Source organism: Pseudomonas petrae (genome assembly GCF_021728295.1).
Lineage (GTDB): Bacteria > Pseudomonadota > Gammaproteobacteria > Pseudomonadales > Pseudomonadaceae > Aquipseudomonas > Aquipseudomonas petrae.
Window position 1 is genome coordinate 230,687 of sequence record NZ_JAKJXE010000001.1, and the last position, 461,373, is coordinate 692,059.

A 461,373-nucleotide genomic window follows, 5' to 3' on the forward strand; every position below is an offset into this window, starting at 1 on the left:
CGTGCGCCTGGACGAACCTCAGCCGGACCTGCGCAATCAGATCGAGGCCGCGCTGGAAGGCAAGGCCGTGCGACTGGTGCGCATCGCCGCCGAATACGCCGGCAAGGGCGGTCGCGATGAAGACGCCAATCAAGACCTGATCGAACTGGACCAGTTGAGCCCGCAGGAACTGTTCAGCCGTGCGTGGCAGGACAGCTATGGCAGCGAAGTGGATGAGCAGACGCTGCAAGACTTCGCGACCCTGCTTCAGGACGTGCAGCTGGAGAGCGAACAGCCATGAAAATCCTCGCCATCCGCCTGAAAAACCTCGCCTCGCTGGCGGGCCCGTTCGAGCTGGACTTCACCGCCGAGCCCCTGGCCAGCGCCGGCCTGTTCGCCATCACCGGCCCCACCGGCGCGGGCAAAAGCACGCTGCTGGACGCCCTGTGCCTGGCGCTGTTCGGCGCGATTCCCCGGCTGAACAACATCGGCCAGTCCCGCGTGCCGGAGATCGACGGCGACATCAGCACCAACGACCCGCGCAACCTGCTGCGTCGCGGCACCGGCAGCGGTTACGCCGAGGTGGATTTCGTCGGCATCGACAAGCGCCGGTATCGTGCACGCTGGGAAGCCAACCGCGCCCGCGACAACGCCACGAAAAAACTGCAGGCCAGCCGCCAGACGCTGATCGATCTGGACAGCGAGCAGATTCTCAGCACGCAGAACAAGACCGAGTACAAGGCCCTGCTGGAAGCGCGCCTGGGGCTGAACTTCGAGCAGTTCACCCGCGCGGTTATGCTGGCGCAAAGCGAGTTCAGCGCCTTCCTCAAGGCCGACGACAAAGACCGCAGCGAGCTGCTGGAAAAACTCACCGACACGGCGATCTACAGCCAGCTGGGCCGCCGCGCCTACAGCAAAAGCAAGGAAGCCGAAGAAGCGCTGAAAACCCTTCAGGCCCAGGCCGGCACGTTGACGCCGATGGAGCCTGATCAGCGCGCCGAGCTTGAGCAGCGCTTCAACGACGCCCAGCAGCAGCTGAAACGGGAACAGGCGCAACTGCGCCAGCTGGAGCTCAAGCAGCAGTGGTTCAAGGAATTGAATCGCCTGCGCGACAGCCATCAGGCCGCCAACGAACAGCTCGCGAGCGCCCGGAAGACGTGGGACGCACAAAGCGCCGATCGCCAGCGGCTTGCGCTGTTGGAGCGTCTGGCGCCGCAGCGGCATCTGTTCGGTCAGCGCGCCAGGCTTCAGGCTCAGCTCGCACCACTGACCGCTGCGATTCAGGCCCATCAGCTCAAGCAAACCGGACTGGATGCGCGCATCGCCGAACTGGACAGCAGACGCATCAGCGCCGACAGCGCGTTGCAGCAGGCGCAGGAACAATTACTCAACGCGCGGCCGGCCCTGAGTGAAGCGTTCGAGCAGCAGGCCCAGCTCAACCATCTGAATCAGGAGCTGCACCAGCTCGGCGAGCAGGCACGCAGTGCGCAGCAGGCCAGTACCGAGGGGCAGTCGACGCTCGAGGAACTGGCCGAGCAGCAACGCCAGGTCGAAGCGCGTTTGCAGTCGATTGCCGAACAACTGGAGCAGAGCGCGTCGCTGAGCACATTGAGTCAGTCGTGGAGCGCCTACCGGCCGCGTCTGCAGCAAACCGTGCAGCTCAGCGCCCGCCTGATTCAGGGCCGTGCCGAGCTGCCGCAGCTGGAGAAAAACGCCACCCTCGCCGAGCAGACCCTGGGCGAGCGCCGCAGCGCGTTGCAGGCGCTGTACGACGACGCCGAGGTCAAGGCCGATGTGGTCAGCCACGACATCGAGCGGCTGGGACAACTGCTGCAGGATAACCGCCAGCAGCACAGCGCCAGCGACTCACTTGAACGTCTGTGGCAGCGCCATCAGGACGTCGCCGGCCGTTTGCTGGATGTGCAAACCCGGCTGCAGGAGGCCACCGAACGTCGTGCCCAGGGCATCGCCCAGGGCCTGAAACTCAAGGCCGAGCACGAAGCCGCCGAGCAGGCGCTGAAGGTCACCGTTGAACTGCTGCAACGCCAGCGCCTGGCCCGCAGCGCCAGTGTCGAGCAACTGCGCGAGCGACTGGTCGATCAGCAACCGTGCCCGGTGTGCGGCAGCGAAGAGCATCCGTATCATCAGTCTGAAGCGCTGCTTGAAGCACTGTCGGGCCACGACGACGGCGAAGAAGCGCGCGCACGGCAAACCGTCGGGCAACTCAGCGAAAAGCTCGCCGAGCTGCGCGCCGAAGTCGCCGAGCTGAACAACCAACTCAAGCAGTCCAAACCGCAGCAGGATCAACTGGCGGAACAGCTGCAAATCCTTGCGCCTGAACTGGAAGCTCACCCGCTGCATCCGCGCTTGCTGGAGCAACCCGAGCACCTGCGCGGCGACTGGCTGAGCGAACGCCTGCATCAACTGGCCCAGGACATCCTCAGCGCCGAGCAGCGCCAGACCCGTCTGCTGAAAGTGCAACGGGACGCCGAGTCGCTGCAGCAGCAGGTTCTCGATGCGCGCGAGGCCAGTCAGCAGGCGATGAAGCTGCTGGACGATCAGCAACGCCATATCGCCCTCGACAATCAGGGGTTCGAAGCGGCGCTGCAGGAGTTCGAGCCGTTGCTCCCCGCCGAAAGCCTGACGCAATGGCGCGAGTCGGCGACCCAGAGTTTCATGCAGCTGGACAACGACATTGCCGCCCGCGTCGAGCAGCTTGATCAGCAGAAGACCGAACAGCAGGAGCACAGCGAGCGGGCACAAAAACTCGAGCGCGAGCAGGTTGCCCAGCAAAGTCGCGAGACAGAACATCAGAAGGTGCAGGCGCAGCTCGATGCCCGTCAGCAGCAACACCAGAGGGTGCAACAGCAACTGGCGCAGACCCTCGGCGACCACGCGTCCCCCGAGCGATGGCAGCACGCCCTTGAACAGGCTGTCGAGCAGACGCGGGAGGCTCAGGCCGCCATCGCCCACGAACTGCAAACGGCGCGCAGCGAATTGATCAAGCTGAGCGCGGAGCTGGACGGTGATCAACAGCGCTTGCAGGCCCTTGAACAGGAATTGGCAGAACTCGAACGGCAGATCGCCGAGTGGCGCAGCATCCACAGCGAGCTGGACGATGCAGCGCTTGAAACCTTGCTGGGGCTGAGCGACGACAATGTTGGCGAGTTACGTCAGCAATTGCAGTCCAGCGAAAAAGCCCTGGAGCAAGCCAGGGTTCTGGTGGCAGAGCGCGCGGCGCAGTTGCAGCAGCATCAGGCCCAGCACAGTGACAGTGGCGACGCCGAGCAGTTACTCGCCGCGTTGACCGAAGCGCAGGCGCAATCAGTGATTCAGGATCAACTGTGCGCCGACCTGCGCGCTCAGGTCAGCGAAGACAACCGCCGTCGCGACGCCAGCAGCGCGCTGCGAGAGCGCATCACCCACGCGCAGTCCGAATACCAGCGCTGGGCCCGACTCAACGCGCTGATCGGCTCGGCCACCGGCGACACCTTCCGCAAGATCGCCCAGGCCTACAACCTCGATCTGCTGGTGCACCACGCCAACGCGCAGCTCAAGCAACTGGTGCGCCGCTATCGCCTGAAACGCGGCGGCAGCATGCTCGGCTTGCTGGTCATGGACACCGAAATGGGCGACGAACTGCGCTCGGTTCATTCGCTCTCGGGCGGTGAAACGTTCCTGGTGTCCCTCGCCCTGGCGCTGGGCCTGGCGTCCATGGCTTCAAGCACGCTGAAGATTGAATCGCTGTTCATCGACGAAGGCTTCGGCAGCCTCGACCCCGAATCCCTGCAACTGGCGATGGACGCCCTCGACGGGCTGCAGGCCCAAGGCCGCAAGGTCGGGGTGATCTCCCACGTGCAGGAAATGCACGAGCGAATCCCCGTGCAGATTCAGGTACGGCGTCAGGGCAATGGCCTGAGCACCGTCGAGGTCAGCAGCGGCTAATCCGCTTTTTCACGACGCACGGACACGCCTAATGGCGTTTCTGTGCAACCCTGTACCCCTTGCGCGACAGTCGCGCCAAACTCGAAAGAAGGTAAAACCACGTGGCAAACTCAAAAGTATTCTTCGACATCACTGCCAACGACGAGCCAATGGGCCGCATCGTCATGGAGCTGCACAACGACGTCGTTCCGAAAACCGCTGAAAACTTCCGCGCCCTGTGCACTGGCGAAAAAGGCGACGGCCTGAGCTACAAGGGTTCGTCGTTCCACCGCGTGATCCAGAACTTCATGTTGCAGGGCGGTGATTTCACCAACCACAACGGCACTGGCGGCAAGTCGATCTACGGCAACAAGTTCGAAGACGAAAACTTCACCCTCAAGCACACCGCGCCAGGTGACCTGTCGATGGCCAACGCTGGCCCGAACACCAACGGCAGCCAGTTCTTCATCACCACCATCGTCACCGAGTGGCTGGACGGCAAACACGTCGTGTTCGGCAAAGTCGTCGAAGGCATGGACGTGGTCAAGGCCATCGAAGCGCTGGGTTCGCAATCCGGCCGCACCAGCAAGAAAGTCGTCATCGCCGACTGCGGCGAACTGACCGAGGCCTGAGCATGACGTCGGCGCCTCACGCTGAATTGACGGTGCCGACGCTCTACTCGTTCCGCCGCTGCCCCTACGCCATGCGCGCCCGCATGGCGCTGGGGTATTGCGGCGTACCGGTGAACACGGTGGAAGTCAGCCTCAAGGCCAAACCGGCGGAGATGCTCGAACGCTCACCCAAGGGCACGGTGCCGGTTCTGGTGCTTGATGACCGGGTGCTGGAGCAGAGTCTCGACATCATGCACTGGGCCCTGGCGCAGCATGACCCGGACGATTGGTCCCTGGCCCACGACGTCGACGGGCAGCGGCAGATCGCCGAGCTGATCGCGGAAAACGACAGTACGTTCAAGCAGGATCTGGATCACTACAAATACGCCGTGCGTTATCCCGAATTCACGCCGGAAGAATACCGCCAGCGGGGTGAGAGATTTCTGCGCAGGCTGAACGAATTACTGGCGTCACGGGACTTTCTGATCAAGGATCGACTGACCCTGGCCGACATCGCCATAGCGCCGTTCATACGGCAGTTCTGCGCGGTGGATGCGGACTGGTTCTGGCAAAGCCCCTACCCCAACCTGCAGGGTTGGTTACAGCGATTTCTCGCATCAGACCTGTTCATCACCGCAATGGCCAAGCGCTGATTGCAGCGCGCTGGTACACAGCTACACCACTTCGCTACACCACTTCGAACTGAAAGATCGGCGAAATCATCTCGCTGTGCCGTGGCGGCGGATTGCCGGTGTTGAGCTTCTGCGAGCGCTGCATCTCGACCGCTTCAGCGACCTCGGTCTTGAACTCCATGCTGCGTGCCACACCGCCCACCGACCCTTCGCCATGGCCGAGTAACGAGCAGCCGTTGTTGATCAGTGCGAAGAACACAATTACCCAGAAGTTCGCGCCTTTCACGATGCCCGCCCTTCGGACTGAACAGCCGCCCGATTGATTTCAACAGACGCCGTTTGCGTCGACATCTGCGACGCGGCATTGAGTTGTGGGCTCGTGCTGATGACGGTAACCACTGCGATGAAAACAACATACAACGCGATGGCGGTATAAGCGCCGTGTTTGATTGAATTAAGGATGGCAGTGGCCATGTTTGCAGCTCCGGGACGTGTCTGTTTCAGGCGCCCAGAATGCTTGAAGTTGTGCGTGTTAAAAAACGATGGCTGGCGATTCAAAAGATCGATGGGGTTGATTATTTAAGAATTTAATCAGACTGATAGATATCGACGTTATGTCTGCACATCACTCCTACAGGGATTGTGTTTGCTGCCCTACCTGCGGCGTCTGGACGATGAGCAATCACCCACAGCTTTCCGCGTCCCCAATAATCAACCCACAAAAAAATCCCCATCGCTTATTCAGCAGACGGGGACCAAAGGGGAGGAATTCAACGCTTTCGCGAACAAGCTCGCCGACACTTGATGCATGGCCTGACACGCAGTGGTCAGTGGGTCGCATCAACCTGTAGAAGACGAAGTTGCTCGCGAAAGCGTTTTCCGGTTGTCAAAAAGTTGCAATTCAAATCAGGTTCTTACAAATCCATTCCCCGGCAACGATACGTTCGTTAACGGGGAATGGATTCACTTCGACGTGCTGTTCATTGTTGGATCTTGTGATCCAGAGCGGCATAGAAGTTGGCGCTTTGTTGCAGGTACTTCGGGGTGTAGCTCTGGGTCGAACTGACTTTTTTGTCGGCGGCTTCGACACTGGCACTGGCAGGCAGAGCAACAGTGGCGGAGATGGCGGACGCGGCGATGATGGAGAAGAGATTGAAGTTCATGATGTGTGCCTCGGTGTGGTGTGTCGTTTCAAGTCTTGACCGTCGTGGCCGTGGAATGAAAGTTACGCCCGAGGATGTTCTGGAAAAAATCTTTTCTGGCACTAGCCCTTATCACTTGAATTGATACATCGGCTGAGCCCTTGAAAATCAAGGGCTCAGCCTGCGTCAAAGTGTCACTTGGGTACTTGTCTGGGGATCACTTGGCCGTGAGGAAATGCAAGTCGGACGGCGAATCGAAGTCGACTTTCTGCACGGTGTCGCCCAGCAGGCCGGTTTTCGGGTCAACGCGGACGGTCACGATCTGGTTGCTCTTCTGGTTGGCGATCAGCACGAAGTGGCCGCTCGGGTCGAAGGCAAACTCGCGGGGCTCTTTGCCTTCCACGGTGCGGCGCTGAACTTCCTTGAGCTGGGCGTTGGCGGCATCGATGCTGAATACCAGCAGTTCGTTCACTTCGCCACGGTTGGCAACGTAGAGAAATTTGCCGTCTGGCGAAGTGTGCAGGCCACCGGCGGCACGGTTTTGCTGACCTTCCTTGTTGGCGAGGTCCACCAACTGCGTGCGCTTGAACACGCCGTCGTGATAATCAAACACCGCCACCTGGGCGCTCATTTCCATGGTCAGCCAGGCGTGCTTGCCGTCTTTGCTGAAGGTCAGGTGGCGCGGACCGCTGCCCGGTGGCAAATCAACTGCGGGCACTTTCGCCGGCTGCAGCGGCTGAGGCTGTTTGGCGTCGTAGTTGAAGACGAACATCTTGTCAGCGCCCAGGTCCATGGCGATCAGGTATTTGCCGTCAGGTGTGGGGACTGCTGCGTGGACGTGGGACGAAGCCTGACGCTCCGGATTGACCTTGCTCGCTTCGTGGGCCGCGGTCTGCACCACTGGCGCGAGTTTGCCGTCCTTCCCGACCGGGACGACCGCCAGCACGCCGCCAGGATCAGGGTGCACGGCGTAGTTGGCGACAAAGAGGAAACGCCCGTCCAGGCTCAGGCTGGAATGGGTAGGCTCTTCGCCTTTGGTTTCGATCTGATTGAGGAACGACACCGCATGGGTCTTGGGGTCAATGGCGTAGCTGCTGACTTTGCCGACGACGTCGGTCTGGCCCGGGCCGTTCTCGTTGACCGAGAACAGGTGGCGCTGGTCTTTGGAAAGGGTCAGCCAGGACGGGTTTTCACTTTTGATGACCTGACGCGGCTTGGCGTCGAGCTGTCCGGTCTGGGTGTTGAAGCCGAAGCGGTAAATGCCTTCGCTGGCGCCGGCGGTGTAGGAACCGACCAGTACGTCGTAATCAGTCATGGGTTTGGCCTGAACGGAGAGCGCGGAAAGGCTGCTGGCGAGCGCTAACCACGGCAGAAGTCTGGGAGTCATTGGGCTGTTCTCTTTTTGGAGTTGTTGGCGCGCCGTACACGCGGGCATTCACCGGCTATGACAGCGTGTTGCGGAAAGTAGTTGCCGGCTGGGTATCGTGAAATGGCGGGGTGTCGCTCAGCCGGAGTACGCAATAAATAGGTAGGAGCCAGCGCCGCAGCATTTCTAAACGACACAGAGCCCTTGTAGGAGCGCGCTTGCCCGCGAATGCGTTGTATCAGCCACTGAATATCTCGCTGCTCCACCGCAATCGCGGGCAAGCGCGCTCCTACATTTGATCTCGATCCGAAGCTCGGGTCCGCATTGAATTCGAATCTGAACCGGCTCCTACGCAGGATAGGCGTCGCCCTCTGCATTGATATCACGCGCAGAAGGGTCATCACCCGATATCAGCGATGTCGCCTACATTGATGAGCGCGGGCTTACTCCTGCTCGCCCTCTTCATCCTCGTCAGTCGCTGCAATCCCTTGAAGCACCAGGATGCGGTGGTCGGCGTTGCCGTCGTTGATGACCCAGCTTTGCAACTCGGCATTGAATTCGGCGGCGTCGATCTGCGCCAACGAGAAGCGCCAGACCTTGCGCTCGCGGCCGTCCATGCTTTCGATCTGGAGCATTTCGTCGAGGGTGAATTCAAAGGCGTGCAGGCCGTCGATTTCCAGCATGCTGTGGGCGGTCAGCGCGGCCTGGAGTTCAGTGCGCAGGGATTGAGGTGTCGTGGTCATGGCAGTCATTCGCATCAGTGAAAGCGCGAATGATAGGTGAAAAGACGCCGAAGCAGTGGCCTCGGCGCCGATAGAGGGTGAAGTCAGTCCCGAATCACTTCCCTAGTGTAATAACGCGCCGGGATGCCCCAGACGATCAGCGCGATGTGCCAGCGGCGCTCGCCGTGGCGGTCGGAGCTGGCGCCAATCAGCAGGTTGCCGATCACCGCGCCTAAATACGGAATCACCGTCAGCAGGCCAATGTTCAAGGTGTCGGCCACGCCGGCGGTTTTGATCAGCTGTGGCATCCAGAACAGCAGCCCGGTCAGCGCCATGACCAGGCACAGGTAAATGCCTGACATCACGCAGGTGGTCGGGTGTTTCCAGATGTCTTTGACGGTCTGTTTGACGACGGGCTTGGCCTCTTTCGCCATGCGCGCCAGCACCACCTGTTTCTCCTGTTCGCTGAGCCAGGTGGCGTCTTCGATACGGTCCTTGACCCGCCAGAACACCCAGCAGGAGCACGCGCTCCTGCTGGGTCTGATGCTTCAAAGCTGCTTGATGCCACCCGGCTGGAAAACGGCCTCGGCCGGGGCAATGCCGTTGATCAATGGCGCGCCAAATTCGTGCTGGCTGATTTCGAATTTGTCCCCCGGTTGCGTCTTGATGCCATCGGCGAACGACAGCGTCGCGGTGCCGAAGAAATGCACGTGCACATCCCCCGGCCGCAGGAACTGGGCATATTTGAAGTGGTGGTACTCAAGGTTTTCCAGGCTGTGGCACATGTTGGCCTCGCCGCTCAGGAACTCCTTCTCCCACAACACCTGGCCGTCGCGGTGGATGCGGCTGGTGCCCGCGAGGTTCTGCGGCAGATCGCCAACCCGCAGCTCCGGGCCGAACGAGCAGGCGCGCAGTTTGGAATGGGCGAGGTACAGGTAGTTCTTGCGCTCCATGATGTGATCGGAGAATTCGTTGCCGATGGCGAAACCCAAACGGTAAGGCTTGCCGTCGTGACCGATCACGTAGAGGCCGCTCAGCTCGGGCTCTTCGCCGGCGTCTTCGGAGAATGGGGGCTGCGGGAACGACTCGCCCGGACGAATGACGATGCTGCCGTCGCCTTTGTAGAACCACTCCGGCTGCACGCCTGGCTGACCGGCCGCCGGCTTGCCGCCTTCCAGGCCCCATTTGAAGATGCGCATGGTGTCGGTCATGCCCGCTTCGTCATTCCCCTGCTGATGCATTTTGTCCCGCGCCGACGCGCTGCCCAGATGGGTCAGACCAGTACCGCTGACCAGCAAGTGGGCGGGATCCGGATGGTCCAGCGGCGGCAGAATCATCAGATCGGCGCGCAGCTGCGAGTAATCGTGGTTATCACCCAGGCCCAGGCTGTCGACCTGCTCGGCGAGGGAGATCTTCTTGTCGATGGCCGCCAGGGCCAGATCACGGGTGCTGGTCGCGCCCTGGATTTCGCGCACCAGCGGGCCGTCCACCAGACCGACCCGACGCTGGCCATTGCCCAGCTCGAACTGTACTAAATGCATGGGATTCTCCTGTTTGAATTTTCGAAGACTCCGTAGGCGCCAACGTGTTGGCGATGAACCAGCGCGGTGTCAGTACCGGCGCTTCGCGAATGAATTCGCGCCTACAGGTTTTGTATCAGTGTCCAGATTTCCACGCCCCATGTAGGAGCGCGCTTGCCCGCGATAGCGATCTGTCTGAAACATCTTCATGTCTGACACACCGCCATCGCGGGCAAGCGCGCTCCTACAGGGGATTTGTGTCAGGCTTTGCTCCGCGCGCTGGCGGCAAATTTCGATTCGGGCAAGGCGTGCTTGCGTTCCAGAACACGGTAGACCACGCCGGTCAGGATCAAACCGCAGATCATCACGCCCGAGAGGAAGTACAAGCCGCTGGCCAGATTACCGGTCAGTTCTTTCAGCCAGCCGATGACGAAGGGGCCGATGTAACCGCCCAGATTGCCCACCGAGTTGATCAGCGCAATGCCCGCCGCCGCACTGGCGCCGGCGAAGAAACGACCGGGCAAGGTCCAAAACACTGCCGTGCAGGAAAACAGCGAGAACGCCACCAGTGAGAGCGCCGCCAGTTGCAACACAGGCACCGTCAGGTACGCGCTGAGGAACAAACCAATGGCGCCGATCACATACAGCACCGCCAAGTGGCCATAGCGGTCATTGAGCCGGTCAGAGCTGCGCGGCACGATCAACAACCCGACGATGCCAAAGATGTACGGCACGGCAGAGATGAAGCCCGTCGTCAGGTCACTGCCGCCAAACTGTTTGATCAGCGTCGGCAACCACAGGCCGAGGCCATAAATGCTCAGGGTCACAGGGAGATAGAACAGCGCCAGCAGGAGAACGCGTTTGTCCTTGAGCGCATGCAACGGATTGCCGTGGCGGGTCTGGCCGTATTCTTCCAGGTCCTTTTTCAGCTCGCCGGCGAGCCATTGTTTCTCGACCGGGTCCATCCATTTCACGTCTTTCGGGCCGTCAGGCAGCCAGCGCAATACCGGCAGGGTCAGCAGAATCGCCGGCGCGCCGATGCACAGGAACAGCCACTGCCAGCCGTGCAGACCGGCCACCCCTTCCATGCCCAGCAAACCGCCGGAAATCGGGCCGGTGATCATCATCGCGATGGGTTGGGAAAGGATGAACAGGCCGAGGATCTTGCCGCGATGGCGGACCGGAAACCATTGGGTGATGTAGTACAGAACGCCCGGGAAGAACCCTGCTTCGGCGGCGCCGAGCAAGAAGCGCATGACATAGAAGCTGGTCGGGCCCTGAATGAAGGCCATGCCCATGGTGATGACGCCCCAGGTGACCATGATTCGCGCGAACCAGCGCCGCGCGCCGAAGCGTTCGAGCATCAGGTTGCTGGGGATTTCCAACAGGAAGTAGCCGATGAAGAACAGGCCGGCGCCCATGCCATAGGCCGCGTCACCGATGCCCACGTCCGCGCCCATGTGCAGCTTGGCGAAGCCGACGGCGGAACGGTCCACATAGGCGATCAGGTACAGCAGGATCAGGAAGGGAATGAGTTTCAGGGTGATGCGACGAATAAGCCTGAGTTCCTGGCTCATGGATGCGGTCCTCATTGTTTTTGTTATGGAGCCTGCGGGGATCGCCTCTGCCTTCGTGTGCGCATTGCTGCGGATGAAGCCGGCAGGGTCGTCCCTCGGTTGAGATCGACTATATAGTATTACTATTTAAGACCACAACTCTTCCACTCGCGACATTTTCGGCCTATTTTAGTCGGCACCTGCAGCCTTTAGTCTTACAAATAAAGCCCTACAATAAGAGTGCTGATTTATGTCTGATTCCAATAAGAAACCCACGCTGCGCTCCGCCCAGTGGTTCGGTACCGCCGACAAGAACGGCTTCATGTACCGCAGCTGGATGAAGAACCAAGGCATCGCCGACCACCAGTTCCAGGGCAAGCCGATCATCGGCATCTGCAACACCTGGTCCGAACTCACCCCCTGCAACGCCCACTTCCGCACCATCGCCGAACACGTCAAACGCGGCGTGATCGAAGCCGGTGGTTTCCCGGTTGAATTCCCGGTCTTCTCCAACGGCGAATCGAACCTGCGCCCGACTGCCATGCTGACCCGCAACCTGGCGAGCATGGACGTTGAAGAAGCGATTCGCGGCAACCCCATCGACGGCGTGGTGCTGCTGACCGGTTGCGACAAGACCACCCCTGCCTTGTTGATGGGCGCTGCCAGCTGTGACATCCCGGCCATCGTCGTCACCGGCGGGCCGATGCTCAACGGTAAACACAAAGGCAAAGACATCGGCGCCGGCACCATCGTCTGGCAGATGCACGAATCCTATAAAGCCGGGCAGATCAGCCTGGATGAATTCCTTTCCGCCGAATCGGGCATGTCGCGCTCGGCCGGTACCTGCAACACCATGGGCACCGCGTCGACGATGGCGTGCATGGCCGAAGCGCTGGGCACCTCCCTGCCCCACAACGCGGCGATTCCTGCGGTCGACTCTCGCCGTTATGTACTGGCGCATATGTCAGGCATGCGGGCTGTGCAGATGGTCAACGAAGACCTGCGTCTGTCGAAGATCCTGACCCGCGAAGCGTTTGAAAACGCCATCCGCGTCAACGCCGCCATCGGCGGTTCGACCAACGCGGTGATCCACCTCAAGGCCATCGCCGGTCGTATCGGCGTGGACCTTGAGCTGGACGACTGGACCCGCATCGGTCGGGGCACGCCAACACTGGTGGACCTGCAGCCTTCCGGGCGTTTCCTGATGGAAGAGTTTTACTACGCCGGCGGCCTGCCTGCCGTGTTGCGTCGTCTGGGCGAGAACAACCTGATTCCCCATCCCGACGCCTTGACCGCGAACGGCAAGACGCTGTGGGAAAACGTGCAGAATTCGCCGATCTATGGCGACGATGAAGTGATTCGCGCCATCGACAATCCGCTGGTGGCCGATGGCGGCATCTGCGTGCTGCGCGGCAACCTTGCGCCGTTGGGCGCGGTGCTCAAGCCGTCCGCCGCCACGCCTGCGCTGATGAAGCACCGGGGTCGCGCCGTGGTGTTCGAGAACTTCGACATGTACAAGGCGCGCATCAACGATCCGGACCTGGACGTCGACGCAAGCAGCATTCTGGTGATGAAGAACTGCGGGCCGAAGGGTTATCCGGGCATGGCCGAAGTCGGCAACATGGGTCTGCCGGCCAAGCTGCTGGCTCAAGGCGTGACCGACATGGTGCGGATTTCCGACGCGCGCATGAGCGGCACGGCGTACGGCACGGTGGTTTTGCACGTCGCACCCGAGGCCGCTGCCGGGGGTCCGCTGGCGGTGGTGCAGGAAGGTGATTTCATCGAACTGGATTGCGCGACCGGCCGCTTGCACCTTGATATTCCGGAAGCGGAACTGGCCGCGCGTCTGGCCGATTGGCAAGCGCCGCCACAGTTGCTAATCGGCGGATACCGTCAGCTGTACATCGATCATGTGATGCAGGCGGATCAGGGTTGCGACTTCGACTTCCTGGTCGGCATGCGCGGCTCTGAAGTGCCACGGCATTCTCATTGATTGAGAGCCATTGATTGAGAGCCATTGATTGAAGGCGCCACGCCCCTGTAGGAGCGTGGCATGTCCCGCGATCTGCCGGGCACCGGCAGCAACCCGACGCGCCCGATCCAATTGACGCGCCGGGGCACGTGATTTTGCTGCCGCTTCGCGCCAGATCGCGGGACAAGCCACGCTCCTACAGGTGGAGGTAGAGTCCACCCTTCCGCTTTGTCGCCAATGCTATGATGCGCCGCATTCACCGCTCAGGATCGCCCCGCGCCCCATGGATTACCGTAAGCCCTCCGACCGTAAAAGCATGCACTCGCGCATTGTCCAGGACATCGGCATGCAGATTGTCTCGGGCCGCTTCAAGCCTGATGACAAACTCCCCGCCGAAGCCCTGCTGTGTGAAGAATATGCCGTCAGTCGTCCGGTGCTGCGCGAAGCCACGCGGGTGTTGGTCGCCAAAGGTCTGGTGTATTCCCGGCCGCGGGTGGGCACAGTGGTCAAGCCGCGCCGCGAATGGCACATTCTTGATCCGGACGTGCTGCACTGGCTGATGCAAAGCTCGCCGCAAAATGAGTTTTTCGCCCTGCTCACCAGCGTTCGCAGCATCATCGAACCGGCCGCCGCCGCCCTCGCTGCGCAACACGCGACCCCCGAAGACCTCATCGCCATCGGCGAAGCCTACGACCGTATGGCCGCCGCGCCCACCGTTGAAGACGTGCTGCAACCGGACCTCGATTTCCACAGCCGCATCGCCGACGCCACCCACAACGATTTGCTCGCGCACTTGTGCAATATGCTGTCGCTGGCACTGCGCGAGGCGTTGAAGCATTCCAACAAACGCCCGAACCTGCACGAACTGGCATTGCCCCGCCACCGCGCCATCCTCACTGCCATCGAAAACCGCGATGCGCTGGGCGCCCATCACGCCACGCTGGTGCAACTGGACGATGCGCGCAACGCGCTGAATGTGGTGCTGGGGCAAGGCGTGAAGTTGTAGCTCTACGAACACGTCGCGTTCATTTCGTAGGACCGGCTTCAGCCGGGAAGCCTTTGATCCGCTGTTGATCTCGGCAAAGCGCCCTCAATCTCAGCTCCACGAAACGACGCTTGCATCCCGTGGGACCGGCTTTAGCCGGGAAGCCTTTGATCCGCTGTTGATCTCGGCAAAGCGCCCTCAATCTCAGCTCCACGAAACGACGCATGCATCCCGTGGGACCGGCTTTAGCCGGGAAGCCTTTGATCCGCTGTTGATCTCGGCAAAGCGCCCTCAATCTCAGGGCAGATAAATACTGAACAACCCGCCGCCCAAGGCGCCGCCGTTGGCGATTTCGATGTGGCCGGGGATGCCTTTGCGCTGATGCTGTTTTGCGATGTTCGCCGCGAAATATAAACCCAGGCCGGTGCTGCCACTGTTCTGGTTGATGCCCAGCACGTAGTCGGTCTGCTCCTCGATCATCCGCGCGGGAAACCCCGGGCCGTCGTCGTTGATGCTGATCACCAGTTGCTCACCGACCTGCCCTGCCGTAATCAACACCTCACTGCGCGCAAACCGAATGGCGTTGATGACCACGTTGGACACCACCGAGCCCACCAGCTCGCGATCGAAGAAGCCCGGCAGACCGAAATCATCCACCGCGTAGCGAGCCGTAATGCCCCGACTGACGAGCACTTCCTGATGGAAGGCCAGTTGCGCTTCGATGAAGTCATCCAGCTCGTGATAATCCGGGCGCAACGGCAGCTGGTTCACGCCCAGCTTGTACAGCCCCAGCAGCTGCACCAGCATGCCGTTGAGATGGGCGAACTCGTAATCGATAACGCCCTGATCCGGCGTGCCACGATAGGCCTCGGGAAGCTGCTTGACCCACTGGCTGTGGGCCAGGATCAACGACCCCAGCGCGTTCTTCATGTCATGGACGGTGGAAGCAATCACCATGGAAAAGTCGAGCCCGAGATCCTGATCTTTCATTCGCCGAAAGCCCTGAGTCGCAGTTTCTGGAAACGCTCGAAGCGCGGGTCGGTCTCCGGCATCTTGCCCACCATCTTGAGACTGTTCTGGCATTCCGCCAGGCTCGCCGCGTCGAGATTCTGAACGCCCATGTGCAGCAGCGACTGCGCCATGTTCAGCGCGATACTGATGTTTTTCGGTTGCAGGGCCAGACCCTGGCGGAACAGGTCCTGCGCTTCGCCGAGCTTGCCGGCGCGGTAGCAGCGAATGCCCTGAATGTTGAAATCGATGGCCGCCTTGCCGGCGCCGAGAATCTCGGGATCGTCGGTCTGCCTGGCGATGTTCTGCATGACCAGCGGATCGTCGCCGTAGATTTCGGCACAGCTTTTCAGAATGCCCGCGCCGGCGTTTTCCTGACCGAGCAACTTGAGCTGCGAGGCCACCGCCAGTGCCGCGTCGGCGCTGAGAAACTGCTCCATGCCCTCAAGCCGTTCCATCGCCTGCTCGGTCAGCTTGGCGGCCATTTCCGGATCGGAAGATGCGACGCTGGTGGCTTTCATCAGGCGCGCGCGCACTTGCAGGCCGGCATCGTTTCCGTTTTCCTTGGCCACTTCGGTCAGGGTCTGGTTGATCTCCACGCGGGCGCGCGCATCCAGGCCGCGCTCGCCGCCACGGCTGATCAATGCCTGAGCGAAACCCAGGTTGGTTTCCGGGTCCTTGAAGCGTGAAAACTGGCCTTGGGAAACGGCCTGACGATACGCCTTCGAAGCGCCATCGAAGTCCTCATTTTCCAGCGCCAGCTTGCCCAGCAGACGCTGACGGCGCACGGCGTACGGCGATAACCGCACCGCCTCTTCCAACATCTTTTGCGCACGCTTGTTATCGCCGCTGGCCACCAATACATCGGCGAGCCCGTCGTACAGCACCGGCATGGCATTGAAGGCGCGAATCGCTTCTTCGTACACGGTCTGCGCTTCGGCATTGCGCCCGCGCTTGAACAGCAGCTTGCCCAACGCCACGTACGCCCAGGGTTGCGGGCGGTCGGCGAGGATCGACTTGAGAAAGACTTCCAGCGGCTCGTGCTGATTGAGGTCACGCAGTGCATCGGCTTTATAGCGCAGGCACAGCGGCGCAAAGCGGGGGTCCTGTTTAGTCAGCGCGACGCAGGCGGCCAGCACTTCGGTCGGGTTGCTGCGGTCGAGCGCTTGCAGGATCGGCTTGAGCAGGGTCTTGCGCTGGACGATCTTCTCCAGACGCTGAGCCAGGCTCGCACGGTTGAACGGCTTGGTCAGGTACGCATCCGGCTCCCATTCCAGCGCGCTCATCACCATCGCCTGGCTGTTTTCGGCGGTGACCATGACGAACACGCTTTCGTGGCTGATCAGTCGATCGGTCATCAGGTCTTCGAGCACCTGCTGACCATTCTTCTTGCCGTCGCCCAGATTGAAGTCGTGGAGGATGAAGTCGTAGCGCTTCTGCGCGCACATCTTCAGCGCCTCCTCGCCGGTGTCGGCAGTGTCCACCGCCTTGACGCTCAACTCGCGCAGCATCGAGCGGACCGAACTGCGGAAGTCGGAAAAATCGTCGACGATCAGAAAGGTTTTTTGGTTCCACGCCAGCATCGAGATTCCTGTCACCGGATAAATAGTCGGCCTTGAGGCACTTGCAAGGGCGGCGGTCTCGTTCCCAGGGTCCGGGCAGAGAGGGCCAATAGAGTTGCGACATGACGCCGCTTGTCCGAGTTATCGGCGGCGCCAAAACAAAACTTAGGCAAAACGCGATGGAAAAACCTCGCCCGACACTCTGCCCCGGCACGCTGCGACCCCATCACCGCCCGAGCGAAGGGGTAAAGTCCTTGGTCGCTCCGCCGATATCCAGTCATGCAACGCGTGCCCAACAGCCGCAACCCCATTCCCTCCGAGTGCACCCCATGTCCTGGCTGACCGACCTGAAATTGAAGACCAAGCTCCTTTCGGCTTTCTGCCTGTGTGCGCTGATCACCGTGGTAGTGGGTGTGCTGGGGCAGAGCGGTATCTCGCGGCTGTACGATCTGTTTGAAAACACGGTGAGCGACAATCTGGTATCGATCGCCAAAGTCGATTCGGTGAAGGCTAACGTCATCGCCACCAACCGCGACTTTTTCAAGGCCATCGGACTGAGCGCGCTCAAGGCCAACCCGGACGACATCAACGCGGCAATCCAGTCACTGAAAGAAAACCAGGCCCAGGCCGAGACGGACTTCAAGACTTACCGCGCCACGCCGCTCGATGCGGATGAAAAAGCCGCAGGCGATGACTTCGAACGCGACTGGGCCGCTTATATCAGCGCCGCCCTCAATGCGCTGTCTGTGGCGCAGAGCGGCGACCTCGAGCAAGCCAGCAAATTGGCTGCCACCAGCGTGACGCCCAGCTATCGCAAGACCATGGGCGAACTGAAACTCATGATCGAATCCAACATGCGCCAGGCCAACGAACAGGCACAGGCCGGGATTGAAACCGACACTCAGGTGACGTGGGTTCTGATCATCGGTTCGCTGATAGCGGTGGTGTGCGCCATTGCGTTGGGGCTGATCGTCACACGAATGATCACCCGGCCGATCTATCAATCGGTGGCAAGCGCCACCCGGGTGGCGGACGGTGATCTGAGTCAGGCCATCCAGGTCGGCGGCCAGGACGAAACCGGGCAATTGCTCAAGGCGCTGTCCAACATGCAGGGCAGCCTCAAGGGCACCGTTCAGCAGATCGCAACCGCGTCGGATCAACTGGCGGCCGCGGCTGAAGAACTGACCATGGTGACCGACGACAGCACACGCGGGCTGATGCGTCAGAACGATGAAATTCAGCAAGCCGCAACGGCCGTCAACGAGATGACCGCCGCAGTGGAAGAAGTGGCGCGCAACGCTGCAAGCGCTTCGCAGGTATCGGCGCAGACTTCCGAAGACGCCATCAAGGGCCAGCAACAAGTGCAGCAGGCTGTCACCGCAATGAACACCATGACCGTGGAAATCACCGAATCGACCCACCGCGTCGAAGCGCTGGCCGGACAGATCCGCGACATCACCAAAGTGCTCGACGTGATCCGCGGGATCGCCGAGCAGACCAACCTGCTGGCGCTCAACGCCGCCATCGAAGCGGCCCGCGCCGGCGAGCAGGGCCGGGGCTTTGCGGTGGTGGCGGACGAAGTACGTGCCCTCGCCCACCGCACTCAAACCTCCACCGGCGAAATCGAATCGATGATCACCAAGGTGCGCAATGGCGCCGACGAAGCCGTGCAGGCCATGGGCAAGAGTCAGGCGATCGCCGTGCATACCCAATCCTTGGCCACCGAAGCCGGCCACGCACTGGAACGCATCAGCGAAGGCGTCAGCCAGATGAACGAACGCAACCTGGTGATCGCCAGCGCGGCAGAAGAACAGGCACAAGTGGCCCGTGAGGTGGACCGCAATCTGGTGAACATCCAGGACCTGTCGACCCAAACCGCAGCGGGGGCGAATCAGACCAGCGCGTCGAGTCAGGCGCTGTCGCGGCTGGCCGTTTCCTTCCACTCCATGGTGGGCAAATTCACGCTGTAACCGGCGCGGCGTTCCGGCCCCCGGCCAGCCAATCGCCACCCTGAGACAAAATGGCGTATTGACTAGTTTGCCACCCGATTTGTCGAAAATGACATTTCGGGTACAATCCCCGCCCGCCGCAGGGGATGGACCTGATGACCAGGTCCTGCGGCAGATGATGTTTACTCAAGCTGCTGATTCCAATGATCGAATAAAAAGCACAGCACCGAGGGACATAGAACACGAGGCCGACCTTTTCACTGGCCTCTTGACCCTTCCTCCTCGTTTTCCGAGAGCGAAGCCTGTCTGACGTTCGCGCCGCACGCTGGCGCCCGGCACTGCAGGACGTTGCGCGACGAATGCTGCAGGCGGATAACTTTCTATCTATTGGATGATTCGATGTTCAAGAAAACGAGCACGGCTCTACTGGGCCTTGCGATTTCGGCCACCTTCCTGCAAGCCCACGCCGCAGAAAGCAAGAAAGTCGATGTACTGCTGATCGGCGGCGGCATCATGAGTTCGACCCTGGGCGTCTGGCTCAATGAACTCGAGCCGAGCTGGTCGATGGAAATGGTCGAGCGCCTGGACGCCGTCGCCGAAGAAAGCTCCAACGGCTGGAACAACGCCGGTACCGGTCACTCCGGCCTCGCCGAGCTGAACTACACGCCTGAAGACAAAGACGGCAAGGTCAACATCTCCAAAGCCATCGAGATCAACGAAGCCTTCCAGGTCACCCGTCAGTTCCTGTCCTGGCAGGTCCGCCAGAGCGTCCTGAAGAACCCGCCTTCGTTCATCAACACCACACCGCACATGAGTTTTGTGTGGGGCGATGACAACATCAAATTCCTGAAAAAGCGTTATGACGCGCTGCAAGCCAGCCCCCTGTTCCGCCCGATGCAGTACTCCGAAGACCCGGCGCAGATCGCCAAGTGGGTCCCGCTGATGATGGAAGGCCGTGATCCTTCGCAGAAGCTGGCGACCACCTGGACGCCAATCGGCACCGACGTCAACTGGGGTGAAGTCACCCGTCAGTACGTGTCGTACCTGCAGACCCGCCCGAACTTCGATTTGAAGCTGTCCAGCGAAGTGAACGACATCACCCGCAACGACGACGGCTCGTGGCACGTTGAATACAAGAACCTGAAAGACGGCACCACCACCGCTACTGACGCCAAGTTCCTGTTCATCGGTGCAGGCGGCGGCGCATTGAAGCTGCTGCAGAAATCCGGCGTTCCCGAGGCTCAGGAATACGCTGGCTTCCCGGTTGGCGGCTCGTTCCTGGTGACCGAGAACCCGACCGTTGCCATGCAGCACATGGCCAAGGCCTACGGCATCGCCTCCACCGGCGCGCCGCCCATGTCGGTTCCGCACCTGGACACGCGTGTGCTGGACGGTAAGAGGGTGATCCTGTTTGGCCCGTTCGCCACCTTCTCCACCAAGTTCCTGAAAGAAGGTTCGTACCTGGACTTGTTCAGCAGCATGACCACCCAAAACTTCTGGCCAATGACCAAGGTTGGCATCGAGCAGTATCCGCTGGTCGAGTACCTCGCCGGTCAGTTGATGCTGTCTGATGACGACCGCTTCAAGGCGCTGCAGGAATACTTCCCGCACGCCAGGAAAGAAGACTGGCGCCTGTGGCAAGCCGGTCAGCGCGTGCAGATCATCAAGCGTGACGCGGACAAGGGTGGCGTCCTGAAACTGGGCACCGAAGTCGTTTCCTCTCAGGACGGCACCATTGCTGCCCTGCTGGGCGCATCGCCAGGCGCGTCGACCGCTGCACCGATCATGCTCAACGTTCTGGAAAAACTGTTCAAGACCCAGGTCGCGACGCCAGAGTGGCAAGCCAAGATCCATCAGATCGTGCCGAGCTATGGCACCAAGCTGAATGACTCGCCAGCCGCTGTTCAGCAAGAGTGGAACTACACCGCCGAAGTGCTGCAACTGGGCAAACCGCCTGTGCTCGATCAGAGCGTCGGCACCAGCACTGTCGCGCCGGGCAAGCCTGCTGAAAGCAAGCCAGCCAGCGACATGGCGCTGTAACAACGCCTGACCGGTCGCGTCGATTCCGATGCGTCTGTTCACGAAAGCCACGAGACTATGCGTCTCGTGGCTTTTTTATTGCCCGTTGATCAGCCCGACGGCCGCCCGACGCGCGTGATGGCATTCATCAGCGCTGATGACGTGAAAATGAACGGCAAGCGGTTGCGTTGTGTCCACCCTCTAGAGCCAACAGGGAGAAAAGCAATGGACGCTCAGAACACTGAAGTGCTGAGGAACGTTGTCGTCATCGGAGGCTCGCAAGGTGCGAAGCAAGCCCTGCGTATCCTCCTCGCCGGACTGCCGGCAGATTTCGCCGCCGCCGTATTGATCGTGATTCACACAAACCCGTCAGGTCCGGACTACATGGCGTCGGTGCTCGGTCGCTACTCAACGTTGCCTGTCGGCTACGGTGAGGAAGGCGAGCCGGTGCTGCCGGGCCGGAGGTCGAGCGCGCAGCTGTGGGCGGAAGAAATGGGGGGCGCGCTGATCAACGCGGTCGGCAGCATCCACAGCTGACATGTCTACAGGAGGTCAATGAGCATGCCAGGAGGCGAACAGCATCCACCGCCGTCAGGCGCCTTCGATCTATTGGATCTGGGCCCGGGACGGAACACGGCCGTCTTTCGCCTCACCCTTGCGTTCATGATTCTGGTGCTGCTGACGTTCATCTCGGTCGAGGGGTGGCGCGCCTGGCGCGATTACAACCACGCCTACGCCTTCGCCCGGGACTCGGTCACCAATCTGGCGCGTGCCACGGCGCAGCACGCAGAGGACGCCATCCGGCAGGTCGACATCCTCACGTACACCCTGGGCGAGCGGGTCGAGGGCGATGGCTTGGCCAACATCGATGTCCCGCGCATCCATGCACTGATGGTGCAGCAATCGAGGCTCATGCCTCAGCTCCACGGGCTGTTCATTTATGGCGCCGACGGACGATGGATCGCCACGGACAAGGACGTGACCCCGGACACCGCAAATAACGCCGATCGGGACTACTTCAACTATCACCGCACCCACACCGATCACCGCGTGCGCATCAGCAATGTGGTCAAAAGCCGATCCAACGGCGAGCTGATCATCCCGGTCTCCCGACGGCTGAATAACGCTGACGGCTCGTTCGCGGGCGTGCTGCTGGGGACCATCAAGCTCAGCTACTTCATGGATTATTACGGCGACTTCAAGATTGATGATCGCGGCGCGCTGGTGCTGGCGATGCGTGACGGCACTATCCTGGTCAGGCGCCCGTTCATGGATTCCGTGGTGGGACAAAGCCTGGCCGACAGCGAGATCTTCAAACGCTATCTGCCGACCGCCAACGAAGGTGTCGCGCAAGTCAAAGCCGTCGTTGACGGCACGTACCGGTTGTACGCCTTTCGTGCGCTGTCGAGTTATCCGCTGGTGGTCGAAGCAGGGCTGTCGAGAGAATCCTTCGTCGGGCCGTGGCGTCGCGACCTGCTCAAGTCCGGACTCGTGCTGTTGGTCCTGATCGCCGGGTTTATCGGATTTGCCTTCATCGTGCTCACCCAGTTGCGCGGCCGCATGGCCATGGAGAGCGAGATTCGCCTCGCCCATCAGGCAGTCAGAGACATGGCTTTGACGGACAGCCTGACCAGACTGGGCAACCGGCGGCGCCTCGACATGGCGCTCAACAGCGAGATCGGCCGCGCAAAACGGCAGCGCTACCCGCTCGCGTTGATCATGCTCGACATCGATTACTTCAAGCGCTTGAACGACCGCTACGGCCATGCGGCAGGTGACGACTGTCTCCAGCAGGTCGCCCAGGCCATCAGCGGCGTGTTGAAACGGCCTGCGGACCTCGCCGTTCGCTACGGTGGCGAGGAATTCACGGTGCTGCTTCCGGACACCGACATCCACGGCGCGGGCCGGCTCGCAGAGGACATCTTGCAGGCCATCAGGGCGCTCGCGCTGGAGCACGCCGATCATCCTGAGCAGATTGTCACCGCAAGCGCGGGCGTCACGGCCAGATTCCCTGCGCTGGAAGACACCACGCCTGCCGGCATGATCAAGGCGGCGGATGCTTATCTTTACTACGCGAAAAATAATGGTCGCAATCGTTGGTACGCGGATCAGCACACTCAAGCGAGCACGCAGGCATGAACGACAGATTGGGCTGACTGGCCGGACGGCCGAGACGTGTGACAGGGAAGGCGTGGTGTTCTGGCGAATACTGGTGAATCAGATATGTCCCCTGCAGGAATCGAACCTGCATCTAGCCCTTAGGAGGGGCTCGTTCTATCCGTTGAACTAAGAGGACACCAAAACAGACGGCGTGCATCTTAACGACAAGGCGCTGGCTTGTCATGTCGTCATTATCAACGGGATCTGTAAGACGCTGCCTGCCGGTCACATCATAGCGCTATCGTGCAGAATGCAACGACGGCCATCGTCCGTATTGCAAAACGCAACCCTACAATCCGCAAAATCCTGTTTATGCTATTGATTTATATAAGATTTATTTGCTTTCAAGGTTGGCATGCAGACTGCACTATTCTTATTCGCGAACCACTCCTCTGAACACCGTCCCCCGCGAAGGTACCCGAGATGAACATGACACTGTCCCTGCTCAACGCTGCCGCGCTTGTCGCATTGGTCGCCTTCCACTTCCAGGATGATGGCAGCAAGTCAGAGGCCGTGAAATCAGAGAGCGTCGCCGTTCAGGCTCAGCCTCATCACCTGATGCAACAGACGCCACGGTTTGCAGCCATGACAAGTCAGGGCACAGAAGCCATTCTGGCCCACGAGAATGAAGAAGCCGTGCCGGTTACTCGCTCGGAACGCTGGGTGTTTTGATCGGCAGTTGCTGATCAGCCACTGCATCGGCTCCGACGCGCCCTTCGTCATAGAGCACCCCATTAGAGAGCAGCCATGTCCAAAGCAGCAATTTCGTTCCTGATCCTGGCCCTGATGGCCCTCGCCGCAGACCAACTGCTGGTTCCGTCAATGGAAACCATAAGTACCCTGGCGAAAGCAGCTGCAGGGATTTTTGTCAGCCTGTTCGTGGCAGCGCTGTTCGTGGGACGCCGCATCAAGTTCGATCCAGTCTTGCGCCAGGCCAAGCCCTGAGCCTTGTCAGCCCTTCGCCAGCGCCTTGATGTCTCCTTGCTGGCCGGGCACACGTCATCCGCCGCCTTTCCGGCAGCTGGGCTCAAGCCAGAGCGGCGATGCCGCAACAGACCCTTCGTCTCTTTGTTGAGTCCCTCCTCGTATTATTCTCACTCTCCCACTACGCTGAGGACAGATAGCCATCACGGCGCTTGCCCAGCACCGTAAGGGTGATCAGCTTTCCAGTTTGCAAACCAGAACGCATTTCGGATAATTGGTGCTGGCTAAAAGCCTTTATCTAGTTCAATATTTGTCACACATTTGACGCCAAGGATTCGACGCATTGATGCAGGATGGCGATCCTTTCTGCGGGTTGGTTGAACATTTCGTCCAAAAGACAGTCAGAGCATGACATCTGCGGCCTAATGCAAGAACCGCCTCTCTCTTTGAACTAATTCGGTTAAATATATGAGCCCTATGAAACAGGCCAATTATTCCAGTCGCACCGCTGACAAGTTCGTAGTTCGTCTACCGGAAGGCATGCGCGAGCGTATTGCGGACGTCGCCAAACAGCACCACCGCAGCATGAACTCGGAAATCATTGCACGTATTGAGCAGAGTCTGATTCAAGAAGGCGCGCTGGGTGATGAGCCAAGTCTGCGTCTGGACAGCCCGGAGCTTTCGCTTCACGAACGCGAGCTGCTGCAGCGGTTCCGTCAGTTGGCTCACCGCCAACAGAACGCGCTGGTTTCCCTGATTGCACATGACACTAGCCTGGCAAACGACGACGAATAAGTCGTTTAAACCAGAGACTTGAAAGCCAGCGCTCTGCTGGCTTTTTTGTGCCTGAAATCTAATGACTTCATTGTTTCCGACGCATTAAAAGGTTTCGCGCACATAAAAAAACCGCCCTGAAGGCGGTTTTGATTGAAGCGTGTGGTTAGAGCAAAAACACGGTCGCCAATCCGAGAAAGATAAAGAACCCGCCACTGTCGGTCATGGCCGTGATCATCACACTGGCGCCCATCGCCGGATCGCGACCGAACCGGGCCAGGGTCATCGGGATCAGCACGCCCATCAACGCTGCCAACAGCAGATTCAATGTCATGGCGACGGTCATCACCACCCCAAGGGACCAGCTGTGGTACAGCAGATAAGCGACGATCCCTATCACCCCGCCCCACACCAGACCGTTGATGAGCGCGACACCCAGCTCCTTGCGCATTAGGCGTGAGGTGTTGCCGGTGCTGACCTGATCAAGGGCCATCGCCCGAACGATCATGGTGATGGTCTGGTTGCCGGAGTTGCCCCCAATCCCTGCCACGATCGGCATCAGCGCCGCGAGCGCCACCAGCTTCTCGATGGAGCCTTCGAACAGACCGATCACCCGCGAGGCGAGAAAGGCGGTAATCAGGTTGACGGCCAGCCAGGACCAGCGGTTGCGCAGTGAACGCCAGACGGAGGCGAAGATGTCTTCTTCCTCCCGCAGACCCGCCATGTTGAGCACTTCGGTCTCGCTCTCCTCACGGATGAGGTCGACCATTTCATCGATGGTCAGACGGCCGATCAGCTTGCCGTTCTTGTCGACCACAGGGGAAGAAATCAAGTCGTAACGTTCAAATGCCTGGGCGGCTTCATACGCATCGCCATCAGGATGGAAGCTCACCGGGTCATTGGCCATGACGTCTGACACCTGCTTCTCGGGGTCGTTGACCAGCAGACGCTTGATGGGCAGCACGCCCTTGAGCACGCCATCGGAGTCAACCACGAACAGTTTGTCGGTATGACCGGGCAGCTCTTTCAGACGGCGCAGATAACGCAGAACGACTTCCAGGCTGACATCCTCACGGATGGTCACCATCTCGAAGTCCATCAGAGCCCCGACCTGATCCTCGTCGTAGGACAGGGCAGAACGCACGCGCTCGCGCTGCTGGCTGTCCAGCGCCTCCATCAGCTCATGGACAACATCGCGCGGCAGCTCTGGCGCGAGGTCGGCCAGCTCGTCGGCGTCCATTTCCTTGGCGGCAGCGAGAAGCTCGTGATCGTCCATGTCGGCGATCAGGGTTTCCCGAACGGAGTCGGACACTTCGAGAAGGATATCGCCGTCACGCTCGGCCTTCACCAGCTGCCAGACCGTCAGACGGTCTTCGAGGGGAAGTGCTTCCAGGATGTAGGCAACGTCGGCGGAGTGCAGGTCATCGAGCTTACGCTGCAGCTCGACGAGATTCTGCCGATGAACGAGGTTCTCGACACGATCCTGGTGCTGGCCTTCCTGACGGTGTGTCAGGTCTTCGACGATGCGCTGACGTTGCAGCAAGTCGATGACTTGGGCGAGACGATCCTGAAGGCTTTCCTGCGTCTTTTTTACTTCGATTTGGGTCATAGGCGAACTCCACTCCCAGCAGTGGAACCCGCCAGAAGATCAATCAGTCGATTCTTGATTGGTGAAACTTAGTGTTGAGTTGCTACTGGGTAAGTCCATGGAGGTAGTCCACAAGCCCCGGCGGGGCTGACGGGCGCAATCATACACCGCCTGCCGTGACGGGAGGCTAAAAATTCAACGTGAAACAATCGGTTGCAACACAACGTTAACCGCTGTCCGAGTCACTGATATCACCCCGTCATATCCGGTGAACAAAACCCGCTCGCCGTGAGAAATCCTCATCGCTACCCTTGCCGGACATTGGTCAGGGAGGACGTTGCGATGCCGCTGAACACTGAAAAGCTCTTCATCACCCTGCTGCTGTTTTTGCCACTCGGCGCAGGCGCCACCACGGTCAATCGCTGCCAGGATCAAAGCGGCAGCGTGACCTTCACCACACTGAGTTGCCCCAGCGGGCAAGCCACAACGCCACAGGGTATCAACCCAGCATCGGGCATGAGCGTTGCGCCCCCTCCCCCCGCTTCAAAAGTGGACACGCCGCAAGATCGAAAAAGCCGGGAAGTGGTGGTTGTGGGTCAGCGCGACGACGGTTGCGGAAATATCCTGAGTGCGGAGCAGCGCCGCAAGGCGATCATCAATCAGCAGACACCAACGGGGATGACCAAACGCGACGTGGAAAGCTTGCTGGGTCGACCGGACAAGATCATCAGCCGTAACGCTGAAGTGCGGTATGTGTATGACGAAAAGAAGGGACGCAGCAGACAGGTGTCATTCGATGAACACGGCTGCGTAAAAGGCAAACGCTAGAAAGCAAAAAGCCCGCATTTTCATGCGGGCTTTTCGTTTTATGGTGCACTCGACAGGATTCGAACCTGTGACCGCTCGGTTCGTAGCCGAGTACTCTATCCAGCTGAGCTACGAGTGCAGATGGCGCTTTTTAAACCAGTTCACCTCTGGCCGTTGCGTTTTACTTCTGGAAGTGAGTGGTGCTTCCGAAGACCTGTTGAAGCCAGGCTCTTTCTAACTTAAGACTGTTATTCGTATCACTACAAACAACGCTTAAATGGTGCACTCGACAGGATTCGAACCTGTGACCGCTCGGTTCGTAGCCGAGTACTCTATCCAGCTGAGCTACGAGTGCATTTGTTGCCGCGCATTATAGGCCGTCAAATCTCTTGGTCAAGCACTATCTCTAGTAAATTCAACAACTTACCGATCAAGCCAGATTACAACGTACTACGCAAATAATGGCGGAGAACGGGGGATTCGAACCCCCGACACCCTTTTGAGGTGTACTCCCTTAGCAGGGGAGCGCCTTCGGCCACTCGGCCAGCTCTCCGCAACACGGGGCGTATAATAACCACCCTTTTCCCCGTTTGCAAACCAAAAATTCAATAAAAATTAATGGCTTGGTTCTTCGTCCTTCTCTTTCTTTATACGCAGGTAAATCTCTTCGCGGTGAACGGCCACTTCCTTGGGCGCATTGACCCCAATGCGTACTTGATTGCCTTTGACACCGAGCACGGTCACGGTGATTTCACCATCACCAATGATCAGACTTTCGGCGCACCGGCGAGTCAGAATCAGCATACCTATCTCCTTACGGCTTACATTCAAGGGACTACAGTCTGCACAGACAAACGGCATGGGCCCGAACCGAAAGCGGCCTCAGGTCTATGCCTCAGTATCGACCAGCGCCGGAAAAAGAACAGTTTCTCGCGCACATTCACTACCAGGAGGCGCGGCCGAAACCGCGCCTCCTGCACAAGGCTTATTCGCCCTGACGCGGTGCGTCGAGTTCGAAGGCGGTGTGCAGCGCGCGCACGGCCAGCTCCAGGTACTTCTCTTCGATCACCACCGAGACCTTGATTTCAGACGTCGAGATCATCTGGATGTTGATGCTCTCCTTGGCCAGCGCTTCGAACATGCGGCTCGCAACACCGGCGTGGGAACGCATGCCGACACCGACGATGGAAACCTTGGCAATCTTGGTATCGCCAATAACTTCGCGCGCGCCGATTTCACTGGCCGTGTTCTGCAGAACCTGCAGCGCTGCCTGGTAATCATTGCGGTGTACGGTGAAGGTGAAATCGGTGGTGTTATCGTGCGAAACGTTCTGCACGATCATGTCGACTTCGATGTTCGCGCCACTGATCGGGCCGAGAATCTTGAACGCAACGCCCGGGGTGTCTGGCACGCCACGGATGGTCAGCTTGGCTTCGTCGCGGTTGAAGGCGATGCCCGAAATGATCGGCTGTTCCATGGATTCCTCTTCATCAATGGTAATGAGGGTGCCTGGCCCCTCTTTGAAGCTGTGCAGTACGCGCAGCGGGACGTTGTACTTGCCGGCGAACTCGACCGCGCGGATCTGCAGGACCTTGGAGCCTAAGCTCGCCATCTCCAGCATTTCTTCGAAGGTGATCTTGTCCAGACGCTGGGCCTGCGAGACAACGCGCGGGTCAGTCGTGTAGACGCCATCGACGTCGGTGTAGATCTGGCACTCATCGGCTTTCAACGCCGCTGCCAGCGCCACGCCAGTGGTGTCGGAACCGCCACGACCCAGGGTCGTGATGTTGCCGTCTTCGTCGACGCCCTGGAAACCGGCGACCACCACCACACGACCGGCCTTCAGGTCAGCGCGAATTTTCTGGTCGTCGATTTGCAGAATACGCGCCTTGTTATGGGCGCTGTCGGTCAGGATGCGGACCTGATTACCGGTGTACGAAACAGCCGGCACGCCACGCTTGATCAGCGCCATGGCCAGCAGAGCGATGGTGACCTGCTCGCCGGTGGAAACAATGACGTCCAGCTCGCGTGGCACCGGCTGATCGCTGATCTGCCGGGCCAGTTCGATCAGGCGATTGGTTTCGCCGCTCATGGCCGAAAGCACGACCACCAGATCATCGCCCGCGTCGCGGAATTTCTTGACCTTCTCGGCCACCTGTTCGATGCGCTCTACCGAGCCCACCGAGGTGCCGCCAAACTTTTGTACGATTAAAGCCATCTCAAAGCCGCCTCAGCCCATGAAGGGCGCCCGTTATCATTCAAACCGCGAAGCGCCGGAACCCGAATGACGGGCCCCGGGTGGGTCGACTTAAATACCTTGTTCGGCGAACGGAACAGCCAGTGCCAGCGCTGCTTCCAGTCCGGCAGCATCAACACCGCCGCCTTGCGCCATGTCAGGACGACCGCCGCCTTTACCGCCTACAGCGGCAGCCGCTTGCTTCATCAAATCACCGGCTTTGAGTTGGCCAGTCAGGTCTTTGGTGACGCCTGCCACCAGGACGACCTTGTCTTCATGCACCCCGCCGAGCAGGATCACTGCGCGGCCAAGCTTGTTCTTCAATTGGTCAACCAGGGCCAGCAGCGCCTTGCCATCCTGACCGTCGAGACGGGCAGCGAGAACCTTGACGCCTTTGACGTCCACTGCCGAGCCCGACAGATCGTCGCCCACAGCACTGGCCGCCTTGGCCTGCAACTGTTCCAGTTGTTTTTCCAGCAGACGATTGCGCTCCAGTACCGCCGACAGCTTGTCCAGGACGTTGTCGCGATTGCCTTTGACCAGGTTCGCTGCTTCCTTCAGTTGTTCTTCAGCAGCGTTCAGGTACTCCAGTGCCACGGCACCGGTCACCGCTTCGATACGGCGCACGCCTGCGGCCACACCGCTTTCGCTGATGATCTTGAACAACGCGATGTCGCCGGTACGGTTGGCGTGAATGCCGCCGCACAGCTCGACCGAGAAACCGCCGCCCATGCTCAGCACGCGGACGCTGTCGCCGTACTTCTCGCCGAACAGCGCCATGGCACCCTTCTGCCTGGCGGTCTCGATGTCGGTTTCTTCGGTCTCGACGGCAGTGTTCTTGCGCACTTCGGCGTTGACGATGTCTTCAAGCGCCTTGATCTGCTCGGGCTTGATGGCTTCGAAGTGGCTGAAGTCGAAACGCAGGCGCTGACTGTCGACCAGCGAGCCTTTCTGCTGGACGTGATCGCCCAGCACCTGACGCAACGCGGCGTGCAGCAAGTGGGTGGCGGAGTGGTTCAACGAAGTGGCCTGGCGTACTTCGGCGGCGACGTCGGTGCTGACGGTGGTCCCGACTTTCAAGCTGCCCGACACTTGAACACCGTGGTGCAGGAACGCGCCGCCGGTCTTGGTGGTGTCGCTCACGTCGAAGCGCACATCGCCGTCGGCGGTCAGGTAACCGCTGTCGCCGATCTGGCCGCCGGATTCTGCGTAGAACGGGGTCTGGTCGAGGATGACCACACCGTCCTCGCCTTCGCTTAGTTGCTCGACCGCGATGCCGTCTTTATAGAGCGCGACGACCTTCGCTTCGCCTGCGGTAGCTTTGTAGCCGGTGAACTGCGTGGCCACGTCAACCTTGACCAGGCTGTTGTAGTCCATCCCGAAGGAGCTGGCGGAACGCGCGCGTTCACGCTGGGCGTCCATCTCACGCTCGAAACCTGCCTCGTCGAGGGTCAGGTCGCGTTCGCGGGCGATGTCGCCGGTCAGGTCCATCGGGAAACCGTAGGTGTCGTACAACTTGAACACCACGTCGCCGGGGACGACGGTGCCCTTGAGTTCGGCGAGATCCTGCTCGAGGATCTTCAAGCCTTGCTCCAGAGTTTTGGCGAACTGTTCTTCTTCAGCCTTGAGCACGCGCTCGATGTGCGCCTGCTGGGTTTTCAGCTCGGGGAAGGCTTCGCCCATTTCGACGACCAGTGCGGCGACGATCTGGTAGAAGAAGCTGCCCTTGGCGCCCAGCTTGTTGCCGTGACGGCAGGCGCGACGAACGATGCGACGCAGCACGTAGCCACGGCCTTCGTTGGACGGCAGTACGCCGTCGGCAATCAGGAAGCCGCACGAACGGATGTGGTCGGCGACGACTTTCAGGGACGCCTGGTTGTCGTTGCTGCAACCGATGGCTTTTGCAGCAGCAGCCAGCAGGCTCTGGAACAAGTCGATTTCGTAGTTGGAATTGACGTGTTGCAGCACGGCGCTGACGCGCTCAAGGCCCATGCCGGTGTCGACCGACGGGGCTGGCAGCGGGTGCAGAACGCCGTCGGCCGTGCGGTTGAACTGCATGAACACGTTGTTCCAGATCTCGATGTAACGGTCGCCGTCTTCTTCCGGAGAACCCGGCGGGCCACCCCAGATGTCGGCGCCGTGGTCGTAGAAAATCTCGGTACACGGGCCGCACGGGCCGGTGTCGCCCATGGTCCAGAAGTTGTCGGAGGCGTATGGCGCGCCCTTGTTGTCACCGATGCGTACCATGCGCTCGGCCGGCACGCCGATTTCCTTGGTCCAGATGTCATAGGCTTCGTCGTCCGAAGCGTAGACCGTGACCCAGAGTTTTTCCTTGGGCAGGTTCAGCACGCCGGTGAGGAAGGTCCAGGCGTAGGTGATCGCGTCGCGCTTGAAATAGTCGCCGAAGCTGAAGTTGCCCAGCATCTCGAAGAAAGTGTGGTGACGCGCGGTGTAGCCGACGTTTTCCAGGTCGTTGTGCTTGCCACCGGCACGCACGCACTTCTGGCTGCTGACGGCGCGGGTGTAGGCCCGTTTTTCCTGACCGAGGAAGCAATCCTTGAACTGGTTCATGCCTGCGTTGGTGAACAGCAGGGTCGGGTCGTTGCCCGGGATCAGGGAGCTGGAGGCGACTCGAGTGTGGCCTTGCTCTTCGAAGAAGCGAAGGAAGGCTTCACGGATTTCTGCGCTTTTCATAGGTTCTTCCACGGAAACTGCGGCCTGGCACATGCATAGCGTCATTCGACGCAGCGACGGCAAAGGGCCGCATTATATAGGCGTTGTACGCTCGGTACAGCGTGTTATTCGATAGAAACCGGCAATCGGGCTGATCACCCGATCAGCGAACGCCGAATTCGGCAAATGCCGCAACCACCTTGTCCAGATGCGCGGCCGTCACATCGAGATGGGTGACCATGCGCAACCGCGGCGCGGCGCTTAGCACGATACCGCGCTCGGCACACAGGGCGTTGAGCGCCTGAGCGCGATCGCCGATCCGTACGTAAACCATGTTGGTCTGCACCGGCTCGACGTCAAAACCGAGGTCCGCGAGCGTTTTGCCCAAGGCCGTGGCATTGGCGTGATCGTCGGCCAGGCGCTCGACCTGATGCTCCAGCGCGTACAACCCCGCAGCAGCAAGGATGCCGGCCTGACGCATGCCGCCGCCGACCATCTTGCGCAGACGCCGGGCCTTTGCGATGAATTCGCTTGAGCCGCACAGCACCGAGCCGACCGGCGCGCCGAGCCCTTTGGACAAGCACACCGAAACTGAATCGAAGTGCCGGGTGATCTCCCGCGCGTCCACGCCCAGTTTGACGGAGGCGTTGTACAGGCGAGCGCCGTCGAGGTGCAGGTTAAGGCCTTTTTCGCGGGTGAATGCCCGGGCCGCCGCGAGGTACTCCATGGGCAGGACCTTGCCCTGCATGGTGTTTTCCAGGGCCAGCAACCGGGTGCGGGCAAAATGAAAGTCGTCGGCCTTGATGGCGGCGCAGACCTGATCCAGGTCCAGCGATCCGTCCGCCTGGTTGTCGAGGGGCTGAGGCTGGATCGAGCCGAGCACCGCCGCGCCGCCGCCTTCGTATTTGTAGGTGTGCGCCTGCTGGCCGACGATGTATTCGTCGCCGCGCTCGCAGTGGGCCATCAGTCCGAGCAGGTTGCTCATGGTGCCGGTCGGCACGAACAATGCGGCGGCAAAACCAAGTCGCTCGGCGAGCCACGATTCCAGCCGATTGACCGTCGGGTCTTCGCCATACACGTCATCGCCAAGGGGCGCGCTGGCCATGGCGTCGCGCATGCCGGCCGAGGGTTGAGTCACGGTGTCACTGCGCAGATCGATAACCGCCACGATGAAGCTCCCACTCATTAGGGTCGAACCGCAGTTCTGAGGTCCGGGGCATCGATAATCAAGGCTTGGGACAGGAATGCCAAGACGCCTTATAAGAAAAGCTGATGAAAACCATCAAAAAGGCCCCAAGCGAATCCCCGGAATCTATGTTACAAACTGCACGCCGACGGTAAATGCCGTTGGCAACGTTCTCAGGGCGGGGTGCAATTCCCCACCGGCGGTAATGGCGCGCAATGCGTCTAGCCCGCGAGCGCTTGCAGCGAGCTTACCCTCGATGCAAGGTCAGCAGACCCGGTGTGATCCCGGGGCCGACGGTCATAGTCCGGATGAAGAGAGAACGGGACTGGCACAACAGGATCGTTTCGAGACGAGTCCAGGCGCTTGGCGTCGCGGACGGTTTCGCACGTACACTGGCATCCCATTCGATCCAAAACGCCCTGTTTTTTTCATTAAACAGGAGTCAGAACACATGCAACCTACCGCCATTCACGCTCACGAGCGCATCGCCTTCATTCAAGCCTGCTGGCACAAGGAAATCGTCGATCAGGCGCGCAAGGGCTTTGTCGCCGAGATGGCGCAACACGGTTACGCCGAGACCGACATCGATTTCTTTGAAGTCGGCGGCGCGTTCGAAATCCCGCTTCACGCCAAGTTGCTGGCCAAGTCAGGTCGCTACGGAGGCGTCGTGGCTGCCGGTCTGGTGGTCGACGGCGGTATCTACCGTCACGAGTTCGTCGCGCAATCGGTGATCAGCGCGCTGATGCAGGTTCAGCTGGAAACCGAAGTGCCGGTGTTCTCGGTCGTGCTGACCCCACACCACTTCCACGCCGGTGAAGAGCATCAGAAGTTCTTCTTCGATCACTTCGTGCACAAGGGCCAGGAAGCAGCAAAGACCTGCGCGGACACGCTGTCCAAATTGCGTGCAGTGCGTCGGGTTGGTGAGGTGCAGAAAGCGGCGGGTTGATTTGCATCCGAAGATCAAGATCAACTGCTTCCCGGCTGAAGCCGGTCCTACAGACCTACCGCGTTCCCACTGTAGGACTGGCTTTAGCCGGGAAGAGGCCGGTTTGATCGCCACGCATTTCATTGAATGCTGGCGCTGCCCTTAGTGGGACCGGCTTCAGCCGGGAAGAGGCCAGCATGACCGCCATCAGGCCAGCGTCTCGTCCGTCGCCGGCACGATCAGGATCCCGGCGCGCAGCCCGTTTTTGACGTTCGGATTGGGGAAGATGATCCGGGCGCCCTCTTCTTCTATCACACAGCGTGAATCGGCCAGGTCTTCGGCCAGCACGTAGCCTTTTTCCAGTTCCGTGAAGTTCTCGATGTCCGCCGGCAAGTTCAGGCGGAAGGCGTCGCTGTGCTTGATGATCTCCCGGGCCACGCTGAACAGCTGCAACCCGTTCAGGTCCGCAGGCTCATCGGCTTCGGTGCCGGCGATCAGGTGTTCGAGGCAGGACCTCAGCTTGTCGAGATTGACCTGTTGGTTCTGGCCGAACGGGCGCGCCTTGCCCAGTTCCAGGGTGAAGGCTTCGGCCTCGAGCTTGTCGTAGGTGTAGGCACTGAACACGATCGACGACTTGTTCTGCAGCAGCACCGCTTCCATGCCGGCAGTGCGCAGCCGGGCGAGTTCGCGGCGGGAATGAGCGCGACCTTCCTTCCACGGGTACAGCGCGAACTGCTCGATCTTCGAGCCGCGAATCGCCGTGTGCAGGTCGTAGTGCAGGCGGTAGCGGTCCGGAATGTTGAAAAAGCTCGCGGCCAGACGTTCGAGTTCGCAGGCGCGCAAGGCTTCGCTGCCGCCGCTGTGCTCGTGGCGGCCGTTGAACAGCCGGTTGACGTCCTGCTCGACGTAGCGCTCTCCGCGACGCATCGCTTCGGGATTGCCGAACAGGAACAGAATACGTGCGCGAGGCTTGAGTTCGCCCCGGGCGATGGCGTGAATCAGCGCGTCGAGCAGCTCGATCGGCGCGGTTTCATTGCCGTGGATGCCAGCGGACAACAGCAGGTCGGTGCCATTGTCCCGCGCTTCGGGAGGCCGGACTTCCAGCGCCCCTTCAGCGAGCCAGCGCATGCGAACGCCGTCGACGGTCAGCTGAGTCTTTTCTGCGGGTTCGCGACCCGCGAGGGTCAGTTCAAGCAGTTTGCCGAGGGCGAGCATGGGGAGCTTCCTGCGCAGGCTTAGTCGTGGGTGCAGTCTGGGCCGTGCACGTGGCCGTCTTCATCGTCGCCGCTCATGTCAGCCGGTTCCATTTCCAGCTGCAGGCTGACCAGGTTGGTCGCCAATGGACGCAGCAGCAGGTTGGCGTATTCGGCATCGCCTTCTTCGACGTCGACGCCGATCAGCAACTGGCCACGGCCGTCCTGCTGAATCCAGACCTCTTTGCCCTGCCAGATAACAGCAAGACGGGTGCAGGACGTTTCCAGCTGAGTGCCGTCGGTGTCTTCAAGGATCAAACGCAGCGCGTCGGTCATGGCAAAACTCTCTCTGTAAAAGCAAAAACATGGTCGCCTGACGCCGCTTGGGCGCAGGCGTAACGGATGGAGTGCATCAGTTGATCTGGAAAGGATAGACCGCGCCCAGTTGCAGGTGCTGCGTCAGCTCATCCAGCGCCGTGCGGCATTCGGTCAGCAATTGCGGATCGGCCAGATCACTGTCGCTCATGCGGTCGCGATAGTGCTTGTCGACCCACTGCGTCAGTGTGTCGTACAGCGGCGCGGTCATGATAACGCCTGGATTGACCGCCGCCAGTTCGGTTTCATTCAGCGCCACGCGAAGACGCAGGCACGCCGGCCCGCCGCCGTTTTGCATGCTCTGCTTGAGGTCGAACACCTTGACCTCGCGGATCGGGCTGTCGTCCGCCAGCAGACGTTGCAGGTAATTCCACACGCGCTCGTTGCTGCGGCACTCTTCCGGCACGATCAGCAGCATCGAACCGTCGGCGCGGGACAGCAACTGGCTGTTGAACAGATACGAACGCACCGCGTCTTCCACGGCCACTTCACTGCGCGGCACGCAAATGGCCTGGAAGCGACCGCCGCGTTGACCGAGTTTGTTGTGCAGCTCGGCGAGCATGGGCTCGGTATTGAGGAACGCATCCTCGTGATAGAACAGGACTTCGCCGTTGCCGACCGAGATCACGTCGTTATGGAACACGCCCTGATCGATCACTGCCGGGTTCTGCTGGGCGAAGACCACGCCCTCGGCGCTCAGGCCATGCAGACGTGCAACGGCCTGGGAGGCTTCAAGCGTCTGCCTCGCCGGATACTTCTGCGGCGCGGGGACACGGCTGTCGAACGCGGCGCGGCCGTAAACGAAAAACTCGACGCCGGGCTCCCCGTAGCTGCGGCAGAAACGCGTGTGGTTGGCCGCGCCCTCGTCGCCGAACTGGGCGACGGCAGGCAACGCCGCGTGGTGGGCGAAATGCTGCTGATCGGCAAACATCGCGCCGAGCACACGGCTGGTGGTCGGGTGCTCGATGCTGCGGTGATACTTGCAGTTGAGGTTGGCGGCGGTGAAATGCACGCGGCCGTCGGCGGTGTCGGCGCTCGGACTGACGGTGGCGGCATTGGCTACCCACATGCTCGACGCCGAGCAGCTGGCGGCCAGCAGCGGCATCGACTCTTTGGCGGCGCGCTCGATGACCTGTGCGTCGTTGCCGCTGAAGCCAAGCTTGCGCAGACCGGCCACGTCGGGACGTTCCTGCGGGGCCAGCACGCCCTGGGTGAAACCCATCTCCATCAGCGCTTTCATTTTGGCCAGCCCCTGCAAAGCGGCCTCGCGCGGATTGGAGGATTGCTGGCAGTTGTTCTGGGACGCGACGTTGCCGTAGGACAGCCCACCGTAGTTGTGGGTCGGGCCCACTAGACCGTCAAAGTTGACTTCACAGGATTTCATCGGTGAGGCTCCGTGGATCTGTTTTTATGTGCACATTCTTCGACGTGCGCTGAACGACCTGTAGGAGCGCGCTTGCCCGCGATTGCGTCGTGTCAGTCGACGAATCAGGCGCAGACCCACCTCGTTCGCGGGCAAGCGCGCTCCTACAGGGCTCACTTCAGGGTGATGCCGGGCGTCAGGCTGGCAGGCAGTGCCAGGGTTTCCGTCTCCAGCGACGCCACCGGGTACGCGCAATAATCCGCCGCGTAGTAGGCGCTGGCACGATGGTTACCCGAGGCGCCGACCCCGCCGAACGGTGCGGTACTGGCCGCGCCGGTCAACTGCTTGTTCCAGTTGACGATGCCCGCACGGCTCTGCAGCCAGAACTGCTGGTAGCGCGCCTGGGAATCCGACAACAGCCCCGCCGCCAACCCGTACTGCGTGGCGTTGGCCTCTTCGATTGCAGCGTCGAAGTCAGCGTATCGAATGACCTGCAGCAGCGGGCCAAACAATTCCTCATCCTCACGATCAAACACGTCACTGACGTCGATGATGCCCGGCGTCAACAGCGCCGATTGCGTAGCGGGCTGGGTCATTTCAAGCAGGGCAACTGCGCCGTTGGCCAGCATCACTTCCTGGGCATCGAGCAGCGCACGCGCAGCGGCAAGGGAAATCACCGAGCCCATGAATGGCGCCGGCTGTTGATCGAACGCGCCGACCTGAATGGTCGAGGTCACCTCCACCAGCCGCGTCAGGAATGCATCGCCCCAGGCACCTTCGGGCACCAGCAGACGACGAGCGCAGGTGCAGCGCTGGCCTGCGGAAATAAAGGCCGACTGAATCACGGTGTAGACCGCAGCATCGACATCGGCGACCTGATCGACCACCAGCGGGTTGTTGCCACCCATCTCCAGGGCAAGAATCTTGTCCGGGCGGCCGGCGAACTGTTGATGCAGGGAGTTGCCGGTACGGCTGGAACCGGTGAAGAACAGCCCGTCGATGCCTGAATGGCCGGCCAGTGCGATGCCGGTGTCCCGCGCGCCCTGGAGCAGATTGAGCACGCCCGCGGGCAGGCCGGCTTCGATCCAGCATTGCACGGTCAGCTCGGCGACTTTGGGGGTCAATTCGCTGGGTTTGAACACCACGGTATTGCCCGCCAAAAGCCCCGGGACAATGTGGCCGTTCGGCAAGTGACCCGGGAAATTGTAAGGACCGAACACCGCCACCACGCCGTGGGGCTTGTGCCGCAGCACAGCGGTGGCGTCGCCCAGCGGGCCGCTCTTCTCGCCGGTCCGCTCGCGGTAGCTTTGAATGGAGATCGCGACCTTGTTGGCCATGCTGGTCACTTCTGTCGCCGATTCCCATAGCGGCTTGCCGGTTTCTTCACCAATGCAACGGGCGATTTCATCGGCGCGGTTCTTCAGCGCAGCGGCGAAGCCTTCGAGCACGGCAATGCGCTCGTCCAGGCTGCGCGTCGCCCAGGCCGGAAACGCCTGACGGGCCGATTTGACCGCCGCATCAACCTGTTCAGCCGTCGCGCTTTGGCCCGACCAGATGACCTGCTGAGTCACCGGGTTAAGTGAATCGAACGCGTCGCCTTTCCCATCCTGCCAGGCACCGGTGATATACAAGGTGTTCATCAAATACTCTCCCGAGCGGGCGACAGTGGCACGGCGCGAACCTGATCACCGGCGCTGAGGCGCAAGCGCTTGGCCGTCTGCGGGTCAACCACCAGGGTGCCGGCGGCAAAACGCGCAGGCGCGGCGGTCACGCGGCAGTCTTCACGTTTACGATTGTGGATAAGGAATGGCGTTGCGTCGTCGCCCGGCGTGCCGACCGCCAGCACCAGCGCCTGGCTGTCGCGGACTGCGCGGATCTTGCTGGTCTCACACTCGATAGCCGGGCCGGCGTCGAAAATATCGACGTAACCCTGATAGCTGAAGCCTTCGGCCTTGAGCATGGCCAGCGCCGGTTCGGTGCTGACGTGTACGCGGCCAATGACCTCGCGCGCCGCCTCCGACAGGAAGCAGCTGTACAGCGGAAACTTCGGCATCAGCTCGGCAATGAACGCGCGGTTGCCGACCCCGGTGAGGTAGTCGGCCTGGCTGAATTCCATTTTGAAGAAGTGCCGGCCCAGACTTTCCCAGAACGGCGAATGACCCTGCTCGTCGGAGATGCCGCGCATTTCAGCGATGGTCTTGGTGCCGAACAGCTCCGGGAATTCGGCGATGAACAGCATCCGCGACTTGGACAGCAAACGGCCGTTGAGGCCATTGCGGTAGTCGGCGTGGAGGAACAGCGAACACAGCTCGGAATTGCCGGTGAGATCGTTGGCCAGGAACAGCGTCGGAATCTCGCGATAAATGTTCAGCTCTTGGGAAGCGCTGACTGTCAGGCCCACCCGGTAGTTGTACCAGGGCTCGCGCAGGCCTACGGCCCCGGCGACGGCGGAAATGCCCACGACTTTTTCGTCGTCATCCTCGAGCACGAACAGGTAGTCAGCGTCGCCCCGCCCGGCCTCGCCACGGAAGGTTTTCTCGGCCCAACCCATCCGGTGCGCCAGACGCTCTTCATTGGCCGGCAGCGTGGTCAGGCCAGCGCCTGTACTGCGCGCCAGTTCGATCAGCGCCGGAAGGTCACTGCTGCGTACGGGACGAACGATCATGCTTTCTCCTCAAGCCGGTGGTTCTGCAACCCCCGGCGAACTCGCTAACCTGCATTACGGCGTCGGCGTGCTACTGCAGCGCCCATCGCCGTCAACTCATCTCGCCACACTTGACCCGGCTGTCAGACCGCGACGATGCGCACGCTGGCGCCTTCGCCGACGCCCAGCGCTTCTGCCGCGGCCAGGCTCAGGGCCACCGGCTTGCCGGGCACCCAGTCCAGTTCGAGCATCACCGCGCGGTAATCCTGCAACTGACCATTGGAAACCAGATAAGGCCGCCCGCCTTTGACCGCATCACCGGTGCTGACCGTGTCGACCTTGACCGGCACAACGCGGCTCTGGGCGATCGAGCGAATGCCGGACACCCGCGCGTGCAGGGTCGGCCCGCCGTCAAAGATGTCGATGTAATGATCGGTCTCGAAGCCTTCGCGCATCAGGATGTCGAAGGTGATCTGCGCGCGCGGATGGACCTGGCCCATGGCTTCCTGCGCTTCATCCGGCAGCAGCGGCACGTAGATCGGGTAATGGGGCATCAGTTCGGCGAGGAAGGTCCGGCTTTTCAGCCCGCACAGGCGTTCGGCTTCGGCGTAGTTGATGTCGAAGAAGTTGCGGCCGATGGCGTCCCAGAAGGGTGAGTCGCCGTTGTCGTCGCTGTAACCGACGATCTCGGTGACCACTGAATCGGCGAAGCGCTCGGGATGGCTGGCGACGAACAACAGACGGCCGCGAGAGTTAAGTTCCGACCACAGCGTGCCGACCAGTTCAGGCAGCACGTAGAAGCTGGTCAGCAAGCTGTTGCCGGTGAGGTCGTGGCACTGCGAGAGCACGTGAATCTTGTTGTGGATCTTCAGTTCGCGGGAGGCGTGGACGAAAGTTTCGTTGCGAAAGCTGTAGAACGGCTCGGAATAGCCCGCCGAGGCGACGATCCCGGAACAGCCCACCAGACGACCGGCTTCGGTGTCTTCGAGGACAAAGAAGTAGGTTTCTTCACCGTTAAAACTGACTTCCGCGGCGAACGACGCTTCGGACGCGGCAATCTTGTCACCCAGACGTCCAACGTCATCCGGCAGGGACGTGACACCAATCGGGCTGTCTGCCGCGAGTCGTTGAACCTCGCTCAGATCCGCCATTTGCGCGGGGCGCATCACCAGCATGGTGTCACTCCTTGAGAAAAAAATCGGGCCGGTTTAACGGCAAAAAATAAAAATATCCGGCAGGACTGCGATCCGTAGGAGCCGGATTGCTGGCGAATGCGTCGGGTCAATCGACATAAATGTCATTGATGCAACGGGTACGCCAGCAAGCCGGCTCCTACACATTCAGCCCAATTTTACGCCCCGGTCAGCCTGGCAACCGCACGTTCGAAGCGGTTCAGGCCTTCTTCGATGTCAGCGTCTTCAACCACCAGACTCGGCGCGAAACGCATCACGTCGGGACCTGCCTGAAGCACCATCACGCCTTCCTGCTCGGCGGCGTTGAAGAACTCCTTGGCCTTGCCTTTCCAGGCGTCGGTCAACACACAACCGATCAACAGGCCCATGCCGCGCACCTGGCTGAACACGCCGTATTGCTGACCGATCTTCTCCAGACGGGCCTTGAACAATTCATGCTTGGCCTTTACGCCGGCCAGCACTTGCGGGGTGTTGACCACGTCGATGACCGCCTCGCCCACCGCGCACGCCAGTGGGTTGCCGCCGTAGGTGGTGCCGTGAACGCCAACGGCCAGGTGTTTGGCGAGTTTTTCAGTGGTCAGCATGGCCGCCATCGGGAAGCCGCCGCCGATGCTTTTCGCGCTGGAGAGAATGTCTGGCGTCACGCCGTAATGCATGTACGCAAACAGATGACCGCTACGGCCCATGCCGCTTTGCACTTCGTCGAAGACCAGCAGCGCGTTGTGGTCGTCGCACAACTTGCGCGCGCCTTGCAGGTATTCGAGTTCGGCAGGCAGCACGCCGCCCTCGCCCTGGATCGGCTCGAGCACCACCGCACAGGTCTTGTCCGAGACGGCGGCTTTCAGCGCGTCGAGGTCATTGAAAGGAACGTGGGTGATGCCGGTGATCTTCGGGCCGAAGCCGTCGGAATATTTCGGCTGACCGCCGACGCTCACGGTGAACAGGGTGCGACCGTGGAAGCTGTTCAGGGCCGCGACGATTTCGTACTTGTTTGGGCCGTACAGATCGTGGGCCACGCGACGGGCCAGTTTGAACGCGGCTTCGTTGGCTTCGGCACCGGAGTTACAGAAGAACACGCGGTCGGCGAAGGTGGCGTCGACCAGCTTTTTCGCGAAACGCAGCGCCGGTTCGTTGGTGAAGACGTTGGAGACGTGCCACAGCTTGTTGGCTTGTTCGGTCAGCGCGCCAACCAGCGCAGGGTGCGCGTGGCCCAGCACGTTGACCGCGATGCCGCCGGAGAAATCAACCAGTTCACGACCCGACTGATCCCAGACGCGAGAACCCTGACCGCGCACGGGGATGAACGCCGCCGGGGCATAGTTGGGGACCATCACCTGGTCGAAATCGGCACGTTGCACCGGTACTTGCTCAACGGACATCGGAGTCTCCTGAAGAGGAACGCCTGCCTGGGACTGGCGAGCGATGGAAGGATTGTAAGGACTGATTCGGGCCGGGCCTTGCCGCCAAGCGACAACTTCTTATAGCGCCAAACCGGCTTTTTACGGGGTTTTCGGCAATGCGACAAATTGCGTCACAAAGGCGCAGTTTAAACACTGCAGACCTGTAGGAGCGCGCTTGCCCGCGAAAGATTGATCAGGCGATAAAAATGCAGTAGGTGAACTAACGCCTTCGCGGGCGAGCGTGCCTCTACAGATGAAGGTCGCAAAGCGGATTCACCCGCGCTCGGCCGGCACCGATGACAATTCGAACGGGCTGCTGCTGCGGCGCTGATTGCGGTCTTCGCGGGGGGTGGCGCCGAAGAAGTTGCGGTAGGCGCTGGAGAAATGCGGCCCCGACGAGAACCCGCAGGACAGGCCGATCTGAATGATCGATTTGCTGGTCTGCATCAGCATCTGCCGGGCCTTGTTCAGGCGCAGTTCGAGGTAGTACTGGCTCGGCACGCGGTTGAGGTACTGCTTGAAGATGCGCTCCAGTTGACGGCGCGACACGCACACGTGCTGGGCGATTTCGTCGGTGGTCAGCGGCTCTTCGATGTTGGCTTCCATCAACAGCACCGCCTGAGTCAGCTTCGGGTGGCTGGAGCCGAGACGGTTCTGCAACGGAATCCGCTGACGCTCGCCGCCTTCACGAATGCGCTCCACCACCAGTTCTTCCGACACCGCGCCGGCCAGCTCGGCGCCATGATCACGGGCCAGCACGGCCAGCAACAGATCCAGCACCGACATGCCGCCGCAGGCCGTCAAGCGATCGCGATCCCAGTCGAACAAATGACTGGTGGCGATGACCTTGGGAAAGCGCTCGGCGAAATCGTCCTGCCAGCGCCAGTGCACCGCGGCACGGTAACCGTCGAGCAAACCCAGCTGCGCCAGCGGATACACACCCGCCGACAACCCGCCGATCACGCATCCGGCGCGGACCAGTTGCTTGAGCGAGCCACCAAGGGCCGAAGACATGGACGTCGGCGGCTCGTCGGCCAGCAGAAACAGCTTTTGAAACCCTTCCAGACGACCGACCCACGGCTCGCCCGGCAGTTGCCAACCGGCGCCGTCAACAGGCGGTTCGGCCTGCAGAAACGACAGTTCGTAAACCACTTCGGGGTGAACGCGCTGAGCAACACGCAGGGCTTCCTCCGCCAGCGCCAGGGTCAAGGCTTTGGTGCCGGGCCAGATGAGAAATCCGATTCGATGGGCAGTCATGGCGTGCAATCCGAAACGTGTCGCTAAAAGGGGTCGCACGCCTGGCATGCGATGGAATTCTGTAACCTTCAGTCAATGGCTGCGGTCTGAATGACGCGCAGCATGAACCGTTCTGAAGCAAAACGCACCGCTCTCACGTGGCGGGCGGGTTACTTCAAACTGCCGGACAGGAACTGCTGCAAACGCTCGGATTTCGGATTGACCAGCACTTCACGGGGGTTGCCGGACTCCTCGACCAGGCCCTTGTGCAGGAAGATCAGCTGGTTCGACACTTCACGGGCGAAGCCCATTTCGTGAGTCACCACCACCATGGTCCGCCCTTCCTGGGCCAGCGCCTGCATGACTTTCAGCACGTCGCCGACCAGCTCGGGATCCAGGGCGGACGTCGGCTCGTCGAACAGCATGACTTCCGGCTCCACCGCCAGCGCCCGGGCAATCGCCACGCGCTGCTGTTCGCCGCCGGACATGTGCCCTGGGTAAGCGTCCTTGCGGTGATAGACGCCAACCTTGTTCAGATAATGTTCGGCCTTTTCCAGCGCTTCTTTCTTCGGCATGCCCAAGACGTGCACGGGCGCTTCGATGATGTTTTCCAGCGCAGTCATGTGCGACCACAGGTTGAAGTGCTGAAACACCATCGACAGGCGCGAGCGCATGCGCTGTAGCTGTTTCGGATCAGCCGCCTTCAAGCCGCCGTCCTTGTTGGAGACCAGCTTGAGCTCTTCGTTGTTGAGCAGGATGCGGCCGGATTTCGGCTGCTCCAGCAAGTTGATGCAGCGCAGAAAGGTACTTTTGCCCGAGCCGCTGGAGCCGATGATGCTGATGACATCGCCGGCCTTGGCGGTCAGCGAAACGCCTTTGAGCACTTCGTGACTGCCGTAGCACTTGTGCAGGTCCTGGACTTCCAGTTTGTTCATGATGTCGGTTCTCACAAGTAATCAGTCACTGAGCAGGCGGCCGCTGCGCAACGGTGTGCGGCCGGCCACTTTGGCCATCCAGAAACCCGGCTGGGCGTAACGCAGTTTTTCGATGGCGAACAGCACGCCGGCGGTACCGGCACAGACGGTGGTGGCGCGATCGGTCAACGGGTCGATGACTTCGAACAGCGGTTCGCCGGGCTCGACCCACGCTCCCGCCGGACGTAAAAACGTCAACACGCCGGGATGGGGCGCATAAATCATTTCGGTGCCTTCGAACGGCATGCCTTCGCAGGCGTCATGGCCGGGTTGCGGCCACTCGCCGCTGATCAGGCCCTGCTCGGCCAGAAACGCCAGAATGCCTTCGGCGTAGGCCTCGGCTTCGGCCTTGCCGGTGTTGGTCTGACCGCCCAGTTCCAAGGTGGTCGCCAGGCAGGCCAGCGGGATCTGCGCATTCGGAAACTGCTTGGACAGACGCAACCACGGCAGCGAACAGGCTTCGTCGAACGAGCTGCCGCCGGAATCTTCGGCCAGCAGCGCAACGGTCACCCCCAAATGCGCCGACAACGAACGCCATTGCGGCCAATGCTGCGGCAAGGCGTACATGTGCAGCGAAGCGTCGGTGTCGCAATGCAGGTCCAGCACGACGTCGGCGTTGCAGGCATGACTGAGCAAGACGCGCTGCATCCCGGCCAGCTCGCTGCCAGCAGGTGGCAATTGCTCGAGCACGTCGGCCATGGCCTGACGGATCAGCTTGATATTGGCGTGGGGGTCGTCACCGAGCGTGCCCGCCAGCGCCAGGGCGACCGGCTCACTCAGCTCGGTGAAATCCCGATTGAAATTCTTGCCGCTGCCGTACTCGAAACGTCCCTGGTGGTTGCCCTGCAGCAACTGGCCAAGACCGATCGGGTTGGCGACCGGCACCAGCTCGATGACGCCATTGAGCAGGCCCTGTTCTTCCAGCTGTGTCAGGCGTTTCTTCAATTCCCAGGCGGTGCGCATGCCCGGCAGCTCATCGGCGTGCAGGCTGGCCTGTATGTAGGCCTTGCGCTCGCCCTGACCGAAACGGAACACACTCAAGGTACGCTGGGTGCCGAGGTTGCCCCACGGCAGATCGTGATCGATGCGCTGCATATCAGTGCTTCCTCGGTGCGAGGTAACTGAGCCAGCGGCGCTCGGCCAGCTTGAACAGTTTCACCAGAATGAACGTCAGGCACAGGTAGAAAACGCCTGCGGTGATGTAGGCCTCGAACGGCAGGTAGAACTGGGCGTTGACGGTACGTGCCGCGCCCGTAATGTCGATCAGCGTGACGATGGAGGCCAGGCTGGTGGTCTGCAGCATCATGATCACTTCGTTGCTGTACTGCGGCAGCGCACGGCGCAAGGCTGATGGCAACAGGATCCGCCGGTACATCTTGGCTTTCGACATGCCGATGGCCCGCGCCGCTTCAATCTCGCCCGGCGGCGTGGATTTCAGGCTGCCGGCGATGATTTCAGCGGTGTAGGCGCTGGTGTTGATGGCGAAGGCCAGACACGCGCAGAAGGTTGCACTCGACAGCCACGGCCACAGAATGCTTTCACGCACCGCTTCGAATTGCGCCAGCCCGTAGTAGATGAGGAACAACTGCACCAGCATCGGCGTGCCGCGAATGACGTAGGTGTAGCTCCACGCCAGCAGGTTGACCCAGGCGATTTTCGACACGCGCATCAGGCCCAGCGGCAGTGCAGCGAGCAAGCCGAAGAACAGCGACAGCGCGAGCAGTTTGAGGGTAATCAGCAGGCCGCCGAAATACAGCGGCAGGTTTTCCCAGACGACGTTGTAATCGAAAATCATAGGTCTGCCACCCTCACGCCGGCCGAGTAACGTTTTTCGATGTAGCGCAGTACCAGCAGCGAGACGCTGGTGATCACCAGGTACATGGCCGCGACTGCGAGGAAGAAAGTGAAGGGTTCGCGGGTGGCATCGGCCGCCTGCTTGGCCTTGAACATCATGTCCTGCAGACCGACCACGGAAATCAGCGCGGTGGCCTTGGTCAGTACCAGCCAGTTATTGGTGAACCCGGGGATCGCCAGACGAATCATCTGCGGCACCAGAATGCGGAAGAACACCCGGCCACTGCTCATGCCGTAGGCCATGCCCGCTTCGGCCTGCCCTTTGGGGATTGCCATGAACGCGCCACGGAAGGTCTCCGACAGGTACGCGCCAAAAATGAAACCCAGCGTGCCGATGCCGGCCACCAGCGGATTCAGGTCAATGTAGTCGTCGTGACCGAGCAATGGCGCGATGCGGTTGAGCAGGTCCTGACCGCCGTAGAAAATCAGCAGAATCAGCACCAGATCGGGAATGCCGCGGATCACGGTGGAATACAGATCGCCCAGCCATGCCAGCCAGCGCACCGGCGACAGCCGCAATGCCACGCCGATCAGGCCGAGCACGATCGCCAGCGCCATGGAGCACAGAGCGAGCTGCAAGGTCAGCCATGCACCGTCGAGGATGACGGCTCCGTAACCTTTCAACATGTTGTTTGGCCCTCAAGCGCGGGATAGAAAAATGGCGCAATCAGACGGTGCGGTGACCGGCTGCTTGCGCCATTGACGGCTTCAAAACACGTTACTTGCCGTAGATGTCGAAGTCGAAGTACTTGTCCTGAATGGCTTTGTATTTGCCGCTGGCACGAATGGCCACGATGGCTGCGTTGAGCTTGTCCAGATCAGCCTTGTCGCCTTTGCGCACGGCAATGCCGACGCCGTCACCGAAGTAGTTCACGTCGGTGAAGGCCGGGCCTACGAACGCGTAGCCTTTGCCGGATTCAGTGTTAAGGAAGCCGTCCTGCAGCAGGGTGGCGTCGGCCACGGTGCCATCGAGACGACCTGCGCCGATGTCCAGATAGACTTCGTTCTGCGAGCTGTACGGCTTGATTTCAGCACCCAGCGGGGCCAGGACTTCCTTGGCGAAACGCTCGTGGATCGAGCCACGCTGCACGCCGATGTTCTTGCCCTTGAGTTCGGTCAGGCCGTCGCTGACGACGGTGCCCTGCTTCATGACCAGACGGGCCGGGGTGTTGTAGTACTTGTTGGTGAAGTCGACGGACTTCTTGCGGTCTTCGGTGATGGACATCGAGGACAGGATGGCGTCGATCTTGCGCACTTTCAGCGCCGGGATCAGGCCGTCGAATTCCTGCTCGACCCATACGCACTTGACCTTCATCTCTTCGCACAGGGCGTTGCCGATGTCGTAGTCGAAACCGACGATGCTGCCGTCCGGCGCCTTCGAGGCAAATGGAGGGTATGCCGCTTCGATGCCGATCTTCAGGGGCTTTTCATCGGCGAACACTGGCTGTGCCAATACGGACAGTGCCAACGCACCCAGCAGCATGAGTTTTTTCATTTCTTGGAACTCCATCGGTATAACGCGACAAATGGCAGTGAGCGAAACGCTCAATGAACAGGAGGAATCAGAAATTGCGACGCGAGGTGCCAGTGGGTGTTTGAACCCGACAAGCCTTCGGCGAGTGGTCGGCATTTTAGCGGCAGGCTGAAAGTCGATATTTCTTCAATGCGACAACTAGTTACAGAAGCACATGGAATCGTAATCAGGCCAATTGACATCCAAAAAGCTTTATGCAAGTGCCAGAGATGGCAAACCTATCAACGAAGCAAATAACGCGCCCATTATTGGCAAAGCCTTTTAATCCGGCAAGTCCAGCGTGGGAGGGGGTTAATTCAAGCCGATGAAATGCTGTGTATTCGGGTCGAAACGCCCCACGGCGGGGCGCGAGGTTACCGGTTCGACTGTGCGGTAACAAATCGATATTTCCCGATTCCTGAGTCTAAACAAACTTGAAGATCGAGAGCGTCCGCCTAGGGGCGGACTGTTTCGCCTTCGGCGAGTTACTTGGAAAAGCACCCCAAGTAACCAAGGGTGCTTGCTCCTGGTTTGGCCCTTCCTTCGTCAGGGTTCCCTCACTTCGACGACGCTCCGTGGGCCCGCGCCGAACGGACATCCATGTCCTGACGGCGCTCTCGCCGCATCCATGCGGCTCGGCCCACTGCGCGTCGTCTGCGTTCGGCCTGCACCCAAGTCGCAATTGGCGGTGTTTGAACCTTTTGCGTAGGGAGATCAAAAGCGCGCTTATGCAGACCAAAGGCTTCCCGGCTAAAGCCTGTCCCACAGGGTGTACGCGGTGGTTTGTAGGACCGGCTTTAGCCGGGAATGCGTCGGTGTGTACACCCCGAAATTGATGATGAACGAAATGGCCTCTTCCCGGCTAAAGCCGGTCCCACAGGGTGTACGCGGTGGTTTGTAGGACCGGCTTTAGCCGGGAATGCGTCGGTGTGTACACCCCGAAATTGATGATGAACGAAATGGCCTCTTCCCGGCTAAAGCCGGTCCCACAGTGTGTACGCGTGGTTTTGTAGGACCGGCTTTAGCCGGGAAGCTTTTGCTTTTGCAGTTGATCTTCTACGCGATAGCCCAGACACCGCAAAACGCGACTTGGGTGCAGGCTGAACGCAGGTTTCGCGGAGTGGGTCGAGCCGCAGGGATGCGGCGAGAGCGCCGTCAGGACATGGATGTCCGTTCGGCGCGTGCCCACGGAGCGAGACCGGAGTGAAGGAACCCTGACGGAGGAAGGGCCCAACCGAGAGCAGGCACTTTTGGTTACTTTTAGTGCTTTTTAAAAGTAACTCGCCGAAGGCGAAACGTCTGCCGTTAGGCAGACGCTCTTGACCTTGAGAGATTTCAGGCGGCAGTCATGGTCTTGTGGGTTTCCACCAGCTGCGCGACCACACTGGGGTCGGCCAGCGTCGAGATATCGCCCAGCGCGTCGTACTCCCCGGTGGCGATCTTGCGCAGAATGCGGCGCATGATCTTGCCGGAGCGGGTCTTCGGCAGACCCGGCGCCCACTGAATCACATCCGGCGAGGCGATTGGGCCAATCTCCTTGCGCACCCAATTGCGCAATTCGATGCGCAGCGCTTCGTCCGGCACCTCGCCACCATTGAGGGTGACGTAGACGTAGATGCCCTGCCCTTTCAGATCGTGAGGCACCCCCACGACGGCCGCTTCCGCAACTTTCGGGTGAGCCACCATCGCGCTCTCGATCTCGGCGGTGCCCATGCGGTGACCGGACACATTGAGCACGTCGTCGACGCGGCCGGTGATCCAGTAGTAACCATCTTCGTCGCGACGGGCGCCGTCACCGGTGAAATACATGCCGCGGAAGGTCTTGAAGTAAGTGTCGACGAAACGGTCGTGATCGCCGTAAAGACTGCGCGACTGACCCGGCCACGAATCGAGAATCACCAGATTGCCTTCCGCCGCGCCTTCGATGAGGTTACCCAGGTTATCCACAAGAGCAGGGATCACGCCGAAGAACGGACGCGTCGCCGAACCCGGCTTCAAGGCAATGGCGCCTGGCAGCGGGCTGATCAGAATGCCGCCGGTTTCGGTCTGCCACCAGGTGTCGACAATCGGGCAATTCTTGTTGCCGACAGTGTTGTAGTACCAGTTCCAGGCTTCCGGGTTGATCGGCTCGCCGACCGAACCTAACAGGCGCAGGCTCGAACCGTCGGCGCCTTCTACGGCCTTGGTGCCCTCGGCCATCATGGCGCGGATGGCGGTCGGCGCGGTGTAAAGGATGTTGACCTTGTGCTTGTCGACGATTTTCGACACGCGGGTGATGTCCGGGTAGTTCGGCACGCCTTCGAACAACAGCGTGGTGGCGCCATTGGCCAGCGGGCCGTAGACGATGTAGCTGTGGCCGGTGACCCAGCCAACGTCGGCGGTGCACCAGTACACTTCACCGGGACGATAATCGAACACGCGCTCGTGGGTCAGGGCGGCGTACAGCAGATAACCCGCTGTGGTGTGCAACACGCCCTTCGGCTTGCCGGTGGAACCGGAGGTGTAGAGGATGAACAGCGATTCTTCGGCACCCATTTCTTTCGGCGCGCAGGTGCTCGATGCGACGTCCAGCAGCGAGTGGTACCAGATGTCGCGATGACGGTTCCACTCGATCTCGCCGCCGGTACGGCGGGCCACGATGACCTTCTGTACGCTTGCAGTTTCCGGGTTGGTCAGCGCACGGTCGACGTTGGCCTTCATTGGCGTTTTCTTGCCGCCACGCAGCCCTTCGTCCGCGGTGATCACCACTTTCGATTTGCAGTCGATGATGCGACCGGCCAGTGCTTCCGGGGAGAAACCACCGAACACCACCGAGTGAATCGCACCGATGCGCGCGCAGGCCAGCATGGCAACTACGGCTTCGGGGATCATCGGCATATAGATAGTCACGACGTCGCCGCGATGGACATCCTGCCCGCGCAGCGCGTTGGCGAACTTGCAGACTTCTTCGTGCAGTTCGCGGTAGGTAATGTTGCGGCTCTCGGAAGGATCGTCGCCTTCCCAGATGATGGCGATCGAATCGCCACGCTCGGCCAGATGGCGGTCGAGGCAGTTGTAGGAAACGTTCAGGGTGCCGTCGGCGAACCACTTGATGTCGACGCGGTGGTCGTCGAAGGAGGTCTGTTTGACGGTGGTGAATGGCTTGATCCAGTCAAGGCGCTTGGCTTGTTCGCGCCAGAAGCCATCGGGATTGACCACCGACTGCTGGTACATCGCCTTGTAGGTCGCCTCGTCAGTCAGCGTGTTGGCTGCCACTTCAGGGCGGACGGGGTACAGGGAAGCCGCACTCATCTTTCTTACCTCGGTGGAAATGTTGTTGTTTTATGACCCTGTTGTATCTGCCGGTGGCTGCAAAGGCCATTCGACGATGGTCTTACCGAATCCGAGCATAGCGCCGAAAGCGCCTGAAGTGCCCGGTTTCAGGCAAATCTTCATTTCCTGACGGCGACCATGGAACGAGACGGGCGCCCGGCACAGACTCGAAACGGCGATTGTTACCGATTTGCTCAACAGACTTTATCAAAATGGTTTCTATATGAATTCCGGACAGGGGCATAGAATCCATTCCGCCAACACGGCACATGATTGATAACTAACAGCCCCCCACACTGGACTGTCAATCAACTAACCCATCCGGTATCACGCGCTTCACCCAGAGCCCCACAAGGACTCTGTGAACCCTGCCGGCCGCTTTTTTTGCGCTGCAGTGTTAATGAAGCAACTTAGAGGAACTCAGTAATGAAAGCTGCACTGGTTGTAATGGCTCTTTGTGGTTTCAGCGCCATGGCAATGGCAGAAGAATCCGGCGCGAAAGTGGCCGCTCAGCAACAGCGTGTTGAGGAATATACCTACTCCACCAAGCTGGATATCGCCAAGGTCATTTCGGTGGATGAAGTGCCAAACGTCTGCCAGGTCGTTGCGCAGCACATGACCTACGAAGACTCGCAGGGCAGACGCCACGTGCTTGAGTATCAGGTCATGGGCAACGGTTGCAGCAACGGTTGATTGGCGTCTCAATGTTCACCGCCTCGCAGGCAATTGCTGCGGGGCCTGACGCATTGCAGGTGCATTGAAAATGTTGCTTTCAATAACTATGTAATACCCAGCGCTTCTTGAAATAGCGAACGTCTGCTGACCCCTGTTTCCCGTTATCACTGGGAACAGAACGTTCGATCGTTAATCAGGAAGCACACACTATGAGTAGCCACCGCGAAACATCCGGACTGATCCACCCAAGACTGCAACGCCTTAAGGTTGAGGACATTGTTACGCTCAACAAAATTACCGGCCCCCAACCCATCGCTGTCTCTCTTGCTGACATATTCAAAGATTATCTGACGGCTGATGCCGTCGTTGAGAAGACGCTGCGCGACAGGGATTACCTGGCGCTGATCCACCGCGCGCTCGACTCCGGCAAAGTGGAGCGCTATATCAGCCGCATGCTGTACGAGGGCGATGCACACAGGTCCATTCACCTGCAAAGCCGTGTGACGTTTTTCAGAACGGTGTGTCGCCTTGCCATTGAGCACGAACGGCCTGGCACACTGGAACCCGCCCTGGCCGAGATTCGCCAGAGCGTTTGCGCCTACAAGACTTTTTCCCTGGCCGACCGATTGTGGAGGACGTTGCCGCGACTGCGCCGTGTCGGCGCCTTATGGGCAGCGGCATTCCTGCTGTATGACGAATTAAGCCATGACGCGCCGGTACCCGAGACAAAGCCTTTACCCCCGCCTCTTGAACTGCAGGGTTATCAAGATCTGCACGCACTGGTCAGTCATCTATTGATCGATCAGCCTGGGGACTCCCTTTGCGTCAAACTCCTGAACCTGCTGCCCATGGACCTGTTGAGACTCAACAGCGGCCAATTTCGCCCTGCCAGTGACCGGGAAATAGCAGCGGGAGCCGACCTTTCCCCAGGCAGAGACGACAGAATGGCGTTTTTTCCGGGGGCTACCTTGACCCACCCTGCAGACGTTGCACTTGATGCCCTGTTGAACTGCGCGCCGTTTGCCACCTTGCAGAACGATCTGTTAGAGGCGCTGGAGTGGTACAACCCTGAGGACAGGAGTCTGGCGTCGAATCCGATGGCGCGGCAACTGGCGGTCCAGGCGTTGATCGACTGCATTTATCCGATCAATCAAAGGCGCATCGGCTACCTGCTGGATTTCCACCTGTTTGCCGAAGACAACGCTGACTGTTCGCTGTACGACATCCGCATCAATCTGATTAACAGTCTGCGCAACACCCTGGGCTGCCGGAACGCCGACGCGCAGATCATCATGCAATTGCTGGCGACGCGCTTTGCGCCAGAACTGCTACTGGCCGATGCACCCGATGATTTTCGTTACCAACCCGACCTGCGCTGGGCCAATCTTCGCCATGCCTTGACACTGGACCACGCGGCGCCGGGGTCCCGGACATTCGCGCAGTGGGAAGCGCTGCCCGCACAGCTTGCGGCCCAAGCCACGACGGAGGAAGAAAAGCTGCACATCGCAACGGCCCGAATCGACGCCATGATCGTGTGGAATCTGTACGAAAACCACATCATCGAACAACCCCGTTACGCTGCCGACGAAATCGCTCGCATGACCCGGTACTTCGAGTCCGCGTGCGATCAACAAGCACTCAATGACCCTCCCGATCGCCTCAATGGTGCACGACGATTGCTGATAAACGCGGGCATCAATCCCGACGCGGCGAATACGCTTGGCCCTGACAAGACCACCGAACTTGAGGCCTATCTGGACAATGGCACTGCGTATCGGCCTTCACGTCCTCCGGCAAACCCGCTTCCCGACGCAACGCTGCAGTTCAATAAGGCGTTTGATCGCTACCTGGAAGAGGCACGACAGACCTACACCCACCTGATGCGCCTGTTCCTGGACGGACTGCCAACGCTTCATCGCCAGCGTCTGCTAAGCGCAGATATCATCTGTTACGCGGCCGTATGGCGCCAATACGTCGGTCCGATAGTGGGCGCAGTGCCCTCGGTCGGCAGCAGCCCTGAAGGTGATTGGCTGGATTGCCGTGGCGGGCACGGCGGTTTGGTGCATGTCGTTCATGAAGGTCAGCACTGGGTGTACGAATTGTTCCCTGAGCGCTACACATTCGAGTGCATAACCGCCGATGCCCGTCAGGCGTCACTGCTTGACGATACAAACCTGGCCGCCCTGACGCTGGAGCTTCTGATCAATCCGGATCATGAGTTGTACAACGGCGTCCCCCTGCCCTATGAAAAGTCCGACCTCTCGAAAGTAGTGCGGTTGTCCCGCCGTCCAGGCGCCGACAACCGGACGCATCTGGTGCAGAGTTTCGTTGACCAGATTTTTCTGCACCACAGCGAGGAACTGCGCGAAACCTGCAAGGGTGCAACCCAGCGGGAAACCTACCAACGGCATCGTGAGTCGACCTCTGACGCGATGTATGCCTGGAAACTGATCAAATCGGTGATCCCCCTCGTCGGGTGCTTTGACGTCAACACCGGTGGCGACGCCCTCTCCTGCGTCGTCGACGTTACCGGAGAGGCTGGCCCGGTCATGACGATCGCCGGACGCACACTCAAACCCCTGGTCAAGCTGGGAAATAAACAGCATACCTGGTCGCCTCGTCCGCCTTCGCCGACCAGCCCCCGCCAGCAAAACGCCAGGTGGTTTGACGGACAGGCCGCCGAGCGCACACGTTTCGAGCGCCGGGTGCATGCCGCCGGTGCCACCGTGGTCACTGGCCAATTCAACCAGCGCAGCGGCATGTTCCAGCGCATCTCCCCCACTGACGCAACGGCCGATTCAGCATTGATACTGGCGAAGGTGGATAACGTCGACCAAGTGCTGGTACGAAACATCTCTACCGCTCAAACCCCGGACTACCGCTGGTGCAATCCCCACGATCAAAAACCCTATGGCCCTCTGCTCAGCCGCCACACGGATGCCTGGATGGATGAAACACCGGTGTTTACCACCACCCAGAAGCACTTGCTGCCTGGCCAGTTTCCGGGAGCCGTGCACCTGAACGAAATGGCTGGGCATGGCTACGATCTGTCGGTGGCGGGTGGCCGAAACATCCGTGTGTCGCGCCGGGGTCGATCAATGACTGACCTGATCATCGACGATGTCAGCTACCGCTTCGATGACAACCGGCCATCCGGCATGCTGCGAAAAGTCGAACTGGAACCGCGCGGGGCAAGGCTCGGGCAACTGGATGAGGCGCCCTCCCACTGCATCACCCGTCGGGGCGTGACGCAAACGAGCTGTTCCGGCGCACTGGTCTTGCTCTCGACGAAGCGCCCGGCGATCGACCCTGCTCTTGCGCCGCTCAAGCTCGGTGAGCAGGCGAGTCACGCGTTCATGACCCATCGGTTCAGACCTGTACTGCGGGTCACGCCGGTACGCGGACAGACCACCCCCCAAAGGACTCACCTGCTGGTAGACGACGGCAAGGTCAGTACTTGGGTCGACGAAACGCTACCGGGACAAGGCGCACAGAACGCACAGACGACGGGGCGCAAAATACTTGCACCCCTGACCCCGGAAGCAGCCCTTCACTTGGGCATCACCACACCACTGCAATACCGGTCAACCGTCCAGGGCAGACTGATGAAGGACCAGACCCTGGGGCTTGCGGATGACCTCGATGCCGCCTGGCGGGCCCGGATCAATCAAGAGCTGCCCGTGGTGCAACTGGACTCGATCTGCAAGACGGTCAACGACCAGCGTGAAATGCGTGCGATCCGGCTGACACTCCAGGACGGTCGGTACCTCGCCGTCGAAGCCGACACCGGTCGGTTCTACAAAGCCAGGGAGCGGCCGGGGGATGCGCAACTCGTGTTTTCGCGCATGACGTCCGACGCGGATATCGACGCCTATCTGACCTTAAGCGAGGGATACCGCCTGGGCTCGGGCCGACGCACCCTTGGCCAGGACATGGATAACATCGCCCGTATGCTGTTTGAACTGCAAAGCCCTGGCGTCGACATGCAACGCACCTATCGTCCCTACAGTTCAATCATGGAAGGCTACGCGCGAAACATCCTCACTCAGGAGCAGGCGCTGGAAAACTTCGTCATGCTGACCAAAAGCAGCATCGACAACTTCAAGCCCCTGACTGAGGTTGACCCGCTGACGCGCCAACACGTTGCAAGCGTGCTCGACTCACTGCTGCCCGCGTCTACGTCCAGACACCGTTGGGTCCCGGTGCGCGCCGCCGACATTGGCTTGAAGACGACCGGCGAAAATATCCGCAAACACCTGAACACGACCAATCTGGCGTTTCTTCTGGCCCAGACTTCGGACCACAAACACCACGTCTACTACGCGCTGGCGGGCGGCAAACGGGGCAGGAATCTGACGCTGCGTGCCCCCGAAACACGTGAAGGCGGCGCCATGAGGTTCATCGATGCGCGCGAACGCATGAACGGCCAGGCGCCGGACCCGGCCTTCACCAGCTTGCCGGTCCTGCGCACGGCAAAAAAACTCAAGATTCGCGAGCATGACCGCTACCTCGATGCCGAACGCCTGATCGCCACGGCGTTCAAGCAAGACATGCCGGCGGGGGCGCCCGTGACCAGGATCCACTTCTTTACCCTGATGGACACCTGCAATTCCTGCGGAGGGTTCGTCCTGCCGCGCCTGAAACTGGACTACCCGAACGCAGACTTTTCCGTCAGTTACATCCTGCCCTACACCCCGCCAAGCTGAGGACTGAGCGTCTGGTGCGGGTCTGTTCGCGCAGCGTGAGCGGGCGCGCCGGGGATGGGTGAGTAAACCGGCTGTGACGAATGAATCGCGACTACGAAGGATCGGGTTTCGGACCAAGGTCGTACTGACGTAATTTGTTGGCGATTGTGGTGTGGGAAACGCCCAGGCGTTTGCCCAACAAGCGGCTGCTCGGATGCTCTGCATGGAGGCGCTCGAGCAGCGCTTTTTCGAAGCGCCCGACGATGTCGTCCAGACTCCCGTCCAGCGAAAAACCACCCAACGGCTGACGCCCGCCGTATTCGGGGAAGCGGATGTGCTGCGCCTTGATCAATCCGCCCTCGCACAACGAAACCGCCTGAAACAAGACATTCTCCAACTGCCGGACGTTGCCGGGCCAATGGTACTGGCCCAGCCGGTCAAGCGCCTCAGGGGCGATTTTCGGGAGCGGACAGCCGATCTGCCGACTGGCCTGATCGAGAAAGTGCTCAACCAGCGGCGCGAGGCCGTCGAGGCAGTCGCGCAAAGGCGGGATGTGCAACGACAGCACGTTGAGCCGGTGATAGAGGTCCTGGCGGAATTCACCCCGGGCGCAGAGTTCGGACAAGTCCACCTGCGTCGCGCAGATGATCCGCACGTCCAGGTACACCTCTTCGTCGCTGCCTACCCTTCGAAAGCAGCCTTCCTGCAAATAGCGCAGCAGTTTCGCCTGCAACCGCGTACTCATTTCCGCGACGCCGTCGAGAAACAACGTGCCGCCCGAGGTCAATTCCAGCAGCCCCAATTTGCCTTCGGCGCGCGCACCTTCGAACGCGCCGGGGCCGTAGCCGAACAGCTCGGTCTCGGCCATGGATTCGGAAAACCCCGCGCAATTGAGCGCCATCATCGGCGACTGGCCTCGGGGGCTGGCCAGGTGACAGGCCCGCGCCAGCAATTCCTTGCCGGTGCCGGTTTCGCCTTCGATCAGCAACGGGGCATCCAGTGGCGCCATGCGTCGCGCCTCACGAACCACGGCCGCCATCACCTTCGAGCTTTGGAAGATGCTGTCGAACCCCCGCAGTTCCTGCTTGCGGACGTTATAGATGTGCTCGCCGACCCGGTCGGCACGGTGCAGGGTCAGCACCGCGCCGGCCATGGCCTCGCTGTCTTCGTGCTCGGATTGAAGGGGCGCGATGTCCGCGAGAAAAATGTCGCCCTTCACCTTCACGCGCATGCCATTGATGCGCGAGCGATTGGCACGCACCAGTTGCGGCAGGTCGAAGTCCTCGGCGTAACGGGACAGGGGGATGCCCGGCACCTCATCGACCCGCACGCCCAGCAACTGCGCGGCGGCGCGATTGGCCGCAACAATGGAGCCACCCATGTCGATGGAGAGCACGGGAAACTCCAGTGCGCCGAGCAAGGCATTGAGCTCCATATGCCGACGCTCGCTGGGCATCAATCCCACGCGCTTGACGCCGAACACCCCCGCGATGGTCTCGAATTTCGGCACCAGCGCCTGGAACTGCAGATTGATCAGGTTCGGGCAACGCAGGTAAATGGCATCACCATGCTCACCGCCCACTTCGCCGCCGGAGACGTTCACGCCGTAGGCCACCAGCAGCTGGAGGATGTCACGCAGGATGCCGACGCGGTTCTGACAATGGACTTTGATACGCATGGAAGGCTCGCGGACGTGGCATCAATTTCGGATTGGCCCGAGTTTATCGTCAACAATACGTTACAGCGCAAGCTCCAGATGAGGCAGCACGGCGGATGTATTCAGGCGAAGCTGCCTGAACGTCACGATTTCTTTACAGTTTATCGGGCAATGCTGTGCAGAACGGGCGGTACCCCCTGCCGCTGGAGGCGCCAAATCAGCTATCAATAGCCCAATCAGGTTTACCCCCTATCGCATCGCTCCATATAAGAACAAACCATCAGGAGAGCCCCATGAGTACGCAGTACGTCGCCCGCGAGCCGGACGCCACCGGATTCATTGATTACTCCGACGCTGAGCACAGGATCTGGAACACCCTCATCACCCGCCAACTCAAGGTGATCGAAGGCCGTGCGTGTCAAGAGTATCTGGACGGCATCGAACAACTCGCCCTGCCCCACGACCGTATTCCGCAGCTCGGCGAAATCAACCGCGTGCTGGGCGCAACCACGGGTTGGCAAGTCGAGCGCGTGCCGGCGCTGATTCCCTTTCAAACCTTCTTCGAGTTGCTGGCCAGCAAGCGATTTCCGGTCGCCACGTTCATTCGTAGCGAAGAAGAACTCGACTACCTGCAAGAGCCCGACATCTTTCACGAGGTTTTCGGACACTGTCCGTTACTGACCAACCCCTGGTTCGCAGAATTTACCCACACATATGGCAAGTTGGGTCTGGCAGCCAGCAAAGAGCAGCGCGTGTACCTTGCCCGCCTCTACTGGATGACCATCGAGTTTGGCCTGGTCGACACGCCCCAAGGGCGCAAGATCTACGGCGGCGGCATCCTCTCCTCGCCCAAGGAAACGGTTTACAGCGTGTCATCAAGCCCTGAACATCAGCCCTTCGACCCGATAGAAGCCATGCGCACGCCCTATCGCATCGACATTCTGCAGCCGGTGTATTTTGTGCTGCCGGACCTCAAGCGTCTGTTCGACCTTGCCCACGAAGACATCATGGGCATGGCCCGCACCGCGGCCGAACTGGGCCTGCACGCGCCCAAATTTCCCTCTAAAACAAAAGCCGCCTAAAACAAAGGCTGCCTAAAAAAACGCCTGAACCCGATCAAGGAATCTGCCAATGACCGCTCTCAATCAATCCCAGTGCGAAGCCTGCCGCGCCGACGCCCCACAGGTCAGCGATGCCGAGCTGCCGGATTTGCTCAAGCAGATCCCGGACTGGAACATCGAAGTGCGTGACGGCGTCATGCAGCTGGAAAAAGTCTTTCTGTTCAAGAATTTCAAATTTGCGCTGGCGTTTACCAACGCGGTCGGCGAAATTGCCGAGGCCGAAGGTCACCACCCGGGTCTCCTGACCGAATGGGGCAAAGTGACCGTGACCTGGTGGAGCCATTCCATCAAGGGGCTGCACCGCAACGATTTCATCATGGCCTCCCGCACAGACGAGGTGGCCAAAAGCGCCGAGGGCCGTAAGTAAAATGCATTTCTCACAGATTCAGCGCGTACCGGACGATCCCATCCTGGGCCTGATTCAGGCCTACGCCAAAGACCCGAATCCGAACAAGTTCGACCTGGGCGTGGGCGTCTATAAAGATGCGCAGGGCCTGACCACCATCCCCCGCGCGGTGAAAATCGCCGAGCAGCGGCTGGTCGACTCGCAGCCCACCAAGAGTTACATCGGTGGCCATGGCGAACCGCGTTTCGGCACGCTGATCTGTGAGCTGGTCATGGGTGCCGATTCTCCACTGATTGCGAGTAAACGCGTCGGCGCCACCCAGACACCCGGCGGCACCGGGGCACTGCGGTTGAGCGCAGACTTCATCGCCAATTGCCTGCCCGGCAAGGGCATCTGGCTGAGCGATCCGACTTGGCCCATTCACGAAACCATCTACGCCGCGGCGGGCCTGAAGGTCAGTCACTACCCCTACGTGGCCAGCGACAACACGCTCAACGTGCAGGCCATGCTGGAGACGTTGAAGACCGTTCCCGAGGGCGACGTCGTGCTGCTGCATGCGTGCTGCCACAACCCGACCGGGTTCGACCTGTCCCATGATGACTGGCACGCAGTGCTGGAAATCGTCAAGCAACGCAACCTGCTGCCGCTGATAGACTTCGCGTATCAGGGTTTTGGCGACGGTCTTGAAGAGGACGCCTGGGCGGTTCGCCTGTTTGCCGGCGAGCTGCCTGAGCTGCTGATCACCAGCTCCTGCTCGAAAAACTTCGGCCTGTACCGCGAGCGCACCGGCGCGTTGCTGGTCTGCGCTGACACCACCGAGAAGCTGATGGATGTGCGCAGTCAGCTGTCCGCGACTGCCCGCAATCTGTGGTCGAACCCGCCGGATCATGGTGCCGCCGTAGTGGCCGAGATTCTGGGCGATCCTGAATTGAAAGCCCTGTGGGCTGAGGAAGTCGAAGAGATGCGTAGCCGCATTGCGCAACTGCGGGTCGGGCTGGTCGAGGCACTGACACCGCTGGGTCTGGGTGAGCGTTTCGCCCATATCGGCGTGCAGCGCGGCATGTTTTCCTACACCGGCATGAACGACGACCAAGTGGCGCGGCTGCGGAACGACCACAGCGTGTACATGGTGGCGGCGGGTCGGGCCAACGTCGCGGGGATCGACGCCATGCGGCTGGATGAACTGGCAGCGGCGTTTGCAGCGGTTTGCAAGGGCTGAGGCGATCACCGATCCGACGCTTTTACAGGGCCGCGCGCATGTTGTAGGAACCCATCCTCACTACATGACCAGCGGCCCGCATTTAAAAGTCTGATTGTCATTTGTACTGCTGTATCCTCCCTGAGCGTCTTCGGACGCGCTGTTCAATTCAGCCGCAACACACTTGTGAGGAGCGACGATATGCATGAAATCCCGAACTTCCCCTTCCCAAGCCAAACCCAGCAAAGCGCAGCAGCCCGCCAGGAACTCGGTCAGCCGATCGAGATGAAAGCCAGCGGTAAAAGCAACGACAGCAGCAAAGCCCAAAGCCCGCGCTGAAGGCTGATTTTTCAGCCCCTATGGAAGAGCGTCTTCAAGGTGTATTTCCATAAGGGCTGAATCATTCGCGACAGGCTTCACCTCTGCTTGACCCCGAACCCAGATCCACCCATCCGCTACTCCCATGAACCGCCGTGCCTCGCTATCATGTGCCCTCGCGCAGATTCAAGCGTCTACGCTTCAACCCGATTGACCCCTCGCTGCTCTTTTTCCGTCGTAACCGTGGATCTATGCCCATGCCAGACGCTTCGAGCGCTGCCCCTCAACGTCCTATGGCTGTCACGCTGCAGGTTGTTTCCATCGTCCTTTTCACCTTCATCGGCTACCTGAACATCGGTATTCCGCTGGCCGTATTGCCCGGTTATGTGCACACCGACCTTGGCTTTGGCGCGGTGGCCGCCGGGCTGGTGATAAGCGTGCAATACCTTGCGACACTGCTCAGCCGCCCCTACGCCGGGCGCCTCATCGACACCCGAGGCCCGAAGAAAGCGGTGATCATCGGCCTGTTCGGCTGCGGGTTGAGCGGCGTGTTCATGCTCCTCGCCGATTGGTTCGACGCCTGGCCGATGGTCAGCCTGATCAGCTTGTTCGTGGGCCGGCTAGTGCTCGGCAGCGCGGAAAGCCTGGTCGGCTCTGGCTCGATCGGTTGGGGCATCGGTCGCGTCGGCGCCGCCAACACGGCAAAAGTGATTTCCTGGAACGGCATTGCCAGCTATGGCGCGTTGGCCATCGGCGCGCCGGTGGGTGTGTTGCTGGTCAACGCGTTGGGCCTGTGGAGCATGGGCGTCAGCATCATGCTGCTGGCAGCGCTGGGGATTTCCCTGGCCTGGAAGAAAACCCCGGCACCGCTGGTGCATGGCGAGCGCTTGCCCTTCCTTCACGTGCTCGGGCGCGTGCTGCCCCACGGCACCGGGCTGGCGCTGGGTTCGATCGGCTTCGGCACCATCGCCACCTTCATCACGCTGTATTACGCCAGCCACACCTGGCCGAATGCGGTGTTGTGCCTTAGCCTGTTCGGCGCCTGTTTCATCGGCGCACGCCTGCTGTTCGGCAACCTGATCAATCGCATCGGCGGCTTCCGCGTGGCGATTGCCTGCCTGTCAGTGGAGACGTTGGGGTTGCTGCTGCTATGGCTGGCGCCAAACCCGAATCTGGCATTGGCCGGTGCGGCGCTGACCGGCTTCGGCTTCTCGCTGGTGTTCCCGGCGCTCGGCGTTGAAGCGGTGAATCTGGTGCCGCCGGCCAGTCGCGGTGCGGCAGTGGGGGCTTATTCGCTGTTTATCGACCTGTCGCTGGGGATTACCGGGCCAGTGGCGGGCGCCGTAGCGGCAGGTTTCGGCTTTGCGTCGATCTTCCTGTTTGCCGCGCTGGCTTCACTGAGCGGCCTCGGGTTGAGCGTTTACCTGTACAAGCATGCGAAGACGATGCGGGAAAAGCCTGCTGCGCTGTGAGGCTACATTGACTGCAGGGGATGCCCCGTCGTCCATGTGCTGCGCTGTCGCGCAGCAAACACAATCCCTGTGGGAGTGACTGGGGTGGCGCTGCCACAGTTCATCTGTCGTCAGATGCATCTGCGGGGGTGTCATGTCTGACGAGGGCCGGCTTGCTGGCGAAATGGATTGGGTCAGCAATATTTTGCGTTGTCTGGCCTGGCGCGTTCGCCAGCAAGTCGGCTCCTACAGTGGGCCGGCGTCAAACCCCGAGTCCGGGGTGGATGCAAATCCGTAGGAGCCGGCTTGCTGGCGAAAGCGGGGGGTCTGTAACGGCAGTGTTGCCTGAACCGCCGCATTCGCGGGCAAGCGCGCTCCTACAGTGGGTCGGCGTCAACTCCCGGAGTCTGCAGTGTATGCAAATCCGTAGGAGCCGGCTTGCTGGCGAAAGCGGTGGGTCTGCAACGGCTACTGCCAGTTGATCGCGCAAGCGACATTCAAAAATCGACCTTGCCCCGCCCTGCCTTGATCGACCCGCGCTTGGTCTTCGACTCCAGCCGGCGGGTCTTCGAGCCCAGGGTCGGCTTGGTCGGCCGGCGCTTTTTCTCGACCTTCCCCGCACTGATGATCAGCTCACTCAGGCGTTCCAGCGCATCGGCACGGTTCTGCTCCTGCGTCCTGTATTGCTGCGCCTTGATGACGAGCACGCCGTCGCTGGTGATGCGGCTGTCACGCAGCGCCAGCAGGCGTTCCTTGTAGAACGGCGGCAGCGACGAGGCGTTGATGTCGAAGCGCAGGTGCATGGCGCTGGACACCTTGTTGACGTTCTGACCACCGGCACCCTGCGCACGGATGGCGGTCAGCTCGACGTCGCTGTCCGGCAGATGGATGTTGTTGGAAATGATCAGCATGGCAATCTGTGTCCTGGTTTGAAGCCGCCGCGACGTCACCGGCGGCTCTCGCCTTATTTGATGATCGACGTACGCTGGGCCATCGACTCGCTGTTGGCCTGGCGCTTGTTCTTGATCACATAAAACACCCACATCGCCGCCAGCCAGACCGGGATCGCGTACACCGAAATCCGGATGCCCGGAATCATCAGCATGATCCCCAGAATCAGCACCACAAACGCCAGACAGACATAGTTGCCGTACGGGTACCACAGCGCCTTGAACAGCGGCTGCTGGCCGACCCGGGCTAGGTGCTGGCGGAATTTGAGGTGCGAATAGCTGATCATCGCCCAGTTGATCACCAACGTGGCGACCACCAGCGACATCAACAGCTCAAGGGCGTTTTGCGGCATCAGGTAGTTGAGCAGCACGGCAATCAGCGTCACCGCCGCCGACACCAGAATCGCTCGCACCGGGACGCCCCGACTGTCGACCCGCGCCAGTGACTGCGGCGCATCGCCCTGCTCGGCCATGCCAAACAGCATGCGCGCGTTGCAATAGGTACCGCTGTTGTAGACCGAGAGTGCCGCCGTCAGCACGACGAAGTTAAGTATGTGCGCCGCCGTTGTGCTGCCCAGCATCGAGAACACATGCACGAACGGGCTGCCGCTGTAGGCATCGCCGGACGCATTGAGGTCAATCAGCAGAGCGTCCCACGGCGTCAGTGACAGCAGCACCACCAGCGAGCCAATGTAGAAAATCAGAATCCGGTAGATGACCTGGTTGATCGCCTTTGGAATGATGGTCCGCGGCTGGTCCGCTTCCGCGGCGGTGAAGCCGAGCATTTCCAGGCCGCCGAACGAGAACATGATGAACGCCAGCGCCATGACCAGGCCGCTTACGCCATGGGGGAAGAAGCCGCCCCGATCCCACAGATTGCTCACCGACGCTTGCGGGCCACCCTCGCCGCTCACCAGCAGATAACTGCCCAGGGCAATCATCCCCAGAATCGCCACGACCTTGATGATCGCGAACCAGAATTCGGCCTCGCCAAAGACTTTTACGTTGGCCAGGTTGATGACGTTTATCATCACGAAGAACACGGCCGCCGAGGCCCACGCCGGGACTTCCGGCCACCAGTACTGGATGTATTTGCCGACGGCGGTCAGCTCGGACATGCCCACCAGAATGTACAGAACCCAGCAGTTCCAGCCCGACAGGAAACCGGCAAAGCCGCCCCAGTATTTGTGAGCGAAATGGCTGAACGACCCGGCCACCGGCTCTTCGACGATCATCTCGCCCAGCTGGCGCATGATCATGAAGGCGATGAAGCCGCAGACGGCGTAGCCAAGGATCATCGATGGGCCAGCGGACTTCAGCACCCCTGCCGAGCCCAGGAACAGACCCGTGCCAATCGCCCCGCCAAGGGCGATCAATTGGATATGGCGGTTCTTCAGACCACGCTTCAAGTCACCCGAATGGGACATGTTTTCACTCATTGGCAAACCACCTTGGCGCGCTTGTCCGTGACGGAATCGAACCCGACGCGCTCATGACGCGGCGGAGGGAAACGGGGTGGGTAACCCCGAGGGGCAGGCGTCCATACGCCGGTGGATCACAGAAAAAACGGGCGCGCATTGTACACCGCTCACAGGGTATTTGGCGGCGAAGAATTCCCGGTAGTGGAACCGGCTTTAGCCGGGAAATGCACGGCAAGTGGGACCGGCTTCAGCCGGGAAGCCGTTATCAACCCAACACCCGACACAATTCTGTCGCAAAAATAAATTCACCGAAATCAAACGTCCTGCGACGTTGTTTTCGCTGCAAGTTTCGAAAAGTCCGGCGAAATGCCAGCATTTGCCGACTGATTTTTACTTTGCAACAGTCTGACTATTGCACTAGTTTTTTCAGTGCTTGCTGGCCACGAAGGTCAGTGTGCTTCCATGACGAGGACCAAGGGCTCAGCCCTTTCGTCCTCGCTGCATTCGGCAAGTACGTCATTCTCAGGAGATTCACCTATGCAAACAGTTGAACTGGCTCTGGAAGAAGAACTGCAATTGGACGATTGGTTTGAAGCACCGACTCATGATGCCGCTGTGGAGATGATGCAAGCCGACGCCGTGGTGGCGTTTGGCACCGCGATGTGGCCGTTCTAAAGCAGCTGAAGGGCGAATGCGGCTAACGCGTTCGCCCTCTTGTTTTAAGCATTTGGAGCGGAGCGCACCCATGGACAACAACAGCGCCATCGAACACTTCCTGTATTACCTGCAACACCACCCCGCCGTCACTGGCATGAACACTCCCCAAGTACTACTGGCTCACACCCCGGAATACCGCAGCATCGTCGACGGCATTATCGAAAGCTCGACGGCGCGGGATTTTTTTCGGTTCAGCACACTGCCGCTGGACAGTTCCCCTATTGGCGAACTGGCAGAAGCCATCACCGATTCCGATCTTTTCGTCCTGTTTTACGACGCCTCTACGCTGCCCAATCCTCGCGCGGAAGGGCCGCCGTTCATTCGTCAGTTGCAGGAGGTGATGTCGGCGCAGTGGAAGAAATCCCTGCTGTTCAAAGATTACGGCGACTATTTCTACGACACGTTCAGCGTTCAGCCCGAGCGCATCGCGCAGCTGAATGCGGCGCTGATCGACACCATGAACCAAGGCGAGACCCTCAGCTTCAGCGACGATCACGGCTCCTACATCGAGGCTCCGCTGCGCGAGCTGAAGAAGTGGACCAACATCAACGGCGTCGGCAACTACGACCTGGCACCCGGTGAGATCGCCACCCACAGCGAATCCATCAACGGCCATGTGCGGTTTCTCGGCACGTTTCTCAGCACCATCCCTTTCGCGCGCAAGTACGGGATCATCGAGTCGCCACTGGATTTATGGATCGAGAACTCTGTCGTGACCCGCATTGCCACCGACGTACCGGGGCTGGAGCACGACTTCAATAAATACCTGGACGCCAATCCCTCGAACCGGCGCATCGAAGAACTGGGGATCGGCACCAACGAAGGCGTCAGTCAGCTGTACGCGCGTAACGCAGGTTTCGAAGAGCGCCACTGCGGGCTGCATCTGGGACTGGGCGGCGGTGCCAAGGGCAGCCATCACATGGACCTGATTTTCAACAGCGGATCACTGGCCGTGGACAAGCGCGTGGTGTTCGACGGGACTGCCTACGTCGTCTGACTCCTGGGCTAGGCGCGCATAAAAAAACGCCAGTCTCTCGACTGGCGTTTTTCATTTCAGACCGCTGTCAGTGTTTCACAACGGTATTACTCAGGCTTGCGACGACCGAAGCCCGGACGCTGACCGGTGCCGCTTGGCGGGCCGCGGCGTTTGCCGGACGGGGTCTTGTCGTCCACCAGGCCGATGCCGGGACGCGAAGGCTTCGGCTTGGCAGGACGCTTGTTCATGTCGCTCGGACGTTCCGCCACCGGCGTGCCGCGACCACTTTCGCTGCGGGCGCTGTCGCCACGTGGATTGCCGCCACGCGCAGTGTCGCCACGGCCACCGATGGCCGGACGCGGGGTGCGCGCCGGACGACCGTTTTCCGCAGGCTTGCGCGCCGGGCGCTCGCCATCAGCCAGACGCGGCTCGCGGGCCGGACGATCCGGGGACACCGCATCCTTGGCCGGACGAACCTGACGGACACGCTCGCCCTTGCCCAACGGACGGGACGACTGGCGCTGCAAACGCTCCAGCTTGTCCTTGGTCTTGGCATTCATCTGCGGCATCGCGACCGGCGTCAGGCCGACCTCGGCGCTGAGGATGTCGACTTCCTGCTGACTCATTTCGCGCCAGCGACCCATCGGCAGATCGGAATTGAGGAACACCGGACCGAAACGCACGCGCTTCAGGCGGCTGACCACCAACCCCTGGGATTCCCACAACCGGCGAACTTCACGGTTGCGGCCTTCCATGACCACGCAGTGGTACCAGTGGTTGAAGCCTTCGCCACCCGGCGCCTGCTGGATGTCGGTGAAACGTGCCGGGCCGTCTTCCAACACCACGCCAGCCTTCAGGCGCGCCAGCATGTCGTCATCGACTTCGCCACGGACGCGCACGGCGTACTCGCGGTCCATTTCGAACGAGGGGTGCATCAGGCGGTTCGCCAGTTCGCCGTCGGTGGTGAACATCAGCAAGCCGGTGGTGTTGATGTCCAGACGACCGATGTTGATCCAGCGGCCTTCTTTGGGGCGCGGCAGGCGATCAAAGACGGTCGGACGGCCTTCAGGGTCGTCACGGGTGCAGATTTCACCGTCTGGCTTGTTGTACATGACGACGCGGCGAACGGTTTCGGCGGCTTCTTCGCGTCGGATCACGCGACCGTCGACCGTAATGGCGTCATGCAGATCGACGCGCTGACCCAGAGTGGCCTGAACGCCGTTGACCTTGATGCGGCCTTCGCCGATCCAGGCTTCAACGTCGCGACGGGAACCGACGCCAATGCGCGCCAGGACCTTCTGCAGTTTTTCGCCTGCTGGGCCGATCTCTTTGTCTTGCTTGTCTTGTTCACTCATCTGGGCACCTCCCGGTGTGTCGAATCAGGGCATGCGCGAGTGGGCATGGCCTGTGGCCCGGCTCTCTGGACGAAAGCGGCTCCGGATCAGAACAACTCTGAAGCGGAACGGGCGGAAAACTGAAATCCCTGGCGCGTGTGGATCGCCAAAAGGTCGCGAATCATACGCGCCTGAGGCGCGTTGCGCATCAGAGACTAGATGAAAAAATCAGGCTTACTTCTTTTTCCGCCGACTGGCGCCCTTGAGTTTGATCAACCGCAGGGCCGACTCGGCGAGCACCGAGCGCTTTTCGTCCTTCTCCATCTTCTTCCAGGATTTAATCTCGCGCTTGCTGCGACCGCAACCGAGGCAAATCTCTTCGTCGAACTTGCAGAGGCTGATGCAGGGATTCTTGGTGCTCATGGGTTCGCCTGAGTGAGGAATTGGGCGCTGTGCATCTTCCTGCCACAGCGATCGTCACCGCGGATCTTCATCGTCCTGCGGCGGCTCTTCCAATTCAGACTCTATATCGGCCTCATCGAGCAATAAATCGTCGAAGTCTATTTTCAGGCCCTGCTCCATGGTATCCAGCTCGGCCAGCAGGCTGCGGAAACTGGTCTCATCCCGAGGCGCTTCAGGCTCTGCGTCGGCATCGAGCGACAGGCTGGCGTCGGCCAACGCCTGCAGATGCGCAGGCACAGGCGCGTCGTCGAATTCCAGCACCGGCTCGGTTTCCATCTCGCGCAAGTCGGCCAGCGGTGGCAGCTCGTCGAGGTTCTTCAGGTTGAAGTGGTCAAGAAAGGCTTTGGTGGTGGCGAACATCGCTGGCTTGCCGGGCACGTCGCGGTAGCCGACGATCCTGATCCATTCGCGCTCCATCAGGGTCTTGACGATGTTGCTGTTGACCGCAACGCCGCGCACGTCCTCGATCTCGCCCCGGGTAATGGGCTGGCGATACGCGATCAGCGCCATGGTTTCCAGCAGCGCCCGCGAATAACGCTGCGGTCGTTCTTCCCACAGGCGCCCGACCCAGGGCGCGAACTTCTCACGGATCTGCAGGCGATAGCCGGTGGCGACTTCTTTCAGTTCAAAGGCGCGGTTGTCGCAGGATTTACCCAGCAACGTCAGCGCCTTTTTGAACACCGGAGGTTCGGGCCGTTCGCCCTCTTCGAACAGCTCGTAGAGACGCTCCAGGGACTGCGGTTTTCCGGAGGCGAGCAGAAACGCTTCGAGCAACGGCGCCAGATCGCGGGGTTCATTAAGGTTCATTGATCAGTTCTTGCTCTTTATTCGGCTCGCGCCCGCACATGAATAACGGCGAAGGCTTCGTTTTGCACCAGCTCCACCAGTTGCTCCTTGACCAGTTCCAGCACGGCCATGAACGTCACCACCACGCCCAGCCGCCCTTCTTCTGCCGTGAACAGCTCGGCGAAGGGCACGAAGCCCGCCCCTTTCAAGCGCTCCAGCACATCGCTCATACGCTCGCGGGTGGACAGCGCCTCGCGGCTGACCTGGTGGCTTTCGAACATGTCGCCACGGCGCAGCACGTCGGCCATCGACATCAACAGCTCTTCGAGGGCGACGTCCGGCAACAACTTGCGCACTCGCGCTTCGGGAGCCTCAAGCCTTGGGACCACGACGTCACGGCCCACGCGAGACAGTTCATCGATGCTTTCTGCCGCCGCCTTGAACCGCTCGTACTGCTGCAAGCGGCGGATCAGTTCGGTGCGGGGATCGCCCTCTTCTTCCTCGGCCATTTCCGAGCGGGGCAGCAGCATGCGCGATTTGATCTCGGCGAGCATGGCGGCCATGACCAGGTATTCGGCGGCGAGCTCCAGGCGCACGGTTTTCATCAGCTCGACATACCCCATGTACTGACGGGTGATTTCCGCCACGGGGATGTCGAGGATGTTGATGTTCTGTTTGCGAATCAGGTAAAGCAGCAAGTCCAGCGGGCCTTCGAAAGCCTCGAGGAACACTTCCAGCGCATCCGGCGGAATGTACAGGTCGACCGGCATCTGCGTGACGGCCTGGCCGTAGACCATGGCAAACGGCAGCTCTTGCTGCGCGCCGGCCTGACTGTCGATCCGAGCGTCCAGGGTTTGCGCCTCGGTCACTCGACTTCGACCCCGAACGGCGTCGGATCACCGCAGCCCACGCGCACCACCTGCGGCTCGCCATCGGTGAGATTGACCACGGTCGACGCCGAAATGCCGCCCTCGCCTGCGTCGATGATCAGGTCCACCTGATGCTCGAGGATCCCGCGCATCTCGTAAGGGTCACTCATCGGAATGGTCTCGCCCGGCATGATCAGGCTCACGCTCATCAGTGGCTCGCCCAGTTCCTGCAGCAGCGCCTGAGCAATGGGATGACCCGGCACGCGCAAACCAATGGTGCGCCGCTTGGGGTGCAGCACCAAACGCGGTACGTCACGGGTGGCGCCGAGGATGAAGGTGTACGGCCCCGGCGTGTGCGCCTTGAGCACGCGAAACGCCGCCGTGTCGACCTTGGCGAACAACCCCAGCTGCGACAGATCACTGCACATCAGCGTGAAATTGTGTTTGTCATCGAGTTGACGCAGGCGACGGATGCGCTCGACGGCCGTCTTGTCGCCCATCTGGCAACCCAATGCGTAGGACGAATCGGTGGGATAAACCACCAGACCGCCCGCCCGGATGATCTCCACGGCCTGCTTGATCAGGCGCGCTTGCGGATTCTCCGGGTGGACCTGGAAAAATTGACTCACGGTAATTTCCTGTTCAGACGGCAGTAGGCTGGTCATGTTTGAACCGACACCAAAGGGGCGGCAGGTCTTCGGGCAATGGGCGATAAACGCCGATTTCAGACCATGCGCCTGGGGCATGAAAATCACTGCCGGCACTGACCAGCAGACCGAATTCACGGGCCAGAATCGCCAGACTGCCGACCTGATCGGCCGGCTGCAGGCCGTTGACCACTTCTATTGCGTGGCCGCCGGCCTGAATGAAGTCGGCGACCAGCTTGCGACGCTTGCTGCGGGTGAAATCGTAATGCGAAGGGTGCGCGAGGCTGACCCATGCCCCGGCGGCGCGCAGGGTCGCCACCGTTTGCTCAAGGGTCGGCCAGTGTTGCTTGACGTCGCCCAGTTTGCCCGCGCCAAGCCATTTGCGGAACGCTTCGGCGCGGTCTTTGACGAACCCCTGATTGACCAGAAAGTCGGCAAAGTGCGGTCGGGCCGGCGCATTGCCGCTGTCGCCCAGTGCCTGCTGCACCGCGCGTGCACCTTCGAGCGCACCGGGCATACCTTTCATCGCCAACTTGCGGCTTATTTCTTCGGCCCGCAACCAGCGGCCGGTGTGCAATTGCTCGATGGCCTCACGCAATTGCGGGGCGTTCACATCGAACGCGTAGCCCAGCACATGAATGGTGGCACCGCCCCAGGTGCAGGACAATTCGATGCCGTCGATCAGCTGCATACCCAGCGCAAGCGCCGCAGCACGGGCCTCGGCGAGGCCTTCGACGGTGTCGTGATCGGTCAGCGCGAGGACTTTGACGCCGTGCTCGTGGGCACGCGCGACGAGTACCGCGGGCGCAAGGGCGCCATCGGAAGCGGTGCTGTGGCAGTGCAGATCGACGTTCATAGGGGCGCTTTCGCAGTCATTGATGTTTGTTATTATGCCGTCACATCCAGCTTCTGGCTCTCACTGTGAAACAATTCATCGACTTCATCCCGCTCATCCTGTTCTTCATCGTTTACAAAATCAGCCCGCAAGCCGTCGATGTCCTTGGCCACAGCTTCATGGTAGGCGGGATTTACAGCGCCACCGCGATGCTGATCGCCAGTTCCCTCGTGGTTTACGGCGTTCTTTATGTCCGTCAGGGCAAACTGGAAAAAAGTCAGTGGCTGACGCTGATTGCCTGTCTGGTCTTCGGTAGCCTGACCCTGGCCTTCCACAGCGAAACCTTCCTGAAGTGGAAAGCCCCTGTCGTGAACTGGGTCTTCGCGCTGATCTTCGCCGGCAGCCACTTCATTGGCGACCGTCTGTTGATTCAACGCATCATGGGTCACGCGCTGACCCTGCCGCAGGCGGTCTGGACCAAGCTGAACATCGCCTGGATCGTGTTCTTCCTGTTCTGCGGCGCGGCCAATCTCTATGTGGCGTTTACCTATCAAGAATTCTGGGTCGACTTCAAGGTGTTCGGCAGCCTGGGCATGACCCTGCTGTTCCTGGTGGGCCAGGGCATCTACCTGGCCCGCCACATCCATGACGCCGACCCGTCCGCCCAGCCTTCAAACAAAAAAAGAGAGGACTGACATGCTCTACGCAATCGTGGCAACCGACGTCGCCAACTCGCTGGAAAAACGCCTGGCCGCGCGCCCTGCGCACCTGGAGCGTCTGAACGCAATGAAGGCCGAAGGCCGCATCGTCCTCGCGGGACCGATGCCTGCGGTAGACAGCATCGACCCGGGCGCTGCAGGGTTTACCGGCAGCCTGATTGTTGCCGAATTCGAGTCGCTCAAGGACGCCCAAGCCTGGGCTGACGCTGATCCCTACGTTGCAGCGGGTGTCTACGCCGGCGTAATCGTCAAACCGTTCAAGCAAGTCCTGCCCTGATCCATCTGTTGAGCGCCCGGCTCCGTGTACCGAGCCGGAACGCTTTCAACCCGCTTTCCATTGCTCACCCTTCGCACTGGCCTGCCGATAAGTTGCTAGAACCAAGGGCTTTGACGGCGGCTCAAAGAGGCACGGGCGGTCATGCCTTGGCGGGTGTTGATCGAACAACGATGGTTTGTCGCGGGTGCGGCGTTGCAATGGTCGCCCTCCAGTGCGGTATCTTTGCCAGCGGCCGGCGTAGACGTCGTCGGCAATGGCTAAATTGAGTGAGTCATGAGCGAGCTGTTACTTATTGATGATGACCAGGAGCTGTGTGAGCTCCTGAGCAGTTGGTTGAGTCAGGAAGGGTTCGCCGTGCGCGCCTGCCACGATGGCCAGAGTGCGCGCAAGGCGCTCGCCGAATCCGCACCCGCTGCGGTGGTGCTGGACGTGATGCTCCCCGACGGCAGCGGCCTGGAACTGCTCAAACAATTGCGCACCGATCACCCCGACCTTCCCGTGCTGATGCTGTCCGCTCGCGGCGAACCGCTGGACCGTATCCTCGGTCTGGAGCTGGGCGCCGACGATTATCTGGCCAAGCCCTGCGACCCCCGTGAACTGACAGCGCGTCTGCGCGCCGTGCTGCGTCGCAGCCATCCGGCGGCGGTGTCATCACAGATCGAGCTGGGCGACCTGTGCTTTAGTCCGGCGCGGGGTGTGGTCACGATTGACGAGCAGGAATTCACCCTGACAGTCTCCGAAGCCCGTCTGCTTGAGGCCTTGCTCGGCCAGCCTGGCGAACCGCTGGAAAAACAGGAACTAGCGCAACTGGCCCTGGGCCGCAAGCTGACCCTGTACGACCGCAGCCTTGATATGCACGTCAGCAACCTGCGCAAGAAAATCGGCCCCCACGCCGACGGCCGCCCGCGCATCGTGGCCCTGCGCAGCCGTGGGTATTACTACGCGGTGTGATCTTCGCGGTGGGCGATGACTACGCGTGTGAAGATCTCATTCGTAGGAGCGTGGCTTGTCCCGCGATCTGGCGCGCAGCGGCAGTGACTTCTATTATGCGGGTTGCCTGACATACCGCATGCAGTCCAGCTGCCGGTTCCCGGCAGATCGCGGGACAAGCCACGCTCCTACAGAAATCAACGGCCCGCTCTTTGTGTCAGCCGCCCCATTGATCCTCTTTACCCAAGCTTTACCGACGCCTGACCTCGCTTGACCTTGATCTCCCTAAACTGGCCTCAACCGGCACAGAGCCGAAATCGAGACAAGGAGATTCACCATGCGCAAGACTTTGATGGCTTTGATGCTCGCCGCAGCCCTGCCTACCGTTGCAATGGCCATGCCTCCAGAAGGCGGCCCGATGGGTGGTCCTGGCGGTCCAGGCTTCGATGGCCCCGGCATGCATCACCGCAAAGGTCCTCTGGACAAGCTGAACCTGACACCGGATCAACGTCAGCAAGTCGGCAAGCTGATGGGCGCTCAATGGCACGGCCGCTCCGAGATCACTCAGAAGTACCTGGCCAAGCTGTCGGCCGCCGACCAGAAGGCGATGAAGGATGAACTGACCGCTGCACACGACAAAACCCAGTCCGACATCCGCGCCCTGCTGACGCCGGAGCAACAGAAGACCTTCGATCAGATCCAGAAGGACGAAGCCCAGCGCCGTGCGGACCGCGCCGAGTTCGAAGCCTGGAAAGCGCAAAAAGCGCAAAAAACCCAGTAACTGGCCTCTGGCCCGGCATTACACTTCCCCCAACCCGACACGCTTCCCGGCGTGTCGGGTTTTCTGTTTGACGAACCAGGTCGAGGGCAGCACGTGCGTTCATTGTTTTGGAGAATCCTTGCCAGCTTCTGGCTGGCGATCGCGTTGGTGGCGGGCCTGTCGATTCTGATGGGCCATGTGCTCAATCAGGACGCCTGGATTCTCAGCCGTCATCCCGGCCTGCACAACTTGCCGCAAAAGTGGGTCGAGCTGTACGAAGGCAAAGGCGAGAAATCTGCCCAGGACTACCTGCAAGACCTCAAGCGCAAATACCACATCGACGTTCAGGTGCTGAACGACAGCGGCGAAGCGGTGATTCCCGGCACGTTCCCGCCCCGCGCGGCGGCCTTTGAAGAGCGGCAGAAAGACGACACGCGCCCGCTGCCGTGGCGGCGCCTGACCACCGAATACACCAGTGAAAAAACCGGCGAAACCTATCTACTGATCTACCGGATCCCCCATCCGGAGCTGGACGCCTGGCACCGCGAAAGTCTGCTCTGGCCGCTGAGTGCGCTGGGCATTGCGCTGGTGGTGCTGACGCTGTTCAGTCTGCTGGTGACGCTGTCGATCACCCGCCCGTTAAGCCGTTTGCGCGGCGCGGTACATGATCTCGGCCAGACCACATACCAGCAGAACAGCCTGGCGCAACTGGCCAACCGTCGCGACGAATTCGGCGTGCTGGCGAACGACTTCAACCGCATGGGTGCCCGCCTGCAAAGCCAGATCAGCAGCCAGCGCCAGCTGCTTCGCGACGTTTCCCATGAACTGCGCTCTCCCTTGGCCCGGCTGCGAATTGCCCTGGCCCTGGCAGAACGCGCCGAGTCGGTGGAGCGCGACAAGCTATGGCCGCGCCTGACCCGTGAGTGCGACCGGCTGGAGGAGTTGATCAGTGAGATTCTGGCGCTGGCACGACTGGATGCCGACATGGGCAGCGCCACGGCGGTGGATTTGTCAGGGCTGTTGCTTCATTTGCAGGCCGAGACGGAGATGGGCAGCGGCGAGCAGACGGTTTCGGTGTCGGTGGAGCCAGGCGTGCAGTTGCAGGGCTGGCCGAGCGTGCTGGAACGGGCGCTGGATAATCTGCTGCGCAACGCGCTGCGCTTCAATCCGGTGGGTCAGCCGATCGAGCTGAGCGCGAGCATCGAGGGAGAAGAATTACGCCTCAGCGTGCGGGACCATGGCCCCGGTGCCAACCCGGAGCATCTGGCGCAGTTGGGCGAGCCGTTCTATCGCGCGCCCAACCAGACCGCGCCGGGCTACGGACTCGGCCTGGCAATTGCCAAACGCGCCGCCGAGAAGCACGGCGGAACGCTGGTGCTGGGCAATCACCCACAGGGTGGGTTCGTGGCCAGCATCGTGGTGCCCCGCGAGCTAACCGCCTCGCACGGCTGACTCAGTGGGACCGGCTTCAGCGATTCTCAGTGGGACGAGCTTCAGCCGGGAAGAGGCCGGTGTGTACGCCCTCAGTTTTGCGGTGTGACGCTTAATGCCTTCCCGGCTAAAGCCGGTCCCACTAGCCCTCCCACGCACTCACAAACGCCGCAACCTCCGGCTTTGCGGGTTCACGCGGCGGGTTTTGCGGAGTGCCGAGGTAGAGGAAGGCGACGACTTCTTCCTCGGCTGCCAGGCCCAACCCTTCGGCAACGTGGCGAGAGTAAGACAAGTCCCCCGAGCGCCAGACCGCGCCGATGCCCATCGCGTAGGCAGCCAGCAGGATGCCGTGGGCGGCACAACCCGCGGTAATCGCCTGTTCCTTTTTCGGCACCTTGAAGTGGTCGGTCAACTTGGCGATGACCACGACCACCAACGGCGCGCGCAACGGTCCGTTGCGGGCCTTGTCCAGCGCCTTGGCGTCAACGTCGCCTCCTTTGTCGATCAAGGCCTGGGCCAACAGCTCACCCATTCGGTGGCGCGCTTCGCCCTCGACGGTCAGAAAGCGATAAGGCCGCAAGACGCCGTGGTCGGGCGCGCGCAGGGCGGCGCCGAACAAAATCTCGCGTTGCTCGGCGTCCGGGGCGGGTTCGATCAAGCGGGGCACGGACACGCGATTAAGCAATACGTCGAGCGCTTCCATTAAGTCGTCTCCAGGAAAAATGACGGGCCATTGTAGTGCCCTCGGTGCAGTCTTGAACTTCAATAACGATTAACCAGGGCATTTACTTACAACACTCTCGGAAACGCCTCGGTTTACACAAACGGGCCCACGAGTAGAATGGCCGCCCTCTCACTACCTGATCAGAGCGACTGCATGGCGTTGCCGACTCTCCGCATCATCGGTTTCATTATCGGCATCTTCCTGATTACCCTGGCCATCGCCATGGTCGTGCCGATGATCACCCTGATGATTTTCCACAGCACCGCCGACATGCCGTCGTTCCTGTGGTCGAGCCTGATTACATTCGTATCCGGTCTGGCGCTGGTGGGTCAAGGCCGGCCTGAACAGGTGCACCTGCGCCCGCGGGACATGTACCTGCTGACGGTCAGCAGCTGGGTCATCGTCTGCATCTTCGCGGCGCTGCCGTTTCTGCTCACGCAACACATCAGCTACACCGACTCCTTCTTCGAAAGCATGTCCGGCATCACCGCAACCGGCTCCACCGTGCTCAGCGGGCTGGACACCATGTCCCCCGGCATCCTCATCTGGCGATCGTTGCTGCACTGGCTCGGCGGCATCGGCTTCATCGGCATGGCCGTGGCGATTCTTCCGCTGTTGCGCATCGGCGGCATGCGCCTGTTCCAGACCGAGTCGTCGGACCGTTCCGAAAAAGTCATGCCGCGTTCGCACATGGTCGCCAAGTTCATCGTCCTCGTTTACCTCGGCATTACCGTGCTGGGCACGCTGGCGTTCTGGTGGGCGGGCATGAGCCTGTTCGATGCCATCAATCACGCGATGTCGGCGATATCGACGGGTGGGTTCTCTACCTCGGATCAGTCGCTGGCGAAATGGCCGCAACCCGCCGTGCATTGGGTGGCGATCGTGGTGATGATCCTCGGCGCCCTGCCGTTCACCCTGTATGTCGCAACACTGCGGGGCAATCGCGGGGCGCTGCTCAAGGATCAGCAGGTGCAGGGTTTCCTCGTCCTGCTGCTGGTGACGTGGCTGGTGATGGGCGCCTGGTACTGGGCGACGACTGATCTGCCGTGGTACGACGCGTTGCGTCATGTCGCGCTGAACGTGACGTCGGTGGTGACAACAACCGGTTTCGCGCTGGGGGACTACAGCCTGTGGGGCAACTTCTCGCTGATGCTGTTCTTTTATCTGGGGTTCATTGGCGGATGTTCAGGGTCGACGGCTGGCGGCGTGAAGGTCTTCCGCTTTCAGGTCGCGTACATCCTGCTGCGCGCCAACCTGCACCAATTGATTCACCCACGCGCGGTGATCAAGCAGAAGTACAACGGTCACCGGCTGGACGACGAGATCGTGCGTTCGATTCTGACCTTCTCGTTTTTCTTCACCTTCACGATCTGCCTGATCGCGCTCATGCTGTCGCTGCTGGGGCTGGACTGGATGACCGCGTTGACGGGCGCCGCCAGCACCGTGTCGGGCGTGGGTCCGGGGCTCGGTGAAACCATCGGGCCGGCGGGTAATTTCTCGACGCTGCCGGACGCCGCCAAGTGGATTCTGTCCCTGGGCATGCTGCTCGGTCGGCTGGAAATCATCACGGTGCTGGTGCTGTGCATCCCGGCGTTCTGGCGGCACTAGAACACGGCGGGCCGGGCAATGTCATTCGCGAAGCTCTGAGAAATTTCGCGGCGAGCGGCGGAGGCTCGGCTAAGCTCAGCCAACACCCTGCCTCAGAGCACAGCCTTGTGGAAACACTGAAGAGTTTCGACCGATTCGCAGACTTCTACCCGTATTACCTGCATGAGCATCGCGACAGCACCTGCCGCCGTTTGCATTTCATCGGCACGAGTCTGGTCATCCTGATTCTGGCATTCGCCGTGCTCAGCGCTAACTGGACATTGTTGTGGGTCTTGCCGCTGGCGGGCTACACCTTCGCCTGGGTCGGCCACTTCTTTTTCGAGAAGAACCGTCCGGCCACGTTCAAGCATCCGTTCTACAGCCTGCTCGGCGATTTCGTCATGTACAAGGACATGCTCAGTGGCAAAGTGCCGTTTTGACCGGCACTTATCGGCGTCGCTTGTGACGCCCTGCTCCCGCACCCTTTGAGCAAAAGGCTGCCGGCGCTCAGACCGTCTCGCCCACTGGCTGCGGTGCTTGCGGGCTTTTGACTTTGACGTGGGCATCGGCCAGTCGGAACAGCTCGATCGTGCCGTCCCAGTGTTCGATCAAGGCGGTGCAGGACTCCACCCAGTCGCCACAGTTGAGGTATTCCACGCCGCTCACCTGACGGATTTCGGCGTGGTGAATGTGCCCGCACACCACGCCGTCCAACCCTCGCTTCACGCACTCATGGGCGATGGCTTCCTCGAAGTCGCTGATGAAACTCACCGCAGTCTTGACCTTGTGCTTCAGGTAGGCAGACAGCGACCAATAGCCGTAGCCGTATTTGGCGCGCCAGTGGTTGAGCCAGCGATTGAGGGTCAGGGTGAATTCGTAAGCCGAATCGCCAAGAAAGGCCAGCCATCGGTGGTAGCGAGTGATCACGTCGAACTGGTCACCGTGGATCACCAGCAGACGACGACCATCGGCGGTCAGGTGCACGGCTTCGTCGACCAGCTGGATGTTGCCCAGAATGAGTTTTGAATAGCGTCGGAGGAATTCGTCGTGGTTGCCGGTGACGTAGATGACTTCGGTGCCGCGCTTGCTCATGGTCAGCAGGCGGCGGATGACGTTGGTGTGCGCTTGTGGCCAGTACATGCCGCCGCGCATCTTCCATCCGTCAATAATGTCGCCGACCAGGTACACCTTGTCGGCATGGTATTGCTTGAGAAATCCGGAGAGGTGTTCGGCCTGGCAGTCGCGGGTGCCCAGATGCACGTCGGAGATCCACAAGGTCCGGACACGTTGTTTACGACCGGGTTTCACGTTCTCGGCAATGCTCATGGACCACCTCCACTTTGGTTTCCCCAAGCGTGGACGCGGTCGGTGATATGAACATGACGGCTGTGTTTAGCTTTGATGACACGACATATCGGTTAACACTTTGCGAAACCCGTGGCCCATGCGCGTTCAGGTGTCCAGGCTAGCGTGACGATCGTTGTGCCCAAGGTCCCGGGCAGGATCGATCTGGTCGCGCACGCGCTGCTTGAGAATCTTGGCCTCGGGAAACCCGCCGTCGGTCTTGCGCTCCCAGATCTGCACGTCATCGCAGGTGATGCGGAACACGCCGCCGGTGCCCGGGATCAACGACACCTTGCCGAGGTCATCGGTGAAGGTGCTCAACAACTCCTGAGCCAGCCAGGCGGCGCGCAACAGCCATTGGCATTGCGTGCAGTAGGTGATGGTGATTTCAGGCTTGGCGGACATCGGTCAGCCCAACCCGGCCAGCAAATCACGGGCCGTTTGCTGCGGGCCGTCGTCGGAGCCGTCGATCACTTCCTGCAACAGCCGACGGGCCTCGTCGACGTTGCCTTCATCAATCAGCACCTGCGCTTCATTGATCTTGCTCAGCGGCTCTTCGTCCAGACTCAGCAAATCGAAGCCGCCCTCCTCGATCATGAAGCTGTCGAGAAAAGCGTCGTCCAGCAAATCGCTGTTGCTCTGCACGATGGCTGCCGGACCCGGCTCGAACTGCACGTCCATTTCCGGCGGCGTTTCCTCTTCGGCGAAATCGCTGAGGAACTGCTCTTCCGGCATTTCGAAGACCTCGGGCAGTTGCGTGAGGTCGGACGAGAACGACATGTCGACTTCGGGTTCGGCTTCGGGTGCAGGCGCAGGCTTGCGGGGCGCGGGCGTGCTGTCGAACGGATCGACCAGATCCCAGTCGGCGTCCATGGAGAGGTCATCGAGGTTGAGCTGGAAATCGTCGGCTGGGTCAACCGGGTTCAGCGACGCGGCCGCACTTTTGTCCAACTGGGCGGGCTCCGCCAAGCCGAGCTCTGGATGGTCGTCTGACGCTTGACTGGCCGAGGCTGTTTGACTGGCCAGCACCGCGGCTGCACCCAGCGCCGCTGCAGGGGCTGCCGCCGAGGTCATGGGAGGCGACGCGACTGGCGCGGACGGCGCTTCGGGAGCAGCGGGCTCGGGCTTCAGTTTCGGGTAACGATTGCGGATGTCCTGGAGCTTCTGCGCATCGACGCCCTGGTTCAGGAGAACCCTTTCTTCCTCGTCATACGCGTCCACGTCGCCCTGCTCACCGAGCAGCTCGAGGACGCGCAGGCGAACATCGGTGCGCTCGGGTTGTTTGTCCAGCGCATCGCGCAGAATGGCGAGCGCTTCAGCGAAGCGACCGTAGGCGATGTAAATGCTCGCGCCATCCAGCGCGTCGGTGGCGGCACCGGCCAGGCGTTGGCCGGCAGGCGCTGACGAGGCCGGACGCGCAGCGGTGACGGCCGGCACTTCGAAGACTGGCGTAACCGTCGCGGCGGACCTGACCACCGGCTCCACCGGCACGGGCTCGAGGGCCAGCTGATTTTTGATCCGGTTGCGGCGCACCGACCAGGCCAGCGCGAGGAGCAGCAATATCACCAACAGCGCTGCCAGGACCGACGTCCAGGGAAAGTCGTCCTCAGCGACAACCGGTACCGGCGTCGGCGCTTGTACGGGCGTGGCTGTCGGAGCTGGCGTTGCAGCGGGCGTCGCCGTCGCCACCGCCGAAGAGACAGGAGCAACTGGCGCAGGCTTGGCCGATTGCGCCTTGACTTCGGCGAGTTGGGTCTGCAGTTCGATGATCTGCTTGTCCTTGTCGGCCTCTTCGACGGTGGACGTCTGGACTTGCTGCTTGAGCTCATCCAGCGTCTTGTTCAACTGCTGGTTTTCCAGCGCCGTCGCCGACAACTGTTCGACGGCGTTCTGGTTCTCCGGCGTAGACGGCGGGGGGAAGTCTGCAGCCGAAGTGTTGCTACCTGCAACGGCAGGCGCATTGGCGGTCTTCGGTTCAACGGCGTTGTCCGGCAGCAACAGGCTCTGACCGACCTTCAGCTGGCTGCGCTCGCCATTGGGAAACGCTTGCGGGTTGAGCGCCACCACACCTTTTATCAACTCAGCAGAAGAGGCCTTGCTGCCCGGCGCCTGTACCTGACGGGCAATACCCGCCAGTGTGTCGCCGGACACAACCGTGTAATGCTTGCCTTGTCGAGCCTGAGGCGGCGCGACCGGCAGACGCGACTCGTCATTCTTCGCGCTGGCGGCTGGCGATTGAGTACGGCTGCGCGTCGCGGCAAGTCCTGTCGGCGATGTCGGCGGATCAAGCAGCACAGTGTATTCATGCAGCTGGTCGCCGTTCGGCCGTACCAGCCTGACGAGGAAATTCAGATACGGCTCGGTGACCGCCTTGTGCGATTCGATGTGAATCACACTGCGGTTGCCACGGATCACCGGGGTGAACCGCAGGTCGTTGAGAAAAAAGACGCGCTCCACGCCAGCCTTGGCGAAGGCCTCGGGCGGCGCGAGCCCGACGACGATTTCTTCGGGACTCAGCCCACCCGCTTCAATCAATTCGATATCGGCGTTGAAAGGTTGCCCAAGGGCAGAATGCAGGCTGATTTCGCCCAGACCGAGCGCCGCCGCCACGGAGCTGTGCAGCAACGCGGCCGAGGCGAGCCCAATGGCGAGCAAACCCGAACGAAGACCTGACTGAACGCGAAGGGGGGCACCTCCTTCGCGACGACTACCGGCCTGAAAACTCTTCAGCATGCGAACCCTTTTGAAGACGAGGCAGGCTTCCCTGCACATTCGGTACGCCCGGACACGTCATCCGGGCAGCATCAGTATGGGTGCAAATAGAACAGGATGTTTCGCCCGCATCAATGTATTTGTCGCGGGCGTTCGCGCGGTTTTCAGGATTTTTCAAGATTGGCCAGGATTTTCGAATGAACGCGCATGCACAGGTGCAGTTCTTCTTCGTCGATCCCGGCAAACAACTCGTGGCGCAAGGCGGTAGCAATGGTTTCGATTTGCTCGATCAGCGGCCGCGCGGTGTCGCAGAGGACGATCTTTTTCGCCCGACGATCTTCAAGCACCGCCTGCCGAAGCACCAGCCCCTGATTTTCCAGACTGTCCAGCAACCGGGCCAGGGTCGGCCCTTCAACGCCCACGCTCTGGGCCAGTTCACGCTGGGTCGGCGGCGTTTTGAATCGGGCCAGATGCAGTAAAACCAGCCAGCGCGCCTGGGACAATCCCAGATCAGCCAGCCGGCGATCCAGCTCCGCACGCCAGCCCCGGGACATATGGGCCAGCTGCATGCCAAAGCGGTGTTCTTCGGTTAACGGCATAGGTAACTCGATAGTTAAAGGCAATTCCTAATTAATAGGCAGCTAACCATGGAGCCCGGGATGAGGCAAGCGCCTGGACGTGGTGATTCGTCGCAGTGGCTGAGAGGTGCCGGGATGCGGCGGGTATGCCTTGGGATTAATTCAGATTGCGGCGGGTTAGACCTCGAACTCAGACTGCAACGCCGCCCGCACGCAATACAGCACGCCTTCGGGAACGCGCCCGGTGAACAGCTCGGCGATGGCGGCGACAGGGGGCAGTTCGCCTTCGCCATCGAGGAACGCGTCCTGAATCTCGGTCATCAGGTCTTCGGGCAAGTCCAGCGCCTGATCCAGTGAAAGCTGCTGTTTGCCAATCGCTTCGGCCAGCATCGTGTAGACGTTCTTCTCCGAGCATTGCAGTTGCCCGGCGATTTGCATCGGGGTCATGCCGGCGCGGGCGAGGCTGATGAGCTCATGCCGCACATCGGCGACCACACGCGGCGCCGGTGCAGCGCCGCCGAGCACTTCGAGGAACGCCTCGCCGTAACGCTCGAGCTTGCGAGCGCCGACGCCGCTGACCCGGCCCATTTCAGCCATGGTCCCTGGCTGGCTGCGGAGCATTTCCAGCAAGGTCGAATCCGGGAAGATGACGTAAGGCGGCACGCCATGTTCTTCCGCCAGCTTGCGCCGCAATGTGCGCAGCGCTTCCCACTGTTCGCGCTCTTCGCCGCGCACCAGCTGGCTCGCCGGGCTGCCGGAGGCTTTCGCTGTGGTCTGCGGTTTCAGGTCACGGCGCAGCTGCAAAGTGACCTCGCCACGCAACAGCGGCCGGCACGTGTCGCTCAGACGCAAGCCGCCGTAGCCTTCCAGGTCAATGTCGGCAAGACCGCGCGCCACCAGCTGCCGGAACAATGAACGCCACTCGCCTTCGCTGCGGCTCTTGCCGACACCGAACACCGCGAGCTTCTGATGACCGAAGCTCTGCACCTTGTCGTTTTCCTTGCCCAGCAATACGTCGACCAGATGCCCCACGCCATAGCGCTGCCCGGTCCGGTAGATCGCTGAAAGCGCCTGTCTCGCAGGCTCGGTGGCGTCCCAGGTCTGCACGCCGTCGACGCAGTTGTCGCAATGCCCACAGGGGTTGGGCATGATTTCGTCGAAGTAGGCGAGCAGCGACTGACGTCGGCAGCGGGTCTCTTCACACAGCGCCAGCATCGCGTCGAGCTTGTGCTGTTCGACGCGCTTGTGGCGCTCGTCACCTTCGGAATTCTGCAGCATCTGCTTGAGCATCAGCACATCTTGCAGACCGTACGCCATCCACGCATCGGCCGGCAGACCGTCGCGCCCTGCGCGGCCAGTCTCCTGGTAATAGGCTTCCAGCGACTTGGGCAGATCCATGTGCGCAACGAACCGTACGTTGGGCTTATCGATGCCCATGCCAAACGCAATCGTGGCGACCATGATCAGGCCTTCCTCATTAAGGAAGCGCCGTTGATTGCTGGAGCGCGTCTCGATGGGCAAACCCGCGTGGTAGGGCAGCGCCGGGTAGCCGTTGTCGCTGAGGAACGCTGCGGTCTCTTCGACCTTCTTGCGCGAAAGGCAATAGACGATGCCGGCGTCGCTGCGCCGCTCGGACAGAAACGCCAGCAACTGCTTGCGCGGCTGTTCCTTGGGCACGATGCGGTAAAAAATATTGGGGCGGTCGAAGCTCGACAGGAAGCGCTCGGCGTTCTGCAGGTGCAGACGCTCGACGATTTCCTCGCGGGTGCGCTTGTCGGCCGTGGCGGTCAGGGCGATGCGCGGCACGTCCGGAAACAGCTCGGCCAGTTGCCCCAGCTGCAGGTATTCAGGACGGAAATCGTGACCCCATTGCGACACGCAGTGGGCTTCATCGATGGCGAACAGGGCGATCTTGAGGTTCTGCAAAAACGACAGCATGCGCGGCTGAACCAGACGCTCCGGCGCCAGGTACAGCATCTTGATTTCGCCCAGACGAATGCGGTTGGCGAGGTCGCGCTGCTGCTCGGCGCTGAGCGTGGAGTTGAGCGCGGCGGCTGAAACACCGAGTTCTTCCAGCGTTGCGACCTGATCGTCCATCAACGCAATGAGCGGCGAAACCACGACCGCGAGGCCGTCGCGCAACAAGCCCGGCACCTGGAAACACAGGGATTTGCCGCCGCCGGTGGGCATCAGCACCAATGCATCACCGCCACTGGCCACGCGCTCGATAATGGCACCCTGGCGACCACGGAAGCTGTCGTAGCCGAAGATGTCTTTAAGTACGCGTTGAGCCTGGTCGAGCATAAATACCCCGGATGGTGCCGCAACAGCGGTCGAGAATCGCTGTGGAAATCGCAAAGCGCGGCAGTATACCGGAGCGCCCCGACAGATTGGACAGCGGTGACACCGGCGGTCGAAATTAACCGGAATACCGATTTCAGTGGCCTCGCCGCTGGCGCCGGGCGCCCTCAGGGCCTAGAATTCGGCATCGTTTATTCCCAAGGTAGTTTGTCAATGTCCTTCGCTGAGCAATTACACCGCCTGCAAGCCTTCCTCGATGCCGATGAGCTGCATGACGAAGCGCTGGACTACGTAGCCGCCCACGGCTATCTGACCGCGCTGTCCACTTGCGCCGAAACCGTGCCGGATCGCGAGTGGATCGACGCACTGTTTGCCGAGCCGCCGCACTACGCCGACAAGGCGCAGGAAGAGGAAATCGAAGCCACCCTAATCCAGCTCAAGGCCCACATCGCTCGCCAGCTGGCGTCAGACGAAGAGTTCGAATTGCCTTGCGATCTGGACCTGGGCGATGACCCCGATGACTCCGAGCTACGCGGCTGGTGCATCGGCTTCATGGAAGGCGTGTTCCTGCGCGAATCCGCCTGGTTCGAAAACGACGAAGAGGAAGTCAGCGAGATGCTGCTGCCGATCATGGTCGGCTCCGGTCTGTTCGATGAACAACCAGAGTTCGCCGACATCGCCGCCGACGCCAACCTGATGGACGACATGATCGTGCAGATCCCGGAAGCGCTGACCGCGCTGTATCTGCTGCTGCAAGCCCCGGACGAAAAACCGGCGATCCTCAAGCCTCGCCATCACTAAGCTCGACTATATAGCCCCGCCGTCACCGAGCGAGACACGTACGAGCCGACTCCGGCTCGTACGTCCCCTTCCCCGCTACTTGTGTTTCTTGTCACTCTTCTTGAATGCCGCCTCGATCGCTTCATTGATCGTGCGCAGTACCTTGACCCGCGCCCAGCGTTTGTCGTTGGCCTCGACCAGCGTCCACGGGGCGATTTCAGTGCTGGTGCGATCCACCATGTCGCCCACCGCCTCGCGGTAAAGCGGCCACTTGCTGCGGTTGCGCCAGTCATCCTCAGTGATCTTGTGGCGCTTGAACGGTATTTTCTCCCGCGCCTGAAAACGCTCCAGCTGGGTTTTGTCGTCGATCGCCAGCCAGAACTTCACCACCACGATGCCAAAGTCCGTCAGCTGCTCTTCGAAGTCGTTGATCTCGCTGTAAGCCCTCAACCAGTCTGCCTCGGAGCAAAAGCCTTCGACCCGCTCGACCAGCACACGTCCATACCATGAACGATCAAAGACGGTGAATTTTCCCCGCGCTGGAATCTGCCGCCAGAACCTCCACAAATAAGGCTGAGCCAGTTCGTCCTGACTGGGCGCGGCGATTGGCACGATGTGGTACTGCCTTGGATCGAGAGCTCCGGCGACACGTTTGATCGCACCGCCCTTGCCCGCTGCATCGTTGCCTTCAAACACCGCCACCAGTGCGTGACGGCGCATGCGCTTGTCGCGCATGAGCCCGGAAAGCCGCGCCTGCTCGGTGATCAGTTGCTCGTCGTAATCGCCCTTTTCAAGTGCGAGGGTCATGTCGAGGTTATCGAGCAGGCTCAGCTCGTTGCTGTTGTTGGGCAAAGGGCCGAGTCCGACAAGATGGGTCGCCCCTTCAGGCGTCTTCAGGGCGTTTTGCAAACCTTCGAGCAGCAGCCGGCCGACGGTCAGACTGCGATAGTTCGGGTCGACGCCTTCGATGACGTGCCAGGGTGCGTAGTCGCGACTGGTGCGCCGCAGCACGCGCTCACCGAAGCGCACGAACCGGTCGTAGGTCTTCGATTGCTGCCAGTCCAGCGGGCTGATCCGCCAACTGTGCAGCGGGTCATCCTTGAGGGTTTTGAGGCGCAGCTTCATCTGCCGCTTGGACAGGTGAAACCAGAATTTGAAGATCACTGCGCCTTCATCGACCAGCATCTTTTCCAGTCGCTCGGCGCCGTTGATGGCCTGGTCCAGCACCGGGTCCTTGAACCGCTTGTGCACCCGGCCCTGGATCATCTGGCTGTACCAGTTCCCGAAGAACACGCCGATCCGTCCCTTCGGCGGCAGCTGCCGCCAGTAACGCCAGACAGGCGGATGGGCCAGCTCTTCATCGGTTCGCTGATCGAAAGTGCGCACTTCTATGTAGCGCGGGTCCATCCAGTCGTTGAGCAGCTTGACGGTTTCACCCTTGCCGGCGCCCTCGATGCCATTGATCAGCACGATGATCTGGCGCTTGCCTTGCTCATGCAGTTCGTACTGAGCCTCCAGCAGCGCCTCGCGCAGGGCCGGGACTTCAGCGTCGTAGGTTTCGTCGTCGATGGTGTGGCCGATTTCAGCGGATTCGAACATGCAGGGCTCCCTTCAGGATCGGTCAAGACTAGCAGGCGGCAGACAGCGCCGATGCAGGTTATGACCGCCAATCGCTGCGATGGATCACTGCAGCGAGAAACATTCGGTTGCAGGTAACACCGAGGCGGCGGCATGGCGCAGCCACCTCAATGAGCGGGTTACCAGCCCGCGCGGTACAGATCCGTCAACTGCGTGAGCATCAACGCTTCGGCCGCCTCGCGCTCGGCGATCAACGCCAGGCCCTGTCGGTGGTACTCGTCGGGATCAACTGGCGGATGTTCTTCCAGCGCCGCCATGCGGGTGCGCACCGAGGCGGTTGCCGAAGCCAGACCTGCCTCGTGGCCGGATCGAAGTCGCGCATTCCACTGCTGATTGCTGACGGCAAATTGCAGGAAAGCCGGGCCGCGCTCCGCTTCAAGCACACGGCGTCGAGCGTCCAGCAACGCACCACGATCTACAGCCGCCAGGCGCGCCCATACCATGCGATAAGGCTGACCGGGGAGACCGAGCTCCTCCGCCAGCCCGACTCGGTAGGCCAGTCGCACCTCGGCGTGATCCAGCGGCATGCCCAGGCTTTGCCGCCGTGCGATCTCCTCATCGGCAATGGCCTGCACCTCGTTGAGGCGAAAAAGTTGACGGAGGACACCCAGCAACGCGTCCGTGCGCTGGCTTTCGGCAACGCCCAGCAGCGATCCATGGCTGTAAACAGCGACCTGAATATCACTGAAGATCAGGCGTGCGCCGTCCTGGCAGGTCTGGTTGGCGCCAAACAGACGATCGTTGGCCATGATTTCGATCTGCCCCCGCAACACGGCATCCTGCCCGGCTATTTCCAGAACGGTGAGCACCTCACTGGCAAGCTCGGCGTGGAACTGGCGGAAGTCCGGGGTTTCTCTCAGACGCTGCAACAACACCAGCAAATGAGGCGCATCGGCGGCCTGTTCGACCTGGGCCCACGCCGCCAGCAACCGCTGATTCAGCACATCCTCACCAGGGCGCAACCACGTTTGCGCCGAGGGTACGGGAGCGCCGCCGCTTGAGCCCGCGCGGTGACCATGAGACTCGGGTTCGTCGTCCGATGCCTCAGAGTCTGTGTCCATCGGCTCGCCTTCGACGTGGATCTCGCGGATGTCTTCGGGAAAGTCGTAATCGAGCTGATAGCGATGACCGTAGCCGGTGTCGTTGCGCCAGTAATCTTCGAGCGCCTGGTGGCTGAGCGGATTGTTGTAGGCGTAGATCACCGTGTGCCGGCCATCATCCATCGGGTTTTCGATCACTTCGGGCGCGATCTCGGTGATCTGGTTGTCACTGATGTCCAGCTCGCCGAGACCCAGCGAATGGGTCCATTCCGGCCATTGCGTGAGGCCCGTGTTATTAAGCCAAAGAGTCGACAGCCGCAGGCGGCTGGTGTCGGTGAACCCGCCCAACTGGCTGCCCGCCAAACTCAGGGAATTCAGCGCCGGGATATCCATCAGCGTGTCCATGGCGGACTGGCCCAGCGGCCACGGCATATGCTCCAGTGACAGGTGCTGCAGAGATTGAAACTGCGGTAACACGTCCGGAAGTTCGGTGAAGCTGCCGCGCACGTTCAAGTGCGTCATGTTCGGGAAATTGGCCAGAAACGCATTTGCAGCGGGCGTATCAAATTGCACGCTGTTGAGTTCAATCTGCGTGATCTCTGCATAGAAGCTGTGCAACGGCGGTAATTCCGGCATTGCCAGGTACTCCAGCGTCAGCCAGCGCGTACCCCGCGGCGCATCATCATGGCTGTAGCGCCAGGCCCGACCCAATGCGTTGGCCACCCGGCGCCGCGCCAGACGTTCACCGTCGTTGAGCAGCACGCTTATATCGTCGGCCTCTGCCCAGGCAATCAGGCTCATGTGCAGTTGGTCGTAGGCGACGGCACGGGCACGTGTCGCGGTCAGCAGTTGCTCCAGTGATCGCCCGCGCCGCGCCATGTCACGCACCTGGTACGTCATATCGACGCTCTCCGGATAGAGGTGCGCCATCGCCTGGAGCAATTGCTGATGAGTCGCGCTCTCGGCCACCGGCAATCCGCGGCCGCTGAGTAGATAGCCGATGCGCCCGTCAAGCAATCGCTGCGGCGGCCTGAACCCGGTCGGTAACGTCCATTGCCCCAACTGCTCGGCCGCCCACTTCGGCTGCGACCGGACCCAATTGAAAATGCGGCGCTTGAAGGCCCGTGCGCCCGTTTCCAGATCGTTGAACCCCATCGCCTGGCGACTGCTCTCGGGCAGCGCACGCAAGAGCGCAGCAAACAGGCTGGCTTTTTTCTCCGATTCCTCGGCGCCCCCTACCTGAAAGCCCCTGTCGCCCTTGATCAACACGCGGCATTGCGTGGCACTCTCGGCGCCGATGCTGTCGAGCAAGGACCCGGTGGCGCTGCCATCCCTCAGTTCGATGCGAAGATCAGCGGGCCATCCGGGGAATGTTTCAAGGCTGCGCAACGTCAAGCGCTGGAGATCGTCGTTGGCCGTGCCGGGCGTCAGAAAAAAACCTTCCAGCGCTCGGTTCATGCGGGTCTGACGCAGATGCCCACGGACCTTTCCGGCCACTTCGAGCGGGAGGCGTTGAGAGTCCAGCATGGCAAGTTTCTGTTCGCCGGCGGTTTCAGCGACCAGCTCTTGGCCTGCCGCCAACGTGAGGGAGGGAAAGTCCCGTCTGAGCAGGGTAATCAGCGGGTCGTTCGACTGCTCGCTGGCGAGATAAGCCATGTTGAAGGCCTCGGCAGAGTCTGCCGCCTGCTGACTCAGGCGAAAACGCCTGGCGGTATCGAGCAACGCTGCTGGCGCAGGTTTATTGGCGATATGCAACGCGGCCAGATGTTCTTCGTCCACCCCGCTGACTGCCATTATTCGGCTGACGGCTTTGTCGTCGATGTCCGCGAGTTCCGGATGCAAACGACGCAAGGCCACGCTCACGTCGGTCAGGCGTAGACGACCTGCAGCATTGCGGGCCGGAACGCTGCGTTTGATGAACGACGGTGGCTGCGACCCAGCGGATTCTGCGGCCATTGCGCCCGTCACCGCACCCGCGACACCCAGCGCCCCCATGAATGCCAGGTTTTGCGCGACAGTCCCCAAGTGATCCAACGCCTCATCCATCTCGCCATGGCGCCACGCTTCAATGCCTTCGAAGGTCTCGTCGAGCAATTGCGCGCCCGCAACGACCGTCATGACTTCGCCCAGACCGGGAACGAACAGCGCGGCAATATTCAGCGCATCCATGCCGTAGCCCAGCCATTCAGCGAGGCGCTGGTCGCGGGTTTTCTGGTCCTCGTCGTCGGTGGGGACCGCCAGCACGCGAGCGTCGTCCTTTAAACGGAGCAGTAGATGAAGATAGAAAACATCACCCAGCTCGCCGCCCACCTCGATGGCTTCCAGATCGAGAAATGCATTCTCATCCACTTCAGAAACGCTGATCAGCTGTCGGTGGAAGCCTTTGCCACGGGCGACGCTGTGCAGGACATGGGGCGCCAGGCGCTCGTGCAGACGCTTGAAGAAGGCCGCTTTGCTGCGCTGGGGAATGAAGCGGTCGAAATAGCGCTGATACACCTCGGCGCGCAGTTTGGTCCGCAACGCCTGTGTGAAATGTTCCAGCGAGGCATAGGACTGAATGGCACCATCGGGTTCACCCGGCAGGTACACCACACAACGGGTCTGATCCGCGGATCTGAACAACAACGCGTCGCGCAGCCGGCAGCCTAACAGTTGCAGGCTAGAAACCTGATCGGCAGGCCCGTAAGCGTCAACCTGCAGCAGCCTCTGGTACTGCGCCTCGTCGATGGAGCCCTTAAGGTGTGCGATATGGCACTCGACCCGCAAGGCCAGACGGGCGTGCTCGATAATGCGCGCCTTGATGTCATCGCTGTCCAGGCTGCCAGGAGCGTCCGGCCTCGCGACAGGGTGCAGCACATGATGCAGATGCCGCTGATACTGGCCGCCCAGGTCAAGGCGGCGGCACAGCTCGATGAAACGTCCGGGGCGTACACTCAATGGATGAACGTCTTCCGGCTCGCCCGATGTGTCTGGCGTGCCGCAAAGGATCGCCGATGTGCTTTCTCGATCGGCCTCGGACGCTTCGGCCGCTTCAAAATTTTGCAGGGCGGCGGCCAGCAGCGGCAGCATGCTGGAACGCTCCGGCCAGGCACGACCTGTCAGCCAGTCGCGCTGGAATCTGGCGTGGAAGAAGCGGTCATGGTCGACATCGAGACCCGGTCCGAATTCGGCGTCGAGGGCCTGCGCCAGCAACGGCCGCGCAAACGACGGCAGGTCCTGAATGCGCTGGAGAACCTGACTGAGAGTTTCCCGGGCGGCCTGCGCGAGGGTCATGTCCTGACGCAGGGCATCGCGCATGGCCGGCGTGGCCTGGATGAACCAGTGGGGGAGCGTGTTCTGAATGAATGTATGAGTGAGAGCCTGACTGGCGGTGTTCATTTTACGTCCTTGTTTCTGCGTGTGATCAAAGGCGCATAGATAAACAGGAACGCACCCGCAAAGTGGCATACATATGTAGTGCACGCCCCCCCCGAACGCTGGAGTAACATCGCCACCTTGCCTGCTCCGAGCCGAACATGACCACCACTGACCACACCCAGATCGCCGATGCCCAGATCGCCCACGCCCAGATTGACTGGGACGAACACGGCAATCCGCATTCGCGGGTGTTTTCCGACGTTTATTTCTCGACCGAATCGGGCCTGGATGAAACCCGCCATGTGTTCCTGATCCAGAACGAGCTGCCCGAGCGCTTTGCTGCCTTACCGGCGGGCGGTCGACTGGTGATTGGCGAAACCGGTTTTGGTACCGGGCTGAATTTCCTGTGTGCCTGGCAGCTGTTCAACACCAGCGCAGTGGCAGACGCCCGCCTGCATTTCGTGAGCGTCGAAAAATACCCGCTGAGCCGTGCTGACCTGGAGCGCGCGCTGAATTTGTGGCCCGAGCTCAAGGAGCAAGCGGATCAGTTGCTGGGGCAATATGTGGCAGTGCATCAGGGCTTCCAGCAGCTGGTGTTCGAGGGCGGCCGCGTCACGCTGACCTTGCTGATCGGCGACGCGCTGGACATGCTGCCGCAACTGGACGGGCAGATCGACGCGTGGTTCCTCGACGGTTTCGCGCCCGCGAAAAACCCGGAAATGTGGACGCCCGAGCTGTTCGCCGAGCTGGCGCGGCTGGCGGCACCGGGCTCGACCATCGGCACGTTTACCAGCACCGGCTGGGTGCGCCGGGCACTGAACGCAGCCGGTTTCAAAATGAAGCGCGTGCCGGGGATCGGGCATAAGTGGGAGGTGCTGAAAGGCCGCTTCATCGGCTGGCCTGAAGACGTGCCAACGCCTCCGCGCGCCAAGCCCTGGTTTGCACGGCCCCGTTCACTGCCTCGTCTACTGCCCCGTTCACTTGACACTCCTCGCACAGCGTTGGTGATTGGCGCCGGGCTGGCCGGGTGCGCCACGGCGGCGAGTCTGGCGGCGCGCGGTTGGCACGTCAGTCTGCTGGAGCGTCATGGGGACCTGGCGCAAGAGGCATCGGGCAATCCACAAGGCGTGCTCTACCTGAAGCTGTCGGCCCATGGCACCCCGTTGTCGCAGCTGATCCTGAGCGGATTCGGTCACACCCGACGTTTACTGGAGCGCCTGCAACGGGGCATCGACTGGGACGATTGCGGCGTGCTGCAACTGGCTTTCGACGAGAAGGAGCAGGCGCGCCAGGCGCAACTGGCTGCCGCGTTCCCCGACGATCTGCTGCATGTGCTGGACCGCGCTGACGCCGAGTCGCGGGCCGGTGTGGTGTTGAAGAGCGGCGGCTTGTTTTACCCGCAGGGTGGCTGGGTGCATCCGCCAGCGCTGTGTCGCGATCAGGCAAGCGCAAGCCACATTCAACTGCTGCCCCACAACGATGTGATCGAGCTGCGGCGCGACGGCGTGCTGTGGCAAGCCTGGGATGGCGAGCGTCTGTTGGCCTGCGCTCCCGTCGTGGTGCTGGCGGGCGCAGCCGAGATCAAACGCTTCCCCGCCAGCGCGGACCTGCCACTCAAACGTATTCGGGGGCAGATCACCCGACTGGCTGCGACCCCCGAAAGCCAGGCTTTGACGACTGTTGTGTGCGCCGAGGGTTACGTGGCGCCCGCGCGCGGCGGCGAACACACCCTGGGCGCGAGTTTCGCCTTCAACAGCGATGACCTGACGCCGAGTACGGCCGAACATCTCGGCAATCTCGAACTGCTGAGGGAGATCTCCGAGGACCTGACCGAGCGGCTGAACGCCAACGGTTTGCCGGCCGAGGACCTGCAAGGTCGCGCCGCATTTCGCTGCACCAGCCCGGATTACCTGCCCATCGTCGGGCCGCTGGCGGACCGGGCGGCATTCCTTGAGACGTACGCCGTGCTGCGCAAGGACGCGCGCCAGACGCCGGATACCGAATGCCCATGGCTCGATGGCCTGTACGTAAACAGCGGTCACGGCTCTCGGGGCCTGATCACTGCGCCGCTGTCCGGCGAACTGATCGCCGCCTGGCTGGATGACGAACCCCTGCCTCTGCCGCGAAGCGTGGCCGAAGCCTGTCACCCCAACCGGTTCGCGCTGCGAGGGCTGATTCGCGGGAAATAGAGAAGCCTGCGGTATCGGGTGTCCAGCGCCCGTCGCCGCTATCCGACGCAACTTCTTTGTCGTGCCGAAGATCCACTGTTTCGCCAGCTACATTGGCTCCGCTCAAATCGTTATCCTCCAGCCCATCCCTTCAATCAGGTGCGTGTCGATGCTGCAAGTCCAGGGTGTGTTCAAGAGCTATGCCACGGCCCAGGGCCCACTGGCCGTTTTGCGTGGCGTGGACCTGCAACTGGATCAGGGCGGCAGTCTGGCGTTGATGGGTGAGTCGGGCAGCGGCAAGAGCACTCTTCTGCATCTGGTGGCCGGACTGGACCATGTGGACAAGGGCAGCATCGAAGTCGCCGGGCAGCGTCTCGATCAGATGAACGAAGCGCAACTGGCTAACTGGCGGCGCACGGAAATCGGTCTGGTGTTCCAGCAGTTCAATCTCATCGGCAGCCTGAAGGTCGAAGATAACCTGGCATTCCAGGCGCGTCTGGCCGGGCGCTATCAGCCAGAATGGCAGGCTGAACTCACCGAGCGGCTGGGCCTGGGCGCGCTGCTCAAGCGCTACCCCGAGCAGCTTTCCGGCGGTCAGCAACAGCGCGTCGCGATCGGCCGCGCCCTTGCCTCGCGCCCAGCCCTGCTGCTCGCTGACGAACCCACCGGCAACCTCGACGAAGCCACCAGCGATGAAGTGCTGCAACTGTTGCTGGACCTCCTCGCCGACAGCACCACCAGCCTGTTGATGGTGACTCACAGCCCGAGGGTGGCAGCGCGATTGCAGCGTCAGGCCGTGTTGCATCTGGGTTGTCTGGTCAGCGAAGGTGATCGCTGAGATGCCCGTCTTCTACTGGACTTTGAAAGCGCTGCTGAGCCACTGGCGGCGCCATCCCGTGCAGTTTTTCAGTGTGCTGACCGGCCTGTGGCTGGCGACCAGCCTGCTGACCGGCGTGCAGGCGCTGAACAGCCAGGCCCGTGAAAGCTATGCCAAGGCCAGTCAGATGATCGGCGGCGAGCCGCAGAAGATTCTTGTCTCCCCCAACGGTGCCAACTTTTCCCAGGACCTGTTCGTGACGCTGCGCCGGGCCGGATGGCCGGTTTCCCCCGCACTGCGCGGGCGCGTCACTCTCAAGGAAGCGCCGGAGCAGCGTCTCACCGTGCTCGGCATCGAGCCGGTCTCGCTGCCAGTGAACACCGCGCTGGCCGGGCAATCGCTGGACACCGCGCAGATCGTCGACTTCTTCACCCCTCCCGGCACCACCTGGATTTCGCCGCAAACCCTTGCCGCCCTCGGGCTGCATGAAGGCCAGCAGCCGGTCGTCGACTCCGGCAAAGTACTGCCGCCGTTGCGTGCGAAAACCGACATGGCGCCGGGCGTGCTGCTCATGGACATCGGCTTCGCCCAGCAACTGCTCAACCAGCCGGATCAGATCTCGCGGCTGGTGCTGCCAAAGGACTTTGCCGATAACGCTCCCGCCCTGCCGACCGAGCTGAATGGCGAGCTGGTGCTGCGCAAAAGTGGCGAAGACAACGACCTGGGCAGGCTTACCGAGAGCTTCCACCTGAACCTCGACGCGCTGGGCTTTCTTTCGTTCGTGGTCGGTCTTTTCATCGTCCATGCGGCCATTGGTCTCGCGCTGGAACAGCGTCGCGGGCTGCTACGCAATCTGCGCGCCTGCGGGGTCAGCGCACGTGGGTTGATGGTGAGTCTGGTGGTCGAGCTCGGCGTGCTGGCATTGCTTGGCGGCATCGCCGGCGTCATCAGTGGTTACTGGCTGGCGAGCGCGCTGTTGCCCGATGTCGCGGCGAGTCTGCGCGGGCTGTACGGCGCTGAAGTCGCCGGACACCTGAACCTGAGCGTCTGGTGGTGGCTGAGCGGTTTGGGCGTCAGTCTGCTCGGTGCGTTTCTCGCGGGGGCCAGCAGCCTGTTACGCGCCGCGCGCTTGCCTTTGCTGGCGCTGGCCAACGCGCAGGCGTGGCACGAAACCCATGCCAGATGGCTGCGACGCCAAGGCTGGGTCGCCGGGATTTCAGCGCTGATTGCGGTATTAGCCGGGCTGTTTGGCGACAGCCTGGCGCTGGGCTTCGTATTGATGGCGAGTCTGCTGTTGAGCGCGGCCCTGGGACTGCCGGTGCTGCTTAATCTGCTGCTCGAGGCACTGTTGGGCAGGAGCCGTTCGGTGCTGGGTCAGTGGTTTCTCGCGGACTGCCGCCAGCAATTGCCGGCCCTGAGCCTGGCGTTGATGGCCTTGCTACTGGCGATGGCGGCCAACATCGGCGCGGGCAGCATGACGTCGGGGTTCCGCCAGACTTTCACCCACTGGCTGGAGCAACGCCTCAGCGCCGAGCTGTACATCAATCCGCAGAATCCGGCTCAAGCCGCGCCGTTGCAGCAGTGGTTGAGCCAGCAACCTCTGACATCGGCGGTGCTGCCCAACTGGCAGGTTTCGCTGCAACTGCATGGCTGGCCGGCCGAGCTGTTTGGCGTAATCGATCATCCGCACTACCGCCAGCACTGGCCGCTGCTGGAATCGGCGAGCGGCGATGCCTGGAAGCAACTGGCGCAGGAAGACACGCTGATGCTCAGCGAACAACTGGCCCGCCGCCTGGACGTCAGCGTTGGCGATGAAGTGAAACTGCCCGCGCCGGACGGGCCGTGGCCGCTGCGCGTCGTTGGCATTTATGCCGATTACGGCAATCCCAAGGGCCACATGCTGGTGAACGCCGACCATCTGCTCAAGCACTGGCCGCAGCTCACACCCAACCGCTTCAATCTGCGCATCGATCCCCACGCCATCCCGCAACTGTTGCGCGTGCTGCACAATAAATTCACCATCGACGACAACCGCATCGTCGATCAGATTCAGCTCAAGGCCTGGTCGCAACAGGTGTTCGAACGCACCTTCGCCGCCACAGCCGCGTTGAACAGCCTGACGTTGATGGTGGCCGGAGTCGCGCTGTTCATCAGTCTGCTGACCCAGAGCCAGAGCCGCCTCGCGCAACTGGCGCCGTTGTGGGCGCTGGGCGTGACGCGGCGGCAATTGATGCTGCTCAATCTGGCGCAGACCTGGCTGCTGGCGGTGCTGACGCTGGTGCTGGCGATTCCGCTGGGGCTGTTGCTGGCCTGGTGTCTGGACGCGGTGATCAACGTGCAAGCCTTCGGTTGGCGCCTGCCGCTGCAAGTGTTCCCGATGCAGCTGTTGCGCCTGACGCTGCTGGCGATGCTCGCCACACTGCTGGCCTCGGCATGGCCGCTCTACCGTTTGTACCGAACCCGCCCCGCTGATTTGCTGAGGACTTTCGCCAATGAAGGTTAAAGCCCTGCCCCTGGTCATCGTTCGCCTGCAGATCGTCGTCCTGCTGATGTTCGGCCTGATGCTGAGCGGCTGCGACGACAAACCCGAGGAAGAAAAAGGCTTCGCAGGCCTTGCCGACGACGCCTCGAATTACGCGCAGGTAACGCCGGACAAGCGGTTCGTGTTTCCCGACGATCACGCCCCCCACGATGATTTCCGTATCGAGTGGTGGTACGTCACCGCCAATCTCAAGGATGCCGACGGCCAGTCGCTCGGCGTGCAATGGACGCTGTTTCGCAACGCCCTGCCCCGTGCAAAAGGCCTGCAAGGCGATGGGTCTGGCTGGAGTAACCGCAATCTGTGGATGGGCCACGCGGCGGTGACGTCCCGGGACGACCACTTCGCAGCGGAACGCTATGCCCGCGGCGGCGTGCAGCAGGCCGGCGTGACACTGGCGCCATTCGCAGCCTGGATCGATGAATGGTCCTTTTCCAGCCAGTCCGCCAACGATGATCCGCTGGCGGACATGCAGTTGCAGGCCAGCGGCCCGCAGTTCAACTATCGCCTGCACCTGAAAGCCACCAAGCCTTTGGTGCTGCAAGGCAAACAGGGCTTCAGCCAGAAGTCCGAGCAGGGTCAGGCGTCGTACTACTACAGCCAGCCGTTTTTTCAGGCGGAGGGCAGCATCGAGATTGAGGGCAAAACCTATCAAGTGTCCGGGCCTGCATGGTTGGACCGGGAGTGGAGCAGCCAGCCGCTCACCGATAACCAGACGGGCTGGGACTGGTTCTCGCTGCATCTGGGGGATGGCGCCGAAGTCATGCTCTACCGCATGCGGCAAAAGGACGGCGAACCGTACCTGACCGGGACATGGATCAACGCCGACGGCAGCACTGAACAACTCGCGGCGAAGGACATAGAGCTGGCACCGGAAGACACCACTGACGTTGAAGGCCGCGACATGCCCACACGCTGGTCGGTGAAAATCCCGTCCAAGGCCGTGGACATCGCCGTCGAAGCGCTCAACCCGCAGGCGTGGATGAACTTGCAAATTCCCTATTGGGAGGGGCCGGTCACCCTGAGCGGTAGCCACGAGGGCGTGGGGTATCTGGAAATGACGGGCTATTGAGGTGGTGACATCCAGGATCGGCTCGGTAACCACTTAGCCACGTCGTCGATGCACGGCTCACCCTCTACCGATACGGGGCGCGACTGACTCGATAATCATCTCAAGTTTACTGGCGGCTGCCGATACAGGAAGAATCGGATAGCGAACCAAATACCCCAAAAACCCGTCAGGCAGGACGCCTGCTTCAATAGCGTCTGGAGCCTTGATGTCTACTCTAAGCTTGAAAGATATGCAGCTGGATCTCGAAGATTCTGCTGCTTACTTTGACTCTCTGTCGCAATTTCTAGAGGGTCACGCCATTTACCTGAAGGCTCAACGAACTGTGTGTCGGCAGGAGGACCTTAAGCTTCTCGAAAGTCACGCCGGCAACCTTGCAACGTCGGTGAGGTACATCAAAACCGCTGCTTTAAGGATCGCCAACCGCGCCCGCTAGCTCGGGTGAGATAAGCACCTCCCGCAGGTGAGTATCTTGTGCGGCAGCGCCGCAGTTAGTTGACTCATGCTATTCCCTCCCCTTGGCGCGGCCTGCAAAGTGCCGCGACTGTTCGACCTCTTCCTGAACAGCTTGTTGGCCTGCCCCCGACTCAAAGTCTTGATGCACGCGGGCGACGCGCTCAAAAATATCTCGCAAGGTTTTATTGAACGATCCACGCCTGCATGCACTCGATAAAGCTAGGCCGCTGACGGGAGCGCGCTCTGACTATGTGTTCGCGCCGGAAGGCAGCAGGCTCATGTCAGGGCTGTATATCCGCCCCGAGACAGGGCCGAAACGTTACTGGCTGAGTGCATTGCGCAAGCTTGGGATTAGACAGCGCAGGATGTACGACACGCGCCATACGTACGCAACCATGTGCCTGATGTCCGGCGTGAACCCGGCATTCATCGCCGCGCAACTCGGGCACAGCGTGCTGGTCTTGCTATCTACTTATGCCAAGTGGGTCAGCTCCCTGAGCGATTGCACAGCGCGATTGCACTGATCGAAGACTGCACCGAACTAAAGAAGCTGGACCTGAGAGAAGTGGTACGTAATCGGTACGGTCAAAATCCCAGTAACGCCAAACACGCCGAAACATAAAGGGTTTAGGACAGATGTGCGGATTAGCTGGCGAATTACGCTTTGACAATCAACCTGCGGATCTCGCCGCAGTAGAACGTATCACCCATCATCTCGCGGCTCGCGGCCCGGATGCGTGGGGGTTTCACAGCCAGGGGCCGATTGCCCTCGGCCACCGTCGTTTGAAAATCATGGACCTGTCGGACGGTTCGGCGCAGCCGATGATCGACAGCCATCTGGGCCTGTCCCTGGCCTTCAATGGCGCCATCTACAACTTCCCGGAACTGCGTGCCGAGCTCGAAAGCCTTGGCTACCAGTTCCACTCCGGCGGCGACACCGAAGTGCTGCTCAAGGGCTACCACGCCTGGGGCGCTGACATGCTGCCCAAGCTCAACGGCATGTTCGCGTTCGCCATCTGGGAGCGCGACAACAGAAGCCTGTTCATCGCCCGTGACCGCCTTGGCGTAAAGCCGTTGTATCTGTCGCGCACCGACAAGCGCCTGCGTTTTGCTTCCGCCCTGCCCGCTTTACTGAAAGGCGGCGACATCAGCCCGATGCTCGACCCGGTCGCGCTCAATCATTACCTGAATTTCCACGCCGTTGTGCCCGCACCGCGCACCTTGCTGGCGGGTGTTGAAAAACTGCCGCCGGCGTCGTGGATGCGCGTGAGTGCCGAAGGCAAGGTCGAGCAGAAAGTCTGGTGGACGCTGCCCTATGGCCCGCGTGCTGACGAAGCGAATCTGACCCTCGAAGACTGGCGCGACCGTGTGCTCGACAGCACGCGTGAAGCCGTTGCCATCCGTCAACGTGCTGCGGTGGACGTTGGCGTGCTGCTGTCCGGTGGCGTTGACTCGAGCATGCTGGTCGGGCTACTGCGTGAAGTGGGCGTGAAGGATCTGTCGACCTTCTCCATCGGCTTCCAGGATGCGGGCGGCGAACGCGGCGATGAATTCCAGTATTCGGATCTGATCGCCAAACACTACGGCACCCACCATCACCAACTGCGTATCCAGGAAAGCGAGATCATTGAGCAACTGCCCGCCGCGTTCCGTGCGATGAGCGAGCCGATGGTCAGCCATGACTGCATCGCGTTTTATCTGCTGTCCCGCGAAGTGGCCAAGCATTGCAAGGTGGTTCAGAGCGGTCAGGGTGCGGACGAGTTGTTCGCCGGCTATCACTGGTACCCGCAAGTGGATGGCGCCAGTGACCCATACGCCGCTTACCGCGATGCGTTCTTCGACCGCAGTTACGCCGAATACGCCGAGACCGTTGCGCCGAAGTGGCTGACCGCAAACGACGCAGCCGGTGATTTCGTGCGCGAGCACTTCGCGATGCCGGGCGCTGACGCGGCCGTGGACAAAGCCTTGCGACTGGACAGCACGGTCATGCTAGTGGATGACCCGGTCAAGCGCGTCGACAACATGACCATGGCCTGGGGCCTGGAGGCGCGCACGCCATTTCTCGACTACCGACTGGTCGAGCTGTCGGCGCGGGTGCCTGGCCGTTTCAAATTGCCGGATGGCGGCAAGCAAGTGCTCAAGGAAGCCGCGCGCCTGGTGATCCCGTCCGAGGTCATCGATCGCAAGAAAGGCTATTTCCCCGTGCCAGGCCTCAAGCATCTGGAAGGCAACACGCTGAACTGGGTCCGCGATCTGCTGCTCGATCCGAGTCAGGACCGTGGCCTGTTCAACCCGGTCATGCTCGACAAACTGTTAACCGATCCACAGGGTCAATTGACGCCACTGCGCGGCTCCAAGCTGTGGCAGCTTGCGGCGCTGAACCTGTGGCTCAGCGAACAAGGACTCTGACCAATGAAAGCCAACGCTTCGATTCATAACCAGCGTTTGCTGCGCGGCCAGGCGCCGTCGTACGAGCGCTTGCAGGCTCGCCTTGCCGAAGACGGCAGCACGCCTGAGACAGAACCGCTGGCTCTGCATTGCGGCTGGGGACGGCTGCTGATTGGCCATACCTACCCTGACCCCGCGTCCCTCGCGCAAGCGCTGCTCAACGAAAAACAGGGCGAGCGCGACATCGCCTTGTATGTCGCCGCACCGCAACAGGTGCTGGCGCAATCGCCGCAGCAGTTGTTTCTCGATCCGTCGGACACTTTGCGCCTATGGTTCAGCGATTACCGGCCGGCCCAGCGCGTGTTCCGTGGTTTCAGGATTCGCCGGGCGCAAAGCGAGGGCGACTGGACTTCGATCAACAATCTGTACATCGCCCGTGGCATGTTGCCCATCGACCCCCATCTGCTGACCCCGCGTCATCAGGGCGGCCCGGTTTACTGGATCGCCGAAGACGAGACCACCAACGCCGTGATCGGCAGCGTGATGGGCCTGAATCACCAAAAGGCTTTCAACGATCCCGAAAATGGCAGCAGTCTGTGGTGCCTTGCGGTTGATCCGCAATGCACACGACCTGGCGTCGGCGAAGTGCTGGTGCGTCATTTGGTCGAGCACTTTCAGAGCCGGGGTCTGGCGTACCTGGATCTGTCGGTGCTGCATGACAACGAGCAAGCAAAAAGCCTTTACGCCAAGCTGGGGTTTCGCAACCTGCCGACCTTCGCCATCAAGCGTAAAAACGGCATCAACGAAAAGCTGTTTCTCGGCCCCGGCCCGCAGGCGGACTTCAACCCGTATGCCCGCATCATCGTTGAAGAAGCCCATCGTCGCGGCATCGAAGTGCAGGTGGATGACGCGCAAGCCGGACTGTTCACGCTCATTCATGGCAGTCGCCGCGTGCGTTGCCGTGAGTCGTTGAGCGACCTGACCACCGCCGTCAGCATGACGCTGTGCCAGGACAAATGCATGACCCAGAGGGCGCTTAAGGCGGCAGGTCTGGAAGTGCCAGTCCAACACCTGGCCGGCAACGGCGACGATAACCTGGCGTTTCTCGAAGAACATCAGCGCGTCGTGGTCAAGCCGGTTGACGGCGAGCAGGGTCAGGGCGTGGCCGTGGACCTGCGCACCATCGAAGATGTCCAGGCGGCGGTCGAGCGTGCTCGCCAGTTCGACAGTCGCGTGCTGCTGGAGAGCTTCCATGAAGGGCTCGACCTGCGCATTGTCGTGATCGGTTTTGAAGTGGTGGCTGCCGCGATTCGTCGTCCTGCCGAGATCATCGGCGATGGCCGTCACACCGTCGGTCAGTTGGTCGAGACGCAGAGTCGGCGGCGGTCTGCGGCCACGGGCGGCGAGAGCAAGATTCCCGTGGACGATGAAACCCACCGCACCGTCGAAGAAGCGGGTTTCAGCTTCGACAGTGTGTTACCGGCCGATCAGCGCCTGGCCGTTCGACGCACCGCGAACCTGCACACCGGCGGCTGCCTGGAAGACGTCACCGCGATTCTTCACCCGGTGCTGAAGGACGCCGCCGTGCGAGCCGCGCGCGCCCTCGACATTCCGGTCGTCGGTCTGGACCTGATGGTCCCCGCCGCCGATCAGCCGGAGTATGTGTTTATCGAAGCGAACGAGCGCTGCGGCCTGGCCAATCACGAGCCACAACCGACTGCCGAGCGTTTCGTCGATCTGTTGTTTCCCCACAGCCAGCCTGCCCATGGCTAAGGCGCCATCCTTGTAGCAGTGAGCTTGCCTGCGGCCAGTCTGGCCGCACGATGTATTGATTGCCACCGGACCGAAACCGCGAGCGAGCCCGCTATCAGGTCACTTTGCGCCACACATTGAGGTCCCTATGACGACTGCAAACATCCTTGAACCGGATCTGAATTACCTGCAGAAAGTCCTGCTGGAAATGCTCGCGATCCCGAGCCCCACCGGCTTTACCGATACTATCGTGCGCTATGTCGCAGAGCGCCTGGAAGAACTGGGCATCCCGTTCGAACTGACCCGCCGCGGCACCATCCGCGCCACGTTGAAAGGCAAACAGAACAGCCCCGACCGCGCCGTTTCCGCGCACTTGGACACCATTGGCGCCAGTGTTCGTGAAGTCAAAGACAACGGCCGACTGGGCCTGGCACCGGTAGGTTGCTGGTCCAGTCGTTTTGCCGAAGGCAGCCGCGTCAGCGTGTTCACCGACACCGGCGTGATTCGCGGCAGCGTGCTGCCGTTGATGGCGTCCGGGCACGCGTTCAACACGGCCGTCGACACCATGCCCATCAGTTGGGACCACGTCGAAGTGCGCCTGGACGCCTACAGCGCCACCCGCGCGGATTGCGAGTCGGTGGGCATTAATATCGGCGATTTCGTGGCGTTTGACCCGTTGCCGGAGTTCACCGACAGCGGACACATCAGCGCTCGCCATCTGGACGACAAGGCCGGCGTCGCCGCCCTGCTCGCGGCGCTCAAAGCCATCGTCGACAGCGGCGTCGAGCCCCTGATAGATTGCCACCCGCTGTTCACCATTACCGAAGAAACAGGCAGCGGCGCTGCGGGTAGCCTGCCGTGGGACGTCAGCGAGTTCGTCGGTATCGACATCGCGCCCGTTGCGCCCGGTCAGCACTCCAGCGAACACGCGGTCAGCGTGGCGATGCAGGATTCCGGCGGGCCCTACGACTATCACCTGTCGCGGCACTTACTGCGCCTGGGCGAGCAAAACGATCTGTCCGTGCGCCGCGACCTGTTTCGCTATTACTACAGCGACGCGCATTCGGCGATCACGGCCGGTTATGACACGCGCACGGCACTCCTGGCCTTCGGCTGCGACGCGACCCATGGCTATGAACGCACGCACATCGACAGCCTGAGCACACTGAGTCGTCTGCTCACCGCCTACATCATGAGTCCGCCGGTGTTTGCCAGCGACGCGCATCCGTCCAACGCGTCGCTGGAGAATTTCAGCCATCAGCTGGAGCACGACGCGCAGATGGAAAGCGACACTCGGGTGCCGCCGGTGGATACGTTGGTGGGGCAGCGATAGCCTGACCGCACGGGGCGCGATAGCATCGCCGCCCGTGTACTTTTTGTGATTGCCGAGAAACCTATGCTGATCCCTTACGACCAACTCGAAGCCGACACCCTGACGCGCCTGATCGAGGACTTCGTGACCCGCGATGGCACTGACAACGGCGACGACACGCCGCTCGAAACCCGCGTGTTGCGGGTGCGCCATGCACTGAGCAAAGGTCAGGCGGTGATTTTTTTCGATATGGACAGCCAGCAATGTCAGCTGATGCTCAAGCACGAAGTCCCAAAGGAATATTTCGAGGAATAGGCCACCTGCGCCCATGACCTAACCGGGATGGCCACTGAAGTGGACTCACCTGCCCGGGAACCGGTTGGCCAGGTTCTGCAGCCGTGAGGCGATTCGGCGGAGAACTTCTGCCCGATGAATCCTGACGCTCTGCGGCGCATCGATTCCCAAGCGGACCTGATTGCCGCTGATGCCCAATACCTTCACGGTGATGTCATTGCCAATGTTGAAGGTCTCTCCGATTTCCCGCGTCAATACCAGCATACGTCCTACTCCTTGGCTGTAACCGAGGAAGCAGGTTGACGCTCAGGCCCCGGCGCTTCAATGCGCCAGAGCGAAATCAGTAACGCCCTTCAACCCTTCAAGAACATGGCTGACAGACGCTTCCTACGCGCCGGGGCATTCGCGGCCTGCACGTCGGAGAGGGGTCCGGCAGACGTCAGTTTCTTCCAGAGGTATGCCAGATCAGGCGGCGGACCAGCGCGGGCCGAGCAGAATGATGGTCGCGCCGATCACGCAGAGGCCGACGCCGATCCAGTCCGACGTCAACGGGCGGACACGTTCGATAACGCCCAGCCAGGCAATGGACGCAATGATGTAGATGCCGCCGTACGCCGCGTAGGCGCGCCCGGCGTAAGTGGCTTCAACCCGGGTCAACAGCAGGGCGAACAGTGTCAGGCTGATCAGCGCTGGAATGACCCACAGCGCGCTCTTGCCCTGGCGCAGCCACATCCAGAAGGCATAACACCCGGCGATCTCGAACAGCGCGGCAAGGAAAAACCACAGGTAATTGAGCACGATGAGCCTCGTCTAGGGCAGCCGGAAAGTGCCGGCAACCCTATCAGAAAAGTCCCGCGACTAATGTCTGGCTCAGCTCCCGGACTTCGCCTTGGCGCGCATCTTCTCTGCCATATTGGCCATCTCGTCGTACAGCAACTGGGGATTTTTCTGTTTGAGCTGCCAAGCCATTCGCCCTTGCTCATGGGGCAGGATCATGAACTCACCGCTGGCGACCTGCTGGTAGATGTAATCAGCGATCTCCATGGCGCTGATCGGGGAACTCTCCAGCAGCTTGCCGACCTGGGCTTTCATCGCCGGCGTGGGGCCGCGAAAGGAATCCAGCAAGTTGGTCTGGAAGAACGACGGACACACCACATGCACGCCGATTTCCTGCTGGCGCAGCTCGATTAACAGGCTCTCCGACAGCGCGACCACGCCCGCCTTGGCGACGTTGTAATTGCTCATCGCCGGCCCCTGCATCAGTGCCGCCATGGAGGCGATGTTGATGATCTTGCCCTTGCTCTGTTCCAGCAGCGGCAAAAACGCCTTGCAGCCTTTGACGACCCCCATCAGGTTGATCGCGATCTGCCAGTCCCAATCCTCAAGGGACAATTCGCCAAAGAACCCGCCTGAAGCGACGCCGGCGTTGTTGACGATCACATCGATGCCACCGAATTTCTGTTCGCAGGCTTGGGCGAAAGCGGTGAGCTGGCTGTAGTCCCGAACGTCACAGCGCTGAATAAAACCGTCCCCACCCGCTTCGCGCACCAGGCGCAGGGTTTCCTGAAGGCCGCTGTCACTGACATCCGACAGCGCCAGCTGCCAACCCTCGCGCGCCCAGCGCAGCGCGATCTCGCGTCCCAGCCCGGACCCTGCGCCGGTGATCATGATGCGATTGTGCATAGCAGACGCCTTGTCGGTTGCGAAGAAGTCGCTAGAGTGTAAACAGGAGGATTGTCCGACAAACCCTTCATCAGGTCGCTGAATATGACAGGCAAACCGATGCTTTGAATGGGTGGCCACTCTTTTGGATGTATTTGGCCAGTTGGGTGATTAACGGGCAGCGTGTTATATCGAACTTGGCGACCTGTTAGTTACCGCTTGGTTCCACACTAAGCAGGGTACTTTTTCGCATTTTTTAATCAGCATTTGAATGCGATCAATTTTTTGGCTGAAACCACAACCCTATGATTTAGATCATCTTTTTTTAAGGTGTTAATTTTTATTTCTGCAGCCCAGAACCTTTTGATTAGTGCGGTAGTCGGATTCATCAAGCAGCACAATGACTGGCCTTAGAGGCGACGTATTGCGTTGCATAGGCATCTTCCAAGAACACTAGAAGGAACTCGTCATGGGCATCGGCACAATTCTGATCATCATCCTTATCCTGCTGTTGGTCGGCGGACTTCCGGTATTCCCGCACTCCAGAAGCTGGGGCTACGGTCCGTCGGGCATCATCGGTACGATCTTGGTGATCCTGCTGATATTGGTGTTGCTGGGCAGGATTTAACTGCCAGGCTGCCATTAAAAAAACCGCGCATAGGCGCGGTTTTTTTTATGGAAGCGGTTCTGCTGGAGCAGAACTGTTTCGCCTTCGGCGAGTTACTTTTAAAAAGCACTAAACGTAACCAAAAGTGCCTGCTCTCGGTTGGGCCCCTCGTTCCTCGGGGTTCCTTCACTCCGGTCCCGCTCCGTGGGCCCGCGCCGAACGGACATCCATGTCCTGACGGCGCTCTCGCCGCATCCATGCGGCTCGGCCCACTGCGCGAAACCTGCGTTCAGCCTGCACCCAAGTCGCGATTGGCGGTGTTTGAACGTTTTGTGTAGGAAGATCAAAAGCAGATCAAGGGCAGATCAAAGGCTTCCCGGCTGAAGCCGGTCCTACGGGGTGTGCGGGGTTTGCGGGGTGTATCCGGTGTATCCGGTGTATCCGGTATACGCGGTGTTTGCGGTGTTTGCGGTGCTTTTGTAAGACCGGCTTTAGCCGGGAAGGGGCCGGTTTGAACACTATGAGTTCAGAGAGGTCGCGGTCACCAATCGGCGGCTACCACTGGATGTTGAGGAGATCAGCGAGAGCGACGGTTTAGAGCGATCGAACAGGACGTTCTGGGGGAGCTAGGGCGTAAAGCCCTAGCGGAGTGAGGTTATCACTTTTTCTTTTTTGCAGGCTTGTCGGCCTTTTCTGCCTTGTCTGATTTCTTGGCCTTCTCTGGCTTGCTATCGGCTTTTTTTGCCGCTTTCTTTGGCTCAGCCGCTTTCTTGGTGTCTTTCTTTTCGGAAGACTTCGAAAGAGCCGAAGCCGCAGCTGATTTCTTTTCCGGTGATGACTTTTTGTCTTTCAAATCCTTGCTGGCTTTCGAAGCTTCGCCTTTGCTTTTCTTGTCGTCTTTAGCCACGTTAACCACCTCTCGAAGAGTGCCGGTATTAGCACAAGGCCTGTGGGAATCTCCACACGCTGATCATTAGGCGAACCCGCTTAAAAGCGGTTCAATCTTTTTTAAGCACTGAACGCAAAAATGACATCTGCCTCAGATTTACCCGTGAATGGAATGCCGGTTTGCGCATGAGCTTCGATCACTATCTGCAAATACTCGCGCTCGAACTGGCCCCTTCCCGGCTAAAGCCGGTCCTACAAAAACACCGCGAGCACCCTGTGGGCCCGCCGGCGCCCACCGTAGGACCGGCTTCAGCCGGGACGCCGTTGCCGTTGCCGTTGCCGTTGCCGTTGCCGTTGCTTTTGATCTTCGTACACAAAAAGCCCAGACACCGCCAAACGCGACTTGGGTGCAGGCTGAACGCAGGTCTCGTGGAGTGGGCCGAGCCGCATGGATGCGGCGAGAGCGCCGTCAGGACATGGATGTCCGTTCGGCGCGGGCCCACGGAGCGAGACCGGAGTGAAGGAACCCTGACGAAGGAAGGGCCTAGCCAGGAGCAAGCACCCTTGGTTACTTGGGGTGCTTTTCCAAGTAACTCGCCGAAGGCGAAACTCTCTGCCGTTAGGCAGACTTAGCCGTGATGCAACTCAAACAAAAACGCCCCGATCATCGGGGCGTTTTCATTACCGCATCAGCTCAAATCAATGCGACACCGCACCACTGGCCCCCAGGCCCGTCTGCGAACGCACAAACTGCGGGAAGAACAACGCACGCTCACCTTCCGCCGCCTTCGACTTATCCGTGATCGAGAAAAACCAGATCCCGACAAACGCAATCGCAATCGAAAACAACGCCGGATACTCGTACGGGAAAATCGCCTTCTCATGATGCAGAATCTGCACCCAAATGGTCGGCCCAAGCACCATCAACACCACCGCACTGATCAAGCCCATCCAGCCGCCGATCATCGCGCCACGAGTGGTCAGGTTCTTCCAGTACATCGAAAGCAACAACACCGGGAAGTTACAGCTCGCCGCAATCGAGAACGCCAGGCCCACCATGAACGCAATGTTCTGACTTTCGAACGCGATACCCAACAGGATCGCCACGACCGCCAACGCAACCGTGGTGTACTTCGACACACGGATCTCATCTTTCTCGTTAGCCTTGCCCGCCTTGATCACACTGGCATACAAGTCGTGGGACACCGCCGAAGCACCGGCCAGCGTCAGACCCGCCACTACCGCCAGAATGGTCGCGAACGCCACCGCCGAGATAAAGCCCAGGAACAGACTGCCACCGACCGCATCGGCCAGGTGAACCGCTGCCATGTTGTTGCCGCCGAGCAACGCACCCGCCGCGTCCTTGAACGCCGGATTGGTGCTGACCAGCAGGATTGCGCCAAAACCGATGATGAAGGTCAGGATGTAGAAGTAGCCGATGAAACCGGTCGCGTAGAGCACCGACTTACGGGCTTCCTTCGCATCACTCACGGTGAAGAAGCGCATCAGAATGTGTGGCAGGCCTGCAGTGCCGAACATCAGCGCCAAGCCCAGCGAGAACGCCGAAACCGGATCCTTCACCAGACCGCCCGGGCTCATGATCGCCTCACCTTTCGGGTGAACCTTCACGGCTTCGGAGAACAGCACGTTGAAGTCGAAGTTGACGTGCTTCATCACCATCAACGCCATGAACGACGCACCGGAGAGCAGCATCACCGCCTTGATGATCTGTACCCACGTGGTCGCGAGCATGCCGCCGAACAGCACGTACAGGCACATCAGGATACCGACGAGCACCACCGCCACCGCATAGTCCAGACCGAACAGCAGCTGGATCAGCTTGCCGGCGCCGACCATCTGCGCGATCAGGTAGAACGCCACCACCACCAGCGAACCGCAGGCGGACAAGGTACGGATTTCTTTCTGCTTCAAGCGGTAGGACGCCACGTCAGCGAAGGTGTACTTGCCCAGATTGCGCAAGCGTTCGGCGATCAGGAACAGGATGATAGGCCAGCCCACGAGGAAGCCGATGGAGTAGATCAGACCGTCGTAGCCTGAGGTGTACACCAGCGCGGAAATCCCCAGAAAGGACGCCGCCGACATGTAGTCACCGGCGATGGCCAGACCGTTCTGGAAACCAGTGATCTTGCCGCCTGCCGAGTAATAGTCCGACGCTGTCTTGTTCTTTTTCGACGCCCAGTAAGTGATGTACAGGGTGAAACCGACGAAGACCACAAACATGATGATCGCCGACACATTCAACGGTTGCTTCTGTACCGCGCCGGTCAGCGCTTCGGCTGCCCAGAGTGTCGGTGCGAAAGCAGCAAGGCCGATGGCCGCAAGCAGGCGCCGGATCATTGCTGTGCCTCCTTCAGGATCGCGTTGTTCAGGTCATCGAATTCACCGTTTGCGCGGCGAACATAGATGGCGGTCAGAATAAACGCGGACACAATCAGCCCGACGCCGATCGGCATTCCCCACGTGATCGATGATGTGGCGCTGAGTTTAGCGCCGAGAATCTGAGGCCCATACGCAATCAAAAGGATGAATGCGGCATAGAGCCCAAGCATGATTGCCGAGAGAATCCAGGCGAATCGTTCCCTTTTCGAGACCAGCTCCTTGAAGCGCGGGCTGTTCTGAATCGAGAGGTAAATGCTGTCGTTCATTGTTTTTGTCCTCGCAGCACAGATGGATGTCACGGTTTGCACTTTAGTCCGCTCTGCGATGCACTCCAGACGACCTTAGTATTAGAACGACATTAGTTGATGTTCGAAGGATTGCCTCTTTTTACGCGCCGCTCACTGCGGCTTAAAGTTGCAGCAATAAAAAACCGCCTGGCGATGGCTCGCCAGGCGGTTCGGTAAGACGTTAAACCTTTGTGACCGATTACTGACCGGTCCACTCCTTGACGCGATCCGGGTGCTTAGCGACCCAGTCCTTGGCCGCCGCTTCAGGCTTGGCGCCGTCCTGGATGGCGAGCATGACTTCGCCGATTTCATCCTTGTTGGTCCACTGGAATTTCTTCAGGAAATCCGCCACGTCCGGGGCCTTCTTCGCCAGATCCAGGCTGCCGATGTTGTCGACGGTTTCAGCCGCACCGTAAACGCCCTTCGGGTCTTCCAGGAACTTGAGCTTCCACTTCGCGAACATCCAGTGCGGCACCCAGCCGGTGACGGCAATGGATTCCTGCTTGTTCTCGGCACGGGTCAGCTCGGCGATCATGCCGGCGCCGGAGCTGGCCTGCAGCTTGTAACCGTCGAGGCCGTAATCCTTGATCGCCTGATCGGTCTTGATCATCACGCCTGAACCGGCGTCGATGCCGACGATTTTCTTCTTGAAGGATTCGTCGGTCTTGAGGTCCGCGACCGAGTTGGCTTTCACGTACTCAGGCACGATCAGGCCGATCTTCGCGTCCTTGAAGTTGGGGCCGTAGTCGGTAACCTTGTCCTTGTTCTTGGTCCAGTACTCGCCGTGGGTCACGGGCAGCCAGGCAGAGAGCATCATGTCCAGTTTGCCGGTAGCGACGCCCTGCCACATGATCCCGGCCGCAACGGCCTGCAGCTTCACCGGGTAACCCAGTTTCTGCTTGATCACTTCGGCGGCCACGTTGGTGGTTGCAACACTGTCGGACCAGCCATCGACGTAACCGATGCTCAGCTCGGGTTTGGCGTCGGCGTGGGCCAGCGTGGAACTGATGGCCAGTGCCAGCGCGGCACCGACACCCAGGATTTTTCGCATCGTCATTTTCACTTCCCCGGTAGTCCAGAACCCGACAGCGGTCGGGTGTCGTTAACGTTCTTATAACGTCGCACTCGCGCCCTGGTTCGGGGCAAGCCACGCGTTTCACGCTTCCACCACGTGCCTGCGCAGCCGCAATCGCTGCGTGGACGATTGATCATCAACCCCCACACACCTTGTGCCTTTCCTGCCAGCGACACCCAGCCACCCGGTAAACGACATCACCGGGCCATCAACGACAGACAGGTCGTAAAGACGCTATGAAACCGTCCGGAAATTGCATGGTGCGTGAGGAGGTCAAGTCAGACGCCTTCCTGTAGGAGCGACCGGGGTGGCGCTCCACCTTGCCCGCGATGGCGTACCGTCAGCCGACATTTCCATCGACTGACACACCGCATTTCGCGGGCAAGCGCGCTCCTACAATGGACGACTTGCGGTGCTAATATGCCGACCTTCGCCCCACTTCGGCCCCATCATGTCCGCAACGTCCCGCTCGCCTGTCCTCCTTTATTTGTTCTCCTGTGTGATCGCCCTGCTTGGTTTGTGCGGCTACTGGTACTGGCTGGGCAAGCCGGTGATCCTGCCGGACGCCGCCACGCCGACCCACAAACTGCAATGCGCGTCCTACACGCCGTTCGACAAGGATCAATCGCCGTTCGATCAGCCGTTCACCCTGCGCCCCGCGCGGATAGACGCTGATCTGGCGTTGCTGGCGACACGCTTCGACTGCGTGCGCACCTATTCAATGACCGGGATGGAGGCGCTTCCCGACATCGCCCGCAAGTACGGCCTCAAGCTGATGCTCGGCGCCTGGGTCAACGGCAATCCGGTGGACACGGCCAAGGAAATCAAGGCGCTGGTGACGGCCGCGAACACCCACCCGGACGTTGTGACGGCGGTGATCGTCGGTAACGAAAGCCTGTTGCGCAAGGAAGTCACCGGCGCTCAACTGGCGACACTGATTCGTCAGGTGAAGGCGCAAGTCAAGCAACCGGTCACCTACGCAGACGTCTGGGAATACTGGCTGCAGTACCCGGAAGTCGCGCCCGCAGTTGATTTCCTGACGATCCATCTGCTGCCGTACTGGGAAGACGATCCCAGCGGCATCGACAAAGCCCTGGCCCACGTCGCGCAGATCCGCGAAGCGTTCGGCAAGAAATTCGCGCCCAAGGACATTCTCATCGGCGAGACCGGCTGGCCCAGCGAAGGCCGCCAGCGTGAAACGGCGCTGCCCAGCCGGGTCAACGAAGCCAGATTCATTCGCAGTTTCGTCGCGATGGCCGAGCAGCACGGTTGGCATTACAACCTGATCGAGGCGTTTGACCAGCCGTGGAAGCGACAGTCCGAAGGTGCAGTGGGCGGTTACTGGGGGCTGTTCGACGCGGATCGCCAAGACAAAGGCGTGCTGGCCGGGCCGGTATCGAACCTGCCGTTATGGCCATTCTGGCTGACGGTCAGTGGCGCGATCGCCCTGCTGGCGCTGGCGTGGGCTGGCCGTGTCAGGCATCCACGCAGCGCGCTGACGCTTCCTCTGCTGGCGGCGTTCGCCGGTTGCTGCATCGGCACCTGGGGTGAACTGGCCCGGGTGAACAGCCGCTTCGCCGGCGAGTACCTGTGGGCGGCGGCGCTGGTGGCGCTGAATCTGCTGGTCCTCGCCCACGCAGCGCTGGCGTTGTCGGCCCGCTCAGGCTGGCGCGAACGCGCGTTTGCCTGGCTGGACGCTCGTGCCGGCTGGTGGTTGTACGCCAGCGGGTTTGCGGCGGCGGTGATGATGCTCGCGATGGTATTTGATCCGCGCTACCGCAGCTTCGCAACGGCGACGCTGTGGCTACCCGCGCTGGTCTATCTGGTCCGCCCCGTCGGGGCACCGCGCCGGGAGATCGGCTTGCTGATGTTCATCGTCGGCGTCGGTATCGTGCCGCAGCTGTTTCGTGAAGGCCTGAGCAATCCCCAGGCGTGGGCGTGGGCGGCCGTGAGTCTGCTGATGGCGCTGGCGCTGTGGCGCAGTGTGGGCATCGACGTTCAGGTGAAGGCGCCAAGCAGCGCGCGGGCGACGGCCGACGCTGTGTAACCGATGCCTTGTAACCAAGTGTGCGGTGGTACGGATACATTGTGTTACCGCCGAGGGACTGAAAAGCTCGAAGGCGGGTAACACGGAAACAAATTTCTGTTACACAGCAGAGATACCAACAGATCAGATTTCACAAGCCCTTGATTTAAAAGGGATTAAAAAAGTTGGCACGCACCCTGCTATATCTCCTGCATAACAAGAACAAAATGTGAAAACCCAATAAAAATAAGATGAATCGGCTCTGACATAACAAGAACAACGGCACAGAGACGCAGCCAACAGATTTTTTTGGAGTAGAAACGCTTTACCGAGGCCACGGCCTCGCAGCCCGACCGAGAACGATAAAACTACCCCCAGGTAGCGGCCAGAACGGGTTGGATCACCTCTCGCAGAAGAGGAATCAAAGCAGGTCAGCGCTCAAAAAAATACGTTTGCTCTTGTATCCCGTATGGGGATCACCGAAGACGCTGTAGAGGGACCGGTTGCCAATAACAACAACAGACCGCCCTAAAACAATAAGAAAGAGCACGTGCAACGATTTAAAGGGGAGCTTCGGCTCCCCTTTATGCTGTCTGGCGTTTAGCGTTTGAAGCCAGGCCCGTGGTGAAGTCAGGCCCGTTGATTACGCACCAGCCGCAACCCGGCAATTACCACCGCGAACACCGCCAGACTGGCCGTGTACAGCACAAGCGCGAGTATCCCCAGCAGCAAGCCAACCACCGCGAGCGCTCGGCCGACCTGACGTGGCACAAAGAACGCGACCAGCGATGCGATCAGCGCGCCCCATCCGAACACACCGAAGTGAATCAACAGGCCCAGGTTCGAGCGCAACTGACACTGCCATTTCGACGCCTCGTCAGCGCAGATTCCCACCCATTGCACGTCTTCCATCAGGCCGTAGCGCAAGCCGTAACTGACGGCGAGCCACAGCACCAGAATGAAAAACAGCACCACCAACGGCAGACGACGGGACACGACACACTCCAGAAAATAACCAACGGCGCGCAGCATAGCCGCAGCGGCCCGGGCAAAACCATACAGGTAATAAAAAGCACGAGCAGACAGGCCAGAAGTGCCATAACCTGTATCGTCGCGGAGGGTCATGCGAGAGTCACTTGCCGTCACGGCACTTTGGCACTACACCCGTGTCATAGCCTGCGTATTTCAACAGCACATCATTCCCAAGGGATTCAGTCATGCTTCGTTTTCTGCGCCTCGCCGCCTTATCAGGCGGCCTGTTTTTGAGTGCGTCCGTAATGGCGGTCGATATCGATCCGTCCAGCTATGGCTTCCCCTTGACCAATCCGTTCGAAGCGACCATCGCCACGACCCCACCGGATTTGCGTGCCAAGGTGCCTGAAGACGCCGACATCGATCAGGACGATTACAGCCTCACCCTGCGCCCGGAGCGCGAGTTCACGCTGCCGGATAACTTCTGGGCAGTGAAAAAACTGCGTTACCGCCTCGCCAAACAAGACCACCCTGCACCGCTGATCTTCCTGATCGCCGGCACCGGCGCGCCTTATAACAGCACCCTCAATGAATACCTGAAGAAGCTTTACTACGGCGCGGGTTACAACGTCGTGCAGCTTTCGTCGCCCACCAGCTACGACTTCATGAGCGCTGCCTCACGTTTCGCCACCCCTGGCGTGACCAAGGAAGACGCCGAAGACTTGTACCGCGTCATGCAGGCCGTTCGCGCCCAGCAGTCCAAGCTGCAGGTCACCGAGTATTACCTGACCGGCTACAGCCTCGGCGCACTGGATGCGGCGTTCGTCAGCAAACTCGACGAAACCCGTCGCAGTTTCAACTTCAAGAAAGTGCTGCTGATTAATCCACCGGTGAACCTGTACACGTCGATCACCAACCTCGACAAGATGGTGCAGACCGACGTCAAAGGGATCACCAACAGCACCACCTTCTATGAACTGGTGCTGCAGAAGCTGACCCGCTACTTCCGCGAAAAAGGCTACATCGATCTGAACGATGCACTGCTGTTTGACTTCCAGCAGTCCAAGCAGCACCTGTCCAATGAACAGATGGCCATGCTGATCGGCACCTCGTTCCGCTTCTCCGCCGCCGACATCGCATTCACCTCCGACCTGATCAACCGTCGCGGCCTGATTACACCGCCAAAGACCCCGATCAGCGAAGGAACCAGCCTGACGCCGTTTCTCAAGCGTGCGCTGCAGTGCGATTTCGATTGCTACGTGACCGAGCAGGTCATCCCGATGTGGCGAGCCCGCACCGACGGCGGCAGCCTGCTGCAACTGGTTGATCAGGTCAGCCTCTACGCGTTGAAAGATTACCTGGCGAGCAGCAAGAAGATTGCTGTAATGCACAACGCCGACGACGTGATCCTCGGCCCGGGCGACCTCGGTTTCCTGCGCAAGACTTTTGGCGATCGCCTGACCGTTTACCCTTACGGCGGTCACTGCGGCAACATGAACTATCGCGTCAACAGCGACGCCATGCTGGAGTTTTTCCGTGGCTAAACGTCTATTGCTTATCGCCGCCCTCCTCTGCGCTGGCGCCGTCCACGCGGCCGACGCGCCGATCGTTTCCCAGGCAGCCCCGGTCAAGCGGATCGATAACCCGGATGGGTTCACCGAGCCGTTGAAGTCGCTGAAATTCAACCCCGGCCTGGATGCTCAGGAGTTCGAGCGTTCGTCGCTCAACGCGTTGAATGTCTACGATCCGCTGGAATCCTGGAACCGCCGGGTTTACCACTTCAACTACCGCTTCGATGAGTGGGTGTTCCTGCCGGTGGTCAACGGCTATAAATACGTGACGCCAAGTTTCGTGCGCACGGGCGTCAGCAATTTCTTCGGCAACCTTGGCGATGTGCCGAACCTGCTGAACAGCCTGCTGCAGTTCAAAGGCAAGCGTTCCATGGAAACCACCGGCCGCCTGATCGTCAACACCACGCTGGGCATTGCCGGGCTGTGGGACCCGGCGACCATGATGGGCCTGAAGAAACAGAGCGAAGACTTCGGTCAGACCCTGGGGTTCTATGGCGTACCGGCCGGCCCGTACCTGGTGCTGCCGATCCTCGGTCCGTCGAACCTGCGTGACACTGGCGGTCTGGTCTTCGACTTTACCGCTGAATCGCAGATCAACTTCCTCAACGTCGCCCAAGTCAGCGAAGACCATCCCGAGTTGTACCTGCTGCGCGCTATCGACCGTCGCTACACCACCAGCTTCCGCTACGGTCAGATGAATTCGCCGTTCGAGTACGAAAAGGTGCGTTACGTGTACACCGAAGCGCGCAAGCTGCAGGTGTCCGAGTAACGCTGCAGATCTTTTTGCAGGAGCGACCGGGGTGGCGCTCCACCTTGCCCGCGAATGACGGCGTGTCAGTCAACGATGCTGTTGCTGACTCACCGCAATCGCGGACAAGGTGGAGCGCTACCCAGTCGCTCCTGCAGAGTCTGATCTCTATATCTGAAAACCCGATCATTCCCCCGCAAAAACCTCACCCATCCATCGCCCCAACAGGCCTACCATAGGCGCCATTCCCCTTCTGCCGGAGTGAGCCCCATGCCTCAATTTCGTAAAGTGCTGTCGATCCAGGCCGGCCAACCGACGTCCGACGGCGCCGGCGTCAAGCTGACCCGTGTGTTCGGCGGGCCAGGCATTGAATCCTTCGACCCGTTCCTGATGCTCGACGAGTTCGGTTCCGAGAACCCCGACGAGTACATCGCCGGCTTTCCGCCCCACCCCCATCGCGGGTTTGAGACCGTGACCTACATGCTCGAAGGCCGCATGCGCCATGAGGACCACATGGGCAACGTCGGCCTGCTGCAAGGCGGCGGCGTGCAGTGGATGACCGCTGCGCGCGGGGTCATTCACAGCGAAATGCCCGAGCAGGAAGAAGGCGCCATGCGCGGCTTCCAGCTGTGGCTCAACCTGCCGGCCAAATCGAAGATGGGTGACGCCGGCTACGACGACATTCAGCCCGAGCGCATTCCGCGCATCACCACGCAAAACGGCGTCGAGGTCGTGGTAATTGCGGGCCAATTCGACGACGGCCAGACGTCCCAGGCAGGCGCCGTCCAGCGTCCGGACACCGAGCCGCAGTATTTCGATTTCCACATGCCCGCCGGCGGCCACATTAACCCGCGCGTCGCGGAGGGCCATCGCGTGCTGCTGTACGTATACGAAGGTGAAATCGAGATTGCAGGACAGCCACAGAAACTGGGTACGAGCCGTCTGGCGCGGTTGTCGGAAAGTGGTGAGATTCAGCTAAGCACCCAAACGGGCGCCCGCGTGCTCCTGATCGCTGGCAAACCCTTGGGCGAACCGATCGTGCAATACGGCCCGTTCGTGATGAACAGCCGTGAAGAAATTGAACAGGCCCTGCGGGATTTTCGGGATGACACGCTGACGGCGTGAACGCCTCCTGCGGTGTAGGAGCGCGCTTGCCCGCGAATGCGATTTGCCCGAGACAACGATGGCGCCTGACACAGCGCATTCGCCAGCAAGCCGGCTCCCACAGGTTTTGTGCCTGATGCTGCAATCCCGGCCAGAGCAAATCCGTTGTAGGAGCGGCAGATGATGAGGTCTCGTGACGAACACACTGGCCCCTTCCCGGCTAAAGCCGGTCCTACGAAAACACCGCGTTTGCCTCGTAGGACCGGCGTTAGCCGGGAATGCGTCCGGTATCACACCGAGTTAATGACGTGTTGCAGATCCGAATGTAGGAGCGCGCTTGCCCGCGAATGCGATCTGCCCGAGACAACGATGGCGCCTGACACAGCGCATTCGCCAGCAAGCTGACTCCCACAGGTTTTGTGCCTGATGCTGCAATTCCGGCCAGAGCAAATCCGTTGTAGGAGCGGCAGATGATGAGGTCTCGTGACGGACACACTGGCCCCTTCCCGGCTAAAGCCGGTCCTACGAAAACACCGCGTTTGCCTCGTAGGACCGGCGTTAGCCGGGAATGCGTCCGGTATCACACCGAGTTAATGACGTGTTGCAGATCCGAATGTAGGAGCGCGCTTGCCCGCGAATGGGGTATGCCTGCAATGGATGGGGTGACTGACACACCGCAATCGCGGGCAAGCGCGCTCCTACACCGGCCAGCGGCAGATGATGAGGTCCCGTGGCGTACACACTGGCCCCTTCCCGGCTGAAGCCGGTCCTACGAAAACACCGCGTTCGCCTCGTAGGACCGGCTTTAGCCGGGAATGCGTCCGGTATCACACCGCAGAGTTAATGACGTATTGCAGATCCGAATGTAGGAGCGCGCTTGCCCGCGATTGGGGTATGGCTGAAATGGATGTGGTGACTGAAAGATCGCAATCGCGGGCAAGCGCGCTCCTACAGTGACTCATGCGGACGCCCGCGGTGAATCATGCAGATCAGCGATTCACTCCAGCCGCAAAAACCGCATCAACTCTTCCTTCTGGGCTATCGCGTCGCGGCGGCCCAGCTCGATGAGCTCACTGCAATAACCCGACTCGAACAGCAGATAGCTCAGCACCCCGGCCCCGCTGGTCTTGGTTGCACCCGGGCCGCGTAGAAACGTGCGCAGCGCCGGAGGCAGCTCGCGGCGATGGCGGGCGGCGATTTCATCAATGGGCTGGCTGGGCGAAATCACCAGCACCTCAACCGGCGCCAGAGACTGAATGGGCGTCGATTCTGAAGACTGCGGCCTGGGCACGTCGGACGCGGGCAGCATGCGGCTGACCAGATTCAGCCGTTCCAGCAATTCAATGTCACTCTCCAGGCTGTCAATGAACGTGCTGTTGAGCATGTGCCCGCCGATCTGCGCGAGGCTCGGCTGCGTGCCACGGACCGCACGCGGCACGGGCGGGTTCGCGCCGGGGCCACGGGGGTTGCCGCTGACGCCCACCACCAGTACACGGTTGGCGCCCAGGTGCAGCGCCGGACTGATCGGCGCCGACTGCCGCACCGCACCGTCACCGAAATATTCCTGCCCCAGCTTCACCGGCGCGAACAGCAAGGGGATCGCCGAACTGGCCAGCAAGTGGTCGATGGTCAAACGCGTCGGCAGCCCGATCCGGCGATGCCGCAGCCAGGAGTCGATCGTGCCCTTGCCCTGATAAAACGTGACCGCCTGCCCCGACTCGTAACCGAACGCGGTGATCGCCACCGCGCGCAGATGCTTGGCTTCAATGGCTTCGTCGATGCCGTCGAGGTTGAGCCGCTCGGTCAGCAGATCCTTGAGCGGTGAACTGTTGAGCAGCGCAACAGGCACCTGTTGGCGACCGATGCCCAACAGGCTGCGGCCGAAGAATCGCGTGGCCTGCCGAACCACGCCGGGCCAGTCACTGCGCAACACTTGATGGCTGCGAAAGCCCCGCCAGAAGTCAGTCAGTTCGTGGATTGCCGTATGAAATTGCGCAGCGCCACTGGCCAGCTTCACCGCGTTGATCGCCCCGGCGGAGGTGCCGACAATGACCGGAAAAGGATTTTTGGCGCCCACCGGCAGCAGGTCGGCGATGCCGGCCAGCACGCCCACTTGATACGCCGCGCGGGCGCCGCCGCCGGACAGGATCAGCCCGGTGATGGGCTCGACGCCGGGAGATACGGCTGAGGCGTTACGCACCGCTTGTTGTTCTATGGCGCTTGTCGTCATGGGTTTTCAGCTCTTGGTTTCAGCCACGCTTCTTATACAGCTTCGGCTCACCCGGCGGCCGACTCTTGAAGCGACGGTGCGCCCACAGGTACTGCTCGGGGCATTCGGTGACGGCACGCTCGACCCACTGATTGATGCGAATGCAGTCCGCTTCGTCGCTCTCCCCCGGAAAATCGCTCAGCGGCGGATGGATCACCAGCGTGTAGCCACTGCCATCGGCCAGACGCTCCTGGGTGAACGGCACGACCAAGGCGTGGCCGAGCTTGGCGAATTTGCTGGTGGCAGGCACGGTGGCCGCCTGAATCCCGAACAGCGGCACGAAGATGCTCTGCTTGGCGCCGTAGTCCTGATCTGGCGCATACCAGATCGCCCGGCCCTTGCGCAGTTGCTTGATCATGCCGCGCACGTCTTCGCGCTCGACAGCGATGGAATCCTTGTTGTGACGCTCGCGCCCGCGACGCTGAACGTAATCGAACAGCGCGTTCTTGTGCTCGCGGTACATGCCGTCGATGGTGTGCTGCTGACCCAGCAGCGCCGCGCCGATTTCCAGGGTGGTGAAGTGCAGCGCCATGAGGATCACGCCATGGCCGTCCAGCTGCGCCTGCTTTAAATGATGAAGGCCTTCGATGTGCGCCAGACGCGCAAGACGGGGCTTGCTCCACCACCAGCTCATGGCCATTTCGAAAAAGGCGATGCCGGTGGAGGCGAAGTTTTCCTTGAGCAGGCGTTTGCGCTCGGCTTTCGAATACTGCGGGAAACACAACTCCAGGTTGCGCGCGGCAATCACCCGCCGATCGGTTGCCTGGTAGTACATGACCCAACCCAGCGCACGGCCGATCACCAGCAACACGCGAAACGGCAACTGCACGATCAGCCAGAGCAAGCCCAGCCCCAGCCACAGCAGCCAGAAGCGGGGATGAAGAAAATGAGCTCGAAAACGCGGGCGATCCATTACAGCTTCCGTCAGGACAAAGGCGGGCATTCTACATCGGTTCGCGCGGATCGTGCCGCCGTCGGTTGCGCCTCCCTTGCGGCTGGCGGGCGTTATCGTTATAAGTCTCGGCACTTTTAGCGACAAGCCGCTGTATGCCGACATGAGCCAAATCGAATTGCAAGACAAGGACCCCGTGTTCCAGCTGAAGGGCAGCATGCTGGCCATCACCGTGCTGGAACTGGCCCGCAACAACCTCGAAGCGCTGGATCGTCAACTGGCGGCAAAAGTCGCCCAGGCGCCGAACTTCTTCAGCAATACACCGCTGGTGCTGGCCCTCGACAAGTTGCCGCCGGATGAAGGCGCGATCGATCTGCCGGCAATGATGCGCATCTGCCGTCAACATGGTCTGCGCACCCTGGCCATCCGTGCGAACCGGATTGAAGACATCGCCGCCGCCATTTCCATTGATCTGCCGGTGCTGCCGCCTTCAGGCGCGCGCGAGCGACCGCTCGATCCGACGGAAGGCGAAGTCAAAAAGAAACCGGAAATCATCGAAAAACCGCCCGAGCCGCTGATCAAGCCGACCAAGATCATCACAGCGCCCGTGCGCGGCGGCCAGCAGATCTACGCGCAGGGTTCGGATCTGGTCGTCATTTCCTCGGTCAGCCCCGGCGCCGAACTGCTCGCCGACGGCAATATCCATGTGTACGGCCCGATGCGCGGCCGCGCGCTGGCGGGGATCAAAGGCGATACCAAGGCACGGATTTTCTGCCAGCAAATGGTCGCTGAACTGATCTCCATCGCCGGCCAGTACAAGGTGTCCGAAGACCTGCGCCGGGATCCGCTGTGGGGCGCCGGTGTGCAGATCAGTCTCTCCGGGGACGTGTTGAACATCACCCGTCTTTAACGGATACTGCGCCATTTTTAAGCCACTCTGATTCGTCGCGAAAACGACGCGAAGGCACCGGGACGTTCGGGATATTTTTTTGTTTTCCCGAACAGGAATTCCTTCACGGGTTCCGATCACCGCCCTCGCCCGCTTTAGTTGCGCCGTCATGAGGGGCTCTTCAGGGACTCAACGTCCTTTTCCTCTAGGGGTGATACACCTTGGCCAAGATTCTCGTGGTTACATCCGGCAAGGGTGGTGTGGGCAAGACCACCACCAGCGCCGCCATCGGTACCGGTCTCGCACTGCGCGGCCACAAAACGGTCATCGTCGACTTCGACGTCGGCCTGCGTAACCTCGACCTGATCATGGGTTGCGAGCGTCGCGTCGTTTATGACTTCGTCAACGTAGTGAACGGCGAAGCCAACCTGCAGCAAGCGCTGATCAAGGACAAGAAGATCGAAGGTCTTTACGTCCTCGCTGCCAGCCAGACCCGTGACAAGGATGCGCTGACCAAGGAAGGCGTTGAAAAAGTCCTGATGGAACTCAAGGAAACCTTCGAGTACGTCGTCTGCGATTCGCCTGCAGGTATCGAAACGGGCGCTCACCTGGCGATGTATTTCGCCGACGAAGCCATCGTTGTGACCAACCCGGAAGTGTCCTCGGTTCGTGACTCGGACCGCATGCTGGGCCTGCTGGCCAGCAAGTCCCGCCGCGCCGAGCGTGGTGAAGACCCGATCAAGGAGCACTTGCTCCTGACCCGTTACAACCCTGAGCGCGTCAGCAAGGGCGAGATGCTGGGCGTTGAAGACGTCAAGGAAATCCTGGCGGTCACCCTGCTTGGCGTGATCCCGGAATCCCAGGCGGTGCTCAAGGCTTCCAACCAGGGCGTTCCGGTCATCCTCGATGACCAGAGCGACGCCGGCCAGGCGTACAGCGATGCCGTTGACCGTCTGCTGGGCAAGGAAAAAGAGCACCGTTTCCTGGACGTACAGAAAAAAGGATTTTTCGAACGCCTGTTCGGGGGTAACTGATGAGCATTTTTGACTTCTTTCGTGCCAACAAAAAGCCCAGCACCGCGTCGGTAGCGAAAGAGCGTCTACAGATCATCGTGGCGCATGAACGCGGCCAACGCAGCACCCCGGATTACCTGCCTGCCTTGCAGAAGGAGTTGGTCGAGGTGATCCGCAAGTACGTCAATATCGGCAACGATGACGTGCATGTCGCCCTTGAAAACGACGGCAGCTGCTCGATTCTGGAACTGAATATCACCCTGCCTGATCGTTGATCGAGAAGGCAGTCGCCACGGCGGCCCGGTTGCCTGAATCCCTTTGCGGAATCAGGTAAGCGCGCCGCCGTTGGCGTTTGCTGAAGACCTGTTTTTGCGCCTGATCGCTGTTGCGATCGTGTTGCGCCTGTTTGAGCTATGAGGCTGTTCCATGCCGCTGTCCAACGTTCATATCCTCCATCAGGACGACGCTGTCCTGGTGGTGAACAAGCCCACCCTGCTGCTTTCGGTCCCTGGTCGCGCTGACGATAACAAGGACTGTCTGATTACCCGCCTGCAGGAAAACGGCTACCCCGAGGCGCGAATCGTCCATCGGCTGGACTGGGAAACGTCCGGGATCATTTTGCTGGCCCGTGACGCGGACACACACCGTGAGTTGTCTCGGCAGTTTCATGACCGCGAGACGGAGAAGGCGTACACGGCGCTGGCGTGGGGCCAGCCAGACCTGGACAGCGGCAGTATCGATTTGCCGTTGCGCTACGATCCGCCGACCAAGCCGCGTCATGTGGTGGATCATGAGTTCGGCAAACATGCGCTGACGTTCTGGAAGGTGTTGGAGCGGTATGACACCCATTGTCGGGTTGAGCTGACGCCGATCACGGGGCGGTCGCATCAATTGCGGGTGCATATGTTGTCGATCGGGCATCCGTTGCTGGGCGATGGCTTGTATGCGCATCCGGAGGCGCTGGCGGCTTATCCGCGGTTGTGCCTGCATGCGAGCATGCTGGCGTTTACCCATCCGGGGACGGGCGAGCGGGTAAGGTTCGAGTGCCCGGCGCCGTTTTGATCAGGTTGTTGCCACTCGGTTTGGCGTAGGTCGCTGGTTTCGGGTTGGGGCGGATTACGGTGGCCCTGCCTAACGGCAGATCATTTCGCCTTCGGCGAGTTACTTTTAAAAAGCACTAAAAGTAACCAAAAGTGCCTGCTCTCGGTTGGGTCCCTCCTCCGTCGGGATTCCCTTACTCCGACGATGCTCCGTGGGCCCGCGCCGAACGGACATCCATGTCCTGACGGCGCTCTCGCCGCATCCATGCGGCTCGACCCACTCCGCATCGCCTGCGCTCGGCCTGCACCAAAGTCGCGTTTCGCGGTGTCTGGGCTTTTTGCGTATGAAGATCAAAAGCAGATCAAAAGCTTCCCGGCTGAAGCCGGTCCTACTGACTGCACGAGGTGTGTCAGTTGATTGTTCCCAGCGGCAACGGCGGATCTTCGGTTTTTACGCTGTGCCTGTAGGAGCCGGCTTGCTGGCGAACACGGTGCATCTGGTATGCAGATGGCAGCTGAATAAATGCTTTCGCCAGCAAGCCGGCTCCTGCGGAGGACTGCATTCACCCAGTAAAACCAGCGCACGCAGGGGGACCGGCTCTAGCCGGGAAGAGGCCGGTCTGGGTAGCATCAGTTTTACGGTGTGTGCGAGGACGCCTTCCCGGCTAAAGCCGGTCCTACAAAAGCACGGCGTACACCCTACGATCGTGCCCACGCTCTGCGTGGGTATGCATCCGAGGACGCTCCGCGTCCATTCCCGGCTGAAGCCAGTCCCACAAAAGCGCCGCGCACACCCTATAGGACCGGCTTCAGCCGGGAAGCTTTTGATCTTGATCTTGATCTTCAAACACAAGAATCCCAGACGACATCAATCGCGACTTGGGTGCAGGCTGAATGGAGGTCTCGCGGAGTGGGCCGAGCCGCATGGATGCGGCGAGAGCGCCGTCAGGACATGGATGTCCGTTCGGCGCGGGCCCACGGAGCGAGACCGGAGTGAAGGAACCCTGACGAAGGAAGGGCCTAACCAGGAGCAAGCACCCTTGGTTACTTGGGGTGCTTTTCCAAGTAACTCGCCGAAGGCGAAACAGTCTGCCCCCAGGCAGACGCTCTTGACCTTAAGGATCTTGAGGATCTTGATCTTGATCTCGATCAAAACACCTATTGGCCTGTAAACTCCCGCCCATTGCTGTCTGGAGTAACTTATGCGCGAAGAGTTGAATCAGGGCCTTATCGATTTCCTGAAGGCCTCCCCCACCCCCTTTCATGCCACCGCCAGCCTGGTCCAACGCCTCGAAGGCGCCGGCTATCAGCGCCTCGACGAACGAGAGCCCTGGTACACCGAAGCGGGCGGCCGCTACTACGTCACCCGCAACGACTCCTCCATCGTCGCCTTCAAACTCGGTCGCCTGTCGCCCCTCACCGGCGGCATTCGCCTCGTCGGCGCCCACACCGACAGCCCGTGCCTGCGCGTCAAACCGCAACCCGAACTGCAACGTCAGGGTTTCTGGCAACTGGGCGTCGAAGTCTACGGCGGCGCCTTGCTCGCGCCATGGTTTGACCGCGACCTCTCCCTCGCCGGCCGCGTCACCTTCCGCCGCGACGGCAAAGTCGAAAGCCAGTTGATCGACTTCAAATTGCCCATCGCGATCATCCCCAACCTCGCGATCCACCTCAATCGCACCGCCAACGAAGGCTGGGCGATCAACCCGCAGACTGAACTGCCACCGATCCTGGCCCAGGTCGCCGGTGACGAACGTCCCGACTTCCGCGCCCTGCTGACTGACCAACTGGCCCGCGAGCACGGCCTGAATGCCGACGTCGTCCTCGACTACGAACTCAGCTTCTACGACACCCAAAGCGCCGCCGTCATCGGGCTTAACGGGGACTTCATTGCTGGCGCGCGGCTCGACAACCTGCTGTCCTGCTTCGCCGGGCTGCAAGCGCTGCTCAATGCCGATGGCGACGAAACCTGCCTGCTGATCTGCACTGACCACGAAGAAGTCGGCTCGACCTCCGCCTGCGGCGCTGATGGCCCGATGCTGGAACAGGTGCTGCAACGCCTGCTGCCGGAAGGCGACGACTATGTCCGCACCATCCAGAAATCCCTGCTGATCTCCGCCGACAACGCCCACGGCGTGCACCCGAACTACGCCGAGAAGCACGACGCCAACCACGGCCCGAAACTCAACGCCGGCCCGGTGATCAAGGTCAACAGCAACCAGCGCTACGCCACCAACAGCGAAACCGCCGGCTTCTTCCGTCACCTGTGCATGGCCGAAGAAGTGCCGGTGCAGAGCTTCGTCGTGCGCAGCGACATGGCCTGCGGCTCCACCATCGGCCCGATCACGGCAGGCCACCTGGGCGTTCGCACCGTCGACATCGGCCTGCCGACCTTCGCCATGCATTCGATCCGCGAACTGGCGGGCAGCCAGGACCTGGCGCATCTGGTGAAGGTGCTGTCAGCGTTTTATGCGAGCGCCGAGTTGCCCTAAGCACGAACCTCCATTGAGAGCAGGCCGATCCATTTCCTTCATCGGTCATGGAAACGGCCTGCACATCGCGCTATCCCGGACTTCATAATTCCCCCTCGCCACACCCCCCATCCCCTCGTAAACTCACCCGCCTCTGCTTGACCCGGCACGGCTCCCAAACCGCGCCACCCCAAGCGCCTGTCTATTCGAGGTTTGTTTCCAGGTGATCGCTCCCACCCGCCTTTCCGTTCTGCCCCGCCTGTTTCTGCTTTGCCTGCTGGCGCTGTTCCCGTTTGCGTTGACGCACGCTGCCGGCCTGCCGAGTCTGCTCAGTGGCGGCGACAAGACGCAGCCTCAGGCTCAGGAGCCATTGGGGCAGTCGCTGGACGAGGTGATCACGTCGCTGGAAAACGACCAGCAGCGCAGCAAATTGCTCGATGACCTGAAAAAACTGCGGGACGCCACCAAGAAAGCGCAGCCGACCGTGGAGCAAGGTGTACTGGGCCTGATCGGCAGTTCGTTCGCCGAGCTGGAAAAGCAGTTCACCGGTGCGGACAGCCCGCTCAGCCGCTGGGCGGACGAGACGGCGCTGGCGCAGGACGAGCTGATGGCCCTGATGCTGCCCGCCAACCAGTGGTGGCCGATCATCTGGGGGTTTGCGGTGGTGCTGGCGATATGGGGCCTGCTCGCGGCGGCGTTGATCTGGCTGGGCCACAAGGTGCGCTTGCGCTTCGGCCTTTCCGCCGAGCTTCCGCAGCACCCGCGCCTGTCCGACATGCTGCGCTTCGCACTACGCAAGCTGGGCCCGTGGCTGGTGGCGCTGGTCATCACGATTTACCTGAGTTACTCGCTGCCACCGTCGCTGGGCCGGGATCTGGCGATGGTGCTCGCTTACGCGCTGGTGGTCGGCACGCTGTTCTCGGCGGTCTGTGTCATCGCGTTTTCCCTGCTGGACGGTCCGCACCGGCACCAGGCGTTGTACATCCTGCGCCATCAGGCGTTTCGCCCACTGTGGTGGATCGGCAGCTTTGCCGCGTTCGGCGAGGCGTTGAGCGACCCGCGTCTGGTCGCCAGCCTCGGCGTGCACCTTGCGCATACCGCTGCAACACTGGCCAATGTCATGGCCGCGCTGTCCACCGGGCTGTTCATCATCCGCTTCCGTCGCCCGATCGCGCATCTGATCCGCAACCAGGCGCTTTCGCGTCGCCTCAAACGCCGCGCCCTGAGCGACAGCATCGAGGTGCTCGGCACGTTCTGGTACCTGCCGGCGCTGGTGCTGGTGGGCGTTTCCCTGTTCGCCACGTTCTTTTCTGCAGGCGACACCAGCACCGCATTGCGTCAGGCCCTGATCTGCACCGTGCTGCTGGTGTTGTGCATGGTCATCAACGGCCTGGTGCGGCGTCACTCGCTCAAACCAAGCCATGCTCACAAGCGCCATGCACTGTATTCGGACCGCCTGAAAAACTTCTTCTACACAGTCGCGCACTTGCTTATCTGGCTGGTGTTCATCGAGCTGGGCCTGCGGGTCTGGGGCTTGTCGTTGATTCGCTTCGCCGAGGGCGACGGCCACGACATCAGCGTCAGGCTCATCGGCCTTGCCGCCACGCTGATGTTTGCCTGGCTGATCTGGATTCTCGCGGACACAGCCATTCACCACGCGCTCACCCGCTCGCGCAAAGGCCTGGCCAATACCCGCGCGCAGACGATGATGCCGCTGATCCGCAACGTGCTGTTCGTGACCATTTTCATCATCGCGTTGATCGTCGCGCTGGCGAACATGGGCATGAACGTGACGCCGCTGCTGGCCGGTGCCGGTGTGATCGGTCTGGCCATCGGTTTCGGCGCGCAGTCACTGGTGGCGGATCTGATCACCGGGCTGTTCATCATCATCGAAGACTCGCTGGCCATCGACGATTACGTGGACGTCGGCGGGCACCTGGGCACCGTGGAAGGGCTGACCATTCGCACCGTTCGCCTGCGCGACATCGACGGCATCGTCCACACCATTCCGTTCAGCGAGATCAAGAGCATCCAGAATTACTCGCGGGAGTTCGGTTACGCGATCTTCCGCATCGCAATTCCGGCGAGCATGAACATCGACGACGCGCTGAAGATGGTCCGCGACGTCGGCCAGAAGATGCGCTCCGACCCGCTGCAACGGCGCAACATCTGGTCGCCGCTGGAGATTCAGGGGGTGGAAAGTTTTGACTCGGGCAACGCCATTCTGCGCGCGCGTTTCAAGACCGCACCGATCAAGCAATGGGAAGTGTCGCGGGCGTTCAACCTGTCGCTCAAGCGCTATCTGGACGAAGCGGGCATGGACCTGGCGACACCGCGCCTGAACGTGCAGGTCAGCACCAGTGGCGGGCGCGTGAACAAAGTACGCGAGAAGAAGGACGATGCGTCGGTGTAAGCCGGCCTAGATATCCGCCACCACCGCGCTCACGTGAATCGCGTCATGGCGCCAGTATTCCAGGTCGCAGTCGATCAGCCTCCCGCGCTGGTCGTGGTTGACCCGGGCGATGCGCAGGCCCGGGCTGCCGATGGAGACTTTCAGCGCCCCTGCCGCTTCCGCCGGTAACGCCGTGGGCACCATCTCGAAACGCACCTGGCCGTAGCGAATGTCGTAGTGGCTGGCGTAGAGCTCGGTCAGCGACTGGTTCAGGTCCATGTCGAGAATCTGCGGAAAGTAATCGGGGTTGAGGTAATGCTCGACGTAGAGCACCAGCCGTTCATCAATGCGGCGGGCGCGGCAGATCTGGATCACGCTGGACAGCGCCGGCAATTGCAGCAGCCCGCAAATAACGGCCGACGCAGGTTGCAGCCGTGCGGAAATCACTTGGGTCGCGGGCACTCGGCCCTGAGCCTGAACCATCGCGTGAAAGTGGCTGCGGCGCATCAGGTCGTAGGCCAGACGCGGCGGGGAAATGAACCAGCCACGGCGCTCCTCCCGGTAGATCAGACCTTGGGCCTCGAGTTGCACCAGCGCCTCGCGCAAGGTAATGCGCGTGGTATCGAAGACCTCGCTCAACTTGCGTTCAGCCGGCAATTTGCTGCCCGGTGGCAACAGACCGTGTTCGATCTGCTCTTGCAGCGCGTTGCAAATGGTCGTCACCGCTCGGGGCATTTCTTCGCGCATTGCGTTACCTATCTGGACTAGACCAGCGCTATTTAAGGGCAGTGTCGCTCGCTGAATGGCCCGTTTCAGTGCTCCAGAGCCTAGGCAGCGTAGATGACCGTTGCGTGACATTCCAGCCTGGGCCCGCTGCAACGCAGTTGCTCGGCAAGTCTTCCGGCCCTTTCAGATCAAGCGGTTGAGCATGGTCTACGCTCATTTCACAGCGATCCCTGGGGCCGTGGTGTCTTCCAGTAAGAGTCGGTCCAGACACGAAAGCGTCATGTAACTGGCCTAACTTGGCTCAGGTATTGCTGACCTAGACCAATCATCCGCAACGAACACTTCTATGAGTCCGTCGAGAAGTGCACAAAGGAGCTTCGAATGAAACACCTTTTGCTGGCATCACTCCTGGGTTCGGCCATCGCGCTGAGCACATCGGCCATGGCCGCCGACACCGACCTCAAAACACTTGAAGCCGCCGCCAAGGCTGAAGGCGCGGTCAACAGCGTGGGCATGCCCGATGACTGGGCAAACTGGAAAGGCACCTGGACCGACCTGACCGCCAAGTACGGTCTGGTGCACATGGACACCGACATGAGCTCGGCTCAGGAAGTGGCCAAGTTCGATGCGGAAAAAGACAACGCCAGCGCCGACATCGGCGACGTGGGTGCAGCGTTCGGCCCGATCGCCACCGCCAAGGGCGTGACCCAACCTTACAAACCGAGCACTTGGGCGCAAGTGCCGGACTGGGCCAAGGACAAGGAAGGTCACTGGGCGCTGGCCTACACCGGCACCATCGCTTTTATCGTCAACAAAAAGCTGCTGCACGGCTCGGACGTACCGACCAAATGGGCTGACCTGAAAAACGGCAAGTACAAGGTCACCATCGGTGATGTCAGCACGGCGGCCCAGGCTGCCAACGGCGTGCTCGCCGCTGCGACCTCCATGAAAGGCGATGAAACCAACCTCGCCCCGGGCCTGCAACTGTTCACCGAACTGGCCAAGCAGAAGCGCCTGGGCATCAACAACCCGTCGATCCAGTCGATGGAAAAAGGCGAAGTGGAAGTGGGCGTGGTCTGGGACTTCAACGGCCTGAGCTACAAGGCCAAGATGACCAATCCTGACGACTACGTTGTGCTGATCCCGTCCGACGGCTCGGTGATCTCGGGCTACACCACGATCATCAACAAGTACGCCAAGCACCCGAACGCCGCCAAGCTGGCCCGTGAATACATCTTCAGCGACGCCGGTCAGATCAACCTGGCCAAAGGCAACGCGCGCCCGATCCGTGCCGAGCACCTGACGCTGCCGCCAGACGTGCAAGCCAAGCTGCTGCCCAACGAGCAGTACAAGAACGTGACCCCGATCAAAGACCCGGCAGCGTGGGAAAAAACCTCGAAAGCCCTGCCACAGCAGTGGAACGAGCAAGTCATCGTCGAGATGCAGTAACCCCCCCTGCACTTCAACGTGTAGGAGCGCGCTTGCCCGCGATTGCGGACTGTCAGAATCATCTTCGTTGCAGACGTTATGCAATCGCGGGCAAGCGCGCTCCTACAGGGTTGGGGACAGTCACCCTCCGGAGATGCCATGAAACACAACGTCATCCTCATCCTGCTGGACGGCCTGAGTTACAGCGTCGCGCAACATGCGATGGGGCATTTGCTGGCCTACCGAAACGCAGGCCGCGCGGCGTTGTATCAGCTGGAATGCGAACTGCCGTCGCTGTCACGCCCGTTGTACGAGTGCATTCTGACCGGCGTTGCGCCCATCAACAGTGGCATCGTGCACAACCAGGTTTCCCGGCTTTCCAACCAGCGCAGCGTGTTCCACTACGCCACCGACGCCGGGCTGACCACCGCCGCTGCCGCGTACCACTGGGTCAGCGAGCTGTACAACCGCAGCCCGTTCGTTGCCGCACGCGACCGCCACACCGACGACGCCGAATTGCCGATTCAGCACGGGCATTTCTACTACGTCGATCACTACCCCGATTCACACCTGTTCGACGACGCCGAGCATCTTCGAACTGCCCACGGGCCACATTTCCTCTTCGTTCACCCGATGAACATCGATGACGCCGGCCACAAGCATGGCCTCGACACCCCGCAATACCGCAACAGCGCACGCTCCGCCGACATCATCCTCGCCGAGTATCTGCAGCGCTGGCTCGATGCGGGGTATCAAGTGCTGGTGACCGCTGACCACGGCATGAACAACGACCGCTCGCACAACGGCGTACTGCCGGAAGAACGCGAAGTCCCGCTGTTCGTGCTCGGTGACGCCTTCAGCCTCGACCCCCATGCGCAACCGAAACAGACCGAGATCTGCGGCACCGTCTGCGAACTGCTCGGCGTGCCCCACGACAAACCTGTGTGCAGAGAGGTGCTCAAGTGAATTCACAAAGCCGCGGCAAATGGCTGGGGCTGTTGTGCCTCGTGCCGTTTGCGGTTTTCTTCATCGCGTTTCAGATCGCGCCGCTGGCCTGGGTGGCAATCAACAGCCTGCAATCGGACGCCGGCTGGGGCATCGACAACTTCATCAAGGCGTTCAACTCGCGCTTCTACCGCCAGGCGATGCAGTACAGCCTGGAGGTCAGTTTCTGGTCGAGCCTGATCGGCATCATCATCGCGATCCTCGGCAGCTACTCCCTGCGCAAAGTGCCGTCGAGGCTGAGGGATTTCGTCAGCGCCTTCGCCAACATGACCAGCAACTTTTCCGGGGTCCCGCTGGCGTTTGCCTTCATCATCCTGCTCGGTTTCAACGGCGCGCTGACGCTGATTCTCAAGCAGGCCGGGATCATCGATGACTTCAACCTGTACTCGAAAACCGGCCTGATCATTCTCTACACCTACTTCCAGATCCCCCTGGGCGTGCTGCTGCTCTACCCGGCCTTCGATGCGCTGCGCGAAGACTGGCGCGAGTCGGCGTCGCTGCTGGGGGCCAGCGGCTGGGATTTCTGGCGACACATCGGGATTCCGGTGCTGACACCTGCGCTGCTCGGCACCTTCGTGATTCTGCTGGCCAACGCGCTGGGTGCTTACGCCACGGTTTACGCGCTGACCACTGGCAATTTCAACGTGCTGCCGATCCGCATCGCGGCGATGGTCGCCGGCGACATCACGCTGGACCCGAACATGGCCAGCGCCCTGGCGATGATTCTGGTGGGGATGATGACGCTGGTAACGGTCGTGCATCAGTGGCTGTTGAAGAGGAGCTACCATGTCTCGCGCTGAACGCCGCCCGCCGGGGCTTTACCACCGCGTCGTGGTGTACCTGCTGTTTCTGATTCTGCTCGCGCCGTTGCTCGGCACGTTTGTTTATTCGATCGCCACCAGTTGGTCGGCCACGATTTTGCCCGACGGCCTGACCTACAAATGGTACGTCGCACTGTGGAGCGATCCGCGTTTTCTCCGCGCGTTCGGCCAGTCGCTGTTGGTGTGCGTCGGCGCGCTGGCGCTGTCGGTGGTGCTGATTCTGCCGCTGCTGTTCGTCGTGCATTACCACTTCCCCAAGCTCGACGCGCTGATGAACATCCTCATCCTGCTGCCCTTCGCGGTGCCGCCGGTGGTGTCGTCGGTGGGCCTGTTGCAGCTCTACGGCTCGGGGCCGCTGGCGATGGTCGGTACGCCGTGGATTCTGATCGGCTGCTACTTCACCGTGGCACTGCCGTTCATGTACCGGGCGATCACCAACAACCTGCAGGCGATCAATCTGGTTGACCTGATGGACGCGGCCCAACTACTCGGCGCCAATACCTTTCAAGCCGCGTTTCTGGTGGTGCTGCCGAACCTGCGCAAGGGCCTGATGATCGCCCTGCTGCTGTCGTTCTCGTTCCTGTTCGGCGAGTTCGTGTTCGCCAATCTGCTGGTCGGCACCCGCTACGAGACCTTGCAGGTGTACCTCAACAACATGCGCAACAGCAGCGGCCACTTCAACAGCGCGCTGGTGATTTCCTACTTCTTTTTCGTACTGCTGCTGACGTGGGCGGCCAACCGACTGAACAAGGACAAAGACTGATATGAGCTTCGTCAGTGTCGAAAACCTGCAGAAGAATTACGGCAGCACGGCGGTCTTCAGCGACATCAATTGCGAAATCCGCAAGGGCGAATTCGTCACCCTGCTTGGCCCGTCCGGTTGCGGCAAGTCCACCCTGCTGCGCTGCATCGCCGGGCTAACCTCGGTGACCAGCGGCCGGATCTTCCTCGACGGCAAGGACCTGGTGCCGGTGTCGCCGCAGAAGCGCGGCATCGGCATGGTGTTCCAGAGCTACGCGCTGTTCCCCAACATGAACGTGGAGCAGAACGTCGCCTTCGGCCTGCGCATGCAGAAAGTCAGCACGGATGAAATGAAGCAGCGGGTGGCGGAGGCGCTCAAGCTGGTGGAGCTGAACGAGTTCGCCACGCGGTACCCGCATCAGCTCTCGGGCGGGCAATGTCAGCGCGTCGCACTGGCGCGATCGCTGGTGACCCGCCCTCGCCTGCTGCTGCTTGACGAGCCGCTGTCGGCCCTCGATGCGCGCATCCGCAAGCACCTGCGTGAGCAGATCCGCGCGATTCAGCAGGAGCTGGGCCTGACGACGATTTTCGTGACCCACGATCAGGAAGAAGCGCTGACCATGTCCGACCGGATTTTCCTGATGAATCAGGGTCGGATCGTGCAGAGCGGCGACGCCGAAACCCTGTACACCGCACCGGTCGACGCATTCGCCGCCGGCTTCATCGGCAACTACAACCTGCTGGAGGCGGACGCCGCCAGCCGCCTGATGCAGCGCCCGATCAACAGCCGCGTGGCGATTCGCCCGGAGGCCATTCAATTGAGCCTGACCGGTTCGCTGGAAGGCGAAGTGCGCAGCCACAGCCTGTTGGGCAACGTGATCCGCTATCGCGTCGAGGCCCGGGGCGTGGAACTGGTGGTCGACGTGCTCAACCGTTCGGCCAGCGACTTGCACCCGAAAGGCCAGCGCGTCACCCTGCACATCGAAGCGTCGGCGCTGTGTGAAGTCGCATGAATTTGACGCCAACCCTGTAGGAGCGCGCTTGCCCGCGAATGCGGTGGGTCTGCACCTTAGATGCCGCTTGATCCAACGCATTCGCGGGCAAGCGCGCTCCTACATGGGGACTGCGTAAGTACCAAAAAAGAGGACAGCTTTAATGGCTTTAGCGATTTTCGATCTGGACGAAACCCTGATCCACGGTGACTGTTCAAGCCTGTGGAGCGAGCAGATGGGGCGGCTGGGCTGGGTCGATCCCGAGTGGTTCATGAAGAAAGACCATGAACTGATGGACGCCTACGGCAAGGGCGAACTGGCCATGGAAGATTACATGGCGTTCAGCCTGGACCCGATGGTCGGGCGCACGCCGCAGGAAGTGGATTTTCTGGTGGGGCCCTGGGTTGAGGATTACATCGAGCCGATCATTTTCAGTGACGCCACCAAGGCCATCGCCGAGCACCGCGCGGCCGGTGATCGCATTCTGATCATCTCGGCGTCGGGCGTGCACCTGGTCAAGCCCATTGCCGAGCGCATCGGCGTTGATGAGGTGCTGGCTATCGATCTGGAGCTTGCCCATGGCGTTTACACCGGCAAGACCACCGGCGTGCTCACCTACCGCGAAGGCAAGATCACCCGCTTGATGGCGTGGCTGGATCAGGAAGGCGAGAACCTTGAGGGTGCGAGTTTCTATTCGGACTCACGCAATGATCTGCCGCTGCTGCAGAAGGTGGACTTCCCCCATGCGGTGAACCCTGACCCGGTGCTGCGCGAGGCGGCACAAGCGGCTGGCTGGCCCATTCACAGCTGGAAATAGCCCCTGCGCAGCGGCGAAACAGACGTCTGTTTAAAGACGACTTGTTGACGCGCGAGGCCATGCTCCACCTCAGGTTAAAGCCGACCAAAGGCGGCAAAACCTGTCATTTGTGACAGTAGCCAAACACCCCGATCCGGCGCTCAATGACTCCTGGAACCCATCGACAGGAGTCAACCGCCATGGCCTCATCATCGCAAGACCCGTCCCTCACTTCCATCACTCCCAACTCGCTGATCGAACTGGAAATCCCCGGTGCCGTGGGCCCTCTCCCCGAGCCACCGGCTGGACCCGGCGAGACGTTATGGGGCATCAACCACGGCGCCGCCCTGGATAACTTCCCGCAAAATGGCCTGCAGCTGTACATTCCGGCGTGGTCGGCCATGGGTCAGGCCGACAGCGTGGCCGTGTTGCTCGACGGCTCGCCGGTCACGACAGAGCTCATTGGCGATGCGGAGGTCGGCCAGCGGGTGACGGCCTTTGTCACAGCAGCGAGGCTCACTCAGGGTAATCACACGCTCCAGTACCGCGTGACGCGGCTGGGCCAGACTGCCGAGCTGTCCGCTGAAACCCACGTACTGGTCAAACTCGATCGTCCCGGCGGACAGGATCAGAACGGCGACACCCCCGGCCATTCGGCGCTCAAGTTGAACCTGCCTCAGGCCATTATCAACGACGGCGTGGATGCCGCTGCCGCCAAGAATGGCGTGCCGGTCACCATTGAGGCCTATCCTGACATGGCCGAAGGGGACGACATCAAGCTCTCCTGGGGCGGGGAATTTGTGCACCACAAGGTGACCGCTGGGGAAGTGGACCAACCGGTCGAGATCATGGTCAATGAGGCAGTGATTCTTGCCGGGGGAGACTCAGGCGCAAACGGCCTGGCCGTGACCTTTGAGGTCTATGACGTGGTGATTAACCAGTCCGAAGACTGGGCCGCCGAGACCCGTATTGTGGTTGAGACCGGCAACTCGCGGCTGGGCTCACCGATCGTCAAGGAAGCACTCAGCAACGTTCTGGACCTGGACACGCTGGCGGGCAGCCCGGTGACAGTGCAGATCGTAGCGGCCACGACTCGCGAGATGCTGGAGCAACTCAGTCAGTCGTTAACGCCGGAACAGGCTGCACGATTGCAAGCGTCGATGGGCAAAGAGACGTTCTCAAGCCTTGGCGCGCTCAAGGCCGACTTCGTCCTGGGCGACAGGATCGTGGTGAAGTTGACGGGCACTACAGCTGCAGGCGATCCGGTCAACCATGAAGCGCCGGAGATTACGATCGACAGCCTGCCGCATGTTTTCGAGGCGGAAATCCCTAACGCCGTCGTTCGGCCACTGGCTAAAACCCAGGCGGTTTTCTCCTATCGCTTGATCCATGCCGACGACACCGAGTCGAAGTCCAGAGGGGCATTCATCAGTGTGGTCGGTGAAGCCGTGCGCATGGCCGCGCCAGTTGCGCTTGATGCACAGCAAGGCGCAATTGATCCGAACCTCGCCAGTACGACCGTGCAGATCCCGTGGGATGACAGTATGGCGGCGGGGGATCAACTCATCCTGAAATGGATCGGCACCCGGCCTGACCTCACCATCTACGACCCGGAACTGAACCCGCATAACATCACCACCCGGGAGGCCACCGCCAAGGCCCCGATCAATTTCACCGTACCGGGCACGCACCTCAAAGCCATCGAGGGCGGCACACTCGGGTTGTATTTCATATTGGCCAAAGACGTAGACGGCACGATCGTCAACCGCGAATCCGCCCGCGCCACGCCGCTGCAAGTGGGCGAGGCCCGTGCCGAGCTGCCAGCCCCAGTAGTTGCAGGGGTGGTGAATGAGGCGATAGATCCCGCCTACGGCGCAACAACCCTGACCGTGCCGCCTTATCCTGACATGGCCATAGGCGATGACGTGCATTACCTGTGGCGTGGCAGCGTCAGCGGCGATGTGGAGGACTCGCTGAAGATCACCTCATTCACCCTGAACAAACCTGTGGTGTTCGAACTGTATCCAGAAGACATTTCGGCCAACGACGGCGGCACTGTTCAGGCATCGTACTGGGTGATTCGTGTGGGCGGACGCCAAAGTTATTCCGATGTGCTGGCGTTCAGCGTCGGCGCCGCAGAGCAGCCGGTTTTGGTCGCTCCCTCTGTGCCAGGCAGTGAGGACGGCATCCTTGCGCTCGAGGAAATCTCCTCCGGAGCCCAGATCGTCGTCCCGCACTGGCAGGGCATGGAATCGGGTGACGTCGTCACGATTCACTGGAATGACGATAAGGGCACACCGCCCTACACAGCCAACAAAAACATCACGGGCGCTGCGGTTGGGAAAGATGTGAGCTTTCCTGTGACGCTCGCAGAGGTACGCAAAAGCGTGGATGGCAACGTCACGGTGAGTTACACCGTGATCTTCATGCAAGGCGACATAAAACCCTCACTGCCCCTGACGTTCAGCGTGCAAGACGCCGCTGCTCTGCCGTTGCCTGCGCCGACCATCGTCGAAGCGGTCGGCTCCACGCTGGACCCCAACACCGTGATCAACGGCGCTCACGTGACGATTGGCGTCGGCGCGCAACTCAAGCAAGGTGATGAGGTCACTCTCCTATGGGAAGGCCAGCCGGGGGCGGGCAGCGTATCGCCGGTCAAGACGGCCACCGCTGCGGGCGAGATGACATTCGACATTGCCTATGCAACGGTTGCGGCCAACGACGGATACAGCGTGACCCTGAATTACACGGTGAAGCGAGCGGGTGGGGCCACTGAAGGCCCGTCACCCGACGCTGTCTATGACGTCAAGACGGACATCGGCGCAGGCCAGCTGCACGTCATGGGCGCGCGGGTCAATCGCGCCAATTACCGGCCGTCATCGACACCGCGGCGTATCAGTGCCTTCAACGCCACGACCGGCGCTGCGCTCTCGGCACAATGGCAATACGAAGGCGATGGCGCGAGCTGGACTCAGGGCACCAGCTTTCGTGACACACACCCGGAGCTGGTGTTACGAGTTCGCACCAGCGATGACATGGCAGCCCTTAACCCGGCAACGTTATCGGCAGCGGTGATAACATCACCAATCAAGGCGCCCTGGTTGCCCATCTAGACACCGGCGAAGTGGTCGGCTGGGGCTACCGAGGTAATGGAGCATCCATTCCTCCATCGATCATCACCATGAACGACATCGTCGAAGTCAGCTGCACGGTTACAGCTTACGCCGCTCGACGTCAGAACGGTTATGTCGTGGTCTGGGGCAATGCGGCCGAGGGCGGCAGTCTTGCCGTACCTGCGCCCGGCACTTCCGCAGCGGACTTTACTCACATCGCAAGCACCTACTACGCATTTGCCGGGATAAAAACAACCGGAAACCTGGTCGCGTGGGGCCAAGCTGCTTCGGGCGGGACAGTACCTGCGGAGATTTCCGCACTGACCGACATCTCGCAAATCTTCGGGTCTTCCTTCGCATTCGCCGCTCTCCGGAGCAATGGTCAGGTCGTCGCGTGGGGAGGGAGCGGGGGCAATGTGCCTGCGGCAATTGCGACCCTGACCGACATCGTCGAGATCTCCGGTGACAACACAGGCTTCGCTGCCCTGCGCGGCAATGGCAGCGTCGTAAGCTGGGGTAGTATTGTGCCTGCCAACATTGCCATGTTGAACGATATTGCCGAACTGGGATGCACTACAGCACTCTCGTTTTCACTGCTCAGGAAAAACGGGCAAGTGATGACGTGGGGTGCCCCGGATTATGGTGGCGTTGTGCCTGACGCCATCGCGGCGATGACTGATATCATTGAGGTCAGTAGCACGTACCAAGCATTCGCGGCCCGCCGCGGCAATGGCCACGTGGTCGCGTGGGGGCCTTCCAGTTTTAGCGGGACCGTTCCTCAGGCCATCGCCGCGCTTGACGATATCGTTCAAGTCGTCGGGAACTTCAGAGCTTTCGCTGCCCTGCGTCGCGACGGGACAGTGGTTGCCTGGGGCGATGCGTCCTGCGGCGGCTACACCTACCCCGTGGCTACCGAGCTGCACGATGTGCAGGCGGTCTATGCCAATAGCCAATGCTTTGTGGCGCTCACGTCCGACGGCAGGGTGGTGACATGGGGAAATGCATACGCCGGTGGCGATAGCAGCAGCGTACAAAGCCTTATCCGCGGGCAACTGTCCTATAAGGCAACATCGGCGTCGAGAGGCCGGGCGCTGAGCGCCAGACGCACCCTCGAAAAAAAGGCACCGTAGCCGAGCAATAACAAACGGGAGCAAACCCGAGGTCGAGGAGGCGCAGGACGGTTTCCTCGACCCCGGGACCGATCCGGACGTCCCACCATCACTTCCACCTACAGCTCGTGGGCCACCCGCCGTTACTCGCTGACGGTGAGCGGTATCTGGGTGGCTCACCTTCTCACTGCCAATACCGGCTTCGCAGCCCTCACACTGGCGCAATTCAAGGCGTCGTCGACGCGCTACGTCGGCGACGTTCCGGTGATCAACAGCCCTGTGAGCATCCGATAAGCGGTGACCCAAACCGATCGCTTTTTGACCAGACCTGTCATTTCTGACAGTAGCCAGAATCCCCCGATACAGCGCCCAATAACGCTGGCATTCATCGACAGCAGTCAACCCACCAGGGCCACGTCGCCGAACGATTCTTCTCCAAACGACAGGGCGCCCAAAGCCCTTGGTAACCCGGAATACCCTGCAGCATGGTGGTTGCGTCGGTTCAAGTAGCCCACTCCGCAGCCATGACCTCCGACATGCAGCCGCGCACCTGGCAGTTGACTCAGGACACAACCCGACAAGGAAGCTCACCATGAAACGCTACTCACGCACGCTCTTCCCCCCACTGAACCGCGACTACTCAACGCTCGCGTTGCGTCCTGTGTTGATCGCCGGCCTGGTCACCCCCGTCGTAGGCGGCGACGGCGGCGTGAACATCAGCATGGTCGAAGACAACCTGAGCGGTTTGCTCACTGTCATCGACCCCTGGCTGCGCATGCAGGTGGGCGACCGTGTCGACATCTATTGGGACGGCCTGTCCGTGGGCGGGCGCGACGTCACTGACGCCGACATCGACAAACGCATGGCTTTCTATCTGCCAACTGAGCCGATCCAGCCCGACTGGGCTGAAAAGGTCTCCTACAGCCTGACCCGCGCCGGCTCGAACGTGCCGGAGGAATCCGCGCCGTTGCGCCTGCGGGTCAAGCTCGACCGGCCGGGAGGCAAGGATCGCGATCCGCATCAGCCTGGCCACTCGGAACTCGCGGCGCCGCAACTGCCGCAGGACGTTATCGACAACGGCGTCGATGCCCAGTGGGCCAAGGATGGCATCCCGGTGACTATCGCTGCGTACCCCGGCCGCGCGGCCCGCGACACCCTTGAGTTGCGCTGGGGCGTGGTGTCGATCATTCGGCCGATCACTGAAGAGGAGGCAGCGGGCACTTCAGCCGTCGTCATCACGGTTGACCAGGCCGTCATACTCGCGGCAGGCGATGCCGATGAGCTGCTTGTTCACTATCAGGTGTACGACGAGGTCGGGAATTTCTCCGAGCAATGGTCGTTGCAGACCTTCGTGGCGGTAGAGGCCGGCGCGTGGAAGCTGCCGCCACCGATCATTCAGGACGCTGTCAATGGCGAGATCGACCTGGGCACTCTGGGCAGCGCGAACGTCACGGTGAATATCCCTGTCACCGCAGACCCGTTCGAGCTCGGCGACACAGTGACCATGACCTGGCTCGGCACCACGGCGGCAGGCGCCCCGCTGACGTATAGCCAATCGGTCACCATCAGGAATATCCCGGCCATCTATGACACCACGGTGCCGAATGCACTCGTGCGCGAGATGATCAACGGGACCGCTCAGGCGTCTTATGTCCTGACCAAAGCCAACGGCGACCCGCCGCAGTCCTCGAAACGGGCAGCCGTGCGGATTACCGGAGTGGCACCGCTGCAGATCCCGCGCATTCTGGAACTGATCGGCGATGTACTCGACGCGCGTGAAGAACGCGCCCATGTAGAGATCCCGGTTTACGCCGGCATGGCCAATGGCGATCTGATTAATCTGGACTGGCTGGGCACCCGAAGTGATGGGACGCCCTATGTGTATGAAACCCAGCACATCGTGACGGCGAACGACGTAGGCAACGTCGTTTATATACCCGTGATGGGCGAACACATCGCCTTGCTTGAAAACGGCACACTCGACGTCAGCTATCGGGTCTCCAATGACGCCTGGCAGGTGTTTGATGTGCGGGTATCGGAGCACTTGCTCGTCAGAGTCGGCCAGCACGTGGCCGAACTGCCCGCGCCGATCATCGTTGAAGCACCGGATGGCGTGCTTGACCCCGAGGTGAACCCCGGTGATGTCACGCTACGGGTCAATTACCCCGGTACGGTCGCCGGCGATAAGCTGACCTGGTACTGGCTCGGTCATCCGCTGGAGGGCAGCGGCAGCGACTGGATCCCCATCACCACGGCCCTTGCCGGCAAACCGGTCGATTTCACCATCCCCCGTTCATTGGTCGAGCCCAACATCAACGATGAAGTGAGGGTGCTGTACACCCTGGAGCGCGGCGTCACCGGCACGTTTCAGTACTCGGCAACACTGGATCTGGTAATCGGCAAACTCATCGGCGAACTGCCCGCCCCTGCCGTGGTGCAGGCCAGCGCCGGGGTACTTGACCCCATGGATGCGCTGGCGGGCGCGACCGTACGGGTGAGCTACGCCAGCATGGAGGCACAAGACCTCGTCACGTTGGTCTGGCTGGGCAGCACGGGCATCGGCACGCCCGCTGATCAGGAAAAACCCGGCAGCGCCAACGGGCAAGTCGAGTTCACGGTGCCCGCCACCGTGATCGGCGCCAACATCGGGCGCGAGGTCAGCGTGTACTATCGCGTCAAACGCTACACCGCAGAAAAGCAGTCCGAGATGTTGCGCCTGCCAGTGCTGCCGTTCGGTGACCCCGACAAGGACCTGCCGCACCCCGTCATCACCCAGGCCAACAGCCAGACGATGACCCTTAACCTGGCAACCTTCACCGGCAACGGCACGGCAACCGTTGCCAAATGGCCCTTCAGCCTGGCGGGCCAGCGAGTCTGGCTGAGGCTTGAGGGGGAAACCAGTAGCGGCGGCGTCTACTCGATTACGCTGCTGGACGGTGCCCCGCTGACCAGCGGCCAGGCGAGTGCCGGCCTGTCTGAAAGCGCGTTGCGCACTGAACTGGAGAAGCTCGGGCAGGACACTCGCGTTGTGGTGATCTGCAACGTCGCCTTCGACGGCACGGCCAGCGAGAACGCTGCGGTCCAGTTTCCGCGTACGGTGTACACCTTCAAGCTGCATCACGACTGGGTCAATCCGCAAATCGTCAGTATCAAGGACAGCAAGGGTGAAGTGGCTGAAGGGGGCACCACGTTCGATACCACTTTGAGCATCAGCGGCACCTCCACCATTGAAGCCGAGCTGGAAATTCTGGATGGCGCGACGCGCCTCGACAGTGTGCGCGCCAATGCCAGCGGTGGGTGGAGCACGAGTCTGTCGGCGCTCACCCCGAAAACCTACAGCTTCACGGCGAAGGCCCTCGACGGCAGCGGCCTGATCTCGCCGCCTCGTCGCCTGGAAGTGCTGGCCAATGTGAGGCCTGTCATCAATCAGGTACTGGACTCCCGAGGCCCCGTCAGCAATGGCGGGACGACCGTGGATACCAGCGTTACGGTTTCCGGGCTGGGAAGCGCCGATCAGCAAGTCGAGCTATTTGACAGGGGCGTCTCAAAAGGCACCGCCCGAACAAATGGATCGGGCGCCTGGTCGCTCACGGTTACCGGGCTGGCCGTTGCGTCGCACCCGTTCACGGCGAAGGCCTTGTATGGCACGCAGCCTGAATCCGCTGTCTGGACGGTGATTATCGCCGCAACGGTCACACCGACCATCACCCATATCAAAGATACGCAAGACGTGGAGATCCCGCCTGACGGTTTCACCGTGGATACCAGCGTGGTGTTGACCGGTACCGCCAGCGCAGGACTTGAGGTGGAAGTCTTCGATGGCACGGTGTCCCAAAACACTGCTACGGCCAATCCAAGCGGGCAATGGACGCTGACCCTTACCGGCCTGAGCGTGGCGCGACATGACATGAAAGTCAGGGCCAACTACGGGAGTAATCCGGAATCGACCGTGCGTAAATTTACGGTGACCGCTGTGGTCACCCCGACCATCACCCGGGTTGAGGACCCGCAGGGCACTCTGGTAAGCAACGGTGGTTCGACCTATGCCAACGCCGTCACCGCGTCGGGCAAGGCCTCGATCGGTCAATCCGTGGAGGTGTTCGACGGTGCCTCGTCCAGAGGTACTGCCAGCATGAGCACCAGCGGCAACTGGTCACGGTCTGTCAGCGGCCTGTCGGTCGGCGCCCATAGCCTGACCGCAAAAGCGTTGTACGCGAGCAATCCGGTGTCGTCGGCATGGACGTTCAATGTTCAGGCTGCAACAGCGCCAACGTTAAGCGTGCGCGATACCAAGGGAGAGATCGCTCAAGGAGGCACCACCACCGAAACCACGGTGACGGCGTCGGGTACGGCAGTGGCGAACGCGCAGGTTGAGGTCTTCGACGGCGGCGCTTCCAGGGGGACGACGGCGGTAGGGGGTACGGGGAGCTGGAGCCTGTCGGTGAGCGTGGCACTGGGTTCCCACAGCATCAAAGCCGTGGGTAGATATGCCGACAATCCTTCGTCGGGTACTCGCAACTTCACCGTGGTATCACCGATACCGGATTTTGTGCTGGATTCGTCGCCCGTGTCGCTGAATGGCGCGCTTTGGGGGCTGGCAGGCTATCCAGGCCATGAACCTTTGAGCTGGCCGGCAGGCACTACTCTGGTCAGGATCCCCAGCAGCGGTGTGCCACCTTACGTTTACTCATCCAGCGATGACACAAAGGTACAAGTTAATAACAATGGCCGTATCAATTCGGTATCGAACGGCGTCGCAACTATCACTGTGCAGGATGGGCAAGGTCGCAGAGGCAGCTACAACGTGACAGTTTCAAATGTAACCATGGTTTATGGCTTGGGGAACGACACCTTTAAAGGGGCACAGAAAACCGCCGCATCACGTGGGCTCGGAATACCTTCCCTTGATGTGCTGAACAGTATTTGGAGTCAGTATGGAAATACGTTTCCCATGGGCGAAAAACCCTATTGGTCGAGTACCAGCGCCCCCGGGATTTTGATGAACTACACCAAAAACCTGGTAACAGGGGAACAAGGCTCCGCATCGATAAAGTATGAAAACTTTGGCAGTTACGCCAACATCGTAGCGATCTAGAGCCTCTACTCGCCCCGTCAACAAGACGGGGCGAGCCCTTTTCATTACCAGCTATACCGCAATCCCACATTCGCCCCGAACGGCTGTTCAATATGCTCGCCATTGGAGTAATCAAAATCAGCATGCACCTGCAGGCTGTCGGAAAACGCCACGGCAACACCCGCCCCCAACTCACCCCGCGAGCCGGACAAGTCGTTGTTGAACACGTTGTTGTTGACCTGGACTTCGTTGTTCTTCGCGAACTCATGCACGCCCGCCACCCGCACATACGGTTGCAACACTTTGCCGTCACTCATCGCGAAGTTGCGTCCCGCCGTCATCCCCACCTTGCCCAGCAGCGAACGGGTGCGATCGCCTTCGGCACGCATGTCGTTGTTCAGCTCGTAATCCTTGCCCTGAATCACCACGGCGGACAACTGGCTGTACGGTTCGATGAAATAGCCGTCGTTCAGCTTGATGTGCCGACCAAACTCCACCGAGCCACCTGCGCCTGAGTTGTCGTAATCGCCCTTGGCACGGGTGCCATCGCTGATGCTGACCTTCGAGTCGTTGCGGAAGCGGTTGAACTTCAACACACCGTCGAAATAGTACCCGCTGGCCTGATCCATCCAGGTGGTGTAAATCCCGGCGTAATAGCTGTTGACCGTGCCCGAGGTACCGCGGCTCAGGTCAAGGTCGGATTTACTGTGCCCGGCCAGCACACCCACCAGCCACTGCCCGTCGCCCACGGGCAACGGGGCATCGGCACCCAGCGACACGCCCTGCTGCGTCTGCTGATAACCGACACCCGATGCCTGATCGACGTTGTATTTGTTGCCATAGGTGCGCACCCAGCCGCCCGCCTTGCCGCCGTTGAAGCGCAACTCGCCCATACGACTGCGCAGCGACGTCAGCTCGCCGTACCAGACCGTCGGCGCGGTATTGAACAGCGCCAGCACAGAGCGCGTGCCAGGACTGATCGTCGCCGTGCCCGGGTCGAGAAACCAGTCGGTCCCGCCCGCGCCGTTGCTGGCCGACGCCAACTGATAGGAATAGGTCCCCACGTCCACCGCACGATCGCCCGCCAGCGAGAAGGTCGCGTTACCGCCCCCGGTCTGCACGACGGTCAAGGGCTGCGGTGAGGTGGGATCGACGCCGGAACCTGCGATCAGCAAGGTATGGCTGCCCGTTGCAGAACCGGTAACGTTGAGCAGGTCGTGCTCGTTGGTGAGGTAATCGGCATCCATGATGAAGGTGCCGTTGCCGGACAGCATGCCAACGTTGAGCTGATAGAACGCGTTGGTCGCGCCAAACCGCACCGTGCTGTCATTCATCGCAAGGGAGTTGAGGGTATTGGTGCCGACCATGTTCCAGGTGGAAGCCCCCGCAAGGGTGGCGCTGTCGACGTTGAACAGGTTACCGGTGAACACCGAGTTGTTGGTCAGCGAAACAAGCCCAGCGCTGGAGGTGATATTGCCGGACATCGAGCTGGCATCCAGGCTTACATTACCGCTGCTCACATCGCCTTTCAGCGTTGAGCCGCCCAGCAATCTCAGCACACCTGCGCCGCCAGTCGACGTGACATTGCCGACGATAGAACTGGCATCGAGGCTGACGTTGTCGCTGCTTACATTGCCTTCCAGCAAAGAACCCGCCGCCAGGGACACGACGCCTGCGTCACCGGTCGAGGTGACATTCCCCGCGACCGAACTGGCTTCAAGGCTGACGTTGTTGCTGTTCACGTTGCCTCTCACCACAGAGCGGCGAACCAGTTTGACGGCACCTGCTCCGTCCGCCGAAGTGACATCGCCGGTAATGGAGCTTGCGTCGAGACTGACGTTGTCGCCGATGACCTGGCCTTCCACCGTCGAACCTGCGACAAGCGATACCGCTCCGGCGTTGCTGGCTGAGGTGATATCACCCTTCACTGAACTGGCGTTCAGACTGACGTTGCCGCTGTTGATATTGCCTTCCAGTGCCGAACCGTCGGCCAGCGAGACGACGCCCGCACTGCTGAGCGAGGTGATGTCGCCCTTCATCGAGCTGTTATCCAGACTGACGTTATCGCTGCTGACATTACCTTCCAGTGCAGAACTACCGACGAGCGATACGAGGCCCGCACTGCCGAGCGAGGTGATGTCGCCGATCATCTGGCTGCCATTCAGGCTGACGTTGTCGCTGCTAACGTTACCTTGCAGTGCCGAACCGCCGACGAGCGATACGACGCCCGTGCTGCTGATCGAGGTAATGTCGCCCTTCATCGAGCTGTTATCCAGACTGACGTTGTCGCTGCTGACGTTACCTTCCAGTGCCGAACCGCCGGCCAGCGATACGATGCCCGCACTGCTGAGCGAGGTGATGTCGCCGATCATTGAACTGCCATTCAGACTGACGTTGTCGCTGCTGACATTACCTTCAAGTGCCGAACCGCCCACGAGCGACACAACGCCGGCGCTGCTGGCCGAGGTCACGTTCCCGGTAACGGAACTCGCATTCAGATTGACCGTATCAATCCCGGTGACATCACCTGTGAGCGCCGAGCCATTATTCAGCGCCAGGGTGCCGCTGCTGGTGGCGTCCGCCGTCACGTTACCGATCAACCGGCCCTGATCGACGGTCAGGTTGGCGACGCTGCCGTTGGAGATAGCGAAGTTACCGGTCACTTCGCTGTTCTGCAGCAGCACGTTCGCCGTTGCCGTGTTGGTCACTTCCAGCGCATTGCCGTTGCCACCGGTCAGGGTGGTGCCGTTGAGCAGGTTAAGCTCGGCGACCATCCCGCCGCCCTGACCATTGAGCAGGATCGCAGCGCCGTTGGTGCCTTCTATATGGGAGCCTTCGATATTGATCGTTCCCTGTCGCACGTTGGAAACGTCCACGCGGTAGGCAAGACCATTCAGCCCTCCCGTCACGGTGCTGTCGCGCAAAGAAATGTCCGAACCAAAGCCTCGGACCCCATAACTGTTCCCGTTAGTGCCGGTGATCACCACCCCGGTTGCGTCCAGACTGCTGCCAAAGGAAAGCGACGCGCCGCCAGTAGAACCGGTGATGGTGCCGCCGTTAATCAGGAACGAACTGCCCGGTCCGGTGGCGACTTGCGTGCCGAATAGCCCCAGACCGTTTGTACTGACAACGGTGGCATCAGTGAGGATCGCCGAGCCGTCCGCAAGTGTCAGAGCATTGGCATTGGCACTGCCGCTGGCGATAACGCTGGCACCGGTGATGTTGGCCACAGCACCTGCGGCACCCAGGTTGACACTGCCTGCCGAACTGCCTGTATTGAGATTGACGACGCTGCCTGCACCTCCACCGTTGATCGACAGCGTTTGCGCGCCGTTGTTAACGGTGAGGGTAGAACCGGTGGCCAGGGTCCATGATTCGGGAGTATCCCCCTGATTGACTGCGGCAGTTTCCCCGGGCACCAACGTGCGGGCCTGGGCCGCAGCGCTGATGCACAGCGCGAGGGACATAAGGGTTGAAGCGGTGATGTAACGAGAGGGTGTGAAAGGTGATCCTGCCATGACCTGCTCCTTGGGAATAAACGCCATTCCCGCAGAACCATCGAACCAGCGCCGCAGGATAAGGGCGCGAAGACTACAGCTTTCAAATCCATACCCGATGTAGGACGATTCCTAAACTTTTGAGCGTAGCTTCCTACAGTGCGCGACGTCTGCCGTTCATCGCCTGATTTTGCAGTCAGCCAGATTAAACACCGAGGCCGCTTGACGCGGCCCTGGTGCGTTAATCACCCGACTTGGCAAGATTCAGAGTTGACGCTGACCTGGACCTAACAGCCGCACCCTCCGGACCTGAGCCCAACTCGGGGATTCGGTGTGCATACCCCGGCCGCATCTTGCGCTGCGGCCCGGATCAGCACCTCGCCCTGCATCGGCGGCGTTGTATCAGACACATACTTCAATGTGACCGACCCGTTCCTGCCCACCGGAACTATGTAATCGGCAAATGGCCTCACAGTGAATTCAAAGCCGTTTGCCGCCTGGTCTGCCGTGATGAGTTTGTCGAACTCCTGCAGAGTGCCCGCCGGTGACTGACCCAGCTTGTCGGTGTAGCACTGCCATTCGAACGAGAGCGTTTCTCCACCTTTCAACAATGTATTGGGCGGAATGCGGACGTTGACCAGTTGATCCGGACCGATAAACGAGGTGCAGTTGAGAATGAGGGAACCGTCCGAAGCCACACCGGCGTCAGGAAACTCTGGCTCGGAAAGCTTGATTGGCAAGGCGGCGCTGACATCCACCAGAGTCGGCACACACGACTCGACGTTGCCAGTGCCGTCGGCCCGCCCTACGGTATAGAACACTGGCACTGCAATTCCGCTGGGCAGGTCCTTGATACGGTCCCACGGCACAGTGAACGTGTATGGATCGCCGGGTGTGCCCTGGACCGGACTGAAAGTACCTACATCGTTTTCTACTGCGGCCCAGTACAGAATCATCTCCTCGTCCGGGCCAATGGGGGCGTAGAGATCGACCGTCACCTCTACAGGCAAACCGGCATCGTCTTCATTGAGCACATCGTCCTCCGGATTGGCGCCGGTGCCTCGGACCTTGACCCTCGGAAGATTGACGTTGATCGGATCCGGCCGGTCCGGGTTCTCCGGTCCGGGGACAAAGAAGTCAACATCGATGGTCGCTGTATCTGAGGGAAAAGTCTTGTTGCCACGCTCGACGACGTAGCTGACGGTCGTCGGTAATACGCCGGTTGCTGCGCCGTAGGCGGGTGCCAACGTATTTTCATACCCAACATTCAACACAATCTTGTCAAGGACGTCCGAAACGACGTGCCTCACCTTGTGCGTGGCAGTGCCCCAGGTCAGCACGACCGTATCGCCCTCGAGCGCATTTTTGTAAGGCTCGATCTCGACCAGACTGGAAGTACCAAGCAGGACATCATCAAGGTTCAGAACGTTGTCACCCTTAATAATGGGCACGGTGGGTGCGGCCAGAACATCCGGCAGCGGTTCTATAAAAAGGCCGGCGGTCGCATTATTGGAGCCCCCCCCGAGATTGCCCACCTTGTCGACCAAGCGGTAGGAGACGTAGATGAGGCCATCCCGCAATCCGGCAAAAGCTGCGGACGGTATTTTGATCTGGCGGTTCCCATCCATCTCGCCCTCATAAATAGGGTTGGTTGGACTGGTGCCGGCGTTATGGACGTAGATCTGCAGCGAGTCGCCCAACCGCTGATCCTGATAAATCGGGATCTCAATGAGCACCCCCCCATTGGTAGTCAGGTATTCCTGCGTGATGCCATCACTGACGACGATGGGGTCTGAAAACGTCGGCGCTGTCGGCGACTGATTATTATTGGGCGGGGTCTTGTCGATAATGAAGGTCGCGGTATCAGAGTCGGTAGTGGTGCCAACATCAATGGTGACTTGATAGCGCAACTCAAAAGTGCCTTCGGTTGCAAAATTGGATTTGTTCAACGTCAGCGGCATTGGAAACTGAGACGGGTCCAGCGGGCCTGGAAGCGAAATTGCATTCTGGGCAGGCTGCCAGTTACCGGAGTTCAAGGGGCGCCATTGAAAAAGAAGCGTATCAATTTCGTTGTCCAAGGCACTGTTGTCCCACTTGGCGATGAGAATGGTCATGTCCTTTTCCTGATCTTCCCGAGGCACCAGGCCTGCGAAGTTCGTATCCCCGTTCCACCAGTCAGGCGGCACCGGGGCAGCGAGCGCCAACACGCCAGCCCGGGTTTTTTTATCCCTTTTCTGCTTGTTGACACTGCGCGCGAGCGCATTTGCAAGAATGTTAAGTGTTTTGGTTGATGTGCCGCTCATGCTGTTTCTCCTTGAGTTGACTCGCGCCCAGCTAGCCCGGCGCGTCCTTTGTTTCAGCGTTACTTCCCTCTACCGCCACGCCCGAATGCTTGAAACACGCGGGCGATAAAACGCCTGACTTTGCGACAAACGCTGCATCCATCACCCGACCTGCTGTCAGACAGCATGGCCAACGTCGTCGGCCCGCAGATCTCGCCGCTGGGCAACTTGCGATTGATCTTCACCAGCCCCTCCTCCGAGGCGCCCGACTGCCCGCTGACTTTCGTCAACCGGTAAGTGGCCAGCGCCGATCCTTCGAGGATGGGTTCGATGTGGGGAATGAAAGGCTCGACCAGAATGTCCAGATAACCGTCAGTCACGTTCTGCGCGCTGACCGTCCGGGTAAACACCCCTTCGGTGCCTGAAATCGGATCGCTGCCGTTGAACGTGCGATAACCCTGCCAGTACAGGGTGATCTGGTCCTGGTACTCGAACAGGTTGCGAACGAAAGAGATGCGCACCGCGATACCGTTCCAGGGTTCATCGTCGCAATTGATGTAGCCGTAGGTATCTGCCCCCGGGAACTCCGGCTCGGGCAAATCGCCCCCGGGCAATGGCTTGAGGGCGACGGTGGCAGGCGTTTCGCGGGAGAACGAGTCGGTCTCGTTGCCGGCCCGGTCTCGTACTTTGTACGTCGCGTAAAAATTGCCATCCCGATCCGGCGCACGCACGGCGCTACCGGGCAAAACGATGCGGATATCTTCTGCGTCGATCTGCGCCTGGGTCACCGTCACACTGGCTACAACCGATGTCGTTGGTGGGTTGTTCTGCGACCAGTAAAGGTCAACGGCATCGCCCTCTTGCGCATCCAGGTAAACCGGGATCGGAAGGCGCAGCTCTACCTGGTCCTCATGACTTTCCAAGTACGCTTCGTTGATCACCCCGCCTACCAGATCATTGGGTAACAACAAGGCCAGCAACTGCTTGTCGTAGCTGGGCGGGCGGGTGTCGATGGTGACGGTGCGCCGATCGGAAGGTGCAACCGCGCCAGCGTCGTTGGTGACCGTGTACCAGAGTTGGTATTGGCCATCCGGCTGCAGGAGGTTCTTGTCAACTGTCAGGGGAAAAGGGAACTGCGTCGGATCGACGGGACCTGTAAAGCTTTCGCTTGCCACGGGCCTGTCATCGCTCTCCCCGCTCCAGAACAAGTCCAGTCGGTCGAACTCTCCCGGTAAGGCCGGCAACGCCCAAAGCGGGACCAGTACCTCAAGCCCACTGATCTGGGTTCCCGTCGCCACAAGCCCGTCCGGATCGGCCGGATCAATGATCGCAGGCACCTCGGGCCGCGCCAGATTGACTCTGGGCACATCCGCTGTGCGCCACGTTGACGAATTGGTTTTCCGATCCCTGGCCATGCTGCTCTCACCTCGTCCGATGGAACGCTGCCAGCCGGCACCCACCGGCTTGGCAACGCAACAAGGCTTTATTGAGAACCGAATCACCTAGGTTGACTACTGTCAGAAATGACAGTTCCTGCCACCGCCGGTCAGCTAACGAAGCACGGCTATAGGGAACAGATACAGGAGAAAACGCAGGTCACACCAGACTGTCGTCGATCACCAGTATCACCTTGCCCGACACCTGATTGGTCGCCAGCTCCGCGTAGGCCGCTTCGGCTTCGCTGATCGGAAAGCTGCGCGCCAGCTGCGGCTTGAGGCGGCCTTCGCTGAACAGCGGCATGACGTGCTGCCCCAGATCGCTAAGCAGGTCGGCCTTGAACTGGTCGTCGCGGCTGCGCAGGGTCGAGCCCAGAATATGGATGCGCTTGCCCAGCACCTTTGCGAAATCCAGCTCGGACTTGCTTCCGCCCATCAGCCCGATCAGCACCAGACGACCGTCCACGCCGAGCACTTTCAGATTCAGCGCGGCGTAGTTGGCGCCCACCGGATCAAGAATGACGTGGAACGGCGCGAAGTCGTTCAGCGCATCCAGGTTCTCGTTGCGCAGCACACCGCCCTGAGCGCCGAGCGCTTCGCAGTACGCCAGCCGCTCCGCCGAGCCCACGGTGACCCAGACCGGGTTGCCGAACGCCTTGCACAGCTGAATGGCAGCTGAACCAACTCCACTTGCCCCGGCATGCAGCAACACTTTTTCGCCGGGCTTGAGGCCGGCCAGCTGGAACAGATTCAGCCAGGCGGTGGCGTAGACCTCGGGAATCGCCGCCGCTTCGTGCAGCGAAATCCCCTCGGGCACCGGCAGCACATGCCGGGAGTCGACCACCACTTCTTCGGCCATCGCCCCGCCTGCAACCAGCGCGCACACGCGGTCGCCGACTTCCCAGGCGGTGCCCGGACCGACCTCGGCAATCACCCCTGAACATTCCATCCCGAGGATTTCCGTGACACCTGGCGGTGGCGGGTAATGCCCCGAGCGTTGCAGCAAATCCGCACGATTGAGTCCGGCCGCTGCGACCTTGATGCGGACTTGTCCTGCATCCAGAGTCGGCGATGGCTCTTCAACCCATTCCACACGACCTTCAACGCCTTGCAATGCTTTCACGGTGCCTCCATAGTGAGTCTTGACTGAGCCCGATGTGCCTCACGGCCATTGGGCTTTTTGCATTATGCGACCGTGTTCTGACCGAACCGGCGACCTCCAAAGACGGCCTAATATGCGTTATCAATTGTCCCCGCGTCGAATCAGCATGAAGCATTTCTTACCCAGCACCACCCTTGCATTACTCATTGGCCTGACTGTCCTGCCAATGTCGGCCAGTTCGTTCGCCGCCAACAGCTGGGATAATCTTCAACCTGATCGCGATGAAGTCATCGCCAGTCTGAATGTCGTGGAGCTGCTCAAGCGCCACCATTACAGCAAGCCGCCGCTGGACGACAAGCGTTCGGAAATCATCTATCAGAGCTACCTGAAACTCCTCGATCCTGCGCGCAGCTACTTCCTCGCCAGCGACATCGCCGAGTTCGACAAGTGGCGTTTCCAGTTCGACGACTTTCTTAAAAGCGGCGACTTGGCCCCAGGCTTCACTATCTATAAGCGTTATCTGGACCGCATCAAGTCGCGTCTGGATTTCGCCCTGGCGCAGCTGAGCAAGGGCGTCGACAAGATCGACCTGAACACTCAGGAAACCTTGCTGGTTGATCGCAAGGACGCGCCATGGGCCAAGAACGAAGCCGAACTCGACGACCTCTGGCGCAAACGCGTCAAGGATGAGGTTCTGCGTCTGAAGATCGCGGGCAAAGACCCGGCGAAGATTCAGGAAACCCTGACCAAGCGCTACAAGAACCAGCTCGCGCGTCTGGGCCAGACCCGCAGCGAGGACGTGTTCCAGGCATATCTCAACACCTTCGCGATGTCCTACGATCCGCACACCAACTATCTGTCACCTGACAGCGCGGAAAACTTCGACATCAACATGAGCCTTTCTCTTGAAGGGATCGGCGCTGTCCTGCAGAGCGACAACGACAACGTCAAGATTGTCCGCCTGGTTCCGGCCGGCCCTGCCGCGAAGACAAAGCAAGTGGCAACCGCCGACAAAATCATCGGCGTCGCCCAGGGCGAAAAAGAGATGGTCGACGTGATCGGCTGGCGTCTGGATGAAGTGGTCAAACTGATTCGCGGTCCGAAGGGTTCGGTCGTGCGTCTGGAAATCGTCCCGGCCAGCAATGCGCCGAGCGACCAGACCACCAAGATTGTTTCGATCACCCGCGAAGCCGTGAAACTCGAAGAGCAAGCGGCCAAGAAGTCTATCCTGCACCTGAATCAGGACGGCAAGGATTACAAACTGGGCGTTATCGAGATTCCTGCTTTCTACCTGGACTTCAAGGCCTACCGCGCCGGCGATCCCGAGTACAAGAGCACGACCCGCGACGTCAAGAAGCTGCTGACCGAATTGCAGTCCGAGAAAGTCGACGGCGTGGTCATCGACCTGCGTAACAACGGCGGTGGTTCGCTGCAGGAAGCCACCGAGCTGACCAGTCTGTTCATCGACAAAGGCCCGACCGTTCTGGTACGTAACGCCGACGGCAAGGTCGATGTGCTGGAAGACGAGAACAGCGGTGCGTTCTATAAAGGCCCGATGGCGCTGCTGGTCAACCGCCTCTCGGCCTCGGCTTCGGAGATTTTCGCCGGCGCCATGCAGGATTATCACCGCGCGCTGATCATCGGTGGCCAGACCTTCGGCAAGGGCACCGTGCAGACCATTCAGCCGCTGAACCATGGCGAACTGAAACTGACGCTGGCCAAGTTCTACCGGGTTTCCGGTCAGAGCACCCAGCATCAGGGCGTGCTGCCGGACATCGGTTACCCGTCGATTATCGACACCAAGGAAATAGGTGAAAGCGCACTGCCTGAAGCAATGACCTACGACACCATCAAGCCGGCGATCAAGCCTGCGGTGGATCCGTTCAAGCCGTTCCTCGCCCAGCTGCAATCGCGTCACGACGTGCGTTCGGCCAAAGACGCCGAGTTTGTCTTCATCGAAGAAAAACTCGCGCTGGCGAAGAAGCTGATGAGCGAAAAGACCGTCAGCCTCAACGAAGCCGAACGCCGCAAGCAACACGCCGACATCGAGAGCAAGCAGCTGGTGATGGAGAACGTGCGTCGCAAGGCCAAAGGCGAAGAGCCGCTGAAAGAGCTGAAGAAGGAAGACGAAGACGCGCTGCCTTCGGACGACGACAAGACCAAACCCGAGGATGACGCCTACCTGGCTGAGACCGGGCGTATCTTGCTCGACTATCTCGGCTTGAGCGGTTCGGTGGCGAAAAAGTAAAACAGCGTGAAACGTGACGAAATGATGGCAAATCGTCATCAAATAGTCATAAAGCTGTCGTGAAATAGCGGGGCTCGACGCCACAAGCGTCCAGCCCCTTTTTCTTGCCCCGAGATTGCCATGACCGTGACTGAACAGCTGGGCGCTCTGAGTTCGATCCTGACTCACGGCGACTTGCACAGCCTGTTCCAACCGATTGTGTCGCTATCGGATCGGCGCATTCTCGGCTACGAAGCCCTGACTCGCGGTCCTTCCAACAGCGCGCTGCATTCCCCTTTGAGCCTCTTCGCCGTGGCCCGTCAGGCCGGGCGCCTGAGCGAACTGGAACTCGCCTGCCGCGAGTCGGCCTGTCGTCGCTTCAGTCAACAGAAGCTGGAGGGCAAGCTGTTTCTCAACATCTCGCCCGAGTCGCTGCTGGAAGCATCCCACCCGCCGGGGCGCACCTTGCAGCTGTTGCAGCGCTACGGCATACCGCCAAGCCGCGTGGTCATCGAGCTGACCGAGCAGACGCCGACCGATGACTTCGGCCTGCTCTACAACGCGCTTTATCACTACCGGGACATGGGCTTTTCCATCGCCCTCGATGACCTGGGCGCGGGGTATTCGAGCCTGCGGCTGTGGTCCGAACTACGCCCCGATTACGTGAAGATCGACCGGCATTTCATCGATGGCATTCATCAGGACGCGGTCAAGCGCGAGTTCGTCGGCTCGATGCTGCAAATGGCCAAGGCGTCGCGGGCGCTGGTGATCGCTGAAGGCATCGAGTTGCAGGAAGAGCTGGCCGTCTTGATCGACATGGGCGTCGAGCTGGTTCAGGGCTATTTGCTGTGTCGTCCGCAGGAGTTTCCGCCCCGTGACGCCCGTGCGCTGCTGCCGAAAATCGACCCGGCTGCCGCGACCTTGACCGAAGAAACCAGCGACCTCAGCGCGCTGCTCAACGAGCTGCCGGCCGTGGTGCAGACCACGCCCACCGCCACAGTGCTGGAGTCGTTTCGCAAGCAGGCCAATCTCAACTCCCTGGCGGTGCTGGACGAGCAGCATCAGCCCATCGGGATTGTCCACCGCCATTCGCTGTCGGACGTGCTGCTGCAGCCGTTCGCCACCGAGCTGTACGCGCGCAAGCCGATCAGCCGGTTGATGAGCGATGACTTCCTGGCCGTCGAGCTGAGCCAGTCGCTGCAGCAGGTCAGCCGGCTGATCACCAGCCGCGCGCGGCAACGCATCGAAGAAGATTTCATCATCATGCAGAACGGCGCCTACCTTGGGCTGGGCCGGGTGATCGATGTACTGAAGCTGATTACCGAGGTGAAGATCCAGCAGGCGCGCTACGCCAACCCGCTGACCCTGCTGCCGGGCAACGTGCCGATCCAGCAGTGCCTGACCCGGTTGTTGCAGCAGGGCCGCGAGTCGATGATCTGCTACGTGGACATCGACAGCTTCAAGCCCTTTAACGACATCTACGGCTACGGGCGCGGCGACGAGGTTCTGCTGTGTCTGGCGCAATGCCTGAACGACCGCATCGACCCGAGTCGAGACTTTGTCGGCCACATCGGTGGTGATGACTTTCTGATGGTGCTGGGCTCGGACGACTGGCGCAAACGCTTGAACATGTTGCTGGAAGACTTCCAGAACCAGTGCCGACGCTTCTACCGCGCCGAGCATCTGGAGGCCGGCTGCTTCGTGGCGCTCAACCGCCAGGGCCAGCGCCAGGAATTCCCGCTGCTGTCACTGTCCATTGGCGTCGTGCACCTGCATCCTGAAGTCTGCACGACCCTCGATGCCAGCCAACTGGCCGAACTGGCTTCCCAGGCCAAGCACCACGCCAAAGAGGTGGTGGGTGCGAGCGTGCATGTGATCAATACGCTGGAGGCGGAAGTCATGGCGGTGTTGAATCAGGCGGTGTTGGGGTGACCGACAGGGTTCGCCAGCAAGCCGGCTCCACAGGTTTTGTGCCTGACGCGGAAATCCCGGTCCACGGAAATCCAGTGTAGGAGCGCGTTTGCCCGCGAATGCGGTCTGCCTGTGCCATCCATTTCGACTGACCCACCGCCTTCGCCAGCAAGCCGGCTCCTTGGTTTTGTGTCTGACGCTGAAATCCCGGCCAAGGAAGATCCGGTGTAGGAGTGAGCTTGCTCGCGATCGGCTGCGCAGCAGTCGTGAAACCTGACGCCCCGGTTACCGCTGACACACCGCGTGCACGGGTCTGCTGCCGCTTCGCGCCAGATCGCGAGCAAGCTCACTCCTACAGTTTGATCCCCGGCCGGCGAGGAATGGGCGGCAGATCACATATCACGCAAAGACATGCACGGATTTGGCGTCATACCCCGACCGGTGTAGGAGCGCGCTTGCCCGCGATCGGCTGCGCAGCAGTCGTGAAACCTGACGCGCCGGTTACTCCTGACACACCGCGCTCGCCGGGTCTGCTGCCGCTTCGCGCCAGATCGCGGGCAAGCGCGCTCCTACAGTCTGATCCGCGGTGGGCGAGGAATTGGCGGCATCGTTTAACGCGCGTCCGCATGAGCGTAGGAACGTTCGGGTATGCGCCCGAATTCGGATGTGGCCTGTCAGCCACCCGATCTGCTACTTACTCCGGCTTCACCGGCTGCGGATACTCGAACTCAAACACCCGGGCGACTTCCGAGGCGTGCCAAGAGGCAGCAGCGATGCCGTCGGAGGGGCCGGAGAAACGGCCGAGGCGTTCGACGCATTCGAAGAATCCGGTCCGAGGCAGGCGGCTGGCGCCCTGACTGATCACCAGCGCGCTGCGCAACGGCTGCTCGGCGCGGGCGTCGAGGGCGGCGAGGTGTTCAAGGGCGGCGGTCAGGGTTTGCATGGCGGGGGTGGGTAACTGCAACCGCTCCAGCAACGCGCGATACGTCACCAGATGACGTTGGCGACGGGCCAGGTCCAGTTCGGCGAGCAGCCCGTCCCAGTGCTGGCGACTGATGCGCACGCTCATGCTTCACCCCGCCAGCCCGCAACACCCAGTTCCCAGGCCAGACTCCGGCGAATAGCCGCGTCCGGCTTACGGGCGCCGCTTTCAATCAGGTCCAGGTAAGAGGGGCTGATGCCGACGGTGCGCGCCAATTGCGCCACTTCCAGGCCCTTGGCCTCGCGCAATGCACCCAACTGAGATAAAGAAGGAAGGTCTGCAGCGCCAGCGGACGAGGACTGTTCAAACTCGGCCTCGGTGTGGATCACCGGCCCGGACTCCGGACCACGCGCAACACCCGCCGCGCGCAACAGGGCCTGATACTGCGCCCATGGGACCACCGCATATTCCGGCTCTCCATCGCGCGAAATAACCTGAAGATCCATACCACCCCCCTGTAGGACTAAAACACGCTTTTACGTAGTCTTTTTCTAAGTATGGGCGGCATCTTAACAGCGGTTGGCTGCGACTTGCGTGTGTGGAATCACTGGAACGCTGGTGGCGTCAATGAAGAGCCGCACAAATCCGCCTTCAAATCTTTTTCTCGTGCTCCAGCAAGACAGGCGTCGCCGGCAAACGCTCAACCACCGCGAGCTTTTCCGGGTTCTGCAACGCGCGCCAGGCACGGAATGCGCTGAGTTCGGCTTCGAGGTGCTTCATCACCCACGCCAGCACCGCGATGTCGTCCAGCATCCCCAAGCCGGGAATCCAGTCAGGAATCGCATCCAGAGGGCTGAGGAAATACATCAGGCCGGCCACGATCGAGAGAATCGCCTTACCGCTGATGGCGCGATACTCCCCGCGCCAGTAGGCCAGGCACAACGCTTGAAGCAGTTTCAAATCGTCCTTGATCTTGCCCAGCCGACCGCCCTCACTGGCCGTTTTGCCTGCAACGGCAAACAGCAATGCGGGCAAGCGACCTGCCGCCATCAAACGCTTGGCCATGGGCAGATAACGAATGAGATTCCAGGGTGCTTTCATATCCACTCCACGATTACCGATAAAAATCGACCTGCTGGCTGATTGCGTAGGTCGAAGCAGCCTACTGACTCGTGCGTCAATTCCGCACCCAAAGGTTATCCACACAAATTGTGGATAACCTTGTGAACAGACCCTCTTTTCGGGGCCGGAACGCCCGTGCTACCGGGTCCGGACTTAGATCGCGCGTTTTTTACACACATAAAAACCCGCGAAAACCGTTGACTCGACAGGCCTGTGGCGCTAGCCAAGGACGAATCAACGCCCCAGTGAACGCCCCCGCAGCCTCCGACAAATCCCGGCTTAAAGCACGCTGACTGACCGACATGGGACTCTGGCCGTCCCAGCCGGTTCGATCAAATCGGCCCGGAAATGAAAATGCCCCGTCGAGACGGGGCATTTCTTTCAAGCGGTAATCAGTCTTTCGAACGATTACTTCTTGGCGGCTGGCTTGGCCGGTTCGGCTGCCGGGGCAGCCTCTTCTTCTTCATCGGCGCCGGCAGCAGCATCATTGGCGCCTGCAGCTGCAGGGTCCTTGATGCCCAGCAGTTCCAGGTCGAAGACCAGAACCGAGTTCGCCGGGATCATCGGGCTAGGGCTTTGTGCGCCGTAGGCCAATTCGCTAGGGATGTAGAGTTTGACCTTCTCGCCTACGTGCATCAGCTGCAGACCTTCGACCCAACCCGGGATCACGCCACTGACCGGCAGATCGATCGGGCTGCCGCGTTCAACAGAGCTGTCGAACACTTTGCCGTCAGTCAGCTTGCCTTCGTAGTGAACGGTCACGACATCAGTCGGCTTCGGTACTGGACCGTCGGCCTTCTTAATGATTTCGTACTGCAGGCCGGAAGCGGTAGTGGTGACTTCCTTACGCTTGCCGTTTTCTTCGAGGAACTTCTTGCCAGCGGATGCCGACTCTTCACTCATTTTGGCCATGCGCTCTTCAGCGCGTTTTTGCAGGTCGCCAAACGCTGCAACCAACTCTTCGTCTTTGAGCTTCTGCTCTTTCTTGCCAACGGCGTCTTCGATACCCAGCGCTACCGCTTTGGAATCCAGATCGTCCATGCCTTCCTGAGCCAGGCTTTTGCCCATGTTCAGGCCGATGCCGTAAGAGGCTTTCTGGGCCGGTGTTTTCAGCTCAACGGTGCTGGCTTGCTTGTCACAGCCCGCGAGTACCAGACCGACCAGGGCAATCGCCGCTGCCAACCGATGCTGTTTCATTCTGTTTCCTTGTTCATGCGCCAATAGGGCAAACGAGTAAAGCCGCGAGCTTATCAGGCTGCCGCGATCAATGGCTACCGGCATGAGAGGGAGAAAAGGCGGATAAGTTCAGGTATCCAAAGGTTTTCTTGTTTGATCGAGAAATCCGTTCAGTTGGGGTTCAGCGGCCAACCACAGGCTGAGCGAACGGCACTAATAAACGTCCCGCACATAGCGCTTCTGCTCAGTCAGAAAGCGCAACTGCTCGGCGGCTTTTTCCAGGCTGACGCCACCCTGTTCGCTGATCACACGACGCAAGGCCTGATCGACATCCCGCGCCATGCGCGTGGCATCGCCGCAGAGGTACAGGTGCGCGCCCTCCTCCAGCCAGCGCCAGAGTTCGGCGCCCTGCTCGTATATGCGCTGTTGAACATAGATCTTTTCCGCCTGATCCCGGGAAAACGCCAGGCTCAGCCGGGTCAGCAGGCCGTCCTGCTGCATGCCTTGAAGCTCGTCGCGGTAGTAAAAGTCGGTGGCCTGATGCTGCTCGCCGAAGAACAGCCAGTTACCGCCCCGATCGCCCCGTGCGCGCCGCTCCTGCAGAAACGCCCGAAATGGCGCCACGCCGGTGCCCGGGCCGATCATGATCATCGGCACATCGCCATCGAGCGGCGGGCGAAAATGCCGGGTGGGTTGCAGGAAAATCGGCACCTCGCAATCGCCCGCACGATCCGCCAGGAAGGTCGATGAAACGCCTTTGCGCAGGCCGTAGCGCACGGCGGAAACCGTGAGATGGACTTCATCGGGATGCGCCTTGGCGCTCGACGCGATGGAATAAAGCCGCGGTTGCAGCGGCTTGAGATGGTTAAGCCATTCGTCCGCAGAGCAGGCAATCGGAAACTCGCGCAGCACGTCGGCCAACTGCCGGCCCCACAGCCAGTCCTTCAACTCGCCTTTGAAGGGTTCGGTCAGCAGGGTTTTCAAATCATTGCTGCCGTTACGCTCGGCGATGAATGCCAAGGTCTCTGCGCCAGGTCGCGCGATTTCGAATTGTTCGGCCAGCGCCTGACGCAGCGGCACGTCGGTCGCCTTCAGGCCAGGCACCGGTTGCTCGGCGTTAAGGCCCGTGAGCTTGAGCCACTCGTTCACCAGCTCGGGGCAATTGCGCGGCCACACCCCCAAAGCGTCACCGGCTTCATAGGTCATGCCCGAGCCATCAAGGGTCAGCGCCAGTTGCCGCGTATCCTTGGCGGCACCGTCCGCATTCAGTCGCCGATTAAGCGACAAACGCGCGTGATGGGGCTGTGTCCGTGAAGGCTGATTCCCGGAAACCGGTGCGTTATCGGTAATTGACGGGGTAGGAAGATTCAGCGACAGCGCCTGCTGCAACCCTGTGAACCAGTTGTCTGCGTGGGCCTGATATTCGCCGTCGCAATCGAGTCTGGGGAGCAGTGAAGAAGCGCCCAGGTGGTGCAGGCGGTGGTCGAGGTTTTTGCCGTGCTGGCAGAAGCTGTCGTAACTCGAATCACCCAGCGCCAGAACGGCATAGCGCAGCGACTCAAGACGCTCTTGCCGAGCAGCCAGCGACTGCCAGAATCGTTGCCCGTTGTCGGGGGATTCGCCGTCGCCAAAGGTGCTGCTGATCAGTGCGACGTTCTGCAGCTGGTCCAGACGCTCCGAGGGAAAACTGTCCATGGCCGCCACCTGGACCGCCACGCCGGCAATCTTCAAATGGTCGCCGAACTGCCGGGCCAACGCTTCGGCATTCCCGGTTTGTGACGCCCAAAGCAGCGTCAACAGAGGCGCAGGGGCGTGTGCTGTCTGCGTCTCGATCCCGGTCTCGGCTTGGGGCAAATCAAGGAAGCAATGCCCGATCAGCTCGACCTTGCGCAAGGCGACCGCACAGCACTTGAATTCGGGCTGACGGGAAATCAGGTCGACGGCGTCGTTGGTCACCGCGTTGATCGCCAGCTTTTCGCCGTATACGTCATTCCAGTGAAAGGGCGCGAAGCAGTTGCCCGGCAGCACGCGGTCGCTGATCACCGCAGGCAACACCGCCAGGCCTCGTACGGAACGGATTTCCACGCCATAGCCTTCGCGGATGCCCAGCGCAAGGGCATCGTCGGGGTGCAGTTCGACGAACGGCCGCGCATTGAGCGCGTTCAGTGTCGGGACTTTCCCGGTCTTGGTCAGCGTGTGCCACTGGTGTTGCAGGCGGCCGGTATTGAGCACCATGGGAAATGCATCGTTGGGCAGTTCAGCCGGCGCCATGTGCGGGCGTGGGAAAAATACCGCTTTGCCGTTTGCAGTGGGGAAAAGGATCGCAGGACGTGTCGCTGCCTCAACGGGTCGTGCGTCGGTATCGCTGAGGTAGCGAATCGGGTTGCGCACGCTGTCGTCATCGGGCGCGCACGGCCACTGCACCGGTTGGTCCCGCAGGCGCGCATAGCTGGCGCCGCGAATGTCGTAACCCGTAGCGGGGTTCCATGCCTGTTTGATTTCTTCGAACACCTCCTCTGCCGAGGCGTAACTGAAGGCGTCGGCGAAACCCATTTCACAGGCCACTCTGGCGATGATCTGCCAGTCCGGCAAGGCCTGGCCCGGCGCAACGACGGCTTTCTGCGTCAGATTGAGGGTGCGCTCGGAGTTGATCATCACCCCGTCTGCTTCGGCCCATAGCGCGCCCGGCAAAAGGATGTCGGCGTAGCGATTGGTTTCGGTGTCGAGGAAGGCGTCCTGGGTGATGACAAGCTCGGCGGTTTTCAGGGCGTCGATGACCGTGGTGCGATTGGCCACGCTGGCCACCGGGTTGGTGCAGATGATCCAGCAGGCCTTGATCACGCCGTCGCGCATCTGTTCGAACAGGTCGATGGTGCCGCCGCCGGGCTGGTGCGGGATGCTGCCCTGCGGGATGCGCCAGAGGTCTTCGATGAAGCGGCGGTCGGCGTCCACTAAAGCCGAGCGCTGTCCGGGAAGTCCTGGGCCCATGTAGCCCATTTCCCTTCCGCCCATGGCATTCGGTTGGCCGGTCAGGGAAAACGGACCGCTGCCGGGCCGACAAATCGCCCCGGTTGCCAAGTGCAGGTTGCACAGCGCATTGGTGTTCCAGGTGCCGTGGGTGCTCTGGTTCAGGCCCATGGTCCAGCAACTCATCCACTCGGGCGCTGCGCCGATCATGCGCGCGGCCTGACGAATGTCGGCTTCGGCCAGGCCGGTGATCTGCGCGACGTAAGGGGGCGTGTACTCGGCGAGGAATTCGGGCATGACGTCCCAGCCCTGGGTGAACGAGGCGATGAAGTCGACGTCGGAGTCGCCGTTCTCCACCAGTAAGTGCAACAGGCCATTGAGCAGCGCGAGGTCGGTGCCCGGTTTGATTTGCAGGAACAGGCCGGCCTTTTCGGCGGTGGCGCTGCGCCGGGGATCGACGACGATCAGTTTCGCCCCGGCCTTGACCCGGTCCATCATGCGCAGGAACAGGATCGGGTGACAGTCGGCCATGTTGGCGCCGATCACGAAAAACAGATCGGCCTTGTCGAAATCGTCGTAGGACCCGGGCGGGCCGTCCGCGCCCAACGAAAGCTTGTAGCCGCTGCCCGCGCTGGCCATGCACAGCCGCGAGTTGGACTCGATATTGGCAGTGCGCACGAAGCCTTTGGCGAGTTTATTGGCCAGGTATTGCGCCTCCAGGGACATCTGGCCCGAAACATAAAACGCCACTGCGCCAGGGCCGTCGCGGTCCAGAATCCCACGCAAGCGCCGGGCGGTTTCGCTGATGGCTGCGGCCATTTCAGCACGCACCGGCTCGTGGCTGCGCTGATGGCGGATGTACGCCGACTCCATCCGCCCCGACCCGGCAATCGCCTGGCCGCAGGTGGTGCCTTTGGTGCACAGGCGTCCGAAATTGCTCGGGTGCGTCTTGTCGCCGACGACCTTGATAACCCGGTTGTCTTCGACCTGCATGACGATGCCGCAACCGACACCGCAATAAGGACACACGCTCTTTACGCTGCTGCTCGCCATATTCCGTTTCCTGAAAGCAAAAAAAGACGCCCTGTTCTCAGCCGTTGAAAAACGGAGAGCACACGGCGTCTTTGTCGTGAATATGGCAATCGGCGTTGATTGCCTGTGGGCACGATGTTGCAAACGGCAGGCCAGCGTGGGGCAATACTGCGTCTATAAAAACGCGCTCAGTTGGCAATTGCCCCTGGCAGTCCGGATTGCCGACGGCAGCGATCTTGAGTGCGCCACCGCTGGCTAGCCAAACGGCTCCGGGGCGGGGGAATGCTCAGCTTCACGATGGGGCGGTCTGAGCGAAATCGCACTGTTTTTGTGCCGATTCAGGCTGACTCAAATCCCGCTTCTGTGCGGCAGCGTGTAGGAGCGCGCTTGCCCGCGATCTGGCGCGCAGCGGCAGCAAACACGGCGAATGCGGTCCGTCTGACACAACCAGGGTGTCTGATTTGGCTGCCGGTTCCCGGCAGATCGCGGGCAAGCGCGCTCCTACGCCCTGCGGGCAGAATCAAGAGCAGAACGTGCCGTACGCGGGCGTGATTGACTCACCCATAACCGGCTGGCACAGCCATTGCTACGTCTCTTATCAAGTCCAGCTGAACACGCGGTTGGCAGCCCTGGCCGGTCAACGCGGACCGCCAGCCGTCCACGGCATCGGGCTCACCAGGTTGGCGTCGACACTGTGGTCGCGCGGCAACCCCTAAAAGAACAGGCAAAGGCGCCTGGAACCGAGAGGTTCCGGGCGCCTTTTTTTTGCTTTCGAAAAACCTGATTGGCCTTGGCCGGGACTCGATATGACCACCACAGTCGCCCCACTCAACGACGTCCAAACCTTGATCGTGATCGGCAACGGCATGGTCGGTCACCACTGCGTCGAGCAGTTGATCGCCGCCGGTGCCCTTGAGCGCTATCGCATTCATGTGTTCGGTGAGGAAGGCCAGCGCGCCTACGATCGCGTGCACTTGTCCGAATACTTTGGCGGTCGCGACGCCGAGTCATTGGCAATGAGCGCTGCTTCTTTATATGAGCAGGCCGGGCTTGCGCTGCACTTGGGCGTGCCGGTGCTGGAAATCGACCGGGCGCGGCGCGAAGTGGTCACCGCCAAGGGCTGCTTCGGTTACGACAAGCTGGTGCTGGCGACGGGTTCGTACCCTTTCGTGCCACCCATCGAAGGCGCCGAAGGCAACTCGCAGCTGGTCTATCGCACGCTGGACGACCTCGACACCATCCGCGCCGCCGCCAGCCAGGCAAAACGCGGCGTGGTGGTCGGCGGCGGGCTCTTGGGACTGGAAGCGGCCAACGCGCTGAAGTCGCTGGGCCTGGAAGCCCACGTGGTAGAATTCGCGCCACGCTTGATGCCGGTGCAGCTGGATGACCACGGCGGCGCCGCCCTGAAAGCACGCATCGAAGCACTGGGCGTGGGCGTGCATCTGTCTCGCGCGACGCAATCCATCAGCGCGGGTGAGGAATACCGCTACCGAATGAATTTCGCCGGCGATGAATTCCTCGAAACCGACCTGATCGTTTTCTCCGCCGGCATACGTCCCCAGGACGCCCTCGCTCGTCAGTGTGAACTGGCGCTGGGCCCGCGCGGCGGCATCGCCATCGACGAACATTGCCGCACCAGCGACGCTGACATTTTCGCCATCGGCGAGTGCGCCGCCTGGAACGGCAGCGTTTTCGGCCTCGTCGCGCCGGGGTATCAGATGGCGCGCAACGTCGCGGCGCAGTTGTGCGACCTGGCCGCCGAGCCATTCTTCGGCGCGGACATGTCGACCAAACTCAAATTGCTCGGCGTCGACGTCGGCTCCATCGGCGATGCCCATGGCGCGTTGACGGGCGCGCGCAGCTACCGGTTTATCGACGAGGCCACCGGCAGTTATCGCCGCCTGGTGGTGTCCGCCGATGGCAAACAGGTGCTCGGCGCCGTGCTGGTGGGCGACAACAGCTATTACGACACCTTGCTGCAATACGTGCAGAACGGCATCAAGCTGCCCGCCGATCCGTCGAGCCTGATCCTGCCCCACAGCGATGGCGCGCCAACGCTTGGCGCCGATGCCCTGCCCGCCACGGCAACCATTTGCTCGTGCCACAACGTCAGCAAGGCCTCGATCTGCTCGGCCATCGACGGCGGTTGCACCGATCTCGCCGGGCTCAAGGCCTGCACCAAGGCAGCCACCGGGTGCGGCGGTTGTGCGACGCTGCTGAAAAGCGTGTTCGAGCACGAGCTGATCGCCCGCGGCGTTGCCGTCGATAAAAGCCTGTGCGATCACTTTCCCTTCACGCGTCAGGCGCTGTACGCCTTCGCCCGCGTGGAAAACATCGAAAGCTTCGACGAGATGCTTGCCCGCCACGGCGAAGGCCATGTGGGTTGCGACATCTGCAAGCCCACCGTCGGCTCGATCCTCGCCTCATGCTGGAACCGGCCGATCATGGATCCTTCGCTGGTGCCGCTGCAGGACACCAACGACACGTTCATGGCCAACATGCAGAAGAACGGCACGTATTCGGTGGTGCCGCGCATCCCGGCGGGCGAAATCACTGCGGACGGCTTGATCGCCATCGGCGCGGTCGCGAAAAAATACGACCTGTACACCAAGATCACCGGCGGCCAGCGCATCGACCTGTTCGGCGCGCAGTTGCATGAGCTGCCGGACATCTGGGCCGAGCTGATCGCCGCCGGGTTCGAGACGGGTCATGCCTACGGCAAATCGACGCGGACGGTGAAGTCCTGCGTCGGCAGCACCTGGTGCCGTTACGGAGTGCAGGACAGTGTGCAAATGGCGCTCAACATCGAGGACCGCTACAAGGGCCTGCGCTCGCCGCACAAGCTGAAGTTCGCGGTGTCCGGCTGCACCCGTGAATGCGCTGAAGCCCAAAGCAAGGACATCGGCGTGATCGCCACGGAGAATGGCTGGAATCTGTACGTATGCGGCAACGGCGGCATGCGCCCGCGCCACGCCGAGCTGTTCGCCACCGATCTGGACGATGAGACGCTGATTCGCTACATCGACCGCGTGCTGATGTTTTACATCCGCACCGCTGACAAGTTGCAGCGGACGTCGGTCTGGCGCGAGTCCCTTGAAGGCGGGCTGGATTTTCTGAAAGCCGTGGTGATCGACGACAGCCTGGGGCTCGCTGCCGAACTGGAGGCGCAGATGCAGTTGGTGGTCGACCGTTATGAATGCGAGTGGGCGAACGCGCTGAACAGCCCGGAGAAACTCAAGCGTTTCCGCACGTTCGTCAACGACAAGGGTGCTGACCCGGACATTCATTTCGTCAAGGAGCGCAGCCAGCGTCGTCCCGCTCGCGCTGAAGAGTTGAATCTGATTGCTGCTGTGGAGGTTGCACGATGAGCCTGGCCAATGCTGCAGTGAGGGAGATGCCGAAGACTCAGGTGTGGCGCGCGGTCTGTGCGCGTGAGGATCTGGTGCTGAATTCCGGCGTGGTTGCGCTGGTGGGCACTGCGCAGGTGGCGCTGTTTTATGTGGCATCCATTGGTGGCGCGCCGCAGTTGTTTGCGGTGGACAATCGCGATCCGGTCACGGGGGTGAATGTGATTGGGCGGGGGTTGATTGGCAGTTTGGGCGGGGACCTTGTGATCGCTTCGCCTTTGTATAAGCAGCATTACCGACTGGTGGATGGCATGTGTCTGGAGGACGCGGCACTGCGGCTGCGGACCTGGCCGGTTCGGCTGGTGGGGGATGTGGTGGAGATTGATGTGGGGTAAGTCGTTCAGGCTTTCAGATTCAAGGGCGTCGGCCTAACGGCCTCTGGTTTCGCCTTCGGCGAGTTACTTGGGAAAAGCACCCCAAGTAACCAAGGGTGCTTGCTCTCGGTTGGGCCCTTCCTTCGTCAGGGTTCCTTCACTCCGGCCTCGCTCCGTGGGCCCGCGCCGAACGAACATCCATGTCCTGACGGCGCTCTCGCGGCATCCATGCCGCTCGGCCCACTGCGCGAGACCTGCCTTCAGCCTGCACCCAAGTCGCGATTGGCGGTGTCTGGACTTTTTGCGTACGAAGAGCAGGAGCAGATCAAAAGCAGATCAAAAGCTTCCCGGCTAAAGCCGGTCCCACAGTCGGGGTCACCGCCGATCCTGCTGGATGCACGCGCTGCTTTTAGTGGGACCGGCTTTAGCAGGGAAGAGGCCGGTGTGAGCACCATCAGCTTGCGGGTTATTGATCGTTTGTTGATCGTTCCCACTGAATGAACGCGATGCTTTTCGTAGGACCGGCTTTAGCCGGGAAGAGGCCGATGTGGGTACCGTCTGGTCAGATCAGCCGCAGCCACCAAATCCCAGGCACAAAAAAAGCGACCCTAAGGTCGCTCTCTTTGTCGTTACGAGGAGTTCAAGGGCCTCGTAACTCAATATGGCGCAGCGGACGGGACTCGAACCCGCGACCCCCGGCGTGACAGGCCGGTATTCTAACCGACTGAACTACCGCTGCGCGTAACACTTGAAACGAATGGTGGGTGATGACGGGATCGAACCGCCGACATTCTGCTTGTAAGGCAGACGCTCTCCCAGCTGAGCTAATCACCCTTCGCTTCGGTGTCGCGCGCATTCTACGGAGCGATCAAAAAGCTGGCAAGCACTTTTTAAAATAATTTTATAATCCTTCCAAAGGCTTACATCAGGGTTGGCCGCAGGGGCGCAGCAGCGAATAATGCCCCCCTTTGTATAGAGGAGAGATGTACCCCATGTGGTTCAAAAACCTGCTTGTCTATCGCCTGACCCAGGACCTGCCATTTGACGCCGAGGCGCTGGAAACCGCGTTGGCGACCAAGCCTGCACGTGCCTGTGCCAGCCAGGAGTTGACCACTTACGGTTTCATCGCCCCGTTCGGCAAGGGCGAAGACGCGCCACTGGTGCACGTCAGCGGTGATTTCATGCTGATCTCGGCGCGCAAGGAAGAACGCATCCTGCCCGGCAGCGTGGTCAACGATGCATTGAAAGAGAAAGTCGAAGAGATCGAGACCGAGCAGATGCGCAAGGTCTACAAGAAGGAACGCGATCAGCTCAAGGATGAAATCATCCAGGCCTTCCTGCCTCGCGCCTTTATCCGTCGCTCGGCCACTTTCGCCGCCATCGCCCCCAAGCAAGGCGTGATTCTGGTCAACGCTTCCAGCCCGAAGCGCGCCGAAGACCTGCTGTCGACCCTGCGTGAAGTGGTCGGCTCGTTGCCAGTGCGCCCGGTGACGGTGAAAACCGCGCCAACCGCGGTCATGACCGAATGGGTCAAGACCAGCCAGACCGCCGAGCACTTCTTCGTGCTGGACGAGTGCGAACTGCGCGACACCCACGAAGACGGCGGCATTGTGAAGTGCAAACGTCAGGACCTGACCAGCGACGAAATCCAGCTGCACTTGAGCACCGGCAAAGTCGTCACTCAGCTGTCGCTGGCGTGGCAGGACAAGCTGTCGTTCGTGCTGGACGACAAGCTCGGTATCAAACGCCTGAAGTTCGAAGACCTGCTGCAGGATGAAGCCGAGCAGAACGGCGGCGACGATGCGCTGGGTCAGCAGGACGCCAGCTTCACCCTGATGATGCTGACGTTCGGCGAGTTTCTGCCGCAACTGATGGAAGCACTGGGCGGCGAAGAGATTCCCCAGGGGATCTGATTCACATCCCACCGTGTAGGAGCGCGCTTGGTCTGGGCCGCATCCGGACGAATGCATTGTGTCAGTCGCCATTAATGAGTCTGATAGATCCCATTCGCGGGCAAGCGCGCTCCTACAGGTTTCGTGTCCACTTCATACCAATAAGAAAGGAGCAGGCCATGCGTGCCCTGGCTGCGTTGAGTCGTTTTGTCGGTAATACCTTCGCGTACTGGGTGCTGCTGTTCGCCGTGCTGGCGTTCCTGTTCCCGTCCTGGTTCATCGGCCTCAAGCCTTTCATCGTGCCGTTGCTGGGGCTGGTGATGTTCGGCATGGGCCTGACCCTCAAACTCGATGATTTTTCTGAAGTCGTGCGCCATCCCTGGCGTGTGGCTCTGGGCGTGGTCGCGCATTTCGTGATCATGCCCGGCGTGGCCTGGCTGCTCTGCCAGCTGTTTCACCTGCCGCCGGAAATCGCCGTGGGCGTGATTCTGGTCGGCTGCTGCCCGAGCGGCACGTCGTCCAACGTCATGACCTGGCTGGCGAAAGGCGATCTGGCGCTGTCGGTAGCCATCGCCGCCGTCACCACCCTCCTCGCCCCGCTGCTGACCCCGGCGCTGATCTGGCTGCTGGCGTCGGCGTGGCTGCCGGTGTCCTTCATGGAAATGTTCTGGTCGATCCTGCAACTGGTGATGCTGCCGATCGTGCTCGGCGTCATTGCTCAACGCCTGCTGGGCGCCAAGGTGAGTTTTGCCGTCGACGTGCTGCCGCTGGTGTCGGTGGTGAGCATCGTGATGATTGTTTGCGCGGTGGTGGCAGCGAGTCAGGCGAAGATCGCCGAATCGGGCTTGTTGATCATGGCCGTGGTGATCCTGCACAACAGCTTCGGTTTTCTGCTGGGTTACTTCACTGGCAAGCTGTTCAAACTGCCGCTGGCCCAGCGCAAGTCGCTGTCCCTGGAAGTCGGCATGCAGAACTCGGGCCTCGGCGCCGCCCTGGCCGCCGCGCACTTTTCGCCACTGGCGGCGGTGCCAAGCGCGCTGTTCAGCGTCTGGCACAACATTTCCGGTGCGCTGCTTTCGACGTACTTCAGGAAGATGGCGCCGGATGCGGTGGTGACCGAAAAAAAGCCGATTGCCGGTTAACCGGACCAGTCCCCGATTCTGCGTCGAACACCGGTGCCGGTTGTACACCGGCCCGACGGCCAACACAGAACCCGGCGGCTCCTACAGTTCATGGCCAGCCAGCACATTTTGCGCAAGTTAAAGCGTCAGCCTTCGCATCACGCGAAGGCTACGGCGCCTGCTAACGCACCGCCCCCCGCAATTGCGCCACCTGCTGGCGCACGAGCGCCGGTTGCGATTCCTCTCCGGTCAACGCCGGCCCGGCCACCAGGGTCACTCGCGACCACAGCCTGCGGAACACGCCCTTGTTCGGGTCGCGGCTGAAGAAGCTGCCCCACAAACCCTGCAGCGCCAGCGGAATCACCGGCACGTCGGTCTCCTGCAAGACCCGGGTCATGCCGCTTTTGAAGGTGTCGATCTCGCCGTCGGTGGTCAGCTTTCCTTCCGGAAAGATGCACACCAGCTCGCCTTCCTTGAGGTAATGGGCGATGCGCTCGAACGCCTTGTCGAACACCGCCTTGTCCTCCTTGATTCCGGCAATCGGGATCGCGCCCGCCGTGCGGAAGATAAAATTCAGCACCGGCAGGTTGAAGATCTTGTAGTACATGACGAAGCGGATCGGTCGGCGCACAGACCCGGCAATCAACAGCGCATCGACGAACGAGACATGGTTGCAGACCAGCAACGCCGCGCCCTCATCAGGGATCAGGTCGAGGTCGCGATGCTCCACGCGGTACATGGAATGGCTGAGCAGCCAGATCATGAAGCGCATGGTGAACTCGGGCACGATTTTGAAGATGTAGGTGTTGACCGCGATGTTCATCAGCGACACGACCAGGAACAGCTGCGGGATCGACAGCTTCACCACGCTCAACAGCACGATCGAAACGATCGCCGAGACCACCATGAACAGCGCGTTAAGGATGTTGTTGGACGCAATGACCCGCGAGCGTTCCTTCTCCGGCGTCCGCGACTGGATCAGCGCGTACAGCGGCACGATGTAAAACCCGCCGAAGACGCCGATGCCGAGGATGTCCAGCAACACCCACCACGCCTGCCCGTAACCCAGAATCGCCAGCCAGTTGTTGGCCTGTACGTTCTGCGGGAAATCGCCGGAATGCCACCATAGCAGCAGGCCGAACACGGTCAGGCCCATGGAGCCGAACGGCACCAGGCCGATTTCCACTTTGCGCCCGGACAGTCGTTCGCAGAGCATGGAACCGGCGGCGATGCCGATGGAGAACACGGTCAGAATCAGGGTGACGACCGTTTCATCGCCGTACAGAAAGTCCTTGGCATAGGCCGGGATCTGGGTCAGATAAATCGCTCCGACGAACCAGAACCACGAGTTGCCCACGATAGAACGCGACACCGCTTTGGTCTGCCCCAGGCCGAGTTTAAGGGTGGCCCAGGATTCGCTGAAGATGTTCCAGTTCAAGCGCATTTCCGGCGAAGCGGCCGCTGCTGGCGGAATGCCCCGGCTGGCCAGATAACCCAGACAGGCTACCGAGACCATCGCTGCCGCCACGATGGGCGCGTAATGGGTCGCCGACATCATCACCCCCGCGCCGATGGTGCCGGCCAGGATCGCCAGAAAGGTGCCCATTTCCACCAGGCCGTTGCCGCCGACGAGTTCGTTCTCATGCAGGTGCTGGGGCAGGATCGAGTACTTCACCGGCCCGAACAGCGCCGAGTGGGTGCCCATGGCGAACAGTGCGGCCAGCATCAGCGACAGGTGATTGAAGAGAAAGCCCGCGGCCCCCACGACCATGATCACAATCTCCAGGACCTTGATCATGCGGATCAGCTTGTCCTTGGGGTATTTCTCGCCGAACTGCCCGGCCAGCGCCGAGAACAGAAAGAACGGCAGGATGAACAGCAAGGCGCAGAGGTTGACGTAGATGGACCGGTCGCCGTCGATGCTCAGCTTGTAAAGAATGGCGAGGATCAGCGACTGCTTGAAGATATTGTCGTTGAACGCCCCGAGGGACTGGGTCACGAAAAACGGCAGAAAGCGCCGCTTACCCAACAAACTGAACTGCGACTGGCTCATCTTCCCTGGTCCTGAGTGGCGCCGATGTCGGCTTTCGGATGGGAACGCCGAACGGCGGTTCCGGGCCACATTGAAGACGACACCGACGGCAAAGTCGAGCACGCGCTCCAACGCATACCCCGTTTGAGCGTGCGCGCTATCCAGCGTTAGCCAGCGATGCACGGCGAAACGAACAGCTCGCCTTTATAGGCCCCGGTCACGGTGCGCTTCATGATCATCAGCCACAGGGCCGTCAACGCAGCGACCAGCACGCTGCCCAGGACCGAAAAGAACCCGAGATGAAGCACAGCGCCCAGCTTCAGGGTGGTCAGCGCGAACACGCCCAGCGGAAAGGTAAAACCCCACCAGCCCAGATTGAACGGGATGCCGTTGCGCAGATAACGCGCGGTAATCAGTACCGCCATCAGGCACCACCACAGGCCGACGCCCCATAAAATCACACCGCCGATCAGGCCCAGGCCCGAAGCAATGTCGCCGACGCCGGGCAGACCGTTTCCGCTGAAGATCAGCGGCGAATCGGCGCCCAGCACGATCAGGCCGAACGCGCCGGTACTGATCGGCCCAAGGGCCAGCCAGCTCGACGCGGCCATGCTTTCGTGGGGCAATTTGTGCAACGCCATGCGCAGCAAAAGGATCGTCAGCACGCTGAACGCCACCGGCACCGACATCGCCCACAGCACATAACTGGTGATGAGCACGCTGAACTGACTGTGAGAATCGGACAGGTGCGGCGCCAACAGCCCGCCGCTGACCGCAGCCACTTCACAGGCCACCAGCGGCAGAAGCCGGACGGCTGTCATCTGATCGATGCGGTGCTCCTGGCGGGTGAACATCAAAAACGGGATGGCCACGCCGCAGACCAGCGACATCGCCACGTCCAGCCACCACAACAGTTCGGCAACCGGCAGCACGGCATTGCCCCAACGCGGCAGGCCGAAGGTAAGCAACCCATTGATGAGCGTCGCCAGGCCCATGGGAATCGTGCCGAAAAACATCGACACCGTGGAATGCCCGAACACCCGCCGCGCCTCGTCGAAAAACATCACCCAGCTGGCGATATAGAGCGCACTGAAGGTCAGGAACAACACAATGTTGAGCATCCACAAGGCTTCGGCCAACTGGAACAGGCCGGGGATGGTGACTGGAAGTTGGGTCAGTACCGCTGAAAAAATGCCGGTGCCCATGGTCGCGGCGAACCAGTTGGGGGTGAATTGGCGGATGACTTCCCGGGGATGGCTCAGTTGGCTGAAGGGTCTTCGCGGGATGAAAAGGGCGTGGGTCATGGCGGGCTCCTGTCCTCGTGTGAGGTGCTTCCCATACTAGAGCGGGAACTGATATCGACTAAGCGGGTAATTTCGCTATACCTCATAGATTTCCCCGATATGAACCGACTTGCAGGAGCCGGCTTGCTGGCGGATATCTGCGCTCCTGCGACACCGCGCCGCTCAGACCTTGGTCGTAACAGACGAACCCCACTCGGCGTGCGAGACTGTCCGGCCGGCGAGGGATCGCCATTGAAACCGCTAGCCGCTTGCCTCCGGAGTTCCCATGTCGCTGTCCAGCGGGCTGATCGCTGCCGTCGCCCTCGCCTATATGGCCATCATGTTCGCCATCGCCTTCTACGGTGACCGTCGGAGCACCCCGCTGCCGCCTCGCCTGCGCGCGTGGGTCTACAGCCTGTCGCTGGCGGTTTACTGCACCAGCTGGACGTTTTTCGGCTCGGTCGGCCAGGCCGCCGAACAACTGTGGTCGTTCCTGCCGATCTACTTGGGGCCTATTCTGCTGATGCTGCTGGCGCCGTGGGTGCTGCAGAAAATGGTGCTGATCAGCAAGCAGGAAAACATCACTTCAATCGCCGACTTCATCGCCGCCCGCTACGGCAAGTCGCAGACCCTCGCCGTCGTCGTCGCGCTGATCTGCCTGATCGGCGTGCTGCCCTACATCGCGCTGCAACTCAAAGGCATCGTGCTGGGGGTGAACATTCTGATCGGTGCCGGCGCCGACGCCACCGGGACGCGCGCCCAGGACACCGCGCTGATCGTGTCGCTGGTGCTGGCGCTGTTCACCATCGTCTTCGGCACCCGTAACCTCGACGCCACCGAGCACCACCGGGGCATGGTGCTGGCAATCGCCTTCGAGTCGCTGGTCAAGCTGTTCGCCTTCATGGCCGTCGGCGCGTTCGTGACCTTCGGCCTGTACGACGGCGTGGATGACCTGTTCAACCAGGCCATGCTCGCGCCGCGCCTGGAGGAATACTGGAAAGAGACAGTCAACTGGCCGTCGATGGTGGTGCAGACCGGCGTCGCCATGATGGCAATCATCTGCCTGCCCCGGCAGTTTCACGTCACGGTGGTGGAAAACATCGAGCCCCAGGATTTGCGCCTGGCGAAATGGGTGTTCCCGGCGTACCTGTTGCTCGCAGCCGTGTTCGTGGTGCCGATTGCGTTGGCCGGGCAGATGCTGCTGCCCGCCTCTGTGCTGCCGGACTCGTTCGTGATCAGCGTGCCATTGGCCCACGCGCACCCGGCGCTGGCGATGTTGGCGTTCATCGGCGGTGCTTCGGCCGCCACGGGGATGGTGATCGTTGCCAGCGTCGCGCTGTCGACCATGGTCTCCAACGACATGTTGCTGCCGTGGCTGCTGCGGCGCAAAACTGCCGAGCGGCCGTTTGAAGTCTTCCGCCACTGGATGCTCTCGGTGCGCCGGGTCAGCATCGTGGTCATCCTGTTGCTCGCCTACGTCAGCTATCGGCTGCTGGGGTCGACTGCGAACCTGGCAACCATCGGCCAGATCGCCTTCGCCGCCATCGCTCAGTTGATGCCGGCGATGATCGGCGCGCTGTACTGGAAACCGGCCAATCGGCGCGGTGTGTTCGCCGGGCTCGCTGCCGGGGTGTTCATCTGGTTTTACATGCTGGTGCTGCCGATCATCGCGCACAGCATGGGGTGGTCGCTGAGCAGTTTTCCGCTGCTGGCGTGGCTGCACAGCAACCCGTTCAATCTGCCGATCAGCCCGCTGACCCAGGGCGTGGTCCTGTCGATGCTCGGCAACCTGGCGTTGTTTGTGTGGGTCTCGCTGTTGTCGCGAACGCGCGTGTCCGAACACTGGCAGGCGGGTCGTTTCATCGGTCAGGAGTTGCAGGCGCGGCCCAACAATCGCTCGCTGCTGGCGGTGCAGATCGAGGATTTGCTCAAGCTCTCGGCGCGCTTCGTCGGCGAAGAGCGAGCGCAACAGAGCTTCATCCGCTTCGCCTACCGCCAGGGCAAAGGTTTCAACCCCAACCAGAACGCCAACGGCGATTGGATCGCCCACACCGAACGCTTGCTGGCGGGGGTGCTGGGCACGTCGTCGACGCGGGCGGTGGTCAAGGCGGCGATCGAAGGCCGCGACATGCAGCTCGAAGATGTGGTGCGCATCGCCGACGAAGCCTCCGAGGTGCTGCAGTTCAATCGCGCGCTGCTGCAGGGCGCCATCGAAAACATCACCCAGGGCATCAGCGTGGTGGATCAATCCCTGCGGCTGGTGGCCTGGAATGCGCGCTATCTGGAGCTGTTCAGTTACCCGGAAGGCCTGATCAGCGTGGGACGGCCCATCGCCGACATCATCCGCTACAACGCCGAGCGCGGTTTACTCGGGCCCGGCGAGGCCGAGGTGCACGTCGCCCGGCGGCTGCACTGGATGCGCCAGGGCCGCGCGCATACGTCCGAGCGATTGTTTCCCAATGGCCAGGTGATCGAACTGATCGGCAACCCGATGCCGGGCGGCGGCTTCGTCATGAGCTTCACTGACATCACCGCGTTCCGCGAGGCCGAGCATGCGCTCAAAGGCGCCAACGAAAGCCTTGAGCAGCGCGTGGCTGAACGGACGCGGGAGCTGTCGCAGTTGAACACGGCGCTGAGTGAAGCCAAGGCCCATGCGGAAGCCGCCAATCAGTCGAAAACGCGTTTTCTCGCCGCTGTCAGCCATGACCTGATGCAGCCCATGAACGCCGCGCGTTTGTTCTCCGCCGCCTTGCAGCACAATGACGACAACGTGCCGGCGGAAGCGAAACAGCTGATCCAGCATCTGGACAGCTCGCTGCGTTCGGCCGAAGACCTGATCAGCGACCTGCTGGATATTTCGCGTCTGGAGAACGGCAAGTTCACGCCGACCATCACGCCGTTCGCGCTGAACAACCTGTTTGAAACCCTGGGTGCCGAATTCAAGGCCCTCGCTCAGGAACAGGGTCTGGATTTCCGCGTGCGCGGGAACAATTTGCGCGTGGCCAGCGATGCCAAGCTGCTGCGGCGGGTACTTCAGAATTTCCTGACCAATGCGTTTCGTTACGCCAAGGGGCCGATTCTGCTGGGCGTGCGGCGCAGGAATGGGCAACTGAGCCTGGAGGTCTGGGACCGTGGGCCGGGCATTCCGGAGGACAAGCGGCAGGTGATTTTCGAGGAGTTCAAGCGGCTGGACAGCCATCAGACCCGCGCCGAGAAGGGCTTGGGATTGGGGCTGGCGATCGCCGATGGTCTTTGTCGCGTGCTCGGTCATTCGCTGGAAGTGCGTTCATGGCCGGGTCAGGGCAGCGTGTTCAGCGTCACGGTACCGCTGGCGCCCGCCTTGCCGACGCCGGCCGCTGCGCCGACCGAACCTGTGCGGGCCGCGCTGAACGGCACGCAGATTCTGTGCGTCGACAACGAAGACAGCATCCTGATCGGCATGAACAGCCTGCTGAGCCGCTGGGGGTGTCAGGTCTGGACTGCGCGCAATCGCGAGGAATGCCAGGCCCTGCTCAACGACGGCATTCGCCCGCACCTGGCCTTGGTGGATTACCACCTGGACCACGGCGAAATCGGCACCGAACTGATGGCCTGGCTGCGTACGCAACTGGGTGAGCCCGTTCCCGGTGTGGTCATCAGCGCCGACGGCCGCCCGGAGCTGATCGCCCAAGTACACGCCGCCGGCCTCGAATACCTGGCCAAACCGGTGAAGCCCGCAGCGCTGCGCGCGTTGTTGAGTCGGCATGTACGGTTGGGTTGAGGCGAGGCTGAGCCCGCAGTGATGCGCCGAACTATGTATCGCCGTGCGCAGATTCCGCGCCAAACAACGATCCGAGCAGGAGCGTGGCTTGTCCCGCGATCGGCTGCGCAGCAGTCGTGAAACCCGACGCCCCGGTTACGCCTGACACACCGCGTGCACCGGTTTGCTGCCGCTTCGCGCCAGATCGCGGGCAAGCGCGCTCCTACAGTTTCCGCAGCGTTCCAAGAGCTTCGCAATAGACGACGAACCAGGCCTGACCATGCGCAGATTCCGCGCCTAGCTACGATCAGTGTAGGAGCGTGGCTTGTCCCGCGATCGGCTGCGCAGCAGTCCGTCAAACCCGACGCCTCGGTAATGCCTGACACACCCCATGCACCGGTCTGCTGCCGCTGCGCGCCAGATCGCGGGACAAGCGCGCTCCTACAGTTTCCGCAGCGTTCCAACAGCTTCGCAATAGACGACGAACCAGGCCTGACCATGCGTAGATTCCGCGCCAAACAACGATCCGAGTAGGAGCGTGGCTTGTCCCGCGATCGGCTGCGCAGCAGTCGTGAAACCCGACGCCCCGGTAATGCCTGACACACCCCATGCACCGGTCTGCTGCCGCTGCGCGCCAGATCGCGGGACAAGCCACGCTCTTACCGTTTCATCCGCAGCGTCCCAAGCATTCGCCGCAGGGGTGGACGGTTTTACTCAACCTTCCTGAACACAAACACCAACCCCACCACAATCAGCACCATCCCCAGCAAACTCAACAGCGCGAGGCGGTTGCCGTAGATCAGGTAGTCCATGATCGCGGTGACGCCGGGCACCAGGTAAAACAGGCTGGTGACGTTGACCAGATTGCCTTGGGCGATCAGGCGATAGAGCAGAAACGTCGCCAGCACCGACACCACCAGCCCCATGTACAGCACCGGCACGTAGAAGCCGACGCTGTGCTCGAAATGAAAGGGCTGAAAGGGCACGAACACCGCACACACCACCGTCCCCGCAAGGTATTGCACCGGCAACGTGCCGAGGGGGTTGTCGGTGATACGCTTCTGCATGATCGAGCCACCGGTCATGCCCAACATGCCGAGCACGCCGAACGCCATGCCGGCGAGCGATCCGCCGTCGCCGATGCCTTGCCAGACCACCAGCACCAGACCCGCCAGCCCCAGACTCAGGCCGAACATGCGCGACGCCGAGCGGCTGCGTTCGACCAGCACGGCCGTCAAAATCGGTTGCACGCCCATGATCGTGGCCATGACGCCGGGCGCGACTTTCAGGTCCAGCGCCAGCAGGTAGCAGATCTGATACGCCCCCAGCAGCACCGCCCCCGTCATCAACGCAAAGCCCATCGATGCCCGCGTGGTGGGTAGCTTGTAACCCAGGGCCGGAATCAGGATTGCCAGCGCTGCAAGCGCCAGCAGAAAACGGAACAGCAGAAACGCAAACGGCGACGCGTGGGTCAGGCCCCACTTGGAAACAATCGCGCCGCTGCTCCAGAGCAGGACGAAAAGCGTCGTCGTGGCCATCGAGGCCAAGGCTTTATTAGCGAACATGAGTCACCTGTGATTCAGACAAAATCGGACCCGGCATTCACCGGATTCACGGATGTTTTGCGGGCGTTTGCAGGCCTGGACCGACAGCGTTGAGGCAGTCGATCAGCCGAGCACAACGACACCTGGCGGTGCGACGGCGCACACGACAGGGCTGTTCACAGGTGGGGGTGGCGGGTAACGCGTGATGAAGGCGATTTGCATGCAACCGCGCGGTTCAGCGACAGCACAGGCTGTGGCACGGAACGCGAAATGTAGGCTGGATGCAGGCATCGTGCTCGTCTTCTCAAGGAGGAATGACTCAGTGCTGCATCATGTTGCAACACAGAGGTCGACTATAAACAGCCGACGAGGTCTCGCGCAACAGCGTTTTGGACGTCGGCCAATTTGAACGGACGATTCAGTCCAGCAGGTTCAGCGGATACTGCACCACGATATACAAGCGGTCGATATCGTCGCCCCCCTGAGCGTCGTTACCCCGATGCGAAACATGGGACACGTCGAACGACAGGTTTTTGGCCGGTCCCGACTGAACGACGTATTTCAGGTCGATGTCGCGCTCCCAGTGACGTCCGTCCTTGCCCTGAATCGGCTGATAACGTCCGGTGACGTCATCCAACGGCTCATACACCGCGCCCCGTGGCGCATGGGTGCCATCAATGCCGCTGCCGCGCACATAGCGGGTCATGAACGTGAGGCCGGGAATGCCAAGGGCAGCGAACGAAAGGTCGTAGCGCGCCTGCCATGACTGCTCGTGCGCGCCGTTGAAGTCGGCGTATTTGATCGAGTTGGCCAGATAGATCGAGTCGCCCCCCACAAAGTCGAACGGCGTGTCGCCGTCGATCTTCTGCCAACCAAGGGAGAATCCCTGAGGACCAACGCTGTACTTCGCCAGCAGGCTGTAAGCGGTGTTATTCAGCGCGCCTGCCTGTGCGTCGCCCTGATCCAGGGTGCGGTAGAGATTGCCGTCCAGCAAAAACGAACTGTTGTCCGACAGCACGCTCAAGTGATGCAGGTTGGTGTAGTACTGCCGCCAGGTGTCAGTGAGCTGTGAGGCGTACACCGAGCCGCCGAATGGGGAATCGCCAGTGGTCTCGACGCCCACCAGACTCAGCGACGAACCGCGGGTGCTGGCACCGTAACCATCGAAATCGCCTTTGGCTGTCGAAGCGTTTTCGTTCTTGAAGGCGGTAAAGTGCCCGGCCACCAGCTTCAGGCCATCGATGTCGCGGCTGTCGAGATAAAAGCCCGTGGCGTACTCCGGTTGCAGACGCTTGTCGCCGGTATCGAGCACGGGGGTTTCCACTTCCATTTCGCCAAACTTCAGCGTGGTCTTTGAAATCCTCAGTTTGAGCGCGCCGCCCGCATCGGAATAATCGTCGGCAGCTCGCCCGTCATCGCCCAGCGGCAACAGTCCGGTTCCGGCCCGTCCCTTTCCGCTGTCGAGTTTCAGGCCGTAGAACGCATGCGCATCGACGCCGAACCCGACAGTGCCTTGGGTGAACCCCGATTGCAGATTGGCGATGAACCCCTGCGCCCACTCCTGGCGGTAACTCTGCCCGGAGTGCCCTGTGCGGTAGTCGTTATCCAGATAAAAGTTGCGCGCCAGCACATTCAGCGAGGTATCGGCGAGAAAACCATGTTCCTCTTCGGCAGTGGCCGCCATCACGTTGCTGGAGCACGAGAGTAACGCGAGGGACAACAGGGATTTTAGGCTTGCCATGGATCTGCCTTCTTCAAAGTGTTCCTGGCAAAAAGGCGCGATGACGCAACCAGGAGCGCTCAATGGTCGGCGCAGGGTGGTTCGCGAGATTGAATGGGCGTGCTATTAGCCGTGATTGGCCGTACGCCAGAAACAAAAAAGCGCCGCTGCACAAGGTGCAGCGGCGCCTGGATAACTGCGGGTATTCAGCCGAACAGCCAGTAGCCCAGCAGCGTCAGCACGATCACTGCCAGCACCGGACGCAAGATGCGATAGGCCTTGGGGTTGGCGCGTTTGAACTGCTTGACCTTGCCGCTGAAGCTGTTGCTGAACCGCTTGCTGAACGCATACGCCTGATTGATCCCGCCGACACGTTCGTCATCGGTGTTCTGCGGTGCGGTGGCACGGCCCAGAAACGCGCTGACGCGGCGGTTGACGGCGATCATGAAACGATTGCTCAGCGGCCGCTCGATGTCGCAGAACAGAATCACGCGGGTGACGTCGGTTTCGTTCTTGACCCAGTGCACGTAGGTTTCATCGAACATCACGTCGTCACCGTCGCGCCAGGCGTACACCTGACCGTCGACAAAGATGCGGCAATCGTCGGAGTTCGGCGTCGACAAGCCCAAGTGATAACGCAAGGAGCCGGCGAACGGGTCGCGGTGCGGGTTCAAGTGGCTGCCGCCGGGCAACAGGGCGAACATCGCGCCTTTGACGTTGGGAATACGGCTGACCAGTTCCACCGTCTTGGGGCACAACGCCTCGGCGGACGGCAGCGGCTTGTCGTACCACTTCAGGTAGAACCGCTTCCAGCCTTTCTTGAAGAACGAACCGAAACCCGCGTCGTTGTCCTTGGCGGCGGCACGGATATAGCCTTCGTCGAACAGGTGCATGGCTTCGTCGCGGATAGTTTCCCAGTTGTCGCGCAGCACATCGAGTTCGGGAAACTTGCTGCGGTCCAGATACGGCTTGGACGGCACGCTGGAGAACAGGTACATCAAGGCGTTGTAGGGGGCGAACAGTGCGGAGTGATTCACGAACTGGCGCAATACCGGCAAACGCGCCTTGCCGCGCAGATGCACGTACAGCGTGCTGCCGACAAACAGCAGCAGAATCGCCGCTTTGACAGCAAAAGAAAGGGTCATGAAACTCTCCTTGGAACAGGGCCGAACCGCGCGGCCCGAAGCTTACGCTGCTGAAACCGCCGCCGGATGACCTGGGACAATCTTCCGGCGGGTTTCGAATGGCGGCCATCATAAGCTTTAGTCCGCCGGGTACAAAGCCGAAGCGGCGGCGGATACGACTATTGCGTCAGCTCGCGTTCAGTAAACAGGTCGCTAAAGAGCATGCTCGACAGGTAGCGCTCACCCGAATCCGGCAGTACCACCACAATGGTCTTGCCCTGCATTTCCGGCTTCTCGGCCAGTCGCACCGCTGCGTGCATCGCCGCGCCGCAGGAGATACCGCAAAGAATCCCCTCCTCCTGCATCAGGCGCAGGGCCATGGCCTTGGCTTCTTCATCACTGACCAGCTCGACGCGGTCGACAATCGAGAGGTCGAGGTTCTTCGGGATGAAACCCGCGCCAATGCCCTGAATCTTGTGCGGGCTGGGTTTGATCTCTTCGCCGGCCATCGCCTGGGTGATGATCGGCGAGCCCATGGGTTCTACGGCCACCGAGATAATCGGCTTGCCCATGGCGTGTTTGATGTAGCGCGAGACGCCGGTGATCGTGCCGCCGGTGCCGACGCCGGCGACCAGCACGTCAATGGCGCCGTCGGTGTCGTTCCAGATTTCCGGGCCGGTGGTCTTCTCGTGAATGGCCGGGTTGGCCGGGTTTTCGAACTGCGCCGGCATGAAATAGGTGGCGGGGTCACTGGCGAGCAGCTCCTCGGCCTTGGCGATGGAGCCTTTCATGCCCAGCGCCGGCTCGGTCAGCACCAGTTCGGCGCCCAGGGCCTTGAGCACCTTGCGTCGCTCTATACTCATCGAGGCCGGCATGGTCAGGGTCAGCTTGTAGCCACGGGCCGCGGCGACGAACGCAAGGCCGATGCCGGTATTGCCGGAGGTGGGTTCGACAATGGTCATGCCGGGCTTGAGTTTGCCGCTGCTTTCGGCGTCCCAGATCATGTTCGCGCCGATCCGGCACTTGACGGAATACCCCGGATTACGCCCTTCGATCTTGGCCAGGATGGTGACCCCGCGCGGCGCGATTCGGTTGATCTGCACCAGTGGCGTGTTGCCGATGGAATGGGCGTTATCTGCGTAAATACGGCTCATGACCGGGTCCTTGTGCAGGTTTGGAAAAGCTCAAAGCGTATGCCTTGAGCCGGTGCAACGTCCAGTCGAAGCGAACCGATCACATTGCCAGCAGTCAACAAAACTACGTCACTGGAGGGTGGAGACATGAAACGTCGTTACAGCTGGCCGTTATGGACGATTGTTGGCTTGGTCGTGTTGCTGATCGCAGTCCATATCGCGCTGCCGTATGTGGTGCGCAATTACCTCAATGAAAAACTCGCCGACATGGGCGACTACCGCGGTCAGGTCACTGATGTGGACTTGGCCCTGTGGCGCGGGGCGTACCGCATCAACGGGCTGAAAATCGTCAAGGTCGACGGCAAGGTGCCGGTGCCGCTGCTGGATGCGCCGGTCATTGACCTCGCCGTCGGCTGGCATTCGCTTTGGTACGACCATGCCGTGGTCGCCGAGGTCGCGTTTGTCAGTCCCGAACTCAACTTCGTCGACGGTGGCCCGGACAAGGGCCAATCCCAGACCGGTGCGGGTACTGACTGGCGCGCTCAGTTAAACAAGCTGCTGCCGATCACCCTGAACGAGCTGCGCATTCAGGACGGCAAGATCACCTTCAGTAATTTCAACTCCACGCCGAAAGTGAAAATCGATGCCGACAATATCAACGCAAGCATCTACAACCTGACCAACGTCGAGGACAAAGCCGGCAAGCGCGATGCCCGCTTCGAGGGCAAGGCCATGCTGTTGGGGCACGCGCCACTGGAAAGCACCGCGACGTTCGACCCGTTCAGCCTGGAGGACTTCGACTTCAAGCTGCGCGCGACCGGTATCCAGCTCAAACGCCTGAACGACTTCGCGTCGGCGTACGGCAAATTCGACTTCAACGCGGGCGACGGCGATGTAGTCATCGAAGCCCAGGCCACCAACGGACAGCTCAGTGGCTACATCAAGCCCCTGCTGCGTAACGTCGATGTATTTGACTGGCAGCAGGACGTCGAGAACCAGAACAAAGGCTTCTTCCGCTCGATCTGGGAAGCCGTGGTCGGCGGCAGCGAAACGGTGCTAAAGAACCAGGTGAAGAACCAGTTCGCCACCCGCGTGGAACTCAGCGGCAGTGTTCACAAGCAGGACATCAGTGCGTTCGAAGCGTTTTTGCAGATCCTGCGTAATGCCTTCGTGAAGGCGTTCAACACGCGCTATGACAGCGGCAAGAGCGAGGCGAAATAAGCCAGCCACTGTCACTGTGTAGGAGCGCGCTTGCCCGCGAAGGCGTTCTGCCTGTGAGGAATCGATTGCCTGACATGCCGCCTTCGCGGGCAAGGTGGAGCGCCACCCCGGTCGCTCCTACAGTTGATCGTGGCAGGACCGAAGATGCGCGTTGGATGCAGGATCTGTGGAGCGAGTTTGCTCGCGAAGCGTTGTGTCAGCGATCGATCAACGCGGACACAACGCCATTGCGAGCCAGCTCACTCGTCATCTTTCCCGGTCGCCTTATCGACGCCATAGGCCGCGCGCTTCTCGGCCAGCAACACGCCGTTGCCTGACTGATTCTGCAACGCATCCCACCCCAGACACGCCAGCGCCAACGTGCGCGGTGCGGCCTCGCTGCCGTTGGTGTAGCGGGTGATGCTGCGCGTGCTGACGCCTAGTGCTTCGGCCGCCATGGCCAGCGGCAAACCGGTGCGCGCGCGCCAGCCAATGAATATCCGTGTGTTCTCGTCGGTGGCGGCCTGCGCCTTCGCGTCCAGGTAAAGGGTGTCGGCGCCGATCTGGATGTCGGCCTCGGCCCACTCAACGGTCCAGCCGTCATCGCCGATCTGCGCCTGCTTGAAAACGTTCGGATCCCTGAGCGGTTGCAGCCCTGGAAATGCAGCGATGTCGCCGCTCAGGTCGAGGACGTATTTTACGTCGTTGATGAACGTCAGCGCCAATTGTTGATGAGCCAGCGCCTCTACGGTTTTGAGGCGTGGACGTTTCATGGATGCCATCGTTTCCATTCCTCCAGCAATTCTGTTTGGTGGGCCCTTACCCATTCGAGCGCCTCCCTGAGTACGGCGGCCGGTGCGTGGCCGAGCATGGGTTCAACCAACTGCAGGCAGATCAACACATCCAGCCCGCCACCGGTCAAGTGCACGTGGGGCGGCAGGTGATCCTTTTCCCGCAGTTGAATTCTGTATTTGTCCCTGAATCTGTATTTGGTCGACATGGAAAATAAGGTATCGCTATTTTGGCGATACCTCAACGGCAGTTACAATTTTCTGCCCGGTCAGACCGTGACGCCCCATTCAGATACTGAATAAAGCGTCTGCGTTCACAGTCGCGCGGGCTGCGCGGTATAGTCGCTGCATTCTTTGCGCCCTATCTTGCGCGGTTCAGGCCACGGGTCTGTCCGCCTTGTTCGAGGATTTTCCCGATGAAATTCGAAGGCACCCACGCCTACGTCGCCACCGACGATCTGAAGCTTGCGGTCAATGCCGCGATCACCCTGGAGCGCCCGCTGCTGGTCAAGGGCGAGCCCGGTACCGGCAAGACCATGCTCGCCGAGCAACTGGCCGAATCCTTCGGCGCGCGGCTGATCACCTGGCACATCAAGTCGACCACCAAGGCGCATCAGGGCCTCTACGAGTACGACGCGGTCAGCCGTCTGCGCGACTCCCAGCTTGGCGTCGACAAAGTCCACGACGTGCGCAATTACCTGAAGAAGGGCAAGCTCTGGGAAGCGTTTGAATCCGAAGAGCGGGTGATTCTGCTGATCGACGAGATCGACAAGGCGGACATCGAATTCCCCAACGACCTGCTGCAAGAACTCGACAAAATGGAGTTCTACGTTTACGAGATCGACGAGACGATCAAGGCAAAAAAGCGTCCGATCATCATCATTACGTCCAACAACGAAAAAGAACTGCCGGACGCCTTTCTGCGCCGCTGCTTCTTTCACTACATCGCGTTTCCCGATCGCACCACGCTGCAAAAGATCGTCGACGTGCACTACCCGGACATCAAGAAAGACCTGGTCAGTGAAGCGCTGGACGTGTTCTTCGACGTGCGCAAAGTCCCGGGCCTGAAGAAAAAACCCTCGACCTCCGAACTGGTGGACTGGCTCAAATTGCTGATGGCCGACAACATCGGCGAAGCCGTACTGCGCGAGCGCGACCCCACCAAAGCCATCCCGCCGCTGGCCGGTGCGCTGGTCAAGAACGAGCAGGATGTGCATCTGCTTGAACGCCTGGCGTTCATGAGTCGTCGCGGCAATCGCTGAGCCTTTTCTGGTCAAGCTTATTTAGATCAAGCGCGGGACGCCGACTATGTTGCTCAACCTGTTCAACGAAATGCGCGCTGCCAAAGTGCCGGTTTCGTTGCGTGAACTGCTCGACCTCATCAACGCGCTGAAGCAACGCGTGACGTTCGCTGATATGGACGAGTTCTATTACCTGTCGCGCACGATTCTGGTGAAGGACGAGCGCCATTTCGACAAGTTCGATCGGGCGTTCGGGGCGTATTTCAATGGCCTGGAAAAGCTCGACGATCACTTGCAGGCGCTGATCCCCGAGGACTGGCTGCGCAAGGAGTTCGAGCGCTCGCTGACGGCTGAAGAGCGCGCGCAGATCCAGTCGCTGGGTGGCCTGGACAAACTGATCGAAGAATTCAAAAAGCGTCTGGAAGAGCAAAAGGAGCGCCACGCCGGCGGCAATAAATGGATCGGTACCGGCGGCACCAGTCCCTTTGGCTCAGGCGGTTACAACCCAGAGGGGATTCGGGTGGGCGACGCCGGCCAGCGTCAGGGCAAGGCCGCGAAGGTCTGGGATCAGCGCGAGTACAAGAACCTTGATGATGGGGTTGAGCTGGGCACGCGCAACATCAAAGTGGCGCTGCGGCGCCTGCGCAAGTTCGCGCGCCAGGGTGCGGCGGACGAACTGGACATCGACGGCACGATCGACCACACCGCCCGCGACGCCGGCCTGTTGAACATCCAGATGCGCCCCGAACGCCGCAACACCATCAAGCTGTTGCTGCTGTTCGACATCGGCGGCTCGATGGACGCCCACGTGAAGATCTGCGAAGAACTGTTCTCGGCCTGCAAAACCGAGTTCAAGCACATGGAGTACTTCTACTTCCACAACTTCGTTTACGAGTCGGTGTGGAAGAACAACCAGCGCCGCACCTCCGAGCGCACCGCCACCCAGGAGCTGCTGCACAAATACGGCGCGGATTACAAAGTGATCTTCATCGGCGACGCCGCCATGGCGCCCTACGAAATCACCCAACCGGGCGGCAGTGTCGAGCACTGGAACGAAGAAGCGGGCTACGTCTGGATGCAGCGGTTCATGGCCAAGTTCAAGAAGATCATCTGGATCAATCCGTACCCCAAAGACGCCTGGGCCTACACCACCTCCACCCACATAGTGCGGGACCTGATCGAAGATCAGATGTACCCGCTGACGCTGCGCGGGCTGGAAGAAGGAATGCGGTATCTGGCGAAGTGATGCTGAGACCGTAGGAGCGTGGCTTGTCCCGCGATCGGCGACGCAGTCGTCGTAAAACCGGATTGTGGAGTACATCAGGCGGAACGCATTTCCGAATTGCTGCCGGTTCCCGGCAGATCGCGGGACAAGCCACGCTCCTACAGCGGACGGCGGACGAGATCCTCGAACCCCACCTGCTCCCGATGCGCCACCTCCTGTACCACCGCCTTCATCCGCACCACAGTTCCCGGCAGTTGCTGCGCCAGCCGCGCCAGTGAGAGCGGCGTCAATGCGCCGAGCCTTGGATAGCCGCCGATGGTCTGGCGGTCGTTGAGCAGGACAATCGGCTGGCCATCCGGCGGGACCTGGATAGCGCCGAGCGGGATGCCCTCGGAGATCATCGGTCTGCCCTGATAAACCAGTTCCGGCCCGAGCAGGCGCATGCCCATGCGGTCGGCACGGCTGTCGAGGGTCCACTCGCTGTTGAACGCATCGAACAGGCTCAAGCCACTGAACTGCCCGATCTGCGCGCCCAGCACCACGTCCAGCGAACGCTGATCGGAAAAGTCGGGGATGAGGTGATCGGGAAGCGCGTGAAGCTCAAATGACGCCCCTGAATAAGTCAGTTGATCGCCTGCAGCCAGCGCTTTGCCGCTTCCTTCGAGCCCGCCCAGCCCTTCGCGTGTGACGGTGGCGCAGCTGCCGAGCACATCGACCGCCGCAAATCCGCCGGGCGCAGCGACGTAGGCGCGAGCACCAGTGATGGGCCGGGTAAAACGTAGCTGCTGGCCTTTGCGAACGAAGAAGCTGCGCCACGGCGCAATCGGTCGGTCGTCGAGCATCGCGCCCAGATCCGCACCCGCCAGCGCCAGGCAGCAGTCGGATTCGGCCAGCAGCGTCAGGCCACCCAGTGTCACTTCGATAACGGCAGCGTTCAGCGGGTTATTCAGCAGCTTGTTGGCCCACGACATCGACACCCAATCCAGAGCCCCGCCCTGGGTGACGCCGAGGTGTCGCACGCCAAACCGTCCTGCGTCCTGCAACAGGCACAGCGGTGTGCTGCTTTTTACCGTCAACGCGCTCATGCCAGGCCCTCCAGCGGGGTGTCGTCGCCGCCCAGACGCATAAACTCGGCGTGATCAACGGCGGTAAAACGCACGGTGTCGCCGGGCTGCATCAGGCTGTAGCCGTCGATTTCACGATCAAAGAGTCTGGCGGGGGTGCGGCCAAGGATGTTCCAGCCCCCGGGCGACTCCAGCGGATAAGCCGCGGTTTGCCGTTCGGCGATGCCGACACTTCCCGCCGCCACGCGCTTGCGGGGTGTTTTGATGCGCGGCGCGGCGAGGATTTCTTCCACCAGCCCCATGAACGCGAACCCCGGCGCGAAGCCCAGCGCAAAGACTTGATACTCGCGTTGGCTGTGGCGGCGAATCACTTCGTCGATCGACAACCCGCTGCGCTTCGATAGCAGGTTTAACTCGGGGCCGACGCTGAGGTCGTACCAGACCGGCAACACATGCTGCCGACCGCTTTGGGCGACGTCGGGTGCGAGGTCGGTCAGCGCCTCGGTGATGATTGCCCGAGCCTGTGTCGGACTCAGCGCCAACAGATCGTAATGCACCATCAGCGTGGTGTAGGACGGCACCAGATCAATCAAATGCGAAGCGAAACCCTCGCGCAGCCGCAACGTAGCGGCGAGCATCCACGGCATGTTGGCCTCGTCGATGGCGTCGAACAGGCGGACCATCAGGCAATCGATGGCGACGACTTCGATGCGCAGGTTCACAGGGCGGACGGTCCGGCGTCAGCGCTGTTCAACGCCTGACGAATCCGCTGGACGGCGTCGATGGAGCTGGCGTTGTCGCCATGCACGCACAAAGTGTGGGCCTGGAGCCGCAGCTCGCTGCCATCGCTGGCGATCAAGGCTTCGCCTCGGGACAAGGTCATGGCCTGGGCGATGATGACTTCCGCATCGTGATGCACGGCGCCGGGAAGGTTGCGCGAGACCAGACGCCCCACGCTGTCGTAGGCACGATCGGCGAAAGCTTCGAACCACAGCGTGACGCCGAACTCATCGGCAATGGCCTGCGCCGCCGAGTTGTCGCGCATGGCCAGCAGCATCAGCGGCAGTTCCGGGTTGTAACGGGCGATGGCTTCGATGACGGCGCGCAGTTGCGTCGGGTTGGCCATCATGTCGTTGTACATCGCCCCGTGGGGTTTGACGTAGCTGACGTGGCTGCCCTGGGCTCGGCAAACGCCGTCGAGCGCGCCGATCTGGTAATGCAGCAGGTCTTGGATTTCCTGCGGCGAACAGGCCATCGAGCGACGCCCGAAACCCACCAGGTCAGGATAGGCCGGGTGCGCGCCGATGGTGACATTGTTGGCCAGGGCCAGCGCGACGGTTTTGCGCATGACGCTCGGGTCGCCGGCGTGGAAGCCGCAGGCAATGTTGGCGCAATCGATGTAGGGCATGACCTCGGCGTCCAGACCCATGGTCCAGGCGCCGTAGCTTTCGCCGATATCACAATTCAATAACAGGCGGCTCAAAGGCGTGACTCCTGTGCGAACGAAACGGGGAGAAGCTCGAGTGTACGCGCGGGGTCGTTCGGTGGGCAGCGCGGGGACACAGGGCTGTGCGTTGGGGGCATTCTTCGGCGCGAATGGCCGAAGCGTCCAACTAATAAAAGCGCGGGGGGAGGATAAGAAAAAGTGAACGGTGTCCGGGATCTTCGCTGACCGGGACTCCCCCTTCCCGGCTGAAGCCGGTCCTACGGATGCGCGGCGTGTCTGGAAAATTGCCTTCTTGGCTGAAGCCGGTCCCAGGCGCACGCGTGGTATCTGCTAAATCGCCTTCCCGACTAAAGCCGGTCCTACTGAGCGCAATATTCCGTAGGACCGGCTTCAGCCGGGAAGGCGTCAGCGAGGTCACTGCCCAATCAAGCCGGTGCCGGCATTCCGCCTCAACGCCAGTCGCGCCCCACCGGCCGCACGTGGTGCCGGCCGACAAACAACCAGTCGATGAACACCACCACACTTTCAATGACCAACGAGAACAGCAGCGCGCACAGCAGGCCCCAGCCGATCACTTCCGGCGACAGCAGCACCTGCCAGGTGTAGCCATTCCAGGTTTCGTTGCGGATGCCGGTGTCGGCGGCGGTCAGCACATGCCAGGCGCGGGAGTACCACGGCCCTTGCAGCGCGAGCCACTCGCGGTCGAGGGTCTGATTGCGAGTGAGCAGGTTGCTGATGTTGTCGGCGTCGGTACGGAACACCGGGTCGTCGCTGCTGCGGTAATGCTGGATCAGCGCTTGCACGTCGCCGTTGAAGAACCGCTGGGCGGTCTCGTTGTAGCCGCGCAGACCCTGCTGAGCTTCCAGCATGTGCGCTTCGACACGCTTGCTGTAATCGCTGATGAAACCTGGAATCTGCACGCCTATCAACAGGCCTGCTGTGAACAACACCAGTCGTATATAGCTGCGCAGCATAGATCCCTCTCTTTCAGGCCGAGCCTTCGGCAACGCATTCGCCGCGGCGCCAAAGACTCCAGTGACCCGGCTCGTAGCGGTTCCAGGTCTCGTTTTCGGTCAGCGGCTCGGTGGCAATCACCGTCACCACATCGTTGGGCGTGGTTTCCGCCTGGAAATCGACGATCACATCGACGTCTTTCAGGCGCGCCGGCCCGAACGGGGCGCGGCGGGTGATGTGCACCAGCTTGGTCGAACAGTAGCAAAACAGCCAGTCGCCATCACTGAGCAGCGCGTTGAACACGCCTTTGCTGCGATATTCGTTGCAGGCGTCGACCAGGGTCGGTAGCAGCTGCTCGATCTCGACCGGCTCAGGGAACGCTTCGCGGACCCGGTTGAGCAGATCGCAAAACGCCGCTTCGCTGTCCGTGTCGCCCACCGGCCGATAGAAGGTCGCGCCGGCATGAAAATCCGCAAGTTGGCCGTTGTGGGCGAAACACCAGTTGCGCCCCCACAGTTCGCGCACGAAAGGATGGGTATTGGACAGGCAGACCTTGCCGACGTTGGCCTGACGAATGTGGCCGATGACCACTTCGCTCTTGATGGGATAACGCTGGACCAGCTGCGCGACTTCCGACTCGCTGCTCGCGGCGGGGTCCTGAAACAGGCGCAAGCCTCGGCCTTCGTAGAAACCGATGCCCCAACCGTCGCGGTGCGGACCGGTACGACCACCGCGCTGCATCAGCCCGGTAAAGCTGAACACGATGTCCGTCGGGACGTTGGCACTCATGCCCAGAAGTTCACACATGCTCAGGTCTCGGTGCGTTGAAGCACGCGTCTGGGAAGATGCCGGTCACAATCACAGTTTGGGTTCGACGCGATAACGGCCGCTCGGCGCAGGTGCTGGCGTTGTCGCTGGCGACTGGCTGGCGAAGCGCCCTGCGGCCTGGTCTGCATAAGGCTCGTCGTGTTCCTTCTGCTCGGCGGCAGCCTGTGCAGCGGCGGCTTCAGCGTGGGCCAGACGGGCTTTTTTCTTGCGCAGGAACGGCAAGCGGATCAAGGCGTAAATGAGGTAGAGCCCCAGAGCGACGGCGCCGTAGGTGGCGAGGTCGAGCACGGCGCGCCAGACGTTGTTGCCGACTTTCAGCGCCAGATCCAGCACGCTGATCGCCAGCGCCGGGGCGTATTGATCCTTGGCCGGATCGACGATCGTCGGGCAGAACAACAGCACGGCGCCGATCACGCGCAGGGGTTCGCGCAGGTAGCGCCACATCCAGCCGGTCAGCTTGAACCACACCAACAGACAGCCCAACGCGGCGAACGCGTAAAGGCCCCAGGCAATCAGATAGTCGTTGTCGGTCATGACGTCCGTGGTAAGGCAGGTAAAGAGGCGCTTATGATAACGACTTTTCACCAGCCCGGCTTCCCCGGCTTCAGTTATCGGTCTGCCGCATGTCCAGCGCCCGATCCCTTTAAGACAAGCCCCACGTGAGAGAGCCCCGCATGCCTTCCGCACCACACACTTCCAGCGCCCCCGTCGCCCGCAAGGCTGACGGCGCCGACCCGTACGCCTGGCTGCAAAACCGCGACACTGATGAAGTGCTCGATTACCTCAAGGCCGAAAACGCCTGGCAGGAACAGCAGCTCGCCGAGCTGCAGCCATTGCGCGAAACCCTGTTTCAGGAGATCAAGGGCCGCATCCTCGAAACCGACCTGTCACTGCCCTTCCCCTGGGGCCCGTATCTTTATTACACCCGCACCACCGAGGGCGACGAATACGCCCGGCACTACCGCTGCCCGCGTCCCACCGACGACTCTCAGACCATTGACGAAAGCGCTGAAGAGCTGCTGCTTGACCCTAACGAACTGGCCGGCGCTGGCTTCTTCTCCCTCGGCGCGTTCAGCATCAGCCCCGACCATCAGCGCCTGGCCTACAGCCTCGACACCAGCGGCGAGGAGGTTTATCAGCTGTACGTCAAAGAGCTGAGCAGCGGCGCGGTCAGCAGCCTGCCGTTCGAAGACTGCGACGGCAGCATGACCTGGGCCAACGACAGCCAGACGCTGTTCTTCGGCGAACTGGACGACACTCACCGTCCGCACAAGCTGTACCGCCATACGCTGGGCGATGAATCCGCCGAGCTGGTGTTCAGCGAGCCCGACGGGCGCTTCTTCCTGCATTGCTACCGAAGCAGCTCGGAGCGGCAGTTGATCGTGGGGCTGGACAGTAAAACCACCAGTGAGGCCTGGGTACTGGACGCCGGCACGCCCGAGCAGGCGTTCGTGTGCATGGCACCGCGCAGCGAGGGCCACGAGTATTCGGTGGACCACGGGTTGATCGAGGGCGAATGGAGCTGGGTGATCCGCAGCAATCAGGACGGCATCAACTTTGCGCTGTACCAGGCGCCTGAAAAAACCGAGGGCGCACCTGAGCGGGGCGACTGGCAGAACCTGATCGCCCACAGCGAGACGGTCATGCTCGACGGCTTCAGCCTCAACGCCAAAGGCCTGACCTTGAGCCTGCGGGAAGGCGGCTTGCCGATCGTCGAAGTGCATCCGCAAGGTCTGCCGGGGTATCGCGTGCAACTGCCGGATGCGGCGTACAACCTGTATGTGCAGGACACCCTTGAATTCGAGAGCGACAAGATTCGCCTGCGCTATCAATCGCTTAATCGTCCGCCGCAGGTCTGGCAATTGTCGCTGGCCACCGGGGAACAAATCGTACTCAAGGAAACGCCGGTGCTGGGTGTGTTCGACGCCGATGCCTACGTCAGCCAGCGGTTGTGGGCGACGGCCGCCGACGGTACGCAGGTGCCGATCAGCCTGGTCGTCAAGCGCGAGCTTGCAGGTCAGACCGTCCCGCTTTATCTGTACGGCTATGGCGCGTACGGCGAGAGCCTGGACCCTTGGTTTTCCCATGCCCGGCTGAGCCTGCTGGATCGCGGCATCGCTTTCGCCATCGCCCATGTGCGCGGCGGCGGTGAGCTGGGCGAGGCGTGGTATCGCAACGGCAAGCAGGCGCACAAGCAAAACACCTTCAGCGACTTCATCGCCTGCGCCGAACACTTGATCGAAGAGAACATCACCACTGCCGAACAACTGGTGATCAGCGGTGGCAGCGCCGGCGGCCTGTTGATCGGCGCGGTGGTCAATCAGCGTCCGGAGCTGTTCAAGGGGGCCATCGCTGAAGTCCCGTTCGTCGACGTGCTGAACACCATGCTCGACCCCGATCTGCCGCTGACCGTCACTGAATATGACGAATGGGGCAACCCGCAAGAGCCGGATGTTCACGCGCGGATCAAGGCTTACGCGCCCTATGAAAATGTCACGGCGCAGCATTATCCGGCCATGCTTGTGATCGCGGGCTATAACGACAGTCGCGTGCAGTATTGGGAGGCGGCCAAGTGGGTGGCGAAACTGCGCGATCTAAAAGTCGACGACAACCTGCTGTTGCTCAAGACCGAACTGGGCGCAGGCCACGGCGGCATGAGCGGGCGTTATCAGGGATTACGTGACGTAGCACTCGAATACGGATTTATTCTGAAAGTGCTGAAAATGGCCTGACGACATCTGCGCGGACGGTGTGTCACATGGGAAGCCCCGGACGCTGTAAAGTCCGGGCTGCTCTCACGCCAGCCAGTGCTTCACGCAATCCTCCAGAACACTCAACAAGAATTCGCCATGTCTACATTACTCAACAAAGAAATCCGCGACATGCTGATGGACTGCGGTCTGTTCATCGCCCTGACGCCGGCTGAATTTGCCGCCGCTGCGGGGTACTTCAGCATCAGCAGCATTGAAAAGGGCGACGCGATCTTCAACGAAGGCGACGCGGGCACGTTCATGTGCATCATTCATTCGGGCACGGTGTCGGTGCAAAAGCTCAACAGCGATGGCATCGCTGTGGAGACAGCCATTCTGCGCAGCGGCAGAGCGTTTGGCGAAATGGCGGTGCTGGACGGCGAACGCCGCTCGGCCACGTGCGTCGCCGGTTCGTCGTGCTATCTGTTGAACCTGGGCAAGGACTCGCTGGACAAGATGCTCAACGAAGCGCCGAAAGTGGCGGCGAAGATCATCCGCGCGATCGCGGTGGCGATGTCGAAGCGGCTGCGCATGATGGACGGTCAGGTGGTGGCGCAGCAGGATTGAGAGCGTCGAGTGTGAGTCAGGGATTGGGCTTGGCCGACGGCTGCAGTCCCGGCAATGGCTCATCGTCCTTTGGCGGACCTGGCTGAGGAATCTTCGGCAGCAGCGGCGGGTTGCCCTGTCCGCCTGCATGGGGAACGCCCGGCGGTGCAACTTGCGGGTACGGCGTTGGCGTCGCGGTGCCGGGCGAACCGGCCGACGCCGCGATGGGCTCGGGCGTATTCAGAACAGGTTGCAGGCTCTCGGCAGACGCTTGCGACACGCCGAGCACAGTGATGACAATCGTCAGTAGAATGGAGCACTTCATCGTTGGCCTCCCCTGCCAATCTTTCGCTTACCGCGCAGGCTACTCCTGCGCAACGCATCGCGCTCTGACAAATTGCGCTGCATGCGGCCCGACCCTTTTAACGAGTTATCCATGAAACGTTTTGTTCTGCTCGACACCACTCCGATCCCCGATAACGGCGGCGCCTTGTGCCTGTTCGAGTACGGCGAAGATTTTGTCATCAAGATTCAGGGCGGCGACGGCGGCCAGTTGATGAACACGCGCATGCACGGCTCCGAAGACGCCCTGGCAGAAATACCGTGCAAGAAGGTCGCGTCACGCCTCAACCCGCGGGTGCTGATCGGCGGACTGGGTATGGGCTTCACCCTGGCGTCGGCACTCAAGCACCTGGGCAAGAACGGCGAAGTAGTGGTCGCCGAGCTGGTGCCCGGCGTCGTCGAGTGGAACCGCGGCGCATTGGGTGAGAAATCGGGCAATCCGTTGCAGGACCCACGCGCCAAGGTGGTGGTGCAAGACGTCGCTCAGGTGCTGAAAGCCGAGCCTCAGGGCTTTGACGCGATCATGCTGGACGTCGACAACGGCCCTGAAGGCCTGACGCAAAAGTCCAACAGCTGGCTTTACTCGGCCGGCGGTCTTGCGGCATGTGCAAGCGCGCTACGCCCAAAAGGCGTGCTGGCCGTATGGTCCGCCAGCGCCGATGCGGCCTTCAGCGACAAATTGCGCAAGGCCGGCTTCAAGGCCGAAGAGGTCAAGGTCTACGCCCATGGGAACAAGGGCACACGGCACACCATCTGGATCGCTGAAAAACTGAAGGGCTGAGCGACGGGCAAAGCGCTAGACTTGCCTCCATAGATCTTCATCGCCAACAGAACACGAAACAGGTGACGCCATGAGTTCGGCCAATACGCCAACCAACACTTCCAAACTGGACCGCATCCTCGCCGACGCCCAGCGTGATCGCGAAATGGGTTACCGCGACAAGGCCCTGCGCATGTACCCGCACGTCTGCGGCCGCTGCGCCCGGGAATTTGCAGGCAAACGTCTCAGCGAGTTGACCGTGCACCACCGCGACCACAACCACGACAACAATCCCCAGGACGGTTCCAACTGGGAACTGCTGTGCCTGTACTGCCACGACAACGAACACTCGCGTTACACCGATCAGCAATACTTTTCGGAAAGCTCGACCAGCAGCCCGAAAACCGCCAAGGCCACTCACAACCCGTTCGCCGCGCTGGCGGGGTTGATGAAGAAGGACTAGCAACGAAGCTGCAAGTTTTAAGCTGCAAGCGGCAAGCAAAAGCAACGGCGGCGCTCATCAGCTCACCGCCCGGCTTGCGGCTTGCGGCTTGCGGCTTGCGGCTTGCGGCTTGCGGCTGAAAGCTTAAAGCTTGCCGCTGCCTCTTCCCCTATACTCCCGCGCTTTCTCTGATGAGCACCCTCCCCCGTGGCCAACAAACGCTATGCCTGCATCGGCCTGTTCAATCCCAAATCCCCGGAAAACGTCGGTTCGGTGATGCGCGCAGCAGGCTGCTATGGCGTGGCGTCGGTGTTCTACACCGGCAAGCGCTACGAGCGTGCGCGTGATTTCGTCACCGACACCAAGAAGATCCACCAGGACATCCCGCTGATCGGCATTGATGACCTGAGAAAGATCATCCCGCTGGGCTGCGTGCCGGTGGCCGTGGAATTGGTCGAGGGCGCACGTGCGCTGCCGGAGTACACCCACCCTGACCGGGCAATCTATATCTTCGGGCCGGAAGACGGCTCGCTGGATAAAGAGATCCGCGATTGGTGCGAAGACGTGGTGTACATCCCCACGACGGGCTGCATGAACCTCGCGGCGACGGTCAACGTCGTGCTTTACGACCGCATGGCCAAAGGCATCAACACCCGCTCTGGCCCGCAGTTCGGACGGGAAACCGATCGCACCTGACGTCCGCGCGCTGACAAAACGCATTGAACAGTTTGCGCTTGTGACAGTCAGCTTTAAGGACCCTACCTTCCACGGAGAACGCATCATGAGCGACACCCCGATCATTGAACGCATCGAACGACCTTTGCACAATTACCCGGAGCAGAACGTACAGGGCTGGGAGCGCATTGGCTCGCTGGCAGGTGGTGTACTGATGATGGGCAAAGGCCTGCGCCGCGGCGGGATCTTCGGTCTGGTGGAATTGGCAATCGGCGGCGCCGTACTGGCCCGTGGCATCACTGGCCACTGCTCGGCCAAGGCGCTCATCGACAAGAGCCGCAGTGAAATGGACGTAGCCCGTTCGCGCATCGAAGAAGCAGGCGCCGAACTGAGCAAGCTGAAAACCAAAGCTGAAGTCGCTGTAGAAGACGCTGTCGACACTGGCATCGACGCGTTGAAAGGTCCGAAAGGCGTCTGATCGACGCTGCATCGCAAGCAAGCTCGTGACGGCTGAACCGACAGCCTCGCGAGCTTTTCGCTTTAGCCCGCACGAAAAATCAGGTAGTCCTCCCAGTCGTCCTCGGGCACGCTGCCTTCGCTGAGCATGCGGCCGGACTGAGAAATACGCTGCTTGTGCACCTGTTCCCGATCCCCACACACCAGATGGTGCCAGAGCGGCAAGTCCTTGCCCTCGCTGACCAGCCGATAGCCGCAGGTGGGCGGCAACCACTTGAATTCGTCAGCCTGTCCGGGCGTCAGCTGAATGCAGTCCGGGACCTGGGCCCGGCGATTCGGGTAATCAGTGCAGGCGCAGGTGTTCAGGTCCAGCAGCTTGCAGGCGATGCGCGTGTAATAAACGCTGCCGTCGTCCTCGTCCTCGAGTTTTTGCAGGCAGCACAAACCGCAGCCGTCACACAGCGACTCCCACTCGACTGCATCGAGCTGCTCGAGGGTTTTGCGTATCCAGAAGGGTTCTACTATGGCGGCCATGGTTCTCGCGCAAAGCTGTGGGGCAATGAAAGGTCGCCAGTCTAGAGGTACACGTCATCCGGGCCAAGCACGGGCGACTGTCGGTCAATGCGCGCGGCAGATGGAAGCGGCTTCAACCACGCAATGCGCAGGCTTGTCAGCAACGAAGCGGCGCAGTAGCTTTAGGCCCTCGCGGGCAGGTCTGCCATTGCCCGCGCTGATCAACCCCTTTTGCGACGATGCCTGCCGTCAACGGCCCAACTGAATGATCACGCCGCCTGCTGCAGGCGAGCGGGTTATCTCTCTTTCAGGATCGAATCCATGAGCGCCAATCCCCGTGTTGCCGAGTACGCCATCGACCCGCAATTCACCGAGCGCTGGTCGCCACGCGCCTTCAGCGGCGAGAGCATCCCGCAGGAAACCCTGCTGAGCTTTTTTGAAGCGGCCCGCTGGGCGCCTTCGGCCTACAACTCACAACCGTGGCGTTTTCTCTACGCTCGCCGTGACACGCCAAACTGGGAGCGCTTCCTCGGCCTGCTGAATGAATTCAATCGCGGCTGGGCGCAGCATGCCTCGGCGCTGGTGATCATTATTTCCAAAACCACCTTCACCGCCCCCGGCGCCACCGAAGAAACTCCGGCGCTGTGGCACACCTTTGACACAGGTTCGGCGTGGGGATATCTGGCGCTGCAGGCGAGCATCGGCGGCTGGCACACCCACGGCATGGCCGGTTTCGATCAGGAACTGACTCGCAAGGAACTGAAAATTCCGGAGGATTACGCGCTGCACGCGGCGGTGGCGATCGGCAAGCTGGGGGATAAATCGACGCTGGCCGAATACCTTCAGGCTCGGGAAACGCCGAGCCCGCGTCGGCCGCTGGCTGAGCTCGCGGCTGAGGGGGATTTCAGTTTGTAAGAGCTGGACGCTCGGTTTGAGTGGGACCGGCTTTAGCCGGGAAGGCGTCGGGGGCCACTCCACAAAATGGATGGCGTACACACTGGCCTCTTCCCGGCTGAAGCCGGTCCCACAAGGACAGGGTTCAATACCCCTTCGCGAAATCCACTTCTCCGCGCAACGCCTCGCCGGCCGCATAGGCCTTGAGGTTGTCCACGAACAGCCGGGTCATCGCCGGCGGCGACGTCGGCGCCGAGCTGTGACCGGTGAGCAACAGGCCCCACGCCGTCCAGAACGGGTGACGCTGGGGCAATGGCTCTTGCCGGCAGACGTCAATGACCGCCCCCGCCAGATGCCCTTCTTTCAGCGCCTCGACCAAGTCCGCATCAACCACCGCCGTGCCCCGGCCGACGTTGATGAACAACGCTGATGGCTTGAAACAGGCAAACAGTTTGGCGTTGTAGAGGTCGTGGGTCTGCGGCGTGTTGGGCAGCAGGTTGATGACGAAGTCGACCTCGGCCACCAGACGCGGCAAGTCCTCCAGCGCAGCCACTTCAGCGAACGGCGCTTCAGTCCGCGCGCTTGACGCAATGCCATACAGCTCGACGCCAAACGGCACGAGGAACCGGGCGACGTGCCGGCCAATGTCGCCCGTCCCGACGATCAGCGCTTTGCGCCCCGAGAGGCTCCGGCCCATGCGATTGTCCCACTTGCGCTCGACCTGACTGACCAACCGCGCCAGCACTTCACGCTCGTGTACCAACAGGTAGGTCAGGACGAACTCGGCCATCACCTGCCCGAAGATGCCGACGGCGCGGGTCAGTTGATAGTCGCGGTACAGCCCGTCAGCCAGTAACGGTGTGATGCCGGCCCAGGTCGATTGCAGCCATTTCGGCTTGTGGCCCTGGCGCAGCAGATTCGCCAGCAGGTCGGGCTGACCGAGCCAGATCGGCGCCTCGGCGGCCATTTTCGACAGTTCGGCGGAGTCACCGCTGCTCAGCACCTGGATCTCGGGGGCAGTCTGGCGGAGCAGTTCGGTGTAAACGGGGTAATCGTGTTCGGCGATCAGAACGCGCATGGATTCAAAACTCGAATAAACGGGGCGTGCGACCGCACAGCGTGCCGGACCGCGCTCGGTTGAGCCGGTCAGGTCTGACGCATGCAACGGTCCGGTGTACCCCTGCGGTGGATTGCAGGGTCAGAAATCGATCACATCGGATCGTTGCGGCGCAGCAGCTCTTCGGGCAAGTGCTCGATGTAATCGTCTTCGGCCGGTGGCATCTGCAGGTGGTAACCCTGCTTTTCCAGATTGGCGAGCACCGCGTGAATGTCTTCACGGGCCAGGGCGCGTTCCGGCGACAGGACCAGGTTGAAGGCGTGCTGCGGCTTGCCGAACGCGGTCAACAATTCCTCGGGCACACGCTCCAGGGCGTCGCTCTTGAGGACATACAGGTACATTTCGTTTCTGCGCGGGCTGCGGTAGATGGAGCAAATACGTTTCAAGGCTGTTCTCCGGCGTTGGCCAGGCTGTCGAGCAGCATCTGGCCCATCAATTCGCGGCGCCAGCCACGCAGCGAATCGGGCAGTTTATAGGGACCGTCTGGGTAACCGGTCTTGAGCAGGGCTTCGAGGGTCTTTTTGCGCAGCATCAATTCCGGCGCCATGTCGAGGCGCTCGGCTTGCTGCTGGCCAATGACGCGCAAGCTCTTGAGCACGTTAGAGGCCTCGATCGGCAGCGGCTCCGGCAAGGCAGGCGGCCACAGATCCGGCGACACGCTGCCGGTTTTCTTGATCAGGTCGAGCAGAAACTCGCCGTCCTGACGCACGGTCTTGGGGTGCATGTCGTCGATCTTCGCCAGCGCGGCGAGGTTGTCTGGCTGGGACTTTGCCAGCGGCCAGAGCGAATGTTCGCGCAGGATGCGGTTGCGTGGCTGATTACGCAGGCGCGCTTGTTGCTCGCGCCAGGCGCAGAGTTCACGCAGCACGGCGAGTTGTGCACGGGACAGCTTCCACGCCAGCTTGGCGTCGCGGTAAGCGTCATAAGGATCGGTTTCGCGGCGCAGATTGGCGACCAGTTCAGCACCGTCCTCCAGCACCCACGCGTACTTTTCATCGGACAGACGCGGACGCAGCAGCTTGTACACCTCGGCCAGGTGCACGGCGTCTTCGGCGGCGTAGCTGATCTGGGTTTCCGAAAGTGGACGCTGCAGCCAGTCCGAACGCGTCTCACCCTTCGGCAGATCGATGTTCAGCACTTCCTGCACCAGACGCGAATAACCCATCGAGAACCCGAGGTTCAGATAGGCCGCCGCCAGTTGCGTGTCGAATAGCGGCGCCGGCAGGCTGCCGGTCAGGCGCAGCAGCACCTCAAGGTCCTCGCTGCAGGCGTGAACGACTTTGATGACGTCAGGGTTTTCCAGCAGCGCGGCCAGAGGTTTCCAATCGCTTATCAGCAACGGGTCGATCAGGTAAGCGCGTGAACCATCGCCAATCTGCAACAGCGCGGCGATGGGATAGAAAGTGTCGACCCGCATGAATTCGGTGTCGAGCGCAACGTAGGGCAGTGTCTGCCACTGTGCGCAATGTTCGGCGAGGCTATGGTCGTCGCGAATCCAGTGAATATCGATGGCCACACGGCTCTCCCTCGAAGAATGGCGCGCAGTATATATCGCTACAAGCGGTTACCGGGCATCCGTCCTGCAAGTCTCGAACAACTTCATCTTTGAAGCGCGCAAATAGCCGCTGCGGCGACGACCGTCCATCCGATCACTGGCCGGCCTTGCGCAGCACGTACACCCGCCACATGGCGTAGCCGGGAAGAAAGTCATGGTGATCGACGATCCTGAAACCCGCCTGCGCGAACTCGGATTCAATGTCGCTGCGGCACACCACGAACCGATTGCGGGGCACAGACATGCCAACGTCCAGTCGACCCTGCTGCCGTTTGCGACGCCAGGCTTTGACGTTGCCGTCCACCCACAGCCCGACGATGGCCGTGTCGCGGGTCACCCGGTGAAACTCGTCGAGAATAGCGCCTCGTTTTTCGCTGTCGGCCAAGTGATGGAACAACCGCATGCAGAAGATGCAGTCCACCGCGTTCGCGGACAGGCCGATGGAAAACGCCGAGCTCTGGAACGTGCGGATGCGCTTGCGCACCTCGCTTGACGACTGCGCCTCGGCGAACGCGAGCATGTCGGTGGAAGGATCGGCCGCGAGGATTACCCGATTGGCGTGTTCGGCCAGCACCGGCCAGAAACGCCCGGAGCCCGACGGCAAGTCCAGCACCAGTCCGGGCTCGCCTGCATCGCGCAACGCCATCCGTGCCAGCTGCGCATCGCGCCAGAGACTCAGACGCCGGCCGAAGGTGTGTTCATGCCGATGCACGTACTCTTCAACGTGAACCTTTTTGCCCAGGGGTTCACTCATTGGCCAGTACCCCGTCCGTATAAATCCCCCGACAGCCCGCGAACATGTCCAGCGCCGGGTTATAGACGCTTGTCCGCACTTGCAGCAGGCCCAACATCGAATGGAACAAGTTGTCCTGACTGAGAGGCGCGTTGCGCTCTTTTTGCAGGCAATGAGTATCCACTGCGAATGACTGCTGATAACTCTCGGAAAACCAGGCAATCATCGGAACATGTTTCTGCTGATCGGGCGCCAGCATATAAGGCGTGCCGTGAAGAAACAGGTTGTATTCACCCAGTGACTCACCGTGGTCGGAGAGATAAACCATGGCCGTGTCCACTTTCCCCTGATTGCTGCGCAGGATATCAATCAGCGACGCCAGCACATGGTCGGTGTACAGCAATGTGTTGTCGTAGCCGTTGACGATACTTTCCCGGGTACAATTATTCAGCGCATTGCTTTCGCACACCGGGGTGAACTTCTCGAATTCTTTTGGATAACGCTTGAAGTACTCAGGACCGTGACTGCCCATCTGATGAAGTACCAGCACGGTGTCCTTGTCCAGTTGGTCGATGAAGTGCTGCAGCCCCTGCAACAGGATTTCATCGCGGCACTCGTTGTTGGCACACAGCGCCGGATCCTTGAGGTTGCTGACGTCCTGCAACGTCACCCGGTCGCAGGTGCCTTTGCAGCCCGACTGGTTGTCGCGCCAGATCACATCCAGCCCGGCGCGTTTCAGTACATCGAGCATGCCTTCTTCATTGCGCGCGGTGGTTGCGTTGTAATCCTTGCGGCCCATGTTGGAAAACATGCACGGCACCGACACCGCCGTCTCCGTGCCGCAGGAATGCACGTCAGTAAACGTGAGCAGTCCGTGCTCCTTGCTCAATTGCGGCGTGGTATCGCGATCGTAACCCAGGATGCCAAAGTTCTCGGCCCGCGCACTTTCACCCACAACCAGCACGGTCAACGACTTGCGCTTGTGCTGCTGCCAATCGCTGGCAAGTTTGGCATCCTGACCGATACTCACGAACGGCCGCTGCGCAGACTTGACCTGCTCACTCAAGTAACCCACAGACGCCGCGATGTAGTTGCTCGGCACCACCATCAGGCGCAACTCGTGATGATTGCGAAACAGCGACGACAGCCCCTGATAATTCGACAGCGCCACGCCGCCGATGGCGACCACGCACACAACGGACACCAACGCCTTGCTGAGCAACTCACGGGGCCAGCGGCGATAGGCAATCGGTGTGTTGAAAAGAATGAACGACGGGACAACGCCCAGAAAAAACAAATAACCGAGCAACTTCAATGACAGAAGATCGCGCACTTCCGTGACATTGGTTTCAGCAAAGTTTCTGAACATCCCCGCGTCAATCATCACGCCGTATTGGCTCATGAAATAAGCCACGCCGGCGCTGACGAAAAAGATAACGATCAACACCGGTGTCAATACGCGCTTGAACGCTAACAGCGTGAAGAAAATGTTAAAGACACAGAACACCATCAGCGCAAAAGCACCGCGCAACAACAGGCCCTTACCGTCAGAATCGGTAATTGCAAATACATGCTGCCAGAGGGTCAGGTTAAACCCGATCAGCAAAAAGGCACTGGCAAGCAATGTCACAAGCTCGGGACGAACTGCTTTTACGTTCAGCATAAAAGTCTGCTTGGCTGGAAATGAGAATATAAACGCGGAGGGAACCCCGCCGATGCCGCGAACTTTAGGCATCGGGCCATCAATTTTTTGTGAAAAGGATGAGAACGATTGGTGGGGGCGGGATTGTTGCTTTCTAGAAAGGGACCTGCGGCTCAAGCCGCAGGAACTCAGCGAGGATCTTCCGAAACCGATAAAGCATTTATGCCGAGCAGTTCAGCCCGGCTGCATCCTCAATAATCATCTGCGCCGCCTTCTCGGCGATCATCACGGTTGGCGAGCAGGTGTTGCCGGAAGTGATGCTCGGCATGATCGACGCGTCCACCACGCGCAGGCCGGTGATGCCGTGCACGCGCAGGCGTTCGTCGACCACGGCGTCGCGGCCCTGCCCCATTTTGCAGGTGCCGACCGGGTGAAAGATCGTCGTGCCGACGACGCTGGCCGCCTCACGCAGTTCTTCCTCGGTTTGCAGGCTCGCGCCGGGCAGGTATTCAACCGGTTCAAAGCGAGCGAGCGCGGGCGCGGTGGCGATGCGACGCGTCAGGCGAATGGCATCGGCAGCCACCTTGAGGTCGGTCTCGTGACTCAGGTAATTCGGCCTGATGATCGGCGCGGCATCGGCGAGCGCCGAACGGATCTCCACCGTGCCACGGCTCTGCGGGCGCAAATCGCACACTGACGCCGTGAATGCGGGAAACCCGTGAAGCGGCTCGCCGAAGCGCTCAAGGGACAAGGGCTGCACGTGATATTCGAGATTAGCGCTTGCCTGCTCCGGCCCCGAGCGCGCGAAGGCGCCCAGCTGACTCGGCGCCATCGCCAACGGACCGCTGCGATTGAAGGCGTAGCGCAGGCCCATGTTCATCTTGCCCCAGACACTGCCCGCCATCTGATTCAGCGTCTGGCCGTTACTGACCTTGTAGATCAGGCGCAACTGCAGGTGATCCTGCAAATTCGCGCCGACGCCGGGCAGCTCATGCCGAACGCCAAGGCCGAGCTTTTCAAGCAGTGCTCGCGGCCCGATGCCTGAGCGTTGCAGAACCATGGGCGACCCGATGGCCCCGCAGCAGAGGATGATTTCCCGCCGGGCCTGAAGCGTCTGTTCCTGCCCGTTGACGCGAGCAATCACCCCGCTGGCGCGACTGTTTTCGAACACCACGCGCGACACCTCAGCACCTGTGATCACCGTCAGGTTCGGGCGTTTCAACGCCGGCCGGAGAAATGCCTTGGACGCGTTCCAGCGCACACCGCGCCGCTGATTGACCTGGAAATAGCTGCACCCTTCGTTGTCGCCGCCATTGAAGTCGGGGATCGAAGGGATGCCGGTTTGCGCCGCCGCCTCACGGAACGCCTCCAGCAAGGTCCATGAGAGACGCTGCTGCTCGACGCGCCATTCACCTTTCGCGCTGTGAAGCTCAGAGTCGCCCGCGTAGTGGTTTTCCGAGCGTTGGAAGATCGGCAGAACGTCCTTCCAGCCCCAGCCCTTGTTGCCCTGCTCGGCCCAGCCGTCGTAGTCCCGTGACTGGCCGCGCATGTAGATCATGCCGTTGATGGACGAGCATCCGCCCAGTACTTTGCCGCGAGGGTAGTTGAGGGCGCGCCCGCCCAGGCCGGGCTCCGCTTCGGTCTTGAAACACCAGTCGGTGCGAGGATTGCCGATGCAGTAGAGGTACCCCACCGGCACATGAATCCAGGGGTAATTGTCCTGGCCGCCGGCTTCGAGCAGCAGGACCCGGTGAGCAGGATTCTGCGACAGCCGATTGGCAAGCAGGCAGCCCGCCGGGCCCGCGCCGACGATGATGTAGTCATGGAGACTGACGTCCGTTTGCATGCGTCCCTCGCTGATTTTTTTGTTTTTATGCAGGCCCCATCCTGAAGTTATTCGCCACAAAACAAAAGACCGCCGCATGTTTCCATGGGGCGGTCCGGGTTGAAGCGTTTGCCTTCAGTGACGGATCCGACTACACCGCGCTGCGACGGTAGCTGCGGTAGTTCGGCATCCAGAAGTTACGCTCGATGGCTTCGACGAGCATTTCTTCGGTGGTCTCCAGGGCCACGCCTTCAGCCTGAGCCTGCCTGGCGACGGCCAATGCGATCTTCTTGCTCACCTGTTGGATCTCCTTCAGCGGCGGCAGGACAGCGTCACCTTTGCCCGTCACCATCGGTGAGCATTCCGCCAGCGCATTGGAAGCCGCCATCAGCATTTTGTCGGTGATGCGCGTGGCTTTCGACGCCACAACACCCAGACCGATGCCCGGGAAGATGTAGGAGTTGTTGCACTGGGCGATGTGGAACGTACGATCGCCTACGGTGACCGGGGCAAAAGGACTGCCGGTCGCGACCAGCGCGTCGCCGTTGGTCCAGGTCAGAACTTCCTGCGGCGTGACTTCGACCTTGGAGGTCGGGTTGGACAACGGCATGACCAAGGGCTTGGCGCAGTGCTTGTGCATCTCGCGGATAACCTGCTCGGTGAAAAGACCACGCTGGCCGGACACGCCGATCAGCACAGTCGGCTTGCCATTGGCGACCACGTCCAGCAACTCGGGCGAACCCTCCCCGCTCGACCAGCCCGCCACATCGGCGGACTTCTGCGCGAGGTTCTTCTGGAAGTCCAGCAGGTTGTCCATGCTGTCTGTCAGCAGCCCGAAGCGGTCAACCATCATCACGCGTTTGCGCGCTTCGGCTTCGCTCAGGCCTTCGATGACCATGGCCGCGATGATGTGCTCGGCGATCCCGCAACCGGCCGATCCCGCGCCCAGAAACACCACCCGCTGCTGGCCCAGGGTTTCGTGCTTGGCCTTGCATGCCGCCAGCAAGGTGCCCACGGCAACCGAAGCCGTGCCCTGAATGTCGTCGTTGAAGCAGCACAACTCGTCGCGGTACTTCTCCAGCAACGGCATGGCGTTGGTCTGGGCGAAGTCTTCGAACTGCAACAGTACGTCCGGCCAGCGGCTCTGCACTGCTTCGATGAACAGCGCAATGAAGTCGTCGTATTCCTTGCCAGTGACGCGCTCGTGGCGCCAGCCCATGTACATCGGGTCGTCCAGCAGCTCTTTGTTGTTGGTCCCCACATCGAGCACGATCGGCAAGGTGTACGCCGGGCTGATGCCGCCGCATGCGGTGTAGAGCGACAGCTTGCCGATCGGTATGCCCATGCCGCCGATGCCCTGATCGCCCAGGCCCAGGATGCGCTCGCTGTCCGTCACCACGATGATTTTGATGCGATCTTTCGTCGCGCTGCGCAGGATATCGTCGATGCGATCGCGCTCGGGATAAGAGATGAACAGCCCGCGGTGGGTGCGGTAGATCTTCGAGAATTCCTGACACGCCTGACCCACGGTCGGGGTGTAGATGATCGGCAGCATCTCGTCGAGGTGCGAATCCAGCAGGCGGAAGAACAGGGTTTCGTTGTTGTCCTGAATCGAGCGCAGATAAATGTGTTTATCCAGATCGCTCGCGCATTGCTGGTACTGGTTGTAAACGCGGGTGACCTGCTCTTCGATGGTTTCGACATTCTGCGGCAACAGGCCGACCAAGTTGAAATCGATGCGCTCTTGCGGTGTGAACGCACTGCCCTTGTTGAGCAGCGGCATCTCCAGCAACGAAGGGCCGGCATAGGAAATATATAAAGGTCGCGAGGTCTTGGTCATTTGCAGTGATCGCCTTTTCTCTGTTTGCTCTATCAATACGACGTCGAAACGATGCCCCGGAGGTCGATGTACACGACGCTCAACGCAGGATCCGTCCGAAGAAATAGGGGGGTAAAAACAGGGTGCCTATCTTACTCGCCTGAAAACGATTGCGACATTTTGTCGCCCATCGATTGCGAAATGATGGCCTGAAGTCGTCGTACCAGTCAGGAAATGGCCCTGTATCAGGAACTGAAACGGCATGACGGGTCACAGTGAAAACGACGGTCACGCGGGTTGCCCGTTTTGAGCAATGGCATTTGGACCGTAGTCACCCTGGCTCAAGATAAGAAATGCCTTACACATTGAACTGGCGATGAGCCATTGCAGTCACATTGATATCAAACCGGAGATATTAATGTCAGGCCAGCGCACATTTCGCATCCACTACCGCTTTCTGGGCGAGCACCGAGTATTCCTCCAACCCGATTCAGCGCTGAACGAAGCCGATGCCTGGTACTACGCCTGCCTGCACGCGGGCGTCGGCGTACTGCACAATCTATCCAAGACCCGGGAAGAGCTGACGGCGCTGATCGCCCATGGCCGGCGGTATGGATTGACGGCGGTGCGTTGGGCGGAATGGGCCTGATTGCTTGTCCTCCAGGACGATCCGCCCGCTGCCTTTTTTTACTGAGGCGGTTGGCGTTATCCCGCTCGCTGAATCACATAGCTCGCCTCAAAGCCATGCACACACCCAATCACGTTGAAGCCTTTGAAATAGCCAGTCGCGCGAAGCAAATCGACCGCCGGGCCTACCTCCGGTGAGTGCTGAAAGTCCCCGTAGTCGTCGAACACGATAAACCCACCCGGTACGACGCTGGGCGAGTACAGCAGGAAATCAAGCAACACATTGCGCCCTGCGTGGCCGCCATCAATGTGCAACAGCGCCACCTTCGGCGACAGGTTGTAGAAGCGCTCGGCACACAACTCCGAATAGCCCCTCAGCACCAAGGCGTTCGAGAACAGGTTTTCCTGGTAATAGCTGAACTCTTCAAACTGATTGGGCAGCTCAAACGGGTCAATCCCGATAATGCGGCGCTCGCGGTTGCAGACTTCATTCATCAGCACCAGCGACTTGCCCTTCCAGACACCAATCTCGACCACATCACCTGGGATGCCTTCGACCAGAAGAGCCAAGTAACCCAGTAACCGCACATGATCGTGAAACGACAACTCCTTGCGCGGCATCGCTCGCTCAGCCGGCAATGTGCCCTGCGCCTGCTCGAAATGCTTGCCGATCAACGTCCAGATCTGAGCGATCGAGTCATTGAGTTCCGGGTTGCTGATGAAATCGTTGAGCTCTTGGATGGTGATCATGGCTTCTCTGACTGGCTGGAAGGATGGAGGGCTGAGGGATGGGGGATGGAGATCTCGTACTGCGAGTGGGCGTGAGATCGAGAGTATAGGGGGGGTGTGAAAAGTAAAGTGCCGGGTACGTTTGCGCGGTGCCTGAATCGCTCCGCGCTGACTTGACCTATCTTTAACCTAACCAGCCAAAGCGCTTGGTCAGGAAGTGTTTTCGTTTTCTCTCACGATGAGAATCGATTGAACCGAGTCTGTTTGCGAAAAATGCCCACTCTTCATAGCCGATTCCGCCTGATACCCCTCTTCTCGAACGAGCGCGATCACTTGCGCCGCTTTCAATGTAGTCCGCACCTCCAATCTTCCGGTCGCAGGGTCGATGTGGACATCGGCCTTGGAAGCTTCAGCATGAATAGCAGTGGTCAGACCGCGAATGCAGTGACCACAAGGCATGCCTTGAACGTTGAATGCTTGTACGGGATAAATCTTCTGATGGGTGGAGAACTCCTGGTGACACGACGCTCGAGGTTCCCTCTATGGGAAGGTCAGGAGGGATCGGTTTGATAGCGACGCCACTGAATCCCTTTGCCCTTCCCGTTAGCATCGGCATTACGCCTTTCGCTGAAAACATATCGACGTCTGGTAATACCCTCGGCCACTAACGTCCATCTGAAATAATCGAAACGTTTTAATGTGGCTGCCGTTCATGCCGCGCAATGATCGAAATAACAACCGGACGAAATGAGACCAGATACCTAAGCCCGTGCCGGGCAACAGGCTCAGACCGTGGCTATCGTTATTGGCAGACGGCACTTGTGTGGCATCACGGGCCTACGAAAGGAAGAGTGGTTGTTATCACGGATCACAGACAGGACTGGCAGATCATATTACGGCATATGTTTTGAAGCTCTCCAGAATACTCATGCCACGAACGCTTGACCTTGCCAAAGTGGCAAGGTTGATCCTTGCTGGAATGAATTTCCAGGAGTGCCCATGATGCACAATTCCAACACCTTCGATTTACCCATTTCCGGCATGACGTGCGCCAGCTGCGTAGGCCGCGTCGAGCGCGCCCTGCGCAAAGTACCCGGCGTAAGCGTAGCCACGGTTAATCTGGCAAACGAACGAGCACATATTGAGGTAATAGGTGACGTTGACCCAGCTTCGCTAGTTTCTGCCATCGACAAGGCGGGTTATAGCGCGAGCCTTGTTGAAGATCCCTCCGCCCAGCAAGCCGACCAGCTAAGGCGCCACGACACTGAACGCTGGCACCTTATTTTGGCCATTGTGCTGGCGCTGCCCTTGGTGTTGCCAATGCTGCTACAACCCTTCGGCGTGCATTGGATGCTACCTGCATGGCTGCAATTTCTTGTGGCTACGCCTGTGCAGTTTTTCCTCGGAGCCCGATTCTATGTTGCTGCATGGAAAGCAGTGCGGGCGGGTGCCGGTAACATGGATCTTCTGGTGGCGTTGGGTACGAGTGCCGGTTACGGACTAAGCGTCTATCAGTGGCTAACGGCAACACCCGGAACGATGCCGCATTTGTATTTCGAAGCATCGGCGGTGGTCATCGCTCTGGTGTTACTTGGCAAATACCTGGAGAGCAGCGCCAAGCGCCAGACCGCTAGCGCAATACGGGCTCTGGAAGCATTGCGTCCTGAGCGTGCTATTCAAGTTATCGACGGACAAGAATTCGATGTGGCTATCAGCGCGTTGCAGATCGGTGATCGGGTACTTGTGAAACCCGGCGAGCGCTTCCCTGTCGATGGCGAAGTTATTGAAGGTCAGAGCCACGCAGACGAAGCTCTGATCAGCGGAGAGAGCCTGCCGGTGCCTAAACAGCCGGGCGACAAAGTTACCGGAGGCGCAATCAATGGCGAGGGTGTTCTGCTAGTTAGTACTCAGGCGCTAGGGACAGAGACGGTACTCGCGCGCATCATTCGCCTTGTGGAGGATGCACAGTCTGCCAAAGCGCCTATTCAAAAACTTGTCGACAAGGTCAGCCAGGTGTTTGTCCCTGTAGTACTGCTAATCGCTGTTGCAACGCTCGTGGGCTGGCTTATGGCAGGCGCTTCGGTCGAAGCAGCACTGATTAACGCCGTTGCTGTGTTGGTCATTGCTTGTCCGTGCGCGTTGGGACTGGCGACACCGACGGCGATTATGGCCGGGACGGGAGTCGCTGCGCGCTACGGGATCCTGATCAAGGATGCCGAAGTGTTAGAACGCGCGCACGAGGTCACTGCTGTGGTCTTTGACAAAACAGGAACGCTTACGTCCGGCACGCCACGGATTGCTTACATGGCCGCCCTGGAGGGCGATGAGAACTCACTGCTTCAATTGGCAGGTGCGTTGCAACGGGGCAGCGAACATCCGTTGGCAAAAGCTGTGCTGGATGTCACTAGCGAGCGCGGGTTGAAGTTGGAAGACGTGCGCAACAGCCGTTCCCTGGCGGGACGTGGCATCGCAGGTACCGTAAAAGGTCGCGACCTGGCGCTTGGTAATCGTCGTATGCTTGAGGAAAGCGATCTAGCATCAGACGACCTTGCGGCTAGCGCTCACAATTGGGAAGCAGAGGGACGCACGCTGTCTTGGCTAATTGAGTTGCGCCCACAACCAAAAGTGATCGGTCTCTTCGCCTTTGGAGATACGCTCAAACCGGGTGCTGAGCAGGCCATAGAGCAGTTGAGTGCAAGACATATCAGTAGTCATCTGCTGACGGGGGACAATCGAGGGAGTGCCAGAATTGTCGCTGACGCACTGGGCATTGATGATGTGCACGCCGAGGTGTTGCCTGCTGATAAAGCAGCCACTGTTGTAACACTGAAAAAAACTGGCGTGGTTGCGATGGTGGGCGATGGCATTAATGATGCCCCTGCCCTCGCTGCGGCCGACATCGGGATCGCCATGGGTGGTGGGACCGACATTGCTATGCATGCCGCGGGTATTACCCTGATGCGCGGTGACCCGAGACTGATTCCCGCAGCGCTGGATATCAGTCGAAGGACCTACTCGAAAATTCGCCAAAACCTCTTTTGGGCCTTTGTATACAATCTCATCGGTATTCCACTCGCCGCTTTCGGGTTACTCAATCCAGTAATAGCAGGTGCGGCCATGGCACTCTCTAGCGTTAGTGTCGTGAGCAACGCGCTGCTGTTAAAGACTTGGAAACCGAAGTTCCTGGAGACTCGCGATGAACATCGGGCAAGCAGCAAAGAAGAGCGGCCTTAGCGCTAAAATGATTCGCTACTACGAGTCGATCGGGTTGCTCAAAGCGGCGACACGAACCGACAGCGGTTATCGGATCTACAGGTCCAGTGAGCTTCACACGCTTGCGTTCATTGAGCGCTCAAGGGACTTGGGGTTTTCGCTGGAAGAAGCCGGAAAGTTGCTGACCCTTTGGCAAGATCAAGGGCGTGCTAGCGCCGAAGTTAAAGCGCTCGCTCACAAACACATTCTGGAACTGGATCAGAAGATCACAGGGATGACAGGGATGACAGGTCTTCGGGATACGCCATGACGAGATGTCACGCTTCGTCATGCAACACCGGCCCTACCTGTTGAGGTTCAGCCATTGAAAATGAAGCCTGCACATGAACCAAATCGCTGACGGTAACTTTAAATCTGCAAGTTTCTGAAGAACCGCTAACGCCTAAAAAATATCGTAGATGCCTGAGGGTAACCTCACAATAGCTGGAAATGTTTTCATGATTCTGCATCCACTATCGTTAGCGCGCATGAGATCACGCACCCTCCATTGCGTAGTGTTTTGAGGTAAGCCAGATCTTGCGCATCATCCATCAATCGCTTCACTCGAAACATAGTTGTAACTTGCACATTTCAAGCCAAAAAACTGATACCGACGACGACCAGCATCACTGCGAACGACAATTTCAATTTTTTCGGAGAAAGTCTATGCGCAAGCTTCGCGCCGAATGGTGCGAATGACATGCTGGTAATTGCGATGCCGACCAATGCAGGCAGATAGATGAAACCCAAGCTGTGTTCGGGCAATAAAGGATCCTGCCAGCCGAGCATCATGAAACTGATCGTTCCGACGACCGCAGTTGGAAACCCGCAAGCTGCCGATGTTGCGACAGCCTGTTGGATCGTCAAGCCACGCCACGTCAGAAAAGGTACTGTCAGCGAACCCCCGCCTATGCCAAAAATAGCGGACGCCCAGCCAATAATTACTCCAGCCATGGCCAATCCGCTTTTCCCAGGTATGTCTCGGCTAACTTTGGGCTTGTAATCAAGGGCCATTTTGACAGCCATCACGATGGCAAATACCCCGATTATCTTTTGAAGGGTGGGACCCGCAATAAGACTTGCGGTCACTGAACCCATTACAGCCCCGACCAAAATGCCCACTGTCATCCAACCAAATATTAACCATCTCACAGCCCCTGCACGATGATGGGCCCGCACAGAAAGAATCGTTGTGAATATGATGGTGGCTAGAGAAGTACCGACCGCCAGATGGGTAAGCACCGCGCTGTCAAATCCCTGCAACGTGAAACTAAAAACGAGGACAGGGACAATGATGAGGCCGCCGCCGACGCCAAAAAGCCCTGCCAGCACGCCCGCGCACCCGCCGAGAGCCAGATAAAGCAAAAAGTCCATGAAATCCTCCGAACGCAAGCTAGTGATAGTTTTTTAAACTAAGGTCGCCGGGTTGATAACGTCACCGAGATATTTTTTCTCGGCCTCTTGGCGACCTGATGACTTGATGACTTGATGACCCTGAACTTAAGCCTCTTGAAGGCCTTTAGCAGTGCGTTGCATACCTACGACACCTGGCAAAGACTCAATGCTGCTGAGCCAAGAATTAACTCGTGCGTACCCCGTGAGTGCGACGTTGCCCTCAGGAGCGTGAGACAAATAAGTGTAGGCGGCGACATCAGCGATCATCGGCTTATCCCCGCGAGGTCAGACTGGAGAAAGTCCTCAACCCACCGCTAGCGGTTTGAGGAGGTCGAAATACCTTCTGATCATAAATCCAGCACCAACGGAGCATCGCCCTCGTTAGGGTGTGCGGGCACAGCACAGCAAATCAAAACTTCTCCTCCAGCCGGCATTTCTGCTGGAAGATTCGAGTAATGAACCTGCCCACTGACTAGTCGAGTGCGGCATGTCCCGCAGGATCCTCCCCGACAACTGAAGTCCGGGCTTAGCCCACGACTCTCCGCCAGCTCCAATAAACTTCCTCCTCCCGGCTCCCAACGCGCCTCTTTGGCGGAAGCTGAAAAAAGTACTCTGACGGGATTAGTCGCCGCAGGCACCTGCTCCACTGCTGGGGTCAAATGGTCTCGTTGACGGATTAGGGTCGAAGGGCCAAAGGTTTCTGCATGGATACGATCATCACCGATGCGCAAATCACGTAATCCATCGTACAAAGCTTGAGTAAACGCACCGGGACCACAAAGGTAAAAATCGTAATCGTCCAATGGCAGCAACGCTTTAAGTAGCTCCAGATCTACGCGACCGGCCAGCTCAAAATCTTTACCTTCCCGAGCATGCTTCTCCGGCTGACTTAGCAAACGCAGCGCGCGAACGTTGTCCTTGGCGCGAGTCGCTAATTCGTATAACTCGTCACGGAATCCCAGTTCTGCCAGGCTTCGTGCACTCTGAATGAACCACGTCGGCCTGGTTCTGCGGATGCGTTCACCTTGGTAGATTACCTCCCGGAGCATTGAGAGCATTGGTGTCACCCCAACACCCGCAGCAATCAGAACCAGCGGTCGATGTTCATCCGGCTGAATCGTGAAACGCCCCTGAGGTGCGCGAGCATCGATCACATCTCCAACTTGAATGCGGTCGTGGAGGTGAGAAGATATGACCCCATCGCGCTTTACGCTGATTCTAAAAAAACTGTCAGAGGGCGCACTCGACAAACTGTACGTTCTGACGACTGGGGTGTTGCCTTCAGCGGTGCAGACTCGCACTGGTAAATGCTGGCCAGCCTCAAAGCGAGGCAAGCCGGCACTGTCGGCTGGTTCAAGGTAGAAGGAGCGGATAGTGCTGCTCTCGTCGACTAGGCGAGTCACGCGGAACTGGCGCCATTCATTTCGCAAAGCGTCGGCCTGCAAACGACCCGCCGCTTGTTCCCAATTGCCAGTCATGAGGCTATTGGGTGAAAAACCGTCAAAGTGCCAACGCAACGAGAGAACTGCGGCACGCCTCACAACGCGGTCGACCGTCAACGTCCAGAGTCGTTCAGCCCCCTGAAATGCGGGGATCTCCGGCCCTTCAAGAATGACCGTGACATGGCCGACCACATGAAGCACATCGCCGGTTTGAAAATCAATGAATAGCAGGCCAGCCCGAGGGTTGAGTAGAAAATTGCCCAACGTGTTGAAGTGCAGATTGCCGGCGAAATCCGGAATTGTCAGGACATTACCTCTGACCTTAACGAAGCCAGGTTTTCCTCCCCGATGGGACACATCGACAGAGCGCTTGGAAGCGTCGCCGTCCCTGTCCAGGTAGCTAGCTACAAAAAAGGTATCCGATTGGGTAATGAACGCGCTCGCCGCTTCATCAAGGTCGGTGAGATGCTCTGGCTCGGAGCCAAGCGACGGGCGTCCTGGTCTAACCGGATCGACAGAACGGAGCTGAATATATTGCGGACAATTGCCAAACGCATGCTCAACGAAGACGGAAAAACCGTCGGCAGTCACTGCGCTTAAGTGGCCATTCATACGGTTGCGTCTTCGGGTTTTTAGATCTATTCCCAACAGGGCCACTCCCGCACCTGGGATAAGAGCTTCTCTTACCGGATCACCTTGCGCTGGCAACTGGTTGAGTTCTAGTACCCGGGGGGATGGAGAATGAATGAACCCAGGAGGCCCCTCGATTAAAGTAGCCCAGGGTGTACCGTGCTCATCCACGGCACCCAGCACCAGGTAAGGCAGCTGACTGTAGAACAAGCGGTGCTGATCGGGCATATGATCACGAACTACCCTGCGGCCAAACTCTTCCATTTGCTGCGCCACGCCAACGCTCTGCTGCAAATGGCGCTCACCTGCATGCCAAATTGATTCCTCTGGTTCATTTCTCTGATTCATGACCACCTCTACGTATCCGTAAATAGGTGCAATGGGCTCAAATGGAGCCGCGCGGCGATAGCATTCCTACCAAGGTAAACATAATTTAAGCTCACTAACGGCAGCTTTGTTGCGGGTCCATCCGCGATTCATGAGCCATGGAAACCACCCACGGGCGGAATCCGAAGCCGCCTACCAGGCTCTAGCAGGCGGGCGGCGAACCTTAACCAAGCGTGTATAGCTTCTTTCTGTCCTCATCGGTTTGATTGGAAGGGCGCATCTCCTCACCCTTCACATAAGCTCGAACTACGGCTGGACGTTCGCTGATTTTCCTCAGCCACGCCGCCACGTTTGGGTACTCGTCAAGCACCATTCCCTGTTTATCGTGTTGCAGCACCCAGGGAAAGATTGCCATGTCGGCGATGGAGTACTCCCCTGCTACATACGGGTGGTCAGCCAGCTGTTGCTCCAGCACCCCGTAAAGGCGCTGAGTTTCTTTGGTGAATCGCTCTATCGGAAGAGGCACCTGCTCCGGAGCATAATTCAGAAAATAAACGGTCTGCCCCAGTATTGGCCCTAAGTTCGCCGCTTGCCAAAAAAGCCACTGCGTGACGCCCGCCGCCCCCTTGTTATCAAGGGGGATAAATTGACCGTATCGCTGCGCAAGGTATAGAAGTATCGCGCCCGATTCGAATAGAGACACGTCCGCCTCACTATCGACCAGTGCAGGAATACGCTGATTCGGCGAGATTCGGGTAAACGCAAGACTGAATTGTTCTCCCTTGCTTATGTTCACCGGGTGCGCGATGTAAGGCTGGCCTGTCTCTTCTAGAAAGATAGCAACTTTCTGGCCATTGGGAGTAGGCCAGTAATAATAATCTACCGTACCGCATAACGTCGTCATCGGGAGCTCCTCATAAGCAAAGATAAGAAACTACAGTAGATACTCGTCAGCGCTCAAAACCGTCGCGTAACCAAATCTCAATGCGGCCATGAATGCGGCATGTACTAGCGCAGCGGGAACTTTTACGTTATTGAATTCAAGGTCATGAGTGGCACAGGCGTCGTGAATAACAATCGCTGAAAAGCCGAAATCTACCGAAGCGCGCGTCACAGCATCGATGCACATGTGGCTCATGTTGCCGACGACCACAACCTGATGAACACCATGCCGGTGCAGCAATTCACTCAGCTGCGTTTCACGATACGGGTTCATGAAGTGCTTAACAATTACAACTTCCTCGTCGATTGCGCGAACCTTGTCGTGTAGCTGTGCGCCGTGTGAATCCGGAACAAAGAAGGGTGCATTTGGAGCCAGAGTTTCGTGGCGGACATGAATGACGAGATCCCCTCGATCACGTGCTCCCTTAATCACCCTAGCGGCATTGTCTGCCGCAGAATCGACGGCATTGAGTTCCCATTTACCGCCCGAAAAATAGTCGTTCTGGATATCAACAACAATCAGTGCTGTGTGTGTCATATGGCTACCTAAAGATGAATGGGTGCAAGCTCTACAAGGTGGGAGAAGGCTGCGTTCTGGACCCACAGACATTAATTGCGACCGTCAGGCTGACTGCACCACTTAAACAGATCGGGCATATCGGAATGTTTTACCGCTATGCCCACCCTGCTCTGAGCATCAGTTCAGCAACAAGTCTCGGCCTCATCCAAGTCGTGGAGAATCAACAGGAAATGCAGCACTTAAATTTGCAGCACGGAACAATAAACCCACTGTTTGGATCCAACAGCCACAACCCATTGATTTAAAAGAGGTAACCTACTTGCCATTTCCTTTCCGTATCCGTCCTCAGTCGAACGTACTTTCACATTGCGCCCCTCGTCGCCGAGTCTTGGTCTACATTGGTGAAACTTGCTAACTGAACCGCACTACAGATCACGGGGCCAATGTCGGTGATGCTCAAATCGTGGAGCCCCGTGCATTTCTTTGCGGACAGGTTTAGACAAGTTAAGTACTAACGCGTCTGGCGCTTGGTCATAACAAATACTGCAATAATCATGATCCTGTCGCGCCGATAAATGTCCTCAAATTGGAGCAATCGTGATGAGCCTTACCCTCTATGGTTTTGACGGCAGCCCGTACGTGCGCACTGTGAAAATGCTTCTCAAAGAAAAGAATGCCGAGTTCGACCAGTTGCAGATTAATGTGATGAAGGGCGAGCCGCATCATCCTGACCACCTCGTACGCCACGCATTCGGAAAGGTGCCGGTCATCGAGCACGACGGATTTAGAGTGATAGAAACCAGCGCCATCATGGCCTACCTTGATGAGGTCCTTCCTGGCGTTTCGCTGACGCCCGACAACGCACGCGATCGCGCTCGTGCCAATATGGCCCAGGCGATATATGACTCATATGGGTACGGTTCGATGGCGTCAGTGTTTGGGTACTATCTGTTTCCCGACTTCATCGGCGGGCAAAATGACGAGTCAAGGCTCAAGGGCATTCAGGGCTCGAAGCTGGTGCTCACCGAAATTATGAAGCTCAAAGGAAGCGACCCCTACATTGCAGGGAAGTCCCTGTCAGTTGGTGACTTATACCTGGCGCCTGCCTGTGCATATTTGGCCATGACTCCAGACGCGGATGAGGTTTTTGCTGTAACCGGGTTCGAAACCTGGTGGGCGAGCATTCAGTCCCTTCCGAGCTTCAAGACCACTCCTCCGCAGTAGGGGAGCGATGTCCTGTAAACGGACCGTGTTTAACCCTCCGGTCACACCTGACGAGTGATCGGAGTAGACATCGCTGAGACGGGCGTTGGCATCAATCGACAAAAAAGGTGTGCCTACCAGAGTTGCGAATTTTGATGGTCCAGTGGACCTCGTACAGCGAGAAGCGCTCCCCAGTTCCAAGCATGTTTGAATTGAGGTCGTTACCTTTACGAGTGAGCTTTAGAGACGGTAAAGCAGCGGTCCCCCCTTTCAACCCGCGATTCGAGGAGCCGAAGGTGAGCAGCAGTCAAGACGTCACCATCGCAAGGCCCGCTGAGACTATTCAAGCCTACGGCGCCCCGACCGGCGCGTCTAAAGAAGGGGTCCTCAACAGGGTCTTTGAACGTACCGCGACTGGTCGCAGTTCAGGTCGGCCTAACCTGCGAATGCAAACTATCAATCGGTAAAAGCATCCCTGCGTATTCGATTTTCCATTGCGCAGTGATCTCAAGGTGAGGCCAAAGTGCCGACGCGACCGATCTCTGAGCGCGCACAACCATTACCGTCTATTTCTCCAATTTCACAAGCGGACTGCTTTTGTCCACAATATAGGTAGCCAATTCGGCACCCGTGGTGAGACCGACGTTGGTAGCGATATGCGGTGTACCCGCCGGAATATACAAAGAGTCACCTGGGTGAAGCGTAACAGGCGGCTGCCCTTCCAGCTGATATTCGAACGTGCCACTAATTACATAAGCGACTTCGACACCCGGATGGGAATGCTTTGGTGCTGCAACTCCTGCGTCGAAATCAACCCTGACTTGAATCACCTCAGGGTTTGAGACATTCAGATCTCTTTTCACCAAATCTGTCCGGTGTAAACCCGTTTGCCAGGTCTGAGATGACGCACCGGAGACTTCGGTACGCACCTTCGCGTCCAGACCGTATGACACGCCTGCAAACCCTAACAGGGCTAGCGCGATCACAATCGTCGGCTTGGTTTTGACATTTGAATAACGCATTTTTTGATCCTGCCATCGTCGTTGATTTCGAGTGTTTTGCAGCCCCCAAATTAAAAGGCTGATGTGTATCTGGCAGATTCCTTTCACATGCTTATTTGTACGCTTCTGTCACTTGACCACGCATTGATACGCTGAGATACAACACGTCGGCATAGTGCCAACGACTCGAATCCGACACCCCCTAAACGCCGGCACCTCAGGTGAACTAGGCATTTAAGGAATTTGCCAAATCAATCAACAATACCCTTTGACGAGAGGGTATTATTCCAGAAAACAACCTCACTCCTTTGAAGGGTGTAAGCAGTAGCAGAAATGCGGAAACGCGCTTATGCTGTTTATTCATATCCGAGCGCGAACTTGATGTTTTTCACTATTTGACGAAAAACCGCATTAGAATTAATCTCATTCAGAAAGTGTCCACTGGCGCCGGAGAAAGAGATGAAAGCACTAATAGAAGGCTTCATTAAGTTTCAAAAAGAGGTCTTTCCTCAACGAACAGATTTATTCAAATACCTCGCTACCACCCAGACCCCACAAACTCTATTTATCACCTGCTCCGACAGTAGGGTTATACCCGAAATGCTGACTCAGCAAGAGCCTGGAGAGTTGTTCGTCATTCGCAACGCTGGCAATATCGTGCCGTCGTACGGCCCCCAACCGGGCGGGGTGACTGCAACCGTCGAATATGCAGTCGCCGTCTTGGGAGTGACCGACATTGTTATTTGCGGCCATTCGGATTGTGGAGCAATGACAGCCGTGTCAAGCGGGAAGTCATTGAATCATCTTCCTGCTGTATCCGCATGGATGAGTTATGCGGAATCCGCGAAAGTCATAAACGCCAGTAGGGTTCATGCGTCAGACAAAGACCGCGTTTCATCCATGGTGCGAGAGAATGTCATTGCGCAACTGGCCAATTTGAAAACCCACCCGAGCGTAAGATTAGCGCTTGAGCAAAATAAACTAAATCTGCATGGATGGGTATACGACATAGAAACCGGATCGATAGATGCACTTAACGGTGCTGTCAATCAGTTCGTGTCGCTGGTGGAGTTCCCCGAAACCAAAGCATAGCCAGTAGAGGACACCATTTGCCATCTGTATTGTAAAGCTTGCGGCAGTCTGCATTGTTCTAAGACGCCTGATATCAATATACACTCGGAGCAACGATCATGGCTGAACCTAGCACCCGTCCTCCTCTCCCACCATTTGATCGTGAATCAGCGACGCTAAAAGTTCGGCTTGCCGAAGACGGTTGGAACAGTCGCGATGCTGAGAAAGTCAGCCTGGCTTATACCCCCGAAACTAAATGGCGTAATCGCGTTGATTTTGCGCAGAACCGGGCTGAAGCAGCAGCTTTCCTGACAAGAAAGTGGAACAAGGAACTTGAATATCGGCTCATTAAAGAGCTGTGGGCATTTACGGACAACAGGATTGCCGTGCGCTATGCCTACGAATGGCATGATGACTCGGGAAACTGGTACCGCTCGTACGGCAATGAGAATTGGGAGTTCGCGGAAGACGGGTTAATGGCGCACAGATTTGCCTGCATTAACGACATGCCCATCAAAGAGTCTGAGCGTAAATTTCGGTGGCCGTTGGGACGCCGCCCCGATGATCACCCTGGACTCAGCGAACTTGGTTTATAGGAAGCTGTGACCGCCCATGGCCTTTATAATGGGGGTCACGCGGCTAACTTGTGGCAAGAGGGAGACTGGTGGACCAGACCTTCGACAGCGGCTACGACGTTGCGGTTAAATCTATAGGTATGACCTGTAAGTTACATTGATTCTCGGTCTCGGACGAAGTGCAATGCTTGGGTTCTGATCGAAGCGAAGCAGGTTCATACCTCTCAGTCATCCAGCGGGAATGACCGTACCTGGGGCGTTACAAAGATATTCCCTGTAGGCGCTCCCTGACTTCCGCCCCCTGCATTGACCGCCCTATAAGGAGTTACGGGCCAGTCCGAATGCGCGACGCGGACCTTTCGTCTAAGACAGCTCTATTCAGAATCTATCAACTACCTGGCAATGCCGTGACGTCACAGGCTCACAGCGCTCCATTGGCGCAAGCGTGACTGTAGCGGATCCCAGATCAACCAATAACCGCGCAGAACGAAGTTTTGGGTGAACATTGATGAACCCGCTTAGTCATCACCTGACTCTGTATGAATACCTCGATAGCCGGCTTTGGCAATGTTGATGCCTGGTGTCGCTCAAAACTCACCGTCAGTTCCCCCTACCCCTTCGGTATTAGCTATCTGAACAGATCCATAGGCTGGGCCAATACGCAGGATTGCTTATCGGTCTTGGACGCTATCGAGAGATCGGCAGATGATTGCTTCACACCAGCAACATCAACCAGCAACACCATCCACACCAACCCGATAGGAAAAACACCATGACACAGTCTCACGCTTACAACGACACCAGCCTGGCCCTGACCGCCCAGATCCTCGACGCCAAGCAGCGCAAGAACCTGTCCTTCCAGGACCTGACTGACGGCACCGGTCTTGGCTTGGCCTACGTCACCGCTGCCCTGCTCGGTCAACAGCCACTGCCCGCAAACGCCGCCAAAGTCATCGGTGAAAAGCTGGACCTGGACGCTGACTCCGTCGCCCGCCTGCAAATCATCCCGCTGCGCGGCAGCCTGGCCGGCGTCCCGACCGATCCGACCATCTACCGTTTCTACGAGATGATCCAGATCTACGGCACCACTCTGAAAGCCCTGGTTCATGAACAATTCGGCGACGGCATCATCAGCGCAATCAACTTCAAGCTCGACATGAAGAAAGTTGAAGACCCTGAAGGCGGCCACCGCGCAGTAATTACCCTCGATGGCAAGTTCCTCCCACTGCGTCCTTTCTAAGGTTGCAACCGGAACGGTAATTCGGCCCGCAACAACTGCGGGCCTGCTTCACCCACCTTATATGCGTTTTTAACGAATCACCACATTTAACTGGAGGATCTCCCCATGAAAAATTTTCTGTTTCTCGCCTTGGCCCTGATGACGTCCGTGTCGGTTTATGCGCAGGAAGTTACTCCAACTCCGGACGTGGTGCATTACAACTACGGCATGCACCTGGATATCGCGCACGTTGTGAACGTTACTCCAGCTGCCAATGTCTGCGCGCCCACCCCGGTGCAGATGACGTACAAGGATTCGAGCGGTGCAATCCACGTGCTGGAATACGACGTACTCGGCGGCGGTTGCACTAACTAATAGCCACTCACCTTCAATCACTATTTGCAGGAGCACCTCATGAAAGCACTCATTGATGGTTTCTTAAAATTTCAGAAAGACGCCTTTCCCCAGCGCTCTGACTTGTTCAAGCACCTGGCTACAACGCAACACCCCGGTACGCTGTTCATCACGTGTTCTGACAGCCGCGTCGTGCCGGAACTGTTGACCCAGCAAGAACCCGGCGAGCTGTTTGTGATCCGCAACGCGGGCAACATCGTGCCCTCCTACAGCCCCCACCCGGGCGGCGTTTCGGCAACGGTCGAGTACGCCGTCGCCGTGCTGGGCGTCACCGACATCGTCATCTGCGGACACTCCGACTGCGGTGCCATGACTGCCGTGGCCAAGTGCACCTGCATGAATCACCTGCCCGCTGTTGCTGGATGGTTGGAACACGCCGAGTCGGCGAAGGTCATCAACGAATCTCGGCCTCATGCCAGCGAAGCGGCAAAAGTCAGCGCAATGGTGCGCGAGAACGTGATCGCCCAGCTGGCGAACATCCAGACCCACCCCAGCGTGCGCCTGGCTCAAGACAAAGGCTTGCTGAATCTGCACGGCTGGGTTTACGACATCGAGACCGGTTCGATCGACGCCCTGGACTCCGATAATCGCACCTTCAAGTCGCTGGCCAAGCATCCGACCACCTGCGCTGTTCATGCTCGCCACGGTAAAGCAGCAGCTTAAGACAACTGTTATTTAAAGAGTAAACACCGTGCAAGAAATTACGATGTATACCACGAGCACCTGTCCCTACTGTCGTGCTGCACGGGAGCTGTTCAGGAGCAAAAACATCCGATTTATAGAAATCGATGTGCAGTCCACTGAACGGCGAACAGAGATGATCAATCGAAGCGGCCGTCGCACCGTTCCCCAAATTTATTTCGGGGACCAGCATATCGGTGGATACGATGATTTGGCTCAGATTGAAAGTAACGGCGAACTATTCGAAAAGCTCGCTCCTCTTTGAAAAACTGATTTTCACAGATTATCAATCTTCGAAACAGAGACATTAATCATGACAACTACTCCAACTTTAGTCCGGAAGGTGCTGGAAGGCATCAGTCAGCTCGATGATGTCGGCATTCACTTACTACGTGTCGGGGTAGCCATTATCTTTATCTGGATTGGGGCTCTCAAGTTTTTCCCCTACGAGGCAGATAGTATTACCCCCTTTGTGGCTAACAGCCCTGTCATGTCGTTTTTTTATAAAAGCCCCGGCGAATATAAAGAGCACCTCACGCATGAGGGACAGCTGGACCCTGTAAAACGTGAATGGCAGACGCAGAACCATACCTACTCATTTTCGGACGGGCTCGGTACTGTAGAAATTTTGATCGGCCTAATGGTCCTTTCCTATGTATTTTCGCGCCGCTTAGGCATGGTCGGATCCATATTGGCTTTCCTGACGCCCCTGGTCACGCTGTCATTCTTGATCACAACGCCAGAGGCATGGGTCTCGAATATTGGAGATGCCCAGTTTGGCGTGCCGTTTCTGTCCGGAGGCGGACGGCTCGTCCTTAAAGATGTGCTCATGCTAGCTGGGGCGGTGGTGATGATGGCTGATTCCGCCCGGCAGCTGCTGCAACGAGACCAAGCCACCCTCCCTTATGAAAAGGAGCCTGTTTAACCAACCAACCGTCTCCCGTGGCGATGAACTCATGCAGGCAGCAACCACCCCTGGCCCCTACGCTCGGTATCTGAGCAGTCGATGCGTAGCGATGCCCACGCCCACGGCCGGACGGGGAATTCTTAAGCCTCGACGGGATTGTTTCACTTAGCGCAATTGAGTCGTAACGGCTTTGCTCATTCTACAAACGTTCCGCTAGGTTGAGACTTGATCGCAGAGATTAAGAACTGCACCGCGTCTTGCAGTCTTGTTAATTTATTAAGGATTCCGAGATGTTCGACACTACTTTTTGTTGCGACGATCGTGGCACCTCCGAGCCAATTGTCAGCATGAGTGAGTATGAAAGCGGGTTTCTGCTACCCCAAATGATGGGGGCTCAGTACATAGAAAATCACAGGACCGCTCCAGCGCTCGACGTTCATAAGGAATTTAGAAGTGTCTGGCACACAGCATCAATCACATCGGTCCTGCAAGCGGTGAAGCTGATCGTTTCATTTAAACCCGTTTAGTGGTCCCCAGACTGCCACACTTTTTATTAGAGAAATTAAATGACTTACGACTTTGATTTGTTCGTTATTGGCGCAGGCTCAGGCGGCGTACGTGCGGCACGGTTCGCAGCTGGTTTCGGTGCCAAAGTCGCCGTTGCGGAAAGCCGCTACCTGGGCGGCACCTGCGTAAACGTTGGGTGTGTTCCAAAAAAACTGCTCGTTTACGGCGCCCACTTCGCTGAAGATTTCGAACAGGCGCAAGGATTTGGGTGGACCGCCAGCAAACCACAATTCGACTGGGAGACATTGATTGCCAACAAAAACCGTGAGATCGAAAGGCTCAACGGCCTCTACCGCAAGTTGCTGATTAGCAGTGGCGTCTCCCTGTTCGAAGGTCACGCGCGGCTTACCGATGCTCATCATGTGGCCATCAATGGCCAGTGCTTTAGCGCCGAGCGAATTTTGATTGCCACCGGCGGCTGGCCACAGATTCCGGATATTCCGGGACGTGAGCACGCGATAACTTCCAATGAAGCCTTTTTCCTAAAGCAGTTGCCCAAACGAGTGTTGGTCGTGGGAGGCGGTTATATCGCCGTTGAGTTCGCCGGTATTTTCAACGGCTTGGGCGCCGACACACGACTGCTGTATCGCGGTGAAATGTTCCTGCGAGGTTTCGATCAATCGGTGCGCACGCACCTGGCCGAAGAACTGACGAAGCGCGGTCTTCACTTGGACTTCAATACCGACATCGAGCTGATCGTCAAACAGCCAGACGGCAGCCTGCTCGCGACACTCAAAGATGGTCGCCAACTGGAAACCGACAGTATTTTCTACGCCACCGGCCGCCGCCCAATGCTCGACAATCTGGGGCTGGAAAACACCCTCGTCGAACTCAATGAAGCAGGCTACATTTCAGTCAACGAGGGATTTGAAACACGCGAACCGTCCATCCTGGCACTGGGCGATGTGATTGGCGGTGTTCAGCTGACGCCGGTTGCAACGGCAGAAGGCATGGCGGTCGCGCGTCGTCTGTTCAAACCCGAACAGTATCGCCCCGTGGACTATCGGCATATTCCGACAGCCGTTTTCAGCCAGCCAAGCATCGGCACCGTAGGGCTGACCGAAGAGCAGGCGGTGGCGGAAGGACATAAGGTGGTAGTTTACGAAAGCCGTTTCCGGCCGATGAAACTGACCCTCACCGAATCGTCCGAAAAGACCTTGATGAAGCTGGTCGTGGACGCTGAAAGCGATAGGGTGCTGGGGGCACATATGGTGGGTCCCGACGCTGGAGACATCATTCAGGGCTTGGCAATCGCTCTGAAGGCCGGCGCCACCAAGCGCCTGTTCGACGAGACAATTGGTGTACATCCGACCTCTGCGGAAGAGTTCGTGACCTTGCGTACGCCGGTGAGAAGATAACTAATCGATGACGGTGAGGGGTGGTTCCTTAAGATTTTCCGGCCGCTTTTTCCATGGTGAAACTGCCTCACGTCTCTGGCGCTCGAACATCTGGTCGCTGGCACACCCATCCCATTTGCTGGCAATCGGGTCACGCTGGTCAGCCCCGATCTGGCGGCGCGCTTTGAACCAGGTGACCACTTGCTTGTGAATCCGGTGACAGGGACTTATTACTGATACCGGTGACTGATCAACTGGCAGCTGCCGTTTCCACCAAACGCAACGAGTCAGTGAAACGATAGTGATGCGATGCCCGGGCCAGTTCTGCCGGCCTGGGCATAAGTCGATACTGAACGGGCGTCACTGACGGTCCAGAAACGTGCATGTCAGACTAGCAACCTCGTCCAGTCTTGTGTCCATCACAAAATGGCCACCGTCGAGGATGTCGATCTCTGCGTCTGGCAAATCCCTCCTAAAGGCTTGAGCCCCTTCGACCGTGAACGCCAAGTCATGCTTTCCCCAAATCACCAGAGTAGGAAGACGATGTTCGCGCAGCCACTTCTGCCACGCAGGGTAGGCGTCCAGGTTTGTTCGATAGTCGTAAATCAGAGCCATCTGGATTGGCCCTTCGCCTGGACGATTGAGAAACGCAACTTCGTCCTGCCATAGATCCGGATTGTAGGCGCCTACATCCGGATCACTTCCGATATGGCGCTGGCGCGTTACCTCCATAGACAGATGCGCAGCCTGTAACCTGGCTTCGTAGGCATTACGATCAGCCCAGTAGGCTTTGCGAGTCTCCCACACCTTTCCAAGGCCGTCGGCGTACACATTTCCATTTTGGAAAACCATCGCGGTTACTGCACCAGGCCTTGCTATCGCGAGACGCATACCCACTGGGGCACCGTAGTCTTGCATAAACAGGACGTAGCGCTTTAAGCCAACAACATCAGTGAAGTGTCCGATGAGCGTTGCGTAATGATCGAACGTGTAAACAAACTGCTCGGGCGTAGGAGCGTCGCTATTTCCGAAGCCTGGGTAGTCAGGTGCAATCATGTGAAAACGGTCGCCCAGACGTCGCATCAGGCCATCGTACATTCTGGATGAGCTAGGGACCCCGTGCAGTAACAAGATGGCTGGAGCATTGACGTCGCCAATCTCTCGATAAGCAATATTTACTCCATCAACTATCACTTGGTGATAGGACATTCTTGGTGGTTCGGCTCGGGCAGTACCGAGAGCTAACATCAGCGGGAGCATGGATAACACGAAAAACTTGGAAAGCGTCATTGTCACCACTCCAAATGGTTGCACGAAAGCTGAGCGTCTGGATGTACTGAAGCGCAGGCGCGCCTAAACGAAGTGTCGACCCCTTGGGTGATGTCAGGAATGACTAATCGTAACAATGCGCTGTTTCATTTCGCAGAATAATCCGAGCGTCGCGCGTGAGCTCCAGCGCAGCGAGGGCTGCCTCGGATCGTGCTCCTGACGCGGTCTTAGGTCGATGTCGCCGTCGCTGTCGCCGTCGCTGTCGATGTCGCTGTCGCTGTCGCTGTCGCTGTCGCCGTCGCCGTCGCCGTCGCCGTCGTATAAATCGGAAGCAGTGACTACGCTCAAGTCCGATATACACTCAATCGACCTGCCCTATTCCCTTTGGTGATTACCCATGCTGCTACGACACCTGCGCTATCTGCTGGCCGTCGCCGACAATGGAGGCTTCACGCGCGCGGCCGAAGTGCTTCACGTATCCCAACCGACGCTTTCGCAACAGATTCGGCAATTAGAAGACATGCTGGGTGTGGCCCTTTTTGACCGTACATCTCGTACCGTTAAGCCGACCGATGCAGGCATGGCGTATATCGAGTGCGCGCGGCGGGTTCTTGTGGAGCTGGCGGCGGGCAAGCGCGCGCTTCACGATGTAAAAGACCTGTCGCGAGGCACCTTGCGCTTAGCGATGACACCGACCTTCATGGCGTATTTGGTCGGGCCGCTTGTTCGGGACTATTCCGCACGGTTTCCGAACATTCATTTACAGATCTTCGAGCTGTCGATGGGCGACATTGAGATCGGATTGGCGGATGACTCACTTGATATCGCAATCGCCTTTGATAAGGTGAGGAACGCCGACATCGAGTCTATTCCAGCATTTGTTGAAACATTGGGGCTGATGGTGGGCCGGGACCATCCGTTGCACGACTGCGACATCCCTTTGACCCGTGCGCAAGTAGCGCAGCTGGACTTTGCATTATTGACACCGGATTTCGCCACTAGAATCAGTATTGACGAGTTTTTTTCTCAAACAGGCATAACTCCCAAGGTCGTGGTTGAGGTGAATTCAGTAAATACGTTACTCGAAGTGGTCCGGCACACCCCGATTGCAACCATTCTGCCGGAGCCGATTGCAACCCAGGACCGCGCGTTAACGACACTCGCAATTGAGAACCAAGCCCCGCAACGCGGAGCGTCGGTGCTAAGACGCAAAAATAATTACCATAGCGCTGCCTCAGTGGCCTTTATGGACTTAGCGTTGGGAATCAGACACTAGCTAGTCAGGACCGAACATCACCTCCGCACTCCCCGTGGGTAGGCGTACGCTTCTGACTGATCAGGATTGTTTCGCTGGAAGCAATGCTGGATTGTGAAAATTGGCGATTCCGGTACCTACGAGATCGGGCGATGATCTACGCGCAACGGGTCTAATTCCAACAATGATCGGGGTCCGGATGTCCAAGCACGCAATCAAGGTCTATCGCCCATCCATTCGCCATGACTCCTATCGGATTGAGTTGCCGCTGTCGCTCCTTGGCTTGCAAGCAGAGTTGGTTTCGATGAAGCGGTCCGGGGAGAACCTCTCGGAACTCCCCGCGCGGTGCAGCCTGGGGCAAAGTCCAGTGATTGATGACGGCGAAACTATACTCGCCGTTTCGAATGCTATTTTGAATGATCTAGCGGCCAAATATGGGGACGGCAGATGGTTGTCTGCCAGCAGGTACCTGGCCGAAGATGAACCAACAATCGCAGACGTGCCAGCGTGCTCGTCCGTTTCGTACATAGTTGATATGCCTGCATTAAAGAATGAACCTTGCCTTATCCGGACCTGGCTTTCAGCTATCGGGTCCCTACCCCATGTCGTAAAGCTCCACCCCAGTAAGAGCAGCTACACCCATGGGTGCGCCCCGAGCTATTAACACGTCCGGTGGCATCGGCTTCTGGTTGTTGCGCCGCTATCAGAGGGAGGCCGTGCATTGATCTTTCTGACCTTTTTTCACGAGGTGTTACTGCTGGTTTTGAGATCTGACGCCATCCTCAACCAAGCCTTTACCAGATAATCACAGTCATACCTACGAGACAGAGTCGCCTATGGATCGCTTCCAGGAAATGCAGATATTTACGGCTGTGGCGGATGAAGAGGGTTTCGCCGCTGCTGCCCGCCGCTTGAATATTTCGCCGCCTAGCGTGACACGTGTGATCGCCGCCATGGAGGAGCGAATCGGCACTCAGTTATTGGCGAGGACTACTCGAAGCCTGCACCTGACGGAGGCGGGCCAGCGCTATCTGGAGGATTGTCGCCGGATACTTGGCGAGGTGGATGAAGCTGAAGAGGCCGCCGCAGGGAGTTACTCAATCCCCTGCGGGCACCTGACCGTGACGGCATCAGTCTTGTTCGGCGAGTTATATATTGCCCCGCTACTGGCCTCGTACCTGGATCAATTTCCCTCCGTACACCTTAACGCGTTATTGGTAGACCGTGTCGTGAGCATGGCAGATGAGGGAATTGACGTAGCGATCCGGATTGGCCATTTGCACGAAAGCAGCCTCAATGCCATCAAGGTCGGAGAAGTTCGACAGGTGATATGCTGGGCACCCTCCTATTTTGAGCGAAACGGCCGCCCAGGCCACCCGGGTGAGCTGAGCACGGCGCGGATTGTTATGTCCTCTGCGAGCCACCTCCTTAGCGACTGGCAATTTGTAAATCAGGGCAACGATCTCAGCTTTCGCTTTCAACCGCGCCTGGTGGTCACGGCGAATCAGGCTGCGATCAACATTGCGTCTCTAGGGTGGGGAATAACGCGGGTTTTATCCTACCAGGTCGCCAATCATGTCGACGCCGGTAAGCTGGAACTCGTCCTCCGCGACTATGAGCCACCGCCCCTTCCAATCCAGATTGTGTATCAAAAGAGCAACCGAGTTCCTGCAAAAATCCGGACGTTCGTTGATTTCCTCGTCGAGCAGTTGGGGAGTAATGCCGCACTTCAACCCGATAGCCAGAGTACTCTCTGATGGATCGCTATCACGAGATGGTGATGTTCGAAGCGCTTTCGGAGCGCCCGAGCCTAGCGTCGGCCGCACGCCGACTTGCCGTATCGGGACCGACAGTCGTACGTGCCATTGCACGCCTGGAGACACGTCTCGGAGTACGGCTGTTACAGCGGAGCACCCAGGGTGTCGTCTTGACGCTGGCTGGATCAGCGTTCATGGCAGACTGCTCGCGTATTTTGAAGGAGATTGAGGATGCTGAAGCGTCTGCGAGAGGACTTCACGTAAAAGCGCAAGGAAATCTGGTGGTCTTACTGCCGCTACTGTTCAGCCGATATGTTATGACGCCATTGCTCGCGAATTACATGGACGCGTATCCGGAAGTGAACGTCTTTGCTCACTATCATGATCGCTTTCCCAACATGAATGAGGAAGGCTTGGACGTAGCGGTATTAGTTGGTCATCTACCCAACTCATCATTGATTGCTCGGCCGGTAGGATTCGTTCGCTCATTTGTGTGTGGCAGTCCGGCGTATCTTTCAGCGCACGGTGAGCCGACTGCTCCAGAGGACATAAGAAATCACAGACTGGTAGCGACACAGGCATTTCGTGACATCGTTCAGTGGGACTTTCAAAAGCAAGGATTTCCCACCAGCGTCAAAGCACGCTCTCGACTGAGCTGCGCAACGGTCCAGGCCGCAGTTGATGCAACCGCAAATGGGGCAGGTTTGACGCGCTGCTTAAGTTATCCGTTGTACGACTACCTGATGACTGGACGTTTGCAACGAGTATTGCAGCCATATGAACTACCTGCGTTACCCGTTCACGTTGTCTACCGCGAACGCCGCAGGGCATCGATGCGAGTACGAAGTTTTGTCGATTTCATCGTTGAAGGCCTTCGTGAGCATCCAGCCATGCGGCCGGATGCTCTTTGAGTGATGCATCCCACCGTTAGAGCGGGCGTGGATCCTGAATCATTGGGCAGATGCAGCCTTTTCGATAAGGCTGGCGACTACTTTTGGATTGGAGACCATCACGACATGAGACGCCCCTTTGACCGCTATAGCCTGCTTGGCATGAGCGCGTTCAGCCATGAAAACTTGAGCCTGAGGCGGAATGTTTTTGTCCTTATCCCCCCAAACGAACCAAGATGGAATAGTTTTCCAGGCTGGCTCAGTTGACTTCTCATTTAGCGCCGCGACAGTCACTGGACGTTGGGTCGCGGCCATCAGCTTAGCGTCAACCTCTGAGACATCGGCAGCAAACTGGGCGTGAAACTTTTCCTGCTGGATGTAGAGATCCTTACCACCATCAGCCAATGCAACCGGGGGAGCCAACGTCGGTCCCAAGGTTCCACCGGGAAAACGTCCCGATAGGTCAGCAGTCGACTCACCCGCATCCGGGGCGACACCCGCTACGTAAACCAACGCTTTAACATTCTGGTTACCGTAGGCAGCTTCGGTAATGACCGGACCGCCATAGGAGTGGCCGACGAGTACTACGGGAGTCTTGATACTGGTCAACAAATCTGCCACCGACTGCGCGTCACCTTTCAGGCTACGCAATGGGTTTGAAGCGGCAATGACGGGATAGCCGTCTTTTTCCAGAATTTTTACCACGCCATTCCAACTGCTGGAATCGGCAAATGCCCCGTGCACGAGCACGATTGTCGGTTTGGCCGGCGAAGCCAGAGCGGCTGTGGCGCCGGCCATTGCGGCAGTGAATGTCAGGCCTAAAAGTAACTTGTTCATCAAGTGTTCCTGTGAGCTGGGAAGAGGGACAGGCACATGTAAGCTCGCTCCTGTGTCTTGGTTGTGTCCAACCTTGCGGCGGTACGAAACAAACTGTATCAGCGGCCCCTCTTGCTACGAACGCACACAAAACGCACCGTGGTATTTCGGTTTTTGGAACAGTGGATTGCGGGTTTTGGTCGTTCTCCCCAGCGCTCATGAGGCGGACTATGAGTCCAATCACACACTTGCCGCATGCCAAGACCATAGGGGTCCACTGCTATGAAACGCGTACTGATGTTGCTCGCCAACGGTGTAGAACCTCTCGAAATGGCAGCGATCACCGATGTGCTCGGTTGGGCCGATTTGTTGGGTGACCATCCTCTTGAATTAATCAATGCCGGACTTCGCAAACAGATCGTGAGCACCTTTGGCATAACGATTAGTCCGAGCTTTTTGTTGAGCGATCTGGATCTGAACACCTTCGACGCATTAGCACTCCCTGGAGGTTTTGAGCCTTCGGGGTTCTATGAGGAAGCGTTGAGTGAGCCCTTCCTGGCGACTATTCGCCACTTTGTAGATGCCGGAAAAATCGTCGCCAGCGTATGCGTTTCATCGGTGTGTCTCGGTGCGGCAGGAGCGTTACGTGGCAGGAACGCAACGACCTATCATCAAGAGGGCGGTAAACGGAAGAACCAGCTTGTGGAAACCGGCGCGCATTTCGTAGATCGTCCTATTGTGGTGGATGGTCGAATAATCACTTCCAGCGGGCCGGGTACTGCAACGGAGGTCGCCTTTCAGCTACTGACGCAGCTCACAAGTGCAGAAAACGCGGCTTTTATTCGGCAAAAAATGCGCCTCGCAACGCCCGATATTAGCTGGTATGAAACCCCGCAAGTCCCATAGGGCTCGCATGTATGGGGCGATAGACCGTTCAATCGCGGTTCGGCTGCGCAGCTTCCGTTAGGTGGGAAGCAGTACTTTCCGTATCAGGAAATGGAGGAGCGTTGCTGGCCCGATCTTAGGCATCGGTTTCTATACGACCGCCCTTGCTAGCTACTGTCTGGTTAGCGTGTCAGTCACAGCGGATGCGCAACCGCAACGCAAACCTCGCCCATACGGGAAGGACAGCGCGAGTCCGGATTAGCAAAGTCCCTGTGGACCAGGCTCTCACCGCAATCCCAAAAAGGCTGCTTAACATCCCAACGTTTCTCACAGGTGATCCGCATCAACCACTGCCTTGGCGAAAGCCTGAGGATCTTCTTGCGGCAGGTTATGGCCAACGCCACCGCTCACAAGCCGGTACTCATACTTACCAGTAAAATGCTTCGCATAATCCTGGGCCGCCGGATGGGGTGCCCCATTTGCATCTCCTTCCATAGCAATGGTCGGCACGGTAATAGCCGGGGCTTCAGCCAAACGTTGTTCTAGCGCTTCGTATTGCGGTTCGCCATGAACAAGACCCAAACGCCAGCGGTAGTTAAAGATCGTGATTGCCACGTGATCCGGGTTTTCGAGGGCCGCCGCGCTACGGTCAAAGGTGGCGTCGTCGAACTTCCACTGAGGAGATGCGATCTGCCAGATCAGTTTGGCAAAGTCATGGCGATTTTTTTCATAGCCGGCCTTACCGCGCTCGGTCGCGAAGTAGAACTGATACCACCATTGCAACTCGGCTTTGGGCGGTAGTGGGTTCTTTCCAGCCTCCTGGTTGCCTATCAAATAACCGCTGACCGATACCAGCGCTTTCACACGTTCCGGCCAAAGCGCCGCGACAATATCTGCTGAGCGAGCACCACAGTCGTATCCGCCAATGACGGCCCTCTTGACGCTGAGCGCGTCCATGAAGTCGATCACATCGCTGGCGAGCGCCGCGGGCTGCCCGTTCCGCTCGGTTTTTCCTGACAAGAAATGGGTGTCGCCATATCCGCGGGCCTCCGGGATGAGTACCCGATATCCCTGCGCAGCAAGCAACGGCGCGACGTCGCTGTAGCTATGTATGTCGTACGGCCAGCCGTGAAGAAGGATAACAACTGGGCCATCAGCCGGGCCAACCTCAGCATAAGAGACATCCAGCAAACCGGCATTCACATGTTTCAATGCGCCGAAGGAATCAGATTTAGAAGCCGCGGTGTCAGCCTGTACAGATAACGGTGTTGCGGCCTGGGCTTGAGTCATCCCGAGGATTCCCAGTTGAACGAACGCGAGCACGATGGCAGATCGTCTCCATGACCGCCGAGCGCTTAAGACGGGTTGCGTAACGCGATAAATGTTCGTTTTCATGTCGGAATCCTCAATTCGGCGAATTGCTGTTTGTCACAAGGGGTCGTGTCCGTCGGGCCAGTGCACGACGTGCACAATTCAACGCGACAATATATTTAGGCAGGATTCACCCGCCGTCATTGCCACAAGAGGCGAATTTCGTGTAGTCGAGGTTGTTCTGCACCCCGTGTGAATCCAGATAGGTCATGCGGACATCAACAATTCCACAACCGTCGCTTGGAACAATAGTTATGACTTTTTCGATGTCAGCGTGCGCAAAACTATTGGTGTTTCGCGCGGTGCCGTTCACGTCGGCATAAGCAGCAGATGCCGCAATGTTCAGCGAAACAAACAAGCCCACCGCAGCAATATTGGCCCAGGCTTTCATAATTTTCTCGCGACGATAATGGAATGGGACTCTGAGACAAATTGCTCTCTCTCTATTAGTCCATTTAACCGGCGGGAGGTATCTTGGATGTGTCGTAAAACACGCTTGGGTGAGGCATAACGTGTCGACTAGCGCACGGGATACACAGCCATACAATTCACCTATGCCGGTCGGGCCGATTGTCATAGACAGAGACCGTTTTCAGCACCGGCGACTCTGCGGGCCCTTCACTGCGTTGCAAGCGAGCGGCGAGATCCATCTGGCTGACGAGCCGGCATTTTCCATGCTAACGATCGCGTTGCCTTCAAGGCATAGGAGGCTGGGTACCTCGGAATCTGTAATGAGTGGCTAGACGCCCAATATCAGAGTCTCGCAGCCCTGCGCGGGCACCGAACAGCAAATCAGCACCTCACCTTCTGGCGGCGGGTCCGCAGGCATCAGAAGGTAATGCACCTTGCCACCAAGTAAAGTTGTTTTGCACGTGCCGCACGAGCCACCACGACAGCTGAATTCCGGGCTTAAGCCACGATCTTCAGCCAACTCAAGCAACGTGCCACCGCCGGGGATCCACCGCGCTTCTTTAGCGCTTGCAGAGAACAATACCTTTACCGCTTGATCGGAAGCTGGCACCTGTTCCTCAGCAGGGATCGTCCGTTCAATGTCGCGTTTTAGAGTGGATGGGCCGAACGTTTCCGCGTGTAGGCGATCGTCGGGTATGCGCATAGCTCTAAGGCCGTCATATACGACTGAGTAAAGCCGGCAGGACCGCAAAGATAATAGTCATAGTCGTTGAGAGGTAACAGGTTCTTCAGGAGTTCGAGATCGATCCGGCCCGCCAACTCGAAACCATCGCCTTCTTTGGCATCTGTCTCTGGTTTGCTGATAAGGCGCAACGCGTGCACCTTATCTCCACCTTGACTGGCGAGTTCCGTGATTTCATCACGAAATGCCAAGTCCGCGACAGATCGAGCGCTTTGCACAATCCACGTCTTACGCATGCGGTTGATACGCTTCCCCTCGTATATGACTTCACGAAACATGGACAAGAGTGGAGTAATGCCAACGCCGGCGGCAAGCAATACAAGCGGCCGCCTTTCTTGTGCGTCTACCGTGAAATGACCTTGAGGGGCACGGGCTTCAACGATGTCACCTACTTTGACGTTGTCATGCAGGTGTGAGGAAACAGCACCCTCGCGTTTGACACTGATTCGCACAAACGAATCTGAGGGGGCACTGGAAAGGCTGTAAGTACGGATTGATGGCGAGTGTTGCCCCTCTAAAAGAAACCGGACGGGGAGGTGCTGCCCGGCAGTGTACCTCGGAAGAACGATGCCATTCGTAGAACCGAAGTAGAAGGAACGTATGCCCTGGCTCTCGTCCACTATGCGAGTCACTACGAGTGTCCGCCATGTGTTGCGTAATCCCTCCGCTTCGAGGCGCTCAGCGGCCTCCTCCCAGCTACCAGTCATTAAAGCGTTAGGCGAACTACCCTCCGGCTCGTCTATCCAGCGCAGGGGCACCGCGCTTTGCCGGTGGATGATAAGTCGAGGTTTGAACCGCCATAGCCGCTCGGCGCCCTGGAACGCGGCTATTTCGGGGCTGTCCAGTAATACCTCGGCCTCGCCAGTCATCTGTAGCAAATCACCGGACTTAACATCTATAAATAATAGCCCTGCACGCGGGTTAAGAAGGATATTGCCTAACGTATTGAAGAAGAGATTCCCTGAGAAATCTGGAATTGTCAGTGTCCCATCTTCATCGATACGGACAAACCCAGGCTTGCCACCGCGATGCGAGGCATCAACTTGTCGCTGCCCATTGCGCACTACATAAGTTGCCACATAGAACGCATCAGCTGCGCTGATTATGTCGCGAGCGGCCGAATCAAGAACATGGGTTTGAGTGGTAACGCCCACAGGCTCATCGACAAATTTATGTTGCCGCAAATTGATGTAGCGGGGGCAATTTCCATAGGCCTGGGTTACCGAGATCTCAAATCCGTCATCCACGCTGCGGCGTACAGTACCGTTCATTCGATTACGTCGGCGAGTATGCAACTCAATGCCCAGCATTCCGATAGCGTCACCATCGTTCATGCCCAACTCAGCTGGATCAGACGGCTCACGCGCAAGAATGAACGATAGCGTTTGGGGGTTGGGAGATGCCATGAAGCCTGGCTCCCCGCACCGGACGGTGGCCCAAACGTCGTCTTTGTGGTCCACGGTTCCCAGGACAACAAATGGAAGCTGGCTAAAAAACTCACGATGTTGGTCTGGCATCCAGTCACGAGCCATCTGTCGTTGGCCAGGTCCGACCATTAACTCGACAGCGCCGACGGAGCGCTGCATAAACAGCTCCCCCTCATGCCATGGTGAGTTGTTTACCCCATCAGGCGTCTCTTCCATCACGCTTTCCTCATCCACACAGTTAAGGGAATAGCGCCGCTCCCAGTGCCTTCATGAATATAGTGATCAAAAAGCGTTACAACCAGCGATCGGCGATAACCATCGAAGAATTCATCAAGCAAGGTCTATGATCGACAGCAGTAGCAATGAATAGGGCACTGCTATTTCAGAATGCAAAATTATCTTAGGCACAAACAGCCCTATTATTGCCCGAAACCTAATTCAGTATTTCGGGAGTAGGCCGTACGCCCTGCCCTTGCCTTTCAAACAGCCCTGCTAAACTTCCCATGCTGACTAAGCCACCACCGCCTTGCAGAGGGTCTACTCTATGGCTGAGTGGTCATTTTCAATCAGCGCCGATGTGTAGGGAGCTTGTATGGAAAGAACAACCCTGCCAGCCGCGATCATTCTCGCTGGCTTCTCATTAGGGGTGAACGCGGCTGAGACAAAACCGCACGGGTTTGTCGAAGATAGCCAAGCCACGGTCAGCTCTCGCACGATGTACTACTCAAATGACAACCGCGATGGGGGACTGGACCAACGTGAAACTGCGACGGCTCTTAAATTCAATTTCGTATCCGGATTCACCCAAGGCACGGTAGGTTTTGGCGTGGACCTGGCATCGCTGGTTGCCGTGCATTTAGACGGGGGCAAAGGCCATCACCCCGATGCCAATACGTTTTTCCCAAGCGACTCTGACGCCTCCTCTGTTCACTCGTGGAACCGAGCAGGCGGAACGTTAAAAGCGCGCATCTCAAAAACAGAGCTAGGCATAGGCAACATTTTCACTCCCAACCTGCCGGTACTGCTCGCCACAGACTCACGGCTTGTTTATCAAAATTTCGGCGGGGGGATCGTCACGTCCAGAGAGATCGACGGCCTCACCCTCACCGCTGGGAAGATCGATCAGTCCTCCGGCAGGGCAACTAGCAACCCTACGGGGTTGGCGTTAGCGGGAGGTGCAAAGGACTCGAACGACTTTCGCTTTGGAGGTGGTGATTGGAAAGCAACAAAGGATCTGACACTCCAATATTATTTCGCAAGGCTAGAGAATTACTACAAGCAGAATTTTTTCGGCGCAGTTCACGTGCTTTCTCTGGAGGGAGACCAGTCGTTCAAAACCGATCTGCGCTACTTCGATAGTGATTCTGATGGTAAAAACGGCGAGGTCGGATATAGGTTTAACAACAATGGAGGGTACGCGAAACGTGCTGGCGAGGTCGATAACAAGACGTGGAGCGCCATGTTTACGTACTCCATCGGAGGACATGCGTTCATGCTGGGTCACGTAAGTGTTAGTGACGATGGGGGCTTCGTGTGGCTGAACCAGGGGAACGTTGTGGATGGTCGAAATAGACCTGAGGGCAATGGTGGTACAGCGTTTTACTTATTCACGGACGCTATCGTTGGCAACTTCTCCAGGGCGGGTGAGCAAACCAATTTCGGACAATATGTTTATGACTTCAAAAAGGTAGGTTTACCTGGCTTGAAAACATCCATTTCCTACCTGAGCGGAGATGACATCAGGGATATGGGAGGTCGCGGCGACCACAAGGAATGGGAACGTGACATGCGAGTCGACTATGTCATCCAGACGGGTCCACTTAAAGGCTTTGGGACGACGCTACGCCACGGTACCTACCGAAGTGATGGCTCTGCGTTAGCTGATACGGATCAAACGCGCCTTATATTCAACTACAGCTATACCTTTCTCTGAATCACACATTTAGCAGCCATTGCTCGACTGCCATCGCGAAGATTCTGGAACACACTATTCATGCTATAGGCTTGCCAGGACGTGCCAGGTTGTTCTTGCAAAGTAACGCGACAATCGGTCCAAAGACCGCGCATTAACGCGTTGTATCGATGGCAAAACCAATTAGGGATTCCGCCAGATAGCTCGCCTCTGAATAATCGCAGTCAGCTTCTGGAGTGAGCGGCATTTAGACCAGTTAACCGCCAGCGGCGGGCAGGCTTCGTATTAAGCTACCGGCATGCTCGTTTGGAGCTCAGGACCGGAATGGGTTCTCACACGCGAGCGGAGAGTTAGGTGCAGACGCCGCACCCACGCAAAGGTCAGTCATCATGCAATCAAAGCATTCGTTAAATGGCGAGAGGTACGGGCCGCGATAGAAGGCTCACTATAAGCCCTTTATTTATAGAGCGGAGAGATAAAGATTTGAACCCTAGGTACTGTCGCCAGTACGACGGATTTCGAATCCGTCCCGTTCGGCCACTCCGGCATCTCTCCAACGGCGCGCATCATAACAGGAGGATGGGAAGTGGAGCGATCTTGGACCGCGAGTGGACTGAGATCGATATTGGGTGGGGGGTGGGAAAAGTAAGAGGTGAACTGAGCCAGCAACGACCAAAGTCTGTAGGTTCGTAGCGACTTTCACTCTGCTAGGTAGCTGGTTGACCACGACAGCAGTAATAAAGGCACGAACGGAAACAAAAAAGCCCCAGAAGCATAACTTCTGGGGCTTTTCAAATAATGGCGGAGAGATAGGGATTTGAACCCTAGGTACTGTCGCCAGTACAACGGATTTCGAATCCGTCCCGTTCGGCCACTCCGGCATCTCTCCAACGGCGCGCATCATAACAGTTCGTTCGAAGAACGCGAACCCTTTTTAAGGATTTTTTCGCGTTCTTTCAGATGCTTGCAGCGTTTTCCGCTTAAAGCTCTGGATCAGAGCGGTACGCCGAGACGCTGGGCGACTTCTTCGTAGGCTTCGATGACATCACCGAGGCCCTGACGGAAGCGGTCCTTGTCCATTTTCTTGCGGGTCTCTTTGTCCCACAGACGGCAGCCGTCCGGGCTGAATTCGTCACCGAGAACGATCGAGCCGTCGCTGAACACGCCGAACTCAAGCTTGAAGTCGACCAGTAGCAGGCCGGCGTCGTCGAACAGTTTGCTCAGGACTTCGTTGACCTTCAGCGACAGTTCTTTCATGCGAACCAGCTGCTCGGCGGTGCCCCAACCGAACGCGACAACGTGGGAGTCGTTGATGAACGGGTCGCCCTTGGCGTCGTCCTTCAGGAACAGCTCGAAGGTGTAAGGGTTGAGCTTCATGCCCTCTTCCACGCCCAGGCGCTTGACCAGGCTGCCGGCGGCGTAGTTACGCACGACGCATTCGACCGGAATCATGTCGAGCTTCTTGACCAGCACTTCGTTGTCGGCCAGCAGCTTGTCGAACTGGGTCGGAACGCCTGCGGCTTCCAGCTTCTGCATGATGAAGGCGTTGAACTTGTTGTTCACCATGCCTTTGCGGTCGAGCTGTTCGATGCGCTTGCCGTCGAACGCCGAGGTGTCGTTGCGGAACAAAAGGATCAAGCGGTCAGCGTCGTCGGTCTTGTAAACCGACTTGGCTTTGCCGCGGTAGAGTTCTTCACGTTTTTCCATGATGGGCTCCGCTTGCTGAATCTTTGAATAGTGGGGGGCGAGTCGCCCGTTTGGGACGCTAGGCGATTTCGCGCCAGTCGAGCCCTGAATCCTGATCGGCCAATTGTAGCCAGTCTGCGTCGCACCCAAGGGTGTCGACGAAACATTGCCGGGCCAGATGCGGCAGATTGTTCTTGCTGCTCAGATGGGCCAGCACCAGGTGCTGCAGATCCTGCCATCCCAACTCGTTCACCAGACCGGCAGCCTGATGATTGTTCAAATGACCGTGATCACCGCCCACCCGCTGCTTGAGAAAGTACGGGTACTGACCTCGGGCAAGCAGATCGCGGCAGTGATTGGACTCGACCATGAGCGCATCGAGTCCGCGGTAGCTGTCGAGCACCATCGGGCAATACGAGCCAAGGTCGGTCAACAGGCCGAAACGCCGGCGCCCGTCGTTGAACACGAACTGCGTCGGTTCCAGCGCATCGTGGGCCACCGACACCACGTCGATGCCCAAACTGCCAATGCGCAGACCCTGCCCGCCCACCAGCCGAAGGCCGGCTTCGACCGGCTTGCGCATGCCGCGCAGCGTGCCGTCGCTGAGGTACACCGGCACATCGTAGCGCCGAGACAGCAAACCCACGCCATGCACATGATCGGCATGTTCGTGGGTCACTAGAATGGCGCTGAGCTGTTTACCGCTGACGCCCAGCCTGTCGAGCCGTCGTTCGGTTTCCCGCAGGGAGAAACCGCAATCGACCAGCACGTACGTGTCGTTGCTCGCAACCAGCGTGGCGTTGCCGCGACTGCCGCTGCCCAGAACCGCGAAGCGCACTTAACCCAGGTTGTCCTGAATGACGCTCAGCACACGACGAGCGACTTCCGTCGGCGCCACGGTGTTGATGTTCTTCTCGACCGTGACCTGAACGTTCTCGCCGACCTTGCTCAGGCGAACCTGATAACGCTCGGCGCGGGCTTCTTTCTCTTCCTTGGACTCTTCACTGCCGAACACGCGACTGAGGAAGCCAGGCTTGTTTTCAGGCTTGTCGGCTTTTTCCGCCAGGTTGATGTAGTACAGGCCCAGGCTGCGGTTGATGTCTTCAACGCGCCAGTCGCCCTGGTTAAGCGCACGACCGACGCTCGACCACGCGCGATCCAAATCCGCGCCCAGGTTCAGCACCGGGTTGCCGCTGCCGTCTTCACTGAGGGAAACGCGGCTTGGGGTGTCGAAATCACGCGCCGCCAGCAGGGACACCGAACCGCCCTTCTCGGCGGTGCGGGTCAGGCTGGCCAGCATGTCGTCGGTCAGCACGGAGTCGAGGCCGACGTTGGTGCTGCGCGACGGGAATGCAGGATCATCCTTGCTGCCGGCCGGACGCTGCACGCTGACCACATAGATTTCGCTGGTGTTGCGCTGCACGCCCGGCTCGATACGAACGCGGACGCGGGTTTCAGTGCTGGCGGCATCGCCACTCGAGCCCATGCGCTTGGCAACCGATGCCGACAATTCGTCCATACGCTGCCAGGTGGTGTTGAATTCACCGGTCTGCGGACGATCTTCGGCGATGCGGAAACCGTTGTCTTCGAAGTACTGATGCGCCACTGGCCATACTTCAGCCGGCGCGCGCTGGGCGAGAATCCAGCGGTTGTCGCCGCTCTTCTGCAGGGTGTAGTCGCCGGAGTCCTGAACAGTGGACAGCGGTTGCGGACGCGGCACGGTGAATTCACCCTTCTGGGTGTCATCGGCGACGTTGCGCGGGATCGGCAGCAACGGGTCCAGGCGTTTGACTTCCTGAACGCCTTCGGGCATCTGCATCGGCGGCTTCTGGGTCGCTTCCAGGTAATCGCTGCTGCGATCGCGGAAATAACCGTCCTGGCCAAAAAGCCAGCTGCAACCGCTGGTGCTGGAGATAATCAAGGCTAGTGCGGAAAGTCCGGCCAGTCGCTTCATTGCGTAATGCTTCCTCATTAGACCAATACACCGGACTGGCGCAGGGCCTGACGCAGCGGCTCGTGGCAGGACTCGCTGAGCCAGGTGAGCGGCAGACGAATACCGTCTGGCATCAAACCCATCTCATGCAGGGCCCATTTCACGGGAATAGGGTTCGATTCGATGAACAGAGTCTTGTTCAGCGGCATCAGTTTTTCGTGGATGGCGCGGGCGGTGTCGGCGTCACCGGCCATCGCGGCCTTGCACAGGTCGGCCATGGCGCGCGGCGCGACGTTGGCGGTGACCGAGATGTTGCCTTTGCCGCCGAGCAACATCAGCTCAACTGCGGTTGCGTCGTCGCCGGAATAGACCAGGAAGTCGCTGCTCACGCCGGCAAGAATATCCTTGGCGCGCTGCAGGTCTCCGGTGGCTTCCTTGATGGCGATGATGTTTTTGACTGTCGACAGGCGGATAACGGTCTCGGCTGACATGTCGCAGGCGGTACGGCCCGGCACGTTATACAGAATCTGCGGGATGTCGACGGCTTCGGCGATGTGCTTGAAGTGCTGGTACAAGCCTTCCTGGGTCGGCTTGTTGTAGTACGGGGTGACCAGCAGGCAGGCATCGGCACCGGCGTTCTTGGCGTTGGTGGTCAGTTCGACCGCCTCGCGGGTGGAGTTGGCGCCGGTGCCGGCGATGACCGGGATGCGGCCAGCGACCTGCTGTACCACGCGGCGGATGACTTCGATGTGCTCGTTGACGTCGAGCGTCGCGGATTCACCTGTTGTGCCGACGGCAACAATGGCGTTGGTGCCCTCTTGCAGGTGAAAGTCCACCAGTTTGCTCAGGCTGTCCCAATCGAGACGACCTTGTGCATCCATGGGTGTGACCAGTGCCACCATACTGCCCGCAATCATGCAAACCGCTCCTGCCGGAAAAAGAGAGCGGTAATGGTACTGGCGCCATGATCCTTGCACAAGGCGAGCATTCCCCTCGGCGCCGGTTTTCGCTACCCTTCGGTCTTTGATCGGTACGGGTCATCTGCCCGGCTCGTTCGACTGCTCGATTTTGTCGTCACTTACCCCGCCCTGCGTCGTTATCGCGCGCCATGACAGGCTCATGGCCGCGACTGGCGGCTGTGGGTCGGGGCGACATCACGATGCCTTCGTCCGTCGAGCCCGCCGGCACAGGCCTGCTGCGTACCGACCGCTCATCGTTTAGGAATGCTGCATGTCATCCATCCCCACAGTTCGCGAACAATTCCTTGTCATCAGTGCCCTTGGCGCCAACCCAATGGAGCTGACCAACGTCCTGTGCCGCGCCAGTAACGAAAGCCGTTGCTCGGTCGTCAGCTCACGCCTCACTCGCCATGGCGAATGCAGCGCGCTGATCCTGCAGATCTCCGGCAGTTGGGACGCCCTGGCGCGTCTGGAAACCGGTCTGCCCAATCTGGCGAAGAAACACGCCTTCACCGTCAATGTGGTGCGCAGTGCTTCGCTGGAAAACCGTCCGGAAGCCCTGCCCTACGTGGCCTACGTCAGTTCGGCGTACCGCCCGGACATCATCAATGAGCTGTGCCAGTTCTTCATCGACCACAACGTGGAACTGGAAAACCTGATCTGCGACACCTATCAGGCACCGCAGACCGGCGGCACCATGCTCAACGCGACGTTCACCGTGACATTGCCAGCCGGCACCCAGATCAGCTGGTTGCGTGATCAGTTCCTGGACTTCGCCGACGCACTCAACCTCGATGCGCTGATCGAACCATGGCGCCCTCAAGCACCGATGTAAGGAGTTTCGAATGGCTGTAGAACTCGACCAACCCGTTGCCGACTTCCAGGTGCAGGCCACCAGCGAACAGGCGGTCAGCCTGTCGGCGCTCAAAGGTCAGCAAGTTGTCCTTTATTTCTACCCGAAGGACAGCACCCCTGGCTGCACCACCCAGGGCCAGGGCTTTCGCGATCATCACGCCGACTTCAAGGCCGCCAACACGGTGGTGTTCGGTGTGTCGCGGGACAGCCTGAAATCCCACGAGAACTTCAAGGCCAAGCAGGAATTCCCGTTTGAGCTGATCTCGGACAAGGATGAATCGCTGTGCCAGTTGTTCGATGTGATCAAGCTGAAAAAGCTGTACGGCAAGGAATACCTGGGCGTCGACCGCAGCACCTTCCTGATCGACAAGGACGGTGTGCTACGCAAGGAATGGCGCGGCGTGAAGGTGCCGGGGCATGTGGCGGCGGTGCTGGAAGCGGCTCAGGCGCTGAACCAGGCTTGATCGCCATACTGTAGGAGTGAGCTTGCTCGCGATCGGGTTCGTTTAGTCATCGTATATTGACCTGGACAACGCCGATCGCGAGCAAGCTCACTCCTACAAAAAGCAAGGCAACACCTACAACAACGGCGCCACTGTCGGTTCGTTCCGTGGCCATGCATCCAGCACGGCCTTGAACAGGGTCGCCAGCGGGATCGCAAAGAAAATCCCCCAGAACCCCCACAGCCCGCCGAACAACAGCACGGCGCAGATGATCGCGACCGGGTGCAGGCTCACAGTCTGGGAGAACAGCAGCGGCACCAGCACGTTGCCGTCCAGAGTCTGGATGATGCCGTAGACCGCCATCAGATAGATGAACTGATCGCTCCAGCCCCACTGGAACAGCGCGATGAACGCCACGGGCACGGTCACCACGACTGCGCCCACATACGGCACGACCACCGAGATCCCCACCAGCATGGCCAGCAACGCCGAGTAATTCAGGCCCATGGTCACGAAGGCGATGTAAGTCACCCCGCCGCAGATGAAGATCTCGATGACCTTGCCGCGAATGTAGTTGGCGATCTGCCGATTCATTTCCTCGGCCACATGGGTAATCAGCGTACGTTCGCGGGGCAGATAGCCTCTCGCCCAGCGGCTGATCATCCGACGATCCTTGAGGAAGAAGAACACCAGGATCGGCACCAGCACCAGGTAGATCATCATGTTGACCAGCAGCGGCAAGCTGGACAGGGAAAACGTCAGCGCCCATTGCCCGAACTTGCCGACCTCGCCGCGCGCCACTTCTATCGCCTGCAAGACCTGCTCGTCCGACACCAGATGCGGATAACGCTCCGGCAGCAGCAACAGCAAGGACTGCCACTTGGCGAGCATGCCGGGCAATTCATTGAACAAGGTAATGAGCTGGCGCCACAGCAGAGGCACCAGCACCAGCAGAAACAGCGCCAGCGCACCCATGAACAAGGCGAAGACCAGTCCGACTGCGCCACCTTCCGGGACCCGCAGGCGTTCAAGCAGGTTGACCAACCCGTGCATCAGAAACGCAAGCACCAGCCCGGCCAGCACCGGGGCGAGCATGCCGCCGAGGGTGAGAACAACGGTAAATCCGAGAACCAACAGCACTGCCAGCACTACCGCTTCCTCGTCGGAAAAGTAGCGCTGTATCCAGTCGCGAAGCACTTTGAACATCAAGAATCCTAAGGGGGGGTTGCGAGGGGTCAGAAACGCTCAGGCCTTGCGTAGCCAGTACCGATAAATGCCGTCAGCGTTTTCTTCGTGCAGCAGCGCATGCCCGGCCAGTTTTGCAAAGGTACGGAAGTCGCGCTGCGAGCCTGCGTCCGTGGCCGTCACTTTGAGGACCGCGCCGCTGGCCAGACGGTTGAGCTCCATCTTGGCCTTGAGCAAAGGAAGCGGGCAGTTGAGACCGCTTGCATCAAGCTCTGCATCGCAGGCTGCGGGTTGTCCTACAGCGTCAGACATCGTTTCTCTCCGGATAGACACATCCGCCCTCGCATAAAAGCCAACGGGCGGAAGAACATTCTTACAAGTTTTCCAGAATACCCCACTCTGGTCAGCAAGCCATTGAGCCAGCTACAGTGACGCCTTTCTGCCCCAGAGTTTCGTGCATGAATTTTTTGCGCCCCACGCTGCTGACACTCGCATGCCTGCTGGCAGCTCCGAGTTTCGCAGAAGATGACCTGCCCTCCCTCGGCGACGCGAGTTCATCCATCGTTTCTCCGCAGCAAGAACATGACCTGGGGCGTGCCTGGCTCGGGCTGCTGCGCTCTGAAGTGGCGCAGCTGTCCGACCCGCTGCTCAAGGACTTCGTCGAGTCCTCGGTCTATCGGCTCGCCGAAACCAGCCAGGTGCAGGACCGCCGCCTCGAATTCATTCTGATCAACACGCCGGAGATCAACGCCTTCGCAGCGCCCGGCGGGATCATAGGGGTCAACGGCGGGTTGTTCCTCCACGCTGAAACCGAAGGCGAATACGCCGCGGTCCTCGCCCACGAACTGGCTCACTTGTCGCAACGGCACTTTGCCAGGGGCGTACAGGCGCAACAGCGCATGCAAGTGCCGGTGATGGCGGCGATGCTCGCGGGTATCGTCATGGCCGCAGCCGGCGCGGGCGATGCGGGGATTGCCGCGATCGCCGGCACCCAAGCCGCCGCGATCCAGGAGCAGGCGCGATTCTCCCGGCAGAATGAATCGGAAGCGGACCGCATCGGCATCCTCAATCTTGAAAAGGCAGGCTACGACCCGCGCAACATGCCCACCATGTTCGAGCGTTTGGCGCGCCAGTATCGCTATGACGCCAAGCCACCGGAATTCCTGATGAGCCACCCGGTAACGGAGTCCCGCATCGCCGACACCCGAAACCGCGCCGAGCAAGCCAAACCCGGCGGCAAGGAAGACAGCCCCGCGTATCAACTGATGCGCGCGCGCACCGTGCTGATTTACGAAGAAACCCCCGGCATGGCCGCCAAGCGTTTCCGGGCGCAACTGGCCGAGAACCCGAAAAACGACGCGGCTCGCTACGGTCTGGCGCTCGCCCAGACCAAGGCGGGTCAGCTGAATGAGGGCCGCGAGACCCTGAAGCCCTTGCTCGACAAGGCGCCGGACAACATTCCCTACAACCTCGCTGCCGTGAATCTGGACATCTCCAACAATCGTCTGCCCGATGCTCAACAGCGGGTGGACCGAATGCTGAATCTGTATCCAGACAACTACCCGCTCAATCAGGCGAAAGTCGACGTGTTGCTCAAGCAGTCCAAGGCGCCCGAGGCGTTGAAGTCTCTGGAGATTCTGCTGAAGAGTCGTCCAGACGATCCGGACATCTGGAATCAGGTGGCTGACACCCGCGGCCTGTCGGGCAACACCATCGGCCTGCATCAGGCCCGTGCGGAATACTTCGCGCTGATGGGGGATTTCAAGCAGGCCATACAACAGCTTGAATTCGCCAAACGACGGGCGAACAACAACTTCCAGCTGGCCTCACGCATCGACGCGCGGCAGCAGGAAATCATCGCCCAGGAACGGGCGGTGAAGGACATGATGAATTGAGGTCAGCTGCGGTCAGCTACAAGCGGCAAGCCATAAGCTGCAAGATGGAATGCAGCAAATCGGCTTGAAGCAGCTGGCCGCTGTTAATCAGGCATTTCCCGAGGCTTTCATGCGTGCCGCCTGGGTAAAGTCGAGCATGCGCTGCAACGGCCGAACGGCGTGAGGGATAACCGCCGGGTCGACGAATATCTCGTTGGTGCCTTCGCGCAAACACTGAAGCGTGCGCGCCAGCGTGTTCATCGCCATCCACGGGCAATGGGCACAACTGCGGCATGCGGCGCCATTGCCTGCAGTGGGCGCCTCAATGAAGACCTTGTCCGGGCACAGCTGCTGCATCTTATAAAAGATGCCGCGATCGGTGGCGACGATGAAAGTGGTGTTCGGCAGCGTCTGCGCCGCCTTGATCAACTGGCTGGTAGAGCCCACGGCGTCAGCCAGATCGATGACCGACTCGGGGGATTCCGGGTGCACCAGAATGGCGGCGTCCGGGTACAACGCTTTCATGTCCTCCAGCTGCCGGGACTTGAACTCCTCGTGCACGATGCAGGCGCCGTCCCACAACAGCATGTCCGCCCCGGTCTCGCGCTGGATGTAACGGCCCAGATGCTTGTCGGGCGCCCAAATGATTTTCTCGCCGTTGTCCATCAGGCTTTCGACGATCTCCAGCGCGCAACTGGACGTCACCACCCAGTCGGCACGGGCTTTTACGGCGGCTGAGGTGTTGGCGTAAACCACCACCGTGCGCTCGGGGTGCTGATCGCAGAACGCAGCAAACTCATCGACCGGGCAACCGAGGTCCAGCGAGCACGTTGCCTCAAGGGTCGGCATCAGGATGCGTTTTTTGGGGGTGAGGATTTTTGCGGTTTCACCCATGAAACGCACCCCGGCCACCAGCACGGTTTTCGCCGGATGGTTTTTGCCGAAACGCGCCATCTCCAGAGAGTCCGAGACGCAACCGCCGGTTTCTTCCGCCAGTGCCTGAATCACCGGATCGCAGTAGTAGTGAGCGACCAGCACGGCGTCCTGGGCCTTGAGCTCGGCGGCGATCAGGCGGCGGTATTCCGCTTCCTCGTCCGGGCTCAGGGTTTTCGGCTGTTTGGCGTCCAGGTGCGCTTGGACCAGGAGGCGTTCGGAGATGTGTGTCATGTCGTTGGACCTGAATGCGCGTACGGACGGAAAGTCCGCATGATAGAAAACGGCCGGGAAGTTAGCACGGGATCTGTTGAGCGATCACTTACCGGCAGTCCCCACCCTCATTGTAAGCGCCATCGCCTCAAGCGCAGGACATCGCAAAAACACGTCCGCAATGGTTGGAACGAGTCATCCAAAAAGGCACCGAAACCCTCAAGCCCGCCATTCAATGGCAGAATCTGCGTCACTGGACAGTTTTGGAGCCCCTCATGCTGAGCGTGTTTGAACGACGACTCGACCCCTTTCCACCCGACGAAGCACCGCCGCCGCCCGTGGGCCTGGGGCGGTTTCTCTGGGCCTGCACCCGGGGTGCGCGTGGCTACATCCTCGCCCTTGCGGTGCTCAGCGCCTGTGTGTCGATCTACGAAGCCTGGCTTTTCTCGTTCCTCGGGCAAGTGGTCGATCTGCTGTCGACATGGAAGGACGGCGGCGCCGCTGCAGGAGAGGAAAGTCGGGCGCTGTGGGGCATCGGCATTGTGCTCGTGATCAGCGTCGGGCTGGTGGCCATGCGCACGATGGTTCAGCACCAGGTGCTGGCGATCAACCTGCCGTTGCGGCTGCGCTGGGACTTTCATCGCCTGATGCTGCGGCAAAGCCTGTCGTTCTTTTCCGATGAGTTCTCCGGTCGGGTCACCACCAAGGTCATGCAGACTGCGCTGTCGGTAAGGGACGTACTGTTCACCCTGATCGAAATCGCGCCCGGCATCGGCGTTTACTTCATCGCAATCATCGCGCTGGCCGGCGGTTTCGCCTTGAAGCTGATGCTGCCGTTCATTGCCTGGATCGTGTTGTTCGGGCTGGCCATGCTGTACTTCGTGCCGCGCCTGGGCAAAGTCGGTCAGGAGCAGGCCAACGCGCGGTCGTCGATGACCGGCCGGATCTCCGACGCCTATACCAACATCACCACCGTGAAGCTGTTCTCCCACTCCAAACGTGAAGCGCAGTTTGCGCGCGCGGCGATGGAAGACTTCAAGCAGACGGGCTTTCGCCAGATGCGTCTGGTCAGCCAGTTCGAGATCGTTAATCAGGCGCTGGTCGTCGCGTTGATTCTGGGCGCGGGCGGTTATGCCTTGTGGCTGTGGCATCAGGGTGACGTCGGCACCGGTGCGGTGGCGGCGATTACCGCGATGGCGCTGCGGATCAACGGCATGTCCCACTGGATCATGTGGCAGATGACCTCGCTGTTCGAGAACATCGGCACGGTGCAGGACGGCATGGCGACCCTGACTCAGGGCCCTAAAGTGCAGGACGCGCCGGATGCAACCTCGTTGAAGACCACCGGCGGCGCAGTGACTTTTGACAACGTCAGCTTCAACTATAACGGCGAGCGCCAGGTGCTGGATGGTTTGAACCTGGCCATCCGGCCGGGCGAGAAGATCGGGCTGGTCGGCCGCTCAGGCGCCGGCAAATCCACGCTGATCAATCTGTTGCTGCGCTTTTATGACGTGGACAGCGGCGAGATTCGCATCGATGGGCAGAACATCAGGCAGGTCACGCAAGACAGCCTGCGCAGCGCCATCGGCATGGTGACTCAGGACACGTCGCTGCTGCATCGATCCATTCGCGACAACATTGCGTATGGTCGACCTGATGCCACCGAAGAGGAAATCCGCACCGCGGCGGTGAACGCCCAGGCGGATGGCTTCATCAGCCAGCTAAGCGACAAGCATGGCCACAGCGGCTACGACACGCTGGTCGGTGAGCGTGGCATCAAGCTCTCGGGCGGCCAGCGCCAACGCGTTGCCATTGCCCGCGTGATGCTGAAGAACGCGCCGATCCTGCTGCTGGACGAAGCGACCAGCGCGCTGGATTCGGAAGTCGAAGTGGCGATTCAGGAAAGCCTCGACGAAATGATGAAAGGCAAAACCGTCATTGCCATCGCCCACCGGCTGTCGACGATTGCGGCCATGGACCGGCTCATCGTGATGGACGACGGGCGCATCATCGAACAAGGCACCCACTCTGAGCTGCTCAACAAGAACGGCACATACGCGCGGCTGTGGCATCACCAGAGCGGCGGATTTCTGGGCGAGGATCAGGGCGTGCCTGAAGCGGTGGATCAGGTATAGCGGGCAGGCTCGCGGTATAACCGCAGCGACACACGACGGCTTTGGGGCAAAACCGTCGTTCGACGCGGGCCCCGCTGACACACGACAGCATCGCCCATCAGAATCATCTAGTAGACCGACTTACTAGGATGTATTCTCCGACGCTATGAATACTCCCCAAACACGTGGTTCATCTGATGTCCGTCAAGGAATTCTCGACGTCGGCCAACGCATCATGGCCGCCAAGGGGTATTCCGGCGTTGGCCTGAACGAAATTCTGGCCGCTGCGGGCGTACCGAAAGGCTCCTTCTATCATTACTTCGGCTCCAAGGATGCCTTCGGTGAGGCGTTGCTCGAGCACTACTTCGACGACTATCTCGCTGACATCGATCGCATCCTCGGCGAGCCCGGCCTGCCCATGGGCGAGCGGCTGATGAACTACTGGCGCGTCTGGCAAGAAACGCAGTCGTTTCAGGAATGCCAGGGTAAATGCCTCGCCGTGAAACTTGGCGTTGAAGTAGCCGATTTGTCTGAAACCATGCGCGCCGTCCTGAAGCGCGGCACGGCCGGGATTACCGACCGGCTCGGCAGCGCGATCGAGGCTGCCGTTGCCGACGGCTCGCTGCCCGCCTGCGAGAATCCTTACGCCGTTGCGCAAAGCCTGTATCAGCTGTGGGTCGGCGCCAGCGTGATGGTCAAGATTGAAAGAAGACTTGCCCCTTTTGAAACGGCCATGGCGACAACGCGCGTGATCTTGCGCCTTGCCTGATCGGCGCACTGCGACTGTGCGCCGCAACATCCGCTGCCCCTAATCCCTAGTCTCCTCCGCCACGACGCCTGCCGGCTCGCCAGCCGGTCTCGTGCGTGCCAGTCCGTGCACCTCTTTCTGCGTACCTGCGCATCACTCCGGCAACGGGCTGAATAATTTCTTGAAATAACTCTAGACGACTGGTCTACTCAAGGCTATGGTGTACCTACTTCAGCCCGTCACAAGGAATACACCCGATGAAAGTTCTTATGGTTCTGACTTCCCACGACACCCTAGGCAACACCGGCCGTCCTACCGGCTTCTGGCTGGAAGAACTGGCGGCGCCCTACTACGCGTTCAGCGACATCAACGCCGAAATCGTTCTGGCTTCGCCACAAGGCGGTCAACCTCCGCTGGACCCGAAGAGCAACGAGCCTGACTTTCAGACCGACCTGACCCGTCGTTTCGAGAAAGACGAAACCGCCAAAGCCCTGCTCGCCAACACCGTCCGACTGGACAGCGTGTCCCAGGCAGATTTCGACGCTGTGTTCTACCCAGGCGGACATGGTCCTCTGTGGGATCTGGCCGAAGACAAAAACTCCGTCCAGCTCATCGAAACCTTCATCGCAGCCGGCAAGCCCGTCGCTGTCGTATGTCACGCCCCCGGCGTGCTGCGCCACGTGAAGAACGCCGACGGCACGCCGCTGGTTAAAGGCAAGAAGGTCACCGGCTTTGCCAACAGCGAAGAAGAAGCAGTCGGCCTGACCAACGTGGTGCCTTTCCTGGTGGAAGACGAGTTGAAATCACTGGGCGGCGTCTACTCCAAAGGTCCAGACTGGGGCTCGTACGTCCTCACCGACGGACTGCTGATCACCGGCCAGAACCCTGCTTCTTCCGGTCCTGCGGCAGACGTGCTGATCAAGGCACTGCAAAACAAATCGGCCTGATCACCGCCCGGCGCGAGGGGTGTTCGCACCCCTTCCTGTCAACTTTGCACCGAGATAACCGCCATGAACTGGTAATGAACGGATTCGACCCGACCCCAGGCCCGACTTTATGTCGGGCTTTGTCGTTTCTGGACGGACGCGAATGATCAAACAAACACTGCTTCGACGGCTCTACCACGCCAATGGCTGGCATTGATGAACGCTCACGATGCCCGTTGTGACAGGTGAAGGAGGCGCGGAAGCAGTGTTCAGCGGCAATGCCCGCAACACCTTTGCCTTCAAACATCTCACCGACAGCGTTATAAACGACGGCACGGGGCAGTTCAGCGTCGACTTCATCCACTGCTTGAGGCTTGGCGCCACTGACCTGCTGGACGTTTCGGATTTAGGCTTTACCGGCCTGGGAGATGGCACCGACAGGACGTTTAAGCTGATTGTCGATACGGCCATCCACCTTACCTACCCCAAGGATTATGAAGCGGACGCCGACGGCCACCGATTCGAGATCAGTATCCACAAGAACGTCGCCAATACCTTCACCGCCCATAACCTGATCATGGCCGATGCAAGCGCTGCGCACATCGAGCTTGTTGGTCTGGCACCCGCTGACCTGCACCCGATCGGCTGAATCCAGAAGCGCCATTCCAAACGGCAGGCATGAAAAAGCCGTCGCAGGTGCGACGGCTTTTTTTGCGGCGTGGGCGATTACAAACCTCTTAAGGTGCTGACACCGCTCACTGAATCTCAGTCAACGTTTTTGGCCCACACCGCCTGAGCATTGGTGAATTCGCGCAGCCCGAAGTGGGACAGCTCGCGGCCATAGCCACTCTTTTTGACGCCCCCCACCGGAATCCGCGCGTTGGTGGCCGGGAAGCCATTGATGAACACGCCGCCGGTTTCCAGACGCCGGGCAATGCGTTGCGCGCGCGGGATGTCCTGGGTCCACAGGCTGCCGCCCAATCCATAGTCGCTGGTGTTCGCCAGCACGATGGCAGCTTCGGCGTTGGCGGCAATGGTGATCGCTGCCACCGGGCCGAAGGTTTCTTCGTCGAATGCGGCCATGCCTGGCTTCACATTGGCCAGCACGGTGGGCGCGTAGAAGTTGCCGGGCCCGTCGATTTTCTTCCCGCCCAGCAGCAACGTCGCGCCGGCGGCAAGGGTGCGTTGCACCTGACCATCCAGCTCATCGCGCAGATCAGCCCGGGCCATAGGACCGACGTTGATTGCGCTGTCGAGCGGGTCGCCGACTTTCAGTTGCTCGACCGCTGCAACGAATTTACGCGTGAATTGCTCGGCGATCGGTGCCTCCAGAATGAAGCGCTTGGCCGCCAGACAGACCTGGCCAGCGTTCTGGAACCGCGCTTCGACGGCGGCTTTCACCGCAAGGTCGATATTCGCGTCGGCCAGCACAATAAAGGCGTCCGAGCCGCCCAGTTCCAGCAGGCTCTTCTTGAGTGCCTTGCCTGCGGTGGCTGCCACGGCAGAACCTGCACGCATACTGCCCGTCAGAGTGACGGCAGCAATGCGCGGGTCTTCAATGGTGCGGGCCACGGTGTCGTTGTCGGCAATGAGGTTGGTGAACAGCCCTTTTGGAAAGCCCGCTGCCTCGTAGGCTTCTTGCAGCGCGTAAGCCGAGCCCATGACGTTCGGCGCGTGTTTGAGCATGAAGCCATTGCCCGACAGCATGATCGGCCCGGACGCGCGAATCACCTGCCACAGCGGGAAGTTCCAGGGCATTACCGCCAGCACGGTGCCGATCGGCAGGAAAGACACGTGGACTTCGTCGTCGCCGTCCACCTTGACCGGTTCATCGGCAAGAATCGCCGGGCCGTTGTCGGCAATCCATTCAATGGTGGCGGCGCACTTCTCCACTTCTCCACGGGCCGCCGCCAGGGTCTTGCCCATTTCGGCGGTGATCAGTGCAGCGAAGGATTCCGAACGCTCACGCAGGGTGTCTGCCAGACGGCGATAGGCCGCCACGCGCTCGCGCATCGGCGTGGCGCGCCACAGGCGAAAGGCCGCCGCATTCACATCCAGCAACTGCTCGACGTCGGTTTGGGTCTGGAAGGGGTAAGCGGCGATCAGCTCACCGGTGGCCGGGTTGCGTGACGTGGCGACGTTTAGGGTAGAGATCGGGCTCAGGTCAGACATCGTGATTACCTCGTGGGCGGTCGGGGCAGCACATGTGCGCTGCGATGACCGTCACTCTAAGTAAGCCCGAAAAAGCCAGGAAGGCGTGTTGTTATCCTATGACCGTGAGTCATAGGCAGTGTGGCGGGGAATGTAGGTCACCAGCGACAGGTCCGGCCGCCCTTCAGGCGTCAGCGCGACATAGGTGAAATCGATATGGCCGCTGATGGGATGCAGCAGACGCTTTCGGCCCTCTTCGAAACCTTGGACCTCGGTGTCCTGCCACCACTCTTTGAACTCGGGGCTCAAGGCCGAGAGTTCTTCGATCAGGCTGTCGAACGGTGCCTTGTCCTGAGCCAGCGCGCGCGATGCCCGAAATGCACTGATCATGCCCCGCGCCATCTGCTCCCAATCCAGGATGATGGTTCGGTACGGGATGTACAGAAACAGCAAACGCAGCGTATTGCGCTCATGGGGCTGCAATGAACCGTAGTCGACGAACAGCTCGGCGATGGCGTCGTTCCACGCCAGAATGTCGAGTCGGGCGTTGCGCACATACGCCGGAATGGGGTTAATTGCGCGCACCAGCATTTCCAGACCGGCCGTCACCCCGCCGCCGGTCTCAGCAACTGGCACCTCCAGTGCGGAAAGCGCATACAAGTGCGCGGACTCCACACGATCGAGCTTGAGGACTTTGGATATCCGTTGCAGCGCGTCCGGCGAGGGCTGAATGTCGCGGCCCTGCTCAAGCCAGGTGTACCAGCTGACGCTGACCCCGGCCAGCGCCGCCACTTCTTCGCGACGCAATCCGGGCGTGCGCCGCGGCCCTTCAGGCAGGCCGAAGTCCTTCGGATCAAGCCGCGCGCGCCGGCTGGACAAGAAGTTACCGAATTCGCGCCGCTGCTCTATCGAAGGTCTTTTTGCCATAACTCGCTCGTGGTCCACGTTTTGGTTGATCGCGGAAAACGGGCATCGTGGGTCAAGCTCTGGCGTGGGTCAAGCCGGTCAAGGTATCGGCGATGGCTTTGGTGCGCCTTGCCGTGCCTTCGGTGGCCTGGTTCGAGTGTTCCAGAGAGTCGAGCATTTCGCGCAGCGCGCCGACGCCGGTTGACTGGTCCTCGATCTGCTGCGCCACCCGCTGGATCTCGCTGGAGAGCAGGTCGATGTCGACGCCGATCTCCGCCGCGTTTTTGCGGGTGATTTCCGCCAGTTTGCGCACCTCGTCGGCGACCACGGCGAAGCCTCGGCCCAGATCCCCTGCCCGCGCGGCTTCGATCGCGGCGTTGAGCGCCAGCAGATTGGTCTGGCCGGCGATCTGTTGAATCACCTGCACGATAGACTGGATGCGCAGGCTCGATTCCGCGAGGGCTCGTGCGCCGACCACCGCTTCGTCCGCTTGGCTGACCAGCGCTACAACAGTATTGCCGGCGTTTGTCGAGACAGTGTTCTGCTGGTCAATCGTGCCGGCCAGATCGTCCATAGACAGGTGCAGCTCGCCGGAGTAGTGCTTGATTTGCGTAGACATCTCTTCCTGCTGCTGACCGGCCTGGGCCAGGACCCGACCCAGTGCGGCGAGGCCTTCGAACACAGGCAGAACTTTGGTATCCAGCCCGCGGGTATCCAGCGCGTTATTGAAATCGTTGAGCTTGAACGCCTCGATCTGCTTAACGATGACGTGGTTCAAACCCACCATCTTCTTGAGCTGGCGGCGCAGGAAAAATGCCTTGAATTCTCCATAGTGAGCGATGAAACGGTCGACGTACTCATCGGTGAACGAAGCGCCTTTCGCCACACGGAAGAAAAAGATCGCCGTGAGCGTCTGGTTCAGATTCAGGCCGAGAATTTCGCCGAAGGTCGAGAACCCCACCAGCGGTACGTCACCGAACAATCCGGTCATGCTGCCCAGATCCTTGCCGTTGTTGGCCCGACGCAAGATGCAGTCGTTGAGGATCGCCGCGACAGGCTGCCCGCCCTTGCCGCGCAGGAATTGCTCGTAATCCACGCGGGTGGCTTCGCGCAAAGGGGTGCGCTTGACCATCACCAGTTCCTCGCCGGGGGCCACGTCGCAGAACAGCTGAATGATTTGCTGTGCATGGTCGATACGCGCAATAGAGCGTACGAACAATTCGCTGCCCACGCGAATGGCAAAGGAGTAATCCGCGAGGTTCTTTTCCAGGGCGTGAGCGTCGCAATTGAAGGCGTTACACAGGGCCTGGACCATGCTCATGATGTTGCCCTTGCTGTCGATCACCTGGTCGATGGTGCGGTCCTCGACAGATGCGGTCAGGACGCTAAAGGTCAATCCGGCAGGTTGAAAATTCTGACTTTTGAACACGCCAAAACGTATGTCGGCGGCGGTCTTGATGAAGACAATTTGCGCATGATTCTGATAGCTGCGCTTGCCGTCATGGATCAGCGTCTTCTTGAAATCCGACTTGCCACCGGCCGAGCCTCCTACGAAGAGGCAGGGGAAGCGACCGGACTCGTAAAGCGCTTCCATGAAGAACGATTCGGACGCCGACAAGCCGTCGAACACCACATAGGCCAAGGTGTCGCGGTGGTCGATGGTCGTGCTGACCTGCGCGCGCTTAATGTTGTTGACCAGTTTTTCAATGCGCTCACGCATCTCCATGCGCTTGCCGCCGCTGCGGATGTCTTCGCATTCCAGCGGCACCATCACCACCTCGGCTGATGCAATCACACTGTGCTCGAAGAGCTGCAGGACGATGCGGTCCCATCGATCCCCGGTCGCACAATACAAACCGGTCGCACTGTTGCACAGCTCGCCGGAGGTCGTGCACAGGCTCAGCGCACTGTCGGGGAAGCGCTGCTTGATGCCGGCGGCAATTTGGTCGATGTCCAGATGGGGAGAGACGAAACCCGTCACCAGAACGGGAACTGAACGTACATCTGCCAAGGCACGGTCCAGCTCGCCAGCGGTGCAATTAATGCTGATCGCTTCCTGGCGATGGGCACGGGATCGGTTGAAGAGGTTGAATGGGTTCATCGTCGGCTCACTAGAAAGGATCGCAGGGCGCATACGTTGCATACGCGAAGCTTTTTTCTGTATCGGCTGTGGATGAAGTGACTTGAAGTATGGGGACGGGCGTTGGTCGGGAGGGCGAGCATCCAAAGACGTGATCAGGGCTGGGAGCATCGCTGATGCTGACCACTGGAGGGACGTGTGCAAATAGATGAAGGTGCATCGGACCAACGGCCAGGGACGACGGAACCAAAGCGAATCAGGGGCCACACAAGCGCTATAGAATCCATACCGGGTGACGTATGTCGATGAAAGTAACTGGGCCTGTTGATCAGGGTCTTGGCCTGAACAGCAGTAATTTTGCCTCGCCGCAAGGGCGTCTCACTGATCAGCGGCAAGCGGGCGGAGGAGTCGATTTCGGTGTCTCGCCCGGCACCGGTGCGCAGTCGGTGAGCTATGGGGGACCATCGGCGCAAAGCAGTGACAGCCGAGTGACCCCGGGCGAGCGTGCGGCCAACCCCACCGACCAGGACCTTGCTGCATCGTTACGTAATCTGGTCGAGCAGATAATGCAGGCGCTCGCACAACTCATGCAGCAAAGCAGGAGCGATACGGGCGCGTCTTCCCAAGGTAGGGGCGGTTCGCCGCAAGGCAAGTCGGCGACAATCTCGGAAGCTGGTCAGCCGGTGGCTGCGAACGCTGCGTCCGAACCGGCAGCTGCGGCGTCAGGTGTGGCGGGGTCATCATCAGCCGTGCCTGACGTTGCGTCTTCATCCGTGCGTGCATCCACATCTTCGGCAGATGCTCAGGCTGCACCGACGGCAACAGCTGCGCTTGCATCCGCAGGCAAGAACACCGCCGTGGGCGACGCGGCCACCGCTGGCAGCGGGCCTTACTCGCTCAATATCACCAATACTCAAGACCATGCGATAAAGATTGGCCAGTTCGACAAAAATGAAAAGCTGGTAGGTGAATTGTCACTGGAGCCTGGGCAAAAAGGGACCATGAAGTACGAGGCCGACACGACGGGCCTGCTGAAACAGGCCGATGCGCACGGCAACTACAAGCCTGATGCGAGCCGCCTGGAGTTCTACAACGGCTTCATCAATACCAGCGACATTGATGGCCGCAACGCTGCAATTCATGCGAGCGACGGCAAGGGTTTTGAAGTCGGTGACAAGCAAAGCATCGCTGACAAAGCCCCTGACAGCATTACTACCCGGGACTCCGCCGGGAACAAGACCATCGCCGGATGGTACGACGGGTCCACGGAGAAGATGAAACAGGGGGGCGATTTCCTGACCAAAGAGCTGGGCACTGGAATGACCTATCAGCATCCGAATGACGATACCCTGGGCCAGGGCAGTAACCCAATGCGGCATACTGACTCGATGTCCCTGGACGTGGTTTTCGGCAAGGCGTGAGATCTCGAGGGGTGCTGATTGATTGAGTCAGCCCGGCCCGCTGACTTTCAGACAGGCAAAAAAAATCTGGAAATCCGCATTTTCATGGGCCTTCCAGATTTTCGAAATGGTGGGTCGTGTGGGATTCGAACCTACGACCAATTGGTTGATGGGAGACCCCAATCAGATCAGGTCACATCTCTTACTGGACTCTATCAAGACTGCATTAAATAGTGGTCGATGATGGCCGCACACTAGACGCTACAGTAGGCCTGCTTGCATCGCCGAGTTCATTTAGGGTTTCCCGAGCTCGGGCAAAACAGATGGCAGCACTCGTCGCTCCACCATACTCAAATCGATGTGCCGAATCCCAACGATCGGCCCCGTACGGGCTGAGCGGCTGCTCATCGACTTCGGCGAAGACTTCCTCGCCTCAATGCTGGTGGACAACGTATCGGAGTTCATCAACTTGATGGGCTCCGATGGCAATTTCATCTTCAACGACCGACAGGCGAAGCGCATGGAACGTGCGATGGCGAATATCGAGTTCGGCTTCGGCGAAGGCGGTTATCAACCCACTGAGTTCATCAAGCGATACCTCCCCGATGGATGCTTCGAGCTGCTCGTGATTGACGAGGGACATGAGTACAAAAACAGTGGCTCGGCTCAAGGCCAGGCTATGGGAGTGCTGGCAGCAAAGGCCCGAAAAACCTTGCTGCTGACCGGCACCCAAATGGGCGGCTACGCGGACGATCTGTTCTACCTCCTGTTCCGCATTCTCACACGACGCATGATCGAGGACGGCTACCAACCCAGCGCGCGCGGCAGCATGGCACCAGCGGCCATGTCCTTCATGCGCGATCACGGAGTCCTGAAAGACATTTACACCGAACGCGATGGCGACTCACACAAGACGGCGAAAGGTAAAAAACTGTCGGTACGTACGGTAAAAGCGCCTGGCTTTGGACCGAAAGGCATCCACCGCTTCGTACTGCCCTTCACCGTGTTCCTCAAACTCAAAGACATCGGCGGCAGTGTTCTGCCGGACTACCACGAGGAGTTTATCGACATCTCAATGGCGCCTGATCAGGCCTTGGCCTATCAGAAACTCGCCACATCACTCACAGCAGAACTGCGCCAGGCGCTCGCTCGCCGCGACACTACGCTCTTGGGCGTTGTGCTCAACGTGCTACTGGCATGGCCCGACTACTGCTTCCGTCCGGAGGTGGTCAAACACCCTCGATCCAAAGACACGCTGGCCTACGTGCCGTCGATCTTCGGGGATGAGGACTTAATGCCCAAGGAACAAGCACTGCTGGACCTGTGCCTGTCGGAGAAAGCCAACAACCGTAAGGTGCTGGCCTATTCCGTATACACCGGCACACGAGACACCACCGCCAGACTCAAACGAGTACTGGAAACGGCAGGTTTGAAGGTCGCTGTCCTTCGAGCCAGCGTCGACACAGCCAAGCGAGAAGACTGGATTCTCGATCAGGTTGATCGCGGTATCGACGTGCTGATTACAAACCCGGAGCTGGTGAAAACCGGACTGGATTTGCTCGACTTTCCGACCATCGCTTTTCTGCAAACGGGGTACAACGTGTACACCCTGCAGCAGGCATCGCGGCGGTCATGGAGAATTGGTCAGAAACAGCGGGTGCGAGTGGTGTTCTTCGGTTACGCAGGAACATCGCAAATCACTTGTCTGCAGTTGATGGCCCGGAAAATCGCCGTGGCGCAGAGCACCTCGGGAGACGTGCCTGAATCGGGTCTTGACTCGTTGAACCAGGATGGGGATTCGGTTGAGATGGCGTTGGCCAGGCAGTTGATTGCTTTGTGAAAATCGTGCCACCTTCGGGTGGCTTTTTTTTGGCCAAAGAAATCTTGGGGACTGCGGTGCAGCGACCGTTTAGAGAATCGGATGATTGAGTTGGATGTGCGAGGTGACGGGATATCTATCGAGAGGATCGTCCAGGCTTTCCAGCATCGCCTTGACCGTCGAGGAGAGGACACTCCAAGAGTTGAGCTTGACGGAAAACGCAGAGACGGTGCCTTGATACTCAACGCACCATCGCTGACTTCAGTTGCCTCCAGTGTTGGGGTAAGGAAGACCGCTCCCGGAGGAGCGGTTTCCGATCACCTTATTTCCAGTTTGCGGCTAATACTCCTTCTAGCTGGGTATGTTGAGCATTGGTCAAGCTAGTCTCAGCTCCAGCATCAACCCCAAAGGACGCCATGCTATCCACCAAGCTTTGCACCTGGCTGTCGAGTAAGGTTTTGCCGTCTGCCGTCCGGAACTGATCCACATGATAGTCGTTAGATGCATACCAGTTGCTGACGACCACTTTGTCGGCGGTACCTACGATGCTTACCTCCAGATCTCCGGCATTACGACGGAACCATAGATCCTCGAGGCTGACATGATCCCCAAACTGCACGGTATCAATCGAGCTGCCTGAGTCATAATTGCTGATCACGTCCTGACCGGCGCCTGCATCGAAGAGATATGTGTCGTTACCTTCGCCACCATTAAGGGCGTCGTTACCAGGCCCACCATCCAAGACATCGTCGCCGTTTCCACCGTAGAGCGCGTCCTTACCAGAGCCACCAAGCAAACTATCGTTTCCATCTTCGCCCCAGAGCGTGTCAGCACCCGCATCGCCTGAAAGAAGGTCGTTGCCACCAGCCCCGTAGACGGTGTCGTCGCCAAGACCAGCATTGATTACGTCATTGCTGGCGTAACCTTGCAGAGTCTCCTCACCATCGGTTCCCTGAGCTACGGCAGACTTGATAGTGCTCTGATCCCAGGTGCTGCCATCAGCAAACTGGATATGGTCGATCTGGTAGCCAGCGGTCGCGTCGCCCGAGAAGTGGGCTGCTACTCGCAAGGTGTCCGAACTGCCTATCACTCGGATGACCAAATCATTGCTTTCGCGTTTTACGGTTACGTCAGACGCGTTTAGACCTATGAGCTTGATGACGTCGTTCTTGCCAGTCCGGTTTTCATTGGCGTAGTAGATGGTGTCCTGCCCTGCCCCTTTGCTGAACAGATAGGTGTCGTCACCTTCCCCACCATCAAGTTGATCATTGCCCTCTCCTCCATCGAGAATGTCGTTTCCATACCCACCGTAAAGTCGGTCATTGCCAGCACCGCCCTGCAGAAGATCGTTGCCGTCATCGCCGCTTATGGTGTCCGCGCCAGCGCCACCAATGAGAGTGTCATCGCCCCCTGCTCCAGAAACCGTGTCGTCACCTGCACCGGCATTGATCTGATCGTTCGCGTTAGTCCCCGACAGCGCATCATCAAGGTCTGAGCCCTGTAGTACCTGGTATTTGATTGCTTCCAAATCCCAATAAGTACCGTCTGCAAATTGCAGTCGATCGATCTGATAGCCAGCGGTAGAGTCGCTCAAGAACTGGTAAGTCACCCTCAGAACATCTGTTGTGCCGAGAACACGTACCACCAAGTCATAGCCATCGCGTTTCACGCTGACGTCCGATGCGTTCAAATCGGTCAGTTTGACTACATCAAGCTTGCCAACTCGAGTTTCGTTCGCATAGATCGTGTCTTGGCCGGCGCCGCGGCCGAAAAGATAAATATCGTCCCCTTCACCGCCGTCCATACGGTCGTTTCCGATTCCTCCATCCAAGACATCGTTCCCGGAGCCACCATTTAGGGTGTCATTACCGCTGCCGCCCAGTAATAGATCATCCCCTGCATCACCGCTCAAAGTGTCGGCGCCAATGTTCCCAGTCAGCGTGTCATTGCCGGCTCCACCGTAGACGGTATCGTCCCCCAAGCCGGCATCGATGACGTCATTGCTGCTAGTACCAGACAGTGCGTCGTCAGCATCAGTCCCTTGAAGCACTTGAGCTTTGATTCTGGTCTGATCCCAAAAGCTGCCGTCGGCAAACTCAAGGCGATCAATCTGATACCCGCCCGCGGCGTCGTTGGTGAAATGCGAGACGACTCTCAGGGTGTCAGTTTTACCGATGATTTGAATGAGCAGGTCATTTCCGTCACGGCGAACCATAACGTCAGCGGGATTGAGGTCCTTGAGTTTGACGGTATCAAGCTTCCCAACCCTATCTTCGTAGGCGTAGTAAATGGTGTCCTGACCCGATCCCTTGCCGAATACATAGGTATCGTCACCACTGCCACCATCGAGGCGGTCATTCCCGGTTCCGCCGTCAAGCACATCGTTGCCAGCGCCACCGTAGAGAATGTCGTTACCAGATCCACCTTGCAGCAGGTCATTGCCGTCGTCGCCATTCAGGGTGTCTGCTCCGGCATTACCGACCAGCGTGTCGTCGCCGCCACCGCCAGAAACGGTATCGTCCCCAAGTCCAGCGTCGATGACATCATTTGCGCCGGTGCCTGCCAAGCTGTCGTCAGCATCAGATCCTTGCAGTACCTGATTTTTGATTGCTGCCTGGTCCCAGAAGCTTCCATCTGCAAACTGAATCCGATCAATTTGGTAACCACCGGTAGCGTCAGACTGGAAGTGGTATACCACCCGCAAGCTGTCGGTCGATCCCTTGATCCGGATCACGAGATCTGAACCTTCCCGTACAACGTTTACGTCAGAAGCAGTGAGATCAACGAGCTTGACGGTGTCGAGCTTGCCGGCCCGACTTTCGTAGGCGTAATAGATCGTGTCTTGCCCTGCGCCTCGGCTGAAGACGTATACATCGTCGCCGTCGCCCCCGTCGAGACGGTCATTTCCTACACCGCCTTCAAGAACGTCATTGCCGGAACCGCCTGATAGGACGTCATTACCCATCCCTCCCAAGAGCAGATCGTCACCGTCGTTGCCGTTCAAAGCGTCTGAACCCACACCGCCATTGAGCGTGTCGTTCCCAGCCCCGCCATTGACCGTATCGTCACCAGCCCCAGCGTCAATAACGTCGTTGCCTGCGGTACCGGATAAAGACTCATCAACCTCTGTGCCTTGCAGCACCCGAGTACCAATATCCGCCTGATTCCAATAGCTGCCATCGGCAAACTGGATTCGATCGATCTGGTACCCGGCAGTGGCGTCGCTGAGGAAGTGGTACACGACACGGAAAGTGTCCGTCGAACCATTGATTCGGATGATAAGGTCGTAGCCATCTCGCGCCAGACTGACGTCCGATGCATTGAGCCCTACTAGCTGGACCGTATCGCGTTTGCCCTCACGAGTCTCATTGGCGTAGTAGATGCTGTCCTGGCCTGAGCCTTTGCCGAACAAATAGGTGTCATCACCTGCACCGCCGTCGAGACGATCGTTGCCGGCGCCACCGTCAAGGGTGTCATTGCCCGAACCTCCATAGAGATAGTCATTGCCAGCGCCTCCCAAGAGGGTGTCGTCACCATCATCACCATAGAGAGAGTCAGCGCCAGCTCCGCCGGACAGCGTATCGTTACCCGAGCCACCGTTGAGGTTATCGTCACCAGCTTCGCCACTGAGGGTATCGTTGCCGGAGCCACCACTGATCGAGTCATCCCCGGCGCCCGCATTGATTACATCGTCAGTGCTATAGCCGGTTAGGGACTGATTCGCATCCGTTCCAATGAGGACCTGAGCCTTGATGTACGTCTGATCCCAATAGCTACCGTCGACGAACTGGATTCGATCAATCTGGTACCCACCCGCCGCGTCGCCCTGAAAGTGGTAAATCACTCGCAGACTGTCGGTTGTTCCATTGATACGGATCAGGAGGTCATATCCCTCCTGGGCAATGCTGATGTCACTTGCACTCAGACCAACCAGCTTGACGACATCAAGCTTGTCAGCCCGCATCTCGTTCACGTAGTAGATCGTGTCTTGGCCTGAGCCCTTGCCGAAGAGATAGGTATCGTCACCTGCGCCACCGTCCAGACGATCATTACCCGCTCCGCCATCAAGGACGTCGTTGCCCGAACCTCCAAAGAGGTAGTCGTTGCCCACACCGCCAAAGAGACTATCGCCGCCATCTTCACCATAGAGCGTATCTACGCCGGCGCCGCCAAGCAGCGTGTCGCTTCCAGTACCACCGTAAACGGTGTCGTCGCCGGCACCAGCATTGATAACGTCATCCCCGGCATAACCAGTCAGGTATTGGTCCGCGTCAGAACCCTTCATGACCTCAGACTTTATCGTGGCCTGATCCCAATACGTCCCATCGGCGAACTGGATTCGGTCGATCTGGTATCCGCTGATAGCATCGGACATGAAGTGGTAGTTCACGCGAATGGAATCTGCTGTCCCATTGACGAGGATCACAAGGTCGTAGCTGTCGCGGAGGACGGTGACGTCGGCTACGTTCAGCCCAACCAACTTGATGGTATCGAGTTTATCCGCACGACTCTCGTTGGCGTAGTAAACGGTGTCCTGTCCAGAGCCTTTGCCAAATAGATAGATGTCATCCCCGGCGCCGCCATCAAGGCGATCATTACCTACGCCGCCATCAAGGATGTCGTTTCCGGATCCACCATAAAGAATGTCGTTTCCGGCGCCCCCCAGAAGTCGATCATTGCCGTCATCGCCAGAGACCGTGTCTGCGCCGCTGCCTCCGTCGAGAAGATCATCACCGCTGCCGCCGTTAAGTACGTCTTCACCAGCCCCACCCGACAGCGTGTCACTACCACCCGCACCGCTGACAGTGTCGTCGCCAGCTCCGCCATCGATCACATCGTCGGTGCTGTATCCGGTAAGCGACTGATTGGCGTCCGTTCCTTGAAGCACCAAAGCCTTGATAGCCCCTTGATCCCAGAAACTGCCGTCAGCGAACTCAATACGATCAATCTGATAGCCAGCGCTGGCATCGCTCTGGAAGTGGTTATTCACACGCAGGCTGTCGTTCGATCCGACAACGCGGATCAAGAGATCGGCCCCCTCTTGAGAGAGGAGAATATCTGCAGGATTCAAGCCTTGCAGCTTGACTGTGTCTACCTTCCCGATACGCGATTCGTACGCGTAATAGATAGTGTCTTGACCCGATCCAATACCGAAGAGATAGGTGTCGTCCCCATCCCCGCCGTCCAGTCGATCATCGCCAGCACCGCCATCCAGAACATCGTTACCAGCCCCACCATTAAGGATGTCGTTACCATCCCCGCCGAGCAGCACATCATTGCCGCTGTCGCCGGATAGGGTATCTCTGCCGGTGCCACCAACAAGCGTGTCGTTCCCTTCAGCGCCATTGATCGAATCGTCACCGTTGCCACCATTGAGCTGATCGGCAGTGCTGTATCCGATGATGGTCTGGTCGGCAGCGGTAGCCTTCAGAACTTGGAGCTTAATCTCCTCCTGATCCCAGTGGCTGCCATCCGCGAACTGGATACGGTCGATCTGATACCCAGCAGTTGCTTCTGAGATGAAGTGGTAGTTGATGCGCAGAGAATCTGGAGTGCCGTTGATTCGAACGATCAGGTCGGAGCCTTCACGTGACAGAGTGACGTCATCAGCGTTCAGACCGGTCAGCTTAACTGTATCGCGTTTTCCCGCACGCGATTCGTACGAGTAGACAGTGTCTTGACCAGATCCAATACCGAAAAGATAGGTGTCGTCTCCATCACCGCCGTCTATTCGATCATTACCCGCACCACCGTCCAGGACATCGTTACCAGCCGAGCCATACAGCGTGTCGTTCCCTGCACCGCCGATCAGAACATCGTCGGCACTCGTCCCACTTAAGCTGACAGGATCGACGTAAGCTGGGCTGAACAGATTGGCGTCAATCTGCGCCTTGCCCCACACCGTGCCATTGCCGAACTGAATCTGGTCGACGGCGTAGCCCCAGATGGTGCTGGAGTTGAAATGGTTGAGTACCCTGAGCGTTTCGCCGGTGTCCTTGATCTGGATTACCAGATCATCCGACTCTCTGCGCAGGAGCACCTCGTCCTGGTTCAAGCCGGTGAGTTTAACGACATCCAACTTGTTAGCGGTCGTGTCGCTATAGACACTGTTATCGATGGAGTCCTGCCCCGATCCTCTCTGGAAGATATAGGTATCGGACCCTGCGCCGCCGCTCAACGTATCGTTGCCAGCACCGCCGTCCAGAACATCATTCCCATCTTCACCTCTCAGTGAATCTTTGCCTTCACCCCCAAGAATAATGTCGTCGCCACCGCGGCCGCTTAATGAGTCGTTACCGGTCGAACCCGTCAATACGTCCGCAGAGTCGTAGCCAATGATGCTGTCATCGCCCAACGTCCCGTTGAGCAAAGCACTCCTGATTTGCGCGTCGGTCATTACCGAGCCATCGGCGAATTGGACTTGATCGATGGCGTAGCCCCAAACCTGGCTAGAGGTGAAGTGCGCGGAAACCCGGACATAGTCGGAGCTGTTTTTGATCTGGATGATCAGGTCGTCCGACGTCCGACTGAAGATGACATCGGAAGGATTCAGCCCCTCTAGCTTGATGACATCGAGCTTGTTGGCTGTTCCATCGCTGTATGCATAGTTGGAGATCGTGTCCTGGCCGCCTCCTCTCCGGAAAACGTAGGTGTCTGAGCCATAACCTCCGTCCAGAGAATCGTTACCGACTCCCCCGTCAAGGATGTCGTTGCCGTAGCCGCCGGAAAGCGAGTCATTGGCTTCTCCGCCGAGAAGAAGGTCGTTGCCGTCTCCAGCGGAGAGGACATCTTTGCCGTCGCCACCATCCAGAGTGTCGTCTCCCGCACCTCCGTTTATAGTGTCATTGCCAGCGAAACCCTGCATTACGTCGTTGGTTTCGTAGCCGGTTAGGTTGTCATCGCCATCCGTTCCGCTCAGCAGCGCTCGTCTGATCTGTTCGTTATTGAGGACACTCCCATCCGCAAACTGAACTTGATCGATCGCATATCCGGACACAGAGCTGGTGCTGAAATGGGAGGAGACTCTGAGCACCTCGCCAGTTTCTCGGATCTGAATGATCAGATCATCGGACTCGCGACGGATGCGAACATCAGTCAGGTTCAGCCCCTCAAGCCGAATGATGTCCAGCTTGCCTACTGTCGTATCGTTATAGGCGTAGTTATAGATCTGGTCCTGGCCTGAACCCTTCCGGAACACATAGGTGTCAGACCCGTACCCACCTTCCAGGGAGTCGTTGCCTGTTCCCCCGTCAAGAACGTCATTGCCATAACCACCGCTCAGGCTGTCATTACCCGCGCCACCCAGCAGCGTGTCGTTGCCGTCCTGACCTGAGAGGGTGTCCTTACCGTCTCCACCATCCAGAGCGTCATCACCGGCACCGCCACTGATGGTGTCGTTGCCCGAAAGGCCATTCAGCACATCTGCCGATTCGTATCCGACAAGGTAATCATCGCTCTGAGTACCAATGAGAAGCAGTGCCTTGATCTGAGTCGCGTCAAGGGTGGAGCCGTCTGCGAACGACAGCACGTCAATCGCGTAGCCGTAGATCGGGGATATATAGAAATGCGAACTTACGCGAAGCGTTTCCCCCGTATCGCGAATTTGAATAACGAGGTCATCCGACTCCCGACGCAGAATTACATCGGACTGATTGAGTCCTTCGAGGCGTATTACATCCTGCTTGTTCAGAGTCGCATCGGAATAGGCGTAGTTGCTAATGGTGTCCTGGCCAGAACCACGACGGAATATGTAGGTGTCAGAACCGTAGCCGCCATCCAGCGAATCGTTGCCCGATCCACCATCCAGAGTGTCATTTCCATAACCTCCCGAAAGGCTATCGTTATCTGCGCCGCCACTCAGGACATCATTACCGGCTCCACCATTAAGCGTGTCATTGCCCACCCCACCAGAAAGCATGTCATCGCCATCATCACCGCTCAGGGAGTCTTTTCCCTCGCCGCCATTGATCGTGTCGTTCCCACCGCTTCCGTAGATCGTGTCGTTGCCGCCAGCGCCTGAGATGACATCATCTGTGCCATACCCGGTCAGACTGTCATCGCCATCAGTTGCGATGAGCAATGCCGCTCTGATCTGCGAAGAATCAAGGGATGTACCGTCCGCAAACTGGATAAGATCAATTCCGTATCCATAACTCGCGTAAGTGTTGAAGTGCGAACTAATTCGCAGGGTCTCCCCAGACTCCCGGATCTGAATGACGAGATCATCCGACTCTCTGCGCAACGTCACGTCGGAAAGGGTCAAGCCTTCCAGACGTACCACGTCAAGCTTGTTGGCGGTGGTGTCGTTGTAAGCCCAGTTGCTGATGGTGTCCTGCCCTGAGCCCCTGCGGAACACGTAGGTATCGGACCCGTAGCCACCCTCGAGTGTGTCGTTACCCGCCCCACCATCCAGAAGGTCATTGCCATAGCCGCCGGTAAGGGAGTCATTCCCTATACCGCCGAGCAATGTGTCATTGCCGTCCTCGCCACTGAGCGTGTCCTTACCGTCACCACCCTCCAGCACGTCGTCACCCGCACGACCGCTCAATGAATCGTTCCCTGCACCGCCCACCAGTCGGTCCGCAGATGCGTAGCCGATAATGGTGTCGTCAACCTCCGTACCAATCAACAAGGCTGCAGTGATCTGAGCGTTGTTCCAGACTGTTCCATCACTGAACTGAATCTGGTCGATGGAATAACCCCACACCGAGTCGGATGCGAAGTGAGAACTGACCCGAAGCGTCTCGCCCGTCGAAGCGATTTGAATCAACAAGTCATCTGAATCGCGACGGATAGTGATGTCGGCTGCCGTCAACCCTTCGAGACGGACCGTGTCGAGTTTGCCTGGCGTAGTGTCGTTATAGACGTAGTTACGGATGACATCCTGTCCCGAACCCTTACGGAACACATAGGTATCAGAACCATAACCGCCCTCAAGCGCGTCACTCCCCGCTCCGCCATCGAGCACGTCATCACCAGCGCCGCCGTAGAGAGAATCGTTGTCCGCGCCTCCGAACAGCATGTCATTGCCATCACCGCCAGACAGGGTGTCTTTACCGTCACCTCCTTCTAGATTGTCGTCGCCCGCCAGCCCAGAAAGCGTGTCGTTGCCGCCGAATCCGATCAGCTTGTCAGAGGTGTCATATCCCTGAATGGAGTCGCCTTCCTCTGTGCCGAGAAGGAGCGCTGCCATAATCTGGGATTTATCCCAAACTGCGCCACCGCTGAACTGGAGTTGATCTACTGCGTAGCTGTAGTTAGGACTGGTATTGAAATGAGAACTGACTCGCAGGAGTTCGCCCGTTTCGCGGACTTGAATCAGCAGATCATCACCATCTCGACGAATGCTGACGTCATCGATGGTCAACCCTTCAAGTCTGATGACATCCAACTTATTCGGAGTAGTGTCGTTATATACGCCGTTCGTGATGGTGTCATTCCCTGCCCCTTTGCGGAACACGTAGGTGTCCGAGCCACGGCCGCCGTCCAGGCTGTCATTGCCCAAGCCGCCATCCAGGACATCATTGCCGTCCCCACCGCTCAAGCTATCGTTGCCGGCGCCGCCGTAGAGAGCATCGTCACCATCTTCTCCATAGAGAGTGTCTTTACCATCACCGCCGTTGAGCGTGTCATTGCCGCCTCGTCCGCTGAGGGTGTCATTCCCGCCGAACCCAGATATTTGGTCATCTGACCCATAACCGGTGATTGCATCATCCGCAGCAGTTCCAATCAGAAGCGCCGCAGTGATCTGAGTTTGATTCCAGGTCGTCCCATCGCTGAAGTGAATCTCATCAATGGCGTACCCATAACTCATATCGCTGTAGAAATGAGATGAAACTCGAAGCGTCTCACCCGTTTCCACGATCTGAATGACCAGATCATCGGAATCACGACGAATGCTGACTTGCGATGGATTTAGGCCATCGAGGCGAATGATATCTAGCTTGCCAAGTGTGGTGTCACGGTAGGCATAGTTGGAAATCGTGTCCTGGCCTGAGCCCTTCCGAAAGATGTAAGTATCGGAGCCATATCCGCCAGCCAGGGAGTCACTACCCGCACCACCGTCCAGAAGGTCATCACCTTCACCACCGCTCAGCGAGTCGTTACCTGCTCCACCGAGCAACGTGTCATTACCTTCGTCCCCATAGAGCGTGTCGCGTCCGTTACCGCCTTCCAGCACATCATCTCCACCACGACCGTTCAGGGTGTCGTTGCCGTCCAGGCCAGAGATCGTATCGGAAGTTTCATAGCCAGTAAGGGCGTCGTCACTGACCGTTCCCGTAAGCAAGGCATTGCTGATGTACGCCTTGTCCCACACCGAACCGTCGCCGAAAACCAATTGGTCGATCGCATAGCCGTACGACACGTTGGAACTGAAGTGCGAACTAACGCGTAATGTTTCGCCGGTATCCCTGATTTGGACGATTAGGTCATCTGATTCGCGTCGAATGCTTACGTCACTCGGCAGTAAACCGTCCAGACGAATCACGTCCAGCTTTCCAGAAAGTCCTTCACCGTACATACCGTTGCTGATCGTGTCGTAGCCGGAACCGCGATGGAACAGGTAGGTGTCGGAACCGTAGCCACCATCGAGATAGTCGTTGCCAGCCCCACCGTCCAGGACGTCATTGCCGGCGCCCCCCATCAAGGTATCGTTGTCGGCTCCTCCCAGCAGAGTGTCGTTTCCGTCTTCTCCGTAGAGCGCATCCCTACCAGCACCACCGTCCAGCACGTCATTACCGCCGCGCCCACTAATCGTGTCGCTACCTTCAAGACCAGCTAGCTGGTCGTCGGTCTGATAGCCGATTAGCGTGTCAGCGTTTTCTGTAGCTTTAAGAACTTCGGTCTTAATTGCCGCTCCATTCCAAATCGATCCGTCTGCGAACTGTATCTGGTCGATTGCGTAGGATGCGCTCCCGTCCTGGTAGAAGTGCGAATTGACACGAATGGAATCGCCAGTGGATTTGATCTGAATGACCAGGTCATCTGACTGACGAGTGATGAGGATGTCAGAAGCAGTCAGACCTTCGAGCCTAAGGATATCAACCTTACCGACCGCGGCTTCGGATGATGAATAGTTGTAGATCTGATCCTGCCCGGATCCCTTACGGAATAGATAAGTATCCGAGCCCGCGCCGCCCTCCAGGTAGTCGTTGCCGCTGCCACCGTCCAGCAGGTCGTCACCTGTACCGCCGCTCAAACGGTCATTACCAGCGTCGCCAGTTAGCTTGTCAGCACCATCGTCGCCATACAAAACGTCTGAGCCGGCGCCACCGCTCAGGATGTCTGCTCCCAAGTCGCCGTAGAGAGTGTCATCGCCCTGATCGCCGGACAGCACATCGTTGCCTGCGCGGCCATCAATCCTGTCGTCGCCCAGAGCGCCGCTAATAACATCGTCGGACGCGTAGCCAGTCAGTACATCATTGCCATCAGTGCTCGTGAATGCTGCCACGGACTTGATTTGGTTAACTGTCCAAACCGTCCCATCCGCAAAGCGAACTTGCTCGACCTGATAGGGGCTGTCGCCGTCATTGCTGAAGTAGCTGGAAACAACGATTTTGTCGTTACTGCCGTTCAGAGACAGGACCAGGTCTGACCCCGAGCGAGTGACGGCGATGTCACCACTGGAAATATCGGAGGCAAACACTATCGCATCTGATTTGCCTAAATCAGAGTCGTAGTTATAGATAGTGTCTTGACCCCAGCCTCGACTGAACTGGTACGTATCAGAGCCTGGGCCGCCGCTCAGGTAATCGTTCCCGGCATCACTTAGCAGTACGTCGTTTCCGCTGCCGCCGTACAGTATGTCGTCTCCAGCCCCGCCGCGAAGCGTGTCGGCATCATCTCCACCGTAGAGGTAATCGTTACCGTCACCGCCATCCAGCGAATCGTTGCCCGCCTCACCATTGAGAGTGTCATTGCCGGCATCCCCATTCAGGGTGTCGTTTCCGCCCTGACCGTAGAGCACGTCATTCCCAAGCCCGCCTTGGAGGGCATCGTTTGTTGCATAACCCCAAAGCGCATCATCGCCAACAGTGGACTGCACTGCAGCTACTTTCATCTGATCCAGATTCCAGACGGTTCCGTCCGCAAACTTGATGGATTCAAGGGAATAAGATCCGACACCATCGTTATAAAAGTAATTGGACACGACAATGCGATCCGTCGTACCGCGCAGGGTCAGGATTAGATCGCTCGAAGCCCGCGTAACTATTATGTCGTTTGGCAGAATGTCTGCCGCAAATTCAATAGCATCAGTTTTGTTAGTGCTACTGTCGTAGTTGTATACATAGTCCTGGCCCCAGCCACGGCTGAAACGATAGATGTCAGATCCACCACTACCAGACAACGAATCGTTGCCACTACCGCCTGTTAATATGTCGTTATCGGCCCCACCATCCAGGCTGTCGTCACCACTGCCGCCCAGCAACAAGTCGGCGCCCGCACCACCCGACAGATAATCTTGGCCATCGCCTCCATCAAGCTGATCAGCGCCGTCTTCGCCGGAAATATTGTCATTTCCGATGCCGCCGGTAAGCGTGTCGTTGCCAGAACCGCCGTTCAACGAATCGTTGCCGGTGCTACCGTCAAGGGTATCGTTTCCGCCTTGGCCATATAGAGAGTCATCGCCCAGACCACCGCTGATGTTGTCATCTGTGGCGTAACCCCAAACAGCGTCTGCGCCGTCAGTCGTCTGGAGCACCATCGGCTTGATCTGATCCAGCGACCAAGCGGTTCCGTCTGCGAACTTGATGGACTCTAGACCATATGCGCTTACGCCATCATTGTTGAAGTAATTAGAGATGGAGATGCGGTCAGTCGTCCCGCGAAGCGAGAGAATGAGATCATCATAGTAACGAGTGGCCAGAATATCGCTTGGCGATATCTCTGCAGAGAATTCGATTACATCAGATTTATTGGTACTGCTGTCATAGTTGTAGACGATGTCTTGTCCCCAACCACGGCTGAAGCGGTAGGTGTCAGAACCCGAGCCACCTGACAACGAATCGTTTCCGCTGCCGCCAACCAGGATGTCGTTGTCAGCACCACCGTCGAGAGAGTCAGTACCCTCTCCTCCTAATACCGTATCTGCGCCTGAGCCACCGGAGAGGTAGTCCTGACCTTCACCACCATCGATGAGATCTGCCCCGTCTTCGCCGTAAATATAGTCGTTGCCCGTACCGCCGGTGAGCCTGTCGGTTCCAGAACCGCCGTTCAACGAGTCGTTACCGGCACCACCGTCGAGGTTATCGTCACCGCCCTGCCCATATAAAGAATCGTCGCCTAGACCACCACTGATGACGTCATCTGTAGCGTAAGCCCAGATAGCATCGGCACCGTCAGTGGTCTCCAGCACCATCGGTTTAATTTGCTCAAGCGACCAAACGGTGCCGTTTGCAAACTTGATCTGTTCCAACGCGTAGGCGCTAATGCCGTCGCTATTAAAGTAGTTCGAGACGGTAATCCGATCAGTTGTACCGCGCAGCGAAAGGGTCAGATCGTCGTAATATCGCGTGACCAGGATGTCGTCCGGCGAGATCTCAGGGGCAAACTCGATGGTATCAATTTTATTGTTGCTGCTATCGTAGTTGTAGACGGTGTCCTGTCCCCAGCCACGACTGAAGCGGTAGGTGTCAGAACCCGAGCCACCCGATAAAGAGTCGTTTCCGCTGCCACCAACCAAGATGTCATTGTCGGCACCACCATCTAGAGAGTCATTACCCTCTCCACCTAATACCGTATCTGCGCCTGAGCCACCGGAGAGGTAGTCCTGCCCCTCGCCACCATCAACAAGGTCAGCGCCATCTTCGCCGGAAATATTGTCGTTCCCGATGCCGCCGGTAAGCGTGTCGTTTCCAGAACCGCCATTCAACGAGTCGTTACCGGCCCCACCGTCGAGGGTATCGTTGCCGCCTTGCCCGTACAAAGAGTCGTCGCCAAGACCACCACTTATGACGTCATCTGTAGAGTAGGCCCAGATAGCATCGGAACCCTCAGTGGTCTGCAGCACCATTGGTTTGATTTGCTCAAGCGACCAAACGGTGCCGTTTGCAAACTTGATCTGTTCCAACGCGTAGGCGCTAATGCCGTCGCTGTTAAAGTAGTTCGAGACGGTAATCCGATCAGTTGTACCGCGCAGCGAAAGGATCAGATCGTCGTAATATCGCGTGACTAGGATATCGTCCGGTGAGATCTCAGCGGCAAATTCGATGGTATCTGTTTTGTTGTTACTGTTGTCGTAGTTGTAGACGGTGTCCCGTCCCCAGCCACGACTGAAGCGATACGTATCTGAGCCCTCTCCACCGGCCAGATAATCATTTCCGTTTCCGCCAATGAGAAGGTCGTTATCGTAACCGCCGCTAAGGGAGTCATCTCCGCTCCCGCCACTCAGGATATCTGCACCTGAACCGCCCGAAAGATTGTCCTGACCATCTCCGCCTTCAAGAGAGTCAGCCCCTTCGTCGCCAGAAAGGGAATCATTACCGGCCCCGCCGCTCAGAAGATCGTTTCCCCCCTGCCCATAAATCTCATCGTCCCCTAGGCCTCCGTCGATAACGTCACCTGCGGAATAACCCCACATCCTGTCGTTGCCATCAGATGTCCGAACTACCATAGCTTTTATTTGATCAATCGACCAAGTCGTGCCGTCAATGAATCTTATGGTTTCCAAGCGGTACGCTGATGCGCCGTCGGCTGAAAAATAATTAGAAATGGTAATGCGATCAGAAGAACCTCTAAGTGTAAGTACAAGATCGGAATATTCACGAGTGATGTCGACGTCGTCTGACTTAATATCGGCTGCAAATTCTACGACATCACTCTTGGCTGTACTAGTATCATAGTTTATGACAGTATCCTTCCCCCAACCCCGCTCAAAGAAGTAAACATCAGAACCCTCCCCCCCTGTAAGGTAATCGTTTCCCCTTTCGCCTTGAAGAAGATCGTCTCCATTTCCTCCATATAACGTGTCGTCACCACTGCCACCTGAAAGTACGTCAGCGCCGTCTCCGCCCGACAAGTAGTCGGATGACTCGCCCCCACTTAGGACGTCATCACCGTCTGCGCCGCTTAGAAAATCTGCACCGCCCCCTCCAACTAAGAAATCATTTTCTGTAGTCCCAGTAACAGAATCATCGATACCAGTTCCAATGAATACTCGGTTATTCCCAGCAAAACTCGCGTTGAGCGCTTGGAGTTGATCCCCTGACATGACATTCAACCAGCTAGTGATTGACGGCACCCACAACCCTGTCCCAAATATGGTACCGAGTTCAGAAGCATCAATGACTGCTTTCACCGGATCACGAGCGTGAGTCGCAGCCAGTGCAGTGGTCACTCCACTCAAATCCGTGATCAAGACTCCGTTTATAACATCGAGCGAAACAAGCGACTCATAGTTTTTCAACCGCGTTTGAAGCAATAGTCCATTATATACAGACGAGACCAATGCATTATAGGCCTTATTAATTTGCTCTATCTGAAATGATTGAAGACTCAGATTTTTCTCTGTGATGTAGATCGTACCGTTTTCAGACCCCATAACAGCAGTACGACCGCCATTACTACTCCCAGAAGTTATATAGACGGCTATATTTCTACCTGCACCTTGGCTTACACTACTTGCTGAAAAATCAAAATACTTTACGCCGGTGAATGCTTCCAGTATCCTGATCTTGTCAAGCGCAGCTTTCTGGGCAAGTTGCGTGCCGGTGGGCGTTACCCCTCCTGACTGAAGCTCCCAAGAGTATGAAAATTTTATTTTGTATAAATCTGAACTAAGTGACTCCGCGCGCTCGCTAAAACTCATCATATTGCCAGTATTTGCCCAAGCATCAAGCAACCCGCCAACCATAGAGAACTGTGTTTTGTAATCAATGGCATGCGAGTATTCAGCTAACACCTGTTTAAGTTCATCGCTTAGCATGCTTGCTTCACGCAAATCCCTGACAGTACCTGAGCCCTTCATCTCCGGAAGTGATCGGACTTCATCATCAAGCTTGATCTTGTCGGGAAAATCCCTATAAAACGTATTTTGAGCAAAGTCAATTGTTCCAACCAGTCCGTCGGACTCGACGCCAGTAGAAGGGTCCGTTCGAGTGTACGACCCGATGCCAGATATCACGTTACCGTTGTTCGCAGTCGTCGACGCTGCGCCAGACACTTTAATGGATTTGACACCTAAATCACTGAGAGTCTTCAATTCTGATAATTGTGAAATCCCATCTTGGTTCTTATCTTGCCAGACCATGATCTTGTCAAACGCAAGATCGGCTTGGTCTAAAACGCCATCAGCGTTTTCATCCAGGTCGGCAATGGCCTCAAAACCACTCTTGGCTGCGGAACCAGTTTTAAGCAGAGTATTAACGCCAAAGAGCTCCGTGCCATTATCAATTGTACCGTTCCCATTTCTATCCATGACGAAAAGACCGTCGTCAGCGCTCACCCACCCGGTACCAAGCTTATGGCCATCTCCGTCATGGTCGAAAACAATACCGTTGTCTTTGGATACCGTTTCCACGCCATCGCCGTCCAGGTCTATAACCAGCGGATCAATATAGCTATACGCACTACTAAAATAGGAACTTACCGCAGGAGAGATATAGTTATCCGAAAATCCTTTGACTAAAGAGAACAACCAATCGCCCCCTTTGTCTCCGATTATCGCAGCGGCCGCAACTCCTACAAAAACTGCAGCCAGAAGCGGTGCTCCTGCCAGGCCGAGTGGTGTCAGCATAATAGGGATTAACCAGGCTGCAGCTTCCGCAAGGACGGCAGAGCCAATCATTCCGGCAGCTACACCACCTACTTTGTCCCAGTCCGCCTCAGCCCCGCTTTCAACCGCGGCCGCAGTGGCAAGCCCGAGATTCAGCGAGTCAACGAGCGATCCGCCGACTTCAGCTAGGCCTGCCTTGCGAGCTTCGCCCGCTGCTAAGGCAACACTTCTGCCGTATTCCGAATATGCATCACTCCCGGAGCTACGAATATTATCAATCGCAGCTGATAGAGTTGCAGCTGTCTGATTCAAAGTTGCGCGGTCAGCTGCGTTCCCTACTCCATCTGCTAGATTAGCCAAGCTTCGAGAATAGTCTGCCGCGAGATCGGACATCTCCCGACCAATTCGTTCATAGTCCGCAGCGGAAGCAGATGCGGCATCCTTGATAATCTCAGAAGATGCCCCGATGGCATTCGTAACGCCTGTCCAATAGGCAGTAAAGCCTTCCGAAACGTCATTACTTGCTGCGTCCAAAGCCGAGCTGATTTGCTCCATGGTAATGATTTGCATCACTTGCTCCGTTTAAAGATCCGAGAGATTTCGAAAAATACCGCAACCCAGGCTAGGAACCCGATACTACAAATTCCGACCGACCACAGAAAAATATACAATCGGCTTTCCGCAACATTTTGAAAGAAACCATACGTTCGATGAGCAGAACTTACAGGAAGTCCGTGTATGATTGGCGCAACTATCACCATTAACGCGAACAGCAAGAGGGTAAACCGGCGACCTAGACTCGCCGAGGAAAGTTTCGCAAAAGTCTGTTTGGGAAAATCAGTAAAACAATACGCACCAGCGACGATAACCGCAAAAGCCATTGCAGCCGTATACGCTCCTGCTAAGGTGCACGGATACAACGAGATCGATGCCATATGTCCTACGTCTGCAATATGGCTCACGGCCATTCGAAACCAATACCCCCCAACACTTTCGCCGGAGCAAACTGCTGGTAGAGCGAAGCTCAAAATTGCAATAGCTGAGTAAGCGAAGATCATCAGAAGCTTCAAATGGCCGACTCTAAAAATCGGTAAAAAAATACCGTGGCGTTCGTTGGGTGATTCCATCATATTTCCTATCTCCAAAATTAACGCAAGCGATATTGATTGAACACTCTAAGACGAGAAGAATTCATACACGTTAACAACTAATGAACGTTCGCTGGTCCGATCTACCGCTCTCGCATACTTTCCGAAATATGAGCTTGGAGTGGACTCAAGAAGTACTCAATTACCCTTCGAGTCTCAGTCTTAATTTCCGCGGTAACATTCATCCCTGGAGTCAGAGGAACTGATCGTCCGTCGACTACCAAATGATCAGTTTCGAGTGCAATTTTACTGCTGTAGATCAGCCCGCGCTTTTCATCCTCAATAGCATCTGTAGACACGCTTTTGACTTTGCCCTCAACAGCGCCATACTTTGTGAATGTGAAGGTTTCCACTTTAACCGTGACATTCTGACCAATGTGAATAAAGCCAATGTCCTTGTTTTCCAGCATCGCTTCGACCTCCACGGGCTCACCCGCCGGAACGAGATACATTAGAGGTTGAGCTGGTGTAACCACGCCGCCGATGGTGTGAGTGCTGAGTTGCTGCACCGTGCCGTCTACTGGAGCTTCAACGGTAGTCAAGTCCTCCTGATAACGAGCCTTGGACAGTTCCTGCGTCAGCGACGCTATCTTCTGATCAGCTTGCTGCAGCAGGTCGAGCATTGCTCGACGGGTCTGGGCTACTACGCTATCTCGGCGTCTCTCCGCCTCATGCTTGGCTGCGCTCGATTGCAGAATGCTGACCTGCTGGACCGAAAGTTGCCTCTCGATATCAAGCCTTGCCTGCTCTTTCTCCAAATATGCGTGGCGCGCGATGTATTGCTTCTGCAGCAAGTGCTCGTAGTCAGTGGCGAGCTTTGTGGCGATTGGGAGCGTTTTCTGCAGGCTATCAACTTGAGCCCTGGCACCCTGAATGTCAGCCTGACGCTGCTGAATCTCCGCCTCGGCCTGGTCAAGGCTGCTGCGAAATTCTTGATACTGTCCCTGAAGCCAACGCTCAGCTGCAAGTACGTGTGCGGGATCTGCGTCTGTGATGGTTCCGGCCAAAGACACCGGCGTGCGTCGGCCGTTAATTGCTCCCAGCATGGCTTCAGCCCGAGCACTGTCAACACGTGCAGCGAGCAGATCACTTTTGATTCGACCCACATCTGCGTCTGCGGAGGTCGAATCCAGTTCCAACAGCAACTGACCTGCTTTCACGGTTTGGCCATCGGTTACGTGAATTGCCTTCACGACGGCCGTTTCACTGGTTTGTATAACTTTGGTTTTGCCGCTGGGGATAATCTTCCCGCTCGCTGTAGCCACGACATCAATTTTGCCCAGACACGCCCACACAAGCGCAATCGCCGCAAAGCTCATTATGGTCCACATGAAGATCCGTGGCGCCGGGTGCACCGGTTTGTCTTGAAGTTCTAAAGCTGCCGGCAGGAACTGGACTTCATACGCCAAGCGCTTCGGAACGTCCATTTCCTTTCGCCGGCGCCAAGACTCTCGCCATGCCCTGCGGTATCGGTGCCCAAGCCCAGCACGTTCGGCGTTAGACATTGCTGCCCCCTTGCTGCAGGCGATGGAGACGAGAGTAGTGGCCAGCCTGATGCGAAAGGAGCTCAGCGTGTGTGCCTTGTTCTACGATTTGCCCCCGATCGACGACCACGATCCGGTTCGCGTCGCGAACCGCGGACAACCGATGCGCAATGATAATCACCGAACGCCCCTTGCAGATCGACTTCATGTTCTGCTGAACAATGCGTTCTGACTCGTAATCCAGCGCACTCGTAGCTTCATCAAAGATCAAGATTCTTGGATTGCCCATCAGGGCTCTGGCAATCGCGATACGCTGACGCTGCCCTCCGGAGAGCGATGCACCGTGTTCACCGACGACAGTGTCGTAGCCCTCCGGCAGCTCTAGGATGAAGTCGTGAGCACCCGCCAGCTTCGCAACTGCCATTACAGCTTCGATTGGCGCACCGGCATCGGTGAGTGCAATGTTTTCTCGAATGCTTCTGTTGAACAGCATGTTGTCCTGGAGCACAACACCGATTTGCCGGCGTAGTGACGATACGTCTGCCAGCGCCAGGTCCATTCCGTCTACCAGCACTCTTCCACGCTCGGGGACATAGAGTCGCTGGAGCAGTCTGGTCAGCGTGCTTTTACCGGATCCGGACCGACCCACTACGCCGATTACCTCGCCTGCCTCGATGGTGAGACTGATGCCGCGCAAGATCTCCGAGCCATCGGGGCGGTAGCGGAAGTGAACCTCGTCGAATTCGATACGTCCTTTGATCGGCGGCAACGCACTCCGCGTGGCTTGGTTCAGCTCGGTGCGAGTATTGAGGATGTCGCCAAGCCGTTGAACAGAAACCCCTGTCTGCTGGAAGTTTGTCCAGAGTTGCGCTAATCGCATGATGGGCTGGGCTACTCGCCCTGCAAGCATGTTGAAGGCAACGAGTTGTCCGACCGTCAGTTGCCCATCGATGACCAGACGAGCGCCTAGCCAGAGCGTTGCAACCGTCACCAGCTTGCCGATCAACGACACGCTTTCGTTTGCAATCGTGGACAGTGTTTGCGTTTTAAACCCAGCTGCAACGTAACCTGCCAGCTGGTTATCCCATTTACGGATCGCCTGTGGTTCAACTGCCATCGACTTCAACGTGTCGATACCGTTAACCGTCTCCACCAGAAAGGCCTGGTTCTCAGCTCCTCGCGCAAAGCTGTCATTCAAACGGGCACGGAGTACGGGAGTGATCAGCACTGACACCAGAATGTACAACGGCAGTGAGATCAGGACGATCAGCGTCAACCACCCGCTGTAGTAAAACATCACTGCGATGAAGACCACTGAGAACAGCACATCAAGAAGCAAGGTGATTGCGTTGCCGGTGATGAAGCTGCGGATGTGCTCCAGCTCCCGCACCCGGGCAACCGAGTCACCGACACGTCGCGCTTGGAAATAGGCGAGCGGAAGAGTGATCAGATGCCTGAACAGCTTGGAGCCGAGCTCAACGTCGATACGGCTCGCTGTGTGCGCAAACACGTAGCTCCTGAGCCCAGACAAGCCCGATTCGAAAAGCATCACTCCCGCGAGTCCTACTGCAATGACATCGAGAGTCGTCAGGCCGTGGTGAACGAGGACTTTATCCATCACGACCTGGAAGAACAGAGGAGTGATCAGCGAGAAAATCTGCAGGACGAAAGAGACCATCAGTACTTCGCCAAGCAGCTTTCGGTACTTGACCACAGCGGGGATGAACCAGGTGAAGTCAAAGCGCGAGCTTTCCCCTGGCGCAGCCGAAGTAGCACCTACGAGTAACAGGGTTCCGTTCCAGCGAGCGATCAGCTCCTCCGAAGTAATGACTTCGGGTCGCTGAGCTTTTGGGTCGTGAATCAGGATTTTGTCCTGATCTAAACGAGCAATGATGAAAAACTCACCAGTGCTGGATTGTGCAATAGCAGGAAGAGGTGTTCGATCAAGGCGGCTGAAAACCACTTTAGTGGCTTTGGCCTTCAAGCCCAGTTTGCGGGCTGCAAGTAGCAGCTCCGGCACCTGAAGTGGTTCACCCGAAGCAAATTCGTGCGCCAGCTGTTCCGCAGAGGCTGCCAACTGGTGAAAACGGGCAAGCATCACCAATGAAGCGAGTCCGGTGTCTAGCGTCTGAGCACCAGCAGGTGCAACACCTGCCTCATTGGCATCCATAAAGCATCCTTGCGAGAACCACGTGGGAATGGCTTGACCTAGTAATGGCCATTCGATGGCGCGAATATATCTAAAGTGATTCAGCTTTGATACACATCCAAGCTGCCGCCCATCAAATTATTTCTAAAAAATTCAGAGGTTCGGGGGTAAGAAATCACGGCTTGGCACATAGTCCCGCTTTAGGTACATCGAGAGCGCTGAAAGATCGTCAGGGCTCAATGTGCCGGCCGCCTGCTTCAGCTTAAGGCTGTCCAGGATGTAGTCGTATCGAGCATCGTTATAGTCGCGGACGGCACTGTAAAGCTGGCGCTCCGCGTTGAGCACATCAGCCACGTTCCGCGACCCCACATCCACGCCAACCTTGTTAGCTTCCACAGACTTGAAGCCGGAGCGAATGCTTTGCAGGCGCGCCTTTGTCTGCTCAATATCCGCGTTGATTCCGCGAAATGCGTTTCGGGTATTGAGGACTACCTCTCGACGGCGGTCCTCATGCTCATCCTTGCTCTGATAAAGCTTCTCGGTAGACTCGCGAACCTGGGAGTTGACCATTCCTCCCGAGTACAGCGGGATGTTCAGCTCAATGCCTATGCTGCTTTGCGCGACACTATCGCGGTACCCATCACGACCGAAGTCTGTAGGGTTGCTGTACCCAAAGCTGTCGTTGTCTCCTTTGCGATACGAAGCCACTGCATCGACAGTAGGAGCGTGTCCAGCCTTTCGCTGACTTAGGGTCTGCTCCGCTGCTCCCACGGCGAACTCCGCTGCTTGAAGCTGCAGGTTTTGCTGAACTGCGGTATTTACCCAAGCGGTTGAGTCATTGGGAACAGGGGGATCCATGGGCAACTGATGGCCCATGCCGGCGATGGAGTCGTAGGACTGCTTTGTCAGGCGGGAAAGTGCTTCGTACGCGTCGTCTACTTTTCGCTGAGTCTGCTGGCGATTGGCCCGCGCATTGTCATACGCAGCTTGAGCGTCATAGACGTCCGTGATGCTCGAAGCGCCATCTTCAAGCCGCCCTTGCGCCTGATCGCGCTGCCGCAGAAGTGCTGCTTCCTCAGCTTGCGCAGCGGCTAGCGCGTCCAGCTCCCTCAGCGTTTCGAAATAGGCTTGCGCAGACGTAAAGATAAGCGCCTGTTCTTTCGCTGACAGTTCCAGCGCTGCTTGCGACACAGAGAGCTTTGCAGCCTTGAGCTGATACCAACGATCCATTCTGAACAACGGTTGACTTAAGTTCGCTCTAAACGTGGTGCCGCTGCGCTCGCGGACCAACGAAGGCTCGTCTCTGTCTAGCCGCGTCACTTCTGACGTTGCACCGGCGGTTATGTTTGGGAGAAGCCCGGAGCGAGCCTGGGGTACCGCTTCGGTTTGAGCCTGGAAAGCATGCCGAGCCGAGGAAAGCTGCGCATCGTTGATGGAAGCAGCTTGATAAACGGCGAGCAGTTCTGCGGGCCTGGCTGATGGCATCTGCGCAAACGCCTCGCCTGAACAAACAACCATTCCAATCACTACAGCTTCGAGGGCGATGCAGAATTTCATAGGCGATCCGTGCGGTTGACGCATCCAGTTTGGAGCTTTTAGTGATGGTTATGTCGGCGGTATTCAGCTGTACTTGAGCATGCCTTCGGCACGATCTAATCATTCAGGAGGATGAGACCGATTTCGTGATTGGGCTAAAAGCCGATGATGGCACTGCAATATCAATTTACTCATAATATTTTCCCGCCGCATGGGGGTAGCAAACCTGGTCCTATGACGTTCTAAGGTCGCGCCTTCGAATCGCACGCCGATGTCACACTCTGCCTCGAGCCGGCGTCGACACGGCTAAGCGAGAAGACTGGACTCGATCAGGTTGATCGCGGTATCGCCGTCCTGATCACAGAACAAGACCATCGCCGGATGGTACGACGGGTCCACGGAGAAGATGAAACAGGGGGCGAGTTCCTGACCGATGAGCTGGGCACTGGAATGACGTATCAGCATCCGAATGACGACACCCTGGGCCAGGGCAGTAACCCAATGCGGCATACTGGCTCGATGTCCCTGGACGTGGTTTTCGGCAAGGCGTGAGATCTCGAGGGGTGCTGATTGATTGAGTCAGCCCGGCCCGCTGACTTTCAGACAGGCAAAAAAAATCTGGAAATCCGCATTTTCATGGGCCTTCCAGATTTTCGAAATGGTGGGTCGCGTGGGATTCGAACCTACGACCAATTGGTTAAAAGACAATTGGTGGTAAGAATCGCTCCAAGCCCCGTGGCATAAGGCTATTAGCCCGACGTATTTGGCAACGCAGCCTCTAATGAACCCACATTAGAGGCTCCAAAAAATGAAAATCACCTCGGTCGTTTCGACCAAAGGCGGGGTAGGAAAAACCACCGTCGAGGCCAATCTCGGCGCATTGTGCGCCGACGCCGGGCTTCGAACCCTTCTCATCGATCTGGACCCCGCGCAGCCATCTCTGTCTTCGTACTACCAACTGGTGGAAGAAGCGCAGGGCGGGATATATGAGCTGCTCGCTCTGAATGCGACTGACCCGCTCTGGATCATTTCCAGCACCGCGATTCCGAACCTATCGCTGGTCATCTCGAACGACGTCAACAACCAGCTGAACACTCTGCTATTCCAGGCTCACGATGGACGCCTACGGTTGGCAGGTCGGCTGTCAATTGCCTGTTCTTGAAAGCGTTGGCCTGATTCATAGCTGGATCGCTAGCCACGCTTGAAATGACGATTAGGACTGCAACTGTCTTAAGGCGAAAGCAGCCCACATACAGGAATATTTAGATGTATTGGTGGGTGTTGTGCGAGAGCTTCAGAAAGCACATCAATCGAGAAAATCAGCTCCTCATCTGGGTATGAAGCCCAACGGGGAGGCATGAGTGGACATCACCTGAGAGCGCGGTTCAAGGAGAGTTGTTGAGCGGCCGTGGTGGAGGTAAGCGGCCTGATCTCTGCATGGGCGAACGTCCACTTTGGTTGACTACCGCCAATTGATACCAAAAGGCAAAAGATGGTCACATGCTAGCGGTACTTAGTGCACTGCATCATTCAGCGCAAGGTGGCGTGTCTAGAGAATCAGAGAAGCATCAACGTCTTGGTTTCACCGTTGAAAGCGTCGCTGATGCGCCGCGCCAATCTAGACTGAGCAAATCCCGACACGTCAATGAAACGCCGGTCCAGCCATTTCACGACGAGCGCGCAAACTCCAGCTTTTCGCCATAAGCGCTGCGCTGCTTCAACCCGCGCGCGTCATCGCTAATGACTCTGGTTATCGCGTCGAGGGCACACACATGGGCGAACGCTTTGTAGCCGAGCTTTGAGCTGTCAGCCAAGACGATAGTCTGGTTGGCTGAGGCGATCATCGCCTGCTTGATCGGGATCTCGACGGTATTGATATTGGTGATGCCGCTTTGCGGATGGACACCTTCGGCGCCGATGAACGCCCAGTCGGTATGAATATTCTCGAATTTCTGCACCGTATCCGGTCCGACCAAGGTGTAAACATTATCGAGCATCAGCCCCCCGGCGACGTGCAATGTGATGCTCGGGTGTTGTGAAAGCTGCATGGCGATCATCAAGTCATTAGTAATGACCGTGATGTTCTTGCGCGCTTTCAAGGCCAGCGCAAGTTGAAAAACGGTGGAGCCGTTGTCGAGAATGATCGACTGGCCGTCCTTGATGTATTCCAGCGCTGCCAGAGCAATGGCGGCTTTGCCCGACATATTCATGTTGCGCCGCACGTTGTAAGGCGTGTCGCCTTGGTGCACATCCTGAGCGGGCAACACGCCGCCATGGGTGCGGATCAGCCTTCCGCTTTTCTCCATGGCTGACAGATCGCGGCGGATAGTCGAGCTGTCCACTGCGAACATTTCGGACAGCTCCCCTGCGTTGATATAGCCCCGTTCCCTGATGAGCTCCATGATCTGAAGCCGGCGTTCTGACGCAGTCATTATTTACTCGTTGGCAGAGGAAGATGCACGTTTGTGTGCAAAGAGTAACGAGTTCACCCAGTGAACGCAAAATGCCTCACAGCGTCGGCAGCAATGCAGCTCCCAGGGCACCGGCAGCATCGCCAATCGATGAAGGGACGATGGGCATGTTGAGTTCGAAGCCCGCCTTGCGCCGCACTGACCCGCGCAAGGACGCTTCATAAAGAGGATAAAGCCGGGCAGCACTGCCGCCCAGCACGATCAGGTCCGGCCCGTAAAGCATCGCCAGACTGTTGAGACCGCGCCCGACCTGGCGCCCATATTGTTCGAACAGCTCGCGAACCTTCACATCATCTGCGGCACGCGCCTGGAAAAATGCCAGATCTTGCCGCTCGTAGGCGACATCGGGCAGCAGCGTCGCCAACTGCGTTTGCAACCAGCTGCGCGAGGCCAGCGTTTCCCAGCAGCCACTCAGTCCGCAGTAGCACTGATGAAGGTCATCGCTCACAGGAATATGCCCGCCTTCCGGGTGGGAACCGTCGACTGCGCGCCATGGTTGCCCATTGACCAACAGCGCCACGCCGACGCCCGTGCCCAAGGTCACAGTAAGCAGTCGCTGGCTGCCTACCCCTGCACCAAGGTGAAACTCACCCAATGCCGCAGTTACTGCGTCATTGTCAATGGCGACGGGAATTTGCAGTTGCTCACGTAATGGAGCAACCAGCGCAAACCCGGAAAATACCGGCAAGGTGCCTGGATTTTCGATTACTCCACGGGCCATATCCACCGGCCCGCTGGCACCGATGCCCAGCGATAGCAGATGGCTGCGAGCGGGAAGCAACTGCAAAATGTAGCGCGCCAGTTGTCCGGGCCGATCAGCCCTGGCGTAGCGCTCGAACGTAGCCGTGGGCAAGGTGACGGCTGCCACTTCGCGGCCGGCCTGCAGCATTACCAGACGCAGACCGGTACCGCCAATATCGATGCCAGCGCGAAGGCCGCCCTCGCCCGCCGCAGTCATAGAGTCACCGTAATCTTCTTGCCGTACAGAAACTGACCCGGCACCAAACCGCGGGCGCGGGCGATGCTGACGGTGAAGTGCTGGATATGCAGGATGCCACTGATCAGTCGTAACAGCTCATGCTGGCCTTCGCTGGCGAGCAACTGGCTGTCGGCATAAGCCTGCGGTCCCAGTGTCACGACCGTTGTGCCGTTTGCCCTAAGGTCCTTGGCGAGTACTTGCAGGGTGCCGTCGCTCCCATCGCCCATCAGCAGCGCCAGCATTCCCGGGCCAGAGGTTTCCAGTGGGCCATGGCGAAACTCACCACTTAAATAACCTTCGGCCATGACCTTACAGGCCTCCTTTAGGATCAGCGCGCCGGTCATGGCTGTTGCACCGTCAGCACCGATACCGACCAGCGCCAGCCGTGGTTCGCCATTATCGAAGGCTTGATCGACCAATTGCTGAACCGCTGCCTGGTTTGCGATCAGGTGTGCCATCGGCTCGCGGAATGTCCGAAGCGCTGCCAGCAGCGGGGCTTCGTCTTCGCCCAGCAAGGCCAAGGCAATTCGGTACTGCACGACCAATGTGTTGATATAGCTTTTTGAACTGACTGTCGCCTCGCTACCCGACTTCAACGCGACGAGGATATCGGCAGCACGGGCCAAAGTGCTTTCCTCGTCATTGGTCACCCCGATCAAGGTTTTCGGTTGGCGCTGGCCAGTCAATTGCGCCAGCAAAGAGACTACTTCACCGCTCATGCCCGACTGTGAAGTCACCCAAAGCAAAGTGCTCGACGTGATCAGTTGTGGAAAATCCAGCAAGCGACCGGCGTCAATTCGCCACACCGGATAACCCCGAGCCAGCAGATCGCGTTCGATCGGCAACGCGGTGTAATCCGAAGAGCCCATGCCGGTCAAGACGATGCGGTCATAACTGCCCAGATCCAGTGCGCTCAGTTGCGCAGGTAGCGAATAGGACAACTGGGCGTCGAGCGCGACGATCTGGTCGTTGATATCGAGTTCATAAGGGCTTGGACTGAAAGGCATTGAGGAGGCTCCGCTGAGTTGGAATGTGCGCAAAGGCTACATGCACGATATCGTGCAGTCAATGCTCGTTTAATGACCGTTTTTTTCATTAACTAGCGCACAGACGGACGATTTTTTACACGAATTCAGGTATTGACTGCACGTATTCGCGCATTGATACTCAGGCTATCCGAGGCACGGCTGAGTCTGCCGCTCCTCAGTGAAACCGATCGATACCTGACGCGATAACAAAAAGAGGAGATTTCGATGAACGACGATCACCCGCACACTTCACCGACTACCGGATTGCAAAGCAACTCGGTGGGGCTGGTGACGGTATTGATGCAAAGCATCGCGCAGATAGCACCTGCCGTAGGGGTGCTAACCACTATCGCATTCAATACCCAGCAAGCTGGATTAGGCGCACCTTCGGCTTATATCGCAGCGTTCATTATCGGGCTGATCGTGGCCATATCGCTGGCTCAGCTGGGCAAGCATTTCCCTTCGGCCGGCGGCTTTTATACCTATGTAAGCGCGACGGTGGGTCCGAGCGCCGGTTTCATGGTCGGATGGCTTTACTCATGGATCGTCGCATTGATACCGGGCGGGCTGGCCGCCTACACCGGTTTTGTCCTGCAGACGGAAATCTCCCAGAACTATGGAATCGACATTCCTTGGCAGCTGATTGCTGCGGTCATCCTTTTGGTCGTGGGCTGGATCGCTTACAAGGGGATCAAGACTTCGGGAAAAATGCTTACCGTATTGTCGGTGGTAGAAATGCTGATCGTGGCAGCATTGGCGGTGGGTGGGCTGCTCTCTCCTGGAGAAGGCGGCGTCAGCCTGGCAGGTTTCAACCCGGCAAACAGCACCAGTGCCCATGGATTCTTCCTGGCGGTGGTGTTATCGATCTTCGCCTTTACCGGCTGGGAAGGCGCGGCGGCGGTGGCCGAGGAGGCGCGTAACCCCCGCAAGGTCATACCGCAGGCAATCATCGGCTCGCTGATTTTGCTGGGCGTGTATTACGTGTTCTGTGCCTGGGGTATCCAGACCGGCTGGGGCATTGCCCACCTGGACTCTCTGGCCTCGTCCGCTGACAGCCCCGCCTTTGCCGTCGCCCACCGGTTGTGGGGCAACGGCTGGATTCTGATCCTGCTGGCATTGCTCAACTCCGGTATTGCGGTGTGTATCGCCTGCACTGTCGACTCAACCCGCAACTGGTATGCCATGGCCCGTGCCGAAGCTATCCCCGGCTGGCTGAAGAGTATCCATCCGGTACACCGCACGCCCCACAACGCGATCAAGGCGCAGACCGGCCTGGCATTGGCTGTCGCCCTGATCGGTGGTTCTTTAATGAAACCCGATCAGGCGTTTTTCATGCTTGCGACGCTCGCCACGATCATTTACGTGTTCGTGTACTTCATGGGCAACATCGGGGTGGCGCGGTTCTTCACCACCGTGATGCGCAAAGAGCTGAACGTGCTGGTGCATATCGTGTTCCCGATCATTTCCACTCTCGCACTGTTTTGCGTGCTGTATTACTCACTGGTTCCCCTGCCGGATCCGCCGGTCAGTTATGCACCGGTGGCATTTATCATCCTGACGGTGCTCGGTCTCTGGCGCCTGGTGCAGCTCAAGCGTGGTCGCCGCACCCAATGGCAGACGCTCTCACGATATGTCGTCGAAGACGCTTCGGCCGCGCCGGCTAACAGGTTGACACCCAGCGCTCTTCAGGACTCTTGATTGCTCACTGAAATGCCGCTTGGCTCAACGCCGAGCGGGCTCAAGTCATTAGCTCCAGACTAGGTTCCAAAAGATGCTTAATAACGTGCACGAATACGATTACGTCATCGTCGGGGCAGGCTCCGCTGGGTGTGTGCTGGCCAACCGACTGAGCACTGACCCTGCCGTTACAGTGTGTCTCATAGAGGCAGGCCCCAGCGATAAAAGCATCTTTATTCAGATGCCTGCGGCGCTGACCTTTCCCATCGAAAGCGATGTGTTCAACTGGAAGTTCGAAAGCGAGCCAGAACCGGAACTGCATGGCCGTACCATCGGCCAGGCACGCGGTCGCTGCCTGGGCGGCAGTTCGTCAATCAATGGCATGGTTTACGTACGTGGCAGTCGTCACGACTACGACAGTTGGCGACAGCTGGGTGTCGAAGGTTGGGATTTCGACGACTGCCTGCCGTACTTTCGCAAGATGGAGAGTTTCGAAAGCGGCCGGGACCCCGCGCGAGGGGGCGACGGCCCGATCACCGTCACTCGCAGTAAAGCGGATCACCCTCTATATCAATCCTTTCTCAAGGCCGGCCAAGAGTTCGGATTGGCCGACGCAGGCGATTACAACAGTGGGAGCCAGGAAGGCGTGCATGTGACCCAGGCAACCATTCGTGACGGCGTGCGCTGCAGCACGAGCCTTGCCTATTTGAAACCGGCCATTCGCCGTCCCAACCTGACTGTACTTACCGAGTGTCTGGTAGAGCGCGTCAATCTTGAAAACAAGGTGGCCACCGGCGTTACCCTCACGCACAAGGGCGAGCAGAAGGTTCTGCATGCCGCACGCGAAGTCGTCTTGTGCGCGGGCACCATTGGATCGCCACAACTGCTCATGTTGTCAGGTATCGGCGAACGCACTGCACTGGCCGGCCACGGCATTGAGTGCGCGGTGCACTTGCCCGGTGTAGGCGCTGACTTACAGGATCACGTTGTCGCACCGCTGCGCTTTACCTCACCGGCCGGCGTGTCGATATCCAGGCAGCTCGGCACACTCGGCCGGCTGAAACTGGGCATTCAATGGTCGCTCTTCAAAACCGGGCTGGGCGCCACGCCTTTTTTTGAAGTGGGATCATTTTTCAAGAGCAGCGACGACGTTGATTACTTCAACATGCAGCATGAGTTTCTGCCTTTTCTGGCCGACTTCCAGTCCGGGAAGGTGCATATCGCCGATGGGTTTCAGTACTTCGTCAGCCAGATGCGCCCGCACAGCCGAGGCAGCATCGCGCTGCGGTCGGCCAATCCACAGCACAAGCCGATCATCCGCTTCAACTACCTGACTGACGCTCGCGACGTGACACAGATGGTTAATGGTATCCGCAAGACCTTACAGATGGTCGAGCAGCCCGCGTGGGCTGCGTACCGCAGTGGCGCGGTGGAAACCCCGACCCTCAAGACCTCGGATGCCGAATTGGCCGTCTGGTTGCGCCAAGTCGCCAACACCGAGCATCACCCCACCAGCACCTGCCGCATGGGTAACGATGATTTTGCAGTGACCGACAGCAAGGGTCTTGTGCATGGCGTGCAACGGCTGCGTATCGTTGATGGCTCGATTCTGCCGAAAGTCCCAACGGCCAACATCAACGCGCCCATCATCATGGTTGCAGAGAAAATAGCAGCAGACATGACTCATTCCGACCTTGCTTCAATGCCGGCTCACGCCAAGGAGCAGGTCGCTCAATGAACGTCTGCGTGCGCGCCGCCATTGACGGCGACCTGGAGGCCGTTGCCAGCCTCCACGCCCAAGCCTTCAGTCGGCAGCGCGATTCGAAACAGTGGGTCATAGCCACCCTGGCAGCCGCGCCACGCTTGCTTGCGTTCGTTCTGCTGATCGACGGCAATATCCGTGGTTACGCGTTTTGGGCACAGAAATCCGGTCTCCGTGCTCTCGTCACCTTGGAGCTGGATCAGATCGCAATCTGCGCTGCGTGGCAGCGCCAGGGACTCGGGGCTCGACTCATCAAAGATTCCCTCGACCAGCTTGTCGCGCGACTTCGTCACTCAGGGCAAACGGTGCAGAACATCCTGATATCAACCCGGGCAGACAATCAAGCCCAAAGCTTGTATCAGCAAGTGCTGGGTGCCACCACAGTGGCGACGATAGAGGGGCTGTACTCAGGAACAGAAGTTTTCATGCTTGCGCCGGTTCAACCACCGACCCATCGATAGAAACGTTTATATGCACTCCCTTTTTAACTGACGGGCTGCAGCAAACTGTGCAGTCATGAACAGGACGCTACGGCCAGTGAATGGGAAGCCGAGAACGTCCTAAGTGCGCAGCGATTCAGCCAGGATCATTCCCGGCTGAATATTGAGAGGGCGGCGACAGTAAACACATCGCCTGGAGTGTCCGGCTTACTTAAGCGCGCTTGCGTTCAACTGCGTGAGCACATATTGGGCAAGTAACGCATTTGCGCGCGTGGTCATGTGTTCCCCTGCCGCAAAAAGATAGGTCTGATCGGCATCCATACTCTTCAACGTCGTGGGATAGCAGTAATCCTGATCGTCATCCCGGCACGCATCTTCATGGGCGCCGTGGGTGATTCCGAACCGGCCGGGACTGCCAAGGGTTTCGTCGATAAAGCGCTGGGGATCAATAATTAGCAACGCCGGATCATCGGGCAAACTGGCGATCAGCTTGCGGTTGAAGGCAGCACTCAGGGTAGATGCGAACTGCTGGCTTGCCGCTGACCGAAACCAAGGCAAATGGCCCATATCCACCAGCTTGAATACCAACAATCGCTTGGCGCCCTGGTCAAGGATTTGCTGGGTCAGTGCCGCCGTGTCCTGCGCCGCGGTTTCCACCCTCAGGGTTTGTTCGCGCATCACCTGCGCTGAAGGCATCTGGTTAGCGCGCAATTGCTTTGCCAGAGCAGGACTGTTTCCAAGGTCGTAATCGTAAGCAACGTCGTTTGTGCCGATGTACAGGGTAACCAATTGATCGGGTGTGAATCGCTGATGCTCTTTCAAGTAGTGCTGCAGTTGCACGGTTGCCGAAATAGGTGTTCCCTCCGGCTCTTGAGATAGTTAGGAGTACGCGCTGTTGGTCCGTGCTCCGCCTTGGGCATAGTTCAGACCACCCGGCCCGGGCTCACCTGCAATACCCTTATACACCTGCTCATAACTAGTGGCGTGCTGGTTGGGTAATGGCGCCTGGCCGTAATGCAGGGCCAGGTGCTGGCCCGCCGCAGGCCTTCGTCCCTGTCAGCACGCCGATCAATATTGACATCACGTCAACTCGAAACTAACGTTCGCCCCAGACGGCTGCATGTCTGTACGTTCGGCGAAAGCTAGATCCGCCCTCAGGACTCGCGCCCCACTGCCTTACAGGCAAAAAAAAATCTGGAAATCCGCATTTTCATGGGCCTTCCAGATTTTCGAAATGGTGGGTCGTGTGGGATTCGAACCTACGACCAATTGGTTAAAAGCCAACTGCTCTACCAACTGAGCTAACGACCCGCTTCGTTGTGGCGCGTATATTACTGATATTTCACAGTAATTCAACACCCAAGCGAAAATAATTTAAAAATAACGCGTCGGGTCCGTCACGCCGGCCGCCGCGAAGCCCTCAGCGCGCAGGCGGCAGCTGTCGCATTTTCCGCACGCACGTCCCTGCTCGTCGGCCTGATAGCAGGAAACCGTCAACCCGTAATCCACACCCAGACGGGTACCGGTTTTGACGATATCGGCCTTGCTCAGCATCTGCAGCGGCGCCTGTATCGTGAAGCCCTGCCCTTCAACGCCAGCCTTGGTGCCGAGATTGGCCATGCGCTCGAACGACTCGACAAATTCCGGTCGGCAATCCGGATACCCGGAGTAATCCACGGCGTTGACACCAATGAAGATGTCCCGGGCACCGAGCACTTCGGCCCAGCCCAGTGCGAGAGAGAGGAAAACGGTGTTACGCGCCGGTACGTACGTCACTGGTATGCCTTCGCCTGGCGTTTCCGGTACCGCGATGCTGCTATCAGTCAGTGCGGAGCCGCCAATGCCGTTGAGATTAAGGCCGATAACCTTGTGTTCGACCACGCCCATATCGGCCGCTACACGCTCCGCTGCCTGCAACTCGGCACGATGCCGTTGGCCGTAGTCGAAGCTCATGGTGTAGCAACTGAAGCCATCGGCCTTGGCCATCGCCACCACAGTGGCCGAATCCAGCCCGCCAGACAGCAGGATTACCGCTCTTTTCTCAGTCATCGATTGCTCACTCATTCAGCGCCCCGGCTCGTCGTTCCAGAGGATTTTATGCAACTGCAACTGCAGACGCACCGGGAGGTTGTCGGCAACGATCCAGTCGGCCAGGTCTCTGACGTTGAGATCGCGGTGGACAGGGGAAAACAGAACTTCGCCGGCCCGACGATCCAGACCGTACTGAATGATCTTCGAAACGGCCCAGTCGTAGTCTTCCCGCGAACAAATGACGAATTTGATCTGATCGTTGGCCGTGAGCAGGTCGATATTTTCATAGCGATTGCGCGCCACTTCCTTCGAGCCCGGGGTTTTCAGATCAACGACGCGGCTGACGCGCGCATCGACCTTCGAGATGTCCAGCGCGCCGCTGGTCTCCAGAGAAACCTCGTAACCCGCGTCACACAGCCGCTGAAGCAATGGAATGGCGTTCGGCTGAGCCAGGGGCTCGCCGCCTGTGACGCAGACATAGCGCGGGCGGTAGCTCGCAACCTGCTCCATCAACGAGTCTAGGGTCTGGACGGTTCCGCCAGTGAAGGCGTATTCGCTGTCGCAATAACCGCAACGCAATGGACAGCCGGTGAGTCGCACGAAAACGGTAGGCAAGCCTGCCGTGCGCGTTTCACCCTGTAAAGAGTAGAAAACTTCGGTGATGCGTAATGTGTCTTGCATAGGGGCCACGGGCGTAACGGCTAAACAGGCCATCCGCCTCCGTCAGGCACTTCTGTACACCCTGCACACGCAGAATCCACAGAAGCGTAATCAATACCGGAATTTCGGGGGCGGAATTCTAACGAAGAAAGCCGCGCAATGCGCGGCTTTCTTGAATCAGTGGTCAGATTGAATAGCAATCAGAGGCGCTGCAGGTCCCGTTGAGCCAGCTGAGCGGCTGAAGTACCCGGATACTGAGCAACGACTTGCTGAAGGATGCCCTTCACTTTGTCGGTGTGACCCAGGCGACGTTCGACGTCCGCCAGCTTGTACAGGGAATCAGGCACTTTGGCGTGCTTTGGGTAAAGCTGACTGACCTTCGCAAAGGCCTGACCGGCACCTTGAAGGTCGCCCTTGGCCAGATTCACTTCGCCCAACCAGTATTGAGCATTGCCCGCGTACTGGCTGTTCGGGTATTTGCGCAGGAATGCCGCAAATGCCTGACTGGCCTTGTCGAAATCCTTCGCTTTGATCAAGTCGAAAGCAGCGTCGTAATAGAGCTTTTCTTTCGCTGGGTCACCGGGCTCGCTGCTCGCCTGAGGCGCTTGAGCGGCTGGTGACACGGGTGCTCCGCCGGCATTTGTGCCGCCGTCGGAAGCAGAATTGTTGGCAGCTGATGGGGCCGATGCGCCGCCAGCTCCGATACGGGAGTCGAGATCTTTGTAGCGATCCAGCGCTTCTTGCTTCATCTGCTGGATATCGTTCTGCTGGACTTCCACTATTCCGCGCAAGCGCGAAATTTCGTCCTGCATTTGCTGCAATTGCATGAACAGCTGACCTTGCGCCGAAGGCGCGGCCGTAGCCGCACCTCCGGCGTAGGCGCCAGACGTACCATAACCCGATGGCGGATAACTGCTACCAGCAGAGCCAGAGTTGTCATCGACCACAGGAACCGCACCCATCGCTGCAAGAGGAAGGGTGAGAGCCAAAACGGTTAGAGCACGTCGGCACGTTCGCATGTCAAATTACTTACGCAGTTCGACGCGACGGTTTTGAGCCCACGATTGCTCGTCGTTACCGGTAGCAACTGGACGCTCTTCGCCGTAGGAAACGAGTTCCAGCTGAGCTGGCGAAACGCCTTGCAGAACCAGGTAGCGTTGAACGGCTTTCGCACGACGCTCGCCCAGTGCCAAGTTGTATTCGCGAGTACCGCGTTCGTCAGTGTTGCCTTCCAGAACTACGCGAGCGCCGTTGGCTTTCAGGTCTTTGGCGTGAACGTCCAGAGCGCGCATGGCCTCTGGTTTCAGGTCAGAACTGTCGTATTCGAAGTAGAAAGTGGTGATAGCGCGCAGAGCAGCTTCTTCGCTCAGGCTGCCATCAACAGCGCCAGAGTTAGCGCCGTAACCAGCGTTAGGATCTACAGCAGCGCCGCCAGCACCGGCGTTGTCGCCGCCTTTGGACGAGCAACCTACAGCTACAGCCATGGCCAGAGCCAGCGCAGCAAATTTACCAAACTTCAGCATTTCCATCGTAAAACTCCTAATGAACCCCAAGTGTGTTAAGTACAACGTAAAGCGCCGCGTCAGTTCAGGTAAGGGGACCAGGAAGGTTCTCTGACTTCGCCTTGAGCGGTAGGAAGCGGGAGCCTTACGCGTCCATTAATGGACACGAGCATCAAGACTCCCCGGCCCTGCTGGCGGGTGGCGTAGATTACCATGGTGCCGTTAGGCGCAACAGTAGGCGACTCATCAAGGTTGCTGTCTGTGAGGATTTTTACGCTACCGCGCTGCAAATCCTGAGCTGCAACCTTGAAGTTGGTGAAGCCATCTTGACGATGGATCATCACCAGAGTCTTTTCATCCGCCGATAACTTAGGGTTGGCATTGTAGTTACCGATGAAAGTAACGCGCTCTGCCCCTCCGCCATTAATATTGGTTTTATAGATTTGTGGCTTGCCGCCGCGGTCAGACGTGAAATAAAGCGTGGAGCCGTCTTTGCCGAAGAACGGTTCTGTATCAATGGAGGAATCGTTGGTCACTCGCGACAATTGACGCGACGCCAGATTCATCACATAGATTTCCGGGTTGCCATCTTTCGACAAGACCATGGCCAGCTTGCTGCCGTCCGGGGACCAGGCAGGGGCGCCGTTCAGGCCTTCGAAGTTGGTGATCTGCTCGCGACGACCGGTGTCGATGTGCTGAACGAAGATGCGCGGACGCTTCTGCTCAAACGACACATAGGCAATACGCTTGCCGTCTGGCGCGAAGCGTGGCGACAGGATCGGCTCACGGGATTGCAGCAGGGTCACCGCGCGGGCGCCGTCGTAGTCCGAACGCTGGAGGGTGTAGCGCGTGTTGTCAGTCGAGAAACGTTCGGCGGTCACGTACAGCATGCGGGTCGAAAACGCGCCCTTAATGCCGGTCAGCTTCTCGAAGGACTGGTCGGCGATGTAGTGCGACATGTCACGCAGCTGGTCGGCGGTGCCCGAAACGTTGCCGGTCAAAACCTGTTGCTCTGTGGCCACGTTGAACAACGCGTACTGAACCTGAAGGCGACCGCCCGAAGGCACGATGCTACCGACCATGACGTACTGGGCACCCAGCGCTTTCCAGTCACGGAAGATGACTTCGCTGGCCTGGCTCGGCTGGCTGATCATGTTTTCCTTTGGAATCGGCGAGTAGTAGCCCGAGTTCTGCAGGTCGTTGCCAATGATCTTGGCCATGTCTTCCGGCAGCACGCTGCCGCCTTGCAGGCCAAACGGCACGACCGCGATAGGGGTGGCGCGGTCACTGCCGCTTGTTACCAGAATGTTCTTTTCGTCGGCAGCGGCGAAACCCGCTGCACAACACAGAACGACAAGCATTCCTCGAAGAAGGTTAATCACAAGGCTAGGTCCTCAGGTGTGAATGTCATTTTGAATGAACGGTAAGGTGCGAAGTCCGAAGGCTTCATCCCCTGCATCTCTGTCAAACGACCAATATTCTTGACCGCCGCTACTGCTGAACTGTCGAATGGACCATCGCCGCTGGACTTGCTCACGTTGACCGAAGTCACGGTGCCGTCCGGCAACATATTGATCTGCAAAACGACTGTCATGCCCTTGCGCGCAGAAGGTGGACGTGCCCAGCCTTCAGCCGCCCGAGAGCGAATCAAGTCATCGAAGCTGCCGGCCACTTCGTCGCCACGCTCATCGGCCAGCGCCTGTTGACGTTCCGGCTTGTCGGAAAGCAGATCGGCCAGTGCCTGCGCCTTTTTGTCTTCCGCCGATTTGCGAGCCGCGTCCTGGGCTTTCTTCTTCGCGTCCTCGGTCGACTTCTTCTTGGCATCCTCAGCCGCTTTTTTCTTCGCGTCTTCGGCAGCCTTTTTCTTGGCGTCGTCTGCAGCCTGCTTCTTCGCGTCCTCGGCAGCCTGTTTCTTGGCTTCCTCGGCGGCCGCGCGCTTGGCGTCTTCCTCGGCTTTCTTCTTCGCGTCGTCTTCGGCTTTCTTCTTGGCTATATCAGCCAATTGTTTCTCTTCAGCGGTTTTCTTCGCGTCATCCGCTTTTTTGGCTTCGGCTTTCTTGGCGTCGTCCGCAGCTTTTTTAGCGTCATCGGCTTTTTTGGCGTCGTCGGCTTTCTTCGCTTCCTCAGCCTTTTGTTCTTCGGCTTTTTGAGCGGCATCGGCTTTCTTTTGTTCCGCCGCCTTCACCGCCTCTTGCTCAACTTTTTTCTGCTCCATCTGCTCGACTTCGGTTTGTCGCGCAGCGGATTTCTTCGCCTCACCGGCAAGCTTCTGGTTGGTCTGGGTGGTTGCCTGACTTTTTGATTTCAACTGATAGAGCGTCGCCTGAACGATCGGCCTGGCTTCAGGAAGCTCGGGCGTCATTGCGAAGCTGACGAACAACAAACCAAAAATCAGGACGTGCAGTCCCACCGCCCAGACGGACGGCCAGAAGTAGCTTTCCGAGGCGGACGGCTCTCGAATCGGCTGCATCAGGGGGCCTCGGTAATCAAACCAACGTTCCCGACCCCGGCCTTCTGCAACCCGCCCATCGTGCCCATAACGGCGCCGTAGTCGACGGTTTTGTCGCCACGGATAAACACTTGAGTCTGCTTGCCCGCGTCACGACCGGCCGCAATGATTTTGGTCACTGCGCTGGTCAGTTGCGGCAAGGTCATCGCCTTGTCCATTTGCTTGTCGGTGTCGACTTCGCTGCCAAGGTTCCAGTAGTAGGTCTTGTCAGCCTTGATCGAGATCGTCAGGACCTGATTGTTGTTGTCCTGCGGCAAAGCCTCGCTGGAGACCTTGGGCAGATCAACTTTCACGCCCTGGTTGATCATCGGAGCCGTCACCATGAAGATGACCAGCAGCACCAGCATCACGTCGATGTACGGCACCACGTTCATTTCGGCGACCGGCTTGCGCTTGTTGCGTCGGCCGCGAGCGATTAAAGCCATTGGGAAATACCTGCTTATTCTTCGCTGGTGTGCACTTTACGGTGCAGGATCGCCTGGAACTCGTCGGCGAATGTGTAGTAACGACCGATCAGGTTCTCGCCACGAGCGGCGAAACGGTTGTAAGCGATGACCGCAGGGATTGCTGCGAACAGGCCGATGGCGGTGGCGATCAGCGCTTCGGCGATACCCGGTGCAACGGTGGCCAGAGTGGCTTGCTGCGCAGTGGCCAGGCCGCGGAAGGAGTTCATGATCCCCCACACGGTACCGAACAGACCGATGTACGGGCTGGTGGAACCCACGGTTGCCAGGAATGGCAGGCTCTGCTCGAGTTTTTCTTCTTCACGGGAGATCGCGACGCGCATGGCACGTGCAACACCCTCCATGACCGCGTCCGGATCAACCCCAGCCTGCTGACGAAGACGGGAGAATTCCTTGAAGCCCGCGCGGAAGATCTGCTCTACGCCGGAGTCCGGGTCCGGGTTGCTGCCGGCCTGACGGTAGAGCTTGGACAGATCGATACCTGACCAGAAGCGCTCCTCGAAGCTGTCCAATGCCCGACGCCCGGCGCGCAGCATGGCGCTGCGCTGAAAAATCATGATCCACGAGGTGACCGAGGCGGCCACCAGGATCAGCATCACCAACTGCACAACCACGCTGGCATTGCTGACCAAACTCCACATGGAGGAATGGTCGACGACGTTAGCTTCCACGCTGTATCTCCTGCTCTGAATGTGTACCCGCGCCGCCCTGCCCGGCAAAGGCCGTGCGCAGAGCTTCGGGAATGGCCCGGGGTTTCAAACTGTCGGCGCGCACACACGCCACCAAAAACTGCCCTTCGCAGAGCAGCACATTATCCGCAGCCCGCCTGACCTGTTGCTGAAAGCGCAGGCTGGCGCGGTTCAATTCGATTACTTCGGCGCTGATCAGCAGTTCGTCGTCCAGCCGCGCGGGCTTGTGGTACCGAGCCTCGCTTGAATGCACGACGAACAACAGGTTCTCGATACCCGCCATTGCGGATTGGGCAAAGCCCAGTTCCCGCAGTCGCTCGGTTCGAGCCCGCTCCATGAATTTCAGGTAGTTGACGTAGTAAACGATGCCGCCGGCATCGGTGTCCTCGTAATAAACGCGACAACGATGTGCGAACGACTGAGCCCCGTTTTGCGCGCGCATACTCTAGTGCTTACTCCTCAGGTTGCCAATCCGGCCAGGCAACTGTTTTCCATCGTTTTTACTGCCCGCGCCACATCACGTTGCGGTGACTGCCCGTCAGACCATCAAACACCCGAATAAATCGGTTGATCGTGCATTTATTCGTCAGGGTCTTCGACCGGTTCATCCATCACCGCCCGGTCGCCCATTCGCGAAGGAATGTTCAGACCGAAGTGCAGATACGCATGCCGCGTGACCATGCGGCCGCGAGGTGTGCGCATCATATAGCCTTGCTGAATCAAATAGGGCTCCAGCACGTCCTCAATTGTGTGTCGTTCTTCGCTGATGGCCGCCGCAAGGTTATCCACCCCGACCGGCCCGCCATCGAACTTCTCGATCATCGTCAGCAGCAAGCGCCGGTCCTGATGATCAAAACCGCGTTCGTCGACGTCCAGCAGGTTCAGCGCGAGGTCTGCGATCGCCTTGGTGATCTCGCCCTTGGCGCGTACCTCGGCGAAATCCCGAACCCGACGCAGCAGCCGGTTGGCGATCCTTGGCGTTCCCCGTGCACGACGGGCAATCTCGAATGCGCCTTCGTCCTCAATGTACAGCCCGAGAATTTTCGCCGAGCGCGACACGATCGTGGCCAGATCCGCGGTGCTGTAGAACTCAAGACGCTGCACGATACCGAAACGGTCACGTAGCGGATTGGTCAGCATGCCCGCGCGGGTGGTCGCGCCAACCAGCGTGAACGGAGGAAGATCGAGCTTGATGGAGCGCGCCGCAGGACCTTCACCGATCATGATATCCAGCTGGAAATCTTCCATCGCCGGGTACAGCACTTCCTCGACGATGGGTGACAGACGGTGGATTTCATCGATGAACAGCACGTCGTGCGGCTCAAGATTGGTGAGAATCGCCGCAAGATCACCCGGCCGCTCAAGCACGGGGCCGGAGGTGCTCTTGATCGACACGCCCATTTCCTGGGCGATGATATGCGCCAGTGTGGTCTTACCCAGGCCCGGCGGACCGAAAATCAGCGTGTGGTCCAGCGCTTCACTGCGCCCGCGCGCCGCCTGGATGAACAGCTCCATTTGCTCACGCACGGTCGGCTGACCGATGTAGTCGGCCAGACTCAGCGGCCGGATCGCACGGTCCAGTTGCTCGTCACGGTCACGTCCGGTGGCGGCGATCAGACGGTCGGCATCTATCACTTACAGCATCCCCTTAAGTGCGCGGCGAATGAGGTCTTCGCTGCTGAGATTCTTGTCCTTTATCGCGGTCACTGCCTTGCTAGCCTCCTGGGGCTTGTAGCCCAGGGAAATCAACGCGCTGACAGCGTCCGACTCGGCCGTCGCCACTGCAATCGGCGCCCCCGGCCCGTCCGACACCAGCGCGAAGGTGCCTGGCAACGAATCCCACGCCTTGAAGCGATCCTTCAGTTCGACCAACAGACGTTCGGCGGTCTTCTTGCCAACGCCCGGGACTCGGGTTAGCGCGGAGGTATCCTGCGCCTGGACACAGCGCACCAACTCGTCCACTTCCAGCGTCGACATCAGGGCCAGCGCCAGTTTCGGCCCGACACCGTTCAGGCGAATCAGCTCGCGGAACATCTCGCGGTCACGCTTTTCGTAGAACCCGAACAGCAGGTGCGCGTCCTCGCGGACCACCAGATGGATATGCAGCGTCACGGTTTCGCCCAGATGAGGCAGGCGATAAAGCGTGGTCATGGGCACTTCGACTTCATAACCCACGCCGTTGACATCCAGTACCAGATGCGGCGGCTGCTTCTCGACCAACGTACCGCGTAGACGTCCAATCACGAATCAAATCCTTTCCAGATGCCCGTCGCTGGGGCGGGCCGTGCTAACGCGAATAGTGCCATCAGAGCCGCAGACGACCGCCACGACTGCGCGCGGTATTGAGACCGTGAGGGATGAGGCTGGATCGGGTATGCGCGTGACACATGGCAATTGCCAGTGCATCCGACGCATCCACCTGGGGTTTGGTGGTCAGCTTGAGCAGATGCATGACCATCATCATTACCTGATCCTTGTTGGCGCCGCCTGTTCCTGCGACGGCCTGCTTGACCTGAGTCGCGGTGTACTCGGCGATCTCCAGCCCTTCTTCGGCGCCCGCAACGATAGCGGCACCGCGGGCCTGACCCAGCTTCAAGGCCGAGTCCGGGTTGCGCGCCATGAACACTTTTTCAATGCCCATCGTCACCGGGCCGTACGTCTGAATGACTTCGCGCACGCCGCGGTAGACGATCTGCAGCCGCTCATGGAGCAAGCCGGTGCCCGTGCGAATACAGCCCGAGGCCACGTACTCGCAGCCGCGCCCGGTATCACGCACCACGCCAAAGCCGGTAATTCGCGAACCGGGGTCGATACCTAAAATAAGAGTCATAACGCCTGCAGCTTGAGAGGTAACGCGAACAATTGGACGCAGCATAAAGGCAGAAGCCGGAGGCCGATAGCGTTGATCATCAACGCCTCGTGCGCTCCGGCCTCAAGTCCGAGCGGGCAAACGGTCAGCCGAGCTGCTCCAGCACCTCGTCCGGGATTTCTGCGTTGGAATAGACGTTCTGCACGTCGTCCAGGTCTTCCAGCATATCGATCAGCTTAAGGACCTTCTCCGCCATTTCCAGATCGAGCACCGCACTGGTGTTCGGCTGCATCACGATTTCCGCATCGGCGGGCGTGAAACCAGAGGCTTCCAGCGCGTTGCGCACGGCATAGAAACTGGAGAACGAGGTGAACACGTCAATGGAGCCGTCTTCGTGGCTGACCACGTCGTCAGCGTCCGCTTCCATGGCAGCTTCGATCAGCGCGTCTTCATCCACGCCCGATGCAAAGGATATCTGCCCCTTGCGTTCGAACAGATAAGACACCGAACCGTCAGTCCCCAGATTGCCACCGCATTTGCTGAACGCATGGCGCACGGCAGCCGCGGTCCGGTTGCGGTTATCGGTCATGGTTTCGACCATCACCGCAACGCCGCCGGGGCCGTAGCCTTCATAACCCAGTTCGACCACGTCATCGGCATCGGCGGCGCCGGCACCGCGAGCGATGGCGCGGTCGATGATGTCGCGGCTCATGTTCGCGCCGAGGGCCTTGTCCTGCGCCAGACGCAGACGCGGGTTCGACGCCGGGTCAGCACCGCCCTGACGGGCAGCGACGGTCAGTTCGCGGATCCACTTGGTGAAGATCTTGCCTTTCTTGGCATCCTGACGCTCTTTGCGGTGCTTGATATTCGCCCACTTGGAATGACCAGCCATAACACGCTCCAAACCTTGAAACACGCACGCCCGCGCTTGATCGCTCAAACGCAGACGCTTCACTCGAATCTGTGCCCGAAATGGGCGGGAATCAGGGCGGACCGAATGGTCGGTCCGCCGAGCCCTTGTTTACACGGCTTACTCGGCCTTCGGCGTCTCGCGCAGGCGGATATGCAGCTCGCGCAGCGCCTTGGCATCAACTACGCCCGGCGCCTGAGTCATCACGTCCGCAGCACTCTGGGTTTTCGGGAAGGCAATGACTTCACGAATGGACTGAGCGCCGGTCATCAGCATGACCAGGCGATCCAGACCGAACGCCAGACCACCATGGGGCGGCGCGCCGTACTTCAGTGCGTCAAGCAGGAAGCCGAACTTCTCTTGCTGTTCGTCTTCGGAAATACCCAGCAGACGGAACACGGCCTGCTGCATTTCCTTGCGGTGAATACGGATCGACCCGCCGCCCAGCTCAGTGCCGTTCAGCACCATGTCGTACGCGCGGGACAGCGCGGTGGCAGGGTTGGCTTCGAGCTCTTCAGGGGAGCATTTCGGCGCGGTGAACGGGTGGTGCAGCGCAGAGAAGCTGCCGTCATCATTTTCTTCGAACATCGGGAAGTCGACGACCCACATCGGTGCCCACTCGCAGGTGAGCAGGTTCAGGTCGTGGCCCAGCTTGATGCGCAGGGCGCCCAGTGCTTCGCTGACGATTTTGAACTTGTCGGCACCGAAGAACACGATGTCGCCGTCCACTGCACCCACGCGATCAAGGATCACGTTGAGGTTGGCTTCCGGGATGTTCTTGACGATCGGGGACTGCAGGCCTTCGACGCCCTTGGCGCGCTCGTTGACCTTGATATAAGCCAGACCTTTGGCGCCGTAGATGCCGACGAACTTGGTGTACTCGTCGATCTTGCTGCGCGGCATGCTTGCGCCACCGGGAACGCGCAGCGCCGTGACACGGCACTTCGGATCGTTTGCAGGACCGCTGAACACTTTGAAATCAACGGCCTGAAGCTGGTCGGCAACGTCAACGAGTTCCAGCGGGTTACGCAGGTCTGGCTTGTCGGAACCGTAACGGCGCATGGCTTCTTCGAAGGTCATGTGCGGGAAGTCATCGAACTCCACATCCAGCACTTCCTTGAAGAGCTTGCGGATCATGGTCTCGGTGATGCCCATGATGTCGGCTTCGTTGAGGAAGCTGGTCTCGATGTCGATCTGAGTGAATTCAGGCTGACGATCGGCACGCAGGTCTTCGTCACGGAAGCACTTGGCGATCTGGTAGTAGCGGTCGAAACCGGCAACCATCAGCAGCTGTTTGAACAGCTGAGGCGACTGCGGCAGGGCAAAAAAGCTGCCTGGGTGGGTACGGCTTGGGACCAGGTAATCACGGGCGCCTTCCGGTGTGGCGCGAGTGAGGATCGGCGTCTCTACATCGAGGAAGCCGTTGCCATCCAGAAAGCCGCGGATGCTGGAGGTGATGCGCGAGCGAAGACGCAGCTTCTCAGCCATCTCCGGACGACGCAGGTCGATGAAGCGATAACGCAGGCGGGTTTCTTCGCCGACGTCGGAGTATTCGTTGAGCGGGAACGGCGGGGTTTCCGACTCGTTGAGCACTTCCAGCTCATAGCCCAGCACTTCGATCGCGCCCGACGCCATGTTCGGGTTGACGGCGCCGGCGGGACGCGCACGCACCTTACCGGTCAGCTTGACCACGTATTCGCTGCGAACACGGTCGGCGATGGCGAAGGTGTCAGCACGATCCGGATCGAAAACCACTTGGGCCAGACCTTCACGATCGCGAATGTCGAGGAAAATCACCCCCCCGTGGTCGCGACGGCGATGGACCCATCCGCAAAGGGTAATTTCCTGACCTTCCAGGCTCTCGTTCAGTTGGCCGCAATAATGGCTGCGCATCATGATCGTGTGTTCACTTCTCGTAATTCGGAATTCGATGGAGCTTTCGCCCGTCGCCGGTGCAAGGGTGCGCAAGCTTTGGCATGCAGTCCGACCTGACGGTCAGTTCCTGCCTCCCACAGTAAGGCGGGGGATTATATAGGGATAATCATCGCTGTGCAGCCGCGCAGCCCGATACCGGGCAAGAAGATGTCGGCACGCGGCGTTGATGCCGCGGTGCCGCCAGCGAATGCAGGCCCGCCGCAACGGGCCCGCTGAAATCAGGTCATGTCGGGGACGGCGTCAACCGCAGACCCTCGGCACTCAATACGTGCGCCACGCACACGACGCGGATCAGGCCGCTGAAGTTCTTGACGCCGCCGTAACGCAGGTGAACCTCGCGATCGACGTACGACAGCACGGCGTTGATGGAGCAATCGTTGAATCGTGCCATTTCGGACAGAATATTCCAGTACACCTCCTCAAGTCGCAGGCATGTAGCCAGCCCATTGAGCCTCACCGATCTGGAGTGCGGCTGGGCCAGGCTCATGTTGAAATTTTCGATAAACGGGTCGCCCCGGGCGTTCAGACACTGGGTCGGTTCCCATCCCTCTCGGGCAGTATTCAGGTCCATGCAGGTCCCCCTCGTTGCGATCACGGATATGGCATCGGCACCTTCGTAATCAGTTGAAAAGAGGTGTCTATCAAGCCGTATTCCAAAGGGCGCAACTATCAGAACGAGCACTCTGAACCTGTAGGAGATCACCACGCTGCAGGGGTGATTTTCGAGAGCCAGCAAACCGCCCAGACCCTATCTTCCTCGTGGTATTAGATATGTATTTTTTGCTGATTTATTTCTTCCCGTTCAGCCGATCGCCGAAGTCAGCGTGACTTGGAAAAAGAGGGCGAATGAGTGTTACAGGTGAGCGTTGTGAGCTGAAGGATGTGACACAGAGGGTGAATCAGGAGGGGATTGTCGTGCGCGGCGGGTGACAGCAGTGCGGAGCGGGCACTCATTACGTTGCCCGCGCCTGTGTTTCGTTGATCAGCTGTTGATTACTATGCTTCTGATTACTGAGCTTCCAGCATCGAGCGCAGCATCCAGGCCGTTTTCTCATGCACTTGCATGCGCTGGGTCAGCAAGTCCGCCGTTGGCTCGTCGCTCACTTTGTCCAGCAACGGGAAAATGCCACGGGCCGTACGGGTGACCGCTTCCTGACCCTGAACCAGTGAACGAATCATGTCTTCGGCCGCGGGTACGCCCTCTTCTTCCTTGATCGACGACAAGCGTGCGTAGGTCGAATAGGTGCCCGGCGCCGGGAAGCCCAGTGCGCGGATACGTTCGGCAATTTGATCCACCGCCAGCGCCAGTTCGTTGTATTGCTCTTCAAACATCAGGTGCAGCGTACGAAAAGCCGGGCCAGTCACGTTCCAGTGAAAGTTATGGGTTTTCAGATACAACACGTAGGTGTCTGCCAGCAGGCGGGAAAGACCGTCCACGATGGACTTGCGATCTTCCTCGCTGATGCCGATATCGATTGCCATGTTCAGCCCTCTTCTATGATGGTTTTTTTCAAACGACTGCCGACCACTCTATCAAGACCATCGACCCTCCGCAGCCTTCTGTCGGGATTAGTTGAGCCGCGGCGGCCGCAGTCAGACCCGCTTCCTTTAATAGCAACGATCAGCGTGACGGTTTGTTTATCCCGGCCTCTCTGTAACGAGCCTTTGACCGGAATCAAAAAAAACCGACATACCGCCACCATCACCCGCCAACACGCGCGCTAAGCGCTTGATTTGAGTCGCTCTCGGCTTTGCTGTTAAATACAGACGCGCTGCCGCCAAAGTGCCGTCCGGCGGCAGTGCACAGGCAGGACCGACACTCGTGCATCACGCCTCCCTTTTTTCCCCGAAGCGTACCGAAGGTCACCCGCTATTTCCTTGTGATCCATCTTAATGTGAGTCATCGAAATGTTGAAAATAGTCCACCTGCTAACGGGCGCAGCTGCCCTGCTGCTGTCTTTCATCCCCAGCCTGCGTAGTGAAGCGCTGTCTTCTTACCTGTCCCAACCGGATGCGCTGTACCTGGCGCTCTTCGGCCTCATCAACCTGGTGCTCGCGCCAGTGATTCCTTACTGGAACAAAGGACCACGTCATCAACTGCAAAACCTGGTCAGCGGCTTGCTCGTGCTGGCCGTCGTGCTTCAAATCCTCACGTTGCTCGTTCCGCTTGAAACCATTGCCGGTCAGCCGGCCGTTCTGGTCGGCCTGCTCGCTGTCGTCATTGCCGTGGCATTGCACCTGGCGGTCAGCTTCTACAGGTCCTCCCCTGCGCCTGCCGCTCAGTCCCAGGATCTGGGCAACCGCGATACAGGCACAGTGAAGTGGTTCAACACATCCAAAGGCTTCGGATTCATTTCCCGGGATTCGGGCGACGATATCTTCGTGCACTTTCGCGCCATCCGCGGTGAAGGCCACCGCGTCCTGGTCGAAGGCCAGCGCGTCGAGTTTTCGGTGATGAACCGCGACAAAGGCCTGCAAGCGGAAGACGTCATCGCTGCGCTCCCGCGCCGTTAACTTCGCCGCATAAAAAAACCGCGCTCACAGGCGCGGTTTTTTTTGGCTGAAATTCCTGCCCTTAGCTCTCTTTTTCTTAATAGTGAGGCGGACGCGAGTCTTCAGCGAAGCCGTCGCCCTGCCCGCCCATTTCCTCCTGACGCTTGATCAGGGCGGCGATCTGTAATTCCAGATGATCGAGACTGCGCTGCTGGGCGACCAACACATCGTTGAGGGTCTGAATCGTATCGTCCTGAAAGGCCAGTCGACTTTCCAGCTCCATGACACGCGATTCGAGATCCATGGTCAGTCCTCCTTAAAGGTAAATGCTTCGGTCAATCCGGACTTCAGATGCGTGGTGATCCGGGCAACCTCATCCCGCGAGTAAGGCTTGGCGGGATGCCTGCCCCACACCGGGGCTGGCCAGGCCGCGTCGTCGACACGGCGAACAATGACGTGCATATGCAGCTGATTGACCACATTACCCAGCGCAGCAACGTTCATCTTGTCTGCCTGAAACGTACGATCAAGTACGGCCGAGAGGTAGGTGGTTTCTTTCCACAACTGGGCCTGCTCCGTTTCGGACAGTTGGAACACCTCACTGATATCCGGACGCTTCGGCACCAGAATGAACCATGGGTAATTGGAATCATTGGACAGCAGCAGCGTGCACAGCGGGAAGTCGCCAATCGCTAGCGTGTCTTGCAGCAAGCGCGGATCTAGAACAAACACAAAATACTCCTGATCGCCGATTAAATTCATTGAGCCGATTCACTGGCCCGATAAGGAAGTCCTGGGTAGCGGGAAGGATACTCGTGAATTCCGGATGATTCATCCGGCGCTGCGGTTAAGGGCATTTTGCGGATCTGGTGTTGATCGGTAAGCACTAAACGCCCGACTCGCACCAGGAATGCGCGAAAAAAACGTTACGCACTTTCATGAAGCAGCTGATCGCAGGCGCAGATCCGGCAAAACCAAGCACCGGGTTCCAAGCGACCCCAGTCAATCCGGGCCTCACAGACAATTTTCGGGCGGGGCGTTGCGGGCATGATGCCCGGTACCTCGCCGAATCCGGTTTGGAAGAACCAAACGCAGGCAATTTTGCTGAACGACGCACCAAAAGGACCCAGATGAGGCGCGAATATGTGACAGCTATCCGCGAATTACCCACTCCCGAGGGGTAACAGGTAACGTCAGTGACATTTGCCCGCGCTATTCTCAAGAAAATTACGGTTGCAAAGCAGGCTATCGAAAATATTTTTATCGTTTTTATTCAGTAGCTTGCAGCTTACATCGAATGTTTTTACAGCACTTCCGACATTTTTTTCATATTCGTCGAAACTTTGTGCACGGTTGTTGCTTTGTCACACACAAGCTTGAAAACGAGCGTGTCGAGAGACAGGCCGGGACCGAAGGGATGCAGCGACGTTTGACAAGGCAGCTGGAGCGTCTGGATTGGATGAGGGCGTGAATGAATCCAGCGTTGAAAGTGACCCGGTAATTGCACGGTTTAAAGAATCAGGAGCTGTTCAGTAGCGACATGGACAGAGCTGGCGGCGACAAGGCCGTAAGGAAATTGAAAGGATAGGTTCGTAACTATCGCCAATAATGTCAGCGTGCTATAAATTTCGCCGACACCAAAAAGAAAGAAGCCGGCCAGATAAAAAAACAGGTGGACGGCAGTACTCTTCTTAAAAACCAAAGGAGCAAAGTCACGATGAGAGTGATGAAGTGGAGCGCAATCGCACTGGCAGTTACTGCAGCCAGCACCCAATTGGCATCGGCTGCGGCATTCGTAAGCGATCAGTCCGAAGCCACTGGTTTTGTAGAGGGGAGCAAGCTCGACGTAAAGGCTCGTAACTACTACTTCAACCGCGACAAAAAAGACGGCGCTGTAGATGACAAGGACTGGACCCAGGGTTTCTGGGCGAACTACAGCTCCGGTTACACCCAAGGCCTGATTGGTGTTGGTGTTGACGCGTTCGGCTATGCCGGCTTCAAGCTGGATGGTTCCGACAAGTACTCTGGTTCAGGCAACCTGGTCACCGACAGCCAAGGCCGAAACGAAGACAGCTTCGGCAAGGCCGGTGGCGCTGTTAAATTCCGCGTTTCGAAAACCGAACTGAAAATCGGCGACATGCAGCCACAGAACCCGGTTTTCGCAGTTGGCGGCTCCCGTTTGTTGCCACAAACTGCAACTGGCGTGACCTTGCAGAGCAGCGAAATCAAAGGTCTTGATGTAGAAGCAGGTCGCTTCACTTCGGGTACCAGCCAAGATGAAACGAATCGCAATGGCGACATCTGGGCTACATATGCTGGCGTGACCTCCAACTCCGCTACCTACGGCGGCGGCAAGTACTCCATCACCGACAACCTGGGCGTTGGTTTCTACTACAACAAACTCGAAGACGTGTGGAATCAGTACTACGGCAACGTGAACTACGCACTGCCGTTGACCGACGACCAGTCGCTGGCCTTCGACTTCAACTACTACAACACCCAGGACACCGGTAGCAAGAAAGCAGGCGACATCAGCAACAATGCTTACTCGCTGTCTGCCGCTTACTCGTTCCTGGCTGCTCACACGCTGACACTCGCATTCCAGAAAGTTAACGGTGACACGCCGTTCGACTACATCGGTATCGGTGACAACAACCGCGGCGGCGACTCGATCTTCCTGGCGAACTCGATTCAATACTCCGACTTCAACGCCCCGGGTGAAAAATCCTGGCAAGCCCGCTACGACCTGAACATGGCCACTTACGGCGTTCCAGGTCTGAGCTTCATGGCTCGCTACGTGACAGGTGACGACATCGACGGGACTCATACTCCGTCGAACAGCACCTACACCGGTCTGTATGGTGCTGATGGCAAGCACCACGAGACCAACGTCGAGGCCAAGTACGTTGTTCAAACTGGCCCAGTCAAAGACCTGTCGTTCCGCATCCGTCAAGCATTCCACCGCGCCAACGCGGACGAAGGCGAAGGCGATATCAACGAATTCCGTCTGATCGTCGACTACCCGATTTCGGTCCTGTAATCGCACTGTCTGACACTCGTTACCGAAAAGCCCGGCCCTCGCGCCGGGCTTTTTCATGGGCGCACGGTTGACAATCCCTCCCCTCGCGGCGCCCGCCCGGCCTGTACTCGGCGATACCACCACCGTACAATGCCGGGTCATTTCCCAGTCACCGCAACCGACAACGGCCGACCATGCGTACCAGTCAATATTTGCTCGCCACACAGAAAGAAACGCCATCCGATGCGGTCGTGATCAGCCATCAGCTGATGCTTCGTGCCGGCATGATTCGCAAACTTGCCTCCGGTCTCTACACCTGGCTCCCCATGGGCCTGCGGGTACTGCGCAAGGTCGAAGCGGTGGTTCGTGAAGAGATGAACGCAGCTGGCGCGCTGGAAGTGTTGATGCCTGGCATTCAGCCGGCGGAGCTCTGGCAGGAATCGGGCCGCTGGGAACAATACGGCCCTGAGCTGTTGCGCCTCAAAGACCGCCACGATCGTGATTTCTGCGCGGGCCCGACCCACGAAGAAGTCATCACCGATCTGGCTCGCAACGAACTCAACAGCTATAAACAGCTGCCGATAAACATGTATCAGATCCAGACCAAATTCCGTGACGAAATTCGTCCACGGTTCGGCCTGATGCGCGGCCGCGAATTCATCATGAAGGACGCCTATTCCTTCCATGCGACCCAGGATTCCCTCCAGGAAACCTACGACCGTATGCATCAGGCGTACTGCAACGTGTTCACCCGCCTGGGCCTGAACTTCCGCCCGGTAGTGGCCGATAACGGTTCCATTGGTGGCGCGGGCTCCCATGAGTTCCACGTGCTGGCCGAGTCCGGCGAAGACGACATCGTGTTCAGCGACACCTCTGACTACGCCGCGAACATCGAAAAAGCCGAAGCCATTCCGCGCGAAGCCGGTCGTGCTGCGCCGACTGAAGAGCTTCGCCTGGTCGACACGCCCGATGCCAAGACCATCGCGGCCCTGGTCGAGCAATTCAATCTGCCGATCGAAAAGACCGTCAAGACCCTGGTTGTGCATGCAGCTGAAGAAGGCAAGCTGATTGCGCTGATCATCCGTGGCGATCACGAACTCAACGAAATCAAGGCGTCCAATCTTGAGCAGGTCGCCAGCCCGCTGGTCATGGCCTCCGAAGCCGAATTGCGTGACGCCATTGGCGCCGGCGCTGGTTCGCTCGGCCCGCTGAATCTGCCGCTGCCTTGCATCATCGACCGCTCGGTCGAGCTGATGAGCGACTTCGGCATCGGCGCGAACATCGATGACAAGCACTACTTCGGCGTCAACTGGGAGCGGGACCTCCCGGTTCCAACCGTTGCTGACCTGCGTAACGTCGTCGCCGGCGACCCGAGCCCGGATGGTCAGGGCAAGGTGATCATCAAGCGCGGCATCGAAGTCGGGCACATCTTCCAGCTGGGCACCAAGTACAGCCAAGCGATGAAGTGCCAGGTGCTGGGCGAGAACGGCAAGCCGGTCACACTGACCATGGGCTGCTACGGGATTGGTGTGTCGCGCGTTGTGGCTGCCGCGATCGAGCAGAACAACGACGCAAACGGTATCATCTGGAGCGACGCGCTCGCGCCTTTCCAGATCGCCCTCGTGCCGCTGCGCTACGAAACCGATGCGGTTAAAGAGGCAACCGACACGCTGTACGCCGAGCTGACGGCTGCGGGCTTCGAAGTGCTGCTGGATGACCGCGACAAGAAAACCAGCCCGGGGATCAAGTTCGCCGACATGGAACTGATCGGCATTCCGCATCGCATCGTGGTCAGTGACCGTGGCCTTGCCGAAGGCAACCTCGAATACAAGAGCCGCACCGAAGCCGAAGCGCAGGCCCTGCCTGTTGCCGATGTGTTGTCTTTCATCAAAGACCGGATCAAGCGCTGACCGGGTTGCGCGCCTGCGATTGTGCAGGCGCGCTTTCGTCCGCCACGCCTCTGCTATGCGCCTTACCTGCACCTAGAGATCTCATGTCCAAGCGAAATCCCTCACGTCTCGCAGGCGCTGTGTTGTGCACCAGCCTGTTTCTCGGCGGCTGCGCCAACCATCTGTCTCAACGCAGCGAGCATGAAGAACGTGTCGAGCGCAAATTGCTCGATCACAGTTTTCAGGTCGACCTTGGCGAGCCCAAGACGCTGGAATTGCCCCAGCGCCGGATACGCATCCACGAGCTGAAAACCTTCGACATCACCGAATTCGAAGTCACCCGGCACTACGACCGGTACACGCCGTATCAGCCGTGGCGGGAAGTCTATGAAATCCCGCTGGGCGCCGTGGCCATCGTCGCGGGCATCGGCGCCAACGTGGTCAATGTGCTGACGTTTGGCAGCCTGCCCGACAGCGTCACCAAGGACTGGCTCACTTACGGCGTCGCGGGCGTCAACCCGTTCATGAACGCACCCTCCCATGGTCGTGCCCAGCAAAACCTGGCCGGTATCGACGAGGTCCAGCGCGATCATCGCGTCGAGCATTCGAGCCTGCCCTGGAGTGAAGCGCCGGTTGAAGTCACTGCAGGCAAAGAGACCCACGAGCTGACGACGGACCGTAACGGCGGGCTGCGCGTGAACCTGCTGGACAGCCCGTTCGCCGAGCAGAACCTCAGCTATGTCACGCAACTGAACATCAAAGTGCAGGATGACCAGAGCAACGTTCAGGCAACCGCCACGTTGCCACTGAGCAAATCACTGCGCGGGAAGCTGATTGAAGCGCACGACCTGATCTACGACGATCTGGAGGATGACGAAGTCAGCCAGTGGGTGCATCGCGTCAAGCGCCTGTCCGAGCTGGGCCTTGAAGAGGAGGCCAGTGAGCTGGAACAGTCATTGATCGAGCTGACCCGCAACGATCCGCAGCTGCAACACGAATTCCTCAGGTCACTGGCGAAAGACGCTGGTCGACTGGTCGCAGTGCCGCCGGGCAGCGAATAACGTCAGCTGAACAACTCCAGCTGCTCATGGGCAGCCCGAAGGTCATGCAGACGCACGCCGATCCCCAGCAATCGCACCGGCTTGCCGCCGCGTGCGAACGCCTGGGTCAGCAGTTGCTCGTAACTGCTCAAGTCCCGCCCTGCCCCCGCCTGTTCCAGCGTTGTCTGGGTGAAGTCGTGAAACTTGACCTTCACGAACGGCTTGCCGGGGCGATAAAGGCTGTCGATCCGCGCGATGCGGTCGTTCAGCGTCTCCAGCAATGCAGGCAGCATCAGTAGGCAACTGGCGAGGTTCGGTAGATCGGTGTCGTAGGTGTTTTCGACACTGACCGATTGGCGCCGATTGTCGTTCTGCACAGGCCGCTCATCCACACCATGGGCAAGGTTCCACAGCCGCTCGCCGAATGAACCGAATTCCCGCACCAGCGACAGCTTGCTCCTGCCGCGCAAGTCGGTGCAGGTGACAATGCCAAGGCGGCCAAGCTTGTCGGCGGTCACTTTGCCGACGCCGTGCAATTTGGACACCGGCAGTTGGGAGACAAAGTCTTCGATCTGATCAGGCGTGATCACGAACAGCCCGTTGGGCTTTTTCCAGTCGCTGGCGATCTTGGCCAGAAACTTGTTCGGGGCAACGCCGGCGGAAACAGTGATGTGCAACTGATTGGAGACCCGCCGGCGAATGTCCTGGGCGATGCGCGTCGCGCTACCGGCAAAGTGCTCGCACTCCGTGACATCCAGGTAAGCCTCATCCAGCGACAGCGGCTCGATCAGGTCGGTGTAGTCACGGAAGATCGTCTGGATCTCTTTCGATGCTTCTTTATAGGCATCCATTCTCGGTTTGACGATGGTGAGGTCCGGGCACAGTGTCAGCGCATGCCGGGATGACATCGCGGAACGGATGCCGTAGGCCCGGGCTTCATAGTTGCAGGTGGCGATCACGCCCCGCCGTTCTGCCGACCCGCCCACTGCCAACGGCTTGCCGGCCAGACGCGGGTCGTCGCGCATCTCAATAGCGGCGTAGAAGCAATCACAGTCGATGTGGATGATTTTGCGCTGCGGCATCACATGGGGTCGTAGGAAAACGGTCGCGCAGTATCTCATTCACGCGACTTTCTGACACTGAATAAGCCTCGTTCCCTACGGATCGTGCGCTCCACGAAACCTGCCTGAAACGTCCCTAAACCGAGGCGCGCCGCAGTTATCCGCCCTACGCGCCGCGCTAACCGCTTGAAGAAAAAGCATTTTTTTGTGCTGATTGCTTGACAGGCCGGCGATCCTCTGTAGAATGCCGCCACACAGACGCGGGATGGAGCAGTCTGGTAGCTCGTCGGGCTCATAACCCGAAGGTCGTCGGTTCAAATCCGGCTCCCGCAACCAAACATCAAAACAGGCTACTCGGAAGAGTGGCCTTTTTTGTGGCCGTCATTTGGGCAAGCCCGTTCCTATTGCTATCTCCCTTCATCTCTTCATATAAATGAAACAAGCCCCGTGGATGATGGCGACCTGCCCTTAGGCGCGGATTGCGATAAAAGCCTTGTCCAACCGCCACTTAGGCACGCCAACGCTCCAGATGCGGTTATTTTATCGATGCTTGGCATTAAAGGTTGACACTTTGTCGTTCGACTGTAGAATGCCGCCACACAGACGCGGGATGGAGCAGTCTGGTAGCTCGTCGGGCTCATAACCCGAAGGTCGTCGGTTCAAATCCGGCTCCCGCAACCAACATCTAAAAAGGCTACTCGAAAGAGTGGCCTTTTTTTTGCCTCGCTGAAAGCTCACGAACAGCGGGCCGGAATCCTTGTCACATCCCATTACCGAGGTGCGTTCATCCCAGAGGTCTTGTTACTGTATGTTGCCGGGAGCGATAGTTTTGACCTCCATTGCCGATACGCTGGCCAGCGACTGAACCTAGACTGAACGGTCACCGATACGTATCCGTGGTATTCGCCCGTTAGACGTTGAAGCGCTAACATCCTGAATTATTTTTTGCGTAGGGATTGGTAACTTGGCTGTATACCTCCATCCTGTCGCGCACGATCCAAGGAGTGATTGATGCGCGCCAACCCGTCCGACACAAATGAAGCAGTGACGGAGCATCCTCCGGCTCCCCTGAAACGACTGCGTCTACGCGAACTGGTGAGCAAGTATCGTCAACCCATCGGGTTGGGCGTCACCATCCTTCTGTTCGCCGTCGCCCTGATCGCCTGTCGGCACATGCTGACCGAGCTGGACATCTACGCCCTGCAGGACTCGCTGCTCAGTGTGCCACTGCCTTCTCTGGCTGGCGCGGTGCTGGCGACAGCCATCGGTTTTGTGATTCTGCTGGGCTACGAGTGGTCCGCCAGTCGCTACGCCAATGTCGATCTCCCACCGAAGTCGCTGATCATGGGCGGGTTTTGCGCGTTCGCCATCGGTAACGCGGTAGGTCTGTCGATGCTGTCCGGCGGCTCGGTTCGTTACCGCCTTTACTCGCGATTGGGACTGGGTGCGGGCGAAGTTGCCCACATGACCCTGTTTGCCAGCCTTTCATTAGGTTGCGCACTTCCCCCGCTGGCGGCCCTCGCGACCTTGAGCGACCTGCCTGCCGCTTCGCTGGCGCTGCATGTGTCGGTTCCGGTGTTGGCAACCGTCGCAGTAGCGGTGCTGGCGATCAGCGCAATCCTGGGTTATGCGATCTATCGTCGGCGCCTGCCGGAACAGACGATCCCTCATAACTTGTTGGTCCGCGCCGGACGTCGCACGCTGCGTCTGCCTGGCGTGCGCCTGACCCTGATGCAGTTGGTGATCACTGCGCTGGACGTCGCCGCCGCTGCTGCCGTCCTCTATCTGTTGCTGCCCTCTGCCCCACCCTTCGGCGCGTTCCTGCTGGTTTACCTGCTGGCCCTGGCCGCCGGTGTTCTCAGCCACGTGCCCGGTGGCGTCGGCGTCTTTGAAGCCATTCTGCTCGCCGCCTTTGCCGACGAACTGGGCGCCGCACCGTTGGCCGCCGCGCTGCTGTTGTACCGGCTGATCTACGTGGTGATGCCGCTGCTGATCGCCTGTCTGGTGCTGCTTTACAGCGAGGCCAAGCGCCTGCTGTTCGCGCAACAGGCCATGCGCGTTGCATCCGGCCTGGGCGCCCCGATTCTGGCGTTGCTGGTTTTTCTCTCCGGGGTGGTGCTGCTGTTTTCCGGCTCGACGCCTGAGATCGACACCCGTCTGGAAAGCCTAGGGTTCCTCATTCCCCATCGCCTGATCGACGCCTCTCACTTCGGCGCCAGCCTGATCGGCGTGCTCTGCCTGTTACTCGCGCAGGGCCTGCGTCGTCGTCTTTCAGCGGCGTGGATGCTGACCACGATCCTGCTGTTTGTGGGCTCTATTCTGTCGATTCTCAAGGGTTTCGACTGGGAGGAAGCGAGCCTGCTGCTGCTGACCGCGTGCCTGCTGGCGATCTTCCGGCGCTCGTTCTACCGCCCGAGCCGCTTGCTGGAACTGCCGTTTTCGCCGCTGTATCTGGTCGCCAGTGTTTGCGTACTGGGCGCTTCGGTCTGGCTGCTGCTGTTCGCCTATCAGGACGTGCCCTACAGCCATCAGCTGTGGTGGCAATTCACCCTGGACGCCGATGCCCCTCGCGGTCTGCGTTCGGCACTGGGTAGCGCGGTGTTGCTGTTGATCGTCTCGCTGACCTGGCTGCTGCGCACCGCGCGCCCTGTGATCAATCTGCCCGACGAGGCACAACTGGCCAAAGCCGCGGAGATCATCAAAGCGTCCAGCCAGCCCGATGGCGGCTTGGTGCTGACCGGCGACAAAGCCGTGCTGATGCACCCGGACGGCAACGCTTTTCTGATGTACGCCCATCGCGGCCGAAGTCTGGTTGCGCTGTACGACCCGATTGGCCCGACCCAGCAACGGGCCGAGCTGATCTGGCAGTTCCGCGATCTGTGCGACGTTCACCATGCCCGCCCCGTGTTCTATCAGGTGCGTGCCGAGAACCTGCCGTTCTACATGGACATCGGCCTGACCGCGATCAAGCTGGGCGAAGAGGCTCGGGTCGATCTGCACAAGTTCGACATCGAAGCCAAGGGCAAGGAAATGAAGGACCTGCGCTACACCTGGAATCGGGGTGGGCGAGACGGTCTGTCGCTGGAAATCTACGAAGTGGGTCAAGCACCCATGGAAGAGCTCAAAGTGATTTCCGATGCGTGGCTGATGGGCAAGAACGTGCGCGAGAAAGGCTTCTCCCTGGGCCGATTCAGCCTGGAGTACCTCAAGCATTTCCGCATTGCCATTGTTCATTTCCAGGGCAAACCGGTCGCGTTCTCCAATTTGCTGGAGACCTCGCGCAATGATCTGGCGAGCCTGGACCTGATGCGCTCGCACCCCGAAGCGCCGAAGCTGACCATGGAATTCATGATGGTCGGGCTGATCCTGCATTACAAAAAAGAAGGTTACGCCCGCTTCAGCCTCGGCATGGTGCCGTTGTCCGGGCTGCAACCGCGGCGTGGCGCACCCCTGACCCAGCGCCTGGGTTCGATGGTGTTCAGCCGTGGCGAACAGCTTTACAACTTCCAGGGGCTGCGCCGCTTCAAAGACAAATTCCAGCCTGACTGGGAACCTCGTTATATGGCCGTGCCCGCGGGACTCGATCCGCTCGTGGCACTGGCAGATACCGCCGCCCTGATCGCGGGCGGCCTGACTGGATTGGTGAAACGCTGATGATTCAACGCTACTGGCGCTTTTTGCTCGCAGCCCTGGTAATTCTGGTGGTGGCATTGGGTTTCTGGCTGTGGAACCGCCCCGCCGCGCAACCAACTCTTGAACACATCACCCTGGACGACGGCTCTGCGCTGATCCGTGTAGTGCCCTCGACCAAAGTGAAAACCCAGGTCGCGCTGGCCGTCACCACCGAAGAATCACTGACCGAGAAGCAATTGCTCGCCCTGAGCTACGACGCTTCCGCGCGTGTGATCCAAGTGACGCTGCCGAAGGACGACTGCCAGCTTCAGGCTAAGACCTTCAATGCCGCGCTGCAAAAGCTCGACGGCGCGCCTGATCTGGTTGCCGGTGTCGGTTCGGGTGCTTCCCTGGCGTGGCGCTGGCTGGCCGGTCAGAACAACGACAACGCCCGGGCCATCTCGGTCGGTTTCGTCCGCGATCAACCAGGTTGCACCGACCCTGTGCCCAAAGCCGCCGCCCACGGCAAGTGGACGGTCGCCTGGAACGACGGGCCCGATGACGAAAGCGCCACACTGGTCCGTGATGCACCCAATACCGAAACCAGCATCAGCGACTACGACATCAAATACCCGCAGGTGCTGAACAACGAAGTGCGCCGTCGACTGATCGGTGGGGATGACAACGGCGGCCTGAACATTCCTGTGGTTGAGGTACCGTCTTCGCAGCCCTCTGACACGGTGACGCTGTTCCTGTCCGGCGACGGTGGCTGGCGCGACCTGGACAAGGACGTGGCAGGTGACATGGCGAAAATGGGCGGCTACCCGGTCGTCGGCATCGACACATTGCGGTATTACTGGGAGCACAAATCGCCTGAGCAAACGGCCGCTGATCTGAGCGAGCTGATGGCCCATTACCGGCAGAAATGGGGCGCCAAGCACTTTGTGCTTGCTGGCTATTCCTTCGGCGCCGACGTGCTGCCCGCGATCTACAACCGCTTGCCGGAAGAAGACAAGGCGCGGGTCGACGGCATCATCCTGCTGGCCTTCGCCCGCACAGGCAGCTTCGAGATTGCCGTCGAAGGCTGGTTGGGCGCCGCCGGCAAAGAAGCAGCGACAGGCCCCGAGATGGCCAAGCTGCCCGGCGACAAGGTGCTGTGCGTGTACGGCCTGGAAGAAAAAGATGAAAGTGGCTGCACAGAAGCCACAGCGCCCGGCGAGAAGATGCAGCTGCCCGGCGGCCATCACTTCGACGAAGACTACCCGGCCCTGGCCAAGCGCCTGAGCGCGGTGATCGACAAGTGGAAGGGCAAAGAGCCCGCCGCCGAGTAATCACCCGCCCATAAAAAATCCCCGCTCTCTTGCGATTGCGGGGATTTTTTGTTTTTGGGACCTGCTCAAAGCGGGTACTACCTCGGGATAAGCGCTGTCCCTGCAGGACCGGCTTCAGCCGGGAAGAGACCAGTGCAAACGGCATCAGATTCGCGGCGTTAAACCTGACACCTTCCCGGCTAAAGCCGGTCCTACAGGGATATGCATTCCTTCAGTAGGACCGGCTTCAGCCGGGAAGAGGCCGGTGCAAACGGCATCAGATTCGCGGCGTTAAACCTGACGCCTTCCCGGCTAAAGCCGGTCCTACAGGGATATGCATTCCTTCAGTAGGACCGGCTTCAGCCGGGAAGAGGCCGGTGTGTACGTCATCAATCTTGCGGCGTGACACCCGACACATTCCCGGCTAAAGCCGGTCCCGCCGAGGCGGAGCTGCTTACATCTCCACCTGCGTCCCCAGCTCAATCACCCGGTTGAATGGCAGCTTGAAGAACCTCAGGTTGCCGTTGGCGTTCTTCAACATGAACGAGAACAGACCCTCGCGCCAGCGGGCCATCCCTACCAGTTTCGACGAGACCACGGTTTCGCGACTCAAGAAGTAGGTGGTGCGCATCGGGGTGAAATTCAGCTCCGCCAAGTGGCACAGGCTCAGCGCCGCCGGCACGTCCGGCTCGTCAATGAAGCCGAAATGCAGAATCACGCGGTAGAAGCCCTCGCCAAACGCCTCGACCTCGAAGCGCTGCGCTGCCGGCACGCGCGGGGTGTCTTCGTACACGACGGTCAGCAACACCACTTGCTCATGCAGCACCTGGTTGTGCAGCAGGTTATGCAACAGCGCATGGGGCACGGCGTCCGCACGCGCCGTGAGAAACACTGCCGTGCCCTGAACGCGATGGGGCGGCTGCACGCGAATACTGCTGATGAAGATCGGCAGCGGCAGACCGCCTTCGTCGATGCGGTCCACCAACAGCTGCTTGCCGCGCTTCCAGGTGGTCATCAGGATGAACAGCACGATGCCCGCCAGGAATGGAAACGCCCCGCCCTGAATGACTTTTGGCACGTTGGCAGCGAAGAACATGCCGTCCACGAACAGACATCCCACCAAAATCGGCACCGCGATCAGCGGCGGCCATTTCCAGGCCAGCAGCATGACCGACGCCACCAGAATCGTCGTGCAGAGCATCGTGCCGGTTACCGCCACGCCGTAGGCCGAGGCCAGCGCGCCAGAGGATTCGAAGCCCAGCACGAGCAGAATCACTCCGACCATCAGCGCCCAGTTCACCGCGCCGATGTAGATCTGCCCTTGGGCGTCGCTGGAGGTGTGCTGGATGTACATGCGCGGGATGTAGCCGAGCTGAATCGCCTGCAGCGTCATCGAGAACGCACCGGAGATCACCGCCTGCGAAGCAATAATGGTCGCCAGCGTCGACAAGCCGATCAACGGCAACAGCGCCCAGCTCGGCGCCAGCAGGTAGAACGGGTTGCGCACCGCTTCCGGGTCCTGGATCACCAGGGCGCCCTGGCCGAAGTAATTCAGCACCAGCGCCGGCAAGACCAGCGCGAACCATGCGCGGGAGATCGGCTTGCGACCGAAATGCCCCATGTCTGCGTACAGCGCCTCGGCACCGGTCAGCGCGAGCACCACAGCGCCCAGGACCGAAACGCCAATGCCGGGATGATCAATAAAGAAGCGAACCGCCCACACCGGGTTGACGGCTTGAAGCACTTCCGGCTGTTGCAGGATGCCGCGAACGCCGAGCACGCCGAGGGTGACGAACCAGAGGACCATGATCGGGCCAAACATCACGCCGATGCGCGCGGTGCCATGACGCTGAATCAAAAACAGCGCCACCAGCACAACCAGAGCGATCGGCACCACCCAGCGCTCAAGCCCGTCAAATGCCAGCTCCATACCCTCGACTGCCGACAGAACGGAAATCGCCGGGGTGATCATGCTGTCGCCGTAAAACAACGCCGCGCCGAACAGGCCGAAGACGATCATGCTCGCCTGCAGCTTCGGGTACTGGGCCGACGCCCTGCGCGCCAACGCCATCAGCGCCATGATGCCGCCTTCGCCGTCGTTGTCGGCACGTAGCACCAAGGCCATGTATTTGAAGGAGACCACCCAGATCAATGACCAGAAGATCAGCGAAAGAATGCCCAGTACGGCGTCGTGACCGGCTTGGACGCCATAGCCTCCGACGAACACTTCCTTAATGGTGTACAGCGGGCTGGTACCGATGTCGCCATAGGCTACACCCACCGCTCCCACCAGCAGACTCAACGGTTTCGCCGAAGAATGCCCGACCTCTGCCTGACTCGTTGCGTGACCCATTTACCACTCCTGAAACCATGACTCGAGCACCGCGATCCGGCGTTGTCGGATTGACCCACACCGCACCGGTAAATTCCGATGCGCCCGGCCAACTTGGGGTGCCGGGCGTAACGCCGCGAAGCATAGCGCAGCACTCGTCGTAATTCTCTGTATAACACTGGTCAATCGTTCGACGCGCCGCTAGAATTGCGCACTTTTTGATCAGAGGCGCCCCAAGCGCCCAGTCAATGCTTCGGCTATTCGCCGGGCATCCTACGCCGAGGTTAGTCAATGTCCACCGTCACCACGTCTGCCGCCCCCAAGGTCGGCTTTGTCAGCCTGGGTTGCCCGAAGGCCCTGGTCGATTCCGAGCGCATCCTGACCCAGCTGCGCATGGAAGGCTATCAGGTCGTTCCGACCTACCAGGACGCCGACGTGGTCGTGGTCAACACCTGCGGTTTCATCGACAGCGCCAAGGCTGAATCCCTCGAGACCATTGGCGAGGCGCTGGCCGAAAACGGCAAAGTGATCGTCACCGGTTGCATGGGCGTGGACGAAAGCGTGATTCGCGCCGTGCACCCGAGTGTGCTGGCCGTGACCGGTCCGCAGCAGTACGAGCAAGTGGTCAATGCCGTCCACGACGCCGCGCCGCCGAAGCTCGATCACAACCCGCTGATCGATCTGGTGCCGCCGCAAGGGGTCAAGCTGACCCCGCGTCATTACGCGTACCTGAAGATATCCGAGGGCTGCAACCACAGCTGCAGTTTCTGCATCATCCCGTCCATGCGCGGCAAGCTGGTCAGCCGCCCGATTGGCGACGTGCTCGACGAAGCCCAACGTCTGGTCAAAGCCGGCGTGAAAGAGCTGCTGGTGATTTCCCAGGACACCAGCGCCTACGGCGTCGACATCAAGTACCGCACAGGTTTCTGGAACGGTCAGCCGGTCCGCACGCGCATGACCGAGCTGTGCCAGGCCCTGAGTTCGCTGGGCGTCTGGGTACGCCTGCATTACGTTTATCCGTACCCGCACGTTGACGAGATCATTCCATTGATGGCGGCGGGCAAGATCCTGCCGTACCTGGACATACCGTTCCAGCATGCCAGCCCGAAGATCCTCAAGCTGATGAAACGCCCGGCTTTCGAAGACAAGACCTTGGCGCGTATCAAGAACTGGCGCGAACAGTGCCCGGACCTGATCATCCGTTCGACCTTCATCGTCGGCTTCCCGGGCGAAACCGAAGAAGATTTCCAGTACCTGCTGGACTGGCTGACTGAAGCCCAACTCGATCGCGTCGGTTGCTTCCAGTACTCCCCTGTCGAAGGCGCGCCGGCGAATCTGCTGGATGCGCCGATCGTTCCGGACGACATCAAGCAGGACCGCTGGGACCGCTTCATGGCGCACCAGCAAGCCATCAGCGCCGCGCGCCTGCAGATGAAAATCGGCAAGGAAATCGAAGTGCTGATCGACGAAGTGGATGAGCAGGGTTTCGTCGGCCGCTCGTTCTTCGATGCGCCGGAGATCGACGGCAACGTCTTCGTCGAAAGTGACCGTGACTTCAAGCCGGGCGACAAGGTCATGTGCCGCGTGGTGGATGCCGATGAATACGACCTGTGGGCTGAGCCGATTTAACGCTCAATCTCAGGCTCGACAGCCGCTTTAAGCCCAACAGCCCCGCCCGTAAAACGGCGGGGTTTGTTTTTTCTGGCTATCGTCCCCACATCAGCATCACTACCCAGGGAGCAGCGGCAACATGACCCAGCACTCGGTCATCTATCTGCCCAGGCAGCACGACTTCGCCGAACTCACCCGGGTCTGGGAAGCCTCTGTGCGCGCGACCCATGACTTTTTGGCCGAGAACTACATCACGTTGCTCCGGCATCTGCTGGAAACCCAGTACCTAGGCGCTGTGAACCTGTTCTGCACCCGCGACTCGCACCTGCGCATCACCGGTTTCGCCGGCACCACGCCGGGCAAGCTCGAAATGCTGTTTATCGCCCCTGACCACCGTGGCATGGGCCTGGGCAAGAAACTGCTGGACTACGCGATCGAGCATTTCCACATCACTGAGCTGGACGTGAACGAGCAGAACGCTCAGGCGTTGGGCTTTTATGAACGGCAGGGGTTTGAGATGGTAGGCCGCGCCGAGGTGGACGGACTCGGGCGGCCGCATCCAATGCTGCGGATGCGAGTGAAAGCAGGTCGGTGATGCCAAGAGCGGACCTGACGCACAGGTCGACCTGTAGGAGCCGGCTTGCTGGCGAACCCAATAGGTCGGTGCTCCCCACCAACATCTGACCCAGCGCATTCGCCAGCAAGTCGGTTCCTACAGATTGCATGTGCAGGTCACGTCTGCATCAGCGCTTCAGGCTTTCCAGCAGCACCTTGTTGAACTGCTGCGGATCCTGAATCTGCGGCGCATGGCCCAATCCTGCAAACTCCACCAGCGTCGCCTGCGGAATGCGCTTGGCGGCGGCCTTGCCCAGCTCCGGGTAATTGCCCAGCGTCTTGCGCAATTCCTCGGGCGCCGCATCTTTGGCAATCGCGGTGTTGTCCTTCTGCCCGATCAACAACACCGTCGGCATCTTCAGCTTCTCGAAGTCGTAGAACACCGGCTGATTGAAGATCATCCCGTAGGTCTGCGCTGACGCCCGAGCCACCTCCTCCTTGCCTTTACCGGTGAACATTCCGGCCTGCATGTCGACCCAGTGATCGAACTCGGGCCGCCATTCATTGGCGTAATACGTCGACTGCTGATACGTGCGGATGCTCTCGGCGCTGGTCTTCAGCTCCCGGGCGTACCAGTCATCAAAGCTGCGATCCGGCACGCCTTTGGCTTTCCAGTCTTCCAGACCGATCGGGTTGACCAGCAGCAACTGATCCACTTGCTCGGGGTACATCAGCGCAAAGCGGGTCGCCAGCATGCCGCCCATCGAATGCCCGACCACGGTGACGTGATCGATGCCCAGTTGGGTCAGCAGTGCCTTGGTGTTCTGCGCCAGTTGTTCGAAGGTGTATGTGTAATCCGCCGGTTTGCTGGAGCGACAGAAGCCGATCTGATCCGGCGCAACTACCCGATAGCCCGCGCCCGTCAGCGCCTTGATGGTCCCTTCCCACGTGGCACCGCAGAAGTTCTTACCGTGCAGCAGCACGACGCTTCGACCATTGGCAGTGCCAGTCGGCTTGACGTCCATGTAACCCATCTGGACCGCTGCGCCCTGGGATTCGAAGCTGTAATTCTGCGCCGGGAACGGATACTGGAAGCCTTCCAGCTGCGGGCCATAGGACGGGGTTTGCGCAGCGAGCAGCGGCAAGCTGACTGTCATCAGCAATGCGGGTAGCCATTTGGTCATGAATTCGCTCCAGACAATGTAGGAATAGAGAGCAGACCTGTGTCGCTCCCGGAAAAATCCATCGAGTGGAGGCTTATTCACCCGCCAATTTCAATGTGGCCGCGATTAACGGTGCATGCGCGGGTACAATAGGCGCCTTTCCATTTTGTTACGGCTTTTCTCATGACTGACCCCATTCGCCTTTCCAAACGCCTGATCGAGCTGGTCGGCTGCTCTCGTCGCGAAGCCGAGCTGTTCATCGAAGGCGGCTGGGTCACGGTGGACGGCGTTGTCGTCGACGAGCCGCAGTTCAAGGTCGAAAACCAGACCGTGGTCCTCAACGCGGAGGCGAAAGCCGATACGCCTGAATCCGTCACCATCCTGTTCAACGCCCCGGCGGGCATGGCCCCTGAAAGTGCCTTGGCGCTGATCACACCCGCCACATTGTCCCTCGACCACAGCATCGGCCGACGTCCGCTCAAAGGGCACTTCCTGCGCTTGGAATCAATTTCCACGCTGCAAGCCAACGCCAGCGGCCTGATGGTGTTCAGTCAGGACTGGAAAATCCTGCGCAAACTCACCGACGACCGCAGCAAGATCGAGCAGGAATACGTCGTCGAGATCGCGGGCGACATGGTTGCCCACGGCCTCAACCGCCTGAACCACGGCATGACCTACAAAGGCAAGGAACTGCCGAAGGTCAAAGCCAGCTGGCAGAACGAAAACCGCTTGCGCTTCGCCATGAAGAACCCGCAGCCCGGCGTCATTGCGCAGCTGTGCGAAGCGGTGGGCCTGAAGGTTGTTTCGGTGCGGCGCATTCGTATCGGCGGCGTGTCCATCGGCAAGGTGCCTGAAGGCCAGTGGCGCTACATGACCGACAAAGAAAAATTCTGAATCCCCTTTCTGAGCGCCGCATCCAGTCCCGCGTGCGCTCATCTGCGAATCTCCAGGAAATACACGCACCATGATGAACAACGATGTACTGCGCAGCATCCGTTACATGCTTGATATCAACGACGCCAAAGTGGTCGATATCATCAAGCTCGGCGGGTTCGATGCGACTAAGGCCGATGTCGCGTCCTACATGAAGAAAGACGAAGAAGAAGGCTTCGTGCCGTGCAGCGACGAGGTCATGGCGCACTTCCTCGACGGCCTTGTGTTCTTCAAGCGCGGCAAGGACGAGAGCCGCCCGCCGCTGCCTGTCGAGCTGCCGATCACCAACAACATCGTCCTGAAAAAGCTGCGTGTGGCCTTCGAGCTGAAAGAAGACGACATGCACGCGATCCTCAAGGCGTCCGAGTTCCCGGTGTCCAAGCCTGAACTCAGCGCCCTGTTCCGCAAGGCCGGTCACACCAACTACCGCGTCTGCGGCGACCAGTTGCTGCGCAACTTCCTGCGCGGCCTGACCCTACGCGTGCGCGGCTAAGCGCTGCAGCTGCGTCGATGACCCAGGCCTACAACGTCTCGCCGATCGGCTTCATGCGCTCGTGCTTCAAAGAGAAGTTCGCCATTCCCCGACAGCCCCAACTGGCGCCTGCCGCGCGGGGCGTGCTGGAGTTGGTCGCCCCCTTTGATCAGGGTGACGCCGTGCAGGGCCTGGAACAGGTCAGCCATGTCTGGCTGCTGTTTCTGTTCCATCAGGCACTGGAGGACAAACCGCGACTCAAGGTGCGCCCTCCTCGTCTGGGCGGCAATCAGTCCATGGGCGTGTTCGCCACGCGCGCGACCCATCGGCCGAACGGCATCGGTCAATCGGTGGTCAAGCTGGACAAGGTCGAAGCCGGGCGCCTGTGGTTGTCAGGCATCGACCTGCTGGACGGCACGCCGGTGCTGGACGTCAAACCTTACGTGCCCTACGCCGATGTCATCGCTGATGCGCGCAACAGCATGGCCGCCGCCGCCCCGGAGATGATTCCGGTGCAATGGGCGGACGCGGCGCTGGCCCAGGCCCGCGAACATGGGCTGCGCCTCGAAGAACCGCTGATCGAGCTGATCGAGCAGTGCCTGGCTCAAGACCCACGACCGGCCTACCAGACACCCACCCCGGAGCGACGCTACGGCGGGCAGTTCTGGGATCTGGACGTGCGCTGGCACTATCCGAAGCCAGGCGTCATTTGCGTGCTGGAAGTGGTTCCCGCCGCAGGTTCATGAACGACTTACCCCCGCCCACAAAAAAACCGCCTGGTCCGTGACCTCCAGGCGGTTTTTTTCAGACTCCAAAAACGCTGGTGCCTGTACTGACTTGTTCGCCGAGGACGTCACCCTCGCAGTGCTGCGAGGATGATTCATCGGCGATTGGGTCGTATCCGGACGCGGTTACTTCTCGACGAATGCGCGCTCGATCAAGTAATCACCCGGCTCGCGCATGCGTGGCGACACGGTCAGGCCGAAGCTGTTGAGCACTTCGCTGGTTTCGTCGAGCATGCTCGGGCTGCCGCACAGCATGGCGCGGTCGTCCTGCGGATTGATCGGCGGCAGACCGATGTCGCTGAACAGCTTGCCGCTGCGCATCAGGTCGGTCAGGCGGCCTTCGTTCTCGAACGGCTCGCGGGTCACCGTTGGGTAGTAGATCAGCTTGTCGCGCAACATCTCGCCGAAGAATTCGTTTTGCGGCAGGTGCTCGGTGATGAACTCGCGGTAAGCGACTTCGTTCACGTAACGCACGCCGTGGCACAGGATGACTTTCTCGAAACGCTCGTAGGTTTCAGGGTCCTGAATCACGCTCATGAACGGCGCCAGACCGGTACCGGTGCTGAGCAGGTAAAGGTGTTTGCCCGGCTTGAGGTCGTCCAGCACCAGTGTGCCGGTAGGCTTCTTGCTGATGATGATCTCGTCGCCTTCCTTCAGATGCTGAAGCTGCGAGGTCAACGGACCGTCGGGCACCTTGATGCTGAAGAACTCCAGATGCTCTTCCCAGTTCGGGCTGGCAATGGAGTAGGCACGCATGAGCGGGCGCCCGTTTGGCTGCTGCAGACCGATCATGACGAACTGACCGTTCTCGAAGCGCAGGCCAGGATCACGGGTGCACTTGAAACTGAAGAGGGTGTCGTTCCAGTGATGAACGCTGAGGACACGCTCGTGATTCATGTTGCTCATGGTACGTGGGAGCTCCTGATAAATAACGTGCGCCAGTCAATGCGCCATTGCGCGACATTCTAGTGGCAGACACAATATCTGTTAACTGAATTATCAAGATATAGGTTATCGGTTATATAGATATGCGATTCACTCTCCGTCAGCTCCAGGTTTTTGTCGCCGTCGCCCAGCAGGAAAGCGTTTCCCGCGCCGCGGTGCAGCTCTCCTTGTCGCAATCTGCGGCGAGCACTTCCATTACCGAGCTGGAACGCCAGTCCAGTTGCCAGCTGTTCGACCGCGCCGGTAAACGACTGAGCCTCAATGCGACCGGCCGGCAGCTGTTGCCCCAGGCCGTTGCACTGCTCGATCAGGCCAAGGAGATCGAAGATCTGCTCAACGGCAAGTCCGGCTTCGGTTCGCTGGCGGTCGGCGCGACCCTCACCATTGGCAACTACCTTGCCACGCTGCTGATCGGCAGCTTCATGCAGCGCCACCCTGAGAGCCAAGTGAAGCTGCACGTGCAAAACACGGCGAACATCGTTCAGCAGGTCGCCCACTATGAGATCGATCTGGGCTTGATCGAAGGCGACTGCAGCCACCCCGACATCGAAGTGCAGACCTGGGTCGAGGATGAGCTGGTGGTGTTTTGCGCCCCTCAGCATCCGCTGGCCAAAAAAGGCCGGGCGTCGCTGGAGGAGCTGACGCGCGAGGCGTGGATTTTGCGGGAGCAGGGTTCGGGGACGCGCCTGACCTTCGATCAGGCCATGCGTCATCACTTGAACAGCCTGAATGTGAGGCTGGAGCTGGAGCACACCGAGGCGATCAAACGCGCTGTGGAGTCAGGGCTGGGGATCGGCTGCATCTCCCGTCTGGCCCTGCGTGACGCCTTTCGCCGGGGCAGCCTTGTCGCGGTTGAAACGCCGGAGCTGGATTTGGTGCGGCAGTTCTACTTCATCTGGCACAAGCAGAAATATCAGACGTCGGCTATCCGCGAATTCCTCGACCTCTGTCGCTCATTCACCGCCGGTGTTAACCGCAGCGACGAAATCGTCCTGCCGAGCATTGCCTGACGCGCCGCCCGGCTGACTGACTGAGGACGATTGTCAGCCCAGCAGGATCAGGCCCCAGACCACGGCAATCATGCTCAGCGCCACAAACTGTGCGGCGCTGCCCATGTCTTTGGCGTTCTTGGAAAGTGGGTGGCGGTCGAGAGAAATGCGGTCAATCGCGGCTTCGATGGCCGAGTTCAGCAGTTCGACGATCAGCGCCAGCAGGCACACCGCGATCAGGATCGCGCGCTCGCCACGGCTGACGTGAAACACGAACGACAGCGGGATCAACACGACGTTGAGCAGCACCAGTTGACGGAACGCCGCTTCGCCTTTGAACGCAGCGGTCAGGCCGTCGAAGGAATAGCCCGACGCGTTGAGAATACGTTTGAGGCCGGTCTGGCCTTTGAATGGGGACGTCATAGGAAAACTACTGATCAATGAAAGCGGTGGAGGCTAGTGCGCAGACGGTCAAAAAAGTGTGAAGGCCGGCCGCACAAAGCCTGGGGCTTAGCCTGATTCATGGGAATCAGCTCTGCGGAATGGATTCCAATTGTTGCAGCAGTAAGGCTGCCTGGGTTCGCGTGCGCACATTGAGCTTGCGAAAAATCGCCGTGACATGGGCCTTGATCGTCGCTTCCGACACGCTCAGTTCGTAGGCGATCTGCTTGTTAAGCAGCCCCTCGCAGACCATCGTCAACACGCGAAACTGCTGGGGTGTCAGGCTGGCGAGCCCTTCGCTGGCGGCCTTGGCTTCAGGGGACACGCTGACACTTTCGTTGACCTGCGGGGGCCACCAGACATCGCCATCCAGCACCGTTCGCACGGCCTTCTGAATGGTTTCGAGGGAACTGGATTTAGGGATGAAACCGCTGGCGCCGAATTCGCGGGACTTGACCACGACCGCGGCCTCTTCCTGAGCAGACACCATTACCACCGGCACCTGCGGGTACTGACCGCGCAACAGCACCAGCCCTGAAAAGCCATAAGCGCCGGGCATGTTCAGGTCCAGCAGGACCAGATCCCAATCGGACTTCTCGGTCAGTCGCGCTTCCAGATCAGCGATGCTCTCAGCCTCGACCAGCCTTGCATCCGGCCCGAGCCCCAGGCTCAGCGCCTGATGCAATGCGCTGCGAAACAGGGGATGGTCGTCGGCAATCAGGATTTCGTATGGCATTTCATGATCCTGTAAGTGACTGAGCGCCGACGAATTCAACACCCAAGGTAGCAACCCGCGACATCTTGACACAGGGACCGTAGGTGAGCGGCGCCAAGGATGCCCAGCGAAGCCGGGGTGGTCAAGCCTGACGCTTTGCGGCAAAGTCTGCGCCCCCCGATCTGACGAGTGCCAACATGCCAAACCATGCCCTGCGAGCGGACCTGCTCATGCTCCTGACCGCATTGATCTGGGGCACTGGCTTTGTCGCCCAGACCGCCGGGATGGATCACATCGGCCCCTATCTGTTCTCGGGTCTGCGTTTCGCGCTGGGCTCCCTCTGCCTGATCCCGCTGATTCTGCGCAACGCCAAAACGGCGCGCGTGCCGGAGCCCTTGCTCAATCGCGGCATGTTACGCGCCGGCATCATCATGGGCCTGGCGCTGGCACTGGGCATCAACCTGCAACAGGTCGGCCTGCTGTTTACCAGCGTGACCAATTCCGGCTTCATCACCGGTCTGTACGTGATTGTAGTTCCGCTGCTGGGCTTGCTGCTCGGTCATAAAACCGGGCTGGGTACTTGGCTGGGCTGCCTGTTGGCAGTGGTCGGCATGTGCCTGCTCAGTATTGGCGATAACTTTCATGTCGCCTCGGGTGATTGGCTGCAGTTGATCGGCGCGTTCGTGTGGGGCGGGCACGTCGTGTTGGTCAGTTTGTTTGCCAGCCGCCACGACCCGATCCGTCTGGCCTTTTTACAGTTCGCCACCTGTTCGGTGGTGAGCCTGTTACTGGCAGTACTCTTCGAACCGATTGCCCTCGACGCGATCATTGCTGCGGCCCCCGCCCTGCTCTACGGCGGCATCGTCGCGGTCGGCGTCGGCTACACGCTGCAAGTGGTCGCGCAGAAACACGCCATTGCCTCCCACGCGGCCATCATCCTTTCGCTGGAAGCTGTTTTCGCCGCCATCGCGGGCGCCTGGATTTTGGGGGAAGCGTTGCAACTGCGCGGATACATCGGTTGTGGATTGATGCTGGCCGGGATGCTGCTGGCGCAGTTGTGGCCGAAGAAACCCCTCGCCTGAGGTCATGCTTCTGTTGCGAGCCGTTTTGATGCGGCTCGCTGGCGACGGCATTACTTGTGACTATTCAAGGTAGCCTTTCAACTCTTGATGAGCATCGCTTAGCAAATCGAGGGGCAACTGATTCTTGGCACCTAAATAGTGCTGACTAAAAACATCGAAGTAGCAGCTCAAAGCCGAGGCTGCTTCAGTATCGCCCGCCAAATCGAAACACAGTGCGGCCACTTCAGCAGTACAGAGGTGTTCGCTGCGCGTGGAGCGTCTTAATTTGTACCGTGAAAGCCTTTCGGGAATCAGGCTTAAAATGGGGATGGAGTCAAAATAAGCGCTTTTACGAAAGATTTTTCTCGCTTCAGTCCACGTCGCGTCAATCAGCACGAACAGCGGCCTCTTATTCTGGTTAATCGTCACCGTGTTAGTGACGCGCTCCGCCGCTACATATTCTCCCGGAAAAACCAGATAGGGTTGCCATTGCGGATCAGTGAGCAATGCAATCAGCTTTTCATCAACCTCGGTACGTGACCATACAAACGCATGGTTATCCTGAATAACGTCTGCTATCAGCCAACCCGTATTGCTGGGTTTGAATACCTCTTTTTTCGTCATGATGAGGCAAACCCCTGATTGTGCCTCGACCTTGGGGCGCCACCTGCAAAGGCAGTGACTTTCGATCACTCGACAGTAATGGCACCTTGGCGCACGTGATCCGCGTGCCAGGTAAGGCTTCGTACTCTCCTCCTCCCGCTCATCTCTCAGACATGCGACAGAATTTTTGTGAAAAATAGTCTGGGTCATTGACGGGTAAGAAGGCAGTGACACGAGGGGTATCCGGCAGGTCGAAAAGTCGTGGCATTCTATCAGACACAGTCCGACGCGCCGTGCTCTCTGGTGTCCGCCGAGGCTCCTCCCCTATACTGCCCGGCCTTGAGAGCACTCACTCCAGCAGTGAACGCCTTGGGATGTCGCCGGTCCAACGGCCTGCCTCTGCGCCACCCGTCCATGCACCAGGAGAATTCAATGCTGCGCCTCATCGCCCCCACTCTCACGCTTTTGCTCGTCGCTCCATTGTGCGCCAACGCGGCGTCCAAGCAGGATTACGAACTGAGCCAGATGCTTGATAAAGTCGCGAAGGAAAGCAGTGTCGGCACCCCACGCGCCATCAATGAAGACATCCTCGACGAAGGCTACACCGTTGAAGGCAAGATGCTGATCAACCACTTGAGCGTGCAGTCTGGCCAAGCGGCTCAAATGCGCGAAAACCCGGACGACGTCCGCGGTCAGCTGGGCGGCAGCGTGTGCCGTAACGCCGGTTATCGTCAACTGATGGCCAAGGGCGCGATCCTGCGTTACCAGTTCACCGAATACAAAACCAACAAGCTCATCACTACGCAGGAAATCAAAGCGGCGGATTGCGCTGCCAAGCCGCCTGCCAAGAAGAAGTGATGTAACGCGCTTTACAGGCTGCGCGTTTCGAGATCCCTTCACCGCGCAGTCTTGCCCTCCCCTCCCTGGCTACATGCGCCATTCCAATTCCCGCCACTCAACACTTCTCGCCCGCTGCTCCTGGGGCCTGCTTTTCGTTTCGCCGTGCCCGTTTTGCCTCATCACATTTTGCATGCAAGAAAGGGTTGCCTGCGGCGCCGGTTGCCATCAATGTTTTCTCTTTCCAACCATGGATTAGTCCAGAATCAGGCGCCGCGCAGATTTGATGCTTCTCTATCTTTCGGATTCGCTGCGCACGCCGACGCATGAAGCGTCGCGATCCCGCCCTCTGGCGACGGTCAATGATTCTGCAGAAGGAGAAAGCGTGAATGCCTTACGTACCCAGTGACGCGTTGTCTCAGCACTTTCAGAGCAACGGAAACGACCTCACCCGCAAGGTCGAAGAACTCCTCGGTTCGGTCGCCCCGGACAGCCCCAATCTTCCGCTCTACCGCGACATGACTCTGACCGTCCTGCGCATGGCCCAGGACGACCTGAATCGCTGGAATGCCAAAATCACCCTGCAAGCGTTGCGCGAGCTGGAGAATGCCTTCCGGGTGCTCGAACGATTCAAAGGCCGGCGCAAGGTCACCGTGTTCGGCTCCGCACGTACCCCCCTGGAGCATCCTGTTTATGCGCTGGCCCGTGAACTGGGCAAGCAACTGGCAGCCTCCGACCTGATGGTCATCACCGGCGCCGGCGGCGGGATCATGGCCGCGGCGCATGAGGGCGCCGGTCTTGATCACAGCCTGGGCTTCAACATCACCCTGCCGTTCGAGCAGCACGCCAATGCGACCGTGGATGGCACCGGCAATCTGCTGCCTTTCCACTTCTTCTTCACGCGTAAGCTGTTTTTCGTCAAAGAGGCCGATGCGCTGGTGCTTTGCCCGGGTGGGTTTGGCACCCTCGATGAAGCGCTGGAAGTGCTGACGCTGATCCAGACCGGCAAAAGCCCGCTGGTTCCGATTGTGCTGCTGGATGCACCGGGCGGTACGTTCTGGGAAGGCGCACTCAGTTTCATCAAGAACGAACTGGAGGCGAATAAATACATCCTGCCCACGGACATGAACCTGATGAAACTGGTGTACAGCGCCGATGAGGCCGTCGCCGAGATCAACCGGTTCTACAGCAACTTCCACTCCAGCCGCTGGCTGAAGAATACCTTCGTCATCCGCATGCATCACGCCTTGAGCGAACAGGCGCTGAACGCCTTTCAGGACAGGTTCGCCGATCTGCGGTCAAGTGGCGACTTTCAGCAATACGGCCATCAGGACGAATACGACGACGCGCAGTTCAGCCATCTCACGCGTCTGGCATTCGCTTTCAATGGCCGCAACCACGGCCGCTTGCGCGAACTGGTGGACTGCATAAACCTGGAGGAGAACTGGGTGAAACCTGCGCAATCTCTGCAGGCCCAAGGGCCTGAGCCTGTGAAATCAACGTGATGGCAAATGCTTGAGGGCGTGCTTGCGCGCCTTCATGCAGATAGCGCGTCAGTCGTCGTTGCCCTTGCCACTCAGCAAACGACCAATCAGCTCGGGTGGATAACCGCGATAACTTAGAAAGCGCATCTGCTGCCCACGTTCGCGGGCATCTCTGGGCAGTTGGCCGCTGAACTTGCGCTGCCACAGCGCTTCAAGCTTTTCCCACCAGTCCACGCCGCACTCGCGCAGCGCCTGTTCAATGTCCGGACGCAGCAAGCCGCGTTGCCCCAGCTCTTCGCGAATACGCAAAGGGCCATGGCCAGAACGCGCACGGTAGGAAACAAAGCTTTCGAGGTATCGGGATTCAGACAGCAGACCCTCTTCCGTCAGACGGTCGAGCGCTGCATCAATCAATTCGGGAGGGGCGCCGCGCTGACGTAGTTTGCGCGTCAGCTCGACACGACCATGCTCGCGGCGCGCGAGCAGGTCCATTGCGGTACGCCTTACAGCGACGGGCGTATCAAGCACAGCTGGCATGGCGGGGATCAGATGTCCGCGTCAGCTTCGACTTCAGCCACATCGTCTGCCGCTACGCGGGACGATTGGGCCTTCACATCAGGCGCTGCAGTCAGCAGCTTCTCGCGAATCTGCCTTTCGAGGGTGGTGCCGATTTCCGGGTTGTCCGCCAGGAACTTCGCGGAGTTGGCTTTACCCTGACCGATCTTGCTGCCCTGGTAGCTGTACCAGGCACCGGATTTCTCCAGCAGACCATGCAATACACCGAGGTCGATGATCTCGCCGTTACGGTAAATGCCCTTGCCGTAGAGGATCTGGAACTCAGCCTGACGGAACGGCGGGGCCACCTTGTTCTTGACGACTTTGACACGGGTTTCGCTACCGACGACTTCGTCGCCTTCCTTGACCGCGCCCGTACGGCGGATGTCCAGACGGACCGACGCATAGAACTTCAATGCGTTACCACCGGTGGTGGTTTCCGGGCTACCGAACATTACGCCGATCTTCATACGGATCTGGTTGATGAAGATAACGAGGCAGTTGGCAGTCTTGATGTTACCGGTGATCTTACGCAACGCCTGGGACATCAGTCGGGCTTGCAGGCCGACGTGCATGTCGCCCATCTCGCCTTCGATTTCAGCTTTTGGTACCAGAGCGGCCACGGAGTCGACGACGATGACGTCGATGGCGTTCGAGCGCACCAGCATGTCGGTGATTTCGAGGGCCTGTTCGCCGGTGTCGGGCTGGGAGACCAGCAGGTCATCGACGTTGACGCCCAGCTTGCCGGCGTACTCTGGATCGAGCGCGTGCTCGGCGTCGACGAATGCGCAGGTGGCGCCCATTTTCTGGGCTTCTGCGATGACGGATAGAGTGAGGGTGGTTTTACCCGAAGATTCCGGGCCGTAGATTTCAACGATTCGGCCTTTTGGCAGGCCGCCGATACCCAGTGCGATATCGAGACCCAGCGAGCCGGTGGAGATAGCAGGAATAGCCTGGCGGTCATGGTCACCCATGCGCATTACGGCACCTTTGCCGAACTGACGCTCGATCTGACCCAAGGCCGCAGCCAAGGCTTTCTTCTTGTTGTCGTCCATTGAATCCTCTCGTAATAGGTTAGGCCTTGACGGCCGATATAACTGTATAAGTAGCCAGTATTATTCCACAGGGTCTGACGCGCGCCTACCCCTGATTTGGTATTTCTCCGCGAGAGAGCCGTACAAGCCCCTCTAGCGCGGCACTCACCGTTTGTCGGCGGACCGCATCACGGTCCCCTGCAAATAGAAAGCGCTCGGCGATCAGTCGTTCCGCAACGCCCCAGCAGACCCACACCGTGCCAACGGGTTTCTCCGTCGAGCCCCCATCCGGCCCGGCCACCCCGCTGACCGCTACCGAAAACTGCGCACCGCTTTTGGCCTGCGCGCCCTTGGCCATGGCTTCGACCACTTCGCGGCTGACAGCGCCGACCTGGGCGAACAACGCTTCCGGCACCGCCAGTTGACGGGTCTTCTGCGGGTTGGAGTAGGTGACATAGCCTGCCTCAAACCAGGCCGAACTTCCGGGGATACGGGTTATGGCTTCGGCGATGCCGCCTCCGGTGCAGGATTCGGCAGTGCTGACCTGCGCGCCTGCCGCCAGCAGTTGCTGACCCAGTGTTGCTGCCAGGTGAGTGATGTCGTCCAAAGGGGTTCTCCGTATTGATCGAGGCAAAGCAGACACGCTACACCAGCCGGGTTGATGTGCAACACAGGACGCGACCTGAATCCGGATCACGCCTGCCAGCCATCTATTTGCGCTCCGGTTTTTCGGGGCAGGGTTTCTTGACGGTTTCCACGATGGTTTCCCGTGGACGTCGCTTGGCTTCTTCCAGAGGAATGAAGCGGCCGTTGGTTGAATCTCGTCCTCGCTTGCGTTGCATAGCGCAATCCTTGTCGATAATGCCGCCTCCAATCGGGCGGTGCTCGACATCCTAGCCAGCTCGAAGCGTCTCGTGTCGGTTCAGAAACGCGCCGTGACGAATCAGCCGGACCTGCGGCCCGCGAGCGTGCGTGGTAACCTTGCCGCCATCGCAAAAGCAATCGGATATGACGTCGAGCCACGTAGGTGGAATCCCCGGCGCCACCCGAAACTTGCCTCAATCTCCTACAGAATTTGCCTAAATAACTGATGAATAAAGCAATTTCCGACCTCTCCTCGCACACTCCCATGATGCAGCAATACTGGCGGCTGAAAAATCAGCATCCCGACCAGTTGATGTTCTATCGCATGGGTGACTTCTACGAGATCTTCTACGAAGACGCCAAGAAGGCGGCCAAGCTGCTCGACATCACGTTGACCGCCCGCGGTCAGTCAGCGGGGCAAAGCATTCCCATGTGCGGCATCCCCTATCACGCAGCGGAAGGCTATCTGGCCAAGCTGGTGAAGCTCGGCGAGTCGGTGGTCATCTGCGAACAGATCGGCGATCCGGCGACCAGCAAAGGACCGGTTGATCGTCAGGTGGTGCGCATTATCACGCCGGGCACCGTCAGCGACGAAGCGTTGCTGGACGAGCGTCGGGACAACCTGATCGCGGCTGTTCTGGGTGACGAACGCCTGTTCGGGCTTGCCGTGCTGGACATCACCAGCGGCAATTTCACGGTGCTGGAAATCAAGGGCTGGGAAAACCTGCTGGCCGAGCTTGAGCGGATCAATCCGGTGGAGCTGCTGATTCCCGATGACTGGCCCCAGGGCCTGCCAGCGGAAAAACGCCGCGGTGCCCGTCGTCGAGCGCCGTGGGACTTCGAGCGCGATTCGGCGCACAAAAGTCTGTGCCAGCAGTTCTCCACTCAGGATCTGAAAGGCTTCGGCTGTGAGAACCTGACCCTGGCGATTGGCGCCGCAGGCTGCCTGCTGGCTTACGCCAAGGAAACCCAGCGTACGGCATTGCCGCACCTGCGCAGCCTGCGCCATGAGCGCCTCGACGACACGGTGATTCTGGACGGCGCCAGCCGCCGCAATCTGGAACTCGACACCAACCTGGCGGGCGGCCGTGACAACACGCTGCAGTCGGTGATGGATCGCTGCCAGACCGCCATGGCCACGCGTTTGCTGACCCGCTGGCTGAACCGGCCTTTGCGCGATCTGAAGATCCTTCAGGCCCGGCAGGAGTCGATTGGCTGCTTCCTTGAGCGCTACCGCTTCGAGAACCTGCAGCCGCAACTGAAAGAGATCGGCGACATTGAACGCATTCTCGCGCGTATCGGCCTGCGCAACGCCCGCCCGCGGGACCTGGCGCGGCTGCGTGATGCCCTAGGTGCACTGCCCGAATTGCAAATGGCGCTTGCGGAGCTTGAAGCGCCGCACATTCAGCAATTGGCGAAAACCGCGAGTACCTACCCGGAACTTGCCGACCTGCTGCAACGCGCGATCATCGACAACCCGCCTGCCGTGATTCGCGACGGCGGCGTACTGAAGACCGGTTACGACGCCGAGCTCGATGAATTGCTGTCCTTGAGCGAGAACGCCGGGCAGTTTCTCATCGATCTGGAAACTCGGGAGAAGGCGCGCACCGGGCTGGCCAATCTCAAGGTCGGTTACAACCGCGTGCACGGCTACTTCATCGAGCTGCCGAGCAAGCAGGCGGAACAGGCGCCGGCCGATTACATCCGCCGCCAGACGCTCAAGGGCGCCGAGCGTTTTATCACCCCGGAGCTCAAGGAATTCGAGGACAAGGCGTTGTCGGCCAAGAGCCGTGCGCTGGCTCGGGAAAAGATGCTCTATGAGACGCTGCTGGAGGACCTGATCAGCCACCTCGCGCCGCTGCAGGACACCGCTGCGGCGCTGGCCGAGCTGGATGTGCTGAGCAACCTGGCCGAGCGCGCGCTCAACCTGGACCTCAATCGTCCGCGCTTCACCGATGAGCCGTGCATGCGCATCGAGCAGGGTCGTCATCCGGTGGTGGAGCAGGTGTTGTCGTCGCCGTTCGTGGCCAACGACCTGGACCTGGACGACAACACGCGCATGCTGGTGATCACCGGTCCGAACATGGGCGGTAAATCCACCTACATGCGCCAGACCGCTTTGATCGTGCTGCTGGCGCATATCGGTAGCTTCGTGCCGGCGGCGAGCTGCGAACTCTCGCTGGTCGACCGTATCTTCACACGCATCGGTTCAAGTGATGACCTGGCCGGCGGACGCTCCACCTTCATGGTGGAGATGAGCGAGACGGCGAACATTCTGCACAACGCCACCGACAAAAGCCTGGTGCTGATGGATGAAGTCGGACGTGGCACCAGCACCTTCGACGGGCTTTCGCTGGCGTGGGCTGCGGCGGAATGCCTCGCCCAGCTTCGCGCGTACACGCTGTTCGCCACCCATTACTTCGAGCTGACCGTATTGCCGGAGAGCGAGCCGCTGGTGGCCAACGTGCATCTGAATGCCACCGAGCACAACGAGCGCATTGTCTTCCTGCACCGCGTGCTGCCGGGCCCGGCAAGCCAGAGTTATGGTCTTGCCGTGGCGCAACTGGCCGGCGTGCCGGCGCGCGTCATCACGCGGGCCAAGGAGCATCTGTTGCGCCTGGAGACCACAAGCCTGCCCCACGAGCAGCCCAGGGCCAAGCCGGGCAACCCCCCGCTGCCGATGCAAAGCGACATGTTTGCTAGCTTGCCGCACCCTGTGCTGGACGAGTTGTCGAACCTGAAGATTGACGACCTGACGCCGCGTCAGGCGCTTGAGTTGTTGTATTCGATGAAGACGCGCATCTAACGTGATTCGTAACAAGCTGTTAGAATCCCGCGCGGTTCGGGACGCTGTGAGCTTTTAGCCTGGCTTTACAGCGCACCTGGCCGCGTTTGAACGCAGCGAACCAAGGTCGGACATCGCCGCGCAGGACACCTTGCCTGCCGCGTTGCTCGAGAAGCTGAGTTTTACGGCCGGGGGACGTCCCGTACCTGGCAAGCCGGACTGAACGGCCTTGCTGCCGCCGCCTGAGGAGAGAACTAGAAATGACCTTCGTCGTCACCGACAACTGCATCAAGTGCAAGTACACCGACTGCGTAGAAGTCTGTCCGGTGGACTGCTTTTACGAAGGCCCGAACTTCCTGGTGATTCACCCGGACGAGTGCATCGACTGCGCCCTGTGCGAGCCTGAGTGCCCTGCGAATGCGATCTTCTCGGAAGACGAGATTCCGGCCGGCATGGAGAATTTCACTCAGCTGAACGCAGAGCTGGCCGACGTCTGGCCTAACATCACGGAACGCAAAGACGCGCTCCCGGATGCTGCGCAGTGGGATGGCAAGACCGGCAAGATCGCCGATCTGGAGCGCTAGATTCCCTGGCAGTGCAAAAGGCCCTTCGGGGCCTTTTTGCGTTAGGCCTCCACAAGGCCCCACTTTTCTGCAGACGAAAAAAGGGGCGGTATGACCCGCCCACATTTTTTCCATAATCCCTTCAATCCGTCTTCATCATCCTGATGAATCGCGTCCTGCGATGTCCTTGAGCAGTCGTCCTTGACCGCCTGTACCAATCCGTCGGTACAGGACTGATCTTAGTGATTTAAACGCTCAGGGCAAGGGCCGAGAGTTTTCAGAAAAATTCAGCCGCTGGCCGACGTTAGTTTGTAATTGTTAAATAAATCAATGGGATGACCATTGGCTTGCAACTGACGGAGACATGATCCGCCAAAGAAGAGACGATAACTCACATAACGCGTAAGAAACGGCTTACAGCCTGAGTAAGCATCACTTACCCGGTTGTGAAAATGAGCATTGGCCTATCAAGACGCTGTCATCCATCGTTCATCAAGAGCACATTCAACCGACATAAAAAAGCCCCGACTCGTCAGGGCTTTGGTATTGCTTGATGTAACTTCCACCGACTATCGACTATCGACTATCGACGCATTATTGAAAGAGTGACTCGCTGGATAAACCATTCTTCTCGAGAATCTCGCGAAGGCGCTTCAACCCTTCCACTTGAATCTGCCGCACACGCTCACGGGTGAGGCCGATTTCCAGCCCGACGTCTTCAAGGGTGCTGCTTTCATGCCCGCGTAGCCCGAAGCGACGGACGACAACTTCACGCTGTTTATCGGTCAGCTCGGAGAGCCACTGATCGATGCTCTGGGACAGATCATCGTCCTGAAGCAGCTCGCATGGATCGGTAGGACGATCGTCAGTCAGCGTGTCGAGCAGCGTCTTGTCCGAATCAGGACCCAGCGACACATCCACCGAAGACACGCGCTCATTAAGGCCCAGCATGCGCTTAACCTCACCGACCGGCTTCTCCAGCAGGTTGGCAATTTCTTCGGGAGAAGGTTCATGGTCCAGCTTCTGCGTCAGCTCCCGCGCGGCGCGCAGGTAGACGTTGAGCTCTTTGACCACATGGATCGGCAGACGGATCGTGCGCGTCTGATTCATGATCGCGCGTTCGATGGTCTGACGAATCCACCAGGTGGCGTAGGTCGAGAACCGGAATCCGCGCTCCGGATCGAATTTTTCGACCGCTCGAATGAGGCCCAGGTTGCCCTCCTCGATCAGGTCCAGCAATGACAGACCACGATTGACGTAGCGCCTGGCGATTTTCACGACCAGCCGCAGATTGCTCTCAATCATGCGTTTGCGCCCAGCCGGATCGCCGCTTTGCGACAATCGCGCAAAGTGAACTTCTTCTTCCGGGGAGAGCAGGGGGGAAAAGCCGATTTCATTGAGGTACAGCTGCGTAGCATCCAGTGCCCGAGTGTAGTCAATGTACTTATGCTGTTTGAGCGCTGCAGAGTTTTTGGGTTTCGCACGAACGGAAGGTGTAGCTGGCTTCTCATTCGTTGCAGAATCCAGGACGATTACGGGCTCCATGAGGAGGACCTCGTCGTCTATGTCAAACTCCGGCACTTCTTTGCTGAGAGCCATTGTTATAGTCCTTTGGTGAGTTCGACCTCAAGCCCCAGTGACGCCTTCTTCCATGGCAGCACTTGAGCCTGTCCCCTCTACGCAGGAACAGGCTGACAACCGATCAGCGACGTGGCAAGAATTCCAGTGGATCTACCGGTTTACCCTGGCGGCGAATCTCAAAATGCAGTTTCACCCGGTCAGTTCCCGTTGAGCCCATCTCGGCAATACTTTGCCCTGCCTTGACCTGTTGCCCCTCCCGAACCAAGAGCCTACGGTTATGTCCGTATGCACTGACGTAGGTATCGCTGTGTTTGATGATGACCAACTCGCCGTAGCCCCTTAATCCACTCCCGGCGTATACCACTGCCCCATCAGACGCGGCCAAAACAGGCTGTCCCAAATCACCAGCGATATCAATTCCTTTATTCAAACTACCGTTTGAAGAGAACTTGCTGATCAAAACGCCGCTTGTCGGCCATGTCCAGCCGCTTGGAGAACGGGCGCCGGTGACCACGGTTGTGTTGACCGGCGTGGTGGTCGAATTGCTTGTCGGCGGTGGCGTCGTCGCGGCGACAGCGCCTACCGGCCTTGAAATGACGGTGGTCTTCAGCGATCCGGAAGGCGATGACGAACTGCTTGTCGTGGTCTGCGGAACGCCCGCCGAGCCAGCGGCCACTGCCGTGGACGGCGAGTTGGCGCGCCCGTCAAAGCGGATCGTCTGACCGACATGAATAGTGAATGGCTCTGGAATGCTGTTGCGTGCGGCCAGCGCTTTCCAATCCCAGCCGTAACGGAATGCAATGGAAAACAGCGTGTCGCCGCGCTTCACAACGTACTGACCGGTGGTGACCGGCTGCCGCGTCGGCACCGTCGATTTGCCGTTACGGTCGACAACGCGCACGCCGCCTGATGGCGTGCTGGAGCAGCCGACCAGAAGGATACTCAGGGCAACTCCAATCACCAGACGCTGAAAACTTGTTGAAGAACTACGCTGCCGAATGACTGTGAGACTCACCCGCCACTCCCTTTACCGGTGACTGAAGAAGAAACTGCCCTGCGTCGTGAAAAGACCGGGCAGCCATGAAAAATATGGTGTGAGACGGCGCTGCGGCAGTTGACCGAAGCATCGTTGCAAAACGCCAGCCTGTAGACCGGCTGCGCCTTGTGGAATTCATTGCCGCCGCAAAATAGCGCTTACGCCAGCGGTCCGTTGAGCAACGGGACGAAACGAACGGCGCCCAGCACATGCCGGGAGAAGCCGTTTTCCTCGCGGATGATCAGCATCAGTTGCTGCACTTCGCCCGAACCCACTGGAATCACCAAGCGACCCCCAGGTGCGAGTTGGTCGAGCAACGCCTGAGGTACATCGGTGGCCACGGCGGTGACGATGATGCCGTTGTAAGGCGCGAGCGCCGGCCAGCCCTCCCAGCCATCGCCCCAACGAAACACCATGTTGCGCAGGTTCAGCTCGACGAGGCGTTCCTTGGCGCGATCCTGCAGCACCTTGATGCGCTCGACGGAGAACACCCGCTCCACCAGCTGCGCCAGCACGGCGGTCTGGTAACCCGAGCCGGTGCCGATCTCCAGCACCTTATCCAGCGGACCCGCCGCCAGCAGCAGCTCGCTCATGCGCGCCACCATGTAAGGCTGGGAAATCGTCTGGTTGTTGCCGATCGGCAGCGCGGTGTCTTCGTACGCGCGGTGCGCCAGGGCTTCATCGACGAACAGGTGACGAGGGGTCTTGCGAATGACGTCCAGCACCTGAGTGTTGGCGATGCCTTCTTCGCACAACCGTTGAATCAGACGCTCGCGGGTACGCTGGGAAGTCATCCCAACGCCTCGTCGTAACAGATCATCTTGCTCACGCGACATCAGGCCATTCCCTCCAGCCATGCGTTCAGGCTGTTGAAACCGTCCTGATAGGTACGATCCAGCTGCAACGGGGTAATCGACACATAACCCTGCATCACGGCGTGGAAATCGGTGCCCGGCCCGCCGTCTTCGGCATCTCCGGCGGCAGCAATCCAGTAACCGGCCTTGCCGCGCGGGTCGACTACGCGCACAGGCGCCGCCGCACGGGTGCGATGGCCAAGACGGGTCAGCTGGATACCGCGCACGTGTGCCAGCGGCAGGTTAGGGATATTCACATTCAATACGGTACGGGGTGGAAGGTCGAGGCGCTCGTGGGCTTCGACCAGAAGCCGGGCAAAGTGCGCGGCGGTTGCCAGGTTATCGACCTGACGTGACAAAAATGAAAAGGCAAATGACGGGCGCTGCAGAAAACGACCTTCCAGCGCCGCAGCGACGGTGCCTGAATAGAGCACATCGTCGCCCAGATTGGCGCTCAGGTTGATGCCCGACACGACCATGTCCGGCTCATCGGGCAACAGGCCGTTGAGTCCGAGGTGGACGCAATCGGTGGGCGTGCCGTTGAGGCTGATGAAGCCGTTGTCCAGAGTGTGCGGGTGCAACGGCCGGTCCAGCGTCAGCGAACTGCTCGCGCCGCTCTTGTCTTGATCGGGTGCAATCACCACGCAATCGGCGTACCCGGCCAGCGCGCCATGCAGCGCAGCAAGCCCGGGCGCCATGACCCCGTCATCATTTGAAATCAGAATACGCATGAGCTGTCCGTCTGCCCTGCCGGCGCGAGATCGACGAGTTCACGCACCAAAGCGGTGGCGAAGCATCCGGCCGGCAGGACGAATTCCAGTTGCAGAATGTCAGGCTCGGGATAATGCCACGTCAACCGCCCGATGGGCAGTCGCAGGATGCGCCGTTCGTGCTCCATTCCCGCTTTTATCAACCAGTTACAGAGCAACGCCTCGCGCGCGGCGATGCTGTTTTCAAGCTCGGCGGTAGCGCCTGAAGCCGGGGAATCGCCCTCGCCCCACTGCGGCCCGGTCGGGTGAAGATCGAGGATCGCCAGTCGCGGGTCGCTGCAGTCGGCTTCGCCTGCGGGGAAAAAACTGCGGCTGTCGGTGAACGCCAGCAGATCGCCCACTTGCGCTCGTTGCCAGCTGCCGTCGGCGACCCGTGCGGCCAAGACCTGATTGAACAGGTAACTGCGCGCCGTGGAGAGCAAGCGAGAGCGCACATTGCGCTGCTCGGGCAAGGCCTGACGCTCGGCGTAATGCCGGGCTTCACCCAGATTCCCGCCTTCATGGCCGAAACGCTGGGCGCCAAAATAGTTGGGAATGCCGTGTTGTTTGATCGACTCAAGACGTGCGTCGAGCCCGGCGTTGTCGGCCTGCAATTGCGTCAGACGCAGCGTGAAGCCATTGGCCGCGTGGGCGCCCCGTTGCAGCTTGCGCTTGTGGCGTTTGCTGTCGAGGATCTTGAGAGAATCGTTTTCAGCCACTGACATGTCCGGATCGGCCTTGCCCGGCAGCTGAATGCTGAACCACTGGCGGGTCAACGCCTGGCGATCCTTCAAACCGGCGTAGGCGACGGTTCGCAACGGCACGCCGGCCGCCTTGGCCAGACGCCGGGCTGCTTCCTCGGTGTTCAGGCCGCGTTTTTCGACCCACAGCCACAGGTGCTCGCCATCGCCGGAAAGCGGGATGTCGAGGACCTCATCAACCTGAAAGTCGTCGGCGGTAGCCTTCAGCACGGCAGTACCCAACGCGTCGCCGTAGGCTCTCGGGCCCAGAAGTTCGAGCTCGGTCATGCGCTGATCAACAACGCAACGGCGTGCACGGCGATGCCTTCTTCACGGCCAGTGAAGCCCAGCTTTTCAGTGGTGGTGGCCTTGACGTTGACCTGGTCGATGTCGACTTGCAGGTCTTCGGCAATCAAGGCACGCATGCTTTCGATGTGCGGGGCCATCTTAGGGGCCTGCGCAACGATGGTGGCGTCGACGTTGCCGACCTTCCAGCCCTTGCCATGCACTTGCTTGAGCACGTGACGAAGCAGAACCCGGCTGTCGGCGCCCTTGAATTGCGGATCGGTGTCCGGGAAATGCTTGCCGATATCGCCCAGCGCGGCAGCACCCAACAGGGCATCGCTCAGCGCATGCAGCACTACGTCGCCATCGGAATGCGCGAGCAAACCCGACGTGTGCGCAATCCGCACGCCGCCCAAGGTAATAAAATCGCCTTCAGCGAAACGGTGCACATCGTAGCCGTGGCCAATACGCATAAAAAAACGCCCTGAAAAAGTCAGGGCGTGATTCTACCTACTTTGACCGACATTAGGGTCGGCCCGCGCTCAATTGCCCGTGACGCTGCAATTGAAGCCGAGGCCGTCAGCCGGCCAAGGCTCGGGCGTGATGTCGCAAGTGGTCTTCGATGAAGGTGGCGATGAAGTAATAGCTGTGGTCGTACCCCGGCTGCATGCGCAATTCCAGAGGATGACCAGCCGCCTTCGCCGCCTGAACCAACGATTCCGGCTTGAGCTGATTGCCGAGGAAGTCGTCGCGATCACCTTGGTCCACCAACAATGGCAAGCGCTCGTTGGCGTCGGCGATCAGCACGCTGGCGTCCCATTCACGCCAGCGGGAACGGTCTTCGCCCAGGTAACGCGAAAAGGCTTTCTGCCCCCACGGGCAATCCATCGGGTTGCAGATGGGTGAGAACGCCGACACCGATTGGTAACGGCCCGGATTGCGCAGTGCGCCGACCAGCGCCCCATGCCCCCCCATGGAATGCCCGCTGATGCTGCGTTTGTCCGAGGCCGGGAAGTGCGCCTCGATCAACGCGGGCAGCTCGCTGATCACGTAATCGTACATGCGGTAGTGCCGCGCCCACGGTTGTTCGGTGGCGTTCAGATAAAAGCCGGCGCCCAGGCCGAAGTCGTAGGCGTTGTCGGGATCATCCGGCACGTCGGCGCCGCGCGGGCTGGTGTCCGGCGCCACGATGATCAGCCCCAGTTCCGCCGCCACGCTCAGCGCACCGGCCTTCTGCATGAAGTTTTCATCGGTGCACGTCAGTCCGGACAACCAATACACCACCGGCAGCTTGCCGCCCTGCTCCGCTTGCGGAGGCAGATACACCGCGAACACCATGTCGCAGCCGAGCACGTCGGAGTGATGTTTGTAACGCTTGTGCCAGCCGCCGAAGCTTTTCTGGCACGAGATGTTTTCCAGACTCATAGGGGATCTCCGAGCGGCAAGCTCCAAGCGTCTAGCGGCAAGAGGACATGACACGCACCTCTTGCCGCTTACAGCTTGTAGCTTGCCGCTGCTCCTTAGAAATGAATGACCGTACGAATGCTTTTGCCTTCATGCATCAGTTCGAAGGCTTCATTGATGCGGTCCAGGCCCATGGTGTGGGTGATGAAGGTGTCCAGCGGGATCTCGCCGGTCTGCGCTTTTTCGACATAGCTTGGCAGTTCGGTGCGGCCTTTGACGCCGCCGAAGGCCGAACCGCGCCAGACGCGGCCGGTGACCAGCTGGAACGGACGCGTGGAGATTTCCTGACCTGCGCCGGCGACGCCAATGATCACCGATTCGCCCCAGCCCTTGTGGCACGATTCCAGTGCCGCGCGCATCAGGTTGACGTTGCCTACGCACTCGAAGCTGTAATCAACGCCGCCGTCGGTCATTTCGACAATCACTTCCTGAATTGGCTTGTCGTGGTCTTTCGGATTGACGAACTCGGTCGCACCCAATTCACGCGCTACGTCGAATTTGGACGGGTTGATGTCGACCGCGATGATGCGCGACGCCTTGGCCATTTTTGCGCCAATGATCGCCGCCAGGCCAATACCGCCCAGACCGAAGACGGCAACGGTGGCGCCCTCCTCGACCTTGGCTGTGTTCAGGACCGCGCCGATCCCGGTGGTCACGCCACAACCCAGCAGGCAGACCTTCTCCAGCGGCGCTTCCTTGGGGATCTTCGCCAGGGAGATTTCAGGGACCACGGTGTATTCGGAGAACGTCGAGCAGCCCATGTAGTGGTAGATCGGCTGGCCGTTGTAGCTGAAGCGGGTGGTGCCGTCGGGCATCAAGCCTTTGCCTTGGGTGGCGCGGACTTTCTGGCAGAGGTTGGTCTTGCCGGATTTGCAGAATTTGCACTCGCGGCATTCGGCGGTGTAAAGCGGAATGACGTGGTCGCCCACGGCGAGTGAGGTCACGCCTTCGCCGATGGCCTCAACCACGCCGCCACCTTCGTGTCCGAGGATGCACGGGAAGACGCCTTCGGAATCAGCCCCGGACAGGGTGTAGGCATCGGTGTGGCAAACGCCGGATGCGACGGTACGAATCAACACTTCACCGGCTTTGGGCGCCTCAACGTCCACTTCGACGATCTGCAGTGGTTCATTGGGCGCGAAGGCAACGGCAGCACGTGACTTGATCATCATGATCTCCAGCTATATAAAAACGAGCCCGGAGTGTAATGCAGTGCTCGATGATTAATAATCAGCCTGAAAGCAAAACATTAATGCTGTGCAGGGACAATCGATGCAGGTTAATCGCTGGGAAGGTCTGGACGAGTTCGTCGCCGTCGCCGAGTGCGGGCAGTTCACCGCAGCGGCAGAGCGCCTGGGGGTGTCGTCGTCGCACATCAGTCGCCAGATCGCACGGCTGGAAGAGCGCTTGCAGACACGCTTGCTCTATCGCAGCACCCGGAAGGTCGCGCTGACCGAAGCGGGTCAGACGTTTCTGCATCACTGTCAGCGCTTGCAGGACGGGCGCGAGGAGGCGCTGCGCGCGGTGACCGATCTGACCAGCGAGCCGAAGGGGCTGCTGCGGATGACCTGCGCCGTGGCGTACGGCGAGCGGTTCATCGCCCCGCTGGTGACACGTTTCATGGAGGAGTACCCGCAACTGCGCGTGGACATCGAGCTGACCAACAACACGCTGGACCTCGTGCACGAAGGTCTGGACCTGGCGATACGTCTGGGTCGTTTGCAGGAATCAAGACTGGTAGCCGCTCGACTGGCGCCGCGCAAAATGTACCTGTGTGCCTCACCCGCCTATCTCGAACGATACGGCCGGCCCCACAGCGTCTCGGAACTGGCCCGACACAACTGCCTGATCGGCAGCTCGGACAGTTGGTTGTTGCAACAAAACGGGCGGGAATTTTCCCAGCGGGTGCAAGGCAACTGGCGCTGCAACAGTGGGCAGGCAGTGCTGGATGCGGCGTTGCGCGGGGTCGGGCTGTGTCAGCTCCCGGATTACTACGTGCTGGAGCATCTCAAGCGCGGTGCGCTGGTGTCGTTACTGGATGCCCATCAGCCGCCGAACACCGCGGTCTGGGCGCTGTACCCGCAGCAGCGGCATCTGTCGCCGAAGGTGAGAAAGCTGGTCGATTATTTGAAGGCGGGATTGGCGTCGCGGGATGAGTACAGTAATCATGCCGATTCTTTGTAGGAGCGCGCTTGCCCGCGAATGCAGAGTGTCAGGCTAAAACGATGGTGCAGACATATCGCGTTCGCGGGCAAGCGCGCTCCTACAAAAGCAAAAGCAAAAGCAAAAGCAGCGAACGTACCCGCCTTCATTGCAAACAGATCAGCCGTTGAATTCCACGCGCCGCTGGCGCAGCCACTCGAGGTCTTCCGGGCGGGTGACCTTGATGTTGTCCGCGCGCCCTTCAATCAGACGCGGCGATTGCCCGGCCCACTCGATGGCCGAGGCTTCATCGGTGATCGCCACATTCGACACCAGACTGTCCGCCAGCGCGCGGTGCAATGCGCCCAGCCGAAACATCTGCGGCGTATAGGCCTGCCAGATAAGGCTGCGATCCACGGTTTCGGTCACGCGGCCATTGGCATCGGCGCGCTTGAGGGTGTCCTTCGCCGGTACCGCCAGCAAGCCGCCGACCGGATCATCCGCCAGCTCGCTGAGTAAGGTGTCGAGGTCCGAGCGCGCCAGATTCGGGCGCGCCGCGTCGTGCACCAGCACCCAGTCATTGTCATCGGCGCCGTTGGCGTGCAGGTGCAGCAGCGCATTGAGCACCGAGTCCGCACGCTCTTTGCCGCCCGCGACCTGCTGAATACGGGAATCCAGCGCGCAAGGCAACGTAGGCCAATAAGGGTCATCCACAGCCAGGCTGACCACCAGGCCCTTGAGCCGGGGGTGATCGAGAAAGCAAAGCAGGCTGTGTTCAAGAATCGTGAGGCCGCCCAGTTGCAGGTACTGCTTGGGACGGTCTGCCGCCATGCGCGCGCCAACGCCCGCTGCGGGAATCACTGCCCAGAAGGCAGGAAGGGATTGAGTCATTACACCAACGTCACTGTGCCAACTGATAAAGGGTTTCGCCGTCCTTGACCATGCCCAATTCATGACGGGCACGCTCTTCAACGGTTTCGAGGCCTTTTTTCAGCTCCAGCACTTCCGCGTCGAGGACCCGGTTGCGCTCCAGCAGAGCATCGTTTTCGGCGTGTTGATCGGCGATTTGCTGAGTCAGACTGGCCACCTGCGCGAGACTGCCATTACCTACCCATAGGCGATACTGCAAGCCAGCGAGCATCAAAAGCAGAACGAGGAACAACCAGTTAGGACTGCGCATTGTGAATATCTGTTACCCGGCGAATAAAGACAGCAAACCCGACCATTTCAAATGCCCATAAGCCCGGTGGTCACCGGGCTCATGGATCAGGACGGCAAGAGAGGTCACGCTTCAGTGACTTCTCCTACAACGCCTGCTGCCTTTTTACCATCTTTGCGATCAGCCGCGAAACTCGCCGCGACCACGGTACACCGCTTTGGCGCCCAGTTGCTCTTCGATACGCAGCAGCTGGTTGTACTTGGCGATGCGGTCGGAACGGCTCAACGAACCGGTCTTGATCTGGCCGGCCGCAGTGCCCACGGCCAGGTCGGCAATGGTGGAGTCTTCGGTTTCACCGGAACGGTGCGAAATAACGGCGGTGTAACCCGCGGCCTTGGCCATCTGGATGGCTTCCAGCGTTTCGGTGAGCGTGCCGATCTGGTTGAACTTGATCAGGATCGAGTTACCGATCTTCTTGTCGATGCCTTCTTTCAGGATCTTGGTGTTGGTTACGAACAGGTCGTCGCCTACCAGCTGGATCTTGTCGCCGATCTTGTCTGTCAGGACTTTCCAGCCATCCCAGTCCGACTCGTCCAGACCGTCTTCGATGGAGATGATCGGGTGCTTGCTGACCAGGTCAGCCAGGTAGTCGGCGAAACCGGCAGAGTCGTACTCGCCTTCTTCGCTCAGCACGTATTTGCCGTTCTTGTAGAACTCGCTCGCTGCGCAGTCCAGCGCCAGGGTCACGTCGGTGCCCAGCTTGTAGCCAGCGTTGGCAACGGCTTCGGCGATGGCGTCCAGTGCGTCGGCGTTGGAGTTCAGGTTCGGCGCGAAGCCGCCTTCGTCACCCACGGCAGTGTTCAGGCCGCGCGCTTTCAACACCGCTTTGAGGTGGTGGAAAATCTCGGTGCCCCAGCGCAGGCCTTCGGAGAAGGTCTTGGCGCCCACCGGCTGAATCATGAATTCCTGGATGTCGATGTTGTTATCAGCGTGCTCGCCACCGTTGATGATGTTCATCATCGGGACCGGCATCGAGTAAACACCCGGCGTGCCGTTCAGGTTGGCGATGTGCGCGTACAACGGCAGGTCCTGATCCTGAGCGGCGGCTTTTGCCGCAGCCAGCGACACAGCAAGGATCGCGTTGGCGCCCAGACTGCCTTTGTTCTCGGTGCCGTCCAGCTGAATCATCGCGTGATCCAGGGCTTTCTGGTCAACCGGGTCCTTGCCCAGCAGCAGGTCGCGGATCGGGCCATTGATGTTGGCCACGGCTTTCAGAACGCCCTTGCCCATGTAACGGCTCTTGTCGCCATCACGCAGCTCGAGCGCTTCACGCGAGCCGGTGGAAGCACCGGACGGCGCGCAAGCGCTGCCGATGATGCCGTTGTCGAGGAGCACGTCTGCTTCCACGGTGGGATTGCCACGGGAGTCGAGAACTTCACGACCTTTGATGTCGACGATTTTTGCCATTGTTGTTAACACTCCAAGATTGACGAAAACGACGCAGCTGGGAAAACGATTCGGCGCCTCAAGGCTCTAGGACAACGGGCAGGCCCTGAAACGACAATTTTCCCGACCCTCTGGTCGGGAAAACAACGAACGGCACTCTACCGGAGGGCTCGGCGCCGGAGAAGCGGGTTTTAAGCCGTTTCGATCGTCGGGAAGCTTTTAACGAGTTCGTCGAGCGCCTTGAGCTGGGCCAGAAACGGCTCCAGCTTGTCCAGGCGCAGGGCGCAGGGTCCGTCGCATTTGGCGTTGTCCGGATCCGGATGGGCTTCCAGGAACAGACCGGCCAGGCCCTGACTCATCCCGGCCTTGGCCAGATCGGTCACCTGGGCGCGACGGCCACCGGCGGAATCGGAGCGACCGCCCGGCATCTGCAAGGCGTGGGTCACGTCGAAGAACACCGGGTATTCGAACGATTTCATGATGCCGAAACCGAGCATGTCGACGACCAGGTTGTTGTAGCCGAAGCTCGAACCACGCTCGCACAGGATCAACTGATCGTTGCCCGCTTCCACGCACTTGGCGAGGATATGTTTCATCTCGTGAGGCGCGAGGAACTGGGCTTTCTTGATGTTGATCACGGCGCCGGTCTTGGCCATGGCCACGACCAGGTCGGTCTGACGGGACAGGAAGGCCGGCAACTGAATGATGTCGCAGACCTCTGCCACCGCAGCGGCCTGCTCAGGCTCGTGCACGTCGGTGATGATCGGCACGCCGAAAGCTTGCTTGATGTCCTGGAAGATCCGCATGCCTTCTTCGAGGCCCGGGCCGCGATAGGAGGTCACGGACGAACGGTTGGCCTTGTCGAAGCTGGCCTTGAACACGTAGGGGATGCCGAGCTTCTCGGTCACTCGCACGTATTCTTCACAGACCTGCATCGCCATGTCGCGCGACTCAAGGACGTTCATGCCGCCGAACAGAACCATAGGCTTGTCGTTGGCGATGTCGATCGAGCCGACGCGGATGATTTTCTGTGCCATGTGATGAATTCCCTATCAGCCGTTTTTCTGGTGTTGAACAAGCGCTGCCTTGACGAAACCACTGAACAACGGGTGGCCATCGCGAGGCGTAGAGGTGAATTCCGGGTGGAACTGGCAGGCCACGAACCATGGATGGTCAGCGGACTCGACCACTTCAACCAGCGCGCCATCACCGGAACGACCGGAGATTTTCAGGCCGGCTTCGACCAGTTGCGGCAGCAGCTTGTTGTTCACTTCATAACGGTGACGATGGCGCTCGACGATGACGTCGTTGGCGTAGCAATCGTGCACCAGAGAGCCCGGCTCAAGCAGGCATTCCTGGGCGCCCAGACGCATCGTGCCGCCGAGGTCCGAGGTTTCGGTACGGGTTTCGACAGCACCGGTGGCGTCTTCCCATTCGGTGATCAGACCAACGACAGGGTGCTGGCTGGCGCGGTCGAACTCGGTGGAGTTGGCGTCTTTCCAGCCCAGCACGTTACGTGCGAACTCGATGACCGCCACCTGCATGCCCAGGCAGATGCCCAGGTACGGAACCTTGTTTTCGCGAGCGAACTGCACCGCCGTGATCTTGCCCTCGACGCCGCGCAGACCGAAGCCACCCGGGACGAGAATCGCGTCGACGCCTTCGAGCAGGCCGGTACCCTGATTCTCGATGTCTTCGGAATCGATGTAGCGCAGGTTAACCTTGGTGCGGTTGCTGATGCCGGCGTGACTCATCGCTTCGATCAACGACTTGTAGGCATCCAGCAGCTCCATGTACTTGCCGACCATCGCGATGGTGACTTCGTGCTCCGGGTTGAGCTTGGCGTCGACAACCTTTTCCCACTCGGACAGGTCGGCGCTGCCGCACTGGAGGCCGAAGCGCTCGACGACGAAATCGTCAAGGCCCTGGGAATGCAGGATGCCCGGGATCTTGTAGATGGTGTCGGCGTCTTCGAGGGCGATGACCGCACGCTCTTCAACGTTGGTGAACTGCGCGATCTTGCGGCGCGACGAGATGTCGATCGGGTGGTCGGAACGGCAGACCAGTACGTCTGGCTGCAGGCCGATCGAACGGAGTTCCTTCACCGAATGCTGAGTCGGCTTGGTCTTGGTCTCGCCAGCGGTGGCGATGTACGGAACCAGTGTCAGGTGCATGAGCATGGCGCGCTTGGCGCCCACTTCGAAACGCAACTGACGGATCGCTTCGAGGAACGGTTGCGATTCGATGTCGCCCACGGTGCCGCCGATTTCGACCATGGCGACGTCAGCATCGCCGGCGCCCTTGATGATGCGACGCTTGATTTCGTCGGTGATGTGCGGGATCACCTGGATGGTCGCGCCCAGATAATCACCACGGCGCTCTTTGCGCAGGACGTGTTCGTACACACGGCCGGTGGTGAAGTTGTTGTTCTGGGTCATGGTGGTGCGAATGAAACGCTCGTAGTGACCCAGGTCCAGGTCAGTCTCGGCGCCGTCGTGGGTGACGAACACCTCACCGTGCTGGAACGGGCTCATGGTGCCTGGGTCGACGTTGATGTAGGGGTCCAGCTTGAGCATGGTGACCTTAAGTCCCCTCGCCTCCAGGATGGCCGCCAATGAAGCCGAGGCGATGCCTTTCCCCAATGAAGAAACAACACCGCCCGTGACGAAGATGTAGCGCGTCATGAAAAACCCTAGAAGTCTGCGTTAAAGCGGTCAGAGCCGCCGGGGAAAGCGAAGGAAGGCCGAAGCCCCCGACAACCTGCGTGTTTCACTGTGCATTTTCGAATCTGTCGCGCCCAAGTCAGCGACCGACCTTGAAAAGGTCTGTCCGTGGCTCGCCACATTTTTGAGAATCGCCCAGTAAAGACTGGCTGGTAATCGGCAACTTGCATCGTTCCGGAAGGATCGACATAAGCTGTATCAAGAAGGGAGCGTAGTCTACCGGAAACGCCCTTTCAGCTCAAACTTTGGTCGTTCGTCGGTGGTAACCAGTGCAATCGCCAGTCGCCACGGGGGCTGGCGTCCAATCCCGGAAGGTTTGCCACGGCCAATAACTGCTCGCCGCGGTACAACAGCGGCAATCGGCCGCGCAGAAACACCGGCACGCCCTTCTCGTTGAGCAGCCGTTTCAAGTCGCGCCGGCCTCGATCCGGCACATCAAAGGTTTCGCCACCCTGGCGGTAATGCACGTGCAGACCACCCGCAGGCGCAGCGCCGAGAATCTGCAGCATGCCGTTGCCCGGCAGCGTAAGGGGTTGCGAGGCCAGGGACCAGTGTTGCGAGCCGGCGACGTTTTTCAGCCAGATCCCCGACAGCCACCAGATGCGCCCCTCGGCACGGTGCATCTGACCATCGGCCAGTCGCCAGATGGGCCGACCGTCCGGCCCGGCATCGCGCAACGAATCCCAGCCTGCCCAGTGATCGGTATCGGGCAATCGAGTGAGCGGCGCCAGCCAGTGCCGCAGTGCATTGCGTTGCCGGGCGGGTGACAACGCTTCGAGCGGCGCGAGTTCAAGGGAGGGCATGTCCAGCCAGGGCCAGGGGCACGGCGTATCGGCGAGGGCAAGGTCCTGCACCGCCAGTTCGTCCAGCAACTGCTGGGCTTCGGCCAGATGCGCGGCGCTGCGGGCCATGCTCGCGATCGCTTGTGGCCAGCGGGTCGTCACCAGCGGCAGTACATGGCTGCGCAGGTAGTTGCGCGAAAAGCGGCTGTCTTTGTTGCTCGGGTCCTCGATCCAGCTCAAACCCTGTTCCCGGGCATAGGCCTCGAGGGTTGCGCGGGATTCGTCCAGCAGCGGCCGAAACAGATGCCCCGCCCCAAGCGGCCGCTGCGCCGGCATGGCGGCCAGCCCGCGCACCCCGGCGCCGCGCAGCAGTCGGAACAGCAGCGTTTCAGCCTGATCGTCACGGTGCTGGGCGGTGAGCAGCACTTCGCCAGCCCCAAGGGTTGAATTGAAAGCCGTGTAGCGAGCGTCACGTGCGGCTTGTTCGAGGCTCGCGCCGGGGCGCACCTGGACGTCGATAACCTGCATCGGCACGCCCAGAATCTGACACATCTGCCGGCAATGCACCGGCCACGACGCAGCCACAGCCTGAAGACCATGATTGACGTGAACAGCGGTCAGAGGAGGAAGCGCGTGAACCCTGGCCAGTTCGGCCAGCAGGTGAAGCAGGACAGTGGAATCGAGTCCACCGGAGAATGCGACGCGCCAGGCGGCTGCAGCGCGCCAGGGTTCGAGGCGCGACAGCAGACGTCTGGAGAGTGCGAGTTTGATGCTGTCCGGTTTGCTCATGCTGGTTAACCCTGCTTAAAGCTCGCCGGACCGGGCGACGTCACCGGGTTCGGTGACGCTCCTCTTGCAAAACGGTCCGGTTAAAGGCCGTAGCTCATCAGGCGGTCGTAACGACGGGTCAACAGCGCGTCGTTATCGAACTTCTGGAGCATGCTCAGTTGGCTGCTCAGCTCTTCGCGGATCAACGCAGCGGCAGCGGCTGGATCACGGTGCGCGCCACCCAATGGCTCGTTGATCACCTTGTCAACGATCCCCAAGCCTTTCAAGCGCTCGGCAGTGATGCCCATCGCTTCGGCTGCATCCGGCGCTTTTTCCGCGGTTTTCCACAGGATGGAAGCACAGCCTTCCGGCGAGATCACCGCGTAGGTCGAGTACTGCAGCATGTTCAGTTGATCGCACACGCCAATGGCGAGTGCGCCGCCCGAACCGCCTTCGCCAATCACGGTGGCAATGATCGGGGTCTTCAGGCGCGCCATGACGCGCAGGTTCCAGGCGATGGCTTCGCTCTGGTTACGCTCTTCGGCGTCGATGCCTGGGTAAGCGCCCGGCGTGTCGATGAAGGTCAGGATCGGCATCTTGAATCGCTCGGCCATTTCCATCAGGCGGCAGGCCTTGCGGTAGCCTTCAGGTCGCGGCATGCCGAAGTTACGGCGAACCTTCTCGCGCACTTCGCGGCCTTTCTGATGACCGATCACCATCACCGGCTGGTCGTCCAGGCGGGCAATACCGCCGACGATGGCGGCGTCGTCGGAGAAGTGGCGATCGCCATGCAGCTCGTCGAACTCGGTAAAGATGTGTTGAATGTAGTCCAGCGTGTACGGACGACGCGGATGACGCGCCATGCGCGCGATCTGCCAACTGGTCAGGTTGCCGAAAATGCTTTCGGTGAGCGTATTGCTCTTCTCTTGCAGTCGAGAGATTTCGTCGCCGATGTTCAGCGAGTTGTCATTGCCTACCAGACGCAGCTCTTCAATCTTGGCTTGCAGGTCAGCAATCGGCTGTTCGAAATCCAGAAAATTCGGGTTCATAGGCATCCGTCTTGGGTCGACGGCCAAGAGGCCGGCCGGTTGATCCGATAAGCGCCATACCTTAATGGAGCGGGCGCCTTTCGGTCGAGTTTAAAGTGTCGAGTCATCAATATTGGGCTGATCGGTGTCAGCGATACTGCAGGAAGACGTTCTCTCGTCCGAACTGGTCACGCAGCGCCTGAATCAGGCTGTCTGCGGGATCGATCCGCCACGCTTCGCCGAACTGCAGCAGTGCCTTGGCTTCATGCCCGGTGTAGTCGAGGGTGATCGGGCACCCGCCGCGGTGCTTCTTGCACAGTTCGCCCAGCCAGCGCAGCCGGTCGCCCTTGAGCGCTTCGGCACGCACGTTCAGGCGCAGACTCTCTGCCAGCCCGGTGCGCGCTTCTTCCAGGCTCATCACCCGTTTGGCGCGCAACCGCAGGCCGCCGGAGAAATCGTCGGTACTGACCTCCCCTTCCACCACCACCATGGCGTCGGTTTGCAGCAGCGACTGAGCCGCCTGGAACGAATCGGCAAACAGCGACGCTTCGATACGCCCCGAACGGTCGTCCAGCGTGATAAAGCCCATCTTGTCGCCTTTTTTGTTCTTCATCACCCGCAGCGCGATGATCAGACCGGCAATGGTCTGGGTCTCCCGCGAGGGTTTGAGATCAACGATACGTTGGCGGGCGAACCGGCGGATTTCGCCTTCGTACTCATCGATCGGGTGCCCGGTCAGGTACAGGCCCAGGGTTTCTTTCTCGCCACGCAGCCGCTCCTTGAGAGTGACCTCCTTGGCGCTGCGATGGTTCGCGTAAACGTCGGCGTCGGCTTCGACGAACAGGCCGCCGAAGAGATCGGCGTGGCCGCTGTCGTGACTGCGCGCGGTCTGCTCGGCCGCCTGAATGGCTTCTTCGAGCGCCGCCAGCAAGACGCCGCGGTTGCGGTCGATGTTGGCTTGATACTGTTTCGGCTCGTCATAGAAAAACGGCCCCAGACGGTCCAGCGCACCGCTGCGAATCAGGCCGTCGAGCGTGCGCTTGTTAACGCGCTTGAGGTCGATGCGGGCGCAGAAGTCGAACAGGTCGGCGAACGGACCTTCCTGACGCGCTTCGGTGATCGCCTCCACCGGGCCTTCGCCGACGCCCTTGATCGCGCCGAGGCCATAGACGATACGGCCGTCGTCGTTCACGGTGAACTTGAACTCGGAGTTGTTCACGTCCGGCGCATCAAGGCGCAGCTTCATGATCCGCACTTCTTCGATCAAGGTCACGACCTTGTCGGTGTTGTGCATGTCCGCTGAAAGCACTGCCGCCATGAACGGTGCAGGGTAGTGACGCTTGAGCCAGGCGGTCTGGTACGACACCAGCCCGTAGGCCGCCGAGTGCGACTTGTTGAAACCGTAACCGGCGAACTTCTCCACCAGATCGAAAATGTTACCGGCCAGGTCCGGGTCGATGTTGTTGGTCTTGCAGCCCTCGATGAAACCACCGCGCTGCTTGGCCATTTCCTCGGGCTTCTTCTTGCCCATTGCACGACGCAGCATGTCAGCGCCGCCGAGGGTGTAGCCGGCCATGACCTGGGCAATCTGCATCACCTGTTCCTGATACAGGATGATGCCGTACGTCGGCGCAAGCACCGGCTTGAGGCCTTCGTACTGGTAATCGACGTGAGGGTACGAGAGCTCCGCACGGCCGTGCTTGCGGTTGATGAAGTCGTCGACCATGCCCGATTGCAAAGGACCGGGACGGAACAGCGCCACCAGTGCGATCAAGTCTTCCAGGCAGTCAGGCTTGAGCTTTTTGATCAGCTCTTTCATGCCGCGGGATTCAAGCTGGAAGACGGCCGTGGTTTCGGCGCGCTGCAGCAGCTCGTAGGTCGGCATGTCGTCCAGCGGGATGAACGCGATGTCGAGGGGCTCTTCATCGACCTTGGCGCGTTCGCGGTTAATCGTCTTCAGTGCCCAGTCGATGATGGTCAGGGTGCGCAGACCCAGGAAGTCGAACTTCACCAGACCGGCCGACTCGACGTCGTCCTTGTCGAACTGGGTGACCAGACCGCCGCCCTCTTCATCGCAGTAGATCGCCGAGAAGTCCGTCAGCTTGGTCGGCGCGATGACCACGCCGCCGGCGTGCTTGCCGACGTTACGCACAACGCCTTCGAGCTTGCGCGCCATTTCCCAGATTTCTGCGGCTTCCTCATCCACCTTTAGGAAGTCGCGCAGGATCTCTTCCTGCTCGTAGGCTTTTTCCAGGGTCATGCCGACTTCGAAGGGGATCATCTTCGACAGACGATCGGCCAATCCGTAGGACTTGCCCTGCACCCGCGCCACGTCCCGGACTACCGCCTTCGCAGCCATGGAACCGAAGGTGATGATCTGGCTGACCGCGTTGCGGCCGTATTTCTCGGCCACGTACTCGATGACCCGATCACGACCGTCCATGCAGAAGTCGACGTCGAAGTCGGGCATGGAGACCCGCTCGGGGTTGAGGAAGCGTTCGAACAGCAGGTCATATTCCAGCGGGTCGAGGTCGGTGATCTTCTGCACGTAGGCCACCAGCGAACCGGCGCCCGAACCCCGGCCCGGACCGACCGGCACGCCGTTGCTCTTGGCCCACTGAATGAAGTCCATAACGATCAGGAAGTAACCGGGGAAGCCCATCTGGATGATGATATCCAGCTCGAAATTCAGGCGGTCGACGTAGACCTGTCGCTTGGCCTCGTAGTCCGGCGTTGTCTCCTTCGGCCAGAGCACCGCGAGACGTTCTTCCAGGCCCTCGAAGGACACCTTGCGGAAATATTCATCGATGGTCATGCCATCGGGGATCGGGAAGTTGGGCAAAAAGTGCTTGCCCAGCTGGACATCGATGTTGCAGCGCTTGGCGATCTCGACGGTATTGGCGAGGGCGTCCGGCAGATCGCTGAACAGGTCGGCCATCTCCTCCGCGCTCTTCAGGTACTGCTGATCGCTGTAGTTGTGCGAACGGCGCGGATCGTCCAGCGCCCTGCCTTCGCCGATGCACACGCGGGTTTCGTGGGCTTCGAAATCTTCCTGCTTGATGAAGCGCACGTCGTTGCTCGCAACCAGCGGCACGCCATGGCGCTCGGCCAGGGCGACGGCGGCGTGCACGTGTTCTTCGTCATTGATGCGGTTGGTGCGCTGGACTTCAATGTAGAAGCGGTCCGGGAAAACCGTTAACCACTCCTTCAGCAAATCATCGGCTTCGGCCGGGTTGCCGCCGAGCAGGGCCATGCCGATCTCGCCTTCTTTGGCCGCAGACAGGGCGATCAGCCCTTCGCTGGCCTCGGCCACCCACTCGCGCTCGATCACCACCAGGCCATTGCGCTGGCCATGCATGAAGCCACGGGAAATCAGTTCGGTCAGGTTGAGGTAGCCTTTGGGGTTCATCACCAGCAGGCTCAAACGGCTGAGCGGTGCATCGCGGTCGCGCCCGGCCAGCCAGATGTCGGCGCCGCAGATCGGCTTGATGCCCGCACCCATGGCCGCTTTGTAGAACTTGACCAGCGAACACATGTTGTTCTGGTCGGTCACCGCCACGGCCGGCATGTTCATGCCGGCGAGCGCCTTGACCAACGGTTTTACACGGACCAGACCATCAACGAGGGAGTATTCGGTGTGCAGGCGTAGATGAACGAAAGAAGCCGGCATGGTTGATCCTATGTTGCACAAAAAACGAAGGCCGGATTGTACCGGCCATTCAGGAAAACATCAGCCTGCGATCAACTGAGTGGCAGCGACATGAAGCCGGTGGAAACCATCATGTCCCGTGCCGCCCAGGCTTGACGGACCGGGCCGAACGAGCGCCGGTGAATGGGCGTAGGACCCAGGCGCGCCAGTGCTTCAAGGTGCACGGCCGTGGGATAGCCTTTATGGCCGCCGATGCCGTAGCCCGGATAGAGCAGCTCCATGCGCGCCATTTCGCGGTCGCGACTGACCTTGGCCAGAATCGAGGCGGCGGCAATGGCCGGTACGTGGGCATCGCCCTGAATGACCGGCGCGCTGGGCACCGACAGCTGCGGGCAGCGGTTGCCGTCGATCAGCGCCAGCTTCGGCGTGATGATCAAGCCTTCTACCGCACGCTTCATCGCCAGCATGGTGGCGTGAAGAATATTCAGCTCATCGATTTCTTCGACTTCAGCCCGCGCGATATGCCAGCACAGCGCCTTCTCGCAGATCTCGTCGAACAGTCTTTCGCGCTTGGCTTCGGTGAGTTTCTTTGAATCGTTCAGGCCAAGAATGGGGCGCTTGGGGTCAAGAATGACCGCCGCGGTGACAACGGCGCCACACAGCGGGCCCCGGCCCACTTCGTCGACACCGGCGACCAGATCCTCGACAAGATTGAAGTCCAGACCCATTTGCATTGATTGCTTGCTCATTGTGAAGGCGCTGCGCCAATCAGGTTCAACACCGCTTCGGCGGCCTGATTGGACGCATCGCGACGCAAGGTTCGGTGAATCGCGTCGAAGCCGGCCGTCTGTGAATCGCCGTTGTCCAGCAACGGCAACAGCGTCTGCGCCAGGGCCTCTGCGGTCGCCGCGTCCTGCAGAAGCTCCGGGACCAGCAAACGCTGGGCCAGCAGGTTCGGCAGCGACACGTACGGGCTCTTCACCATCCGCTTGAGTATCCAGTAAGTCAGTGGCGCCAGACGATAGGCAACCACCATCGGTCGTTTGTACAGCAGCGCTTCGAGGGTGGCGGTCCCGGAAGCGATCAGCACGGCATCGCACGCGGCCAGCGCCACGTGGGACTGGCCGTCGAGCAGGGTCAGCGGCAGTTCGCGCCCTTGCAGCAGTTGCTCAATCTGTTCACGGCGCTGAGGGCTGGCACAGGGCAGCACGAAACGGATGTCGGGACGCGCGGCCAGCAGGCGCTCGGCCGCGTCGAAAAACAGGGCACCGAGGCGCCCGACTTCGCCACCGCGACTGCCCGGCATCAACGCAACCACCGGGCCTTCGCCCAGGGCCAGTTCGGCGCGCGCGGCCAGTTGATCCGCCTGCAGCGGAATGGTGTCGGCCAGCGGATGCCCGACAAAGCGCACCGGCACGCCTTTCTCTTCGTAGAAACGGGCTTCGAACGGCAGCAAGGTCAGCATCAGGTCGCAGCCTTCGCGGATCTTCAGGACACGCTTCTGCCGCCACGCCCACACGGACGGACTGACGTAATGAACGGTCTTGATCCCGGCCTGACGCAGTTTGAGCTCGATATTGAGCGTGAAGTCAGGGGCGTCGATGCCGATGAACACGTCGGGCTTTTCGTCGATGAGGGTCTGCACCAGCAACTTGCGACGGGCGAGTAACTCTTTCAGGCGACCCAGCACTTCCACGAGGCCCATGACCGACAGGCGCTCCATCGGAAAATACGACGTCATGCCCTGGGCTTCCATGAGCGGTCCGCCGACACCGATGAATTCGGCGTCCGGATGCCGCGCTTTGATCGCGCGCATCAAGCCGGAGCCAAGAATGTCGCCGGAGGCCTCTCCGGCCACCAGCGCGATACGCAAGCGAGCCATGGTCAGCGGGTGATGCCGCGAGTCGAGGACTGGATGGACGTGAGGAACAGCTCGACTTCAGGGAACTGCGCAGCGGGTTCGCTCAGCTCGACGATCGCCTGCTCCACGGTCAGGCCCTGACGGTAGACGGTCTTGTACGCGCGGCGCAGCGCATGGATCGCTTCCTCGGAGAAACCCCGACGGCGCATGCCTTCAAAGTTCATGCTGCGGGCTTCGGCCGGGTTGCCGAACACGGTGACGAACGCCGGAACGTCCTTGCCGATGGCAGTGCCCATGCCGGAAAAACTGTGCGCGCCGATGTGGCAGTACTGATGCACCAGGGTGAACCCGGACAGAATGGCCCAGTCATCCACGTGCACATGGCCGGCCAACGCGGTGTTGTTGACCAGAATGCAGTGATTGCCGATGACGCTGTCATGACCGATGTGCGCGTAGGCCATGATCAGGTTGTGGTCACCGAGGGTGGTTTCGGCGCGGTCTTGAACGGTGCCACGGTGGATCGTCACGCCTTCACGGATGACGTTGTGGTCACCGATCACCAGACGCGTCGCTTCACCTTTGTATTTCAGATCAGGCGTGTCCTCACCTACCGACGAAAACTGGTAGATGTGGTTGTGTTTGCCGATCCTGGTCGGGCCGCGCAGGATCACATGCGGACCGATCACTGTACCCTCGCCGATTTCCACACCAGGTCCGACGATCGACCACGGGCCGACCTCCACATTGTCGGCCAGCACGGCCGTCGGATCGATGATTGCGCGAGAGTCAATCAAACTCATAGTTTGCGTTCCGCACAGATGATTTCGGCGGAGCAAACCGGCTTGCCATCCACCGATGCCTGGCATTCGAACTTCCAGATCTGCCGCTTGCAGCTCAGGAACTTCGCTTCGAGGATCAACTGGTCGCCCGGCAGCACGGGCTGGCGGAAGCGCAGTTTGTCGGAGCCGACGAAGTAATACAGGGTGCCATCAGCGGGCTTCACATCGAGCATCTTGAAGCCCAGGATGCCGGCAGCTTGAGCCATGGCCTCGATAATCAGCACGCCCGGCATGATCGGGTGCTGAGGAAAGTGACCGTTGAAGAAAGGCTCGTTGATGCTGACATTCTTGTAGGCACGAATGCTTTTGGTCTCGACATCCAGCTCCACCACACGGTCCACAAGCAGGAACGGGTAACGGTGCGGCAGATATTCGCGGATTTCGTTGATGTCCATCATTTCGAAGGGAAGCCTGTAGTAAAGAGTGGGAGGGCGCGACTAACGCGCGTCACTCCTCTAGCAAATCAAGGAGGCAGTTTATCGGCTGTGCACGCTTGATAAGAAAAAAGTATCAGCCATCAGATGAAGCTTTACCGCCTGAGGTCACTGCCTCGACAATCTTTTCCAGGTGCTGCAGACGTCGCGCCATGTCATCGAGATGACGCATGCGGGCCGCGCTCTTGCGCCACTCCGCCGCCGGCTGCATTGCCGTCCCCGAAGAATACGAGCCGGGCTCGGTGATCGACCGGGTGACCATGGTCATGCCGGTGACGAAAACCCCGTCGCAAATCTCGATATGGCCCACCAGCCCGACACCGCCGGCGAGCATGCAATGCTTGCCGATCTTCGCGCTGCCCGAGATACCGACACACGCAGCCATGGCCGTGTGGTCGCCGATCTGGACGTTGTGAGCGATCTGAATCTGGTTATCCAGCTTCACGCCATTGCCGATGCGGGTATCGTCCATGGCGCCGCGGTCGATGGCGGTGTTGACGCCAATCTCGACATCGTCACCAATGGTCACGCCGCCAATCTGCGCGATCTTCTGCCAGACGCCTTTCTCATTGGCGAAACCAAAACCTTCGCCGCCCAACACCGCACCGGACTGGATGACCACACGCTGCCCGATACGGACGTCGTGATAGAGCGTGACGCGCGGGGCAAGCCAGCCGCCCTCGCCAATCACGCTGCGTGCACCGATGAAGCACTGCGCACCAATGGTCACACCGGCCGCAATCCGTGCACCGCTTTCGATGACCGCATAAGCGCCAACGCTGGCCGCCGGGTCTACGAACGCGTCCGCCGCCACCACGGCAGTCGGGTGTACACCGGCGGTGGCCTTGGGCTTGGGATCGAACAGATGGGAAATACGGGCGTAAGCCAGGTACGGATCAGGCACCAGCAACGCCTCGGCGGCATACCCTTCAGCATCCGCCGGCTTGAGCAGCACGGCAGCGGCGTGGGTGGTCGCGAGGAATTTTCGGTACTGAGGATTGGCCAGAAAACTGACCTGATCAGGACCGGCTTCCTGCAAGGTTGCCAGTCCTGTGATTTGCTTGTCCGCAGGGCCACGCAGGGTGGCACCGAGGAACTCGGCCAATTGGCCGAGTGTGATGGTCGCGGTCATTAACTTACTTCAGCTGATTCATGCGCTCGATAACCTGGCGAGTGACGTCGTATTGCGGCTTGACGTCAATCACGGCACCGCGCTCGAACACCAGGTCAAAGCCGCCTTTCTTGATGACTTCTTCTACAGCCTGGTCCAGCTTCGGCTTGAGTTGCTTGAGCATGTCGCGGTCAGCAACAGCCTTGGCTTCGTTCAGCTCTTTGGACTGGAACTGGAAGTCACGCGCTTTTTGCTTGAAGTCCAGCTCCAGACGCTCGCGCTCAGGCTGGGCCATCTTGTCGCCACCGGCGACCAAGCGATCCTGAATACCTTTGGCGCTGCTTTCCAGCGCTTTCAGCTTGGTCAGCTGAGGACCGAATTTTTTCTCTGCATCCACTGCGTACCGCTTGGCTGCGTCGGATTCGAGCAGGGCCATCTGGTAGTTCAGTACTGCGATTTTCATATCAGCAAATGCCGGGCCTGCGATCAGAACCGTTGCCAGCAATGCCAATTGGGTCAACTTACGCACGATGTAACTCCTACAGAATCCGTTGTCGTTAGCAGTGATCAGACCCTTAGAAGGTCTGACCGAGAGAGAATTGGAAGACTTGGGTTTCGGTGCTGTCGTCCGGTTTCTTGACCGGCAGGGCCAGTGCAAAACTCAACGGACCCAGTGCAGTCACCCATGTCACGCCCACACCGACGGAGCTTGCGAGGCCGGAAAGATCAGGGCTCTTACATTCGACTTTCTGGTTATCGGTCGTGAGCCTTTTGTTACTGCAGTTGGTGTCAAAGGTGTTACCCACGTCCCAGAAAATCGAAGTACGCAGCGAACGCTGGTCCTTGATGAACGGCAGCGGGAACAGGATTTCCGCACCGCCGGTGATCAGGACGTTACCACCGAACGGCAGCGGATCCTGGTCCGGGTCAGCGGTGGTGCCCCGCTTCTTACCGTCACTAGGCGTGCTCCGCGGACCCAACGTGCTGTCTTTGAAGCCACGGACCGAATTGAAACCACCGGCGTAGTAGTTCTCGTAGAACGGCAGACCGGACGTCGAACCATAACCGTCGCCGTAGCCCAACTCTGAGTGCAGACGGAGGGTGTAGGTGTTGGTGATCGGGTGGAACAACTGGCCGCGATAATCAAGCTTGTAGAACGACAGGTCGCTGCCCGGAATGGTGGTTTCCAGGGTCAGGCTCTGGGAGCTGCCACGGGTCGGCAGCGTACCTTTGTTCAGGGTCGACTCGGACCAGCCCACCGACGCCTTGAAGTTGGTGAAGCTGTCGCCTTCCTTGTCGATGAAGTCGAAGATCTCGTCAACGGTGTACTTACCGGTGCTGATTTCATCCTTCTGTACCGACAGGCCGTAGTTCAGGCGAGAAGTTTCGCTGATCGGGTAGCCCATGTTGATGCCGGCACCAAGGCTGTCGACCGAGTAGCTCGCCACGTCGACGTCGAGGTCACTGTAGTCAGTCTTGCGATAGAACGCGCTGTAGCCGAGGCTCACACCGTCCGGCGTGAAATACGGATCGACGTAGCTGAAGTTGTAGCGGGTCTGGTATTCACTTTTGGTCAAACCAATGGTGACCTTGTTACCCGTACCCAGGAAGTTGTTCTGGCTGATGGAGCCACCGAGGATCAGACCGGCGCTTTGCGCAAAGCCGACACTGGCGGTGATCGAACCGGACGCCTGCTCTTCAACGGCGTAGTTCACGTCGACCTGATCGTCGGTGCCAGGCACCGCAGGGGTCTCAACGTTCACTTCCTTGAAGAAGCCCAGACGGTCAAGACGGGTCTTGGACTGGTCGATCAGGTAAGTGGAAGCCCAGCCGCCTTCCATCTGGCGCATTTCGCGACGCAGCACTTCGTCCGCCGTCTTGGTGTTGCCACGGAAGTTGATGCGGTTGACGTAAGCGCGCTTGCCCGGATCGACGGCGAAGGTAATGTCGACGGTGTGATCTTCATCGTTCGGCGTCGGAACGCCATTGACGTTGGCGAAGGTGTAACCCTCGTTACCCAGACGGCGGGTGATCAGCTCGGAGGTCGTGGTCATCACCTTGCGGGAGAACACCTGGCCCGGCTTGACCAGCAGCAGCGATTTGACCTGATCCTCAGGGACCTTGAGGTCACCGCTCAGCTTGACCGACTTGACGCTGTACTTCTCGCCTTCATGAATGTTGACGGTGATGTACACGCTCTTCTTGTCGGGCGTGATGGATACCTGGGTCGAGGCGATATCCATGTTGATATAGCCGCGATCGAGGTAGTACGAACGCAGACGTTCCAGGTCGCCGGAGAGTTTCTCACGGGCATACTTGTCGTCGTTCTTGAAGAAGGAAAGCCAGTTGGTGGTCTTCAGTTCGAACAGATCAACCAGATCGTCTTCGGGGAAGACCGAGTTACCCACCACGTTGATGTGCTGAATGGCAGCGACCGCGCCTTCGTTGATGTTGATCTTCAGACCCACACGGTTACGCGGCTGCGGCACGACTTCGGTGGCGACTTCTGCAGAGTAGCGGCCCTGTGCAACGTACTGACGTTGCAGCTCGTTGCGGACGCCTTCCAGCGTAGCGCGCTGGAAGATTTCGCCTTCGGCCAGACCCGACTGCTTCAGACCCTTCATCAGGTCCTCAGTGGTGATCGCTTTGTTGCCTTCGATCTCGATACTCGAAACCGACGGACGCTCGACAACTGTGATGACCAGGACGTTACCGTCGCGGCCCAGCTGGATGTCCTGGAAAAATCCGGTTTTGAACAGCGCGCGAGTTGCGTCGACAAGACGCCCATCATCGGCCTGTTCACCCACGTTCAACGGCAGCGCACCAAACACGCTGCCGGCGGAAACCCGCTGCAGACCGTTGACACGGATATCGGAGATAGTGAAGGACTCGGCGTGAACTTCGGCGATCATCAGTACGGCAAGAACCGCAGTTAGCAGCAGACGTTTCATGAAGTCCTTTCTTATTCCAACTGGCAATAAACAAACTGCCGCAAAATGCGGCAGATTCACAATTCGGCGTAGCTTTTACAGTCGTCCCAGATCGTTGACCAGTGCGAGCAACATCACTCCAACCACTAGACTGATACCGATCTGGACCCCCCAGCCCTGCACCTTCTCTGACAGTGGTCGACCACGCGCCCACTCGATCAGATAAAACAGCAAGTGCCCCCCATCCAGCACTGGTATGGGCAGCAAATTGAGAACACCCAGGCTTATGCTCAGATAAGCGAGGAAATTCAGGAAGTCACCTACGCCTGACTGGGCCGAAGCGCCCGCCACTTTAGCAATGGTTATCGGTCCGCTCAAGTTTTTTACCGAGAGCTCGCCGAACAACATTTTCTTCAGCGAATCGAGGGTCAGCACGCTCATGGTCCAGGTACGCCGCGCGCCTTCTGCGACGGCGGCTACAGGGCCGTAGCTGACCTCGCGCAACATCTCCGGCGGCCAATCCACGCCTTTCACGCCGGCACCGAGATACCCGGTTGCCGCAGTGCCTTCGCCGCGTGTCACCAGATCGACGGGCACATCCAGCTGCGCGCCGTCACGCTCCACGCTTACTGAAATCCGCGTATCGGGATGGACACGAACCCAGTCAACGACCTTCTGCCATTCGTCGACAGGCTCCTTATTGAGGGCAAGCAGGCGGTCGCCGGTTTTCAGCCCGGCGGTTTGTGCGGGGCCTTTCGGATCGAGCTCTGCCAGAACCGGCGGCAGAGCCGGACGCCACGGGCGAATACCCAGCGAACGAATCGGGTCCGGCTCGGCTGCGCCTTTGAGCCAGTCGTTGAGCACCAGCGAACGCGGAGTTTCGACGTCAGAACCCTGTTCGCGAACCTTCATCGCGATGCTGCCGCTCTCACCCAGTCGACGCACCAGTTGCAGGTTCACGCCCGCCCATCCGGTGACGGCCTCGCCATCAACCGAGACGATTTCCTGACCGGAACTCAGCCCGGCCTTTTCCGCAATACTGCCTGGCTCGACGCCGCCCACGACAGGTCGGACCTGCTGGCTGCCCAGCATTGCGAGTACCCAGAAAAATACAATCGCCAGTAGAAAGTTGGCGACCGGGCCGGCAATCACGATGGCGATGCGCTGATAAACCGACTTGCGGTTAAAAGATTGATCAGCCAGCTCGGGGGGAACGTCACCCTCCCGCTCGTCGAGCATTTTCACGTAGCCGCCGAGCGGAATCGCCGCGACGACATATTCGGTGCCCTTGCGATCACTCCAGCGCAGCAGCGGCATGCCAAAGCCCACCGAGAAACGCAGGACCTTGACGCCACAGCGACGCGCTACCCAGAAATGACCGAATTCGTGAAACGTCACTAGCACGCCCAGCGCAACCAGGGTGCCGACAATCATATATAGCGCGCTCATCGCTGCTCTCCGGGTACCGATCTAGCGGTGCGTTGAAGCCCACATTGCCTGCGAATCATAGAAAACATGACCGCCTGAACAGACTGCCTAGCGACCATTGCGATCCAGCCACTGCTCGGCCAGAGTGCGGGCACGTGCATCGATCTCAAAAACCGTCTCCAACTCGGACACGGCGACGACAGGCTCAAGGTTCAAAACCTCGTCGATCATACTCGCGATTTCCGGATAGCGAATGCGCTTGTCCAGAAACGCCGCGACCGCGACTTCATTGGCCGCGTTCAGAACCGCAGGCGCACTGTCGCCCGCCTCAGCAGCTTGCCGCGCCAGACGCAGGCATGGGAAGCGCACTTCGTCCGGTGCTTCGAAGTCCAGCCGCGCGATGCTGAACAGATCCAGCGGCGCAACGCCCGAGTCGATGCGCTCGGGCCAGGCCAGCGCGTGGGCAATCGGCGTGCGCATGTCGGGATTACCCAACTGCGCCAGCACCGAGCCGTCGACGTAATCGACCATCGAATGGATCACGCTCTGGGGGTGAATCACCACCTCGATCCGCGCGGGCGTCGTGTCGAACAGCCAGCAGGCTTCAATCAGCTCAAGGCCCTTGTTCATCATGCTGGCGGAATCGACGGAGATCTTGCGGCCCATGGACCAGTTGGGATGAGCGCAGGCCTGATCCGGGGAGACGTGCTCCAGCTCGGCGAGCGGCGTCTGACGGAACGGGCCACCGGATGCGGTTAGCAGAATGCGTCTGACGCCGACCTTCTCGAGACCGCTTTCGTAATCACGCGGCAGGCACTGGAAGATCGCGTTGTGCTCGCTGTCGAGCGGCAGCAGTACCGTGCCACTGCGGCGAACAGCCTGCATGAACAAGGCGCCGGACATGACCAGCGCTTCCTTGTTGGCCAGCAAGACTTTCTTGCCCGCCTCGACAGCGGCAAGGGTCGGGCGCAAACCGGCGGCACCGACAATCGCGGCCAGCACGGTATCCACCAGAGGGTGCGCAGACACTTCACAGAGCCCACCCTCCCCGACCAGCACGCGGGTGTCGAGACCGGCCACGCGCAGGTCGTCCTGCAACTGCCGGGCGGCGGCCGTCGTCGGCACAACGGCGAACTGCGGGGTATGACGAACGCACAGCGCCAACAGCTCGGCCAGTCGCGTGTAACCGGTGAGCGCAAACACCTGGTAACGCGCCGGATGCCGCGCGATGATGTCCAGCGTGCTTAACCCGACCGAGCCCGTTGCACCGAGCACGGTAATGAGCTGAGGCGTACTCACATCACGCCCCAGTCCTGGGCAGCCCAGAGCAGCAAGGCGAACACCGGAATGGCGGCGGTCAGGCTGTCGATGCGATCCAGCACACCACCGTGGCCCGGCAGCAGGTTGCTGCTGTCCTTGACCCCGGATTTGCGCTTGAACATGCTCTCGGTGAGATCACCAACGACCGAGATCAGCACGACAATCGCCGCACATACCAACGCGAAGATGATTTCACCCAGCGACCAGCCGCGGTAGACACCCACCACCGCAGTGATCACCAGGCACGCCACCAGACCACCATAAAGGCCTTCCCAGCTTTTACCCGGGCTGACCTTCGGCGCCAGCTTGCGCTTGCCGAACGCCTTGCCGGAGAAGTAGGCGCCAATGTCGGCACCCCACACCAGAATCATCACCGAAAGGATCAGCCAGTTGCCCAACGGCATTTGCTTGATCAGCACCAGACCCTGCCATGCCGGCAGCAGTATCAGCAAACCGATCAGCAGTTTGCAGATGGCACTGGACCAGTACTCGCTGGACTCGGGATAGGTGAGCACCAGCCAGGTTGCCGCCAGCCACCAGATCAGCGCCGCCACCAGCAACCATGGCGCGAGGTCAGGCAGCAGATACAACAGAAACAGCAGCGCAGCGACCACCACGGCGTACAGAACGCGGGCCGATTGCGCCTCGAAGCCGGAAAGACGGGCCCATTCCCAGGCGCCGAGCACGACGACCGCGCCGATGAACAATGCAAAGCTGCCGCCTGCCAGCAAGAAGAAACCGCACAAGGCCAGCGGCGCAAGGATCAGCGCAGTGATGATTCGTTGTTTAAGCATTAAGCGCGGGCTCCAGCTTCTACCTGCTCGCTGGTTTTCCCGAAGCGGCGTTGGCGAGAAGCGAAATCGGCCAGCGCAGTGCGCATGGCTTCGTGTTTGAAGTCCGGCCAGAACAGGTCGGAGAAATACAGCTCGGCATAGGCCAGCTGCCAGAGCAGGAAATTGCTGATGCGGTGCTCACCGCCCGTGCGGATGCACAGGTCGGGCAACGGCAGGTCGCCGGTGGCGAGACACGTTTGCAGCAACTCAGGTGTGATGTCGTCCGGCCGCAGATGACCTGCCTGAACTTCTCGGGCCAGGCGCTGCGCAGCCTGAGCGATATCCCACTGACCGCCGTAGTTGGCGGCAATCTGCAGGACGAAGCGGCTGTTCTCAGCCGTGCGCTGCTCGGCTTCGCGGATGGCGGCCTGAAGCTCAGGGTGAAAGCGCGAACGATCACCAATGATGCGCAGGCTGATGCCGTTCTCGTTCAAGCGCTTGGTCTCGCGACGCAACGCCGTGAAAAACAACTCCATCAACGCGCCGACTTCTTCAGCCGGGCGCTGCCAGTTTTCGCTGGAAAACGCGAACAAGGTCAGCACCTCGACCTTGGCCTCGGCACAGACTTCAATCACCGCACGAACAGCGTCAACGCCAGCCTTGTGGCCTGCTACACCGGGTAGCAGGCGCTTCTTCGCCCAGCGGTTGTTCCCATCCATGATGATCGCGACATGACGCGGCACCGATGCCGGCGCAGCCAGCTTTGTCTTATCCATGAAAGCTTCCCGGCCCTTATACGGCCATCAGGTCCGCTTCTTTGGACTTGGTCGCGGCGTCGATGTCCGCCTCTGCCTTGTCCGTCAGCTTCTGGATGTCGGCAGCAGCACGGCGCTCTTCGTCTTCACTGATTTCCTTGTCCTTGACCAGCTTCTTCAGCTCACCCAACGCGTCACGGCGGATATTACGCACGGCAACGCGGGCGTCTTCTGCGGCGCTGCGTGCCTGCTTGGTGAAACCCTTGCGGGTCTCTTCCGTCAGGGCAGGCATGGAGATCAACAGCATCTCGCCCAGGTTGGTCGGGTTCAGATTCAGGCCAGCGCTCTGGATGGCCTTGTCGACCGCAGAGAGCATGTTGCGCTCGAACGCCACGACCTGCAGCGTACGGGAGTCCTTCACGGTCACGTTGGCGACGCCGCTCAACGGGGTGTCGGAACCGTAGTACGGCACCATCACGCTACCGAGAATGCTCGGGTGCGCCTTGCCGGTGCGGATCTGGCCGAATGCATGGGCCAGGGACTCAAGGGATTTTTTCATCCGCTCTTGAGCGTCTTTCTTGATTTCGTTGATCATTGTTCGCCTTCCTCGATCAAAGTACCTTCCGCGCCGCCATGCACAATGTTCAGCAGGGCGCCGGGCTTGTTCATATTGAAGACACGCAGTGGCATCTTGTGGTCACGACACAGACAGATGGCTGTCAGATCCATTACACCCAGCTTGCGATCCAGCACTTCGTCATAGGTCAGACGATCGAACTTCTCGGCATGCGGGTCCTTGAATGGATCGGCAGTGTACACACCATCGACCTTGGTTGCTTTCAGCACGACATCAGCGTCGATCTCGATCGCGCGCAGGCACGCTGCCGAATCCGTGGTGAAGAACGGATTGCCGGTACCGGCGGCGAAGATCACGACTTCCTTGGCATTCAGGTGACGCATGGCTTTGCGACGGTCGTAGTGATCGGTCACGCCCACCATGGAAATGGCTGACATCACGATGGCCGAGATATTGGCCCGCTCCAGCGCGTCACGCATGGCCAGCGCATTCATCACGGTGGCCAGCATGCCCATGTGGTCGCCAGTGACCCGGTCCATGCCGGCCGCGCTCAGCGCTGCGCCGCGGAACAGGTTGCCACCACCGATGACCAGACCGACCTGAACGCCGATGCCGACCAACTGACCGACTTCAAGGGCCATGCGATCCAGCACCTTGGGGTCGATGCCGAACTCTTCCGACCCCATCAGGGCCTCGCCGCTGAGCTTGAGTAGAATGCGTTTATAGCGAGCTTGATAACCACTGCCCTGCTGAGCCATTGCGAATCTCTCCTGCGGCGTTTGAAAAAAATCGTTCGAGTTGCGGGCCGTTTTCGACCTGCGCTAACTCTAGGTCACTGCTTCAGGGAATTGCAGCCTCGTAGGCCCAAACCCCTGCAAAAACAAATTCCGTGCAGCAATAACAATTCCGCGTACCGCTTTGACAAAGAGGCTGCGCGCGTTAGCGGGCAGCCTCTTCGGGGCGACAGTTGGAAAACCGTCTTATTGCTTGCTTGCAGCTACTTGAGCAGCGACTTCTTCAGCGAAGTTGTCGACTGGCTTCTCGATGCCGTCGCCTACTTTGAAGTAGGTGAAGGAAACGATTTCAGCGCCGGCTTTCTTGGCCAGTTCACCGACCTTGATTTCCGGGTTCTTGACGAACGCCTGCTCAACCAGACTGGCTTCAGCCAGGAACTTGCTGATACGACCGCCAACCATCTTCTCGGCGATTTCAGCAGGCTTGCCTTTCAGCTTGTCTTCGTTCAACTGCAGGAAGACGTTCTTCTCGCGCTCGATCGCTTCTGGCGAAACGTCCGAAGGCAGCAGGAACTCAGGGTTGGTCGCCGCTACGTGCATGGCGATGTCTTTCGCCAGCTCGGCGTTGCCGCCCTTGAGAACGACAACTACGCCGATCTTGTTGCCGTGCAGGTACGAACCCAGCACGTCGCCTTCGATGCGAGCCAGACGACGGATGTTGACGTTCTCGCCAACCTTGCCGACCAGAACCAGACGATCAGCTTCCTGCGCTTCAACCAGAGGTTCAACGGTGGTCAGCTTGTCAGCGAAGGCTTTCTCGACGCTTTTAGCGACGAATGCCTTGAAGTCGTCCTGCAGAGCCAGGAAGTCGGTCTGGGAGTTGACTTCGATCAGGACTGCGGCTTTACCGTCGTCCTTGATGGCAATGGCGCCTTCAGCAGCAACGTTGCCTGCTTTCTTGGCTGCTTTGATTGCGCCCGAAGCACGCATATCGTCGATGGCTTTTTCGATGTCGCCGCCAGCCTTGGTCAAGGCCTTTTTGCAATCCATCATGCCTTCGCCGGTACGCTCGCGCAGTTCTTTGACCAACGCTGCAGTAATCTCTGCCATTTCAAAATCCTCTTGGATAGGTCTTCAACCATTCCACCCGCAATACGGGCGTTCAAATTCTTGAAAATCCATGGTGACTGCTGCACATGACAATAAGATCGATGGCAACGTCAGATGGTTTTCGAGGTGGCAAAAAGGGGGCCAAGCCCCCTTTTTTGCGTACTGAGTCAACGCCAGGCGTTTGTTACTCAGCCTTCAACAGTTGCCGCTGGAGCTTCTTCAGCGTAAACGTCGGTGCCGCCAGCATTGTTGTTGCGACCACGGATCACAGCGTCAGCCATCGAACCCATGTACAACTGAATGGCGCGGATTGCGTCATCGTTGCCCGGGATGATGTAGTCAACGCCTTCAGGGCTGCTGTTGGTGTCGACAACGCCGATGACCGGGATACCCAGCTTGTTGGCTTCGGTGATCGCGATGCGCTCGTGATCAACGTCGATAACGAACAGAGCGTCTGGCAGACCGCCCATGTCCTTGATACCACCCAGGCTACGATCCAGCTTTTCCAGATCGCGAGTACGCATCAGCGCCTCTTTCTTGGTCAGCTTGGTGAAAGTGCCGTCTTCTGCCTGGATTTCAAGATCACGCAGACGCTTGATGGAAGCGCGGATGGTCTTGAAGTTGGTCAGCATGCCGCCCAACCAGCGGTGATCGACGTACGGCGAACCGCAACGTGCTGCTTCTTCAGCAACGATCTTGCCAGCGGAACGCTTGGTGCCGACGAACAGGATCTTGTTTTTGCCCTGAGCCAGGCGCTCAACGAAAGTCAGCGCTTCGTTGAACATAGGCAGGGTTTTTTCAAGGTTGATGATGTGGATCTTGTTGCGCGCGCCGAAAATGTATTTACCCATTTTCGGGTTCCAGTAACGGGTCTGGTGACCGAAGTGCACACCGGCCTTCAGCATATCGCGCATGTTGACTTGGGACATGATAGTTCCTTGATAAGTCGGGTTAGGCCTCCACGTATCCCAATGACCAACCAGCGGCTTGAGCCGAAGGCACCCAGGTCATCGTGTCGACACGTGTGTGGGTTAGAGCTTTCGGGGCAGACCCCGTAAAGCGGCGCATTTTATATCACAAAAGACCGGATAACGGAACTCGAAATAAGAGCCTGTTTTTCCGACGCTTTTGTCCCCCTCGTGCCTGCGGTCGGATACCCGGCCCGCGTCGATGGAGGACGCGATGATAACCCGCCTGACGACGGTCTGGTAGAATCGCGTTTTTTCCGTATCAAGCCGTGGCGACGCCGCGCCGAGAGAGCCTGTTTAATGACCGTGACACTGAAAACCCCCGAAGACATCGAAAAGATGCGCATTGCCGGCCGCCTGGCTGCGGACGTGCTGGAAATGATCGGCGCCCATGTAAAGCCTGGCGTGACCACCGACGAGCTGGACCGCCTCTGCCACGATTACATCGTCAACGAACAAAAGGCCATTCCGGCGCCGCTGAATTACAAGGGTTTCCCGAAATCCATCTGCACCTCGATCAACCACGTGGTTTGCCACGGCATCCCGAACGAGAAGCCGCTCAAGAATGGCGACGTGCTGAACATCGACGTGACCGTCATCAAGGACGGCTACCACGGCGACACCAGCAAGATGTTCCACGTAGGCAAAGTGCCTGAGTGGGCCGAGCGTCTTTCGCGCGTCACGCAAGAGTGCCTTTATAAAGGCATCGAAGTGGTTAAGCCCGGCGCGCACCTGGGCGATATAGGCGAAGTGATCCAGAAGCACGCCGAGAAAAACGGCTTCTCGGTCGTCCGCGAATACTGCGGCCACGGCATCGGCAGGGTGTTCCACGAAGAGCCACAAGTGCTGCACTACGGCCAGGCCGGCGACGGCATGGAGCTGAAAGAAGGCATGACCTTCACCATCGAGCCGATGATCAACCAGGGCAAGGCCGACACGCGTCTGCTGGGCGATGGCTGGACAGCCATCACCAAGGATCGCAAGCTGTCGGCGCAATGGGAGCACACCATTCTGGTGACCGCGACCGGCTACGAAATCTTCACCCTGCGCAGCGATGACACCATCGCCCGCACCTCGGCCTGATCGCGAAGTCACTCGCCATTGTGGTCGGTACAGCCAGCACGGTCGGTTTAGCACGGTCGGTATAGATAGAAGGAAAGCAGTTCGATGCCGCAGGTGGACCCAGATTTGTTCGATCGCGGCCAGTTTCAGGCCGAGCTGGCACTGAAGGCCAGCCCCATACCCGCCTTCAAGAAAGCCATTCGTCAGGCGCGCGAAGTGCTGGACGGACGCTTCAAGTCAGGCCGGGAAATTCGCCGACTGATCGAAGACCGTGCCTGGTTCGTCGATAACATCCTGCAACAGGCCTGGGATCAGTTCGACTGGAGCGAAGACGCCGACATCGCCTTGCTGGCGGTCGGCGGCTACGGTCGTGGCGAACTGCACCCCTACTCCGACATTGATCTGCTGATCCTGCTGGACAGCGCCGACCATGAAGTTTTCCGCGATTCCATCGAGCGCTTTCTGACGCTGCTGTGGGACATCGGCCTGGAAGTCGGTCAGAGCGTGCGCTCGGTGGACGAATGCGTCACCGAAGCCCGGGCCGATCTGACCGTCATCACGAATTTGATGGAGAGCCGCACAATTGCCGGTCCCGAGCGACTGCGTCAGCGCATGCTCGCCGTCACCAGCACTCGCGAAATGTGGCCGAGCAAAGAGTTCTTCCTGGCCAAACGCGCCGAGCAGAAGAACCGTCATCACAAGTATTTCGACACCGAATACAACCTCGAACCCAACGTCAAAGGCTCGCCCGGCGGGCTGCGCGATATTCAGACCATTCTCTGGGTTGCCCGTCGCCAGTACGGCACGCTGAATCTGCACGCACTGGCCGACGAGGGTTTTCTGCTGGAAAGCGAAAACGCGCTGCTGGCGTCCTCCCAGGAATTTCTCTGGAAGGTCCGTTACGCGCTGCACATGCTCGCCGGTCGTTCCGAAGACCGTCTGCTGTTCGATTACCAGACCAGCATCGCGCGCCTGCTGGGCTACGAAGACAGCGACGCCAAGCTGGCCATAGAGCGCTTCATGCAGAAGTACTACCGGGTGGTCATGAGCATCGCGCAGCTCAGCGACCTGATCATCCAGCACTTCGAAGAAGTCATCCTGGCGGACGACGAAGGCACGGTCACCAAGACGATCAACTCGCGCTTCCAGCTGCATGACGGCTACATCGAAGCGACCCATCCGAACGTCTTCAAACGCACGCCGTTCGCGATGCTCGAGATCTTCGTGCTGATGGCGCAGCGCCCGGAAATTAAGGGCGTGCGGGCCGACACCATCCGGCTGCTGCGGGAACACCGCTACCTGATCAACGACGATTTCCGCAACGATATCCGCAACACCAGCCTGTTCATCGAGCTGTTCAAATGCGAGATCGGCATCCACCGCAATCTGCGGCGGATGAACCGTTACGGCATTCTCGGGCTGTACCTGCCGGAGTTCGGCCACATCGTCGGGCAGATGCAGCACGACCTGTTCCACATCTATACGGTCGATGCCCACACGCTGAACCTGATCAAGCACTTGCGTAAGCTGCAATACACGCAGGTGTCAGAGAAATTCCCGCTGGCCAGCAAGCTCATGGCCAAACTGCCCAAGCCCGAGCTTATTTATCTGGCCGGGCTTTACCACGACATCGGCAAGGGCCGCGGCGGCGATCACTCGGAACTGGGCGCGGTGGATGCCGAAGCGTTTGGCATTCGTCATCACCTGCCCAATTGGGACACCCAGCTGATTGTCTGGCTGGTGCAGAACCATCTGGTGATGTCGACCACCGCCCAGCGCAAGGACTTGTCCGACCCGCAGGTGATTCACGACTTCGCCCAGTTCGTCGGCGATGAAGTGCATCTGGACTACCTCTACGTGCTGACCATCGCCGACATCAACGCGACCAACCCGACGCTGTGGAACTCGTGGCGTGCCAGCCTGTTGCGCCAGCTGTACACCGAGACCAAGCGCGCGCTCAAGCGTGGGCTGGAGAACCCGGTCGACCGCGAGGAGCAGATCCGTCGCACGCAAAGTGCCGCACTGGATATTCTGGTGCGCAGCGGCACTGATCCCGACGACGTCGAGCAATTGTGGTCGCAGCTGGGTGATGACTATTTCCTGCGTCACACCGCAGGCGACGTGGCCTGGCACAGCGATGCGATTTTGCAGCAGCCCGCCGATGGCGGCCCGTTGGTGCTGATCAAGGAAACCACCCAGCGCGAGTTCGAAGGCGGCACGCAGATCTTCATTTATGCGCCCGACCAGCACGACTTTTTCGCCGTGACCGTGGCGGCGATGGACCAGCTGAACCTGAACATTCACGACGCCCGCGTCATCACGTCCACCAGCCAGTTCACCCTCGACACCTACATCGTGCTCGACAGCGAAGGCGGTTCAATCGGCGAAAATCCGGAGCGCATCAAGGCCATTCGCGAAGGCCTGACCGAGGCGCTGCGCAACCCCGACGATTACCCGACCATCATCAAGCGCCGGGTACCGCGTCAGCTCAAGCACTTTGCCTTCGCGCCCGTGGTGACGATTTCCAACGACGCGCAACGGCCGGTCACGGTGCTGGAACTCAGTGCGCCGGATCGACCCGGGTTGCTGGCGCGACTGGGCAAGATCTTCCTGGAGTTCGATCTGTCATTGCAGAACGCCAAGATCGCCACGTTAGGCGAACGTGTGGAAGACGTGTTCTTCCTGACCGATGAAAACCACCAGCCGCTGTCCGACCCGCAACTGTGCCGACGCCTGCAGGATGAAATTGTCGAGCAGCTCAGCGTCAATCCCGAGCCCGGCAGCGAGTTGCGCATCAGCATTTGAACCCGCCAGGACGGCGCGACTTAACGACTTGATTCAACGGCGCCCTGCCACATCGTGAACACGAGTGCGGGCGCACAGCCTTGAGAACGATTCGACATGAATAACGCCCTGCAGCAGCTTCAGCCCTACCCTTTCGAGAAACTTCGCGCGTTGCTCGGTGCCGTCACGCCAAATCCGGACAAACGTCCGATCGCCCTGTCGATCGGCGAACCCAAGCACAAATCGCCGGAGTTCGTCGCCAAGGCGCTGGCCGATAACCTCGATCAGATGGCGGTCTACCCGACCACAGCCGGGATTCCTGCGTTGCGTGAAGCCATCGCCAAATGGTGCGAGCGCCGTTTCAGCGTGCCTGCCGGCTGGCTGGATGCAACCAGACACGTGCTGCCGGTCAACGGCACCCGCGAGGCGTTGTTCGCGTTTACCCAGACGGTCGTCAATCGCAGCGACAACGGTCTGGTGGTCAGCCCCAACCCGTTCTACCAAATCTATGAAGGCGCGGCGTTTCTGGCCGGCGCCACCCCGCACTATCTGCCGTGCCTGGCCGAGCACGGTTTCAACCCGGATTTCGATGCCGTCAGCGCTGACGTATGGGACCGCTGCCAGATTCTGTTTCTGTGCTCGCCAGGCAACCCGACCGGTGCGCTGATCCCGCTGGAAACCCTGAAGAAGCTCATCTCCCTCGCCGACAAGCACGATTTCGTGATTGCGGCGGACGAGTGCTACAGCGAGCTGTATTTCGACGAAGCCACCCCGCCGGCAGGCCTGCTCAGCGCCTGCGCGGAACTGGGTCGTCAGGATTTCAAGCGCTGCGTGGTGTTCCACAGCCTGTCCAAGCGCTCGAACCTGCCGGGCCTGCGTTCAGGTTTCGTCGCCGGCGATGCCGAGATTCTCAAGGCGTTCCTGCTCTACCGCACCTACCACGGCTGCGCGATGCCGGTGCAAACGCAACTGGCGAGCATCGCGGCCTGGAGCGACGAAGAACACGTGCGCGCCAACCGCACGCTGTACCGGGAAAAGTTTGATGCCGTGCTGGAAATCCTCAGCCCGGTCATGGACGTGCAACACCCGGACGGCGGTTTCTATCTTTGGCCCAGCGTCGGCACGGACGACGCGAACTTCTGCCGGGATCTGTTCGTCACCGAACACGTGACGGTGGTGCCCGGCTCGTACCTGTCCCGCGATGTCGATGGCTTCAACCCCGGCGCGGGCCGGGTGCGCATGGCACTGGTTGCACCGCTGGCCGAGTGCATCGAAGCCGCGCAGCGCATCCGGAATTTCGTGACGAGCCGTTGATCCCCCGCTGACACTCTACGCACTGAGGCCAGCCTCCAGCCTCAGTGCGCCAGACCCACTGCACCCACAACGTACCCGCGAGCGTTACCGCACCACGCACCCGCCTTGGTCCTCATCAATGACGAACGGGTCGACAGATCAAGGGGCCGGTCGCACCTGTCGCGCCAGCGCCGGATCTGAATGATTAGCTGCAAGACGCTTTGCACCCAGATATAACGCAACACCGCCAGCACGACGAAGATCGCCAGCACATCAAGGCAACACCACAACAGTGTCGGCCACAGGGTGGCTTCGTGGTGGGTGACGGTGGCGATGATGTCCGGCAGTTGTAGATCGAGCAGCAGGACGACCAGGCCGATGAACGCAAATTCCAACAGGGTCCACACGCTGCGATTGAGCAGCTAGCGCCCAAGCGCCCTATATTTCAATCCGGTGAAATGCGGCGATCTGCAGGCTTTTTTGTGCGCATCGGGCATTTTCCCAGCACGTTTCAATCCCTATCGAGCCTGTCCGTAGGAAGGTTTTCAAGCGTCGGATCTTTCGGTCAATATTTGATCCATCAGGTATAGGGTAAGCGGCAACACCAAGGAGCTTGAAGCAATGCAAACCGACCACAACATCATTCCTGCACTTATCGGATTTCTCATCTTCATAATCTTTTACTTCGCACCAACATTAAACGCGCGGAGCAGGAAACATCCCAGCTACGCCGCGATTTTTTTGGTAAACCTCCTGCTCGGCTGGACAATGATCGGGTGGCTTGTAGCGATTATGTGGTCTGCGTCAGATTTCAAGTTTTCAGGGAGGGCTTTCTCGGGTATCACCCCTCATATGAAGTACTCGCAGCTGGAGAGTTTGGCGTCTATGAAGGAACGTGGGTTTATCACAGATGAGGAATTTGAAATGGAGAAAAAGAAGCTGTTGGATAGTTGAGTCAAAGGACTCAAGGTGCCCCGCTTAGCGGCTGCAACGGTCATGCGGTTCTGATACATAAGTCGTGGCCAGCCGTTTTCGGCACAGGTCGCGGTTCACAATCCCTGGTCCAATAGACAAAGCGTCGGCCCGCCGCGCTTACCCTGCGTGTACGTGGCATAATCCTCCACCGTTTTTTTCAACCGTCCCGAAAGGAGCAGGCCCATGGCCAAGGAAACCCACACGTTGCACCTGTTTGGGATCAAGGCGTGCGACACAATGAAGAAGGCGCGCACCTGGCTCGACGAAAAATCGGTGAACTACGATTTCCACGACTACAAGACCCAGGGCATCGATCGCGAACCCCTGACCCGTTGGTGCAACGAGCATGGCTGGCAGACGGTGCTCAACCGCGCCGGCATGACCTTTCGCAAACTGGACGAGGCGCAGAAAGCCGACCTCGACCAGGAAAAGGCCATTGAGCTGATGCTCGCTCAGCCCTCGATGATCAAGCGCCCGGTGCTGGATCTTGGCGATAAAACCCTGATTGGTTTCAAACCCGAACTGTACGCTGCGGCTATCGCCTGATTGAGATAGCCCTAAATAACGAGGTATCTGCATGTCCACTTCTCTGTTCAGCCTGGCCTTTGGCGTTGGCACACAAAACCGTCAAGGCACTTGGCTGGAAGTTTTCTACGCCCTGCCGCTGCTCAACCCGTCGGCTGAAATCGTCGCCGCCGTCGCGCCTATCCTGGGCTACACCGGTGGCAATCAGGCCATCGCATTTAATACCGATCTTTCCTCGCGTCTGGCCAATGCCCTCAAAGGCATCGACGACACTCAGGCCGCGCTGCTGACCCGACTGGCCGAAAGCCACAAGCCGCTGGTGGCCACGCTGCTGGCTGAAGACGCCGCGCTGACGTCCACCCCCGAGGCTTACCTCAAGCTGCATTTGCTCTCCCATCGTCTGGTCAAGCCCCACGGTTTGAGCCTGGCCGGTGTGTTCCCGCTGCTGCCGAACGTCGCGTGGACCAGTCAGGGCGCCATCGACCTGGGCGAACTGGCCGAGCGTCAGCTGGAAGCCCGCCTGAAAGGCCATCTGCTGGAAGTCTTCTCGGTGGACAAATTCCCGAAGATGACTGACTACGTGGTGCCGGCCGGTGTGCGCATCGCTGACACCGCGCGCGTGCGTCTGGGTGCCTACATCGGCGAAGGCACCACCGTGATGCACGAAGGTTTCGTCAACTTCAACGGCGGCACCGAAGGCCCGGGCATGATCGAAGGTCGTGTGTCGGCTGGCGTATTCGTCGGCAAGGGTTCGGACCTGGGCGGCGGTTGCTCGACCATGGGCACGCTGTCGGGCGGCGGCAATATGGTGATCAAGGTCGGCGAAGGCTGCCTGATCGGCGCGAACGCCGGCATCGGCATTCCGCTGGGCGATCGCAACACCGTTGAAGCCGGCCTCTACGTCACTGCTGGCACCAAGGTCGCGCTGCTGGATGACAAGAACGAGCTGGTCAAGGTCGTCAAGGCCCGTGAGCTGGCTGGTCAACCGGACCTGCTGTTCCGTCGCAACTCGCAGACCGGCGCGGTGGAATGCAAATCCCACAAGTCGGCCATCGAGCTGAACGAAGCGCTGCACGCTCACAACTGATCGATGCTGCGTGCGGGTTCGGGCTCCCCCGGGGCACCGAACCCGCCTCAACGAGCGTGACTGACATGCCCCTCATTTCTCCCTGGCGCGCTGACTTTCCGGCCATCGACGCCCTGCAACGGCAAGGCCAGACCTACCTGGACAGCGCCGCCACCGCACAAAAACCCCAAGCCCTGATCGACGCCACGGTGCATTACTACGCCAACGGCGCGGCGAATGTGCATCGCGCCCAGCACCTGCCGGGCGCCATGGCGACTCAGGCCTTCGAGGACACGCGGCGCAAGGCCGGCGAATGGCTGAATGCCGGAGCGTGCGGGCAGATCGTTTTCACCCACGGCGCCACGTCCGCGTTCAACCTGCTCGCTTATGGTCTGGAGCATGAGTTTCAGGCCGGCGACGAGATTGTCATCAGCGCGCTGGAGCATCACGCCAATCTGTTGCCCTGGCAGCAACTGGCCCTGCGTCGCGACCTCAAGCTGGTGGTGCTGCCCATCACCGACGCCGGGGTGGTTGATGTGGACGCCGCCGCCGGGCTGATCACTTCACGCACCCGTTTGCTGGCGGTCAGTCAGTTGTCCAACGTGCTCGGCACCTGGCAACCGGTTCGGCAACTCGTAGCGCTGGCCCAGGCGAAGGGCGCACTGACGGTAATTGATGGCGCCCAAGGCGTCGTCCATGGCCGACACGATGTCCAGGACATCGGCTGCGACTTCTATGTGTTTTCCAGCCACAAGCTGTACGGCCCGGATGGCGTGGGCGTGCTGTTCGGGCGACACGACGCGCTGGCGCAGTTGCGGCACTGGCAGTTCGGCGGCGAGATGGTCCTGCAGACCGGTTACCAGACGGCGACGTTTCGTCCTGCTCCGCTGGGCTTCGAAGCAGGCACGCCGCCCATCAGCGCAGTGATCGGCCTCGGCGCGACCCTGGATTATCTCAACGACCTCAATCAGTCCGCTGTCGCCGAATACGAAGCGCGCCTGCATGAGCGGCTGCGCGCCGGACTGACGCTGCGCGACGGTGTGCACGTGCTGGGCGATCCCCACGTGGCGCTGGTGAGTTTCGTTGTCGAGGGCGTGCACAACGCCGATCTTGCACACCTGCTGACTGAGCAAGGCGTTGCCGTTCGCGCCGGTCACCACTGCGCCATCCCGTTGATCAGTGGTTTGGGCCTCTCCGGCGCAATCCGCGTGTCGCTGGGGTTGTACAACGATTCCGAGGACCTGGAGCGATTTTTCACCGCACTGGATCAGGCATTGGAGTTGTTGCGATGAGCCTGCCGACCGACGCGCACACGGCACTGGAAACCTTCAACGGGGCATTGAGCTGGGAGCAGCGCGCACGATTGTTGATGCAATGGGGCGACCGCCTGCCACCCATAAGCGACGATGAAAAGACCGACGAGCATCTGGTGGACGGCTGCGAGAGCAAGGTGTGGCTGGTGGGCGACGTTATCGACGGGCACTGGCAGTTCCGCGCCGCCAGTGACGCGCGCTTGATTCGGGGTCTGGTGGCGTTGCTGCTGGCGCGGGTTAATGGCCTGTCGCTGCAAGCGCTGCAGCAAGTGGATCTGGTTGAGTGGTTCACGCAGCTGGGATTGAGTCGTCAGCTGTCGTCATCCCGGAGCAATGGGCTGAATGCGGTGTTGCAGAAGATGCGGCAGATCGCATCGTAGGATTTCTCCGTGGTCCAGACGCCGCGCCGTCACCCACCAAACACAAAACCCGTGGGAGTGACCGGGATGGCGCTCCACCTTGCTCGCCGAAAGCGATGTTTCGGTCGACATCTTCTTTTCAGATCCAGCGCGTTCGCCAGCAAGCCGGCTCCTACGGATTTTGTGTAGCCCGAAGATTGTGTGCGTTGCCGAGAGCCAATGTAGGAGCGCGCTTGCCCGCGAACGGGGTGGGTCTGTTGGGATTGATGGCACAGGCAGATCGCATTCGCGGGCAAGCGCGCTCCTACAGTTGATCGTGGTTCACCGAATATCCGCGTTGGACGCAAGACCTGTGGAAGCGAGCTTGCTCGCGAAGGCGTCGTGTCAGAAACATCGATGGCGACTGACACACCGCAATCGCGGGCAAGCGCGCTCCTACAGGGTTTGCGGCTGAATCGATCTCTGGGTTAGACCCCGATCGAATTGTAGGAGCGCGCTTGCCCGCGAAGAGGCCGGCGCATCCGCTAAATATTCAGCCGTTGAAATGCAGTCTTCGTGAGGAAGCATGCTCCCACATCCTCTGCCGTCAGTCCGTTGGCTGTGCTTTGGCCCGCTCCGACGGCCGTCGCACGCCGGCGACGATTTTGTCCACGGCCTTGGTGGCGGCAACCATCCCGAACGTGGCCGTCACCATCATCACCGCGCCAAAACCACCCGCGCAGTCCAGCTTAACGCCATCGCCGACGAAGCTTTTCTGCAGGCAAATGCTGCCGTCCGGCTTGGGGTAACGCAGTTGCTCGGTGGAGAACACGCACGGCACACTGTAATGGCGAGTGACCGTGCGGGAAAAACCGTAGTCGCGGCGCAGGGTCGAACGCACCTTGGAAGCCAGCGGATCGTTGAACGTGCGGTTGAGGTCGCAGACCTGAATCAGGGTCGGGTCGATCTGCCCACCCGCGCCACCGGTGGTGATGATCTGGATCTTGCGGCGTTTGCACCAGGCGATCAGCGCGGCCTTGGCGTTGACGCTGTCGATGCAATCGAGCACGCAGTCGATGTCCGGCGTGATGTATTCGGCCATGGTTTCGCGGGTGACGAAGTCGGCGACGGCATGAACGACGCAATCGGGGTTGATCTCCCGCAAACGGTCGGCCATGACGTCGACCTTGGCGCGGCCAACGGTGCTGCTCAGCGCATGCAACTGGCGGTTGCTGTTGCTGACGCACACGTCGTCCAGATCAAACAGGGAAATCTCGCCCACGCCACAGCGCGCCATGGCTTCCGCCGCCCAGGAACCCACGCCGCCGATGCCGACCACCGCCACATGGGCCGCGCGCAGGCGTTCCAGGCCCTCAATGCCGTACAGGCGGGCGACGCCAGCGAAACGCGGATCTTCTGTGCTCATGACCAATACCCCAAAAAACCGGCGCGCATTATAGGCCTTGCCAGCGATTCGCAAAGCGCTGAGTTGCGGTCGTTTGGTCTGAAAGTCACCTCTTTCCCGGCAAGCCCGAAGAGAACAGGCAAGTGCCCTACATACGTGGCCGAACAGAACTTCAACACATGTCGGTTGCCAAAGTTTCGGCCCGCTGTACCCTGTCACTCCTCCCCGTTCCCCTCTTGGAACCTGAAGCATCTATGTCATCGCGTAAATTTGGACTCAACCTCGTGGTCGTCGTGGCGATCGCCGCGCTGTTTACCGGCTTCTGGGCGCTGATCAACCGCCCCGTCACCGCCCCCAACTGGCCTGAGCAGATCTCCGGCTTCTCCTATTCGCCTTTCCGGCTGGGACAGAATCCACAGAAGGATCTCTACCCGTCCGACGAAGAAATGCGTCAGGACCTGGAGCTGATGAGCAAGCAGACGGACAACATCCGTATCTACTCGGTGGACGGCACGCTCAAGGACATCCCCAAGCTGGCGGAGGAGTTCGGCCTGCGGGTGACTCTCGGTATCTGGATCAGCCCGGACCTGGAGCGCAACGAGCGCGAAATCACCACGGCGATCGAGCTGGCGAACACGATGCGCAGTGTGGTTCGCGTGGTGGTCGGCAACGAAGCGCTGTACCGCGAAGAGATCAAACCCAAGGACCTGATGGCCGCCCTCGACCGCGTGCGCGCCGCCGTCAAAGTCCCGGTGACCACGTCCGAGCAGTGGCATATCTGGGAGAAGTACCCGGAACTGGCCAAGCACGTTGACCTGATCGCCGCGCACATCCTGCCGTACTGGGAATACATCCCGATGGATAAAGCCGGGCAGTACGTGCTCGACCGCGCCCGCGAACTGAAACGCATGTTCCCGAAAAAGCCGCTGCTGCTCTCTGAAGTCGGCTGGCCGAGCAATGGCCACATGCGCGGCGGTGCGGACGCCACCCAGGCGGATCAGGCGGTTTACCTGCGCACGCTGGTCAACAAGCTCAACCGTCAGGGCTTCAACTACTTCGTGATCGAGGCCTTCGATCAGCCGTGGAAAGCCAGCGACGAAGGCTCGGTCGGCGCGTATTGGGGCGTGTATAACGCCGCCCGCCAGCAGAAATTCAATTTCGAAGGCCCGGTCGTGGCGATCCCGCAGTGGCGCGTATTGGCGATCGGCTCGGCGGTATTGGCGATGCTTGCCCTCGCCTTGCTGCTGATTGATGGCTCGGCGCTGCGTCAGCGTGGCCGGACATTCCTGACCTTTATCGCCTTCTTGTGCGGCTCGGTTCTGGTCTGGATCGGCTACGACTACAGCCAGCAATACAGCACCTGGTTCAGTCTGCTCGTCGGATTTTTACTGGCGCTGGGCGCGTTCGGCGTCTTTATCGTGCTGTTGACCGAGGCACACGAACTGGCCGAAGCGGTGTGGACGCACAAGCGCCGCCGCGAATTCCTGCCCGTTGAAGGGGATTCGGCCTACAGACCGAAAGTCTCGATCCATGTGCCCTGCTACAACGAGCCGCCGGAGATGGTCAAACAGACCCTCAACGCACTGGCCGCGCTGGATTACCCGGATTTCGAAGTGTTGCTGATCGACAACAACACCAAGGACCCCGCCGTGTGGGAGCCGGTCAAGGCCCACTGCGAGATGCTCGGCCCGCGCTTCAAGTTTTTCCACGTCGCACCCCTGGCCGGTTTCAAGGGCGGCGCCCTGAACTACCTGATCCCGCACACCGCGCCGGACGCCGAAGTGATTGCCGTGATCGACTCGGACTACTGCGTCGACCGCAACTGGCTCAAGCACATGGTCCCGCACTTCGCCGATCCGAAAATCGCCGTGGTGCAGTCGCCGCAGGACTATCGCGATCAGCACGAAAGTGCGTTCAAGAAACTCTGCTACTCCGAATACAAAGGCTTCTTCTACATCGGCATGGTCACCCGCAACGACCGCGACGCGATCATTCAGCACGGCACCATGACCATGACCCGTCGCTCGGTGCTTGAGGAGCTTGGCTGGGCGGACTGGTGCATCTGCGAAGACGCCGAACTGGGCCTGCGCGTGTTCGAAAAAGGCTATTCGGCGGCGTACGCGCACAACAGCTTCGGCAAGGGGCTGATGCCCGACACCTTCATCGACTTCAAGAAGCAGCGTTTTCGCTGGGCCTATGGCGCGATTCAGATCATCAAGCGTCACGCCGCCAGCCTGCTGCGTGGCAAGGACACCGAGCTGACCCGCGGCCAGCGTTATCACTTCCTCGCGGGCTGGCTGCCCTGGGTGGCCGATGGCATGAACATCTTCTTCACGGTCGGCGCATTGCTCTGGTCATCGGCGATGATCATCGTGCCCAACCGTGTTGATCCGCCGCTGCTGATTTTCGCGATCCCCCCGCTGGCGCTGTTTTTCTTCAAGGTCGGCAAGATCATCTTCCTGTACCGTCGCGCCGTTGGCGTGAACCTCACGGACGCGTTCTATGCGGCGCTCGCGGGGCTGGCGCTGTCTCACACCATCGCCAAAGCGGTGCTGTACGGGTTCTTTACCACCAGCATCCCGTTCTTCCGCACCCCGAAAAACGCCGAAAGCCATGGCTTGCTGGTGGCAATTTCCGAGGCCCGCGAAGAGCTGTTCATCATGCTGATGCTGTGGGGCGCTGCGCTGGGCATCTGTCTGGTGCAGGGTCTGCCGAGCAACGACATGCGCTTCTGGGTAACGATGCTGCTGGTGCAATCGCTGCCGTATCTGGCGGCACTGATCATGGCGTTTCTGTCTTCACTGCCGAAACCGAAACCAACGGAAGAACCCGCTACCGCCTGAAACAATGGGGCGCTGTACTAAACGGCGGCCTTCGGGTCGCCGTTTTGCTTTAAGCTATTCGCCGGTTTATCGCCTTGCCTTCAACTCAATATCTGCGGACCTTTCATGACAGCCCCAGCCGACCTCTCGCCCACGCTGCAACTCGCCTGCGACCTGATCCGTCGCCCATCCGTCACGCCACTGGACGCCGACTGCCAGGCCGTGATGATGAAACGCCTGAGCGATGCCGGTTTTGCCCTGGAGCCCATGCGCATTCAGGATGTGGATAATTTCTGGGCGACCCATGGCAGTCAGGACGGTCCGGTGTTGTGCTTCGCGGGTCATACAGACGTGGTGCCGACCGGTCCGGTCCAGGCCTGGCAAAATGATCCGTTCAGCGCGCTGATCGACGAAGACGGCATGCTCTGCGGCCGTGGCGCGGCAGACATGAAAGGCAGTCTGGCGTCAATGATTGTCGCCACCGAGCGTTTCGTCGCCGATCACCCGAACCACAAGGGCAAAGTGTCCTACCTGATCACCAGCGATGAAGAAGGCCCGGCCCACCACGGCACCAAAGCAGTGGTCGAGCGCCTGGCGGCACGCAATGAGCGGCTCGACTGGTGCATCGTCGGCGAGCCTTCAAGCACAACACTGGTGGGCGACGTCGTGAAAAACGGCCGTCGCGGTTCACTGGGCGCCACGCTTACCGTCAAGGGCATTCAGGGCCATGTCGCCTACCCGCATCTGGCCAAGAACCCTATTCATCTGGCAGCACCTGCGCTGGCTGAGCTGGCCGCCGAGCACTGGGACAACGGCAATGATTTCTTCCCGCCCACCAGCTTCCAGATTTCCAACCTGAATTCCGGCACCGGCGCCACCAACGTGATCCCGGGGGATCTGGTGGCGGTGTTCAATTTCCGCTTCTCCACCGAATCCACCGTCGAAGGCCTTAAGCAGCGCGTTGCCGCTATTCTCGACAAGCACGACCTGGACTGGCACGTGGAATGGGCGCTGTCCGGCCTGCCGTTCCTTACCGAACCGGGCGCGCTGCTGGACGCGGTGTCGGCGAGCATCAAGCACGTCACCGGCCGCGACACCCGTGCTTCAACCAGCGGCGGCACGTCGGACGGTCGCTTCATCGCCACCCTCGGCACACAAGTGGTCGAACTCGGGCCGGTCAACGCGACGATCCATCAGGTCAACGAACGCATCCTCGCCAGCGACCTCGACGTGCTGACCGAGATCTACTACCAGACCCTGGTCAAGTTGCTCGCCTGATGCTGACTTGCCCGATCTGTTCCGCACCGCTCGATTCAGCGGACAACGGTGTTGTGTGCCCGGCCGGGCACCGCTTCGACCGCGCCCGTCAGGGCTACCTGAACCTGCTGCCCGTGCAGCACAAGAACAGCCGCGACCCCGGCGACAATCAGGCGATGGTCGAGGCCCGCCGCGACTTCCTTAACGCCGGGCATTACGCACCGGTGGCGAAACGGCTGGCCGAACTGGCTGCCGAGCGCGCCCCCGGACACTGGGTCGACATCGGGTGCGGCGAGGGTTATTACACCGCGCAGATCGCCCAGGCCCTGCCCGACGCCGACGGCTATGCGCTGGACATCTCCCGCGAAGCGGTGAAGCGGGCCTGCAAACGCGACCCGAACATCACGTGGTTGATCGCCAGCATGGCGCGCGTGCCACTGCCGGATGCGAGCATGCAGTTTATCGCCAGCGTGTTCAGCCCGCTGGACTGGGCGGAGGCCAAGCGGCTGCTGTCGCCGGGCGGCGGCCTGATGCGTGTAGGACCGACCAACGATCACCTGATGGAGTTGCGTCAGCGCCTGTACGACGAAGTCCGCGATTACAGCGATGACAAGCACCTTGCGCTGGTGCCCGAGGGCATGAGCCTGCAGCACAGTGAAACCCTGCGCTTTACCCTGACACTGGTGGACGGCCAGGCCCGCGCCAATCTGCTGGCCATGACGCCCCACGGCTGGCGCGCCAGTGCCGAACGCCGCGCGAACGTGATCGATCAGGCCGAGCCGTTCGAGGTCACAGTGTCCATGCGCTACGATTATTTCGTCCTGAATTGATGGCTTGAAACACCCGAACAGACTGAATCCGCGAGTGGATTTTCCAGAACAACCAAGAGGCATCCATGCGCCAACCCGATATCGAGATTTACCTGAAAGACGCTGACGTCGACCACAAGGCAATCACCGCCTGGCTGACCACCGACATCGGCCCTTGCACCGAATGGACGCAGAAAGGCCAGACCTGGAAATGCCGGGCGGGCGATGTGCCCGTCACCTGGATTCCCAAGGCCGTCGGTAAATGGAACAGCCTGTGCCTGGACAGCGACAAAACCCCGTGGGAAGACGATATCGCCTGCGCCCGCGCCGCCTTCGCCGCTCTGAAAGTCGAAGTACGTTGCGCGCCAGGGACCTGGGTCGAGGAAGAGAGTGACGCCGAAGCCGATCAATGGATTCGCATCAGCGTTGATGGTGAAGAAGAAATCACCTGGCATACCTCCTGAGACGTCATCCTGACGGGCACCCCCGCCGCTTTGCCCATCCCCACCAGATACGGCAAACTGGCGGCCTCGCGGGCGTCGCCCCTCTCAGCAGAATTCTATGACCCGTTCTCCGTTTCGCCGTCTTGTATTCGGCACCGTGCGCCGCCTGCTTTACCTGTGGGTGCGCTCGGAGACGATCAACCAGTCGTCTTTCACCCTCAATCTCGACCGCAGCCGCCCGGTTTTCTATGCGCTGCAAAACCCTTCGATGAGCGATCTTGCCGTCCTCGACACCGAGTGCCGCAAGGCCGGTCTGCCGCGCCCGGTGCTGTCCGTGGCCGTTGGCAATCTGACCGAGCCGGCCGCGTTTTTCTACCTGACGCCCGAGCCTGACTGGCTGGGGCGCCACGACAAACGCGGCGCGCCACCGACCCTTGAACGTCTGGTCAGCGCGGTCACGCAAAATGCCACCGAGGACGCGCAGATCATTCCGGTCAGCGTGTTCTGGGGCCAGTCCCCGGACAAGGAAGACAGCCCGTGGAAACTGCTGTTTGCTGACAGTTGGGCGGTGACCGGGCGTCTGCGTCGCTTCGTGACCATTCTGATCCTGGGCCGCAAGACCCGCGTGCAGTTCTCCGCGCCGGTTCATCTGCGTGAGCTGGTCGATCAGAACAAGGGGTACGAGCGCACGGTGCGCATGGCTCAACGCCTGCTGCGCGTTCACTTCCGCAACTTGAAAACCTCCGTGATCGGCCCGGACCTTTCGCACCGTCGTCATCTGGTCAAAGGGCTGGTGGCGGATCCGCTGGTCAGGCAGGCCATTCTCGACGAGGCCGCCCGGGAGAAAATCACCGAAGCCAAGGCCCGGGAAAAAGCCCTGCACTACGGCAACGAGATCGCCTCGGACTACACCTACACTGCCATCCGGTTTCTGGAAGTGGTGCTGAGCTGGTTCTGGAACAAGATTTACGACGGCATCAAGGTCAGTCATCTGGAGGGCGTGCAGAACGTCGCTCAGGGCAACGAGATCATCTATGTGCCGTGCCACCGCAGCCACATCGACTACCTGCTGCTGTCATACCTGCTGTTTCGCAACGGTCTGACTCCCCCGCATATCGCCGCTGGCATCAACCTCAACATGCCGGTCATCGGCGGCCTGTTGCGGCGCGGAGGCGCGTTTTTCATGCGCCGCACGTTCAAGGGCAATCCGCTGTACACCGCGGTGTTCAACGAATACCTGCACACCCTGTTCACCAAAGGTTTCCCGGTGGAGTACTTCGTCGAAGGCGGACGTTCGCGCACCGGGCGCATGTTGCAGCCGAAGACCGGAATGCTGGCGATCACCTTGCGCAGTTTCCTGCGCAATTCGCGCATGCCCATCGTGTTTGTGCCGGTGTACATCGGCTACGAACGCGTGCTGGAAGGCCGGACTTACCTGGGTGAGCTGCGCGGTGCGGCGAAAAAGAAAGAGTCGATCTTCGACATTTTCAAAGTCATCGGCGCGCTGAAGCAGCGCTTTGGCCAAGTCTCGGTCAACTTCGGTGAGCCGATCAAGCTGACCGAGTTTCTCGACCATGAGCAGCCGGACTGGCGCACCCAAGAGCTGGGCCCGGTGTTCAAACCGGCCTGGCTCAACGAGACCACCCACCGTCTGGGCGAACGCGTGGCCCGCCATCTGAACGAAGCGGCGGCGATCAATCCGGTGAATCTGGTGGCGCTGGCGTTGCTGTCGACGGCCAAACACGCGCTGGACGATCAAGCCCTGGCGCGGGTGCTCGATCTGTACCTGACGCTGCTGCGCACCGTGCCCTACTCGCCCCATACCACGCTGCCGGACGGCGATGGCCGGGCGCTGATCGAGCACGTCAAGGGCATGAACCTGCTCTCGGAACTCAGCGATGCGCTGGGCAAGATTCTGTACCTGGACGAGCAGAATGCCGTCCTGATGACGTACTACCGCAACAACGTGCTGCACATTTTCGCGCTGCCCTCGTTGCTGGCCTGCTTCTTCCAGAGCTCGTCACGCATGAGCCGCGAGCAGATTCTGCGGTATACGCGGGCGCTTTATCCGTACCTGCAATCGGAGCTGTTCATCCGCTGGTCGCTGGACGATCTGGATGACGTCATCGATCAGTGGCTGGCGGCGTTTGTTGAACAGGGCCTGCTGCGTTTCGAGAACGGCGTGTACCTGCGCCCGGCGCCGAGCTCGCGGGCTTTTGTACTGCTGACAGTGCTGTCGCGGGCGATTGCCCAGACCTTGCAGCGTTTCTACATGGCGATTTCCCTGCTGCTCAACAGCGGTCAGCACACGCTCAGCGCCGAAGGGCTTGAGGAGTTGTGCACGACGATGGCCCAGCGGCTGTCGATCCTGCACGGCTTGAACGCGCCGGAGTTTTTCGACAAGAGCCTGTTCCGGCATTTCATTCAGACGCTGCTGGATCAGGGCGTCCTGCGCACCGACGCCGCCGGCAAATTGAGCTATCACGATATGTTGGGGGATCTGGCGGAAGGCGCCGCCAAGCGCGTATTGCCAGCGGAAATCAGGCTGTCGATCCGCCAGGTGGCGTTGCATCGCAGCGATGAAGTCGTCGGGGCCGCGCCGATCGCCTAAGCAACGATGCGCGCCCTAACCAACGTTTCAACTGACAAGGAAAAGCACATGAAACACATCCTGCTCACCCTCATGGCCACCGTACTGGCCGCTTGCGCCCATGCGCCGGACAACCTGCCGGGCTCGGTGGATGGCGAGGTGTTTTACCTGCAGCGCATGGCGCTTCCGCCAACCGCTACGCTGAAGGTCACGCTGCAGGACGTGACGCTGGCCGACGCGCCCGCCCAGATTCTCGCCAGTCAGAACGGCCCGATCAAAGGCCAGGTGCCGCTGCCGTTCCATCTGACCTACGATCAGAAGCAGGTCCAGCCGGGGCACATCTATTCGGTCAGCGCGCGCATCGAAGCGGACGGCAAGCTGCTGATGATCAGCACCGAACGCTACACGGTGGACCTGACCCTGGACGAAAAACCGCCCGTCAAAATTCGTTTGAGCCCTGCCCGTTAATCGGGCGTGCATCACAGACCGCTGAAAAGGACATTACCCATGTTGCGTCGCTCTCTTTCGTTCACTGGCGTATGCGCCGGCCTGCTGTTGTCGGCCAGTGCCTTCGCGTTGTCGCTCAATGACCTGTCGCAATCGGACGCCACCGGCGGGCTGAAGGATGCCCTGACCCAGGGCGCGCAAGTCGCCGTCAAGCAACTGGGCGTACCGGGTGGGTTCAGCAACAACAAGGATGTGCGCATCGAACTGCCCGGCAACCTGGGCAAGGTTGCCAAGAAGATGAAGCAGTTCGGCATGGGCGCGCAGGTCGATCAGCTGGAAACCAGCATGAACCAGGCGGCTGAAGCAGCGATGCCCCAGGCGCAGACGTTGCTGGTCGATGCCGTGAAAAAGATGAGCGTGTCGGACGCCAAGGCCATTCTCAGTGGCGGCAAGGACTCGGCCACCCAGTACCTGAGCACCTCCAGCCGCGAGCAGATCCGCGCCAAGTTCCTGCCCATCATCAAACAGGCCACTGACAAGGTCGGCCTGGCGCAGAAATACAACGCTTTCGCCGGTCAGGCCGCGACCATGGGCGTGCTGGACGCGAAAAGCTCCAATATCGAGGGCTACGTCACCGAGAAGGCGTTGAACGGCCTGTTCGAAATGATCGCCAAGCAGGAAGAAAACATCCGCGCCAACCCGGCAGCGGCGGCGACGGGTCTGGCGAAGAAGGTATTCGGCGCATTGTGACATGACCTGCCACCTGTAGGAGCGCGCTTGCCCGCGAAGGGTGTGTCAGTGGCAAACATGGCACAGACACACCGCAATCGCGGGCAAGCGCGCTCCCACGCCTTCGGCAGAATCAAGCGCAACGAGCCTCAATCATGGCACTACTTCATCCTTTTTCACCCTGAACCACGCCGCATACAGCGCGGGCAGGAACAGCAGGGTGAGTGCGGTGGCGACAATCAAGCCGCCCATGATGGCGACGGCCATTGGCCCGAAAAACACGCTTCGTGACAGCGGAATCATTGCCAGCACCGCCGCCAGCGCGGTGAGCACGATGGGCCTGAAGCGCCGCACCGTCGCTTCGATGATCGCTTGCCAGCGATCCAGGCCTGCAGCGATGTCCTGCTCGATCTGATCAACCAGAATCACCGAATTACGCATGATCATCCCCGACAGCGCGATGGTGCCCAACATCGCCACGAAGCCGAACGGCTGATTGAACAGCAGCAGAAACAGCGTCACACCGATCAGCCCCAGGGGCGCCGTGAGAAACACCATGAACGTGCGTGAGAAACTGCGCAGCTGGATCATCAGCAAGGTCAGCACCACCACGATGAACAGCGGCACCCCGGCGTTCACCGAGTTCTGCCCGCGGGCCGAGTCCTCCACCGTGCCGCCCACTTCGAGCAAGTACCCGTCGGGCAACTGCGCGCGCACGTCTTCCAGCGTCGGCAGAATCTGTTTCACCAGCGTCGCCGGTTGCTCTTTGCCGTAGATATCGGCGCGCACCGTCACGTTCGGCAAGCGGTTGCGGTGCCAGATGATGCCCTCCTCAAAGCCGTATTCCAGCGTCGCCACCTGGGACAGCGCGACACTGCCGCCGTTGTTGGTCGGCACCGACAGGCTGGCGAGGCTGCCCAGCTCATGCCGTTCCTGCTCCGTGCCGCGCAAGAGGATTTCTATCAGCTCGTCGTCCTCGCGGTACTGGCTCACGCTCGACCCGGTCAGCTGGCTCTGCAAAAAGCGCGACAGGTCCGCAGTGGTCACGCCCAGCGCCCTGGCCCTGTCCTGATCCACATTCAGGTAGATGACTTTGCTCGGTTCTTCCCAGTCCAGATGCACATTGACCACATGGGGGTTTTCCCTGACCTTCGCCGCCACCTTGCGGGCCAGCGCACGCACCTCGTCGATGTGCTCGCCGGTCACGCGGAACTGCACCGGATAACCCACGGGCGGGCCGTTTTCCAGCCGCGTGACGCGAGGCCGCAGCATCGGGAATTGTTCATCGAGCGTCTGGATCAGCCAGGTGCGCAGCGCTTCCCGATCCTCGATGGTTTTCGCCAGGACGACGAACTGGGCAAAGCTTGCCGCAGGCAATTGCTGATCCAGCGGCAGGTAAAACCGGGGTGAGCCGGTGCCGACATAGGCCACGTAATTATCGACGCCGGCGTGGTCCCTGATCATCGCCTCCAGCCGCTTGACCTGCTCGGCCGTACTGCTCAGCGAGGCACCCTCGGCGAGCTTCAGATCAACCATCAACTCCAGCCGGCCGGACGCCGGGAAGAACTGCTGGGGCACGAAGCGGAACATGAAAATCGACAGGGCGAACAGCGCAATCGTCAGCACGATGACCGTCTTGCGGCGGCGCACGCACCAACCCACCAATCCGCGAACACGGCGGTAGAACGGCGTGCCGTATGGGTCAGGCGCATGGGCTCCGGTGCCGTGCTTGGCCGCATGGATCTTCGCCAGATCCGGCAACAGCCGCGCGCCCAGATACGGCACGAACACCACGGCGGCAATCCACGAGGCGATCAGCGCAATGGTCACCACCTGAAAGATCGAGCGGGTGTACTCCCCGGTACTCGACTGCGCGGTGGCGATGGGCAGGAAACCTGCTGCGGTGATCAGCGTACCGGTCAGCATCGGGAACGCCGTGCTGGTCCAGGCGAAGCTGGCGGCCTTCAGCCGGTCGTAACCCTGCTCCATTTTGATGGCCATCATTTCCACGGCGATGATCGCGTCGTCCACCAACAAGCCCAACGCCAGCACCAGCGCGCCGAGGGAGATCTTGTGCAGGCCGATGCCGAGGTAGTACATGCAGGCGAAAGTCATCGCCAGCACCAGCGGAATCGCCAGCGCCACCACCATCCCGGTGCGCACGCCGAGGGAGAAAAAGCTCACCAGCAGCACGATGCCCAACGCCTCGGCGAGCACCTGCACGAACTCGCCGACGCTGGTTTTCACTGCCGCAGGCTGGTCCGAGACTTTGCGCAGCTGCATGCCGGCCGGAAGATTGTTCTGCAAACGCGCGAACTCCCCCTCCAGCGCGCGGCCCAGCACCAGAATGTCGCCGCCGTCTTTCATGGCGACGGCGAGCCCGATGGCGTCCTGACCCATGAAGCGCATCTGCGGCGCGGGCGGGTCGTTGAAGCCACGGCGCACATCGGCCAGATCGCTGATGCGGAATGTGCGGTCACCCACGCGGATCGGGAAGCTGCGGATCTCGTCGACGGTCTGAAAACGCCCTGTCACACGCAGTTGAACGCGCTCGCTGGGTGTCTCGAAAAAGCTCGCCGCCACCACCGCGTTCTGGGCTTCCAGTGCCTGCTGCACCGATTGCATCGGCAGGCCAAGGGTGGCGAGCTTGACGTTGGAGAGTTCGATCCAGATCTTCTCGTCCTGCAGACCGAGCAGCTCGACCTTGCCGACGTCCTTGACCCGCTGCAGCTGGATCTGGATGCGGTCGGCGTAGTCCTTGAGCACCGCGTAGTCGAAACCCTCTCCCGTGAGCGCGTAGATATTGCCGAACGTGGTGCCGAATTCGTCGTTGAAGAACGGGCCCTGCACACCGGTCGGAAGGTTCTGACGGATGTCGCTGATCTTCTTGCGGATCTGATACCAGAGTTCTGGCAGCCGGGCGGACACCAGCGAGTCCCGGGCGACAAACGTGACTTGGGATTCGCCGGGGCGCGAGAACGAGACAATGCGCTCGTAATCACCGGTCTCCATCAGCTTTTTCTCGATGCGGTCGGTGACTTGCCGGGACACTTCTTCGGCACTTGCGCCCGGCCAAAGCGTGCGAATGACCATGGCTTTGAAGGTGAAAGGCGGATCCTCACTCTGGCCCAGTTTGGTGTAGGAAAGCGCACCGACTGCGGCCAGCAGAATCATGAGATACAGGACCATCTGCCGATTACGCAGCGCCCATTCGGAAAGATTGAAACGCATCCCGCTACTCCTTCGCCGCCAGCTTGACCGCCCGATTACTGCGGTCGACCGGGCGCACCTGCTCGCCCTCGTGCAGCACGTGCACGCCCGCCGCGACGACCCAGTCGCTGGCCTGCAAGCCGCTAAGCACCGGCACCGTTTCCTGGCCGTAGGCGCCGACCTGCACCGGCGTGCGTTTCAGGGTGGAGTCACTTTGCAGACGCCAGACGTAGGTCACGCCGTTTTCGGCTGTCAGCGCCGACAGCGGCACGGACAACCGCACGGCGTGTTCGGACTGGATGTAGACCCGGGCGCTCTGGCCCAGCTCAGCCGGGACTTTCCCGCCGGCGAAGGCAATGCGCGCAGCGAAGGTGCGCGAACGCGGATCGGCAACCGGCGACAACTCACGGATGCGGCCCGGGAAACGCTGCTCGCGCTGGGTCCAGAGTTCGACCGAGACCGGGTCGCCGATCTTGAAGCGGCCGTAATTCTGCTCCGGGAGGCTGATCGAAACTTCGCGCTCACCATCGGCCGCCAGGGTGAAGACGGTTTGCCCGGCAGCCACCACTTGACCGACTTCCACCAGTCGTCTGGCGATGACCCCCTCCTGCGACGCACGAAGCACGGCGTAGCCGGTCTGATTGTCGGCGACGGTCAATTCAGCCTTGAGCTGTCTAAGACGGGCGTCTGCGGCGCGGTAGGTGTTTTCGGTATTGTCGTACAGCGACTTGCTGACCATCTGCCGGTCCATCAGCGTTTTGTAACGGTCGCGCTCGGAGCGGACCGTCTGCAGGTTGGCTTCGGCGGCCGTCACTTGCGCGCGGGCAGCATCCTGTTGCGAGCGCACGTCCTGGGCGTCGAGCTCGGCCAGCGGTTGATTGAACTTGACCCGCTCGCCTTCTTCAACCAGACGCTTGCTAACCTTGCCGGGAATGCGGAAAGCGAGTTCCGGTTCGAAGCGGGCGCGAACTTCGCCCGGATAGCTGTCCATGGACTGGGCAGACGGCAGCGGTTGCACCACCATGGCGGGCCGCACTGCGGCGGTCACCGGTGCCTTTTGCCGACAACCGGCAAGTGCGGCGATCAAACCGACCGGCAGCGCAAGGAGCTGGGCACGGAGCAGGGCATCGCGGAGCATGATGAGGCACCTTGGCAGGAGAGCTTTGAATAATTGTACCGGCGAGTATATTTAAAATTACCGAACTGAACAGTCCACTAATCACACGAAGATGCCCGACGACGCCATGACCGACTCGACCTCCCCCGCCGGACCCGGCCGACCCAAGGATCTGGCCAAGCGCCAGGCTATTCTCGAAGCCGCCAAAAACCTGTTCGTCCGCAACGGTTACGCCAACACCAGCATGGACGTCGTTGCCGCTGAAGCCGGGGTCTCCAAGCTCACGGTCTATAGCCACTTCACCGACAAGGAGACACTGTTTTCCTGCGCAGTGGTCGCGCGTTGCGAGGAGCAGGTGCCAGAATTATTCGTGGATGTGCCGGTTGATGAGCCCGTTGAAAAAGTATTGCTGGGTATTGCCAGAGGGTTTCAGACGCTGATCAACAGCCCTGAGTCCATCGACTTGCATCGCTTGATGATTGCTGTGGGGACTCAAGGCTCGACGCTATCGCAGGTGTTTTTCGAAGCGGGACCGCAGCGCATCCTGCATGAGATGGAGCGGTTTCTGACCAAACTGAACGGCACGAACGGCCTGCACTTCGAATCGCCCGTCAACGCAGCGGGGCACTTTTTGAGTTTGGTGAAGGGCGTGTGCAATTTCAGGCTACTCATCGGCACCGGCGAGCTGCCGGATGAGAAGGCCGCCGAGGACCATGTGGGGGAAGTGGTAGCGCTGTTTTTGAAGGCGTATCGGGTTTAAAGCTGGCGGTCAGTGCCCGCGCACATCGGCCTCTTCCCGGCTGAAGCCGGTCCCACTGAAAGCATCGCGTGCATCCATGGACAGTGGCGCCGGCCTCCATTGTGGGACCGGCTTTAGCCGGGAAAGCATTGACTGTGGCACCGCAGAATGTAGCTACCGGTCGATCAACGAGGCTCTTGCATCGGTTATCTCCGGCTACGGCTCTGGTCAGGGCATAACGCCGATGAGCGCACACCTGAAACGGTGGCGTGTCAGGCATCGGCACAGCAGATGACTGCGCCGACAATTGCCAGGTTCAGGTTTACCGGATGACTGTCACAAGCCCGTGCCTTTCAACGCCTTCTTCGGGTAAATGTCATAGCGGCTGGATTTGCCGTCCAGCGCGTAGGAAGGCTTGGCCCCTTCGATGCTCGGTGCCTTGCGCGGGCGTTTGACCACAACACGATGGCTGGCCAGCGCCAGGGCCGCTTCCAGCAACGCCGGGGCGTCCATGTCGTCGCCCACCAGTGGCCGGAACAGGCGCATTTCCTTCTTCACCAGCGCGGTTTTCTCGCGATGGGGAAACATCGGATCAAGGTAAATGACCTGGGGTGGCTCGCCTTCCCAGTGACGAATCAGCTCGATGGAGTTGCCGGTCAACAGGCGCATCTGCGCGATGATCCCGCCCACGTCCAGATCCCTCGCCCCGCGCGCCAGGCCGTCTTCGAGCAGCGCGGCGATGATCGGCTGTCGCTCGATCAGGCTCACTTCGCACCCCAGACTCGCCAGCACAAACGCATCTTTGCCCAGCCCCGCCGTGGCATCCAGCACCCGAGGGCGCACGCCCGGCTGAATGCCCACGGCCTTGGCAATCATCTGCCCGCTGCCACCGCCAAACAGACGCCGATGGGCCGCCTTGCCTTCGATGAAGTCCACACGCACCGGGCCCGGCGCGTCGTCACCCAGTTGCTGCAATTGCAGGCCGTCCTCGGCCACTTGCAGGGCGAAATCCGCGTCGGCGTCGGCCAGCGGCAAACCCAGTCTCTGTGCCCACTGCGCTGCGGTTTCCTGCCCGTCGGGGGTCAGGCTGTCGACCCGAATGCGGCTGCCCGCGTGCTGCTCAGTCATTGTCTCTACGCGCTCAAATATTCTTAATGATTGGCAATGGCTGCCGATAACAAAAGTATCCGGCATTTTGCCAGACCCACGGCATGTACTGAGCGCTTATGTCAGACATTCAGCAAACCTCCTCGATAGGCTATTTGACGTACGCAGGCGACTACAGCGTACGCAATACCCAAACCCTGGGCGGCACTACGCAGCTCTGGCAGGATGCGTTTGCCCGTGCGATGGCTCAGCAGGTCGATGACAACGCTGGCGCCACCCCGGAATACAGCGCCGTCGCCACGACGGACAACCTGACCGGCGAGCCGATTGCCGGTGCCACCGCGCTGGACAAGATCGTCGAGCAACGTGAATGCTCGGTTCAGGACAAGGAAATCGCGCCGCCGGAGCCATTGTTTCTGCCGATCGCCGAATTCGAATGGGATCTGGCCGACAAGCCCGCCAAGCCGTTCACGGCAATGGAAATGATCGAGCAACAACGCAACCTCAAATTCGACGACACCTGGGTCCGCCCAACCGTCCTCAACCCCTACGATGACAGCGTTGAACCAGGCCCGGGCCCTCAGCCTCGCCCACTGTTCCTGCCAATTGCCGAATTCGAATGGGACCTGGCCGACAAGCCCGCGACGCCATTTAGTGCCGACGAGATGACCGAACAACAGCGTCATCTGGCCTTTGATAATGGTTGGGCGCGCCCGATCGTGCTGCAGAATCTTCGTATCGCTGCCTGAGACTGATCTCGCGTTTGACACGCCTCAGCGACACACCCGCCAGCGTCCCATGTCCAGATGAAAGTGGTTGCGGTGTGCGGCGTTGTAGTCCGGGCTCAGCACCGTGTTGAATTGCTGGCAGGCGCCATCCCTCACCAATCGCAGAAAACGCCCCTCGTCGCCGTTGTCTTTCCAGTCCTTGAGCACCGAAATCCTGCGCCCGTCGGCCAGTCGAAACCCGGCGATGTCCAGCGCGTTGGCTGTGGCGTGCTGGCTCAGGCGGCCTTCACTGCGGTTGTAGATGTTGCGGCAGGCGAAGCTGCCAAGGTGATCGACTTGCGTGACCTTTTGCCCGAACACCGCCTGGGCCGCAGGCTGCAACTGGTGAATATCGAACAGCGCATACGCCACGGCCAGGCGACAACTGGACAGAAAACTGCTGCTCAGCGCGACGTCGCCACCCTGGATACGCAGCGTGTTGGTGAGCGGGCATTTGGCGTCGGCAGCGCTGTCGGCCTGGTGCGTGTAGCGCAGGGTCGACGTTTGCAGCGCGGCCTCGCACAACGCCGGATCCTCCTGCAATCGCCAGAGCTTGAAAGGCGTAATGAGGTTGGGCTCATCCCGCACATTCAGCGGGGCCCACGGGTTCCAGCGGTCAGCGACAGGCAACCAGCCACGCCAGATCGACACCGCGACCGCCGCACTGATCAAAACCAGTAGAAGAAAGAAGGTCGAGCCGCGCATGCAGGAAGGTTCTCGTCTGACGGAGGGATGAGTCCACCCTATCTCGACCTCAGAGGAGCCCGAGTTGCTCCACCTGTCGACCGCGATCCAGCTGCGGCAGATCGGGCAACCCCGGCAGCAAGGTCATCAACTGATGGTGAAAACGACGGGCCAGTTGGGGCGAGGCGATGTTGTCAGGCGTGTGCAGGAACACCGAAGGCGTGCGCCCCTCCTCGATCCAGCCGGCTACCTTTTCCGCCCACTGCACGATGAAGCCTTCGTTGATCTCCTCATCCGGCCCGCCGATGAAGCGCACCTGCGGAAAGGACGTCAGCGCCGCCGGACGCGGGGGCACTTTGGGCTTCTTCGATTGCGCGTGAAGGACGGCAGGGTCACTGGAGACGCAACTGAACAACGGCCGGGAATCCAGACAGATCCGCTCCACGCCCCGGTCGAGCAACAGACGGTTGAGCTGACGCTCGTCCTCGCCCTTGCTGAAAAACGCCATGTTGCGCACTTCCACCGCCAACGGTCGGCCTTCCAGTGCATCAATGAAAGCGGCCAGCTCATTCAGCCGATGGGGACCGAAACTGGCCGACAGCTGCAGCCACAGCGGTTGAAGTCTCGCCCCCAGTGGCGCAAGCAGTTTCAGGAAATCCTCTACCGCGCCCGGGTGGTCGCGCAGGTCGCCGGCATGGCTGATGTCACGGGGGATCTTGGCGGTGAAGCGGAAATGCTCGGGTAAAGCGTCCGCCCAGCGCTGAACGATCTCCGGCTTGGGCCGTGCGTAAAACGTAGTGTTGCCCTCGACGGCGTTGAAGACCTGCGCATACAACCCGAGTAAATCCAGGTCTGGGGCATCCGGCGGGTACAGCGACTCACGCCAGGCTTTTTCGCTCCAGGACGGGCAACCGATGTAGTAAGGCGGGTCAGCGAGGTTCAAACGTGGAGGTCGAGCCCGGAGACTTCGAGGTCCCAGTCGACGAAGGTCGAGGTCATCAGATAGCTGCTGAGCGCGTGGGCGACGCGGGTGCTCATGGCACGGGGGAAAATAATATCTTGCTGACGCGCGGGCACGTTTGCGGTGGTGCCGGTCTGGCGACGGGCCACTTGCGGGTTCACCTCGATCTCGTCGTTCACTTCCTCAAACGTACCGTCCACCGACACAGAATCCCTGCGTGGCTTGCGCTTGATCGGGTATGAACGTGGTGAAGGACCGGTGATTCGCATCATGCTTACTCGGCGTTTGATAGTGGCAATTTAATCTCACAGCTGGCTGTTAAGCAAACATGCGAACGATAACTAGACCACACTTATTGCGAAATGTTTAAAGCACCCTGAATTTTATGCAGATTTGTCGCCGAACGGTCACGTGCAGTGTGATCCACTCCGCAGATCCGACGTACTACCACGTATTAATGGCCCGGCGGATGCCAGCAATCTGTAGGAGCCGGCTTGCTGGCGAACGCAATTCAACCGGTCACTGCAGTGGTGCTGGACGGCCCAGGTTCGCCAGCAAGCCGGCTCCTGCAGGTTCGCGAAGGGCCGGATTATAGGTTGATCCTCAACGCGCCTTTGGCGTCGCCACTTTGTCGCGCAGGTAAACCGGTTGGGCGTCGTCGGCAACGATGGCTTCGCCACGGTGCCAGGCGAAAGTGCCAAGGGTCAGCAGGTCCTGTGCGTGAGGCAAGAGCGTGGCGTCCTGTGCACCGACACTTGCGGCAATGCGCTCGGCATAACCCCAGCCTGTGCCCGCGCCGAACCAGGCGCCCGTTGCAGCGCTCGGCAAGGCAGCCATTTCGGGTGGCATGACGGCCTCTTCACCCGCCAGCTTCATCTCCCCCGCCACTTCGCGGTAGCAACCCCAATAGACTTCGTCCATCCGCGCGTCGATGGCGGCCGCGACCTGAGTGGCGCCCTGCTCACGATAGGCCCGTTGCGCCAGCGCCGCGAGGTTGGAGACAGGCAGCACCGGCCTGTCCAGACCGAAGGCCAACCCCTGAACCACACCGATGGCGATGCGCACGCCGGTGAAAGCGCCCGGCCCACGGCCGAAGGCGATGGCGTCCAGCGCCGACAGGCCGATGCCCGCCTCGGCCAGCAGGTCCTTGATCATTGGCAGGAGTTTTTGCGCGTGCAGGCGCGGGATCACCTCGTAGTGAGTCAGCACTTTGCCGTCATGCAGCAAAGCGACTGAGCAGGCTTCAGTGGCGGTGTCCAGGGCCAGCAAGGTGGTCATCGGGGTTTCCATCGTTGTGCGAAAAAGTGCCGCATTATAAACAACAACGACCCGCAAGCGGGCCGTTGTTCAATGCCTTGAGACGCGAATCAGCTCAGTGCTTCAAGCACCTTGGCGGTGATCTGTTCGACAGTGCCCACGCCTTCGATGTGGCTGCACTTTGGCGTGCCGTCCTGAGCCTGCAGTTTGGTGTAGAACTCAACCAGCGGCTTGGTCTGGGAATGGTAGACAGACAGGCGATGGCGAACAGTGGCTTCGACGTCATCCTTGCGCTGAACCAGTGGCTCGCCGGTGACGTCGTCCACGCCTTCAACCTTGGGCGGGTTGTAAAGGGTGTGATAAACGCGACCGGAGCCTTCATGAACGCGGCGACCGGAGATGCGCTTGACGATCTCTTCGTCATCGACCTTGATCTCGATGACGTGATCGATGGCCAGGCCGGCTTTCTTCAGGGCTTCAGCCTGAGGAATGGTGCGCGGGAAGCCGTCGAACAGGCAACCGCCAGCGCAATCGGGCTCGGACAGACGATCCTTGATCAGGCCGATGATCAGGTCATCGGAGACCAGACCGCCGCTGTCCATGACGCTTTTGGCTTTCAGGCCCAGCTCGGTACCGGCCTTGACCGCAGCGCGCAGCATGTCGCCGGTGGAAATCTGCGGAATGTTGAATTTCTCAGTGATGAACTTTGCCTGAGTACCTTTGCCGGCCCCGGGAGCTCCCAGCAGAATCACGCGCATTGTTGTGCTCCTCAAATTTTTATAGAGATATCGTCGGATTCGCCTAAATGGGGCCAATCGCAAAATTTTACTGACCCAACGGCCAAAGGCTGATCAAGATACACAGCCGATTCATACCGCACAAGACGCCGAAAGTCGCAGTAACCCGCGAAAAACCAGTAGCTTGGCATCGATCTGCGCAAGGGTGAGACCTCGTGCAACTGGGTGACGCCGCACCGCTCACGACGCTCAAGGCGCGGCCGAATGAAAGGGGTCGTGTTCATTCGGCCGGGTCGCCTGCCCGTCAGCCGGTGTTACGCAATCCGGCGGCGATGCCTGCAACAGACACCAGCAGCGCCTGCACCAGCGGACTGTCCAGACTCGCCTCTTGCTGACGGGAGCGCGCCAGCAACTCCGCCTGCAATAAATGAAGAGGGTCGAGGTAGGTGTTGCGCAGGCTGATGAACTTCAGCGTTTCAGGGCTGTGGGCCAGCAGCCGGGACTGGCCCGTCAGGCCGAGCACCACGTCACACGCCTGCGACAATAGGCCGCGCAAATGCGTCCCCAAATGCAGCAGTTTCGGCTCCACCAGTCGTTCGTCGTACAGCTGGGCGATGTCGCTGTCGGCCTTTGCCAGCACCATTTCCAGCATGTCGATGCGGGTGCGGAAGAACGGCCATTGCTCACGCATCTCGGCGAGCAGATCACCCTGACCGCGCTCCAGCGCCTTGCTCAACGCGTTTTCCCAGCCCAGCCAGGCGGGCAGCATGAGGCGAGTCTGAGTCCAGGCGAAAATCCACGGAATCGCGCGCAGGCTTTCTACCCCGCCTTCGCGGCGCTTGGCCGGACGGCTGCCCAGTGGCAAGCGGCCCAGCTCCTGTTCCGGCGTGGCCTGGCGGAAATATTCGACGAACTCCGGGTCTTCCCGAACCACGGCGCGATAGGCTTTCACGCCGTCTTCCGCCAGTTCGTCCATCACCTGACGCCAGGCCGGTTGCGGCATCGGCGGCGGTTGCAATGTGGCTTCCAGCACAGCAGCCAGATACAGATTGAGGTTCTGTTCAGCGATGTCCGGCAGGCCGAACTTGAAGCGGATCATCTCGCCCTGTTCGGTGGTGCGGAAACGCCCCGCCACCGAGCCCGGCGGCTGCGAGAGAATCGCCGCGTGTGCAGGGCCGCCGCCACGACCGACCGTACCCCCGCGACCGTGGAACAACAGCAGCTCGACCTGCTGCGCGCGGCAGATCTCAACCAGTTTTTCCTGGGCCCGGTATTGCGCCCAGGCCGCAGCGGTCGTGCCGGCGTCTTTGGCCGAATCCGAGTAGCCGATCATGACTTCCTGCGGACCTTCCAGGCTTCGACGGTAGGCAGGAATGCTCAACAGCTGCTCGATCACCGGGCCGGCGTTGTCCAGGTCGGCAAGGGTTTCGAACAGCGGGACCACGCGCATGGATCGCTGCAGCCCGGCTTCTTTCAATAACAGTTGAACGGTGAGCACATCCGAGGCCGCGCCGGCCATGGAAATCACGTAGGAACCCAGCGATGCCGCCGGCGCTGCCGCCACCTCACGGCAGGTTGCCAGTACTTCGGCGGTGTCCGCTTCAGGGCTGAAATACGCGGGCAGCAGCGGCCGTTTGTTGTCCAGTTCTCGCAGCAGGAAGTCGATGCGCGCCGGCTCATCCCACTCGTCATAGCGGCCGAGCCCGAGGTATTCAGTGATCTCGCTCATGGCCGAACTGTGCCGCGTGGAATCCTGACGCACGTCGAGCTTCACCAGAAACAGGCCGAAGGTCACCGCTCGACGTAGACAGTCGAGCAACGGGCCATCGGCGATCACGCCCATGCCGCATTCATGCAGCGAGTCAAAACACAGTTGCAGCGGCTCAAGCAGCTCGCGGTTTTCGTGCAACACCTCTTCCGGCGCGACCTGGGTGACACTCAGTGACGCGTGGGCCCAATTGCGCGTGGCCCGAAGCCGCTCACGCAGTTGTTTCAGGACGCTGCGGTAAGGCTCGGCGCTCTCGCCTGCAGCTTCCATCAGCGCAGGGCTGGCTTGCTGCATCGACAGTTCGGCCGCCAGTTGATCGACGTCGCGCAGGTACAAGTCAGCGGCCATCCAACGCGCCAGTAGCAGCACTTCACGGGTGACAGCAGCGGTGACGTTGGGGTTGCCGTCGCGGTCGCCGCCCATCCAGGAAGCAAAGCGGATCGGCGCCGATTCCAGCGGCAGGTGCAGGCCGGTCGCGTCGTGCAGCGCCTGATCGGCCTTGCGCAGGTAGTTGGGAATCGCTTGCCACAGGGAGTTTTCAATGACCGCAAAACCCCACTTCGCCTCATCGACGGGCGTAGGACGGACGCGGCGGATTTCTTCGGTGTGCCACGCCTCGGCAATCAGTCGCTGCAGCCGCTCGGAGATCTGCTCACGCTCGTGGCGATTCAGATCACGATGATCGAGCGCGGCCAGTTGCGCAGCGATGGCGTCGTACTTCTGGATCAGCGTGCGCCGCGCGACTTCGGTCGGGTGCGCGGTCAATACCAGTTCGATTTCCAGCGTGGTCAATTGCTGCGCCAGCGCCTCGGGTGTCTGCCCGGCCTGCTTCAGGCGTTCCAGCAGTTCGGGGAGCACGCGGGATTCAAACGGCTGCGGCTTGCCGTCATCGCGACGATGGATCAGCTGATATTGCTCGGCGATGTTCGCCAGATTGAGGAATTGGTTGAACGCACGTGCAACTGGCAGCAATTCGTCCTCACCCAGGTCTTCAAGACTGGAGCTAAGCTGCTCGGTGCCCTGGGTCGACGCGTGGCGGTCAGCCTTCGCGCTTTTACGGATGCGCTCGATCTTCTCGAGAAAATCAGCGCCGTGCTGATCACGAATGGTGTTGCCCAACAGCTCACCCAGCAGGTGAACGTTCTCGCGCAATCGTGCATCGATATCAGCCATCCAGCCCTCTCCTTCAGCTTTATTGTTTTTACCGGCGAGTCCTTGCAGGGGTCCATTCGCTGCTGCCGAACGGAACGCCCTGCGGGGTTTCGTTTCTATTGGTGTGTATAGAGCGACAAATTGATGTCCATACGCAACCCTCGACGCACTTTCACCGCCGGGGAAGCCCGTCCCATTCACGCTTCACCGTGGCTCAGCCCACGTCCAACGCCCGCCCTGGCGCGGGTACTGATGAGGTATGCATGAAGATCCGAGAGCTCGCCGAACAGTGGGAACAGAACGCCAAAGGCCGTCTGACCGAGACTGCCTATGCCATTCATTTGGATGTTGAGGCCGCAGCCCGGCTCGCGGCGATTGCCGAGATGTACCCCAAGCGCACGCCAGAAGAATTGCTCGGCGAGCTGATTGGCGCCGCCCTGGAGGAGTTGGAAGCGAGCTTCCCATACGTGCGCGGTCAGCATGTGGTCGCCACCGATGAGGAAGGTAACCCGCTTTACGAAGACGTGGGCCCGACGCCCCGGTTTCTCGAGCTTTCACGGCGTCATCTGCAGGAAATTTCTGATCGGGAAGCGCTGTGACGATTGTATCTGCGACGTCGTTTTTGCCACGTCAGATTCTCTACAGGCAACAACGGGCTGATAATAAAGCGGGCAAAACGACGTCATTTTTTTGAGCGCCAGTTTTACAACACGTAACAAAACCTGACCAGAAGTTTAGAAAAATGTCTGAACTATTCAAAAAATGCAGCAGTCCGAGCAGTTAGCCATTCCAGTAAAGCCGTCAGATGACAGCGGAAGTGACGCACTACCATCCATCCGCGTGGGCTGTTGCTGAAATGGAACAACCAGTTTTCAGGAGTTAAGAAATGGAGTTGACCACCATGAACACCAGCACTGCCAAACCAACGTTCAATCGCCTGCGCGGGCTGAAGATGGCTGCACTGGCGCTGGGCACCAGCGTTCTTCTGGCTGGTTGCGCAGGTAATCCTCCAAGCGAGCAGTACGCCGTGACCCAGTCGGCCGTCAACGCCGCTGTCACTGCTGGCGCTACCGAATACGCTGCCGTTGAAATGAAGTCCGCTCAGGACAAGTTCAAGCAAGCGGAACTGGCGATGCAGGAAAAGAAATACGACGAAGCTCGCAAATACGCCGAGCAAGCCGAGTGGGATGCACGTGTTGCCGAGCGTAAGGCTCAGGCCGCGAAGGCACAGAAAGCGGTGCAGGATGCTCGTCAGGGCGTCAATGAGTTGCGTGAAGAAGGCATGCGTCAGGTTCAGCCTGTCACACAGTAACGCTTCGCAGTTCAAGCATTGGCCATTGAGTTAAAGGACGAAAATATTATGCGTAAACAAATACTTATTCCTGCCCTGCTGGCTTTGAGCGTTGGTCTGGCGGCGTGCTCGTCGCAGCCGAACGTAAACCTGGAACAGGCCCGCACCAACTACTCGGCGCTGCAAAGCAATCCTAAAGCCACAGAACTGGCTGCGCTGGAAACCAAAGACGCCAGCGAGTGGCTGGACAAGGCAGACGCTGCCTACCGCAACAACGATGACCAGAAGAAGGTCGATCAGCTGGCCTATCTGACCAACCAGCGTGTCGAGCTGGCCAAGCAGACCATCAACCTGAAGTCTGCTGAAAATGATCTTAAAGGTGCCGCAGCCCAACGTGCTCAAGCGCGTCTGGATGCTCGCGATGCACAGATCAAGGCCCTGCAGAACAGCCTGAACGCCAAGCAGACCGAACGCGGTACGCTGGTGACCTTCGGCGATGTCCTGTTCGACACGAACAAGGCTGAGCTGAAGTCGTCCGGTCTGGTGAACGTCAACAAGCTGGCCCAGTTCCTTCAGGAAAACCCTGATCGCAAGGTCATCGTTGAAGGCTACACCGACAGCACCGGTTCCGCTGCCTACAACGACTCGCTGTCCGAGCGCCGCGCGAACTCCGTGCGCATGGCGCTGATCAAGATGGGCGTAGGCCCGGAGCGTATCGTTGCTCAGGGTTACGGCAAGGAATACCCGGTTGCTGACAATGCCAGCGCCTCGGGCCGTGCCATGAACCGTCGCGTGGAAGTCACCATTTCCAACGACAACCAGCCAGTAGCACCGCGCTCTTCGATGAAGTAATGCGGTTGTAGCGGCAAATAAAGAGCCCCGCCTGTTGCGCAACAGGCGGGGCTTTTTTGTGGCGTATTGAACGCAGTCGCACGCGCGCCCTGTAGGAGCGCGCGGAGTGTCACTCGTGACGCTCCTCCGCTCACGGTTGAGACGGCGCCGCGTTGCCGGTTTGAGGATCAGGGTAATTCGGAATTTCCGCCAGCCTGCGCAGGCCGTTGAAGTGCTGGGGGTCGTCCAGGTAGCGGACCATCACCTCGCGCCACGTAGGGTCGCCGAAGGTCTGGACGTGAGGCCCGCGCGTCAATTGCAGCACACGCGGCGGCGGCGCGGCTTGATACAGGCTGATGCCGTTGTGCAGTGGCACTTGCGTGTCGTCCAGGCTCTGGAACAGCAGCATCGGCGTGCCCTTGAGCTGCGGCATGCCGTTGATGGCGCTGTCTGCGTCCGGAATCACCCACGACAGCGGCCGTTTGACGGGCCAGGTCAGCCAGGAAGTGCCCAGGGTATAGCGCGCGACTTCGCGGTAACTCGCCGGCACGCCATCGAGCACCAGCGCCTTGATCCGCCCGCGCTGCTGCGGATGCTCGGACAGGTAATGCACGGCCAGCGCCCCGCCGATACTTTGCCCGAGCACCACCAGCGGTTTGCCCTGCACTTCAGGCGCAGCGCTCAGCCAGTCGAACGCCGCGTCGATGTCCTGATAAATGGCCGGCAGACTCGGCTCACCCTCGGACCGGCCATAGCCGCGATAGTCCACCAGCAGCACTTGGTAGCCCTGCTCCGGCAACCACCAACTCCCCGCCAGATGCCAGGCCATGTTGCCGCCGTTGCCATGCAGGTGCAGCACCGTGCCCTTCACCGGTACGCCAGGCTTGGCCGGTAGAAACCACGCGTTAAGCCGGGTGCCGTCGGCCGCCGTGAGGGTGACATCGCGCCAGGCAAGGTGGGCCTTGTCCGGCGTCAGCGGCAGACCGCGTTCCGGGTAGAACAGCAATTCGCTGCAGCCACTGAGGGAGATGACCAGGAGCAAGGTAAGAAGACGCTTCAAGCGATGTCCTTCTATTCACGATGTGGGCCACGGTACAAAACCGTAGGAGCCGGCTTGCTGGCGAACACGTCCGACCATTCGACATCTGCACAGCTGACCCACCGCCTTCGCCAGCAAGCCGGCTCCTGCAGGTCCCAGTCACACGCGAATGAATCACAGGATATTCGAATAATCCGCTTCGATCCGGTCCAGGCTCAGGTGGTTGAGGAAGTTGGAAAAGCACATCCATGCCGACAGCGCATTCATGTCGCGGAATTGATCGGGCAGGTATTTGGGCGGCACCACGAGGCCTTCGTCCACCAACTGGCGCAACGTGCGCATGTCTTCCAGCGTGGTCTTGCCGCAGAACAGCAGCGGCACTTGCTCCAGCTTGCCCTTTCTCACGGCCAACTGGATGTAGTTGTAAACCATGATGAAGCCCTTGAGGTAGGACAGATCCTTGGTGAATGGCAGCCCATTCGGCACCGAGCCCCGGAATACCCGACTGGCGTTGCCGTAGCTTTCCGACATGCCGAAGCCTTGCTCGCGATAGAAGTCGAACACCTGCAAAAAGTCGGCGCCCTCCTCGGCCATGTGAATGGCGCGGGTACGATTGGTCAGCTTGCGCAGGCGGCTCGGGTAGGACGCAAAACCGATGATCTCCATCAGAATCGCCAGGCCTTCCTGGGTCACCGTCGACGAGGGCGGGCCTTTGGACAGGAAAGTGCAGATCGGCTGATTCTGACCATTGAGCGTGGTGCCGACGTGCACCAGGCCTTCATGGACTTCCAGCGCCCGCACGTCTCGCTCGTTGAACATCGCGTCGCTGCGGATCTTGATGTAATCAGCGCCGGCCGCAGCGTCCGCCACAATGCCGTCGGATTCAAACACCCGGATCGTCTCTTCAGCCTCACCGAACGTGCGATTGAGCCGGGTCTGCAACATCGCGACGGCGTCTTTGGCCGTCAGGATTTTCGGCTCGTCCTTGAGATCGCCGCGACCGGCAATGTTGTTCAGGTAGTCGGAGAGCATCATGCCGAGGTCAGACAGCGTCGGGTCGCCGGCGTGAAAGGCATCGGACGCCGCGCCGTACAATTCCTGGGAGATCAAGCCGAAGTCCGGGGTGCCGCGCGCTTCAAGCATGCGAATGACCATCCGGTACTCTTTGCACATGCGGCGCATGATCTGCCCGACCGGGTTGAACTGGCCCAGCTGCCGGGTGATGTCACGCTCGATGTTCTGGAACTCCAGCTTCACCGCGCCGGAGTCGAACCCCAGCGGGCGATTCTCGTAGTACGCGCGGTCGACTTCCGGCAGGTGTTTGCCTTTGCCGTCGAGGAAGGTCTTGCGGATGTTGTCATCCCATTTCACGGCATCAAGGATTCGAATCGGCGTCTGCGCTACCACGATACGATCGGACAACGTGCGAATAGTCTGTTGGTATTCGTCCACCCGGTACCCCTTATTGAACCGTTGCGCTATTTGGTCATGCGCTGATATTGAGCTGCTTTGAGAAAGACGTCGGAATTGGCCGGGTCGTCGAGGTAGGCAAAGACCTTGTCCATGGGACTTGAGATCAGCATGCCGTCGCCCTTCACCGTATCGACCCGCTCGCCGTCGAGCACCTTCTGCTCGACCAACTGCTGAAACCGCTCCAGGTCGAGGTCATAGACCACCAGTTCATCGGCGCCGTTCTCGTTGTCCATCAGGTCGAAACCGGCGATGACGTAATTGGCGCCGTATTTGTCAGGCAGCGCAGCGGACACGTACCAGCGGCTGCCGTGGCGCGACACGGTAAAGGCGTACTCGTCACGGTTCTTGCGATCGCCCCTGCGGTAGCTGACCGCTTTGTAGCGGTCAGGGCCGGCGCGGCTGATTTCCAGTTCGAGCGGCTCGCCCCAGGCATTTTTGCTGCTCCAGGTGCCGAGTAATTTGGGCGGGGCGGTGTTGCTGACCGGAATCGGGTCCTTGAACGTCACCAGGCATCCGCTCAACAGCGCGAACGACAGGGCGAGCAATACGCTCCAGACTTTCATCAGGTTCTCCTTGAGGTATCAGCCAGCCATCGGCTTGGCAGTGCCCAGTACCAGATGCATCTGGCGAGTAAGAATAGCGAGCATTTCTTCGTCTGCGCCGGGCCGAGGCCCGTTGAGCAGCCCCTGATATTCCATCCGGCAGATGAGCCCCGTCAACACTTGGGCATCCAGTTGAGGCTGAACCGACCCCATGACTTCGAGAAACTGGGCACTGCCCTGCAACAAAATCTGCTGATGGGCACTCACCAGTGGCGCCAGCCGCGGGTTGATCAGCGCTTCGAGGTGGAAGGCGTGCTCGGCAATGAGCTGGTCGCGGCGGGTCAGCAGTTGATGGCGCACGTACTCCATGGTCATCCGCGCGATCTCATCGGCCAGCCGGGCGCGGGCCTCGGCGCTGCCGTCATTGCGCGCGACCATCTCGCGCAGCAGCGCCTCGGTGTTGGTCCACAGCTTGGCCATGTACGCTGCGCTGCGTTCAACGTACTGCGCGAAGGCATCGGTGAGCAGGTCATCGATGTCTTTGAAATAGTAAGTGGTTGCAGAGAGCGGCACTTGCGCCTCGGCTGCGACCGCGCGATGACGCACGGCCCGAACGCCCTCGCGAATGAGGATTCGCATGGCCGCATCGAGAATCTGTTGGCGACGCTGTTCACTTCCCTGTCGACTCGCCTTGCGGCCCTGATACTGAACACTCTGTGCGACTGCCGTGGCCAGGCCAGCGGCTCCCTTTTGAGCGATCGTGCGGTTCACGACGAGGTTTCCTTTTTTCGAGTCATTCACATCACAGCAACGTCAGCTTACGTCGGTGTCTGCGCCGACGTCATCGCGGGCAAGCGCGCTCCTACAATTGATCGCGGTCTCCTGTAGGAGCGCGCTTGCCCGCGAAGGGGTCGGCGCAGGCGACCAGACAGCCGCTGAACAGCCAAAAAAAAGCCGCCCTGCTCAGGCGGCTTGGTTTGACGCTTAGGCTTGCGGCCGCATGTGCGGGAACAGGATGACGTCACGGATGGACGGCGAGTTGGTCAGCAGCATGACCAGACGGTCGATGCCGATGCCCTCGCCCGCTGTCGGCGGCATGCCGTATTCCAGCGCCCGGACGAAGTCTGCGTCGTAGTGCATGGCTTCATCGTCGCCTGCGTCCTTGTCCGCCACCTGGGCCATGAAGCGCTCGGCCTGGTCTTCCGCGTCGTTCAACTCGGAATAGGCGTTGGCGATTTCACGGCCGCCAATGAACAGCTCGAAGCGATCGGTGACGTTCGGGTTGTCATCGTTGCGGCGGGCCAGCGGCGACACTTCGAACGGGTACTGGGTGATGAAGTGCGGTTGCTCCAGCTTGTGCTCGACCAACTCTTCGAAAATCATCACTTGCAGCTTGCCCAGACCTTCGAAGCCCAGCACCTTGGCGCCGGCTTTCTTGGCGATGGCGCGGGCCTTGTCGATGTCGTTCAGGTCATCGGCGGTCAGCTCGGGGTTGTACTTGAGGATCGAGTCGAACACCGAGAGACGCGCGAACGGCTCGCCGAAGTGAAAGACCTTGTCGCCGTACGGCACGTCGGTGCTGCCGAGAACCAGCTGGGCCAGTTCACGGAACAGCTCTTCGGTCAGGTCCATGTTGTCTTCGTAATCGGCGTAGGCCTGGTAGAACTCGAGCATGGTGAACTCGGGGTTGTGCCGGGTCGAAACGCCTTCGTTACGGAAATTGCGGTTGATCTCGAACACTTTCTCGAACCCGCCCACAACCAGTCGCTTGAGGTACAGCTCAGGCGCGATGCGCAGGAACATTTCCAGGTCCAGCGCGTTGTGGTGAGTCTCGAACGGCTTGGCCGCAGCGCCGCCCGGGATGGTCTGCAGCATCGGCGTTTCGACTTCAAGGAAGTCGCGCTGCATCAGGAAGCTGCGGATGTGAGCGATGACTTTCGAGCGGATGCGGAAGGTTTCACGGACGTCTTCGTTGACGATCAGGTCGACGTAACGCTGGCGATAACGCTGCTCGGTATCGACCAGGCCGTGGTGCTTGTCGGGCAGCGGACGCAGGGATTTGGTCAGCAGGCGCACGTTTGTCATTTCGACATAGAGGTCGCCCTTGCCAGAACGGGCCAGGGTGCCTTCGGCCGAAATAATATCGCCCATGTCCCAGGTTTTTACCGAGGCCAGGGTTTCTTCCGACAACGTCTTGCGGTTGACGTAGACCTGGATGCGACCGGTCATGTCCTGAATCACCATGAACGAGCCACGGTTGAGCATGATGCGCCCGGCAACCTTGACTGGAATCGCCGCTTCAGCCAGCTCTTCCTTGGTCTTGTCCGCGTACTGTTTCTGCAGGTCGTTGCAGTAGTTTTCGCGACGGAAGTCGTTCGGGAAGGCATTGCCCTTGGCGCGCTCGGCCGCAAGTTTTTCCTTGCGCAGGGCGATCAGGCTGTTTTCTTCCTGTTGCTGGGCTTGCGGGTCGAGTTGTTGGTCGCTCATGTCTTGATTATCCATCACAGGTTCGTGGCCCTTCGTCTGGCCGGGAAGCGCGACGAAGGATCGCGGGCGGCGACGTCATGATGACGCGCCCGACCCGCAACAGTGGTGTGGCGATTACAGGCCCTGCTTGAGGCTCGCGATCAGGTATTCGTCGATGTCGCCATCGAGCACCTTGTCGCAATCGCTGCGTTCGACGCTGGTCCGCAGGTCCTTGATGCGCGAGGCATCGAGCACGTACGAACGGATCTGGTGACCCCAGCCGATGTCGGACTTGGTGTCTTCGACCGCTTGCGACGCGGCGTTGCGCTTCTGGATTTCCTGCTCGTACAAACGCGCCCGCAGCATCTTCATCGCGGTGTCTTTGTTGGCGTGCTGGGAACGTTCGTTCTGGCAGCTGACCACGGTGTTGGTCGGAACGTGGGTGATCCGGACCGCCGAGTCGGTGGTGTTGACGTGCTGACCACCGGCGCCCGAGGAGCGGTAGGTGTCGATGCGCAGGTCCGACGGGTTGATGTCGATTTCGATGTTGTCATCGATTTCCGGCGAAACGAACACGGCCGAGAACGAGGTGTGGCGGCGGTTGCCGGAGTCGAACGGGCTCTTGCGGACCAGACGGTGTACACCGATTTCGGTGCGCAGCCAGCCGAATGCGTACTCGCCCTTGATGTGCACCGTGGCGCCTTTGATACCGGCGACTTCACCGGCCGACAACTCCATGATGGTCGCGTCGAAGCCGCGCTTGTCGGCCCAGCGCAGGTACATGCGCAACAGGATGTTCGCCCAGTCCTGGGCTTCGGTGCCGCCGGAACCGGCCTGGATGTCCAGGTAGGCGTTGTTCTGGTCCATGTCGCCGCTGAACATGCGACGGAATTCCAGTTTTTCCAGCGCCTCGCGCAGGCGCTCGACTTCAGCGGCAACGTCGTCGACGGCGGCCTGGTCTTCTTCTTCGGCGGACATCAGCAACAGGTCCTTGGCGTCCACCAGGCCGGTGCTCATTTCGTCGAGGGTGTCGACGATCTGCGCCAGCAGCGAACGCTCGCGGCCCAGTTCCTGGGCGTACGACGGGTTGTTCCAGACGTTTGGATCTTCGAGCTCGCGGTTAACTTCGGTCAGACGATCATGTTTGTGATCGTAGTCAAAGATACCCCCGAATGGTTTCGGAGCGCTCGGACAGGTCCTTGATGCTGTTTAGGATCGGGTTGATTTCCATGGTAGGCAGCACTCGCAGGCGATTTTCACAAAGCCGGCGAGTATAGCGCAGCCCAACCGCTGATGGCAGTCCATTGGGCAGGGGTGAGCCGTGTTCGTTGTTGTTGACGAGGACCCAACCCGGTTCCGGCCAGAGCGCGCAGGAATGTGGATCCTCGCCCTACCCCACCGCCACCCGATTACGCCCGTTATGCTTCGCCGCGTACAACCCCTGATCGGCACTCTGAATCAGCTGGCGACTGTGGCTGCCCACCTGCGGCACGACAGTGGCCAGACCGATGCTGACCGTCAGGCTCGAGCCCTGGCTCGGGGCGATGTGGGGGATGTTCATGCTGGCGATGGTCTGGCGCAGTTTTTCCGCCAGCAGGCGTGCGCCACCCGGGGAGGTGTTGGGGAGCACCAGCGCGAACTCTTCGCCGCCGTAACGCGCGGGCAGATCGGAGGGACGGCTGGAGTTGGCGCGGATGGCCTTGGCAACCTGACGCAGGGCTTCATCACCTTCGAGATGCCCGAAGGCGTCGTTGTAGGCCTTGAAGTAATCCACGTCGATCATCAACAGCGAGATCTGCGTCTGCTCCCGGGTAGAGCGGCGCCATTCCAGCTCCAGGTACTCGTCGAAGTGGCGGCGGTTGGACAGGCCGGTCAAGCCGTCGGAGTTCATCAGGCGCTGCAGCACCAGATTGGTGTCGAGCAGCTGTTGCTGACTGACCCGCAACGCACGATAGGCTTCGTCGCGCTGCAGCAGCGTCATGTACGAGCGCGAGTGGTAGCGAATGCGCGCGACCAGTTCGATGTTGTCCGGCAGTTTGACCAGGTAATCATTGGCCCCGGCGGCAAAGGCGGCGCTCTTGATCAGCGGATCTTCCTTGGTCGAGAGCACGATGATCGGGATGTCACGGGTTTTCGGGTTGTTGCGGTACTCGCGCACCAGGGTCAGGCCGTCCAGGCCGGGCATGACCAGATCCTGAAGGATGACGGTCGGTTTGATCAGAGTCGCCTGCGCAATCGCCTGATGCGGATCGGCGCAGAAATGGAAGTCGATGTTTTCTTCGTGCGCCAGCCCGCGCCGGACAGCCTCGCCGATCATGGCCTGATCGTCGACGAGCAACACCATGGCAGCGTTTTCATCCGTGGCGTTCAGATCGTCCAGTTGCAAATCATGCATGCGGGGTCTCCTGGTCACAGGCGGGCTGTGAAATCACCTGGAAATTCATTGGGTGAATACCTCCTTCAAGCGAGGTGCGATCGAGTCCAGTGAGCGAATTTCCATGGCAGCGTCAATCGCCGCAGCCGCTTTGGGCATGCCGTATACCGCACAGCTTTCCTGATTCTGGGCGATGGTGAGAAAGCCCCGCTGACGCATCAGCTTGAGTCCCTGCGCACCATCACGGCCCATGCCGGTCAACAAAACACCCACTGCGTCACCATTCCAATAGCTGGCCACACTTTCGAAAAACACGTCGATGGAGGGCCTGTAAATTTCGTTAACCGGCTCTGCGGTGTACGCCAGTTTGCCGTTCCTGAGCAGACGAATATGGTGGTTGGTGCCTGCCAGCAGCACCGTGCCCACTTGCGGCGGCTCGCCATCGCGCGCCAGCCTGACCTCCAGCCCCGAAGAGCTGCTCAGCCATTGCGCCATCCCTTCGGCGAATACCTGATCCACATGCTGCACCAGCACGATGGCGGCCGGAAAATCCTTCGGCAGCGCCTTGAGCAGTATTTCCAGCGCGGCGGGCCCGCCGGCCGATGACCCGATCGCGATCAACCGCTGACGCTGTGCCGCCTCGCGCACCGGTGACGGCACGGGGCGAACCCGCGTGTCCCGCTCGCCAATGAGCCAGCCTATATTAAGTATCTTGCGCAACAAAGGCGCAGCTGCGTCCTTGGGGTTGCCGGCCCCCAGCGCGGGCGTGTCGACCACGTCCAGCGCGCCATGGCCCATGGCTTCGAACACCCGATGCACATTCTGCTCGCGATCCACGGTGACAATGACGATGGCGCACGGTGTCGCCGCCATAATACGTCGAGTCGCCTCCACGCCGTCCATTACCGGCATGATCAGGTCCATCAATATCAGATCGGGCGTCAGCTGGGCGCAGCGCTCCACCGCCTCGGCACCGTTGCTGGCCACCCAGGCAATCTGGTGCGCCGGCTCGAAGGCCAGCGCACGGCGCAACGCCTCCACCGCCATGGGCATGTCGTTGACGATGGCGATCTTCATCCCTGCGCATCTCCTATCAACTCAACGACTGCATCGAGCAGCGCGTCGTCATGGAAACTGGCCTTGGCCAGATAATAATCGGCGCCGGCGTCCAGTCCGCGACGGCGATCTTCTTCACGGTCCTTGTACGACACCACCATCACCGGCAGCGATTGCAGGCGGCTGTCGCGGCGCACCAGCGTCACCAGCTCGATGCCGTCCATACGCGGCATGTCGATGTCGGTGATGAGCAAGTCGAAATCTTCGCCGCGCAACGCGTTCCAGCCGTCCATGCCATCCACGGCCACCGCCACTTCATAGCCACGGCTGAGCAGCAATTTGCGCTCCAGTTCGCGCACCGTCAGCGAGTCATCGACCACCAGCACGCGTTTACGCACCCGTGCGTCAGCCTGACGACTGCGCCGATCAATGCGTTCCAGGCGCCCGGTGTTGAGGAGTTTTTCCACCGAACGCAGCATGTCTTCGACGTCGATGATCAGCACCGCCGAGCCGTCGTCAAGCAACGCACCGGCGGAGATGTCCTGCACCTTGCCCAGGCGCGGATCCAGCGGCAAAACCACCAGCGTGCGTTCGCCAATGAAGCGTTCCACGGCGACGCCATACACCGCCTCGCGTTCGCGAATGACCACCACCTTGAGCACGTCTTCACTGTGCTGGCTGGCCGGACGGTTGAGCAGCTGAGTGGCGGCGACCAGCCCGACGTGACGCTCTTCATGCCAGAAATGCTGACGCCCTTCCAGTTGCACGATTTCGTCGGCGCGCACGTCACGCATCCGCTCGATGTGCGCCAGCGGAAAGGCATACGCTTCGCCGCCGACTTCCACCACCAGACTGCGCACCACCGACAACGTCAGCGGCACCTCCAGATGGAAGCGGCTGCCCTGACCGGCGCGCTGGTCCAGTTCGACGCCGCCACGCAGCTGTCGAACCATGTGCTGAACCGCGTCCAGCCCAACCCCTCGGCCGGACACTTCGGTGACCGTGTCGCGCATGCTGAACCCGGGCAGGAACAGGAAGCTCAGCAGTTCTTCCTCGCTCAACTGCGCCGCGGTTTCGGCGGGCGAGAGTTTGCGCTCGACGATATTCAAGCGCAGGCGTTCGAGGTCAACGCCGGCGCCGTAGTCGATCAGCTCGACCACCAGCAGACCGGCCTGGTGCGAGGCCTTCAACTGGATCAGCCCCTCGGCCGGCTTGCCGCAGGCCATGCGTTGTGCCGGCAGCTCAATGCCGTGGTCGACGGCGTTGCGCAGCAAATGGGTGAGCGGTGCTTCGAGTTTTTCCAGCACGTCGCGATCGACCTGGGTTTTTTCCCCGTCGATTTCCAGGCGCACTTGCTTGCCCAGCGAACGGCCCAGATCACGGACCATGCGCGCCTGCCCCACCAGCACATCGGCAAACGGGCGCATGCGGCAGGCCAGCGCGGTGTCGTAGAGCAGTTGCGCGCGTTGCGAGGCCTGCCAGCCGAACTCGTCGAGGTCGGCCGTCTGTTGAATCAGCAAATGCTGCGCTTCGCCGAGCAACCGCCGCGCTTCTTCGAGGGCCTTTTGGGCGTCAGGATCGGCGTTGGCGCCGAGCAAGGCTTCGAGACTGTCCAGCGCTCGGGTTGCGCCGGTCTGTGTGCGTTTGACCCGCTGCATCGCGGCCAGATACGGCTTCAGCCGTTGAGTCTCGACCAGCGACTTGCTCGACAGGTCCAGCAGGTTGTTCAAGCGTTCGGCGGTGACGCGCAGGACCCGTTCGCCGGTCTCGACCACACGTCGTTCACCGGGGCCATCTGCTTTAAGCGCCGGGTCGGCAACGGGTTCGACGACGACGGCGGCCAGTTCTTCGGCCGCCGAGTCTTGCGCCGACTGAAGCGAGGTGACCAGCGACTGCGCGTTGGCGAGCAGGATGTCTTCGAGGGAAGGCAGCGCGGTGGGCACCAGCATGGCTTTCATCGCCGGATCGTCGCTGACCATGTTGTTCATCAGCGCCACATAGCCGTCCACATCCGCCTGAGGCACGGTGGCGCCAGGCGTGGCGATGCGCATCAACAAATCGGTGCCCATCAGCAGGGCGTCGATGTGCTCGGGCAGCAGGTGCAATCGGCCTTCCTGGGCGCTGACCAGGCAATCTTCCATGACGTGGGAAACGCTGACGCCGGCGTTGACCCCGACGATGCGCGCCGCGCCTTTCAGCGAATGGGCCGCGCGCATGCACGCTTCCAGCTGATCGGCCTGAGTCGGGTTGCGCTCAAGGGCCAGCAGGCCCGCGCTCAAGACCTGGGTCTGGGCTTCCGCCTCCAGGGTAAAGAGTTCGAACAGCGACGCGTCGCGCATCTGATCGGGCGTCATGTCAGGCTCCGTTTTACGGCCGACAACAGCTGGTCTTCATCGAGCAGGCGCAGGCTGCGGTTCTTCCATTGCACGACGCCTCGGGTGAAGCGCGCGTTGCTGTTCTGCGCCGACGCCGAGGCGGTATCCAGCAGGCGCGCTTCGATGGCGTGAATGCCGTCGACCTCGTCCACCGGCACCACCACCGGACCGCCGTCTGCCGAAACGATCAGCATGCGGGGCAATGTTCGGGCATCGCCGACCGGCGCGACTGAAGGGTCCAGCCCGAGCAGTTCAACGAACGACAGGCATGCCACCAGGGCGCCGCGCACATTGGCAACGCCCAGCAAGGCGCGGGAACGCTGGTGCGGAAGCGAATGAATGGCTTGCACCGGCGACACTTCCACCAGACAACGGGTCGGCAGACCGAGCCACTCTTCGCCGAGACGAAACACCACGGTCGAGCGGGTTTCGACGTCGACGGCAAGCGCATCGCTGTGCATCGACACACGCTGCTCCTGCGCCAGCGAGTAACGGTCGAGCAAGCGCGTTGCCGCTGCCGAGTACACCGAGCAGTTGCGGCAATGAATGTGATCGGCAAGCAGCGGGCAGGACCGGTCGCCATGGATGCCGATGCGGTTCCAGCAGTCGTCGATCGCCGCGGCGTCGTCGCTGACCAGCTCTGTGTGTACGCGACTCATCCACTGCGTCCTTCTTTAGTGACACCCCGTGCCGCGCGCTCCTGCAGCCGCCGGGCCCCTGCGCTGTCGCCCTGGGCGGCAAGCAGCGCGGCCAGTTGCGCCAGGGTTTCCGGATGCTGCGGTTGCAGATACAACGCCTTGCGATAAAACCCTTGTGCCGCGCTCGTCTCCCCCGCCACTTCGCTGAGCAGGCCCAGCCAGTAAAACACCGGGGCCACGGGTTCAAAGCGCTTGAGGTACTGCTCGCACGCAACCTTCGCCTCGGCACTACGCCCTTCGTTGGCAAGGGCCGCGATGCTGCGCAGCAACTCGGCAGCGTCGCCACTGCCAGCGCCCGTCGCCGCCACCGCCTTGATGTCGGGTCTAAGCGCAGCCCTGCGTTCTTCGGTCAGCGCAGGATCACTCGACAACCTCGGCGCAAAGGGCTGCGGTTTAGGAGTGCCGCGCGACAGGGCCGATGTCGAGTGAGCAGACGTTGAGTGAGCAGACAATGAATCGCTTCGCGACGGCTGCATGGCTGGGGCACTCAGGACGCTGTGGGGTTCGGGAACAGCCTCTTCACGCCGACGAAAGGCGAACGATTGGGGAATGCCGATCGACACCATGCCCATGCGCCCGAGCAGGCTGCCCTCGGCGGGACCGATGAACAGCACGCCATCGTCGCGAGTCATGCGCTTGAGTGCATCAAAGCCCTGACGCTGAGTGTCGACGTCGAAGTAGATCAGCAGGTTTCGGCAGAACACGAAGTCGTACGCCGACTGCGCCACCGGCATGGCGGGATCGAGCAGGTTGCCGGACTGAAAGCGGACCTGATCCCGCACCCGCTCCTCCAGGCGATAGCCCTCCTCGGCCGCGCTGAAAAAACGTTCCCGGAAACTCAGTTGATCGCCGCGAAAGGAGTTTTTGCCATACACGCCCCGGCGTGCGCGCTGGATTGAAAGCGGGCTGATGTCCACCGCCTCGACGCTGAAGTGCGGGCCTCGCAGACCGGCATCGAACAGCGCCATGGCGATCGAATAAGGCTCCTCGCCGGTGGAGCACGGCAAGCTGAGAATCCGCAGCGGACGCACACCGTTGAGCTGCGCCAGCCGGGCAGTGGCCAGTTTGCCGAGGGTGGCGAAGGATTCCGGATAACGGAAAAACCACGTCTCGGGGACGATCACCGCTTCGATCAGCGCCTGCTGCTCGTCCGTCGAAACGAGCAGCGTCTGCCAGTAGTCGTCGTGGTCCCGCGCCTTGGAGAGCGTGCAGCGCTGACGCACGGCGCGCTCGATGATCGCCTCGCCCACCGATGCGACGTCCAGCCCGATGCGGTCTTTGAGAAAGGCGAAGAAACGCGCATCGCTGCTCATGGCGCGGCCTCGAAGGCATCAAGGCTCATGGGCTGCTCGGGAAACAACAGTTCGCGCACGGCGTCACTGAGCAAGTCTTCCACGCGTATCCATTGCAGCAGGCCGTGTTCGTCCTCGCGCACCGGGCCCAGATACGGCGCCTGCGAGTTGTCCAGGCCGTAGGCTTTGAACTCATGGGGCGAGCAGCGCAGCGTGTCGGTCGCCTGTTCGAGGATCAAGCCCAACTCCCGCACCGGGCGATCGCCGCCAAGGCGGTAATGCACCAGCACCAGCCGTGTGCTGGTGCGCACCTGAGCGGGATGGCCGAAGGTCAGCGCGCTGAGGTCGATGACCGGCACGATCGCGCCCCGATGGGCAAACACCCCGGCGACCCAGTGCGGCGCTTGTGCGATGGGCTTGAGCACCAGCCGTGGCAGCACTTCGGCGACTTCTGTCGCTTGCAGCGCATAGCGTTCCGCGCCGATGCGGAACAGCAGGAACAGCTTGTTCTTCGGCAACACCGCAGCGCTGCGCTTGGCTGAATGCTCGATCATGGGCCTGACTCAGACCTTGAAACGCGAAACGCCGCTACGCAGCCCCACCGCCACCTGGCTCAGCTCGTCGATGGCGAAGCTGGCCTGACGCAGGGATTCGACGGTCTGGCTGCTGGCATCGCCCAACTGCACCAGCGCCTGGTTGATCTGTTCGGCGCCGGTGGCCTGGGCCTGCATGCCTTCGTTGACCATCAAGACACGCGGCGCCAGCGCCTGCACCTGATGGATGATCTGCGAAAGCTGCTCGCCGACCTGGGTGACTTCGTACATGCCGCGACGCACTTCTTCGGAGAACTTGTCCATGCCCATGACGCCCGCCGACACTGCCGACTGGATCTCGCGAACCATCTGTTCAATGTCGTAGGTGGCCACGGCGGTCTGGTCGGCCAGACGCCGGACCTCGGTCGCGACGACGGCAAAGCCTCGGCCGTATTCGCCGGCTTTTTCGGCTTCGATGGCCGCGTTGAGCGACAACAGGTTGGTCTGGTCGGCGACTTTGACGATGGTCACCACGACCTGATTGATGTTGCCGGCCTTCTCATTGAGGATCGCCAGCTTGGAGTTGACCAGATCGGCCGCGCCCATGACCGAGTGCATGGTTTCTTCCATCCGCGCCAGGCCTTGCTGACCGGAGCCCGCCAGGACCGAAGCCTGATCCGCAGCCGAAGTCACTTCCGTCATGGTGCGCACCAGATCCCGGGACGTCGCGGCAATCTCGCGGGACGTGGCGCCGATTTCCGTTGTCGTCGCAGCGGTCTCGGTGGCCGTTGCCTGTTGCTGTTTGGAGGTGGCGGCAATCTCGGTCACCGACGTGGTCACCTGAATCGACGAGCGCTGCGCCTGGGACACCAATGCGGCGAGCTCGGCGACCATGTCGTTGAAACCGGTCTGCACCGATCCGAACTCATCGTTGCGGTCCAGCGCCAGCCGCGTGCTCAGGTCACCGGTGCGCATGGTGTCGAGAATCTGCACGATGCGGTTCATCGGTGCCAGAATCGCGCGCATCAGCAACAAGCCGCAGGCAGCCGCCGCCAGCAAGGCGATGATCAGCGAGATGCCGAGGGTGATTTTGGCGCTGGAAACAGCGGCCTGAATGGCGTCGGAGGCCTTGTCGGCGACCACCTTGTTCTTGGCGCCGAGGGCGTTGAGTTGCTTGCGGCCCTCAAACCACATGGGCGTCAGCTGCTCTGTGAAAATTCGCTGGGCCAGCGCGTAATTATCGCCCTGATAGGCCGCGAGCACGCCGTTGAGCACCAACTGGTAACGTTCGCGCAGTTGCAGGAACTGGGCAAAATCATTGCGATCGGACTCGTTGAAAATGCTCTTCTGGTAATTGACGATCTGCGCCTGCAGGCGGTCTTCGAAGTCTTTGTACTGGTCTTCTTCAGCGCTGGTGAGGTCGCGACCGGCGCCTTCACTGAGTAAATGCTGGGTGGCTACGTAGCTTTCAACCCAGGCACCGCGCACGGTGCTGCTGTAAAACACGCCGGGCAGCGCGTCCAGCCGTACCGCATCGCCGCTGGTCTCAATCACCAACAGGCGATTGAACGCCACGACCACCATCAACAGCATGATGGCGATGATGACAGCGAAGCTCGCCAAAATCCGTTGACGCAACGTCCAGTTCTTCACAGTCAGCCCTCAAGGGTTCAACACCGGCATGGCCGGGTTCAAGAAGCGGACCGACGAACGGTCCAAAGCGAGCGGGAGTATAGCCTAGTGCCTTCCCAATAAACGGGCTGTTTCCGACAAGGAAAACGCCATAACACACAGCCAGATCGGAAGTGTCCTACACGCTATCGGCTTGATGTGGCGTTGCTTGATGGTGCAAGTGCATTGATGGCGGATGTCTGGAGGGGGCTTTTAAAGCGCGGGAGAAGGATGCGGGTCAGGCCTCAGTGATCGTTGGGGCTGACCCGGCAGGTTGGCGGGTATCGGATGTTGCATGTGTGACGGGTCGCCGGACAGACCCGCTGGTTTACGGCTGCGCCTGACGCACCTGATGCTCAAGCTCGGTTTTGAGGGCCGGATCGAGCTTCAGCTGCTTGGCGAGTTCGTCCAGGTAAGCGCGCTCCATGAAGTGTTCTTCGTCGACCATCATCACGCTGGCCAGGTACATCTCGGCGGCGATTTCCGGGGTCTGCGCCGCGCGGGCGACATCGGCTGGGTCCAGCGGCTTGTTTAGTTCGGCGTGCAGCCATTGCTGCAGTTCGTTGTCGCCGGTGATGCGGGTGAACTCGCCTTCGATCAGTTCGCGTTCACGCTCGTCGACGTGGCCGTCGGCCTTGGCCGCTGCCACCAGCGCCCGCAGGATGGCCTCGCTATGCTGCTCGACCTGGGCCGGTGGCACGCGGTCCACGGTTTGCGGTTCCACCGGTTGCGCCACGCCCTGACTCGCCTGCCAGTTGCCATAGGCCTTGTATGCCAGCACGCCCAACGCCGCGAGCCCGCCGTAGGTCAGCGCTTTGCCGCCCATCTTGCGTGCGCCTTTGTTGCCCATCAGCAAGCCCATCGCGCCCGCCGCCAACGCACCGCCGCCGGCACCGGAAAGCAGCCCGCCAAGGCTGCCGCCCAGCTTGCCTCCCAGGCCGCTGCCACCGACCTTGCCGAGCAGATCGCCAAGCCCGCCCTGCCCGTTTTGCCCGCTTTTGCCGCTCTTGTCGTGGGCGCCGGCCTTGTTTTGCAGCAGGTCCTGACCGGATTTCAACAATTGATCGAGTAAACCGCGAGTGTTCATGACGTCACCTTCAGAAGAGGGAAAGACGATTCGACCCGCAGGTTAAGGCGAAGGCACCGGCGGCAGTTGGGCGGGTTTGCTTCTGAATGTTGCGGCTGCCGGGTGTCCTAAGGCCGGATGATGATGGGTTTTCATTCACCCGTGTCCGCCTGCACGAATGGGCTCGGTATTTGCTGCGTCAAGTTTGTCGAGGATCGAACTGGGCACTACGCTCTGCACCACCGATCTCTGCCCAAACAACCACCATGAGGCAAACCCACCATGTCCGTGCACAAGACCGCGATTCTGAGCGCCGTTATTTCCGCACTATTCACCAGCGGCGCGGTGCAGGCCGCTGAAGCACTCACGGCGGTGGGCGATGGCGAGGGTCAGCTGGATATCGTGGCGTGGCCGGGGTACATCGAGCGAGGCGAAAGCGACAAGGCCTACGACTGGGTGACCGGCTTCGAGCAGGAGACCGGCTGCAAGGTCAACGTCAAGACAGCCGCGACGTCCGACGAGATGGTCAGCCTGATGACCAAGGGCGGGTATGACCTGGTCACCGCATCGGGCGACGCGTCATTGCGTTTGATCGCCGGCAAGCGGGTGCAGCCCATCGACCCCACGCTGATCCCGAACTGGAAAACCCTCGACCCGCGCCTGAAAGATGGCCCCTGGTATACGGTCGAGAACAAAACGTACGGCACGCCGTACCAGTGGGGGCCGAACGTGCTGATGTACAACACCAACGTGTTCAAGACGCCGCCGGTGAGCTGGAGCGTGGTGTTCGAGCCGCAGGATTTGCCCGACGGCAAACCGAACAAGGGCCGGGTCCAGGCGTATGACGGGCCGATCTATATCGCCGACGCCGCGCTGTACTTGAAGACCGCCAAGCCGGAACTGAATATCGTCGACCCTTACCAGCTCACCGAGACTCAGTACAAGGCCGTGCTCGACCTGCTCCGCGCCCAGCAGCCCCTCATTCACCGCTACTGGCACGACGCGACGGTGCAGATGAGCGACGTGAAAAACGAAGGCGTGGCGGCGTCCAGTTCGTGGGGCTACATGGTCAACGGGCTGGTCGCCGACAAGCAGCCCGTCGCCTCGACCATCCCGCAGGAAGGCGCCACCGGCTGGGCCGACACCACGATGTTGCACGCCGAGGCCAAACACCCCAACTGCGCCTACAAGTGGATGAACTGGTCGCTGCAACCGAAGGTTCAGGGCGACGTTGCCGCCTGGTTCGGCTCCCTGCCGGTGGTGCCCGACGCGTGCAAGGGCAACGAACTGCTCGGCGCCGAGGGTTGCGAGACCAACGGGTTCGACCTGTTCGAAAAGATCGCTTTCTGGAAAACACCCCAGGCCGAGGGCGGAAAGTACGTGCCGTACAGCCGCTGGACGCAGGATTACATTGCGATCATGGGTGGCAGGTAAGCGTATTCAGGCCCGGGGAATCTCTCTGGGTAGATACATCCATCCATTGTAGGAGCGCGCTTGCCCGCGATTATGGTGTGTCATACAGCATCAACGTCACAGGCATGTCGCAATCGCGGGCAAGCGCGCTCCTACAAATACAAACCTGCCCAGTGCACACATCGAGAAAGATTTCGGGAATTAGCCACCATGACCCATGCTGTCCAGTTCACCCACGTCTCGCGGCTGTTCGGCGAGGTGAAAGCCGTGGACCGGGTGTCCATCGACATCGAGGACGGCGAGTTCTTTTCCATGCTCGGCCCCTCGGGTTCAGGCAAGACCACCTGCCTGCGCCTGATCGCGGGCTTCGAGCAACCCAGCGCCGGCTCGATCCGCATTCATGGCCAGGAAGCCGCCGGCCTGCCGCCCTACCAACGTGACGTCAACACGGTGTTTCAGGACTACGCGCTGTTTCCCCACATGAACGTGCGGGACAACGTCGCCTACGGGCTGAAAGTCAAAGGCGTCGGCAAGGCCGAACGAATCAAGCGGGCCGACGAGGCCCTGAGCATGGTCGCACTCGAAGGCTACGGCGCGCGCAAACCCGTGCAACTGTCCGGCGGCCAGCGTCAGCGTGTGGCCCTGGCGCGGGCACTGGTCAATCGCCCACGCGTGCTGCTGCTCGACGAGCCTCTCGGTGCACTCGACCTGAAGCTGCGCGAACAGATGCAGAGCGAACTGAAAAAACTGCAGCGCCAGTTGGGCATCACCTTCATCTTCGTCACCCACGACCAGACCGAAGCGCTGTCCATGTCGGACCGGGTCGCGGTGTTCAACAAGGGCCGTATCGAGCAAGTCGATACGCCGCGCAATCTGTACATGAAACCGGCAACGACCTTCGTGGCGGAATTCGTGGGCACCTCCAACGTCGTGCGTGGCGAACTGGCGCAGGCGTTGAGCGGCAACCCGGACGCTTTCTCTATTCGGCCCGAGCACATTCGTTTTGCCGAGGGCGTTGCGGCGAGCCGCGACGTTGAGGTCAGCGGCGTGCTGCACGACATTCAATATCAGGGCAGCGCTACCCGCTACGAGGTAAAACTGGATAGTGGCCAAACGCTCACTGTCAGCCAGGCCAACAGCCAATGGCTGGACACCGGCGCGCACCATCAGGCAGGGCAACGCGTTACCGTTCGCTGGGCGCGGGAAGCAATGATTGCGCTGCATGACGCGCCACGTGAATCGCCAGAAATCGCGCCGTGCGAGGCGCATTGAGATGGGTCAGACGTTCACTGGCTCGGCGCCGATGCAACGGCAATCGCCACTCCGGCACTTTTCCAACCTCCTGTATCGCCGCCCGAACCTGTACCTGTCGCTGCTGCTGATCCCGCCGCTGCTGTGGTTTGGCGCGATCTACCTCGGCTCACTGCTGGGGCTGTTGTGGCAAGGCTTCTATACCTTCGACGACTTCAGCATGACCGTGACGCCCGACCTGACCCTGGCGAACTTTGGCGCGCTGTTCAACCCGGCCAATTTCGACGTCATTCGGCGCACCCTGACCATGGCCGTTGCGGTGTCGATCGCCAGCGCCATCGTCGCCTTCCCCATTGCGTATTACATGGCGCGCTATACCACCGGCAAAACCAAGGCGTTCTTTTACATCGCGGTGATGATGCCGATGTGGGCCAGTTACATCGTCAAGGCCTATGCCTGGACGCTGCTGCTGGCAAAGGGCGGCGTCGCGCAATGGTTTGTTCAGCATCTAGGGCTGGCGCCGGTGTTGCAGTGGCTGTTGAGCGCGCCCGGCATCGGCGGCAGCACGTTATCGACCTCGCATCTGGGGCGATTCATGGTGTTCGTCTACATCTGGCTGCCGTTCATGATCCTGCCGATTCAGGCCTCCCTCGAACGCTTGCCGCCGTCACTGCTGCACGCCTCCGCCGACCTGGGCGCCACGCCCCGGCAGACGTTTATGCAAGTCATTCTGCCGCTGTCGGTGCCAGGCATTGCGGCGGGCTCGATCTTCACGTTTTCGCTGACGCTGGGGGATTTCATCGTGCCGCAACTGGTCGGCCCGCCGGGTTACTTCATCGGCAGCATGGTGTATGCCCAGCAAGGCGCCATCGGCAATATGCCCATGGCGGCGGCGTTTACGCTGGTGCCCATCGTGCTGATTGCGATTTATCTGGCCATCGTCAAGCGTCTGGGGGCTTTCGATGCACTCTGAAAAAGCGTCGTGGGGCCTGAAGATCGCCGCCTGGGGCGGGCTGGTTTTTCTGCATTTTCCGATCCTGATCATCTTCGTCTACGCCTTCAACACCGAAGACGCTGCCTTCAGCTTCCCGCCGAAAGGCTTCACCCTGAAGTGGATCAGCGTGGCGTTCGCGCGACCGGACGTGCTGGAATCTATCAAGCTGTCGCTGCAAATCGCCTGCGTTGCCACGCTGATCGCACTGGTGCTCGGCACGCTGGCCTCGGCGGCGCTGTACAGGCGTGACTTCTTCGGCAAGGACGGCATTTCGCTGATGCTCATTCTGCCCATCGCCCTGCCCGGCATCATCACCGGGCTGGCCTTGCTGTCAGCGTTCAAGGCCCTGGGGATCGAGCCGGGGATGTTTACCATCATCGTTGGCCACGCGACCTTCTGCGTGGTGATCGTCTACAACAACGTCATCGCCCGCCTGCGCCGCACCTCCCACAGCCTGATCGAAGCCTCGATGGACCTCGGCGCCGACGGCTGGCAGACCTTTCGCTACATCATCATGCCGAATCTGGGCTCGGCGCTGCTGGCCGGAGGCATGCTGGCGTTTGCCCTGTCGTTCGACGAAATCATCGTCACCACCTTCACCGCCGGGCACGAACGCACCCTGCCCATCTGGCTGCTCAACCAACTCAGCCGCCCACGGGACGTGCCGGTGACCAATGTCGTGGCGATGCTCGTGATGATGGTGACCATGCTGCCGATCCTCGGTGCGTACTACCTGACTCGGGGTGGGGAAAGCGTGGCGGGGAGTGGGGGGAAGTGAAGGGGTTTTACTGTGTGATGCCGGCGCGCAGAACTGTGCAGGCATGTCAGCCGATAAGCGCGACCCGGAGACATAGTGAGGGCATGTTGAGTTTGCAGGCCGACTCGGACCACATGTGGGAGCGAGCTTGCTCGCGAAGAGGTCCGTACATCCGCTAAATTCCCGGCGACTGGAATACCGTCTTCGCGAGCAAGCTCACTCCCACATGGATCTTCTCCAGTAGAACCAGCATCACAGAGCAAAAGATGCTGGAGCAGTGCAGATCAGCTATTCAGCGTCGTGATCAATCGCGCAAATCCGACTCATGAATCGGCTGGTCGCGGTGCGTTGCCCGCTGGTATTGCGCGGGCCATGTGGCCTGGCGTCCGCCCAGATGTTCATCGGCACGCAGCGGCCAGTAAGGATCGCGCAGCAATTCACGTGCGAGGAAAATCAGATCAGCCTGGCCCGTCCGCAGGATGGTGTCGGCCTGGGTGGGTTCGGTGATCTTGCCGACGGTGCCGGCGGCAATGCCGGACTCGTTGCGCACGCGACCGGCGAACTCGGTTTGGTAACCCGGGCCCACCGGAATCTCGGCTTTCGCCGCAGTGCCGCCGGAAGACACGTCAACCAGGTCGACGCCCAGCGCTTTCAAGCGCTTGGCCAGCTCAACGGTTTCGTCAGGATTCCAGCCATCTTCCACCCAATCGGTGGCCGAGACGCGCACGAACAGCGGCAGTTCTTCGGGCCAGACTTCACGCACGGCCTTGGTGATCTCGAGGGTCAGGCGGATGCGGTTGTCGAAGGAGCCGCCGTATTGATCCTGACGCTGGTTGCTGAGCGGCGACAGGAACTGATGCAGCAGATAACCGTGCGCAGCGTGGATTTCGACCACTTTGAAACCTGCGGTCAAGGCACGTTTGGCAGCATCGACGAAGGCCTTGATGATGTCCTTAATCTGGGCTTCATCCAGCGGCGTAGGCACGGTGTAGGTCGGGTCGAAAGCGATCTTCGAGGGCCCCCACGTCGCCCAGCCGCCTTGGTCGGCAGGGATGGCGCCACTCTGGCTCACCCACGGCCGCCAGGTGCTGGCCTTGCGTCCGGCGTGGGACAGCTGAATGCCGGCAACCGCGCCTTGAGCGTTGATGAAGCGGGTAATGCGTTGCAGCGGTGCGATCTGCTCGTCGTTCCAGATGCCAAGGTCTTCCGGGGTGATACGCCCGTCCTGGGTAACTGCCGCCGCTTCGGTAAAAATCAGCCCGGCGCCGCCGACCGCGCGGCTGCCCAGATGGACCAGATGCCAGTCATTGGCCAGGCCGTCGGCGCAGCAGTACTGACACATCGGCGATACCACAATGCGATTGCGCAGGGTCAGTTGGCGAAGGGTATAGGGTTCAAGCAGCAGGCTCATGGGGACCTCTCAGATCGTGTGGCAGGTTCCTTACGTGCGAACCTTGAGCCTAGTCGACAACCCGAGAGAAGTGAGGGTTCAGTCGTTTCCGGCTGAAGCCGGTCCTGCTATTGGAATGCTTACCCCTGTAGGACTGGCTCCTGCGGATCTTGCGTTCGACCGTGATCCTTCGTACGCCGCAAATCAATGTAGGAGCGCGCTTGCCCGCGAATACGTAGGCACGGACGATCAATATGCGTCGGATGTACTGGCCTCTTCGCGGGCAAGCGCGCTCCTACACCGATCAGCGGCGCAAGATGAACTCTGCGTCGCACGCACTCGCCTATCCCCGGCCAAAGCCGGTCCTACTGCCGCGTACACCGGTGGGACTGGCTTTAACCGAACCCTATGAATCAGCGCGGTGAAAGATGAACCACCATCAGTTGCACGGTCTCGTTGCCGCGAAACTCGTTCAGGTCCAGCTTGTACGCCAGCTCGACCCAACGCACGGTCGGGTTGGGCCATACGTCGCGGTCGACGCTGAAGGCGATGCCTTCGAGCCTGACGCTGCCGCACTCGGTCTTGAGTACCATCTTCAGATGACGCTCGCCGACCACTCGCTGCTCCACCAACTGGAACACGCCATGGAACAACGGCTCGGGAAAGTGCTGTCCCCATGGGCCGGCGTTGCGCAGCGCGCGGGCCAGTTCCAGATGAAACTCTTCTACCGCCAAGGTGCCGTCGGACAACAACCGGCCGGTCAGGTCTTCTTCCTTGAGCTGGCGGCGCACCTCGGCGTCGAAGGCCTCGGCGAACGCCGGGAAGTTGCCTTCCGGCAGCGACAGCCCGGCCGCCATCGCGTGGCCGCCAAACTTGCTGATCAGCTCGGGATGTTTCGCCGCCACCGCATCAAGTGCGTCGCGGATGTGAAAGCCCGGCACTGAACGCGCCGACCCCTTCAGCACACCCTCGCCTGCGCTGGCGAACGCAATAGTCGGGCGGTGATAACGCTCTTTCATGCGCGAGGCCAGAATGCCGATCACGCCCTGGTGCCACTCGGGTTCGAACAGGCACAGCCCGAACGGCATCGACTCCAGCGGCAGATCTTTGAGCTGGGCGAGCGCCTCGCGTTGCATGCCCTGCTCGATGGACTTGCGGTCCTGATTGAGCTCGTCCAGACGCACGGCCATTTCCCGCGCCTCGGTCTCGTCATCACACAACAGGCATTCGATGCCCAGGCTCATGTCATCCAGACGCCCGGCCGCGTTCAAGCGCGGGCCGATGATGAAACCCAGGTCGGTCGAAGTAATGCGCGACGCCTCGCGACGGGCGACATCAAGAATGGCGCGCAACCCCGGACGTGCACGCCCGGCGCGGATGCGCATGAGCCCCTGGTGCACCAGAATCCGGTTGTTGGCATCCAGCGGCACGACGTCTGCGACGCTGCCCAATGCCACCAGATCCAGCAACTCGCCCAGATTGGGTTGAGCGCGGCCCTCGAACCAGCCGATGTCCCGCAGTCGCGCGCGCAAGGCCATCAACACATAAAAGATCACGCCGACGCCGGCCAGCGACTTGCTCGGGAAGGTGCAGCCGGGCTGGTTCGGGTTGACGATGGCGTCGGCCGCCGGCAATTCGTGGCCGGGCAAGTGGTGATCGGTGACCAATACCTGCAAACCCGCCGCCTTCGCTGCTGCAACGCCTTCGACGCTGGAAATGCCGTTGTCCACGGTCATGAGCAAATCAGGCTGGCGCTCAAGGGCGACCTGGACGATTTCCGGTGTCAGGCCGTAGCCGAATTCGAAACGGTTCGGCACCAGATAGTCCACATGCCCAGCACCGAGCAGGCGCAGGCCCATCACGCCGACTGTGCTGGCCGTGGCGCCATCGGCATCGAAGTCTCCGACGATGAGGATGCGCTGACGCTGCTGCAAAGCAGTTACCAGCAGATCGACAGCGGCATCGATGCCTTTGAGCTGTTGATACGGGATCAACCGGGCGAGGCCCTTGTCGAGTTCCGCCTCCGACGCCACACCGCGGGCCGCGTAAAGCCGGGTGAGCAAGGGCGGCAGATCGCCAAGAAAAGGCAGGGTGTCAGGTAACTCGCGTGGTTCGATGCGCATTCAGGTTCCGCTGGTGTTCTCGTTGGGGCCGGTTGGGTGTAGCGATGCCGTCGCGATGGCGCTGTAGTAGCGTCGCAACGCAGGACTGAATCAGCCCCGCTCGCCCGCCAGCCACTGCAGTTGCACTTCGTGCTGGCCGCGATCGTCGGTCACGAAGATCGTGCCTTCGCTGATCATCACGTCCCACTTGATCACCCGGGGCATGTCCTTGGACAGAATCTCCAGCGCCTCCTGGGGTACCGAAGCGATGTTGACGTTCTTCAGTGTCTTGATCGCCGGTATAACCTTGCCTTCCCACACCCGCAGACTGCCGTAGGCCAGCAGGCTCGTGCGTTCGGTACGGCGCGAGCACCAGGTCAGGCGGTCGGCGTCGGGCTGGCCAACTTCGATCCAGTGCAGCACGCGATCGTCCAGACTCTTTTCCCACAACGCCGGTTCGTCGACGTCCGACAGACCACGGCCAAAGGACAGGTGCTCGTTGTACCAGAAGGCGTAGGCCAACAGGCGCACGGTCATGCGCTCTTCGGTCTCCGAAGGGTGACGGGCGATGGTCTGCTTGACGGTTTCGTAGACCCCGCGATCAAGGTCGGTGAGATTGAGTTCGAACTTGTAGGTCGTGGACGGCTGGGCCATGAACGGGCTTCTAGAGAGACGGGAAAGGCGGCAAGTCTACCCGATGCAGTCCCGTTGAACGACCGAACTCGATGAGCGATGAGGCTCGCCTTTTAAATGGGAGATGGCATACAACGTTCGCGATGCATTACTCAAGCCCACATGACATGTGTTAAACAAATGAAGCACACCATCGATACTTTGCTGCGAGAGACCGTCAATGAGGGTCAAACCTTCCATGCCTGTCACCGGTTCCCGAATGCGCGCCTGGCTGATCGCCGCGCTGCTCGCCTGCGTGCCCGGTACGGCGTCGGCACGTGAAACGCTGATCTGGCTGCTGCGCGACTTCCCGCCGCTGACCATATTTTCCGGCCCATTGGCGGGCCAGGGAGCCATCGACAAGCTGATGCCCGAGCTGACCGCCCGGATGCCGGAATACGATCACCAGATCATGCACGTCAACCGCGCGCGCGGAACGCAGATGCTCAATGACCCTGACGTGTTCGCCTGCGACGCGACCCTGCTGTGGACGCCCGAGCGCGACAAAACCATTCTATTTTCCATCCCCTCGTATGCCACGCCCAGTAATGGCGTGACGATCGAGCGCAGCCGCCACGCACTGTTCGCACCTTTCATCGACGCCGACGGCCGCCTCGACCTTGCCGCCTTGCTCGCCAGCGACAGCGTCGATGTCGGCATCGTCGGCGAACGCAGCTACGGCCCGGTCATCGATAAAGTGTTGCGCGAAACCACTCACCCCAACCGTCTGCTCCTGCACTACGGCAACACGGCGGTCGGCAGCATGCTGGAAATGGAACGACTGGATCGCTTTCAGGCGATCATCAGTTACTGGCCGGAAGCCCGCTTTCACGCCCAGCAACAAGGCATTCCTCTGGACGCAGTGGAATTCCTGCCGGTGAAAGGCGTGCCCAAATACCAGTTCGCTCACATTGCCTGTTCGAAGACCGACAAGGGCCGGGCGGCGATGGAAATCATTAACCGGGAAATGCGCGTGCTGCGAGTGACGCGACTGATCGGGTTTTACTCGGAATGGATGGTCAAGAAGGAGGAATACCTGCGCGACGCCCAGACATTCTTTGAGGAGCCGCCGAACTGACGCTGCGTGAAATCCGTGCCCGGCGTTGAGCCGCCGAATTTCAGACAAAAGAAACCCCGAGCAGCGGGGAGACTGCTCGGGGTCAACCACGGTCCATCTTGGACCCGTACGGCAGGCAGCATGAACACCGGAGCACAATGCCTGCGCCTGCCGTAACTGATAGGAGCCTACTGAATCGAGAAGGTTCCCTGCGGCTCAGATGAAAGGTCGAGATGCAGCGTAAGCGGCGGACTGGGAAACATTGCGCATGGCGGCGATAACACAAGGCTCGATGCGCCCTTCCGCCACCATCAAGTCACGGTGAAGACCGTCTACCACATCAGTCAGCTGACGCTTGTCGCCCAATTGCGATGCAGAAAAAACACGTTCAATCACCATCGCACCCGCTGGATTTTTCAGCGTCACCAGACGCTCGCCCAGGACACCGGCAGGGCCAATGCTCACCTGATAAGGGGACAGCGCTTCGCTCAGTAGCAAGCTGATATTTTCCATCCGGATCACCACTCAACAGTTTGAATGCAAAGGTGCTAACCAATGACCATTGGCAGCAGTGGAAAGTTCGGAGCACTGTGACGCTTCGACACGTGCGCACTGCCGCAGCCTGATTCCGGAGCATGCCTGCCGAATGTGACAGGCAAAATTTACCCTCCGGGCGTCCGGGCTGCGCCTGCCTTGTTAAGGAGCGCCTTCAACTGTGCCGCCGCCTGCTCGGCGGCCTTGCGCGCGTCACGCAACTCAGACTCCAGACGCTTGCGTTCGCTGATGTCCATCCAGCCGCCGAGCAACCCCTGCATCTGACCGTCGGCGCGGTAGTAAGGCACTGCCCATTGCCACGCGTAGACCTGTCGCCCAGCCAGGGTGAGGGCGCGCTCGGTAAACACCGGCTGCTGGGTTTCCAGCAGCTTCAAGTAATCAGCATGCATCTGCTCGGCCAGGTCGCGAGGAACGAGATCAACGTCGATCAGGCGACGGCCCTGCATCTGCTCGTAACTGATCCCGAAGCTCTCCTCATAACTGCGGTTGCAGGCGACGAGACGGCCCTGAAGGTCACGCACGTAAATCGGGTTGGGGATGGCGTCGAGCAGTATCCGCTTGAAGGCGAGCTGATCACCCAGTTGCACTTCAGCACGCTGCCGCTGGTGAATCTGGAACTTCAGACGGCTGCTCCAGGCCAGCGACACCAGACCCAACAATAGGGAAGCGCTCATGACCCCGTATATCCAGGCGGGAATGCGGTTCCAGACCGAAGGTTGAGGATTCGCTGCCCCGAGCCATTTCAGGCGGATTGCACGCATCTCGGCCACCGGAAATTCTTCCAGGGCCTTATTGAGTATGCCAAGCAATTCGGGTTGGTTTTTGACGACCGAAAATTTGTCCGGCGACCACATGCCCTCGACACTGCGCCCGACCTTCAGCTCGCCCGATGGATAGAGCCACGCGCCTGCCTCGTTCTGGATGGTGGCGTCGGCGTCGCCCTTTTCCACCAGTCGGCGGGCATCTTCGTACGTCGCCACAAGCTTGAGCCGGACATGCGGATAGCGTTGCTGAATGAACGCGAGCAACGCGTGGCGCGCGGGAAGCGCCAGCACCTTGCCGGTCATGTCCGACAGCTGGAAGGAAGGATTGCTGTCAGCGTGCACCAGAAACACCCAGTTGTTGCCACCAAATGCGTAGGTGAAATTCAACAGCCCTTTGCGCTCCGGGTTTTCGGCCAGCGTGGTGTTCATGTGTGCACTGCCCTGCGCCAGCGTCTCCAGCAAGCCTTCGGTCGAGGTCGACTCCTGATAGACGAACTGCAAACCGGTCATTCGCGAGATACGCGCGAGCACATCCACATTCAAACCCACCCAGCGACCTTGAGCATCTTTGTAGATGTAGGGAGGGTGCTGGGTGGAGGCGACGGTGACCTGCGGATGCCTGCGAATCCACAGCTGTTCGACAGCGTTGAAATTCACCTGCGGCCGGGCCAGATCGGCGCCCAACCCGAGGGTCCAGCGCCCCTGGATCTCACGGATGACGGATTCGTCCAGGCCTGCCAGCGCTTGGTCGAAGAGTTTCAGCAACCTGGAGTCTTGCTCTCGGAAGGCAAACGAAAAACCTGTGGACGGCAACAGGCTGTCGAACTTGGTCTGCAAACCGAGGTAAGGCCGCAACAGGCTGTAAGACTGCACCGTCAGCTCGTTGGCAATGAACGCGTCGGCGTAGTCGTGGGTCAATGCCTCCATCGCGCTGTAAAGCGTGGGCGCGACGACGATCTCGCTGTCCGGGTAGAGCCGTTGCACCTGCGCCTCGTCAGCATAGCCGTCCAGCAACACCACCCGTTTTCCCCTCAGCGAAGTGTGCAGGCCAGCGTCATTGCCTCTTCCAAACACAACTGCCCGGTCGGGAACGTAGTCCCGCGTGAATGCCAGTCCGGACATTCCTCGCTCGAAACCGTTGGCGCTGGTCAGCAAGTCGATTTCTCCGGCCACCAATGCGTTGACCGCCTGTGCGCGTTTGGCGAACCCCCGTATCTGCACGGGCATGGAAAGCCGCGCACTGATCAGGCCCAGGTAATCTGCGCTGATGCCCTGATAGCGATTATGGTCGGTGGTGATGTCGATGGGCTCATGATCAGCAACGGAAATGCCGACCCTCAGCACTTTTCGTCCGTTCAGCCACTGGCGATCCGCATCATCAAGGACAAGCGGTTGGTGCGCGACGAAGGGCACGCTCAGGCCGAACCGCAAGTTTTCAGCTGCATGGCCTGCGCGACTGCAGATGCACACGAGCATCAGCAACGCCCACAGCGCCGGTTGGAGGTTCAGGTCGCGGCCGTTGAATGCCGCTGAGTAAAAATGTTTAACAACCACAGGCTTATCCGAAAAATGAAAATTCCTCGGAAGTGTGGCACGCAGAAAAAACAAGGCCCGCTGCGAGGCGGGCCTTAGTTGTTACACGGCGATACGGTCAGAGAGGCTTGCCACGATTACCGTGTTGGCTGACAAAGGCCTGCACGGCCTTGAGGTCATTTGGCAGGACGGTGCAGCGTTCGTCTCGCTCAAACAAATCAGACAAATGTGCAGGCAGCTCAAGCGCTTTTCCTACACCGGCCTTCAGTACGGCATCCGGGAATTTGACCGGATGTGCCGTTCCCAGAATCACCATCGGCGTGTCCAGGCTGCGGCGGCAGTCCCTCGCGGCTTTCACGCCGATGGCGGTGTGCGGATCGAGCAGCTCGCCAGTGCTGGCGAACACTTCGGCGATGGTTTTGCAGGTGTCTTCGTCACTGACCGCCAGCGAATCAAACAACTTGCGGGTCTCGGTCCAGCGCTCTTCCTCGACGCTGAAACCACCGCCTTGCCTGAAGGTGTCCATCAGCTTGGCGATCGCGCCGCCGTTGCGACCGTGCATGTCGAACAGCAGACGCTCGAAGTTGGACGACACCATGATGTCCATCGACGGGGTCAATGTCGCGTGCAGCGTTTCCTTGACGTACTGATTGCCGCTCATGAAACGGTGCAGGATGTCGTTACGGTTAGTTGCCACAACCAGTTGGCTGATTGGCAAGCCCATGTTACGGGCCAGGTAACCGGCGAAGATGTCGCCGAAGTTGCCGGTCGGCACGGAGAACGCCACCGAACGCGCCGGGCCACCCACCTGCAGGGCCGCGTGGAAGTAGTAGACGATCTGGGCCATGATCCGCGCCCAGTTGATCGAGTTCACCGCCACCAGACGCGTGCCCTTCAGAAAGCTCTGGTCGGCGAAGCTGTTCTTGACCATTTCCTGGCAGTCGTCGAAGTTGCCTTCGATCGCGATGTTATGGATGTTCTCGCCGAAGATAGTGGTCATCTGACGGCGCTGAACATCGGACACGCGATTGTTCGGGTGCAGGATGAAGATGTCGACGTTGTCGCAACGACGACAGCCTTCGATGGCCGCCGAGCCGGTGTCACCCGACGTAGCGCCAATGATGACCACGCGTTCGCCGCGCTTCTCGAGCACGTAGTCCAGCAAACGACCCAGCAGTTGCAGAGCGAAATCCTTGAACGCCAGGGTCGGGCCGTGAAACAGCTCCAACACCCACTCGTTGCCGTTGAGCTGGCGCAGTGGCGCAACCGCAGCATGGGAAAACACGCCGTAGGTTTCTTCGAGAATCTTCTTGAAATCCGCGTCGGGGATGCTGCCCGTCACGAACGGACGCATGACGCGAAAGGCCAGTTCGTGATAAGGCAGACCGGCCCAGGACGCGATCTCTTCCTGAGTAAAGCGCGGCAGGTTTTCCGGAACGTACAGACCGCCATCGCTTGCCAGACCGGTCAGCAGCACGTCTTCGAAATTCAGGGCCGGTGCCTGGCCGCGGGTACTGATATAGCGCATTCTTCAAACCTTCGGTTTGGGCGGCAAGCCTCAAGGGGCAAGCTGCAAGTCAAAGCGGTTTGTCTTTAACCTGCAGCCCGGTGCCCGAAGCTCACCGCGATATGATTTTGCTGTTACTTGCAGCTTGCCGCTTAACGCTTGCTGCGGCTTATCTCAGTTCAAATGCTCAACGCGGATACGCACAACCGGGCCGGCGACATCTTCCAGCGCCTCCAGCGCTTCGATCGCATCGTTCATGCGTTTCTCGACCACGCGGTGGGTCAGCAGAATCATCGGCACCAGGCCGTCATGCTCTTCGACTTCTTTCTGCATGATCGATTCGATGTTGATGCCGCGCTCGGACAGAATGCTCGCCACCTGAGCCAGCACACCGGGATGGTCCTTGGCCTGGATGCGCAGGTAGTAGGCGCTTTCGCACGCATCGATCGGCAGGATCGGGTGGGCCGAAAGCGAATCGGGCTGGAAGGCCAGATGCGGGACGCGGTTTTCAGGGTCGGTGGTCAGGGCACGGACCACGTCGACCAGATCGGCCACGACAGACGAAGCCGTTGGCTCCATGCCGGCACCTGCGCCGTAGAACAATGTCGAGCCGGCCGCGTCGCCGTTGACCATCACGGCGTTCATCACGCCATTGACGTTGGCGATCAGGCGGTCCGCCGGGATCAGGGTCGGGTGGACGCGCAGTTCAATACCGCTCGGCGTGCTGCGGGCAACGCCCAGGTGCTTGATCCGGTAGCCCAGCGCTTCGGCGTAATTGACGTCGGCGGTGGTCAGCTTGGTGATGCCTTCGGTGTAGGCCTTGTCGAATTGCAGCGGAATGCCAAAGGCGATGGACGCCAGAATGGTCAGCTTGTGCGCCGCGTCGATGCCTTCGACGTCAAAGGTCGGATCGGCTTCTGCATAGCCCAGCGCCTGCGCTTCAGCCAGGACGTCCGGGAAGGTGCGTCCCTTTTCGCGCATCTCGGTGAGGATGAAGTTGCCGGTGCCGTTGATGATGCCGGCGACCCAGTTGATGCGGTTGGCCGACAGGCCTTCACGAATGGCCTTGATCACCGGAATACCGCCCGCGACCGCCGCTTCGAACGCCACGATGACGCCCTTCTCGCGGGCCTTGGCGAAAATTTCGTTGCCGTGCACGGCGATCAGCGCCTTGTTGGCGGTCACCACGTGCTTGCCGTTTTCGATGGCCTTGAGCACCAGTTCGCGGGCGATGGTGTAGCCACCGATCAGCTCGATGACGATGTCGATTTCAGGGTTGCTCGCCACGTCGAACACGTCGGTCGTGGTCGGGGTACCGGTAATCTGGCAATTGGGGTTTGGCGTACGCATGGCAATCTGCGCCACTTCGATTCCACGCCCGGCACGGCGGGCAATTTCCTCGGCGTTACGCTTTAGCACATTGAAGGTACCGCCACCGACAGTACCCAGCCCACAGATGCCTACTTTTACCGGTTTCACTATGAACTCCCCATAAAACGGCCGACGCGAGGCCGGCCGTGGAATCAGCCGCATTCAACACGGCTCGCTATTGATGAAGCGCTGCAGAAAGGCCGCTTCAATGTTTACCGCAGGAGGCTGCGATAAACGAAATTACTTGGCACTCAGTGCGAGTTTGGCCACTTGTGGCGCCGGCTGGTAGCCCGGAATCAGCTGACCGTCGGCCAACACGATGGCCGGTGTGCCGTTCACGCCGATGGACTGGCCGATTTCAAATTGCCTGGTGACCGGGTTGTCGCACTTGGGCGCCTGAATATTCTTGCCATCGACCATGCGGTCCATGGCACCGCGGCGGTCCTTGGAGCACCACACTGCCTGAAGCTGCTCGTCACCCGGCGAACCCAGGCCCTGACGCGGGAACGCCACATAGCGCACTTCGATGCCACGCTTGTTCAGCTCCGGCACTTCGGCATGCAGTTTGTGGCAGTACGGGCAGGTGGTGTCAGTGAACACCGTGATGTGGGATTTGGTCTCGCCCACGGCTGGGTAGACGACCATTTCAGCGGCAGGAATGCCATTGATAGTCTTGGCAATCGCCTGACGCTCGACCTTCTCGGTCAGGTTGACCGGCTTGCCGGCCTGCATCTGGTACAGGTTGCCCTGCATGACGAACTGACCGTCGCCGCTGGCATACAGCACACGACCGCCCTTCAGATTGACTTCGTAGAGGCCGTTCAACGGACTGCTGGAAATGCTCTCGACGGGAATTTCCAGATTGAGCGATTCCAGGGTCTTGCGAATGGCTTTGTCGGACGCCTCATCGGCGTGGGCAAAAAGGCTGAAAGAGCTGGCCAGCGCTACAACGGCAGCACCGAGAAAACGAGTGACGCGCATGAAAACTCCTCGAGCGGTGAGCAGACGGGCCGGGCTGAAAACGGGTGGCGAAAAAGCACCGGGATGTTTTCAGGGCCTTGATCTGCGAAACCGGCAAAGCCTATCACATAAGGCTCGCGAGGCCGACGCCCGCTGATGTAAGACACGTCGTAAATTACTGAAGTCCCCTACCCCCTCGGGTGATGCTTTGCGTGCACTTCCTGCAACCGAGCGCGGGCGACGTGGGTGTAAATCTGCGTGGTCGACAGGTCGCTGTGACCAAGGAGCATCTGCACGACGCGCAGGTCGGCGCCATGGTTGAGCAGGTGTGTGGCAAAGGCGTGACGCAGGGTGTGCGGCGACAGGGATTTGCCGATGCCGGCGACTTTGGCCTGGTGCTTGATGCGGTGCCAGAAGGTCTGGCGGGTCATCTGTTCGCCGCGCTGGCTGGGAAACAGCACGTCGCTGGGCCGACCGTTGAGCAATTCGTGGCGAGCGTCGCGCATATAACGCTCGACCCAGACGATGGCTTCCTCCCCCATCGGCACCAGACGCTCCTTGCTGCCCTTGCCCATCATGCGCAACACACCCTGACGCAAGTTGACCTGCTCAAGCGTCAGGCTGATCAGTTCGGTCACCCGCAGCCCGCAGGCGTAGAGCACTTCAAGCATGGCCCGGTCACGCTGGCCGATGGCGTCGCTCAGGTCGGGGGCGCCAAGCAACGCTTCAACGTCGGCTTCGGACAAGGATTTGGGAAGTGGCTTACCCAACTGCGGCATGTCGACCTGCAACGTCGGGTCGACCGCGATCAGCTTCTCCCGGAGCAGATAGCGATAGAAACCGCGCACGCCGGAGAGCAGCCGTGCCGTCGAGCGAGGTTTGTAGCCGTTGTCGACCCGCCACGCCAAGTGGTCGAGAATCGCTTCCCGACTCACACTCATCAGGTCCACGCCCTTTTCCTGCAACCAGCCGTTGAACAGCGCGAGGTCGCTGCGATAAGCGTCGCGCGTGTTGTCCGACAGCCCTTTCTCCAGCCACAAGGCGTCGAGGAAGCGGTCGATCATGGGATGGTCAATGGCGGGCATGGGTTCTGACTTGAGTGATGGAAAGCGGGGGGCAGTTTTTCACACCTGCGAAGGCGGGACAAAAACCGAATCCCGGAAAGCAAAAAAGCAGCCCGTAGGCTGCTTTTTCATTCGCATGGGAAGACTGGGATTAAACCAGTTTTTCCTTGATGCGAGCTGCTTTACCGGACAGGTCACGCAGGTAGTACAGCTTGGCCTTGCGAACGTCGCCGCGACGTTTCACAGCCATGCTGTCGATTTGCGGGCTGTAGGTCTGGAAAGTACGTTCAACGCCAACACCGTTGGAGATTTTACGAACAGTGAAAGCACTGTTCACACCACGGTTACGCTTGGCGATAACAACGCCTTCGAACGCCTGCAGACGAGCGCGGTCGCCTTCCTTCACTTTCACCTGAACGACAATGGTGTCGCCCGGGGCAAAGGGAGGGATCTCTTTGGTCATCTGCTCTGCTTCGAGTGCAAGGATGATTTTGTTAGTCATGCTGTGCTCCTAAGGTAAACCGGTCTGATTTACCATCGATACGTTAACTATCGTCCCGCCCGCGGAGGTATTCCGCCAGCAGCTTCTTCTCTTCTCCAGAAAGCGAGCGGCTTTCCAGAAGATCGGCGCGTCGTTCATAGGTCCGCCCAAGGGACTGCTGTAAACGCCAACGCCGGATGTGTGCGTGATTGCCACTAAGCAATACGTCGGGAACACGCTGATCCGCATACACCTCCGGTCGGGTGTAGTGCGGGCAATCCAGCAGACCATCCGTGAAGGAATCTTCCTCCGCGGAATCTACATGCCCTAAAGCTCCAGGCAGCAGTCGCGTAACCGCATCTATCAGGACCATGGCCGGCAGCTCACCGCCAGATAACACATAGTCGCCAATCGACCACTCTTCATCGACATGAGCTTCAATGAAACGCTCGTCGACGCCTTCATAACGACCGGCAATCAGGATAAGTGCTTCTTCCTGCGCCAGTTCGCGTACCGCAGACTGATCCAGCTTGCGGCCTTGTGGCGACAGGTAAATTACCTTCGCCGCATCCCCCGCCGCCTGTCTGGCCTGAGCCAGAGCATCTTCGAGGGGCTTGATCTTCATCACCATGCCAGGGCCACCGCCAAACGGGCGATCGTCCACAGTGTGATGTCGATCAGTGGTGTAATCCCGCGGATTCCAACAGGTGAGCTGCAACAGCTCCTGTTTCACCGCACGGCTGGTAATACCGTATTCGCTGATGGCGGAAAACATCTCGGGAAACAGCGTGATGACTTCTATGCGCAGGCTGGCCATTGCTTAGAAATCCGCGTCCCATTCCACCTTCATCTCGCCTGCAACCAGATCAACAGCCAACACGCATTGCTCCGTATAGGGCAAAAGGCGTTCGCGATCGTCCAGACTGCCTGCGCAGGGTTTGACCACCATTACATCGTTGGCGCCGGTTTCCAGAAGATGATCGACCTTCCCGAGCAGTTGCCCAAGACCGTCAATGACCTTCAGACCTTCAAGCTGGTACCAGTAGTACTCGCCGTCGGTCAATTCAGGGAACAGGTCGCGTGGCACGCAGATCTCATAACCGGCCAGAAGACGAGCTTCTTCACGATCATCAAGACCCTTGAGCTTGGCGACCAGGAACTTGTCGTTCCCGCGTCCACTGACCAGCTCGACCTGTTTCACATTGCCTTCGCGCTTGAGCGTCCAGGTTTTGTACTGCAACAGGTTTTCGGTTGGATCAGTAAAGGAGTACGCCTTCACTTCGCCGCGAACGCCATGTACCGAGTAAATCTTGCCGATGACGATCAAATCGTCGGCAGAAGCTGGCGTCGCGTTCATATTGCTCAGGCCGCAGCCTTGGCAGATTCCTTCAACAGCGAAGCAACACGCTCAGAAGGTTGTGCACCAACGCTCAGCCAGTAGGCCAGACGCTCTTGGTTCACGGACAGACGGATTTCCTGACCACGGGCAACCGGGTTGAAGAAACCGATTTGTTCCTTGTGCGAACCGTCGCGTGGGTTACGGCTGTCGGTCACAGTCAGGTGGTAGAACGGGCGCTTTTTAGAGCCGCCAAGGGCAAGACGGATTGTTAGCATTGAACAATTTTCCTGTAGTCGGTGCTGCAAATCTAAGATGCACAGCGGGCATGGGTGCCCGAAAGGCCGCATATTCTAAGGAATATCCGGATTTTTGCAAATGACTTTTTCCGGCGTGCGCCGTCAGGCCATCAAGATCTGCCGTGGAGCCGTCAGGGATGACGGCGTTGAGCGCCTGCCTGAGCAGGCCATCGGGACAGTTGCCCCAATGAAGAACGCGCGGGAATAACGCCCGCACGATGCAATTTACATTTTGGGCATACCGCCGCCGGGCAACATTCCGCCCATGCCGCGCATCATTTTGGCCATGCCGCCCTTGGTCGAAAACTTTTTCATCATCTTCTGCATCTGTTTGTGCTGCTTGATCAGACGACCGATGTCCTGCACCTGAGTGCCGGAACCCATGGCGATACGGCGCTTGCGTGAACCGCTGATCAACTCAGGGTCGCGACGCTCGGCCGGGGTCATCGAATTGATGATGGCTTCCATCTGCTTGAACTGCTTTTCGGCTGCGCCCTGTGCGTTGCCCATCTGCGACAGGTTCACGCCACCGATGCTTGGCAGTTTATCCATGAGCCCGCCCAGGCCGCCCATGTTCTTCATTTGTTGCAGCTGGTCGCGGAAGTCTTCGAGGTCGAAGCCCTTGCCCTTCTTCAGCTTCTTGGCCAGTTTGTCGGCCTTGTCCTTGTCGAGGGTCTGTTCGGCCTGCTCGATCAGGCTGAGCACGTCGCCCATGCCAAGGATGCGCGATGCGATACGGTCCGGGTGGAACGGCTCCAGCGCCTCGCTCTTCTCGCCCATACCGATGAACTTGATCGGCTTGCCGGTGATGGCGCGCACCGACAGTGCAGCACCGCCACGGGCGTCGCCGTCGACCTTGGTCAGAATCACACCGGTGAGCGGCAGCGCATCACCAAACGCCTTGGCGGTGTTCGCAGCATCCTGGCCAGTCATGGCGTCGACGACGAACAGCGTCTCGGCCGGCTTGACCGCCGCGTGCAGCGCCTGGATCTCGCCCATCATTTCGGCGTCGATGTGCAGACGACCGGCGGTGTCGAGGATCACCACATCGATGAACTTGAGCCTGGCTTCCTTGATGGCCGCTTCAGCGATGTCCACCGGCTTCTGGCTGATGTCGGACGGGAAGAACGTCACGCCGATGTCGTTGGCCAGGGTTTCCAGCTGCTTGATCGCGGCTGGACGGTAAACGTCCGCCGACACCAGCATCACGGTTTTCTTTTTGCGCTCTTTCAGGAATCGGGCGAGCTTGCCGGCAGTGGTGGTCTTGCCCGCACCTTGCAGACCCGCCATCAGGATGACCGCCGGCGGCGTGACGTTGAGGGTCAGCTCTTCGTTGGCCGCCCCCATCATCTCTTCCAGCTCGGCCTGGACGATCTTCACGAACGCCTGGCCCGGCGTCAGGCTGCGCGACACCTCGGTGCCGACAGCGCGCTCCTTGATGCGATTGACGAAGTCTTTGACAACCGGCAAGGCGACGTCGGCTTCAAGCAGCGCCATACGCACTTCACGCAGTGTGTCCTTGATGTTGTCCTCGGTCAGCTTGGCTTTACCGGTGACCTGGCGCAGCGTCTGCGAAAGACGATCTGTCAGATTTTCAAACATGCGTGATCCTTTGGGTTCGTGCTGAACCCCGATTGATGCGGCCCGGCCCGTAGCGGCCTTTTCAGTCGGCTGCCGACATCGCGACGCCTGCGCTTTACAGGATCGCTATTGGGAATAGGGACGCTATAAAGGCGGCTGAAACAGCGATCGGCAAGCCTGTGGCTTGAGCAGGTCGCGGATTATAGCGAAGAGTCCGGCGCACGGACACCACGGCGTCTGCTTCTGTAGTCTTTCGTGAAATGCGCGTTTTATGCCAAACTCACCGGCTTTCGAGCACGCCCAACAGGATCTATGTCCCCCTTGTCACCGAGTTTGCTCTTCAGCCTCGCCGCCGCCGTCTTTTACGCCGCTGCGACCGTCTACCAGGGTATGCGCCTGCGTCGGGGCCAAAAGGCCGACAAATGGCTGCTGTGCCTGATCGGCACCCTTGCCGTTGCCTGCCAGGCCAGTGCGCTGTTCGGCCAACTGGTGCGCCCTATCGGCCTGGGTCTGGACTTTTTCAGTGCCGCCAGCCTGATCGCTGTTGCCGTGATCATCGTGACCATGCTCGCGTGCATTCGCCTCCCGGTCGAAATCCTGCTGATCCTCCTGTTCCCGCTGGGGCTGCTGACGACCCTGATGGCGCAGTTCGCGCCTTCCGGTACGCTGCAACCGATCATTGAAGAACACGGCATCATCAGCCATATCCTGCTGTCGATCCTCGCCTACGGGATGTTCACCATCGCGGTGTTCCAGTCTTTGCTGCTGTTGCTGCAGGATCATCAACTGAAGAACAAGCACCCGCTTGGCCTGATCAAAAGCTTCCCGCCGCTGCAAACCATGGAAAGCCTGCTCTTCGGTTTCCTGTGGGCCGGCTGGGTCTTGCTGTCGATGTCGCTGATTTCCGGCTGGCTGTTCGTCGAAAACCTGTTTGCCCAGCATCTGGTGCACAAGACCCTGCTGTCGATCCTCGCGTGGATGGTCTTCAGCGTGCTGCTCTGGGGACGCCATCATCTGGGCTGGCGCGGCCACAAGGCGATCCGCTGGACGCTGGGCGGATTCCTGCTCCTGATGCTGGCCTACTTCGGCAGCAAGCTCGTTCGTGAATACATCCTGCACATCTGACGGGCGTTGATCATGGATAACCTGCCGGTCGGCACAATGCTCGCACTGCTTGCCCTGCTCACGTTGTGGTCCGGGCTGTTCAGTGCGGTCGAGGCTGCGCACCACAATCTCAGGGCGATGCCGGTCAATCCCCGCTCCAACGAGCCACCGAAGCCGGTTCTGGCGTTCAACCTCAACAGCCTCATCCTCGGCAACACGCTGCTCAAGGCGCTGATTACTGTCCTCGCCACGCTGCTTGCCATCGGGCACTGGTATTTCCACGGTCCGCTGATTGCCTGGCTGGGTGTCGCCAGCGTGCTGGTGGTAGTGACCGAGTTCATTCCGCGAAAGCTGGCGGCGCGTCGTCCCGAGTCAATTCTGCTGCTGGGCAATAACGTGCTGCGCATCCCGGTTCGGCTGTTGCAGCCGCTGACCTGGATCTACAAGAACATTGCCAAGACGCTGCTGCGTCCTTTTTTGTCGAAGCGTCGGCCAGACACCATCGATGACGAAGACGACACGCGCCCGACGGTCTATCAGGATAATGAAAGCCAGTATGGCCGCGCCCATGTCATCTCCGGGATTCACGCGCTGGACCGCATGACCGTGAATGACATCCTGGTGCCGCGCAGCGAAGTCGACGGCATCAACCTCGACGACACCATCGAGGAGATCATCGACAAGCTGATCATCTCCCGGCACACCCGTCTGCCGGTCTACCACAACGACATCAATCAGGTGGAAGGCGTGCTCAACACGCGGATGATCAGCCACCTGCTGCCGCGCAACGAGTTGACCAAAGAAGCGCTGCGGGCCGCCTGCTACGAACCGTACTTCGTGCCGGAAAGCACACCGCTGCAGATGCAACTGCTCAACTTCCACAAACAGCAGCGGCGCATGGGCGTGGTGGTCGATGAGTACGGCGAGGTGCTGGGCATCGTCAGCCTCGAGGATATTCTGGAAGAGATCGTCGGCGAATTCGAAAGCGAGCAGGCCCTCGATAACCCGCACATTCAGCCGCAGCCTGACGGACGCCTGGTGATTGACGGCGCCGCGTCGATTCGCGATCTGAATAAAAGCCTGGGCTGGCATCTGCCCTCCGATGGCCCCAAAACCCTCAACGGTCTGATCACCGAAGCGCTGGAGACCATTCCCAACAGCGCGGTCTGCCTGAAGATCGGGCCTTATCGTCTGGAAATCCTCGAGACCGAAGACAACCGCGTCAGCCGGGTGCTGATGTGGCTGAACACCCGCACCAAAGACGTGATCTGAAAAGGCAGGCGGCGCCCTGAAACACTTGTTTGCGCGCCGATCCCCTTCCTATAATCGATCCGCTTACCCAGCCCCGCCGATCCGCGTGCTACCCGCACAATGCGCGATCCGGCCAGTCACACAGCCTGACCGCTCACGCGACACCCTGGCCTTCGCTCCCATCCCGAGCACGCCACGCGCCTTTGCCCGCATCCGGGCTAGCCTGTTCAGCGCTGGACCAAAAAACAATTAACGATTGCCGCAGCGCGCGTACGAACCTTCGTCTCCCGCTGACAGGCGATACGACTGCCAGGGATTTCCGCATGACCACTACTTCTGCCTGTCCAACCAGCGACGAGAGCGACGCCCGCCCCGCCAACTCCGCGGCTCGCGTCGCCACCGCCAGCTTCATCGGCACCGCCATCGAGTTCTACGATTTCTACGTGTACGCCACCGCCGCGGCGCTGGTGATCGGGCCGGTGTTCTTTCCGCAGACCTCCAGCACCGCACAGATGCTGTCGGCGTTTCTGACGTTCGGGATCGCCTTTCTCGCACGTCCGCTGGGCTCGGCGCTGTTCGGCCACTTCGGTGATCGTGTCGGCCGCAAATCGACACTGGTCGCCTCACTACTGCTCATGGGCGTCTGCACCACGCTGATCGGCGTGTTGCCGGGTTACGACGCCATTGGCTCGTGGGCACCGATCCTGCTCTGCGTGCTGCGCTTCGGCCAAGGCCTTGGACTGGGTGGCGAATGGGGCGGCGCGGCGTTGCTGGCGACCGAGAACGCCCCCAAGGGCAAACGAGCATGGTTTGGCATGTTCCCGCAGCTGGGCCCATCGATCGGCTTCCTTGCGGCAAACGGGCTGTTTCTGACACTGGCGATGACGCTGGATGACGAGCAATTCCGCTCCTGGGGCTGGCGCGTGCCGTTTCTGCTCAGCGCCGTGCTGGTGATCATCGGGATGTACGTACGCCTGAAGCTTGAGGAAACGCCTGTTTTCGCCAAAGCCATCGCCCGCCATGAGCGTGTGAAACTTCCGATTGCCGAGCTGTTCGGTCAGTACTGGAAGCCGATGCTGCTGGGGGCAGCGTCGATGGTGGTGTGCTATGCGTTGTTCTATATCTCCACCGTCTTCTCGCTGAGCTATGGCGTGAAGACGCTGGGTTACAGCCGCGAGTCGTTTCTCGCGATGCTGTGTTTTGCGGTGCTGTTCATGGCCCTCGCGACGCCGCTTTCCGCGTTGGCGAGTGATCGATTTGGTCGCAAGCCGGTGCTGATCATCGGCGGCGTGTTGGCGATCCTGTCAGGCTTTCTGATGGAGCCTTTGCTGACCCACGGCACGACTTGGGCGGTGACGCTGTTCCTGTCGATCGAGCTGTTTCTGATGGGCGTCACGTTCGCGCCGATGGGGGCGATGCTGCCGGAGCTGTTTCCCACGCGGGTGCGTTATACCGGCGCGTCGGCGGCCTACAACATCGGCGGCATTGTCGGTGCCTCGGTCGCGCCTTTTTTCGCGCAGAAGCTGGTGGAAATGGGCGGCCTGAGCTGGGTCGGTGGGTATGTCTCGGCGGCAGCGTTGATCAGCGTGATCGCCGTGCTGTGCCTGAAAGAAACCCGGCACGCGGACCTGGATACGATTGCCTGAGCACACCGGCTACGTGGATTGTGGATTGTAGGAGCGTGCCTGACGACAGCCAAACAAAAACGGCGCCCCTGAGGGCGCCGTTTTTTATTCAGCGTGACGCTTACATCTGAACCTTCACCGCCATCGACGCGCGGGTGGCCTTGCTGCGGGCGGCTTCGATCGACTCGTCGCGCGCCAGTGCAACGCCCATGCGGCGCTGACCATTGACCTCAGGCTTGCCGAACAGACGCAGCGCGGTGTCCGGTTCGCTCAGGGCTTGCTCCAGGTTGGCGAACGCCGTCTGGGTCGATTGACCTTCCACCAGAATCACTGCCGACGCTGATGGGCCGAACTGGCGAATCAACGGGATCGGCAGACCGAGAATGGCGCGGGCGTGCAGCGCGAACTGCGACAGGTCTTGGGAAATCAGGGTGACCAGACCGGTGTCGTGGGGGCGCGGCGAGACTTCGCTGAACCAGACCTGATCGCCCTTGATGAACAACTCGACACCAAACAGACCACGGCCGCCCAGCGCCTCGGTCACCGCTTTGGCGACGCGCTCGGACTCGGCCAATGCCACCGGGCTCATGGCCTGGGGCTGCCACGATTCCTGATAGTCGCCCTTCTCCTGACGATGGCCGACCGGTGCACAGAAAGTTGTGCCGCCGACGTGACGCACGGTCAGCAGCGTGATTTCGTATTCGAAATCGATGAAACCTTCGATGATCACTCGGCCTTTGCCGGCACGACCGCCTTCCTGCGCATAGTCCCAGGCCTTCTGGATGTCAGCGTCGGTTTTCAGCAGGCTCTGGCCCTTGCCCGACGAGCTCATCACCGGTTTGACCACGCACGGGAAGCCGAGGTCTTCGACGGCCTTTTTGTAGTCTTCGAAGGTGTCGGCAAAGTGATACGGCGATGTCGGCAGGTCCAGCTCTTCAGCGGCCAGACGACGAATGCCTTCGCGGTTCATGGTCAGCTGCGCAGCGCGAGCCGTCGGAATGACCGTGAAGCCTTCGGACTCCAGTTCCACCAGGGTCGCGGTGGCGATGGCTTCGATTTCCGGGACGATGTAATGCGGCTTTTCAGACTCGATCACCGCGCGCAAGGCGGCGCCGTCGAGCATATTGATCACGTGGCTGCGGTGCGCGACCTGCATCGCCGGAGCATTGGCGTAACGGTCGACGGCGATCACTTCAACGCCCAGGCGTTGCAGCTCGATCACCACTTCCTTGCCAAGCTCGCCGCAACCGCAGAGCAAAACGCGGGTCGCGGTCGGCGACAGTGGAGTTCCGATTTGAGTCATCTCAGGTCCTCGTGGAGCAGGTCGAGGGTTGCTCGCCGTGTGCAAGCAACCGCAGGTAGAAAGGCGCGCAATTTAACATGAAGGCCGGGGAATGGGATGCAGCGGCGCAGGGTTGATTCAACGTCGAGGGCTGTTGCCGTTCACCTGAAACATCATCCCGCTCGCCCTTGCCCGCTCATCGCAGGCGATCAATACGGCACGGCGCGCCTGGTTGTCCATGCGGCTCCAGCCTGTGATCTCGGCCACGGTGCGCTGGCAACCGCTGCAGATGTCGGCGTCGTCCAGTGCGCAAATGCTCACGCAGGGCGAGCGGACCGGCTTTTCGTGGAGTGGCGAGTCGGTGCTGGACATCAGTCTTCCTGTGGGGTCAGGTCACGCGCGTAGCGTTGGGCGTTGTGGACGTAGTGGGCGGCGCTGGCGTCGAGCATTTGCTTCTGCGCATCTGTCAGCTCGCGAACGATTTTGCCGGGCGAACCCATGACCAGCGAACCGTCGGGAATGACCTTGCCTTCACCGATCAGCGAGTTCGCGCCGATGATGCAATGTTTGCCGATCTTCGCGCCGTTGAGAATGACCGAGTTGATGCCGATGAGCGTGCTGTCACCCACGCTGCAACCGTGAAGCATCGCGTTGTGGCCGATGGTCACGTTCCGGCCGATGGTCAGCGGCGAACCCATGTCGGTGTGCATCACCGTGCCGTCCTGCACGTTGCTGTTCTCGCCGATATCGATCAGCTCGTTGTCACCTCGCAACACCGCGCCAAACCAGACGCTGGCGTTGGCCTGCAAGCGCACATTGCCGATGACGGTGGCTGTCGGCGCGATCCAGCTGCTGGCGTGCGCGTCGACGCGGGCATCGCCCAGACGGTATTTCATGGTCTGCTCCTCATGGTTCGGCCCTCATGCTCGGCGCGGCGGCCGCGGGTCAGGATTTCAGCGTGTGGATGATTGATCGTTTGGGCGGCTCGTTGAGGTTGATGCCGCTGTCGAACAACAGGTTCATCAGCTCAACGATCATGATCGCGGTCAGCCCCCAGATCTTGTACTCGCCGAAGCGGTAACTCGGTACGTACCAGCTGCGCCCTTGATAGTCGATGCGGTGGGTGTGTTCGCGCGCATCCTCCCGGAAGAAATCCAGCGGCACGCTGAAGACGGCCGCAATCTCGCCATCATTGGGTGTGTATTCAACGAAATCGGGAATGATGCCGACATAGGGCGTCACTCTTATACCGTGCTTGGAGATCAAGGGACTCAGCGGGCCAATCACTTCCACGAGGCCAGGCGGCAGGCCGATCTCCTCTTGGGCTTCGCGCAGCGCCGTAAAGATCAGGTCCGGATCTTCCGGGTCACGCCGCCCGCCCGGGAAGGCCACTTCGCCGCCGTGGGTCGACAGGCCGCTGGCGCGCAGGGTCAGCACCAGTTCGGGCTCGGCGGTGCGGGTAATGGGGAGAAGCACGGCGGCCTCGGGGAAGCGCGCGTCCGTTTCCAGCATCACCGGCGTGTGGCTGCTCATACGGTGAAGTAGCTCATCCAGCATGGGAATTCTCGATCGGTTGCCTGCCCGGCATCATGCACCAAAGCAGCGACGCGCCCAAGTCTTGTAGGACAACCCGCGCGCGCAAGACGCCTCTTGCCGTCCACCCGCGCTACAGCTCAAGATAGCCGCTGCCAAAAGGAAACCGATTCGATCATGAAATTCTGCAGCAACTGCGGCGAACAGGTCATCCAGCGTATTCCCGAGGGCGACAGCCGCCCGCGTTACGTATGTGAACATTGCGACACCATTCACTACCAGAACCCCAACATCGTGGCCGGCGTCGTACCGGTGTGGGGCGAGAAGGTGCTGCTTTGCCGTCGCGCCATCGAGCCACGACTGGGCTACTGGACCCTGCCCGCCGGGTTCATGGAAAACGGCGAAAGTGTCGAACAGGCCGCCCGCCGCGAAACGCTGGAAGAAGCCTGCGCCGAGGTCGAGGACCTGCAGTTGTATTCGATGATCGACGTCCCGCACATCAATCAGGTGCATATCTTCTACCGCGCGAACCTCGTCAGCCCGGAGTACGCTGCGGGCATCGAAAGCCTTGAAGTGAAGTTGTTCGACGAAGCTGATATCCCGTGGTCGGAGCTGGCTTTCCAGACCGTCAGACGTACCCTAGAATGCTTTTTCCGCGATCGGCGGCACCAGGATTTCCAGGTGCATACCGATTGCCTGTCCGTCACACCCCCTCTCAAAACCACTTGATCAAGACGATGACGCGCGATTGCCGCGCAGGCTTCAGGGATACCCTTTTCATGCGTTGGTTGCTTGCCGTTTTATGCCTGTCGGTTGTGCCGCTGTCCCAGGCTGCGTTCACTCAGACCATCGTGCCCAAAGGCAGCGAACAGAAGTTCGTTGGCGGAAAGGTTGTCGACACCCAGAACATCGCGGACCGGACCATCGATAAAGTGCTGGTGCTGAAATCTGCGCATCAGTTGCAACTGATCAGCCGTGGGGAAGCGCTGAAGACGTACCGGATCTCACTGGGAAAGGCGCCCAACGGACCCAAACTGCAAGAAGGCGACCAGCGCACGCCGGAGGGTTTCTACTGGCTCGACTGGCGCAAGACCAGCGACGCCTACAACCTGTCGATGCACATTTCCTACCCCAACATTTCCGATGCCGCACGCGCCCGCCGCGAAGGCGTGAAACCCGGCAGCATGATCATGATTCACGGCACGCCGATCAACGACGATTACCCGGAGTGGTATTTCCACACACTGGACTGGACCAACGGCTGCATTGCCATGCGCAACAGCGATATTCGTGAGGTGTGGGATCTGGTGAAAGACGGCACGATGATCGAGATTCGACCGTAAGATTCTTCGGGGGTAATGCAGAAAGCCTCGATCTCAAGCAATGCCGGGGGAAGCTAGATATCTTCCAGCTTCCACACGTCGTAAGCCGGTACTTCATACGGATGACTGTCCTTCAGCGCAGCAACCGCCTGACTGATCAGCTCATCTGACACGACAAGCTCGACCTTCCATTCCTGAACCTGCTCGACCTCGCCGGCTTGTCCGATGAACGGCTGACTGCCGTCCAGTGGGCGAAACTGACCTTGGCCAAGCACCTGCCATGAGCAGCAGTCATACGTGCCGATTCGCCCCGCACCGGCGGCGAACAACGCGTGTTTGACCTGCTCCACATGGCTCGGTGGCACAAAGAATGCCAGCTTGTACATCAGGGATCAGTTAACCCAGACGCGCGCGTTGCGGAACATGCGCATCCACGCGCCGTCTTCGGCCCACTCATCCGGACGCCACGAGTTGGTCACGGCGCGGAACACGCGCTCAGGGTGCGGCATCATGATGGTGACGCGACCGTCGAGCGTGGTGAGACCCGCGATACCACGGGGCGAACCGTTCGGGTTGGCTGGGTAGGTTTCAGTGACCTTGCCGTGATTGTCGACGAAACGCACGGCAACAGTGCCGGACAGATCGGTTTCAATCAGCGATTCGGAAGACTTGAACTCGGCGTGACCTTCACCGTGGGCGATGGCGATCGGCATGTGCGAGCCGGCCATGCCTTGCAGGAAGATCGACGCCGACTTCTGGATTTCGACCATCGCCACGCGCGCTTCGAACTGCTCCGAGCGGTTGCGCACGAAATGTGGCCAGAACTCGCTGCCCGGAATCAGTTCGCTGAGGTTGGACATCATCTGGCAACCATTGCAAACGCCCAGCGCGAAGCTGTCGCTGCGGGCGAAGAAGCCCTGGAACGCATCCCGTGCACGGCTGTTGAACAGCGCGGACTTGGCCCAGCCTTCACCGGCACCCAGCACGTCGCCGTAGGAGAAACCACCGCACGCCACCAGACCTTTGAAGTCGTTGAGGTCGACGCGACCGGCAAGGATGTCGCTCATGTGTACATCAACCGAAGCGAAACCGGCGCGATCGAACGCAGCCGCCATTTCGACCTGACCGTTGACGCCCTGCTCACGCAGCACCGCCACTTGTGGGCGAACGCCCTTCTTGATGTAAGGCGCAGCGATGTCGTCGTTGACGTCATAGCCCAACTTCACGTTCAGGCCCGGGTTGTCTTCTTCCAGCAGTGCATCGAATTCCTGATCGGCACAATCGGCGTTATCACGCAGGCGCTGGATCTGATAGCTGGTTTCGCTCCACTGACGCTGCAGCAGGCGGCGATCACCTTTGAACACGGTCTCGCCGCTCAGGCTGATGATCACGTCGCTGTTGTTGATCGGCTTGCCGATTACGGCGACGCAATCTTCGCCCAGGCCGGCAGCGCTGAACTGCGCGAGCACGAGCGGCGTGGCGTCCTGGCGAACCTGGATCACTGCACCCAACTCTTCGTTGAACAGAATGGCCGCGACTTTTTCGCGCTTGCCGGTCAGCGTGTCGAGCTCGATATTCAGGCCGCAATGGCCTGCGAACGCCATTTCCAGCGCGGTCGCCATCAGGCCACCGTCAGAACGGTCGTGATAGGCCAGCAGGTGGCCGTCGGCGTTGAGGCCCTGAATGACGGCGAAGAAAGCTTTCAGGTCTTCGGCGTCATCGACATCCGGCGCAACGCTGCCAAGCTTGCCGTGGGTCTGGGCGAGAATCGACGCGCCCATGCGGTTCTGGCCACGGCCCAGGTCGATCAGGATCAGATCGGTCAGGCCCTTGTCCATGCGCAGTTGCGGGGTCAGGGTCTTGCGGATGTCGGTGACCGGCGCGAAACCGGTGACGATCAGCGACAGCGGCGAGGTCACGGTTTTTTCGGTGCCTTCGTCGCTCCAGCGGGTCTTCATGGACATCGAGTCCTTGCCCACCGGAATGGTAATGCCCAGCTCGGGGCACAGTTCCATGCCGACTGCTTTCACGGTGTCGTACAGACGCGCGTCTTCGCCCGGGTGGCCGGCAGCGGACATCCAGTTGGCAGACAGCTTGATGTCGGAAATCTTGCCGATGCTCGACGCCGCGATGTTGGTCAGGGTCTCGCCAATCGCCATGCGGCCGGACGCCGGAGCGTCCAGCAATGCCAGCGGCGTGCGCTCGCCCATCGCCATGGCTTCGCCGGTGTACACGTCAAAACTGGTTGCCGTAACGGCGACGTCTGCCACCGGCACTTGCCACGGGCCAACCATCTGGTCGCGATTGACCATACCGGTGATGCTGCGGTCGCCAATGGTAATAAGGAAGCTCTTGCTCGCCACTGCCGGGTGATGCAGCACGCGCTGCACGCTTTCTTCGA

Annotated in this window: 380 protein-coding genes, 11 tRNA genes, 10 pseudogenes and 1 riboswitch (2 of these 402 only partly in view); of the genes and pseudogenes, 164 read left to right on the forward strand and 237 right to left on the reverse strand. The window is 59.8% G+C overall.

What is annotated here, in order from left to right; genetic code table 11:
* The 4 genes from L4G42_RS00965 to L4G42_RS00980 all read left to right on the forward strand — a co-directional run.
* A protein-coding gene (locus tag L4G42_RS00965) for an exonuclease SbcCD subunit D C-terminal domain-containing protein (RefSeq protein ID WP_237250550.1) crosses the window boundary here: on the forward strand, positions 1 to 280 show its end. The gene continues 962 nt to the left of window position 1, outside the view; 280 of the gene's 1,242 nt are visible here — the last part of the coding sequence; its start codon lies off the left edge, out of view; its stop codon occupies positions 278 to 280.
* Entirely contained in the window at positions 277 to 3,924 is a 3,648-nt protein-coding gene (locus L4G42_RS00970; RefSeq protein WP_237260450.1) for an AAA family ATPase, read from the forward strand. Before L4G42_RS00965 ends, L4G42_RS00970 begins: the two co-directional genes overlap by 4 nt.
* 101 nt (positions 3,925 to 4,025) lie before the next feature.
* Positions 4,026 to 4,535 carry a peptidylprolyl isomerase gene (locus L4G42_RS00975; protein ID WP_074892129.1) on the forward strand — a complete coding sequence of 170 codons (510 nt, stop codon included), beginning with the start codon at positions 4,026 to 4,028 and terminating at the stop codon, positions 4,533 to 4,535.
* A gap of 2 nt (positions 4,536 to 4,537) precedes the next feature.
* On the forward strand, positions 4,538 to 5,167 hold the full coding sequence (locus L4G42_RS00980; RefSeq protein WP_237250548.1) for a glutathione S-transferase: 630 nt from the start codon (positions 4,538 to 4,540) through the stop codon (positions 5,165 to 5,167).
* A 34-nt stretch (positions 5,168 to 5,201) separates the two neighbouring features.
* Here the strand turns inward: L4G42_RS00980 and L4G42_RS00985 are convergent, their stop codons facing one another.
* The 8 genes from L4G42_RS00985 to L4G42_RS01020 form a co-directional block, all read right to left on the reverse strand.
* A complete protein-coding gene (locus tag L4G42_RS00985; RefSeq protein WP_237250547.1) occupies positions 5,202 to 5,432 on the reverse strand; it encodes a hypothetical protein in 231 nt (76 codons plus the stop codon).
* Positions 5,429 to 5,620, reverse strand: a complete 192-nt coding sequence (locus L4G42_RS00990) for a hypothetical protein (protein ID WP_237250546.1) — start codon at positions 5,618 to 5,620, stop codon at positions 5,429 to 5,431. The genes L4G42_RS00985 and L4G42_RS00990 overlap by 4 nt, the downstream gene beginning before the upstream one ends.
* Before the next feature lie 506 nt (positions 5,621 to 6,126).
* The gene (locus L4G42_RS00995; RefSeq protein ID WP_237250545.1) at positions 6,127 to 6,309 is read right to left on the reverse strand and encodes a hypothetical protein; all 183 of its coding nucleotides are present in this window, start codon (positions 6,307 to 6,309) and stop codon (positions 6,127 to 6,129) included.
* A 196-nt stretch (positions 6,310 to 6,505) separates the two neighbouring features.
* Positions 6,506 to 7,675 (reverse strand): lactonase family protein, encoded by a 1,170-nt coding sequence (locus L4G42_RS01000; RefSeq protein ID WP_237250544.1) that lies wholly within the window; start codon positions 7,673 to 7,675, stop codon positions 6,506 to 6,508.
* A gap of 422 nt (positions 7,676 to 8,097) precedes the next feature.
* A complete protein-coding gene (locus tag L4G42_RS01005; RefSeq protein WP_237250543.1) occupies positions 8,098 to 8,397 on the reverse strand; it encodes a DUF5629 family protein in 300 nt (99 codons plus the stop codon).
* An 83-nt stretch (positions 8,398 to 8,480) separates the two neighbouring features.
* Entirely contained in the window at positions 8,481 to 8,888 is a 408-nt protein-coding gene (locus L4G42_RS01010) for an MFS transporter (protein WP_237250542.1), read from the reverse strand.
* A 36-nt stretch (positions 8,889 to 8,924) separates the two neighbouring features.
* Positions 8,925 to 9,917 carry an AraD1 family protein gene (gene araD1 / locus L4G42_RS01015; RefSeq protein ID WP_192171021.1) on the reverse strand — a complete coding sequence of 331 codons (993 nt, stop codon included), beginning with the start codon at positions 9,915 to 9,917 and terminating at the stop codon, positions 8,925 to 8,927.
* 239 nt (positions 9,918 to 10,156) lie between these two features.
* A complete protein-coding gene (locus L4G42_RS01020) occupies positions 10,157 to 11,473 on the reverse strand; it encodes an MFS transporter (protein ID WP_237250541.1) in 1,317 nt (438 codons plus the stop codon).
* Between the two features lie 229 nt (positions 11,474 to 11,702).
* Between L4G42_RS01020 and L4G42_RS01025 the strand changes: the two genes are divergently transcribed.
* Both L4G42_RS01025 and L4G42_RS01030 read left to right on the forward strand, forming a co-directional pair.
* Positions 11,703 to 13,445 carry an IlvD/Edd family dehydratase gene (locus tag L4G42_RS01025; protein WP_237250540.1) on the forward strand — a complete coding sequence of 581 codons (1,743 nt, stop codon included), beginning with the start codon at positions 11,703 to 11,705 and terminating at the stop codon, positions 13,443 to 13,445.
* A gap of 262 nt (positions 13,446 to 13,707) precedes the next feature.
* Entirely contained in the window at positions 13,708 to 14,430 is a 723-nt protein-coding gene (locus tag L4G42_RS01030; RefSeq protein ID WP_237250539.1) for a FadR/GntR family transcriptional regulator, read from the forward strand.
* Between the two features lie 276 nt (positions 14,431 to 14,706).
* Here the strand turns inward: L4G42_RS01030 and L4G42_RS01035 are convergent, their stop codons facing one another.
* Positions 14,707 to 15,399 carry a sensor histidine kinase gene (locus tag L4G42_RS01035; protein ID WP_237250538.1) on the reverse strand — a complete coding sequence of 231 codons (693 nt, stop codon included), beginning with the start codon at positions 15,397 to 15,399 and terminating at the stop codon, positions 14,707 to 14,709.
* Positions 15,396 to 17,000, reverse strand: coding sequence for a tetratricopeptide repeat-containing response regulator (locus L4G42_RS01040; RefSeq protein ID WP_237259121.1), 1,605 nt, complete (start codon positions 16,998 to 17,000; stop codon positions 15,396 to 15,398). Before L4G42_RS01040 ends, L4G42_RS01035 begins: the two co-directional genes overlap by 4 nt.
* Positions 17,001 to 17,308: 308 nt before the next feature.
* On the opposite strand from L4G42_RS01040, the gene L4G42_RS01045 reads away from it, so the two are divergent.
* The 4 genes from L4G42_RS01045 to L4G42_RS01060 all read left to right on the forward strand — a co-directional run bounded on the left by L4G42_RS01045 (position 17,309) and on the right by L4G42_RS01060 (position 23,086).
* Positions 17,309 to 18,949, forward strand: coding sequence for a methyl-accepting chemotaxis protein (locus L4G42_RS01045; protein WP_237250536.1), 1,641 nt, complete (start codon positions 17,309 to 17,311; stop codon positions 18,947 to 18,949).
* 378 nt (positions 18,950 to 19,327) lie between these two features.
* Positions 19,328 to 20,968: a malate dehydrogenase (quinone) gene (gene mqo / locus L4G42_RS01050; protein ID WP_237259122.1), complete on the forward strand. Its 1,641-nt coding sequence runs from the start codon at positions 19,328 to 19,330 to the stop codon at positions 20,966 to 20,968.
* A 57-nt stretch (positions 20,969 to 21,025) separates the two neighbouring features.
* Positions 21,026 to 21,484, forward strand: a complete 459-nt coding sequence (locus tag L4G42_RS01055; protein ID WP_237250534.1) for a chemotaxis protein CheB — start codon at positions 21,026 to 21,028, stop codon at positions 21,482 to 21,484.
* A gap of 24 nt (positions 21,485 to 21,508) precedes the next feature.
* Entirely contained in the window at positions 21,509 to 23,086 is a 1,578-nt protein-coding gene (locus L4G42_RS01060) for a sensor domain-containing diguanylate cyclase (RefSeq protein WP_419789328.1), read from the forward strand.
* Between the two features lie 85 nt (positions 23,087 to 23,171).
* On the opposite strand, the gene L4G42_RS01065 is transcribed toward L4G42_RS01060, so the two are convergent.
* Positions 23,172 to 23,243, reverse strand: a tRNA-Arg gene (locus L4G42_RS01065).
* A gap of 287 nt (positions 23,244 to 23,530) precedes the next feature.
* Here L4G42_RS01065 and L4G42_RS01070 point away from each other — a divergent pair.
* The 3 genes from L4G42_RS01070 to L4G42_RS01080 all read left to right on the forward strand — a co-directional run bounded on the left by L4G42_RS01070 (position 23,531) and on the right by L4G42_RS01080 (position 24,826).
* A complete protein-coding gene (locus tag L4G42_RS01070) occupies positions 23,531 to 23,779 on the forward strand; it encodes a hypothetical protein (protein WP_237250533.1) in 249 nt (82 codons plus the stop codon).
* A 75-nt stretch (positions 23,780 to 23,854) separates the two neighbouring features.
* Positions 23,855 to 24,052: a PA3371 family protein gene (locus L4G42_RS01075; protein WP_237250532.1), complete on the forward strand. Its 198-nt coding sequence runs from the start codon at positions 23,855 to 23,857 to the stop codon at positions 24,050 to 24,052.
* Positions 24,053 to 24,499: 447 nt separating this feature from the next.
* Positions 24,500 to 24,826: an Arc family DNA-binding protein gene (locus L4G42_RS01080; protein ID WP_065986187.1), complete on the forward strand. Its 327-nt coding sequence runs from the start codon at positions 24,500 to 24,502 to the stop codon at positions 24,824 to 24,826.
* Between the two features lie 145 nt (positions 24,827 to 24,971).
* Here L4G42_RS01080 and mgtE read toward each other — a convergent pair whose 3' ends face one another.
* Entirely contained in the window at positions 24,972 to 26,414 is a 1,443-nt protein-coding gene (gene mgtE, locus L4G42_RS01085) for a magnesium transporter (protein ID WP_237250531.1), read from the reverse strand.
* 321 nt (positions 26,415 to 26,735) lie between these two features.
* Between mgtE and L4G42_RS01090 the strand changes: the two genes are divergently transcribed.
* Positions 26,736 to 27,221 carry a DUF4124 domain-containing protein gene (locus L4G42_RS01090; protein ID WP_237250530.1) on the forward strand — a complete coding sequence of 162 codons (486 nt, stop codon included), beginning with the start codon at positions 26,736 to 26,738 and terminating at the stop codon, positions 27,219 to 27,221.
* A gap of 41 nt (positions 27,222 to 27,262) precedes the next feature.
* On the opposite strand, the gene L4G42_RS01095 is transcribed toward L4G42_RS01090, so the two are convergent.
* The 7 genes from L4G42_RS01095 to ltaE all read right to left on the reverse strand — a co-directional run bounded on the left by L4G42_RS01095 (position 27,263) and on the right by ltaE (position 33,277).
* A tRNA-Arg gene (locus L4G42_RS01095) sits at positions 27,263 to 27,339 on the reverse strand.
* Between the two features lie 139 nt (positions 27,340 to 27,478).
* Positions 27,479 to 27,555, reverse strand: a tRNA-Arg gene (locus L4G42_RS01100).
* A 107-nt stretch (positions 27,556 to 27,662) separates the two neighbouring features.
* Positions 27,663 to 27,753 (reverse strand) — tRNA-Ser (locus L4G42_RS01105).
* Between the two features lie 62 nt (positions 27,754 to 27,815).
* Positions 27,816 to 28,004, reverse strand: a complete 189-nt coding sequence (gene csrA / locus L4G42_RS01110) for a carbon storage regulator CsrA (RefSeq protein ID WP_002554426.1) — start codon at positions 28,002 to 28,004, stop codon at positions 27,816 to 27,818.
* A gap of 181 nt (positions 28,005 to 28,185) precedes the next feature.
* Positions 28,186 to 29,418 (reverse strand): aspartate kinase, encoded by a 1,233-nt coding sequence (locus L4G42_RS01115; protein ID WP_237250529.1) that lies wholly within the window; start codon positions 29,416 to 29,418, stop codon positions 28,186 to 28,188.
* Between the two features lie 90 nt (positions 29,419 to 29,508).
* Positions 29,509 to 32,130 carry an alanine--tRNA ligase gene (gene alaS / locus L4G42_RS01120; RefSeq protein ID WP_237250528.1) on the reverse strand — a complete coding sequence of 874 codons (2,622 nt, stop codon included), beginning with the start codon at positions 32,128 to 32,130 and terminating at the stop codon, positions 29,509 to 29,511.
* A gap of 142 nt (positions 32,131 to 32,272) precedes the next feature.
* Positions 32,273 to 33,277 carry a low-specificity L-threonine aldolase gene (gene ltaE / locus L4G42_RS01125; protein WP_237250527.1) on the reverse strand — a complete coding sequence of 335 codons (1,005 nt, stop codon included), beginning with the start codon at positions 33,275 to 33,277 and terminating at the stop codon, positions 32,273 to 32,275.
* A gap of 183 nt (positions 33,278 to 33,460) precedes the next feature.
* Positions 33,461 to 33,620, forward strand: a riboswitch (FMN riboswitch).
* A 126-nt stretch (positions 33,621 to 33,746) separates the two neighbouring features.
* Between ltaE and L4G42_RS01130 the strand changes: the two genes are divergently transcribed.
* A complete protein-coding gene (locus L4G42_RS01130; protein WP_237250526.1) occupies positions 33,747 to 34,241 on the forward strand; it encodes a 6,7-dimethyl-8-ribityllumazine synthase in 495 nt (164 codons plus the stop codon).
* 186 nt (positions 34,242 to 34,427) lie between these two features.
* Here the strand turns inward: L4G42_RS01130 and astE are convergent, their stop codons facing one another.
* The 14 genes from astE to acs all read right to left on the reverse strand — a co-directional run bounded on the left by astE (position 34,428) and on the right by acs (position 51,256).
* Positions 34,428 to 35,435 (reverse strand): succinylglutamate desuccinylase, encoded by a 1,008-nt coding sequence (astE, locus tag L4G42_RS01135; protein ID WP_237250525.1) that lies wholly within the window; start codon positions 35,433 to 35,435, stop codon positions 34,428 to 34,430.
* Between the two features lie 20 nt (positions 35,436 to 35,455).
* Positions 35,456 to 35,749 carry a topoisomerase II gene (locus L4G42_RS01140; protein WP_237250524.1) on the reverse strand — a complete coding sequence of 98 codons (294 nt, stop codon included), beginning with the start codon at positions 35,747 to 35,749 and terminating at the stop codon, positions 35,456 to 35,458.
* A 76-nt stretch (positions 35,750 to 35,825) separates the two neighbouring features.
* The gene (gene astB / locus L4G42_RS01145; protein ID WP_237250523.1) at positions 35,826 to 37,172 is read right to left on the reverse strand and encodes an N-succinylarginine dihydrolase; all 1,347 of its coding nucleotides are present in this window, start codon (positions 37,170 to 37,172) and stop codon (positions 35,826 to 35,828) included.
* 152 nt (positions 37,173 to 37,324) lie between these two features.
* Complete coding sequence (gene astD, locus L4G42_RS01150; protein WP_237250522.1) at positions 37,325 to 38,794, reverse strand: succinylglutamate-semialdehyde dehydrogenase; 1,470 nt, start codon at positions 38,792 to 38,794, stop codon at positions 37,325 to 37,327.
* Positions 38,791 to 39,816, reverse strand: a complete 1,026-nt coding sequence (astA, locus tag L4G42_RS01155; RefSeq protein WP_237250521.1) for an arginine N-succinyltransferase — start codon at positions 39,814 to 39,816, stop codon at positions 38,791 to 38,793. Before astA ends, astD begins: the two co-directional genes overlap by 4 nt.
* Positions 39,817 to 39,938: 122 nt before the next feature.
* Positions 39,939 to 40,970 (reverse strand): arginine/ornithine succinyltransferase subunit alpha, encoded by a 1,032-nt coding sequence (gene aruF / locus L4G42_RS01160; protein ID WP_237250520.1) that lies wholly within the window; start codon positions 40,968 to 40,970, stop codon positions 39,939 to 39,941.
* Between the two features lie 176 nt (positions 40,971 to 41,146).
* Positions 41,147 to 42,367: an aspartate aminotransferase family protein gene (locus L4G42_RS01165; RefSeq protein WP_237250519.1), complete on the reverse strand. Its 1,221-nt coding sequence runs from the start codon at positions 42,365 to 42,367 to the stop codon at positions 41,147 to 41,149.
* 294 nt (positions 42,368 to 42,661) lie between these two features.
* Positions 42,662 to 43,645 (reverse strand): transcriptional regulator ArgR, encoded by a 984-nt coding sequence (gene argR, locus L4G42_RS01170; RefSeq protein WP_237250518.1) that lies wholly within the window; start codon positions 43,643 to 43,645, stop codon positions 42,662 to 42,664.
* A gap of 149 nt (positions 43,646 to 43,794) precedes the next feature.
* The gene (locus L4G42_RS01175; RefSeq protein WP_237250517.1) at positions 43,795 to 44,559 is read right to left on the reverse strand and encodes an ABC transporter ATP-binding protein; all 765 of its coding nucleotides are present in this window, start codon (positions 44,557 to 44,559) and stop codon (positions 43,795 to 43,797) included.
* Between the two features lie 21 nt (positions 44,560 to 44,580).
* Complete coding sequence (locus L4G42_RS01180; RefSeq protein ID WP_237250516.1) at positions 44,581 to 45,693, reverse strand: succinylglutamate desuccinylase/aspartoacylase family protein; 1,113 nt, start codon at positions 45,691 to 45,693, stop codon at positions 44,581 to 44,583.
* A 1-nt stretch (position 45,694) separates the two neighbouring features.
* The gene (locus L4G42_RS01185) at positions 45,695 to 46,393 is read right to left on the reverse strand and encodes an ABC transporter permease (protein WP_237250515.1); all 699 of its coding nucleotides are present in this window, start codon (positions 46,391 to 46,393) and stop codon (positions 45,695 to 45,697) included.
* Positions 46,390 to 47,079 (reverse strand): ABC transporter permease, encoded by a 690-nt coding sequence (locus L4G42_RS01190; RefSeq protein ID WP_065986205.1) that lies wholly within the window; start codon positions 47,077 to 47,079, stop codon positions 46,390 to 46,392. Before L4G42_RS01190 ends, L4G42_RS01185 begins: the two co-directional genes overlap by 4 nt.
* Before the next feature lie 91 nt (positions 47,080 to 47,170).
* The gene (locus tag L4G42_RS01195) at positions 47,171 to 47,947 is read right to left on the reverse strand and encodes an ABC transporter substrate-binding protein (protein WP_237250514.1); all 777 of its coding nucleotides are present in this window, start codon (positions 47,945 to 47,947) and stop codon (positions 47,171 to 47,173) included.
* A gap of 1,353 nt (positions 47,948 to 49,300) precedes the next feature.
* A complete protein-coding gene (gene acs, locus L4G42_RS01200) occupies positions 49,301 to 51,256 on the reverse strand; it encodes an acetate--CoA ligase (RefSeq protein WP_237250513.1) in 1,956 nt (651 codons plus the stop codon).
* A gap of 447 nt (positions 51,257 to 51,703) precedes the next feature.
* Here acs and L4G42_RS01205 point away from each other — a divergent pair, with 447 nt between their 5' ends.
* The gene (locus L4G42_RS01205) at positions 51,704 to 51,970 is read left to right on the forward strand and encodes a DUF2790 domain-containing protein (RefSeq protein ID WP_237259123.1); all 267 of its coding nucleotides are present in this window, start codon (positions 51,704 to 51,706) and stop codon (positions 51,968 to 51,970) included.
* A gap of 191 nt (positions 51,971 to 52,161) precedes the next feature.
* Positions 52,162 to 56,658 (forward strand): deaminase domain-containing protein, encoded by a 4,497-nt coding sequence (locus tag L4G42_RS01210; RefSeq protein ID WP_237250511.1) that lies wholly within the window; start codon positions 52,162 to 52,164, stop codon positions 56,656 to 56,658.
* A 91-nt stretch (positions 56,659 to 56,749) separates the two neighbouring features.
* Here L4G42_RS01210 and L4G42_RS01215 read toward each other — a convergent pair whose 3' ends face one another.
* Positions 56,750 to 58,315 (reverse strand): sigma-54-dependent transcriptional regulator, encoded by a 1,566-nt coding sequence (locus tag L4G42_RS01215; RefSeq protein WP_237250510.1) that lies wholly within the window; start codon positions 58,313 to 58,315, stop codon positions 56,750 to 56,752.
* Positions 58,316 to 58,587: 272 nt separating this feature from the next.
* Here L4G42_RS01215 and phhA point away from each other — a divergent pair, with 272 nt between their 5' ends.
* The 5 genes from phhA to L4G42_RS01240 all read left to right on the forward strand — a co-directional run bounded on the left by phhA (position 58,588) and on the right by L4G42_RS01240 (position 62,749).
* Positions 58,588 to 59,376: a phenylalanine 4-monooxygenase gene (gene phhA, locus L4G42_RS01220; RefSeq protein ID WP_237250509.1), complete on the forward strand. Its 789-nt coding sequence runs from the start codon at positions 58,588 to 58,590 to the stop codon at positions 59,374 to 59,376.
* A gap of 49 nt (positions 59,377 to 59,425) precedes the next feature.
* Positions 59,426 to 59,782 (forward strand): 4a-hydroxytetrahydrobiopterin dehydratase, encoded by a 357-nt coding sequence (locus L4G42_RS01225; RefSeq protein WP_074890313.1) that lies wholly within the window; start codon positions 59,426 to 59,428, stop codon positions 59,780 to 59,782.
* A gap of 1 nt (position 59,783) precedes the next feature.
* Positions 59,784 to 60,980, forward strand: coding sequence for an amino acid aminotransferase (locus L4G42_RS01230; RefSeq protein WP_237250508.1), 1,197 nt, complete (start codon positions 59,784 to 59,786; stop codon positions 60,978 to 60,980).
* Between the two features lie 180 nt (positions 60,981 to 61,160).
* Entirely contained in the window at positions 61,161 to 61,298 is a 138-nt protein-coding gene (locus L4G42_RS01235; protein WP_163023151.1) for a hypothetical protein, read from the forward strand.
* A 236-nt stretch (positions 61,299 to 61,534) separates the two neighbouring features.
* Positions 61,535 to 62,749, forward strand: a complete 1,215-nt coding sequence (locus L4G42_RS01240) for an MFS transporter (protein ID WP_237250507.1) — start codon at positions 61,535 to 61,537, stop codon at positions 62,747 to 62,749.
* 476 nt (positions 62,750 to 63,225) lie between these two features.
* Here the strand turns inward: L4G42_RS01240 and arfB are convergent, their stop codons facing one another.
* Together arfB and L4G42_RS01250 are read right to left on the reverse strand one after the other, a co-directional pair.
* Entirely contained in the window at positions 63,226 to 63,639 is a 414-nt protein-coding gene (gene arfB, locus L4G42_RS01245) for an alternative ribosome rescue aminoacyl-tRNA hydrolase ArfB (protein WP_065986956.1), read from the reverse strand.
* 53 nt (positions 63,640 to 63,692) lie between these two features.
* Complete coding sequence (locus L4G42_RS01250) at positions 63,693 to 65,117, reverse strand: amino acid permease (protein ID WP_237250506.1); 1,425 nt, start codon at positions 65,115 to 65,117, stop codon at positions 63,693 to 63,695.
* A gap of 519 nt (positions 65,118 to 65,636) precedes the next feature.
* Here L4G42_RS01250 and L4G42_RS01255 point away from each other — a divergent pair.
* Complete coding sequence (locus tag L4G42_RS01255; RefSeq protein WP_037013761.1) at positions 65,637 to 65,774, forward strand: hypothetical protein; 138 nt, start codon at positions 65,637 to 65,639, stop codon at positions 65,772 to 65,774.
* Positions 65,775 to 65,844: 70 nt separating this feature from the next.
* The gene (locus tag L4G42_RS01260; RefSeq protein WP_237250505.1) at positions 65,845 to 66,813 is read left to right on the forward strand and encodes a CgnE/CgnB domain-containing protein; all 969 of its coding nucleotides are present in this window, start codon (positions 65,845 to 65,847) and stop codon (positions 66,811 to 66,813) included.
* Positions 66,814 to 66,899: 86 nt separating this feature from the next.
* Here the strand turns inward: L4G42_RS01260 and rluB are convergent, their stop codons facing one another.
* The 6 genes from rluB to L4G42_RS01290 all read right to left on the reverse strand — a co-directional run bounded on the left by rluB (position 66,900) and on the right by L4G42_RS01290 (position 71,746).
* The gene (rluB, locus tag L4G42_RS01265; protein WP_237250504.1) at positions 66,900 to 68,147 is read right to left on the reverse strand and encodes a 23S rRNA pseudouridine(2605) synthase RluB; all 1,248 of its coding nucleotides are present in this window, start codon (positions 68,145 to 68,147) and stop codon (positions 66,900 to 66,902) included.
* Positions 68,148 to 68,360: 213 nt separating this feature from the next.
* The gene (locus L4G42_RS01270; protein ID WP_163022138.1) at positions 68,361 to 68,549 is read right to left on the reverse strand and encodes a DUF1289 domain-containing protein; all 189 of its coding nucleotides are present in this window, start codon (positions 68,547 to 68,549) and stop codon (positions 68,361 to 68,363) included.
* A 54-nt stretch (positions 68,550 to 68,603) separates the two neighbouring features.
* Positions 68,604 to 69,395 (reverse strand): SMC-Scp complex subunit ScpB, encoded by a 792-nt coding sequence (gene scpB, locus L4G42_RS01275; protein WP_237250503.1) that lies wholly within the window; start codon positions 69,393 to 69,395, stop codon positions 68,604 to 68,606.
* Between the two features lie 17 nt (positions 69,396 to 69,412).
* Positions 69,413 to 70,111, reverse strand: coding sequence for a segregation and condensation protein A (locus tag L4G42_RS01280; protein ID WP_237260540.1), 699 nt, complete (start codon positions 70,109 to 70,111; stop codon positions 69,413 to 69,415).
* 128 nt (positions 70,112 to 70,239) lie between these two features.
* Entirely contained in the window at positions 70,240 to 70,872 is a 633-nt protein-coding gene (locus L4G42_RS01285; protein WP_108121457.1) for an L-threonylcarbamoyladenylate synthase, read from the reverse strand.
* 13 nt (positions 70,873 to 70,885) lie between these two features.
* A complete protein-coding gene (locus L4G42_RS01290; RefSeq protein WP_237250501.1) occupies positions 70,886 to 71,746 on the reverse strand; it encodes a PHP domain-containing protein in 861 nt (286 codons plus the stop codon).
* A gap of 65 nt (positions 71,747 to 71,811) precedes the next feature.
* On the opposite strand from L4G42_RS01290, the gene L4G42_RS01295 reads away from it, so the two are divergent.
* The 6 genes and pseudogenes from L4G42_RS01295 to L4G42_RS01320 all read left to right on the forward strand — a co-directional run bounded on the left by L4G42_RS01295 (position 71,812) and on the right by L4G42_RS01320 (position 75,863).
* Entirely contained in the window at positions 71,812 to 72,420 is a 609-nt protein-coding gene (locus L4G42_RS01295; protein ID WP_237250499.1) for a septation protein A, read from the forward strand.
* Between the two features lies 1 nt (position 72,421).
* Positions 72,422 to 72,721, forward strand: a complete 300-nt coding sequence (locus tag L4G42_RS01300) for a YciI family protein (protein WP_237250493.1) — start codon at positions 72,422 to 72,424, stop codon at positions 72,719 to 72,721.
* Positions 72,722 to 72,838: 117 nt separating this feature from the next.
* Positions 72,839 to 72,987: pseudogene (locus L4G42_RS01305) on the forward strand (translation initiation factor 2); the annotation flags it as partial.
* Positions 72,988 to 72,994: 7 nt separating this feature from the next.
* A complete protein-coding gene (locus L4G42_RS01310) occupies positions 72,995 to 73,672 on the forward strand; it encodes a response regulator transcription factor (protein ID WP_237250491.1) in 678 nt (225 codons plus the stop codon).
* A 316-nt stretch (positions 73,673 to 73,988) separates the two neighbouring features.
* A complete protein-coding gene (locus L4G42_RS01315) occupies positions 73,989 to 74,432 on the forward strand; it encodes a Spy/CpxP family protein refolding chaperone (RefSeq protein WP_237250489.1) in 444 nt (147 codons plus the stop codon).
* Positions 74,433 to 74,525: 93 nt separating this feature from the next.
* Positions 74,526 to 75,863: a sensor histidine kinase gene (locus L4G42_RS01320; RefSeq protein ID WP_237250488.1), complete on the forward strand. Its 1,338-nt coding sequence runs from the start codon at positions 74,526 to 74,528 to the stop codon at positions 75,861 to 75,863.
* Between the two features lie 121 nt (positions 75,864 to 75,984).
* Here the strand turns inward: L4G42_RS01320 and L4G42_RS01325 are convergent, their stop codons facing one another.
* Positions 75,985 to 76,545 carry a nitroreductase family protein gene (locus tag L4G42_RS01325; RefSeq protein WP_237250487.1) on the reverse strand — a complete coding sequence of 187 codons (561 nt, stop codon included), beginning with the start codon at positions 76,543 to 76,545 and terminating at the stop codon, positions 75,985 to 75,987.
* 174 nt (positions 76,546 to 76,719) lie between these two features.
* Here L4G42_RS01325 and L4G42_RS01330 point away from each other — a divergent pair, with 174 nt between their 5' ends.
* The gene (locus L4G42_RS01330) at positions 76,720 to 78,174 is read left to right on the forward strand and encodes a TrkH family potassium uptake protein (protein ID WP_237260542.1); all 1,455 of its coding nucleotides are present in this window, start codon (positions 76,720 to 76,722) and stop codon (positions 78,172 to 78,174) included.
* 107 nt (positions 78,175 to 78,281) lie between these two features.
* Entirely contained in the window at positions 78,282 to 78,593 is a 312-nt protein-coding gene (locus tag L4G42_RS01335) for an Mpo1-like protein (RefSeq protein ID WP_237250486.1), read from the forward strand.
* A 67-nt stretch (positions 78,594 to 78,660) separates the two neighbouring features.
* On the opposite strand, the gene L4G42_RS01340 is transcribed toward L4G42_RS01335, so the two are convergent.
* The 5 genes from L4G42_RS01340 to recQ all read right to left on the reverse strand — a co-directional run bounded on the left by L4G42_RS01340 (position 78,661) and on the right by recQ (position 85,091).
* Complete coding sequence (locus tag L4G42_RS01340) at positions 78,661 to 79,479, reverse strand: UDP-2,3-diacylglucosamine diphosphatase (RefSeq protein ID WP_237250485.1); 819 nt, start codon at positions 79,477 to 79,479, stop codon at positions 78,661 to 78,663.
* 126 nt (positions 79,480 to 79,605) lie between these two features.
* Complete coding sequence (locus tag L4G42_RS01345) at positions 79,606 to 79,902, reverse strand: Rdx family protein (protein ID WP_237250484.1); 297 nt, start codon at positions 79,900 to 79,902, stop codon at positions 79,606 to 79,608.
* Between the two features lie 3 nt (positions 79,903 to 79,905).
* Complete coding sequence (locus L4G42_RS01350) at positions 79,906 to 82,152, reverse strand: FimV/HubP family polar landmark protein (protein WP_237260453.1); 2,247 nt, start codon at positions 82,150 to 82,152, stop codon at positions 79,906 to 79,908.
* A 221-nt stretch (positions 82,153 to 82,373) separates the two neighbouring features.
* A complete protein-coding gene (locus tag L4G42_RS01355) occupies positions 82,374 to 82,808 on the reverse strand; it encodes a MarR family transcriptional regulator (protein WP_237250482.1) in 435 nt (144 codons plus the stop codon).
* Between the two features lie 156 nt (positions 82,809 to 82,964).
* A complete protein-coding gene (recQ, locus tag L4G42_RS01360) occupies positions 82,965 to 85,091 on the reverse strand; it encodes a DNA helicase RecQ (RefSeq protein WP_237250481.1) in 2,127 nt (708 codons plus the stop codon).
* A 210-nt stretch (positions 85,092 to 85,301) separates the two neighbouring features.
* Here recQ and L4G42_RS01365 point away from each other — a divergent pair, with 210 nt between their 5' ends.
* Complete coding sequence (locus tag L4G42_RS01365) at positions 85,302 to 85,889, forward strand: UPF0149 family protein (RefSeq protein ID WP_237250480.1); 588 nt, start codon at positions 85,302 to 85,304, stop codon at positions 85,887 to 85,889.
* Between the two features lie 75 nt (positions 85,890 to 85,964).
* On the opposite strand, the gene pap is transcribed toward L4G42_RS01365, so the two are convergent.
* Both pap and L4G42_RS01375 read right to left on the reverse strand, forming a co-directional pair.
* Complete coding sequence (gene pap, locus L4G42_RS01370; protein ID WP_237250479.1) at positions 85,965 to 87,467, reverse strand: polyphosphate:AMP phosphotransferase; 1,503 nt, start codon at positions 87,465 to 87,467, stop codon at positions 85,965 to 85,967.
* 158 nt (positions 87,468 to 87,625) lie between these two features.
* Complete coding sequence (locus tag L4G42_RS01375) at positions 87,626 to 91,924, reverse strand: dermonecrotic toxin domain-containing protein (RefSeq protein ID WP_237250478.1); 4,299 nt, start codon at positions 91,922 to 91,924, stop codon at positions 87,626 to 87,628.
* 137 nt (positions 91,925 to 92,061) lie between these two features.
* On the opposite strand from L4G42_RS01375, the gene mnmC reads away from it, so the two are divergent.
* The 10 genes from mnmC to L4G42_RS01425 all read left to right on the forward strand — a co-directional run bounded on the left by mnmC (position 92,062) and on the right by L4G42_RS01425 (position 104,719).
* Entirely contained in the window at positions 92,062 to 94,092 is a 2,031-nt protein-coding gene (gene mnmC, locus L4G42_RS01380) for a bifunctional tRNA (5-methylaminomethyl-2-thiouridine)(34)-methyltransferase MnmC2/FAD-dependent 5-carboxymethylaminomethyl-2-thiouridine(34) oxidoreductase MnmC1 (RefSeq protein ID WP_237250477.1), read from the forward strand.
* Between the two features lie 148 nt (positions 94,093 to 94,240).
* Positions 94,241 to 94,909, forward strand: coding sequence for an ABC transporter ATP-binding protein (locus tag L4G42_RS01385; RefSeq protein ID WP_237250476.1), 669 nt, complete (start codon positions 94,241 to 94,243; stop codon positions 94,907 to 94,909).
* Position 94,910: 1 nt separating this feature from the next.
* Entirely contained in the window at positions 94,911 to 97,391 is a 2,481-nt protein-coding gene (locus L4G42_RS01390) for an FtsX-like permease family protein (protein WP_237250475.1), read from the forward strand.
* Positions 97,381 to 98,499 carry a lipocalin-like domain-containing protein gene (locus L4G42_RS01395; protein WP_237250474.1) on the forward strand — a complete coding sequence of 373 codons (1,119 nt, stop codon included), beginning with the start codon at positions 97,381 to 97,383 and terminating at the stop codon, positions 98,497 to 98,499. The genes L4G42_RS01390 and L4G42_RS01395 overlap by 11 nt, the downstream gene beginning before the upstream one ends.
* Positions 98,500 to 98,704: 205 nt before the next feature.
* On the forward strand, positions 98,705 to 98,932 hold the full coding sequence (locus tag L4G42_RS01400) for a hypothetical protein (RefSeq protein ID WP_237250473.1): 228 nt from the start codon (positions 98,705 to 98,707) through the stop codon (positions 98,930 to 98,932).
* A gap of 298 nt (positions 98,933 to 99,230) precedes the next feature.
* Entirely contained in the window at positions 99,231 to 99,476 is a 246-nt protein-coding gene (locus L4G42_RS01405; RefSeq protein WP_237250472.1) for a site-specific integrase, read from the forward strand.
* 112 nt (positions 99,477 to 99,588) lie between these two features.
* Positions 99,589 to 101,361 (forward strand): N-acetylglutaminylglutamine amidotransferase, encoded by a 1,773-nt coding sequence (locus L4G42_RS01410; RefSeq protein ID WP_237250471.1) that lies wholly within the window; start codon positions 99,589 to 99,591, stop codon positions 101,359 to 101,361.
* 3 nt (positions 101,362 to 101,364) lie between these two features.
* The gene (gene ngg, locus L4G42_RS01415; RefSeq protein WP_237260456.1) at positions 101,365 to 103,113 is read left to right on the forward strand and encodes an N-acetylglutaminylglutamine synthetase; all 1,749 of its coding nucleotides are present in this window, start codon (positions 101,365 to 101,367) and stop codon (positions 103,111 to 103,113) included.
* A 127-nt stretch (positions 103,114 to 103,240) separates the two neighbouring features.
* Complete coding sequence (locus tag L4G42_RS01420; protein WP_237250469.1) at positions 103,241 to 104,425, forward strand: osmoprotectant NAGGN system M42 family peptidase; 1,185 nt, start codon at positions 103,241 to 103,243, stop codon at positions 104,423 to 104,425.
* A gap of 63 nt (positions 104,426 to 104,488) precedes the next feature.
* Positions 104,489 to 104,719, forward strand: a complete 231-nt coding sequence (locus L4G42_RS01425; RefSeq protein WP_065986890.1) for a YheU family protein — start codon at positions 104,489 to 104,491, stop codon at positions 104,717 to 104,719.
* 45 nt (positions 104,720 to 104,764) lie between these two features.
* On the opposite strand, the gene csrA (L4G42_RS01430) is transcribed toward L4G42_RS01425, so the two are convergent.
* From csrA (L4G42_RS01430) to L4G42_RS01440, 3 genes are all read right to left on the reverse strand, one after another.
* On the reverse strand, positions 104,765 to 104,962 hold the full coding sequence (gene csrA / locus L4G42_RS01430) for a carbon storage regulator CsrA (protein WP_237250468.1): 198 nt from the start codon (positions 104,960 to 104,962) through the stop codon (positions 104,765 to 104,767).
* Positions 104,963 to 105,163: 201 nt separating this feature from the next.
* Positions 105,164 to 105,496 carry a YnfA family protein gene (locus tag L4G42_RS01435; RefSeq protein ID WP_237250467.1) on the reverse strand — a complete coding sequence of 111 codons (333 nt, stop codon included), beginning with the start codon at positions 105,494 to 105,496 and terminating at the stop codon, positions 105,164 to 105,166.
* A 72-nt stretch (positions 105,497 to 105,568) separates the two neighbouring features.
* On the reverse strand, positions 105,569 to 106,381 hold the full coding sequence (locus L4G42_RS01440; RefSeq protein ID WP_237250466.1) for an SDR family oxidoreductase: 813 nt from the start codon (positions 106,379 to 106,381) through the stop codon (positions 105,569 to 105,571).
* A 448-nt stretch (positions 106,382 to 106,829) separates the two neighbouring features.
* Here L4G42_RS01440 and L4G42_RS01445 point away from each other — a divergent pair, with 448 nt between their 5' ends.
* Positions 106,830 to 106,988, forward strand: coding sequence for a DUF3309 family protein (locus L4G42_RS01445; protein WP_020290439.1), 159 nt, complete (start codon positions 106,830 to 106,832; stop codon positions 106,986 to 106,988).
* 637 nt (positions 106,989 to 107,625) lie between these two features.
* Here L4G42_RS01445 and L4G42_RS01450 read toward each other — a convergent pair.
* The 4 genes from L4G42_RS01450 to L4G42_RS01465 form a co-directional block, all read right to left on the reverse strand.
* Positions 107,626 to 107,883, reverse strand: coding sequence for a hypothetical protein (locus L4G42_RS01450; RefSeq protein WP_237259127.1), 258 nt, complete (start codon positions 107,881 to 107,883; stop codon positions 107,626 to 107,628).
* A 671-nt stretch (positions 107,884 to 108,554) separates the two neighbouring features.
* Positions 108,555 to 110,213 carry a cation acetate symporter gene (locus L4G42_RS01455; RefSeq protein WP_237254089.1) on the reverse strand — a complete coding sequence of 553 codons (1,659 nt, stop codon included), beginning with the start codon at positions 110,211 to 110,213 and terminating at the stop codon, positions 108,555 to 108,557.
* Positions 110,210 to 110,521: a DUF485 domain-containing protein gene (locus tag L4G42_RS01460; protein ID WP_237254088.1), complete on the reverse strand. Its 312-nt coding sequence runs from the start codon at positions 110,519 to 110,521 to the stop codon at positions 110,210 to 110,212. Before L4G42_RS01460 ends, L4G42_RS01455 begins: the two co-directional genes overlap by 4 nt.
* Before the next feature lie 220 nt (positions 110,522 to 110,741).
* Entirely contained in the window at positions 110,742 to 111,599 is an 858-nt protein-coding gene (locus L4G42_RS01465) for a glycine betaine ABC transporter substrate-binding protein (protein WP_237254087.1), read from the reverse strand.
* 469 nt (positions 111,600 to 112,068) lie between these two features.
* On the opposite strand from L4G42_RS01465, the gene L4G42_RS01470 reads away from it, so the two are divergent.
* Entirely contained in the window at positions 112,069 to 113,664 is a 1,596-nt protein-coding gene (locus L4G42_RS01470; protein ID WP_237254086.1) for a glycoside hydrolase family 17 protein, read from the forward strand.
* Positions 113,665 to 114,273: 609 nt separating this feature from the next.
* Here L4G42_RS01470 and L4G42_RS01475 read toward each other — a convergent pair.
* The gene (locus L4G42_RS01475) at positions 114,274 to 114,639 is read right to left on the reverse strand and encodes a hypothetical protein (protein WP_237254090.1); all 366 of its coding nucleotides are present in this window, start codon (positions 114,637 to 114,639) and stop codon (positions 114,274 to 114,276) included.
* Positions 114,640 to 114,860: 221 nt separating this feature from the next.
* Between L4G42_RS01475 and L4G42_RS01480 the strand changes: the two genes are divergently transcribed.
* The 3 genes from L4G42_RS01480 (at position 114,861) to L4G42_RS01490 (ending at position 118,059) form a co-directional block, all read left to right on the forward strand.
* Entirely contained in the window at positions 114,861 to 116,159 is a 1,299-nt protein-coding gene (locus L4G42_RS01480; RefSeq protein ID WP_237254085.1) for a serine/threonine protein kinase, read from the forward strand.
* Positions 116,152 to 116,955: an MlaA family lipoprotein gene (locus L4G42_RS01485; protein ID WP_237254084.1), complete on the forward strand. Its 804-nt coding sequence runs from the start codon at positions 116,152 to 116,154 to the stop codon at positions 116,953 to 116,955. Before L4G42_RS01480 ends, L4G42_RS01485 begins: the two co-directional genes overlap by 8 nt.
* 249 nt (positions 116,956 to 117,204) lie before the next feature.
* Positions 117,205 to 118,059 (forward strand): pirin family protein, encoded by an 855-nt coding sequence (locus L4G42_RS01490; RefSeq protein WP_237254083.1) that lies wholly within the window; start codon positions 117,205 to 117,207, stop codon positions 118,057 to 118,059.
* Between the two features lie 976 nt (positions 118,060 to 119,035).
* Here the strand turns inward: L4G42_RS01490 and L4G42_RS01495 are convergent.
* Entirely contained in the window at positions 119,036 to 120,268 is a 1,233-nt protein-coding gene (locus L4G42_RS01495) for a patatin-like phospholipase family protein (protein WP_237254082.1), read from the reverse strand.
* A 19-nt stretch (positions 120,269 to 120,287) separates the two neighbouring features.
* Positions 120,288 to 121,220 (reverse strand): lipid A biosynthesis lauroyl acyltransferase, encoded by a 933-nt coding sequence (locus L4G42_RS01500; RefSeq protein ID WP_237254081.1) that lies wholly within the window; start codon positions 121,218 to 121,220, stop codon positions 120,288 to 120,290.
* 142 nt (positions 121,221 to 121,362) lie between these two features.
* Between L4G42_RS01500 and minC the strand changes: the two genes are divergently transcribed.
* From minC to L4G42_RS01530, 6 genes are all read left to right on the forward strand, one after another.
* Positions 121,363 to 122,109 (forward strand): septum site-determining protein MinC, encoded by a 747-nt coding sequence (minC, locus tag L4G42_RS01505; RefSeq protein ID WP_074890214.1) that lies wholly within the window; start codon positions 121,363 to 121,365, stop codon positions 122,107 to 122,109.
* Between the two features lie 200 nt (positions 122,110 to 122,309).
* Positions 122,310 to 123,122: a septum site-determining protein MinD gene (minD, locus tag L4G42_RS01510; RefSeq protein WP_237254080.1), complete on the forward strand. Its 813-nt coding sequence runs from the start codon at positions 122,310 to 122,312 to the stop codon at positions 123,120 to 123,122.
* Positions 123,122 to 123,376, forward strand: a complete 255-nt coding sequence (minE, locus tag L4G42_RS01515; RefSeq protein WP_037013831.1) for a cell division topological specificity factor MinE — start codon at positions 123,122 to 123,124, stop codon at positions 123,374 to 123,376. Before minD ends, minE begins: the two co-directional genes overlap by 1 nt.
* Before the next feature lie 151 nt (positions 123,377 to 123,527).
* Complete coding sequence (locus L4G42_RS01520) at positions 123,528 to 124,163, forward strand: RluA family pseudouridine synthase (RefSeq protein ID WP_065986861.1); 636 nt, start codon at positions 123,528 to 123,530, stop codon at positions 124,161 to 124,163.
* Positions 124,164 to 125,343: 1,180 nt separating this feature from the next.
* Complete coding sequence (locus L4G42_RS01525) at positions 125,344 to 126,633, forward strand: M18 family aminopeptidase (protein ID WP_108122029.1); 1,290 nt, start codon at positions 125,344 to 125,346, stop codon at positions 126,631 to 126,633.
* Between the two features lie 202 nt (positions 126,634 to 126,835).
* Positions 126,836 to 129,025: a mechanosensitive ion channel domain-containing protein gene (locus tag L4G42_RS01530; RefSeq protein WP_237254079.1), complete on the forward strand. Its 2,190-nt coding sequence runs from the start codon at positions 126,836 to 126,838 to the stop codon at positions 129,023 to 129,025.
* A 6-nt stretch (positions 129,026 to 129,031) separates the two neighbouring features.
* On the opposite strand, the gene L4G42_RS01535 is transcribed toward L4G42_RS01530, so the two are convergent.
* Positions 129,032 to 129,751 carry a UTRA domain-containing protein gene (locus tag L4G42_RS01535; protein WP_237254078.1) on the reverse strand — a complete coding sequence of 240 codons (720 nt, stop codon included), beginning with the start codon at positions 129,749 to 129,751 and terminating at the stop codon, positions 129,032 to 129,034.
* A 360-nt stretch (positions 129,752 to 130,111) separates the two neighbouring features.
* On the opposite strand from L4G42_RS01535, the gene L4G42_RS01540 reads away from it, so the two are divergent.
* The 9 genes from L4G42_RS01540 to L4G42_RS01580 all read left to right on the forward strand — a co-directional run bounded on the left by L4G42_RS01540 (position 130,112) and on the right by L4G42_RS01580 (position 144,830).
* Positions 130,112 to 131,179: an ABC transporter substrate-binding protein gene (locus L4G42_RS01540; protein WP_237260458.1), complete on the forward strand. Its 1,068-nt coding sequence runs from the start codon at positions 130,112 to 130,114 to the stop codon at positions 131,177 to 131,179.
* 138 nt (positions 131,180 to 131,317) lie between these two features.
* Positions 131,318 to 132,124, forward strand: coding sequence for an alkaline phosphatase family protein (locus L4G42_RS01545; protein WP_237254076.1), 807 nt, complete (start codon positions 131,318 to 131,320; stop codon positions 132,122 to 132,124).
* Complete coding sequence (locus tag L4G42_RS01550) at positions 132,121 to 132,963, forward strand: ABC transporter permease (RefSeq protein WP_237254075.1); 843 nt, start codon at positions 132,121 to 132,123, stop codon at positions 132,961 to 132,963. The genes L4G42_RS01545 and L4G42_RS01550 overlap by 4 nt, the downstream gene beginning before the upstream one ends.
* Positions 132,950 to 133,747: an ABC transporter permease gene (locus tag L4G42_RS01555; RefSeq protein WP_065986852.1), complete on the forward strand. Its 798-nt coding sequence runs from the start codon at positions 132,950 to 132,952 to the stop codon at positions 133,745 to 133,747. Before L4G42_RS01550 ends, L4G42_RS01555 begins: the two co-directional genes overlap by 14 nt.
* A 1-nt stretch (position 133,748) precedes the next feature.
* Positions 133,749 to 134,738, forward strand: coding sequence for an ABC transporter ATP-binding protein (locus L4G42_RS01560; RefSeq protein ID WP_237254074.1), 990 nt, complete (start codon positions 133,749 to 133,751; stop codon positions 134,736 to 134,738).
* Positions 134,739 to 134,880: 142 nt separating this feature from the next.
* Positions 134,881 to 135,534: an HAD family hydrolase gene (locus L4G42_RS01565; RefSeq protein WP_237254073.1), complete on the forward strand. Its 654-nt coding sequence runs from the start codon at positions 134,881 to 134,883 to the stop codon at positions 135,532 to 135,534.
* A gap of 179 nt (positions 135,535 to 135,713) precedes the next feature.
* Entirely contained in the window at positions 135,714 to 138,626 is a 2,913-nt protein-coding gene (locus L4G42_RS01570) for a hypothetical protein (RefSeq protein WP_237260460.1), read from the forward strand.
* A 68-nt stretch (positions 138,627 to 138,694) separates the two neighbouring features.
* A complete protein-coding gene (locus tag L4G42_RS01575) occupies positions 138,695 to 139,756 on the forward strand; it encodes an RCC1 domain-containing protein (protein ID WP_237260462.1) in 1,062 nt (353 codons plus the stop codon).
* A gap of 571 nt (positions 139,757 to 140,327) precedes the next feature.
* Positions 140,328 to 144,830 (forward strand): hypothetical protein, encoded by a 4,503-nt coding sequence (locus tag L4G42_RS01580; RefSeq protein WP_237259129.1) that lies wholly within the window; start codon positions 140,328 to 140,330, stop codon positions 144,828 to 144,830.
* 44 nt (positions 144,831 to 144,874) lie between these two features.
* Here L4G42_RS01580 and L4G42_RS01585 read toward each other — a convergent pair whose 3' ends face one another.
* From L4G42_RS01585 to L4G42_RS01600, 4 genes are all read right to left on the reverse strand, one after another.
* On the reverse strand, positions 144,875 to 148,327 hold the full coding sequence (locus L4G42_RS01585; protein WP_237254070.1) for an autotransporter outer membrane beta-barrel domain-containing protein: 3,453 nt from the start codon (positions 148,325 to 148,327) through the stop codon (positions 144,875 to 144,877).
* A gap of 266 nt (positions 148,328 to 148,593) precedes the next feature.
* Complete coding sequence (locus tag L4G42_RS01590; RefSeq protein ID WP_237259131.1) at positions 148,594 to 150,609, reverse strand: hypothetical protein; 2,016 nt, start codon at positions 150,607 to 150,609, stop codon at positions 148,594 to 148,596.
* Positions 150,610 to 150,668: 59 nt separating this feature from the next.
* Positions 150,669 to 151,955 (reverse strand): hypothetical protein, encoded by a 1,287-nt coding sequence (locus L4G42_RS01595; protein WP_237254068.1) that lies wholly within the window; start codon positions 151,953 to 151,955, stop codon positions 150,669 to 150,671.
* Positions 151,956 to 152,184: 229 nt separating this feature from the next.
* Positions 152,185 to 153,147: an NAD(P)H-quinone oxidoreductase gene (locus tag L4G42_RS01600; RefSeq protein WP_237254067.1), complete on the reverse strand. Its 963-nt coding sequence runs from the start codon at positions 153,145 to 153,147 to the stop codon at positions 152,185 to 152,187.
* 145 nt (positions 153,148 to 153,292) lie between these two features.
* On the opposite strand from L4G42_RS01600, the gene L4G42_RS01605 reads away from it, so the two are divergent.
* Together L4G42_RS01605 and L4G42_RS01610 are read left to right on the forward strand one after the other, a co-directional pair.
* The gene (locus L4G42_RS01605) at positions 153,293 to 155,374 is read left to right on the forward strand and encodes a carboxy terminal-processing peptidase (RefSeq protein WP_237260464.1); all 2,082 of its coding nucleotides are present in this window, start codon (positions 153,293 to 153,295) and stop codon (positions 155,372 to 155,374) included.
* Between the two features lie 120 nt (positions 155,375 to 155,494).
* Positions 155,495 to 157,285: a bifunctional diguanylate cyclase/phosphodiesterase gene (locus tag L4G42_RS01610; protein WP_237254065.1), complete on the forward strand. Its 1,791-nt coding sequence runs from the start codon at positions 155,495 to 155,497 to the stop codon at positions 157,283 to 157,285.
* Positions 157,286 to 157,958: 673 nt separating this feature from the next.
* Here L4G42_RS01610 and L4G42_RS01615 read toward each other — a convergent pair.
* The 5 genes from L4G42_RS01615 to L4G42_RS01635 form a co-directional block, all read right to left on the reverse strand.
* A complete protein-coding gene (locus tag L4G42_RS01615) occupies positions 157,959 to 158,333 on the reverse strand; it encodes a hypothetical protein (RefSeq protein ID WP_172611137.1) in 375 nt (124 codons plus the stop codon).
* Positions 158,330 to 158,692 (reverse strand): helix-turn-helix domain-containing protein, encoded by a 363-nt coding sequence (locus L4G42_RS01620; protein WP_237254064.1) that lies wholly within the window; start codon positions 158,690 to 158,692, stop codon positions 158,330 to 158,332. Before L4G42_RS01620 ends, L4G42_RS01615 begins: the two co-directional genes overlap by 4 nt.
* Before the next feature lie 145 nt (positions 158,693 to 158,837).
* On the reverse strand, positions 158,838 to 159,287 hold the full coding sequence (locus tag L4G42_RS01625; RefSeq protein WP_237254063.1) for a YkvA family protein: 450 nt from the start codon (positions 159,285 to 159,287) through the stop codon (positions 158,838 to 158,840).
* A 429-nt stretch (positions 159,288 to 159,716) separates the two neighbouring features.
* Positions 159,717 to 160,505 (reverse strand): BamJ family beta-barrel-assembly machinery protein, encoded by a 789-nt coding sequence (locus L4G42_RS01630; RefSeq protein WP_237254062.1) that lies wholly within the window; start codon positions 160,503 to 160,505, stop codon positions 159,717 to 159,719.
* A gap of 192 nt (positions 160,506 to 160,697) precedes the next feature.
* Positions 160,698 to 164,504 (reverse strand): bifunctional nitrate reductase/sulfite reductase flavoprotein subunit alpha, encoded by a 3,807-nt coding sequence (locus tag L4G42_RS01635; protein WP_237259132.1) that lies wholly within the window; start codon positions 164,502 to 164,504, stop codon positions 160,698 to 160,700.
* A 785-nt stretch (positions 164,505 to 165,289) separates the two neighbouring features.
* On the opposite strand from L4G42_RS01635, the gene nirB reads away from it, so the two are divergent.
* A complete protein-coding gene (nirB, locus tag L4G42_RS01640; RefSeq protein WP_237254061.1) occupies positions 165,290 to 167,851 on the forward strand; it encodes a nitrite reductase large subunit NirB in 2,562 nt (853 codons plus the stop codon).
* Complete coding sequence (gene nirD, locus L4G42_RS01645; protein WP_237254060.1) at positions 167,848 to 168,225, forward strand: nitrite reductase small subunit NirD; 378 nt, start codon at positions 167,848 to 167,850, stop codon at positions 168,223 to 168,225. The genes nirB and nirD overlap by 4 nt, the downstream gene beginning before the upstream one ends.
* Positions 168,226 to 168,866: 641 nt before the next feature.
* Here the strand turns inward: nirD and L4G42_RS01650 are convergent.
* Both L4G42_RS01650 and L4G42_RS01655 read right to left on the reverse strand, forming a co-directional pair.
* Positions 168,867 to 168,943 (reverse strand) — tRNA-Asp (locus L4G42_RS01650).
* A gap of 19 nt (positions 168,944 to 168,962) precedes the next feature.
* Positions 168,963 to 169,038 (reverse strand) — tRNA-Val (locus L4G42_RS01655).
* A gap of 158 nt (positions 169,039 to 169,196) precedes the next feature.
* Between L4G42_RS01655 and rdgC the strand changes: the two genes are divergently transcribed.
* Both rdgC and L4G42_RS01665 read left to right on the forward strand, forming a co-directional pair.
* Positions 169,197 to 170,117, forward strand: a complete 921-nt coding sequence (gene rdgC / locus L4G42_RS01660; protein ID WP_108122056.1) for a recombination-associated protein RdgC — start codon at positions 169,197 to 169,199, stop codon at positions 170,115 to 170,117.
* A 158-nt stretch (positions 170,118 to 170,275) separates the two neighbouring features.
* On the forward strand, positions 170,276 to 171,238 hold the full coding sequence (locus L4G42_RS01665; protein ID WP_237254059.1) for a bile acid:sodium symporter family protein: 963 nt from the start codon (positions 170,276 to 170,278) through the stop codon (positions 171,236 to 171,238).
* A 160-nt stretch (positions 171,239 to 171,398) separates the two neighbouring features.
* Here L4G42_RS01665 and L4G42_RS01670 read toward each other — a convergent pair whose 3' ends face one another.
* Both L4G42_RS01670 and L4G42_RS01675 read right to left on the reverse strand, forming a co-directional pair.
* Positions 171,399 to 173,270, reverse strand: coding sequence for an MFS transporter (locus L4G42_RS01670; RefSeq protein WP_237254058.1), 1,872 nt, complete (start codon positions 173,268 to 173,270; stop codon positions 171,399 to 171,401).
* Positions 173,271 to 173,416: 146 nt separating this feature from the next.
* Complete coding sequence (locus tag L4G42_RS01675; RefSeq protein ID WP_237254057.1) at positions 173,417 to 174,553, reverse strand: TDT family transporter; 1,137 nt, start codon at positions 174,551 to 174,553, stop codon at positions 173,417 to 173,419.
* A 265-nt stretch (positions 174,554 to 174,818) separates the two neighbouring features.
* Here L4G42_RS01675 and L4G42_RS01680 point away from each other — a divergent pair, with 265 nt between their 5' ends.
* Positions 174,819 to 178,292 (forward strand): hybrid sensor histidine kinase/response regulator, encoded by a 3,474-nt coding sequence (locus tag L4G42_RS01680; protein WP_237260466.1) that lies wholly within the window; start codon positions 174,819 to 174,821, stop codon positions 178,290 to 178,292.
* A gap of 689 nt (positions 178,293 to 178,981) precedes the next feature.
* On the opposite strand, the gene L4G42_RS01685 is transcribed toward L4G42_RS01680, so the two are convergent.
* From L4G42_RS01685 to cysK, 4 genes are all read right to left on the reverse strand, one after another.
* Positions 178,982 to 179,836 (reverse strand): DMT family transporter, encoded by an 855-nt coding sequence (locus tag L4G42_RS01685; protein ID WP_237254055.1) that lies wholly within the window; start codon positions 179,834 to 179,836, stop codon positions 178,982 to 178,984.
* A 397-nt stretch (positions 179,837 to 180,233) separates the two neighbouring features.
* Positions 180,234 to 181,556, reverse strand: a complete 1,323-nt coding sequence (locus L4G42_RS01690; protein WP_237254054.1) for an OprD family porin — start codon at positions 181,554 to 181,556, stop codon at positions 180,234 to 180,236.
* Between the two features lie 185 nt (positions 181,557 to 181,741).
* On the reverse strand, positions 181,742 to 182,680 hold the full coding sequence (locus L4G42_RS01695) for an aspartyl/asparaginyl beta-hydroxylase domain-containing protein (RefSeq protein ID WP_074890626.1): 939 nt from the start codon (positions 182,678 to 182,680) through the stop codon (positions 181,742 to 181,744).
* A 158-nt stretch (positions 182,681 to 182,838) separates the two neighbouring features.
* On the reverse strand, positions 182,839 to 183,813 hold the full coding sequence (cysK, locus tag L4G42_RS01700; RefSeq protein WP_237254053.1) for a cysteine synthase A: 975 nt from the start codon (positions 183,811 to 183,813) through the stop codon (positions 182,839 to 182,841).
* Positions 183,814 to 183,939: 126 nt separating this feature from the next.
* Between cysK and L4G42_RS01705 the strand changes: the two genes are divergently transcribed.
* Complete coding sequence (locus L4G42_RS01705) at positions 183,940 to 185,013, forward strand: AsmA family protein (RefSeq protein WP_237254052.1); 1,074 nt, start codon at positions 183,940 to 183,942, stop codon at positions 185,011 to 185,013.
* Between the two features lie 239 nt (positions 185,014 to 185,252).
* Here the strand turns inward: L4G42_RS01705 and L4G42_RS01710 are convergent, their stop codons facing one another.
* Positions 185,253 to 185,765 (reverse strand): DUF2442 domain-containing protein, encoded by a 513-nt coding sequence (locus L4G42_RS01710; protein WP_237254051.1) that lies wholly within the window; start codon positions 185,763 to 185,765, stop codon positions 185,253 to 185,255.
* The gene (locus L4G42_RS01715; RefSeq protein WP_172611112.1) at positions 185,762 to 185,992 is read right to left on the reverse strand and encodes a DUF4160 domain-containing protein; all 231 of its coding nucleotides are present in this window, start codon (positions 185,990 to 185,992) and stop codon (positions 185,762 to 185,764) included. The genes L4G42_RS01710 and L4G42_RS01715 overlap by 4 nt, the downstream gene beginning before the upstream one ends.
* 207 nt (positions 185,993 to 186,199) lie before the next feature.
* Between L4G42_RS01715 and L4G42_RS01720 the strand changes: the two genes are divergently transcribed.
* Together L4G42_RS01720 and L4G42_RS01725 are read left to right on the forward strand one after the other, a co-directional pair.
* Positions 186,200 to 187,045: an AAA family ATPase gene (locus L4G42_RS01720; protein WP_237254050.1), complete on the forward strand. Its 846-nt coding sequence runs from the start codon at positions 186,200 to 186,202 to the stop codon at positions 187,043 to 187,045.
* Positions 187,046 to 187,091: 46 nt separating this feature from the next.
* Positions 187,092 to 188,270 carry a vWA domain-containing protein gene (locus L4G42_RS01725; protein ID WP_237254049.1) on the forward strand — a complete coding sequence of 393 codons (1,179 nt, stop codon included), beginning with the start codon at positions 187,092 to 187,094 and terminating at the stop codon, positions 188,268 to 188,270.
* 137 nt (positions 188,271 to 188,407) lie between these two features.
* Here L4G42_RS01725 and L4G42_RS01730 read toward each other — a convergent pair whose 3' ends face one another.
* The 6 genes from L4G42_RS01730 to L4G42_RS01755 form a co-directional block, all read right to left on the reverse strand.
* The gene (locus tag L4G42_RS01730; protein WP_237254048.1) at positions 188,408 to 189,334 is read right to left on the reverse strand and encodes a 5-oxoprolinase subunit C family protein; all 927 of its coding nucleotides are present in this window, start codon (positions 189,332 to 189,334) and stop codon (positions 188,408 to 188,410) included.
* On the reverse strand, positions 189,331 to 190,035 hold the full coding sequence (locus tag L4G42_RS01735; protein ID WP_237259134.1) for a 5-oxoprolinase subunit B family protein: 705 nt from the start codon (positions 190,033 to 190,035) through the stop codon (positions 189,331 to 189,333). The genes L4G42_RS01730 and L4G42_RS01735 overlap by 4 nt, the downstream gene beginning before the upstream one ends.
* Complete coding sequence (locus L4G42_RS01740; protein WP_237254046.1) at positions 190,032 to 190,796, reverse strand: 5-oxoprolinase subunit PxpA; 765 nt, start codon at positions 190,794 to 190,796, stop codon at positions 190,032 to 190,034. Before L4G42_RS01740 ends, L4G42_RS01735 begins: the two co-directional genes overlap by 4 nt.
* Before the next feature lie 413 nt (positions 190,797 to 191,209).
* Complete coding sequence (locus tag L4G42_RS01745; protein WP_237254045.1) at positions 191,210 to 191,734, reverse strand: DUF2937 family protein; 525 nt, start codon at positions 191,732 to 191,734, stop codon at positions 191,210 to 191,212.
* Between the two features lie 13 nt (positions 191,735 to 191,747).
* Positions 191,748 to 192,521 (reverse strand): class II glutamine amidotransferase, encoded by a 774-nt coding sequence (locus L4G42_RS01750; protein ID WP_237254044.1) that lies wholly within the window; start codon positions 192,519 to 192,521, stop codon positions 191,748 to 191,750.
* 51 nt (positions 192,522 to 192,572) lie between these two features.
* A complete protein-coding gene (locus L4G42_RS01755; RefSeq protein ID WP_237254043.1) occupies positions 192,573 to 193,076 on the reverse strand; it encodes an MFS transporter in 504 nt (167 codons plus the stop codon).
* Positions 193,077 to 193,216: 140 nt separating this feature from the next.
* On the opposite strand from L4G42_RS01755, the gene L4G42_RS01760 reads away from it, so the two are divergent.
* Together L4G42_RS01760 and L4G42_RS01765 are read left to right on the forward strand one after the other, a co-directional pair.
* A complete protein-coding gene (locus L4G42_RS01760; protein ID WP_237254042.1) occupies positions 193,217 to 195,274 on the forward strand; it encodes a S9 family peptidase in 2,058 nt (685 codons plus the stop codon).
* Positions 195,275 to 195,391: 117 nt separating this feature from the next.
* Complete coding sequence (locus L4G42_RS01765) at positions 195,392 to 195,859, forward strand: Crp/Fnr family transcriptional regulator (protein WP_237254041.1); 468 nt, start codon at positions 195,392 to 195,394, stop codon at positions 195,857 to 195,859.
* 16 nt (positions 195,860 to 195,875) lie between these two features.
* Here L4G42_RS01765 and L4G42_RS01770 read toward each other — a convergent pair whose 3' ends face one another.
* Positions 195,876 to 196,163 (reverse strand): hypothetical protein, encoded by a 288-nt coding sequence (locus tag L4G42_RS01770; protein ID WP_237254040.1) that lies wholly within the window; start codon positions 196,161 to 196,163, stop codon positions 195,876 to 195,878.
* Between the two features lie 111 nt (positions 196,164 to 196,274).
* On the opposite strand from L4G42_RS01770, the gene L4G42_RS01775 reads away from it, so the two are divergent.
* The 4 genes from L4G42_RS01775 to L4G42_RS01790 all read left to right on the forward strand — a co-directional run bounded on the left by L4G42_RS01775 (position 196,275) and on the right by L4G42_RS01790 (position 198,535).
* Complete coding sequence (locus L4G42_RS01775; protein ID WP_237259135.1) at positions 196,275 to 196,961, forward strand: spermidine synthase; 687 nt, start codon at positions 196,275 to 196,277, stop codon at positions 196,959 to 196,961.
* A gap of 70 nt (positions 196,962 to 197,031) precedes the next feature.
* Positions 197,032 to 197,403 carry a YajD family HNH nuclease gene (locus L4G42_RS01780; RefSeq protein WP_037013952.1) on the forward strand — a complete coding sequence of 124 codons (372 nt, stop codon included), beginning with the start codon at positions 197,032 to 197,034 and terminating at the stop codon, positions 197,401 to 197,403.
* Positions 197,404 to 197,589: 186 nt separating this feature from the next.
* Entirely contained in the window at positions 197,590 to 198,078 is a 489-nt protein-coding gene (locus L4G42_RS01785) for an RNA methyltransferase (protein ID WP_065986778.1), read from the forward strand.
* A gap of 85 nt (positions 198,079 to 198,163) precedes the next feature.
* Positions 198,164 to 198,535 carry a YgaP family membrane protein gene (locus tag L4G42_RS01790; protein ID WP_237254038.1) on the forward strand — a complete coding sequence of 124 codons (372 nt, stop codon included), beginning with the start codon at positions 198,164 to 198,166 and terminating at the stop codon, positions 198,533 to 198,535.
* A gap of 62 nt (positions 198,536 to 198,597) precedes the next feature.
* On the opposite strand, the gene L4G42_RS01795 is transcribed toward L4G42_RS01790, so the two are convergent.
* The gene (locus L4G42_RS01795; protein WP_237254037.1) at positions 198,598 to 199,047 is read right to left on the reverse strand and encodes a YcgN family cysteine cluster protein; all 450 of its coding nucleotides are present in this window, start codon (positions 199,045 to 199,047) and stop codon (positions 198,598 to 198,600) included.
* A gap of 300 nt (positions 199,048 to 199,347) precedes the next feature.
* On the opposite strand from L4G42_RS01795, the gene L4G42_RS01800 reads away from it, so the two are divergent.
* The gene (locus tag L4G42_RS01800; RefSeq protein WP_237254036.1) at positions 199,348 to 199,941 is read left to right on the forward strand and encodes a nitroreductase family protein; all 594 of its coding nucleotides are present in this window, start codon (positions 199,348 to 199,350) and stop codon (positions 199,939 to 199,941) included.
* Positions 199,942 to 200,065: 124 nt separating this feature from the next.
* On the opposite strand, the gene L4G42_RS01805 is transcribed toward L4G42_RS01800, so the two are convergent.
* The 7 genes from L4G42_RS01805 to L4G42_RS01835 form a co-directional block, all read right to left on the reverse strand.
* Positions 200,066 to 200,998 (reverse strand): D-2-hydroxyacid dehydrogenase, encoded by a 933-nt coding sequence (locus L4G42_RS01805; protein WP_237254035.1) that lies wholly within the window; start codon positions 200,996 to 200,998, stop codon positions 200,066 to 200,068.
* Positions 200,999 to 201,129: 131 nt separating this feature from the next.
* Positions 201,130 to 201,423: a YcgL domain-containing protein gene (locus L4G42_RS01810; protein ID WP_074890664.1), complete on the reverse strand. Its 294-nt coding sequence runs from the start codon at positions 201,421 to 201,423 to the stop codon at positions 201,130 to 201,132.
* The gene (rnd, locus tag L4G42_RS01815) at positions 201,420 to 202,553 is read right to left on the reverse strand and encodes a ribonuclease D (RefSeq protein ID WP_237254034.1); all 1,134 of its coding nucleotides are present in this window, start codon (positions 202,551 to 202,553) and stop codon (positions 201,420 to 201,422) included. The genes L4G42_RS01810 and rnd overlap by 4 nt, the downstream gene beginning before the upstream one ends.
* A 133-nt stretch (positions 202,554 to 202,686) precedes the next feature.
* Positions 202,687 to 203,346, reverse strand: a complete 660-nt coding sequence (locus tag L4G42_RS01820; protein WP_237254033.1) for a class I SAM-dependent methyltransferase — start codon at positions 203,344 to 203,346, stop codon at positions 202,687 to 202,689.
* Positions 203,339 to 204,988, reverse strand: a complete 1,650-nt coding sequence (locus L4G42_RS01825) for a phosphoethanolamine transferase (protein WP_237259136.1) — start codon at positions 204,986 to 204,988, stop codon at positions 203,339 to 203,341. Before L4G42_RS01825 ends, L4G42_RS01820 begins: the two co-directional genes overlap by 8 nt.
* Positions 204,989 to 205,187: 199 nt before the next feature.
* Positions 205,188 to 206,813, reverse strand: coding sequence for a GMC family oxidoreductase (locus L4G42_RS01830; protein WP_237254031.1), 1,626 nt, complete (start codon positions 206,811 to 206,813; stop codon positions 205,188 to 205,190).
* Between the two features lie 130 nt (positions 206,814 to 206,943).
* On the reverse strand, positions 206,944 to 208,632 hold the full coding sequence (locus L4G42_RS01835) for an NAD-dependent malic enzyme (RefSeq protein ID WP_237254030.1): 1,689 nt from the start codon (positions 208,630 to 208,632) through the stop codon (positions 206,944 to 206,946).
* 397 nt (positions 208,633 to 209,029) lie between these two features.
* Here L4G42_RS01835 and L4G42_RS01840 point away from each other — a divergent pair, with 397 nt between their 5' ends.
* Entirely contained in the window at positions 209,030 to 209,260 is a 231-nt protein-coding gene (locus tag L4G42_RS01840) for a DUF6555 family protein (protein WP_237254029.1), read from the forward strand.
* Between the two features lie 56 nt (positions 209,261 to 209,316).
* Here L4G42_RS01840 and L4G42_RS01845 read toward each other — a convergent pair whose 3' ends face one another.
* Positions 209,317 to 209,988, reverse strand: coding sequence for a class I SAM-dependent methyltransferase (locus L4G42_RS01845; RefSeq protein ID WP_237254028.1), 672 nt, complete (start codon positions 209,986 to 209,988; stop codon positions 209,317 to 209,319).
* A 189-nt stretch (positions 209,989 to 210,177) separates the two neighbouring features.
* Positions 210,178 to 210,459 carry a heavy-metal-associated domain-containing protein gene (locus L4G42_RS01850; RefSeq protein ID WP_336885875.1) on the reverse strand — a complete coding sequence of 94 codons (282 nt, stop codon included), beginning with the start codon at positions 210,457 to 210,459 and terminating at the stop codon, positions 210,178 to 210,180.
* 510 nt (positions 210,460 to 210,969) lie between these two features.
* On the opposite strand from L4G42_RS01850, the gene L4G42_RS01855 reads away from it, so the two are divergent.
* The gene (locus tag L4G42_RS01855) at positions 210,970 to 213,201 is read left to right on the forward strand and encodes a heavy metal translocating P-type ATPase (protein WP_237260544.1); all 2,232 of its coding nucleotides are present in this window, start codon (positions 210,970 to 210,972) and stop codon (positions 213,199 to 213,201) included.
* A pseudogene (locus L4G42_RS01860) lies at positions 213,164 to 213,484 on the forward strand (MerR family DNA-binding transcriptional regulator); the annotation flags it as partial. The gene L4G42_RS01855 and the pseudogene L4G42_RS01860, both read left to right, overlap by 38 nt.
* A 326-nt stretch (positions 213,485 to 213,810) precedes the next feature.
* Here the strand turns inward: L4G42_RS01860 and L4G42_RS01865 are convergent.
* From L4G42_RS01865 to L4G42_RS01885, 5 genes and pseudogenes are all read right to left on the reverse strand, one after another.
* Complete coding sequence (locus L4G42_RS01865; protein WP_237253686.1) at positions 213,811 to 214,593, reverse strand: sulfite exporter TauE/SafE family protein; 783 nt, start codon at positions 214,591 to 214,593, stop codon at positions 213,811 to 213,813.
* 126 nt (positions 214,594 to 214,719) lie between these two features.
* Positions 214,720 to 214,893, reverse strand: a pseudogene (locus tag L4G42_RS01870) (glutathione S-transferase family protein); the annotation flags it as partial.
* A gap of 68 nt (positions 214,894 to 214,961) precedes the next feature.
* Complete coding sequence (locus tag L4G42_RS01875; protein WP_237253687.1) at positions 214,962 to 217,034, reverse strand: 2Fe-2S iron-sulfur cluster-binding protein; 2,073 nt, start codon at positions 217,032 to 217,034, stop codon at positions 214,962 to 214,964.
* A 202-nt stretch (positions 217,035 to 217,236) separates the two neighbouring features.
* Positions 217,237 to 217,917: a glutathione S-transferase N-terminal domain-containing protein gene (locus L4G42_RS01880; protein WP_237253688.1), complete on the reverse strand. Its 681-nt coding sequence runs from the start codon at positions 217,915 to 217,917 to the stop codon at positions 217,237 to 217,239.
* A gap of 30 nt (positions 217,918 to 217,947) precedes the next feature.
* On the reverse strand, positions 217,948 to 218,493 hold the full coding sequence (locus tag L4G42_RS01885) for an isochorismatase family protein (protein ID WP_237253689.1): 546 nt from the start codon (positions 218,491 to 218,493) through the stop codon (positions 217,948 to 217,950).
* A gap of 582 nt (positions 218,494 to 219,075) precedes the next feature.
* Between L4G42_RS01885 and L4G42_RS01890 the strand changes: the two genes are divergently transcribed.
* A complete protein-coding gene (locus L4G42_RS01890) occupies positions 219,076 to 219,699 on the forward strand; it encodes a glutathione S-transferase family protein (protein WP_237253690.1) in 624 nt (207 codons plus the stop codon).
* 545 nt (positions 219,700 to 220,244) lie between these two features.
* On the opposite strand, the gene L4G42_RS01895 is transcribed toward L4G42_RS01890, so the two are convergent.
* Positions 220,245 to 220,700 (reverse strand): cupin domain-containing protein, encoded by a 456-nt coding sequence (locus L4G42_RS01895; protein WP_237253691.1) that lies wholly within the window; start codon positions 220,698 to 220,700, stop codon positions 220,245 to 220,247.
* A 438-nt stretch (positions 220,701 to 221,138) separates the two neighbouring features.
* Here L4G42_RS01895 and L4G42_RS01900 point away from each other — a divergent pair, with 438 nt between their 5' ends.
* The 9 genes and pseudogenes from L4G42_RS01900 to L4G42_RS01940 form a co-directional block, all read left to right on the forward strand.
* Entirely contained in the window at positions 221,139 to 221,771 is a 633-nt protein-coding gene (locus L4G42_RS01900; protein WP_237253692.1) for a carbonic anhydrase, read from the forward strand.
* Between the two features lie 98 nt (positions 221,772 to 221,869).
* On the forward strand, positions 221,870 to 222,346 hold the full coding sequence (locus L4G42_RS01905) for a nuclear transport factor 2 family protein (RefSeq protein WP_237253693.1): 477 nt from the start codon (positions 221,870 to 221,872) through the stop codon (positions 222,344 to 222,346).
* A gap of 751 nt (positions 222,347 to 223,097) precedes the next feature.
* Entirely contained in the window at positions 223,098 to 223,565 is a 468-nt protein-coding gene (gene cynS / locus L4G42_RS01910) for a cyanase (protein WP_237253694.1), read from the forward strand.
* A gap of 105 nt (positions 223,566 to 223,670) precedes the next feature.
* Positions 223,671 to 223,919, forward strand: coding sequence for a DUF2790 domain-containing protein (locus L4G42_RS01915; RefSeq protein WP_237253695.1), 249 nt, complete (start codon positions 223,671 to 223,673; stop codon positions 223,917 to 223,919).
* A gap of 39 nt (positions 223,920 to 223,958) precedes the next feature.
* Positions 223,959 to 224,621 carry a carbonic anhydrase gene (locus L4G42_RS01920; protein WP_237253696.1) on the forward strand — a complete coding sequence of 221 codons (663 nt, stop codon included), beginning with the start codon at positions 223,959 to 223,961 and terminating at the stop codon, positions 224,619 to 224,621.
* A 43-nt stretch (positions 224,622 to 224,664) separates the two neighbouring features.
* Positions 224,665 to 224,904, forward strand: coding sequence for a glutaredoxin 3 (gene grxC, locus L4G42_RS01925; protein ID WP_272903815.1), 240 nt, complete (start codon positions 224,665 to 224,667; stop codon positions 224,902 to 224,904).
* A 48-nt stretch (positions 224,905 to 224,952) separates the two neighbouring features.
* The gene (rclC, locus tag L4G42_RS01930) at positions 224,953 to 225,564 is read left to right on the forward strand and encodes a reactive chlorine resistance membrane protein RclC (RefSeq protein WP_237259138.1); all 612 of its coding nucleotides are present in this window, start codon (positions 224,953 to 224,955) and stop codon (positions 225,562 to 225,564) included.
* 548 nt (positions 225,565 to 226,112) lie between these two features.
* The gene (gene gorA / locus L4G42_RS01935) at positions 226,113 to 227,471 is read left to right on the forward strand and encodes a glutathione-disulfide reductase (protein WP_237253699.1); all 1,359 of its coding nucleotides are present in this window, start codon (positions 226,113 to 226,115) and stop codon (positions 227,469 to 227,471) included.
* Positions 227,472 to 227,546: 75 nt separating this feature from the next.
* Positions 227,547 to 227,740: pseudogene (locus tag L4G42_RS01940) on the forward strand (aldehyde dehydrogenase family protein); the annotation flags it as partial.
* A gap of 70 nt (positions 227,741 to 227,810) precedes the next feature.
* Here the strand turns inward: L4G42_RS01940 and L4G42_RS01945 are convergent.
* Entirely contained in the window at positions 227,811 to 228,740 is a 930-nt protein-coding gene (locus L4G42_RS01945; RefSeq protein WP_237253700.1) for an alpha/beta fold hydrolase, read from the reverse strand.
* A gap of 93 nt (positions 228,741 to 228,833) precedes the next feature.
* Positions 228,834 to 229,067, reverse strand: coding sequence for a hypothetical protein (locus L4G42_RS01950; RefSeq protein ID WP_237260469.1), 234 nt, complete (start codon positions 229,065 to 229,067; stop codon positions 228,834 to 228,836).
* A 49-nt stretch (positions 229,068 to 229,116) separates the two neighbouring features.
* Here L4G42_RS01950 and cynR point away from each other — a divergent pair, with 49 nt between their 5' ends.
* The 4 genes from cynR (at position 229,117) to L4G42_RS01970 (ending at position 232,642) form a co-directional block, all read left to right on the forward strand.
* Entirely contained in the window at positions 229,117 to 229,995 is an 879-nt protein-coding gene (gene cynR / locus L4G42_RS01955; protein WP_237253702.1) for a transcriptional regulator CynR, read from the forward strand.
* Between the two features lie 178 nt (positions 229,996 to 230,173).
* Positions 230,174 to 230,638 carry a glutathione S-transferase family protein gene (locus L4G42_RS01960; protein ID WP_272903790.1) on the forward strand — a complete coding sequence of 155 codons (465 nt, stop codon included), beginning with the start codon at positions 230,174 to 230,176 and terminating at the stop codon, positions 230,636 to 230,638.
* Positions 230,639 to 230,810: 172 nt separating this feature from the next.
* Entirely contained in the window at positions 230,811 to 231,731 is a 921-nt protein-coding gene (locus tag L4G42_RS01965) for a LysR family transcriptional regulator (RefSeq protein ID WP_237260471.1), read from the forward strand.
* A complete protein-coding gene (locus L4G42_RS01970; RefSeq protein ID WP_237253704.1) occupies positions 231,731 to 232,642 on the forward strand; it encodes a LysR family transcriptional regulator in 912 nt (303 codons plus the stop codon). Before L4G42_RS01965 ends, L4G42_RS01970 begins: the two co-directional genes overlap by 1 nt.
* A gap of 39 nt (positions 232,643 to 232,681) precedes the next feature.
* Here the strand turns inward: L4G42_RS01970 and L4G42_RS01975 are convergent, their stop codons facing one another.
* Positions 232,682 to 233,419 carry an alpha/beta fold hydrolase gene (locus L4G42_RS01975; RefSeq protein WP_237253779.1) on the reverse strand — a complete coding sequence of 246 codons (738 nt, stop codon included), beginning with the start codon at positions 233,417 to 233,419 and terminating at the stop codon, positions 232,682 to 232,684.
* Between the two features lie 300 nt (positions 233,420 to 233,719).
* Between L4G42_RS01975 and L4G42_RS01980 the strand changes: the two genes are divergently transcribed.
* Positions 233,720 to 234,343, forward strand: coding sequence for a DJ-1/PfpI family protein (locus tag L4G42_RS01980; protein ID WP_237259139.1), 624 nt, complete (start codon positions 233,720 to 233,722; stop codon positions 234,341 to 234,343).
* A 306-nt stretch (positions 234,344 to 234,649) separates the two neighbouring features.
* Here L4G42_RS01980 and L4G42_RS01985 read toward each other — a convergent pair whose 3' ends face one another.
* The 3 genes and pseudogenes from L4G42_RS01985 to L4G42_RS01995 all read right to left on the reverse strand — a co-directional run bounded on the left by L4G42_RS01985 (position 234,650) and on the right by L4G42_RS01995 (position 238,489).
* Positions 234,650 to 235,717, reverse strand: a complete 1,068-nt coding sequence (locus tag L4G42_RS01985; protein ID WP_237260473.1) for an alpha/beta fold hydrolase — start codon at positions 235,715 to 235,717, stop codon at positions 234,650 to 234,652.
* 106 nt (positions 235,718 to 235,823) lie between these two features.
* Complete coding sequence (locus tag L4G42_RS01990; protein WP_237259140.1) at positions 235,824 to 236,084, reverse strand: DUF2790 domain-containing protein; 261 nt, start codon at positions 236,082 to 236,084, stop codon at positions 235,824 to 235,826.
* A gap of 348 nt (positions 236,085 to 236,432) precedes the next feature.
* Positions 236,433 to 238,489 (reverse strand): annotated as a pseudogene (locus tag L4G42_RS01995) (2Fe-2S iron-sulfur cluster-binding protein).
* A 376-nt stretch (positions 238,490 to 238,865) separates the two neighbouring features.
* Here L4G42_RS01995 and L4G42_RS02000 point away from each other — a divergent pair.
* Complete coding sequence (locus L4G42_RS02000) at positions 238,866 to 240,206, forward strand: OprD family outer membrane porin (RefSeq protein WP_237253709.1); 1,341 nt, start codon at positions 238,866 to 238,868, stop codon at positions 240,204 to 240,206.
* Between the two features lie 447 nt (positions 240,207 to 240,653).
* Here L4G42_RS02000 and L4G42_RS02005 read toward each other — a convergent pair.
* From L4G42_RS02005 to dapA, 6 genes are all read right to left on the reverse strand, one after another.
* Positions 240,654 to 240,740, reverse strand: a tRNA-Ser gene (locus L4G42_RS02005).
* 244 nt (positions 240,741 to 240,984) lie between these two features.
* A tRNA-Ser gene (locus tag L4G42_RS02010) sits at positions 240,985 to 241,074 on the reverse strand.
* A 104-nt stretch (positions 241,075 to 241,178) separates the two neighbouring features.
* Entirely contained in the window at positions 241,179 to 241,892 is a 714-nt protein-coding gene (purC, locus tag L4G42_RS02015) for a phosphoribosylaminoimidazolesuccinocarboxamide synthase (RefSeq protein WP_237253710.1), read from the reverse strand.
* A 58-nt stretch (positions 241,893 to 241,950) separates the two neighbouring features.
* Positions 241,951 to 242,709: an MBL fold metallo-hydrolase gene (locus L4G42_RS02020; protein ID WP_237259142.1), complete on the reverse strand. Its 759-nt coding sequence runs from the start codon at positions 242,707 to 242,709 to the stop codon at positions 241,951 to 241,953.
* Positions 242,710 to 243,825 carry an outer membrane protein assembly factor BamC gene (gene bamC / locus L4G42_RS02025; RefSeq protein ID WP_237253712.1) on the reverse strand — a complete coding sequence of 372 codons (1,116 nt, stop codon included), beginning with the start codon at positions 243,823 to 243,825 and terminating at the stop codon, positions 242,710 to 242,712.
* Between the two features lie 17 nt (positions 243,826 to 243,842).
* A complete protein-coding gene (gene dapA / locus L4G42_RS02030) occupies positions 243,843 to 244,721 on the reverse strand; it encodes a 4-hydroxy-tetrahydrodipicolinate synthase (protein ID WP_237253713.1) in 879 nt (292 codons plus the stop codon).
* A 313-nt stretch (positions 244,722 to 245,034) separates the two neighbouring features.
* Between dapA and L4G42_RS02035 the strand changes: the two genes are divergently transcribed.
* Positions 245,035 to 245,598 (forward strand): glycine cleavage system transcriptional repressor, encoded by a 564-nt coding sequence (locus L4G42_RS02035; protein WP_037014004.1) that lies wholly within the window; start codon positions 245,035 to 245,037, stop codon positions 245,596 to 245,598.
* Positions 245,599 to 245,608: 10 nt separating this feature from the next.
* Positions 245,609 to 246,082, forward strand: a complete 474-nt coding sequence (locus L4G42_RS02040) for a peroxiredoxin (protein ID WP_192132097.1) — start codon at positions 245,609 to 245,611, stop codon at positions 246,080 to 246,082.
* Between the two features lie 114 nt (positions 246,083 to 246,196).
* On the opposite strand, the gene L4G42_RS02045 is transcribed toward L4G42_RS02040, so the two are convergent.
* Positions 246,197 to 247,267 carry an AI-2E family transporter gene (locus L4G42_RS02045; RefSeq protein WP_237253714.1) on the reverse strand — a complete coding sequence of 357 codons (1,071 nt, stop codon included), beginning with the start codon at positions 247,265 to 247,267 and terminating at the stop codon, positions 246,197 to 246,199.
* 39 nt (positions 247,268 to 247,306) lie between these two features.
* Positions 247,307 to 247,558, reverse strand: coding sequence for a sulfurtransferase TusA family protein (locus tag L4G42_RS02050; RefSeq protein ID WP_237253715.1), 252 nt, complete (start codon positions 247,556 to 247,558; stop codon positions 247,307 to 247,309).
* Between the two features lie 146 nt (positions 247,559 to 247,704).
* On the opposite strand from L4G42_RS02050, the gene L4G42_RS02055 reads away from it, so the two are divergent.
* The gene (locus L4G42_RS02055; RefSeq protein ID WP_237253716.1) at positions 247,705 to 249,141 is read left to right on the forward strand and encodes a M48 family metalloprotease; all 1,437 of its coding nucleotides are present in this window, start codon (positions 247,705 to 247,707) and stop codon (positions 249,139 to 249,141) included.
* Between the two features lie 87 nt (positions 249,142 to 249,228).
* Here the strand turns inward: L4G42_RS02055 and nadA are convergent, their stop codons facing one another.
* Positions 249,229 to 250,287 (reverse strand): quinolinate synthase NadA, encoded by a 1,059-nt coding sequence (gene nadA, locus L4G42_RS02060; protein WP_237260475.1) that lies wholly within the window; start codon positions 250,285 to 250,287, stop codon positions 249,229 to 249,231.
* Between the two features lie 254 nt (positions 250,288 to 250,541).
* On the opposite strand from nadA, the gene L4G42_RS02065 reads away from it, so the two are divergent.
* From L4G42_RS02065 to L4G42_RS02080, 4 genes are all read left to right on the forward strand, one after another.
* A complete protein-coding gene (locus tag L4G42_RS02065) occupies positions 250,542 to 252,401 on the forward strand; it encodes an ABC transporter ATP-binding protein (RefSeq protein WP_237260477.1) in 1,860 nt (619 codons plus the stop codon).
* 145 nt (positions 252,402 to 252,546) lie between these two features.
* The gene (locus tag L4G42_RS02070; RefSeq protein WP_272903791.1) at positions 252,547 to 253,149 is read left to right on the forward strand and encodes a TetR/AcrR family transcriptional regulator; all 603 of its coding nucleotides are present in this window, start codon (positions 252,547 to 252,549) and stop codon (positions 253,147 to 253,149) included.
* A 236-nt stretch (positions 253,150 to 253,385) separates the two neighbouring features.
* Positions 253,386 to 254,075, forward strand: coding sequence for a type 1 glutamine amidotransferase domain-containing protein (locus L4G42_RS02075; RefSeq protein ID WP_237253720.1), 690 nt, complete (start codon positions 253,386 to 253,388; stop codon positions 254,073 to 254,075).
* A gap of 244 nt (positions 254,076 to 254,319) precedes the next feature.
* Positions 254,320 to 254,703, forward strand: coding sequence for a hypothetical protein (locus tag L4G42_RS02080; RefSeq protein ID WP_237253721.1), 384 nt, complete (start codon positions 254,320 to 254,322; stop codon positions 254,701 to 254,703).
* A 116-nt stretch (positions 254,704 to 254,819) separates the two neighbouring features.
* On the opposite strand, the gene L4G42_RS02085 is transcribed toward L4G42_RS02080, so the two are convergent.
* From L4G42_RS02085 to L4G42_RS02095, 3 genes are all read right to left on the reverse strand, one after another.
* Complete coding sequence (locus L4G42_RS02085; protein ID WP_237253780.1) at positions 254,820 to 256,217, reverse strand: NAD-dependent succinate-semialdehyde dehydrogenase; 1,398 nt, start codon at positions 256,215 to 256,217, stop codon at positions 254,820 to 254,822.
* A gap of 105 nt (positions 256,218 to 256,322) precedes the next feature.
* Positions 256,323 to 257,132 (reverse strand): helix-turn-helix transcriptional regulator, encoded by an 810-nt coding sequence (locus tag L4G42_RS02090; RefSeq protein WP_237253722.1) that lies wholly within the window; start codon positions 257,130 to 257,132, stop codon positions 256,323 to 256,325.
* A 52-nt stretch (positions 257,133 to 257,184) separates the two neighbouring features.
* Positions 257,185 to 259,212, reverse strand: a complete 2,028-nt coding sequence (locus L4G42_RS02095; RefSeq protein WP_237253723.1) for an FIST N-terminal domain-containing protein — start codon at positions 259,210 to 259,212, stop codon at positions 257,185 to 257,187.
* Positions 259,213 to 259,490: 278 nt separating this feature from the next.
* On the opposite strand from L4G42_RS02095, the gene L4G42_RS02100 reads away from it, so the two are divergent.
* A complete protein-coding gene (locus tag L4G42_RS02100; RefSeq protein ID WP_237253724.1) occupies positions 259,491 to 260,612 on the forward strand; it encodes a hypothetical protein in 1,122 nt (373 codons plus the stop codon).
* Positions 260,613 to 260,904: 292 nt separating this feature from the next.
* A pseudogene (locus L4G42_RS02105) lies at positions 260,905 to 262,431 on the forward strand (helicase-related protein); the annotation flags it as partial.
* 301 nt (positions 262,432 to 262,732) lie between these two features.
* On the opposite strand, the gene L4G42_RS02110 reads toward L4G42_RS02105, so the two are convergent.
* From L4G42_RS02110 to L4G42_RS02135, 6 genes are all read right to left on the reverse strand, one after another.
* The gene (locus L4G42_RS02110) at positions 262,733 to 279,694 is read right to left on the reverse strand and encodes a calcium-binding protein (protein ID WP_237260479.1); all 16,962 of its coding nucleotides are present in this window, start codon (positions 279,692 to 279,694) and stop codon (positions 262,733 to 262,735) included.
* Entirely contained in the window at positions 279,694 to 280,254 is a 561-nt protein-coding gene (locus tag L4G42_RS02115) for a hypothetical protein (RefSeq protein ID WP_237259146.1), read from the reverse strand. Before L4G42_RS02115 ends, L4G42_RS02110 begins: the two co-directional genes overlap by 1 nt.
* Before the next feature lie 101 nt (positions 280,255 to 280,355).
* Positions 280,356 to 281,777 (reverse strand): HlyD family type I secretion periplasmic adaptor subunit, encoded by a 1,422-nt coding sequence (locus L4G42_RS02120; protein ID WP_237259147.1) that lies wholly within the window; start codon positions 281,775 to 281,777, stop codon positions 280,356 to 280,358.
* Positions 281,770 to 283,926, reverse strand: coding sequence for a type I secretion system permease/ATPase (locus L4G42_RS02125; protein WP_237253728.1), 2,157 nt, complete (start codon positions 283,924 to 283,926; stop codon positions 281,770 to 281,772). Before L4G42_RS02125 ends, L4G42_RS02120 begins: the two co-directional genes overlap by 8 nt.
* A 132-nt stretch (positions 283,927 to 284,058) precedes the next feature.
* Positions 284,059 to 285,423, reverse strand: a complete 1,365-nt coding sequence (locus L4G42_RS02130) for a TolC family outer membrane protein (RefSeq protein ID WP_237253781.1) — start codon at positions 285,421 to 285,423, stop codon at positions 284,059 to 284,061.
* 324 nt (positions 285,424 to 285,747) lie between these two features.
* On the reverse strand, positions 285,748 to 285,951 hold the full coding sequence (locus L4G42_RS02135; RefSeq protein WP_237253729.1) for a hypothetical protein: 204 nt from the start codon (positions 285,949 to 285,951) through the stop codon (positions 285,748 to 285,750).
* Between the two features lie 298 nt (positions 285,952 to 286,249).
* On the opposite strand from L4G42_RS02135, the pseudogene L4G42_RS02140 reads away from it, so the two are divergent.
* A pseudogene (locus L4G42_RS02140) lies at positions 286,250 to 286,576 on the forward strand (ParA family protein); the annotation flags it as partial.
* Between the two features lie 532 nt (positions 286,577 to 287,108).
* Here L4G42_RS02140 and L4G42_RS02145 read toward each other — a convergent pair.
* The 3 genes from L4G42_RS02145 to L4G42_RS02155 all read right to left on the reverse strand — a co-directional run bounded on the left by L4G42_RS02145 (position 287,109) and on the right by L4G42_RS02155 (position 289,898).
* The gene (locus tag L4G42_RS02145) at positions 287,109 to 287,873 is read right to left on the reverse strand and encodes a DeoR/GlpR family DNA-binding transcription regulator (protein WP_237253730.1); all 765 of its coding nucleotides are present in this window, start codon (positions 287,871 to 287,873) and stop codon (positions 287,109 to 287,111) included.
* A 76-nt stretch (positions 287,874 to 287,949) separates the two neighbouring features.
* Positions 287,950 to 288,870, reverse strand: a complete 921-nt coding sequence (locus L4G42_RS02150) for an ROK family protein (protein WP_237253731.1) — start codon at positions 288,868 to 288,870, stop codon at positions 287,950 to 287,952.
* The gene (locus L4G42_RS02155) at positions 288,867 to 289,898 is read right to left on the reverse strand and encodes an SIS domain-containing protein (protein ID WP_237253732.1); all 1,032 of its coding nucleotides are present in this window, start codon (positions 289,896 to 289,898) and stop codon (positions 288,867 to 288,869) included. The genes L4G42_RS02150 and L4G42_RS02155 overlap by 4 nt, the downstream gene beginning before the upstream one ends.
* Before the next feature lie 246 nt (positions 289,899 to 290,144).
* Between L4G42_RS02155 and L4G42_RS02160 the strand changes: the two genes are divergently transcribed.
* From L4G42_RS02160 to L4G42_RS02170, 3 genes are all read left to right on the forward strand, one after another.
* Complete coding sequence (locus tag L4G42_RS02160) at positions 290,145 to 291,617, forward strand: APC family permease (RefSeq protein WP_237253733.1); 1,473 nt, start codon at positions 290,145 to 290,147, stop codon at positions 291,615 to 291,617.
* Between the two features lie 73 nt (positions 291,618 to 291,690).
* On the forward strand, positions 291,691 to 293,334 hold the full coding sequence (locus L4G42_RS02165; protein WP_237253734.1) for a GMC family oxidoreductase: 1,644 nt from the start codon (positions 291,691 to 291,693) through the stop codon (positions 293,332 to 293,334).
* Entirely contained in the window at positions 293,331 to 293,819 is a 489-nt protein-coding gene (locus tag L4G42_RS02170) for a GNAT family N-acetyltransferase (RefSeq protein ID WP_237253735.1), read from the forward strand. Before L4G42_RS02165 ends, L4G42_RS02170 begins: the two co-directional genes overlap by 4 nt.
* Before the next feature lie 186 nt (positions 293,820 to 294,005).
* Here the strand turns inward: L4G42_RS02170 and L4G42_RS02175 are convergent, their stop codons facing one another.
* The 18 genes from L4G42_RS02175 to L4G42_RS02260 all read right to left on the reverse strand — a co-directional run bounded on the left by L4G42_RS02175 (position 294,006) and on the right by L4G42_RS02260 (position 308,789).
* Positions 294,006 to 294,620, reverse strand: a complete 615-nt coding sequence (locus L4G42_RS02175; RefSeq protein WP_237253736.1) for an SGNH/GDSL hydrolase family protein — start codon at positions 294,618 to 294,620, stop codon at positions 294,006 to 294,008.
* Positions 294,621 to 295,033: 413 nt separating this feature from the next.
* Positions 295,034 to 295,109, reverse strand: a tRNA-Lys gene (locus L4G42_RS02180).
* A 63-nt stretch (positions 295,110 to 295,172) separates the two neighbouring features.
* Positions 295,173 to 295,847, reverse strand: a complete 675-nt coding sequence (gene queC, locus L4G42_RS02185; protein WP_237253738.1) for a 7-cyano-7-deazaguanine synthase QueC — start codon at positions 295,845 to 295,847, stop codon at positions 295,173 to 295,175.
* Between the two features lie 15 nt (positions 295,848 to 295,862).
* Positions 295,863 to 296,510 carry a 7-carboxy-7-deazaguanine synthase QueE gene (gene queE / locus L4G42_RS02190; protein WP_237253739.1) on the reverse strand — a complete coding sequence of 216 codons (648 nt, stop codon included), beginning with the start codon at positions 296,508 to 296,510 and terminating at the stop codon, positions 295,863 to 295,865.
* A gap of 179 nt (positions 296,511 to 296,689) precedes the next feature.
* Entirely contained in the window at positions 296,690 to 297,508 is an 819-nt protein-coding gene (gene ybgF / locus L4G42_RS02195; RefSeq protein WP_237259149.1) for a tol-pal system protein YbgF, read from the reverse strand.
* Between the two features lie 6 nt (positions 297,509 to 297,514).
* Entirely contained in the window at positions 297,515 to 298,018 is a 504-nt protein-coding gene (gene pal, locus L4G42_RS02200) for a peptidoglycan-associated lipoprotein Pal (RefSeq protein ID WP_065989719.1), read from the reverse strand.
* Positions 298,019 to 298,071: 53 nt separating this feature from the next.
* The gene (gene tolB / locus L4G42_RS02205; protein ID WP_172613050.1) at positions 298,072 to 299,352 is read right to left on the reverse strand and encodes a Tol-Pal system beta propeller repeat protein TolB; all 1,281 of its coding nucleotides are present in this window, start codon (positions 299,350 to 299,352) and stop codon (positions 298,072 to 298,074) included.
* Between the two features lie 17 nt (positions 299,353 to 299,369).
* Positions 299,370 to 300,461 carry a cell envelope integrity protein TolA gene (tolA, locus tag L4G42_RS02210; protein WP_133772815.1) on the reverse strand — a complete coding sequence of 364 codons (1,092 nt, stop codon included), beginning with the start codon at positions 300,459 to 300,461 and terminating at the stop codon, positions 299,370 to 299,372.
* On the reverse strand, positions 300,461 to 300,925 hold the full coding sequence (gene tolR / locus L4G42_RS02215; RefSeq protein WP_037014073.1) for a protein TolR: 465 nt from the start codon (positions 300,923 to 300,925) through the stop codon (positions 300,461 to 300,463). The genes tolA and tolR overlap by 1 nt, the downstream gene beginning before the upstream one ends.
* A 14-nt stretch (positions 300,926 to 300,939) precedes the next feature.
* A complete protein-coding gene (gene tolQ / locus L4G42_RS02220; RefSeq protein WP_037014076.1) occupies positions 300,940 to 301,635 on the reverse strand; it encodes a protein TolQ in 696 nt (231 codons plus the stop codon).
* The gene (gene ybgC / locus L4G42_RS02225; protein ID WP_237253743.1) at positions 301,625 to 302,095 is read right to left on the reverse strand and encodes a tol-pal system-associated acyl-CoA thioesterase; all 471 of its coding nucleotides are present in this window, start codon (positions 302,093 to 302,095) and stop codon (positions 301,625 to 301,627) included. The genes tolQ and ybgC overlap by 11 nt, the downstream gene beginning before the upstream one ends.
* Positions 302,096 to 302,232: 137 nt before the next feature.
* Positions 302,233 to 303,288 (reverse strand): Holliday junction branch migration DNA helicase RuvB, encoded by a 1,056-nt coding sequence (ruvB, locus tag L4G42_RS02230; protein WP_065989736.1) that lies wholly within the window; start codon positions 303,286 to 303,288, stop codon positions 302,233 to 302,235.
* Positions 303,289 to 303,897: a Holliday junction branch migration protein RuvA gene (ruvA, locus tag L4G42_RS02235; RefSeq protein ID WP_074893272.1), complete on the reverse strand. Its 609-nt coding sequence runs from the start codon at positions 303,895 to 303,897 to the stop codon at positions 303,289 to 303,291.
* A 61-nt stretch (positions 303,898 to 303,958) separates the two neighbouring features.
* On the reverse strand, positions 303,959 to 304,483 hold the full coding sequence (gene ruvC / locus L4G42_RS02240; protein WP_065989739.1) for a crossover junction endodeoxyribonuclease RuvC: 525 nt from the start codon (positions 304,481 to 304,483) through the stop codon (positions 303,959 to 303,961).
* 124 nt (positions 304,484 to 304,607) lie between these two features.
* Entirely contained in the window at positions 304,608 to 305,354 is a 747-nt protein-coding gene (locus L4G42_RS02245; RefSeq protein ID WP_237253744.1) for a YebC/PmpR family DNA-binding transcriptional regulator, read from the reverse strand.
* Between the two features lie 138 nt (positions 305,355 to 305,492).
* On the reverse strand, positions 305,493 to 307,268 hold the full coding sequence (gene aspS / locus L4G42_RS02250; protein ID WP_237253745.1) for an aspartate--tRNA ligase: 1,776 nt from the start codon (positions 307,266 to 307,268) through the stop codon (positions 305,493 to 305,495).
* A 262-nt stretch (positions 307,269 to 307,530) separates the two neighbouring features.
* A complete protein-coding gene (locus L4G42_RS02255) occupies positions 307,531 to 307,878 on the reverse strand; it encodes a ribbon-helix-helix domain-containing protein (RefSeq protein ID WP_237253746.1) in 348 nt (115 codons plus the stop codon).
* 437 nt (positions 307,879 to 308,315) lie between these two features.
* Positions 308,316 to 308,789: a Dps family protein gene (locus L4G42_RS02260; protein WP_074893279.1), complete on the reverse strand. Its 474-nt coding sequence runs from the start codon at positions 308,787 to 308,789 to the stop codon at positions 308,316 to 308,318.
* Between the two features lie 426 nt (positions 308,790 to 309,215).
* Here L4G42_RS02260 and L4G42_RS26180 point away from each other — a divergent pair.
* Both L4G42_RS26180 and L4G42_RS26185 read left to right on the forward strand, forming a co-directional pair.
* Positions 309,216 to 309,491 (forward strand): annotated as a pseudogene (locus tag L4G42_RS26180) (cold shock domain-containing protein membrane protein); the annotation flags it as partial.
* Positions 309,492 to 309,599: 108 nt separating this feature from the next.
* On the forward strand, positions 309,600 to 309,821 hold the full coding sequence (locus L4G42_RS26185) for a cold shock domain-containing protein (RefSeq protein ID WP_004667445.1): 222 nt from the start codon (positions 309,600 to 309,602) through the stop codon (positions 309,819 to 309,821).
* A gap of 76 nt (positions 309,822 to 309,897) precedes the next feature.
* On the opposite strand, the gene L4G42_RS02270 is transcribed toward L4G42_RS26185, so the two are convergent.
* Both L4G42_RS02270 and L4G42_RS02275 read right to left on the reverse strand, forming a co-directional pair.
* Positions 309,898 to 310,104, reverse strand: a complete 207-nt coding sequence (locus L4G42_RS02270) for a SlyX family protein (RefSeq protein ID WP_237259150.1) — start codon at positions 310,102 to 310,104, stop codon at positions 309,898 to 309,900.
* A gap of 2 nt (positions 310,105 to 310,106) precedes the next feature.
* Positions 310,107 to 310,532, reverse strand: coding sequence for an HIT domain-containing protein (locus L4G42_RS02275; RefSeq protein ID WP_237253748.1), 426 nt, complete (start codon positions 310,530 to 310,532; stop codon positions 310,107 to 310,109).
* Positions 310,533 to 311,517: 985 nt separating this feature from the next.
* On the opposite strand from L4G42_RS02275, the gene L4G42_RS02280 reads away from it, so the two are divergent.
* From L4G42_RS02280 to L4G42_RS02290, 3 genes are all read left to right on the forward strand, one after another.
* Positions 311,518 to 312,840 carry an OprD family porin gene (locus L4G42_RS02280; protein ID WP_237253749.1) on the forward strand — a complete coding sequence of 441 codons (1,323 nt, stop codon included), beginning with the start codon at positions 311,518 to 311,520 and terminating at the stop codon, positions 312,838 to 312,840.
* A gap of 173 nt (positions 312,841 to 313,013) precedes the next feature.
* Complete coding sequence (locus L4G42_RS02285; RefSeq protein WP_237253750.1) at positions 313,014 to 314,729, forward strand: proline--tRNA ligase; 1,716 nt, start codon at positions 313,014 to 313,016, stop codon at positions 314,727 to 314,729.
* 83 nt (positions 314,730 to 314,812) lie between these two features.
* On the forward strand, positions 314,813 to 315,769 hold the full coding sequence (locus tag L4G42_RS02290; protein ID WP_237253751.1) for a hypothetical protein: 957 nt from the start codon (positions 314,813 to 314,815) through the stop codon (positions 315,767 to 315,769).
* Positions 315,770 to 315,771: 2 nt separating this feature from the next.
* Here the strand turns inward: L4G42_RS02290 and dinB are convergent, their stop codons facing one another.
* A complete protein-coding gene (gene dinB, locus L4G42_RS02295; protein WP_237259153.1) occupies positions 315,772 to 316,830 on the reverse strand; it encodes a DNA polymerase IV in 1,059 nt (352 codons plus the stop codon).
* A gap of 238 nt (positions 316,831 to 317,068) precedes the next feature.
* Here dinB and L4G42_RS02300 point away from each other — a divergent pair.
* From L4G42_RS02300 to L4G42_RS02315, 4 genes are all read left to right on the forward strand, one after another.
* Positions 317,069 to 317,145, forward strand: a tRNA-Met gene (locus tag L4G42_RS02300).
* Between the two features lie 268 nt (positions 317,146 to 317,413).
* A tRNA-Met gene (locus L4G42_RS02305) sits at positions 317,414 to 317,490 on the forward strand.
* A gap of 330 nt (positions 317,491 to 317,820) precedes the next feature.
* On the forward strand, positions 317,821 to 320,463 hold the full coding sequence (gene mprF, locus L4G42_RS02310) for a bifunctional lysylphosphatidylglycerol flippase/synthetase MprF (RefSeq protein WP_237259154.1): 2,643 nt from the start codon (positions 317,821 to 317,823) through the stop codon (positions 320,461 to 320,463).
* Positions 320,463 to 321,752, forward strand: a complete 1,290-nt coding sequence (locus L4G42_RS02315; protein WP_237253754.1) for a virulence factor family protein — start codon at positions 320,463 to 320,465, stop codon at positions 321,750 to 321,752. Before mprF ends, L4G42_RS02315 begins: the two co-directional genes overlap by 1 nt.
* Positions 321,753 to 322,185: 433 nt before the next feature.
* On the opposite strand, the gene L4G42_RS02320 is transcribed toward L4G42_RS02315, so the two are convergent.
* Positions 322,186 to 324,084 (reverse strand): potassium transporter Kup, encoded by a 1,899-nt coding sequence (locus L4G42_RS02320; protein WP_237253755.1) that lies wholly within the window; start codon positions 324,082 to 324,084, stop codon positions 322,186 to 322,188.
* A gap of 270 nt (positions 324,085 to 324,354) precedes the next feature.
* Between L4G42_RS02320 and rimO the strand changes: the two genes are divergently transcribed.
* Positions 324,355 to 325,692 carry a 30S ribosomal protein S12 methylthiotransferase RimO gene (gene rimO / locus L4G42_RS02325; RefSeq protein ID WP_237259155.1) on the forward strand — a complete coding sequence of 446 codons (1,338 nt, stop codon included), beginning with the start codon at positions 324,355 to 324,357 and terminating at the stop codon, positions 325,690 to 325,692.
* A gap of 121 nt (positions 325,693 to 325,813) precedes the next feature.
* The gene (locus L4G42_RS02330; protein ID WP_237253756.1) at positions 325,814 to 326,269 is read left to right on the forward strand and encodes a GNAT family N-acetyltransferase; all 456 of its coding nucleotides are present in this window, start codon (positions 325,814 to 325,816) and stop codon (positions 326,267 to 326,269) included.
* A 148-nt stretch (positions 326,270 to 326,417) separates the two neighbouring features.
* Here L4G42_RS02330 and L4G42_RS02335 read toward each other — a convergent pair whose 3' ends face one another.
* The gene (locus L4G42_RS02335) at positions 326,418 to 327,413 is read right to left on the reverse strand and encodes an alpha/beta fold hydrolase (RefSeq protein ID WP_237253757.1); all 996 of its coding nucleotides are present in this window, start codon (positions 327,411 to 327,413) and stop codon (positions 326,418 to 326,420) included.
* A gap of 162 nt (positions 327,414 to 327,575) precedes the next feature.
* Here L4G42_RS02335 and L4G42_RS02340 point away from each other — a divergent pair, with 162 nt between their 5' ends.
* The 3 genes from L4G42_RS02340 (at position 327,576) to tsaA (ending at position 329,543) form a co-directional block, all read left to right on the forward strand.
* Positions 327,576 to 328,286: an rRNA pseudouridine synthase gene (locus L4G42_RS02340; protein WP_237253758.1), complete on the forward strand. Its 711-nt coding sequence runs from the start codon at positions 327,576 to 327,578 to the stop codon at positions 328,284 to 328,286.
* 70 nt (positions 328,287 to 328,356) lie between these two features.
* Positions 328,357 to 328,818: a YehS family protein gene (locus tag L4G42_RS02345; RefSeq protein ID WP_237253759.1), complete on the forward strand. Its 462-nt coding sequence runs from the start codon at positions 328,357 to 328,359 to the stop codon at positions 328,816 to 328,818.
* A gap of 17 nt (positions 328,819 to 328,835) precedes the next feature.
* On the forward strand, positions 328,836 to 329,543 hold the full coding sequence (tsaA, locus tag L4G42_RS02350) for a tRNA (N6-threonylcarbamoyladenosine(37)-N6)-methyltransferase TrmO (RefSeq protein WP_237260481.1): 708 nt from the start codon (positions 328,836 to 328,838) through the stop codon (positions 329,541 to 329,543).
* A gap of 165 nt (positions 329,544 to 329,708) precedes the next feature.
* Here the strand turns inward: tsaA and fpr are convergent, their stop codons facing one another.
* Positions 329,709 to 330,488 carry a ferredoxin-NADP reductase gene (gene fpr, locus L4G42_RS02355; RefSeq protein ID WP_065989778.1) on the reverse strand — a complete coding sequence of 260 codons (780 nt, stop codon included), beginning with the start codon at positions 330,486 to 330,488 and terminating at the stop codon, positions 329,709 to 329,711.
* A gap of 122 nt (positions 330,489 to 330,610) precedes the next feature.
* Here fpr and L4G42_RS02360 point away from each other — a divergent pair, with 122 nt between their 5' ends.
* Complete coding sequence (locus tag L4G42_RS02360) at positions 330,611 to 331,537, forward strand: LysR family transcriptional regulator (protein ID WP_237259157.1); 927 nt, start codon at positions 330,611 to 330,613, stop codon at positions 331,535 to 331,537.
* A 33-nt stretch (positions 331,538 to 331,570) separates the two neighbouring features.
* On the opposite strand, the gene L4G42_RS02365 is transcribed toward L4G42_RS02360, so the two are convergent.
* Entirely contained in the window at positions 331,571 to 331,939 is a 369-nt protein-coding gene (locus L4G42_RS02365; protein WP_065989780.1) for a diacylglycerol kinase, read from the reverse strand.
* A 106-nt stretch (positions 331,940 to 332,045) separates the two neighbouring features.
* On the reverse strand, positions 332,046 to 332,693 hold the full coding sequence (gene erdR / locus L4G42_RS02370; protein WP_237253762.1) for a response regulator transcription factor ErdR: 648 nt from the start codon (positions 332,691 to 332,693) through the stop codon (positions 332,046 to 332,048).
* A gap of 176 nt (positions 332,694 to 332,869) precedes the next feature.
* Here erdR and L4G42_RS02375 point away from each other — a divergent pair, with 176 nt between their 5' ends.
* Positions 332,870 to 333,754 (forward strand): DMT family transporter, encoded by an 885-nt coding sequence (locus L4G42_RS02375; RefSeq protein ID WP_237253763.1) that lies wholly within the window; start codon positions 332,870 to 332,872, stop codon positions 333,752 to 333,754.
* Between the two features lie 60 nt (positions 333,755 to 333,814).
* Here the strand turns inward: L4G42_RS02375 and L4G42_RS02380 are convergent, their stop codons facing one another.
* Positions 333,815 to 334,546 carry a tRNA-uridine aminocarboxypropyltransferase gene (locus tag L4G42_RS02380; RefSeq protein ID WP_237253782.1) on the reverse strand — a complete coding sequence of 244 codons (732 nt, stop codon included), beginning with the start codon at positions 334,544 to 334,546 and terminating at the stop codon, positions 333,815 to 333,817.
* Positions 334,547 to 334,768: 222 nt separating this feature from the next.
* Here L4G42_RS02380 and L4G42_RS02385 point away from each other — a divergent pair, with 222 nt between their 5' ends.
* Both L4G42_RS02385 and L4G42_RS02390 read left to right on the forward strand, forming a co-directional pair.
* On the forward strand, positions 334,769 to 335,194 hold the full coding sequence (locus L4G42_RS02385) for a quorum-sensing-regulated virulence factor family protein (RefSeq protein ID WP_237253764.1): 426 nt from the start codon (positions 334,769 to 334,771) through the stop codon (positions 335,192 to 335,194).
* Positions 335,195 to 335,562: 368 nt separating this feature from the next.
* A complete protein-coding gene (locus L4G42_RS02390; RefSeq protein ID WP_237253765.1) occupies positions 335,563 to 336,678 on the forward strand; it encodes an LOG family protein in 1,116 nt (371 codons plus the stop codon).
* 48 nt (positions 336,679 to 336,726) lie between these two features.
* Here the strand turns inward: L4G42_RS02390 and recX are convergent, their stop codons facing one another.
* From recX to L4G42_RS26015, 4 genes are all read right to left on the reverse strand, one after another.
* Positions 336,727 to 337,194 carry a recombination regulator RecX gene (recX, locus tag L4G42_RS02395; RefSeq protein WP_237253766.1) on the reverse strand — a complete coding sequence of 156 codons (468 nt, stop codon included), beginning with the start codon at positions 337,192 to 337,194 and terminating at the stop codon, positions 336,727 to 336,729.
* Between the two features lie 8 nt (positions 337,195 to 337,202).
* On the reverse strand, positions 337,203 to 338,267 hold the full coding sequence (recA, locus tag L4G42_RS02400; protein WP_065989790.1) for a recombinase RecA: 1,065 nt from the start codon (positions 338,265 to 338,267) through the stop codon (positions 337,203 to 337,205).
* Positions 338,268 to 338,352: 85 nt separating this feature from the next.
* Positions 338,353 to 338,853 carry a CinA family protein gene (locus L4G42_RS02405; RefSeq protein WP_237253767.1) on the reverse strand — a complete coding sequence of 167 codons (501 nt, stop codon included), beginning with the start codon at positions 338,851 to 338,853 and terminating at the stop codon, positions 338,353 to 338,355.
* A 103-nt stretch (positions 338,854 to 338,956) separates the two neighbouring features.
* Entirely contained in the window at positions 338,957 to 339,088 is a 132-nt protein-coding gene (locus L4G42_RS26015; protein WP_265386899.1) for a hypothetical protein, read from the reverse strand.
* Between the two features lie 260 nt (positions 339,089 to 339,348).
* On the opposite strand from L4G42_RS26015, the gene mutS reads away from it, so the two are divergent.
* Both mutS and fdxA read left to right on the forward strand, forming a co-directional pair.
* The gene (gene mutS, locus L4G42_RS02410) at positions 339,349 to 341,916 is read left to right on the forward strand and encodes a DNA mismatch repair protein MutS (RefSeq protein ID WP_237259196.1); all 2,568 of its coding nucleotides are present in this window, start codon (positions 339,349 to 339,351) and stop codon (positions 341,914 to 341,916) included.
* A 239-nt stretch (positions 341,917 to 342,155) separates the two neighbouring features.
* A complete protein-coding gene (fdxA, locus tag L4G42_RS02415; protein ID WP_237251097.1) occupies positions 342,156 to 342,479 on the forward strand; it encodes a ferredoxin FdxA in 324 nt (107 codons plus the stop codon).
* A 573-nt stretch (positions 342,480 to 343,052) separates the two neighbouring features.
* Here the strand turns inward: fdxA and rpoS are convergent.
* The 8 genes from rpoS to L4G42_RS02455 form a co-directional block, all read right to left on the reverse strand.
* Positions 343,053 to 344,057, reverse strand: a complete 1,005-nt coding sequence (rpoS, locus tag L4G42_RS02420) for an RNA polymerase sigma factor RpoS (protein ID WP_237251098.1) — start codon at positions 344,055 to 344,057, stop codon at positions 343,053 to 343,055.
* A gap of 103 nt (positions 344,058 to 344,160) precedes the next feature.
* On the reverse strand, positions 344,161 to 345,054 hold the full coding sequence (locus tag L4G42_RS02425; RefSeq protein WP_237251099.1) for a peptidoglycan DD-metalloendopeptidase family protein: 894 nt from the start codon (positions 345,052 to 345,054) through the stop codon (positions 344,161 to 344,163).
* A 179-nt stretch (positions 345,055 to 345,233) separates the two neighbouring features.
* On the reverse strand, positions 345,234 to 345,869 hold the full coding sequence (locus L4G42_RS02430; RefSeq protein WP_172610991.1) for a protein-L-isoaspartate(D-aspartate) O-methyltransferase: 636 nt from the start codon (positions 345,867 to 345,869) through the stop codon (positions 345,234 to 345,236).
* 41 nt (positions 345,870 to 345,910) lie between these two features.
* On the reverse strand, positions 345,911 to 346,660 hold the full coding sequence (gene surE / locus L4G42_RS02435) for a 5'/3'-nucleotidase SurE (protein ID WP_237251100.1): 750 nt from the start codon (positions 346,658 to 346,660) through the stop codon (positions 345,911 to 345,913).
* Entirely contained in the window at positions 346,648 to 347,706 is a 1,059-nt protein-coding gene (truD, locus tag L4G42_RS02440; RefSeq protein WP_237251101.1) for a tRNA pseudouridine(13) synthase TruD, read from the reverse strand. The genes surE and truD overlap by 13 nt, the downstream gene beginning before the upstream one ends.
* Complete coding sequence (ispF, locus tag L4G42_RS02445; RefSeq protein WP_237251102.1) at positions 347,703 to 348,176, reverse strand: 2-C-methyl-D-erythritol 2,4-cyclodiphosphate synthase; 474 nt, start codon at positions 348,174 to 348,176, stop codon at positions 347,703 to 347,705. Before ispF ends, truD begins: the two co-directional genes overlap by 4 nt.
* Before the next feature lie 106 nt (positions 348,177 to 348,282).
* Positions 348,283 to 349,128 carry an S-formylglutathione hydrolase gene (fghA, locus tag L4G42_RS02450; protein ID WP_237251103.1) on the reverse strand — a complete coding sequence of 282 codons (846 nt, stop codon included), beginning with the start codon at positions 349,126 to 349,128 and terminating at the stop codon, positions 348,283 to 348,285.
* Positions 349,129 to 349,223: 95 nt separating this feature from the next.
* Positions 349,224 to 350,336 carry an S-(hydroxymethyl)glutathione dehydrogenase/class III alcohol dehydrogenase gene (locus tag L4G42_RS02455; protein ID WP_237251104.1) on the reverse strand — a complete coding sequence of 371 codons (1,113 nt, stop codon included), beginning with the start codon at positions 350,334 to 350,336 and terminating at the stop codon, positions 349,224 to 349,226.
* Positions 350,337 to 350,439: 103 nt separating this feature from the next.
* On the opposite strand from L4G42_RS02455, the gene L4G42_RS02460 reads away from it, so the two are divergent.
* Entirely contained in the window at positions 350,440 to 351,351 is a 912-nt protein-coding gene (locus tag L4G42_RS02460; RefSeq protein WP_237259158.1) for a LysR substrate-binding domain-containing protein, read from the forward strand.
* A gap of 138 nt (positions 351,352 to 351,489) precedes the next feature.
* Here L4G42_RS02460 and ispD read toward each other — a convergent pair whose 3' ends face one another.
* From ispD to rpsB, 23 genes are all read right to left on the reverse strand, one after another.
* A complete protein-coding gene (ispD, locus tag L4G42_RS02465; RefSeq protein ID WP_237251106.1) occupies positions 351,490 to 352,200 on the reverse strand; it encodes a 2-C-methyl-D-erythritol 4-phosphate cytidylyltransferase in 711 nt (236 codons plus the stop codon).
* Positions 352,201 to 352,210: 10 nt separating this feature from the next.
* Positions 352,211 to 352,489: a cell division protein FtsB gene (ftsB, locus tag L4G42_RS02470; protein ID WP_037014212.1), complete on the reverse strand. Its 279-nt coding sequence runs from the start codon at positions 352,487 to 352,489 to the stop codon at positions 352,211 to 352,213.
* Between the two features lie 159 nt (positions 352,490 to 352,648).
* A complete protein-coding gene (eno, locus tag L4G42_RS02475) occupies positions 352,649 to 353,935 on the reverse strand; it encodes a phosphopyruvate hydratase (RefSeq protein WP_237260483.1) in 1,287 nt (428 codons plus the stop codon).
* A 170-nt stretch (positions 353,936 to 354,105) separates the two neighbouring features.
* Positions 354,106 to 354,951: a 3-deoxy-8-phosphooctulonate synthase gene (gene kdsA, locus L4G42_RS02480; RefSeq protein WP_122622970.1), complete on the reverse strand. Its 846-nt coding sequence runs from the start codon at positions 354,949 to 354,951 to the stop codon at positions 354,106 to 354,108.
* 15 nt (positions 354,952 to 354,966) lie between these two features.
* The gene (locus L4G42_RS02485; protein WP_237251108.1) at positions 354,967 to 356,598 is read right to left on the reverse strand and encodes a CTP synthase; all 1,632 of its coding nucleotides are present in this window, start codon (positions 356,596 to 356,598) and stop codon (positions 354,967 to 354,969) included.
* 272 nt (positions 356,599 to 356,870) lie between these two features.
* Positions 356,871 to 358,208: a tRNA lysidine(34) synthetase TilS gene (gene tilS / locus L4G42_RS02490; protein ID WP_237251109.1), complete on the reverse strand. Its 1,338-nt coding sequence runs from the start codon at positions 358,206 to 358,208 to the stop codon at positions 356,871 to 356,873.
* Positions 358,209 to 358,288: 80 nt separating this feature from the next.
* Complete coding sequence (locus L4G42_RS02495) at positions 358,289 to 359,236, reverse strand: acetyl-CoA carboxylase carboxyltransferase subunit alpha (RefSeq protein WP_237251110.1); 948 nt, start codon at positions 359,234 to 359,236, stop codon at positions 358,289 to 358,291.
* Positions 359,237 to 359,363: 127 nt separating this feature from the next.
* A complete protein-coding gene (gene dnaE, locus L4G42_RS02500) occupies positions 359,364 to 362,885 on the reverse strand; it encodes a DNA polymerase III subunit alpha (RefSeq protein ID WP_237259161.1) in 3,522 nt (1,173 codons plus the stop codon).
* Positions 362,886 to 362,956: 71 nt separating this feature from the next.
* A complete protein-coding gene (gene rnhB / locus L4G42_RS02505; RefSeq protein ID WP_122622967.1) occupies positions 362,957 to 363,598 on the reverse strand; it encodes a ribonuclease HII in 642 nt (213 codons plus the stop codon).
* Between the two features lie 11 nt (positions 363,599 to 363,609).
* On the reverse strand, positions 363,610 to 364,746 hold the full coding sequence (gene lpxB / locus L4G42_RS02510; protein ID WP_237251112.1) for a lipid-A-disaccharide synthase: 1,137 nt from the start codon (positions 364,744 to 364,746) through the stop codon (positions 363,610 to 363,612).
* 2 nt (positions 364,747 to 364,748) lie between these two features.
* Positions 364,749 to 365,525: an acyl-ACP--UDP-N-acetylglucosamine O-acyltransferase gene (gene lpxA, locus L4G42_RS02515; protein ID WP_237251113.1), complete on the reverse strand. Its 777-nt coding sequence runs from the start codon at positions 365,523 to 365,525 to the stop codon at positions 364,749 to 364,751.
* A complete protein-coding gene (fabZ, locus tag L4G42_RS02520) occupies positions 365,522 to 365,962 on the reverse strand; it encodes a 3-hydroxyacyl-ACP dehydratase FabZ (protein WP_037014232.1) in 441 nt (146 codons plus the stop codon). Before fabZ ends, lpxA begins: the two co-directional genes overlap by 4 nt.
* 112 nt (positions 365,963 to 366,074) lie before the next feature.
* The gene (gene lpxD, locus L4G42_RS02525) at positions 366,075 to 367,130 is read right to left on the reverse strand and encodes a UDP-3-O-(3-hydroxymyristoyl)glucosamine N-acyltransferase (RefSeq protein ID WP_237251114.1); all 1,056 of its coding nucleotides are present in this window, start codon (positions 367,128 to 367,130) and stop codon (positions 366,075 to 366,077) included.
* A gap of 4 nt (positions 367,131 to 367,134) precedes the next feature.
* Positions 367,135 to 367,638 carry an OmpH/Skp family outer membrane protein gene (locus tag L4G42_RS02530; RefSeq protein ID WP_037014235.1) on the reverse strand — a complete coding sequence of 168 codons (504 nt, stop codon included), beginning with the start codon at positions 367,636 to 367,638 and terminating at the stop codon, positions 367,135 to 367,137.
* Between the two features lie 46 nt (positions 367,639 to 367,684).
* The gene (gene bamA, locus L4G42_RS02535; protein WP_237251115.1) at positions 367,685 to 370,060 is read right to left on the reverse strand and encodes an outer membrane protein assembly factor BamA; all 2,376 of its coding nucleotides are present in this window, start codon (positions 370,058 to 370,060) and stop codon (positions 367,685 to 367,687) included.
* Between the two features lie 75 nt (positions 370,061 to 370,135).
* Positions 370,136 to 371,488, reverse strand: coding sequence for an RIP metalloprotease RseP (gene rseP / locus L4G42_RS02540; RefSeq protein WP_237251116.1), 1,353 nt, complete (start codon positions 371,486 to 371,488; stop codon positions 370,136 to 370,138).
* Between the two features lie 87 nt (positions 371,489 to 371,575).
* The gene (gene ispC / locus L4G42_RS02545) at positions 371,576 to 372,766 is read right to left on the reverse strand and encodes a 1-deoxy-D-xylulose-5-phosphate reductoisomerase (protein WP_237259163.1); all 1,191 of its coding nucleotides are present in this window, start codon (positions 372,764 to 372,766) and stop codon (positions 371,576 to 371,578) included.
* Positions 372,763 to 373,581 (reverse strand): phosphatidate cytidylyltransferase, encoded by an 819-nt coding sequence (locus tag L4G42_RS02550; RefSeq protein WP_237251118.1) that lies wholly within the window; start codon positions 373,579 to 373,581, stop codon positions 372,763 to 372,765. The genes ispC and L4G42_RS02550 overlap by 4 nt, the downstream gene beginning before the upstream one ends.
* Positions 373,581 to 374,336: a polyprenyl diphosphate synthase gene (gene uppS / locus L4G42_RS02555; protein ID WP_237251119.1), complete on the reverse strand. Its 756-nt coding sequence runs from the start codon at positions 374,334 to 374,336 to the stop codon at positions 373,581 to 373,583. Before uppS ends, L4G42_RS02550 begins: the two co-directional genes overlap by 1 nt.
* 16 nt (positions 374,337 to 374,352) lie before the next feature.
* Positions 374,353 to 374,910: a ribosome recycling factor gene (gene frr / locus L4G42_RS02560; protein WP_065989845.1), complete on the reverse strand. Its 558-nt coding sequence runs from the start codon at positions 374,908 to 374,910 to the stop codon at positions 374,353 to 374,355.
* Entirely contained in the window at positions 374,907 to 375,650 is a 744-nt protein-coding gene (gene pyrH / locus L4G42_RS02565) for a UMP kinase (RefSeq protein ID WP_037014256.1), read from the reverse strand. Before pyrH ends, frr begins: the two co-directional genes overlap by 4 nt.
* Positions 375,651 to 375,872: 222 nt before the next feature.
* Entirely contained in the window at positions 375,873 to 376,736 is an 864-nt protein-coding gene (gene tsf, locus L4G42_RS02570; RefSeq protein ID WP_237251120.1) for a translation elongation factor Ts, read from the reverse strand.
* A 188-nt stretch (positions 376,737 to 376,924) separates the two neighbouring features.
* Positions 376,925 to 377,665: a 30S ribosomal protein S2 gene (rpsB, locus tag L4G42_RS02575; RefSeq protein WP_037014262.1), complete on the reverse strand. Its 741-nt coding sequence runs from the start codon at positions 377,663 to 377,665 to the stop codon at positions 376,925 to 376,927.
* A gap of 339 nt (positions 377,666 to 378,004) precedes the next feature.
* Here rpsB and map point away from each other — a divergent pair, with 339 nt between their 5' ends.
* From map to dapC, 3 genes are all read left to right on the forward strand, one after another.
* On the forward strand, positions 378,005 to 378,787 hold the full coding sequence (gene map, locus L4G42_RS02580; protein ID WP_237251121.1) for a type I methionyl aminopeptidase: 783 nt from the start codon (positions 378,005 to 378,007) through the stop codon (positions 378,785 to 378,787).
* Positions 378,788 to 378,871: 84 nt separating this feature from the next.
* Complete coding sequence (locus L4G42_RS02585; protein ID WP_237260485.1) at positions 378,872 to 381,571, forward strand: [protein-PII] uridylyltransferase; 2,700 nt, start codon at positions 378,872 to 378,874, stop codon at positions 381,569 to 381,571.
* 96 nt (positions 381,572 to 381,667) lie between these two features.
* The gene (gene dapC / locus L4G42_RS02590) at positions 381,668 to 382,864 is read left to right on the forward strand and encodes a succinyldiaminopimelate transaminase (RefSeq protein ID WP_237251123.1); all 1,197 of its coding nucleotides are present in this window, start codon (positions 381,668 to 381,670) and stop codon (positions 382,862 to 382,864) included.
* Between the two features lie 61 nt (positions 382,865 to 382,925).
* On the opposite strand, the pseudogene L4G42_RS02595 reads toward dapC, so the two are convergent.
* Positions 382,926 to 383,265 (reverse strand): annotated as a pseudogene (locus L4G42_RS02595) (Na+/H+ antiporter); the annotation flags it as partial.
* Between the two features lie 199 nt (positions 383,266 to 383,464).
* Between L4G42_RS02595 and L4G42_RS02600 the strand changes: the two are divergent.
* From L4G42_RS02600 to L4G42_RS02620, 5 genes are all read left to right on the forward strand, one after another.
* On the forward strand, positions 383,465 to 383,797 hold the full coding sequence (locus L4G42_RS02600) for a superinfection immunity protein (RefSeq protein ID WP_237251124.1): 333 nt from the start codon (positions 383,465 to 383,467) through the stop codon (positions 383,795 to 383,797).
* Positions 383,798 to 384,001: 204 nt separating this feature from the next.
* Positions 384,002 to 384,364: an ArsC family reductase gene (locus L4G42_RS02605; RefSeq protein WP_237251125.1), complete on the forward strand. Its 363-nt coding sequence runs from the start codon at positions 384,002 to 384,004 to the stop codon at positions 384,362 to 384,364.
* 31 nt (positions 384,365 to 384,395) lie between these two features.
* Positions 384,396 to 385,430 (forward strand): 2,3,4,5-tetrahydropyridine-2,6-dicarboxylate N-succinyltransferase, encoded by a 1,035-nt coding sequence (gene dapD / locus L4G42_RS02610; protein WP_237259165.1) that lies wholly within the window; start codon positions 384,396 to 384,398, stop codon positions 385,428 to 385,430.
* 65 nt (positions 385,431 to 385,495) lie between these two features.
* Positions 385,496 to 386,701: an aminotransferase class V-fold PLP-dependent enzyme gene (locus tag L4G42_RS02615; RefSeq protein ID WP_237251127.1), complete on the forward strand. Its 1,206-nt coding sequence runs from the start codon at positions 385,496 to 385,498 to the stop codon at positions 386,699 to 386,701.
* Positions 386,698 to 387,102: a SufE family protein gene (locus tag L4G42_RS02620; RefSeq protein WP_237251128.1), complete on the forward strand. Its 405-nt coding sequence runs from the start codon at positions 386,698 to 386,700 to the stop codon at positions 387,100 to 387,102. Before L4G42_RS02615 ends, L4G42_RS02620 begins: the two co-directional genes overlap by 4 nt.
* Before the next feature lie 565 nt (positions 387,103 to 387,667).
* Here the strand turns inward: L4G42_RS02620 and tcdA are convergent.
* The gene (gene tcdA / locus L4G42_RS02625; RefSeq protein ID WP_237251129.1) at positions 387,668 to 388,486 is read right to left on the reverse strand and encodes a tRNA cyclic N6-threonylcarbamoyladenosine(37) synthase TcdA; all 819 of its coding nucleotides are present in this window, start codon (positions 388,484 to 388,486) and stop codon (positions 387,668 to 387,670) included.
* 233 nt (positions 388,487 to 388,719) lie between these two features.
* On the opposite strand from tcdA, the gene L4G42_RS02630 reads away from it, so the two are divergent.
* From L4G42_RS02630 to L4G42_RS02660, 7 genes are all read left to right on the forward strand, one after another.
* A complete protein-coding gene (locus L4G42_RS02630; protein ID WP_237251130.1) occupies positions 388,720 to 391,308 on the forward strand; it encodes a glycosyltransferase family 2 protein in 2,589 nt (862 codons plus the stop codon).
* A 105-nt stretch (positions 391,309 to 391,413) separates the two neighbouring features.
* A complete protein-coding gene (dapE, locus tag L4G42_RS02635; protein ID WP_237251131.1) occupies positions 391,414 to 392,565 on the forward strand; it encodes a succinyl-diaminopimelate desuccinylase in 1,152 nt (383 codons plus the stop codon).
* Positions 392,565 to 393,374 (forward strand): putative RNA methyltransferase, encoded by an 810-nt coding sequence (locus tag L4G42_RS02640; RefSeq protein WP_237251132.1) that lies wholly within the window; start codon positions 392,565 to 392,567, stop codon positions 393,372 to 393,374. Before dapE ends, L4G42_RS02640 begins: the two co-directional genes overlap by 1 nt.
* Before the next feature lie 65 nt (positions 393,375 to 393,439).
* Positions 393,440 to 393,817, forward strand: a complete 378-nt coding sequence (locus L4G42_RS02645) for a hypothetical protein (protein ID WP_237251133.1) — start codon at positions 393,440 to 393,442, stop codon at positions 393,815 to 393,817.
* 97 nt (positions 393,818 to 393,914) lie between these two features.
* Positions 393,915 to 396,407, forward strand: coding sequence for a glycerol-3-phosphate 1-O-acyltransferase PlsB (gene plsB, locus L4G42_RS02650; RefSeq protein WP_237251134.1), 2,493 nt, complete (start codon positions 393,915 to 393,917; stop codon positions 396,405 to 396,407).
* A 48-nt stretch (positions 396,408 to 396,455) separates the two neighbouring features.
* Positions 396,456 to 396,854, forward strand: coding sequence for a YbaY family lipoprotein (locus L4G42_RS02655; protein ID WP_237251135.1), 399 nt, complete (start codon positions 396,456 to 396,458; stop codon positions 396,852 to 396,854).
* 39 nt (positions 396,855 to 396,893) lie between these two features.
* Complete coding sequence (locus L4G42_RS02660; protein WP_237251136.1) at positions 396,894 to 397,583, forward strand: DUF4197 domain-containing protein; 690 nt, start codon at positions 396,894 to 396,896, stop codon at positions 397,581 to 397,583.
* A gap of 132 nt (positions 397,584 to 397,715) precedes the next feature.
* Here the strand turns inward: L4G42_RS02660 and L4G42_RS02665 are convergent, their stop codons facing one another.
* Both L4G42_RS02665 and L4G42_RS02670 read right to left on the reverse strand, forming a co-directional pair.
* On the reverse strand, positions 397,716 to 400,793 hold the full coding sequence (locus tag L4G42_RS02665) for an efflux RND transporter permease subunit (RefSeq protein WP_237251137.1): 3,078 nt from the start codon (positions 400,791 to 400,793) through the stop codon (positions 397,716 to 397,718).
* Between the two features lie 4 nt (positions 400,794 to 400,797).
* A complete protein-coding gene (locus L4G42_RS02670; protein ID WP_237259167.1) occupies positions 400,798 to 401,910 on the reverse strand; it encodes an efflux RND transporter periplasmic adaptor subunit in 1,113 nt (370 codons plus the stop codon).
* A 106-nt stretch (positions 401,911 to 402,016) separates the two neighbouring features.
* On the opposite strand from L4G42_RS02670, the gene L4G42_RS02675 reads away from it, so the two are divergent.
* Positions 402,017 to 402,649, forward strand: a complete 633-nt coding sequence (locus L4G42_RS02675) for a TetR/AcrR family transcriptional regulator C-terminal domain-containing protein (protein ID WP_237251139.1) — start codon at positions 402,017 to 402,019, stop codon at positions 402,647 to 402,649.
* Positions 402,650 to 402,964: 315 nt separating this feature from the next.
* On the opposite strand, the gene L4G42_RS02680 is transcribed toward L4G42_RS02675, so the two are convergent.
* Positions 402,965 to 403,756, reverse strand: coding sequence for a class I SAM-dependent methyltransferase (locus tag L4G42_RS02680; protein WP_237251140.1), 792 nt, complete (start codon positions 403,754 to 403,756; stop codon positions 402,965 to 402,967).
* Positions 403,757 to 403,854: 98 nt separating this feature from the next.
* On the opposite strand from L4G42_RS02680, the gene L4G42_RS02685 reads away from it, so the two are divergent.
* On the forward strand, positions 403,855 to 404,484 hold the full coding sequence (locus tag L4G42_RS02685) for an energy transducer TonB (protein WP_237251141.1): 630 nt from the start codon (positions 403,855 to 403,857) through the stop codon (positions 404,482 to 404,484).
* A 24-nt stretch (positions 404,485 to 404,508) separates the two neighbouring features.
* On the opposite strand, the gene L4G42_RS02690 is transcribed toward L4G42_RS02685, so the two are convergent.
* The 6 genes from L4G42_RS02690 to ppc form a co-directional block, all read right to left on the reverse strand.
* Positions 404,509 to 405,207, reverse strand: a complete 699-nt coding sequence (locus L4G42_RS02690; protein WP_237251142.1) for an extensin-like domain-containing protein — start codon at positions 405,205 to 405,207, stop codon at positions 404,509 to 404,511.
* A gap of 49 nt (positions 405,208 to 405,256) precedes the next feature.
* A complete protein-coding gene (locus L4G42_RS02695; protein ID WP_237251143.1) occupies positions 405,257 to 406,129 on the reverse strand; it encodes a DUF72 domain-containing protein in 873 nt (290 codons plus the stop codon).
* Positions 406,126 to 406,416: a hypothetical protein gene (locus L4G42_RS02700; RefSeq protein WP_237251273.1), complete on the reverse strand. Its 291-nt coding sequence runs from the start codon at positions 406,414 to 406,416 to the stop codon at positions 406,126 to 406,128. Before L4G42_RS02700 ends, L4G42_RS02695 begins: the two co-directional genes overlap by 4 nt.
* A 334-nt stretch (positions 406,417 to 406,750) precedes the next feature.
* On the reverse strand, positions 406,751 to 407,425 hold the full coding sequence (gene tsaB, locus L4G42_RS02705; protein ID WP_237251144.1) for a tRNA (adenosine(37)-N6)-threonylcarbamoyltransferase complex dimerization subunit type 1 TsaB: 675 nt from the start codon (positions 407,423 to 407,425) through the stop codon (positions 406,751 to 406,753).
* Between the two features lie 89 nt (positions 407,426 to 407,514).
* On the reverse strand, positions 407,515 to 408,162 hold the full coding sequence (adk, locus tag L4G42_RS02710; protein WP_237251145.1) for an adenylate kinase: 648 nt from the start codon (positions 408,160 to 408,162) through the stop codon (positions 407,515 to 407,517).
* Positions 408,163 to 408,445: 283 nt separating this feature from the next.
* Positions 408,446 to 411,082: a phosphoenolpyruvate carboxylase gene (gene ppc / locus L4G42_RS02715; RefSeq protein ID WP_237251146.1), complete on the reverse strand. Its 2,637-nt coding sequence runs from the start codon at positions 411,080 to 411,082 to the stop codon at positions 408,446 to 408,448.
* 242 nt (positions 411,083 to 411,324) lie between these two features.
* Here ppc and L4G42_RS02720 point away from each other — a divergent pair, with 242 nt between their 5' ends.
* From L4G42_RS02720 to lptF, 3 genes are all read left to right on the forward strand, one after another.
* Positions 411,325 to 411,660: a pilin assembly protein gene (locus L4G42_RS02720; protein ID WP_237260488.1), complete on the forward strand. Its 336-nt coding sequence runs from the start codon at positions 411,325 to 411,327 to the stop codon at positions 411,658 to 411,660.
* A gap of 287 nt (positions 411,661 to 411,947) precedes the next feature.
* Positions 411,948 to 412,373 carry a DUF4398 domain-containing protein gene (locus tag L4G42_RS02725; protein ID WP_074893253.1) on the forward strand — a complete coding sequence of 142 codons (426 nt, stop codon included), beginning with the start codon at positions 411,948 to 411,950 and terminating at the stop codon, positions 412,371 to 412,373.
* A gap of 48 nt (positions 412,374 to 412,421) precedes the next feature.
* Positions 412,422 to 413,204, forward strand: coding sequence for a lipotoxin F family OmpA-related lipoprotein LptF (gene lptF, locus L4G42_RS02730; RefSeq protein ID WP_237251148.1), 783 nt, complete (start codon positions 412,422 to 412,424; stop codon positions 413,202 to 413,204).
* 130 nt (positions 413,205 to 413,334) lie between these two features.
* On the opposite strand, the gene L4G42_RS02735 is transcribed toward lptF, so the two are convergent.
* From L4G42_RS02735 to L4G42_RS02800, 14 genes are all read right to left on the reverse strand, one after another.
* Positions 413,335 to 414,243, reverse strand: coding sequence for an alpha/beta hydrolase (locus L4G42_RS02735; RefSeq protein WP_237251149.1), 909 nt, complete (start codon positions 414,241 to 414,243; stop codon positions 413,335 to 413,337).
* Positions 414,244 to 414,396: 153 nt separating this feature from the next.
* On the reverse strand, positions 414,397 to 415,674 hold the full coding sequence (locus L4G42_RS02740) for a flavohemoglobin expression-modulating QEGLA motif protein (RefSeq protein WP_074892251.1): 1,278 nt from the start codon (positions 415,672 to 415,674) through the stop codon (positions 414,397 to 414,399).
* Positions 415,675 to 415,700: 26 nt separating this feature from the next.
* Positions 415,701 to 416,258 (reverse strand): hypothetical protein, encoded by a 558-nt coding sequence (locus L4G42_RS02745; protein ID WP_237251150.1) that lies wholly within the window; start codon positions 416,256 to 416,258, stop codon positions 415,701 to 415,703.
* A gap of 18 nt (positions 416,259 to 416,276) precedes the next feature.
* A complete protein-coding gene (locus L4G42_RS02750) occupies positions 416,277 to 417,008 on the reverse strand; it encodes a TetR/AcrR family transcriptional regulator (protein WP_237251151.1) in 732 nt (243 codons plus the stop codon).
* Positions 417,009 to 417,221: 213 nt separating this feature from the next.
* Positions 417,222 to 418,724, reverse strand: coding sequence for a lysine--tRNA ligase (lysS, locus tag L4G42_RS02755; RefSeq protein WP_237251152.1), 1,503 nt, complete (start codon positions 418,722 to 418,724; stop codon positions 417,222 to 417,224).
* Between the two features lie 114 nt (positions 418,725 to 418,838).
* Positions 418,839 to 419,934 (reverse strand): peptide chain release factor 2 gene (gene prfB, locus L4G42_RS02760; protein ID WP_237251153.1). Its coding sequence is split into 2 segments (ribosomal slippage): positions 418,839 to 419,861 and positions 419,863 to 419,934, totalling 1,095 coding nucleotides; the frame shifts between segments, so codons are not numbered across the junction.
* Positions 419,935 to 420,093: 159 nt separating this feature from the next.
* Positions 420,094 to 421,098: a response regulator gene (locus tag L4G42_RS02765; RefSeq protein WP_237251154.1), complete on the reverse strand. Its 1,005-nt coding sequence runs from the start codon at positions 421,096 to 421,098 to the stop codon at positions 420,094 to 420,096.
* 45 nt (positions 421,099 to 421,143) lie between these two features.
* Positions 421,144 to 422,154 carry a chemotaxis response regulator protein-glutamate methylesterase gene (cheB, locus tag L4G42_RS02770; protein ID WP_237251155.1) on the reverse strand — a complete coding sequence of 337 codons (1,011 nt, stop codon included), beginning with the start codon at positions 422,152 to 422,154 and terminating at the stop codon, positions 421,144 to 421,146.
* Positions 422,151 to 424,487 carry a hybrid sensor histidine kinase/response regulator gene (locus tag L4G42_RS02775; RefSeq protein WP_237260489.1) on the reverse strand — a complete coding sequence of 779 codons (2,337 nt, stop codon included), beginning with the start codon at positions 424,485 to 424,487 and terminating at the stop codon, positions 422,151 to 422,153. Before L4G42_RS02775 ends, cheB begins: the two co-directional genes overlap by 4 nt.
* On the reverse strand, positions 424,484 to 425,167 hold the full coding sequence (locus L4G42_RS02780) for a chemotaxis protein CheW (RefSeq protein ID WP_237251157.1): 684 nt from the start codon (positions 425,165 to 425,167) through the stop codon (positions 424,484 to 424,486). Before L4G42_RS02780 ends, L4G42_RS02775 begins: the two co-directional genes overlap by 4 nt.
* Positions 425,164 to 426,519: a CheR family methyltransferase gene (locus L4G42_RS02785; protein WP_237251158.1), complete on the reverse strand. Its 1,356-nt coding sequence runs from the start codon at positions 426,517 to 426,519 to the stop codon at positions 425,164 to 425,166. Before L4G42_RS02785 ends, L4G42_RS02780 begins: the two co-directional genes overlap by 4 nt.
* Positions 426,516 to 427,052, reverse strand: a complete 537-nt coding sequence (locus tag L4G42_RS02790) for a chemotaxis protein CheW (protein ID WP_237251159.1) — start codon at positions 427,050 to 427,052, stop codon at positions 426,516 to 426,518. Before L4G42_RS02790 ends, L4G42_RS02785 begins: the two co-directional genes overlap by 4 nt.
* Before the next feature lie 9 nt (positions 427,053 to 427,061).
* Complete coding sequence (locus L4G42_RS02795) at positions 427,062 to 428,684, reverse strand: methyl-accepting chemotaxis protein (RefSeq protein WP_237251160.1); 1,623 nt, start codon at positions 428,682 to 428,684, stop codon at positions 427,062 to 427,064.
* Positions 428,685 to 429,030: 346 nt separating this feature from the next.
* Positions 429,031 to 429,789, reverse strand: coding sequence for a tellurite resistance TerB family protein (locus L4G42_RS02800; RefSeq protein WP_237251161.1), 759 nt, complete (start codon positions 429,787 to 429,789; stop codon positions 429,031 to 429,033).
* Between the two features lie 261 nt (positions 429,790 to 430,050).
* On the opposite strand from L4G42_RS02800, the gene ydcS reads away from it, so the two are divergent.
* From ydcS to L4G42_RS02820, 4 genes are all read left to right on the forward strand, one after another.
* Positions 430,051 to 431,202 (forward strand): putative ABC transporter substrate-binding protein YdcS, encoded by a 1,152-nt coding sequence (gene ydcS, locus L4G42_RS02805; RefSeq protein ID WP_237251162.1) that lies wholly within the window; start codon positions 430,051 to 430,053, stop codon positions 431,200 to 431,202.
* A 189-nt stretch (positions 431,203 to 431,391) separates the two neighbouring features.
* Positions 431,392 to 432,453, forward strand: a complete 1,062-nt coding sequence (locus L4G42_RS02810; RefSeq protein WP_237251163.1) for an ABC transporter ATP-binding protein — start codon at positions 431,392 to 431,394, stop codon at positions 432,451 to 432,453.
* 31 nt (positions 432,454 to 432,484) lie between these two features.
* Positions 432,485 to 433,405, forward strand: coding sequence for an ABC transporter permease (locus L4G42_RS02815; protein ID WP_237251274.1), 921 nt, complete (start codon positions 432,485 to 432,487; stop codon positions 433,403 to 433,405).
* Positions 433,395 to 434,204: an ABC transporter permease gene (locus L4G42_RS02820; protein ID WP_237251164.1), complete on the forward strand. Its 810-nt coding sequence runs from the start codon at positions 433,395 to 433,397 to the stop codon at positions 434,202 to 434,204. Before L4G42_RS02815 ends, L4G42_RS02820 begins: the two co-directional genes overlap by 11 nt.
* A gap of 283 nt (positions 434,205 to 434,487) precedes the next feature.
* On the opposite strand, the gene L4G42_RS02825 is transcribed toward L4G42_RS02820, so the two are convergent.
* The 3 genes from L4G42_RS02825 to L4G42_RS02835 all read right to left on the reverse strand — a co-directional run bounded on the left by L4G42_RS02825 (position 434,488) and on the right by L4G42_RS02835 (position 438,329).
* Positions 434,488 to 435,594, reverse strand: coding sequence for an NADH:flavin oxidoreductase/NADH oxidase (locus L4G42_RS02825; RefSeq protein WP_237259169.1), 1,107 nt, complete (start codon positions 435,592 to 435,594; stop codon positions 434,488 to 434,490).
* A gap of 392 nt (positions 435,595 to 435,986) precedes the next feature.
* On the reverse strand, positions 435,987 to 437,696 hold the full coding sequence (gene recJ / locus L4G42_RS02830; protein WP_237251166.1) for a single-stranded-DNA-specific exonuclease RecJ: 1,710 nt from the start codon (positions 437,694 to 437,696) through the stop codon (positions 435,987 to 435,989).
* A 90-nt stretch (positions 437,697 to 437,786) separates the two neighbouring features.
* Positions 437,787 to 438,329, reverse strand: a complete 543-nt coding sequence (locus L4G42_RS02835) for a YaeQ family protein (RefSeq protein ID WP_133776162.1) — start codon at positions 438,327 to 438,329, stop codon at positions 437,787 to 437,789.
* A 250-nt stretch (positions 438,330 to 438,579) separates the two neighbouring features.
* Here L4G42_RS02835 and L4G42_RS02840 point away from each other — a divergent pair, with 250 nt between their 5' ends.
* Positions 438,580 to 439,425, forward strand: a complete 846-nt coding sequence (locus L4G42_RS02840; protein ID WP_419789329.1) for a TIGR02285 family protein — start codon at positions 438,580 to 438,582, stop codon at positions 439,423 to 439,425.
* Between the two features lie 195 nt (positions 439,426 to 439,620).
* Here the strand turns inward: L4G42_RS02840 and L4G42_RS02845 are convergent, their stop codons facing one another.
* The 10 genes and pseudogenes from L4G42_RS02845 to rpsP form a co-directional block, all read right to left on the reverse strand.
* Positions 439,621 to 439,917: a DUF3509 domain-containing protein gene (locus tag L4G42_RS02845; RefSeq protein WP_237251167.1), complete on the reverse strand. Its 297-nt coding sequence runs from the start codon at positions 439,915 to 439,917 to the stop codon at positions 439,621 to 439,623.
* 152 nt (positions 439,918 to 440,069) lie between these two features.
* A pseudogene (locus L4G42_RS02850) lies at positions 440,070 to 442,199 on the reverse strand (transporter substrate-binding domain-containing protein); the annotation flags it as partial.
* Between the two features lie 175 nt (positions 442,200 to 442,374).
* Positions 442,375 to 443,784 carry a threonine synthase gene (thrC, locus tag L4G42_RS02855; protein WP_237251168.1) on the reverse strand — a complete coding sequence of 470 codons (1,410 nt, stop codon included), beginning with the start codon at positions 443,782 to 443,784 and terminating at the stop codon, positions 442,375 to 442,377.
* A gap of 153 nt (positions 443,785 to 443,937) precedes the next feature.
* Positions 443,938 to 445,242 (reverse strand): homoserine dehydrogenase, encoded by a 1,305-nt coding sequence (locus tag L4G42_RS02860; protein WP_108120894.1) that lies wholly within the window; start codon positions 445,240 to 445,242, stop codon positions 443,938 to 443,940.
* 132 nt (positions 445,243 to 445,374) lie between these two features.
* Positions 445,375 to 446,115 (reverse strand): disulfide isomerase DsbC N-terminal domain-containing protein, encoded by a 741-nt coding sequence (locus tag L4G42_RS02865; RefSeq protein WP_237251169.1) that lies wholly within the window; start codon positions 446,113 to 446,115, stop codon positions 445,375 to 445,377.
* Positions 446,116 to 446,282: 167 nt separating this feature from the next.
* A complete protein-coding gene (xerD, locus tag L4G42_RS02870; protein WP_237260492.1) occupies positions 446,283 to 447,179 on the reverse strand; it encodes a site-specific tyrosine recombinase XerD in 897 nt (298 codons plus the stop codon).
* Positions 447,180 to 447,309: 130 nt separating this feature from the next.
* The gene (rplS, locus tag L4G42_RS02875) at positions 447,310 to 447,660 is read right to left on the reverse strand and encodes a 50S ribosomal protein L19 (protein ID WP_037012438.1); all 351 of its coding nucleotides are present in this window, start codon (positions 447,658 to 447,660) and stop codon (positions 447,310 to 447,312) included.
* Positions 447,661 to 447,703: 43 nt separating this feature from the next.
* Positions 447,704 to 448,456, reverse strand: coding sequence for a tRNA (guanosine(37)-N1)-methyltransferase TrmD (trmD, locus tag L4G42_RS02880; RefSeq protein ID WP_237259170.1), 753 nt, complete (start codon positions 448,454 to 448,456; stop codon positions 447,704 to 447,706).
* A gap of 3 nt (positions 448,457 to 448,459) precedes the next feature.
* Complete coding sequence (gene rimM / locus L4G42_RS02885; RefSeq protein WP_237251172.1) at positions 448,460 to 448,996, reverse strand: ribosome maturation factor RimM; 537 nt, start codon at positions 448,994 to 448,996, stop codon at positions 448,460 to 448,462.
* Positions 448,997 to 449,001: 5 nt separating this feature from the next.
* Entirely contained in the window at positions 449,002 to 449,253 is a 252-nt protein-coding gene (rpsP, locus tag L4G42_RS02890; protein WP_037012442.1) for a 30S ribosomal protein S16, read from the reverse strand.
* A 100-nt stretch (positions 449,254 to 449,353) separates the two neighbouring features.
* Between rpsP and L4G42_RS26020 the strand changes: the two genes are divergently transcribed.
* Positions 449,354 to 449,482, forward strand: a complete 129-nt coding sequence (locus L4G42_RS26020; RefSeq protein ID WP_272903796.1) for a hypothetical protein — start codon at positions 449,354 to 449,356, stop codon at positions 449,480 to 449,482.
* Between the two features lie 17 nt (positions 449,483 to 449,499).
* Here L4G42_RS26020 and ffh read toward each other — a convergent pair whose 3' ends face one another.
* The gene (ffh, locus tag L4G42_RS02895) at positions 449,500 to 450,876 is read right to left on the reverse strand and encodes a signal recognition particle protein (RefSeq protein ID WP_122623424.1); all 1,377 of its coding nucleotides are present in this window, start codon (positions 450,874 to 450,876) and stop codon (positions 449,500 to 449,502) included.
* A gap of 291 nt (positions 450,877 to 451,167) precedes the next feature.
* On the opposite strand from ffh, the gene L4G42_RS02900 reads away from it, so the two are divergent.
* From L4G42_RS02900 to L4G42_RS02910, 3 genes are all read left to right on the forward strand, one after another.
* Positions 451,168 to 451,980, forward strand: a complete 813-nt coding sequence (locus L4G42_RS02900) for a cytochrome C assembly family protein (RefSeq protein WP_237251173.1) — start codon at positions 451,168 to 451,170, stop codon at positions 451,978 to 451,980.
* A 12-nt stretch (positions 451,981 to 451,992) separates the two neighbouring features.
* Positions 451,993 to 453,231: a transporter associated domain-containing protein gene (locus tag L4G42_RS02905; RefSeq protein ID WP_237251174.1), complete on the forward strand. Its 1,239-nt coding sequence runs from the start codon at positions 451,993 to 451,995 to the stop codon at positions 453,229 to 453,231.
* A 302-nt stretch (positions 453,232 to 453,533) separates the two neighbouring features.
* Positions 453,534 to 454,856, forward strand: a complete 1,323-nt coding sequence (locus L4G42_RS02910) for an MFS transporter (RefSeq protein WP_237251175.1) — start codon at positions 453,534 to 453,536, stop codon at positions 454,854 to 454,856.
* A 100-nt stretch (positions 454,857 to 454,956) separates the two neighbouring features.
* On the opposite strand, the gene purT is transcribed toward L4G42_RS02910, so the two are convergent.
* The 4 genes from purT to L4G42_RS02930 all read right to left on the reverse strand — a co-directional run bounded on the left by purT (position 454,957) and on the right by L4G42_RS02930 (position 457,674).
* Positions 454,957 to 456,138, reverse strand: a complete 1,182-nt coding sequence (gene purT, locus L4G42_RS02915) for a formate-dependent phosphoribosylglycinamide formyltransferase (RefSeq protein ID WP_237251176.1) — start codon at positions 456,136 to 456,138, stop codon at positions 454,957 to 454,959.
* Positions 456,139 to 456,255: 117 nt separating this feature from the next.
* Complete coding sequence (locus tag L4G42_RS02920) at positions 456,256 to 456,489, reverse strand: DUF1289 domain-containing protein (RefSeq protein ID WP_237251177.1); 234 nt, start codon at positions 456,487 to 456,489, stop codon at positions 456,256 to 456,258.
* Positions 456,489 to 457,013 carry a gamma carbonic anhydrase family protein gene (locus tag L4G42_RS02925; RefSeq protein ID WP_237251178.1) on the reverse strand — a complete coding sequence of 175 codons (525 nt, stop codon included), beginning with the start codon at positions 457,011 to 457,013 and terminating at the stop codon, positions 456,489 to 456,491. The genes L4G42_RS02920 and L4G42_RS02925 overlap by 1 nt, the downstream gene beginning before the upstream one ends.
* 49 nt (positions 457,014 to 457,062) lie before the next feature.
* Entirely contained in the window at positions 457,063 to 457,674 is a 612-nt protein-coding gene (locus L4G42_RS02930) for a CoA pyrophosphatase (RefSeq protein WP_237251179.1), read from the reverse strand.
* 153 nt (positions 457,675 to 457,827) lie between these two features.
* On the opposite strand from L4G42_RS02930, the gene L4G42_RS02935 reads away from it, so the two are divergent.
* Positions 457,828 to 458,379 carry an NUDIX hydrolase gene (locus tag L4G42_RS02935; RefSeq protein WP_237251180.1) on the forward strand — a complete coding sequence of 184 codons (552 nt, stop codon included), beginning with the start codon at positions 457,828 to 457,830 and terminating at the stop codon, positions 458,377 to 458,379.
* Positions 458,380 to 458,429: 50 nt separating this feature from the next.
* Entirely contained in the window at positions 458,430 to 458,993 is a 564-nt protein-coding gene (locus L4G42_RS02940; RefSeq protein WP_074892288.1) for a L,D-transpeptidase family protein, read from the forward strand.
* Between the two features lie 53 nt (positions 458,994 to 459,046).
* On the opposite strand, the gene L4G42_RS02945 is transcribed toward L4G42_RS02940, so the two are convergent.
* Positions 459,047 to 459,358: a YqfO family protein gene (locus tag L4G42_RS02945; RefSeq protein ID WP_237251181.1), complete on the reverse strand. Its 312-nt coding sequence runs from the start codon at positions 459,356 to 459,358 to the stop codon at positions 459,047 to 459,049.
* A gap of 6 nt (positions 459,359 to 459,364) precedes the next feature.
* Positions 459,365 to 461,373 carry the 3' portion of a phosphoribosylformylglycinamidine synthase gene (gene purL, locus L4G42_RS02950; protein ID WP_237260494.1) on the reverse strand. It continues 1,891 nt past the right edge of the window, so only the last 2,009 of its 3,900 coding nucleotides appear in the window; its start codon lies beyond the right edge, outside the window; its stop codon occupies positions 459,365 to 459,367.

What these genes read in the sequence shown, in the direction of transcription:
- L4G42_RS00970 (WP_237260450.1), top strand. Translation starts at nt 277, where the DNA reads ATGAAAATCCTCGCCATCCGCCTGAAAAACCTCGCCTCGCTGGCGGGC.
- L4G42_RS00980 (WP_237250548.1), top strand. Translation starts at nt 4,538, where the DNA reads ATGACGTCGGCGCCTCACGCTGAATTGACGGTGCCGACGCTCTACTCG.
- L4G42_RS00990 (WP_237250546.1), bottom strand. Translation starts at nt 5,620, where the DNA reads ATGGCCACTGCCATCCTTAATTCAATCAAACACGGCGCTTATACCGCC.
- L4G42_RS00995 (WP_237250545.1), bottom strand. Translation starts at nt 6,309, where the DNA reads ATGAACTTCAATCTCTTCTCCATCATCGCCGCGTCCGCCATCTCCGCC.
- L4G42_RS01000 (WP_237250544.1), bottom strand. Translation starts at nt 7,675, where the DNA reads ATGACTCCCAGACTTCTGCCGTGGTTAGCGCTCGCCAGCAGCCTTTCC.
- L4G42_RS01005 (WP_237250543.1), bottom strand. Translation starts at nt 8,397, where the DNA reads ATGACCACGACACCTCAATCCCTGCGCACTGAACTCCAGGCCGCGCTG.
- araD1 (WP_192171021.1), bottom strand. Translation starts at nt 9,917, where the DNA reads ATGCATTTAGTACAGTTCGAGCTGGGCAATGGCCAGCGTCGGGTCGGT.
- L4G42_RS01020 (WP_237250541.1), bottom strand. Translation starts at nt 11,473, where the DNA reads ATGAGCCAGGAACTCAGGCTTATTCGTCGCATCACCCTGAAACTCATT.
- L4G42_RS01025 (WP_237250540.1), top strand. Translation starts at nt 11,703, where the DNA reads ATGTCTGATTCCAATAAGAAACCCACGCTGCGCTCCGCCCAGTGGTTC.
- L4G42_RS01030 (WP_237250539.1), top strand. Translation starts at nt 13,708, where the DNA reads ATGGATTACCGTAAGCCCTCCGACCGTAAAAGCATGCACTCGCGCATT.
- L4G42_RS01035 (WP_237250538.1), bottom strand. Translation starts at nt 15,399, where the DNA reads ATGAAAGATCAGGATCTCGGGCTCGACTTTTCCATGGTGATTGCTTCC.
- L4G42_RS01040 (WP_237259121.1), bottom strand. Translation starts at nt 17,000, where the DNA reads ATGCTGGCGTGGAACCAAAAAACCTTTCTGATCGTCGACGATTTTTCC.
- L4G42_RS01045 (WP_237250536.1), top strand. Translation starts at nt 17,309, where the DNA reads ATGTCCTGGCTGACCGACCTGAAATTGAAGACCAAGCTCCTTTCGGCT.
- mqo (WP_237259122.1), top strand. Translation starts at nt 19,328, where the DNA reads ATGTTCAAGAAAACGAGCACGGCTCTACTGGGCCTTGCGATTTCGGCC.
- L4G42_RS01055 (WP_237250534.1), top strand. Translation starts at nt 21,026, where the DNA reads ATGCGTCTCGTGGCTTTTTTATTGCCCGTTGATCAGCCCGACGGCCGC.
- L4G42_RS01060 (WP_419789328.1), top strand. Translation starts at nt 21,509, where the DNA reads ATGCCAGGAGGCGAACAGCATCCACCGCCGTCAGGCGCCTTCGATCTA.
- L4G42_RS01070 (WP_237250533.1), top strand. Translation starts at nt 23,531, where the DNA reads ATGAACATGACACTGTCCCTGCTCAACGCTGCCGCGCTTGTCGCATTG.
- L4G42_RS01075 (WP_237250532.1), top strand. Translation starts at nt 23,855, where the DNA reads ATGTCCAAAGCAGCAATTTCGTTCCTGATCCTGGCCCTGATGGCCCTC.
- L4G42_RS01080 (WP_065986187.1), top strand. Translation starts at nt 24,500, where the DNA reads ATGAGCCCTATGAAACAGGCCAATTATTCCAGTCGCACCGCTGACAAG.
- mgtE (WP_237250531.1), bottom strand. Translation starts at nt 26,414, where the DNA reads ATGACCCAAATCGAAGTAAAAAAGACGCAGGAAAGCCTTCAGGATCGT.
- L4G42_RS01090 (WP_237250530.1), top strand. Translation starts at nt 26,736, where the DNA reads ATGCCGCTGAACACTGAAAAGCTCTTCATCACCCTGCTGCTGTTTTTG.
- csrA (WP_002554426.1), bottom strand. Translation starts at nt 28,004, where the DNA reads ATGCTGATTCTGACTCGCCGGTGCGCCGAAAGTCTGATCATTGGTGAT.
- L4G42_RS01115 (WP_237250529.1), bottom strand. Translation starts at nt 29,418, where the DNA reads ATGGCTTTAATCGTACAAAAGTTTGGCGGCACCTCGGTGGGCTCGGTA.
- alaS (WP_237250528.1), bottom strand. Translation starts at nt 32,130, where the DNA reads ATGAAAAGCGCAGAAATCCGTGAAGCCTTCCTTCGCTTCTTCGAAGAG.
- L4G42_RS01130 (WP_237250526.1), top strand. Translation starts at nt 33,747, where the DNA reads ATGCAACCTACCGCCATTCACGCTCACGAGCGCATCGCCTTCATTCAA.
- astE (WP_237250525.1), bottom strand. Translation starts at nt 35,435, where the DNA reads ATGCTCGCCCTCGGCAAACTGCTTGAACTGACCCTCGCGGGTCGCGAA.
- L4G42_RS01140 (WP_237250524.1), bottom strand. Translation starts at nt 35,749, where the DNA reads ATGACCGACGCGCTGCGTTTGATCCTTGAAGACACCGACGGCACTCAG.
- astB (WP_237250523.1), bottom strand. Translation starts at nt 37,172, where the DNA reads ATGAAATCCTGTGAAGTCAACTTTGACGGTCTAGTGGGCCCGACCCAC.
- astA (WP_237250521.1), bottom strand. Translation starts at nt 39,816, where the DNA reads ATGATCGTTCGTCCCGTACGCAGCAGTGACCTTCCGGCGCTGATCGAA.
- aruF (WP_237250520.1), bottom strand. Translation starts at nt 40,970, where the DNA reads ATGCTGGTGATGCGCCCCGCGCAAATGGCGGATCTGAGCGAGGTTCAA.
- L4G42_RS01165 (WP_237250519.1), bottom strand. Translation starts at nt 42,367, where the DNA reads ATGTCCGTTGAGCAAGTACCGGTGCAACGTGCCGATTTCGACCAGGTG.
- argR (WP_237250518.1), bottom strand. Translation starts at nt 43,645, where the DNA reads ATGACTGCCCATCGAATCGGATTTCTCATCTGGCCCGGCACCAAAGCC.
- L4G42_RS01175 (WP_237250517.1), bottom strand. Translation starts at nt 44,559, where the DNA reads ATGAACAAACTGGAAGTCCAGGACCTGCACAAGTGCTACGGCAGTCAC.
- L4G42_RS01180 (WP_237250516.1), bottom strand. Translation starts at nt 45,693, where the DNA reads ATGCAGCGCATCGATCACGATCTGCCGTGGGGCAACCTCGGCACCCAG.
- L4G42_RS01185 (WP_237250515.1), bottom strand. Translation starts at nt 46,393, where the DNA reads ATGATTTTCGATTACAACGTCGTCTGGGAAAACCTGCCGCTGTATTTC.
- L4G42_RS01190 (WP_065986205.1), bottom strand. Translation starts at nt 47,079, where the DNA reads ATGTTGAAAGGTTACGGAGCCGTCATCCTCGACGGTGCATGGCTGACC.
- L4G42_RS01195 (WP_237250514.1), bottom strand. Translation starts at nt 47,947, where the DNA reads ATGAAAAAACTCATGCTGCTGGGTGCGTTGGCACTGTCCGTATTGGCA.
- acs (WP_237250513.1), bottom strand. Translation starts at nt 51,256, where the DNA reads ATGAGTGCGGCTTCCCTGTACCCCGTCCGCCCTGAAGTGGCAGCCAAC.
- L4G42_RS01205 (WP_237259123.1), top strand. Translation starts at nt 51,704, where the DNA reads ATGAAAGCTGCACTGGTTGTAATGGCTCTTTGTGGTTTCAGCGCCATG.
- L4G42_RS01210 (WP_237250511.1), top strand. Translation starts at nt 52,162, where the DNA reads ATGAGTAGCCACCGCGAAACATCCGGACTGATCCACCCAAGACTGCAA.
- L4G42_RS01215 (WP_237250510.1), bottom strand. Translation starts at nt 58,315, where the DNA reads ATGCGTATCAAAGTCCATTGTCAGAACCGCGTCGGCATCCTGCGTGAC.
- phhA (WP_237250509.1), top strand. Translation starts at nt 58,588, where the DNA reads ATGAGTACGCAGTACGTCGCCCGCGAGCCGGACGCCACCGGATTCATT.
- L4G42_RS01225 (WP_074890313.1), top strand. Translation starts at nt 59,426, where the DNA reads ATGACCGCTCTCAATCAATCCCAGTGCGAAGCCTGCCGCGCCGACGCC.
- L4G42_RS01230 (WP_237250508.1), top strand. Translation starts at nt 59,784, where the DNA reads ATGCATTTCTCACAGATTCAGCGCGTACCGGACGATCCCATCCTGGGC.
- L4G42_RS01235 (WP_163023151.1), top strand. Translation starts at nt 61,161, where the DNA reads ATGCATGAAATCCCGAACTTCCCCTTCCCAAGCCAAACCCAGCAAAGC.
- L4G42_RS01240 (WP_237250507.1), top strand. Translation starts at nt 61,535, where the DNA reads ATGCCAGACGCTTCGAGCGCTGCCCCTCAACGTCCTATGGCTGTCACG.
- arfB (WP_065986956.1), bottom strand. Translation starts at nt 63,639, where the DNA reads ATGCTGATCATTTCCAACAACATCCATCTGCCGGACAGCGACGTCGAG.
- L4G42_RS01250 (WP_237250506.1), bottom strand. Translation starts at nt 65,117, where the DNA reads ATGAGTGAAAACATGTCCCATTCGGGTGACTTGAAGCGTGGTCTGAAG.
- L4G42_RS01255 (WP_037013761.1), top strand. Translation starts at nt 65,637, where the DNA reads ATGCAAACAGTTGAACTGGCTCTGGAAGAAGAACTGCAATTGGACGAT.
- L4G42_RS01260 (WP_237250505.1), top strand. Translation starts at nt 65,845, where the DNA reads ATGGACAACAACAGCGCCATCGAACACTTCCTGTATTACCTGCAACAC.
- rluB (WP_237250504.1), bottom strand. Translation starts at nt 68,147, where the DNA reads ATGAGTGAACAAGACAAGCAAGACAAAGAGATCGGCCCAGCAGGCGAA.
- L4G42_RS01270 (WP_163022138.1), bottom strand. Translation starts at nt 68,549, where the DNA reads ATGAGCACCAAGAATCCCTGCATCAGCCTCTGCAAGTTCGACGAAGAG.
- scpB (WP_237250503.1), bottom strand. Translation starts at nt 69,395, where the DNA reads ATGAACCTTAATGAACCCCGCGATCTGGCGCCGTTGCTCGAAGCGTTT.
- L4G42_RS01290 (WP_237250501.1), bottom strand. Translation starts at nt 71,746, where the DNA reads ATGAACGTCGATCTGCACTGCCACAGCACCGCTTCCGATGGCGCCCTT.
- L4G42_RS01300 (WP_237250493.1), top strand. Translation starts at nt 72,422, where the DNA reads ATGCTCTACGCAATCGTGGCAACCGACGTCGCCAACTCGCTGGAAAAA.
- L4G42_RS01310 (WP_237250491.1), top strand. Translation starts at nt 72,995, where the DNA reads ATGAGCGAGCTGTTACTTATTGATGATGACCAGGAGCTGTGTGAGCTC.
- L4G42_RS01315 (WP_237250489.1), top strand. Translation starts at nt 73,989, where the DNA reads ATGCGCAAGACTTTGATGGCTTTGATGCTCGCCGCAGCCCTGCCTACC.
- L4G42_RS01325 (WP_237250487.1), bottom strand. Translation starts at nt 76,545, where the DNA reads ATGGAAGCGCTCGACGTATTGCTTAATCGCGTGTCCGTGCCCCGCTTG.
- L4G42_RS01330 (WP_237260542.1), top strand. Translation starts at nt 76,720, where the DNA reads ATGGCGTTGCCGACTCTCCGCATCATCGGTTTCATTATCGGCATCTTC.
- L4G42_RS01340 (WP_237250485.1), bottom strand. Translation starts at nt 79,479, where the DNA reads ATGAGCATTGCCGAGAACGTGAAACCCGGTCGTAAACAACGTGTCCGG.
- L4G42_RS01345 (WP_237250484.1), bottom strand. Translation starts at nt 79,902, where the DNA reads ATGTCCGCCAAGCCTGAAATCACCATCACCTACTGCACGCAATGCCAA.
- L4G42_RS01355 (WP_237250482.1), bottom strand. Translation starts at nt 82,808, where the DNA reads ATGCCGTTAACCGAAGAACACCGCTTTGGCATGCAGCTGGCCCATATG.
- recQ (WP_237250481.1), bottom strand. Translation starts at nt 85,091, where the DNA reads ATGCTCGACCAGGCTCAACGCGTACTTAAAGACATCTTCGGCTACGAC.
- L4G42_RS01365 (WP_237250480.1), top strand. Translation starts at nt 85,302, where the DNA reads ATGTCCTTCGCTGAGCAATTACACCGCCTGCAAGCCTTCCTCGATGCC.
- pap (WP_237250479.1), bottom strand. Translation starts at nt 87,467, where the DNA reads ATGTTCGAATCCGCTGAAATCGGCCACACCATCGACGACGAAACCTAC.
- L4G42_RS01375 (WP_237250478.1), bottom strand. Translation starts at nt 91,924, where the DNA reads ATGAACACCGCCAGTCAGGCTCTCACTCATACATTCATTCAGAACACG.
- mnmC (WP_237250477.1), top strand. Translation starts at nt 92,062, where the DNA reads ATGACCACCACTGACCACACCCAGATCGCCGATGCCCAGATCGCCCAC.
- L4G42_RS01385 (WP_237250476.1), top strand. Translation starts at nt 94,241, where the DNA reads ATGCTGCAAGTCCAGGGTGTGTTCAAGAGCTATGCCACGGCCCAGGGC.
- L4G42_RS01390 (WP_237250475.1), top strand. Translation starts at nt 94,911, where the DNA reads ATGCCCGTCTTCTACTGGACTTTGAAAGCGCTGCTGAGCCACTGGCGG.
- L4G42_RS01395 (WP_237250474.1), top strand. Translation starts at nt 97,381, where the DNA reads ATGAAGGTTAAAGCCCTGCCCCTGGTCATCGTTCGCCTGCAGATCGTC.
- L4G42_RS01400 (WP_237250473.1), top strand. Translation starts at nt 98,705, where the DNA reads ATGTCTACTCTAAGCTTGAAAGATATGCAGCTGGATCTCGAAGATTCT.
- L4G42_RS01405 (WP_237250472.1), top strand. Translation starts at nt 99,231, where the DNA reads ATGTCAGGGCTGTATATCCGCCCCGAGACAGGGCCGAAACGTTACTGG.
- L4G42_RS01410 (WP_237250471.1), top strand. Translation starts at nt 99,589, where the DNA reads ATGTGCGGATTAGCTGGCGAATTACGCTTTGACAATCAACCTGCGGAT.
- ngg (WP_237260456.1), top strand. Translation starts at nt 101,365, where the DNA reads ATGAAAGCCAACGCTTCGATTCATAACCAGCGTTTGCTGCGCGGCCAG.
- L4G42_RS01420 (WP_237250469.1), top strand. Translation starts at nt 103,241, where the DNA reads ATGACGACTGCAAACATCCTTGAACCGGATCTGAATTACCTGCAGAAA.
- L4G42_RS01425 (WP_065986890.1), top strand. Translation starts at nt 104,489, where the DNA reads ATGCTGATCCCTTACGACCAACTCGAAGCCGACACCCTGACGCGCCTG.
- csrA (WP_237250468.1), bottom strand. Translation starts at nt 104,962, where the DNA reads ATGCTGGTATTGACGCGGGAAATCGGAGAGACCTTCAACATTGGCAAT.
- L4G42_RS01440 (WP_237250466.1), bottom strand. Translation starts at nt 106,381, where the DNA reads ATGCACAATCGCATCATGATCACCGGCGCAGGGTCCGGGCTGGGACGC.
- L4G42_RS01445 (WP_020290439.1), top strand. Translation starts at nt 106,830, where the DNA reads ATGGGCATCGGCACAATTCTGATCATCATCCTTATCCTGCTGTTGGTC.
- L4G42_RS01455 (WP_237254089.1), bottom strand. Translation starts at nt 110,213, where the DNA reads ATGATCCGGCGCCTGCTTGCGGCCATCGGCCTTGCTGCTTTCGCACCG.
- L4G42_RS01460 (WP_237254088.1), bottom strand. Translation starts at nt 110,521, where the DNA reads ATGAACGACAGCATTTACCTCTCGATTCAGAACAGCCCGCGCTTCAAG.
- L4G42_RS01465 (WP_237254087.1), bottom strand. Translation starts at nt 111,599, where the DNA reads ATGACGATGCGAAAAATCCTGGGTGTCGGTGCCGCGCTGGCACTGGCC.
- L4G42_RS01470 (WP_237254086.1), top strand. Translation starts at nt 112,069, where the DNA reads ATGTCCGCAACGTCCCGCTCGCCTGTCCTCCTTTATTTGTTCTCCTGT.
- L4G42_RS01480 (WP_237254085.1), top strand. Translation starts at nt 114,861, where the DNA reads ATGCTTCGTTTTCTGCGCCTCGCCGCCTTATCAGGCGGCCTGTTTTTG.
- L4G42_RS01490 (WP_237254083.1), top strand. Translation starts at nt 117,205, where the DNA reads ATGCCTCAATTTCGTAAAGTGCTGTCGATCCAGGCCGGCCAACCGACG.
- L4G42_RS01495 (WP_237254082.1), bottom strand. Translation starts at nt 120,268, where the DNA reads ATGACGACAAGCGCCATAGAACAACAAGCGGTGCGTAACGCCTCAGCC.
- L4G42_RS01500 (WP_237254081.1), bottom strand. Translation starts at nt 121,220, where the DNA reads ATGGATCGCCCGCGTTTTCGAGCTCATTTTCTTCATCCCCGCTTCTGG.
- minC (WP_074890214.1), top strand. Translation starts at nt 121,363, where the DNA reads ATGAGCCAAATCGAATTGCAAGACAAGGACCCCGTGTTCCAGCTGAAG.
- minE (WP_037013831.1), top strand. Translation starts at nt 123,122, where the DNA reads ATGAGCATTTTTGACTTCTTTCGTGCCAACAAAAAGCCCAGCACCGCG.
- L4G42_RS01520 (WP_065986861.1), top strand. Translation starts at nt 123,528, where the DNA reads ATGCCGCTGTCCAACGTTCATATCCTCCATCAGGACGACGCTGTCCTG.
- L4G42_RS01525 (WP_108122029.1), top strand. Translation starts at nt 125,344, where the DNA reads ATGCGCGAAGAGTTGAATCAGGGCCTTATCGATTTCCTGAAGGCCTCC.
- L4G42_RS01535 (WP_237254078.1), bottom strand. Translation starts at nt 129,751, where the DNA reads ATGCGCGAAGAAATGCCCCGAGCGGTGACGACCATTTGCAACGCGCTG.
- L4G42_RS01540 (WP_237260458.1), top strand. Translation starts at nt 130,112, where the DNA reads ATGAAACACCTTTTGCTGGCATCACTCCTGGGTTCGGCCATCGCGCTG.
- L4G42_RS01545 (WP_237254076.1), top strand. Translation starts at nt 131,318, where the DNA reads ATGAAACACAACGTCATCCTCATCCTGCTGGACGGCCTGAGTTACAGC.
- L4G42_RS01555 (WP_065986852.1), top strand. Translation starts at nt 132,950, where the DNA reads ATGTCTCGCGCTGAACGCCGCCCGCCGGGGCTTTACCACCGCGTCGTG.
- L4G42_RS01560 (WP_237254074.1), top strand. Translation starts at nt 133,749, where the DNA reads ATGAGCTTCGTCAGTGTCGAAAACCTGCAGAAGAATTACGGCAGCACG.
- L4G42_RS01565 (WP_237254073.1), top strand. Translation starts at nt 134,881, where the DNA reads ATGGCTTTAGCGATTTTCGATCTGGACGAAACCCTGATCCACGGTGAC.
- L4G42_RS01570 (WP_237260460.1), top strand. Translation starts at nt 135,714, where the DNA reads ATGGCCTCATCATCGCAAGACCCGTCCCTCACTTCCATCACTCCCAAC.
- L4G42_RS01575 (WP_237260462.1), top strand. Translation starts at nt 138,695, where the DNA reads ATGAACGACATCGTCGAAGTCAGCTGCACGGTTACAGCTTACGCCGCT.
- L4G42_RS01580 (WP_237259129.1), top strand. Translation starts at nt 140,328, where the DNA reads ATGAAACGCTACTCACGCACGCTCTTCCCCCCACTGAACCGCGACTAC.
- L4G42_RS01585 (WP_237254070.1), bottom strand. Translation starts at nt 148,327, where the DNA reads ATGGCAGGATCACCTTTCACACCCTCTCGTTACATCACCGCTTCAACC.
- L4G42_RS01590 (WP_237259131.1), bottom strand. Translation starts at nt 150,609, where the DNA reads ATGAGCGGCACATCAACCAAAACACTTAACATTCTTGCAAATGCGCTC.
- L4G42_RS01605 (WP_237260464.1), top strand. Translation starts at nt 153,293, where the DNA reads ATGAAGCATTTCTTACCCAGCACCACCCTTGCATTACTCATTGGCCTG.
- L4G42_RS01610 (WP_237254065.1), top strand. Translation starts at nt 155,495, where the DNA reads ATGACCGTGACTGAACAGCTGGGCGCTCTGAGTTCGATCCTGACTCAC.
- L4G42_RS01615 (WP_172611137.1), bottom strand. Translation starts at nt 158,333, where the DNA reads ATGAGCGTGCGCATCAGTCGCCAGCACTGGGACGGGCTGCTCGCCGAA.
- L4G42_RS01620 (WP_237254064.1), bottom strand. Translation starts at nt 158,692, where the DNA reads ATGGATCTTCAGGTTATTTCGCGCGATGGAGAGCCGGAATATGCGGTG.
- L4G42_RS01625 (WP_237254063.1), bottom strand. Translation starts at nt 159,287, where the DNA reads ATGAAAGCACCCTGGAATCTCATTCGTTATCTGCCCATGGCCAAGCGT.
- L4G42_RS01630 (WP_237254062.1), bottom strand. Translation starts at nt 160,505, where the DNA reads ATGAAACAGCATCGGTTGGCAGCGGCGATTGCCCTGGTCGGTCTGGTA.
- L4G42_RS01635 (WP_237259132.1), bottom strand. Translation starts at nt 164,504, where the DNA reads ATGGCGAGCAGCAGCGTAAAGAGCGTGTGTCCTTATTGCGGTGTCGGT.
- nirB (WP_237254061.1), top strand. Translation starts at nt 165,290, where the DNA reads ATGACCACCACAGTCGCCCCACTCAACGACGTCCAAACCTTGATCGTG.
- nirD (WP_237254060.1), top strand. Translation starts at nt 167,848, where the DNA reads ATGAGCCTGGCCAATGCTGCAGTGAGGGAGATGCCGAAGACTCAGGTG.
- rdgC (WP_108122056.1), top strand. Translation starts at nt 169,197, where the DNA reads ATGTGGTTCAAAAACCTGCTTGTCTATCGCCTGACCCAGGACCTGCCA.
- L4G42_RS01665 (WP_237254059.1), top strand. Translation starts at nt 170,276, where the DNA reads ATGCGTGCCCTGGCTGCGTTGAGTCGTTTTGTCGGTAATACCTTCGCG.
- L4G42_RS01670 (WP_237254058.1), bottom strand. Translation starts at nt 173,270, where the DNA reads ATGAGCCAGTCGCAGTTCAGTTTGTTGGGTAAGCGGCGCTTTCTGCCG.
- L4G42_RS01675 (WP_237254057.1), bottom strand. Translation starts at nt 174,553, where the DNA reads ATGACCCACGCCCTTTTCATCCCGCGAAGACCCTTCAGCCAACTGAGC.
- L4G42_RS01680 (WP_237260466.1), top strand. Translation starts at nt 174,819, where the DNA reads ATGTCGCTGTCCAGCGGGCTGATCGCTGCCGTCGCCCTCGCCTATATG.
- L4G42_RS01685 (WP_237254055.1), bottom strand. Translation starts at nt 179,836, where the DNA reads ATGTTCGCTAATAAAGCCTTGGCCTCGATGGCCACGACGACGCTTTTC.
- L4G42_RS01690 (WP_237254054.1), bottom strand. Translation starts at nt 181,556, where the DNA reads ATGGCAAGCCTAAAATCCCTGTTGTCCCTCGCGTTACTCTCGTGCTCC.
- L4G42_RS01695 (WP_074890626.1), bottom strand. Translation starts at nt 182,680, where the DNA reads ATGACCCTTTCTTTTGCTGTCAAAGCGGCGATTCTGCTGCTGTTTGTC.
- cysK (WP_237254053.1), bottom strand. Translation starts at nt 183,813, where the DNA reads ATGAGCCGTATTTACGCAGATAACGCCCATTCCATCGGCAACACGCCA.
- L4G42_RS01705 (WP_237254052.1), top strand. Translation starts at nt 183,940, where the DNA reads ATGAAACGTCGTTACAGCTGGCCGTTATGGACGATTGTTGGCTTGGTC.
- L4G42_RS01710 (WP_237254051.1), bottom strand. Translation starts at nt 185,765, where the DNA reads ATGAAACGTCCACGCCTCAAAACCGTAGAGGCGCTGGCTCATCAACAA.
- L4G42_RS01715 (WP_172611112.1), bottom strand. Translation starts at nt 185,992, where the DNA reads ATGTCGACCAAATACAGATTCAGGGACAAATACAGAATTCAACTGCGG.
- L4G42_RS01720 (WP_237254050.1), top strand. Translation starts at nt 186,200, where the DNA reads ATGAAATTCGAAGGCACCCACGCCTACGTCGCCACCGACGATCTGAAG.
- L4G42_RS01725 (WP_237254049.1), top strand. Translation starts at nt 187,092, where the DNA reads ATGTTGCTCAACCTGTTCAACGAAATGCGCGCTGCCAAAGTGCCGGTT.
- L4G42_RS01730 (WP_237254048.1), bottom strand. Translation starts at nt 189,334, where the DNA reads ATGAGCGCGTTGACGGTAAAAAGCAGCACACCGCTGTGCCTGTTGCAG.
- L4G42_RS01745 (WP_237254045.1), bottom strand. Translation starts at nt 191,734, where the DNA reads ATGCTGCGCAGCTATATACGACTGGTGTTGTTCACAGCAGGCCTGTTG.
- L4G42_RS01750 (WP_237254044.1), bottom strand. Translation starts at nt 192,521, where the DNA reads ATGTGTGAACTTCTGGGCATGAGTGCCAACGTCCCGACGGACATCGTG.
- L4G42_RS01755 (WP_237254043.1), bottom strand. Translation starts at nt 193,076, where the DNA reads ATGACCGACAACGACTATCTGATTGCCTGGGGCCTTTACGCGTTCGCC.
- L4G42_RS01760 (WP_237254042.1), top strand. Translation starts at nt 193,217, where the DNA reads ATGCCTTCCGCACCACACACTTCCAGCGCCCCCGTCGCCCGCAAGGCT.
- L4G42_RS01765 (WP_237254041.1), top strand. Translation starts at nt 195,392, where the DNA reads ATGTCTACATTACTCAACAAAGAAATCCGCGACATGCTGATGGACTGC.
- L4G42_RS01770 (WP_237254040.1), bottom strand. Translation starts at nt 196,163, where the DNA reads ATGAAGTGCTCCATTCTACTGACGATTGTCATCACTGTGCTCGGCGTG.
- L4G42_RS01775 (WP_237259135.1), top strand. Translation starts at nt 196,275, where the DNA reads ATGAAACGTTTTGTTCTGCTCGACACCACTCCGATCCCCGATAACGGC.
- L4G42_RS01780 (WP_037013952.1), top strand. Translation starts at nt 197,032, where the DNA reads ATGAGTTCGGCCAATACGCCAACCAACACTTCCAAACTGGACCGCATC.
- L4G42_RS01790 (WP_237254038.1), top strand. Translation starts at nt 198,164, where the DNA reads ATGAGCGACACCCCGATCATTGAACGCATCGAACGACCTTTGCACAAT.
- L4G42_RS01795 (WP_237254037.1), bottom strand. Translation starts at nt 199,047, where the DNA reads ATGGCCGCCATAGTAGAACCCTTCTGGATACGCAAAACCCTCGAGCAG.
- L4G42_RS01800 (WP_237254036.1), top strand. Translation starts at nt 199,348, where the DNA reads ATGAGCGCCAATCCCCGTGTTGCCGAGTACGCCATCGACCCGCAATTC.
- L4G42_RS01805 (WP_237254035.1), bottom strand. Translation starts at nt 200,998, where the DNA reads ATGCGCGTTCTGATCGCCGAACACGATTACCCCGTTTACACCGAACTG.
- L4G42_RS01820 (WP_237254033.1), bottom strand. Translation starts at nt 203,346, where the DNA reads ATGAGTGAACCCCTGGGCAAAAAGGTTCACGTTGAAGAGTACGTGCAT.
- L4G42_RS01825 (WP_237259136.1), bottom strand. Translation starts at nt 204,988, where the DNA reads ATGCTGAACGTAAAAGCAGTTCGTCCCGAGCTTGTGACATTGCTTGCC.
- L4G42_RS01830 (WP_237254031.1), bottom strand. Translation starts at nt 206,813, where the DNA reads ATGCAAACGGACGTCAGTCTCCATGACTACATCATCGTCGGCGCGGGC.
- L4G42_RS01835 (WP_237254030.1), bottom strand. Translation starts at nt 208,632, where the DNA reads ATGACCAAGACCTCGCGACCTTTATATATTTCCTATGCCGGCCCTTCG.
- L4G42_RS01840 (WP_237254029.1), top strand. Translation starts at nt 209,030, where the DNA reads ATGTCAGGCCAGCGCACATTTCGCATCCACTACCGCTTTCTGGGCGAG.
- L4G42_RS01845 (WP_237254028.1), bottom strand. Translation starts at nt 209,988, where the DNA reads ATGATCACCATCCAAGAGCTCAACGATTTCATCAGCAACCCGGAACTC.
- L4G42_RS01855 (WP_237260544.1), top strand. Translation starts at nt 210,970, where the DNA reads ATGCACAATTCCAACACCTTCGATTTACCCATTTCCGGCATGACGTGC.
- L4G42_RS01865 (WP_237253686.1), bottom strand. Translation starts at nt 214,593, where the DNA reads ATGGACTTTTTGCTTTATCTGGCTCTCGGCGGGTGCGCGGGCGTGCTG.
- L4G42_RS01875 (WP_237253687.1), bottom strand. Translation starts at nt 217,034, where the DNA reads ATGAATCAGAGAAATGAACCAGAGGAATCAATTTGGCATGCAGGTGAG.
- L4G42_RS01880 (WP_237253688.1), bottom strand. Translation starts at nt 217,917, where the DNA reads ATGACGACGTTATGCGGTACGGTAGATTATTATTACTGGCCTACTCCC.
- L4G42_RS01885 (WP_237253689.1), bottom strand. Translation starts at nt 218,493, where the DNA reads ATGACACACACAGCACTGATTGTTGTTGATATCCAGAACGACTATTTT.
- L4G42_RS01890 (WP_237253690.1), top strand. Translation starts at nt 219,076, where the DNA reads ATGAGCCTTACCCTCTATGGTTTTGACGGCAGCCCGTACGTGCGCACT.
- L4G42_RS01895 (WP_237253691.1), bottom strand. Translation starts at nt 220,700, where the DNA reads ATGCGTTATTCAAATGTCAAAACCAAGCCGACGATTGTGATCGCGCTA.
- L4G42_RS01900 (WP_237253692.1), top strand. Translation starts at nt 221,139, where the DNA reads ATGAAAGCACTAATAGAAGGCTTCATTAAGTTTCAAAAAGAGGTCTTT.
- L4G42_RS01905 (WP_237253693.1), top strand. Translation starts at nt 221,870, where the DNA reads ATGGCTGAACCTAGCACCCGTCCTCCTCTCCCACCATTTGATCGTGAA.
- cynS (WP_237253694.1), top strand. Translation starts at nt 223,098, where the DNA reads ATGACACAGTCTCACGCTTACAACGACACCAGCCTGGCCCTGACCGCC.
- L4G42_RS01915 (WP_237253695.1), top strand. Translation starts at nt 223,671, where the DNA reads ATGAAAAATTTTCTGTTTCTCGCCTTGGCCCTGATGACGTCCGTGTCG.
- L4G42_RS01920 (WP_237253696.1), top strand. Translation starts at nt 223,959, where the DNA reads ATGAAAGCACTCATTGATGGTTTCTTAAAATTTCAGAAAGACGCCTTT.
- grxC (WP_272903815.1), top strand. Translation starts at nt 224,665, where the DNA reads ATGTATACCACGAGCACCTGTCCCTACTGTCGTGCTGCACGGGAGCTG.
- rclC (WP_237259138.1), top strand. Translation starts at nt 224,953, where the DNA reads ATGACAACTACTCCAACTTTAGTCCGGAAGGTGCTGGAAGGCATCAGT.
- gorA (WP_237253699.1), top strand. Translation starts at nt 226,113, where the DNA reads ATGACTTACGACTTTGATTTGTTCGTTATTGGCGCAGGCTCAGGCGGC.
- L4G42_RS01945 (WP_237253700.1), bottom strand. Translation starts at nt 228,740, where the DNA reads ATGACGCTTTCCAAGTTTTTCGTGTTATCCATGCTCCCGCTGATGTTA.
- cynR (WP_237253702.1), top strand. Translation starts at nt 229,117, where the DNA reads ATGCTGCTACGACACCTGCGCTATCTGCTGGCCGTCGCCGACAATGGA.
- L4G42_RS01960 (WP_272903790.1), top strand. Translation starts at nt 230,174, where the DNA reads ATGTCCAAGCACGCAATCAAGGTCTATCGCCCATCCATTCGCCATGAC.
- L4G42_RS01965 (WP_237260471.1), top strand. Translation starts at nt 230,811, where the DNA reads ATGGATCGCTTCCAGGAAATGCAGATATTTACGGCTGTGGCGGATGAA.
- L4G42_RS01970 (WP_237253704.1), top strand. Translation starts at nt 231,731, where the DNA reads ATGGATCGCTATCACGAGATGGTGATGTTCGAAGCGCTTTCGGAGCGC.
- L4G42_RS01975 (WP_237253779.1), bottom strand. Translation starts at nt 233,419, where the DNA reads ATGGCCGGCGCCACAGCCGCTCTGGCTTCGCCGGCCAAACCGACAATC.
- L4G42_RS01980 (WP_237259139.1), top strand. Translation starts at nt 233,720, where the DNA reads ATGAAACGCGTACTGATGTTGCTCGCCAACGGTGTAGAACCTCTCGAA.
- L4G42_RS01985 (WP_237260473.1), bottom strand. Translation starts at nt 235,717, where the DNA reads ATGAAAACGAACATTTATCGCGTTACGCAACCCGTCTTAAGCGCTCGG.
- L4G42_RS01990 (WP_237259140.1), bottom strand. Translation starts at nt 236,084, where the DNA reads ATGAAAGCCTGGGCCAATATTGCTGCGGTGGGCTTGTTTGTTTCGCTG.
- L4G42_RS02000 (WP_237253709.1), top strand. Translation starts at nt 238,866, where the DNA reads ATGGAAAGAACAACCCTGCCAGCCGCGATCATTCTCGCTGGCTTCTCA.
- purC (WP_237253710.1), bottom strand. Translation starts at nt 241,892, where the DNA reads ATGGAAAAACGTGAAGAACTCTACCGCGGCAAAGCCAAGTCGGTTTAC.
- bamC (WP_237253712.1), bottom strand. Translation starts at nt 243,825, where the DNA reads ATGAAGCGACTGGCCGGACTTTCCGCACTAGCCTTGATTATCTCCAGC.
- dapA (WP_237253713.1), bottom strand. Translation starts at nt 244,721, where the DNA reads ATGATTGCGGGCAGTATGGTGGCACTGGTCACACCCATGGATGCACAA.
- L4G42_RS02035 (WP_037014004.1), top strand. Translation starts at nt 245,035, where the DNA reads ATGTCATCCATCCCCACAGTTCGCGAACAATTCCTTGTCATCAGTGCC.
- L4G42_RS02040 (WP_192132097.1), top strand. Translation starts at nt 245,609, where the DNA reads ATGGCTGTAGAACTCGACCAACCCGTTGCCGACTTCCAGGTGCAGGCC.
- L4G42_RS02045 (WP_237253714.1), bottom strand. Translation starts at nt 247,267, where the DNA reads ATGTTCAAAGTGCTTCGCGACTGGATACAGCGCTACTTTTCCGACGAG.
- L4G42_RS02050 (WP_237253715.1), bottom strand. Translation starts at nt 247,558, where the DNA reads ATGTCTGACGCTGTAGGACAACCCGCAGCCTGCGATGCAGAGCTTGAT.
- L4G42_RS02055 (WP_237253716.1), top strand. Translation starts at nt 247,705, where the DNA reads ATGAATTTTTTGCGCCCCACGCTGCTGACACTCGCATGCCTGCTGGCA.
- nadA (WP_237260475.1), bottom strand. Translation starts at nt 250,287, where the DNA reads ATGACACACATCTCCGAACGCCTCCTGGTCCAAGCGCACCTGGACGCC.
- L4G42_RS02065 (WP_237260477.1), top strand. Translation starts at nt 250,542, where the DNA reads ATGCTGAGCGTGTTTGAACGACGACTCGACCCCTTTCCACCCGACGAA.
- L4G42_RS02070 (WP_272903791.1), top strand. Translation starts at nt 252,547, where the DNA reads ATGAATACTCCCCAAACACGTGGTTCATCTGATGTCCGTCAAGGAATT.
- L4G42_RS02075 (WP_237253720.1), top strand. Translation starts at nt 253,386, where the DNA reads ATGAAAGTTCTTATGGTTCTGACTTCCCACGACACCCTAGGCAACACC.
- L4G42_RS02090 (WP_237253722.1), bottom strand. Translation starts at nt 257,132, where the DNA reads ATGGCAAAAAGACCTTCGATAGAGCAGCGGCGCGAATTCGGTAACTTC.
- L4G42_RS02095 (WP_237253723.1), bottom strand. Translation starts at nt 259,212, where the DNA reads ATGAACCCATTCAACCTCTTCAACCGATCCCGTGCCCATCGCCAGGAA.
- L4G42_RS02100 (WP_237253724.1), top strand. Translation starts at nt 259,491, where the DNA reads ATGTCGATGAAAGTAACTGGGCCTGTTGATCAGGGTCTTGGCCTGAAC.
- L4G42_RS02110 (WP_237260479.1), bottom strand. Translation starts at nt 279,694, where the DNA reads ATGCAAATCATTACCATGGAGCAAATCAGCTCGGCTTTGGACGCAGCA.
- L4G42_RS02115 (WP_237259146.1), bottom strand. Translation starts at nt 280,254, where the DNA reads ATGATGGAATCACCCAACGAACGCCACGGTATTTTTTTACCGATTTTT.
- L4G42_RS02120 (WP_237259147.1), bottom strand. Translation starts at nt 281,777, where the DNA reads ATGTCTAACGCCGAACGTGCTGGGCTTGGGCACCGATACCGCAGGGCA.
- L4G42_RS02125 (WP_237253728.1), bottom strand. Translation starts at nt 283,926, where the DNA reads ATGGATGCCAATGAGGCAGGTGTTGCACCTGCTGGTGCTCAGACGCTA.
- L4G42_RS02130 (WP_237253781.1), bottom strand. Translation starts at nt 285,423, where the DNA reads ATGGTTGTTTGTTCAGGCGAGGCGTTTGCGCAGATGCCATCAGCCAGG.
- L4G42_RS02135 (WP_237253729.1), bottom strand. Translation starts at nt 285,951, where the DNA reads ATGCCGCATTGGGTTACTGCCCTGGCCCAGGGTGTCGTCATTCGGATG.
- L4G42_RS02145 (WP_237253730.1), bottom strand. Translation starts at nt 287,873, where the DNA reads ATGACTGCGTCAGAACGCCGGCTTCAGATCATGGAGCTCATCAGGGAA.
- L4G42_RS02150 (WP_237253731.1), bottom strand. Translation starts at nt 288,870, where the DNA reads ATGACTGCGGCGGGCGAGGGCGGCCTTCGCGCTGGCATCGATATTGGC.
- L4G42_RS02155 (WP_237253732.1), bottom strand. Translation starts at nt 289,898, where the DNA reads ATGCCTTTCAGTCCAAGCCCTTATGAACTCGATATCAACGACCAGATC.
- L4G42_RS02160 (WP_237253733.1), top strand. Translation starts at nt 290,145, where the DNA reads ATGAACGACGATCACCCGCACACTTCACCGACTACCGGATTGCAAAGC.
- L4G42_RS02165 (WP_237253734.1), top strand. Translation starts at nt 291,691, where the DNA reads ATGCTTAATAACGTGCACGAATACGATTACGTCATCGTCGGGGCAGGC.
- L4G42_RS02170 (WP_237253735.1), top strand. Translation starts at nt 293,331, where the DNA reads ATGAACGTCTGCGTGCGCGCCGCCATTGACGGCGACCTGGAGGCCGTT.
- queC (WP_237253738.1), bottom strand. Translation starts at nt 295,847, where the DNA reads ATGACTGAGAAAAGAGCGGTAATCCTGCTGTCTGGCGGGCTGGATTCG.
- queE (WP_237253739.1), bottom strand. Translation starts at nt 296,510, where the DNA reads ATGCAAGACACATTACGCATCACCGAAGTTTTCTACTCTTTACAGGGT.
- ybgF (WP_237259149.1), bottom strand. Translation starts at nt 297,508, where the DNA reads ATGCGAACGTGCCGACGTGCTCTAACCGTTTTGGCTCTCACCCTTCCT.
- pal (WP_065989719.1), bottom strand. Translation starts at nt 298,018, where the DNA reads ATGGAAATGCTGAAGTTTGGTAAATTTGCTGCGCTGGCTCTGGCCATG.
- tolB (WP_172613050.1), bottom strand. Translation starts at nt 299,352, where the DNA reads ATGCTTGTCGTTCTGTGTTGTGCAGCGGGTTTCGCCGCTGCCGACGAA.
- tolA (WP_133772815.1), bottom strand. Translation starts at nt 300,461, where the DNA reads ATGCAGCCGATTCGAGAGCCGTCCGCCTCGGAAAGCTACTTCTGGCCG.
- tolR (WP_037014073.1), bottom strand. Translation starts at nt 300,925, where the DNA reads ATGGCTTTAATCGCTCGCGGCCGACGCAACAAGCGCAAGCCGGTCGCC.
- ybgC (WP_237253743.1), bottom strand. Translation starts at nt 302,095, where the DNA reads ATGCGCGCGCAAAACGGGGCTCAGTCGTTCGCACATCGTTGTCGCGTT.
- ruvC (WP_065989739.1), bottom strand. Translation starts at nt 304,483, where the DNA reads ATGACTCTTATTTTAGGTATCGACCCCGGTTCGCGAATTACCGGCTTT.
- L4G42_RS02245 (WP_237253744.1), bottom strand. Translation starts at nt 305,354, where the DNA reads ATGGCTGGTCATTCCAAGTGGGCGAATATCAAGCACCGCAAAGAGCGT.
- aspS (WP_237253745.1), bottom strand. Translation starts at nt 307,268, where the DNA reads ATGATGCGCAGCCATTATTGCGGCCAACTGAACGAGAGCCTGGAAGGT.
- L4G42_RS02255 (WP_237253746.1), bottom strand. Translation starts at nt 307,878, where the DNA reads ATGGACCTGAATACTGCCCGAGAGGGATGGGAACCGACCCAGTGTCTG.
- L4G42_RS02260 (WP_074893279.1), bottom strand. Translation starts at nt 308,789, where the DNA reads ATGGCAATCGATATCGGCATCAGCGAGGAAGATCGCAAGTCCATCGTG.
- L4G42_RS02270 (WP_237259150.1), bottom strand. Translation starts at nt 310,104, where the DNA reads ATGGATCTCGAATCGCGTGTCATGGAGCTGGAAAGTCGACTGGCCTTT.
- L4G42_RS02280 (WP_237253749.1), top strand. Translation starts at nt 311,518, where the DNA reads ATGAGAGTGATGAAGTGGAGCGCAATCGCACTGGCAGTTACTGCAGCC.
- L4G42_RS02285 (WP_237253750.1), top strand. Translation starts at nt 313,014, where the DNA reads ATGCGTACCAGTCAATATTTGCTCGCCACACAGAAAGAAACGCCATCC.
- L4G42_RS02290 (WP_237253751.1), top strand. Translation starts at nt 314,813, where the DNA reads ATGTCCAAGCGAAATCCCTCACGTCTCGCAGGCGCTGTGTTGTGCACC.
- dinB (WP_237259153.1), bottom strand. Translation starts at nt 316,830, where the DNA reads ATGCCGCAGCGCAAAATCATCCACATCGACTGTGATTGCTTCTACGCC.
- mprF (WP_237259154.1), top strand. Translation starts at nt 317,821, where the DNA reads ATGCGCGCCAACCCGTCCGACACAAATGAAGCAGTGACGGAGCATCCT.
- L4G42_RS02315 (WP_237253754.1), top strand. Translation starts at nt 320,463, where the DNA reads ATGATTCAACGCTACTGGCGCTTTTTGCTCGCAGCCCTGGTAATTCTG.
- L4G42_RS02320 (WP_237253755.1), bottom strand. Translation starts at nt 324,084, where the DNA reads ATGGGTCACGCAACGAGTCAGGCAGAGGTCGGGCATTCTTCGGCGAAA.
- rimO (WP_237259155.1), top strand. Translation starts at nt 324,355, where the DNA reads ATGTCCACCGTCACCACGTCTGCCGCCCCCAAGGTCGGCTTTGTCAGC.
- L4G42_RS02330 (WP_237253756.1), top strand. Translation starts at nt 325,814, where the DNA reads ATGACCCAGCACTCGGTCATCTATCTGCCCAGGCAGCACGACTTCGCC.
- L4G42_RS02335 (WP_237253757.1), bottom strand. Translation starts at nt 327,413, where the DNA reads ATGACCAAATGGCTACCCGCATTGCTGATGACAGTCAGCTTGCCGCTG.
- L4G42_RS02340 (WP_237253758.1), top strand. Translation starts at nt 327,576, where the DNA reads ATGACTGACCCCATTCGCCTTTCCAAACGCCTGATCGAGCTGGTCGGC.
- L4G42_RS02345 (WP_237253759.1), top strand. Translation starts at nt 328,357, where the DNA reads ATGATGAACAACGATGTACTGCGCAGCATCCGTTACATGCTTGATATC.
- tsaA (WP_237260481.1), top strand. Translation starts at nt 328,836, where the DNA reads ATGACCCAGGCCTACAACGTCTCGCCGATCGGCTTCATGCGCTCGTGC.
- fpr (WP_065989778.1), bottom strand. Translation starts at nt 330,488, where the DNA reads ATGAGCAACATGAATCACGAGCGTGTCCTCAGCGTTCATCACTGGAAC.
- L4G42_RS02360 (WP_237259157.1), top strand. Translation starts at nt 330,611, where the DNA reads ATGCGATTCACTCTCCGTCAGCTCCAGGTTTTTGTCGCCGTCGCCCAG.
- L4G42_RS02365 (WP_065989780.1), bottom strand. Translation starts at nt 331,939, where the DNA reads ATGACGTCCCCATTCAAAGGCCAGACCGGCCTCAAACGTATTCTCAAC.
- erdR (WP_237253762.1), bottom strand. Translation starts at nt 332,693, where the DNA reads ATGCCATACGAAATCCTGATTGCCGACGACCATCCCCTGTTTCGCAGC.
- L4G42_RS02375 (WP_237253763.1), top strand. Translation starts at nt 332,870, where the DNA reads ATGCCAAACCATGCCCTGCGAGCGGACCTGCTCATGCTCCTGACCGCA.
- L4G42_RS02380 (WP_237253782.1), bottom strand. Translation starts at nt 334,546, where the DNA reads ATGACCCAGACTATTTTTCACAAAAATTCTGTCGCATGTCTGAGAGAT.
- L4G42_RS02385 (WP_237253764.1), top strand. Translation starts at nt 334,769, where the DNA reads ATGCTGCGCCTCATCGCCCCCACTCTCACGCTTTTGCTCGTCGCTCCA.
- L4G42_RS02390 (WP_237253765.1), top strand. Translation starts at nt 335,563, where the DNA reads ATGCCTTACGTACCCAGTGACGCGTTGTCTCAGCACTTTCAGAGCAAC.
- recX (WP_237253766.1), bottom strand. Translation starts at nt 337,194, where the DNA reads ATGCCAGCTGTGCTTGATACGCCCGTCGCTGTAAGGCGTACCGCAATG.
- recA (WP_065989790.1), bottom strand. Translation starts at nt 338,267, where the DNA reads ATGGACGACAACAAGAAGAAAGCCTTGGCTGCGGCCTTGGGTCAGATC.
- L4G42_RS26015 (WP_265386899.1), bottom strand. Translation starts at nt 339,088, where the DNA reads ATGCAACGCAAGCGAGGACGAGATTCAACCAACGGCCGCTTCATTCCT.
- fdxA (WP_237251097.1), top strand. Translation starts at nt 342,156, where the DNA reads ATGACCTTCGTCGTCACCGACAACTGCATCAAGTGCAAGTACACCGAC.
- rpoS (WP_237251098.1), bottom strand. Translation starts at nt 344,057, where the DNA reads ATGGCTCTCAGCAAAGAAGTGCCGGAGTTTGACATAGACGACGAGGTC.
- L4G42_RS02430 (WP_172610991.1), bottom strand. Translation starts at nt 345,869, where the DNA reads ATGACTTCCCAGCGTACCCGCGAGCGTCTGATTCAACGGTTGTGCGAA.
- surE (WP_237251100.1), bottom strand. Translation starts at nt 346,660, where the DNA reads ATGCGTATTCTGATTTCAAATGATGACGGGGTCATGGCGCCCGGGCTT.
- truD (WP_237251101.1), bottom strand. Translation starts at nt 347,706, where the DNA reads ATGACCGAGCTCGAACTTCTGGGCCCGAGAGCCTACGGCGACGCGTTG.
- ispF (WP_237251102.1), bottom strand. Translation starts at nt 348,176, where the DNA reads ATGCGTATTGGCCACGGCTACGATGTGCACCGTTTCGCTGAAGGCGAT.
- fghA (WP_237251103.1), bottom strand. Translation starts at nt 349,128, where the DNA reads ATGAGTCTGGAAAACATCTCGTGCCAGAAAAGCTTCGGCGGCTGGCAC.
- L4G42_RS02455 (WP_237251104.1), bottom strand. Translation starts at nt 350,336, where the DNA reads ATGATCAAGTCACGTGCTGCCGTTGCCTTCGCGCCCAATGAACCACTG.
- L4G42_RS02460 (WP_237259158.1), top strand. Translation starts at nt 350,440, where the DNA reads ATGCAGGTTAATCGCTGGGAAGGTCTGGACGAGTTCGTCGCCGTCGCC.
- ispD (WP_237251106.1), bottom strand. Translation starts at nt 352,200, where the DNA reads ATGACTCAATCCCTTCCTGCCTTCTGGGCAGTGATTCCCGCAGCGGGC.
- ftsB (WP_037014212.1), bottom strand. Translation starts at nt 352,489, where the DNA reads ATGCGCAGTCCTAACTGGTTGTTCCTCGTTCTGCTTTTGATGCTCGCT.
- eno (WP_237260483.1), bottom strand. Translation starts at nt 353,935, where the DNA reads ATGGCAAAAATCGTCGACATCAAAGGTCGTGAAGTTCTCGACTCCCGT.
- kdsA (WP_122622970.1), bottom strand. Translation starts at nt 354,951, where the DNA reads ATGGCACAGAAAATCATCCGCGTCGGCTCGATCGACATCGCCAACGAC.
- L4G42_RS02485 (WP_237251108.1), bottom strand. Translation starts at nt 356,598, where the DNA reads ATGACGCGCTACATCTTCGTCACGGGCGGTGTTGTTTCTTCATTGGGG.
- tilS (WP_237251109.1), bottom strand. Translation starts at nt 358,208, where the DNA reads ATGAGCAAACCGGACAGCATCAAACTCGCACTCTCCAGACGTCTGCTG.
- L4G42_RS02495 (WP_237251110.1), bottom strand. Translation starts at nt 359,236, where the DNA reads ATGAACCCGAATTTTCTGGATTTCGAACAGCCGATTGCTGACCTGCAA.
- dnaE (WP_237259161.1), bottom strand. Translation starts at nt 362,885, where the DNA reads ATGCCGGCTTCTTTCGTTCATCTACGCCTGCACACCGAATACTCCCTC.
- rnhB (WP_122622967.1), bottom strand. Translation starts at nt 363,598, where the DNA reads ATGCAAATGGGTCTGGACTTCAATCTTGTCGAGGATCTGGTCGCCGGT.
- lpxB (WP_237251112.1), bottom strand. Translation starts at nt 364,746, where the DNA reads ATGGCTCGCTTGCGTATCGCGCTGGTGGCCGGAGAGGCCTCCGGCGAC.
- lpxA (WP_237251113.1), bottom strand. Translation starts at nt 365,525, where the DNA reads ATGAGTTTGATTGACTCTCGCGCAATCATCGATCCGACGGCCGTGCTG.
- fabZ (WP_037014232.1), bottom strand. Translation starts at nt 365,962, where the DNA reads ATGATGGACATCAACGAAATCCGCGAATATCTGCCGCACCGTTACCCG.
- lpxD (WP_237251114.1), bottom strand. Translation starts at nt 367,130, where the DNA reads ATGACCGCGACCATCACACTCGGCCAATTGGCCGAGTTCCTCGGTGCC.
- bamA (WP_237251115.1), bottom strand. Translation starts at nt 370,060, where the DNA reads ATGAAACGTCTGCTGCTAACTGCGGTTCTTGCCGTACTGATGATCGCC.
- rseP (WP_237251116.1), bottom strand. Translation starts at nt 371,488, where the DNA reads ATGAGCGCGCTATATATGATTGTCGGCACCCTGGTTGCGCTGGGCGTG.
- L4G42_RS02550 (WP_237251118.1), bottom strand. Translation starts at nt 373,581, where the DNA reads ATGCTTAAACAACGAATCATCACTGCGCTGATCCTTGCGCCGCTGGCC.
- uppS (WP_237251119.1), bottom strand. Translation starts at nt 374,336, where the DNA reads ATGGATAAGACAAAGCTGGCTGCGCCGGCATCGGTGCCGCGTCATGTC.
- frr (WP_065989845.1), bottom strand. Translation starts at nt 374,910, where the DNA reads ATGATCAACGAAATCAAGAAAGACGCTCAAGAGCGGATGAAAAAATCC.
- pyrH (WP_037014256.1), bottom strand. Translation starts at nt 375,650, where the DNA reads ATGGCTCAGCAGGGCAGTGGTTATCAAGCTCGCTATAAACGCATTCTA.
- tsf (WP_237251120.1), bottom strand. Translation starts at nt 376,736, where the DNA reads ATGGCAGAGATTACTGCAGCGTTGGTCAAAGAACTGCGCGAGCGTACC.
- rpsB (WP_037014262.1), bottom strand. Translation starts at nt 377,665, where the DNA reads ATGTCCCAAGTCAACATGCGCGATATGCTGAAGGCCGGTGTGCACTTC.
- map (WP_237251121.1), top strand. Translation starts at nt 378,005, where the DNA reads ATGACCGTGACACTGAAAACCCCCGAAGACATCGAAAAGATGCGCATT.
- L4G42_RS02585 (WP_237260485.1), top strand. Translation starts at nt 378,872, where the DNA reads ATGCCGCAGGTGGACCCAGATTTGTTCGATCGCGGCCAGTTTCAGGCC.
- dapC (WP_237251123.1), top strand. Translation starts at nt 381,668, where the DNA reads ATGAATAACGCCCTGCAGCAGCTTCAGCCCTACCCTTTCGAGAAACTT.
- L4G42_RS02600 (WP_237251124.1), top strand. Translation starts at nt 383,465, where the DNA reads ATGCAAACCGACCACAACATCATTCCTGCACTTATCGGATTTCTCATC.
- L4G42_RS02605 (WP_237251125.1), top strand. Translation starts at nt 384,002, where the DNA reads ATGGCCAAGGAAACCCACACGTTGCACCTGTTTGGGATCAAGGCGTGC.
- dapD (WP_237259165.1), top strand. Translation starts at nt 384,396, where the DNA reads ATGTCCACTTCTCTGTTCAGCCTGGCCTTTGGCGTTGGCACACAAAAC.
- L4G42_RS02615 (WP_237251127.1), top strand. Translation starts at nt 385,496, where the DNA reads ATGCCCCTCATTTCTCCCTGGCGCGCTGACTTTCCGGCCATCGACGCC.
- L4G42_RS02620 (WP_237251128.1), top strand. Translation starts at nt 386,698, where the DNA reads ATGAGCCTGCCGACCGACGCGCACACGGCACTGGAAACCTTCAACGGG.
- tcdA (WP_237251129.1), bottom strand. Translation starts at nt 388,486, where the DNA reads ATGAGCACAGAAGATCCGCGTTTCGCTGGCGTCGCCCGCCTGTACGGC.
- L4G42_RS02630 (WP_237251130.1), top strand. Translation starts at nt 388,720, where the DNA reads ATGTCATCGCGTAAATTTGGACTCAACCTCGTGGTCGTCGTGGCGATC.
- dapE (WP_237251131.1), top strand. Translation starts at nt 391,414, where the DNA reads ATGACAGCCCCAGCCGACCTCTCGCCCACGCTGCAACTCGCCTGCGAC.
- L4G42_RS02640 (WP_237251132.1), top strand. Translation starts at nt 392,565, where the DNA reads ATGCTGACTTGCCCGATCTGTTCCGCACCGCTCGATTCAGCGGACAAC.
- L4G42_RS02645 (WP_237251133.1), top strand. Translation starts at nt 393,440, where the DNA reads ATGCGCCAACCCGATATCGAGATTTACCTGAAAGACGCTGACGTCGAC.
- plsB (WP_237251134.1), top strand. Translation starts at nt 393,915, where the DNA reads ATGACCCGTTCTCCGTTTCGCCGTCTTGTATTCGGCACCGTGCGCCGC.
- L4G42_RS02655 (WP_237251135.1), top strand. Translation starts at nt 396,456, where the DNA reads ATGAAACACATCCTGCTCACCCTCATGGCCACCGTACTGGCCGCTTGC.
- L4G42_RS02660 (WP_237251136.1), top strand. Translation starts at nt 396,894, where the DNA reads ATGTTGCGTCGCTCTCTTTCGTTCACTGGCGTATGCGCCGGCCTGCTG.
- L4G42_RS02665 (WP_237251137.1), bottom strand. Translation starts at nt 400,793, where the DNA reads ATGCGTTTCAATCTTTCCGAATGGGCGCTGCGTAATCGGCAGATGGTC.
- L4G42_RS02670 (WP_237259167.1), bottom strand. Translation starts at nt 401,910, where the DNA reads ATGCTCCGCGATGCCCTGCTCCGTGCCCAGCTCCTTGCGCTGCCGGTC.
- L4G42_RS02675 (WP_237251139.1), top strand. Translation starts at nt 402,017, where the DNA reads ATGACCGACTCGACCTCCCCCGCCGGACCCGGCCGACCCAAGGATCTG.
- L4G42_RS02680 (WP_237251140.1), bottom strand. Translation starts at nt 403,756, where the DNA reads ATGACTGAGCAGCACGCGGGCAGCCGCATTCGGGTCGACAGCCTGACC.
- L4G42_RS02685 (WP_237251141.1), top strand. Translation starts at nt 403,855, where the DNA reads ATGTCAGACATTCAGCAAACCTCCTCGATAGGCTATTTGACGTACGCA.
- L4G42_RS02690 (WP_237251142.1), bottom strand. Translation starts at nt 405,207, where the DNA reads ATGCGCGGCTCGACCTTCTTTCTTCTACTGGTTTTGATCAGTGCGGCG.
- L4G42_RS02700 (WP_237251273.1), bottom strand. Translation starts at nt 406,416, where the DNA reads ATGCGAATCACCGGTCCTTCACCACGTTCATACCCGATCAAGCGCAAG.
- tsaB (WP_237251144.1), bottom strand. Translation starts at nt 407,425, where the DNA reads ATGACCACCTTGCTGGCCCTGGACACCGCCACTGAAGCCTGCTCAGTC.
- adk (WP_237251145.1), bottom strand. Translation starts at nt 408,162, where the DNA reads ATGCGCGTGATTCTGCTGGGAGCTCCCGGGGCCGGCAAAGGTACTCAG.
- ppc (WP_237251146.1), bottom strand. Translation starts at nt 411,082, where the DNA reads ATGGCTGATATCGATGCACGATTGCGCGAGAACGTTCACCTGCTGGGT.
- L4G42_RS02720 (WP_237260488.1), top strand. Translation starts at nt 411,325, where the DNA reads ATGAAGATCCGAGAGCTCGCCGAACAGTGGGAACAGAACGCCAAAGGC.
- L4G42_RS02725 (WP_074893253.1), top strand. Translation starts at nt 411,948, where the DNA reads ATGGAGTTGACCACCATGAACACCAGCACTGCCAAACCAACGTTCAAT.
- lptF (WP_237251148.1), top strand. Translation starts at nt 412,422, where the DNA reads ATGCGTAAACAAATACTTATTCCTGCCCTGCTGGCTTTGAGCGTTGGT.
- L4G42_RS02745 (WP_237251150.1), bottom strand. Translation starts at nt 416,258, where the DNA reads ATGAAAGTCTGGAGCGTATTGCTCGCCCTGTCGTTCGCGCTGTTGAGC.
- lysS (WP_237251152.1), bottom strand. Translation starts at nt 418,724, where the DNA reads ATGAGCGACCAACAACTCGACCCGCAAGCCCAGCAACAGGAAGAAAAC.
- L4G42_RS02765 (WP_237251154.1), bottom strand. Translation starts at nt 421,098, where the DNA reads ATGCATGATTTGCAACTGGACGATCTGAACGCCACGGATGAAAACGCT.
- cheB (WP_237251155.1), bottom strand. Translation starts at nt 422,154, where the DNA reads ATGAAGATCGCCATCGTCAACGACATGCCCATGGCGGTGGAGGCGTTG.
- L4G42_RS02775 (WP_237260489.1), bottom strand. Translation starts at nt 424,487, where the DNA reads ATGACGCCCGATCAGATGCGCGACGCGTCGCTGTTCGAACTCTTTACC.
- L4G42_RS02780 (WP_237251157.1), bottom strand. Translation starts at nt 425,167, where the DNA reads ATGAGTCGCGTACACACAGAGCTGGTCAGCGACGACGCCGCGGCGATC.
- L4G42_RS02785 (WP_237251158.1), bottom strand. Translation starts at nt 426,519, where the DNA reads ATGAGCAGCGATGCGCGTTTCTTCGCCTTTCTCAAAGACCGCATCGGG.
- L4G42_RS02790 (WP_237251159.1), bottom strand. Translation starts at nt 427,052, where the DNA reads ATGATCGAGCATTCAGCCAAGCGCAGCGCTGCGGTGTTGCCGAAGAAC.
- L4G42_RS02800 (WP_237251161.1), bottom strand. Translation starts at nt 429,789, where the DNA reads ATGAACACTCGCGGTTTACTCGATCAATTGTTGAAATCCGGTCAGGAC.
- ydcS (WP_237251162.1), top strand. Translation starts at nt 430,051, where the DNA reads ATGTCCGTGCACAAGACCGCGATTCTGAGCGCCGTTATTTCCGCACTA.
- L4G42_RS02810 (WP_237251163.1), top strand. Translation starts at nt 431,392, where the DNA reads ATGACCCATGCTGTCCAGTTCACCCACGTCTCGCGGCTGTTCGGCGAG.
- L4G42_RS02815 (WP_237251274.1), top strand. Translation starts at nt 432,485, where the DNA reads ATGCAACGGCAATCGCCACTCCGGCACTTTTCCAACCTCCTGTATCGC.
- L4G42_RS02820 (WP_237251164.1), top strand. Translation starts at nt 433,395, where the DNA reads ATGCACTCTGAAAAAGCGTCGTGGGGCCTGAAGATCGCCGCCTGGGGC.
- L4G42_RS02825 (WP_237259169.1), bottom strand. Translation starts at nt 435,594, where the DNA reads ATGAGCCTGCTGCTTGAACCCTATACCCTTCGCCAACTGACCCTGCGC.
- recJ (WP_237251166.1), bottom strand. Translation starts at nt 437,696, where the DNA reads ATGCGCATCGAACCACGCGAGTTACCTGACACCCTGCCTTTTCTTGGC.
- L4G42_RS02835 (WP_133776162.1), bottom strand. Translation starts at nt 438,329, where the DNA reads ATGGCCCAGCCGTCCACGACCTACAAGTTCGAACTCAATCTCACCGAC.
- L4G42_RS02845 (WP_237251167.1), bottom strand. Translation starts at nt 439,917, where the DNA reads ATGGAAAATATCAGCTTGCTACTGAGCGAAGCGCTGTCCCCTTATCAG.
- thrC (WP_237251168.1), bottom strand. Translation starts at nt 443,784, where the DNA reads ATGCGCTATATCAGTACCCGCGGCCAGGCACCGGCCCTGAATTTCGAA.
- L4G42_RS02865 (WP_237251169.1), bottom strand. Translation starts at nt 446,115, where the DNA reads ATGCGCGTCACTCGTTTTCTCGGTGCTGCCGTTGTAGCGCTGGCCAGC.
- xerD (WP_237260492.1), bottom strand. Translation starts at nt 447,179, where the DNA reads ATGCCCGCCATTGACCATCCCATGATCGACCGCTTCCTCGACGCCTTG.
- rplS (WP_037012438.1), bottom strand. Translation starts at nt 447,660, where the DNA reads ATGACTAACAAAATCATCCTTGCACTCGAAGCAGAGCAGATGACCAAA.
- trmD (WP_237259170.1), bottom strand. Translation starts at nt 448,456, where the DNA reads ATGGCCAGCCTGCGCATAGAAGTCATCACGCTGTTTCCCGAGATGTTT.
- rimM (WP_237251172.1), bottom strand. Translation starts at nt 448,996, where the DNA reads ATGAACGCGACGCCAGCTTCTGCCGACGATTTGATCGTCATCGGCAAG.
- rpsP (WP_037012442.1), bottom strand. Translation starts at nt 449,253, where the DNA reads ATGCTAACAATCCGTCTTGCCCTTGGCGGCTCTAAAAAGCGCCCGTTC.
- L4G42_RS26020 (WP_272903796.1), top strand. Translation starts at nt 449,354, where the DNA reads ATGACTTTTTCCGGCGTGCGCCGTCAGGCCATCAAGATCTGCCGTGGA.
- ffh (WP_122623424.1), bottom strand. Translation starts at nt 450,876, where the DNA reads ATGTTTGAAAATCTGACAGATCGTCTTTCGCAGACGCTGCGCCAGGTC.
- L4G42_RS02900 (WP_237251173.1), top strand. Translation starts at nt 451,168, where the DNA reads ATGTCCCCCTTGTCACCGAGTTTGCTCTTCAGCCTCGCCGCCGCCGTC.
- L4G42_RS02905 (WP_237251174.1), top strand. Translation starts at nt 451,993, where the DNA reads ATGGATAACCTGCCGGTCGGCACAATGCTCGCACTGCTTGCCCTGCTC.
- L4G42_RS02910 (WP_237251175.1), top strand. Translation starts at nt 453,534, where the DNA reads ATGACCACTACTTCTGCCTGTCCAACCAGCGACGAGAGCGACGCCCGC.
- purT (WP_237251176.1), bottom strand. Translation starts at nt 456,138, where the DNA reads ATGACTCAAATCGGAACTCCACTGTCGCCGACCGCGACCCGCGTTTTG.
- L4G42_RS02920 (WP_237251177.1), bottom strand. Translation starts at nt 456,489, where the DNA reads ATGTCCAGCACCGACTCGCCACTCCACGAAAAGCCGGTCCGCTCGCCC.
- L4G42_RS02925 (WP_237251178.1), bottom strand. Translation starts at nt 457,013, where the DNA reads ATGAAATACCGTCTGGGCGATGCCCGCGTCGACGCGCACGCCAGCAGC.
- L4G42_RS02930 (WP_237251179.1), bottom strand. Translation starts at nt 457,674, where the DNA reads ATGCTGGATGAGCTACTTCACCGTATGAGCAGCCACACGCCGGTGATG.
- L4G42_RS02935 (WP_237251180.1), top strand. Translation starts at nt 457,828, where the DNA reads ATGAAATTCTGCAGCAACTGCGGCGAACAGGTCATCCAGCGTATTCCC.
- L4G42_RS02940 (WP_074892288.1), top strand. Translation starts at nt 458,430, where the DNA reads ATGCGTTGGTTGCTTGCCGTTTTATGCCTGTCGGTTGTGCCGCTGTCC.
- L4G42_RS02945 (WP_237251181.1), bottom strand. Translation starts at nt 459,358, where the DNA reads ATGTACAAGCTGGCATTCTTTGTGCCACCGAGCCATGTGGAGCAGGTC.